We start from the raw sequence: 457431 nt of genomic DNA on the forward strand, positions 1-457431 counted from the left end.
TTCGAACGGCAGGTAGTACTGGGCGTTCACCGTGCGCGCGGCACCGGTGATGTCGATCAGGGTAACAATGGAGGCCAGGCTCGTGGTCTGGAGCATCATGATCACTTCGTTGCTGTATTGCGGCAGCGCCCGGCGCAGGGCCGATGGCAGCAGGATCCGGCGATACAGCTTGTAGCGCGACATGCCCATGGCCTTGGCCGCTTCGATCTCGCCATGGGGCGTGGCCTTGAGGCTACCGGCGATGATTTCGGCGGTGTAGGCGCTGGTGTTCACGGCAAACGCCAGGCACGCACAGAAGGTCGCACTGGACAGCAGCGGCCACAGGAAGCTTTCACGCACCGCTTCGAACTGGGCCAGGCCGTAGTAGATCAAAAACAGCTGCACCAGCATCGGCGTGCCGCGAATCACGTAGGTGTAGAGCCAGGCAACGCCGTTGACAATCGGCTGCTTGGACACGCGCATCAGGCCCAGGGGCAAGGCCGCGAGCAAACCGAAGAACAGCGAAATGGCCAGCAGTTTCAGGGTGGTCAGCAAGCCGCCGAGGTACAGCGGCATGGCCTCCCAGATGACGTTGTAGTCGAAGATCATAGATCAGCCGCCTTTACGCCTACCGAGTAGCGCTTCTCAAGATGACGCAGGGCCAGCAACGACACGCTGGTGATCACCAGGTACATCGCCGCCACTGCGAGGAAGAAGGTAAAAGGTTCGCGGGTGGCGTCTGCCGCCTGCTTGGCCTTGAACATCATGTCTTGCAGGCCCACCACCGAAATCAGTGCGGTGGCCTTGGTCAGTACCAACCAGTTGTTGGTAAACCCGGGGATCGCCAGCCGAATCATCTGCGGCACCATCACCCGGAAAAACACCTGGAACGGGCTCATGCCATAAGCCAGGCCGGCTTCGGCCTGCCCCTTGGGAATGGCCATGAAGGCGCCACGGAAGGTTTCCGAAAGGTAGGCGCCAAAGATGAAACCCAGGGTGCCGATACCGGCGGCCAAGGGGTTCAAGTCAATATAGTCGTCGTAGCCCAGCACGGGCGCGACGCGGTTAAGCAGGTCCTGACCGCCGTAGAAAATCAGCAGGATCAGCACCAGGTCGGGGATCCCGCGGATCACCGTGGAGTACAGATCGCCCAGCCAGGCCAACCAGCGCACCGGCGAGAGGCGCAACGCGACCCCGATCAGCCCCAGAACAATGGCCAAGGCCATGGACGACAAGGCGAGCTGAAGCGTCAACCATGCGCCATCGAGGATGACAGCCCCGTAGCCTTTCAACATGATTCAGGTCCTCGAAAAGGGGGATGAAAAAATGGCGCAAACTTCAGAGACCCTGTTGCTTGCGCCATTCTGGACAGACAGCTACGACGGTTTACTTGGCTTCTGGGCCGTAAATGTCGAAGTTGAAGTACTTGTCCTGGATTGCCTTGTACTTGCCGTTGGCACGGATCGCGGCGATTGCAGCGTTGATGCGGTCCAGGTTTTCCTTGTCGCCTTTACGTACCGCGATGCCGATACCGTCGCCGAAGTACTTGGCGTCGGTGAAGGCCGGGCCGGTGAACGCATAGCCTTTACCGGCTGGCGTGTCGAGGAAGCCTTCCTGCAACAGGGTGGCGTCGGCCACGGTGCCATCAAGGCGACCGGCTTCTACGTCCAGGTAGATTTCGTTCTGCGAGCTGTAAGGAACAATGGTGGCGCCTTTGGGAGCCAGCACTTCCTTGGCGAAACGGTCGTGGATCGAACCGCGCTGCACGCCGATTTTCTTGCCTTTCAATTCATCCAGGCTGTCGCTGACGGCAGTGCCTTCCTTCAACACCAGGCGAGCTGGGGTCAGGTAGTAGCGGTTGGTGAAGTCCACGGACTTCTTGCGGTCTTCAGTGATGGACATCGAGGACAGGATGGCGTCGATCTTGCGCACTTTCAGCGCCGGGATCAGGCCGTCGAATTCCTGCTCGACCCACGTGCACTTGACCTGCATCTGCTCGCACAGGGCGTTGCCGATGTCGTAGTCAAAACCGACGATGCTGCCGTCCGGTGCCTTGGAGGCAAACGGAGGGTAAGCCGCTTCAATACCAATCTTCAGTGGCTTGCCTTCGGCGAAAGCCTGCATGGACAGCACGGACAGCGCCAGGGCGCCCAACAGCACGAGTTTCTTCATCTTGGGACTCCATCGGTATAGGGCAAAACAGCAGTATGAGCCAGGGCCCACGATGCGACTGAGTGAAACCGAATAGCGGTGCTGCGTCCTGCGCCAGTTCCACATCGGCGACGACGAGCGAGTGATCGGCATTCTAACGACAGGCCGGAAGCCGATATTTCCTCAATGCGACAACAATTTACAGAAGCACCGAGAAAGCGGTTCCAGCACATTGACAGCCTCTGGATTTTATGCAGAGGCAAAAGATATTAAACCTGTTAACGCTGCAAATTGCGGGCCTATTATTCGCAAACCCTTCTAGCACGGCAAGTGTAGCGTTTGATCTAATTTTTCAGGGCGTCTAAAACGCGGGTTTTCGGGGCACGGACGTAGCACTTTGCCTCATGTTTGGGCGTGGGGTTACACATTTACGGCGCACGGTAACATTCAGAAACCTCCTACGACAGAATCCGATATTTATTGGCCTTGTGTAATTCGCTCCACCGGATGACCAGCCTTGGAATGCAATCAAAATGTGGGAGCAGGCTTGCTCGCGAAGGCGGTGTGTCAGCCGGAACATCACCAACTGATACACCGCCTTCGCGAGCAAGCCCGCTCCCACAGGGGTTATAGGTCGCCTGTCCGATCGCACAAAAAAGCCCCATCCGACCTACGCCGAATGGGGCTTCGTCCCACAAACCCGCCTTACGCGACGTTCATGGTCTTGTGCGTCTCGATCAGATGCGCCACCACACTTGGGTCCGCTAGGGTGGAGATATCCCCCAACCCGTCGTACTCAGCCGTAGCAATCTTGCGCAGGATCCGGCGCATGATTTTCCCCGAGCGGGTCTTCGGCAAGCCCGGCGCCCACTGGATCACATCCGGCGAAGCAATCGGCCCGATCTCTTTACGCACCCAGTTTTTCAGCTCCAGGCGCAGCGCTTCATTCGGCTCTTCGCCGTTTTTCAGCGTGACATACACATAGATGCCCTGGCCCTTGATGTCGTGGGGCACACCCACCACTGCCGCTTCCGCGACTTTAGGGTGGGCAACCATGGCGCTTTCAATCTCGGCGGTGCCCATGCGGTGGCCGGACACGTTAAGCACGTCATCCACCCGCCCGGTGATCCAGTAATAGCCATCCTCGTCACGACGCGCACCGTCACCGGTGAAGTACATGCCACGGAAGGTCTTGAAGTAGGTGTCCACGAACCGGTCATGGTCGCCATACAGCGTACGTGCCTGGCCCGGCCACGAATCCAGAATCACCAGGTTACCCTCGGCCACGCCTTCAATCAGGTTGCCGAGGTTATCCACCAGCGCCGGCACCACGCCAAAGAACGGGCGTGCCGCCGAACCCGGCTTCAGCGCATGGGCGCCCGGCAGCGGGCTCATCATGTTGCCGCCGGTCTCGGTCTGCCACCAGGTATCCACGATCGGGCAACGGGATTGGCCGACGTTCTTGTAGTACCAATCCCACGCTTCCGGGTTAATCGGCTCACCCACAGAACCCAACAGACGCAAGCTGCTGCCATCGGCGCCTTCGCAGGCCGCGGTGCCGGAAGCCATCATGGCGCGGATTGCGGTCGGTGCGGTGTAGAGGATATTGACTTTGTGCTTATCGACGATCTTCGCCACCCGGGTGATGTCCGGATAGTTCGGCACGCCTTCGAACATCAGCGTGGTTGCGCCGTTGGCCAGTGGGCCATAGACAATATAGGTGTGGCCGGTGACCCAGCCGACGTCGGCGGTGCACCAGTAGATTTCGCCCGGGCGGTAGTCGAACACGCGCTCGTGGGTCAGGGCGGCATACAACAGGTAGCCGCCGGTGGTGTGCTGCACGCCCTTCGGCTTGCCGGTGGAACCGGAGGTGTAAAGGATGAACAGCGCTTCTTCGGCGCCCATCTCTTTCGGCGCACACACGGTGCCCGCCACTTTCATCAGGTCTTCGTACCAGATGTCGCGATGCTGGTTCCACTTGATGTTGCCGCCGGTGCGCTTGCACACGATGACTTTCTGGATGCTGCTGGTTTCCGGGTTGGTCAGAGCGTCGTCGACGTTGGCCTTCAGGGGAATTTTCTTGCCGGCACGAATGCCTTCGTCGGCGGTGATCACCACCTTTGATTTGCAGTCGATGATCCGACCGGCCAGGGCCTCTGGCGAGAACCCGCCAAACACCACCGAGTGAATCGCACCGATCCGGGCACAGGCCAGCATGGCGACCGCGGCTTCGGGAATCATCGGCATATAGATAGTCACCACGTCACCGCGGTGCACATCCTGGCCGCGCAGGGCGTTGGCGAACTTGCAGACTTCTTCGTGCAGCTCGCGGTAGGTGATGGTGCGGCTTTCGGCAGGGTCGTCGCCTTCCCAGATGATTGCCGCCTGGTCGCCACGCTCGGCGAGGTGACGGTCCAGGCAGTTGTAGGAAACGTTGAGGGTGCCGTCGGCAAACCACTTGATGTCGACATGGTGATCGTCGAAGGAGGTCTGCTTCACCGTGGTGAAAGGCTTGATCCAGTCAAGGCGCTTGGCTTGCTCGCGCCAGAAACCGTCGGGGTTGACCACCGACTGCTGGTACATGGCCTTGTAGGTCGCCTCATCGGTCAGCGTATTGGCTGCTACTTCGGGGCGAACGGGGTACAGAGAAGCCGCACTCATCTTTCTTACCTCGGTGACATAGTTGTTGTTGTATGGCCCTGTTGTAGCCGGGCCGGCCCTATAGAACCATTCGACGATGGTAGTAACAAGCCCCTACAAATTGCCCACCTATACCCCGGCAGCGCTCTGGCCCGCGGCCTGTGGCGCTTTGCAGGTTTTTTGAAAAAACCTTCATCTCAGGATTGTTACAAAAACCACCAATAGTGTTTATCAAAAGCACGGGTATATGAATTAAACCTACACGCCTAAAATCAACCTCGCCATCAAGGCACTGTGATTAACAACGTAACAGCCCCCACGAAGGCAACGTTAATCCGAACTTCCCAATCAAGTTACACACGTGGCCTCACAAGGGCCCCGTGACCCCTTTCGACCACCAAAAGGTAAATAGTCAAATGAAAGCGTTATTAGTTATGGCCCTTAGCAGCTTGTGCGCCACCGCCGCCCTGGCCGACGAAGCCCCGACTGACGTAGCCAGCCAGAGCACTCCGATCGTTGAAGATTACAGCTACAGCACTCACTTGGACGTCGCCAAAGTACTGTCCATGAGTAATGTCCCGGATGTATGCAAAGTGGTACCGGTAAAAATGGAATATGAAGATTCTCAAGGTCAGCGTCATATCCTGAACTATCAAGTCATGGGTAATGGTTGTTCTAACGGGTAATAACTTCGTTAGTTGCCATTAACCCAGATCTTATTCGCCGCAAGAAATCGTTCTTGCGGCAAAGCGCTGGCCTAGCCGACGCCCCGCTTCACCCCCTCGAAAAAAATCCTACCGCTCGTCCCTACAGCCAACCCCAACAAACCCGCGCTCTGGCTCGAAAAGCAGGCTTTTTGTCTGCGATCCGTGGCCATCCGCCGCAACACAAAGTCGAATTTTTCCCTATAATGCGCGGGTAAATCGGGCCTGCAATATCCCTTTACACTGGGACGAAGAGCCAGACCTGAGGCCCCCGCTGGAGCCAGCAAGCATCGCTCCGCCCCTCAAGCCTCAAGCAGAACACCCGTAACCCTGATTCCGTTTAATGCGTGCGTTAGCTGCAACAAACGATTCCTTAAGATCCACCGCGGCCTTTGGGCCGTGTGAACACCCAACCATCTGGTTTCACACGGGCACCTTAGAGCCCTCACGCAGGAGACGACACGTCATGCTGAGCTGGGACGAATTCGACAAAGAAGAAGACGGCGAAGTAGTTGCCAAAGGCGCCAACGCCGGCCACGCCACCGAAGCCAACATGGACCGCCTCGACGGTGCCGGCGCTGCTGCCGCCATCGAAGCCCGCGCCGTTACCGCCAATGACTCCGCCGCCATCGTGCGCGCCAAGGCTGCCCTCGACAAACTCGACGTCGCCGAAGGCCTCGCCGAACTGGAAGGCTCCGCCGCCCGCGTCGCCGTTGACGAAAAGCGCATGATCAACTGCCGCGCCGACCTCAACCAACTCGTGCCTTTCAAGTACGACTGGGCCTGGCAGAAATACCTCGACGGCTGCGCCAACCACTGGATGCCGCAAGAGGTCAACATGACCGCCGACATCGCCCTGTGGAAAACTCCAGAAGGCCTGACCGACGACGAGCGCCGCATCGTGATGCGCAACCTCGGCTTCTTCTCCACCGCCGACTCCCTGGTTGCCAACAACCTGGTACTGGCCGTATACCGCCTGATCACCAACCCGGAGTGCCGCCAGTACATCCTGCGCCAGGCCTTCGAAGAAGCGATCCACACCCACGCCTACCAGTACTGCATCGAATCGCTGGCCATGGATGAAGGCGAGATCTTCAACATGTACCACGAGATTCCATCGGTCGCGAAGAAAGCGGCTTGGGGCTTGAAGTACACCCGTTCGATCTCCGATCCGAAGTTCGAAACCGGCACCGTCGAAACCGACAAAGAACTGCTGCGTAACCTGGTGGCGTACTACTGCGTACTGGAAGGCATCTTCTTCTACTGCGGCTTCACCCAGATCCTGTCCATGGGCCGTCGCAACAAAATGACCGGCGTGGCGGAACAGTTCCAGTACATCCTGCGGGATGAGTCGATGCACCTGAACTTCGGTATCGATGTGATCAACCAGATCAAAATCGAAAACCCGCATCTGTGGGATGCCGAGATGAAGGAAGAAGCGACCCAGATGATCCTGCAAGGGACTCAGCTGGAGATTGAATACGCTCGCGACACCATGCCACGCGGCGTATTGGGCATGAATGCGGCGATGATGGAGGACTACCTCAAGTTCATCGCGAACCGTCGTCTGTCGCAGATTGGTTTGAAAGAAGAATACCCAGGCACCACCAACCCGTTCCCGTGGATGAGCGAGATCATGGACTTGAAAAAAGAAAAGAATTTCTTTGAGACCCGTGTGATCGAGTACCAGACCGGCGGCGCGCTGAGCTGGGATTAATTCCTGAGCCAACTAAAAAGCCCTGACTTGTTCAGGGCTTTTTTGTATTTGCAGAGTGCCAATTCCTACAGGCTCGTAGGAAATTTCGTGGACGTGCTAGTGGCCACTCAGTATCGTCCGAGGACTTTCTACGCTCGGCGACTGTATGGATATCACAAAAGACAAAACGGACTGGAGCGACGAGGAGTTAGCTGCGGCAGTCGATGCCTACTTGAAGATGTTGGCGTGGGAGAAGAACAACCAGCCTTTCAATAAAGCTCACGAGAACCGCTCGCTGCGCGAAGATGCGCTCGCGGGCCGCACGAAAGGCTCCATTGAGTTTCGGATGCAAAATATCTCTGCAGTTCTAATCCAAATGGGTCTGGACCGCATTAACGGATATAAACCGGCAAACAACGTTGGCTCAGGTGTAGAACTACAAATTCGTAGAGCTCTTGCCGCTTTTCGAATATTCGAATCGGATGAAACAGCCCAGACAGCAGACGAACAAACCCTTATTCGCCGGGCTTCCAAGCTGCAACAACAAACGTTCTATAAAGTGCCAGACGGAATTGCACAGCCGCAAAAGGTGCCGACCACCAGCACGGCCTTCGTTCGCGACCCGAAGGTGCGCGCCTGGGTACTGAAAGAAGCCAATGGCATCTGCGAAGGCTGCGACTCGAACGCGCCTTTCGAGGTGGATGGCTTGCCATTTCTTGAAGTACATCACGTCAAGCACCTCGCCCAGAAGGGTTCGGATCGCATCACCAATGCTGTAGCCTTGTGCCCCAATTGCCATCAGCGTTGTCACCGGTCGAGTGACCGGGATGTTTTCACCAAAGGGCTTTACTCCAAAATCAATAGATTGATACCGGAGTAAACTCCTGCTGTCAGAGCAGATGCACCTTCCAAAAAATAGTAGATAGGACCGAGACCCGCCCGTGAACCCAGACATGCTCGAATCCGGCCCCTTGGATGCCAAAGTACTCTCCGTCTTTGACTTCGACGGCACCCTGACCCACCACGACAGCTTCGTGCCGTTCCTGAAGTTCGCCTTTGGTAAAGGCGAGTTCATGCGCAGGATGGTGAAGCTGGCGGTGCCTGGCGCGCAGTTTGTGTTGCGCGTGATTAGCCGTGATGAGCTCAAGGCCCAGTTGATCCGCACCTTTATGACCGGCGTGGATAAGGCATGGGTTCAGCAGAAAGCTGAAGCGTATTGCCAGGCGTATTGGAACAAGTTGATGCGGCCTACCGGTCTGCAATCGGTGGCCGATGAATTGAAGTCCGGGGCGGTGGTGACGTTGTGTTCGGCGTCGCCGGCGTTGGTGTTGCAGCCGTTTGCGGATCGGCTTGGGATCAGGTTGATCGGCACTGAGCTTGAGGTGGTTGACGGGGTGTTGACTGGCAAGCTCACGGGGAATAATTGCCGGTGTGAGAATAAGGTGCTTCGGCTTGAGGCGGTTTATGGGGATCTGGGGGAGTATCGGCTCAGGGCCTGGGGCGATACGCGCGGGGATCGGGAGTTGTTGGCGGCGGCGCAGGATGCGCATTTTCGGCATTTTCATGCGAAGAAGAAGCGGGCCAGGTTGCAGCGGTGATGTGGGTGGATGGGGTCTGCGGGTAGACCGAGGTGATCCCATCGCAGCCTCGCTGGGGCTCGACAGCTCCCACAGGTGATCTCTGTACATCCTTAGGGTTAGATTGGCGCTTTGAGATCCACGCCTAGTGCCGTTGCGAAGGCTTTGACCAGCGGGCTGCGTGGGGCGTTGTGGCGCAGGATGAGGTTGAACGGTGTGCTCAGGTGGATCTGCTCCGGGCATAACACGCGCAGGCGCCCTTCTCTCACCAGCGGCGCGGCGTAGTGTTCCGGGAGGAAGCCCAGGAAGCGACCTGTGAGGATGAGGATGGCGACAGCTTCTACCTGTGAGGCCGACGCGGACTGGCTGTCGTAGCTGACGAAGTTGACCTTGTCGCTGTGGATCGCGTACCGATGGTTGACCACTTCATGCTGGCGCAAGACATCTGCGTTGATGTCCCTCGCTTCAAAAAGCGGATGCCCGACGGCGCAGTACGCGTGGGACTTTTCTTCGTACAGCGGGAAATAATCGAATTCTTCCCGGCGCTGGTACACCGGGACGATGCCGACAATCAGCCGCCCTTCCACCACGCCCCGTTCAACTTCGTCCAGTTGTGAGGCATGTAGGCGTAATCTTATCTTTGGCGATTCTGTATGTAGTTTTCCCAGCGCTTTAATCAGCGGCGAATTAACGTCAGAGACGGTGTTATCAATAACGCCCACACTAAGGTCGCCGATCAGTTCGTTCTGTGCTGAACTAAGCTTGTCTCTGAAACTGTCTACCGAGGCAAATAATTCAATGGACGCTTGATAGACTAATTTGCCTTCTTCGGTCAGCCCAAACCCTTCCCGCCCCCGCGTACACAGGCGCATGCCGATGCGAATTTCCAGGTCGGAAATCTGCTTGCTGATTGCCGCCAGGCCCACGTTCAGCTCATTCTGCGCCGCGCTGAAGCCGCCCGCTTCGACCACAGCCTTGAACACCCGCAGCAATTTGAAGTCCAGGCCGCTGAGTTGCAGGGGCGGTCTTGTGCCGGGTTTTGGCGGTATGTTTCCAGAATTGGAAAGTGGGGTTTCCATAATACGTGTTGACCTCAAGTGCCATCTTCAACAGGCTTTGACCTACTCCATGAACATCGCCGGGCGGCAATAATGAACATACTTAACCGCCCTTGGCAACCTTGAATATAGCGGGTTGTACAGCTTTTACCGGCGGCTTTAACGCCCATAAAAACCTGACACTTCGATCAGGACTTTTCGTTTTGCTACTGCCCTCCGAATCCATAAGGCCAAGCCACGTCCATCGGGCTTGTCACTTCTAAAAACAAGCGTGAGGAACACCATGTCTCAGCCCACCGATCGCCTCTGGGGTGCTCGTTTCAAGTCCGGCCCGTCCGCTGCTTTGGCGGCGCTGTCCCGTTGCCCCGAGCGCTATTTTCGCCTGACGCCCTACGACCTGGCCGGCTCCCGGGCCCATGCCCGTGAGTTGCAGCGGGCCGGGTTGCTGGATGAGTCGGAAACCTTGCGCACCCTGGAAGCGCTGGACCGGATTGGTGAGGACTTTGCCGCTGGCCGCCTGCACCCGACGCTGGATGACGAGGATGTGCACACCTTCATCGAGCGGGTGTTGACCGAGCGTTTGGGGGCCCTGGGCGGCAAGTTGCGCGCCGGGCGTTCGCGCAATGACCAGACGGCCAACGATCTGCGCCTGTTTCTGCGGGACCACGCGCGCACCATCACCACCGAGGTGCTGGGGTTGCAGCAGGCGCTGGTTGACCAGGCCGAGCAGCATATCGAGAGCATCTGCCCGGGTTTCACCCACTTGCAGCAGGCGCAGCCGATTGTGTTCGCCCATCACTTGCTGGCGCATGCGCAATCGATGCTGCGGGATGTGCAGCGCCTGGTGGATTGGGATGCGCGTACGGCGTTGTCGCCGTTGGGTGCTGCGGCGATGGCGGGCTCGGCAATTGCTCGCCAGCCGGAGCATTCGGCCAAGGAGATGGGTTACACCGGGCCGTGCGAAAACTCTATCGATGCTGTAGCCAGTCGTGACCACGTGGCGGAATTTCTGTTTGTGGCGGGCATGCTCGGGGTGAATATTTCGCGGCTGTCGGAGGAGTTTTGCCTGTGGTCGTCGCGGCAGTTTCGTTGGGTGCAGTTGGATGATGCCTACGCGACGGGTAGCTCGATCATGCCGCAGAAGAAGAACCCGGACATTGCCGAATTGGCGCGGGGCAAAGCGGGGCGCTTGATTGGCAACCTGACCGGGTTGATGTCCACGCTGAAGTCGTTGCCGCTGTCGTACAACCGCGATTTGAGTGAAGACAAACACAGTGTGTTGGACAGCGTGGATACGTTGCTGCTGGTGCTGCCGGCGATGGCCGGGATGGTCGCGACGATGAAGGTGCAGGTGGAAGAGCTGCGGCGTCAGGCGCCGATGGGTTTCACCTTGGCGACTGAGGTGGCGGATTGGTTGGCCACCCGTGGTGTGCCGTTCAAGGAGGCCCATGAGATTACCGGCGCGTTGGTGCAGGCCTGTGAGAAGCATGAGATTGAGTTGTGGGAAGCCTCGCCGGCGTTGTTGGCGGAGGTGGATACGCGGCTGACGCCGGAAGTGCGTGAGTGCCTGACCCTGGAAGCGGCGATTGCGGCGCGCAGTGGTTGGGGTGGTACGGCGCCGGAGCGGGTAAGAGAGCAGATTGGGCGGTTGAAGACTGCGTTGGCTGTGCAGCAAGAGTGGACACAGAGTTACACCGGTTTTCGGATTTGAGACGGCTTCACTTGTAGGAGCGAGCGTGCTCGCGAAAAACTCAAGAGCGCCGCTGGGTGTCAGGTTTCCAGCGTTATCGTTCACGACCATCGCGAGCAAGCTCGCTCCTACAGGGTTTGGATTTATCAGCTTTTCGGAGAGTCACCATGAAACAAACCCCGGCAGAGCGCTTGCAAGCCGAGCGCCAGCAGACCGAGAACCAGTTCGACATCACGAAGTACGAGCATGTACCCCGTCGCTATTACGGCCGGATGGTGTTCGCCACCCTGATCGTGGTCGCCCTCGCCGCCTTGTTGCGTGCCTTTGCCAACGGTCAGATCGAATGGTCCTACATCGGTCAGTTCCTTACGTCCGAGGCGATCATCTGGGGCCTGATGAACACCATCATCATGTCGATCCTGGCCATGGCGCTGGGTGTGGTGATCGGGGTGATCACCGCGATCATGCGCATGTCGGCCAACCCGATTCTGCGCTACGTGGCCATCACCTACACCTGGCTGTTCCGGGGCACGCCGCTGATTCTGCAACTGCTGTTGTGGTTCAACCTGGCGTTGATTTTCCCGGTGATCGCGATTCCCGGCCTGTTCAGCATCGACACCGTGGACCTGATGACGCCGTTCGTGGCCGCCCTCCTCGGCCTGAGTATCAACCAGGGCGCCTACACCGCCGAAGTGGTGCGCGCCGGCCTGTTGTCGGTGGACACCGGCCAGTACGAAGCCGCCAAGTCGATCGGCATGCCGAGCCTTCAGGCGCTGCGTAGGGTGATTCTGCCCCAGGCGATGCGGGTGATCATTCCGCCTGTAGGCAACGAGTTCATCAGCATGGTGAAAATGACCAGCCTGGCGAGTGTGATCCAGTACTCGGAGCTGCTGCACAACGCGCAAAACATCTACTACGCCAACGCCCGGGTCATGGAGCTGCTGATTGTTGCCGGCATCTGGTACCTGGCGGTGGTGACTGTTCTTTCATTCGGTCAGAGCCGCCTCGAGCGTCGTTTTGCCCGCGGCGCCGGCAAGCGTTCGTAAGCCCTGACTGAGGAGATTTGCCCATGAGAAGCATCGTCAAGGCCGTGAACCTGAACAAGTATTACGACCAGTATCACGCGTTGCAGGACATCAACCTGGAAGTCGAACAAGGCGAAGTGCTGTGCATTATCGGCCCGTCCGGTTCCGGCAAAAGTACCCTGCTGCGCTGCGTCAATCAGCTGGAAAAAATCGACAAGGGCGGCCTGTGGGTCGACGGCGAACTGGTGGGCTACCGGGTCGTCGGCAACAAGCTGCACGAGTTGAATGAATCACAGATCGCCCGTCAGCGCTTGGCCACTGGCATGGTGTTTCAGCGCTTCAATTTGTTCCCGCACATGACCGTGTTGCAGAACATCATCGAAGGCCCGTGCCAGGTGCTCAAGCGCTCACCCAAGGAAGCCACCGAGGATGCGCTGGAGTTGCTGGCCCGGGTTGGCCTGGCGGACAAGCGCAATGCCTACCCGGTGGAATTGTCCGGCGGCCAGCAACAGCGTGTGGCAATTGCCCGTGCGTTGGCGATGCGGCCCAAGCTGATGTTGTTTGACGAACCGACGTCAGCCCTCGACCCGGAGCTGGTAGGAGAAGTGCTGTCGGTGATGCGCGATTTGGCCACCACCGGCATGACCATGATTGTGGTCACCCATGAATTGGGCTTCGCCCGCGAAGTGTCCAACCGCATGGTGTTTATGGATGCCGGCCAGATTGTGGAAGCCGGCAGCCCTGAAGAAATTCTAATAAGCCCACAAAACCCGCGTACCCAAAGCTTTATTTCTGCCGTTCGCACTTAACTAAAAAACTAACGAGAACGCCCCCATGAAAAATCTGTTTCTTCCAAGTTTGCTCGTAGGCCTGATGGCCTCCACTTCGGTTTTGGCGGCATTGCCGGCAGCGATCAAGGACAAGGGTGAGATCAGCGCGGCCATCGTGCCGAACTACCCGCCGATGGATTTCAAGGACACCGCCACCAACAAACTCACCGGCCTGGACTTTGACCTGGGCAACGCCCTGGCCGAGCGCCTGGGTGTGAAGATCAAGTGGCAGGAAACCGGCTTCGAACAGATGCTCAGCGGCCTGACCACCAAGCGTGTGGACATTGTGCTGTCGGGCATGAGCGACACCGCCGAGCGTCAGAAGTCGGTGACCTTCATCGATTACTTCACCAGCGGCCCGCAGCTGTACACCCTGGCCAAGCGTGAAGACCTCAAGGAATTGACTGACCTGTGCGGTAAAAAAGTCGGCACCAGCCGACGTACGACCTGGCCGTCGGAAATTGCCGCGTGGAGCAAGGAAAACTGCGAAAAGGCCGGTAAGCCAGCCATCGTGGTGATTGGCACCGAGGGTTCGGCGGATGCCCGGGCGCAGTTGCAGCAGAACCGTCTGGATGCCGCGATGCAGGGCAGTGAAACCATTCCTTACCTGATGTCGCTGGACAAGGGTAAGTACAAGCCGGTGGGCCTGGCGATTTCCAAGCAGTTCACGGGGTTGGGGATAGAGAAGAGCAATACCGAGTTGGTCACGGCCATCAGTGAGGCGTTGCAGGGCATGATTGACGATGGGACGTACGGCAAGATTTTGAAGAAGTGGGATCTGGAGCAAGGTGCGGTGGAAAAAATCAGCATCAATGCCGGCCAGTAACTCGATCTAAATGTGGGAGCGGGCTTGCTCGCGAATGCGGTGGATCAGCCAGTACATTTGGCACTGACACACCGCATTCGCGAGCAAGCCCGCTCCCACACTGGATCTTCATCGCCTTGAAAAAAGAATAAGGACATCCGCCCCACCGTGGCCACGTACTCCCTGGTAATCCGCCGCCTGATGATCTGCTCGGTGACCATCGTCGTCAGCCGCGCCATGACCAGCCCGTTGCTCGCCCTGTTGCTCAGCACCCGCCTGGGCCTCAACCAGCAAGACATCGGCTTGCTGATGGGCATCGCCGTGTTCATCGCCACGCTGCTGGGCCTCTACGGTGGCTACATCATCGACCGTCTGGAAAAACGCAAGCTGCTGATCCTGGCGATGCTCTCCAGCTCCATCGGTTTTCTGTTGCTGACCTTTGCCAGCAACCTCTACCTGACCACCCTGACCCTGGTGATCACCGAAGCCGCTTCGGCGCTGTTCCTGATCGGTTCCAAGGCGATCATCAGCGAGAACCTGCCGGTGGGCCAGCGGGCCAAGGTGTTTTCCCTGCGCTATACCCTGACCAATGTCGGCTACGCCACCGGCCCAATGCTCGGCGTGGTGATTGCCGGCCAGATGCCCCTGGCACCGTTCCTGATTGCCAGCGCGATTGCCTTTGGCAGCCTGTTCCTGATGATCGGCATCCCGCCGACCCAGCGTGACGAAAGTAACAAACCCTTAAGTTTTCTCAGCACCCTGCGGACGCTGCGCAGCGATCGCACCTTGATCCTGTTTACCAGCGGTAGCCTGTTGAGCACCATTGTCCACGGGCGCTACACCCTGTATCTGTCGCAGTTTCTGCTGGTGGCCTACAAGCCGGAGAACGCGCTGAAAATTCTCTCTGCGGTGCTGGCGTGCAACGCCATCACGGTGATCCTGATGCAGTACCAGATCGGCCGCTTCCTCAAGCGTGAGCAACTGCGCTACTGGATCGTGCTCGGCACCTCGCTGTTTATTGCCGGGTTGATCGGCTTCAGCATGGCGGACGGCCTGGTGTCGTGGTGTGTCGCGATGTTTGTGTTCACCCTGGGGGAGATGATCATCTACCCCTCAGAGTTCCTGTTTATCGACACCATCGCCCCGGACGCCCTGCGCGGCAGTTATTACGGCGCACAAAACCTGGCGGCATTTGGCGGGGCGCTGAGCCCGGTGATCTGCGGCTACCTGCTGATCAATGCATCGCCCGCCTCGATGTTCTATGTATTGAGCGGGCTGACGGCAGTGGGCGGTACCCTGTGTTTCTTGAGTGGCCGACGGGTGACGGTGCGTACGTGATTTCTGCTGAAGTTTGCGCAATATCCCGCTATTAATAGCGAAATCTCTCACGGACCCGAGCCCCATGAAATTCGACACGGCCTACAGCCTGAGTCTCGACGACAAGCTGTCGATCTATGACGTGCGCGACCTGAATTTCGACGAAACCGCCGCCTTCGATTCCGACAAGGACAGTTTCCTGTGCCCCAATGACGAGTGCCGGGCAGCGTTCCAAGCGGGTAATGTGTTGGGCACCTTCAACGCAAAAAACGTCAATTACCTGCGCACGCCCCACTTCAAGAACATCCCCAGCACCCGGCATATCGAAGGTTGCCGGTACGCCAGCCGCCATGCTGGAAAAGGCGAAGCTGAGGATGGGCCGGAGGAAAATTTTCCGTCGGAATTTGTCCTGACGCGACGCCAGTACGAACGCAAGATACCGGTCATCGGTACCGAAGGCAGCACCCTACAAGAACCACCGAAAACGCCGGCAACCCGCAATGCCTTGTCTCACAGCTCAAGCGACACCACCCCGGACAAGACCAGCGTCTTCGCCCACCCGGTGGAATGCTACGTGTCGAATATCGGCGACAAGGACAAGCTCAAAAGCATGCCCTTGAAGATCGGCGAGCAGACCGCGACCTACTGGACGTTTTTCAAGAAAATCGAATACCTGCAAGACAACAAAGGCCTGATCTACTGGGGCAAGATCAAGGAGATCAAGGACTACACCAGTAGCTTTCGCATCGACTTCGAAAAGAAGGCCTGGCTCGGTAAAAAGCCCTATTCCATCAACGTTTACCTGAGCAAAAAACTGATCGAGAACTACCGCAAGCGCAAGGCGTTCCTGGAGCAGATCAAGGCGGCGGTGGACAGTGATCGAGCGCTGTATTGCTTCTTCTACGGGGTGACGCCGGAGCTGAAACAGGTACCGAGCAAGAAAAACCCCGAGCAGACGTTCGGGGTGTTCAGTGCCAATATCGAGAACCTGGATCACCTGATTATTCGCGAGGCGCCGGGGCTGGAAACCTAGAGCAGCATGCTCACCATCACCACGCCCAACAACCCGATATACACCCGCGCATGCAGTGCATCCGGGATGCGGCCGATCCACGGTGTGGCCAGGCGAATGCCCAGCAGCGAACCCAGGGTGAGGATGGCAAACGCCAGCAAGTCGATATAGCCGACAAACCACGCACCCAATTCCACCTTGGCGAATCCTGCCATGAGCATGTAGGTAAACGTACCGGCCAGCGCCACCGGAACACTCAAGGGATTGGCCATGGACGTGGACTGGGACATGCTCAAGCCGCAACGGCGCAACAGTGGCACGGTCATCACGCTGCCGCCCACTCCCAGGAAGGTGGCGATCAGGCCAATGGCGATGCCGCCGCCCGTCACTTCCGCGCCGCTCAGGCGTCGTGGCTGGAGCCTGTCGTCCTGGCTGAGAAAGCCCCTGCGCAACAGGCAATCGACGATGGTGACGGCCAGGTAGGCGATGAAGGCGTACCGCATGAAATCGCCGCTGGCGAACATTGCAGCACCTGCGCCGAGCACGGCGCCGATCCCGATGTACCCGCCCAACGGCCACAGGTAATGGCGAATCAGATTACCTTTGCGCCGGTGTTTTCCGGTGGCGATCAGCGCGTTGACGATCATCACGCAGGTGGAGGTGGCGACCGCGATATGCATCGCCGATGCACTCACGCCCGCGTCGTGGCTGAGCTTGAGCATGCCGTACAGCAACGGCACCACCACGAACCCGCCGCCGAAGCCGAACAGCACAGCAGTCACGCCGGTCATGCAGCCGAACAGCGCCAGTAATAGATAGAACATCAAGTATCGCCTTCAGCATCAGGGAGAGCTGTCGACGATAGAGATTCAAGGCTTGGCCCGCTTGCGAAAGTCGGCCAATACTATGCGAGATATTGCCACTTCCGGAATCAGCTCCATGCGCAACGTTTCCATCGCTCAACTGGACCTGACACCGCGAACGGTCGTGGCGATCGGCACCGACTATCCCCACGGCTATCTGCTCAAGCGCCACAGCCATCGGCGCGGGCAGTTGTTGTATGGCGCCACCGGGGTGATGCAGGTCAGCACTCAGGAAGGCAATTGGGTTGTGCCGCCCCAGCGTGCGGTGTGGATTCCCGCCCAGGTGCCCCATGAAGTGCTGATGATCGGTGTATCGACGCGCAGCCTGTATATCGAACCACACGTCGTCACCGACTTGAGTGCCAACTGCCACGTCATCAGCGTTTCACCACTGATGCGCCAGTTGCTGATGGAGGCGGTGGAGATGCCGCTGGAATACGACGAGGCCGGCCGCGACGGTACGCTGGTCAGCCTGCTGTTGCATGAACTCGCCCGCGCCACGCACTTGCCCCTGCATATCCCGCTGCCGGAGGACCCACGCCTGCTTGCCCTGTGCCTGGTGTTTCTGCAGCGGCCGGACGTGCACCAGTCGCCGCTTCAATGGGCCGAACAATCGCACCTGAGCCTACGCACCTTCAGCCGGCACTTTCGCCAACAAACCGGCTTGAGTTTCGTGCAATGGCGCCAACGAGCCTGCGTGGTGCAGGCCCTGGCACGCCTGGCCAGCGGCGAAACCATCACCCGGATCGCCCTGGACCTGGGCTATGAAAACCCGGCGGCATTTTCCAGCATGTTCCGGCGAGTGCTTGGCCAGTCGCCGAGCACTTACCTGGAAGGAGCGAAATAGAGCAGGGGCAACCCTCTCGAAAAAATCCAGTTGATGAGCGGTAGAAACAACTGTACAAAAACACAGTATAGTTTGCCCTCCCCCGTCGAACCTGGAGAAAGCCCATGTCCTCTCTGGCAATGAGCAGCACCGTAGAAGAGCAGATCGTCCTTCATCAATTCACGCCACGGCACAGTGTCCAGGCCCGCCTGATGCTCGGCTGGAGCCGGGAAGACCTGGCCCGGGAAGCAGATGTGGAAGTGGACGCCCTTCAACGTTTTGAAAGCCATGGCGATGTAGACGATGGAGTCCGCCTGAGTGTGGCGTTTCGGCTGGAGGCTGAAGGGTTGGTGTTTTTCCCGGGGTTTGCGCCGGGGTGGGGGATGAGTGTGCGGGGCCGCGCCAGCACTCCGGCACAACCGGCTGCCAAAGGGATCATCTCCCGGTTTCTGGATTCAACAGCGGCATCCATTGACCCAACAACACCTCAGCCCAATGGTGCGTAGCGCGCAAGGCCATCAACTCACGCTTGCAACTGCAACGCCCGACGGATCATCTGTGGCGGCTGGCCAAACGCTCGCAGGAAGGCTCGACGCATGCGCTCCGGGTCACCGAAGCCTGTCTCCCGGGCGACGACGTCGATGGAATGGCTGCCGGATTCGAGCATCAAGCGCGCAGCTTCAATGCGCAGGTGTTCCACCGCCTTGGCCGGGGATTGGCCGGTTTCGGCGCGGAACAGTCGGCTGAATTGGCGCGGACTGAGGTGTGCCGCTTCGGCTAGTTGCTCTACCGAGAGGTCCTCGCGCAAGTGCCCTTTGGCCCAGGCCAGGGCGGTTTGTACGCGGTCGGACTTGGGGTCCAGTTCCAGCAACGCCGAGAACTGCGACTGGCCACCGGCACGGCGATGGTAGACCACCAGTTTTTTCGCCACGTCGCGGGCCACTTCCACGCCCAGGTCGTGCTCTACCAACGCCAGGGCCAAGTCGATGCAGGCGGTCATCCCGGCAGATGTCCAGAGCGGACCGTCGACGGTGAAGATCCGGTCTTCCTCCAGCCTCACGTTGGGGTAGCGCTGGCGAAACGTCATGGCGTGGTACCAGTGGGTGGTTGCCTTGCGCCCCTCCAACAGCCCGGCCGCTGCCAGGTGAAACGAACCGGTACAGGCCGACGTAACCCGGCGCGACGCCGTCAACGACGCTTGTAGATACGCCACCATGCCAGGGGTGGGCTCGAGTAATTCGTTATCCCCCAGCACCACGATCGTGTCGTAGTCCTGCTGCCCGAATGCCAGGCTATCAATGGCAAAGCCCATGGAGCTTTTGATCGGCCCGCCAAGCTCCGACAGCAAATCCACGCGGTAGAACGGTCGTCCGACTACGAAGTTGGCAAATTCGAACACACTGCTGGTGGACAGGCTCAGCACCTGGAAACCGGGAAACAGCACGATACCGACGGACACCATGGCCAAACCTCATGTCTCTAAAGGAGGGATATATGACATTGCAGCCAATACATTACACCCATAATCTTGGTTCCAACAAGGCCGATCCCCTTCCCGGCCATTTGGAGCAACTGCCATGTCGCAACACAAAGGTTATGCCCTGATTACCGGTGCTTCGTCAGGAATTGGCGCGGTGTATGCCGACCGCTTGGCCAACGCTGGCTACGATCTGATTCTGGTGGCCCGCAACCAGCAACGCTTGGAGCAGTTGGCAACACGCTTGAAAGCCAGCACCCAACGCGACGTTGAAGTGATAGCGGCCGATCTCAATCTGCCGGCCGATTTGGCGCGTATTGCCCAGCTCGCGCAGGACGACAGCCGCATCAGCCTGCTGTTGAATAATGCCGGAGTGGGCGCCACAGCTTCGCTGCTGGAGTCGGATGCCGACAAAATGGACGCGATGATTCTGCTTAACGTGCTGGCGCTGACCCGCCTGGCCAAAGCGGCGGCAACCAACTTTGTCGCCCAGGGCCGCGGCACGATTATCAACATTGGCTCGATTGTCGCCCTCGCGCCCAAAGTGCTGAACGGGGTATATGGCGGCACCAAGGCGTTTGTGCAGGCCTTCAGCGAATCGTTGCAGCATGAGCTAAGCGACAAGGGCGTGGTGGTCCAGGTGGTGCTGCCGGGCGCCACTGCCACGGAGTTCTGGGACATCGCCGGCCTGCCGGTAACCAACCTGCCGGAAACCATGGTAATGACCACGGAAAACCTGGTGGACGCAGCCCTCGCCGGCCTGGCCCAAGGCGAGGCCGTGACGATTCCGTCCCTGCCGGACAGCGCAGATTGGGACACCTACGAAAGCGCCCGGTTGGCCCTGGGCCCGAACCTGTCGCACCGTGAACCTGCCGCTCGCTATGGATTGAAGTAATCCGGGCTAGCGCAGGCCGGGTGTAAATGCAGGCTTCCTGATTGCCTGGGAAGCCTGCTCATACCCGTAGGCGACCGAAAGCAATGTGGCTTCGCTCAAATTTGCGCCAGAGAAGTGAACGGCTGTTGGCATCCCTTCGTCGTCCATGCCCGATGGCATGGAAATACCGGGAGAACCGGCCGCCGCCGAATAGTAGTAGCTGTACGAGCGAAAGTTGGACACGATCGCATCAAGCTTATGGTCGGTCAGCGGCTTATCGATGGCGCTTTTGAAAATCGGGCCGATGGCAGCCCATAACTTATTACGCTCCTCATCACTGATGTCCATCTCGTTGATCATGGTGAGCATCTGTTGGTCAGGCTCACCCGGACGGCTGTTGCGCTCGTTGAATTCAATCAATTCGGACAGCGACTTCACCGGCAAGCCTGCCCGTCCGGCCAGATAGGCCTCAAGCTGGTGTTTAACGTCCGAAAACAAAGCGGCGTTATATTTTTCATACGTTTCGTGCGACACGCTTTCACCCAGTTGATTCACGGGTACCAATGTCGCGCCGTTGGCCCGCAGCAGCGCGATGGCATCCTCAAAGTGCTGCCTGTCGGCTTTTTTGGCAGGGTTGCTGGCGTCTTCTGCCGTTAATTCAGGCAACGGCGTATAGCCAATGCGCTTGCCCACCAAGGCCTCAGGCCTGATCCCCTGGGTATAGAGGTTGGTATCAGTCATCGCATCCAGTGCCTGCGCCGCATCACGCACGTTGCGGGTGAAGGTGCCCACCGTATCCTGGCGAGAACTGGTCATCACCCCGTCGGTGCTCACCAATCCTTCGCTCGGTTTGAAACCGACAACACCGTTGAACGCTGCCGGCGTGATGATTGATCCATTGGTTTCCACCCCCAATGCCAAGGGCACGATCCCTTGAGCAACGGCTACGGCAGAGCCTGTACTCGAACCCGCTGCCTGGCCATCCAACCGATGCGGGTTGAGGGTCAAACCGCCCCTGGAGCTCCAACCATCAATCGGCGCCTCAGAGCGAAAATTGGACAACTCGCTCATGTTGGTTTTTCCAATAATCACCACGCCGGCCTTCAGCAGGTTGTCCACCACCTTGGCATTCTTTGAAGCGGGCCTGCCCACCAGCGCCATGGAGCCAGCGCTGGTCTGCATCTTGTCGCTGGTTTCGAACACATCTTTGAGCGCTATCGGAACGCCGTGCAACGGCCCGCGCACTCTGCCTTCGGCCCTTTCCTGATCCAGTGCACGGGCTTTAAAACGAGCGTCAGGGTTGATTTCAATGAACGCATTGCCGCCCTGCAAACCCTTGTCCATGTTGGCGATCAGCTTCAGTGAATCCCTCACCACCGAATCGGAACTGGCTCCATTGGGCCTGCTCATGTCCGCCGCCAAATCGTCGGCACTCCTGTAGGCCTGCGGCGGGTTCACCACCGCATCGAAAAGCCCTGCTGCCCATCCTGCGCCCAAACCTGGTCCGATCATAAATGACTCCCCACCTGTCTGAATGTTGGGAATACCGTTCGATATCCCTGCCTCAGTCTAAGAAGCGGGTCACTCAATGACTCGGGGCTAACTCTTGCCGCCGCGTACGATCACTCTCGCCGTGACGTAGGCACTTAAAGCCGTTCCAAAACCTGCTGGCAGCCTCGCGCTAACGCCGCCAGACGAGCTCCAGACCAGTGCGCGCCATAGAACCAGATAACCCTCGAAACCCCGTCGGCATCGGTGCCGACGGGTACGCGAAAGCTTGGGTTACCCGCAGTGGCTGCTTGATGAAAGGCAGCACTTTGCGCATCGGACACCAACCCATCCAGCCGATTTTCCGTGACCCGGTCGTTAATCTCGTTGCCGGGATGCAGGGTGAAATGGCCCGTGTCATCCGTCAGCCGCGCATACACGGGCACCAACTCCGCACCGGCTGTGCGCAGCACGTTCAGTACTTGAGCAAAGTGCGCGCTGTGTTTGATCGTTTCCCGAACATCGCCTGCAACATATTCACTCGCAAAACCAATGCGGCTGCCGGCCAAGGGCGGTGTGTTTATCAGATGACCCGAATCGGCGACCGGTGGGATCTCCACCATCACCGGCCCTTCAGGGTCGATGCCGCTGAGGGCGATCAGTGATAACGAGGGGTCGCGCACGGTGCGCATCATGGGCCCGGGGATGTCAAACCTGGGGCCGTAGCCATTCGGGGAGTCAAACTCCAGACCGCTCTGGTGAGCGCTGGAACTGACGATCGCACCGCCAGTATCAGTGCCAAACACGACGCCCTTGCTGACGGTCGGGGCGCAAGCAGGGGGAACAGAACCGTCCCCCAAGACTGACTGCTTGAACAGACACAGCGAGCCCGACGCTGTCACCTTCCTACTCTTGTCGTCCATATACGCCCACGCCTCGAAACTGGTTTTCGAGGGATGATTGCATCCTTTTATCCGGACGGCTGTAGGTCGGAAACAGCCTGCAACTCAGCGGCGAGATTGCATCCAAATAGCTATCACCCGCCGACGTGTTGCTCGTTACCCACATGCTCGACTTCCAGCCACCAGGCCTGCCCGCGCTCTGGCTGATTGAGCATGAACGCCTGCCCCATCGCCGGCGTGGTGATCGACACATTACGCTCCCACGCCAACGCCATGATGCGGTCGAACGGTTCATGCCATGCGTGAAACGCCAGGTCGAAAGTGCCGTTGTGGATCGGCAGCAGCCAGCGGCCCTTCAGGTCGATATGCGCCTGCAGGGTTTCTTCCGGTTGCATGTGAACGTGGGGCCAGTCGACGTTGTAAGCACCGGTTTCCATGAGGGTCAGATCAAAGGGTCCGTACTGCTCGCCGATGCGCTTGAAGCCCTCGAAATAGCCAGTATCGCCGCTGAAGAAGACCCGCCGTGGGCCGTCGATCATCACCCACGAGCACCACAGCGTCTGGTTACCGTCGAACAGGCCACGTCCGGAAAAGTGCTGGGCCGGTGTGGAAACAAAACGAATCCCGTCGACTTCAGTGCCCTGCCACCAATCCAGCTGCCGCACCTTGCTGGGGTCTACACCCCACTTGACCAGCGTATCGCCCACGCCCAGGGGCGCGAGGAAATAGCGGGTCTTGTCCGCCAGTTGCACCACCGCCTTGTGGTCCAGATGGTCGTAGTGATTGTGGGAAAGAATCACCGCCTCGATCGGCGGCAAGTCCTCAAGGCTGATTGGCGGCTGATGGAAGCGCTTGGGACCGGCCCAACTGAACGGCGATGCGCGCTCGGCGAACACCGGGTCGGTCAGCCAGAACTTGCCGCGCATTTTCAGCAGCACCGTGGAGTGCCCAAGGCGGAACACGCTGTGGTCGGGGGCGGCAAACAGTTGCTCACGGGTCAGCGGTTGCACCGGGATCTCACCCACCGGCCGGGTGCTGCGGGGCTTCTGGAAGAGCATCTTCCACATGATGCCCAAGGTCTTGCCCAAGCCGCCATGCTGGATGGGCTTCTGATTGGTGAAGTGACCTTGCTGCTGTTCGGAAGACTTGGGCGCTGAAGAAGAACTGTCGAGACGGGTTGAGATCGTGGCCATTACCGAGGAACTCCTGCAGACTGCTCTAAAAGTTACACTGCACAGTGTAGTTTCTAGATTGCAACAAAACCGTGAGCAAGTAAACTACCGAGTGTAATTTTCCTTTCAGAGCCGAAATCCCCCATGACTGCACCTCAGCGCCTCACCGACCGTAAACGCGAAGCCATCGTGGCAGCCGCCATCGCCGAGTTTCGCGACAACGGTTTCGAGGTCACCAGCATGGACAAGATCGCCGCCACTGCGGGGGTTTCCAAGCGCACGGTGTACAACCACTTTCCGAGCAAGGAAGAGCTGTTCGCCGAGATCCTGCACCAACTGTGGGCCAGCAGCGTTGCGCAACTGGACGTCAGCTACGCCAGCGACCGCCCGTTGCGCGAGCAATTGCGCGGGTTGCTGCAAGCCAAGATGACGATGATGTCGGACGCCAACTTCCTCGACCTGGCCCGTGTGGCGATTGCCGCCACCATCCACTCGCCGGAACGCGCCCAGGACATGGTCAACCGCCTGAGCAAGCGCGAAGAAGGGTTCACCCAATGGGTGCGCGCCGCTCAGGAAGATGGCCGGTTGAGCTGCACCGACCCATGCTTCGCCGCCCACCAAGTGCAAAGCCTCCTCAAGGCTTTCGCCTTCTGGCCACAGATCACCCTGGGCCAGCCGACCCTGGACGCCGCCGCTCAGGCGGACGTCATCGAGTCGGCCATCGACCTGTTCCTGGCGGGTTATGAGGTCGTGCCGCAGCACTGATCTGTTGCAGGAACGACATCCAGGGTCGTTTTTTGCTGATTCGGCGTGTGTCCTTTGCAAATGGCCTAGAAGGACACTGATTATTCCCACGGGAATAACTGACAATATTCACACGGATTATCCGACCAGTGGTTTTCCCGATCACGTGTGCCGTTGTACCTGCGAAAAAAAGAATCGACCCAGGAATTTATGGAAAACCAACGAGGCAAAGGGCTGTCATTTGCCAGACGTATCTACAAGCCAAGGATCATCGGCTTGGGCATCGGCTGCATCAGCGTCATCGCTGCGCTTTACCCACTGCAAATGCCAGGTTGGGTCTGGGCGTTGCTGCTGTTCAACGGATTTGGCTGGGCCCACCTGGCCTATCAACTCTCGACCCGTTCCGACTTCCCCTACAAGGCTGAGCGACGAAACCTGCTCTACGACTCGCTGCTCGGCGGGTTTTGGGCTGCCACCACGCAGTTCACGCCCCTTACCGCCGTGACCATCCTGTCGATGATGACCATGAACAACGTCGCCGCCGGCGGCAAACGCCTGTTTCTCCACGGCATCGTGGCGCAACTGGCGGGCATCGGCGTGGCATGGCTGTTATTCGGAGTCAGGTTCAATCCCAGCGTCAGCCTGGTCCAGGTCTACGCTTGCCTGCCGATGCTGACGTTGTATCCCATGGCCCTGGGCATGGTTTGCTACCGCCTGGCGATCAAGTTGTCGGAACACAAACGTGCCCTGAGCGCCCTGAGCCGCACCGACAGCCTTACCGGCCTGCTCAATCACGGCTCGTGGAAAGACCTGCTGCACCTGAAGTTTCACAAGTGCCAGCAACAAAATGCCCACGCCACCATCGCGCTGATCGATATCGACCACTTCAAGCAAATCAACGACAGCTACGGGCACATCATCGGTGACCAGGTCCTGCGCCAACTGAGCCTGGAACTGCGTCGCAACCTGCGGGAAAACGACCTGGCCGGGCGTTACGGCGGCGACGAATTCTGTGTGATTCTTCCGGACATGCCTCTGGAGCAAGCGGCGCAAGTCATGGAGCGCATGCGCGAAGTGTTCAGCAACTACCGTCATCCGGAAATCCCCGAGCTGCGGGTCAGCCTGAGCATCGGCCTGGCTTCGTTCCAACCGGCCTTCACCGACGCGGCCATGTGGCTCAACGCGGCGGACCGCGCGCTGTATGCGGCCAAGGACACCGGCCGTAACCGGGTGAATGTCAGCGACTATGTGGTCGCCCATAGCGCCTGAATCCCGGCGACTGCACCTCGTCTGAATTAAACGCGACCATCTCCAAGCGATAGCATAATGCCGCCATTGGTCGGCGACTATAGAACTTCTTGCCCCCATAACGACTCAGAACCCGCTGTTCCACCCCTCTGTCAGCACAAGGAAGCTGGCAATGAGCACGTTTGCCGTAGGCTTAAGCCATACGGTGGCAGGCGCCCCCATGGATACCCCTGACGCTTGCTTCCCCCGAGCACACGACCATGCTATTCAACGCCCATAAAAAAACCATCAGTACCTTGCAAGCCACCATTGCCCAGCAAGCCAGCCTTCTCGAAGCCATAGACCGTTCCATGGCGGTGATCGAATTCGATCTGCAAGGCACGGTCCTGCGGGCCAACGAGAACTTTCTCAAGGCCATGGGTTACAACGCCGATCAAGTCGTGGGCCAGTCCCACCGCCTGTTCTGTACCCCGGCCTTTGCCCGCAGCGCCGAATACGGCCAGCTGTGGACGCAACTGCGCAACGGCCAGTTCCAGTCCGGCACCTTTGAACGAATCACCAGCAGCGGCCAGCCGATCTGGCTGGAGGCCAGCTACAACCCCGTGCGTGACGAATCCGGCAGCGTGGTAAAAGTGGTGAAGTACGCCATGGACGTCACCCCGAAAATGCAGGCCGAGAGCGAAGCCAACGCCAAGTTGCAGGCCATCGACCGCGCCATGGCGGTGATCGAATTCAACCTCGACGGCACCATCATCAGCGCCAACCAGAATTTCCTGCATCGCATGGGCTATACCCTGGCTCAAGTCCAGGGCAAACATCACCGCATGTTCTGCAAACCCGAGCTGGCCAACAGCAGCGCCTACAGTGATTTCTGGCGACGGCTGAACCAGGGTGAGCTGTTCAACGGCCAGTTCGAACGCATTGATAAAAACGGCCAGGTCCTGTGGCTGGAAGCCAACTACAACCCGGTGTACGACGCCAGCGGACGCCTGTGCAAGGTGGTGAAGTACGCCTCCGACGTCACGGCCATGGTGGAGAAACACGCCGCCGATGCGCAAAGCGCGACCCAGGCTTATCACATCTCGCTGCAAACCCGAGACATCGCCGAAAAAGGCGCCGAGGTGATCCAGCAGACCGCCACGGGCATGCGTGAGATTGCCGCCAACATCGACGGTTCTTCCGCGCTGATCGCCAAGCTGGGCGAGCGTTCGCAGCAGATCACCGCCATCGTCAACACCATCCGCGGGATTGCCGACCAGACCAACCTGCTGGCCTTGAACGCTGCCATCGAAGCAGCGCGCGCCGGCGAACAAGGGCGCGGCTTTGCGGTGGTGGCCGATGAGGTCCGGCAGTTGGCGGCGCGCACCAGCGGTTCAACGGCGGAGATTTCCTCGATGATCGAGATGATCCAGACCGAAACCCGCCAGGCCATCGACAGCATGGACGGTACCCGCGATCGCGCCGCCCAGGGCGTGGAGCTGGCCAACCAGGCCGGCACGGTGATCCTGCAGATTCGCGAAGGCGCCAGCGAGGCGGTGCAGGCTGTGAGTGCATTTGCCAATGAACGGGGTAACCGGTAAGCGACAGGCTTCTTCATGTGCCCGGTCAAGGGCTCGGTCTATAGTGGTGGCTTGTCTTACGCCACGGATTCGAGCCCGCCATGACCCCGGATAAACCTGAAGCCCACGTTGACCATCTGCGTTTTCACCGTAAACACGCCCATCTCGCGCCGACGTTTGGCAACGACACTTTTGCGCTGAAAGCCGAAGCCTTCGCGCGCTTCTTTGGCACGCCGACGTTCCTGGGGGCGCAAACGGCAATCGTGATTTTGTGGGTGGTGCTCAACGTGACCGGCATCACGCACTTTGACGTGTATCCGTTCATTCTCTTGAACCTGGCGTTCAGCCTGCAATCGGCCTATGCCGCGCCTTTGATTCTGCTGGCCCAAACCCGCCAGGCCGCACGGGACAAGGCCCAGTCCGACGCCGACGCCCAGCACCGCGAAGCCCTGGCCGTGGCCAACACCGAACGCCAGGCCCAGGCGGCGCAGACCACCAAGCAGTTGCTGGAACTGCTGGAACAGAACACCAAACTCACCGAGATGACCAAGCAACTGACCGAACGCATCGAAGGGCTGACCAGCGAGATGCACGACCAATTCGTGCGCAAGGCCTAGCCCTCCCACGCATCCAATGTGGGAGCTGGCTTGCCTGCGATTGCATCACCGCGGTTTGCCTGACGCACCGCAGCGCCTGTATCGCAGGCAAGCCAGCTCCCACAGTCAGTGCTCCGGCAACCGCACATGCTGGCCCAACTGATCAAATAACGTGACCACCGAGCGCAACGCCCGGCAATCGGGGCGCGTGAGCAGCCACAGGGCGGTGTCGTGCCCCACCAGCGGAGGGCTCAATGGTTGCAGGCCGGCGCCCAGCAAGTAATCCGGCAACGCGGCGACACCGAGTCCCGCGCGCACCAGTTCGGTCACCGAGACCATGCTGTTGCAGCGATAGGCCGGCATCACTCCAGGCAAGTGCTGGCGCCGCCAGGTGACGGTGGGATGATCCGGCAGGAAGTCATCCGGCGCGATCCAGCTCAGGGCGGCCAGCTCCTTGCCTGCATGCTGGCGGGCATAGTCGGCGCTGGCACACACTCGATACGACACCGTGCCCAGGCAACGTCCTACCAGATGTTCGGGGGGAGCCTTGGTCAGGCGCAAGGCGATATCCGCGTCGCGGCGGCTGAGGTTGGCAAAGTCATTGGAGGTGCTCAGCTCCAGGGTCAGCGCGGGGTAGCCGGGCATGAACTGCGCCAGGGCCGGCAGCAACAGTGACTGCAGCACCGAATCCGTGCACGTCAGGCGCACCGTGCCGCTGATCACTTCACCGCCCTGCTCGACCCCCACACGTGCCGCTTCCAGTGCTTGTTCGGCACGTTCAGCCTGTTCGGCGAGGGTGGTGGCCAAGGTGGTGGGCAGGTAGCCGGCGCGGCTCTTTTCGAACAGTGTCTGGCCCAGCGCCGCCTCCAGCCGCCGCACCGCGCGAAACACCGTCGACACATCCACCCGCAGCAACCCCGCTGCACGGGCGAGCGTGCCGCCTCGCACCAACGCGAGGACCAGGGAAAGGTCGGAGTAATCAATCTGATAGTGCGTCGCTGCATTGAACATGTGGGCTAACGCCAATATTGATTGCGTGCACGCCAATCTATAGTGAGCGCCAGGACTCAACAAGCCACGGATACCCTCGATGAATAGAACCACCCTGCACCTGGCCCTGATCGGCGACTACGATGCACAAGTCACCGCCCACCTGGCCATTCCCTTGGCGTTGCAACAGGCCGGCGCGGCGTTGGGCCTGACGGTGCGGTTCGACTGGCTGGCCACCGACACGATCAAATCCACCGACCAATTGCAGCACTACGATGGCTTCTGGTGCGTCCCCGCCAGCCCTTACCGTGACCTCGACGGCGCCCTGCTGGCCATCCGTTATGCCCGCGAACAGCAGCGCCCTTTCCTCGGCACCTGCGGCGGTTTTCAACACGCGGTGCTGGAATATGCCCGCAATGTGCTGGGCTGGGCCGACGCAGAACACGGCGAATTGGCCCCCGACTCGCCGCGCGCAGTGCTTACGCCACTGACCTGTGCGCTGGTGGAAGCGACTGACACCATCCGCTTGATGGCCTATACCCGCATCGCCGAGGCCTACGCCACCCTGGATATCCATGAAGGCTACCGTTGCCGCTATGGCATCAATCCAGACTTCGAAAGTGCATTGCTGGAAGCCGACCTGATTGCCAGCGGCCATGACTCGGCGGGCGACTTGCGGGCGGTGGAGCTGCTGGACCATCCGTTTTTTGTCGCCACGCTGTTCCAGCCGGAACGTGCGGCCCTCAAAGGCATCACACCGCCGCTGGCAGTTGCACTGCTGAAGGCCTGCGTATGATCGCCAAAACACCCAAGCCGCCGTACTACGCAGTGATCTTCAGTTCCCTGCGTACTGAAGGCGACAACGGCTACGGACAAGCCGCCGACCGCATGCTGGAACTGGCCCGGCAACAGCCTGGCTTTCTCGGCGTGGAATCGGCGCGCGGGGAAGATGGCCTGGGCATCACCGTGTCCTACTGGAACAGCGAAGCCGCGATCCAGGCTTGGAAGCAGCACGCCGAACACACCGAAGTGCGCGAACAGGGGCGCTCCACCTGGTACTCGGCGTGCCATACGCGGGTGTGCAAGGTGGAGCGGTCTTACGCGTTCGAGCGGTGAAACATCAACCTGTTTGATGACGGGGTTTGCCCCGGGGATGAAAGGGTTTGTCCTGTTGGGAGGGGCTTGTCTTGTTGTAAGGGTGCTTTTCCTGTGGCGAGGGGGCTTGTCCCCCGTTGGACCGGGCTGGCGCTCCAGTGCGCAGCGCTCCCGCTTTTTTTGGGTCTGCTGCGCAGCCCAACGGGGGACAAGCCCCCTCGCCACAACAGCCCTCAACGCAGTGACGGCGTGCACTCAGCTGACCAGACTGCGCACCGCACTGATCTGTGGGATTTCCACCCGGCGCATGTACACCCGCAGCGGTTCCGTGATGTTGATGCGGTCGTCGATGTTCTGGTCCAGCAACAACTGGATCCGCTCGCGGGACAAAGTCATGGCCTGCTCGTCAACCGGCTGCCAGACAAACTCGGAGGTTGGGATGATGCCGTCGTCGGCCACGTCCATGCCGAAGGCGTCTTCGCTGAAACGGACGATGTACTGGTGGGTCTTGCGGTTCAGGCCGACAAAACCGTGGAGTTGGTCGGCGGCCTGGCAGATAAGCTCGGAGGTGATGCGCATGGTAAACCTCACTGAAAAGTCCTGTTTGGACTGGAAAGATGGTTTACACGCGTGGCAGATAATCTGCCCTCTGATGGGGCAGCTGATGGCAAGAGTACTGCATGGCACAGCACAAAAGTGCAGAAAAATGGCCCGTGAACACGTTAATGTCGGTTTGGTGATAGCGCCATTCGCAAGCAATTGTTAAAAAGGAGCCCTTCTCAAAGTTACCTCCACGAAAGGACTTCGCTTATGCCTGTCACGTTTACCAAGAGTGCCCTGCTGCTGGCCCTGATGCTGGGCCTTGGCCACGCACAGGCGGCAAGCCCGATCAGCCCTACCGAATTGGCCACCAACGAAGGCATTCCGCACCCCGCGGTGATTGCCCACCGTGGCGCCTCCTTCGATGCACCGGAATCCACTGCCGCCGCCTACAAAGTCGCGCGCGACCTGGGGGCCGACTACCTGGAAATGGACCTGCAGCGCAGCAAGGACGGCGTGCTGTTTGCCCTGCATGACAACAACCTGCAACGCACCACCGACGTGGCCACCAAATTCCCAGAGCGCAAGGACAGCCCGGCCAACGAGTTCACCTGGGCCGAGCTTAAAACCCTGGACGCCGGCAGCTGGTTCAACGCCGCCTACCCGGATCGCGCCCGCCCTGGCTTCGTCGGCTTGAAAATCCTGAGCCTGGACGAAATCATCAAGATCGCCGAAGGCAACCCGCAGCACAAGCCCGGCCTGTACATCGAAACCAAAGAGCCAAAGCAATTCCCGGGTATCGAAGCCGACCTGAAGAACAAGCTGCTGGATAAAGGCTGGTTGAGCTCCACCGGCTCCAACCAGGCCCAGAAAAACATCGGCGTCGGCCAGGGCAAGGGCCGCGTAGTGCTGCAAACCTTTGAAAAGGACAGCCTGAAAGAACTGCAAAAAGAGATGCCCAACACCCCGAAAATCCTGCTGTTGTGGGTCGGTGAAGGCAGCATTGAGCCAAAATCCAAGGTGACCTTCGCCGAGTCCGGCGAGCCAACCAAAGCCGCCTACTACGCCAAGCAAGAACCCAAGGACGCCGCCGAGTTCGAAAAATGGGTCGACGAGGCCAAGAGCCTGGGCGCCATCGGTACCGGCCCTTCGGCGCAGTTGACCAACCTGGGCGACCAGAGCTATTCCGACCTGGTCAAACCCGAGATGAACCAGTTGACCCACGACAAGGGCCTGCTGGTGCACGTGTATACCGTGGATGAGCCGGTGGACTTCGACAAGGTGATGAAAGCCGGCGTCGATGGCATCTTCACCAACCGCGCCGCCGAACTGCTGAAGTACTACAAGCGCTGGCCGTCCTCGAGTGTGGCCGACCTGCTGCAGGACAACGGTTACTGAGTGACTCCCGAATGGTCAGGTCGCCTGTGGCTGGGGCCTGATTACGGGCTGATCCTGGGTATTCCAGGGCGCACCGCGCCCCATGCGCACTATGCCCATCAGTTGATGTTCTCCCCGGGCGGGCCGATCACGGCCAGCCTCGATGGCCGTGTCACCACGGCCCATCGCCTGTTTATCCCTTCAAGAATGCCCCACGCCATCCTCCACGCCGACGGAGAGGTGTTGATGGTGTATGCCGAACCCGGCGCGTTTGACCTCGACCCTTTGCAGGCCGCCCTGGCCGAGAGTGAACTGTCCCTGGAAGCACTCGACCGCACGCTACGCCAACTGCCGAGACGCGCACTGGAAGATGCCCGGGTGGAACGCGCACTGCTGGCGCTGGATCAGCAACTGAGCGGCAAGGTCTCGGCCCAAGCGCTGGCCCAGGCGGCACACGTTTCGTTGAGCCAACTGGAGCGTTTGTTCGCCAACCAACTGGGTTTGCCGGTGCGCCGCCTGGTGCTGTGGCGGCGCTTGCGTGTGGCGCTGGGACTGGCGCTCGGCGGCAGCACCTTGACCGAGGCCGCCCATGGCGCCGGGTTCGCCGATTCGGCGCATTTTTCCCGGACCATGATGCAGCTATTTGGCGTCACGGCCGGGGCGTCGTTGCGCAACCTGCAACTGACACTGCTCCCACTGTAGGAGCGCTTGCTCGCGAAGGTCGTTAACGATGACGCGAGTATCCTGAATGAACGCGGTGCCCTCAGGTTTTTCGCGAGCAAGCTCGCTCCTACAGTAGGTCGGTGGGAACCGGCGGCTCCTTGCTCAATCGCACAGCCCTGAAGGGGTCGCGCAACTGCGCCACGTAATCACGCGGAAAATCCGGCCGGCTGCCAATCCCCAGATCGCCCTGCCCCATTCGATAGTCATGGCTGTAAAACGCCGTGCCCAACAGCCAATCCCACAAATTGAAAAACAAGCCGAAATTCACATCCCCCGCCCGGCCGTATTTCATGTGATGAAAACGATGCACCGGCGCCCAGGCAAACACCCGGCGCAGCGGCCCCAGGCGCATGTCGACATTGGAATGCTGCAACAGCAACTGCACGGCAATCGCCAGGGCCAACAGCAGCGCCACCTCAGTGGGAATGCCCAGCAGGATCAACGGCGCCAACCCGGCCGTGGCTTCGAGCATCTGGTGCAACGGATGCTTCATCAAGCCATTGAAACCGTACAACCGCTGCACGCTGTGATGCACCGCATGCAGGCGCCACAAGGCGGCGACTCGGTGGCTGGCGTAATGCATCAGGGTGATGCCCGCATCGGCAATGACAATCGCCAGCAGCAATTGCGCCCAGAGCGGCCATGCCCGCGGCCATACGCCGTCAACGGCCAGCAACGCGGTCAACACCGGCAAGATCAACAAGCCCGCTGCATTAAGACCTTCATTGACCAACGCATGAATCAAGTCGCGACAACGATCACCTTGGTTGCGATTCCACTGCGGCTCATAGGGCAACCACCACTCAGCAATAAACGACACCACCACCGCGCAGACAAATACCAGTGCCAGCCATTGCGGCGCATTCACCTGTATCAGCCACAGCGCCCAGCCGATAAAGCCCACCCAGAACAAGGGCGCGTAGGCCCAAGCCATTAACTGTTTCATCTGTGCCTCCCATGATTGAGACGCCAGCATGAAACCCCGCACTCGCCGCCGATTGAACAAACGGCGCAATTTTAAGGGAGAGTTAAGTTGCGCTGGTTAACCTGATCCCACTTAAACAGCTCACCCCAAGGAATACACCATGAAAAACCTGACCGCTCTGTTCGCTGCTACCGCCCTGACGCTTACTGCAGGTTTCGCCCAGGCCGATGTTCGCCCGGACCATATTCCGAGCCTGCTCAAGTCCGGCGCCATCATGGATTTCGAAAAGCTCAACGCCAAGGCAGTGGCCCAGCACAAAGGCGCCACCATCGTTGACACCGAACTGGAAGACAAAGCCGGCCGCCTGGTCTACGAGACCGAACTGCGTGACACCGCCAATGTGAAGTGGGACGTGAAGCTGGATGCCAAGACCGGTGAAGTCCTGGAAAACAAGCAAGACACCTGAGTTAAACCGCAAAAAACGCCGCGCCGCCTTCGGGCCGCGCGGCTTTTTTATGCGCGTTGGTCGCCCAGAAGAGCAAATAGTCTAATTAGCGTGAACGAATTTGTACCTTACGCCGCCAAGCTCGCTAGAATCCCAACCAACAGCCAAGGCACAACGCCAGCAGCATCAGGATCGAGACCGCGCGCCATGGGGCAAAAAGCCGCCGACATTGCCACCATTGGCCGAATCAGCGCTGTGCCGGCGATTCTGCAGGTGATCAGTGAAATGACCGGCTTGCGTTTCGCGGCCGTAGCGCGGGTCACCGACGATTCATGGACCGCCTGCGCCGTGCGCGACCAACTGGACTTCGGCCTGCCCGTGGGTGGCGAGTTGGACCTGACCACCACCCTGTGCCACGAAATCCGCGGCTCCCACGTCTCGATCGTGATCGACAAAGCCAGCGAAGACCCGCTGTACCGCGACCACCACACGCCACGCATTTACCACTTTGAAAGCTACATCTCGGTGCCGGTGTTCCGCACCGACGGGCGTTTCTTCGGCACCATCTGCGCCCTGGACCCGAATCCGGCGCAACTGCGCAGCAGCACCATCCAGTCCACCATGGAGTCGTTTGCCCGGGTGCTGTCGCTGCAAATCGAAGCCGAAGAAAGCCTCCAGCAAACCGAAGCCGACTTGCAGCAGGAGCGGGAAACCGCCGAACTGCGGGAACAGTTCATCGCCGTGCTCGGCCACGACCTGCGCAACCCGCTGTTCGCGATCAACGTCGGCGCCGAGCGCCTGCTGCGCAAACACCCGGACCCGGCCACCGACACTCTGGTGCGGCACATGCTGGCCAGCGGCCGCCGAGCTTCGCAGTTGGTGGAGGACGTACTGGACTTCGCCCGCGGCCGAATGGGCAGCGGCATCCCGGTGAACATCGGCGAGTGCCCGGGGCTGGAAGACACCTTGCAGCACGTGGTGGAAGAGGTGCAGCACGTGCATCCAAAGCGGCTGATCCACGCCAGCATCGGCAATCTTAACGGCGTGAAAGGCGACCGCGAGCGGCTGGGTCAGTTGCTCTCCAACCTGGTGGCCAACGCCATCAGCCACGGCAGCCCCGAAGGGCCGGTTGAGGTCAGTGCGCAGGTCAACGCCGGCACGTTTGAGTTATCGGTGAAAAACCTTGGGCTGATCAGTGACCAAGCCATGCCGCTGCTGTTCCAGCCCTACTCCCGACCGACGGGCGCCCTGCCCCAGGCCGGATTGGGCCTGGGTTTGTACATCGTCAAGCAGATCGCCGACGCCCACGGCGGGCGGCTGGAAGTCTCTTCCCACGAGCAGGACGGCACGGTGTTTACCTTCAGCTTGCCCGCCTCGTGACGACCAAGACCATTACTCCCTCTTATTTAGACTCAACCAGTACATAGAGCTTTTCAGAAGTCCTGCGATCATGGGTCGCCAGCGTCAACGTGTAATAAATCACCTGCCAGCAGCAGCCCAGTTCGCATGCCTTGAGCAGGATATTGCCGGGCATGTCTTCAGGTTGAAGAATGACTTTTTGATGGACAAGCCTGCCGCCCACATACAAGTCGAAGAACGTACCGAAATCTACGTAGGTCGGTTTGGGTATGGTGATTTTCACCGACTCAAAATTCCCCAATGTAAGGGTCACTCCGTCTTTATTCGGAGTGGAGCTTGCGACTTTCACTTTCTTTAGATCACGCGAGCTTGCCATGGGAAGCCTCTTTAGAAGTTGGAGTCCGGATTGACACCCAGCAATCCAACCACCCAGACATCGAAACTTCTACTGTCAAAACTAACAGGTAGCCGTCAATCCCTCACCCTAGAGCCCTCTCAACGGGCGCCAACCGACGAATGATCCATCAAGCAACCTCCTTCTTCTAAAAGCGCGCAGGCAAACCGTCACAAAACCGTCAAATCCTGTTGCCATGATGCGCTCAAGTGAACCTGTGAAACCTCCTACAGGCACTTTCCCTGCGAGCGTCCATGAACCACAGCATCGACCACAGCCACCAGGACTCAGACCTGTTTGGCTTGCTTTACGGTTTTCGTTTTCGCCCCGGTGAAAAGGGCGAACAGATTGACTCAGCCACCGCCCTGGCGGCCTTGCAGCAACCCGGTGCCCCCGAAGAGTTTCTGTGGCTGCACCTGAACCTGGCCCACGCCGCCTGCGAGCGCTGGATGCAGGCGCACCTGAATCTGCCGGAAGAATTCTTCGAAGCCTTGCACGAAGGCTCGCGCTCCACCCGTATAGAACACGTGGACTCGGCGTTGCTGGCGGTGGTCAACGACGTGGTGTTCAACTTCAGCAGCATGGTGTCTTCAGACATTTCCACCTTATGGGTGTGTGCCCGCAGCCGGCTGCTAATCAGCGCGCGCCTGCAACCGCTGCACTCGGTCGACAAGCTGCGCTCGTCGGTGAAGGCCGGCGAGCGCTTTCGCTCGCCGCTGGAACTGTTGGTGCATTTACTGCGGGACCAGGGCGAAGTGCTGACGCAGATCGTGCGCAAGACCAGCCTTAGCGTCGACCACATCGAAGACCAGTTGCTGTCGTCGCGCCTGTCCACCAACCGCGCCGAACTGGGCGCCGCGCGCCGGGTGCTGGTACGCCTGCAACGGCTGCTGGCGCTGGAGCCGGGCTCGTTGCTGCGGCTGCTCAACCGCCCGCCGCAATGGTTACAGAAGGAAGACGTGAAGGAGTTGCGCAAATCTACCGAGGAGTTCGCGCTGATCATCAACGACCTGATGGCGTTGGGTGAGCGAATCAAGCTGTTGCAGGAAGAGATCGCCGCCAACCTCAACGAGCAGAGCAACCGTACGCTGTTCACCCTGACCGTGGTCACGGTGCTGGCGTTGCCGATCAACATCATTGCCGGTTTTTTTGGCATGAACGTCGGTGGCGTGCCGCTTTCCACTGACCCGGAAGGTTTCTGGATTCTGGTGGCGCTGGTGGCAACGTTTACCTTGATTGCCGGGCGCTGGGCGTTTCGCAAGCGCAAGGATTATTGAATTTGAAATGCGATCAATGTGTGTGGCTTGCCTGCGATAGCGGTGGTGACTGATACAGCGCTATCGCAGGCAAGCCAGCTCCCTCATTTGATCGGCGGTGTTTTATAGACCAGCGGCAACTTCAATTCCCTAAACACTGATTTATCGCAGCATCTCTGTAACATTCTGCAACGATCATGACCGACATCCTCCCCACACTGGATGCTCCGGCATGGCCACCCCTTCCCTGACTGCCTCCGCACACGCTTCCACCGCCGATCCCAAACCGCGCCTGGACAAGAAACCTGGCATGGTGACGGTGATCATTTTCTTCGCCGTACTCGCCATGGGCCTGCTGTTCACCGCCTACAGCCTGATGCACGACATGCGCGAACTGGGCACGGTGGTCACCACCTGGACGCCGTTCCTGCTGCTGGGTGTGGCGTTGTTGATCGCCCTGGGCTTCGAGTTCGTCAACGGTTTCCACGACACCGCCAACGCGGTGGCCACGGTGATCTACACCAACTCGTTGCCGCCGCATTTCGCGGTGGTGTGGTCGGGCTTTTTCAACTTCCTAGGTGTGCTGCTGTCCAGCGGCGCGGTGGCGTTCGGCATCATCGCCCTGCTGCCGGTTGAGCTGATTTTGCAGGTCGGCTCCTCCGCCGGCTTTGCGATGATCTTCGCGTTGTTGATCGCCGCAATCCTGTGGAACCTCGGCACCTGGTGGCTGGGTTTGCCGGCTTCGTCGTCCCACACCTTGATCGGCTCGATTATCGGTGTAGGCGTGGCCAACGCACTGATGCATGGCCGCGACGGCACCAGCGGTGTGGACTGGGGCCAGGCGATCAAGATCGGTTATGCGCTGCTGCTGTCGCCGCTGATCGGCTTCGCCTTCGCCGCCCTGCTGTTGCTGGCGCTGCGGGCCTTCGTGAAAAACCGTTCGCTGTACAAGGCACCCAAAGGTGACACCCCGCCGCCATGGTGGATTCGCGGCATGCTGATCGTCACCTGCACCGGTGTGTCGTTCGCCCACGGCTCCAACGATGGCCAGAAGGGCATGGGCCTGATCATGTTGATCCTGGTGGGCACCCTGCCGATGGCCTACGCGTTGAACCGCACCATGCCGGCGGGCGAGTCGTTGCAGTTTGCCGCCGTGGCCGAAGTGACCCAGGCGGCCCTGGTAAAAGCGGCGCCGCAACTGGCCCCTGCCGACTCGCGCGCCACCTTGTCGACCTACGTCCGCACCAAGGAAGCCACGCCGGAACTGGTGCCCGCCCTCGCCTCAATCACCGGGCATATCGGCGAAGAAGTGAAGAGCTACGGCTCCCTCGCCGCTGTACCGGCCGAGGCCGTGGGCAACGTGCGTAACGACATGTACCTGACCAGCGAAACCATCCGCCTGATGGACAAGGGCAAGGTCGGCAACTTCGACGCCGACACCCAGAACAAGCTGCAGCTGTTCAAGCAACAGATCGACAACGCCACTCGGTTTATCCCACTGTGGGTCAAGATCGCGGTGGCTATTGCGCTAGGCCTGGGGACGATGGTCGGCTGGAAGCGCATCGTGGTGACGGTGGGCGAGAAGATCGGCAAGACCCACCTGACCTACGCCCAGGGTGCCTCCGCGGAGATGGTGACGATGCTGACCATCGGCGCGGCGGACATGTATGGCTTGCCGGTGTCCACCACTCATGTGCTGTCGTCGGGTGTGGCCGGGACCATGGTGGCGAACGGGGGTGGATTGCAGATGAAGACCATCCGCAATTTGCTGATGGCCTGGGTGCTGACATTGCCGGCGGCGATTTTGTTGTCGGGTAGCCTGTACTGGCTATTCACCAAATTGTTCTGACACAACCGGATCAAAATGTGGGAGCGGGCTTGCTCGCGAATGCGGTGGCTCAGTCAAAGACTTATTGACTGACACTCCGCTTTCGCGAGCAAGCCCGCTCCCACATTTGGTTCAGTGGTGACTTCAGGTGCTAAACAACCCACCCATCACCTTAAGTCGCTTCTTGTACACCCGCCGCGCCTCCAGTGCCTCCTCCAGCGTCACCGCCACAAACCCCGCCCGCTGGTTAGGTTGCATCTGCCCGATCAGATCCAGGTCGGCACTGATCACCGTGCCAATCATCGCGTAACCTCCGCCCGACACCGCGTCCCGATGCAGCACGATCGGCTCCAGCCCGGCCGGCACCTGGATCGAGCCGATGGGGTAGCAACTGTCTACGATGTTCGACGGATCAGACCCGGCGCCAAACGGCTGCTCCCGTGGCTGAAAGCTCAACGCGCTACCGCCCTTGAAGCGATAACCGATGCGATCAGCCTCCGAGCCGACCGTCCAGGGCTCAGCAAAAAAGCTGATTTTGGCGCCGGGCGTCAGTCGCTCGTAATACAGCCCCGGCACCACCCGCAGCGTCACGTCCCCGCCCACCGATTGGCGCAACGCCATGGGCAGACTGTTGCCCGCCCGGCCTTTGCCGCTGGGCTCGCCCACAGGCAATTCATCACCCTCCACCAGCCGCCGCCCGTGAAACCCGCCCAACGCACCCAGGGTGTAAGTGGACCGGCTGCCCAATACCAGCGGCACGTCGATACCACCGGCCACCGCGAGGTAAGTCCGTGCGCCGGCCTTGGGAAATTCAAAGCGCAGCACCTGCCCGGCGCGCACTTCAAACGCGGTGTCCTGATGCACCACCACGCCGTCCAGGCGCGGTGACATCAGCGCACCGCACAGCGCCACCAGGGCGTCCTGCTGAAACTCCAGTTCCGGGCCGATCAGCGTGCATTCCAGCCCGGCGGCACCGGCCGGGTTGCCCACCAAGTGGTTGGCTGCGCTCAACGCGTATTGGTCCAGCGCGCCGGACGGCGGGATGCCGAGGTGGTAATAACCTTCGCGGCCAAGGTCCTGCACGGAGGTGGCGAGGCCGGGTTTGAGTACCTTGATCATGCCAGCGCCTCCTGCAGGGTTTTCGGGTAGCCAATGGGGTCGGCGAGAAAGGCGTCGAGGGAAAATTCTACCGGTCGGATGCGCAGGTCGAACCGTCCGGCGTCCACTTCAGCCACCGCCAGGTCATAGGCATCACGGTCCATGGGTTTGAACTGCACGATGTCGCCGGGCCGGAAAAACACCATGTGCTCTTTCAGGTACGCCAACTGCTGCTGCGGGTCGTAGATCGGCGCCGGGGTGACGCCGAACATCTGGTAGCCGCCAGCACCGCGTACCGAATAAATGCAGCCAAAGCAGCCGCCGTGACCGAGGGTCAACTTCGGCGTGTCGGTGCGCGGGCGCAGGTACTTGGGTACCTGCAACTGCCGCTCGCGCTCGACCATATGGAACATGAACGGCAAGCCCGCCACAAACCCCACCATCGAGACAAACCACGGCGCGCCGCTATGGGCCGCGATAAACGCCTCCACGTCTGCCAGGCCGTTGATCCGCGCGGCGTATTCCAGGTCGGTGCCGGTCGGGTCTTGATGACGGTCACGAAAACGCATCAGGGTTTCATGGGTCCAGGGGTCGTTGTACAGCACCGGGATTTCGATGATGCGGGTGTGCAAGGTGCGTTCGGCCACGGCTTGGGCTTCGGCGCTTTGTACCGCATCCAGCAGCACGTGGGGCGCGATGCGGTCCGGGTCGAAGCGAATCTGGAACGAGGCATTCGCCAGGCAGACGTCCAGCACACCGTCCAGGGCCAGGCGTTCCACCGCGCGGGTGACGGCCATGCCCTTGAAGAAAGCCTCCAGGGACATGCTCTCGCTGACCTCGGCAAACAGGTGTTCATCACCGCCAAAGCTGTAGCGGATCGGGGAAGATTCGGCCATGTCTGTTCCTCTTGGAATCATTGTAGAAAGGCAGGCAAAAATTCGGATGGACCCGGTGTCTGGGCACCGGTGTCGGTCAGCGAGGTGTGCGCACTTCAATCCCCGCCTGGTCCAGCGCTTCACGCGTGGCTTCCACCAGCTCAAGGGCGCCGGGGGTGTCACTGTGCAGGCAGATGGAATCGAATTCGATAAACAGGTCTTCGCCTTCGACGGTACGTACCAACCCAGTCTGGCAGGCACGCAGGACACGCGCCGCAACCGTCGCCGGATCCAGCGCCCGCACATTGCGGGTAAACACGATGGAGCCGGTGAGATCGTACTCACGGTCGGCATAAAACTCCCGCACCACCGGCTGGCCCAGTTCCTTGGCAATCCGCCAGATCACCGAGTTGGGCATGCAGTACAGCAACAGTGTGGGTTCCAGGCGTTGCAGGTTTTCCACCAGCAATCGCGCCGCTTCTTCGTCCCGCGCCAGGTGCATGTAGAGCGCGCCATGGGGCTTGATGTGTTGCAGCGTCAGGCCTTGAACCCGGGCGATTTCCCGCAGGGCGCCGAGTTGATAGAGCATGTCGTCAACCAATTCCTGGGCCGGGGCGTTGATATGGCGCCGGCCGAACCCCACCAGGTCACGGAAGCCCGGGTGCGCGCCAATCGCCACACCCAGTTGCTTGGCGCGCTCGACGGTGCGGCGCATGGTGCCCGGGTCGCCGGCATGAAAGCCGGTGGCGATGTTGGCCGAGCTGATGTAGGCCATCAGTTCACTGTCGACGCCATCGCCGATGGTCCAGGGACCGAAGCCTTCGCCCATGTCCGAATTGAAATCCACTGCCTGCATCGGGGTCGCTCCGTTGAAGTTCATGCCATGGAAATTAGGCTGCAGCTTGACCCCTTGGGAAGATCTATTATCAGATGGGTCATCTTCTGAAAATCAGATACCCGCCATGTCCCTGACCCTGCGCCAAATCCGCTACTTCGTCGCCACCGCCGAAATCGGCCAGATCTCCCAGGCGGCGATTCATCTCAACATCTCGCAATCCGCAGTGACCACCGCGATCAAGGAGCTGGAAGCGATGCTCGGCGCGCAGTTATTCGTGCGCTCAGCCCAGGGCATGAGCCTCACCGACGCCGGGCGGCATTTTCTCAACCGCGCCTACGTGATTGTGCGCAGCGTCGACGACGCCCTGAACAGCCCGCTGCCGGACTACCGCGCCAGCGGCGTACTGCGGGTGGCGGCCAGCTACACCGTGCTCGGTTACTTCTTGCCGCACCACTTGCAGCGCATGGAACACTGGCACCCGGACGTGACCATCGAGGTCTTCGAACAGGAACGCCAGGCCATCGAACACGGCCTGCTCAACGGCCAGTTCGACATGGCCGTGGTGCTCACCGCCAACCTCACCCACCCGGATATCGTCTCGGAAATCCTCTTCAACTCCGAACGCCGCCTGTGGTTGCCCAGCCATCATCCGTTGTGCGAACGCCCGGCCGTGAGCCTCGCGGACGTGGCCCGGGAGCCGTACATTTTCCTCACCGTCGACGAAGCCGAACAAAGCGCCATGCGCTACTGGGAACAGGCCGGGCAAACGCCCAAGGTGCGGCTGCGCACCAGTTCAGTGGAGGCGGTACGCAGCATGGTCGCCAACGGCAGCGGCGTGGCGATTCTGTCGGACCTGGTGCATCGCCCGTGGTCACTGGAAGGCAAGCGCATCGAAACCGTGAGCGTCACCGACAAGGTCACGCCCATGAGTGTCGGCCTGGCCTGGCACCGCGAGCGCGACTTCACCCCGGCGATGCAGGCGTTTCGGGATTACTTCCACGATGCATTCCTGGCGCCGCAGCAGTTGTCGGCCCGGCGTTAAAGCCGGGATTGCAGGATCGCCGCCAGCCAATCCATGAACACCCGCACCCGCATCGGCAAATGCCGTTGGCCTGCGTACAGCAGGGACACGTCCAGCGCGGGTGCCGGATAGTCCGGCAGCACCGCCACCAATTCGCCGCTGGCCAATAGATCGACAATGCCCAGGACGGGCACCTGAGTCAGGCCGAACCCGCCGATGCACGCTGCCCGATACGCATCCGTGCTGTTAACGGTAACCCGCCCGGCCATGGGAACCCGGTGCACCTTGCTGCCCTGTACGTATTCAAACCCCGGCGAACGCGAGCCCAACGGGCGTACGTAATGCACCAGTTGATGGTGGGCCAAATCGTCGAGTGTCTTGGGTATGCCGTGACGTTGCAGGTAAGTCGCGCTGGCGCAATTGATCATCGTCATGCTGCCCAGCAACCGCGCCACTACCGACTGGTCCGGCTGCGCGCCAATCCGCAATACGCAGTCGAAACCTTCGGCCAGCAGGTCGACCTGACGGTCAGTGCTGCTGATTTCCAGCTCGATCAGCGGGTGCTGGTCCATGAATTCCGGCAGGCGCGGCAGGATCAGCTCGCGGGCCATGACGTTGGGCATGTCCACGCGAATCCGCCCCGCGAGCTGCGCCTCATCCTGACGAAACAAGCCTTCCAGCTCTTCCATATGCGACAGCAGATCCTTGCTGCGTTCGTACAGCACGCGGCCATCCTGGGTCGCCTGAACCTTGCGCGTGGTGCGCTGCAACAGGCGCGCACCGAGCAACTCTTCCAGGGCCTGCACATGCTCGGACACGGTCGAGCGCGGCAGGCCCAGGCTCTCGCCCGCCTGGGTGAAACTCGACAGTTCGGTGACGCGCACGAAGGTGCGCAACAACTCAAGTTTGTTCATGGGATTGTTCGCCTTATCCGGCCAGTGATTCCGGTATAGCTCTGTTTATCACGTTATGGCCGGACAAATACACTCAGTCCCACGAACAATCACCCGCTCCGAGGACTCCACCATGACCCGTAAAATCGCACTGATCACCGGCGCCAGCCGCGGCCTGGGCAAAAGCGCTGCGCTGCACCTGGCGGCGCAAGGCGTCGACATCATCTGCACGTACCACAGCGCGGCGGACGAAGCCCAGGCCGTGGTCGCCCAAGTCGAAGCGCTGGGCGGCAAAGCGGCGATGCTGCAACTGGACGTCAGCCAAAGCTCCACCTTCGATGCATTCACCGCCCAGGTAGGCACGGTGTTGAAGGACGTGTTCGGCCAGACGCACTTCAACTTCCTGATCAACAACGCCGGGATTGGCGCCCACGCCAGCTTCGCCGAAACCACCGAAGCGCAGTTTGACCAACTGGTGGCGATCCACTTCAAGGGCCCGTTTTTCCTGACCCAGAAACTGCTGCCGCTGATCAGCGACGGTGGCCGCATCATCAATATCTCCAGCGGCCTGGCGCGCTTCAGCCTGCCGGGTTACTCGGCCTACGCCTCGATGAAAGGCGCGGTGGAAGTGCTGACCCGCTACCAGGCCAAGGAGCTGGGTGCCCGCGGGATTACCGTCAACACCCTGGCCCCCGGCGCGATTGCCACCGACTTCAGCGGCGGCGCGGTGCGCGACAATCCGGACGTGAACGCGATGGTCGCCAACAACACCGCACTCGGTCGCGCCGGCCTACCGGATGACATTGGCGGGGCGATTTCCACCTTGCTGGCCGATGGCAGCAACTGGATCACCGGGCAGCGCGTCGAGGCGTCGGGCGGGATGTTTCTGTAACGCGCTTAGATTCTCCGCTAGCATCAATGCTTTCGGATAACTGACAGGCAATCACCCATGAGTTTTGACCCAGGACTGGCCGGCGGCATGGGCGTACTGGCTGCCGTGGTCGACAGCGGCAGTTTTGCCCGCGCCGCCGACAGCCTGGAAATGACGCCTTCGGGGGTCAGCCGGGCCATTTCACGGCTGGAAAAACGCCTGGGGATTCGCCTCTTCGACCGCACCACTCGCTCGGTGCAATTGACCGACGAAGGCCGGCGTTTCTACCAGGAAATCGCCCCGCTGCTGGCCGGCCTGGAAGAAGCCGCCAGCTCGGCGGCAGACAGCGCCCTGACCGTACGTGGGCGGTTGCGGGTGAACATCGACCCGTACTTCTCGCGGCTGGTGCTGGGGCCGGTGCTCGGTGAATTCATGAGCCAGTACCCGCAGTTGCAGTTAGACCTGCACACGCGGGATCAACTCGGGGACCTCGTGGCGGATGGCTTTGACTTGGCCATCCGTTTTGGGATTCCGCAATCGTCCTCGTTGATCGCCCGCAAGTTGATGGAAGTGCGGGTGCTCACGTTGGCGTCGCCGACTTATCTTGAGCGCCATGGCCGCCCCAGTCATCCATTGGACCTGGAAGACGGCCAGCACGTGTGCATCGACTTTCGCGACTCCCAGACCGGCCGGCCATTTGGCTGGGAATTCCACCGGCCCGGCGAACAGATCAGCGTCGCCACCAGCGGGCGGCTGGTGGTGAACGATGCCGGGACCTTGTACAGCGTTTGCGAACACGGCCATGCAGTGGCGCAAATGCTCGACCTCGGGCTAACACCAGCGCTCGAATCGGGCGCGTTGGTCGAGCTGTTTCCCGACTGGCCCGATGAACGCTTCCCGTTGTATGCCTTCTACCCGTCGCGACATTTGCCGGCGGCCAAGGTGCGGGCGTTCCTCGATTTTGTCAGCGCGTTAAAACTCACCTGACTTCCCCCGTAGCAGCTGTCGAGCCTTGGCGAGGCTGCGTAGGCCGCGCCGCCGATCCCGATGGCTGGCTCGGAACCGAGTCGCTCCCGACGCAGCTTGCCTAGGCTCGACAGCGGCTACTCAAGTTGTTGGCCGGGATTTCTAGGCGAGTTGTTTCGCCTCGCGTTTTTGCATGACCCGGTCCCGCACTGCGTCATACGCCCAGTGATACACATAGGTGTACGGCAGGAAAAACAGCAGCACGCCGATGTCGAGGATAAACGCCTGCATCAGGCTGATGTTCAGCCACCAGGCAATCAACGGTACGCAGATCGCCACCAGGCCGCCTTCAAACATCAACGCGTGCAAAACGCGGGTCCACACCCCGCCGGACAGTTGCAGGCGCGCCTTGAGACGGTCGAACAGGCCGTTGAAAATCACGTTCCAGGCCAGTGCCATAAGGCTGATGGCCAAGGTCACCATGCCCATCTCCAGCGCCGGTTTATACATGATCCACGCCAGCAGCGGCGTACAGATCAACAAAGCCAGGCCTTCAAAACCAATGGCCTGCCAAACGCGTTCAGTAATCGACTTGGTGGGTGTCATGACCCGGTCTCCGTGAGTGACGATGGTTGCCATCATTACCCTTTGAATCGATACTTCATAACCAATAACCATCGATCAAGGCGATAGTCATGGCTTCCCATGAAGTGCTTCAAGCGTTTGTGCAGGCGGCGACCCAAGGTTCGTTTTCAGCGGCGGCGCGCAAGCTGGGCAAGAGCCAGTCCACCGTCAGCGCGGCGGTGGCCAGCCTGGAGATTGACCTGGACGTGGTGCTGTTTGATCGCAGCAGCCGCAAGCCCACGCTGACCCCGGCCGGGCATGTGCTGTTGCAACGCGCCGAGCAGGTGCTGGAAGCCAGCAGCCGCCTGGAGTTGGCGGCCAGCCAGTTGTCCCAGGGGTTGGAGCCGAAGCTGAGTATCGCCATGTCCGATACGTACCAGTCGGACCGTTTCGAAACCGCCCTCAGCGCCTTCGAACAGCGCTACCCGGACCTGGAGCTGGAATGCCTGATCGCAGAATGCGAGGACTTGATCGCCCTGGTGCAAAGCGGCCGGGCGCAGATTGCGTTTATCGAGAAGCAGGACGTATACCCGCCGGACCTCACCAGTACCGCCGTGGAAGAGCGCACGGAAATCGCGCTGTTTGTCGCGCCCAAACATCCGCTGGCGAACCTCAAGGACATCGATCAGCAAACCCTGGAGCAACACCGCGAACTGCGCCTGGCGAGCATCATCAACCCGAATGAAACCCGGGGCCTGGGGCGTGTGTGGTCGGCGCCCAGTTACCTGATGCTGATGGAAATGGCGCAACTGGGCTTTGGCTGGGCGCCGCTGCCGCGCTGGCTGGTGGAGCGCTTTGGCGGCGACCACCTGTGTGAAATCAAGGCCCGGAGCTGGCCGCGCTCGGTGGCGGTGGATGCGTTGTGGTCACGCCAGCATCCGCCCGGCCCGGCAGGCAGTTGGTTGCTGGGCAAGATGCTGGAGTAACGCCGGAACACAATATTCGGAACAATGAAGATCAAATGTGGGAGCTGGCTTGCCTGCGATAGCGGTGTGTCAGTCACCACCGCTATCGCAGGCAAGCCAGCTCCCACATTGAGTTTGCGGTGCATTCAAAGGCGCAGTCAGGCTGCTTCTATCTGTGGCGGGCGGTTGTTCTGGAAATACTCATGCAGCGCCCGCAACGCCGGCAACTCCAGCGCCTGGGCAGCAAAGCACAAGCCCACCCGGCGCGTCGGTGCCGGCAGGTGCCAGGGGCGAATCACCACCCCGGCCCGTTCCGCCGCCAGCGACTGCGGCAACATCGCCACGCCCACACCGGCGGCCACCATGTGCAAGGCCTGGGTCAACGAACCGGCGTGCCCGGCCACCGCCTGGGGTGAGCGGCCGTACAAGGCCATCAGCCGCTGGTGCGAGTCATGCTGCGGGCAAGTGATCCAGTCTTCGATCGGCGCCCACGCCTGCTCTTTTCCACCTGCCGCCATCGGGTGTGCCACCGGCAGCGCCATCACGTAGGACTCTTCCCAAAGCGGCAGGAACAATTCGTCCTCGCAGCACATTTCCTCCACGGCCAGGCGCCCTTCTCCTTCACAGCCTTCCTGCAAGGTCAGCAGCAAGCCGGGTAAGCCTTGGTGCGCCATGCGCAGGAAAGTTTCGATCTGGCTGTCGGCAATATCGCCTTCCACCCCCAGTTCCAGGGCGATGCGGTTTTCGCGTCCGCGAAACAACCGGCTCAACGCATCGGCCTCGGCCACCATGCGCCGCGCTTGCGGGTACAGCACACGCGCCTCGTCACTGACCTCAACCCCGCGAGGCTGGCGCAGAAACAGCGCCACGCCCAACTCTTCTTCCAGTTGCTTGATGGTCACCGACAGCGTCGGCTGGCTGACGAACAGGCGCTGCGCGGCGGCAGTGATATTGCGCTCTTCGAACACCGCGAGAAACGCTTTGAGATGACGCACATCCATAGCTAATACCGATGACAGGAAGAGGAATAAGGCATTTTTCAGCCACTCAAGGGCTAAATATACTGCGACCCACGTTCAGTTATTTGTTTTTCTTATTTCAGGAGTTCAATCATGAGCAAGCCATTGATCATCATCACCGGCGCCAGTTCGGGCATTGGCGAAGCCACCGCGCGCTTGCTGTCGGCCGCCGGCCACCCGCTGCTGCTGTTGGCCCGCCGCATCGACCGGCTGAATGCGCTGGAGTTGCCGAACACCTTGAGTCGCGGTGTCGACATCACCGACCGCGCTGCGCTGGTGGCGGCGGTGAAAGAAGCCGAAGCGCAATTCGGCCCGGCCGATGCACTGATCAACAATGCCGGCGTAATGCTGCTGGGCAGCGTCAGCGACCAGGACCCGGCGCAGTGGGAGCAGATGCTCGACGTCAACGTGAAAGGCTTGCTGAACGGCATTCATGCAGTGGCTGGCAGCATGGTCGAGCGCAAGGGCGGCACGATCATCAACGTCAGCTCGGTGGCCGGACGCAAGACCTTCCCTAACCACGTTGCGTATGTGGGCACCAAGTTTGCCGTGCACGGGATTTCGGAGAACCTGCGGGAAGAAATGTCGCCGCACAATGTGCGCGTGATCACCATTGCGCCGGGCGCGGTGGAAACCGAACTGCTGAGCCACACCACCGATGAGGCCATCAAGACCGGCTACCAGGCATGGAAACAGGACATGGGCGGCACGGTATTGAGCGCGGATGACGTGGCTTCGGCGATTGACTATGCCTACCAGCAGCCGCAGCATGTGTGCATTCGCGAGATCGTGTTGGCGGCGACGCGTCAGCAGCCGTAATTCGCTCTACCAGACAACATTGAACAAATGTGGGAGCGGGCTTGCTCGCGAATGCGGTGGATCAGTCACTGAAATGTTGGCTGACACACCGCATTCGCGAGCAAGCCCGCTCCCACATTTAGATCTCCAGCGCCTGCACTATTTGAGTTCGGCCAAACGCCGCTCGATAAAGCGCTTTTCCGGTTCTTGCTGGGTCAACGCCAGCGCCCGCTTAAACGCCCGCCGCGCCTCCTCAACCCGTCCCAGCCGCCGACAAAGCTCGCCCCGTGCCGAGTGCGCCAGGTGATAGTCGACCAACTCCCCCCGCGCCAAAATCCCATCCACCAACTGCAACCCCGCCAATGCTCCATCGCGCATCGCAACGGCCACCGCGCGATTCAGCTCGATCACCGGCGACGGTACCGCCCCGAGCAACACGTCATACAGCCCGACAATCTGCGGCCAGTCGGTCTCGTCAGCGCTCGCCGCCTCGGCATGCACCGCCGCAATCGCTGCCTGCAGGCTGTAGGGCCCGTAGCGGCGTGTGGTCAGGGATTTCTCTACCAGGGCACATCCTTCAGCTATCAGCGAAGCGTCCCACAGCGAACGGTCCTGCTCATCCAGCAACACCAATTCACCGCCGGCCGAGGTGCGTGCCGGGCGCCGGGATTCGTGGAGCAACATCAGCGCCAGCAAGCCCATCACTTCTGGCTCCGGCAACAACTCCATCAGCAATCGCCCCAGGCGAATCGCTTCGCGGGTCAGGTCGTCACGGGTCAAGCCGGCGCCCGTGGACGCCGAATAGCCTTCGTTGAACACCAGGTAAATCACTCGCAGCACACTGTCCAGGCGCTCGGGCAACTCTGCCAGGGACGGCACTTGATAGGGGATTTTTGCTTCGCGAATCTTGCTCTTGGCCCGCACGATGCGCTGGGCGATGGTGGCCGGTGTGGCGAGGAACGCCCGGGCGATTTCCTCGGTGGTGAGGTCGCAGATCTCACGCAAGGTCAGCGCCGCCTGGGCATCCGCCGCCAGTGCCGGGTGGCAACAGGTAAAGATCAGGCGCAGGCGGTCGTCTTCCACGTCTTCAGCGCTCCAGTCGGCTTCTTCCAATTCATCAGCCTGAGCCAGCAACTGGTTCTGGTGCGCGGCAAACCGGGCCTGGCGGCGCAAACGGTCGATGGCCTTGAAGCGCCCGGTGGAGACGAGCCAGGCCCGGGGATTGTCGGGCACACCGTCTTGCTCCCAACGCTCGACCGCGACGAAGAACGCCTCGTGCAAGGCTTCTTCAGCGAGGTCGAAATCGCCGAGCAGGCGAATCAGGGTCGCCAGGATGCGCCGCGATTCGCTGCGATAAACCGCTTCGACCCGGGCCTGCACCGTCAATCGTGCAGACCTTCGGTCACCAGCGTCACCAGCCGATCGAGGCTCTGGCCCCAGCCCTCGTGAAAGCCCACGGCTTCGTGGGCCTGCTTGGTTTCGGCGCTCCAGTGCATGGCACGGGCGGTGTAGAGGGTTTTGCCGTCGACGTCTTCAAAGGTGACTTCGGCGGTCATGAATGGCTGGCCCGAAGGGATCCAGCCGGGGGTGAACGCATCGGTAAACACCAGCCGACTGGGCGCGGTGATTTCGAGAAAAACGCCCTGGGTCGGGTACTCGCTGCCGTCGGGCGCGCGCATCAGGGTGCGAAATTGCCCACCGACCCACAGGTCCATTTCGCACTCGGGGGTGGTCATGCCGTGTGGGCCCCACCATTGCTGCAACAAGGCAGGCTCGGTCCAGGCACGGAATACGCGACTGCGAGGTGCGTCGATCAAGCGACTGATGGACAGTTCAAATTCGGCGGGCTTGGGTTGATTGCTCATGGGTAAACCTCCTGGATTTTATTGTTGTGATCAGAGATTCAATTCACGCACAGGGCGCACTTCCACACTGCCGACCCGGGCGGCCGGAATGCCACCGGCCACCTGGATCGCTTCATTCAGGTCCTTGGCCTCGATCAGGTAAAACCCGGCGAGTTGCTCCTTGGTTTCGGCAAACGGCCCATCGGTGATCGACAGCTTGCCGTTGCGCATGCGCACGGTGGTGGCGGTGGTCACCGACTCCAGCGGCTCGGCGGCGAGCATCCGCCCGCTGGCCTGCACAGACTCGGCATAGGCAAAGCACTCCGGGTCCTTGGGACTGTCGGGCGAATCGTGCAACACCTGTTCGTTGCTATAGATCAGGCAGAGGTATTTCATGGGATTCTCCGTTTTCGGACAACTGACTATAGTTCGCCGCGATCAAGGTTTCAGGTCGAACAGACCGGCGCCGGTTTCCATGTCGAATGGTGTCGACCAATGCTCATGCACCACTTTCCACTCGCCGCCAATGCGCTGGTAGCCGGCGCTGACGCGCATCCAGCAGGTCTTGAGTACGCCGTCGGGCCCGGTGCCACCACAGTGCGCGAGCCAGTGGGCAAAGGCGCTGCTATCGGCGGCGACGATATGCATTTCATGGAAGTCAAAAACCCCGGGGCCCGGGCAGAACTCCATGCACGCCTTCCAGTGCGCCTGATAGGCGGCCTTGCCCTTGAACTGCAGGGCGCTAACGGCGTCGAACGCGACAATATCGTCGGCGTAAAAGCTGACAATCTTCTCGACATCCTTGGCGGTGACGGCCTGTTTCCATTGTGCGATCAAGCTGCTGATTGCGGTGCTCATGGCGATACTCCTTGCGGGAAAAATCACTGAAGACACCCTTAGTCGACTGGGATATCGGCCAATCGACAGTCCCGCAAAAAATAATTGCGATGACCGCAAACCCGCTAGAATCCGCGCTTCTTTGTAGGATTTCGGATGCTACGCCGATGGAAACCCGCCTCGTCGCCTATCAGACGTTGACTGCCCTGCAACAACAGCAACTCAACGCCCTTGAAGTGCACCCCGAACAACTGGGTTTTTCCGGCGATATCTACTGTGCACTGAACACCCTGTTGGTCAATCCGAATCCCGGCGTGGCGGGTTTTGCGTTACTCGCCGACGGGATTCCCGTCGCGTTCCTGCTGCTCAAACGCCCGCCGTGCCTGCCCCACTGGGCGGATGAGCACAGCGCGACGCTGCATGCGTTGCAAGTTGACCGCCATCAGCAGGGCCAAGGGTTTGGCAAAGCCTGCCTGCACGCCCTGCCCGCCGCTGCACGCCTGGTCTGGCCGCAGATCAAGGCCTTGGAGCTGTCGGTGGACACCGACAATGTGGCGGCGATGGGGCTGTATTTGCAGCAGGGCTGGGTGGACAGTGGGGAGGCGTATAAGGGGCGGATTGGGTATGAGCGCCGGTTGGCGTGGGTGTTTGGTGCCGAGGCACCTTGACAATGCCGAAATGTAACGTATACATAACTTTTCAATATAAATGTAATGGTTACGAGACATGGACTCTTCCGTCATCACCCAGAGAATCGGCAGCCAAGTGCGCACCATGCGGCTCAACCGAGGCTATAAACAAGCGGAATTGGCGCGTTTGGCGGGCGTAACTCGGCAAAAACTGATTGAAATCGAGCAAGGCAGCCCAACGGTCTCCATGAATGCCTACGCTCGAGTGATTGCCGCCTTGGGCAGTGAAATAAAATTGGTACCTGCCACCATGCCAACGCTGGAAGAAGTGGAGGACTTGTTCAATGAATAGCCCGAAGCTTCAAGTTCATACCCCTCAAGGCGCCAGCGGCAGCGTATTCACCAGTGCAGGCGACTATCTTTTCCGCTACGGCGATAACGCACTACCACCCAGCGCACTCAGCCTGGTAATGCCCGTTCGCGCAGATGAATACCGCCGACGAGAGCTACATCCGATATTCCAGATGAACCTGCCAGAAGGGTTTGTGCTGGAGCAGCTTCGCAATCGCCTTGCCAAGACAGTGAAGGTAGACCCGATGTTGCTGCTGGCATTGTCTGGCAGCAGTGCGCCTATCGGTCGCATCTTCGTTTCCTCGGACCAAGTCAATGAGCTGATTCAGCGCAACGGCGCTCCGTCGACGGGAGAAAACCTGGACGAAATTCTCGCCTGGGACGGGGCGGAAGATCTTTTTGCTGACCTGGTAGATCGCTACATCCTGCGAGCAGGAATTTCCGGTGTTCAGCCCAAGGTGCTGGTGCCGGAAAAGCCACAAACCCCAGAGCAGAAATTCACTTCAAAAACCAATGATCTGATCATCAAAAGTGGGCGCGACGAATTTCCGGGATTGGCCATCAACGAATACCTGTGCATGTCCATTGCCAGAGATGCAGGCATACCCGTACCGCCGTTTTACCTGTCGCAGAATCATAAGCTTTTCATCATGCGGCGCTTTGATCGGGATGAGCAGGCCAACCCCTTGGGCTTCGAAGACATGACCACGCTGATGGGCCTGTCTGCAGAACAGAAATACGGCAAGAGCTACAACATGATCGCCAAAGCCGTACGCGTTTACTGTTCGATTGAGCATCAACGCAGTTCTCTCGACCAACTGTTCGACAGCGTGGCCTTGAGTTGCATAGTGGGCAATGGCGATGCCCATCTGAAGAATTTCGGCCTGCTGTATAGCGACCCGATCAAGAGCGATGCCAGGCTTGCACCGGCTTACGACATTGCCAATACCACCGCCTACATTCCCGAGGACGCTCTGGCTCTCGACCTGGCCGGCAATAAATCTTTCTTTGCCTCACGTCTGGGTATCCTGGAGTTTGCTGGAATCTGTGAGGTGGAGAAACCCGAGGAGCGAATCCGGGCACTGCTCCAAACCCTTGACGTTGTTCTCAAGCGTGAAGACGATTACTGCCGACAAGCCCCTAATGTTGCACAAGCTATACGGCAATCGGCGCAAGGCTATCAGCGCAGCTTCGGTGGCTGACACATCACCTGACCGATCGATAAGGAGTCCCAATGCTCACCACGCTGGAACAACTCGAAACCCTCTACGGCCTCCCCCACGAACGGGCCGTGCGTAAGGAAATCCCGTTTCTCAACGAGGATTACCAAGCCATGGTCCGCGCGTCACCCTTGGTGGTGGTGAGTTCGTCCGGCCCGGACGGCATCGATGGTTCGCCCCGTGGGGACGTGCCGGGTTTTGTACGAATCATTGATGAACGCACGTTGGCTATTCCCGATCGGCCGGGGAATAACCGCCTCGATACCCTGCGCAATTTGGTGATGGACCCGCGTATAGCGTTGCTGTTCATCATCCCGGGCATTGGCGAGACATTGCGGGTCAACGGCCGCGCACAGATTTCCATCGAGCCCGAGTTGCTGGAGAGCTTTGCGGTGAATGGCAAAGCGGCCCGCTCGGTGATTCTGGTGCAGGTGGAGTCAGCGTATTTCCATTGCTCCAAAGCCTTTGTGCGTTCCGATTGCTGGAACCCGGAAAAGCATCTGGACCGCTCGGCACTGCCCAGCGCCGGGGCGTTTCACAAGCGCTTGAATGACGGGGCGTTCGACGCCCAAGCCTATGACCGCGAGATGCCGGAGCGGGTCAAGGCCACGTTGTATTGAGAGGCTGTTGCAGGAGCGAACGTGCTCGCTCCTGCCAGTGGCGCGGTCAGGCGGATTCGGCGTTGATAGGGATCCAGATTTCCACGGAGCCCGTGCCTTTACCTACATCGAAATCGGCGCTGTAGCGCTCAAAATCGGCCCCGACCACTTTGTACCCGGAGCCCGGCAGCCACTCGAACATGATCCGTTCATAGGTCTGCGCCAGTGCCTGCACCGGGCCGTAGTGTGGGAACACCGCATAGCGATGGGCCGGGATTTCAATCGACTGGAAGTTGCTCGGCACATCGCCCTTGGTCGGCACCTCGACGCCCGCCAGGTAGTCGAATTCATCGTGTTTGGCGTTGTAGCACACGCCATAGGTCACGCCGCCGACGCGTTTCTTGATCTCTTGGAAGCAGCTGTCGAACAGCTCCCATAACTTGGGAATATCGCCAATCGTGGCCTTTGAATAACGCCCTTGCACACCTGCGATCACCAGGGCCTTGCCCTCTTCCATGCGCGGCTGTAACGGCAGTTTTGTCTGTTGATCCATCTGAACAGTCTCCTTCTTATGAGGGAACAAACCCGCGTCGAGTATAGGGGCATATCCCCGTCGCACTCCAAACAGAAATTTTTCCCACAGCATCTGGACAATTGGCCATCATCGACCGTATTGTCTGCCCCGCAGGCCACCGCAGTGGCCGACGTCGCTCGGACGGTTCCGGGCGCTTACGTATTTCGAGGCAACAATGGCCGACCAAGGTTCGCCGCGCCGCTTTGCGCGCATAGATCGACTCCCCCCTTACGTGTTCAATATCACTGCCGAGCTGAAGATGGCTGCGCGTCGGCGCGGCGAAGACATCATCGACTTGAGCATGGGTAACCCTGACGGCGCCACTCCACCGCACATCGTGGAAAAAATGGTCACCGTCGCCCAGCGCGAAGACACCCACGGTTACTCCACTTCCAAAGGCATTCCACGGCTGCGCCGGGCGATTTCGCGCTGGTACAAAGACCGCTATGAAGTGGACATCGACCCGGAAACCGAAGCCATCGTGACCATCGGTTCCAAGGAAGGCCTGGCGCATTTGATGCTGGCCACCCTGGACCAGGGCGACACGGTGCTGGTGCCCAACCCCAGCTACCCGATTCACATCTACGGTGCCGTGATTGCCGGCGCCCAAGTGCGTTCGGTGCCGCTGATTCCGGGCGTGGATTTCTTCGCGGAACTGGAACGCGCGATTCGCGGCTCGATTCCCAAGCCGAAAATGATGATCCTCGGCTTCCCGTCCAACCCGACCGCGCAGTGCGTGGAGCTGGACTTCTTCGAACGGGTGATCGCCCTGGCCAAGCAGTACGACGTGCTGGTGGTGCATGACCTGGCCTACGCCGACATCGTCTACGACGGCTGGAAAGCCCCTTCGATCATGCAAGTGCCGGGCGCCAAGGATATTGCGGTGGAGTTTTTCACCCTGTCCAAGAGTTACAACATGGCCGGCTGGCGCATTGGTTTCATGGTGGGCAACCCGGAACTGGTCAACGCCCTGGCGCGGATCAAGAGTTACCACGACTACGGCACCTTCACCCCGCTGCAAGTGGCGGCGATTGCTGCGCTGGAAGGCGATCAGCAGTGCGTGAAAGACATTGCCGAGCAGTACCGCCAGCGCCGTAACGTGCTGGTGAAGGGCCTGCATGAGCTGGGCTGGATGGTCGAGAATCCGAAGGCGTCGATGTACGTCTGGGCGAAAATTCCCGAGGCGTATGCCGCGATGGGGTCGCTGGAGTTTGCCAAGAAGCTGCTGCTTGAGGCGAAGGTGTGTGTGTCGCCGGGGATTGGCTTTGGTGAGTATGGCGATGATCACGTGCGCTTTGCGCTGATCGAAAACCAGGACCGGATTCGCCAGGCGGTGCGGGGCATCCGGGCGATGTTCCGGGCGGATGGGCTGGTCAAGAAAGCTGACGCCTGACCCGATCTAACGGTAAAAACCCAATCAATGTGGGAGCTGGCTTGCCTGCGATAACGGTGTTGAATTCACCAGCGCCATCGCAGGCAAGCCAGCTCCCACATTTTGTTTTGCGGTGTTCCTGTTAGACCACCAACGACAGCAACATGATAAAGCCCAACGCCACCACCGACAGGATGGTCTCCATCGCCGTCCAGGTCTTGAACGTCTCGGCCACGGTCATATTGAAGTACTGCTTCACCAGCCAGAACCCCGCATCGTTGACGTGAGACAACACCAGCGAGCCCGCCCCCGTCGCCAATACCAGCAACTCGCGGTTCACCCCCGGAATCATCCCCACCACCGGCACCACAATGCCCGCGCCGGTAATGGTCGCCACCGTCGCAGAACCGGTAGCCACACGAATCACCGCCGCCACCAGCCAGGCCAGCAGGATCGGGTTGATCTGCGCAGTCACCGCCATATGGCCGATCACGTCACCTACGCCGCTGGTCACCAGCATCTGCTTGAAACCACCACCGGCGCCGATGATCAGGATGATCGCTGCGGTTGGCGCCAGGCTGGCGTCGAGCAGCTTGAGGATTTTCTGGGAACCGATGCCCTGGCGACGGCCAAAGGTGTACAGCGACAGCAGCAAGGCCAGCAGCAAGGCGGTGATCGGGTGACCGATCATGTCCATCCAGTTGCGGATTACGTGCCCGTCCGGCAGGGCGACGTCGGCGAAGGTCTTCAGCAGCATCAGGAACACCGGCAGCAGCACGGTGATCAGGGTGATGCTGAAGCTCGGCAGGGTCTTGGATTCCGGTTGCTCACTGGCCAGTTGGTCCACCAGTTCCTGGGACGGATTGCCCGGGATGTACTTGGCGATAAACGAACCGTAGAGCGGGCCGGCGATGATCGCCGTAGGCAGCGCGACAATCAGGCCGTAGAGAATGGTCTTGCCGATGTCAGCCCCAAACACGCCAATTGCCAGCAACGGGCCCGGGTGCGGAGGCACCAGGCCGTGCACCGCCGAGAGGCCGGCCAGCAGCGGGATGCCGATCTTGATCAGTGACACGCCAGTACGGCGCGCGACGATAAACACCAGCGGGATCAGCAATACAAAACCGATTTCGAAGAACAGCGGAATGCCCACCAGGAACGCGGCGAACATCATTGCCCACTGCACTTTCTCCTTGCCGAAGGCCCGCACCAGGGTTTGCGCGATCTGATCGGCACCGCCGGAGTCGGCCATCATCTTGCCGAGCATCGTACCCAGCGCAAGGATAATCCCGACAAAGCCGAGCACCCCGCCGAAGCCGTCCTGGAAGGCCTTGATGATCTTGTCCACGGGCATGCCCGAGGTCAGGCCGAGAAAGCCTGCCGCGATGATCAGCGCAATGAACGGGTGGACTTTGAACCGGGTGATCAACACGATCAGGCCGATGATGGTCACCACTGCGTCTAGCAGCAGGTAGGTATCGTGGGACAAGCCAAACATGGGGGTCTCTCCTGTTTGTTGTTGTTATTAAAGCCGGTAAAAAATTCAATGCAGGCGGACAGCGCTATCTTGTCCGGCAAAAAATTATTGGGTTGGTTCAAAGCCGTGTTTCAGCCACCAGGCGTTGGTTTGCTCGGCGAGGTCTTCAACGCTGTCTTCACTGGCGTTGAGGGCCAGGGTCAACGGCTCGCCCACCGGGGATTCAAGGGTGGCGAACTGGCTATCGATCAGGCTGGCCGGCATGAAATGGCCGGGGCGGTGAGACACACGGTCGGCGGCGACTTCGCGGGTCAGCTCCAGAAATACAAACCCCAGGCCCGGCGCGGCTTCGCGCAGGTGGTCGCGGTATTTCTTCTTCAGGGCCGAACAGGTGAGCACGGGATGCTCGCCGGCTTTGAGGGAGCGGCGCAGTTCATCGCACAGGATGTCGAGCCAGCCGGCGCGGTCGTCGTCGTTAAGGGGATGGCCGGCGCTCATCTTTTCGATGTTCGCGGCGGGGTGAAAGCTGTCGCCTTCGATGGCGGTGGCGCCGTTCAGCAGGCACAGGGCCTCGCTGACGCTGGACTTGCCACAGCCGGAAACACCCATGATCACGAGGGCAGTAACAGGTTGACTCATGAAACACCTCAGGACGCAGATAGCGCTACCTTTGCACGCTGTAAGGCTAGTGCAAAAACAGGCTTTTCCCGCGCCGTCTTGTCATTTTTATGGAGTGACGCGTGCATCCTCTCCAAAGGCTTGAGTCGGAACAGGCATCCCAACGTTCAAGGATTTGCAGGGTCTTGGAGACAGCGCTACCTTAGTGCCTCGATTTTTGTTTGGCAAGCCGCCTGATGACTCCCAAGAACGATAAAAATACCCGCACCACGGGCCGCCCTACCCTCAATGAAGTAGCCCGCCTGGCTGGCGTCAGCCCGATTACCGCCTCCCGGGCCTTGCGCGGCATCAGCACCGTGGCCACCGAACTGGTGGAAAAAGTGCAAAAAGCCGCTGCCGAACTGAGCTACGTGGTCAACCCGGCCGCCCGTGCCCTGGCGTCGGCCCAGAGCCAGTCGGTGGTGGTGTTGGTGCCGTCGCTGTCCAACCTGCTGTTTATCGAAACCCTCGAAGCCATCCACCAGGTGCTGCGGCCCAAGGGCTTTGAAGTACTGATCGGCAACACCCACTATTCCCGCGATGAAGAAGAAGACCTGCTGCGCAACTACATGGCCTACCAGCCACGGGGTTTGCTGCTGACCGGGTTTGACCGTACGGAAAGTGCCCGGCGCATGGTCGAATCGAGCAACGTGCCGTGTGTGTACATGATGGATTTGGACCCGAATGCTGGCCTGAACTGCGTAGGATTTTCGCAGTTGAACGCAGGGGAAACGGCGGCGGCGCATTTGATCTCACGGGGGCGCAAGCGGTTGGCCTACATTGGCGCTCAGTTGGACCAGCGTACGTTGTTGCGCGGTGAAGGCTTTCGCCGGGCGTTGCAGCAGGCGGGGTTGTATGACCCGGCACTGGAAGTGCTGACGCCACGGCCATCGTCGCTGGGCCTGGGTGGTGAGTTGTTCCTGCAGTTGCTGGCCAGCCATCCGGATGTGGACGCGATCTTCTTTGGTAATGACGACCTGGCTCAAGGCGCGTTACTGGAAGCGTTGCGCCATGGGATCAAGGTGCCGGAGCAGATTTCGGTGCTGGGCTTTAACGACCTGCCGTCTTCCTCGTTCATGGTGCCGCGCTTGAGCAGTATCAGTACGCCGCGTGAAGCCATTGGCCGGCGGGCGGCGGAGCATTTGTTGACGGTGATGGCCGGCAACAAGATCGCTCGGCCGGTGGTGGACATGGGGTTTGAGTTGAAGGTGCGCGAGAGTACCTAGGCGGTAGCTGTAGGAAGTGGCTGGTGTTGATGGCAGCGCCTTGCTCCGTTGCCTACAGGTACGTCAGAATCCGCCGGCTTGTGCGCCTGGGTAGGGCTCTCTAAGGTTGCCCGGTCGCTGAATTTCTCGGTGATCGGGTTTAGTAGCCTGAGCAGCCCCATACAAATGTGCATGAGCTTCATCTGTCGGACTTACCTGTCTGTGCTTGATGGTGGCTGTGCGCAGGGCGCCCTTGTGGCGCGCCGGGTTTCTGTGTGGGTCTACCGGTCTACTAACCTGCGTGCAGCCGCCACCCTTTCGTTTAGTAGCGATCAGGTGGTGGCCCCGTTAGAGATCCTACCTATGTTCAAAGCAACGCCAAATCCCCCTACCTTATTCACCGTCACCCCCGACGCCAGCAGCGAAAGCCTGATCGCCAACAGCTACGAGACGTTTTCCTCGGTCAGTACGTTATTGCTCGACCTGTCTGATGAACTCACCGGCAAAGACCGCGACACCGCATTGGCGATTCACCAGTTGAGTGAGTTGGGCGTATTGCTGATGGGCAAGCTGATGGATCAGGAATCACCCTGTTCTTGAATGTTCAGTACGCTGATCGTTCCCTAACGTGGGAACGATCAAAAAAAATACTCGATTAGCGCAAAAAAAACTTCACGTTACCCCTCGAAATGACAAATAACTACTGTGACTTCTAACAGTAGACAAACCCGCGAGGCAGTCATTTAATCGGCTCGCTACTCTTATTTAAAGTTAGCTCTCTTCCAAGTCAAAGGAGGCCGTTAAACATGACCACTCACAAACGCAATAAGTCAAAAGGGACTTTTACCGTAACTAAGTCCGTACATGGACCGCTCACCTTCACCAATGCTTTCTTGCGCGAAAGAACTGCAGATACGCTTCTCGTTGGGGCTCGTATCTTTTTAAACGATGAAGAAACCCTGCAGATTACTTTAGGCCTACCGACCGTGAACGGCGAGAGTTCTGGTGACCTCGGCCCCGTACCCGAAAGAGTGCCTTTCGCTTACTTCGACCATTATAAAAAGGACGAACACATCTATTATGACGCCGAGAAGGGCAAGTTCAAAATAACGCTTATAAAGCAAGTCGAGCATGTTACCGGAGAGTTCCACTTCGTTTCTCAAGAGGTTAAATTCGAGGGTGAATTCAACGTATATTATTTCGAGCTATGAAGTCGAGCCTATGTACGGGCTCCAGCAGTCGGCGCCCGTACGCTCCCATAGGGTTCAGTTTTCCAACGGTCTATACATTTACAAACCTGCCCGTCCAACGACTCGCCGCAGCCCTCTGCCCCTGCTAAATTGCCCACCTGCCTTCTCACCCTCGCAAGGAAAGCACCATGGGCCATTCGCTGAAAATCCTCGGTCGCACCTCTTCCATCAACGTGCGAAAAGTCCTGTGGACCTGCCAGGAACTGGGCATCCCCTACGACCGCGAAGACTGGGGCATCGGCTTCGCCTCAACCCAGTCCCCCGAATTCCTGGCCCTGAACCCCAACGCCCAAGTCCCGGTACTCATCGACGACAACGGCGTGCTCTGGGAATCCAACACCATCTGCCGCTACCTCGTGGGCCTGCACCAACGTCACGACCTGCTGCCCGTCGAGCCGGCAGCCCGTGCCAGAGTCGAGCAATGGATAGACTGGCAAGCCATCGAACTCAACCGTTCCTGGGGTGATGCTTTCACCGCGCTGGTACGCAACAACCCCGACAACCTGGACGCACAAGCCATCGCCGTCGCGGTAAAGGCATGGAACGACAAGATGGGCCTGCTGGAACAACAGCTGGCAAAAACCAACGCCTACGTAGCCGGTAACGAGTTCACACTCGCCGACATCCTGATCGGCCTGTCGGTGCACCGCTGGCGGATTACGCCCATGGAGCGTCCGTCCTACCCAGCTGTCAGCGCTTACTACGAAACACTCAGCCAACACCCCGGCTTCCAGACGTTCGCCCTCGCCGGCCACAACTAAAAACAAGGACTCCACAATGAACGGACTCAACGTACTACTCACCGGCGCCTGCGGCCGCATTGGCAAGACGTTTTTCGAAGCCTCGAAAGACCGCTACCGCTTCACCCTCACCGACCGCATCGAGCCGGACTTCGCCCTCGGCGAACACCGTTTCATACACGCCGACCTGAGCGATAAAACCGCCCTCGCCGCCCTGCTCGACGGGATTGACGTGATCGTGCACCTGTCGGGCATCCCCCACGCCAGCGCCACCTTCGACGAGTTACTGCCCAACAACATCCTGGCCACCACTTACCTGTTCGAAGCCGCCGTGGCCGCCGGTGTAAAACGTCTGGTGTTCGCCAGCAGCGCCCAGACCATCGAAGGCTACCCGGTAGACCGGCAGATCACGCCGGGCATGCCTGTATTGCCCGCCAACCTGTACGGCGTGAGCAAATGCTACGGCGAAGCCCTCTGCGGCTTTTACGCCGCAAAAACCCCGCTCTCCACCATCGCCCTGCGTATTGGTGCGTTCGAATTCCCCGAAACCCACGACTTGAACAACGCCCGCGACCTCAGCGCCTGGCTCAGCCCGCGAGACGCCGTGCAGTTGCTGCAACGCTCGGTGGAAACCATCGGGGTGAAACACCTGATCGCCCACGGTATTTCCAACAACCGCTTCAAACGCCTGGACCTCAGCGAAACAACCCGTGTGCTGGGTTACCAACCGGTGGATGATGCGTTCCAGGAATTCGAGATCCCGATCACTTATTGAGTCTTCTGCCCATGTCTTTCCCTTCTACCGCAGACGGCATCGACCCGATCCGCGCCGCGCACATCAGCGCGCGCATTGATCGCCTGCCCGCCGTCGCCACCGTCTGGCGCCTGGTGGCGCTGCTGTCGATTGGCGGTTTTTTCGAGCTATACGACCTGTTCCAGACCGCCTACATCAGCCCCGGGTTGATCAGCGACGGGATTTTCCACACCGGCAGCCAGGGCGTATTCGGCTTCTCCGATCAAGCGGCCTTTGCCTCGGCGACCTTCCTCGGTCTGTTCCTCGGCGCCAGCCTGCTCAGCCCGATTGCCGACCGCTACGGGCGCCGGGCGATCTTCACCTTTGCGTTGATCTGGTACACCGTCGCCACCGTGCTGATGGGCATCCAGACCTCTGCCCTCGGCATCATCTGCATGCGCTTCCTGGTGGGCATCGGCCTGGGGATCGAACTGGTAACCATCGACGCCTACCTCTCGGAACTGGTGCCCAAGCGCATGCGCAGTTCGGCGTTTGCCTTTGCGTTTTTCATCCAATTCCTGTCGGTGCCGGCGGTGGCCTTGATGTCGTGGTGGCTGGTGCCGCAAGCGCCGTTCGGGATCTCGGGCTGGCGCTGGGTGGTGCTGAGCAGTGCGGTGTTTGCGCTGTTTATCTGGCAACTGCGCAAGCGCCTGCCGGAGTCACCGCGCTGGCTCGCGCAAAAAGGCCGCTTCGACGAGGCAGGGCAGATCATGGACAGCCTCGAAGCACGTTGCCAGAAGGACCACGGCAAGCCACTGGATGAACCGGAACCTGAAGCCGTCAGCGTGCAGGGCCAAGGGCGCTTTGCCGACATCTGGCAACCGCCGTACCGGCGCCGGGCGTTGATGCTGATTGTGTTTCATGTGTTCCAGGCCATCGGCTTTTTCGGTTTCGGCAATTGGCTGCCGGCGCTGCTCTCGGGCCAGGGCGTGAGCGTCACTCACAGCCTGGGCTATGCCTTCATCATCACCCTCGCCTACCCGCTGGGGCCGCTGCTGTTTGTGAAGGTGGCGAACCGTTTTGAAAACAAATGGCAGATTGTCGGCTCGGCCCTGGGGGCGGTGATCTTCGGCAGTTTGTTCGCGCTGCAAACCACCGCCGTGGGGCTGGTGATCTGCGGGGTGATGATCACCTTCTGCAACGCCTGGCTGAGTTTCAGCTATCACTCCTACCAGAGCGAACTGTTCCCCACCAATATCCGCGCCCGGGCGGTGGGTTTCTGCTATTCGTTCAGCCGGTTGTCGACGGTGTTCAGCAGCTTGTTGATCGGCGTGATTCTCGAACACCTCGGCACGCCGGGCGTGTTGGCGTTTATCGCCAGCAGCATGTTGATCGTGATGATCACCATCAGTTGGTTCGGCCCGCGCACCCGCAACCTGGCGCTGGAGAACATTGCCCACTAGCGGCAAACCCTGGCCGTCGGCACGCCAACGCTTGCCGACGGTGGCGGCCCAAAGCCCGGTAAACACGGGGCCTTGCCACTGGGCACGCTAATTGCTCCTCCTGTGGCACCGCCCACATCCACAGGTGTCCTGATCATGCTGATCAACAACAATCCCCAGGCTCAGTCGACGATCCAACGCATCAAGCGCGCAGACATGGACCCGGCCAACGCCGCAGCCAGCGCGCTATACAGCGGTGCCGCGCAAAACGCGCAGGGCGTCGCCGGCGTGTCCACCACCCAGGCCGCCGCCGACGCCACGGCTGACAACATCGATGCGGCCTTCGCCAAGACCCGCGTGCAGTTGCAGGCCACCACCGCGACCACGTCGACCACCGATGTGCCCAAGACCGACTCCACCTCATCGGCCCGCAGTGACTTCACCGACTACATGAAGAAAAGCCCGGCCGAGCGCATCCGCGAGCAACTGCTCAAGGAACAGGGTTTGACCGAGGAAGATGTGAAGAACATGCCGCAGGAAAAGCAGGACGCCATTTCCAAGGAAGTCGCCGCACGCCTGAAGGACCAGCAGGCGCAGCAGGTAGCGGCGAAAACTGCTGACCCGCAGGCGCAGACCGTGAAAGAAACCCTGGCTGCGATTTAAGCGCTGACAATACAAACCCTGTGGCGAAGGGCTTTCCTGTGGTGAGGGGGCTTGTCCCCCGTTGGGCTGCGCAGCAGCCCTAATCCGGTCGCCGCGTTCCTTCTGATGGAATGAGGTGGCCGCTTTTGGGGCTGCTGCGCAGCCCAACGGGGGACAAGCCCCCTCACCACAAAAGCTCCCTCGCCACAGGTCATGTGTCAGTCATGAATACCGGTTACTGCAGTTGAAGTGTCGAGTTGAACTGACTGATCGCATCCACCACATGCCGCGACCCTTCCTGAATTTCCAGGATCACCTGCCCTGCTTCATTCGCCAACTCCACCCCAAGCCCCGTGCGGCTCAAGCTCGACTGCATGCTCGACACCGCGCTGATCGACAGGTCGTGGTTCTTGCGCACCACATCCACAATCTCGATCGTCGCCTGGCTGGTACGTGCGGCAAGGCTGCGCACCTCATCGGCCACCACCGCAAACCCGCGCCCGTGTTCACCCGCCCGGGCCGCTTCGATCGCGGCGTTGAGCGCCAGCAGGTTGGTCTGGTCTGCGATGCCGCGGATGGTCTGGACGATGCTGCCGATGATGTCCGACTGCTTGCTCACCGCGTCGATACTCACGGCGGCCTCGTTAAGGTCACGGGAAATTTCTTCGATGATCTGCACGGTCTGCTGCACCACTTCCGAACCCTTGCGGGCGCAGGCGTCGTTCTGCACCGAGGTGGCGTGGGCCGAGTCGGCAGCGGTGCGCAAGGTGGTGACCTGGTCGGTGATGTCACTGGCGAATTTCACCACTTTGTACAGGCGCCCGCTGGCATCGAAGATCGGGTTGTAGGAGGCTTCCAGGAACAGCGTTTGGCCGAATTTGTCTTTGCGCTCAAACCGGTGAGAGTGATATTCGCCGCGATTGAGCGAGGCCCAAAATGCCTTGTAGGCAGGCGAATCGGTCTCACCGCGGTGACAAAACATACTGTGGTGCTGGCCAACGATTTCACCGAGGGAATACTTCACTGTCTTCAGGAAGTTGTCGTTGGCATTCAGGATCTGGCCTTGCGGAGTGAATTCGATCACCGCCATGGAACGGCCGATGGCGTCGATCAGGCTCTGGTTTTCATGCTCGTGATGGATTCGCGCCGAGATATCCGAGGCGACCTTGATCACGCTCTGTACCTGGTTATCGGCACCGAGCACCGGCATGTAACTGGCCTCCAGCCACACTTCCTGGCCATGTTTATTCAACCGCATGAACGTGCCGCTGAGGGGCTCGCCCCGCGCCAGGTCGCGCCAGAGTTTGGCGTAGGCATCGGTGTGGGTGTAGGCCTCTTCGCAGAAAATCCGGTGATGCTTGCCGCGAATTTCGTCGGCACTGTAGCCCATGGTCTTGCAGAAGTTTTCATTGGCATCCAGCACGATGCCGTTGCGGTCAAACTCGATCATTGCCATGGAACGGCTGATGGCGGCCAATTTAGCCTTGGCTTCGGTGAGGGCACAGGAGAAACGTTCGATTTCCAGCAGGTCGGATTTGTGTTGGCGGTTGAACATGGCGGATCACCCTTTATTTTCCCGACGCCCACGCGGGCGCATTCCATTCACGGTTTGAATCTTGACCACAGACCTTTATGGGGAGAAACCATCCGAAACGCTTTATATGCCATGCGTCATCAACGGTTGTGGGTGAGCATAGACAGGCGTTGGCGCTATGCAAGGCCACTAGTCAGCCAGCATTTGCAACAAGGCATTAACGGCTGCAGAAGGCGGTTGGTGGCGTGAAGTGACCAAGGCGAACTCGCGGTGCACCGGTTCCGCCAGCGGTATGATGCGCAAGCCGTGGCGCTGGGCCGGCAGGGTCATCTCGGGCACCAGGGTGACGCCGACACCTTCGCGCACCAGGCTAAAGGCACTGTTCCATTCGCGCACTTCCACCCTTACCTCGCGCAATATCAAACCGGCTTCCTGCGCCAGGCTGCGGGCGTTGACGGTGCAGCCGCCGGTGGCAAGCACAAACGGCTGCTCCACCAATTCTTCCAGCGCCACCGTTGCCTGCGCCGGGCGCCGGGAAAACGCGTGTGCCATCGGCAACACGGCCACCCAGTTATCGCGCCCCAGCACCGCAGCATTGCGCTCGGACGGCGGGTTAAGCACCACACCGAGGTCGATCAAATTCGCGTCGAGCAAGGTGTTCACTTCATCGTCCGTGACTTCCAGCCCCGTCACCTCGATGCCCGGGTAAAGCTGGTTGAATCGCCGCAACAGCGGCGGTAGAAACACCGCGAGCACCATGGGGAAACTCGCGATGCGAATCGTCCCACGCAGCATGGGCCGCGCTTCGTCCACGGTGGTACGAATCGCCTGCAAGGCCCCCAGCATCACCCGCGCCTGCTCGATCACTTGCAGGCCCAAGGCGGTGGGCAAGGTCTGGCGCGCTTCACGTACAAACAACTGCGCACCGAGGTTGGCCTCCATGGCCGCCATGGCCTGGCTGGCGGCGGACTGGGTCATGCCCACCCGTTCGGAGGCTGCGGTGATACTGCCGTTGTCCGCCACGGCCACCAGCAGGCGCCAGTGCATCAGGTTCATCATGGCAGTAGCTGTCCTTATGGCAGGGTTCTGAAAGATTAATTTTACGCAAGGTGCCATGCCCACGAGACTGAAGGCAACTGTCCTGCGGAGTTGCCCCGATGAAGCTGTATTTTTCCCCGAATGCCTGTTCCCTCGCCTCCCATATCGTGCTGCGGGAATTGGCCCTGCCGTTTGAATTGATTCGCGTCGACAACCAGAAAAAGCTCACGGCTGACGGTGATGACTTCTTGCAGATCAACCCCAAGGGTTACGTGGCGGCGTTGCAACTGGACAACGGCGAGGTGCTGACCGAAGGTGCCGCCATCCTGCAATACCTGGCCGACTTGGTCCCCGAATCTGGCCTGGCGCCGGTCAATGGCAGTTGGGAGCGGGTGCGTTTGCAGGAGTGGCTGAACTTTGTCTCCAGCGAGATTCATGGCGGGCTGGGAGTGTTGTTCAAGGACGCGATTCCGGATGAGGTGAAGGCGCTGTTCAAGGCCACGCTGTTCAAGCGGTTTGCGATTCTGGTACAGACCCTGGAGCGTCAGGACTACCTGTTGGGCGCGCGGTTCTCCGTGGCAGATGCGTACCTGTTTGTGGTGCTGCGTTGGGCTGGGTTCTTTGATATCGATTTGCAGCAGTGGCCGGCGCTGGCGAAGTTTCAGCAGCGGGTTGGTGAACGGCCGGCGGTGATTGCTGCCTTGGCTGCCGAAAATTCATGACCTGAAATGCGATCAAAATGTGGGAGCGGGCTTGCTCGCGAAAGCGGTGTGACAGTCACCAGATGCATTGACTGATCCAGCGCTTTCGCGAGCAAGCCCGCTCCCACATTTGATCTTCATTGTTTTACAGGTAGGGCCAACACATCCACCGAGCCGGATGGCAACGCTGGATTCGATGGCGTTGAGGAAGTCGATGCCGATCGGTTGCATGGCGTGCTCTTTGTGGCGAGGGGGCTTGTCCCCCGTTGGGTCGCGAAGCGGCCCCAATAAGATCGCCGAGTTGTTTCAGTCAGAGCGGGTTGGCGGGTTTCAGGGCTGCTTCGCAGCCCAACGGGGGACAAGCCCCCTCGCCACAGGGGTATTCGCATACCGAAAAGCTATGGGGCCTTGAACACCACTTGCTGCACGTCGACCTTTTTCGGGATCAGGCCGTTGGCAAAAAACGCGTCGGCCGTGCCTTGTTGGGTGGCGATGTCCGTCGCGTTCAGTGGCCGGCTCGGCGTTGGCGAGCGGTGCTTGAAGTAGCTTTCTACTACCGCCGGCTGCAAGCCCAGGGTCTTGGCCATCAGCGCGACGCTTTCGTCGTGCTGGTCCAGGGACAACCGCTGCGCCTGGGCAAACACCTTGAGAATCGCAGCAATCGCCTGCGGGTGCTGCTTGGCAAACGGCCCGCTGGCGATGAAGAAACTGCCCGCCGGGTTCAGCCCCTGGCCATCCCCCAGCACCTTCGCCGAACCGTCCACCACCGCCGCCGAGTAGTACGGGTCCCACACGACCCAGGCGTCGACCTTGCCTTGTTCAAACGCGGCACGGCCGTCGGAGGGCGACAGGTACACCACGTTCACATCCTTCCACTGCAAGCCCGCACGCAGCAGGCTTTTGAGGAACAGGTTGTGGGCGCTGGAGCCCTTGAGCAGCGCCACGCGCTTGCCCTTGAGTTCGGCCACGCTTTGCACGGTGCTGTCTTTGGGCAGCAGGATGGCTTCGGTGCGGCCGTCGTTGGGTTCGACGCCGATATAGCGAATGTCGATCCCGGCGGCCTGGGCGAAGATCGGCGGGATGTCGCCGATATTGCCGATGTCGATGCTGCCGCCGTTCAAGGCCTCGATCAGCGGCGGGCCGCCAAGAAATTCGATCCACTCGACCTTGGTGCCCGGCAGCCCTTCTTCGAACAGGTGATGCTCACGGGCGAGCACCATGCTCACCGAGCTTTTCTGGTAGCCGACCCGCAGGGTGGCCGGTTCTGCCGCCAGCAGGGGCCCGGCGCACAGCGCCAACAGTGTGGCTGCGATGAGCTTGCGCATCAGAGAGTCTCCTTGACCTTGGCCGCGACGTCCGCCGGCACCCATTGCTGCCAGACCTGCGGTTGTTCTTTCAGGAACGCTTCAGCCACTTGGCGCGGCGCGGTACGTTTCTCGGCCATTTGCGCGAGGATGCCGTTGAGCAGGTCAATCGGCAGGTCGACCTTTTCAAAGAACGTCACCAGTTGCGGGTATTGCGCCTTGAACGGCGCCGACACGCCAATCGCCAACCGCGCCTGCATCGAGCGGGTACCGATGGGGTGCGGGTTGTTGGCGTCGGCCAGGGTCTTCCAGGCTTCGGCGTTGAACGGCGGCTCTTCCAGTTTGATCAGCTTGAAGCGCCCCAACAGTGGCGTCGGCGACCAGTAGTAGAACAGCACCGGCTTGCCGCGTCGGATCGACGAAGCCACCTCGGCATCCAGCGCAGCGCCGGAGCCGGTGCGGAAGTTGACGAAGGTGTCGGTCAGCCCGTAAGCCTTGAGTTTCTGGCTGTTGACGATCTCCGAGGTCCAGCCGGTGGGGCTGTTGAGGAAGCGCCCGCGGGTGGGATCTTCGGGGTCGCGGAACACGTCTTTGTAGCGGGCCAGGTCGGCGACGGATTTAAGCTCCGGGGCCAAGGGTTTGATGCCGCGCTCGGCGTCGCCCTTGATCACATATTCCGGCACCCACCAGCCTTCGGTGGCGCCTTTGACGGTGTCGCCCAGGCCGAATACTTTGCCTTCGCTTTCAGCCTTGACCCACGCCGGACTGCGCCCGGCCCATTCCTCGCCGATCACCTGGATATCGTTCTTGGCCAGGGCGGCTTCCAGGCTCACGGTGCTGCCGGGCAAGGTGTCGGTGGGCAGGCCGTAGCCTTTCTCGACGATCAGGCGCAGCACTTCGGTGATCAGGCTGCCGCTTTCCCAGGTGATGTCGCCGAAGTGAATCGGTTTGGCTGGCTCGGCGGCTGTGGCGGATTGTGCCAGGACGGTGAGTGCCAGGAGCGAGCCACCGAGCAGGTTTTTTAGTGTTCTCATGAATAGCCTCTTGGAGATTCAATTTTCAATCTACAAACAATCCAAAGTGAGCACAGTCAGTGTGGGAGCGGGCTTGCTCGCGAAGGCGTCGTGTCAGTCGATACATGTGCTAACTGATACACCGCTTTCGCGAGCAAGCCCGCTCCCACATTTGATCTCCACACCCTTCAAGATCAGGGTTTAAAAGTCATAACTGAGTCGCGTGTAGAAAAACGCCCCTTCCGGCGCCGTCGGCGACAGGTGGCTGTATTGCTGGCCCGGGGTCTGGCGCAAACGGCTCATGTAGTTGCTGACCGAACGCGGGGAAATGCCCAGTTCAGCTGCGATTTCCGGATAGGTCAGGCCGTTGAGCTGCGACAGCAAAAAGGTCGCCTTGACCTTGGCCGGCAAGCCGTCGAGGAACTGGTCGATGGCTTGCAGGGCTTCGAGCATTTGCGCCAGGTGTTCGGGAGAAGGTGCGGGCGAGGTTTCGTCCTGGTCGAGGGCGTCAAGGTAGGCGCGCTCCAGGTCTCGACGGCGCCACAGTTGATACATCAGGCGTTGAGCAATGGTGGTGAGCAAGGCGCGGGGTTGGCGAATCGGCACTACGCCCGGGGAACTCAGAAGCTGGACGAAGGTGTCGGCGGCGATGTCTTCGACGTGGGCACGGGAATCGAGGTGGCGGTGCAAACGGCTGCACAGCCAGTCGTAATGACTGCGGAATAATCCGCCCACGTAGTCGCTGTGAGAAGTGTCGGCGCCGGACATAGTGGCTCCATCTGAGTAGGTTGCGCGTTATGTCCGGTGTTCCGGTGGAGCGATCCTAGCAAGGCTGCTTATTCTTTAATAATATTTAAAAGGTATTTTTATATAACTTTATTGAAGCTTTGAGTAGACCAAGGCTTCGGCCTGCTGCCGGTAATCCAGCAGCACCTGGTAATCGGCTTCGGTGGCGGGCAGCACTTCGTGTACGCCGAGGGTTTGCACCACTTCGGGCAGGTCCTGCAAGGCCAGGTTCATGGCTTCACGCAGGTGTTCTCTTGAGCCCAACGCAGTGATGTACGGCAACGTCGGGCTGGGCGCACTGCGGGTGACGATCCGCAGCCCGGCCACTTCCTGCGGCGCAAAACGCGCGAGGTAGTCGAATGTCACGCTGTCGATGGCGGCAAGGTCAGCGCGGTCTTCCCGCAGCCAGCGCAGGCTTTCACGATGGGCGCCGCTGATGCCGACTTCGGCAAAGAACCGACCGCCCTGCTGCAGCGGCGCCAGGCGTTCACGCAGCAGGTTCATGCCGCTGTTGGAATCGTGGCCATTGATCACGCCGCGGCTGTTGTGGAAGTCGGCCAAGGTGCTGCGTGGATTGTCGTCGCGGGTCAGCAGCAGGCTGCAATGGGCGCCGCCGCTGCTGTGGGGCAACTCGTAGCGCGGGCGGCCGATCACCTGGACCTGCCCGCGCAGCTCGGTCATCAGCGGGTAGCCGCAGGTTTGCGTCAGCAGCAATTCGGGCGCGCGCCACAGGCTGCGCAGGTCGAGATGCTCGGCATTGCGGCGGGTCACGCCCAGGCGCTCCAGGATGCGCGAAAGCCAGCGCTCGTTGGCCTGTTGCACCTCTTGCGGCGCCACGTACATCAGCAGTTCGGCGTAGCGGTCACTCATGGTCGTCTCTCAAGCAAAGGGGTGCCGTGGGCTGTCGATAGCCTTGAGCCCGTGACGGCCGATCAACTGGCCGTAACCCCGCACCAGGAACCCGCCGCTGCGCGCCACCCATTGTTCGCGGCGTGCGCGGTACACGGTGGGCAGCAAGTACCACGGCAACTTCGGCAGGTCGTGGTGCACCAGGTGCAGGTTGTTGTTGAGGAACAACCAGGTCCACGGCCAGGCGGCTTCATTGAGCACCGTGCGCTGTTCCGGTTGCGGGTGCGGGCGGTGTTCATAGTAGGAACGGATCGCCGCCACCGACAAGGCCGGCACGCTGACCAGCGCCACGTAGTGCCACACCGGCAGCACGCTGTAGTGGGCGATGAAGGTCAGCATCAGCGCGGTCACGGTGCCATGGCTCAGCCACATCAACCAGGCCTGGCGCTGGCCTTGGCGCAGGCGCCTGAATTCGTTGCGTGCCAGTTTCCACAGCGCCAGCGGCGAGCCCAGCAGGAAGCGCCCGAGGACGGTCTTGGTCAGCCAATGCAGGGTGCGCTCAAAGGGTGAACTCGCTGACCACTGCAATTGATTCAGGTAGCGGCTTTCCGGATCGACACCGGGCACCGTCAGGTCTTCGTCGTTGTGATGCACCAGGTGGCAGTTGCGGTACAGGGTGTACGGATACCAGACGGCAAACGGCGCGTAGCCGAGGACTTTGTTCAGGGCATTGAAACGGGTGGGATGGCCGTGCAGGAGTTCGTGTTGCAGGGACATCCACAGCGTCACAAGCGGAATCAACAGCGCGGTACTCAGCCACCGGCCAAGCCAATGGCTGCCAAACATCACCGCAAACCAGCCGGCATACACACCGATCAACAGCAGCCAGGTCGGCCACTCGGTGCGGGCGGTAAAGGTATTTGCCAGGGCCTCGATTTCGAAGCTGTGGGTTTCATCAAGGTAGTTGGACATCGGCAGCTCAGGGCAGGCGTGACCGACGAAAAAGTCGGCTTCATCCTGCTCTGTGCAATGAGGCGGGAAAATCTTGCAGATCGTTTGGTGCTTAGCTTAGAACTTTAGTGACCGAACAGATTGCTGTCGGTTTTCTTGGCCTTTTTCTCGGCGCGTTTTTCATCGGCGGTCTTTGCCGGTTTCTTCTTGTCAGCTTTCTTGGAATTTAGACCTTTGGCCATGATGCGTGCTCCACTTACAGGGGATGTAACACTGGGTATAACACCGATTGCCCAACAGAAGGCGCTTTGCCCGACTTATAATCTTCGCCCCCTGAATTTGCGTGTTTGAAAACCATGCCCGAGTTGCACATCGACCGACTGGCAGAGCCTTTGTGGCCGCTGCTGAACAAGTTCTACCGCCGCCATAACTCACCGATGAAGGCCCTCAAGGGCGGCCAGTTGTGGGTGGCCAAAGGCAGCGAGATTGTCGCGGGCCTGTGCCTGACGCCAGTTGTGGGCGGGCAATGGCTGACCGGGCTGTTTGTCGACCCGGCCATGCGTGGCCAAGGGCTGGCGGCACAATTGATTCGAGCCTCGGTCGCCGGCGTTGAAGGAACGGTGTGGCTGCTGTGCCATCCGGAGCTGGAAGGCTTTTACCAGCGCCAGGGTTTTACCCAGGACACGCTGCTGCCGCAGTCCTTGTCCGAGCGGCTGGTGCGTTACAAACGTAACAAGCCAATGATTGCGATGGGCTTAGAACCGTTGGTGAGGTCGACCATCGATAATGTGTAAACAGCGTTTGTGGCCCCCATGCTAGCCTCGGCGACACATAGGCCCCACTCCCTGGAAGATCATGAAAGCGACCCTTGCAGCTTTGTCCCTTGCCGCCCTTCTCGCCCCGGCCTTGAGCCAGGCAGCCGAAGCCCCGGTTACCGCCGAGCAGTACGCAACCGTGCTTGCCGGCAGTTGGCGCCTGCCGGCCAACAGCGCGCGCGATGTCTATCGTCACCCGCAACAGACCCTGGAATTCTTTGGCTTGCGGGCCAACCAGACCCTGATCGAAATCACCCCGGGTGGCGGCTGGTACAGCGAAGTGCTGGCGCCGCTGCTCAAGGACAACGGCCATTACATCGCCGCCGTGCAGGCCCCGAGCAGCAGTGCTTACGCGCGTACGTCTGAAGAAAATCTGAAGAAGAAATTCGCCGCAGACCCGGTGCATTACGCCAAGGCGGCCTTTGCCGAGTTCGACCCCAAGGCGCCGGTGCTCGGCAAGCCAGGCTCGGCCGACACGGTGCTGACCTTTCGCAACGTGCACAACTGGGTGATGGCGGATACGGCGCCGGCGATGTTCGAAGCATTCTTCAAGGTGTTGAAACCGGGTGGCGTGCTGGGTGTGGTGGATCACCGGGCCAAGAACGGGGCGTCGCTGGAAGACATCAAGCACAGTGGTTACCTGACCACGGCATATGTGGTGAAACTGGCGACTGATGCGGGGTTCAAGCTTGAGGGGCAGAGCGAGGTCAATGCCAACCCGAAAGACACCAAGGATTACCCGGATGGGGTCTGGACCTTGCCGCCTGCGTTGACGTTGGGGGAGAAGGATAAGGCGAAGTATGTGGCGATTGGTGAGTCGGACCGGATGACGTTGCGGTTTGTGAAGCCCGCAAAATAATCTGAATGAACATGGCCTAATTGTGGGAGCTGGCTTGCCTGCGATGCAGGCACCTCGGTGTATCAGCTACACCGCGGTGATGCTATCGCAGGCAAGCCAGCTCCCACATTTTGATGTGTGTTTTGCCTGAGGGTTACTCGTCCGCTGTGGGATCCATATCCGGGAACATCACTTCGATAAACCCGAACTTGCTGAAGTCGGTAATCCGCGAAGGGTACAGCCGGCCGATCAGGTGATCGCACTCGTGCTGGACCACTCGTGCGTGGAAGCCTTCGGCAATCCGCACAATCGGCTCGCCCTTGGGGTCAAACCCTTCGTAGCGAATCTGCTGGTACCGGTCCACTGCCCCACGCAAGCCGGGCACCGACAGGCAGCCTTCATAGCCTTCTTCCAGCACCGGGCTGAGTGGCGTGATCAGCGGGTTGATCAGGATGGTCTGGGGCACGGCGGGCGCGTCCGGGTAGCGTTCGCTGCTCTCGAAACCGAAGATCACCAGTTGCAGGTCTACGCCGATCTGCGGCGCGGCCAGGCCAACGCCACCGACATGCTCCATGGTCTGGAACATGTCATCAATCAACTGCCACAGCTCGGGGCTGTCGAACATCTCCGGCGGAACCGGCGGAGCAACACGCAGTAGGCGCTCATCGCCCATTTTCAGGATTTCACGGATCATCGATCAGACTTCGTCGGTAGTGGGCTTGAGTGAGGGGTCTCGGCCGAGGCCGGAAACATGCTTTTTTTCGTCGTGCTCGCCAAAGTCCTTTTCACCAGGATCCTTGCCTTCAGCCGACATGTGCTCGATCACCGCGTTCATCTCCGCCCCCAGCAACAGCACAGCGGCCGAAATGTAGAAGTACAGCAGCAACACGATGATCGCGCCGATACTGCCATACATGGCGTTGTAGTCGGCAAAGGTTTTGACGTAGTAGCCAAACCCCAGGGAAGCGATGATCCAGACCACCACCGCCAGCACCGATCCCGGGGTGATAAAGCGAAATTTCTGCTTCACGTCAGGCATCACGTAGTACATCAAGGCCACGGAGAACATCAACAGGATCACGATCAGCGGCCAACGCAGGATGGTCCACAACGTGACCACGAATTCCTGCATCCCGATCTGCCCCGCCAGCCATTCCATCACCTGCGGCCCGAGCACCATCAGGGCTGCGGCGGCCAACAGCATGCCGGCGAAGCCTACGGTGTAGAAAATCGACAGCGGGAAACGCTTCCAGATCGGCCGGCCTTCCACTACGTCGTAGGCGGCATTCATCGCGCTCATCATCAGGCGTACACCCGCCGAGGCGGTGTACAGCGCGATCACGATACCCACCGACAACAGGCCACCCTTGGATTGCTGCAACTGGTCGATCACCGGGTTGACCTGTTCCAGGGCCTGGGGCGGCAACACCAGTTCCGATTGCATGCGCAGCCAGGTGAAGAAGTCCGGCAGGTGCAGGAAACCGATCAGGGCAATCAGGAACAGCAGGAAGGGAAACAGCGAGAACAGCATCTGGTAGGCCAGTGCCGAGGCGTACGTAGGCATCTCGTCATCGAGGAACTCTGTGACGGTGCGCACCAGCACCTTGTGCAGGGGCAAGCCTTGTAATACCGGAAAAATCATAGCGTCTCCTTTCGCCGCAAAAAATTTGAGTTCGTGGGCGACTCAGGGGCCGTTTTCTACATCAAGGTAGCCCATTTGGCGACCCTGAAACAATTTCCAATCTTTAATCACTGCAGGTGACACAAAAACGGCCATCCGTGGATGGCCGTCGGGCGGCTGGAATGCAGTCAGCCAGGTCGGGACTATTTGGTCGCTTTCTTGACCGCGTCCTTGGTGTCGCCAACTGCTTTTTGCACTTCGCCTTTCTTTTCCTGAACCACGCCTTCAGCCCGCAACTTGTCGTTGCCGGTGACTTTGCCAACACCTTGCTTGATGTTGCCAACGGCCTCGTTCGCTAAACCTTTTGCCTTATCCGATGTGCTACTCATGGTATTTCTCCTGGGAACAATCAAGGATTTTGGTCACTACGTAATCGTTGACCCTTGGCCTTTCCAGAGAGTTTCAATTATTTTTTGAACTGCATTTCATCGCGGCATACAGGTTTGGCTTTATGTTTTGCGGCCAACCCACGAGAATGCCGGGCACATCCAGGCGCAAGCGCTGGATAACAGATCCCGTAGGAAGGTTATGAAACTCAATAAAGCACAGGCCATCGCCCGCAGAAACCAGGAACTGGGCGGTGCCGTACTCGGCGTCAACAACTGCCATTTCACCGACCTGGACCGCAAACGCAACATCTGGTGGTTCGACCTGCCGGTGGGCCGGATTGCCGTGGGCCAGTACGAGTGGATTCACTTGCTGATGCACAACGCGGACAGCGACCAGTTGCTGCACTTGAAAGTGCCGACGGTGTTTTTGCGCGAGAAGCTTGAAGGGCTGGTGGTGCGTAATGCTGGCAAGCGCAAGCCGGAAATCACCCTGGAGCTGAGTGCGGACAAAGACTCGTTCCTCAAGGACGTACGCCCGGCCGGTGCCAATGTGAGCTTCGCGCAGTTCGCACTGTAGGAATACGGTAAAAACTGTGGGAGCGGGCTTGCCTGCGATAGCGGTGGGTCAGCTAACACGGCTGTGACTGGCCCACCGCTATCGCAGGCAAGCCAGCTCCCACATTTGGATTGCATTCCAAGTTGCGGAATCATCGCCCAATAAAAAGCCCTGCATCTGCAGGGCTTTTTGTTTTAAGGCCGGTTACTTCTTCAACCCGGCCTTCTTCAGCTCTTCATCCCGCAATTCACGGCGCAGGATCTTGCCGACGTTGGTGGTCGGCAGCGCATCGCGGAATTCCACGGCCTTGGGCACCTTGTAGCCGGTGACGTTGGCGCGCATGTGCTCCATCACCTGGTCTTTGGTCAGGGTGGCACCGGGCTTGACCACGATGAAGATCTTGATGTGTTCTCCAGACTTCTCGTCCGGCACACCAATGGCCGCACATTGCAGCACGCCCGGCAGGGTCGCCAGCACGTCTTCCAGCTCGTTGGGGTACACGTTGAAACCGGAGACCAGGATCATGTCCTTCTTGCGGTCGACAATGCGCATGTAGCCATCCGGCTGGATGATCGCGATATCACCGGTCTTCAGCCAGCCTTCGCTGTCGAGGATCTCGGCAGTGGCGTCTTCGCGCTGCCAGTAGCCCTTCATCACTTGCGGGCCCTTGACGCACAACTCGCCCACTTCACCCAGTGCCAACTCGACGCCGTCATCGGTGATGACTTTGCACAGGGTCGACGGCACCGGAATGCCGATGGTGCCGATCTGGATGTGCTGGATCGGGTTCACGGTGGCCACCGGGCTGGTTTCGGTCATGCCGTAACCTTCGCAGATGGAGCAGCCGGTGACCGCTTTCCAGCGCTCGGCCGCCGCCAGTTGCAGGGCCATGCCGCCCGACAGGGTGACTTTCAGCGCCGAGAAATCCAGCTTGCGGAAGGCGTCGTTGTTGCACAGCGCAACGAACAGGGTGTTCAGGCCGACAAAGCCGCTGAACTTCCACTTCGACAGTTCCTTGACCATCGCCGACAGGTCGCGCGGGTTGCTGATCAGGATGTTGTGGTTGCCGATCAGCATCATCGCCATGCAATGAAAGGTGAAGGCATAAATGTGGTACAGCGGCAGCGGGGTGATCAGGATCTCGCAGCCTTCATTGAGGTTGGAGCCCATCAGCGCCTTGCACTGCAGCATGTTGGCGACGAGGTTGCGGTGGGTCAGCATCGCGCCTTTGGCCACGCCCGTGGTGCCGCCGGTGTATTGCAGCACAGCCACGTCATTGGCGTCGGGGCTGACTTCGCTCACCGGCTGGCCGTGACCCTTGGCCAATACGTCGTTGAACTTGATCGCCTTGGGCAAGTGGTACGCCGGGACCATCTTCTTCACGTATTTGATGACGCTGTTGATCAGCAGGCGCTTGAGCGGCGGCAACAGGTCGGCGACTTCGGTAACGATCACGTGCTTGACGGAAGTCTTGGGCACGACTTTTTCAGCCAGGTGCGCCATGTTGGCCAGGCAGACCAGGGCCTTGGCACCGGAGTCGTTGAATTGGTGTTCCATTTCCCGCGCGGTGTACAGCGGGTTGGTGTTGACCACGATCAAGCCGGCACGGATGGCACCGAATACGGCGACGGGGTATTGCAGGACGTTGGGCAGTTGCACGGCGATTCGATCACCGGGCTGCAAGTCGGTATGCTGTTGCAGGTAGGCGGCAAAGGCGCCGGACAGTTCGTACAGTTCACCGTAGGTGATTGTCTTGCCCAGGTTGCTGAAAGCCGGTTTGTTGGCGAAGCGTTGGCAGGACTGTTTCAGTACCGCCTGAATATTCGGATACTCGTCTGGATTGATTTCTGCAGCAATCCCGGCGGGGTACTTATCCTTCCAAAAGTCTTCGATCATGGAAGCCCACTCCTCAGCGACGCGAATTCATTCATCGCATTTGATGCGATTATTATTTGTTTGTTTTTGGGTGAGTCTGGCGGTTAAAAGCAGGCCAAGAGGTCACAAAGCGCGCCGAGAGTAGCAGCTTTGCCAAAGGCCGCCTAGAGCCAAAAGAGGCCCCTACGGTCATAAACATGACTCAAGAATATCTAATGGTCATTTTTAGAGCAAAGATTCTATAAGCCTGGAAAAGGCTCTGGAATGGGCGTTCACACGATTCCACTGAATGAATGAAAACCAAATGTGGGAGCGGGCTTGCTCGCGAAAGCGGTGTATCAGTCGACATATCGTGTGACTGACACTGCGCTTTCGCGAGCAAGCCCGCTCCCACATTTTGAGACTATTTCAAATCAGGCTATGTCGCGCAATTCACGCCGCAAGATCTTGCCCACCGGCGTCATCGGCAACGACTCACGCAACACAATGTGCTTGGGCACCTTGTAGCCGGTGAAGTTGGCCTTGCAGTAAGTCTTCAGTTCTTCAAGGCTCACGCCCTGGGCACGGGCCACCACAAACAGCTTCACCGCCTCCCCGGTACGCTCGTCGGGCACGCCAATCACCGCGCAGCTGGCCACTGCCGGGTGCGCCATCACCACGTCTTCGATCTCGTTGGGGTACACGTTGAAGCCCGAGACGATGATCAAATCCTTCTTGCGATCAACAATGCGCACAAAGCCGTCCGGGTCAATCACCGCGATATCGCCGGTCTTGAGCCAGCCCTCAGCGTCGAGGGTCTCGGCGGTCGCCACCGGTTGCTGCCAATAGCCCTTCATCACTTGCGGGCCCTTGATGCACAACTCGCCCCGCTCGCCCAGCGGCAACTCCACGCCGTTATCGTCGATGACCTTCATCGCCGTGCCCGGTACCGGAATGCCTACGGTGCCCAGCTTCGATTTGCCGCCATAGGGGTTGGTGCTGGCCACCGGCGAGGTTTCAGTAAGGCCATACCCTTCGCCAATCGCGCAGCCGGTCAGTTGCTGCCAGCGCTCCGCCGTGGCCTTGACCAGGGCGGTGCCGCCGGAGTTGGTGAGCTTGAGGTGAGAGAAATCCAGGCTCTTGAACTCCGGGTGATCCATCAACGCCACAAACAGCGTGTTGAGCCCCAGCAGCCCGGTGAAGCGCCACTTCTTCAGCTCCTTGATAAAGCCGCCGATGTCCCGGGGATTGGTGATCAGCACGTTGTGGTTACCCGACACCATCATGCACATGCAATTCGCGGTGAAAGCATAGATATGGTACAGCGGCAAAGGCGCGACCATCACCTCCTGCCCTTCCTTGATCAGCGGATGCCCGTCGTCCCCCAGTTGCGACATGCACGCCCGCACTTGCTGCATGTTGGCTACCAGGTTGCCGTGGGTGAGCATGGCGCCCTTGGCCAGGCCGGTGGTGCCGCCGGTGTATTGCAGCACGGCGATGTCGTCGAGGGTCACCGGGTGGCGGATGAGCGCCTGGCCGGCGCCCATGTGCAGGGCACGCTTGAAGGAGATGGCCTGGGGCAGGTTGTAGGCCGGGACCATTTTCTTGACCTTGTCGACCACGGTGTTGATCAGCCAGCCCTTGGCGGCGGGCATGAAATCGCCCATCTTCGCTTCGATCAGGTACTCGATCTCGGTGTCTTTGCTGACTTCTTCAACCCGCGAGCCGAACAGGTTCAGGTACACCAATGCACGAATCCCGGCGTCCTTGAACTGATGGCGCATTTCCCGCGGGGTGTACAGGGGATTGGTGTTGACTACGATCAGCCCGGCGCGCAGGGCGCCGAACACAGCAATCGGATAATGCAGGACGTTGGGCATCTGCACCGCAATGCGGTCACCCGGCTTGAGGTCGGTGTGCACTTGCAGGTAGCCGGCGAATGCTGCGCTGCGCCGATCCAGCTCGGCGTAGGTCAGGGTGATTCCCATGTTGCTGAACGCCGGACGGTCGGCAAAGGTCTTGCAGGAACGCTCGAAGACTTCGATCACCGACTTGTAGGCGGTCAGGTCGATCTCGTTGGGAACCCCGGCGGCGCGTTTGTCATTCCAGAAATCAGGTTGCATTATTCTTGTCCTCTTACCTGAGTGGTCCGGCCGCTTTTGATTGCGATGAAAGCGGAGCTTTGGGGACGTTAGCAGCTATGGTCAATCAGGCAAATACAACAAGATGCGTCATTGATTGTGTGAATCTCCCCGCTGAGGCCAGCGCTGATCCAACGGCCCCAGGCGATTGAGCGATACACTGCAACGACCCTGAGCAAAGGAAGCGCCATGAACCACACCACTTTCTGGCTGACCGCGAATGACCGCAGTCGGGTGTACGTCAACCAATGGCTACCCGACGGGCCGCCCAAGGCGCTGATCATGCTGGCCCACGGCATGGCCGAGCACAGTGGCCGCTATGGGCGCCTGGCCCAGGCGTTGTGTGATGCCGGTTACGGCCTGTATGCCCCCGACCAGCGCGGCCACGGGCGTACCGCCGACGAGGGCACGCTGGGGCTGTTCGCCGAGAAAGACGGCTGGAACAAAGTGGTGGGCGACCTGGCGAGCCTCAACCAGCACATCGGCCAGCAGGCGCCGGGCGTGCCGATCATCCTGCTGGGCCACAGCATGGGCAGCTACATCGCCCAGGCGTATCTGCTGCACCACAGCGCCAGCCTCAACGGGGCGATTCTCAGCGGCTCGAATTTCCAGCCGGTGGCGTTGTACGGCGCGGCCAAGGTGATTGCTCATGGCGAACGCTTGCGCCAGGGTTTGCGGGGACGCAGCGCGCTGATCGATTTCCTGTCATTTGGATCGTTCAACAAAGCGTTTAAACCCAATCGGACCGCTTTCGACTGGCTCAGCCGTGACCCGGCCGAGGTCGACAAGTACGTCAGCGACCCGCTCTGTGGCTTTCGTTGCACCAACCAGCTATGGATCGACCTGCTGGGCGGCTTGCAGCAAATCAGCAAAGCGTCCAATCTCGCTCAGATCGATCCGGGCCTGCCGATCCTGATAATGGGCGGCGAATGTGATCCGGTCAGTGAAGGCAAGCGTCTCAAAAGTCTGGCCAACGCTTTGCGCGAAGCCGGCTGCCAGAACCTGGAGCTGAGCATTTACCCGCAGGCGCGCCACGAATTATTCAACGAAACCAACCGTGATGCGGTCACAGCCGACGTGCTGACGTGGCTGGCCCAGGCTGCAGTACTGCGCCGCCCTACTCGCTGCGAATGATTTTTCGTTTAAAATCAATACATTAAGATTATCGATTAGCCACAGGATGCACCATCTGATGACCCAGGTTACCAACACGCCTTACGAAGCCCTCGAAGTCGGCCAGACCGCCAGCTACAGCAAGACCGTCGAGGAGCGCGATATCCAGTTGTTCGCGGCGATGTCCGGCGACCACAACCCGGTGCACCTGGACGCCGAATTCGCCAAGGCGACCATGTTCAAGGAGCGCATTGCCCACGGCATGTTCAGCGGCGCCCTGATCAGCGCGGCGGTGGCGTGTGAGCTGCCTGGGCCCGGCACGATCTACATCGGCCAGCAAATGACCTTCCAGAAGCCGGTCAAAATCGGCGACACCCTGACCGTGCGTCTGGAAATCCTGGAGAAGCTGCCGAAGTTTCGTGTGCGCATCGCCACTCGCGTGTTCAACCAGCGCGACGAGTTGGTGGTGGACGGTGAAGCCGAGATCCTCGCGCCGCGCAAGCAGCAGACCGTGACCTTGACCGAACTGCCGGCCATCAGCATCGGCTGAACCATCGCCCATAAAAAATCCCCGCATCTGCGGGGATTTTTTTATTCAGGTGGGGCTCAAGACTGAGCGCGCGCCTGGTTACGCAGGGCTTTCACCTGGTCGTGGTTGCGTTGTGCGCCGTGGAACTGACGCTCCACCAGGTCACGAATGCCCAGCAGGTTGTGCTTGTTGATCTTCTCGATCGCTTCTTTATAAGCCTTCAGTGCGTGGTCTTCACCGCGCTCGGCTTCGTTCAGCACTGCTTCTTCATCTTTACCGGTAACCATCGACTTCACGTCGACCCAGCCACGGTGCAAGGCACCTGCGACACTGCCGGATTTTTCCGGATCGCCGCCCAAGGCTTTGACAGCCGTCTGCAGTTCGGCAGCGGCGGTGGCGCAATCAACGGAACGTTTGGCAAACAGGGCTTTGAGCTCTGGGTGCTTGATGTCTTCTGCGCAGGTCTTGAAGCCTTCCTGGCCGTCTTTGCTGGTCTCGATCAGGTCGTTGAGTACGGAGATCGATTCTTTATTGATATCAGTCATTTTTCAATTCCTTCGCGGGTTAAGAAACGTGCATTAGTAATTGCAGCGCCCGTGCCAGCTTTTGAAAAAAAATTAACTGTTATTTTTCAATAACTTAAATATTAACCAAAAATCTGTATCCGCTTTATTTGCATGATCTGTCATTTGGCCTCCATGCAGAATGCCTGTATTTTCCAAGGCATCGACTCAAACCTCTGAAGCCCCAATGAATCCTGAAAAACTTGAACTGCTGATCACCCGCGAAATGCCCTTCGGCAAGTACAAGGGCCGAATCATTGCCGACCTGCCCGGCCCCTACCTCAACTGGTTTGCCCGTGAAGGTTTCCCCCACGGTGAGTTGGGTGGGTTGCTGGCCCTGATGCAGGAAATCGACCACAACGGCTTATCCGAATTGCTGGAACCCCTGCGCGCCAAACACGGCAAGCCCGCCCCTCGTCATTAATAGAGCACGCACATGGACAGTACCCGCGACGAACAACACTGGCACGAAATCGCCCGGCGCTACGACCTGGAACCCGGCCCGATCAACCTCGAAAATGGTTACTTCGGGCGCATGAGCCGCGCGGTACTGCAGCAGTATCAGGACAACGTGGCGTTCATCAATCGCAGCAATTCGGTCCATGTGCGCCAGCGTTTCGAGCAGGGTGAAAACGTCGAGATTCGTAACCAGTTGGCGCAATTAATGGACGCAGATCCTGAAGCCATCGCCCTCACCCGCTGCGCCTCGGATGCGTTGCAGTCGCTGATTCGCAACTACAACCGCTTGCAGCCCGGCGACCAGGTGCTGATCAGCGACCTGGAGTACGACACCGTCAAGGGCGCCATGCGCTGGCTGGCGCAGCACCGTGGGGTGGAGGTGATCGAGATTGCCCACGAACACCCGTCCAGTTTCGACAGCCTGGTGCAGACGTATCGCGATGCCTTCGTGCGCTACCCGCGCCTGAAATTGCTCGCGCTGACCTACGTCACCCACCGCACCGGGCTAGTGATGCCGGTGGAGGCGATTGCCAGCGCGGCCAAGGAACACGGGATTGATGTGATCCTGGATGGCGCCCATGCGTTGGGGCAGATCGAATTCAACCTGGCGCAACTGGGCATCGCGTTTGCCGGCTTCAACCTGCACAAGTGGATTGGCGCGCCGTTGACCCTGGGCTTTATCTATATCGACCCGCAGCGCTTGGCGGACATCGATCCGGACATGGGGGAGTTTCATTACCCGGCCACCGACGTGCGGGCACGTACGCCGTACAGCACGCCGAATTTCCCGGCGCTGATGACCTTGCCGCTGGTGTTCGAAGAACATCGCTTGTTGGGCGGCTCAAAGGCCAAGGGCGCCCGCCTCAACTACCTGCGGGACTTGTGGGTGAATGAGGTGCGGCAGTTGCCGGGAATTGAAGTACTGACGCCGGATGATCCACGGCTGTATTGCGCGATTACCTCGTTCAAGTTTACTCATCAGGCAGATCAACAGGTGATGGCGGACCGACTGCTAAAGGAATATGACCTGTTTACCACGACCCGCAGCGGGGCGTCGTTTGGCAGTTGTATTCGGGTAACACCGGGCTTCTTGACGTCAGCGGCAGACATTCATGTGCTGATCAAAGCCATCACCGAACTGAGCGCGATCTCACTGTAGGAGCGAGCTTGCTCGCGAAGGTCGTTAACGATGACGCGGGAAACCTGACACCCAGCGGTGCTCTCGGGTTTTTCGCGAGCAAGCTCGCTCCTACAGTGGGAGTGGGCCATTTTCAGCAGGCAAAAAAAAGCGGCACACCGACCAAGTGCGCCGCAAAAATGCCGTAGAACACAGCAACAACGATTCGGTAAATCCAATCAGTCCAGCAGGGCCAGCGCCTCGGCGGTGGTTTCCTGGATACGTGCCCAGTCGCCATTCTTGACCCACTCTGGGTCCAGCATCCAGCTACCGCCCACGCACATCACATTCTTCAAGGCCATGTAGCTCTTGATGTTGGCCGGGCCAACACCGCCAGTCGGGCAGAATTTCACTTCGCCAAACGGGCCGCCCAAGGCCTTGATTGCAGCAACACCACCGCTGACCTCAGCCGGGAACAGCTTGAAGCGGCGATACCCCAGGCCATAACCTTCCATGATCCCGGAAGCATTGCTGATGCCCGGCAACAGCGGAATCGAGCTGTGTACCGAGGCTTCCAGCAGGTCACGGGTAATCCCGGGGGTGACGATAAACTGCGAACCGGCCACTTCGGCGGCTTCGAGCATCTGGCGATCCAGCACGGTACCGGCACCGGTGCACAGCTCCGGACGCTGCTCGCGCAACACCTGAATGGCCTTGAGGCCGAACTGCGAACGCAGGGTCACTTCCAGTGCAGTCAAACCACCGGCAGCCAGGGCATCGGCCAAAGGCAGAATGTCCTGTTCACGGGCAATGGTGATCACCGGCAGGATCCGCGCCTTGGCGCAGAGGCTGTCGATCAAGGCAACTTTGTCCGCCATGGAAACGGTAGGTTGAGGGCTGTTCATCGCGGCTGATCCTTGGCTCATGGGCACCAGTAAATCTCTAAAGTAGGTTGCAAAAACGCGCGTATCGGCATGGCAGCAACGTCGTCACTGGCCAGCGCGGCGCTCAAGGTGGTCAATTTCGAACTGCCGGAAATCGACAGCACGGTGTAGTGGGCGGTAGCCAGCAACGCGCGACTCATGGTCAGGCGCTGGTGCGGTACGGTCGGGGCCAGCATCGGCCAGCAACGACGGCTGCCATCGGGCTTCAGTGCTTCAGCCAGGTTCGGGCTGTTGGGGAACAGCGACGCGGTGTGGCCGTCGTCGCCCATGCCCAGTACCAGCACGTCAATCGCCGGCAACTCGGCCAGCAGACGATCGGCCTGCTCGGCAGCGTCATCAAGGCTGGAGGCAACGCTGTACAGGCTCAGGAACTTCGCCTTGGCCGCCGGGCCTTGCAGTAAATACTTCTTCAACAGGCCAGCATTACTGTCGGCATGCTCTACCGGCACCCAGCGCTCGTCGGCCAGGGTGATGGTCACCTTGGACCAGTCCAGGCCTTGCTTGGCAAGGTTCTGGAAGAACGCCACCGGGCTGCGGCCACCGGACACTACCAGGGTCGCTTCGCCACGGGCACTGATGGCCGTGCGCAGTTGCTCGGCCACATCATTGGCCAAACCGTCGGCCAGCAGCACCGGGTTGCGGTACTCATGGGCCGTCACGCCCTGAGGCAGTTTCAAATCAGATATCGCCATACCAAGACCTCCCGTCCCGCGTGATCAGTGCAATCGAGCTCATCGGCCCCCAGGACCCCGCCGCATACGGCTTGGGCGCATCACCGGATTTTTTCCACCCGGCGATCAACTGGTCACACCACTTCCACGCGGCTTCGATTTCATCTTTGCGCACAAACAGGTTCTGGTTGCCACGCATGACTTCAAGTAACAACCGCTCGTAGGCATCGGGAATCCGTGCGCTGCGATAGGTGTCGGAAAAATTCAGTTGCAGCGGCCCGCTGCGCAGTTGCATGCCCTTGTCCAGGCCCTGTTCCTTGGTCATCACACGCAAGGAAATACCTTCGTCCGGTTGCAGGCGGATGATCAGTTTGTTGCTGATCTGCAAGCGCTGCTCGGGGGCGAAGATGTAGTGGGACGGTTCCTTGAAGTGGATGACGATCTGCGACAGCTTTTGCGGCATGCGCTTGCCGGTACGCAGGTAGAACGGCACCCCGGCCCAACGCCAGTTACGAATATCGGCCCGCAGGGCGACGAAGGTTTCGGTGTCGCTCTGGGTGTTGGAATTCTCTTCTTCCAGGTAACCCGGTACCGGCTTGCCGGCGCTGTAGCCGGCGATGTATTGGCCGCGCACCACCTGGGTAGTCAGGCCATCCGGGCTGATGGGCGCCAGGGCCTTGAGCACCTTGACCTTCTCGTCACGAATACTGTCGGCAGACAGGTCGGCCGGCGGGTCCATGGCGATCAGGCAAAGCAGCTGCAGCAGGTGATTCTGGATCATGTCCCGCAGTTGCCCGGCCTTGTCGAAATAGCCCCAGCGACCTTCGATGCCTACCTGCTCGGCCACGGTGATTTCTACGTGGGAGATGTAGTTCTGGTTCCACTGGGTTTCAAACAGGCTGTTGGCAAAACGCAAGGCGATCAGGTTCTGGACGGTTTCTTTGCCCAGGTAGTGGTCGATGCGGTAGGTGCGGTTTTCCGGGAAAAACTGCGCCACGGCGTCGTTGACCTTGCGCGACGAATCCAGGTCCGAGCCGATGGGTTTTTCCAGGACCACGCGGGTGTTTTCCGCCAGGCCAACCTTGGACAGATTCTCGCAGATTGCGCCGTACACCGCCGCCGGGGTGGCGAAGTAGGCAATCAGGCGTTGTTCGGTGCCGGCTTTTTCGGCCAGGGCGACGTAGTCGTCAGCCTTGAGGAAATCGACGTGCAGGTACGTCAGGCGTACCAGGAAACGCTGGGCGACGGTTTCGTCCAGTTCCTTGCCGACGTAGCTGCGCAATTCTTTTTCGATGTGTGCCAGGTGCTGTTGCTCGGAACCGGCCTCGCGGGCCAGTGCCAGGATGCGCGTGTCTTCGTGCAGGAGACCCGCGCCATCAAGTTGATAGAGGGCAGGAAATAACTTGCGCAGCGCCAGATCACCCAAGGCGCCAAACAGGGCAAAGGTGCAGGGTTCTACGGTTATCGAAGGCATGATGTTTGTTCTTTTATCAAGTTAAGCTACAAATACCTTTTTTTAAGGCATCACTCAAGGAAAAATGTAGTAATAACCACAACATTTTCCCGAAAAACGTATTCCGAGTGGTGGTGTTCAACTACCCTCAGTAGGATAGGCCACCGCAAAGGGCCGCTCGTCGATTGGTTGACGACCCTTATTTGCATCGTCGCCCTAAGGAAACATGAATGGACCGCGTGCGAAATCTACTGGAACAGATCCAGAAACGCCTCGAAGAACTGAACAAGGCTGAACGTAAAGTTGCCGAGGTCATCCTGCTCAACCCGCAGCAGGCGACCCGCTTCTCTATCGCCGCCCTCGCCCAGGCCGCTTCGGTCAGCGAACCTACAGTGAACCGCTTCTGCCGCTCGTTCGGCGTGAGTGGTTACCCTGAACTTAAATTGCAGCTGGCGCAAAGTCTGGCCAGTGGCGCGGCGTATGTCAGCCGCGCGGTGGAGGCCGATGATAACCCCGAGGCCTACACCCAGAAGATCTTTGGCAGTGCCATCGCGTCCCTCGACAGCGCCTGCCAGGCCCTGGACCCGAACCTGATCAGCAAGGCCGTCGACCTGCTGATCCAGGCCCGGCAGATCCACTTCTTTGGCCTGGGTGCTTCGGCGCCGGTGGCCATGGACGCCCTGCACAAGTTTTTCCGTTTCAACCTGTCGGTCACAGCCCATGCTGATGTGTTGATGCAACGGATGATCGCCTCGGTGGCCCACACCGGGGAACTGTTCGTGATCATTTCCTACACCGGGCGTACTCGCGAGTTGGTGGAAGTGGCGCGCATTGCCCGGGAGAACGGCGCCTCGGTGCTGGGCGTGACCGCCGAGAATTCGCCGCTGGCCAAGGCCAGTACGGTGAGCCTGAACATTCCGTTGCCGGAAGACACCGACATCTACATGCCGATGACCTCGCGGATCATTCAGTTGACGGTGCTGGATGTGTTGGCGACAGGCATGACCTTGCGTCGCGGGGTGGATTTCCAGCCGCATTTGCGCAAGATCAAAGAGAGTTTGAACGACAGCCGGTATCCGGTTGGGGATGAATTCAACTAGGCCCAAATCTACTGTGACTGTGCCGGCCTCTTCGCGAGCAAGCCCGCTCCCACATTAGACCGGGTTCCACTTTTGGAATGCAGTCGAATGTGGGAGCGGGCTTGCTCGCGAAAGCGGCATCAGCAACACCGGAACATCCGGATCAGGCCCCCGCCCTGGCCTGCAAACTCAAATGCGCCCTCTCCCCCGGCGCCAGACTCGCAGCAGCCATCGCCGACTCCACACACACAAACCCCGAAGCCTCGTTGAAGCTCACCCCCAGCAACGGCCGGCTGCCTGGATGCCACACCACCGTGTCGGCACTCTCGCCGGTATCGATGCACAACTCGCGCTGCCAGGCGTGGTCCTTGAGGTGCAATTCGCCCTCGTGCTGGAACACCCGCTGACAGCCGCCATCCACCCGCAACTCACCTTCCTGCTGGCACGCCTGGCGATTGAGCTGGTCGTAGCCTTGCGCGCCATCCAGCCCAGACAGCGCTACCTCACCCACGTTGCCAATCCGCCAATAGGCGTGCAACGCATGGCTCAGTTGGCATGGCAATTCGTCCTGGTGCTCGGTGGCCAGGCGCAATTCCAGGGTTTCCCCCAGGTGTGCGTGCAGGTCCACCTGCCAATCGCATAACTGCAATTGCCAGTGCAAACGCACGCCGTCTTCGTCGGTGCTGCTGTCCAGCAGTTTCCAGTCGATCAGCCGTGCCCAACCATGGGACGGCCAGGCATTCTCGCTGGGATGACGGCCATACCACGGCCAACACACCGGCACGCCGCCACGAATGGCGCCGACCTGCGGCCACTTGGCCGCGCACCACAACCAGGGCTTCTGGCCCGTGGGCTGAAAGTGCAGCAATTGCGCGCCCTGGCGACTGAACACCGCCTGGCAGAGCGGGTGATCGATCACCAGCACATCGCGCATCTGGAAGCGCTCCCAGGCGAATACCGGCCGCTCGCGCAGGGATTTGAAAAAGCGTTGCAGCGGATGCTCATGCATGTGCCACGGTCCTGAATATCTTCACAATGCTGCCCAAAAAAAAGCGGATAGCCATGGCTATCCGCAAAATGCGCACAGAGAGAAGGAGCTTATCGCAACAGCGTTAGAACGTAGACTGAATTTTCAGGCCCGCTACTACCGCGTTGTCGACTTGCTTAACACCACCTGGGTTGGCGATGTATTGCAGGTTAGGACGCACGGTCAGCCAGTTGGTGACGTGGAAGCCGTAGTTGAGTTCGACGTTGTACTCAGTGTTACGCAGCGGTGCGTAACCCGATTGGTCGTAATCCGTGAAACCGCCCGCCGCGTTGAGCAACTCAGCGTTTTTCTTCACGTCACTGTTGGCATGGATACGGGAGAAACCGATACCCACGTCATCTTTTGTACGCGCGTCGAATGGGCCCTTATACACAAACATCAGAGACTGGTAGTTGTCGACCAGGTTGGTGTCTTTGTCGTGGAAGGTGACGTTGGCCGCGATGTTCAAGCCGCGGGAAGCATCGCCATTGTGGGTGGTGAGTTGCTGTTGCAGAACGCCCCAGTAACCGCTTTTGCTGCTGCGAACGCGGAAGGCTGCGCCCGTGGTACCAGCATCGTTACCGTTGACGTCTTCACGTACGTCGGTAGCGTCGGCGGTGCTCTTGTAGTAACCCACACGGTATTCGCCCGGCAGGCCATTGACCTTCGGCGACCAGACCAATTCAACCGGCAATACGGTGCCCTTGGTGCCACTGCCGCTGAGTTTGAAGCCGTTGCCGTGCTCCAGTTGCGATGGGTTCTGGTTGTACGCACCAATTTGCGCATACAGCTCAGGCGTGATGTTGTACTTCACGCGGATAGCCGCCTGGCTGACTGGCCAGTTGTACCAGGTGTTTACATAGTTACCGACCTGCGAGCCACAGAACGACAGGTTCTGGAAGTCGCACGGGAAGGTGTTGAAGTCTTCGCCTTCACCGAAGTAACCGAGTTTCACGTCCAGCTTGTTGTCGAACATCTGGTGCTGAATCCAGAACTGGGTCAGACGCACCATGTGGCCTCGGCCGTCGACTTCTTGAGACGAACTCAAGGTGCCGGCACGCGGGTCACCAATACGGTCGTTGGAGATGTTTGCGCCATTACGATTGGTCAGCTGGATCTTGGCCTGGGTGTTATCCCAGCCCCACAGCTTTTGCAGGTCCAGTGCCACGCCCAGACCGAACTGGTCGGCGTAACGGGCAGTTTTGTCGTTGTTGTAGCCACCGCTGAGGTTGCCACCGACTTCACCGACGTAATCCGCCTTGATGTCGATACCTTGCTCGATCAGCTTGGTACGCTCGCCGCCCCAATCGCCGGTCATCCACTTGGAATCGGCGCTGAACGCGTCGTCCGCCATCGCATTGGCGGACAGTACCAGGGCGGCTGCTGCTGACAGTTGGCAGATCAGCCGGGTGTTGTTGTGGTGCTTTTTCATCCCTACATCCTCGTCTTTATTGTTATTAACTGTTTTTATCTAACGCGGTTTACTTCTTTGTGAGAGCAGGACTCTCACAAAAGCCCCTACACATCATTTGAAACTTCAGCGTCCCTTGAATTGAGCAACGTTGTCCGCACGGTCCTGTGCCGGCAACGAAGTGGCAGTGCCCAGGCGCTCGCCGGTCTTGGCGTCGAACAGCAACACCTTGGCCGGGTCGAACTGCAAGGTCAGGGTCTCGCCCACTTGCGGTGCCACATCGGGCGCCAGGCGGCAGCAGACCTTGGTGTCATTGATTTGCACAAACACCAGGGTGTCCGGACCGGTTGGCTCGGTGACTTGCACCTCGGCGCGAATGGTCGGCGCGCCGGTGGCTTCGGCGGCGGCCAGCACGATCTGCTCCGGGCGCAGGCCCAAGATCACTTCGCGGTCTTCCAGGCCCGCATCGTTCATGTTCAACGGCAATTCACAGCGTGCCTGGCCGCTGTCCAGCAGCGCCACCAGGCGGCCGTCCTTGCGTTGCAGGCGCAGTGGAATGAAGTTCATCGGTGGTGAACCGATAAAGCTTGCCACAAACAGGTTGGCCGGGTCGTTGTAGATTTCTTTCGGCGTGCCGAACTGCTGGATGATGCCGTCCTTCATCACCGCCACTTTGTCGCCCAGGGTCATCGCTTCGATCTGATCGTGGGTAACGTAGACGGTGGTGGTTTTCAGACGCTGGTGCATCAGCTTCATTTCGGTACGCATCTCGACCCGCAGCTTGGCGTCGAGGTTGGACAGTGGTTCGTCGAACAGGTAGATCTTCGGGCGACGCGCCAGTGCACGGCCCATGGCCACACGCTGTTGCTGGCCACCGGAGAGCTGGCCCGGCTTGCGATTGAGCAGGTGCTCGATCTGCAGCAGCTTGGCCACTCGCGCCACTTCTTCGTCGATCGCCGCCTGGGGCATCTTGCGGATTTTCAGGCCGAACTCGATGTTCTCGCGCACGCTCATGGTCGGGTACAGCGCGTAGGACTGGAACACCATGGCGATGTCACGATCCTTGGGGCTCATGCCGCTGACGTCCTGGTCGCCGATCATGATCGCGCCACCGGTGATGTTTTCCAGGCCGGCAATGCAGTTCATCAAGGTCGATTTACCGCAACCCGAAGGCCCGACCAGGATCAGGAACTCACCTTCCTTGATCGACAGTTCGATGTTCTTCAGGGTGTCCGGCAAGCCGGTACCGTAGGTCTTGTTTACGTTACGAAGTTCAAGCGTTGCCATGATTACCCCTTGACCGCGCCGGCCGTCAGGCCGCGCACGAAATACTTGCCTGCGACCACATAGACCAGCAGGGTCGGCAGCCCGGCGATCATCGCCGCCGCCATATCAACGTTATATTCCTTGACCCCGGTGCTGGTGTTGACCAGGTTGTTCAGCGCCACCGTGATGGGCTGCGAATCACCGCTGGAGAACACCACGCCGAACAGGAAGTCGTTCCAGATCTGCGTGAACTGCCAGATCAGGCACACCATGATGATGGGTGTCGACATCGGCAGGATGATCAGCCGGAAGATCGTGAAGAACCCCGCGCCATCCAGGCGTGCCGCCTTCACCAGCGCATCGGGAATGCTGACGTAGTAGTTACGGAAGAACAGTGTCGTAAAGGCCAGTCCGTAGACGATGTGCACGAACACCAGGCCCGTGGTGGTACTGGCCAGGCCCATCTTGCCGAGGGTGAACGAGGCTGGCAGCAGCACGGTCTGGAACGGCAGGAAGCAGCCGAACAGCAACAGGCCGAAGAACAACTGCGAACCGCGGAAACGCCACATCGACAGCACGTAGCCGTTCAACGCGCCGATGCCGGTAGAGATCAGTACCGCCGGAACGGTAATCTTGATCGAGTTCCAGAAGTAACCGTCAACCGTGGCCCAGGCTTTCACCCAGCCGATGCCGGTGACCACGGTGGGCCAGCTCAGCAGGTTGCCGGTGCTGATGTCTTCCGGGGTCTTGAAGCTGGTCAGCAACATGACCACCAACGGCACCAGGTACAGCAGGACAGCGAGGATCAGCACCGCGTAGATCGCGACGCGGCTCAGGCTGATGGCAGGTTTGCCGGCGAGACTAGTCATTACGCTTGGTCCTTAGCTCGGAGTACAGGTAAGGCACGATGATTGCGAGAATCGCACCGAGCATCAGAATCGCACTGGCCGAACCCATGCCCATCTGGCCGCGGCTGAAGGTGAAGGAGTACATGAACATCGCCGGCAGGTCGGAGGAATAACCCGGACCACCCGCGGTCATTGCCGCCACCAGGTCGAAACTCTTGATCGCGATGTGCGCCAGGATCATCACCGCACTGAAGAACACCGGACGCAGGCTTGGCAGCACCACTTTCCAGTAGATGCGCGGCATGCTCGCGCCGTCGATCTGTGCGGCACGGATGATCGATTGATCAACACCGCGCAGGCCGGCGAGGAACATCGCCATGATGAAGCCCGAGGCTTGCCATACAGCGGCGATCACCAGGCAGTACACCACACGGTCCGGGTCGATCAGCCAGTCCAGGCGAAAGCCTTCCCAGCCCCAGTCTCGCAGCAATTTGTCCAGGCCCATGCCCGGGTTGAGCAGCCATTTCCAGGCAGTACCGGTAACGATCATAGAGAGCGCCATCGGGTACAGGTAAATGGTGCGAATGAAGCCTTCACGACGGATTTTCTGGTCGAGAAAAATCGCCAGGGTCACGCCGATTACCAAGGTGATGCCGATGAACATGCCACCGAACACCGCAAGGTTCTTGCTCGCCACCCACCAACGGTCGTTGTCGAACAAGCGCGCATATTGAGCCAGGCCTACGAACTTGTAGGTCGGCAGGAACGTCGAGTTAGTGAACGACAGCACGAACGTCCACAGGATGTAGCCATAGAAGCCCACCAGAACGATGAACATGCTCGGCGCCAACACCAGTTTGGGTAGCCAGCGCTGCAGTGCATCGAACGGCGAGGCTTTGCTGAACACAGCAACAGAACTCATGGGAAAATCCAGTACAGGGAAAAAGGACTACAGGAACATGCCTTGTGGGGGTTAGGGGTCCCCCCACAAGACCATTCAGTACTAACCGTTACTTGGCCGACTTGACCGCGCTGTACAGTTGCTTCGCGGTGGTTGCCGGATCAGCGGACGGGTTGTTGATGTAGTTGGTGACGACGTCAAAGAACGCGCCTTGTACGGCCAGCGTGGTTGCCATGTTGTGCGCCATGCTCGGTTGCAGGCCGCCAGTCTGTGCGTCTGCCAGGAAGTCCTTGGCAGCGGTCTGGGCGCAGGAGTCGAATCCGTATTTGCCCATGTCTTTCAACATGTCGATACGAACCGGGATCGAGCCCTTGTTGATGCTGAAGACTTTCTGGAAGTTTTCGCTCAACACGACTTTGGCGATGTCCTGCTGGCCAGCAGCAGTGCCTTTGTCTTTCTGCTTGAACACCGCCAGGGAGTCGATGTTGTAGGTAAACGCCTTGTCGGTACCCGGGAAGGCTACGCACTCGTAGTCTTTGCCGGCGACTTTCTTGGCGGCGGTCCATTCACTCTTGGCCCAGTCACCCATGATCTGCATGCCGGCCTTGCCGTTGATGACTTTGGCCGCTTCCAGGTTCCAGTCCTGGCCTTTGCCGTCGGCGTCCATGTAGGTCGCGACTTTCTTCAGCTCGGTCAGGGACTTGATCATTTCAGGGCCGGTCAGGGCTTTTTCGTCCAGGTCGACCAGGGCTTTCTTGTAACCGTCAGCCCCCATGACCGAGAGCACGACCGCTTCGAAAACGGTGCTGTCCTGCCAAGGCTGGCCACCGTGGGCGAGCGCAATGAAGCCGGCTTTTTTCAGCTTGTCGCCAGCGGCGTAGAATTCTTCGAGGGTGGTAGGCGGTTTTTCGATACCGGCTTTCTTGAAGACTTCCGGGTTGATCCACAGCCAGTTGACGCGGTGGATGTTCACCGGCACGGCGACGTAGTCACCTTCGTACTTCACGGTATCGGAGACTTTCTTGTCCAGCAGGCTGTCCCACTTCTCTTCTTTGGCAGGAGCCTTCAGGACGTCGGTGTCGAGCAGCCCGGTGGACGCCCATTCCTGGATGTCGGGGCCTTTGATCTGGGCCATGCCTGGCGGGTTGCCAGCAACGGCGCGGCTTTTCAGTACGGTCATGGCAGTCGAACCACCACCGCCGGCAACGGCACCGTCTTTCCAGGTGAAACCGTCTTTTTCAACTTGAGCCTTCAGGACATCTACTGCCGCTTTCTCGCCACCCGAGGTCCACCAATGCACAACTTCAACCGTCCCTTTCGAGTCGGCGGCAAAAGCACTGAGGGGAAACAACGAGGCAACGGAAATAGCAACGGCGAGGCGACTGATCGCTTTCATCTGAGTACCTTTTTTCTTGTTGTTATGCATGCAAGTCGGTGCTTGCGCTGCAAACGAGTTTAAACAGGGATTTTTCAGGTGCAGGTAACAAAGGGACGCCAAAATGTCACCATTTGGTGACATAACGCCCGGCAGCCACGGCACTGGCCATGCTCGGTGCCAAGGGTAAACCCGGCAGCAAGACAGCCTGCCAGGCGTGATACAGGTCCGGCTTACCGCCCCAGATCTTGCTGCCGGGCTGGTTTTTCGGGCTCAGTTCGTGGTGCCAGCTGCCATGGGTGCGGTCAATGAAATGGCTTTCACAGAACTCCCAGAAGCGCCGGTACCAGATTTCGTAATGCAGCTCACCCGTGCGCTTGAGCAGCGCCTGGGCAGCGGCGCTGGCTTCGCAATGGGTCCAGTGCAGGCGCTCGCGCACCACGGGGCGCTGGCTCCAGTCGAGGGTGTAGACAATGCCGGGGGCGCCGTCGACGGCCCAGGCATATTCGCAGGCACTGGCGAACAGGCCTTTGACGTCGGTCAACAACCACTCAGGCGTGACGAGCCCGGCATCCAGGCGTGCGGCTTCCAGGTGCAGCACCAGCCGCGCCCATTCAAAGCCGTGGCCGGGGGTGATGCCGTAGGGGCGAAAACCATCGGCCGGGTTGTCTTCGTTGTAACCGCGCAAGGGTTGCCAGTGGCTGTCGAAATGCTCGATCACCATGTCCCGGTTTTCCGCCGCATGGGTATGAATAATCCGCTCGACGATGCGCAGCGCGCGGTCCAGCCAACGGGTTTCACCGGTGACATCGGCCAGGGCCAGGAAGGCTTCGGTGGCGTGCATGTTGCTGTTGGCGCCGCGGTAGGCTTCTACACCGCTCCAGTCCTGGGCAAAGGACTCGAGCATCGCGCCCTCCTCTTCGCTCCAGAAATACTGGTCGATGATGTGGGTCGCGTCGTTGAGCAAGGTTTGTGCACCGGGCGCGCCGGCCACTACTGCGGAGCTGGCAGCCAGGGCCACAAAGGCGTGCAGGTAGGCGGCCTTGCCGGTGTTGCCATCGCTGGCACCAGGCGTGGCAAACCAGCCGCCGTGCCGGGCATCGCGCAGCGGGCCGCTGAGGGCCGCAACCCCGTGTTCCACCAGGTCGGCATAACCTGGCAGGCCCAGGCTATGGGCCATGGCGAAGCTGTGGGTCATGCGGGCGGTGTTCATGGTTTCAGCGACGGCATCGGGCGGCAAAACGCCGTGATCGTCGAGGTTGCCGAAGCCTTCGGGCAGCTTGGAAGCCTTGGCGAATGACAGCAGGCGCAGGCCTTCAGCGGCAAGCCAGGCGTGATGGGCAGGAGCGTTCAGCCAACTACTGGCAGGCAGTGGTTGCGTGGTCATGATTAGCCCTTTTTATTATGTGCGGGATGACGGGAGTCTAAACAAGGGCGAGACGAGGGCAAGTAACGAAGGAGGTAGGAAATGTCACCGGATGGTGACATTGATTGTGCTAGGCCCTGTAGGAGCCATGTGTATGACGCCTACAGGGCCCCAAAATCATTGCTGCCCGAGAGGGGTGATCCGTGCCGGCTGGTTGATCTGTTGCTGCAGGTTCTGCACCTGGCTTTGCAAGGTGGTGACGTTACGCGTGGTCTGGATGCGGAACACGTCGAACTCCTTGTTGGACGGGCCGTCGGAGGCGGCCGGGCGGCTGTCCTGTTCGCTCTTGAGGACCACAAGGTCCTGCTCCAGGCGGGCAATGGCGGCTGCGGGGTTGCCTTGCTTTTTCAGGGCCGCGACGTCGGCGGAGAGCTCCTTGAACTCGGCGTCCCGGGACTTGAGGGTTGCCACCGCATCCGTCAACGCCTGTACCTGGCCTTGCAGTTGCGCATTGGCACTGGACAGTTGCGTGGTGCTGGCAGTCATTTGCTCCAGGCGCTTGTCCAGGTCAGTGGCCTGGCCGGCCACGCCCAACTGCTGTTTGCCCTGCTCCAGCAACTGGGTTTCCAACTGCTTGATCTGCAGTTTCAGGGCTTCACTGCCGTTGTTCACGCTGGCCTCGCTGGCCACCACCTTGCCGGAAATATCCTGCAGGCGCCCCGCCGCTTCCTCACTGATGCGTGCGAAGCTTTCCTGGGTAGCCACCAGTTGCTGGCCCATCAGGGAAATCTGCTGGAAGCTCCACCAGGCAAGGCCGGCAAAGGCAAACAGCAGCGCGCCGACCAATGCCCACAACGGCCCGGTACTGGCGCTTTTGACCTTGACCACAGGCGTTGGCCGGGAACGCACGGACGTGGCCGGCGTAGGCTCGAAATCATCGTCGTCCGAGGTGTCAGCCCGCAGGCTGGGAACGTTGTCAAAGTCGTCGTTAGCATCGTTACGCATGAATCAACCTTCAAACCTTTGAGGTGGCATATGAATAGCCAAGCGCCGGAGTATAAACCCCCGACCTGCCGCACTGATCGACCCTGGGTCGCAAATTCGGTTCCCGGTGTGTTGCCGGTTATTTAAGTGCTGCGTCCTGGGCCTTCCACCAACTGCAAAACTCGTCGAGGGCCGCCCACAGGCTGACCTTGGGCTGGTAGTCGAGATAATGCCGTGCGCGGGTGATGTCGAGGGTGAAATCTTTGTTCATGACCTGCATGCCCAGCCGTGACAAAGACGGTTCCGGACGCCCTGGCCACATCGCACAGAAGGCCTCGTTCAGCGCCGCAACACTGTAGGACACGCCGTAGGAGCGGTAACGGGTGACCTGGGGCATGTCCATTTGGCGCATCACATAGTTCACCACATCCCACACCGGAACCGGCGTGCCGTTGCTGATGTTGTAGGCCTTGCCCAACGCCGAACCCGTCGCCAGCAAACTGCTGAGCAGGGCTTCATTGAGGTTGTGCACGCTGGTGAAATCCACCTTGTTCAGGCCATCCCCGACAATCGCCAGGCGGTTCTTGCGCTGCATCTTCAACAGGCGCGGGAAGATACTCATGTCACCGGCACCGGTGACAAAGCGCGGGCGCAGGGCCAGCACTTCGAGGCCGAACTCCTGGGCGCCAAATACCTTTTGTTCCGCCAGGTATTTGGTGGCCGCATAGGGATGCTTGAAGCGCTTGGGCACTTGTTCTTCGGTCAACCCCAAGTGATCGCGGCCGTCGAAGTAGATCGACGGCGACGACAGGTGCACCAGGCGCCCGACCCGCTGCTTGAGGCAGGCCTCCACCACGTTTTCGGTGACCAGCACATTGCCCTGATGGAAATCCTGATAGCGCCCCCACAGCCCCACGGCCCCGGCGCAATGCACCACGGCCTCGACGTCGCGGCACAGCTCGCGCACCAGGTCCGGATCATTCAAATCACCCTGGATAAACTCGGCGCCGCGCCGTACCAGGTGTTCCACACCTTCGGCCCGCCGCCCGTTGACCCGCACGTCCAGGCCCTGCTCCAGGGCGAAACGCGCAAAACGCCCGCCAATGAAGCCGCTTGCGCCGGTGACCAGAATTTTCATGACTTACTCCGCATTCTTTCGTTTTTCATCGCTGTTGCCTTGACGCTGGCCATCACGCCAACGGCACCAACCATTGCCCCGTTGTGTGTGCCAGATGATCCGTCAGCAGCCCCAGCAATTGTCCACCACTGCGCCAATGATGCCAGTACAGCGGCACATCGATCGGCTTATCTGGCAATAACTCCACCAGCACGCCCCTTTCCAGTTGGTCGCGCACCTGCAATTCGGGCACCAGGCCCCAGCCCAATCCGGCTTCCGTCAGACGGATAAAACCTTCGGACGACGGGCATAAATGGTGTTCGAAACCACCGTCGACACCCAGGGAAGCCAGGTAGCGATGCTGCAAAAAGTCATCCGGGCCGAACACCAGCGCCGGGGTGCGGGCCAGTTGATCGGCGCGTACGCCATCGGGAAAGTGCCGCGCGACAAACGCCGGGCTGGCCAGCGCCCGATAACGCATGGCACCGAGCAAGAGGCTGCGGGCACCGGCCACCGGGCGTTCGCTGGCGCAGATACAGGCCGCCACTTCGCCGGCACGCATGCGTTTGAGGCCGACGGTCTGGTCTTCTACGACTAAATCCAGCAGCAGGTGTTGCTCGGCGCAGAAGTCACTCACGGCCTCGGCCCACCAGGTGGCGAGGCTGTCGGCATTCAAGGCGATGCGCAGACGCTCCGGCATGCCCTCTTCATCCAGCGCGGGCACCTGGCTTTGCAGGTCGCGCTCCAACAGCCGCACCTGTTGCACGTGGTTGAGCAAACGGCGGCCAATCTCGGTGGGCGTCGGCGGCGTGGCACGCACCAGTACGGGCTGGCCGATACGCGCTTCCAGCAGTTTGATGCGCTGGGAAATCGCCGATTGCGAGATTCCCAACATCTGGGCGCCCCGCTCAAAACCGGCCTGTTCCACCACCGCTGCCAGGGCGGAAAGCAATTTATAGTCGAACATCAGTTTTCCTAATGAGCGATCAGCAATATTGGTTTTTCTTATACAGCCTTGGACGGGAGAATAGCCAGCATCGCTTCTTCTTATTCAAGGACCTTCCACATGGCTGGCGAAACCGCCCTGGCAACCCTGCTGCGCAGCATGAGCCCACAGCTCAACGACGGCGACTACGTGTTCTGCACCCTGGCCGACAGCCGCATCCCCGAAGGTTGCGAAGTGATCGGCAGCTTCCGCGAGCAAGAAGGCCTGACGCTGATCGTCGAGCGCCAGCAGGCCGAACGCGCCGGACTGGCCTTCGAATACGTAGCGGCGTGGATCACCCTGAATGTGCATTCGGCCCTGGAAGCCGTCGGCCTGACCGCGGCGTTCGCCACCGCCTTGGGCAAAGCCGGAATCAGTTGCAACGTGATTGCCGGCTACTACCACGATCACTTGTTTGTTGGCCGCGCCGATGCTGAGCGCGCGATGAAGGTGTTGCAGCAATTGGCGGCGGGCGCGGAGTAAATCCTATGTGGCAGAGCTATACGAACGGCCTGTTGGTGGCCTTTGGTTTGATCATGGCGATCGGCACCCAGAACGCCTTTGTCCTGGCGCAGAGCCTGCGGCGCGAACATCACCTGCCCGTGGCGGCGTTGTGCGTGGTGTGCGATGCGATCCTGGTGGCCGCCGGCGTGTTCGGCCTGGCGACCGTGCTGGCGCATAACCCGATATTGCTGGCGGTTGCCCGTTGGGGCGGCGCGGCGTTCCTGTTGTGGTACGGCACCCTTGCCCTTCGCCGGGCCTGCTCGAAGCAGAGCCTGGGCCAGGGCGAGAACCTCAAGGTGCGCTCGCTGAAGGCGGTGATGCTCAGCGCCCTGGCGGTGACCTTGCTCAATCCCCACGTGTATCTGGATACCGTTCTGTTGATCGGCTCCCTCGGCGCCCAGCAGACCGAACCGGGCGCGTATGTGGCCGGTGCCGCCAGCGCTTCATTCCTGTGGTTCATGACCCTGGCCCTGGGCGCCGCGTGGCTGGCACCGTGGTTGGCGCGCCCTGCCACCTGGCGAATTCTGGACCTGCTGGTGGCGGCCATGATGTTCAGTGTGGCCTATCAATTAATCAGCGCCGCATAAACTTTTTTCAACAGAAGCCAAAACCCTCTGGAACCTCTATCCCACACAGTTGTTGCGTGGTTTTGCCGCACCCCCGGTGCTATGATCCAGCCCCTGCGCCGCAAAGAGTACAAACTCCCCGGCGCTTGTTTGGCCGCCCGTGATCGGCCTTGCGCTCACCGCAACTGACCTGATTAGGAGAATCATCATGGCTTTCGAATTGCCGCCGCTGCCCTACGCACACGATGCCCTGCAGCCGCATATTTCCAAGGAAACCTTGGAGTATCACCACGACAAGCACCACAACACCTATGTCGTGAACCTGAACAACCTGGTGCCTGGCACCGAGTTCGAAGGCAAGACCCTGGAAGAAATCGTCAAGTCTTCTTCGGGTGGCATCTTCAACAACGCCGCTCAGGTCTGGAACCACACGTTCTACTGGAACTGCCTGGCGCCAAACGCCGGCGGTCAACCTACCGGCGCGCTGGCTGAAGCCATCAATGCAGCCTTCGGCTCGTTCGACAAGTTCAAGGAAGAGTTCACCAAGACTTCCGTCGGCACCTTCGGTTCCGGTTGGGGCTGGCTGGTGAAAAAGGCTGACGGTTCCCTGGCCCTGGCCAGCACCATCGGCGCCGGCAACCCGCTGACCAGCGGCGACACCCCGCTGCTGACCTGCGACGTCTGGGAACACGCTTACTACATCGACTACCGCAACGTACGTCCAAAGTATGTGGAAGCGTTCTGGAACCTGGTCAACTGGAAGTTCGTAGCTGAGCAGTTCGAAGGCAAAACCTTCACTGCTTAAGTACTACTTGCAGTAGAAAGAGCCCGGCGATTGCCGGGCTTTTTTGTGGGGGTTACAAAAGCGTAATGCAGGACGCGTGGAACTCAAGGCGATGAACTGGCCACCCAACAAGTGAGAGAAATAACTCTCTCATTTCAGTTAGGAGAGTCCGCAATGGATCCTTTATCGATGGGAATGTCAGCCGCTTCAGCAGCCATGCCGCTGGCAGAAAAAGGCATGGACCTGCTGAGCAAGCTCATGGATTCAAAAAGTCAGGGAGCTGGTGAGGAGGCGGGCAAAATCGGCGAAGATGCCCACCAGAAATCCTCCGAGCAGATTACTTTCGGCTAATAAAACCCTCGGCAATCTCTCGCGAGCTATAAAAAAGGCATTCGCCTTCGCTCCCCCGCGCAGTACAAGAGGGCGGCGGACAGGATCCGCCCTCCTCCTTCCCGACCTTCACTTGTTAATATTCAGGCTCTCCGGGCCCAATGTTCCTTTGACTGCCCTCACGGGATTGCCAATACTCATGGCATATTGAGGCTACCCGCATGGAACAAGGAATACCCCTTTGAAGCTGGAACTCAAAAACAGCTTGTCGGTGAAGTTGCTACGGGTGGTGCTGCTTTCGGCATTGGCGGTGGGCGTGGTACTAAGCGCGGCGCAGATCGTCTTTGACGCCTACAAGACGCGTCAGGCCGTGGCTGGCGATGCCCAGCGTATCCTCGACATGTTTCGCGACCCGTCCACCCAGGCCGTCTACAGCCTGGACCGGGAGATGGGCATGCAGGTCATCGAAGGTCTGTTCCAGGACGATGCCGTGCGCATGGCCTCCATCGGCCACCCCAACGAAACCATGCTCGCGGAAAAAACCCGCGACCTGCAACAATCCCCGACCCGCTGGCTGACCGACCTGATCCTGGGCCAGGAACGCACCTTCACCACACCGCTGGTGGGGCGCGGGCCTTATAGCGAGTACTACGGCGACCTGAGCATCACCCTCGACACCGCCACCTATGGCAAAGGGTTTCTCGTCAGCTCGGTGATCATTTTCATCTCCGGCGTACTGCGGGCCCTGGCCATGGGCCTGGTGTTGTACCTGGTCTATCACTGGCTGTTGACCAAGCCGCTGTCGCGCATCATCGAGCACCTGAGTTCGATCAACCCCGACCGCCCCAGCGAGCACAAGATCCCGCAGCTCAGGGGCCACGAGAAAAACGAACTGGGGCTCTGGATCAACACCGCCAACCAGTTGCTCGAATCCATCGAGCGCAACACACACCTGCGCCATGAGGCGGAAAACAGCCTGCTGCGCATGGCCCAGTACGACTTTCTCACTGGCCTGCCGAACCGCCAGAAGCTGCAGGAGCAGTTGGACAAGATCCTGATCGACGCCGGCCGCCGCCAACGCAGCGTCGCAGTGCTGTGCGTGGGGCTGGATGACTTCAAAAGCGTCAACGAGCAGTTCACCTACCAGGCCGGCGACCAATTGCTGCTGGCTCTGGCCGACCGTCTGCGGGCCCACAGCGGCCGCCTCGGCGCCCTCGCCCGCCTGGGTGGCGACCAATTCGCCCTGGTGCAGGCCGATATCGAGCAACCCTACGAAGCCGCCGAGCTGGCACAAAGCATTCTTGATGACTTGGAGGCGGAATTCGCCCTCGACGATGGGCACGAGCAGATCCGCCTGCGCGCCACCATCGGCATCACCCTGTTCCCGGAAGACGGCGACAGCACCGAGAAGCTGCTGCAAAAAGCCGAACAGACCATGACCCTGGCCAAGAGCCGTTCGCGCAACCGTTACCAGTTCTATATCGCCAGCGTCGACAGCGAAATGCGCCGCCGCCGCGAGCTGGAAAAGGATTTGCGCGACGCCCTGAGCCGCGAGCAGTTCCACCTGGTGTACCAGCCGCAGATCAGCTATCTCGACCATCGCGTAGTAGGTGTCGAGGCCTTGATTCGCTGGCAGCACCCGGAACACGGCCTGGTACCGCCCGACCTGTTTATCCCCCTGGCGGAACAGAACGGCACCATCATTGCCATCGGCGAATGGGTGCTGGACCAGGCCTGCCGGCAACTTAGGGAGTGGCACGACCTGGGTTTCACCGAGCTGCGCATGGCGGTCAACCTGTCGACCGTACAGTTGCACCACGCCGAGCTGCCACGGGTGGTCAACAACCTGCTGCAAATCTACCGCCTGCCGCCCCGCAGCCTGGAGCTGGAAGTCACCGAGACCGGCCTGATGGAAGACATCAGCACCGCCGCCCAGCACCTGCTGAGCCTGCGCCGCTCCGGGGCGCTGATTGCGATTGATGACTTCGGCACGGGCTATTCGTCCCTGAGCTATCTGAAAAGCCTGCCGCTGGACAAGATCAAGATCGACAAGAGCTTCGTCCAGGACCTGCTGGATGACGACGACGATGCAACCATCGTGCGGGCAATCATCCAGCTCGGCAAAAGCCTCGGCATGCAGGTGATCGCCGAAGGCGTGGAGACCGCCGAACAGGAGGCCTACATCATCTCCGAGGGTTGCCACGAAGGTCAGGGCTACCACTACAGCAAACCCCTGCCGGCACGGGAGTTGGCGGCCTACCTGAAACAGGCCCAACGCAATAACGCCGCCATTCTCTGAAGCAATGCTGGCCAGTGGTGCCCCGCGCACCGCTGGCCAGCAAATCGAAACTAAATATTTCCTAGTTATAACCCTTTACACAAAATGCAAATCTTTCGCATTATGTCGCAGCTTTGCGCGTCCCCCGCGTGACTCACCCTCAACCGAAGCAGGATGTTCGCCATGATTCGTATGCCCCTGGCCACCGCCAGCCTTCTCGCCATTGCCATTTCTCTTGCCGGTTGCGGTGAAGGCAAAGACAAGGCCGCCGCGCCTCAAGCCCCGGCCGCCGCCAGCACTCCCGCCCCCGCGGCTGCACCGGCAGGCCAGGTCGACGAGGCCGCTGCCAAGGCCGTGGTCGCGCATTACGCTGACATGGTCTTCGCCGTATACAGCGATGCCGAGTCCACCGCGAAAACCCTGCAAACCGCGATCGACACCTTCCTCGCCAACCCGAACGACGACACCCTGAAAGCGGCCCGTACCGCCTGGATCGCCGCTCGCGTGCCGTACCTGCAGAGTGAAGTGTTCCGCTTCGGCAACACCATCATTGACGACTGGGAAGGCCAAGTGAACGCCTGGCCCCTGGACGAAGGCCTGATCGATTACGTCGACAAGACCTACGAACACGCTCTGGGCAACCCTGGCGCAACCGCCAACATCATCGCCAACAACGAAATCCAGGTCGGCGAAGACAAGGTCGATGTGAAAGACATCACCCCGGAAAAACTCGCCAGCCTGAACGAGCTGGGCGGTTCCGAGGCCAACGTGGCCACCGGTTACCACGCGATTGAATTCCTGCTCTGGGGCCAGGACCTGAACGGCACCGGCCCGGGCGCCGGCAACCGTCCAGCATCGGACTACATGACCGGTGATGGTGCTACTGGCGGCCACAACGAGCGTCGCCGCACCTACCTGCGCGCCGTGACTCAACTGTTGGTCAGCGACCTGGAAGAAATGGTCGGCAACTGGAAACCCAACGTCGAAGACAACTACCGCGCCACCCTGGAAGCCGAGGCGCCGACCGATGGCCTGCGCAAAATGCTGTTCGGCATGGGTAGCCTGTCCCTGGGCGAACTGGCCGGTGAGCGCATGAAGGTTTCCCTGGAAGCCAACTCGCCGGAAGACGAACAGGATTGCTTCAGCGACAACACCCACAACTCGCACTTCTATGACGCCAAGGGTATTCGTAACGTTTACCTGGGTGAGTACACCCGCACCGACGGTACCAAAATGACCGGCGCCAGCCTGTCGTCCCTGGTGGCCAAGGCTGACCCAACGGCCGATGCAACGCTGAAAGCTGACCTGGCGTCGACCGAAGCGAAGATCCAGGTGATGGTCGACCACGCCAACAACGGCGAGCATTACGACCAGTTGATCGCTGCCGGTAACGATAAAGGCAACCAGATCGTGCGTGATGCGATCGCAGCCTTGGTCAAGCAGACCGGTTCGATCGAACAGGCCGCTGGCAAGCTGGGCATCAGTGACTTGAACCCGGATAACGCTGATCACGATTTCTGATCCGTGCCGCGTTGAATGAGGCGACCTTCGGGTCGCCTTTTTTGTGCCTGCCCTTCAAGGTCCATTAACCACCGAAAAACCCCTGTGGGAGCGGGCTTGCTCGCGAAAGCGGTGGGTCGGCCAATGCATCCGTTGACTGGAACACCGCCTTCGCGAGCAAGCCCGCTCCCACATTTGCCCGGCGTCGCCTTCCAGCCTCCGGTTTACTTGCCCTGCACCGCAGGTAGAATGGCGCCTTTCCTGTCACACCGAGCGGACCTCATGGCGTTGCCGACCTTACGGATAATCGGTTTCATTATCGGCATCTTCCTGATCACCTTGGCGATCGCCATGGTCATCCCCATGGCGACCCTGGTGTTTTTCGAACGCACCAGCGACCTGCCATCGTTCCTCTGGGCCAGCATGATCACCTTCATTGCCGGCCTGGCGCTGGTGATCCCCGGCCGCCCGGAACACGTGCACCTGCGCCCGCGGGACATGTACCTGCTGACCGTCTCCAGCTGGCTGGTGGTGTGCATCTTCGCCGCACTGCCGTTCCTGCTGACCCAGCACATCAGCTACACCGACTCGTTCTTCGAAAGCATGTCCGGCATCACCGCCACCGGCTCCACGGTGCTCAGCGGCCTGGACACCATGTCCCCGGGCATCCTCATCTGGCGCTCGCTGCTGCACTGGCTCGGCGGCATCGGCTTTATCGGCATGGCGGTGGCGATCCTGCCGCTGCTGCGCATCGGTGGCATGCGCCTGTTCCAGACCGAGTCCTCCGACCGCTCGGAAAAGGTCATGCCCCGCTCGCACATGGTGGCGCGCCTGATCGTGGCGGCGTATGTGGGCATCACCATCCTCGGCAGCCTGGCGTTCTGGTGGGCGGGCATGGGTCTGTTCGATGCGATCAACCATGCGATGTCGGCGATTTCCACCGGCGGTTTCTCCACCTCCGATGAATCCCTGGCCCACTGGAAACAGCCGGCGGTGCACTGGGTGGCGGTGGTGGTGATGATTCTCGGCAGCCTGCCGTTCACCCTGTATGTGGCCACGATGCGCGGCAACCGCCGGGCGTTGATCAAGGATCAGCAGGTGCAGGGCATGCTTGGTTTGCTGGTGGTGACCTGGCTGGTGCTCGGCACCTGGTATTGGTGGACCACCAATCTGCATTGGCTGGAGGCGCTGCGCCACGTGGCGGTGAACGTCACTTCGGTCGTGACCACCACCGGTTTTGCGCTGGGGGACTACAGCATCTGGGGCAATTTCTCGCTGATGCTGTTCTTTTACCTGGGCTTTGTGGGCGGTTGCTCCGGCTCCACGGCCGGCGGGATCAAGATCTTCCGTTTCCAAGTCGCCTACATCCTGCTCAAGGCCAACTTGAACCAGCTGATTCACCCACGGGCGGTGATCAAGCAAAAGTACAACGGCCATCGCCTCGATGAAGAAATCGTGCGTTCGATCCTGACCTTCTCGTTTTTCTTCGCCATCACCATCTGCGCCATCGCCCTGGCCCTGTCACTGCTGGGCCTGGACTGGATGACCGCGCTGACTGGCGCCGCCAGCACCGTGTCCGGCGTGGGCCCGGGCCTGGGGGAAACCATCGGCCCGGCCGGTAATTTCTCCACCCTGCCGGACGCCGCCAAGTGGATCCTGTCCCTCGGCATGCTGCTGGGCCGGCTGGAGATCATTACGGTGTTTGTTCTGTGCATTCCGGCGTTTTGGCGTCACTGACCGGAGCTTCCTGCAACCGCGCCCGGTATTCGCCGGGCGTGGCATCGAACCAGCGGCGGAACGCGCGAAAGAAGTTGCTCGGGTCGGCAAATCCCAACAGGTAGGCAATTTCCAGCAGGGTCATGCTCGGCTGTGCCAGGTATTGCTCGGCCAGTTCGCGGCGGGTGTCGTCGAGCAAGGTCTGGAAACTGGTGCCCTCCTCCTGCAAGCGGCGCTGCAAGGTGCGCTGGGACAGGTGCAAGGTCTGCGCAACCACCTCGCGCTTGGGCTCGCCTTGCGGCAGCAATCGGCACAATACCTGCCGCGCCTTGTGGGTCACCCGGCTCTCGGAAAACCGCGCCAGATACTCCCCGGCAAAACGATCATGCAACAACGCCATCGCCTCGTTCGCCGTGGGCAACGGCGCCTCCATATCCGCCCGCTCGAAGATCAGCGCGTCATACGGCGCGTTGAACACCAGCGGTGCATGGAAGGCCTGCTTGTAGGGCGCCAGATCCGCCGGTTGATCGCCCTGCACCAGCACTTTGCGCGGTTGCAGGGTACGTCCGGTGAGCCAGCCGCATAACGCCAGGGCACTCGCCAGGGACGCTTCGGCGCTTTGCCGGGTGGGCGGCAGGTGGTCGCCGTGCACGGTAAGAATCAGCGCATAACCTTCGGGTAACAGTCGGAAACTCAGGTCGGCACTTTCAGCGATGATTCGCTGATAACGCACCAGCCGCATGAAACCTTCGGCCAGGGTGTTACTGGACATCAAGGCGTAGCCAGCCACATGAAACGACGCCGGGCGCACCACCTTGCCCATGTTCAAGCCGATCGCCGGGTTGCCCGACAGCTCGACCGCGCGCTGCCAGAGGCGCGTCATGGAGTCCTGGGGGAAGCGAGCATCCGGGTCATTCAGCGCGGCGTAATCCAGGCCAAGCTGCTTGAACAAAGCACGGCAATCCAGGCCGTCCATCTCCAGCGCCTTGACTATCCCCATCGCCCAGCTTGCAGAAGTCGTTCGTTCGCTCATGGCGTTTTCTTAACAAGGAAGGCTGAAACGACAGCCAGGAATCCGAAGGATACTAAAGTGGCATCTATTGTCACTGGCTGTTACCACTGATGACTCTAGACTCAAATAAGCTCCCCGCCGAACATCTGTCGGGCAGAACAATAATCAGAGGGCCGGATACTGTGGAAAATGTCATACAATTCAATAGCTTCGCTGATTTCTACCCGTATTACCTGAGCGAACACGGCAACAGCACCTGCCGTCGCCTGCACTTTATCGGCACCAGTCTGGTGATCTTCATTCTGGCGTTCGCGATCGGCAAAGGCGCCTGGTGGCTGCTGCTGGCGGTGCCGGTGGCAGGCTACAGCTTTGCCTGGATCGGCCACTTCTTCTTTGAAAAGAATCGCCCGGCAACCTTCCAGCATCCGTTTTACAGCCTGTTGGGGGATTTTGTGATGTACCGCGACATGATTCTGGGCAAAGTGCCGTTCTAGACTGCCCTTCAAAAACAATAAGAGCGCCTTTGATGAACCAGCAGGCCCGCTTTACCCATATGCAGGACGGCACCCAGGAAGACTGGGCGATCATCGCCAAGGATTTCAGCGCCTATGCCCGGCAACTGCCAACCCGGATCTTGGCGCATCTGCGACTGCTGGAGGGCGACTTTGGCGGCTTCCCGGTAGACCGCCTGACCCACTCGCTGCAAACCGCCACCCGCGCCTGGCACGACGGGCGAGATGAAGAGTACGTGGTGTGCGCCCTGCTCCACGATATCGGCGACACCCTGGGTTCCTACAACCACCCGGACATCGCCGCCGCGATCCTCAAGCCGTTTGTGAGCCCCGAAAACCTGTGGATGGTGGAGAAGCACGGGATTTTCCAGGGCTACTACTTCTTCCATCACCTGGGGATGGACCGCCACCTGCGTGAGCAATTTGGCGACCATCCGCAGTACCGGCAAACCATCGAGTTCTGCGCGCAATACGACGCGGCGGCGTTCGATCCGGCCTACGACACCCTGCCGCTGAGCTTCTTCGAACCGATGATGGCGCGGGTGTTTGCCCAGCCGAAGCACTCGCTCTACAAGGCGGCGATGGAGCGCCAGGGTTAAACCGGCAACAAGGTGCCGCCGTGACCGGTTTGGGTGGCCGGCTCCGGGTCTTTAACAATCTCCCGGGCCATCGTCAGGATCACGATGGCGGCGATGATGTCGAAAATCGCCAGCACCACAAACAGCGGGCTGTAGCCGACCTTGGTCACCAGCACACCGAACACCGCGGTAAACGCCGCGGCACCGATAAAGCCGCACATCTGCCCGCCACCGGTCGCGGTGGCCACGTCGTTCTTGCCGAATGAGTCCGAGGCGATGGAAAACAGCGCGCCCGACAAGGTCTGGTGCGCAAAACCACCGACACACAGCAGGGCAATCGCGGTGTAGGCACTGTCCACCAGGCCGATACACGCCGGGCCGATCATGCACAGGCAGCCGAGCAACATCACCAGCTTGCGCGAGGTGAACAGCGAGACCTTGAAGTAGCGGTGAAACAGCGGGCTCAGGTAGCCACCCAGCACGCAGCCGATGTCGGCAGCCAGGAATGGCAGCCAGGCAAACAGCGCCATTTCCTTGATGTTCATGTGCCGCTCGGTCATCAGGTACAGCGGAATCCAGGCGTTGAAGGTCTGCCAGGCCGGCTCCGAGAGCATGCGCGCCGAGGCGATGGCGAAAAAGTTGCGGCTCTTGAGGATGCGCTTCCAACTGGCTTTTTTCTGCACGCCTTCCTTGAGGTGGGTTTCCTGGCCGGCTTCGATGTACTCACGTTCGGCCTGAGCCAGCAGGCGCTGGTCACGCGGGTGCTTGTACAGCAGCAGCCACAGCCCACTCCACACCAGGCCGATGCCACCGACAATCAAGAACGCCAATTGCCAGCCGCTGTGCAGAATCGCCCAGACCACCAGTGGCGGCGCCAGCAACGCACCAAACGACGAACCAAAGTTGAACCAGCCGATGGCGACGGAGCGCTCCTTGGCCGGGAACCACTCGGTAATCGCCTTGACGCCGCCGGGGAAGCCCGCCGATTCCGTCAGTCCCAACGCGCCACGAGCCACGGCCAAGCTCTGCCAGCCCGTGGCGAACGCCGCCAGCGCGCACACTACGGACCAGGAAATGGCGAAGATCGCGAAGCCCATCTTGGTGCCAATTGCATCAATCACATAACCGGCGATTGGCTGCATCAGGGCATAGCACACCTGCCAGGCAACAACGATATGGGAGTACTGCTCAGTGGAGATGCTCAGGTCGGTCATCAGCGTGGGGGCTGCGACGGACAGCGTGTTGCGGGCCAGGTAGTTAATAATCAGGCCGACCGTCATCAGCCCGACCATCCACCAACGGATGCCTTTGATTTTCATCGCTTCACCTTAATTATTTTTAGATTTGAGGCGTACGTTCTGCGACCAGCAGCACCCGTATTACGGGCGCTATAAAACTGTAACGACATATGTCGTCATACAACTGCTAGCGTTATATTCAGTCCGCAACACGATGTCAATCCGTTAGGGGTGATGTTGTACGATGACAATCGATCCACCTGTGGCGCCACGTCACTTGCGCGGCGGGATGAAGAGGTGTTCATTTTTCGAGATAAAATCTTTCTGTCATTTACGGTGCTGTATCCTGCACAAGCTTTTTGAACGCGCGGAATCACCTGCGATTGATAAAACAGATCTTGCGAGGAGCGACGACGATGCACGAAATCCCTAATCTCCCCTTCCCAAGCCTGCACGAAACTGAGCAGCCAACCCCGCAACAGGCCGGCGCCACCCAGCCCGAGCCCAAAGAGGCAAAACCGGTCGACCGCAAGCGCGAAGACTGAGAGCCGTACCCAGACCGTGTGGAAAGCGTGACATTGCGCGCTTTCCACACCGCCTGAACACCGTGAGCCCCGCCATGACCGACACCACTCCCGATACCGCCCTGCTCGACACTGCCCTGCAGATGGTCGACGTATGGAACCGCCTCACCCCGGAAAAACAGGCACTCCTGCTCAAGCGCTTTGGCACCCAGGAAAACGCCCTCGCCGCATTGGTGACCACGCAACTGCTCAACCCCGCCGATCGCTAAAAGTTTGGTTTCCCGCCCCCGCGCGCGCCCAGCATCGGTATCATAAGCAGCCTATCTTTTCCTGCTGCGACAGTGGACCTCTCCCATGCCAGATACCCAGCGCCCCATGGCGGTCACGCTGCAAGTCGTTTCCATCGTTCTGTTCACCTTCATCGGCTACCTGAATATCGGCATTCCCCTGGCCGTGTTGCCGGGCTATGTGCACAGCGACCTGGGCTTTGGCGCCGTGATCGCGGGCCTGGTGATCAGCGTGCAATACCTGGCCACCCTGCTGAGCCGGCCCTATGCCGGGCGCATCATCGATAACCGCGGCAGCAAGCGCGCCGTCATGTACGGCCTCGCAGGTTGCGGGTTGAGCGGCGTGTTCATGTTGCTCTCGGCGTGGCTGTCACAGCTGCCGGCGTTGAGCCTCACCAGCCTGCTGATCGGCCGCCTGGTACTGGGCAGCGCTGAAAGCCTGGTGGGCTCGGGCTCCATTGGCTGGGGCATCGGCCGGGTGGGCGCGGCGAATACCGCCAAGGTCATCTCCTGGAACGGCATCGCCAGCTACGGCGCCCTGGCCATCGGCGCGCCGCTGGGGGTGTTGCTGGTCAGTCATTTCGGGCTGTGGAGCATGGGCGTCAGCATCATCCTGCTGGCGGTGCTGGGCCTGCTGCTGGCCTGGCCGAAAGTCGCCGCGCCAATCGTGGTGGGCGAGCGTCTGCCGTTCATGCATGTGCTCGGGCGTGTGCTGCCACACGGCTGCGGCCTGGCGCTGGGCTCGATCGGCTTTGGCACCATTGCGACCTTCATCACCCTGTATTACGCGACCCAGCACTGGGACAACGCAGTGCTGTGCCTGAGCCTGTTCGGTGCCAGCTTTATCGGGGCGCGGTTGTTGTTCGGGAATTTGATCAACCGCATTGGTGGGTTTCGCGTAGCGATTGCCTGCCTGTCGGTGGAGACCCTGGGCCTGCTGCTGTTGTGGCTGGCGCCGGATCCCCATTTGGCGTTGGCGGGTGCGGCGTTGAGCGGGTTTGGGTTTTCCCTGGTGTTTCCGGCGTTGGGTGTGGAAGCGGTCAACCTGGTGCCCGCCTCGAGCCGAGGCGCGGCGGTGGGGGCGTACTCGCTGTTTATTGATTTGTCGCTGGGGATCACCGGGCCGTTGGCCGGGGCGATTGCGGCGGGGTTCGGGTTTGCCTCGATCTTCCTGTTTGCGGCGATCGCGGCGTTTGGCGGGTTGCTGTTGAGCCTGTATTTGTATCGGCAGGCGCCTAAGTACCGCGAGGAGCGGGAGGCGGCTTAGAAATCAACCTTGCCGCGGCCGGCCTTGATGCTGCCGCGTTTGGTTTTGGATTCGAGGCGGCGCTTCTTTGAGCCCAGGGTGGGTTTGGTGGGGCGGCGTTTCTTTTCGACCTTGGTGGCGCTGAGGATCAGCTCGACCAGGCGCTCGAGGGCGTCGGCGCGGTTTTGTTCCTGGGTGCGGTATTGCTGGGCCTTGAGGATCAGCACGCCGTCGCTGGTGATGCGGCTGTCGCGCAGGGCGAGCAGGCGTTCCTTGTAGAAGTCAGGCAGGGACGAGGCCGGGATGTCGAAACGCAGGTGCACGGCGCTGGAGACTTTGTTGACGTTTTGACCGCCGGCGCCTTGGGCGCGGATGGCTGTCAGCTCGATCTCGGCGTCGGGGAGGTGCAGGTTGTTGGAAATCACCAGCATTTTTTGATCGGGCCTTGGGGGTGGTGTGTAAGGATACGCCAATGTGGTGGGCTGCTGGGCCTGGGGGCATATCCGTTATTTTTGTAATGGCGACTATGGGTTCCGCTCTTACAGCGGCTCACTTTTGAAAAGCGCAAAAGTAAGCAAAACGCTCTTGCCCCACCACTCGGCACCTCGCTTGAGCTCGGTGTGCCCGCACTCCGGCAGCACGAAGCGGGCCGCCGCGACGGGGCGTCCCTGCCCCGTCGCGGCTAAACCGGCGTCCTGCCGGTTTACCCGCTCCGTACTGCCTGCGTTCGGCCAGCGTGGTTTAACGGGGCGCCTAAGATCAAGATCAAAAGCAGATCAAGAGCACAGCGGCCTACAGGCCGGCTTGAGTGTGGTGAAGCAACAGCAACAGCAACAGCGAAATCAGAAGCTAAAGCGGGCACGGTCCAAATGTGGGAGCGGGCTTGCTCGCGAAGGTCGTTAACGATGACGCGGGCATTCTGGATGAACGCGGCGGTCTCAGGTTTTTCGCGAGCAAGCCCGCTCCCACAGAAAAGCAGCTCTGCTTTCGCTCTGGATCTTGCCTCTGCTTCTAACACTCAAGCCGGCCGGTAGGCCGCTGTGCTCTGCTTTTGATCTGCTTTTGATTTTGATCTGCGGGCCCCGTCAACCACGATGGCCGCAAGTAGGCACGGTGGAGCGGGTAAATCGGCAGGGAAGCCGATTTAGCCGCGCCGGGCCATGGATGGCCCGTCGCGGCGGCCCGCGGAACCGGGCCGGAGTGCGGGCATGCCGAGCCTAGGCGAGGCACCGAGTGGTGGGGCAAAGACCTTTTGGTTACTTTTGGGGCGTTTGCCAAAAGTGACCCGCTGTAAGAGCGGAACCATAAGTAGCCGTTACCGCAGCAACGGATATGTACTCGATCACCCCCGACTCACCACCCCCACCCGAGCCTTGCGCTTATTCTTGACCCCATAACAAACCCACATAAACACCACCCAAACCGGAATCGCATACACCGACACCTGAATCCCCGGAATCAGCAGCATCACGCCAAGAATAAACACCACAAACGCCAGGCAAACATAATTGCCATACGGATACCAAAGCGCCTTGAACAACGGCACCTGCCCGGTACGGTCCATGTGCTGGCGGAACTTGAAGTGCGAAAAGCTGATCATCGCCCAGTTAATCACCAGGGTCGCCACCACCAGCGACATCAGCAACTCCAGCGCATGCTGCGGAATCAGATAATTCATCAACACCGCCACCAACGTAATCGCCGCCGAAGCGAGGATCGACCGCACCGGCACCCCACGCTTGTCGATCTTCGCCAATGCGCGTGGCGCGTCACCCTGCTCGGCCATCCCCAACAACATCCGGCTATTGCAGTAAGTGCCGCTGTTGTAGACCGACAACGCCGCCGTCAACACCACAAAGTTGAGAATGTGCGCCGCCGTATTACTGCCCAACATCGAAAACACCTGCACAAACGGACTGCCGCTATAAGCGTCACCCGAAGCGTTCAGGGTCTCCAGCAAACTGTCCCAAGGCGTCAACGACAACAGCACCACCAACGCACCGATGTAGAAAATCAGAATCCGGTAGATCACCTGATTGATCGCCTTCGGAATCACCGTACGCGGCTGGTCCGCCTCAGCCGCGGTAAACCCGAGCATCTCCAGACCACCAAACGAAAACATGATGATCGCCATGGCCATCACCAAACCACCCACACCATGGGGAAAGAACCCACCGTGCTCCCACAGGTTGGTCACCGAAGCCTGCGGCCCGCCGGTGCCGCTCACCAGCAGATAACTGCCCAGGGCGATCATGCCAACAATGGCAACCACCTTGATGATCGCAAACCAGAACTCGGCCTCGCCGAAAACTTTGACGTTGGACAGGTTGATCACATTGATCAGCACAAAAAACGCCGCCGCCGACACCCAGGTCGGGATCTCGGGCCACCAGTAATGCACGTACTTGCCGACCGCCGTCAGCTCCGACATGCCCACCAGGATGTACAGGATCCAGCAGTTCCAGCCCGACAGAAAGCCGGCGAAACCGCCCCAGTACTTGTGGGCAAAGTGGCTGAAGGAACCGGCTACCGGCTCTTCGACGATCATCTCGCCCAGCTGGCGCATGATCATGAACGCGATAAAACCGCAGATGGCATAACCGAGGATCATCGACGGCCCGGCGGATTTCAGCACGCCAGCCGAACCGAGGAACAACCCGGTGCCAATCGCGCCACCGAGGGCGATCAGTTGAATATGGCGATTTTTCAGGCCGCGCTTCAGCTCGCCTGAATGCGAGTTGGCTTCACTCATGGAAAGGGTCTCACGCAAGGTTTGATGGTGCTCGTGGAGGGGTGCTGCTTTGGTAACGGGCTACAGCAGCGCCGATCAAACCCCGGTCCAGCGTTTTTTCTTACGGTCATACGTCACCTGTTGTTTTTATCTGTGACGAAATCGAACCCGACGGGCTTGTGGCCAGGCGGAATGAACAAGGCGGATAGCCCTGAAATAGTTGGATCACAGTAAAACGCGGCGCATTGTACACCGCCAAACCTGTCTGGGCCGACAGGATGCGATGCGGCGGAGAGCAGGGACATTGGGGAAATTCTTTCAGATATCGAGAAATTGACGGTGAGACGTTTCCCACAGAAACACGCAACCAACTGACTGTTTCGTCGACATAAACCAAATCGCCATCAAAACAGAATAAAAAATCCAAATGAAACCGTGTCAATAAAAATTTTGCATTCCCAAACACACTCTTCTAGGTTCATCCACTTGCCCAGCGCAGCCCGCTGGCAAATTCGTCTCAAACACCGTCATCTAGGAGATTCACCATGCAAGCACTGGAAAATGACCTGGAAACCGAACTGCAACTCGACGATTGGTTTGAAGCGCCGACCCACGAGGCCGCCGTTGAAATGATGCAAGCCGATGCCGTTGTGCCGTTCGGCACCGCGATGTGGCCTTTCTAATCTGATCAGGCACCCCGGCAGGTGCGGGACGCCGCACCTGCCACTGCTCTTACCGAAGGCTTTGAAGGAAGGACGTCATGGACAAGGCCCGCGCCGTCGAACATTTTCTCTACTACCTCGCCCATCACCCGGCCCTCACCGGCCTGCACCGCCCCACCATTCTGCTCGGCCATACCGAACGCTACGACGCCATCGCCCACTCGATCACCCAAGGCAGCGCCGCCCGTTTTGACTTCCAGGTACAACGCCTGGACCAGGCCCCCAGCGAAGCGCTGGCCAAGGCCATCGAAGACTGCGACCTGTACATGTTTCTCTACGATTCCTCGACCTTGCCCAACCCACGTGCCGAGGGCCCGGACTTTATCCGCGCGCTGCAAGGCGTGATGGCCGAGCACTGGAAAAAATCCCTGCTGCTCAAGGACTACGGCGACTATTTCTACGACACCTTCAGCGTCGCCCCACAGCGGATTGCCGACCTTAACGCCACGTTGATCCGGCGCATGTCCCAGGCCAGCATGTTGAGTTTCACCGACCAGCATGGCTCGCGCCTTGAAGCGCCCATGAGCAGCATCAAGAAGTGGACCAATATCAACGGCGTCGGCAACCACGACCTGGCGCCCGGCGAGATCGCGACCCATAGCGAAGCCATCAATGGCCAGGTGCGGTTTGTAGGCACCTTCCTCAGCACCATTCCCTTTGCGCGCAAATACGGCGTGCTGCAATCACCGCTGGAACTGTGGATCGAGAACTCGACCATCTGCACCGTGGCCAGTGAAGTGCCGGGGCTGGCGGATGACTTCAACAAATACCTGAATGCCAACCCGTCCAACCGTCGGGTGGAGGAACTGGGCATTGGCACCAATGAAGGCGTGAAGGATTTGTATGCGCGCAATGCCGGCTTTGAAGAGCGCCATTGCGGGCTGCACCTGGGCTTGGGTGGCGGGCAGAAAGGCAGCCATCACCTGGACCTGATCTTCGCCAGTGGCGTGCTAGCCCTCGACGATAAACCCGTGTTCGATGGGGCTTTCATGTTCTGACACGTCCGCCAAAACAATGAAGATCAAATGTGGGAGCGGGCTTGCTCGCGAATGCGGTGGGTCAGTCACCAGATGTATCAACTGACACACCGTATTCGCGAGCAAGCCCGCTCCCACAATGGACCTGCTTTGCTTTATAGAGCAGGTTCCAAATCCAGACCAAAAAAAAACGCCAACCCGAGGGTTGGCGTTTTTATGCAGCGCTTAACGAATCACTGCGGCTTCTTGCGACCAAAACCTGGACGCTGGCCGGAACCGGCCGGTGCACCACGACGCTTGCCCGATGGCGCGTCATCGACCAGTTTCAAGCCCGGGCGCTTTTTCGGCGATGGCTTGGCTGGGCGTTTGGTGCTGGCGCTGTCGTCGGGACGGCCCGCAGCCGGAGCACCACGGCCAGACTCGCCACGGTTACCGCGACCGCCCGTTGGGGCATCACCACCACGACCCGCTGGACGCGGTGCGCGCGGAGCACGTTCGCCATCCTGACGAGCCGGGGCCGAAGGACGACGCTCGCCTTCGATGTGCGGTTCGCGGGAGATACGACCGCCAGTGGCCGGTGCATCCAGCGCAGGGCGCAGGGTGCGGGCAACACGGTCGGTACGTGCCACAGGACGCGACGATTTACGCTGCATACGCTCGAGCTTGTCTTTGCTTTTGGCGTTCATCTGCGGCATGGCTACCGGCGTCAGGCCAACTTCGGCACTCAGGATGTCGACTTCGAACTGACTCATTTCGCGCCAGCGGCCCATCGGCAGGTCGGAGTTGAGGAACACCGGGCCGAAACGCACGCGCTTCAGGCGGCTGACCACCAGGCCCTGGGATTCCCACAGGCGACGTACTTCACGGTTACGGCCTTCCATCACCACGCAGTGGTACCAATGGTTGAAGCCTTCGCCGCCTGGAGCCTGCTTGATGTCGGTGAACTTGGCCGGGCCGTCTTCCAGCACGACGCCGGCCTTCAGGCGCTCGATCATTTCGTCATCGACTTCGCCACGCACACGGACGGCGTATTCACGGTCCATCTCGTAGGAAGGGTGCATCAGGCGGTTGGCCAGTTCACCGTCAGTGGTGAACATCAACAAGCCGGTGGTGTTGATGTCGAGACGACCGATGTTGATCCAGCGGCCTTCTTTAGGGCGCGGCATCTTGTCGAACACGGTTGGACGGCCTTCCGGGTCGTCACGGGTGCAGATTTCGCCATCAGGCTTGTTATACATGATGACGCGGCGCACCGATTCGGCGGCCTCTTCACGCTTGATGACCTTGCCATCAATGGTGATGGCGTCGTGCAGGTCGACGCGCTGGCCAAGGGTTGCTTCAACGCCGTTGACCTTGATGCGCTTCTGGGTGATCCAGGCTTCTACGTCGCGGCGCGAACCTACGCCGATACGGGCGAGGACTTTCTGCAGTTTTTCACCTGCGGGGCCGATTTCCTGGCTGTCTTTCTGGTCTTGGTCACTCATCTTAAGCACCTCCCGGTGTGTCGATTCAGGCTTGGCCTGAAGATAGTAAAAGCTGGGCTTTTGGCGAACGCATCGCCAAAGGGTCGCGAATCATACGCGTAAGCCGCGCGTTGCGCATCAGAGACTAGTCGATAAGTGGTGGCTCATTTGCCTTTCCGCCGACCGGTGGCACCCAGCGCCAGCAGGCGCAGGTCGGCTTCGGCGAGTACCGTGCGCTTGTCGACCTTGTCGAGTTTCTTCCAGGCGCGAATCTCGCGCTTGCTGCGGCCACAGCCCACGCAGATGTCGTCGTTGAACTTGCAGATGCTGATGCAGGGGTCTTTGGTGGAGCTCATTTGAGTTCTCCTTGCTGGCGACAATCCAAATGTGGGAGCGGGCTTGCTCGCGAATGCAGTGTGTCAGTCGCCGGATGCTTGGCTGACCCACCGCATTCGCGAGCAAGCCCGCTCCCACATTTTGTTCTGCGTCAGTCTTCGAATTGGCGGCGCTCGTTTTCGATGGCTTCGGCCAGGGCGCGGGCTTCGTCTTCTTCGTCGCTCAGCGGCGGTTGTTCGAGCGCCGCGACGGCGGCCAGGAGTTTGGCACGGGCTTCGGCGACGCCGAGGATGTCCTCCTCGGGTTCAGGCTCGGGCTCATCTTCAACTTCGACTGGCGGCTCAACCTCAACGTTCAGTTGCAGCGCAGGCTCCTGCTCACCGTCACTGACCGCGCCATCACGCAGCAAATCGTCGAAGTCGGTCTTGATGCCTTGCTCCATATCGTCCAGTTCCAGCAACAGCGTATGGAAGCTGGTTTCGTCCTTCGGCTCTTCCGGCTCGGCGCTGGCGTCCGCCAGTTCCTGCAAACTTGCCGGCACCGGTGCGTCGTCGAAGTCCAGCACCGGGTCCGGTTCCATCTCCCGCAGTTCGGCCAACGGGGGCAAGTCGTCGAGGTTTTTCAGGTTGAAGTGGTCGAGGAACACCTTGGTGGTAGCAAACATCGCCGGCTTGCCGGGCACATCCCGATAGCCAACGATCCGAATCCACTCACGCTCCAGCAACGTCTTGACGATATGGCTGTTGACCGCCACGCCCCGTACGTCTTCGATCTCGCCCCGGGTGATCGGCTGGCGATAGGCGATCAGCGCCATGGTTTCCAGCATCGCCCGGGAATAACGTTGCGGGCGTTCCTCCCAGAGGCGGCCAACCCACGGCGAGAACTTCTCGCGGATTTGCAGGCGATACCCGGAAGCCACTTCCCGCAGCTCAAAAGCACGGCCGTCGCAGGACTTGCGCAGAATCTCCAACGCCTTCTTGAACACCGGCGGCTCAGGGCGCTCGGCTTCTTCAAACAGTTCGAACAGGCGTTCCAGGGATTGCGGCTTGCCCGAGGCCAGGAGAAAGGCCTCCAGCAGCGGGGCCAGTTCGCGGGGTTCAGTCAGATTCATCGATTCAGCTCTTTATTCGGCTCGCGCCCGCACGTGGATAGCCGCAAAAGGCTCATTCTGGACCAGCTCGACCAAGGATTCCTTGACCAGTTCGAGGACCGCCATAAAGGTCACCACCACCCCCAGGCGCCCTTCTTCCTTGGTAAACAGTTCGACGAAAGGCACAAACCCGCCGCCCTTGAGGCGGTCCAGCACATCGCTCATGCGCTCGCGGGTGGACAGCGCCTCACGGCTGACCTGGTGGCTTTCAAACATATCGCCACGGCGCAGTACTTCGGCCATGGACATCAGCAATTCTTCCAGGCTTACGTCTGGCAGCAGTTTGCGCGCCCGGGCTTCCGGGGCGTCGAGCTTGGGCACCACCACATCGCGACCGACCCGGCTCAAGCCGTCGATGCCTTCGGCAGCGGCCTTGAAGCGTTCGTATTCCTGCAGGCGGCGGATCAGTTCGGCGCGCGGGTCATCCTCTTCCGCCTCGATGCTTTCCGAGCGCGGCAGCAGCATGCGCGACTTGATCTCCGCGAGCATCGCGGCCATCACCAGGTACTCGGCGGCCAGTTCCAGGCGCACGGTCTGCATCAACTCGACATAGCCCATGTATTGGCGGGTGATTTCCGCCACCGGGATGTCGAGGATGTTGATGTTCTGTTTGCGGATCAGGTACAGCAGCAAGTCCAGCGGGCCTTCGAAGGCTTCGAGGAAGACTTCCAGGGCGTCCGGCGGGATGTAAAGGTCCAGCGGCATTTCCATGACAGCCTGGCCGTAGACCATGGCAAATGGCAGTTCCTGCTGGGCGCCCGCCTGGCTGTCGACGGCTTCCACGGCCGACATTCAGGCCTCGACCATGAACGGTGCCGGGTCGCCACAACCCACGCGCACCACTTCCGGCTCGCCGTCGGCCAGGTTGATCACGGTGGAGGCCTTGTTGCCGCCGTAGCCGCCGTCGATGATCAGGTCGACGTGTTTTTCCAGGAGGCGGCGCATTTCGTAAGGGTCGTACAACGGCTCGGTTTCACCCGGCAGGATCAGCGACACGCTCATCAGCGGCTCACCGAGTTCGGCCAGCAGCGCCAGGGCGATTGGGTGTTCCGGCACCCGCAGGCCGATGGTGCGCTTCTTCGGGTGCAGCAGCAGGCGCGGTACTTCGCGGGTGGCGTTGAGGATGAAGGTGTAGGGCCCCGGCGTGTGGGCCTTGAGCAGGCGGAAGGTGCCGGTATCGACCTTGGCGAACAGCCCCAACTGGGACAGGTCGCTGCAAATCAGTGCGAAGTTGTGGTTCTTGTCCAGGTCACGCAGGCGTCTTACGCGCTCGACCGCGTTCTTGTCGCCGATCTGGCAACCGATAGCGTAGGAGGAATCCGTGGGGTAGATCACCACGCCACCGGCACGGATGATCTCCACGGCCTGTTTGATCAGGCGCGCCTGCGGGTTTTCCGGATGAATCTGGAAGAATTGACTCACGTGCTCTACCTGTTCAGACGGTGGCAATAATGGGGTCATGTTTGAAGCGACACCAAAGGGGCGGCAAATCTTCCGGGACGGCGCGGTATTCGCCAATCTCGGACCAGCCGCCAGGGCCATGAAAATCACTGCCGGCGCTGACCAGCAGACCAAATTCGCGGGCAAGAATCGCCAAACTACCCACCTGTTCGGCGGGTTGATGCCCGTTGACCACTTCAATTGCGTGGCCGCCCGCTCCAATATAGTCGCCAATCAACTTGCGGCGCTTGCTGCGGGTGAAATCGTAATGCCACGGGTGCGCCAGGCTGACCCAGGCACCTGCTGCCCGCAATGTGCCGACGGTGTCTTCCAGGGTTGGCCAGTGTTGCTTGACGTCCCCCAGCTTGCCGGCACCCAGCCATTTGCGGAACGCTTCGGCGCGATCCTTTACAAAACCTTCACGCACCATCCAGTCGGCAAAGTGCGGGCGGGCCGGGGCGTTGCCGCTGTCGCCCAGTTCCTGCTGGATCGCGCGGGCGCCTTCCAGGCCGTTGGGCATGCCCTTGAGGGCCAGCTTGCGGCTTATTTCTTCGGACCGCAGCCAGCGGCCATCGTGCAATTTGGCGATGGCCTCCACCAGCGGCGGCGCGTTGACGTCGAAACCGTAGCCCAGTACGTGGATGGTTGCGCCGCCCCAGGTGCAGGACAATTCAACCCCGTTGACCAGTTGCATGCCCAGCGCATTCGCCGCTTCACGGGCCTCTGCCAGGCCTTCGAGGGTGTCGTGGTCGGTCAACGACAGGACTCGCACGCCTTTTTCAAACGCACGCGCAACCAGGACCGCGGGCGCCAGGGCGCCGTCGGAGGCTGTGCTATGGCAGTGCAAATCAACATTCACGGGAGTGTGTAACCTCAAGTCAGCTGGCGCTTTCGCTACCAAGGATGTTTGTTATTATGCCGCCACATCCAGCTTCTGGCTCTTACTGTGAAACAATTCATCGACTTCATCCCGCTGTTGCTGTTTTTCATCGTTTACAAAATCGACCCTCGCGTTATCGATATTGCCGGCCACGAGCTGACAGTCGGTGGCATCTACAGTGCCACGGCGGTGCTGATCATCAGCTCCGTGGTGGTCTACGGCGCGCTCTTTATCTCCCAGCGCAAGCTGGAAAAAAGCCAATGGCTGACCCTGATCGCCTGCCTCGTCTTCGGCAGCCTGACCCTGGCCTTCCACAGCGAAACCTTCCTTAAATGGAAAGCCCCGGTGGTCAACTGGCTGTTCGCCCTGGCCTTTATCGGCAGCCACTTCATCGGTGACCGCCTGCTGATCAAGCGGATCATGGGCCACGCGCTGAGCTTGCCGGAGCCGATCTGGGTGCGCCTGAACATCGCCTGGATCGTGTTTTTCCTGTTCTGCGGCGCCGCTAACCTGTTCGTCGCCTTCACCTTCCAGAGCTACTGGGTGGACTTCAAGGTGTTCGGCAGCCTGGGCATGACCGTGCTGTTCCTGGTCGGCCAGGGTATCTACCTGTCGCGCCACCTGCATGACACCGACCCTACCACGCCGAAAACCGAGGACTGACATGCTCTACGCCATCATTGCCACCGACGTCGCCAACTCCCTGGAAAAACGCCTGGGCGTGCGCCCGGCCCACGTTGAGCGCCTGAAGCAACTGCAAGCCGAAGGCCGTATCGTGCTCGCCGGCCCGCACCCGGCAGTCGACAGCAATGACCCGGGAGACGCCGGTTTCACCGGTAGCCTGATCGTCGCCGAGTTCGCCTCCCTGGCGGCGGCGCAGGCCTGGGCCGACGCTGATCCATATGTCGCGGCCGGCGTGTATGCCCATGTTCTGGTCAAGCCGTTCAAGCAAGTCCTGCCTTGATTTGTGGTGCGCTGAACCAATTGGCTTCAGCGCACTCCTAAACGCTCATTATTCCCGGTAACCTGCCGACAACGTTCTGAATATTCGTGTGGAATCAGGAGTTCCGATGCGCTTACGTCAGTTGTGTCTGTTGGCAGTGTTAATGATCGGGGCTACGGCCCACGCTGAAGAAACCTCGAACACCGGCAGTTCCACGCCCCTGTCCTTGAGTGCCGGCAGCCAGATCACCGATTTGCAGCAACGTTTGAAAGAAAGCGAACGGCAGCGGGATGAACTGAGCAAGCAATTGCAAAGTGCTGACGCCACCCGGGAAAGTACCCAACTGAGTAAACTGCGCCAGGAGAACCAACGCCTGGTCCAGCAACTCAAAGAAGCACAGGGCAGTGCCTTGCCACGCTGGCTTACCGAGCAACAGCAATGGTTCGTGACCGGTGGAGCAGTCGCGCTGATCGCCCTGCTGTGCGGGATCTTCGCCAGTGGCGGGCACCGGCGCCGTCGACAATGGCTAAATTGAGTGAGTCATGAGCGAGCTGTTACTGATAGATGATGACCAGGAGCTCTGTGAGCTGCTGACCAGTTGGTTGAGCCAGGAAGGTTTCCAGGTGCGCGCCTGCCATGACGGCTTGAGCGCCCGCAAGGCATTGGCCGAAGCCGCCCCGGCGGCCGTGGTGCTCGACGTGATGCTGCCCGACGGCAGCGGCCTGGAGCTGCTCAAGCAACTGCGCAGCGACCACCCGGAGCTGCCGGTGCTGATGCTCTCGGCTCGCGGCGAACCGCTGGACCGGATCCTCGGCCTGGAGCTGGGCGCCGACGATTACCTGGCCAAGCCCTGCGACCCTCGCGAACTGACCGCCCGCCTGCGTGCCGTGCTGCGCCGCAGTCACCCGGCCGCTGTGTCTACACAGCTGGAGCTGGGTGACCTGTGCTTCAGCCCGGTGCGTGGCGTGGTCACTATCGATGAACAGGAATTTGCCCTGACCGTTTCCGAAAGCCGTCTGCTGGAAGCTTTGTTGCGCCAGCCGGGCGAGCCGCTGGACAAGCAGGAACTGGCGCAAATCGCCCTGGGCCGCAAGCTGACCCTGTATGACCGCAGCCTGGACATGCACGTCAGCAACCTGCGCAAGAAGATCGGCCCGCACCCGGATGGCCGGCCACGGATCGTGGCGCTGCGTAGCCGCGGCTACTATTACAGCCTCTAGCCCGTAGCAGCCTCTAGCACGTAGCAGCTGTCGAGCCTTGGCGAGGCTGCGATGCAGGCGCTGCGGTCTGACAGATGTACCGAGGAGATGCCGTCGCAGCCTCGCCAAGGCTCGACAGCTGCTACGGTCGCCAATAGTTTTGTCAGCCCTGCCCAAAATCCTCTTTACCCAAGCTTTACCGTCCCCTGACTGCCGCTGACCTTGATCTCCGTAATCTACTCACATCCGGACTCACCGGAATAGAGACAGGAGAATCACCATGCGCAAGACCCTTATCGCTTTGATGTTCGCCGCTGCCCTGCCCACCGTTGCCATGGCAGCCATGCCAGAAGGCCCAGGCCCGATGGGCGGTCCTGAAGGCCACATGATGGGTGGCCCAGGCCACGGTGGTGAACACGGCATGCGGGGCAAAGGTGGCCCTTTCAGCCAGTTGGACCTGAGCCCTGAACAGCGCCAGCAGATCGGCAAATTGATGGGCCAGCAGTGGCACGCTCGCAAAGAGCTGGTCAAGAAGTACCTGGATAAACTCCCGGCCGCTGACCAGAAAGCCATGCAAGACGAAATGGCTGCCGGCAAACAGAAAACCCAGGCCGACATCCGTGCCGTGCTGAAACCCGATCAACAGAAGAAATTCGACGAGATCGCCAAGAAACAAGCCGAGCGCCGCGCCGAGTGGAAGGAATTCCAGGCCTGGAAAGCCCAGCAGCCGCAAAAAGCGCAATAATGATCTAGCTTCACTCCCAGCCCAGTGGTCAACGCCGCTGGGCTTTTCCTGTTTGAGGGTTTCTTGTGCGTTCATTGTTCTGGCGCGTCCTAGCCAGCTTCTGGCTGGCCATCGCCCTGGTTGCCGGGTTGTCGATCCTGCTTGGGCATATGCTCAACCAGGACGCCTGGATTCTCAGCCGCCACCCCGGGCTCAATAACCTCGCGCAGGAATGGACGCAGCTCTATGAGGCCCAAGGCGAGGACGCCGCCCAGGAGTTGCTGCAGCAGCGCAAGCGTCAGTACCACATCGACGTGCAAGTGCTTAATGAAAGTGGTGAGCCCGTGGTACGCGGCACCTTCCCGCGCCGCGCCGCCGCCCTCGAAGCCCGGCAAAACGACAGCCAGGACCGCCACCTGCCCTGGCGACGCCTGACCGCCGAGTACACCAGCGAAAAAACCGGCGACACTTACCTGCTGATCTACCGCATTCCCCACCCGGAGCTGGACGCCTGGCACCGCAGCAGCCTGCTGTGGCCGTTGAGTGCCCTGGCAATCGCGCTGGTGGTGCTGACCCTGTTCAGCCTGCTGGTGACGCTGTCTATCACCCGCCCCCTCAGCCGCCTGCGCAGCGCAGTGCATGACCTGGGCCAGACTACCTACCAGCAAAACAGCCTGGCGCGGCTGGCCAACCGCCGCGATGAATTCGGCGTGCTCGCTACCGACTTCAACCGCATGGGCGCCCGCCTGCAAAGCCTGATCGGCAGCCAGCGCCAATTGCTGCGGGACGTGTCCCACGAACTGCGCTCACCCCTGGCCCGCCTGCGGATCGCCCTGGCCCTGGCAGAACGCGCCACACCCGAGGCACGGGAGAAACTCTGGCCGCGCCTGACCCGCGAATGCGACCGCCTGGAAGCGCTGATCAGCGAGATCCTGGTACTCGCCCGGGTGGATGCCGACAACGCCAGCGCCGAAGACATCGACCTCAACCCACTGCTCAAAACCCTGCAAAAAGATGCCTTGCTCGGCGCGCCGGACCAACCCGTACAGCTCAATGCCGAGGCCGGGCTGCACCTCAAGGGCTGGCCGACCATGATCGAACGCGCGGTGGACAACTTGCTGCGCAACGCCCAACGCTTCAACCCGCCGGGCCAACCGATTGAACTGGACGCCAGACGCCAGGGCGAACGCATTGTGATCAGCGTACGCGACCACGGCCCGGGTGTGGACGCCGAACACCTGAGCCAACTGGGCGAGCCGTTTTACCGCGCCCCGGGGCAAACTGCCCAAGGTCACGGCCTGGGCCTGGCCATCGCGCGGCGCGCCGCAGAACGTCATGGCGGCAGCCTGATCCTGGCGAATCATCCCGACGGCGGTTTTATCGCCAGCGTGGATTTGCCGCTGGAGCCAGGGGTTGTCATTCAACCCTGATGATCTTCTATGATGGTCCTTCTCATAAGGAGGGCCTTTGATGACTGATCTGCTCACCCCCATCCAGGAAGCACTCGACTTACCCATCACCCCGCTGGCCTTCACCGAGGCCGGCGCCCTGCCCTCGACCTTTGCCGTCACCGAACTGGCCAGCGCCAGCATCGGCGCTGCGGGCCAGGCAGTTGCCCAGTTGCTGCTGCAGCAAACCGGGCGTCTGCCCTCGGTGACCGTAGACCGGCGCCTCGCCTCATTCTGGTTCTCCTCGTCCCTGCGTCCCGATGGCTGGACCACACCGCCGCTGTGGGACCCGATTGCCGGAGACTACGCCTGCGCCGATGGCTGGATTCGCCTGCACACCAATGCACCGCATCACCGTGCCGCCGCCGAGCGCGTACTCGGTCAGGTCGCTGACCGTGACGCGATAGCCGCGAAGGTTGCGCCATGGAACGCTGCCGAGCTGGAACAGGCGATCGTCGAAGCCAACGGCTGTGCGGCGCAGATGCGCTCGTGGCAAGACTGGCAGGTGCATCCACAAGGTTTGGCGGTCAATCAGGAACCGCTGGTCCATCGCCAGACCTTTGCAGCCCTCAGCGACAAACCCTGGCTGGGCTCGGTGGCAAGACCGCTGGCGGGCATCAAGTTGCTGGACCTGACGCGCGTATTGGCCGGCCCCACTGCCAGTCGTTTCCTGGCAGGCCTTGGCGCCGATGTACTGCGCATCGATTCCCCTGACTGGAACGAACCCGGCGTGGTACCAGAAATGACCCTGGGCAAGCGCTGCGCCCGCCTGGACCTGAAAAATGCCGACGACCGGCAAATCTTCGAAAACCTGCTCAAGGACACCGACATTCTGCTGCACGGCTACCGCGCCGATGCATTGGAGCAGTTGGGCTACGGTGAGGCCGCGTTGCAAGCCATCGCTCCCGGCCTGATCGACGCCAGCCTCAACGCTTACGGCTGGAGCGGCCCGTGGCGCAATCGGCGAGGGTTCGACAGCCTGGTGCAAATGAGTACCGGGATTGCCGAGGCCGGCCAGCAGTGGAAAAAGTCGAACAAGCCGGTGCCGCTGCCATTGCAGGCACTGGATCACGCCACCGGGTATTTGATGGCGGCGAGTGCAATCCAGGCATTGAGTGAACGATTGAAATCCGGGCGCGGCGGTTCGGCGCAGCTGTCCCTCGCACGCACGGCAAAACTGTTGGTGGACGCAGGGCAAGTCCCGGAACAACTACCGCTGCGGGCCGAAGAACCGGGCGATCAAGGCTTGGTGGTTGAGCAAACAGCCTGGGGCCCGGCCCACCGGTTGCTGCCCCCGGTGACCATCAGCGGGACACCGTTGCAGTGGGATTTGCCGGCAGGGGAATTGGGCTCACACCGCCCGCAGTGGTGACCAAGATCCTGTGGCGAGGGAGCTTGCTCCCGCTGGACTGCGCAGCAGGCCCCTGCTTTGGGGTCGATGGGGCCGCTTCGCGCCCCAGCGGGAGCAAGCTCCCTCGCCACAGGTATGCAGCATCAGTCCACCCGGCTCAGTGATGTCCACAAATGCTGCGCCGCGTAGGCTCTAAGCGGTCGCCAGGCCTCGGCCCGCGCCAGCAACTGGCGTGGGCTCACCGGCCCGCCTTCCAGCGCCACCAGCGCATTGATCAAGCCGATATCCCCCGAGGCAAACGCATCCTGCTCACGCATCTGGCGCATGGCGATGTACTGCGCCGTCCAGTCTCCAATCCCCGGTAATGCCACCAACCGCGCCACGCCTTCCTTCAGGCTCGCCTTCGGCTGGAAAATCTGCGGGTCATCCAGTAAGGCCTGCGCCACACCCGACAAAGTGCGCCCGCGAGTTTTCGGCATGCCGAGGGTCGCCAGGTCCGCCGCCGCCAGCACCTCGGCGGCGGGAAATACATGAGTCACACTGGCATGGGGCATCACCAACGGCGTGCCGTACTGCGCCACCAGCTTGCCCGCCAGCTTGATCGCGGCCACCACGGTAATCTGCTGGCCCAACACCGCGCGGATCGCCAACTCCAGCCCATCCCAGGTTCCAGGCACCCGCAGGCCGGGACGCACCGCAACCAACCTGGCCATCAAAGGATCAGTCGCCAGTTGCCGATTGATCAGCGTCGGGTCAGCCGACAGGTCAAACATGTCACGTAACCGTCGCTCAATTTCTGGCAATGCAGCCGGGTCGGGGAAGTCCACCGTTGCTTCAAGCCAATCACCGGCCCCGGGCGACACACTGAGCCAACCCTGCTGACCGTCGACACTGATACTGCGCGAGTACACGCCGCCGTCCACCGTCTCCAGTCCGGTAATCGCCCGCGCCGACAAGAAGCCCAACATCGCCGCCCAGTCATACGGCGCCTGATACGCCAGTTGCATCCTCACAACGACAACACCCCGCTGTACAACCCATACGCCGCCAGGCTCGCCCCGGCGATCACACAGGCGAAAATGCCTTTTTCCAGGTGGGTAAACAAGGTCTGGCCCTGCTCGCGCTTGGCCAACGCAAACAGGATCACCCCCGGCGCATACAATAGTGCCGACAGCAGCAAATACTTCAAGCCTGCGGCGTAAAGCAGCCACACCGCATAAGCCAAAGCTATCAGGCTCACCAGCAAGTCCTTCATGCGTTCGCCATGGGCGCCTTCGTAGGTTTCACCGCGCCCGCTCAACAGCACCGCATAAGCCGCCGACCACAGGTAGGGCACTAAAATCATCGACGACGCCAGGTAGATCAGGGTGGTGTAGGTGCTTTCCGAAAACAGCGTGATCACCAGGAACAGCTGGATCATTACATTGGTCAGCCACAACGCATTGACCGGCACCTGGTTGACGTTTTCCTTTTTCAGGAATGCGGGCATGGTTTTGTCATGGGCGGTGGCGTAGAGAATTTCGGCGCAGAGCAACGCCCACGACAGCAGCGCGCCCAGCAACGAAACCGCCAGCCCGATGCTGATCAACAGCGCACCCCACGGGCCGACGATATGTTCCAGCACCCCGGCCAGGGACGGGTTTTGCAGGTTGGCAAGTTCCGGCTGGCTCATGATCCCAAGGGACAGCAGGTTGACCAACACCAGCAGCGCCAACACTCCAAGAAAGCCAATCACCGTGGCCCGCCCCACATCCGAGCGCTTCTCGGCCCGCGCCGAGTAGACACTGGCGCCCTCGATGCCGATAAACACAAACACCGTGACCAGCATCATGTTGCGCACCTGGTCCACCACGCCGCCGAACGTCGGGTTGCTCAGGCCCCAGATATCCCGGGTAAAGATGTCGGCCTTGAATGCCACGGCGGCAATCACGATAAACATCACCAACGGCACGATCTTGGCCACGGTGGTGATCTGATTGATAAACGCCGCCTCCTTGATCCCGCGCATCACCAAAAAATGCACGGCCCACAGCAACACCGAGGCGCAGCCGATCGCCACCGGGGTATTGCCCTGGCCGAACACCGGGAAGAAGTAGCCAAGGGTGCTGAACAGCAACACGAAGTAACCGACGTTGCCCATCCAGGCGCTGATCCAGTAGCCCCAGGCCGAAGAAAAGCCCATGTAGTCGCCGAACCCGGCCTTCGCGTAGGCATACACCCCGGAATCCAGCTCAGGCTTGCGATTGGCCAAGGTCTGGAACACGAAGGCCAGGGTCAGCATGCCCACCGCGGTGATTCCCCAGCCAATCAACACCGCGCCCACTTCAGCCCGCGCCGCCATGTTCTGCGGCAACGAGAAGATCCCGCCTCCGATCATCGAGCCCACTACCAGGGCGATCAAGGCATTGAGGCGCAGCTTTTCTGACGCTTGGGACATGGGTATTCCTGAATAAATAAATAGCTGTTGAGGCAACAAGCGTGCACCCAACTAATTTATGTAACGCCAGCAGCGTTTATTAGATATAGCTAATAAACCCTAATGCCTCATAACTTAAAGGCATGACAGTAAATAACCTTCGGGTAAATTTATAATTTAAATAATTATTGAACTTTCCCGACAGTGAAACGTTGCGCGAGCCCGTTCCAAAAAGTTTGCATATCTGAAAAAAAGAACTAGCTTCAAACGTCCACGCTAATGAGAAAACCTGCTGTTTGAAACGTAGAAGCGCTCTACAACGAGCCTCTGCGTGGCGCAAGAGCGCCCGGACCTTTCATCATAAGTCATTAATTCACAATGGAATGTGCCAATAAAATGATCTGAGTCAGCTGTTTGATTAGCGCACCGATTTATTCTGTGGTCTCTCTTCTCCTGCATTGGAGTCATGCAATGTCTGAATCTCCCGGAAAACTTCGATTAGGCGCACTGGTTGCACTTGTCGTGGGTTCAATGATTGGTGGCGGGATCTTCTCACTGCCGCAAAACATGGCGGCCAGCGCCGATGTCGGCGCGGTACTGATTGGTTGGGTGATCACCGCCGTGGGCATGTTGACCCTGGCGTTCGTGTTCCAGACCCTGGCCAACCGCAAGCCTAACCTCGACGGCGGGGTCTACGCCTACGCCAAGGCCGGGTTTGGCGACTACATGGGTTTCTCGTCTGCCTGGGGCTACTGGATCAGTGCCTGGCTGGGCAACGTCGGTTACTTCGTGCTGCTGTTCAGCACCCTCGGTTACTTCTTCCCCATCTTCGGCGAAGGCAACACCCCGGCGGCGGTGATCGGCGCGTCGGTGCTGCTGTGGGCCGTGCATTTCCTGGTCCTGCGGGGCATCAAGGAAGCCGCGTTCATCAACCTGGTGACCACCGTCGCCAAGGTGGTGCCGCTGGTGCTGTTCGTGTTGATCGCTATCTTCGCGTTCAAGCTGGACATCTTCACCGCTGACATCTGGGGCGTGAAAAACCCGGACCTGGGCAGCGTGATGAACCAGGTGCGCAACATGATGCTGGTCACCGTCTGGGTGTTCATCGGCATCGAAGGCGCAAGCATCTTCTCGTCCCGTGCCGAAAAACGCTCCGACGTCGGCAAGGCCACCGTGATTGGTTTTATCACCGTGCTGCTGTTCCTGATGCTGGTGAACGTGCTGTCCCTGGGCATCATGACCCAACCGGAACTGGCCAAGCTGCAGAACCCTTCGATGGCCGCCGTGCTGGAACATGTGGTGGGTCACTGGGGCGCGGTGCTGATCAGCGTCGGCTTGATCATTTCCTTGCTCGGAGCGCTGCTGTCGTGGGTGCTGCTGTGTGCGGAGATCATGTTCGCCGCCGCCAAGGACCACACCATGCCGGAGTTCCTGCGTAAGGAAAACGCCAACCACGTGCCGGTCAACGCCCTGTGGCTGACCAACGCCATGGTGCAGATCTTCCTGGTGATCACGCTGTTTTCCGCCAGTACTTACCTGTCGCTGATCTATCTCGCCACCTCGATGATCCTGGTGCCTTACCTGTGGTCGGCGGCCTATGCGCTGCTGCTGGCGGTGCGCGGCGAGACCTACGAAAACGCCCTGGCCGAACGCAAGAAAGACCTGTTCATCGGCGCGATCGCACTGATCTACGCGGTGTGGCTGCTCTACGCCGGCGGCACCAAATACCTGCTGCTCTCCGCCCTGCTCTATGCACCTGGCGCGATCCTGTTCGCCAAGGCCAAGCACGAACTGGGCAAACCGATTTTCACCAATGTCGAGAAGCTGATTTTCGCCGCAGTAGTCATTGGCGCCCTGGTGGCGGCCTATGGGCTCTACGACGGTTTCCTGACCCTGTAATTATTGTTCACTGGAGGATCTGTAATGACCACGGAAAAAGTGAAGTACGGCGTACATTCCGAAGCCGGCAAACTGCGCAAAGTCATGGTGTGCTCCCCAGGTTTGGCCCATCAGCGGCTGACCCCCAACAACTGCGATGAACTGCTGTTCGATGACGTGTTGTGGGTGGCCCAGGCCAAGCGCGACCACTTCGACTTCGTGACCAAGATGCGCGAACGCGACATCGATGTGCTGGAAATGCACAACCTGCTGACCGACATCGTCGCCATCCCCGAAGCGCTGGACTGGATCCTGGCGCGCAAGATCACCGCCAACCAGGTCGGCCTGGGGCTGGTCAATGAAGTCAGCTCGTGGCTGCGCAGCCTGGAGCCGCGCAAGGTCGCCGAGTTCCTGATCGGTGGTGTGTCGGCCGATGACCTGCCGAGCAGCTTCGGCGGCAAGACCATCGAGATGTTCCGCGACTTCCTCGGCCACTCCAGTTTCATTCTGCCGCCGCTGCCCAACACCCAGTTCACCCGCGACACCACCTGCTGGATATACGGCGGCGTGACGCTGAACCCGATGTACTGGCCGGCACGACGCCAGGAAACCCTGCTGGCAAGCGCCATCTACAAATTCCACCCCGAGTTCACCAACGCCGACTTCCAGGTGTGGTACGGCGATCCGGACCAGGAACACGGCAACGCCACCCTGGAAGGCGGCGACGTGATGCCGATCGGTAACGGCGTGGTGTTGATCGGCATGGGCGAGCGTTCCTCGCGCCAGGCCATCGGCCAACTCGCCCTGAACCTGTTCAAGCACAAAGCCGTAGAACGCGTAATCGTCGCCGGCCTGCCGAAATCCCGCGCGGCGATGCACCTCGACACCGTGTTCAGCTTCTGCGACCGCGACCTGGTCACGATCTTCCCGGAAGTGGTTAACCAGATCGTCGCTTTCACCCTGCGCCCGGACGAGACCAAGCCCGGCGGCATCGATATCCAGCGCGAAAAAACCAACTTCCTCGACACCGTCGCCGCCGCCCTGAACCTCAAGGCCCTGCGTGTAGTGGAAACCGGCGGCAACAGCTTCGCCGCCGAGCGCGAGCAGTGGGATGACGGCAACAACGTGGTGGCCGTGGAGCCTGGCGTGGTGATCGGCTATGACCGCAACACCTACACCAACACCCTGCTGCGCAAGGCCGGTGTGGAAGTCATCACCATCAGCGCCGGTGAACTCGGCCGCGGCCGTGGCGGCGGCCACTGCATGACCTGCCCGATCATTCGCGACCCAATCGACTACTAAGGAGATCCATCATGGCTTTCAACATGCGCAACCGCAGCCTGCTGTCGCTGATGCATCACACCACCCGCGAACTGCACTACCTGCTCGACCTGTCCCGCGACCTCAAGCGCGCCAAATACACCGGCACCGAGCGTCCGCACCTGAAGGGCAAAAACATCGCGCTGATCTTCGAAAAAACCTCGACCCGCACCCGTTGCGCGTTCGAAGTCGCGGCCCACGACCAGGGTGCCCACGTCACCTACATCGACCCGGTGTCGTCGCAGATCGGCCACAAAGAAAGCATGAAAGACACGGCCCGCGTCCTGGGCCGGATGTTCGATGCCATTGAGTACCGTGGTTTTGAACAGGAGATCGTCGAAGAGCTGGCCAAGTTCGCCGGGGTGCCGGTGTTCAACGGCCTGACCGCCGAATTCCACCCGACCCAAATGATCGCCGACACCCTGACCATGCGCGAGCACAGCGACAAGCCGCTGCATGACATCAGCTACGCCTACCTGGGCGACGCCCGCTACAACATGGGCAACTCGCTGCTGATGATCGGCGCCAAGCTGGGCATGGACGTACGCATCGGCGCGCCGAAAGCCCTGTGGCCACATGCTGACTTCATCAAGCAGTGCCAGGCATTCGCCGAAGAAAGTGGCGCGCGCATCACCATCACCGAAGACCCGAAAGAGGCGGTGAAAGGCGTCGACTTCATCCACACCGATATCTGGGTGTCCATGGGCGAACCGGTGGAAGCGTGGGACGAGCGCATCGAGCAACTGCTGCCGTACCAGGTCAACGCCAAGATGATGAAGGCCTCGGGCAATCCACGGGTGAAATTCATGCACTGCCTGCCGGCGTTCCACAACAGCGAAACCAAGGTCGGCAAGGACATCGCCGCGCGTTATCCGAACCTGGCCAACGGTGTGGAAGTAACCGAAGAAGTGTTTGAGTCCCCGGCCAACATCGCCTTTGAGCAGGCGGAAAACCGCATGCATACCATCAAGGCGATCCTGGTGTCGGCGTTGGCGGATATCTAAACCCTGCTGCGATCACACTGTAGGAGCGAGCTTGCTCGCGAAAAACTCAAGGGCACCGCGTTCATTCAGGATGCACGCGTTATCGTTGACCTCCATCGCGAGCAAGCTCGCTCCTACAAAGGATTGCGAGCTCTAGAAGGATTGAATTATGCGTATCGTCGTTGCACTGGGCGGCAACGCCCTTCTGCGCCGTGGTGAACCCATGACCGCAGACAATCAACGGGCCAATATCCGCATCGCCACCGAACAGATCGCCAAGATCCACAGCGGCAACGAGCTGGTGATTGCCCACGGCAATGGCCCGCAAGTGGGCCTGCTGTCGCTGCAAGCGGCGGCTTACACCCAAGTGTCGCCGTACCCGCTGGATGTGCTGGGCGCCGAAACCGAAGGCATGATCGGCTACATCATCGAACAGGAACTGGGCAACCTGCTGGACTTCGAAGTGCCGTTCGCCACGCTGTTGACCCAGGTTGAAGTCGACGCCAAGGACCCGGCCTTCCAGAACCCGACCAAGCCGATCGGCCCGGTCTACTCCAAGGCCGAAGCGGAAAAACTCGCCGCCGAAAAAGGCTGGGCGATTGCCCCCGATGGCGACAAATATCGCCGCGTGGTCGCCAGCCCACGGCCCAAGCGGATCTTTGAAATCCGCCCGATCCAGTGGCTGCTGGAAAAAGGCAGCATCGTGATCTGCGCCGGTGGCGGCGGCATTCCGACGATGTATGGCGAAGACGGCAAGCTCAAGGGCATTGAAGCCGTGATCGACAAAGACCTGTGCTCCTCGTTGCTGGCCGGGCAACTGGACGCCGATTTGCTGGTGATCGCCACCGACGTCAATGCTGCGTTTATCGACTTCGGCAAACCGACGCAGAAAGCCATCGGCCAGGCGCACCCGGACGAAATCGAAAAGCTCGGCTTCGCCGCCGGCTCCATGGGGCCCAAGGTCCAGGCCGCCTGCGAGTTCGCCCGCCAGACTGGCAAAACCGCAGTGATCGGTTCACTCTCGGACATCGAAGCGATCGTCCAGGGCACTGCCGGCACGCGAATCAGCAGGGCGAAACCCGGAATCACCTACCTGTGAAGTAGAGGAGAAATGCCTATGGCTACCTTTGAACCTGGTCACCTGCACATCGAACGCCACGCGCTGAACAAGGATGACTACAGCTATAACCTGTGCATCGACTACGAAGTCAGCCAGGACCCAAAGGAAGGCAAAGGAATGCTCTTCAAAATGCACGGCTCGGTGCAGGACAAGGAGCTCAAGGAAGAGTTTTTCCTGCCCAAGGACCAGTCGTTCGACTTCGCCCGGCACGCGATGAATATCGCGCAGAAGTACGGCATGCCGAAGGTTGCCGTGCTCAATGGGCAAATGCACAAGCAGTACGATTTGATGTTTGAAGATGTGCGGCACCAGTTGGATGTGAAGCCGGGGGATCCGGTCAAACCCGAACACCTCGAATAACCGCGGCCACAACCCACTGTAGGAGCGAGCTTGCTCGCGAAGGTCGCCAACGATAACGCTGGCATCCTGAATGAACGCGGTGCTTGTGCGTTTTTCGCGAGCAAGCTCGCTCCTACAGATTTCACCTGACCCCTCCTCCAAGGCATACTTGCCGCCTATCGCTCGCCAGAACCGCTAACCGCCCCATGCGTATCCACGTCAGCTTCATCGACCGCGTCGGCATCACCCAGGAAGTCCTGGCCTTGCTCGGTGGGCGCAATCTCAACCTGGATGCGGTGGAAATGGTTCCGCCCAACGTCTACATCGACGCCCCGACCCTGAGCGCCGAGGTGCTGGAAGAACTGCGCGATGCACTGTTCAGCGTGCGCGGCGTGCAAGCCGTGACCGTGGTCGACATCCTCCCCGGCCAGCGCCAGCACCTGCAACTCGACGCCCTGCTCGCCGCCATGACCGACCCGGTACTGGCCCTGGACAGCGCCGGCAAGATCCTCCTGGCCAACCCGGCCTTGATCGCCTTGTACGGTCGCGAGCCCGCCGGCGAGAGCATCAACGAACTGTTCGACGACCCAAAGTTGCTGGCCACCTTGCTCGAACACGGCTTTCGCCTGGCCCTGCGGGAAATCAACGTGAACGGCCAGACCCTGCTGCTGGACGCCACGCCGATCACCGACGCCGGCGCCCTGCTGACCCTGTACCAACCCAACCGCATCGGCGAACAACTGTCGGCGCTGCACCACGACCATGCCGAAGGTTTCGACGCGCTGCTGGGCGAGTCCCCGGCGATCCGCACCCTCAAGGCACGGGCGCAACGGGTGGCGGCGCTGGATGCACCGTTGTTGATCCAGGGCGAGACCGGTACCGGCAAGGAACTGGTCGCCCGCGCCTGCCACGCCATCAGCGCGCGGCACAGTGCGCCGTTCCTGGCCCTGAACTGCGCGGCGCTGCCCGAAAACCTGGCCGAGAGCGAGCTGTTCGGCTACGCACCTGGCGCGTTCACCGGCGCCCAGCGTGGCGGCAAGCCGGGGCTGATGGAACTGGCGAACCAGGGCACGGTGTTCCTCGACGAAATCGGCGAGATGTCGCCGTACTTGCAGGCCAAGTTGCTGCGGTTTCTCAACGACGGCAGCTTCCGCCGGGTAGGCGGCGACCGTGAGGTGAAGGTCAATGTGCGGATCCTCAGCGCCACCCACCGCGACCTGGAAAAAATGGTCAGCGAAGGCACCTTCCGCGAAGACCTGTTCTACCGCCTCAATGTGCTCAACGTCGAAGTACCGCCCCTGCGCGAGCGTGGCCAGGACATCCTGCTGCTGGCCCGCTACTTCATGCAGCAGGCCTGCGCGCAGATCCAGCGCCCGGTCTGCCGCCTGGCGCCGGGCACCTATCCGGCGCTGCTGGGCAACCGCTGGCCGGGCAACGTGCGGCAGTTGCAGAACGTGATCTTCCGCGCCGCCGCCATTTGCGAAAGCAGCCTGGTGGACATTGGCGACCTGGACATTGCCGGCACCTCGGTCGCGCGCCAGAACGACGGTGAAGTCGACAGCCTGGAGCAGGCGGTGGAAGACTTCGAGCGCGGGTTGCTGGAGAAGCTGTATGTCAGCTATCCGTCCACTCGCCAGCTGGCCAGCCGCCTGCAAACTTCCCACACCGCCATTGCCCACCGCTTGCGCAAGTACGGCATTCCCAACAAGCCCTGACCGCTGTAGGAGCGAGCTTGCTCGCGAAAAACTCAAGCACACCGCGCTCATTCAGGCTTCCCGCGTCATCGTTAGCGACCTTCGCGAGCAAGCTCGCTCCTACAAGGGTGTTGCAGCTAAAAGCGACACCTACCTGTACTGAAAGCGCTACAGCGGAACGATATCGATACACACCGCCTCAGCCGTCGCCATGCAAGGCTTTGATCCTCATAGGCTTTTTTTCAACGGTCCAGCTGTAGCGATATCGCTACAGCCAACGTTCGAACATCACGCACCATAATCAGTAACCAATTGTTTTATAAAGATAAAAAAACATTGGCCGCGATTTTGCTAAGCAACTCCCCATTATTCCAATCCCGTCCACCAGACGAATCTGGCCCTGAGGAGTTTCCATGAGCGAGTTGCGCTTTACTGAAGATCACGAATGGCTGCGCGCCGAAGCCGACGGCAGCGTTACCGTGGGCATTACCGCTTTTGCGCAGAACGCGCTGGGTGATGTGGTTTTCGTGCAACTGCCTGAACTGCAGTCCTACGACAAGGGCGCAGAAGCCTCCACCGTTGAATCGGTCAAGGCAGCCAGCGGCGTGTACATGCCGCTGGACGGCGAAGTCCTCGAAGTGAACGACAAGCTGGACGGCAGCCCCGAACTGGTCAACGAAGACCCGATGGGCGAAGGCTGGTTCTTCCGCTTTAAACCGGCTGATGCCGATGCAGTAGCTAAGCTGTTGGATCAGGATGCGTACGACCGCCTGATCAAAGCCAACGCTGAAGCCTGAGGAGCGCGCCATGACTAATCTGACCACCGCCAACGAATTCATCGCCCGCCACATCGGCCCGCGCCAGGACGACGAGCAACACATGCTCGCCACACTGGGCTTTGATTCGCTGGAAGCCCTGAGCGCCAGCGTGATCCCGGAGAGCATCAAGGGCACCGCCGTACTGGGCCTGAGCGACGGCCTGAGCGAGGCCGACGCACTGGCTTCGATCAAGGCGATTGCCGCCAAGAACGAGCTGTTCAAGACCTACATCGGCCAGGGCTACTACAACTGCCACACGCCGTCGCCGATCCTGCGCAACCTGCTGGAAAACCCGGCCTGGTACACCGCCTACACGCCGTATCAGCCTGAAATTTCCCAAGGCCGCCTGGAATCGCTGCTGAACTTCCAGACGCTGATCAGCGACCTCACCGGCCTGCCGATCGCTAACGCCTCGCTGCTGGATGAAGCCACCGCCGCTGCCGAAGCCATGACCTTCTGCAAACGCCTGAGCAAGAACAAAGGCAGCAACGCGTTCTTCGCCTCCGTGCACAGCCACCCGCAAACCCTCGACGTACTGCGCACCCGTGCCGAGCCGCTGGGCATCGACGTAGTCGTGGGCGACGAGCGTGAACTGACCGACGTCAGCGCCTTCTTCGGCGCATTGCTGCAATACCCGGCGAGCAACGGTGACGTGTTCGACTACCGCGAACTGACCGAGCGCTTCCACGCCGCCAATGCGCTGGTGGCCGTGGCCGCCGACCTGCTGGCCCTGACGCTGCTGACCCCGCCGGGCGAATTCGGCGCCGACGTGGCCATCGGCAGTGCACAACGCTTCGGCGTGCCGCTGGGCTTCGGTGGCCCGCACGCGGCGTACTTCTCAACCAAGGATGCGTTCAAGCGCGACATGCCGGGCCGTCTGGTCGGTGTGTCCGTGGACCGTTTCGGCAAGCCGGCCCTGCGCCTGGCCATGCAGACCCGCGAGCAACATATCCGCCGCGAGAAGGCCACCAGCAACATCTGCACCGCCCAAGTGCTGTTGGCCAATATTGCCAGCATGTACGCCGTGTACCACGGCCCGAAAGGCCTGACCCAGATTGCCAACCGCATCCATCACCTGACCGCGATCTTCGCCAAAGGCTTGAGCGCATTGGGCCTGGCGGTTGAACAAGCCAACTTCTTCGACACCCTGACCATCAAGACCGGCGCGCAAACCGCCGCCCTGCACGACAAGGCCCGCGCCCAGCGCATTAACCTGCGTGTGGTCGATGCCGAGCGCCTTGGCCTGTCGGTGGACGAAACGACCTCCCAAGCCGATATCGAAACCCTGTGGAGCGTGTTCGCCGGCGGCAAAGCCCTGCCAGACTTCGCCGCATTGGCTGCCAGCGTTGAAAGCACCTTGCCGGCCGCGCTGCTGCGCCAGTCGCCGATCCTCAGCCACCCGGTGTTCAACCGTTATCACTCCGAAACCGAGCTGATGCGCTACCTGCGCAAGCTGGCCGACAAGGACCTGGCCCTGGATCGCACTATGATCCCGCTGGGCTCGTGCACCATGAAGCTCAACGCCGCCAGCGAAATGATCCCGGTGACCTGGGCCGAGTTCGGTGCCCTGCACCCGTTCGCCCCAGCCTCGCAAAGCGCCGGCTACCAGCAACTGACCACCGAACTGGAAGCCATGCTCTGCGCGGCCACCGGTTACGACGCGATCTCCCTGCAACCGAACGCCGGTTCCCAGGGCGAGTACGCCGGCCTGCTGGCCATCCGTGCTTATCACCAGAGCCGTGGCGAAGAGCGCCGCGACATCTGCCTGATCCCGTCGTCGGCCCACGGCACCAACCCGGCCACCGCCAACATGGCCGGCATGCGCGTAGTGGTCACCGCTTGCGATGCACGCGGTAACGTCGACATCGAAGACCTGCGCGCCAAGGCTATCGAGCACCGCGAACACCTCGCTGCGCTGATGATTACCTACCCGTCCACCCACGGCGTGTTCGAAGAAGGCATCCGCGAAATCTGCGGGATCATTCACGACAACGGCGGCCAGGTGTACATCGACGGCGCCAACATGAACGCGATGGTCGGCCTCTGCGCGCCGGGCAAGTTCGGCGGCGACGTGTCCCACCTGAACCTGCACAAGACCTTCTGCATTCCCCACGGTGGTGGCGGCCCGGGCGTTGGCCCGATTGGCGTCAAATCCCACCTGACGCCGTTCCTGCCCGGCCATGCCGCGATGGAACGCAAGGAAGGCGCGGTCTGCGCCGCACCTTTCGGCAGCGCGAGCATCCTGCCGATCACCTGGATGTACATCAGCATGATGGGCGGCGCAGGCCTCAAGCGCGCTTCGCAGTTGGCGATCCTGAATGCCAACTACATTTCCCGTCGCCTGGAAGAGCACTACCCCGTGCTGTACACCGGCAGCAATGGCCTGGTGGCCCACGAATGCATCCTCGACCTGCGCCCGTTGAAAGACAGCAGCGGCATCAGCGTGGATGACGTGGCCAAGCGCCTGATCGACTTTGGTTTCCACGCCCCGACCATGTCGTTCCCGGTGGCTGGCACCCTGATGATCGAGCCGACCGAAAGCGAATCCAGGGAAGAACTGGACCGCTTCTGCGACGCGATGATCGCCATCCGCGAAGAGATTCGCGCGGTGGAAAACGGCTCGCTGGACAAGGACGACAACCCGCTGAAGAACGCACCACACACTGCCGCGGAACTGGTTGGCGAATGGAGCCACCCATATAGCCGCGAGCAAGCGGTGTACCCGGTGGCATCGTTGATCGAAGCCAAGTACTGGCCGCCGGTTGGCCGGGTCGACAACGTGTTTGGCGATCGCAATTTGGTGTGTGCGTGCCCGTCGATCGAGAGCTACGCCTGACCGTGAATCTGTAGGAGCGAGCTTGCTCGCGAAAGACCTGAGAGCACCGCAATCATCCTGAATGAACGCGGTGTCTATCGGTTCTTCGCGAGCAAGCTCGCTCCTACAGAAAAGCGGTATCCAATAACAAGAAACCGGAGAACAACCATGTCTTTAAGCGTGTTCGACCTGTTCAAGATTGGCATCGGCCCCTCCAGCTCCCACACCGTCGGCCCGATGCGCGCTGCCGCTCGATTCGTCGAAGGCCTGAAGCGCGATAACCTGTTAGCCACCACCACCTGCGTCAAGGTGGAGCTCTACGGTTCCCTCGGCGCCACCGGTAAAGGCCACGGCAGTGACAAGGCCGTATTGCTGGGCCTGGAAGGCGAACACCCGGACACCGTGAACACTGAAACCGTCGCCGCACGCTTGTCGGAAATTCGCGGCAACGCACGCTTGAACCTGCTCGGCGAACACAGCATTGCGTTCAACGAGAAAGAACACCTGGCGATGATTCGCAAACCCCTGCCCTATCATCCCAACGGCATGATCTTCCGCGCTTTCGATGCCGCCGGCCTGCAGATTCGCAGCCGCGAGTACTACTCGGTGGGCGGCGGGTTTGTGGTGGATGAAGACGCCGCCGGCCACGACCGCATCGTCGAAGACGCCACGCCCCTGACCTTCCCGTTCAAAAGTGCCAAGGACTTGCTCGGCCATTGCGCCACCTATGGGCTGTCCATCAGCCAGGTGATGCTGACCAATGAAAGCGCCTGGCGCCCGGAAGCGGAAACCCGCGCCGGCCTGCTGAAAATCTGGCAGGTGATGCAGGATTGCGTAGACGCGGGCTGTCGCAACGAAGGGATTTTGCCGGGAGGCCTGAAGGTCAAGCGACGCGCCGCCGCGTTGCATCGCCAACTGTGCAAGCACCCGGAATCGGCGCTGCGTGATCCGTTGTCGGTGCTGGACTGGGTCAACCTGTACGCCTTGGCGGTCAACGAAGAAAACGCCAACGGCGGGCGCGTGGTAACTGCGCCCACCAATGGTGCAGCCGGGATTGTGCCGGCGGTGTTGCACTACTACATGCGCTTTATCCCGGGGGCCAGTGAAGACGGCGTGGTGCGTTTCCTGCTCACCGCCGCGGCCATCGGCATTCTGTACAAGGAAAACGCCTCGAACTCCGGCGCCGAAGTCGGCTGCCAGGGGGAAGTCGGCGTGGCCTGTTCCATGGCCGCCGGCGCCCTGTGCGAAGTGTTGGGCGGTACGGTTTCCCAGGTAGAAAACGCCGCCGAGATCGGCATGGAACACAACCTCGGCCTGACCTGCGACCCCATCGGCGGCTTGGTACAGGTGCCCTGCATCGAGCGCAACGCCATGGGTTCGGTCAAGGCCATCAATGCGGTGCGCATGGCCCTGCGCGGCGACGGGCAACACTTCGTCTCCCTCGACAAGGTCATCCGCACCATGCGCCAGACCGGCGCCGATATGAAAAGCAAATACAAGGAAACCGCCCGTGGCGGTTTGGCGGTCAACATTATCGAGTGCTGACGCCCACCAGCGCGTCCGCACGTTTTTCAGGAGCTGAATATGTCCACCGAAACCCTGTTGAAAACCCCGTTGCACGCCCTGCACCTCGAACTGGGCGCACGCATGGTGCCCTTCGCCGGCTACGACATGCCGGTGCAATACCCGCTGGGCGTAATGAAAGAACACCTGCACACCCGTGAACAGGCCGGGTTGTTCGATGTGTCGCACATGGGCCAGATCCGCCTGACCGGCGCCGGTGCCGCCAAGGCCCTGGAAACCCTGGTACCGGTGGACATCATCGACCTGCCGGTGGGCATGCAGCGCTACGCGATGTTCACCAACGAGCAAGGCGGCATCCTGGATGACCTGATGGTTGCCAACCTGGGTAACGACGAACTGTTCCTGGTGGTGAACGCTGCCTGCAAGGACCAGGACCTGGCCCACCTGCGCCAGCACATCGGTGACCAGTGCACCATCGAACCACTTTTCGAGGAACGCGCCCTGCTGGCCCTGCAAGGCCCGGCCGCTGTCAGCGTACTCGCGCGCCTGGCGCCAGAGGTCAAGCACATGACCTTCATGCAATTCGCACCGACCCGCCTGCTGGGCGTGGACTGCTACGTCAGCCGCTCGGGCTACACCGGCGAAGACGGCTTCGAAATCTCGGTGCCGGCAGCCAGCGCCGAAGCCCTGGCTCGCAGCCTGCTGGCCGAAACCGAAGTGCAGGCCATCGGCCTCGGCGCCCGCGACTCCCTGCGCCTGGAAGCCGGCCTGTGCCTCTACGGCCATGACATGAACACCGAGACCACACCGATTGAAGCCAGCCTGTTGTGGGCGATCTCCAAGGCCCGTCGCGCTGATGGCGCGCGTGCCGGCGGCTTCCCGGGTGCCGACGCAATCTTCACCCAGCAACAAACCGGTGTAAGCCGCAAACGCGTGGGCCTGTTGCCACAGGAGCGGACCCCGGTGCGTGAAGGTGCAGAGATCGTCGACGAACACGGCACCGTGATCGGCAGCGTCTGCAGCGGCGGTTTTGGCCCGAGCCTGGGTGGCCCGCTGGCCATGGGTTACCTGGACAGCGCATTCATCGCACTGGATACCGAAGTATCTGCATTGGTACGCGGGAAAAAGGTGCCACTACGTGTAAGTAAAATGCCATTCGTGCCACAACGTTACTACCGTGGTTGATTGACTGTTCCTATAAGTAACGCGGTTGCGTTAACGTGCACTAATCTGTAACGCAACCGCCACATTAAAGTGCACTGTCGATAGTCAATGTTATGTTCCGCCACCTATAACAAGTGACGAATTCTATCGAATAAAGACGTTCCACATTGTGGGCACAACTGTAATGAAGCCGAGCAAAACCTGGGCTTTTTCCGGGGCTTGTTTTTTCTGTCTTAGTTGGCGTAGAGTTTGCCCACTGTGTTTGCATGGGTCGCTTTGAACCTGGACCTGGGCAGTAGCCAAAGTTTGCTACAACCCGTTCGACGTCTCTTACTTTCCTGCAACCCAGCCCAGTACTCTTTCATCTGAAAGGGGCTGTCATTAATTTTTAGCGTCAAGGAAATAAGAAAATGGCTGAACGTCAGAGCGGTACCGTCAAGTGGTTTAACGACGAGAAAGGGTTTGGTTTTATCACTCCAGAAAGCGGTCCGGATCTGTTCGTCCACTTCCGCGCTATTCAGGGCAACGGCTTCAAAAGCCTGAAAGAAGGCCAGAAAGTGACCTTCATCGCGGTGCAAGGCCAAAAAGGCATGCAAGCCGACGAAGTACAAGCAGAAGGCTGATCCTTTCTGCGACAAAAAGCCTCTGATATGACATCAGGGGCTTTTTTATTGGCGTTCTTCCGTAAAATGGCTTTTTTCCTGCTGAGAGCCATGTCATGTCGAAACACCTGCTGAGCCCCCAAGGCGAGTTTCCCGCCGTAGGCCTGGGCCGTCGTCTGGCAGCGATGTTCTATGACTTTTTGTTGTGCACTGCCTTGCTGATCGTCACGGCCTTTATCTACAAGCTGGTGTGGATGGGGTTTGTCGGGGAGGCCAAGTTGCGGGCGCTTTCCGAGTCTGGCGCGCTGGATGGTGACCCGTTGTTGTCGACGATTTTGTTTTTTGTGTTGTTTGGTTTTTTTGCCAAGTTCTGGACGCATTCGGGGCAGACCCTGGGGATGCAGGTTTGGGGGGTGCGGGTGCAGAACGCTGATGGGTCGCGGATCAGTCTGTGGCAGGCGTTGTTGCGGTTTGTGGTGTCGATTGCTTCGTGGTTGTGCCTGGGGCTTGGGTTTATCTGGTCGTTGTTCGACAAGCAGAAACGCGGGTGGCACGACATTTATTCGGACACGCGGTTGGTGCGGGTGCCGAAGAAAAAGAAGTAGGTTTTTAGATTGGGGGCATATCCGTTGCTGCGGTTATGGCCGCTTAGGGTTCCGCTCTTACAGCGGCTCACTTTTGAAAAGCGCAAAAGTAAGCAAAACGCTCTTGCCCCACCACTCGGCACCTCGCTTAGGCTCGGTGTGCCCGCACTCCGGCAGCACGAAGCGGGCCGCCGCGACGGGGCGTCCCTGCCCCGTCGCGGCTAAACCGGCGTCCTGCCGGTTTACCCGCTCCGTACTGCCTACGTTCGGCCAGCGTGGTTTAACGGGGCGCCTAAGATCAAGATCAAAAGCAGATCAAGGGCACAGCGGCCTACCGGCCGGCTTGAGTGTGGTGAAGCAACAGCAACAGCAAAATCAGAAGCTAAAGCGGGCACGGTCCAAATGTGGGAGCGGGCTTGCTCGCGAAGGTCGTTAACGATGACGATGGCATCCTGATTCAACGCGGCGTTCTCAGGTTTTTCGCGAGCAAGCCCGCTCCCACAGAAAAGCAGCTCTGCTTTCGCTCTGGATCTTGCCTCTGCTTCACCACACTCAAGCCGGCCTGTAGGCCGCTGTGCTCTGCTTTTGATTTTGATCTGCGGGCCCCATTAACCACGATGGCCGCAAGCAGGCACGGTGGAGCGGGTAAATCGGCAGGGAAGCCGATTTAGCCGCGCCGGGCCATGGATGGCCCGTCGCGGCGGCCCGCAGAACCGGGCCGGAGTGCGGGCATGCCGAGCCTAGGCGAGGCACCGAGTGGTGGGGCAAAGACCTTTTGGTTACTTTTGGCTGGGCCGGCATTCCGGGCGTTTGCCAAAAGTGACCCGCTGTAAGAGCGGAACCCTAAGCCGCCGTTACCGCAGCAACGGACATGTACACAAACCAACCCACCGAAAATCAGGCATTCCCCGCCAACCTCAACCGAGCCGCCTGAGTAAAATCCAACATCCGCTTCAGCGGCCTAACCGCCTGCGGAATCACCGAAGGCTCAACAAAAATCTCATTACTCCCCTCACGCAAACACTGCAGCGTGCGCTCCAGGGTATTCATCGCCATCCAAGGACAATGCGCACAACTGCGACACGCCGCCCCATTCCCGGCCGTCGGCGCCTCGACAAACACCTTATCCGGGCACAACTGCTGCATCTTGTAGAAGATGCCCCGATCAGTAGCCACGATAAACGTCTTGTTCGGCAACCGCTGCGCCGCCGCGATCAACTGGCTCGTCGACCCCACCGCATCCGCCAACTCAATCACCGAAGTGGGCGACTCCGGGTGCACCAGAATCGCTGCGTCCGGGTACAACGCCTTCATGTCCTCCAGCTGCTTGGACTTGAACTCCTCGTGCACGATGCAAGCACCGTCCCACAGCAGCATGTCCGCCCCCGTCTGACGCTGGATATAGGTACCCAGATGCTTATCCGGCCCCCAGATAATCGTCTCACCGTTGTCCATCAAACTCTCGACGATCTCCAGCGCACAGCTGGAAGTCACTACCCAATCAGCCCGGGCTTTCACCGCTGCCGACGTGTTGGCATAAACCACCACAGTGCGCTCAGGGTGCTGATCACAGAACGCCGAAAACTCATCCACCGGGCAGCCAAGGTCCAGGGAGCACGTGGCTTCCAGGGTTGGCATCAGGATGCGTTTTTCAGGCGTGAGGATCTTGGCCGTCTCGCCCATGAATCGCACGCCCGCCACCAATACGGTCTTGGCCGGGTGCGCCGCGCCGAAGCGGGCCATTTCCAGGGAGTCGGAGACACAGCCACCGGTTTCTTCGGCCAGGGCCTGAATCACCGGATCGCAGTAGAAGTGCGCCACCAGCACCGCGTCCTGAGCCTTGAGCTCGGCGGCGATGGCGGCACGGTAGCCCGCCTCTTCTTCGGCGCTCAGCACCTTGGGCTGCTTGGCGTCGAGGTGGGCTTGGACCAGAAGGCGTTCGGAAATTTGCGTCATGTTCGCAAGACCTGCAGGCGCAGTTGCGCGAAAGTCGAGTGTACCACCGGCTCTGGAGCCCTTCGGGCGCCGCCGGACGAAGTGATTGTGTTCATCAAGCACGGTGAAGCTGCGCAAGGCTACAGAATATCGAATGGTTTCAAAAGCCTAATCTGGGATTCGGCGAGGCATAAAAAAAGGGAAACCCAAGCAGGGGTTTCCCTTTTTTACAACGATTGGTTTAACGGGGCAAAACGGTTGGATCGTCTTGGAGCAACACCCACTGATGCATGTTCGCCAGCGCATCCTTCAGGATGGTTTCATCAGCGCCCTGGGCCTTCTTGCCTTCCCGCGCCGCGTACTCCAGCAACACCAGGTAGTCGCGATGGCTGCTGGCCTGGTTCGGCGCCACGCTGTCTTTAACCAATATCCCCATCTCATAGCGCTGGGTGCGGGTGTTCTGGCTGGCGCTCTGGTCCACGGAGGCGTTGGTCAGGAAGCCGTCCTTGTAGGTGATATTCGCCGAGCTGCGGGCCTTGTCGTCGACCTGCACATAGAGGTAGTTCTGCGACTCGCGCTGGGTATAGAAAGACGGTGGCTTACCGCCATTGAGCGCCAAATGAAAACTGGCTTTGAGAGTTGATTGCTGGACCTGGTCGACCGTGCGATTCGAGAGGTCATTGCCGCCGACGCGGGTCTTCTGGGACACCTCATAGGCAAACGTGTCGGTTTCCATAAGACGGGACGGGTTCGGGAACGTGGCCGTCTGGCGGATGGAGGCCTTGAAATCTGCGAGACCGGTGAGCAGGCCTTGATCCGCCGCACTCCGGGTCAGTGGCTGCGGTGCCTTGATGCCCTGTGGGTAGTTGCTGTTCATGGCGGTAAACGCGTCCTTGAACATCGCCATCAGGTCAGCGTCGGCTTTGCCCCGCGCCTGGGCCTTGTCGAACTGGGCCAGGTAGCTTTTCAGCGCGATGGCCTGTTGCTTGGCGTTACCGATAATGCCGGCGTTTTTCAGGTCGACCGAAAGATTCACCTCCCCCGTCGGGCCACTCATCCGCGTCGTACGGCTCTGGCTGTCCGCATGGAATGCAAGGGTGAGGTCCTCAGCATTGCGTACTTTCAATTTGCCGCTGAGGTCCACCGAGGACAACACACTGGAATCAAACTGCGTCAGCTTGCTCAGCTCGAGTTTCGGCGGCTGGGCGGCCAGGCCGTCGATAGCCCCCTGGAAGGCTTCGCCCAACTTGGCGACTTCCTTGAGCTCGGCGGCGCTGAGGGTGCCGCCGTCCACCTTGGCCTGCGCGGCCAGGCCACCGGACTGGCTGGCCAGGCTGAAGGTGACGGTCTTGCCGCTGGCCGTCTTGACGGTGAGGCTGACCAGGTTGTCTGCCTTGCTGTGGAGCAGCGCCTGTTGAATCTTGAGCTCGTCGGGGCTTTGGGTCTTGGACGAAGTGGTGCTCAGCGCCGACTGGGAAATGTCGGTACCGCTCTTCGCAAATTGCTCGATCAGGGTAGCGCCCAGGCCGCTGAAGCCCGTGCCTCTGGGCAGCGCATAGAAATTCGTGTTGATCGCTTTAGTCACCGCATAGTAGCTGTCACTTTCCCAGGCGTTGATCGACCCATGGCCGGGCAATTGGCCGTTACGGGAATAGGTGTCGGCTTGAACCTCCACCGTGACATTGCCAAGGCTGACCACCGAGGAAGGACGCACGGCAGTGGCGTCCGTTTCTGGCGTCAGCGTCGCTGGCGGCGCAACGGCGGGTCGATTGATAAGGGGAATGGCGGAGCTGATCGGCGAAAGCGTAGTCATGACGATCCCTGTCTTGAGCTGAATTACGCCTAATTTAACCAAGACAGGCAGGGTTTGGTAGCACGATTGATACAATTGCTAGCAAAGAGCCATGTCAGAAAAATGACTCTTTGCCCTGTTTCGGCGCATCAGAAGCGGTAAGTCACCGAACCACCAAAACCGTTGGCGCTGTTTTCATACTTGGCGTCGTAGGTCAGGCCCAAGGCGGGCTGGCTCTGGCGCACCTTGATCGGTTCTTCCTTGAGGTAGGAATAGGCCACGTCAAACGTTACGTTTTCGATTGGCGTCCACCCGGCACCGAGGCTGAACACAGTACGGTCACCCGTCGGAATCCGCACGGAACGGTCGGTGTTGTTGGTTGGCGTCTGATCCACCGAGAACCCGGTACGCAGCACCAGTTGTTTGTTTACCCGGTACGCCGCGCCAATGGCGTGGGACCAGGTGTCATGCCAGTTCTGCTGTTCGGTGATCGCGTTCAAGCCGCCGAACTGGGCGGCCAAGGCTGACACACCGTCGTTGTTGATGGTGATCTTCTTCAACTGGCTCCAGCGCGTGTAAGTGCTGCCCAGGTACAAGGTCCAGTCATCGTTCAGTTGATGGGTAACCGAGAAGTCCACCGACGAGGGTGTGGTGACATTGAGGCTGGCGTCATAGCGTTGCGGGCCGCCATCAAAGGCATCGGAAATCAGGCCGGAAGCGTTGGTCTTGCCGTTGAGGTGGTAGACCACCTGCGAGTGATAAGTCAGGCCGATGCGCGTGCTTTCCAGCGGCTGTACCAGAATACCGGCATTGAAACCGGTGGCGGTGTCGTCGCCCTTGACCTTGACCTTCTCGCCGGCGCCACCCCCGAGCGGCACGTTGGAATCCAGTTCACCCGAAATCCGGTTGAAGGTGGGACCAAAACCCACCGAGACCTTGTCGTTGAAGGCATAACTGACCGTCGGTTGGACGGTAATGACCTTGATCTGGCTTTTATTGCCAAAGCCATTGCCCTGAAAGCTGCGCTCATAGTCGGTTTCCAGGCCGAACGGTGCATAGATCCCCAGGCCGAACGCCCAGTGTTCATCAATCGGCGTCACCAGGTAGCCCATCGGCACGGCAATGCCCGGCACCATGTCGCCCTTGTCGGTGCCCGGGTTATTGGCACCGAATTGCGAGGAGCTGGCGTTCTTGATATTCGAACTCGCATCCAGGTACGTCGCCCCGATGCTCACTTCATTCTGCTTGAGGCGGGACATGCCAGCCGGGTTGCCGAACACCGTGCTGGCGTCATCGGCGGAGGAGGAACGCCCGGCGTAGCCTGTACCCATTGAACTGATGCTTTGTTCATTGAGGGCGAAACCACCTGCAAACAGGGACGTGGAGGCGAGCGAAATCGACAGCGCCAAAGCGCTCTTGCAGAGTTTTTTATTCATTATTAGAACTCGAATTATTGGGCAGCACGAGGAAGCTACCAATCTTCGAGCGGGCAAATTATGAAGAGTTTTTCATGCGACAAATTGTCCGACAATCCTCTTGATTTCAACGACTTTGGCGGTTTTTAGCGCACTCATTCAGACCTGAAAACCCGAAAATGACTGATGAGTTTTAAGCTTGATCCCGCGTTCGCAGACAGACGGGCGACCGCCGTCGAATTAGCGTCAAGTTGCTGGAGATATAAGTGTCGCAATGACATGATGGCGGCTATTTAACACGCGCGGCAGCACTCAAATGAATAGCACTATCGGGAAGGGTTCAGAAACACATCGCCCACCCGAAACGGGTGCCAGCGATTTGTCCGTCGCGGGCCTGGATCAGAGCGAAGCCTTCACTGAGCGCGTGCTTGCCAGCATCAACGACTGCATCAAGGTGCTGGACCTCGACGCGCGCCTGACCTTCATGAGTGAAGGCGGCAAGCAGATCATGGAAGTCAGCGACTTCAACGCGATTCGCGGCTGCCCCTGGCCGGACTTCTGGCAGGACCAGGGTAATCTCGACGCCAAGGCCGCCGTGCAAGCCGCCCGGAATGGTCACAACGCCAGCTTCATCGGCGCCGCCAATACCCTGGCCGGCAACCTGAAGTGGTGGCATGTGAACGTCAGCCCGATCATGGGCAGTGACGGACTGCCGGAGAAGATCCTCTGTGTTTCCCGGGACATCACGCCCCTGCGCGAAGCCGAAGAATCCCTGCGCAAACTCAACGAGTCCCTGGAACAGCGGGTGATCGAACGCACCCGCGACCGCGACCGGATCTGGCGCCTGTCACCAGACCTGATGCTGGTGGCGCAACTCGACGGTGTGATCTCCGCCGTGAACCCGGCCTGGACCCGCATGCTCGGCCACGCCGAAAACGACCTGGTGGGCAGCCAATTGCTGGCCCTGGTCCACCCCGACGACCTGGCCGTCTCATCCTCGGCGGTCAGTCGCCTGGGGGACGGCAAGAACTTCCCCAACTTCAAGAACCGTTACCGCCACCAGGACGGCAGCTACCGCATGATCGCCTGGACGGCCGTGCCCGACAGCGACTACATCCATGCCGTGGGCCGCGACATCCAGGCCGAGGAAGAAGCCAAGGAAGCCCTGCGCCTGTCAGAAGATGCCCTGCGCCAGTCACAGAAACTGGAAGCCATCGGCCAACTCACCGGCGGTGTCGCACACGACTTCAATAACCTGCTGACGGTGATCAAGTCCTGCGCCGACTTGCTCAAACCGCCCGCCCTCAGCGAAGCGCGCCGCATCAAATACGTGGAAGCCATCGCCAGCACCGTAGACCGCGCAGCCCGCCTGACCGCCCAACTGCTCACGTTCGCCCGCCGCCAGGCCTTGCGGCCAGAGGTGTTCAATGTCGGCGAAAGTGTGAAGCGGGTGGGCGAGATGATGGACAGCCTGACCGGTTCGCGGGTCAAGGTGAGCATCCAGGTACCCGACGATGCCTGCTTTATCAACGCCGATGAAAGCCAGTTCGACACCGCCCTGGTCAACATGGTGGTCAACGCCCGGGACGCCATGGCCGGCAACGGGCAGTTGACGATTACTGTCTCGACGGCCAGTTGGCTACCTTCGGTACGCGCTCATCCGGTACGCATCGCCGATTACGTGACCATCGAACTGGCGGACACCGGGTCGGGTATCCCGCCGGAGAAACTCGACGCTATCTTCGAGCCCTTCTACACCACCAAGGGCATCGGCCAGGGCACCGGGCTGGGCTTGTCCCAGGTGTACGGTTTCGCCAAGCAATCGGGCGGTGAAATCCTGGTGCGGAGCGAGTGCGGCGCCGGCAGCCAATTCACCCTGTACCTGCCCAAGGTCGAGCCAAGCGCCATGCCGGCGCCTCAGGCCACCAGCACCTCGCCTATCGTCTCGGGCTTGTGCGTGCTGATGGTCGAGGACAACGCCGATGTCGGCCTGTACACCTCGCAGACCCTGGAACAGATGGGCTTTCACGTGCTGTGGGTGCCCGATGCCCAAAGCGCGCTGGAAGCGCTCGCCCCCAACCCGGAAAGCTTCCAGGTGGTGTTCTCGGATATCTCCATGCCCGGCATGAGCGGCCTGGAGTTACTGGACGCGATCGAGGCCCTGTATCCGTGGCTGCCGGTGGTGCTCACCACCGGTTACAACGACGAATACGCGCGTATCGCTCAGGAAGAGGCCAGCCGTTTTGTCTTGCTGCAGAAGCCATATTCCACCGAGGCGCTGGCCCTGCTGCTGCAAAAAGTCGTCAACAGCCGCCTGCCCCTGATCGCACAAAGCTAAACCGCAGGCTGGGCCGTGTCTGGAACATTGCCCATCTCCAGGGCCAAGTCCAGCCAGGCCCGCGCCGCCGGTGGCAGATGCGCCTGTCGCCGCCAGGCCAGGGCGATGTGCCAATCGGTCTGAGGCTCGTCCAGCTGAATCAGCGCGATGCCGGCGTGCAGGTGCTTGTAAGCCAGCATGCTCGGTAGAAACGCGATCCCCAGCCCCGCGGCCACCAGGTCGACGATAAAGTCGATCTGCGCGCTGCGGGCGGTGATGCGCGGGACTACGCCTCTGCGCTCGCAGGCCGTGAGAATAATCCGGTTAAGCGCAAACCCGGCTTCGAACAGAATGAATGGCGAGTCGGCCAGGTCGGAAAAGTCGACGCTTTTGCGCCCGGCCAATGGATGGTCGATCGGCATCACCACCATCAGCGGTTCGACGCGCACGTCCTGATATTCAAATTCCCCCGCCACCGGCACCAGCAACGCGGCCAGATCCACCTCCCCGGCCTCCAGGCATTCGCCGAGCTTCTTGCTGCCGTGCTCGATCAGCTCGATCTCGATTTCCGGATAACGCTGTCGATACAACGCAAACATCGCCGCAAACAGCACGCCGCTGCCCACCGGCGGCAAGCCGATGCGCAAGACACCGCGCTTGAGCCCCAGCAGGTCATTGATCTCGGCCACCAAGTCACTGCGCTCGGCGAGCAACACCAAGGCGCGACGGTAGGCAATTTCGCCGGCGGCTGTCAGTTCGCTCTTGTGGCCGATGCGATTGAACAGCGGTGTGCCCAATTCATCTTCCAGGGTCTTGACCGCCTTGCTCACGGTAGACTGCGTGAGTGAAACCACCTCGGCCGCCTGTGAGAAGCTGCCCTGGCGTACCACTTCGACAAAGGCCAACAGCGTACGAAGGTTCATGAGTATTCCGTTTTCGACTTGAATCAAGTTGGAAAAGTTGTTTTTACCATGAAAGGCGTTTGTCTATCCTCCCCCCACCGTTTCTTCATTCCGGGGCATCACTGTTCATGATCATTTCGTCCGCATCGGATTACCGCGAAGCCGCCCGCCGCAAACTGCCGCGTTTCCTGTTCGACTACATCGACGGCGGTGCCTACGCCGAACACACCCTCAGGGCCAACAGTTCGGACCTGTCCGATATCAGCCTGCGCCAGCGCATCCTGCGCAACGTCGAAAGCCTGAGCCTCGAAACCACGTTGTTCGACCAGCCATTGGCGATGCCGGTGGTGCTCAGCCCCGTGGGCCTGACCGGCATGTTTGCCCGGCGTGGTGAAGTGCAGGCGGCGAAGGCGGCGGCGAACAAGGGCATTCCGTTTTGCCTGTCGACCGTTTCTGTGTGCCCGATCGAAGAAGTGGCGTCCCAGAGCCCGCAATCCATCTGGTTTCAGCTGTATGTGCTGAAAGATCGCGGCTTCATGAAAAACGCCCTGGAGCGAGCCCAGGCCGCCGGGGTGAAAAACCTAGTGTTCACCGTCGACATGCCCACCCCCGGCGCGCGCTATCGCGACGCTCATTCGGGGATGTCCGGTGCCTACGGCCCGCAACGTCAAATACTGCAGGCCATGACCAAACCGGCCTGGGCCTTCGATGTTGGCCTGCTGGGGCGCCCCCACGACCTGGGCAACATCTCCAAATACCTGGGCAAACCCACGCAGTTGAAGGACTACATCGGCTGGCTGGCGAACAACTTCGATCCGTCCATCAGTTGGAAGGACCTGGAGTGGATTCGCGAATTCTGGAAAGGCCCGATGATCATCAAAGGCATCCTCGACCCCCAGGATGCCAAGGACGCGGTGAGCTTTGGCGCCGACGGCATCGTCGTCTCCAACCACGGCGGCCGCCAGTTGGATGGCGTGCTGTCCACGGCCAAGGCGCTGGCACCTATCGTACAAGCCGTAGGCAGCGATCTGACGGTGCTGGTGGACTCCGGCGTACGCTCGGGGCTGGACGTGGTGCGCATGCTCGCGCTGGGCGCCAAGGGCGTACTGCTGGGCCGTGCGCAAGCGTATGCACTGGCCGCCGACGGGCAGCGTGGCGTGGAAAACCTGCTGGATATCTTCGCCAAGGAAATGCGCGTGGCCATGACGCTGACCGGGGTCACGTCGATTGCCCAAATCGATGAATCGATTCTGGTGCGCAGCCAAAACTGAGTTGAAACACAGCAGCCCCGGTCTCTCACCAAGACCGGGGCTGCCTTTTCAGCCACGTATAAACAAAATGATTAAGCGCCCGTACTGCAACAATAGAAAAGCCCTCCTCGCCCCCTCCTGACGACCAAAGCCCGAAAAACCAACCTACATTAAGCACCTACCTGCCCTTCTTGCACCACCCTTGTGCATTTATTTTGTGAATAACACGGCATTCCCAACGTTTTACGTAATAAATCCTGCCTCCGATGTAACAATCCGTTTAATGATGGCTCAACTATGGCAAGCCCCTGGGTTAACCGCCTGGTTCAGGGGCATGGATCGTGCGTATTTCTACGTTAAGGATGTCGAGTGCCGAATCAGCCCTCAACCAAACGCCACAGCTGCACCCACAAACTGGTCACGGCCCTGCTCTGCCTGTGCACGCTGCCGGCAGCCGCCGCCGATGGGCCAGTGCCTGGCCAGGAAGCACTGCGCTTGCAGCAGCAACAGCAGCGCGACTTGCAGCAACTGCAACTGGAACAGCGTCAGCGGCAACTCCAGCGAGGCAGTTTCGCACCGTCGCCGGCGACGCCAGCATTGCCCGCGAACACCGCTCAGGATCAACGCTGCTGGCCCTTGCGCGGTACCCGCGTGGCCGGTGTCACGCTGTTCAACAAGGCTGTACTGAACACGCGCATCGAGCCCTATGTGGCGCCGTGCATGGGCGTCGCGCAGATCAACCGCCTGCTGGCCGAAATCACCCGCCTGTATGTCGAGGCCGGCTACATCGCCAGCCGCCCGTATCTGACCAGCACTCCGGCCGCCGGTCAGCCGCTGGCTATTCATGTCGAAGAAGGCTACGTCGAAGCCATCGAGCTGGCCGACCAGAGCCTGCCCGTGTCGTTACGCGGGGCATTCCCGGGCATGCTCGGCGAGCCGCTGAACCTGCGGGACCTGGAACAAGGCCTGGACCAGCTCAATCGCCTGCGCTCGGTAGACCTCACCGCCGACATCGCCCCCGGCAGCGCAGCGGGTGCCTCACGGATCATCCTGCGCTCGCGCAGCACTGCCTCGCGGTGGTCGTTGGGACTTGGCGTCGACAACCTCGGCAGTGCCGGCACCGGCCGTGATCGCAATGCCATCAGCCTGAGCCTGGACAGCCCGTTGCAACTCAACGACGCGCTCAACCTGAGCTTCAGCGACACCCTCAACCACGGCCCGCGTTACAGCCGCAGCAACAGCCTGTTTTATTCCATCCCCTACGGTTACTGGACCTACAGCCTGTTCGCCAGCCATGCCGAGTACCGCTCGCCCTTCAAGCTCAGCCGCACCACGCTCTATAACAGCGGCCGCACCGATCAAGTCAGCCTGCGCACCGACCGGGTGTTGTGGCGCGACCAGGGCCATCAACTGAGCGCCAACCTGCAACTGGCTTACAAGGACGTCGACAGCTACCTGCAAAAGGTTCGCCTGAGTATCCAGAGCCCGACGCTGACCGTGGCCGAGGCCGGTGTGAATCTGTTCTGGCTCAACAGCGCAGTGTGGAACCTGGACGTGAATTACGCCCAGGGCCTGACCTGGTTCGGCGCCGACCGCGATGCCGATCAAGTGGTGAAAAACCTGCCCCAGGCGCAATTTCACAAGTACCGCGCCAACCTCACCCAATGGCGCAACGGCCAACTCAGGGGGCAACCGTGGCAATGGCAGAGCCAAGTTTCGGTGCAATACAGCCCGGACGCATTGCCTGCCATCGAGCAACTGCTGGTCACTGACGATTCGGCGGTGCGCGGCTATCGCGACAACAGCGCGTCCGGCGCCATCGGTGCGGTGTGGCGCAACACCTTGCGCCTGCCGCTCAACAACGACCTGCCGTTCAAGATCACCCCGCGCCTGGGCCTGGACAACGGCTGGGTCAAGCGTGAATACGGCGCCCGCAGCCAACGCCTGAGCGGCGCCAGTGCCGGGCTCAACCTGAGCTGGAAGAACGTGCAACTCGACCTCGATTACCAACGCAACTTGAACACCCCCGCGGGTTTTGCCCAAGAGCCGGAGGTCTGGCTGACGCGCCTTAGTTTGCAGATATGAGCCAACACCTGATTTGCCTGAAATAACCGCAGCACCTGATCAGCACAGCAGCGTTGCACCGAACGACGCACTTCACCGATCAGCCAACAGAGCGAGACTATTTATGCCGACTAACACGCATGCCTTTCACCTCTCTCCACAGGGCAAACTGCGCTGGGCCATCGCCAGCCTGTTCCTGTTACCTCAACTCGTACTGGCCGGCGGCTTGACCGTCGTCGAAGGGCCCGGCGGCACCCCGCAACTGCAAAACCAGGCGGGCGTGCCCATCGTCAATATCGTCGCGCCGAATGCCGGCGGCCTGTCCCACAACCAGTTTCTCGACTACAACGTCGACCGCCAAGGCGTGGTGCTGAACAACGCCTTGCAGGCCGGGCAATCCCAACTCGCCGGGCACCTGGCGGCCAACCCGCAGTTCCAGGGCCAGGCAGCGAGCGTGATCCTCAATGAAGTGGTGAGTCGTAACGCCTCGGCCCTCAACGGTGCGCAGGAGATTTTTGGCCGGGCGGCCGATTATGTGCTGGCCAACCCGAACGGTATTTCTGTCAACGGCGGCAGCTTCATCAACACCCCCAACGCCAGCCTGGTCGTCGGCCGTCCCGAGCTCATCGATGGCAAGCTGCAAGGCTTGGACACCCGTGATGCAAACGGCCAACTGACGGTGCAAGCCCAGGGCCTGCAAAACCGTGACGGCTCGATCAACCTGATCGCACCGCGCATCGACAGCAAAGGCCGGCTCAGCGCCCGTGATCAATTGAACCTCACCGTCGGGCGCAATCAGGTCGACGTTGCCAGCGGCCAGGTGCGCCAGGTAGACCCGGCCAGCAAGACCGGGGAGCAGCGTATCGACGCCAGCCTGTTCGGTGCGATGCAGGCCGGGCGGATCAATATCGTCAGCACCGCCGAAGGTGCCGGCGTACGTGTGGGTGCCGTGCAAGTGGATGGGCGGGACGGCGTGAACATCCGTTCGGCCGGCGACCTCGGCATCAGCGGCCAGGTACACGCCAATAGCCTCGAAGCCACCCGCGCCGGGGTGCAGAGCCGCCAGGGCGATGTCGACCTGCACAGCGCCAAGGACTTGAACTTGGCCGCCACCGATGTTGGCGGGCGCAACGTCAAGCTCGACGCTGGCCGCAACCTGACCCTGAGCAGCCTCGAAAGCCGCAAGCTCCAGGAAAAGCGTGAGCAGTGGAACAACAGCAACTTCCTCTTCACCTACGAAACCTATGACCGCACCACCACCGACAAGGACTCGCGCCAGCACGGCAACAGCGTCGTCGCGCAGCAGAATGCCGCGCTGTCTTCAGGCGCCAACACCGAGATCAAGGCCAGCCACGTCGAGGCCGGCGACACCGTGCGCGTCAACAGCGGCGCAGACTTGCGCCTGACCGCTGCGACAGAGACCCATGAAACCCGCGACCATGGCAACCACCGCAAGCACCTGTGGAAAGCCGACTGGGACAAGTCCGCCAGCGAACAACGCAGCGTCACCAGCAGCCTCAAGGCTGGCAAGAACCTGGAACTGACCGGTCGGCAGACCCTGCAATTGCAAGGCGCCGAACTGAAAACCCCGGGGGATATTCAACTGGCCGCCCGGCAAGTGGAAATCACCAGCGCCAGCCGCACCCAGAGCAGCCGGGACAACGGGTACTCCGGAGACCTGGTGGGCGGCAGTTTATTCGGTTCCAAGGGCGATGGCGACAAGGGCAAAACCCTGAATACCGGCAGCAAGGTCAACGCCGACGGCAAGCTGATCGTGAAGGCCGATGAAGTGCGCATCAGCGGCAGCCAGGCCCGTGGCGGCACACAGGCCAGCGTCATCAGCGACAAGGGTTCGCTGGTGATTGATGGCGTGCGCGACACGTCCCACGACAACCGCTACAGCAAGGACAGCAAGTTCTTCGGGATCTCCAAGGACGAAAGCCGCAAGAACCTCAAAGACAGCACCGTGGTCGCCAGCGAACTGCGCTCGGACAGTAACCTCGCACTGCGCAGCGCCAAGGACATCGAAGTCAGTGGTTCCAAGGTCTCTGCCACAGGCGAACTGACGGCTGACGCCAAGGGTGATATCAAGATCGCGTCGGCGGAAAACACCTCCGGCGACACCACCCGCACTCACACCCGGGGTTTTGATGGCTACGCCAAGGAAACCGCCGACGGCACTCGCCAGTACCGCGCGGGCGTGAGCTACGAAGACCAGCAGAAAACCAGTCACACCGACACCACACGCCAACAAGCCTCCAGCCTCAGCGGCGGCACCCTGGCCGTCACCGCAGGTGGCGATTTGAGCGTCGAGGGTTCTGGCCTTACGGCCACCCAGGGTGATGCAACCTTGAGCGGGAAAAATGTCGAGTTGCTGGCGACTCATGACAGCACGGCCAACACCACCGAGCAGACCACCACCGGCGGCGGTGTCTATTACACCGGCGGCCTCGACAAGGCCGGCAGCGGCGCACAGTTCAGCCATCAGAGCAGCCACGACACCCGCAGCAACACCACCGCGCAAACCACCAGCGTAGCGGCGGCCGGCAAGCTGACCGTCAATGCTGGCAACACCCTCGCCAGCCAGGGCGCACAGGTCAAGGCCGGTTCCGGGTTGCAGGTCAACGCTGCCCAGGTCGACAACCAGGCGGCGCATAACAGCGAGTCGAGCACCCACAAGGAGAATGGCTGGACGGCCGATGTCGGCGCCAATGTCGAATACAAAGGCATCACCCGGCCCATCGAAAAAGCCATCGAAGGTGTGGCCCAAAGCAAGTTTCATCAGCCAGGGCTGTTGGACGCGTTCGAACAACCCAATGTCGGGCTCGATGTTGAAGTCGGCCATACCAACAAGACCCGCACACAGCAGGACAGCACAGCAGTGGTCAGCCAGTTCACTGGCGGCACGGTGCAGGTCAATGTCGCCGGCAAATTGCAGGATGAAGGCACTCAATACCGCGCCACCGATGGCGGCCTGAAGATCGATGCCGGCAGCCACCTTGCCACCGCCGCCGCCAATACCCACAGCAGCAGCGAGCAAGGCGTGGACGCCAAGGCCGGCGTGCGGGTCTACACCACCACGGGTGAAGACTTGAACGTGCGCGGCAGCGGCGCCGGCGGCAGCAGTGACGTACGCGAATCCAGCAGCACGGCAGTGGTCGGCAGCTACGCCGGAGCCCAGGGCGTGAGCATCGACGTCAAGGGCGATGCGCGTTATGAAGGCAGCCAGTTCAACGGCGGCCAGGCCGGGGTCGACCTCAAGACGGGCGGCGAGTTGGCGCTGAATCAAGCCAACGACACCCATAGCAAAACCAGCAGCACCTTGCGCGGCAACGGCTCGCTGACCGTGGGCACGGCGCCGGGCACCAACGGCAATAACGTCAACCTCGGTGCCGGCGTGCAGTTGGACAACAAGCGCCTGGACACCCAGGACAGCCAGGCCCGGGTCGCGACCCTCCAGGGCAAAGGTCCGGTCCAACTCAACAGCGGCGCCGACCTGACCCTGCAAGGCACCCGGATTGGCAGCAGCACCGCCAAGACCGGTGACATCAATCTCGCCGCCGGGGGCAAGCTGGACCTGCAAGCTGCCACCGATCACCACGTCAGCAGTGCCAGCAACCTGGGCGGTGGCCTGAACGTCGGCGCCGGCAAGACCAGCAGCGCTGAAAGCAGTGGCAAGACCGGGAGCCTCAGCGCCAACTTCAACATCGGCAAGGGCGCGGAAAACGACCAGACTGTGAGCGTCGGGCAGTTGCACAGCAACGGCAACGTGACACTCGCCAGCGGCGGCAACAGCGCTGATGCCATCCACCTGCAAGGCACGCAAATCGAAGCCGGCAACGTGCGCCTCGACGCGGTAAATGGCGGCATCCTGCAGGAGTCGGCGCAATCGACCCAGGCCCACGACAGCTGGGGCGTGACCTTGGGCGCGGGCGGCAGTGGCGGCAAGACAACCCTGGCCAACGCGGGTGAACACGACACACCCAAGACCCAGCACGGCATCAATGCCCGGGCCAAGGTCGACGTCGATTACCTGCAAGGCACCACTCAGCACGACAGCCAGATCAAGGCCGACACCGTGGTGATCAACAGTGCCGGTGATACCCGGTTGTCCGGGGCACGGATCGATGCGAATCAGGTGAGCGGCAAGATCGGGGGCGACCTCATGGTCGAGAGCCGCAAGGATCATGTCAGCAGTACCCAGGTCAACGTCGATGCCAAGCTGGACGTCGAGAAAAACCAGCCCGGCGTGGTCAACAAACTCGCCAAGACCACCGGCCCCCTCAAGGACAAAGTGCAGGCCAAGGCGGAAGGCGCGTTCGACAAGCACCGCGAAAAACTCGAGAACGCCGTCGACAAGGGCACCGAACACCTGGCCTCGGCCAAGGACACCGTGGTCAACAGCGTCGGCAACGCCAAGGAGCGACTGGGCGAAAAACTTACCCGCAGCGGTAGCTACGACGTGAACCCCGAGCCTCGTGGCGCCTTCGGTACCCGCGTGGATCAGGCCAAGACTTACCTCACCGACAAGAAGGACGCCTTGGGCACGCGCCTGTCCAGCGTCAAGGAAAAGCTCTGGCCGAAAACCAGTGACAGCTACGCCGTCAGCGGCAAGAACACCACCGGCAGCTCGGTGGCCAATACCGCAGAAAGCGTGTTGTTCGGCGACAAGAGCGGCACCACCGCTTACACCCCGACCTTGAACCTGGACGTCAGCCACGTCGCCAAGGACAGCGTCACTCAGGCCTCGGGCATCAGCGGTACCCAAGGCGTGAACTTGCAGGTGGGTGGTGAGACTCGGCTGACCGGTGCGCGCATCGGGGCTTCGGAAGGCAAAGTCGATTTGGGTGGTTCTGCGGTAAAAGCCACCACGTTGACGGGCAGCGATTATCGCGCGGATGTCGGGCTGAACGTCTCGAAGTCACCGGTCAACCTGGCGCTCGGCGCCAAGGATGAACTGACGCGCAAACAGGACGACGCAACGCGTAAGGATCAAGCCATCAACCTCGGACCGCTGCGGGTTGGCGGGCACAGTGACAGCCAGGAGTTGCAGGCGGGGATCGATCAAGGCACCCACTAAGCAACCCTGCTCCGGTGGAGACGAGCACGCCCGCCTTCACCGGAGCAAACATTTCTAAATGTTTCTTCATAAAGCCAAACCGTCATCAAACAGAAACATCCCAGGAATTAAATCGTCACGTCTTTGACAGGTGGAGCCCTCCACTTAACCCTTTCCTTTGAGGTGTCGTCGTGATGTTGCTGACCAAAAAGAGTCTGTCAGTGTTGTTCACTGCCCTGTGCCTGAGTGGTGTCGCTCACGCCACTGACGTCACGGGCGCAGGCTCCAGTTTCGTCTACCCGGTACTGTCCAAGTGGTCCCAGGAATACAGCAAGAATTCCAATGACCGGATCAACTACCAGTCCATCGGTTCTGGCGGCGGCATCGCCCAGATCAAGGCGGCGACCGTGGACTTCGGTGCTTCCGACGCACCGCTGTCGGTGGATGAATTGAAGGCCGGCGGCCTCGGCCAGTTCCCCAGCGTGATTGGCGGCATCGTGCCGGTGATGAACGTCGAAGGCGTTGCAGCAGGCCAACTGAAACTCGATGGCGAGGTGCTGGCGAAGATTTTCCTCGGTGACATCAAGGCCTGGAACGACCCGGCGATTGCCGCGCTCAACCCCGGCCTGAAGCTGCCTGGCGCGAATATCACCGTGGTCCACCGCTCGGACGGCTCGGGCACCTCGTACAACTTCACCAACTACCTCTCCAAAGTCAGTGATGGCTGGAAAAGCAAAATCGGTTTCGGCACCACCGTGCCGTGGCCAGTCGGTGTGGGCGGCAAGGGTAACGAAGGTGTTTCGGCCTACGTAAAGCAGATCAAGAATTCCATCGGCTTTGTTGAATACGCCTACGCCCTGCAGAACAAGATGACTTACGCCTCACTGAAGAACGCGTCCGGCAAATTCGTCGAGCCCAACGCCAAGGCCTTCCAGGCAGCGGCGGATACCGCCGACTGGGCCAACGCCCAAGACTTCAACCTGATCATGACCAACGCACCGGGCGAGAACGCGTGGCCGATCACGGCGACCACCTGGATCATCATGTACAAGCAGGCAAAGAACGCCGAGCAAAGCCAGGCCGCTTTCAACTTCTTCAAATGGTCGTTGGAGAAAGGTCAACAGCAGGCTGCGGCATTGGACTACGTCGCGTTGCCTGATTCCCTCGTGACCCGGATCGAAGGTTACTGGAAGTCCGACTTCGCCCACTGATCCGTCCTCCCATGACCCCCTTGCCAGGCACCCGCTTGAGCAAGGGGGTGAGCACATCTGATATGAACGAAACTGTCCATCCTCTGGCCATGACCACTCACGCGAGCGATGTGTCGGGTGACAGCCGCGCCGCTCGCGATCAGCGTAACGACCTGTGGTTCAAACGCTCGATGTTCGGGGCCGCCATGCTGGTCTTGCTGTTGTTGGCAAGCATCGCCGCCTCGACATTGTGGGGCGGCGGCCTGGCCTTCAAGACCTTCGGTTTCGGTTTCATTACCAGCACCGAGTGGGATGCGGTCAACAACCACTTCGGCGCCTTGGTACCGATTTACGGCACCTTGGTCACCTCCTTCCTGGCGTTGCTGATTGCGGTGCCCGTGAGTTTCGGCATCGCGATTTTCCTCACCGAAGTGGCGCCGCCCTGGCTGAGAATGCCGGTCGCCTCCGCCGTTGAATTGCTCGCGGGCATTCCCTCGATCATTTATGGCATGTGGGGTTTGTTTGTTTTCGGGCCGTTTATGGCAGAACACTTGTCACCCTGGATCAACGATTACCTGGGTGCGCTTCCGTTTATTGGCTCGCTGTTCCAGGGGCCGCCGCTGGGCATCGGGATGCTGACCGCCGGCATTGTGCTGGCGATCATGATTACGCCGTTCATCACGTCGGTGATGCATGAGGTTTTCCGCAGTGTGCCGACTCAATTGAAAGAGTCGGCCTACGCGCTGGGCAGCACTACCTGGGAAGTGGTGTGGGACATCGTGTTGCCCTACACCCGTTCGGCAGTGGTTGGTGGGGTGTTTCTCGGCCTCGGCCGCGCCCTGGGTGAAACCATGGCCGTCACGTTCGTGCTGGGTAATGCGCAACAGTTCTCCGCCTCATTGCTGATGCCCAGCAGCTCCATCGCATCGGTCATCGCCAACGAGTTCAGCGAGGCCTACACCGACCTGCATCGTTCGGCGCTGATCGCCCTGGGCTTCCTGCTGTTTATCGTGACGTTCGTGGTGCTGGCACTGGCGCGGCTGATGCTCATGCGCCTGTCACGCAAGGAGGGCCTATGAACAGCAACGAACGCCTGTACCGCAAGCGTGCCTTCAAGAACCGCGTGGCCATGCTGCTCAGTTGTGGCGCCACAGCCTTTGGCCTGTTGTGGCTGGCGTGGATTCTGTTGACCACCATCATCAACGGCTTTCAGGCACTCAACCTGCGCCTGTTTACCGAGATGACACCGCCACCCGGAACAGACGGCGGCCTGGCCAATGCGTTTTATGGCAGCGCCCTGATGTCCGGGATTGCGCTGCTGATTGGCACGCCCATTGGGCTGATGGCCGGTATCTGGTTGGCGGAATTCGCACGGCATTCGCGCCTGGGTACCACGGTGCGTTTCATCAACGACATTCTGCTGTCCGCACCCTCGATCGTCCTCGGTTTGTTCATTTACACCGGCGTGATCCTGCCGCTGAACCTGCTGACCAATCACCAGGTCGGTTTCTCTGCCATTGCCGGCGCCCTGGCGTTGGCACTGCTGGTGATTCCGGTGGTGGTGAGGACCACCGACGAGATGCTCCAACTGCAGCCCTCCACCATGCGTGAGGCCGCCCTGGCCTTGGGCGTGCCGCAATGGAAGCTGACGTTGCAGATCGTGTTGAGAGCCGCCAAGGCCGGCGTGGTGACCGGCATCCTGCTGGCGCTGGCGCGGATTACCGGCGAAACCGCCCCGCTGCTGTTCACTGCCTTCGGCAACCAGTTCTGGAGCAGCAACCTGCTCAAACCGATCGCCAGCGTGCCGGTGGTTATTTTCCAGTACGCCATGAGCCCCTTCGATGACTGGCACTCCCTCGCATGGGCAGGCGCCTTGGTACTGACGATGTTCGTGCTGGTGCTGAGCTTGCTGTCTCGCCTGATTCTTTTGCGCAATAGGTCCCACTGATGCAATCGACCCGCCTTGATCCTGAAAAAACCAAAATCCGTGTCCGTGGGTTGGAGTTTTTCTACAACAACCAGCGTTCGCTGAAATCCATCGACATCGATATTCCGGAAAAACGCATCACCGCAATCATCGGTCCATCGGGTTGCGGGAAGTCGACCTTGCTGCGGGTGTTCAACCGCATCTACTCGATGTACCCGAAGCAGGAAGCCCGCGGCGAAGTGCTGCTCAACGGCGAAAACATCCTCGCCCCCGGCTACTCGATGAATCGCCTGCGCAGTCATGTCGGGATGGTCTTCCAGAAGCCGGTGCCGTTCCCCATGTCGATCTACGACAACATCGCCTATGCCGTGCGCCACCATGAAAAGCTCTCACGCCGGGAAATGGATGACCGTGTGGAGCAGGCCCTGCGCGGCGGCGCCCTGTGGGATGAAGTGAAAGACAAACTCAAGCAGAGCGCCCAGAGTCTCTCAGGCGGGCAGCAGCAACGCCTGTGCATCGCTCGCACCATTGCGCTGCGGCCGCAGGTTTTGCTGCTGGATGAACCGACCTCGGCACTCGACCCGATTTCCACCGGGCGTATCGAACAGTTGATCACCGAGCTGAAAGAGCAATACACGGTGATCATCGTGACCCACAACATGCAACAGGCCGCGCGGGTATCCGACAGCACGGCGTTCATGTTCATGGGCGAACTGATTGAGCACGGCAATACGGATGAGATCTTCACCAAGCCGAAGATGAAGCAGACCGAGGACTACATCACCGGGCGGTTTGGCTAGGTTTAAAACAAAAAAGCCGATCACTCTCGGCGCTGAGCGTGATCGGCTTTTGTTGGGCAAAAAAAAACCCGGAAATCCTCACTTGCGTGGGCCTTCCGGATTTTCTAAACCGCCAAAAATGGTGGGTCGTGTGGGATTCGAACCTACGACCAATTGGTTAAAAGCCAACTGCTCTACCAACTGAGCTAACGACCCGCTGTGTGGTGGCGCGTATAATACTGATTTCTAAGGATTATTCAACACCTTATTTGAAATAAATCAGAAATAACGCGTTGGGTCAGTAATTCCGGCCGCCTGGAAGCCCTCTGCACGCAGTCGGCAGCTGTCGCATTTCCCACAAGCACGGCCGTGATTGTCCGCCTGATAGCAGGAAACAGTCAGCGAGTAATCGACGCCGAGTCCTACGCCAGCCTTCACGATATCGGCCTTGCTGCGGTTCTGCAGCGGCGCCAGGATGCGAAAGCCCTGCCCTTCTACACCGGCCTTGGTAGCGAGGTTGGCCATGCGCTCGAACGACTCGATGTACTCGGGACGGCAGTCCGGATAACCGGCGTAGTCCAGGGCGTTAACGCCGATGAAGATGTCGCGTGCGCTCAGCACTTCGGCCCAACCGAGGGCCAAGGACAGAAAGACCGTGTTGCGCGCCGGCACGTAGGTCACCGGGATGCCTTGGCTGGGAGCCTGGGGCACGTTGATGGTGCTGTCGGTCAAGGCTGAGCCACCCATGCCGCCTAGATTCAGCCCGATCACCTTGTGCTCCACCACGCCCAGGTCGCGGGCGACGCGGGCCGCGGCATCAAGCTCGGCGCGGTGGCGCTGGCCGTAGTCGAAGCTCATGGTGTAGCAGCTGTAGCCTTCGGCACGGGCCATGGCAACCACGGTGGCCGAGTCGAGGCCGCCGGACAGCAGAATGACCGCACGCTTTTGATCAGTCATCTCAGCGCCCCGGCTCGTCGTTCCACAGGTACTTGTGCAACTGCAGTTGCAAGCGCACCGGCAGATTGTCTGCGACGACCCAGTCAGCCAGGTCACGCGCATTCAGGTCATGGTGGCTTGGGGAAAACAGCACTTCGCCGGCGCGGCGGTCGAGGCCATATTGGATCAGCTTGGAGTTCGCCCAGTCGTAGTCTTCACGGGAACAGATGACGAACTTGACCTGGTCGTTGGCCGTCAGCAGCTCGATGTTCTCGTAGCGGTTGCGGTGCGCTTCCTTGGAACCCGGGGTCTTGAGGTCAACAACCCGGCTGACGCGAGGGTCTACCGCGGAAATATCCAGGGCGCCGCTGGTTTCCAGGGACACCTCGTAACCGGCGTCACACAACTGCTTGAGCAGCGGAATGGCATTAGGCTGTGCCAGTGGCTCGCCACCGGTAACACAGACATAGCGCGGTCGGTAACCGGCTACTTGCTCGAGAATGTCGTCAAGGGTACGCACGGTGCCGCCGCTGAAGGCGTAGGCGCTGTCGCAGTACTGGCAACGCAGCGGGCAACCGGTGAGGCGCACAAATACAGTGGGCAGCCCGGCAGTGCGCGTTTCACCCTGCAACGAGTAAAAAACTTCGGTGATACGTAATGTGTCTTGCATAGTCGCCACGGGCGTAACAGCTAAACAGGCTGTCCGCCTCCGTCAGGCACTTCAAGGAATTCCGCCAACGCGTAAACCCCAGGAAGCGTGTGTCATAAAAGGGCGTGGATTCTAACGAAAAAACCCGCGCAGGGCGCGGGTTTCTTCTGAACGGGTTGCAACGCTTACATGCGTTGCAGATCCCGCTGAGCCAACTGAGCGGCGGAGGTACCCGGATATTGGGCCACCACCTGCTGCAGAATGCCTTTGACCTTGTCGGTATGACCCAGGCGGCGCTCTACGTCAGCGAGTTTGTAAAGCGAGTCCGGCACCTTGGCGTGCTTGGGGTACAGCTGGCTGACCTTGGCAAACGCTTGACCTGCACCTTGCAGGTCACCCTTGGCCAGGTTCACCTCACCCAACCAGTACTGGGCGTTGCCCGCGTACTGGCTGTTCGGGTATTTGCGCAGGAATGCGGTAAAAGCCTGGCTGGCCTTATCGAAATCCTTGGCTTTGATCAGGTCGAAGGCTGCGTCGTAATACAGCTTTTCCTTCGCCGGATCACCCGGTTCGCTGCTGGCGGCAGGGGCTTGGCTCGCCGCCGCGGCCCCTGCTGCTGCACCACCGGCGGCGCTTGCGGCGCCACCGGCAGAAGAATTCTCAGGAGTGACGGCTGGTGTAACGCCGGCTCCAATACGTCGATCAAGATCCTGGTAACGCTCCAGGCCTTCTTGCTTCAGCTGGTTCACTTGATTCTGCAGAACTTCAATCGTGCCTTGTTGCTGCGACAATTGATCCTGCATGCGTTGCAGCTGGTTGAACAGTTCGCCCTGTGCCGAAGGCGCGGCCGTAGCCGCGCCCCCGGCATAGGCGCCGTTCGTGCCATAACCCGCTGGCGGATAACTGCTCCCGCTATTGTTATAGCCAGAGTTGCTATCTTCCACAGGAACCGCAGCCCACACCGCAAGCGGTGCCAGGCTGAGAGCCAATACAGTTAGAGCACGACGGCACGTTCGCATGACGAATTACTTACGCAGTTCGACGCGACGGTTTTGAGCCCAGGACTGCTCGTCGTGGCCAGTAGCAACTGGACGCTCTTTACCGTAGGAAACCAGTTCCAGTTGGCCTGGAGCTACACCTTGCAGTACCAGGTAGCGCTGAACGGCTTTCGCACGACGCTCGCCCAGTGCCATGTTGTACTCACGAGTACCACGTTCGTCGGTGTTACCTTCCAGAACAACGCGAGCGCCGTTAGCTTTCAGGTCCTTCGCGTGAACGTCCAGAGCGCGCATGGCTTCTGGCTTCAGGTCCGAACTGTCGTATTCGAAGTAGAAAGTGGTGATAGCGCGCAGAGCAGCTTCTTCGCTCAGGGAGCCGTCAACTGCACCAGTGTTAGCGCCGTAACCAGCGTTTGGATCAACAGCTGCGCCTTCACCGGCATTGTCGCCGCCTTTAGACGAGCAACCAACGGCTACGGACAGAGCCAGAGCCAGAGCAGCAAACTTACCAAACTTCAGCATTTCCATCGTGAAACTCCTAATGAACCCCAGTGTGTTAAGTACTTCTTTTTGTAGCGCCGCGTCAGTTCAGGTAAGGGGACCAGGACGGTTCTCTGACTTCGCCTTGTGCGGTAGGAAGCGGGAGCCTTACGCGTCCATTAATGGACACGAGCATCAAGACTCCCCGGCCCTGCTGGCGGGTGGCGTAGATTACCATGGTGCCGTTGGGCGCAACAGTAGCTGACTCATCAAGGTTGGTATCTGTAAGGATTTTTACCGTTCCACGCTGCAAATCCTGGGCCGCAACCCGGAAATTAGTGAAACCATCCTGACGGTGAATCATCACCAACGTCTTTTCATCAGCCGAAAGCTTCGGTGCAGCGTTGTAGTTACCAATAAAGGTCACTCGTTCGGCGCCGCCGCCGCTCACGCTGGTTTTGTAGACTTGCGGCTTGCCACCACGGTCCGAGGTGAAGTAGATGGTCGAACCATCCTTGCCCCAGAACGGTTCGGTGTTGATGCCCGGGCCGCTGGTAACACGGCTCAGTTGGCGCGAAGCCATGTTCATCACGTAGATGTCCGGGTTGCCATCTTTGGACAATACGAATGCCAGGCGCGAACCATCCGGCGACCATGCTGGCGCGCCATTCAGGCCTTCAAAGTTGGTGATTTGCTCACGGCGACCGGTATCAATGTGCTGAACGAAGATTCGTGGACGCTTCTGCTCAAAGGATACATAGGCGATACGCTTGCCATCGGGTGCAAAGCGTGGCGACAGGATCGGCTCACGGGATTGCAGCAGCGTCACTGCGCGAGCGCCGTCATAGTCGGAGCGCTGCAGCGTGTAGCGAGTGTTGTCTACCGAAAAACGCTCCGCCGTTACATAAAGCAGGCGAGTCGAGAAGGCACCCTTGATCCCGGTCAGCTTTTCAAACGACTGGTCGGAGATGTAGTGCGCCATGTCCCGCAGTTGATCCGTGGTGCCCGACACGCTGCCGGTCAGCACTTGCTGCTCGGTCGCAACGTTGAACAACGTGTACTGGATCTGCAGGCGACCGCCGGCAGGCGTGATGCTGCCCACCATCAGGTACTGGGCGTTCAGCGCTTTCCAGTCGCGGAAGATGACTTCGCTGGCCTGGGTCGGCTGGCTGATCATGTTGCCTTTGTCGATCGGTGCGTAGTAACCGGAGTTGCGCAGGTCATCGCTGATGATCTGCGACATGTCGTCCGGCAGCACGCTGCCGCCCTGCCAGCCAAACGGTACAACGGCGATCGGGGTGGCCCGATCGCTACCGCTGGTGACCAGGATGTTCTTTTCATCCGCCGCCGCTATCCCTGCCATGCAGCAAATAACGACAAGCATTCCTCGAAGAAGGTTTCTCACAAGGCTAGATCCTCAGGTGTGAATGTCATCTTGAATGAACGGTAGGGAGCGAAGTCGCTTGGTTTCATTCCCTGCATCTCGGTCAACCGGCCAATGTTCTTGACCGCTGCTACCGCCGAACTGTCGAACGAACCGTCGCCACTGGACTTGGCCACGCTGACCGAGGTCACCGTGCCGTCCGGCAACATGCCGATCTGCAGCACTACTGTCATGCCTTTGCGTGCCGAAGGAGGACGGGTCCACCCTTCCGCTGCCCGTGAACGAATCAGGTCATCGAAACTGCCCGCGACTTCGTCACCACGTTCATCGGCCAAGGCTTGCTGGCGCTGCGGCGTGTCGGAAAGCAAATCGGCCAAGGCCTGGGCCTTTTTGTCTTCGGTCGATTTACGTGCTGCTTCCTGGGCCTTTTTCTTGGAGGCGTCGGCGGCAGCTTTCTTCTTCGCATCGTCGGCGATTTTCTTTTTCGCCTCGTCAGCTTCAGCTTTCTTCTTGGCGTCGTCCGCGGCTTTCTTCTTCGCGTCTTCGACTATCTTTTTCTTCGCGTCTTCAGCGGCCTTTTTCTTGGCCTCTTCTTCAGCAGCTTTCTTGGCTTCTTCTTCAGATTTCTTCTTGGCTATATCAGCCAATTGTTTCTCTTCAGCCTTCTTGGCTTCGGCAGCTTTATCGGCTTTCTTGGCTTCATCAGCCTTTTTAGCCTCGTCAGCTTTCTTCGCCTCGTCAGCCTTTTTCGATTCCTCGGCCTTTTGAGCCGCCTCTTCTTTCTTTTGTTCCGCAGCAGCCTTCACCGCTTCCTGCTCGACCTTCTTCTGTTCCATCTGCTCGACTTCAGTCTGGCGCGCAGCCGACTTCTGGGCCTCACCCGCAATCTTCTGATTGGTCTGGGTGGTGGCCTGGCTTTTCGATTTCAGCTGATACAGGGTCGCCTGCACGATCGGCTTGGCTGGCGGCAGGTCCGGGGTCATGGCAAAGCTGACAAACAGCATGCCAAACACCAGGACGTGCAGGGCAATCGCCCAGACGCTAGGCCAGAAGAAGCTTTCCGAGGCGGACGGCTCTCGCTGTTGGTGCATCAGGGCGCCTCGGTAATCAAACCAACGTTACCGACGCCGGCCTTCTGCAGCCCGCCCATGGCGCCCATCACGGAGCCATAGTCGACGACCTTGTCGCCGCGGATGAACACCTGGGTGTGCTTGCCACCTTCGTTGCCGGCGCGAATGATCTTGGTCACAGCATCAGTCATCTGCGGCAAGGTCATGGCCTTGTCCTGCTGTTTCTGAGTGTCGACTTCGCTGCCAAGGTTCCAGTAATAGGTCTTGTCAGCCTTGATCGAAATGGTCAGGACCTGGGTGTTGTTGTCCTGCGGCAAGGCTTCGCTGGAAACCTTGGGCAGATCAACCTTCACGCCCTGATTGAGCATCGGCGCGGTCACCATGAAGATAACCAGCAGCACCAGCATCACGTCGATGTAAGGCACTACGTTCATCTCGGCGACCGGCTTGCGCTTTTTGCGAGCTCGAGCGATTAAAGCCATTGGGAATTACCTGCTTATTCTTCGCTGGTGTGCACTTTACGGTGCAGGATCGCCTGGAATTCATCGGCGAAGGTGTAGTAACGGCTGATCAAGGTTTCGCCACGAGCGGCAAAACGGTTGTAGGCGATTACTGCGGGAATAGCTGCGAACAGGCCGATGGCGGTGGCGATCAGCGCTTCGGCGATACCCGGGGCCACGGTGGCCAGGGTCGCTTGCTGGGCCTGGGCCAGGCCACGGAAGGAGTTCATGATCCCCCACACGGTACCGAACAGGCCGATGTACGGGCTGACGGAACCTACGGTGGCGAGGAACGGCAGGCTTTGCTCAAGCTTTTCTTCTTCGCGGGAAATCGCTACGCGCATGGCACGGGCCACGCCTTCCATGACCGCTTCCGGGTCAACGCCTGGCTGCTGGCGCAGACGGGAGAATTCCTTGAAGCCGGCACGGAAGATCTGCTCGACGCCCGAATCCGGGTCCGGGTTGCTGCCGGCCTGGCGATACAGTTTGGACAGGTCGATACCCGACCAGAAGCGCTCTTCGAAGCTCTCCAGGGCACGTCGACCGGCACGCAGCAGGTTGCTGCGCTGAAAAATCATGACCCAAGAAGTAACCGATGCGGCTACCAGGATCAGCATCACCAGTTGAACCACGACACTGGCATTGCTGACCAGGCTCCACATGGAGGAATGGTCGACGACGGTAGGTTCCACGCTAAATCTCCTGCTCTGAATGTTTACCCGCGCCGCTCACGCCGGCAAAGGCCGTGCGTAGAGCTTCGGGAATGGCCCGGGGTTTCAAACTATTGGTGCGAACACAGGCCACCAGGAACTGCCCCTCACAGAGCAGCGTTGCATCCGTAGCCCGCCTGACCTGCTGTTTAAAGCGCAGGCTGGCACGGTTCAATTCGGTTATTTCTGCGCTGACCAGCAATTCATCGTCCAGTCGCGCCGGCGCGTGGTAACGCGCCTCGCTGGAATGCACGACAAACAACAGGTCCTCCCCTGCCAGCTGGGATTGGGCAAAGCCCAGCTCCCGTAGCCGCTCGGTTCGAGCCCGCTCCATGAACTTTAGGTAATTGACGTAATAAACGATGCCGCCGGCATCGGTGTCCTCGTAATAAACGCGACAGCGATGTGCGAACGACTGATCCCCGTTTTGCGCGCGCATACTCTAGTGCTTACTCCTCAGGTTGCCAATCCGGCCAGGCAACTGTTTTTCATTCTGTGGCACATTTCTAACGAAAGAATGACGACGCCAGCCACTAGGACAGCACAAACGCCGAATAAATCGAATCGCCAAGCGTTTTTAATCGTCTACTGCATCGAGGAATTCGTCTACTACGGGCATCTCGCCCAATCGTGACGGAATGTTTAACCCAAAGTGCAGATACGCATGCCGGGTGACCACACGCCCCCTCGGCGTACGCATGATGTAGCCCTGCTGAATCAGGTACGGTTCCAGTACATCCTCAATCGTGTGCCGCTCTTCGCTGATGGCTGCCGCGAGGCTGTCCACACCCACCGGGCCACCGTCGAACTTCTCGATCATGGTCAGCAGCAGGCGCCGGTCCTGGTGATCAAAGCCGTGCTCATCCACATCCAGCAGGTTCAGCGCCAGGTCTGCCACGGGTTTGGTGATATGCCCCTTGGCCCGCACTTCGGCAAAGTCGCGCACCCGTCGCAGCAATCGGTTGGCAATCCGCGGCGTACCACGGGCGCGACGGGCGATTTCAAACGCGCCTTCCGGGTCCAGGGGCAAGCCGAGGATATTCGCCGAACGGCTGACAATAGTCGCCAGATCCGCCGTGCTATAGAACTCTAGACGTTGAACAATCCCGAAACGGTCTCGCAGCGGGTTCGTCAGCATGCCCGCACGGGTGGTGGCCCCCACCAGGGTGAACGGCGGCAAATCGAGCTTGATCGAGCGCGCGGCCGGGCCTTCGCCAATCATGATGTCCAGCTGGAAGTCTTCCATGGCCGGGTACAACACTTCTTCGACGATGGGCGAAAGCCGGTGGATCTCGTCGATAAACAGTACGTCGTGGGGTTCGAGATTGGTCAGCAGCGCCGCCAGGTCACCTGGGCGTTCCAGCACAGGGCCGGAGGTGGACTTGATCGACACGCCCATTTCCTGGGCAATGATGTTGGCCAGGGTGGTCTTGCCCAGGCCCGGCGGACCGAAAATCAACGTGTGGTCCAGGGATTCGCTACGCCCGCGCGCAGCCTGGATGAACAGCTCCATCTGCTCACGCACGGTGGGCTGGCCGATGTATTCGGCAAGGCTCAGGGGGCGAATCGCCCGGTCCTGGACTTCTTCACGGTCACGGGGGCCGGTGGCCGCGATCAGACGATCAGCTTCAATCACTTAAATCATTCCCTTCAGGGCGCGGCGGATCATGTCTTCGCTGCTCAGGTTCTTGTCCTTGATGGCCGACACGGCCTTGCTCGCCTCTTGGGGCTTGTAGCCCAGGGAGATCAGCGCGCTGACTGCATCGCTTTCGGCACTGGCCACCGGCACACCCGGCGCATCCGGCTGGTTAGGCACCAGGGCGAACATGCTCGGCACGACCTCCCAGGCCTTGAAGCGGTCCTTGAGTTCCACCAGCAAGCGCTCGGCGGTTTTCTTGCCAACACCTGGCACCTTGGTCAGCGCCGAGGTGTCCTGGGCCGACACGCAGCGCACCAGCTCATCGACTTCGAGGCTCGACATCAGCGCCAGCGCCAGCTTCGGGCCCACGCCGTTGAGGCGGATCAGCTCACGGAAGAAGTCCCGGTCACGCTTGCCAATGAAACCATAGAGCAATTGTGCGTCTTCGCGCACCACCAGATGGGTGTGCAGGGTCAGCGGTTCACCGACCGACGGTAGGCGGTAGAGGGTGGTCATGGGCACTTCCAGCTCATAGCCCAGCCCGTTTACATCCAAAATCAGGTGCGGCGGCTGTTTCTCAGCCAGGGTGCCGCGCAAGCGTCCAATCACGTTCGAATCCTTAAGAATCGGCTCAGATCAAGGCCTGACCGGTAATAACGCGGGCATGCCGGCCGACAGTACAGGCCGTTCATGCACCCCACGCAGAATGATTGCGCTGATGCTATCAGAGACGCAGCCGGCCGCCACGACTGCGTGCCGTACCCAGGCCATGGGGCATCAGGCTGGAGCGGGTATGGGCGTGGCAAATGGCAATGGCCAGGGCGTCAGAGGCATCGATTTGCGGTTTGGCGGTGAGCTTGAGCATGTGCATGACCATCATCATCACCTGCTCCTTATTCGCGGCACCGGTACCGACCACGGCTTGCTTGACCTGGGTCGCGGTGTATTCAGCGATCTCCATGCCCTCCTCGGCACCGGCAACGATGGCCGCACCGCGGGCCTGGCCGAGCTTTAAAGCCGAGTCGGCGTTTTTTGCCATGAACACTTTTTCGATGCCCATGGTGACCGGGCCGTAGGTCTGGATCACTTCACGCACGCCGCGGTAAACGATCTGCAAGCGTTCGGCCAGCTCGCCGGCGCCGGTACGGATACAGCCCGACGCCACGTAAACGCAGCCTCGCGGGGTCTGTTGGACCACGCCAAAGCCGGTGATTCGCGAACCGGGGTCGATACCTAGGATTAGAGTCATAACGCCTGCGGATTGGGTAAAAAATTCTTGATCTAGCGAAGATCAAAATGTGGGAGCGGGCTTGCTCGCGAAGGCGATGTGTCAGTCAGTCGATAAGTTGACTGTTACACCGCCTTCGCGAGCAAGCCCGCAGCCACATTAGATCTGCATCATTCCTCAGCCTAGCTGTTCGGCTACCGATTCCGGGATATCGGCATTGGAATAGACGTTCTGTACATCATCCAGGTCTTCAAGCATGTCGAGCATCTTGAGCACCTTCTGCGCCCCATCCAGGTCCAGCTCGGCGCTGGTGGTGGGCAGCATCACGATTTCCGCATCGGTACCTTTGAAACCGGCTGCTTCCAGAGCGTTACGCACAGAGTAGAAACCCGCGAACGAGGTAAACACGTCGATGGAACCGTCTTCGTTGGTCACCACGTCGTCGGCATCTGCCTCCATCGCGGCTTCGATCAGTGCATCTTCGTCAACGCCCGGCGCGAAGGAAATCTGCCCCTTGCGCTCAAACAGGTAGGCCACCGAACCGTCGGTGCCCAGGTTGCCGCCACACTTGCTGAATGCATGGCGCACGGCGGCCGCAGTACGGTTGCGATTGTCGGTCATGCACTCGACCATCACCGCCACGCCACCCGGGCCGTAGCCTTCGTAGCTCAGCTCGACCATGTCGTCGGTATCGGCCGCACCGGCACCACGGGCCACGGCGCGGTCGATGATGTCGCGGCTCATGTTGGCGCCGAGGGCCTTGTCCAGGGCCAGGCGCAAACGCGGGTTGGAACCCGGGTCACCGCCACCTTGGCGCGCAGCGACGGTCAGCTCGCGAATCCACTTGGTGAAAATCTTGCCTTTCTTGGCATCCTGACGCTCTTTGCGGTGCTTGATGTTCGCCCACTTGGAATGGCCAGCCATAACACAACTCCGAAATTCTGTAGAAACCTGTCGATCCCGCCCCAGGCGGGACTTCCCTCTTTAACGTACAGCCCTTGTAACGCAAAGGCGCATCCGAAGATGCGCCCTTAGCTGACAATGTAAAACCTTATGGCGCTTTCACGCTGCGGCCTTACTCAGCCTTTGGTGCTTCGCGCAGACGGATATGCAGCTCGCGCAGTGCCTTGGCATCCACCACACCCGGTGCTTGCGTCATCACGTCGGCAGCACTTTGGGTTTTCGGGAAGGCAATCACTTCACGGATCGACTGCGCACCGGTCATCAGCATCACCAGACGGTCCAGGCCGAAGGCCAGGCCACCGTGAGGCGGCGCGCCGTATTTCAGGGCATCGAGCAGGAAGCCGAACTTCTCTTGCTGCTCATCTTCGTTGATGCCCAGCAGGCGGAAGACCGACTGCTGCATTTCCTTGCGGTGGATACGGATCGAACCGCCACCCAGCTCGGTGCCGTTCAGCACCATGTCGTAGGCACGGGACAGAGCGCCAGCCGGGTTGGCCTCGAGCTCTTGCGGCGTGCACTTCGGCGCGGTGAACGGGTGGTGCAGGGCACTGAAGCTGCCGTCGTCGTTCTCTTCGAACATCGGGAAATCGACAACCCACATCGGCGCCCACTTGCAGGTCAGCAGGTTCAGGTCGTTACCGACCTTGATCCGCAGTGCACCCAGTGCTTCGCTGACGATCTTCGACTTGTCGGCGCCGAAGAACACGATGTCGCCATCGACCGCGCCAACGCGATCAAGGATCACGTTGAGGTTGGCTTCAGGGATGTTCTTGACGATTGGCGACTGCAGGCCTTCAACACCCTTGGCGCGCTCGTTGACCTTGATGTACGCCAGGCCCTTGGCACCGTAGATGCCGACGAACTTGGTGTAGTCGTCGATCTGCTTGCGCGGCATGCTCGCAGCGCCAGGAACGCGCAGCGCGGCAATACGGCATTTCGGGTCGTTGGCCGGACCGCTGAACACTTTGAAGTCGACGTCTTTGAGTTGGTCTTCAACGTCAACCAGTTCCAGCGGGTTACGCAGGTCAGGCTTGTCGGAACCGTAACGGCGCATGGCTTCTTCGAAGGTCATGTGCGGGAATTCGCCGAATTCCAGGTCCAGCACTTCCTTGAACAGGTTGCGGATCATTTGCTCGGTGATGCCCATGATCTCTTTTTCATCGAGGAAACTGGTCTCGATGTCGATCTGGGTGAATTCCGGCTGGCGGTCGGCCCGCAGGTCTTCGTCACGGAAGCATTTGGCGATCTGGTAGTAACGGTCGAAGCCGGCAACCATCAGCAGCTGCTTGAACAGCTGTGGCGATTGCGGCAACGCGAAGAAGGAACCGGCGTGGGTACGGCTCGGCACCAGGTAGTCGCGAGCGCCTTCCGGGGTAGCACGGGTCAGGATCGGCGTCTCGACGTCGAGGAAGCCGTTTTCGTCCAGGAAGCGACGGATGCTGGTGGTCATGCGCGAACGCAGACGCAGCTTCTCGGCCATTTCCGGGCGACGCAGGTCAAGGAAGCGATAACGCAGGCGGGTTTCTTCGCCAACGTCGGAGAACTCGTTGAGTGGGAACGGCGGGGTTTCCGACTCGTTCAGCACTTCCAGCTCGTAACCCAGCACTTCGATCATGCCCGACGCCATGTTGGCGTTGGTGGCACCGGCCGGACGCAGGCGAACCTTGCCGGTGATCTTCACAACGTACTCGCTGCGCACGCGGTCGGCGGCGGCGAAGCTCTCGGCGCGGTCCGGATCGAACACCACCTGGGCCAGACCATCACGATCACGGATATCGAGGAAGATCACCCCGCCGTGGTCGCGGCGACGGTGAACCCATCCGCAAAGGGTGATTTCCTGACCTTCCAGGGTCTCGTTCAGTTGGCCGCAATAGTGGCTGCGCATCATGATAGTGGTTTCGCTTCTCGTAATTCGAAATTCAGTGGAGGCCTGCCTCATCACCGTACAGCTAAGTCAGGTGACGGATAATGCAGGAGCCTGCGCGTAGAGTTCAACTCAGTCTGCTTTGTCGCCGCCGGCCAGATTCTTCTTTGTACCGGTCTTGAAATCAGTCTCGTACCAGCCATTGCCACTCAGGCGGAAGCCCGGCATGGACAACATCTTTTTAAGCTCCGGTGCCTGGCAGGCCGGGCAATCGACCAGCGGCGCGGCGCTGATCTTCTGAATGGCTTCCAACTGATGACCACAGGAAGCGCATTGATAGTCGTACATGGGCATGGAGATGTCTCGGCGATCAGATCATTACTGCGCCACGCCCTGCCCTGACTCTATCCCGTGGGAAAGTCCCGGCATGCGCAGCAAAGCCCGGGATTATATCTGGTAAATCGAGGCTGTGCAGCCGTAGCGGCGCGCTGCTCTTTATATAGGTGGTGGCAGCACGCTTCTGCCAGGCGCCCGACCCGGGGCAATCCCGAGCCTGGCGGCCGGCACAAGGATCATGCCAGGTCCGGATGGACACCCGGCGCGTCAAGGCGCCCTTTCAATACATGAACCACACAAACTACCCTGACCAGACCACTGAAGTTCTTTACACCGCCGTATCGCAAGTGCACTTCACGGTCCACGTAAGACAGCAGCGCACTGACCGAACAGGCATTGATCCTGGCTATCTCCGTGAGGATATTCCAATACACCTCTTCAAGTCGCAAACACGTCGAAAAACCATTAAGCCGAACGGATCGGGACAATGGCCTCGCCAAGTTCATATCGAACCCTTTGGCAAAGGGATCTACCTTTATCTTGTGCAACCCGCACGTTTCCATAACTCCATTACCTGCTCCGCGTGACATACACTTGACACTCCATTGCCTGACGGCCACTCATCAGTGTTGTCGTTGGCCGTTGAGCTATAAAACATCAAGAAGACAAGTGCAGCCAGAAGACAGGGAGCTGATCACCGTAGGACAAGCCAACGCGTGTATCAGGAAGCTCGCAGAATCAGGGAAATCGCCGAAAAACAGGCACGCGAGGGGCGTCAGCTCGACGCCCACCCGCCACCGGTGTTACTTGTTTTCAAGCAGGGAGCGCAACATCCAAGCGGTTTTTTCATGAACTTGCATACGCTGTGTCAGCAAGTCCGCGGTAGGTTCATCGCTGACTTTGTCCAACAACGGGAAGATACCCCGGGCAGTCCGGGTAACGGCTTCCTGGCCTTCGACCAATTGCTTGATCATGTCTTCAGCGCTCGGCACACCCTCTTCTTCCTTGATGGACGAAAGTCGCGCATACACCGAATAAGCACCCGGCGCAGGAAAACCCAGGGCGCGAATACGCTCTGCAATTGAATCCACCGCCAGCGCCAGTTCGTTGTACTGCTCTTCAAACATCAAGTGCAGCGTACGAAACATGGGGCCCGTTACGTTCCAATGGAAGTTGTGGGTCTTCAGGTAAAGTACATAGGTATCGGAAAGCAGGCGCGAAAGTCCGTCAACGATTGATTTACGGTCTTCTTCACTGATACCAATATCGATTGCCATGTGTTTCCCCTTCAATTGATAGAAAATTCATTGATCAGGTGCAGGACCACTCTAGCAAGAGTACCGGCCTTGTGCAGCCCGACTGGCCAGCTCTACCTGCGGCAAATCGCCCCTTGCAGCGTGCGTCTGCACGGCAGGCAAGGCTTTGAGCCCTGCAAGAAAAATTACCCGCCGCCGACGAAAAATCCCGCACCTGTCTAGGACAAGCGTTTGGCGCGCAAATGCCCCCGCGCCTTGCAACAGCCCGAAATGCTTGATTTGAGTAGCCACAGGCTTTGCTGTTAAATAGGCAGCGTGTCGCCGTCGTTATTTTTCGCGGCAGCGGCATAGGCTGATACCCGTGCACGTGCCCAACGCCTCCCATTGTTCAGAAGCGAACCGTGCCAGTCAGCTCTTCCTCGTGATCCGTCTTAACGTGAGTTAATCAAAATGTTGAAAATCGTCCACCTGCTAACGGGCGCTGCAGCTTTGCTGCTGTCCTTTATCCCCAGCCTGCGCTCAGAAACCCTGCCTTACCTGCAGCAACCTGACGCTCTCTACCTGACCTTCTTTGGTCTTCTTAACCTGACACTGGCTCCAGTCATTCCTTACTGGAACAAAGGCCCGCGTCATCAACTGCAAAACCTGGTCAGCGCCCTGCTGGTCCTGGCTGTTGTCGTGCAAACCCTCACCCTGCTGGCGCCTATGCCTGAAGTCGGTGGCCACCCGGCCGTCCTGCTCAGCCTGGCAATAGCACTGGTAGCCATCGTTCTTCATCTGGCCATCAGTTTTTACCGTTCCTCGCCGGCCGCTGCGTCGCAAAGCTACGACATGACCAACCGGGATACCGGTACCGTGAAGTGGTTCAACACCTCCAAGGGCTTCGGCTTTATTTCCCGGGATTCGGGCGACGATATCTTCGTCCACTTCCGGGCGATTCGCGGCGAAGGCCATCGCGTCCTGGTGGAAGGCCAGCGCGTGGAGTTCTCCGTGATGAATCGTGACAAGGGCCTGCAAGCCGAAGATGTGATCGCGGCGTTGCCGCGTCGCTGATTCCAGCACCCCGAAACAAAAAAACCGCGATGCAGCCTGGCTGCATCGCGGTTTTTTTATGCCTGGGGATTCACCCCTGCCTCATTACATTAGTAGTGAGGCGGCGGCGCCTCTTCCTCGGACGACTCGAACTGGCCGCCCATTTCTTCCTGGCGCTTGAGCAGCGCCGTCATCTGCATCTGCAGGCGTTCAACCGCCCGCTGCTGGGTGACCAGGATGTCATTGAGGGTTTCAATAGTATCGTCCTGAAAGGCCAGGCGGCTTTCCAGGTCGGTCACGCGGTCTTGAAGGTCCATGGCTCAAGCCTCCAGGAACGTGAAGCCGGCCGGCAGGATCTCGCGCAGGCGCGCACGAATCGCCGCCACTTGCTCGTCGCTGTAAGGCTTCGCCGGATGCTTGCCCCAGACCGGCGCCGGCCAGGCGGCGTCATCGCGCTTGCGCACGATCACATGCACATGCAGTTGGCTGACCACATTACCCAGCGCACCGATATTCATTTTGTCGGCGCCAAACCCTTCATTAAGCAACTGCGCCAGCGCCGTGCTTTCTTGCCACACGCGCTGCTGGTCAGCGACATCCAGTTGAAACACTTCGCTGATACCGTCGATGCGCGGCACCAGGATAAACCAGGGGTAATTCGAGTCATTGGACAGCAGCAGCCGGCACAGGGGGAAATCCCCGATGGGCAAGGTGTCTTGTTGAAGACGTGGATCTAAGGCGAACACAGCAGTCACTCCCGTTCGGCGGGTCAGGTTTCAGGCGCCCAGCATACCTGCGAATGCCGGGCGCTTCACGGCGAATGCATCAGGCCAGATACGCGCCCAAACAGGACGCCGCGAAAAAAACGCACCATTTCGAGACAGACCAATATTTCAGCTACGCTAAATGACCAATGCATCCAATCCCAGTCAAAGTCGGGACGTAGGACACGCTTAAAGACCTTGGGCCAGAGGGCTCTCAGGATAAGAACACTAGCCTGGGGCAAAAACGCAGACCGGGAACAATCGCACCAAAATGACCCATTTGTGCCTCAAAGGGATCCGCCGACTACCCACCGAACGGGGTGAACCGGTAACGTTTTGCGCTGGTGCAGGTTTTATGCACCACCGGACAGGAGTGCAGCAGGCGCGTCAAGGCCAAACCAAACGGTGTAAAAAGCCCGTGCTTATGCGGTTTTTACACGGCGTTGACAATTTTCACGAAAAAATCACATTCGGTTTCCGGTTTGTGCACGCTTGTTGCATTCACCGTTGTATCGTCGACAACGGCACCGGCAGGAAGCAGGTGTTTCGCGACGGAAAACAACAGCGGTTCAATGCTTTTCAAGGAAGAGTTAAAACTTTGAGAAGGGATATTCCTTACCCGCCTCAACGCTTTTAAACAGTATTGAAGTTGTCAGTCCGGTTCCAAACGGACTGTGAATTTGCGACATGGAGCTAGCAATTTACGACAGGCCCGTAAAGAAGCTGAAAGGATAGATGTGCAAGTATCGTCAATAATGTCTGCGTGATATAACTTTGCGCCGACACAAAAAAGAAAGAGCCGCCCAGACAAAAATATAGGTGGGACGGCAGTACTCTTCCTAAAACCAAAGGAGCAAATCACGATGCGCGTGATGAAGTGGAGCATGATCGCCCTGGCTGTTTCAGCAGGCACCTCGCAGTTCGCAATGGCGTCCTCTCAGGACGACTCCAAAGGCTTTGTTGAAGACAGTACTTTCAGCATCAACACTCGCCTCCTGAACTTTGGCCGCGACTTCCGTAACAACGACACCGGCAAAAGCCGCGTCAACGAAACCGGCCTGGGCTTCAACGGCCTGTACCAGTCGGGCTTCACCCAAGGCACCATCGGTGTGGGTGTCGACGTGATCGGTCTGTTGGGCGTCAAACTGGACAGCGGCAAGGGTCGTTCCGGTACTGGCCTGTTTCCAACGGGCTCCGACGGTCGCTCTCAGGATGATTACTCCAAAGGCGGCGGCGCCGTTAAGTTCCGTATCTCCGATACGGTCCTGAAAGTCGGCGACCAGTACACCACCGCACCTGTATTCGCTTCCGATGACAGCCGTCTGCTGCCTGAATTGCCACAGGGTATCTCGCTGACCAGCAACGAGATCAAGGGCCTGAAACTCGAAGGCGGTCACTTCACGTCGAGCGTGGCGCAAGCCCAGACCTACCGCGACAGCCTGGGCCTGACAAAAACTGACTTCATCGGTGGCGTCTACGCCCTCACTCCAGAAGTCAGCGCCAGCCTCTACTACGCGAAGACCGAAGACTACTGGAAGAAAACCTACGCCAACCTGAACTGGACCCATGCGCTTAGCAATGAACAGTCCCTGGCAGTCGACTTCAACATCTACAGCACCAAAAGTGATGGCGCTGGCCTGCAACGGGCTGAAAAGGACGGCACCACCAAACTGGATAACCGTGCCTACAGCTTGCAAGGCGCGTACACCATCCAGGCTCACACCTTTACCCTGGCCTACCAGAAGGTTAGCGGTGACGGTGACTACGGTTACGGCGTAGACGGCGGCGGCACGATCTTCCTGGCCAACTCCATCGCTCGTTCCGACTTCAACGCTGAAGACGAGAAGTCCTTCCAGGCTCGCTACGACCTGAACATGGCCACGTTTGGCGTGCCAGGCCTGAGCTTCATGACTCGCTACGTTAAAGGTACCGGCGCCAACACCGCCGACACCTCGAACGGCAAAGAGTGGGAACGTGACATCGAAGCCAAGTACGTCATCCAGAGCGGCCCGGCTAAAGACCTGAGCCTGCGTGTACGTCAAGCCACTTATCGCTCCAGCGATGGTGTGTACTACGGTTCGGCGTCTATCGACGAACTGCGTCTGATCGCGCAATACCCGCTGAACATCTTGTAATTGGCAGTTTGATTACAACGATGACTTAGGGCCTAGGCTCTAACTAAAAAGCCGCTCACTTGTTCGCAAGTGAGCGGCTTTTTATTGCAACTTGATCTCAACAACCGGATAACTAGCAAGCTAGCTATCTAGTTCAATCCCGCGAATAAACCTGACACACCAGACAAGTTTAATCCGCACGTCGCACGTTTACTTCACTGCACTTTCCTGCATGACGCGAATAACCCGCTGCGGAAATGGAATATCAATCCCCGCGGCTTTCAAACGGTCACGTGCCAGTTCATTGAACATGAACATTACATCCCAATAGTCCGACGTCTTGGTCCAGACTCGCAGGGATACAGTGATCGAACTGTCGCCCAAGGTAGAAATCACGGCTGCTGGCGCAGGATCAGCCAGTACACGTGGATCCTTGGCCAGTTCCAGCAACACTTCGCGGGCCTTCTGCAGGTCGGCTTCGTAGTCGACACCCACATCAAACACCACCTTGCGGGTCGGCTGACGGTTGGTGTTGGTAATCAGGCCGTTGGACAGGCTGCCGTTTGGGATGATCACCGTCTTGTTGTCGCCGGTGCGCAACACGGTGTGAAAGATCTGGATGCTGTCGACGGTACCGGAAGTGCCCTGGGCTTCGATCCAGTCACCAATGCGGAACGGGCGGAACAACAGAATCAGCACGCCGCCGGCGAAGTTCGCCAGGCTGCCTTGCAAAGCCAGACCGATAGCCAGGGTGGCGGCACCGATCGCGGCAACGAACGAAGTGGTTGCCACGCCGATCATCGAGGCCACGTTGACCACCAGCATGACTTTGAGCGCAATGTTCGCAAGGTTGGTAATGAAGTGTTGCAGCGCCAGGTCAGCATTACGCAGTGCCAGCAAACGCCCGACTCGGTGGGTCAAGACGTTGATCAGCCACCAACCGATGGCCAGGGTGACCAGAGCCAGCAAAAATCGGCTGCCGTATTCCATGATCATCGGTAACCACGACTCAGAGGTCTTGATCAGGTGATCCACTTCAGCGTTCAAATCCATCTACATTCTCCTGTTTACCGGATGCTCGGCATATTGATTGGCCCTAAATGCAATTGAGCCCCGTAGGGCTCAATGGTGGGCGCAGGTTCTGGGGCGTGGGACGTCAAAAACGCCTACAGGTTCCCCAAAGTGCTATCAGTCACGGAAGTTATTGAACTGCAGCGGCATGTCGAAAGTCTTAGCGCGCAAGGCAGCAATGGCCTCTTGCAAGTCGTCACGCTTCTTGCCGGTGATACGCACCTGCTCGCCTTGAATCGAGGCCTGGACCTTGAGCTTCGCGTCCTTGACGTGAGCGACGATTTTCTTCGCCAGCTCCTTGTCGATGCCTTCCTTGAGCACGGCTTCCTGCTTCATCAGCTTGCCGGAGGCATACGCATCCTTGATTTCAAGGCATTGCGCATCGATCTTGCGCTTGACCAGCGACAGCTTGAGGATCTCAATCATCGCTTCGAGCTGGAAATCGGCTTCCGCGGTCAGGTTGACGGTCAGGTCCTTTTCCTTGAACTCGAAGCTGCCCTTGCCCTTCAAGTCATAGCGACGATCCAGTTCCTTGACGGCGTTCTCGACGGCGTTGGTGACTTCGTGTTTGTCCAGTTCGGATACCACGTCGAACGACGGCATGTAATTTCTCCAATAAAAAGGGGCGCGGCTCAGTAGAGATGGAGCACGCCCAGGCTAAAATGCCCGGGCATTATAGCGGTTCTTTCGCCTCGTTCACTGCGGGCAGCCTTACGGAGTAAAAACTGATGTCGACCACCTGGCATGTCCTCGGCGCTGGCAGCCTCGGAACCTTGTGGGCCGCCCGCCTGGCCCGTGCCGGGTTGCCCGTGCGCCTGATCCTGCGGGACCACATGCGGCTGACGAGTTATCAGGCCGCCGAGGGCCTGACCCTGGTTGAGCATGGAGTGGCCCACACTTACCCGGTTGTCGGCGAAACCTCCGACAGCTCAGGACCGATTCATCGCCTGCTGGTGGCGTGCAAGGCCTACGACGCCCAAGAGGCCGTCGCACAGCTTGAACATCGACTGGCACCGGACGCCGAACTGATCCTGCTGCAAAACGGCCTGGGCAGCCAGGACGCGGTCGCCGCCCAACTGCCCCAGGCACGCTGCATCTTCGCCTCCAGCACCGAAGGCGCGTTTCGCGAGGGCGACTGGCGGGTCGTGTTTGCCGGCCATGGCTACACCTGGCTGGGAGATGCGAGCCACCCTACCCCGCCGCTGTGGCTGGATGACCTGCAAGCGGCCGGCATTCCCCATGAGTGGAGCACCGACATCCTCACCCGACTGTGGCGCAAACTGGCTTTGAACTGCGCCATCAACCCGCTGACCGCGCTCTACGAATGCCGCAATGGCGAACTGCAAGCCCATCAATGTGAAGTGGCCACCTTGTGCGCCGAACTCGCCGACCTGCTGGAGTGCTGCGGCCAACCCGCTGCCGCGCAGGACCTGCAGAGCGAAGTGGAACGGGTGATCCAGGCCACGGCAGCCAATTACTCGTCGATGTACCAGGACGTGGCCAGTGCCCGACGCACCGAAATCAGCTATTTGCTGGGCTACGCCTGCCAGGCGGCCGCACGCCACCAACTGACCTTGCCGCACCTGCAACAACTCCAGGCGCGCCTGGTACAGCGACTGTCTGCACGCGGATTGCCCAGCGACTGAAGCACGCGCTACCCTGCCTGCCTGTTCCTTTGCAGCGAAAACCTTGATGCCACTGCGCCAGCGTCTCGAAAATCTACCGGTTGGGCAAAAACTGCTGGCGGCCCTGCTGGTTTTGTTGACCACCGTCTTGCTAGTGGCCAACCTGACCTTTATCAGCGCCGCCTACTGGATCTCCCAGGAAAGCATGGCACCTCAGGCCTTGCAGGCCATCGGTCGGCTGGTGTCCAGCCCCTCGCTCGCCGCCGAGTCCCTGGACTCACCGCTCAAGGCGCAAACCCTGCTGGATGAACTGACCAGCTACTCACCCTTGCGGGCCGCAGCCTTATATGACGGCGAAGGCACGCGCCTGGCCCAGCTGCAACATGCCAATCGCCTGCACCTGCCAGACAATTACCGGGATATTGAAACCTGGCGCGCCACCGAGTTTCGCAGCAACCAGGTGATCACCCTACCCCGCGCCGGCCAACCGTCCGGGCATTTGTTGCTGGTGGCCAGTAGCGAACTGCCGGTGGCCTTTTACACCGGGACCTTCACCGCCAGCCTGGGCATCCTGATTTTCAGCGTGCTGCTGTGGCTGCTGATTGCCCGGCAGATCAAGCGCCTGATTACCCGGCCAATCCATGAACTGGAAGAATTGTCGCGCCAGGTAACCCGGGAAGAGAACTACGCCCTGCGCGCCGGCCGTGGCAACCACGATGAAATCGGCAGCCTCGCCGAAGCCTTCAACACCATGCTTTCGCGCATCGAAGCCCGCGAGCAGCAGCTCAAGCGCGCCCGCGATGATTCCCAGGCCGCCTACGATCAAGCCCAGGGCCTGGCGGAAGAAACCCGCCACACCAACCGCAAGCTGGAGCTGGAAGTCCAGGTGCGCAGCAAGATCGAGAAAAAGCTCACCGGTTTCCAGAATTACCTCAACAGCATCATCGACTCGATGCCCTCGGCGCTGATCGCCCTCGACGAGCAGCTCTACGTCACCCAATGGAACCAGGAAGCCAGTGCGCTTTCCGGCACCCGTCTGGACGAGGCGTTGAACCAGCCGATCTTCCTTGCCTTCCAGCCGCTCAAGCCGTTCCTGCCCCAGATCAAGGCCACGGTAGAGCAACACACCGTGGAGCGGATCGAGCGGGTCACCTGGATCAAGGATGACGAAGCCAAGCACTACGCCCTGACCTTCTACCCGCTGATGGGCGGTGCCGGGCGCGGCGTGGTGATCCGGATCGACGACATCACCCAGCGCCTGTCCCTGGAAGAAATGATGGTGCAGTCAGAGAAGATGCTCTCGGTGGGTGGCCTCGCCGCCGGCATGGCCCACGAAATCAACAACCCGCTGGGGGCAATCCTGCATAACGTGCAGAACATCCGCCGCCGCCTGTCCAACGAGCTACCGAAAAACCTCGAGCACGCCGAACAAGTGGGCATCGACCTGGACACGGTCAACCGTTACCTGCAAAGCCGCGAAGTGCCGCAATTGCTCGACGGCATCCAGCAGGCCGGTGCCCGGGCGGCGAAAATCGTCACCCACATGCTCAGCTTCAGCCGCCGCAGCAACCGCCAGATGGCGCCCTGCGACTTGCCGGCCTTGATCGACCAGGCCGTGGAGATTGCCGGCAACGATTTCGACCTCATCGTCGGCTTCGACTTCAAGGGCCAGGCGATCATCCGCCAGTTCGACCCGCAACTGGGTCCGGTCCCCGGCACCGCCAACGAACTCGAACAAGTGCTGCTCAACCTGCTGAAAAACGCCGCACAGGCAATTCACCAGCGTGAGGATGACAGCGAGCCAGGGCGTATCATCCTGCGCACCCGGCTCAACCCGCCATGGGCGGAGATCCAGGTGGAAGACAACGGCATTGGCATGAGCGAGAACGTGCGCAAACGCACCTTTGAACCGTTCTTCACCACCAAGGAAATCGGCCAGGGCACCGGCCTTGGGTTGTCGGTTTCGTATTTCATCATCACCAACAATCACAAAGGGCAGATGGAAGTGCATTCCACCCTCGGCCAGGGCACCTGCTTCACCTTGCGCCTGCCCTTGGCCGGCAGCCAACTGCCCCCCAACGAATTGACTCAACTGGAGCGCTAACCATGGGCTTTCGCCTGTCGAAAATTTACACCCGTACCGGCGACAAGGGCGAAACCGGCCTGGGCGATGGCCGCCGCGTACCAAAGGACCACCCACGGGTAGAGGCCATTGGCGAAGTCGATGCGTTGAACAGCCAGCTGGGTTTGTTGTTGGCGGGTCTTGAGGAACAGAGCGGGCAGCATCCGGCATTGAAGGATGTGATCAAGGTGCTGACGCCTTGCCAGCATCGGCTGTTTGATCTGGGTGGCGAGTTGGCGATGCCGGTGTATAAGGCGCTGAATGCGGCGGAAGTCGACCGGCTTGAGGCGGCGATCGATCGCTGGAATGAAGAGGTCGGGCCGCTGGAGAACTTCATTCTGCCGGGGGGTTCGGCGTTGATTGCCCAAGCTCATGTCTGCCGCAGCCTGGCCCGCAGTGCGGAGCGTCGGTGTCAGCACCTGAATGCAGTGGAACCGCTGGAAGGCGTGGGGTTGGCGTATATCAACCGGCTGTCGGACTTGCTGTTTGTGGCCGCCAGGGTGATTGCCAAGCGCCAGGGCGTTGCGGAGATTTTGTGGCAGGCGGCGGCGAAGCCGCACTAATCCTTACTGACTGATTGAGATTTGTGGCGAGGGAGCTTGCTCCCGCTGGGCTGCGTAGCGGCCGGGACTGTCAGTTTTTTTGTGTGCGGGCCGGTAACGGCCTGCCGTCAGGCAGGCCGTGCTTTTACCAGGTTGGCCTGATAAATCGATCTCCGTACAGAATCGCAAATTGATTCATCGCACTTTTCCAGTCATGGGCCGCCGAGCCCCAGTTTGCAGTGATATTTCGCAGCCCGAGCCAGATCAGTTTGGTTGCCGCATCGTCGGTCGGGAAGTGGCCGCGAGTCTTGATGATCTTTCGTAGCTGAGCGTTGATGCTCTCGATGGCGTTGGTGGTGTAGATCACTTTTCGGATTGCTGGCGGGAAGACGAAAAATGGAATGACTCGATCCCAGGCCCTTCGCCAAGCAGCCACTACCGTCGGGTATTGCTTGCCCCAGGGCCCGGTTTCAAACGCGTCCAGCGCCTGTTCAGCCGCTTCGGCGGTGACCGCCTGGTAGATCGGCTTGAGCGCCTTGGCCAGTTCGCGACGCTTATCCCACGCTGCGTAATCAAGGCTGTTACGGATCAGATGAACAATGCAGGTTTGCAGTGTCGTCGCTGGAAAGACAGCGCCAAGGGCTTCTGGCATGCCTTTGAGTCCATCTGTCACGGCGATCAGTACATCTTCAATACCGCGTGTTTTGAGGTCGTTGAACACCTTCATCCAGAACTTGGCGCCCTCGGTATTTTCGATCCAAATGCCGAGAATATCCCGTGTGCCGTCAGGCAGAACACCCAGTGCCAAGTAGATCGCCTTATTACGCACCAGTCCTTCTTCGCGGATTTTGACCCGCAGGGCATCGAAGAAAATAACCGGATACATCGGCTCCAAGGGCCGCTGTTGCCATGCGCCGATCTCAGCCATGACCTCGTCGGTCACCGAGCTGATGAAATCAGGCGAAACGTCCGTACCGTACTGCTCGGAGAGAAACGCGCGGATCTCTCTGACCGTCATGCCGCGGGCGTACATAGCGATGATCTTGTCATCGAAACCGGTGTAACGGCGTTCGTGCTTGGGGATCAGAATGGGCGAAAAACTGCCGTCCCGGTCACGCGGAATATCCAGCCGGAGCGGCCCATCGCCCGTGAGAACCGTCTTGCCGCTTTTGCCATTACGCTGGTTGGTCTCATCCTCTGGGCGCTGCGCGCCCGGCGGATAGCCCAGGTGATGGCCGAGCTCGGCATTCAAGGCTCGCTCGATCAGAGCCTTCTTGAAAGCCGCTGAGGCGTCTTCGATGGCCTCGGCGGTCATCATGCCGTCAGCGAACTGCTCGAGCAGCTCTTTCGGGATTTTTGGTAGTTCACGCAGCGGTGGTTTCTTTTTGGTTGGCATACATGCACCTCTTGCTCATGGTATGCCCGAACACAAAATTTCTGACACCCCCTAGCGGCCCCAAAAAAGCGGGAGCAAGCTCCCTCGCCACAACTGCTCCCCTGGCCACTCGCCAAGATTATGCCTCAAACCTCAGGCCAGAACGCCCGAATCCCCGCCACACCTTGAGCCCCGGCCTCCCAGGCCTTTTCCCGCTCAGCAGGGCCAACCCCACCCAGCAAGAACACCGGTTTGCTGAAACCACTGATCAACTGCTGCGCCTGCTCCCAACCCAATGGCTGGGCATCAGCGTGAGACTGGGTCGGCTGCACCGGTGACAGCGTGACGAAATCCACGTCCATCAACTCCGCCAACGCCAGTTCTTCAGCAGTGTGGCAGGACGCCGCCAACCAGCGATCCTTCGGCAAAGGTCGCCCCTTGCTCGCGTATTTGCGCAGTTGCACCGAGGTCATGTGCCAGCCGGCTGCGGGAAAATCCCCCAGCCATTCAAACGGCCCCTTGAGCATAAGCTGAGCCTTGCCCGCACACAGCCCCACGGCGTCCACCGCCAGGTCGCGGTACTTGGGGTCGTAACCGTTGGGAGCACGCAACTGAATCAGCTTGATGCCGCCCGCGATAGCTTGTTGAATGCCGCGTAACAGCGTCGGCGTTTCCAGCTCACCCGGAGTGATCAGGTATTCAGCCGGCAAACGCGCTGCTGCTACGATCGGTGCGTTGGCCGCCGGAAACTCATAGTTCGGCAAGTCCCGCTGGGCTACCCACTCAAGGGGTTGCCCTTCGGCACCGTGAGGTTCACCGGTAAAAGCCGAGACTTCCCAGACATCCAGCAACACCTGCTTGTCCGGGTAATCATGCTGCACCTTGATCAACGGACGAGCTGCCGTAACCTGGATGCCCAACTCTTCCTGCAATTCACGGGACAGCGCGGTAGCGACCGACTCATCGGCCTCCACCTTGCCACCGGGAAACTCCCAGAGGCCGCCCTGATGCTGGGTATCGGCGCGGCGCGCCAGCAGAATCCTGCCGTCGACACCCCGGATGACCGCTGCTGCTACATGAACTCGTTTCACCGCATTGTTCCTCTAAACGTAAATCCACCTGTAGGAGCGAGCTGGCTCGCGAAGGTCGTTAACGATAACGCGGGCTTCCTGACTCAGCGGGGCGCCCTCTGGTTTTTCGCGAGCAAGCTCGCTCCTACAGTGACACCTGCCATACCTGAGTATCAGGTTCGGTATTCCGCATTGATCTTCACGTACTCGTGGGACAGGTCGGTGGTCCAGATGGTTTCGCTGCACTCACCGCGACCCAATTCGATACGGATGGTGATTTCTTCCTGCTGCATCACCGCAGAACCCTGGGCCTCGGTGTACGTCTCGGCCCGGGCGCCACGGCTGGCGATGCACACCTCGCCAAGGAATACGTCGATCTTGCTCACGTCCAGGTTCGGCACACCGGCGCGGCCCACAGCGGCCAGGATACGGCCCCAGTTCGGGTCGGAGGCAAACAGTGCAGTCTTGATCAGCGGCGAATGGGCCACGGTGTAGCCAACGTCCAGGCATTCCTGGTGGTTGCCGCCGCCGTTGACTTCAACCGTCACAAACTTGGTGGCGCCTTCGCCGTCACGCACGATGGCCTGCGCCACGTCCATGCACACTTCGAACACGGCCTGCTTCAACGCTGCGAAATACGCGCCGTTGGACGAGGTGATTTCCGGCAGGTCGGCCTGGCCGGTGGCGATCAACATGCAGCAGTCGTTGGTCGAGGTATCGCCGTCGATAGTGATGCGGTTGAACGACTTGTTCGCGCCGTCGAGCATCAGGTTCTGCAGTACATCACGGGAGACTTTGGCGTCGGTGGCGATGTAGCCAAGCATGGTCGCCATGTTCGGGCGGATCATGCCGGCGCCTTTGCTGATGCCGGTGACGGTGACGGTGACGCCTTCGTGCACAAACTGACGGCTTGCGCCTTTGGGCAGGGTGTCGGTAGTCATGATGCCGGTGGCCGCAGCCGCCCAGTTATCCACCGACAAGTCATCCAGTGCGGCTTGCAGCGCGCCTTCGATTTTCTCGACCGGCAACGGCTCACCGATCACGCCGGTGGAGTACGGCAGCACCTGGCTGGCATCAACGCCGGTCAGTTCCGCCAGCTTGGCGCAGGTACGGGCAGCGGCGGCCAAGCCTGGCTCGCCGGTGCCGGCGTTGGCATTGCCTGTATTGGTCAGCAGGTAACGCACCGGGCCTTCAACCCGTTGCTTGGCCAAAATCACCGGAGCCGCGCAAAACGCGTTCAGGGTGAACACACCCGCGACGGTCGAGCCTTCGGCACAGCGCATCACTACCACATCCTTGCGCCCCGGGCGCTTGATGCCGGCCGATGCGATACCAAGTTCAAAACCGGCAACCGGGTGCAACGTGGGCAAAGGACCAAGACCAACAGCCATGAATGCGCTCCTAACAATAGTGGATGTGTATCCCGTCGTTATCGACGGTGACGAAATGGCAAAACGCCGCGACGGCTGATGCCGGTCGCGGCGCGGGGTGTTGCAGCGTCAGGCGAAAATCTTAGTTGATTTCGCCGTGGCAGTGTTTGAACTTCTTGCCCGAACCGCACCAGCACAGCTCGTTGCGACCCAGCTTCTGCTCATTGCGCACCGGCGCCTGGGCCAGGGCCACATCGACCTCTTCACCCAACACTTCCGGAGCTTCAAGACCCGGTGCTTCGTCATGCTGGAACTGCATGCGCGCAGCCAGTGCCTCGGCTTCCTGACGCAGGCGGGCTTCTTCCTCGATCGGATCTTCGCGACGCACCTGAACGTGGGACAGCACACGAATCGAATCGCGCTTGATCGAATCCAGCAGCTCGGAGAACAGCGTGAACGACTCGCGCTTGTACTCCTGCTTCGGGTTCTTCTGGGCGTAGCCACGCAAGTGGATGCCGTGACGCAGGTGGTCCATGGTCGACAGGTGGTCTTTCCACAGGTCGTCCAGCACACGCAGTACGATTTGCTTCTCGAAGGTGCGCAGTGCTTCGGCACTCGCCTGCTCTTCTTTTTCGTTGTACGCGGCCAGCAGCTCGGTCATGAGCTTCTCGCGCAGGGTTTCTTCGTACAGGTGATCGTCTTCGTCGAGCCATTGCTGGACCGGCAAGTCGACACCGAAGTCGCTCTTCAACGCGGCTTCCAGACCGGCAACATCCCACTGTTCAGGCAGGGATTGCGGCGGAATGTGTGCACTGACAGTGGCGTTGAGCACGTCCTGACGGAAATCGGCAATGGTCTCGCCGATGTTGTCGGCGGCCAGCAACGTGTTACGCATGTGATAAATCACTTTACGCTGTTCGTTGTTGACGTCATCGAACTCGAGCAGTTGCTTACGAATGTCGAAGTTGCGGCCTTCTACCTTGCGCTGGGCCTTCTCGATGGCGTTGGTCACCATGCGGTGTTCAATCGCTTCACCGGACTGCATGCCCAGGGCTTTCATGAAGTTCTTCACCCGGTCCGAGGCGAAGATACGCATCAGGCTGTCTTCCAGGGACAGGTAGAAACGGCTGGAACCGGCGTCACCCTGACGACCGGCACGACCACGCAACTGGTTGTCGATACGGCGCGATTCGTGACGCTCGGAAGCGATCACCTGCAAGCCACCGGACTCCAGCACTTGCTGGTGACGCTTCTGCCAGTCGGCCTTGATCTGCGCGATCTGCTCCGGGGTCGGGTCTTCCAGGGAGGCGACTTCCACTTCCCAGTTACCGCCCAACAGGATGTCGGTACCACGACCGGCCATGTTGGTGGCGATGGTCAGTGCGCCTGGGCGACCGGCCTGGGCAATGATCTCGGCTTCTTTTTCGTGGAACTTGGCGTTGAGGACCTTGTGCTCGATGCCTTCCTTGTTCAGCAAGCTGGACATGTGCTCGGAAGTTTCGATGGTGGCAGTACCCACCAGCACCGGACGGCCCTGGGCCATGCATTCCTTGATGTCGGCGACGATTGCAGCGTATTTCTCGTCGGCGGTCAGGAACACCAGGTCGTTGAAGTCTTTACGCGCCAGCGGCTTGTTCGGCGGGATAACCATCACCGACAGACCGTAGATCTGGTGGAATTCGAACGCTTCGGTGTCGGCTGTACCGGTCATGCCGGACAGTTTGTTGTACAGACGGAAGTAGTTCTGGAAGGTGGTCGAGGCCAGGGTCTGGCTCTCTGCCTGGATGTTCAGGACTTCCTTGGCTTCGATCGCCTGGTGCAGGCCTTCCGACAGACGGCGACCCGGCATGGTACGACCGGTGTGTTCGTCGACCAGTACGACCTGGCCGTCCTGCACGATGTATTCGACGTTGCGATGGAACAGCTTGTGAGCACGCAGGCCGGCATACACGTGGGTCAACAGGCCCAGGTTATGCGCCGAGTACAGGCTCTCGCCTTCGGCCAGCAGGCCGATCTGGGTCAGCATGTCTTCGACGAACTGGTGACCGGCTTCGTTGAGTTCGACCTGGCGGGTCTTCTCGTCGATGGTGAAGTGACCTTCTTTGGTCACCACGCCTTCCACTTCCTCGATGTGTTGCTCAAGGCGCGGGATCAGCTTGTTGATTTCGGTGTACAGGCGCGAGCTGTCCTCGGCCTGACCGGAAATGATCAGCGGGGTACGGGCTTCGTCGATCAGGATGGAGTCGACTTCGTCGATCACGGCAAAATTGAGTTCGCGCTGGAATTTTTCTTCCATGCTGAACGCCATGTTGTCGCGCAGGTAGTCGAAACCGAATTCGTTGTTGGTACCGTAGGTGATGTCGGCAGCGTAGGCGGCGCGCTTCTCTTCCGGCGGCTGGAACGGCGTGACAACGCCGACGGTCAGGCCGAGGAATTCATACAGCGGACGCATCCAGTTGGCATCCCGGCGGGCCAGGTAGTCGTTCACCGTCACAACGTGCACGCCCTTGCCGGACAGTGCGTTGAGGTAAACGCCCAGGGTTGCTACCAGGGTCTTGCCTTCACCGGTGCGCATTTCGGCAATCATGCCTTCATGCAAGGTCATGCCGCCGATCAACTGAACGTCGAAGTGGCGCATGCCCATGACACGCTTACCGGCTTCACGGGCGACCGCAAAGGCTTCGGGAAGCAGCTTGTCGAGGGTTTCACCTTTGGCTATGCGGGCCTTGAACTCTTCGGTCTTGGCGCGCAATTGCTCGTCCGAAAGGGCAACCATCTGCTCTTCGAAGGCATTGACCAGCTGCACCGTCTTGAGCATGCGTTTGACTTCGCGCTCATTCTTGCTTCCAAAAAGTTTCTTTAACAAAGGCGCAAACATATCGGCAGGTTCTTCCACACATAGGGATGGAGGGCGCCCCGTGAGTCGCCCGAGCAGCCCTCACGGCCGCATGCGAACGAGCATTCTACCCGGAAACGTGGGTGAGGAAAGTGGCGTTATTCCACGATGCAGGCACGGCGCTCTTAGAGGGCGTGTTTAAAATAAGGGCTTTTTGCTGAACTTCAACCCATTCGGGCAATAAGTTACTCATTGATTTAATGGATAATCTGCCCGTAATGCAATGGGCGCGGCGGTGCAGACGCTTTCTGCTACCATGGCCGCTCTGTTACTTAAGGTGTCTAGTCATGGCATTTCGCCCTCTTACGGCTCGAGCTCCCGCCGTGTTGCTTCGCGAAGCCAAGCCTTTAAAAGCCATCTTCGGCCATGCGCAACGCCTTGGTCATTTGCAACGCCTGGTAGAAAGCCAACTGCAACCCGCCGCCCGCGAACACTGTCACGTGGCGTCGTGGCGTGAAGGCAATCTGCTGCTGATCGTCACCGACGGCCATTGGGCGACGCGCCTGCGCTATCAGCAAAAACGGTTGCAGCGCCAATTGATGGCCTTCGATGAATTCGCCAGCCTGACGCGCATCCAGTTCAAAGTACAACCGCCGACCGTACCGCAAGGTGCAGTGGGGCATACGATGGATTTGTCGGAGATTGCGGCCGAAACCATTCAGGCCACAGCCGACGGGATTACCGACCCGAATTTACGCGCGGCACTGGAGCGGCTGGCCGCTCACGCCAAACCCAAAACCTGAGACCCGGCGCAGAACCAAGTGTGGGAGCGGGCTTGCTCGCGAAGGCGGCGTGTCAGTCACTGGATATATTGACTGTTCCACCGCTTTCGCGAACAAGCCCGTTCCCACATTTGATCGCATCGTTATTTACGCTTGCTGCCGCCCAACAACGACCCCAGTAACCCGCGCACCAACTGCCGGCCCATCTGATTGGCCGCCTGTTGCATCGCCGATTTCAGGGCCTTGCCTGCCGTAGTCCCCAGGAACGCGCCGGCCTTGTCGGTAAAGCTCGGTTCTTCAGCAGCGGGCGTCGCCTCTGCTTGCGGCCCCAGGTCCTTGCGCGCCATCAACACTTCGTACGCCGACTCCCGGTCAATCGGCTTGTCATAGCGCCCCAGCAACGGCGAACTGGCAATCAACGCCGCACGCTCGGCTTCGCTCAACGGCCCGATCCGCGATTGCGGCGGCGCCACCAGCACGCGCTGGACCACTTCAGGCGTCCCCTTTTCCTGCAAGGTTCCCACCAGCGCCTCACCCGTACCCAATTCGGTCAGCACCGCCAGCGCATCAAACGCCGGGTTGGGGCGGAAGCCATCGGCCACGGCCCGCAGGGATTTCTGTTCTTTAGTGGTGAACGCCCGCAGCCCATGCTGGATGCGCAGGCCCAACTGAGCCAGCACCGTGTCCGGCAGATCCCCCGGAGACTGGGTGACGAAATACACGCCGACGCCTTTCGAACGAATCAGTCGCACGACTTGTTCCAGGCGATCCTGCAGGGCCTTTGGCGTATCGGCGAACAACAGATGCGCTTCATCGAAAAACAGCGCGAGCAGCGGCTTGTCCGCATCACCGCGCTCCGGCAGTTGCTCGAACAGCTCGGCCAGCAGCCAGAGCAGGAAGGTCGCGTACACCTTCGGCGCCTCATGCACCAGGCGGCTGGCGTCCAACAGGTGAATGCGTCCGCGGCCGTCACTGGCCGGCTGCAGGATATCTTCCAGTTGCAACGCCGGTTCGCCGAACAACGCTTCGGCGCCCTGCTGCTCCAGTACCGCCAGGCGCCGCAATAATGCCTGGCTGGAACCGGTAGTCATCAACGCCGCATCTTCCCCCAGCAATTCCGGGTGGTAGCGCAAATGATTGAGCAGCGCCTTGAGGTCCTTGAGGTCCAGCAGCAACAGGCCTTCGCGGTCGGCCACCTTAAAGGCCGCATAAAGCGCTGATTGTTGGCTGTCGGTGAGTTCCAACAGGCTGCCGAGCAACAGCGGGCCCATTTCACTCATGGTGGTACGCAGCGGATGACCGGACTCGCCGTGGATATCCCACAACGTCACCGGGTACGCCTTGGGCGCGTAATTAAGGAACGGCATGCCGGCGATCCGCTCTGCGACCTTGCCTTGAGGATTGGCCGCAGCGCCCAGGCCGCAGAGGTCGCCCTTGATGTCGGCGGCAAATACCGCGACGCCGGCATCGCTGAAGGCTTCCGCCAGACGCTGCAACGTGACGGTTTTGCCGGTGCCGGTAGCACCCGCGATCAGGCCGTGGCGGTTGGCCAGGCGCATCGACTGTGCGATCGGCTGACCTTGAAGATCGGCACCAATAATGAGTTGCGAGGAGTCAGGCATTTTGTCACCCATGGTTAATCTTTAGCACTGCGTGGTCGATACAGTTAGAGCGAGAGACCCAAAAAGTCTTAGAAAAACGGGCCGGATAATTCCTGCAGGAGCAGATGGAAATATCACACTTTTTTTAACGCAGCCATTTTGCGCGCCTCAAAAGGACGTGCATCGGATATTAAGACCATAGCGGACCCCACAAGCCATGAATAAAAATCTGCGTTTCAGCCATAAAATCCTGCTTGCCGCCGCTCTTATCGTCATTGCCGCCTTTGCGTTGTTTACCCTCTACAACGATTACTTGCAGCGTAATGCGATTCGCGACGATCTGAACAACTACCTGCATGAAATGGGTGATGTCACCGCCAGCAACATCCAGACCTGGCTCACCGGGCGCATTGTGCTGATCGAAAGCGCCGCCCAGAACATCGCCATCAACCCGGATTCAAGTAACGTCGCAAGCCTCCTGGAGCAGAAAGCCCTGACGTCTTCGTTCATGGCCACGTACCTGGGCGACAGCAAAGGCGGTTTCGTGATCCGCCCCGACACCAAGATGCCCGACGGCTTCGACCCGCGTGTACGCCCCTGGTACAAGGGCGCACAGGGCAGCAACGGCTCAACCCTGACCGAACCGTACATTGATGCGGCCACCGGCCAGTTGATCATCTCCATTGCCACCCCCAGCAGCAAAGCCGGCCAGAGTGTCGGCGTGGTGGGCGGTGACCTGAGCCTGCAAACCCTGGTGGACAACATCGGCGCGCTGAACTTCGGCGGCATGGGTTATGCCTTCCTGGTCAGCGCCGACGGCAAAGTGCTGGTGCACCCGGACAAAAACCTGGTGATGAAAACCCTGGCTGACGTCTATCCAAAAAACACCCCGAAGATCAGCAGCGATTTCAGTGAAGTCGACGTAGACGGCAAAACCCGCATCGTCACCTTTACCCCGATCAAGGGCCTGCCCTCGGTGAACTGGTACCTCGGCCTGTCGGTGGATAAAGACAAATCCTTCGCCATGCTCAGCGAATTCCGCACCTCGGCGATCATTGCCACGATCATCGCCGTGGTCATCATCATCGCCCTGCTGGGCATGCTGATCCGCATTCTCCTGCAGCCACTGCACGTCATGACCCGCGCCATGGAAGACATCGCCGACGGCGAAGGCGACCTGACCCGCCGCCTGACCATCCAGAACCACGACGAATTCGGCGTGCTAGGCAGTGCGTTCAATCGCTTCGTGGAACGGATTCACACCTCGATTCGCGAAGTGTCCTCGGCCACCGAACACGTCAATGAAGTGGCCTTGCGGGTGGTCAGCGCCTCCAACTCCTCGATGGTCAACTCCGACGAGCAGGCCAACCGCACCAACAGCGTCGCCGCCGCCATCAACGAGCTGGGGGCCGCCGCCCAGGAAATCGCCCGCAACGCCGCCCAGGCCTCTAATCAGGCCAGCGATGCGCGGCACTTGGCCGAAGACGGTCAACACGTTGTCGAGCGCAATATCAAGGCGATGAACCAGTTGTCGCAAATGATCAGCGCCTCCAGCACCAATATCGAAGCGCTTAACAGCAAGACGGTGAACATCGGGCAGATCCTGGAAGTGATCACCAGCATTTCCCAGCAAACCAACTTGCTGGCCCTCAATGCGGCGATTGAAGCCGCACGGGCCGGGGAAGCCGGGCGCGGGTTCGCGGTCGTGGCCGATGAAGTGCGCAACCTGGCACACCGCACCCAGGAATCGGCGCAGCAGGTGCAGAAGATGATCGAGGAGCTGCAAGTCGGCGCGCGGGATTCGGTCAGCACCATGAGCGAAAGCCAGCGACACAGTCAGGACAGCGTTGAAATCGCCAACCTGGCGGGCGAGCGCCTGAACAGCGTGACCCAGCGCATTGGTGAGATTGACGGGATGAACCAGTCAGTCGCCACCGCTACCGAGGAACAGACCTCGGTGGTGGAGTCGATCAACATGGACATCACCGAGATCAACACCCTCAATCAGGAAGGTGTGGAAAACCTGCAATCGACGTTGCGTGCCTGTTCCGACCTGGAACAACAGGCAGCGCGCTTGAAACAACTGGTGGGCAGTTTCCGGATCTGATTCAACAGCGTCAGTGGCAGCCTTGCGCAGCGGCTGACGCCTGTTCTTCCGGCGAACCGGATGTGTCCTGCAGTTGCTCCCACAACTCGGCGGCACCTGAAAACTCGGTGCCGTCCTCACTGCTCAGGTCATCCGGGTCATATCGACTCAAACAACCTTCTCCCAGCGTCGCGGGAGCTTTGGACGTGGCTTTATCAAGTGGATCGCTCATTCTCCAATCCTCACCTGTGGCCAAAGAAAAAGGGCCTGTAGCGATTTAACGCCCAGGCCCTTCATTCTTCAATCAAAACACTTCAATCAGAACACGACGGTCTTGTTGCCGTGCACCAGCACCCGGTCTTCCAGGTGATAGCGCAGGCCGCGAGCCAGCACCATCTTCTCGACATCACGGCCAAAACGCACCATGTCTTCGATGCTGTCGCTATGGCTGACGCGTACCACGTCCTGCTCGATGATCGGACCTGCGTCCAGCTCTTCGGTAACATAGTGGCAGGTAGCGCCGATCAGCTTGACACCACGCAGGGATGCCTGGTGATACGGCTTGGCGCCCACAAACGACGGCAGGAAACTGTGGTGAATATTGATCACCTTGCCAGCGTATTCACTGCACAGTTCCGGCGGCAGGATTTGCATGTAGCGCGCCAGCACCACGACGTCTGCATCGTGCTGTTTGACCAGGCGCGAGACTTCGGCAAATGCCGGCTCTTTGTCCTGCGGGTTGACCGGGACGTGGTAGTACGGGATGCCATGCCACTCGACCATGCTGCGCAGGTCGTCGTGGTTGGAAATCACGCAGGAAATCTCGCAGTCCAGCTCGTCGCTGTGCCAGCGGTGCAGCAAGTCCGCCAGGCAGTGGGACTCGCGACTGGCCATCAGGACCACGCGTTTTTTCTGTTCCGTGTCGGTGATGCGCCAGGTCATCGAGAACTCTTCAGCGATCGGGGCAAATGCCTCGCGAAATGCCTCTAGACCAAAGGGCAGCGTATCGGCACGTATTTCGTGACGCATGAAAAACCAGCCGCTGAGATTGTCCGAGTGATGGCTCGCTTCGGTGATCCAGCCGTTATGGGAAGCCAGAAAGTTACTGACCTTGGCAACGATGCCAACCCGGTCCGGGCAAGCAATCACCAGCCGAAAAGTGCGCATTAGGGGGAAACTCCAGAACTTCGCAAAGGCCGCCATTCTAGCGATTGCGCAGAAAAACTGCAGTATTCCTTAACCGTTATTCTGATCGCGAGCGTCAGCCCTGCCCCTTAATAGCGTAAGGTTTTACCCATTGTATGTGTGCAAACCCGTGGACTCAGGCAGTAAGCCAAGACTTAGCGAGAGTATCTTTAGCCTGTCGCCGTTACTAATTAACTAAATTCCACGCTTTTGTCACAAACAACCAAAGTAAATTACATAAATGCAGTCTTAAATGTTTACTTGAGCAAACTGTCTGACTATTATTGGGCCACTATCCCCTTTCACCCCGCGCCCTACATAAGGTAGTCCTCATGTCCCTGATCAACGAATACCGCGCCACCGAAGAAGCTATCAAAGAGCTGCAAGCCCGTTTGAAGAACCTGTCCCAAGACGACAAACTGCAAACCGAGCTGGAATTCGAAGGCAAATTGCGCACCCTGATGGGCGAATACTCCAAATCCCTGCGTGACATCATCGCGCTGCTGGATCCAGAATCGAAAGTTAAAGCTCCACGTGGCGCCGTAAAAACTACCGGCACCAAGCGTGCACGCAAGGTTAAACAATACAAAAACCCGCATAACGGCGAAGTGATTGAAACCAAAGGTGGCAACCACAAGACTCTGAAAGAGTGGAAAGCCAAGTGGGGCGGCGACGTGGTTGAAGGCTGGGCTACCCTGCTGGGCTAAGCCTCACCAGGACGCCGCGTGATACGCAACGCAATAAAAAACGCCAGCTAGCTGGCGTTTTTTATTGTCCGTATTTTACCTGTGTGCCGATTACAGGCTCATTCGTGCGGCTAAAGAGTCAACATACTCCTGCCATTCATCAAGCACCCGCTGCTGAAACGGTGTAGCACTAACAGCCAACTCAAGACGCGCCTGCTTAAAAGCCTCAAGGGTGTTTGGTGCGCCCCATTGCGGGTCTGACAAACGTTGCTGACAGAAAACTCTCCAGCGTTGTTGCTCCTCACTATTCAAGGTGTCAGGGAAGTTACGCGCACGATAGCGAAATAATAATTCAGGCAAACGTTCATCATCGAAAGGCCATTGCTGACGCGCTAGTTGCGCAGGCTCGGCGACTCTCACTTGTTCACATAAACGTCGATCACGGTCACCGATAAAACCATCGTATAGCTGCTGCTCAGGATCAGCGGTTGGCGCAAAATCTTCCTCGGCGTAAATCAGCGCTAATTTATCGCGCCATAGTTCCTGTGCGTCGCTTAGCCGCAGGGCCCGCGCCTCACACTCATCCATATCCAGTTGCAGACGCTCGCGGTCTTGGGCCCGAAGCACACTCAACGGTGCGACCACCGGGCAGCGATTGATGTGCAACAATTTGAGCGGTACCGGCAACTCACCTTCGGCAAGGTCGTCACGACGGGTATATAGCCGCCGGCGCAACGTATCGGCGTCCTCGTCCAACAGCCCTTGGGGATCGAGCCCCAGGTCGCAGACGATCAACGCATTGCGATTGCGCGGGTGCCAGGCCAGAGGCAGCACCACGCCCAGATAATGACGCTCGGCAGAAAATCGACCGGAAATGTGCACCATCGGCTGCAACAAACGAATCTGGTCCATCACCCGTTGCTTACTGCGCAGTTGAAACAGCCAGTCATAGAGCTTGGGTTGTTTCTCGCGGATCAACCGCGCCAGGGCGATGGTGGCGCGCACATCGGACAAGGCATCGTGGGCCTGGCCGTGATCAATGCCGTTGGCAGCCGTCAATCGCTCAAGCTTGAGGGTGACGCGCCCGTCCTGTTCCGGCCAGACGATCCCGTCCGGGCGCAGGGCGTAAGCGGTGCGTACCACGTCGATCAGATCCCAACGGCTGTTGCCGCCCTGCCACTCCCGGGCATAGGGATCAAAAAAGTTGCGGTACAGACTGTAGCGCGTCATCTCGTCGTCAAAACGCAAAGTGTTGTAGCCGGCCCCGCAGGTACCCGGGGTGGCCAGCTCGGCGTGTACGCGGGTCATGAAGTCGGCTTCGGCCAGGCCTTTTTCCGCCAGCACCCCGGGCGTGATACCGGTAATCGCGCAGGCGGCCGGATGCGGCAGGATATCCTCGCTGGGCTGGCAGTAGAGATTGACCGGCGGCCCGACTTCGTTGAGTTCAAGGTCGGTGCGAATACCGGCTACCTGCAGCGGGCGATCGCTACGCGGGTTGATGCCGGTGGTTTCATAGTCGTACCAGAAAATGGTGGTCACGGGCTATTCCTGTGCTGAAGACCGGCAAAGTCTAGGCGCTTGACGGCACCGGGGGCCAGCGCTGTGTTCACTGTACAAACATTCAGTAAATCGTTGAGTGGTTGCTTCCACCGTCGACACTGCTAGCATCCGTCTTTCCAACCCCGCCGCTGCCGCCCAGGCGCCAGCGCCGCACTGCCAAGGACCGCGATGCCATCTGCGCCACTGGACACCCGCTACCAGATCGAGACCCCGGAGGGCATCGACCTGCCCCTGCGCCCGGCCGGCCTGCTGGTTCGCTCACTGGCCTTTGCCTTCGACCTGGGGTTGCGCGGCCTGATTCTCGGCATCCTGTTCATCGCGCTCGCGTTTCTTGGCAACCTGGGCATTGGCCTGGGCTCGCTGCTGCTGTTCCTCGTCAGTTGGTGGTACATGGTGCTGTTCGAAGTGCTTAATCAGGGTTGCTCGCCCGGTAAGCAGATCATGGGCCTGCGGGTGGTACAGGACGACGGCACGCCCATCGGCTGGTCCGCCTCGCTGATCCGCAACCTGCTGCGTTTTGTCGACATGCTGCCCTTCGGCTACTTCCTCGGCGCCATCAGTTGCCTGCAACACCCCAACTTCAAACGCCTGGGTGACCTGGCGGCCGGGACGCTGGTGATCTATCGCGAACAACCACTTTCCCGTCCGCAGGTGCCGCAAGCCCCGGCACTGCGCCTGCCGTTCGCCCTTGAGCTGAACGAACAACGGGCGATTCTCAGCTTCGCCGAACGCCAGGGCGAACTCTCCGCCGAGCGAATCAACGAACTGGCCGCGATCCTGGCCACGCCCCTGCAGGTCTCCCCTGCCCGCGCCGTGGCGGAACTGAACGGCGTGGCTCGCGGACTGTTGGGGCCAGCATGAAGCAGAGTCTTTTCGAAAGCCGCCACCAAGCACAATGGCAAGCCTTTGCCACGCAACTGACACAGCTTGAAAAAGGCAACGCCAAGCGCGCTGACTTCACCGACTTCCCTCATCAGTACCGGCAGTTGTGCCAGCACCTGGCCCTGGCCCAGGAGCGTGGCTACAGCAGCTACCTGGTTGACCCGTTGCAGCAGCTTGCCTTGCGCGGCCACCAGCAGTTGTATCGGCATCGCAGCCAGTTGGGCGCAAACGTACTGAGCTTCCTGCTGGCCGACTTCCCCAGGCTGGTTCGCGCGCAATGGCCATTCGTGTTGGCGGCCAGCCTGCTGTTCTTTGGCAGCCTGATCGGCATCGCGTTGCTGGTGTACCTGTATCCAGACCTGATCTACAGCATCGTCAGCCCCCAACAAGTGGCTGAGATGCAAAGCATGTACGACCCGGATGCCAGCCGCCTGGGCCGGGCAGCCGAACGTGCCTCCAGCGAAGACTGGATGATGTTTGGCTACTACGTGATGCACAACATCGGCATCGCGTTCCAGACCTTTGCCGCCGGGCTGTTGTTCGGCCTGGGCAGCGTGTTTTTCCTGTTCTTCAACGGCCTGATCATTGGTGCCGTTGCCGGGCACCTGACACAAATCGGCTACGGCCAGACCTTCTGGTCTTTCGTGATTGGCCATGGCGCCTTCGAACTCAGCGCCATCGCCCTGGCAGGCGCGGCCGGCCTGCAACTGGGCTGGGCGTTGATTGCGCCGGGGCAACTGACGAGAGGTGAATCCCTGCGACTGGCCGCACGTAAAAGCGTGCAAATGATTTGCGGTGTGATGGTGTTCCTGCTGATCGCCGCGTTTATCGAGGCGTACTGGTCTTCCACCAATGCCGTGGCGCCGTGGATCAAGTACCTGGTGGGCACCACCCTCTGGTTGCTGATGGCCGCCTACCTGCTGTTTGCCGGACGGAACCGCCATGCGCCTGAGTGATGCCAGCGTCGTGATCCGCCCGCGTACCTCTTGGGAAGCCATGGACCTCGGCATCCTGCTGGCCCGCGAACATCGGCTGCTGCTGATGAGCAGCTGGGCCATCGTGACCTTGCCGATCTTCGCGCTGTTCAGCGTGCTGCTGTGGAATCATCCCTCCACCGCGTTGTTACTGTTCTGGTGGTTGAAACCGGCATTCGACCGCCTGCCACTGTATATCCTGTCCAAGGCCCTGTTCGGCGAAACACCCAGCCTGAAACAAGCCCTGCGCCACTCGCCGCGCCTGCTCAAGGGCCAACTGCTGGCCAGCCTGACCTGGCGACGCTTCAACCTGAGCCGCAGCTCCGTGATGCCGGTGGTCCAGCTCGAAGGCCTGCAAGGCCAGGCGCGCCAACAACGTCTTGGTGTGCTGCAACAACGCAATGCCGGCGCCGCACGCTGGCTGACCCTGATCGGGGTGCATCTGGAAATTGCCCTGTGGTTCGGGTTGATGGCCGTGTTCTATTTTTTCCTGCCGCAAGAGGTCGAACGGGACTGGGACTGGCAACAGCTGGTGCTCACAGCGGGGCACGACTGGCTCTGGCTGGAACACCTGACCAACGCCTTCTACGCGCTGATCCTGGTGTTCTGGGAGCCTATCTATGTCGCCTGCGGTTTCAGCCTGTACCTGAACCGCCGCACCGTACTGGAAGCCTGGGACCTGGAGCTGGTGTTCCGCCGACTGCGCCAGCGCCTGAGCGGTGTGGCGCCGGTCCTGCTGCTGGTGATCGGGCTGATGCTGGTTCCGGCGCTCCCATCGGCATGGGCCGATGAACCGGCGCCCCAAAAACAACTGAGTACACAATCGGCCAGTCAGTCGATCAAGGCGCTGCTGGAGCAGCCACCGTTCAAAAACTCCGAGACCGTCACCCGCTACCGTTTCGGCGAAGAAAAAGCGGCGGACAAAAACAAACCGGCTGATGACGGTAAGTTGCCGGCCTGGCTGGAAGCATTGCTGAAAAACCTCAACAGCGATTCGTTCAAGCACATCGCGAAGGGCCTTGAAGTACTGCTCTGGGGGTTGCTGGTGGGTGGCCTGGCACTGGTGATCTGGCGCTATCGCGACTGGCTGCATGCCTTTGTCAGCCGCCGCAGCCTACGCAAGCCGAAGGCTGCCAAGCCCGCTCCCTCGCAGTTGTTCGGCCTCGAACTGGGGGCAGACACCTTGCCCGAAGACATCGCCGGCACCGCCGAACAGCTCTGGGCGACACAGCCTCGGGAAGCCCTCGGCTTACTTTACCGTGGCTTGCTCAGCCGACTGCTGCACGACTTCAACCTGCCGCTGAAAAACGCCGACACGGAAGGCCAGGTCCTGGAGCGTATCCGCCAACTGCAACAGCCGCAGTTGCTGGCGTTCAGCGATGAGCTGACCCGCTACTGGCAAAACCTTGCCTATGGCCACCGCCTGCCGCCTGCCCTCGCGCAACAACAGCTATGCAGCAGTTGGCGAGCCCTGTTCGGCTCGGGAGCTGTGCAATGAACCGGCCATTGCTGTGGGTCGGACTGCTCGTGGCTGGTCTGCTCGCAGCAGGCGGTTTTTATGCCTGGCACAAGGCGATCCCGTATCAGGAAGTGGTCGATCGCGGCCCTTCGCCCGAAGCTCTCGCCAACCCTTACCTGGCGGCGGAACACTTTCTACGCCAGCAAGGCCTAGTGGTGGAGCACGCCAACAGCCTGGAACGGCTGGCCAGTCTTTCGCCCAAAGGCAACAGCCTGTTGCTGCTGGGCGAGCGCAGTAACATGAGCCCACCGCAGGTCGAGCAATTGCTGCAATGGACACAGGCTGGCGGCCACCTGCTGCTCGTCGCAGAGGCACTGTGGGATGACGACACCGGTAAAAGTGGTGACCTGCTGCTGGACCGCGTGCAGATACACCAATCCTTCAGTGAAGAGTTCGACGCTCCAGCACCCGCGCGTAAAAAGAAAACGCCGGACCTGACCAAACTCTATGTGGACAACGAAACGGCCCCGGCCTATTTCAGCTTCGACACCGACTTCAATCTCACCGACCCCAGGCACCTGGCGCAATTCTCGGCCAACAGTGCCAAGTCGACGCACCTGATGCAGATTAACCTCGGGCAAGGCCGTGTGACCGTGGTCACCGACAGCGACCTGTGGAAAAGCCCGGCCATTGGTCAATACGATAACGCCTGGCTGCTTTGGTACCTGAGTCAGGGGACGCAGGTCACGCTGCTGTTCAACACCGATGTCGAGGATCTGTTCAGTCTGTTGCTGCGCTATTTCCCCCAGGCCCTGGTGGCACTCGCCGCATTGATCGCCCTGGGGTTATGGCACGCCAGCCTGCGCCAGGGCCCGATCCGGCAACCAGCCCCCAAGGCACGTCGGCAATTGCAGGAACATTTGAACGCCAGTGCCGACTTCCTGCTGCGCCGCAGCGGCCAAAACAGCTTGTTGCAAGCCTTGCAGCGCGACATCCAACGCACTGCAAGGCGCCGTCATCCCGGGTTCGAACACCTCGACACTGCCGAACAATCGCGGGTGCTTGAACGCCTGACCCGCCAACCCTCACTCGTCATCAGCCAGGCCCTCGGCCCACTCCCGGCAAAACGGCTCTCCAGTGCCGATTTCAGCCGTCAGGTGGCTAGCCTGCAAACCCTCAGGAATGCCCTATGAGCGAATTTCCAGCCGCAGACCCGATCCAGCGCGCCAGCCAACTGGCCCAGGCCTTGCGCGTCGAACTGCGCAAGGCGGTCATCGGCCAGGACCAGGTGATCGATGACGTGCTCACGGCATTGATCGCGGGCGGCCACGTACTGCTGGAAGGTGTTCCCGGCTTGGGCAAAACCTTGCTGGTTCGAGCCCTGGCACGCTGTTTTGGTGGCGAGTTCGCACGCATCCAGTTCACCCCGGACCTGATGCCCAGCGATGTGACCGGCCATGCCGTCTACGACCTGCATACCGAACAGTTCAAGCTGCGCAAGGGGCCGTTGTTTACCAACCTGCTGTTGGCTGACGAGATCAACCGTGCTCCGGCAAAAACCCAGGCGGCGTTGCTGGAAGCCATGCAGGAACGTCAGGTAACCCTCGAAGGCGAGGCGCTGCCCATCGGCCAACCGTTCATGGTACTGGCCACCCAGAACCCGATCGAGCAGGAAGGCACTTACCCATTGCCCGAGGCCGAACTGGATCGTTTCATGCTCAAGGTGCGCATGGACTACCCCGAGGCGCAGCAGGAACTGGACATGGTGCGCGAAGTCACCCGTTCATCCCGGGCCGACATGCTCGACGTGCAACCGTTGAGAACGGTGCTGCACGCCGAAGATGTGTTGCAGCTGCAACAGATCGCCAGTGAACTGGCGCTGGATGAGCAGGTACTCGACTACGCCGTACGGCTGGCCCGCACCACCCGCAGTTGGCCAGGCCTGACCATCGGCGCGGGCCCTCGGGCCTCCATCGCCCTGGTGCGTGGCGCACGGGCCCGGGCTTTGCTGCGCGGTGGCGAGTTTGTCACCCCGGACGATATCAAGGGCTGCGCCCTGGCAGTACTGCGCCATCGGGTGCGCATTGCCCCAGAGCTGGATATCGACGGGCTGGAAGTCGACCAGGTGCTCAAGCAACTGCTGGACCAAGTCCCGGCGCCACGGCAATGACCCGCCCATGAGACCGACCCGCCTGCTATTGATCTGGCTCGGTGTGCTGCTGGGCCTGAGCATCCTGCTCGGCGCACTGGTGGCGCTGCAGGTCAAGGTGCCAGACACCCTGCACGCCGTGACGTGGGGCCTGCTGCTGGCCCTGTTGTTACTGGCCCTGCTGGATGCCGGCCGTTTGCGTCGCCGCCCGTCCCCGCGCGCGCGACGGCAGATGCCCGGGAGCCTGGCGCTGGGTCGCTGGGGTGAGGTGCGGGTGACGCTGGACCACGACTATTCCCAGCCACTGGTGGTCCAGGTATTCGATCATGTACCGGACGGTTTGACGGTGGAGAACCTGCCGCAGTCCATCGACCTGCGACCCGGCGAGCAGAGTGAATTGGGCTACCGGTTAAAACCTCAAAGGCGCGGGCATTTCAGTTTTACCCGATGCGAAGTCCACCTTCCCAGCCCACTCGGATTGTGGTCGGCACGGCGGGTGATAGACGTCAGCGATGCCACCCGGGTCTACCCGGACTTCGCGCGCCTGTACGGCGCGCAGTTGCTGGCGGTGGACAACTGGCTCAACCAGCTCGGCGTACGCCAGCGCCAACGACGCGGGCTGGGCCTGGAGTTTCATCAACTGCGCGAATTTCGCGAGGGCGACAGCCTGCGCCAGATCGACTGGAAAGCCACCGCTCGGCAACGCACGCCCATTGCCCGGGAGTACCAGGATGAGCGCGACCAGCAGATCATGTTCATGCTCGATTGTGGCCGGCGCATGCGCAGCCAGGACGCCGAACTGTCGCACTTCGACCACGCCCTCAATGCTTGCCTGCTACTCAGCTATGTCGCCCTGCGCCAAGGCGATGCCGTCGGGCTCTGCACGTTTGCCTGCGACCAGCCGCGCTACCTGGCGCCGGTCAAGGGCAGCGGCCAGCTCAACCTGCTGCTGAATGCGGTGTATGACCTGGACACTTCCCGGCGTACGGCCGATTACCAGGCAGCCGCCAGCCAACTGCTGGCCCGGCAGAAACGTCGTTCGTTGGTGATCGTAGTGACCAATTTGCGCGATGAGGATGACGAAGAGCTGCTGGGCGCCGTTAAACGCATCAGTCGCCAGCACCGGGTGCTGGTTGCCAGCCTGCGGGAGGAAGTCCTTGACCAGTTGCGCCAGGCCCCCGTGCAAACCCTGCCCGAAGCCCTGGCCTATTGCGGGAATGTCGACTATCTCAATACCCGGGACGAACTCCATGACCGCTTGAACGCCCACGGGCTTTCAGTACTGGACACGCTGCCTTCGGAACTGGGAGCCGCCCTGGTGACCCGCTACCTGGGCTGGAAAAAAGCCGGCGTACTATGAATGCTCGCGCACAGGCTCTAGGCAGAGGCCTGCAAGGGATCAAAGCTGAAGTAACTCAAGAGTGCATTGATCACCTCCCCATATTCGGCAGGCGCCTGGGAAATACGAAACCCGGAGTCATAATGCTTGGGGTTTATATCCTCATGGCACCACAGGCAGGTAGCCGTGAGGTCCACCGCATGTACCTCGCCCTCAGGGCCCGGGATCTTCAAGCGCAGCTCGAACTCCACGTCGACCATCATGGGTAATTGGCTGATCAACATCAGCCCCTGCTCGGAGAGATTGCCCAAATAGCCAATAGGTTTGTCTGTGAGGCGATTGAACACTTGAAGGAAGCAAGGTAACTGATGCCGCTCGATCCGTCGGGGAGTAAACATGATGAGGTCGCCATCCAATGGCCATGATTGTGGCCGCTCCAGTGATTCGAAACGAGCCCAAAGGCCCGCTCTCCCCGGATATCGGTGCGACAGCGGCAAACGCGCTGCCACTTATACGGCTGCCAAATCCGGGTATTGCATCCGTTCGAATAGAAACCTATACAAACTGACATTCAAAGATTAGCCCAAGACTGGCAACGAGCCAGCTATGGCATGACAAATATCATCACAACGACGCTGGACGCGGCCGGGCGGCACTCGCGCCGGGGTAGTGCCCCAGTTGTTGCAGGGTATCCAGGCGCGCGCGCGCCCGGAAAGCATATTCGCTCGCCGGGTACTGGCTGATGATGAACTGATACGTCTGCGCCGCATCGACAAACAATTTCTCGCGCTCCAGGCACTGCCCGCGCAACATCGAGACTTCCGGTTGCACGTAGCGCCGGGAACGGCTTTCACGGTCGACCTGGGACAACTCAAGGGTGACCCGCTGGCAATCGCCCACACCGTAGGCGCGGTACGCATTGTTCAAATGATGGTCCATCGACCAACGGGTGCAGCCGACAACACTGACGGCCAGGGCAGCAATGATCACGATTCGCATGGGGGTTCTCCTGTCTTGTGCAGTGTATCGACCCTTCATCGAAAATCTTCAAGGTTGTTCATCTGTTCATGCAGAGTGAAAACAAGCGAATCATCGATAAGTAGTGCAAACGAACAATGACTACAACCAAAGAGCATAGTAGCCTTCCTCAGCGCTTGAACTCAGGAGTCCGTGCATGTCCGTCCGTCGTACCAAAATCGTCGCCACCCTTGGCCCGGCCAGTAACTCGCCGGAAGTCCTCGAACAGCTGATTCTGGCTGGCCTGGACGTTGCCCGTCTGAACTTCTCCCACGGCACCCCGGACGAGCACAAGGCTCGCGCCAAGCTGGTGCGTGACCTGGCCGCCAAGCATGGCCGCTTCGTTGCACTGTTGGGTGACCTGCAAGGCCCGAAAATCCGTATCGCCAAATTCACCAACAAGCGAATCGAGCTGAAGATCGGTGACCAGTTCACTTTCTCCACCAGCCATCCGCTGACCGATGGCAACCAGCAAGTCGTGGGTATCGACTACCCGGACCTGGTGAAAGACTGCGGCGTCGGCGACGAGCTGCTGCTGGACGACGGTCGCGTGGTGATGCGCGTCGACACCGCAACCCCGACCGAACTGAACTGCACCGTGATCATCGGCGGCCCGCTGTCGGATCACAAAGGCATCAACCGTCGCGGCGGTGGCCTCACCGCTCCAGCCCTGACTGAAAAAGACAAGGCCGACATCAAGCTCGCCGCCGAAATGGAAGTGGACTACCTCGCGGTCTCCTTCCCGCGCGACGCCGCCGACATGGAATACGCCCGTAAACTGCGCGACGAAGCCGGCGGTACTGCCTGGCTGGTGGCGAAGATCGAACGCGCCGAAGCCGTGGCCGATGACGAAACCCTCGACGGCCTGATCAAGGCTTCCGACGCAGTGATGGTTGCCCGTGGCGACCTCGGCGTGGAAATCGGTGACGCCGAGCTGATCGGTATCCAGAAGAAAATCATCCTGCACGCACGTCGCCACAATAAAGCGGTGATCGTTGCGACCCAGATGATGGAGTCGATGATCCAGAACCCGATGCCGACTCGTGCCGAAGTGTCCGACGTGGCCAACGCCGTGCTCGACTACACCGACGCCGTGATGCTCTCGGCTGAAAGTGCGGCGGGCCCGTACCCGCTGGAAGCCGTGCAGGCCATGGCGCGCATCTGCGTCGGCGCTGAAAAGCACCCGACCAGCAAGACCTCCAGCCACCGTATCGGCAAGGTCTTCGAAAGCTGCGACCAGAGCATCGCGCTCGCCGCCATGTACACCGCCAACCACTTCCCGGGCGTGAAAGCGATCATCGCCTTGACCGAAAGTGGCTACACGCCGTTGATCATGTCGCGCATCCGCTCCTCGATCCCGATCTACGCGTTCTCCCCGCACCGCGAAACCCAGGCCCGCGCGGCCATGTTCCGTGGTGTCTACACCGTACCGTTCGACCCGGCATCGCTGCCGCCTGAGCAAGTCAGCCAGGCCGCGATCGACGAGTTGCTCAAGCGAGGTGTTGTGGAGAAAGGCGACTGGGTCATCCTGACCAAGGGCGACAGCTACCACACCATCGGCGGCACCAACGGCATGAAAATCCTGCACGTTGGCGACCCAATGGTCTGAGTGACACGCTGAAAAACAAAAGCCCCGCCATGTGAATGGCGGGGCTTTTTGCATTCCAGGTTGGCTTTTGTATTGGCTTCACTGGCCTCTTCGCGAGCAAGCCCGCTCCCACTTTCGACCGTATTTCTTCAGGATGTACTCGGTTAAATGTGGGAGCGGGCTTGCTCGCGAAGACGTCCGACCAGTCAACACACATTCATCACCGAGTGATAAAAGCCGACAACGCCGCAATCGCTTCCGGCGACTTCAACCGCTGGGTAAACAACGCGCCCTCCTCCTCGATCACCTTGCGCAACTGTTCGCGATCGACGCTTTTCATCAGATGCTTGCTGACCTGCACCGCACCCGGCGCCAGGGTTTCAAACCGTGCGGCGACTTCCCGCGCCTTGGCCAACGCCGATTCGCCGCTGCCCAATGCCTCAGTGGCAATGCCCCAAGCGGCAGCCTGCTCACCGGTAAAGCCTTCACCCAACAGCAACAACTCCGCCGCCTTGGCATGCCCCAGCAAGCGCGGCAGGATCAAGCTGGAACCAAACTCCGGGCACAGCCCCAGGTTGACGAACGGCATGCGCAACCGCGCGTCCCGGCTGACATACACCAGGTCACAATGCAGCAGCAGCGTCGTACCAATCCCCACCGCCACGCCTGCCACCGCCGCAATCACCGGCTTGCGGCAATTGAGCAAACTGCGCATGAAGTGAAACACCGGGCTGTCGAGATCAGCCGGCGGTTGTTCAAGGAAGTCGCCAATATCGTTACCGGCGGTGAAGCACTCACTGCTGCCCTGGATCAACACGGCGTTGACGCTGGTATCGGCATCCGCCTGCTCCAGTGCCTCGGCCAGTTGGCTGTACATGGCGCGGGTCAGGGCGTTTTTCTTGTCCGGGCGGTTGAGCTGCAGGATCAGCAACCCGCGCTCGCGTTGCTGCAGGATGGCATCGGTCATGGCAAATCTCGCGGCTGGAAAATTCAGCGCTCAACCACGGGGCAGGAACACATCGGCCAGCAGTTGATTGCGCGGCAGTCCGGCCAGGAACAGGCGCTTGGAAAAGGCCTCGACGCTGGCAGGGTGCCCGCAGAGTAAGGCCAGAGTTTGCCGGGAAACAAGCCGCAGTTGCGCCAAAGCGTCAGTCGACCCGGCCGCCGTCCATAACTCGACCGTCACGTTCGGATGCGCCGCAGCCAAGTGCGCCAACGGCTCGGCCAGATAATGACCGCCAGCGTCATGAGCCAGGTGAATGACCCGGATGGCGCCTTGGTGATCCTGGCGCAAGGCCTCACGTAACACGCCCCACAGCGGGCCAAGTCCGGTGCCCGAGGCCAGCAGCCAGAGCGGCCGGGATTGCCAGTCGGGGTCGTACTGCAACGCCCCGCCCCGCAGTTCGCCCAGGCGCAGGCTGTCACCGGTCTTGAACTGGCGGGCGGCGTCGCTGAACTCGCCGGGCAGACGGCAATCGATGTGAAACTCGAGAAACGTATCTTCCTGGGGCAGGCTGGCCAGAGAGTAAGGCCGCGCAATGCTGCCCGCCCACAGCACCAGATGCTGCCCCGCCCGGTAGCGCAAGCCGCGCTCGGGTTGCAGCCGCAGGCGTAGCACCGTCGGGTTCATCCAATCGACGCTCAGCACCGTCGCGGGCAGCCCGTCACGCAGCGGGTCAAACGCCTCGACCTGCAAATCACCTGTGACCTGGCACTGACAGGCCAGGCGCCAGCCGTCCTGGCGTTGCGCCGGGCTCAGGGCTTCTGGTTGATTGTCCAGAAGGTCACCCTGGCAACGCACCAGGCAGGCATGGCAACTGCCGGCGCGGCAGCTGTAAGGCACAGCCACACCCGCCTGGTTCAGGGCATCCAGCAAGTTGCTGCCGGCGGCTACCGACCAGTGGCGTTCGCCGACGTGAAGTTCAGGCATAAAACTCTTCAACTGTAGGAGCGAGCTTGCTCGCGAAGGTCGCTAACGATAACGCGGGGAGGCTGGCGAAACCCATCAGATTCACGTTTTTCGCGAGCAAGCTCGCTCCTACAGTGAATCGGGCTTGGCACTCATGACCATAGTCGGGTGTATCAGCCACCGTGGCGGGTTATACTGCCGCGCCTTTTTAGCGTCGCGCCAGCACCATACGGCGTGCCTTGGAAAGGTGCCTTCAGCCGACCGATTCACCCTACTGAAGACACCTTTATTGAATGTTCCCTTATAGAGGAGCGCGACTCATGACCGTGATCAAGCAAGACGACCTGATTCAGAGCGTTGCCGACGCCCTGCAATTCATTTCCTACTACCATCCCGTTGACTTCATCCAGGCGATGCACGAAGCCTACCTGCGCGAAGAATCGCCAGCGGCCCGTGACTCCATGGCACAGATCCTGATCAACTCGCGCATGTGTGCCACCGGTCACCGCCCGATCTGCCAGGACACCGGTATCGTCACCGTATTCGTACGTGTAGGCATGGACGTGCGCTGGGATGGCGCCACCATGAGCCTGGACGACATGATCAACCAAGGCGTGCGCCAGGCCTACAACCTGCCGGAAAACGTCTTGCGGGCTTCGATCCTCGCCGACCCGGCCGGTGCGCGTAAAAACACCAAGGACAACACCCCTGCCGTGATCCACTACTCCATCGTCCCGGGTAACACCGTGGAAGTGGACGTGGCCGCCAAAGGCGGTGGTTCCGAGAACAAGTCGAAAATGGCCATGCTCAACCCGTCCGACTCGATTGTCGACTGGGTACTGAAGACCGTTCCGACCATGGGCGCCGGCTGGTGCCCACCGGGCATGCTCGGCATCGGCATCGGCGGCACCGCCGAGAAAGCCGCTGTAATGGCCAAGGAAGTGTTGATGGAATCCATCGACATCCACGAGCTGAAGAAGCGCGGCCCGTCCAACCGTATCGAAGAGATGCGCCTGGAGCTGTTCGAGAAGGTCAACCAACTGGGCATCGGCGCCCAGGGCCTGGGTGGCCTGACCACCGTGCTCGACGTGAAAATCATGGACTACCCGACCCACGCGGCCTCGCTGCCGGTGTGCATGATCCCCAACTGCGCCGCCACCCGTCATGCGCACTTCGTGCTCGACGGTTCGGGCCCTGCGTCGCTGGAAGCGCCACCGCTGGACGCCTACCCGGAAATCGTCTGGGAAGCCGGCCCGTCGGCCCGTCGCGTCAACCTCGACACCCTGACCCCGGAAGACGTGCAGAGCTGGAAGCCGGGCGAAACCGTACTGCTCAACGGCAAGATGCTCACCGGTCGCGACGCGGCGCACAAGCGCATGGTCGAGATGCTGAACAAGGGCGAAACCCTGCCGGTGGACCTCAAGGGTCGCTTTATCTACTACGTCGGCCCGGTTGATCCGGTGCGCGAAGAAGTCGTTGGACCTGCCGGTCCGACCACCGCCACGCGGATGGACAAGTTCACCCGCCAGATCCTCGAGCAAACCGGCCTGTTGGGCATGATCGGCAAATCCGAGCGCGGCCCGACCGCTATCGAAGCGATCAAGGACCACAAGGCGGTTTACCTGATGGCAGTGGGTGGCGCGGCTTACCTGGTGGCCCAGGCCATCAAGAAATCCCGCGTCGTGGCGTTCGCCGAGCTGGGCATGGAAGCGATCTACGAGTTCGACGTGAAAGACATGCCGGTCACCGTTGCAGTGGACAGCAAGGGCGAGTCGGTACACATCACCGGTCCTGCCATCTGGCAGAAAAAGATCAGTGAAAGCCTGGCGGTAGAAGTGCAGTAAGCATTTCCCCTGCGGGATAAATGACCTTGTGGCGAGGGGGCTTGTCCCCCGTTGGGCTGCGCAGCGGCCCCGAAAAAAGCGGGAGCGCTGCGCACTCCAACGGGGGACAAGCCCCCTCGCCACAAGACAATCCCTCCCCTCGCAACAAGCCATGCGCTGCGTGCTATGGTGCTCGCCCCTAATTGCACTGTTCATCTTCGTATGATTGCGATTCCCCGCCCGTTGCGTTTGACCTTCTACTCCCTGCTGATCATCGCCGGCGCGACGCTGGCTGCCGCCCTGGCCACCCGCCACGCCGAACGCCTGGCCCTGGTGGATGACGCTGCCCGCGCCAATCAGCAACTCGCGCTGTACGCCAACTCCCTGCACACCCTGATCGAACGCTACCGCGCCCTGCCCGCCGTGCTGGCCCTGGACTCGGAAATGATCAGCGCCTTGAAGGGCCCGCTGGACACTGCCACCCAGGATTTGCTCAACCGCAAACTGGAGCGTATCAACGGCGCCGCCCAGTCTTCCACACTGGAACTGATGGACCGCAACGGCCTGGCCGTGGCCGCCAGCAACTGGAATTTGCCCAGCAGTTATGTGGGACACAACTATGCGTTTCGCCCGTACTTCAGCCAAACCCTGAGCCAAGGCACCGGACGTTTTTATGCGGTGGGGGTGACTACCGGGATTCCGGGGTATTTCCTCTCCAATGCGGTGGTTGGCGAAAACGAACAGTTCCTCGGTGCCATGGTGGTCAAGCTGGAGTTCCCGGAACTGGAACGCGAGTGGGCTCAGGGCAACGACCTGCTGCTGGTCAGCGATGCCCGGGGCATTGTGTTTATCGCCAATCAACCGGGCTGGCGCTACCGCGCACTGCGCCCGTTGTCGGACAGCGACCATGCCGAACTCAAGGCCACCCGCCAATACGACAAGAAACAGCTGCTGCCGCTGGACGCCGAAGCGTTGCAGCGCTTTGACGAGAACAGCCACCTGATGCGCGTCAACGGCCCCGACGGCAAGGCCAACTACATCTGGGAATCCCTGCCGCTGAAAGCCGAAGGCTGGACCTTGCACCTGTTGCGCAAGCCACAGGTTGCCTTTGAGGACCAACGCAACGCCGGCCTGGCCGCCGCCGGTTCGTGGCTGGCGCTGGTGTTCCTGGTGCTGTTCCTGACCCAACGCTGGCGCCTGGCCCGCCTGCGCCAGCGCAGCCGCGAAGAACTCGAACGGTTGGTGGAAGAACGCACACTCGCCCTGCGCACCGCCCAGGATGGTTTGGTGCAGTCCGCCAAGCTGGCGGCGCTGGGGCAAATGTCAGCGGCCCTGGCCCACGAAATCAACCAGCCACTGACCGCCCAGCGCATGCAGCTGGCGACCCTGCGGCTGCTGCTGGATCACGGTCGGGTGGACGACGCCTACCAGGCCCTGACGCCGCTGGACGACATGCTCACGCGCATGGCCGCGCTCACCGGCCACCTCAAGACCTTCGCCCGCAAGAGCCCCAGCGGCCTGCGCGAACGCCTCGACCTGGCCACGGTGGTGGACCAGTCCCTGCATTTGCTCGACGCCCGCCTGCGTGACGAAGCCATCGGTACCGTCCTCGATTTGACCCGTCCGGCCTGGGTACGCGGAGACGCGATCCGCCTGGAACAGGTGCTGATCAACCTGCTGCGCAACGCCCTCGACGCCATGGCCGACAAACCGCGCAAACGCCTGGAAATCCGCCTGCACGCCGATCAACAGCTGTGGTGCCTGACCGTCAGCGACAGCGGTGGCGGGATTGCCGAAGAAAATCTCAACAGCGTGTTCGACCCGTTCTTCACCACCAAGCCGGTGGGCGACGGGCTCGGTTTAGGGCTCGCAGTGTCGTACGCTATCGTCCACGAACTCGGCGGCCGCCTGAGCGCCGGTAATCACGGTGACGGGGCGATCTTTACCCTGACCTTACCCATCGCCCTGGAGACACCTGACCTATGTTGAACGCGGTGATTGTGGTCGATGACGAAGCCAGCATTCGCACGGCCGTCGAGCAATGGCTGAGCCTGTCGGGCTTTGACGTGCAGTTGTTCAGCCGCGCCGAGGAATGCCTGGCGCAATTGCCCAAGGACTTTCCCGGGGTGATCCTGAGCGACGTGCGCATGCCCGGCCTCAGCGGCCTGGAGTTGCTGGCCGAAGTGCAGCGGCGCGATGCCGACCTGCCGGTGATTCTGCTCACCGGCCACGGCGATGTGCCGATGGCCGTCGAAGCCATGCGCGACGGCGCCTACGACTTCCTCGAAAAACCCTTCAGCCCCGAAGCCCTGCTCAGCAGCCTGCGCCGGGCGCTGGACAAGCGCGGGCTGGTCTTGGAAAACCGCCGCCTACACCAACAGGCCGATCACCGGGCCCAGTTGGAATCGAGCTTGCTGGGGGTATCCCGAGGTTTGCAGAACCTGCGCCGTCAAGTGCTGGACCTGGCGGGCCTGCCGGTCAACGTATTGATTCGCGGCGAAACCGGCAGCGGCAAGGAGCTGGTCGCCCGTTGCCTGCATGATTTCGGCCCCCGGGCGAAGAAACCATTTGTGGCGCTGAACTGCGCGGCGATTCCCGAGCAGCTGTTTGAAGCCGAGTTGTTCGGCCATGAAAGTGGCGCGTTTACCGGCGCCCAAGGCAAGCGCATCGGCAAGCTGGAGTATGCCGACGGTGGCACGCTGTTTCTCGATGAGATCGAAAGCATGCCCCTGGCCCAGCAGGTGAAATTGCTGCGGGTGTTGCAGGAGCAGAAACTGGAACGGCTCGGTTCCAATCAAAGCATCAAGGTGGACTTGCGAATCATCGCCGCGACTAAGCCCGACCTGCTGGACGAAGCCCGCGCCGGGCGTTTTCGTGAGGATTTGGCCTATCGCCTGACGGTCGCGCAACTGCGCCTGCCACCGCTGCGGGAACGCCGGGAAGACATTCCGCTGCTGTTCGAGCACTTTGCGCAAAGCGCCGCCGAACGCCTGGGCCGCAGCTTCGCTCCGCTGAGCGGGCCGGCGCTGGGCCGCCTGCTCAGCCATGACTGGCCGGGCAACGTGCGAGAGTTGGCCAACGTCGCTGAACGCCAGGTGCTGGGGCTGGGTGAACCGGAGCCGGAAGGCATCGAAGCCGGGCAATCGTTGGCGGCGCAGCAGGAAGCGTTTGAAGCCCATTGCCTGAAAGCCGCGCTGACCCGGCACAAGGGCGATATCAAGGCGGTGCTGGCCGAGCTGCAGCTGCCCCGGCGCACCTTCAATGAGAAAATGCAGCGCCATGGCTTGGCACGGGACACGTTCCTCTAACCCGATCGTTCCCACGCAGAGCGTGGTTGCGATCTTCGTCGGCGGATTTCCGCTCATCACCCTTCAATCATCAGCAACTTTCCGCTCAAAAAAATCCTGCAACCCTTCTAGACCGGGCCTTCATCTGATTGGCACAGCTCCTGCTATAGCCCAACCAGGCTGCGCTTGGGCGCGCTCCACAAAAACAATTAGATGAAGGATCCTTAAATGGATAACTCCAACTCCCTGCCTCTGGGGTCGGCGGCTGCGCCGGCAAAAGTTCGCACCACTTCCAGCCGCATCAAGTCGATCTTCAGCGGATCGGTCGGCAACATGGTCGAGTGGTACGACTGGTACGTCTACGCTGCATTCTCGCTGTACTTCGCCAAGGCCTTTTTCCCGAAAGGCGACACCACCGCCCAACTCTTGAACACCGCCGCGATCTTCGCCGTGGGTTTCCTGATGCGTCCGATCGGCGGCTGGCTGATGGGCCTGTACGCCGACAAAGTCGGGCGTAAAAAGGCCTTGATGGCCTCGGTGTACCTGATGTGCTTCGGCTCGTTGCTGATTGCCCTGAGCCCGGGCTATGAAGCCATTGGTATCGGTGCGCCGATCCTGCTGGTCTTTGCCCGTTTGCTGCAGGGTCTGTCGGTCGGGGGTGAATACGGTACCTCCGCCACTTACCTCAGCGAGATGGCGACCAAGGAACGTCGGGGCTTCTACTCCAGCTTCCAGTACGTGACCCTGATCTCCGGCCAGCTCATCGCCCTTGGCGTGCTGATCGTGCTGCAACAGACCCTGACTACCGAGCAGTTGTACGACTGGGGCTGGCGTATCCCGTTCGCCATCGGCGCCCTGTGTGCGGTAGTGGCGCTGTACCTGCGTCGTGGCATGGAAGAAACCGAGTCGTTCACCAAGAAAGAAAAAGCCAAGGAAAGCGCGATGCGCACCTTGATGCGTCACCCCAAGGAACTGATGACTGTGGTCGGCCTGACCATGGGCGGCACCCTGGCGTTCTACACCTACACCACCTACATGCAGAAATACCTGGTGAACACCGTCGGCATGAGCATCTCCGACTCCACCACCATTTCGGCGGCCACGCTGTTCCTGTTCATGTGCCTGCAACCTATCGTGGGCGGGTTGTCGGACAAGGTCGGCCGCCGGCCGATCCTGATCGCCTTCGGCATCCTCGGCACGCTGTTCACCGTGCCGATCCTCACCACCCTGCACACCATCCAAAGCTGGTGGGGCGCGTTCTTCCTGATCATGGCGGCGCTGATTATCGTCAGTGGCTACACCTCGATCAACGCGGTGGTGAAGGCCGAATTGTTCCCGACTGAAATCCGCGCCCTGGGCGTTGGCTTGCCGTATGCACTGACCGTGTCGATCTTCGGTGGTACCGCCGAATACATCGCGCTGTGGTTCAAGAGCATCGGCATGGAAACCGGTTACTACTGGTACGTGACGGCCTGTATTGCGGTGTCGCTGGTGGTGTACGTGACCATGAAGGACACCCGCAAACATTCGCGGATTACCACGGACTAAGGGTTCTGCCGAGATAAAAAAGGGGCTGTGTCAGTGTATGACACAGCCCCTTTTTCATTGGCGAACACTCCACCTGAGTGCACTATGATGCCCTTCCCCGAACCACCAGCAGGAACCCCGGCCATGTCCGACGATATCCATTTCTACGAACCCGCCAACGGCCACGGCCTGCCCCATGACCCGTTCAATGCGATCGTCGGCCCGCGCCCGATTGGCTGGATTTCGTCCCAGGACCGCGAGGGCCGCCTGAACCTGGCGCCCTACAGTTTCTTCAACGCCTTCAACTACATTCCGCCGATCATTGGATTCTCCAGCGTCGGGCGCAAAGACAGCCTGAACAACATCGAACAGACCGGCGAATTCGTGTGGAACCTGGCCACCCGCCCGCTGGCCGAGCAGATGAACCAGAGTTGCGCGCCGGTCTCGCCCGAGGTCAACGAGTTTGAATTGTCCGGCCTGACGCCGGTGGCTTCAAAGGTTATTGCCGTGCCTCGCGTGGGTGAGAGCCCGGTGTCGTTCGAGTGCAAGGTGACGCAGATCATTCAGCTGCAGCGCGCCGACAAGGAGCTGGTGCCCAGTTGGCTGGTGCTTGGCGAAGTGGTCGCGGTGCATATTGCCAAGTGGCTGTTGAAAGACGGGGTGTACGACACGGCTGCCGCCGAGCCGATCCTGCGTGGAGGCGGCCCGGCGGATTATTTTCAGTTGGGTCCGGAAGCGCTGTTTAAAATGTACCGCCCAGGCGCCGCGCAACGCTGATTGGAATGCGATAAAAATGTGGGAGCGGGCTTGCTCGCGAAGGGGGCGTGTCAGTCAATGCATATGCCAACTGATCCACCGCATTCGCGAGCAAGCCCGCTCCCACACAAGCCCGCTCCCACATTTGGATCAGCGGTGTTTTTAGTTGGCGGAAGTTGCCCAAGAGAGCTGACCGTCTTCATCTACATTGAGCAAGCGCTCCAGTTGCAGAGCTGCGGCATCATCAGCGTCATCAGCGGTCTTGAATTTCTGTCCATCGAGGATCTTGTGAAAGCGCGGTGCACCCATGCCATCCAGTGCCTTGACGGCGATGGCGGCGCTGTAGCCACCCTCATCTTCACGCACCAAGGCGGAAACGGCTTCGTGGTGGGCAAACTCTTTACGTGCCATGTTGCAGGTCCTGGCCAATGGGAAAGGCGGCCATTCTAAAGCACTAACCCGCCAGTTGCAGGTACTCGCCATAGGCGTTGGCCGCCGAGGCGTCGGTGAAGGTCTGGAAGTCCATGCTGCGAACCACCATGTCATTCAACAACTCGGTGAACACCATCAGCGCCGGCGAGCTGAAGTAGGCACTCATCGCCTGCTCGCTGCTCCAGAAGCCCGACACCAACCACACATCCGGGTCGGCCAGGGAGTGCTGCAACGAGAATTGCAGGCAACCCTGAGCCTGGCGGCCCGGTTCGATCAAACTACTCAAGCGTGCACCCAGTTCGGTGCTGTACCCGGTACGGGCACGGATAAAGGCCATATGGCTCGCGGGAATGGGGGTGGACATGTTCGACTCTCCCGTTGAGAAGTGATGCTCGGCAAGCACTGTGAGAGCGTGTTGCCACAGGATCAAAGATACTGGCGCAGGTGTGGATGCGGTTAGTCGATTCCTGCCGGCTTATTGCACAATCCTGCGAGATGCATAGATATAGCAATCGGCCTGCAGGTTTTATTCCCGGCATGACTGCTGTATTTCAGGAGGATGACAGCCCCCCGCTTGCCTGATTCACGATTTATCGCAGGATCAGGCAAGGATTGTGCAGAATCGAAGTACCGCTTTTTGCAAAGCCGCCTTTAAGCTGTGCCCATCGTCAAAACACCAGAGGATGTCCCATGCCGTCGCCCGATCTTCGCTCCACGCCCCTCGACGCCGACATGGAAAAGCAGCGCGCAGAACTCGCCGGCATCGTACGTCGGCACACTTGGGAGGACGGGTCCTACGGCACGGCGATCACATCGCTGTACCTCAACCGCCATAACACCCCACGCGAATTCACGCCGGTATTGGTGGAACCCGCGCTGTGCATCCTGGCTCAGGGCAGCAAGGAAGTGCGCCTGGCGGATGAAGTCTTCGCCTACGACCCGCTCAATTACCTGGTGTTTTCGGTAGCGATGCCGGTGGCCGGGCGCATCCTTGATGCCACGTCGGAAGACCCCAACCTGTCGATTCGAGTGAATATCGATCCGGCACAAATCACCGCACTGATTGCCGAAGCCGGGCCGATGGGCGTGCCTCCGCGCCCGACCTCCCGAGGGATGTATGTCGACCGCCTGGACAACCAGCTACTCGACGCCGTGCTGCGCCTGACCCGATTGCTGGACACGCCGAAAGACATCGCGATGCTGGCGCCGTTGATCAATCGCGAAATTCTTTATCGTTTGTTGCGTGGCCCGCAGGGATATCGGCTGTATGAAATCGCCGTCGCCAACAGTCAGAGCCATCGGGTGAGCCAGGCGATCACCTGGTTGAACGGCAACTACGAACAGCCCCTGCGTATTGATGACCTGGCCAAGGAAGTAAACCTCAGCGTCTCGACCTTGCACCACCGCTTCAAGGCGATGACCGCCATGAGCCCGTTGCAGTATCAGAAGCAGTTGCGCTTGCAGGAAGCCCGGCGGTTGATGATCGCCGAGGGCCTGGAAGCCTCGGCGGCGGGTTATCGGGTGGGCTATGAGAGCGCTTCGCAGTTCAGCCGCGAATACAGCCGGTTGTTTGGTGCGCCGCCGCTTAGAGATCTGGCCAGATTGCGTCAAAGCATTTGACGCACCACAGACCGACAATGTGGAATTGGAAGCACGCTTCGTTCCGAGAGTCGCTGTAACCCAACCCACATGGAGCGCGCTGCCCTAAGTCATATCCAGCCCGGTGAAATAGTAGTCGAGGCGATATCGCGGCGAATGACGCGCCCAGTCGTAGTGCCCCCTCATCTCAGATCGCATAGACGACAGAAAGCGTATCAACTCAGGGCTGGCCCCCTTTTGCGCAGCGGTCTCCAACTCAAGATACCGGTCTATCAACTGGTTATGCAGCGCTGCGGTAGCGTCCAGCGCATCCTGCTCATTCAGTCCTTCATGCGCAATGAGTACGGCTGGATAGTTGAGGGCTACTACCCGCGTCTCATCTCTTTCCTTAGGGAACGAAAAGATGTCGTTGCATAGCGCAGTGATACTGGTAACCACTGCATTCAGGTCACGAATGTCTTGACGCAGGTACTCCGTCGGCGGGACTTCATATCCGGCGGCGACGTCTTGCAACGCCAAACCGAATGGCGTTGCAGTGGTTAACCGGCGCCCCACGAGGTACTCCACCGGACTCGGTGTGCGGCGCATGGAATGCCAACCGGCTTCCCACAGCGTTCCAACAAAATAGTAGGTAGCCGCCTCAACGCAGCGCATGTACTGAGTCGATGAACTCAGCATTTGCAATCGCCGCCAACTGTCTATTGTCGCGGTACCGATGCTTTTACACAGACTGGCTTGCTGAGCCGAGCAGCCTGCAATAACCGCTGCCCCTAAAGCGTCGTGCTCCCGGGCGTTGGGGTTATCCATGATCTCGCGGAGCCATAGATGCAGACGGGTCAGATTGGCTACGTCGTGCCCGAAGATGCCCGTGTCTCCTACAGCATCATCCAATGCAAACAGCCAACCAAAAAAATCGGTGATCAACTGCAAGCCTTCATCGGTCGCAGTAGGGTACTCACGACCGGTGAACTCTCCAAAATTGCCATACTTCACCGAGCGAGCCATCACGGGATCAGTCAAAAGCCCAACGCTCGTCAACCAGCGAACCATGGACGCTTCCACCTGGGGACCTGCGGGGTGGATGGTTGCAGCGAAAGGGTAACTCAGGCGAGGAAACACTAACCTGGCTGCCGGACTCATTGGCCTGCCCCTCATACTGTGCAATCAGGCGCCAAAACGGCGCTGTCTTTGCAGATAGCTGTTGATGGCTGCGTCAAAATCATTCTTGCTGAATTCCGGCCAGCACACGGAAGAGAAATAGTATTCGGAAAATGCACTTTGCCACGGCATGAAGCCTGACAGCCTTTGCTCGCCAGAAGTGCGAATAATCAGGTCAGGGTCAGGGTTGCCAGCGCTGTAGAGGTGGGCGTTCACATCCTCAAGGCTCAATGTTTCGGCCAGATTGGAAAGCTCTCCGGTGGCTTCACGCTCAATCAGAATTTTTCTGAATGCCGAAACGATCTCATCACGGCCGCTGTAGGCAATGGCAATGTTGACCCACATCCCGCTCTCTCCCCGAGTGAAGGCCTGGACGCGCTCGATGGACTGAACAACCTCGCCGGGTAACTTACATAGCTCGCCAAAAAAGTTGAGGCGCCAGCGGCGTATGGCAGCCAGACCATCAATCACGTCAACGATAATGCCCAGTAATGCATCGATTTCCTGTGCATCGCGCTTGAGGTTCTCCAAGGACAAGGGCCAAAGAGTAACCTGGGGAATATGGTGCATGTCGCACCAGGAAAGAAACGTGGCAACTGCCGCCCCGCCCTGGCGATAACCTTCTGTAACCGGCAGGTTATTCTTCGCTGCCCATCGCCGATTGCCGTCCATTATGACCGCAAGATGCTGCATCGGAGGGTTAGTAACTGCCGACCATACACCGGGGATGTCCGCATCTTCATTGCGCATGAACAACACTCCTGACGCATCCTGCGTCCTGTACCCGGATAGTGCTGAACCCACTCGAAATCGGCCACTGTCAGAAATGACAGTTATTTATACAAAATTGGAATAACCCCAGAATATTTAGCGATAGCCGTCAGCGTGCTAGTCGAGGCCGCGAGGCAGCTGCAAGGTCACCCGCAAGCCACCCTCCCGCAAATTCTGCAAACTCACTTCACCGCCATGGCTGTGGGCAATGTTACGGGCGATGCCCAGGCCCAGGCCGTAACCCTGTTGCTGCCCGGCCAGGCGGAAGTGCGGCTCGAAGACCTGCTCCAGGCGCTGTTCCGGCACGCCCGGGCCTTCGTCGTCGACGTGGAGGATGAACTCCGCGCCATCGTCTTCAATATGCAAATGGGCGTTCTGCCCGTACTTCAGCGCGTTGTCGATCAAGTTGCCGATGCAGCGCTTGAGCGCCAGCGGCTTGCCCGGGTAAGTCGTGAGTGCCCGGCCAGTTTGGGTCACGCGGCCATTGCCGTTGGGTGCCAGGTACGGTTCCACCAGGCAGTCGAGCACATGGTTGAGGTCCACCGGTTCGATGTTTTCGTGGATGTCGGTGTCTTTCACACACTGCAGCGCGCCTTTGACCAGCAATTCCAGTTCATCCAGGTCGCGGCCGAATTTGACTTGCAGGTTTTCGTCTTCCAGCAATTCCACCCGCAACCGCAGGCGTGTGATGGGTGTGCGCAAGTCGTGGGAAATTGCGCTGAACAGTTGGCTGCGTTCGGTCAGGTAACGGCTGATGCGTTCGCGCATCGCATTAAACGCGCGGCCCACTTCCACCACTTCGCTGCCGCCGCCTTCGGCCACCGGTTCCACGTCGGCGCCCAGGGACATGTCCCGCGCGGCCCTAGCCAGGCGCTTGAGCGGACGGCTTTGCCAGTGCACCAACAGGCCGATAAACAGCAGCAGGAAGCCGCTGGTCAGCACGATAAACCATACCTGCTGGTACGGCAGGCCTTGTTCTTCGAGGCTGGTGTAGGGTTCGGGCAACAAGGAGGCGATGTACAGCCATTCGCCTTGCGCCAGCTGGATCTGGGTGACCAACACCGGCGGATTTACCGGCTCCAGGGTCAGCGCGTAATGCGCCCAGGAGCGCGGCAGTTCATCGAGTTTCAAACCGGCGTTGAAGATGCGCAGGTCTTCGGCACTGACGAATTCCACCGAAACGTGCACGTCGCTGCCCAAGGTCTGGCGCAATACTTCTTCGACGGCACCGAGTACCGCTTGCTTACGTGGGGTTTGCGGCAACACGGCCATGTCCAGCGGCTTGTCGTTGAGGGTCACCACAAACCGCGTGCCGCCCATGCTGCGCAATTGATCGAGCACCAGCGGCCGAAAGGCCACCGGCAAGGAACGGAAATAACTGACACTGGCGGTCATCGAATGCGCCAGGCTGCGGGCAGCGGTCACCAGGCCTTCGAGCTGGGTGGCGCGCAGTTGTGACACCCAGATCACGCTGGATAACGCCTGGGCAAACAGCACCGCCAACAGGGTCAGCAGTAACATCCGCCCCAGCAGCGAACGCGGTACCGGGATCCGCCGGCGCAGTTCACGCAGGCGTTCAGTGGGCATTGCCGGCAACCACGCTGGCTGCCAATTGATAGCCACTGCCGCGCACGGTGCGGATCAGCCGGGGTGGTTTTTCGGTATCGCGCAGGCGCTGGCGCAAGCGGCTGACGGCCATGTCCACAATTCGGTCCAAGGGCATCAGGTCGCGGCCGCGGGTGGCGTTGCCAATGGTGTCGCGGTCGAGGATTTGCTGGGGATGATCGAGGAACAGTTTCAGCAGGGCGAAGTCGGCGCCGGAGAGAATCACTTCCTCACCGTCGACGTGGAACAGCCGGTGGCTGACCATGTCCAGGCGCCACTCGCCAAACACCAGCACCTCGCCGCCGCTGCGCTCCTGGCCAAACTGGCAGCGCCGCAACAGCGCCTTGATACGCGCCTGCAACTCGCGGGGACTGAAGGGCTTGCCGATGTAATCGTCGGCGCCCAATTCCAGGCCGATCACACGGTCGGCTTCGTCGGAACTGGCGGTGAGCATGATGATCGGCACCTGCGCCTGGCGCGGGTGCTGGCGGATCCAGCGGCAGAGGCTGAAGCCATCTTCGTCCGGCAGCATCACATCAAGGATCACCAGGTCGCACGGCGCTTCGTTCATCGCCTGGCGGAACCCCGCGCCATCCGGCACGCCACGCACCTGGAAACCGGCGCGGCTGAGGTAAGTTTGCAGCAACTCGCGGATTTCCTGGTCGTCGTCGACCAGGAGAATGGATTTACTGATTACGCTCACGGGGCCCCTCCTTGTTGTTATGGCCAAGCTTAAGTCATTTGTTGCCCTTGAGGCCGCCTTCGCGAGCAAGCCCGCTCCCACATTCGACCTCATTCATCCAGTTGGAATGGGATTGAATGTGGGAGCGGGCTTGCTCGCGAAGAGGCCATCACTGCCTACGCAAATGCCTGCTCAAGCGCCACACCAGCACCTGTCAACCCTGAATACGGTGCCGTCACCAGCCACACCGGAATGCCTTTGAAGTAGTCGCTCATGCAGCCTTTGTCACAAAAACTCTTGGCAAAACCACTCTTGATAAAGAAATCGGCAAAGCGCGGGATCACGCCGCCAACGATATAAACCCCTCCACGGCCGCCAGTGGTCAGCACGTTGTTACCGGCAACACGGCCCAGCCAGATACTGAACTGGTCCAGCACTTCCAGGGCAATCGGGTCGCCCGCCAGGCCAGCGGCAGTGATGGCCTCGGGGGTTTCCAGCACGGCTTCATGGCCGTCCACCGCGCAGATCGCCCGGTACAGCCTCGGCAGACCGCCACCGCTCAAGGCGGTTTCAGCGCTGACATGGCCGATCTCGTTGTGGATGTGCTGCCACAGCTGGGCTTCCCGCGGGCTGCTCACCGGCAGGTCGACATGGCCGCCCTCCCCCGGCAATGCGGCCCAACGGCCATGGCCGAGGTCGAGCAAAGTACCGACACCCAGGCCGGTGCCCGGGCCAATCACCACCGCAGGCCGCAACGGTTCCGGCGCGCCTTCGCACACCACACGGAATTCGTCCGGTTTCAGGCGGGTCATGCCCAGGGCCATGGCCGAGAAATCATTCACCAGCAGCAGTTCGTCCACCTGCAAGGTCTTGCAGAACGCAGTCTTGCTCAGGCGCCAGTGATTGTTGGTGAATTTAAATTCATCTCCGCTCACCGGCCCGGCGACCGACAGGCACACCGCACCGATCGAGCCGACGGCCAGGCCTTCTTCCTTCAGATAGACCTGGATCGCCTCTTCGGGGCTGGCATGATCCGCCGTCGCGTGGACGCGGATCGAATGCAGTTCCTGATCACGCCACAATGCAAAACGGGCGTTGGTACCCCCAATATCACCGACCAGCGCAAGCTTCACTTAAGTGTCTCCAGGGCAGAGGTAAAGGCGCTGGCGCCCTGCTCTGCGGAGCTTGCGGCCAAACGCATAAACGCAAACAGCTCGCGACCGGCCCCCACGTTATTGCCCAGAAGGCCCGTGGCAGGCACGCGCGCTGCAAACTCTTCGGCGTCCACCTTAAGCTCCAAGGTGCCTTTGACGCCATCCACGCGAATAATATCGCCATCGCGCACACGTGCCAGTGGCCCGCCGCTCTGGGCTTCGGGGTTGACATGAATCGCGGCGGGAATCTTACCCGACGCGCCGGACATGCGCCCGTCTGTTACCAACGCCACTTTGAAACCACGGTCCTGCAGTACGCCGAGGAACGGCGTCATCTTGTGCAATTCCGGCATGCCGTTGGAGCGCGGGCCCTGGAAGCGCATTACCGCGACGAAGTCTTTTTCCAGCTGGCCAGCCTTGAAGGCATCGGCCAGGTCTTGTTGGTCCTGGAACACCACGGCCGGGGCTTCGACGATTTGATGCTCAAGGGCCACGGCGGAGACTTTCATCACGCCACGGCCGAGGTTGCCTTCCATTACCCGCAAGCCGCCTTCCGGGGAAAACGCACGGGCCACAGGGCGCAGGATGGTTTCGTCGAGGCTTTCGATCGGGCCTTCGCGCCACACCAGTTCGCCGTCCACCAGGAACGGTTCCTGGGTGTAGCGGCTCAGGCCATGACCGGCCACGGTATTGACATCGTTGTGGAGCAAGCCGGCTTCCAGCAGTTCGCGGATCAGGAACGACATACCGCCCGCCGCCTGGAAGTGGTTGATATCAGCCTTGCCGTTTGGATAGACGTGGGACAGGGTCGGCACCACTTCGGAGAGGTCGGCCATGTCCTGCCAGGTGAGGATGATGCCCGCCGACATGGCAATGGCCGGCATGTGCAGGGTGTGGTTGGTGGAACCGCCGGTGGCGTTGAGGGCGACGATGGAGTTGACGATGGATTTCTCGTCGACGATCTCGCCGATTGGCGTGAAGCTACCGTTGGCCTTGGTCAGGCGCGTGACCTGATGCGCAGCTTCGCGGGTCAGGGCATCACGCAGCGGCGTGTACGGGTTGACGAACGAGGCGCCCGGCAGGTGCAGGCCCATCACTTCCATCAGCAACTGGTTGGTGTTGGCGGTGCCATAGAAGGTGCAGGTGCCAGGGCTGTGGTAGGACTTCATCTCCGATTCCAGCAGCTCTTCGCGGGTGGCCTTGCCTTCGGCGTAGCGCTGGCGCACGTCGGCTTTCTGTTTGTTGGAGATCCCCGACGGCATCGGCCCGCCCGGCACGAAGATCATCGGCAGGTGGCCGTAGCGCAGGGCGCCCATCATCAGGCCGGGGACGATCTTGTCGCAGATGCCGAGCATCAGTGCGGCGTCGAACATGTTGTGGGACAGCGCTACCGCCGTGGACATCGCGATCACTTCGCGGCTCAGCAGGCTGAGCTCCATGCCCGGCTCGCCCTGGGTCACGCCGTCGCACATGGCGGGGGTGCCGCCGGCGAACTGGCCCACGGAGCCGACTTCACGCAGGGCTGTCTTGATTTGCTCGGGGAAATGTTCGTACGGCTGGTGGGCCGAAAGCATGTCGTTATATGACGAAACAATTGCCACGTTGGCGGCGTTCATCATGCGCAGGCTGTTTTTGTCTTCGGTGCCGCACCCGGCCACGCCGTGGGCAAAGTTGGCGCATTGCAGCTTGCCGCGCATCGGGCCGTCGCTGGCAGCGCCGCGAATGAGCGCAAGGTATGCCTCACGGGTTGCACGGCTGCGGGCGATAAGCCGTTCGGTGACCTCAAGTACGCGGGGATGCATGTATAGAACTCCAGGCTAACGGATGTGGCGACCTGAGTGTCTATGCTGGTCAAACGCCCGCCGCGAAGAGGTTGGCAGGGTGTTGCTTGACCAATCGGACCAGTTGATTCAGGTCACTCGTTGTAGATTGAACAAAATATTGCCACTAAAAAGGCTTGTTTTCTATTTTTATGCGAATAATCTTGTAATTCTTACAACAAATCGACGACAGGCACCTTCCAATGACTCTACGTATCGCTATCAATGGTTTTGGCCGTATTGGCCGAAATGTCCTGCGCGCACTTTATACCCAAGGCTACCGCCAGGATTTGCAGATCGTCGCCATCAACGATCTCGGCGACAGCTCGATCAATGCCCACCTGCTTAAATACGACACCGTACACGGTACTTTCGATGCAGAGGTCGCCCACGATCAGGAAAGCCTGACCGTCAATGGTGACCGGATTGCCGTGAGTGCCATTCGCAACCCGGCCGACCTGCCGTGGGCTGCCCACAAGGTGGACGTGGTGTTCGAATGCACCGGCCTGTTCACCGACCGTGACAAGGCTGCCGCCCATATTACCGCCGGCGCGCGCAAGGTAATCATCTCGGCCCCGGCCAAGGGCGCCGATGCCACCGTGGTGTATGGCGTGAACCATGACATTTTGCGTCAATCCCACCAGATCATCTCCAACGCTTCCTGCACCACCAACTGCCTGGCACCGGTGGCCCAGGTGCTGCACCGCGAGCTGGGCATCGAAAGCGGCTTGATGACCACGATCCACGCCTACACCAACGACCAGAACCTGACCGACGTCTACCACACCGACCCGTACCGCGCGCGTTCGGCCACCCAGAACATGATCCCGAGCAAGACCGGCGCCGCCGAAGCCGTGGGCCTGGTGCTGCCGGAACTGGCAGGCAAGCTGACCGGCATGGCCGTGCGTGTACCGGTGATCAACGTGTCGCTGGTAGACCTCACCGTGCAGCTGAAAAAAGAAGCCAGCGCCGAGCAGGTCAACGCACTGCTTAAAGAAGCCAGCCAGCACTCGAAAATCCTCGGCTACAACACCCTGCCGCTGGTTTCCAGTGACTTCAACCATAACCCGCTGTCGTCGATTTTCGACGCCAATCACACCAAGGTCAGCGGCAAACTGCTGAAAGTGCTGGCCTGGTATGACAACGAGTGGGGTTTCTCGAACCGCATGCTGGATAACTGCCTGGCGCTGTGCAACGCCGAGTAATGCTCGGCCTGTAGGAGCGAGCTTGCTCGCGAAAAACGCAAAGACACCGCGTTTATTCAGGACGCCAGCGCTATCGTTGACGCCCTTCGCGAGCAAGCTCGCTCCTACAGTATTGCCAAGTGCCACTTGCCATTTGCGTTGATGATAAGCATTATCATTTGATGCAAACCGGTCTGGTATCACTGTGAGCCAATCTCGCTTCAATCAAGTCTTCCTCACCCAGCGGGTGATTCTGCTGCGCACCTTGCAGCGGATGGTGAATAACCACAGCACCGCCGAGGACCTGCTGCAGGAAACCTACCTGCGCGTTACCCGGGCCTTGAGCGAACGGCCGATCGACCACCTCGAACCCTTCGTCTACCAGACGGCGCGCAACCTGGCGCTGGATCACCTGCGTGCCCGCAGGATTCAGGCGCGCACCCTGCAGGAAGATGTCCCACTGGACGTCCTGCAAAGCGTCGCCTCCCCCGTCAGCACTCCCGAAGACGCGACACAGGCCGAGCAATTGCTCGAGCACCTGAGTGTCAGCCTCGGCCAGTTGAGCGCCCGTCAGCAGCAGATATTTATCCTCAGCCGCCTGCACGGTTGCAGCTATCAAGAGATCGCCGACAAACTCGACGTGTCTCTGAGCACCGTGCAAAAGGAACTGAAATTGATCATGGCCATCTGCATAGGTGTGGCCGAAAGACTGGATCGCCCTTAAGCTTTGTCGGCACAGTCTGTAGGACTATTGATTAAAACGTGGCGAAGACCCGAGGAACACCGTGACGGATCCGAATAAACTGCACCCCCATGAGCTGGCTCATGAGGTGTTGCAAAACACGGCTATGGACCAAGCCCTCGACTGGCTGATCGCCTTGCAGTGCCCGCAACCCGGGCAGCAAGACGAATTTGAAGCCTGGCTCGCCCGCGACCCTTTGAACGCCGAAGCCTTCATCAAGGCCCAGGCCGCCTGGGCCGGCGCGCCGGTGCACAGCGCTGCCGTCGCCCTGAATGCGCCACGCAAACCCAGCGCCTGGCGCCGTATCAAACCTCACTGGAAACCCCTGACCACCGCCGCCGTGTTGTTGCTGGGCCTGTTCAGCTTCAGCAACCTGCCGATGCGCCTGCAGGCCGACCACCTCACCGTGGTGGGCGAACGCCAGCGCCTGCAACTGGACGATGGCTCGAAAGTGTTGCTTAACACCAATTCCGCCTTCTCCAGCACCATCAAGGACCACCAGCGCATCGCCCGCCTGTACCAGGGCGAGGCGTTTTTCGAAGTGCTGCCCAGCCGTGGCCTGCCCCTGGAGATCGACGCCGGCCCGGTGCGCGCCAGCGTGCGCGATACGTCCTTCGCGGTGCGCTACTTGAACGGTGAAGCCCAGGTTCAGGTACAGCGCGGCGACGTCGACCTGAGCAACACCTTTGACGATGCCCGGGTACGCCTGAGCGCCGGTGAAAGTATCCGCATCGGGCCCAAAGGCTTCAGCCAACCCGCCAAGCTGGACACCACCAAGGACCTGGCCTGGGTCGACGGTCGGTTGATCTTCGAAAACTGCCCGATGAGCGAAGTGCTGGCCGAATTGCGGCGCTACTACCCGGGCTGGATCGTCAACAACAACGACAAGCTCGCTAGCGTGGCGGTCACCGGCAATTACCGTCTCGACCAGCCTCTCGACGTCGTGCGCTCACTGGCGCACATCACTTCAGCCAAGCTCTCGGAATACCCGGCGCTGGTGATCCTGAACTAAATGAGAATTATTTTTACTCGATAGCCATCGGCGGTTCGTCTCGTTATAGCCAATGCAACTGATTCCTATTTGATTCAGTGTCGCAACTATAAGATTCGTACCTTCCGGAGCGCTCTCGATGTCCTCTCGTTTCAACCGCCGGCCCTCTTCGCCCGTTCGCCGTCACGGCTTGTCCCTGCTGACGGCTGCCATCCTGTTGGCCGGGGCGCCCGTCGTCGCCGCCACCGCTGCCGAGCCTGCCACCCGCAGCCAGGGCAATTACAGCTTCAGCATCGAGCAACAATCCCTGGTCTCGGCGCTGAACGCCTTCACCGCGGTGACCGGCTGGCAAGTCGGCCTGCCCGCCGAGCTGGGCCAGGGTGTGTCGTCCCCTGGCGTGCGCGGCGCGTTGCCAGCAGATAAAGCCTTGGACCGGCTGTTGGTGGGGACCAACCTCGGCTATCGCAAACTGAGTAACAACAACATCGTGCTGGAAAAACGCGCCGCTGGCAGCGCTATCACCCTGCAACAAATGACCATCAGCGCCACCCGCCAGGAACAGGCCGTGGACAGCGTGCCCAGCACCGTGACGGTGCATGACCGCGAAGAACTGGACCGCCAGAACGTCAACACCATCCGCGAACTGGTGCGCTATGAGCCAGGTGTGTCGGTAGGTGGTGCCGGTACCCGCTCCGGGAACGCCGGCTACAACATTCGCGGCATCGACGGTGACCGCATCCTGACCCAGGTGGACGGCGTCGAAGTCCCCGACAACTTCTTCAACGGCCCCTACGCCAAGACTCGCCGCAACTACGTCGACCCGGAAATCGTCAAGCGCGTGGAAATCCTGCGCGGCCCGGCCTCGGCGTTGTACGGCAGCAGCGCCATCGGCGGCGCCGTGAGCTATTTCACCCTCGACCCCGACGACATCATCAAGCCCGGCCAGGATTTCGGCGCGCGCCTGAAGACCGGCTACAGCTCCGCCGACGAAAGCTGGCTGACCTCCGGCACCGTCGCCGGTCGCGTACAGGACTTCGACGGTTTGCTGCACCTGAGCCAGCGCAACGGCCACGAAATGGAGTCCTACGACGGCAATAACGCCACCGGCCTGGCCCGCACCGGCGCCAACCCGGAAGATGCGCGCACCACTAACATCCTGGCCAAGCTCGGCTGGAATTATGGTGAAGAGAATCGCCTGGGCCTGACCTACGAGAAGTTCAAGGATGATCGCGACACCAACCTGAAAAACGCGGTAGGTGGCCCGTTCGTCGGTGGCCAGGGCTTTAACTTCTACCGCGGCCGTACGGGCAACGACACCATCACCCGCGAGCGTTTCGGCATAGAAAACACGTTCGCCCTCGACTCGCCGATTGCCGATCACATCAAGACCAGCCTCAACTACCAGATCGCCAAGACCGACCAGACCACCGCAGAGATCTACCAGCCATCGCGCAAGGTGTTGCGCACCCGTGACACCCTGTACGAAGAGAAACAGTGGGTATTCGACGCGCAGCTGGACAAGGCTTTCAGCATCGGCGAAACCGACCACGTTGTGACCTACGGCACCACCCTCAAACAGCAGAAAGTCACGGGTTCCCGTGAAGGCTCCGCGACCTGCCTGGCTGTCGGCAGCGGTTGCACGGCCATCGGCGCACCGAGCCCGTCGGCCGCCGACAGCGTGAAAAAGGCCAGCGACTTCCCGGATCCGACCATCAACTCCTACGCGCTGTTTGCCCAGGACCAGATTGCCTGGGACAAGTGGACATTCCTGCCCAGCGTGCGTTACGACTACATCCAGCTCAAACCCAAGCTGACTCAGGAATTCCTCAACACCGTTGACCCGACACGCATCTACGACCACAGCAACTCGGAAAAGAACTGGCACCGTGTAACGCCAAAATTCGGCGTGACTTACGCACTGACCGAGCAATACACCTGGTTCGGCCAATACGCCGAAGGCTATCGCACGCCGTCGGCCAAGGCCTTGTATGGCCGCTTTGAAAACCTGCAACAGGGCTACACCGTCGAACCCAACCCGGACCTCAAGCCGGAAAGCAGCCGGGGTGTCGAAACCGGAATTCGCGGCAACTTCGACTCGGGCTCGTTTGACGTGGCGGTGTACTACAACAAGTACCGTGATTTCATCAACGAAGATGCCTCGGTCGCCGGTGGCACGGTCCAGCAGTTCGAAGCCAACAACATCAAGCACGCCACCATCAAGGGTGTGGAAGCCAAGGGCCGCTTGAACCTCGATGCGTTTGGCGCGCCGCAGGGCCTGTACACCAAAGGCTCGATTGCCTACACCTACGGGCGCAACGACGACAACGGCGAACCGCTGAACAGCGTCAACCCGCTCAAGGGCGTATTTGGCCTGGGTTACGACCAGCAGAACTACGGTGCCCTGGTCAGCTGGACCCTGGTCAAGAAACAGAATCGCGTCGACAGCACCACCTTCTTCGCCCCCGACGGCAACAGCGCCAACGGCCCGTTCAAGACCCCGGGCTTCGGCATCGTGGACCTGACCGGCTTCTACAAGGTCACCAACGACGTAACCATCAACGGTGGCCTGTACAACCTGACCGACAAGAAATACTGGGACTGGGACGACGTTCGCAGCTACGACAGCGTCGGCGAAGCCGGTGTGACCGGGCCGGCCAACCTGGACCGCCTGACCCAGCCGGGCCGCAACTTTGCGATCAACCTGATCTGGGACATCTGATCAATGGAGCCTCGCCCCGCCGGAATTTCTTCTTCCACGGGGTGAGGATTTTTTACTGTGACGCGTCTTCTGGTTCGTCTAGTTCATAACAGCCTGGCAACCAGACGCATCCTCTTCTCAAGGACATCTTCATGACCGCTTCTCCTACTGCTGAACGCCCAAGCCTGCGCTCTCAACGCCTGAACCAGATCACCAACGAACCGCACACCAAGCTCGACGCGCTGGTAAAGGCCCATGCACCGTTTGAAACCCAGGCCAACTTCGCCCGCTTCGTGGTCGCGCAGTACCTGTTCCAGTCGGAGCTGGTGGCGCTGTACAACGATGCAGAACTGATCAAGATCGTCCCCGACCTGGCCGAACGCTGCCGTGCCGAAGCGGCCAAGCTGGACCTGGGCGACCTGGACACCGAAGTACCGGCACCGGTCGCCGGCGCGGTGAAAAACCCGAGCAAGGCCGAAGCCCTGGGCTGGCTGTTCGTGTCCGAAGGCTCCAAGCTGGGCGCCGCGTTCCTGATCAAGCGCGCCGTGGGCCTGGGCCTGAGCGAAACCTTCGGTGCCCGTCACCTGGGCGAGCCGGCAGGTGGTCGCGCTGAAGGCTGGAAACGCTTCACCCGCACCCTCGACGCACTGGAATTCACCGCTGAAGAAGAAGCCGAAGTGGAGAAAGGCGCGGTTGATGCGTTCGTGCGCTTCACCGTGTTGCTGGAACAGGCGTACGCTAGCGCCCCTGAACTGGCCTGATTCCCTGATTGGAATGCAATCAAATGTGGGAGCGGGCTTGCTCGCGAATGCGGTGGATCAGTCGGTACATGTATTGACTGACACACCGCATTCGCGAGCAAGTCGAATCGTCGCACCGCCGCTCCCACATTTTGACCCGGTTTCAATTTGAATCCTTCGTAAATCCATCCATGCAAACCTCAACCATGACCGGCAAAACCCAATCCTCATCCAAAATCGCCCGTGTCCTGTTCGGCCTGCTGGCCTACGTCAGCCTGGGCATCGGTTTGATTGCGATTGTGGTACCGGGCTTGCCCACCACCGAATTCATCCTGCTGGCCGCCTGGGCCGCCACCAAAAGCTCCCCGCGCCTGAGTGCCTGGCTGGAAAACCACCGCCTGTTCGGGCCGATCCTGCTCAATTGGCGCAACGGCAAGATCATCGCCCGCCGGGCCAAAGTCAGCGCTACCGTGAGCATGTTGCTGTGCGCCGGCTTGATGTTGGTGATGCTCGACCATGGCTGGCCGATCTACCTGGCCATCGCCGGAATGAGCATGGGCAACCTGTGGATCTGGTCGCGGCCGGAACGCCTCCCGCACCCTGCCTGACCCCCGCCTACCGCTCATCGGCTTACGCTCATGAACTGCCGGCTCAAGCCGATGTTCCGGGCATAGCGCCGAATGGACTCGCCTGAGCTTGCATACTAATAAGTCCATTCGCGGGTAAACCTATGTTCGACACCCTCTCCATACGTTTGAAAATCGTGCTGCTGTCCGGGCTCTGCCTGCTGGGGGTGATCGCGCTGGTGGTCAGCATGAACCTGTACCAGACCAATCAGAACGACGAACTGATCAGCAATTCAAGCTCACGAATGCTTACCGACAGTGTGCAGAACTTGCTGCAGGCCAAGGCCGCCGAACAAGCCTCGCAACTGCAAAAGACCTTCGGTGAAAGCCTGTTGGTGGTCACGGCCCTCGCCGACCAGATCAAGGACCTGCGCAGCCTGGCCAGCAAGCGCTCGCTGGACGCTGCAGCCTTGCGTGAAGAGCTCAACCACAGCCTGAAAACCACCTTCGACCGCAACAGCAAGGTGCTCGGTATCTGGCTGTCGTTCGAGCCCAACGCGCTGGACGGCAAAGACAGCGAATTCGTCAACGATGCCGCCCGCGTGTCCAACGAAAAAGGCCGCTTTTCCAGCTACTGGAGCCGCGCCGGCGGTGAAGGCCTGAACACGGTGATGGTCGAGGATGACCTGACCAAGACCACCCTCAACCTCAGCGGTACGCCTTACAACATCTGGTACACCTGCCCGCGGGACACCAAAAACACCTGCCTGCTGGACCCGTATGAAGACACCGTGGCCGGCAAACCGGTGTTGATGACCACCATTTCCCTGCCCCTGCTGGTAGAGGGCAAAGTGATTGGCGTGGTGGGTGTCGACCTCGCCCTCAACACCCTGCAAGCCGCGACCGACGCGGTGCAGAAAGAGCTGTTCGACGGCGCCGGGCACCTGGAGATTATCTCCAGCACCGGGTTGATCGCCGCCTACAGCGGTGAACCCGCCAAAGTCGGCAAAAACCTGATCGACACCCTGGGCGCCGAAGGCAAGGAAATCGTGCAACTGTTGGCCAACGATACCCGCAAGATCCGCGAGGAAGACAACACGATTCGCGCGGTGTACCCGATCAAGCCGATTGCCGACGCCAAATCTTGGGGCATCGTAATCAAGCTGCCCAAACAGGTGCTGTTGGCAGACGCCCACAAACTCCAGGCCGTGCTCGACAACGCCCAGGCCAGCGACACTTTCAAGGCGTTGCTGGTAGGCGCATCGGCTGGCCTGCTTGGCCTGTTGCTGATCTGGCTGGCTGCCACCGGCGTGACCCGGCCGATTAACAGCGTGGCGGCCATGCTCAAGGAAATCGCCAGCGGCGACGGTGACCTCACCCAACGCCTGGCCTACACGAAAAAGGATGAACTGGGGGAACTGGTGAACTGGTTCAACCGCTTCCTCGACAAGCTGCAGCCGACCATCGCGCAGATCAAGCAAAGCATCACCGAAGCCCGTGGCACCGCCGACCAATCCTCGGAAATCGCGCGCCAGACCAGCGAAGGCATGCAGGTGCAGTTCCGGGAAATCGACCAGGTGACCACCGCCTCGAATGAAATGAGCGCCACCGCCCACGACGTGGCCAACAGCGCCTCCAACGCCGCCAACGCTGCTCGCGGTGCCGACCAGTCAGCCCGTGAAGGCATGCAGATCATTGAGCGCAGCACCCGCGACATCACCACCCTGGCTGAAGAAGTCAGCAAGGCCGTGACCGAAGTCGAAGCCCTGGCGGTGAACAGCGAACAGATCGGTTCGGTACTGGAAGTGATCCGCAGCATCGCCGAACAGACCAACCTGCTGGCCCTGAACGCTGCGATTGAAGCAGCGCGGGCCGGGGAAAGCGGGCGAGGTTTTGCGGTGGTGGCCGACGAGGTGCGCAACCTGGCCAAGCGTACACAGGATTCGGTGGAGGAGATTCGCTTGGTGATCGAGCGCATCCAGACCGGCACCCGTGGGGTGGTGGCGACCATGCATTCGAGCCAGAGCCAGGCGCAGAACAATGCCGGGCAGATTCATCAGGCGGTGCAGGCCCTGGGCAAGATCAGCGATGCGGTGACGGTGATCAGCGACATGAACCTGCAAATCGCCAGCGCCGCCGAGCAGCAAAGTGCGGTGGCCGAAGAGGTCAACCGCAACGTCTCGGCGATCCGCACCGTGACCGAAACCCTGACCGGCCAGGCCACCGAGTCGGCAGCCATCAGCAGCCAACTCAATGCGTTGGCCAGCCAGCAGATGAAGCTGATGGATCAGTTTCGGGTTTGACCCGAGCTTGAAACCAGTGAGGTCTAAATGTGGGAGCGGGCTTGCTCGCGAATGCGGTGGATCAGTCGGTACAGGTATTGACTGACACACCGCATTCGCGAGCAAGCCCGCTCCCACACAAGCCCGTCCACATTAGAGTTGCGGCGTTTTATTGACCCGTCCAGGCTGCCACAAACGGCGCCAGGTCTTCTTTCGGCGCGGTACGCGGCGGGTTTTGTGGCGTGCCCAGGTAGAGGAAGCCAATCACTTCCTCGTCCCCGGTCAACCCCAGGCCCTTGGCAACGTGTGCCGAGTACGACAACTCACCGGTGCGCCACACCGCGCCGATCCCCTGGGCGTAGGCCGCCAGCAGAATCCCGTGGGCCGCACAGGCCGCCGCCAGCCGTTGCTCGGATTTTGGCACTTTGAAATGTTCCTGCAGGCGGGCAATCACTACCACCACCAACGGCGCACGCAGCGGACCGTTCTGCGCCTTGTCGATCGCGGCCTGGGGCGCGTCGGCGTCTTGCAGGCGAGCGGCTTCGGCCAGCAGCGTGCCCATGCGCTCACGTGCCGCACCTTCCACCGTCAGGAAGCGCCAAGGCCGCAGCTGGCCGTGGTCGGGGGCGCGCATGGCGGCGGCGAACAGCAGGTCGCGCTGCTCCTGGGTCGGTGCCGGGTCCAGCAGTCGCGGCACGGAAACACGGTTGAGCAAAGCGTCGAGAGCCTGCATTGGCCACCTCCAGAGAAAAATGTGCGGTCATTCTAGCGGGAATGAATCGGATATCACCAAACGATAATTGCTCTTATTCAATCCGCCCTGCCCTGTTAGACTTTGCGGCCTTGTTTTCAGCCTCCGTTCAGGAAACCTGATGCCCCGTTCGCCCCTTCGCCTGTCTGCACTGTTGATGGCCTTGAGCCTGAGTGCCTGCGATGACGCCCCGCGATTCACCAAAGCGGAGCCGGGCGAAGCGCGCGCGGGTGGCGCGACAACGGTGAGAAAAACCGACCAGAACGCCTTCTCGCTACCCTCGGCCAACCTGTCCCCGACCCGGCGCCTGGACTTCAGCGTGGGCAACAGTTTCTTCCGCAGCCCCTGGGTGATTGCCCCGTCGACCACCACTGCCCGCGATGGGCTGGGGCCGCTGTTCAACACCAACGCCTGCCAGAACTGCCATATCAAGGATGGCCGTGGTCATCCGCCACTGCCTGATGCAACCAACGCGGTGTCGATGCTGGTACGCCTGTCGATCCCCGATGCGCCGCCCTATGCGAAGGTCATCGAGCAACTGGGTGTCGTCCCCGAGCCGGTCTACGGCGGGCAATTGCAGGACATGGCCGTGCCCGGCGTCGCCCCGGAAGGCAAGGTGCGGGTCGACTACACACCGGTCAACGTCAGCTTCAAGGACGGTACCGTCGTCGAGTTGCGCAAGCCGGCGCTGCAAATCACCCAGCTGGGCTACGGCCCGATGCACCCCGACACGCGCTTCTCGGCCCGGGTCGCACCGCCGATGATCGGCCTCGGGCTGCTGGAAGCCATCCCCGACGCCGACATCCTGCGCAACACCGACCCGAAAACCGCCGATAAGGATGCCATTGTCGGACGCGCGAATTGGGTCTGGGACGACGCGCAACACAAGACCGTGCTCGGTCGATTTGGCTGGAAAGCCGGGCAACCGAACCTCAATCAACAAAATGTTCACGCGTTCTCTGGTGATATGGGCCTCACCACGTCCCTGAGACCGTTCGATGACTGCACTGATGCACAAGTCGCCTGCAAACAGGCGCCCAACGGCAATGGCCCGGACGGCGAGCCTGAGGTCAGCGACAACATCCTGCGCCTGGTGCTGTTCTACACCCGCAACCTGGCCGTCCCCGCCCGCCGCGACGTCAAAGCGCCGCAGGTGCTGGCCGGGAAAAACCTGTTCTACCAGGCTGGCTGCCAGGGCTGTCACACCCCGCAATTCACCACGGCGCCAACGGCTGCCGAACCTGAATTGGCCAACCAGGTGATTCGCCCCTACAGCGACTTGCTGCTGCACGACATGGGCGACGGCCTCGCCGACAACCGTACCGAATTCAAGGCCAGTGGCCGCGACTGGCGCACCCCGCCGTTGTGGGGCATCGGCCTGACGCAAGCCGTCAGTGGCCACACCCAGTTTTTGCATGACGGCCGCGCCCGCAACCTGATGGAGGCCGTGCTGTGGCACGGCGGTGAAGCCCAGGCGGCGCAGCAGCATGTGTTGTCTTTTAATGCCGAACAGCGCGCCGCGTTGCTGGCATTCCTGAATTCTTTATAAGCTTTGTCCTAATTACAGAAGGGAGCTCGACATGTTCCGTCCCAAGTTGTTGTTCACCAGCCTGGCCGCCCTCGCCCTGGGTGCATGCTCGCCCCAGGACCCGCAAGCGGTGACCTCGGCGGCCATCGCCAAGCAAGTGATCCTGCCGACCTACAGCCGCTGGGTTGAAGCCGACCGCCAACTGGCCGTCAGTGCCCTGGCCTACTGCCAGGGCAAGGAAAGCCTGGAGACCGCCCGTGCTGACTTCCTGCACGCACAAAAAGCCTGGGCCGAACTGCAACCGCTGCTGATCGGCCCGCTGGCCGAGGGCAACCGCTCGTGGCAGGTGCAGTTCTGGCCGGACAAGAAAAACCTGGTGGGCCGTCAGGTGGAGCAACTGGTGACTGCCCAGCCGCAGATCGATGCCGCCGCACTGGCCAAATCCAGCGTTGTGGTGCAGGGCCTGTCGGCCTACGAATACATCCTCTACGACGCCAAGACCGACCTGGCGGACGAGACACAAAAAGCCCGTTACTGCCCGTTGCTGGTAGCCATCGGCGAACGCCAGAAACTGCTCGCCGAAGAAATCCTGTCGAGCTGGAACAGCACCGACGGCATGCTGGCGCAGATGACCAAGTTTCCTAACCAGCGCTACGCCGATTCCCACGAAGCCATCGCCGACCTGCTGCGGGTACAAGTCACCGCGCTGGACACCCTGAAGAAAAAACTCGGCACCCCGATGGGCCGCCAGACCAAGGGCATCCCGCAGCCGTTCCAGGCAGATGCGTGGCGCAGCCAGTCGTCCCTGCAAAGCCTGGAGGCCAGCCTGGCTGCCGCACAGACCGTATGGGTCGGCGTCGACAACAAAGGCTTGCGCGGCCTGTTGCCTGCCGATCAAAAGCCGTTGGCTGACAAGATCGACGCCGCGTATGCCGCGTCCCTGAAACTGTTCGCCAGCAACCAGCGCTCGCTGAACGAACTGCTGGGCGACGATGCCGGGCGCCAGCAACTCAACGACCTCTACGACAGCCTCAACGTGGTCCACCGCCTGCACGAAGGCGAACTGGCCAAGGCGCTGGGTATCCAACTGGGCTTTAACGCCAACGACGGTGACTGATGATGTTCAGGCGACAGGCTTTGGCCCTCGGCAGCGTGCTGCTCAGCGCAATTACCCTGGGTGGCTGGACGCTGTTCAAGCAGAAGGGCAAAAGCCCGCTGCTGCTATCGGCGCGTGATGACAGTGACGGCAAGCACTACGCCGTCGGCTTCCACCTGGACGGTAAACAAGTGTTTGCGACCCAGGTTGGCCAACGTTGCCACGACATCATCAACCACCCGACGCTGCCGATTGCGCTGTTTGTCGCCCGCCGGCCGGGCACCGAGAGCTATCTGATCGACTTGCGTGACGGGGCGCTGCTGCAGACCATTACGTCCAACGCCAATCGCCACTTTTATGGGCATGCGGTGGTTCACAAGGATGGCGAGTGGTTGTATGCCACGGAAAACGACACCTCCGATCCGGGCCGTGGCTTGCTTGGGGTGTATCGGTTCGAGGGTGAGCGGTTGGTGCACACCGGGGAGATTTCTACCCATGGGATCGGGCCGCATCAGGTGTCGTGGATGCCTGATGGCGAGACGCTGGTGGTGGCTAACGGCGGGATTCGTACCGAAGCGGAGAGCCGGGTCGAGATGAACCTGAATGCCATGGAGCCGAGCCTGGTCCTGATGCAACGCGACGGTACGCTATTGAGCAAGGAAACCCTGAGCCAGCAGATGAACAGTGTGCGGCATATGGGGATTGCCAGCGACGGTACGATCCTCGCGGGGCAGCAGTTCATGGGGGCGTCTCATGAGCGGTCGGAATTGCTGGCGATCAAGCGGCCGGGGCAGCCGTTTGAGGCGTTTGCGGTGGCGGATGAGCAGTTGCAGGCCATGGGGCATTACACGGCCAGCGTTGCGGTGCACAGTGAGTTGCGACTGGTGGCGCTGACGGCGCCTCGGGGGAATCGGTTCTTTATCTGGAACATGGACAGCGCGCAGTTGCTGCTGGACGGGCCGTTGCCGGATTGTGCCGGGGTGGGGGCGGTGGCTGACGGGTTTGTGGTGACTTCCGGGCAGGGGCGTTGCCGGTTTTATGATTGTCGGCAGGTGCCGTTGGTGGCCAAGCCGCTGGAGTTGCCGGCGGGGCTTTGGGATAACCATTTGCATCTGGTCTGATTGGGGGCATATCCGTTGCTGCGGTTATGGCCGCTATGGGTTCCGCTCTTACAGCGGCTCACTTTTGAACAGCGCAAAAGTAAGCAAAACGCTCTTGCCCCACCACTCGGCTCCTCGCCTAGGCTCGGAGTGCCCTCAGCTCCGGCAGCACGAAGCGGGCCGCCGCGACGGGGCGTCCCTGCCCCGTCGCGGCTAAACCGGCGTCCTGCCGGTTTACCCGCTCCGTACTGCCTGCGTTCGGCCAGCGTGGTTTAACGGGGCGCCTAAGATCAAGATCAAAAGCAAGATCAACAGCACAGCGGCCTACAGGCCGGCTTGAGTGTGGTGAAGCAATAGCAAGATCAGAAGCAGGCACGGTCCAAATGTGGGAGCGGGCTTGCTCGCGAAGGTCGTTAACGATGACGCTGGCATCCTGATTCAACGCGGCGGTCTCAGGTTTTTCGCGAGCAAGCTCGCTCCTACAGAAAAGCAGCTTTGCTTTCGCTTTTACCACTCAAGCCGGCCGGTAGGCCGCTGTGCTCTGCTTTTGATCTTGATCTGCGGGCCCCGTTAACCACGATGGCCGCAAGCAGGCACGGTGGAGCGGGTAAATCGGCAGGGAAGCCGATTTAGCCGCGCCGGGCCATGGATGGCCCGTCGCGGCGGCCCGCGGAATCGGGCCGGAGTGCGGGCATGCCGAGCCTGGGCGAGGCACCGAGTGGTGGGGCAAAGACCTTTTGGTTACTTTTGGCTGGGCCGGCATTCCGGGCGTTTGCCAAAAGTGACCCGCTGTAAGAGCGGAACCATAAGCCGCCGTTACCGCAGCAACGGATATGCACTCGATCAACCAACCAACCCAAAAACCCAAGCCCAAATAAAAGGCCTCGAACTAGCGAGGCCTTTTATTTGGGCTTCAATCTCTTCAACTCTGTGGCCTCATCCCTTGGGACATCCCAAACATGAACAACAACAACTCATGATCAGGCTTGGCCGCGACACCGACCTTGGCGATCCGCGGCATCGGGCATTGCTGCCCGACACCCTGCACCGCACTGAGAACTTGTGTCCGGGGCTGCTCCCAGGCAGCCAGAGCCAGGGCAGCTATGCCCAAAGCCCCCAACAGAAACAAACCTCGTGCAATTTCTAGCTTCATTACGTTAAACCTTTGATAGCGCTGCCAAACGCCGTCTCGTAAAAGTAGCTGAGTTTCTGCCAGTCCGTAGAATTCCACGACGAATGGCGGCGTAACTGCAACATGTCATGCCGGGCCGCCCGCAAAGCCGTCAAACGCTGGCGGCACTTCTCAAAGTCCAGCAGCGCCACTTCAACCTTCGCCGCGTCACCCTCACCCGTCACCCGCACAAAGATATGCTTGATATACAGGCAACCATGCTGCCAACGACCCTTGTGCATCCGCGCCAACGTACCCGCGAGTTCCTTGAGCAAACGCTCATGCACCAACTCGCCATACTGCTCACGACCACCCGCAGCGTACCAGTTTTCGATCTCGTCAAAACCGTCCAGCGACGCCGTCACCAACAACGCCTTCCATTGGTGCTCAGGGTCGCGACGGGCCTCGCAGAACACCAGCTCCGGCACGCGTACATCCAGCAAACGCAGGCCCTTCAGGGCGTCACGCTCACGCAACACAGTGGGGCGCCCAAACGGATGGAGCCAACTGCGGTAGATATGGCCCGTCTGGCGCTTGCTATAGAGCAAACGACCATTGGTGCCCGTCACCCGTTGCACACCACTTTCGCCGCCGCGACGACGATTGGGCTCTTCGACCCACTCGCCCTGCTGGCGCCAGAAATAATCAAATCGCTCCTCGGGAGCTACTTCACTACCTGGTAAACACTCGACAGCCATCCTGTTACCTCTTGCGCAATACATACACTCGCCACATGGCGTAGAGCGGTATGAAGTCCAGGGATTCCTGAACACGGAAACCGGCTTGCTCAAACTCTGCCTCAACAGTAGCAGCCGGTAACACGAACCGATTTTGGTAACCTTCCTGCTCACCTTTTTTGCGACGGCGCACTTCGGCACGCTTGCGTTTCCAGGCCTTGAAATTGCCGTCTACCCACAACGAAATAATCACGCTATCGCGGGTAACACGCTGAAATTCGCGCAGTATTGCCAGCCTGTGCTCGGGGTCACCAATGTGGTGCATCAAGCGCATGCAGAAAATACTGTCGACCGCGTTATCTGGCAAATCGATATCAAAGGCAGACGTCTGCAAGGGGCGTACCCGTTTCACCACATCCGCCGGTTGGGCGACCGTGGCGATCTTCAACATCGACGCTGAGTTGTCGGCGCCGATGATCACACGGTTGGGCTTTTCGGCCAGCAGCGGCCAGAAACGCCCGGCACCACATGGCAGGTCCAGCACCAGGCCAGGCTCACCGGCCATGGCCAACGCACCACGCGCCAATTGCTCGTCGCGTTTGTGGGACAACCGGCGAGCCAGATTGTCCTGATGTTTGAGCAAATAATTCTGCGCGTGCTGATCGTCGTACTTTTCGGAAAATTCTAGCTTGATCGGGGTAGGCATCACCGGGTCTCCAGTTACTGATGCCTACAACCTTAAGGAGAATCCTGTGATCAACAGGTCAACACGTTGTGAAAAACTTGTCCTGTCGAATCGTATACATTACAAAACTTTGCAGACACAAGTCGTGGCATGGTGCCATCTTCGGCGAAAATGAGGGAGTCTGCCGCAGCTTAGCGGCAGGGCAGCCATCAGGCTTTGACCTGACTCAACTCGACGTGAAAGCGGCAGCCATTGGGCTCCATGGTGCTGAGGCTGACGCTCCAACCCTGGTTCTCACAGATGCGCTGAACCAGGGACAAACCCAGGCCCAGGCCTTCTCCGCGCTTTTCACTGCCGCGCACAAACGGTTCGAACATCGCTTCGCGCTTGTCCTCGGGAATGCCCACGCCAGTGTCTTCCACCACAAAACCGCTCGGTTCCAGGGTAAGGCGGATCAGGCCATGCTCGGTGTAGTGCAGGGCATTACGCAAAAGGTTGCCCATGACCGCGTGCAGGAAGGTCGCGTTGTAGCGGGTATCCAGTGGATTGCCCGGTTGATAGATCAGCTCAAGGCCTTTGCGCTCGATCGGCTCACGCCAGATCCCCAGCAAGTCCTCCGCCACCTGCGCCAGGTTGGCCTGAGGCGACATGCCGGCCTCCTCGCGCTGGGCACGGGCCAGCATCAGGAAGGTCTGTACCAGTTCGCGCATTTCTTCACAGGCCCGCGCAATGCGCTCGACCTGCTTGCGGCCGCGCTGGTCAATCGCCGGGTTCTCCAGCAACAGTTCGCAGGAACTGGCGAGCACCATCAGCGGGGTGCGCAATTCGTGACTCACGTCACTGGTAAACAGCTGCTCCCGGGACAATGCCTGGCGCAAACGACCCAGGGTGGCGTCGAAGGCCACGGCCAATTCGCCGACTTCATCCGCGGCGTAATCCGGCGCCAGCGGTGGCGCCAGGCCGAGTAACTGGTCGCGGTGCCGCACCTGGCGGGCCAGGCGCACCACCGGCGCCATTACCTTGCGCGCCAGCACCCAGCCGAGGAATACCGCCAACGCCAGGCTGAGTACAAACCCCACCAGCACCACGGCAAACAGCACGCGCTCACGCTCTTCGAAATCGCTCTGGTCTTGCAACAGGACATAACGGCGGCCGTCGACCACCTCGACCATGGCATGGTAGGACAGCGCCTCCCGAAACACCTCGTGAAAACCAGGCTCCAGATGGCGCAGATCCTTGGGCAGCTCGAAATCGCCGGGACCGCCGCTGAAGTAGAACAATTGGTCGGGCTCGGGACGGTGGCTCCAATCCTCGACGCTGTCCATCAGCAGCAGGCGTTGCAAGTCACCGCCCAGGCCTGCCGAAATGAGTTTTTCTTCCACCAGGTGCACCGTGGCGACGATGCCCATGGCGAAGGCCCCCGCCACCAACGCGCTCATCAAGGCGAAGGCGATGATGATCCGCTGGGCAAGGCTTTGCTTAAACTCCATCACGACCCTCGGCCAGGCGATAACCCACACCGTGCACCGTTTGCAGCAACGGCTTGGCGAAGGGTTTATCGATCACCTGACGCAGTTGATGGACGTGGCTGCGCAAGCTGTCGCTGTCCGGGCAGTCATCGCCCCACAGGGCTTCTTCGAGAATCTCGCGGCGCAGTACGTGGGGGCTTTTTTGCATCAGTACCGCCAACAGCTTCAGGCCCACCGGGTTGAGCTTGAGCAGGCGCCCTTCGCGGGTGACTTCCAGGGTGTCGAGGTCGTAATTCAGGTCACCGACTTGCAGCGCACGGCGACCGCCGCCCTGGGCACGACGCAGCACCGCTTCGATGCGCGCGGCCAATTCCGACAGGGCAAATGGCTTGAGCAGATAGTCATCGGCGCCGGACTTGAAGCCCTGCAGCCGGTCATCCAGTTGATCGCGCGCAGTGAGCATGATCACCGGCGTGTCGCGGCGCGCGTCTTCGCGCAGGCGTTTGCACAAGGTGTAGCCATCAATGCCAGGCAGCATGATGTCGAGCACGATCAGGTCGTAATGTTCGGTGGCAGCCAGGTGCAGGCCCGACAAACCGTCCTGCGCACAGTCTACGGTGTAGCCCTTCAGCCCCAGGTAATCCGCCAGGTTGGCCAGAATATCGCGGTTGTCTTCAACCAATAAAATTCGCATGGGCAGTGTCTCCGTACGCGGTAACGGCCGTGTTGGCTCGCGCAGCTTAAGGCCAAGTATGGCTCACGGCTAGGCCTGAAGGCCGCACCGATTAGTGTTTTCAACCGATTGGGGAACTTAACGAGTTTTTCACTATAGGTTCACAAGCTGACTACAGTGTCAGCGCGAAGATCGCGCCCATCGTAAATAAGGAACATTGACATGGGTTTTCCAAAAACGGCGCCAATGCGCTATTTGCTGTTGGTGACCGGTGCCTGGCTGGCGGTTTTTCTACTGACCCGCCTCTTGCTGCTGGTAACCCATCTGGATGAAGTCAGCGGTAACCTGCTGCCGGTATTCGGCGTGGGCCTGCTGTATGACCTCGGCTTCCTCGCCTATGCCGCCCTGCCCTTGGGCCTGTACTTGCTGCTGTGCCCACCAGGCTTGTGGCGGCGTCGGGGCCATCGCTGGTTCCTGCAAGCGGTACTGACCGTCAGCCTGTTCGCCATGCTCTTCACCAGCGTGGCCGAATGGTTGTTCTGGGACGAGTTCGGCGTGCGCTTCAATTTCATCGCCGTGGATTACCTGGTGTACTCCAAAGAGGTGCTGAACAACCTGTTGGAGTCTTATCCGATCGGCAAGTTGCTGAGCCTGCTGGCGGTACTGGCGATTGTCTTGAGCCTGGCCTTGCGTAAGCCGTTCAACGCGGCGATGAACTCGCCGTTGCCTGCCATGCGCAAACGCCTGCTCAACGCCCTTGGCTTGTTGGTGGTGGCCGGCCTGAGCCTGCAACTGATCAACCAGGACAGCCCGCGCAGCCAGGGCGGTAACGCCTACAACAATGAACTGGCGAGCAACGGCCCGTACCAGTTCTTCGCCGCCTTCCGTAACAACGAGCTGGACTACAACCAGTTCTACAAGAGCCTGCCGGCCAATGTGGTCGCCAAGCAATTGCGCGCCGAACTCAGCGAGCCCAACGCACGGTTTATCGGCACGGATCCACTGGATATCCGTCGCGCGATTACCAACCCGGGCACGCTGCGCAAACCCAATATCGTACTGGTGACCATCGAGAGCTTCAGTGCCAAGTACATGGGCAGCAACGGCGACCCGAATAACCTCACGCCCAACCTCGACGCGCTGCGCAAACAGAGCCTGTACTTCAATAACTTCTACGCCACCGGCACCCGCACCGACCGCGGTCTGGAAGCCATCACGCTGGCCATTCCACCGACGCCGGGACGTTCGATCGTCAAGCGCATCGGCCGCGAAAGCGGGTTCGGCAGCCTGGGCCAACAGCTCAATGCCATCGGCTATGACAGCGTGTTTGTCTACGGCGGCCGCGGCTACTTCGATAACATGAACGCGTTCTTCAGCGGTAACGGCTACCGCGTAGTCGACCAGAGCAGCGTGCCCGAAGCGGAAATCAGCTTCAAAAACGCCTGGGGCATGGCCGACGAAGACCTCTATAAACAGACGCTGAAACTGGCGGATGCCGACTACGCCAAGCAGCAACCGTTCCTGCTGCAACTGATGACCACCTCCAACCACCGCCCGTACACCTACCCGGCAGGCCGCATTGATATCAAATCCGGTGACGGACGCGACGGCGCGGTGAAGTACACCGACCACGCCATCGGCCAGTTCCTGGAGGCAGCGCGCCAGAAGCCATGGTTCGATAACACGATCTTTATCTTCGTCGCCGACCACACGGCGGGCAGCGCGGGCAAGGAAGACCTGCCGATGGTCAACTACCAGATTCCGTTGTTCATCTACGCCCCCAAGCTGGTGGACGCCGGCGAGAACGCGAAGCTGGCCAGCCAGATCGACCTGGCGCCCACCCTGCTGGGCTTGCTGAACCTGAGCTACGAGTCGACGTTTTTTGGCCGCAACCTGCTGCAAGACAACCCGCTGCCGCCACGGGTAGTGGTGGGCAATTACCAGTACCTGGGGTTGTTCGACGGCAATGACCTGGCGATTCTCAGCCCACGCCAAGGCCTGCGTCGCCATGACCAGGCACTGGGCGACAGCCATGAAACCCGCGTAGGTAGCGATGACCCATTGATCCAGCGGGCCATCACCTACTACCAGGGCTCCAGTTATGACTACAAACAACAGTTGCTGAGCTGGAGGGCGCCCAAGGACGAGGCTCCTCAGGTGAGTACACGCTAACCAAAATGCCCCGCCCAAGTCTGACCGGGGCTTTTTTTAGAGTCTGAGTGCGCCATGCAAGCAATCGCTGTTCGTCCGGTATCCCAACCCCTCAACTTCTGGCTGTGTCTCGGTGTGCCTGCCGTGCTGGCGGTGGCCATGCTGCTGCTGGAGCTGACGTCGCTGGACATGGACATCGCCAAGCTGTTTTACAACGCTTCCGAAGGCGGCTTTGTGGGCCGGCACAGCTTTTTTCTGGAAGACATTCTTCACGATCGCGCCAAGCAGATGGTGATCGTGTTTTCGGTGCTGGCGATCGCCGGGCTTGCCGGTGCTTTTATTTTTGAGCGGCTTAAACCCTATCGCCGGGAACTGGGCTGCCTGGTGCTTTCGCTGGCACTGGCCACCTCGTTTGTTTCGCCGTTGAAGACGGTGACCGCGGTGCAATGCCCGTGGAGCGTCAAGGAGTTTGGTGGGCAGGAGACTTACAGCGAGTTGCTGAGCCCGAGGCCAGCGACCGACAAGCCGGGGCGTTGCTGGCCGGGCGGGCATGCAGCGACAGGGTTTGCCCTGTTTGCGTTGTTTTTTGCCCTGAGGGATCGCCGACCACGGATGGCACGCCCGGCGTTTATGTTTGCACTGGGCCTCGGCACGGTGCTTTCGGTGAGCCGCACGATGCAGGGCGCGCACTTTTTTTCCCATAACGTGTGGACGGCGATTTTCAGCTGGTTGATTTGTTTGGGGGCCTATTACTTCTTGCTGTATCGACCGGTGAAAGCACCACAACCCGCCCTCCATAAGCAGCCCGTAACGCCTTAATGAACAGCCCTTGCCTCGCCGGGGCCAAGGGCGCAACACTCTGCGCACTTTTTTGGCAACGATCCCGCTGAGCCATGTCCGATACCCTGCTGCTGATCGAAGACGACCTGCCCCTGGCGGCACTCACCGCCGAGTTCCTGCGTGCCGAGGGGTTTACCGTGGCCGTGGAACACCGTGGCGACCGCGCCGCCCAACGTATCCGCGATGAGCAGCCCGCGCTGTTGATCCTCGATGTGATGCTGCCGGGCATCGACGGTTTCACCCTGTGCCGACAGATTCGCGACCACTACACGGGGTTGATCCTGATGATGACGGCGCTGGACGAGAACGCCGAACAATTAGTGGGGTTTGCCGCCGGGGCCGACGACTATGTGGTCAAGCCGATCGACCCGCAACTGTTGCTGGCAAGGATCCGCTCGCTGCTGCGCCGCCATCCTCAGGCACCTCGCAGCTACTATCAGTGGGGCGCTTTTCGACTGGACCTGAACAACCACTTCGCCTGGCTTGGCGAGGCGCCCTTGCAGTTTTCGGTGGCCGAGTTCGAGCTGCTTGCCATCTTCGCCCGTCACTGCGGCGTATTGCTCACCCGGGAAAAACTGCTCCAGCGCCTGCGCGGCCTGGAGTACGACGGCCTGAACCGTTCGATTGATATGCGGGTGTCGCGCTTGCGCAAGAAACTCATGAGCCTTGAGTGCCCCGTGACCATCCAGACCATCACGGCGCAGGGATACCTGTTCGTCGAAATCCCGAGCGGGAGTCAACATGCTGTCTAAAGTGCGCCCTTGGATAGCGATCGCGGCCGGCACCAGTTGGGCCGCCCTCACCCTTTACCTGTTGTGGCTGTGCACCAACGCTGCAGTGTTTATCGGCGACTACAGCTTTCTGCGCCTGATGGCCGGGCCGGGTTATCTGGTTGCCGAGCAACTCAAGGCCTTGCCCGCCGAACAACGGGAGGCGCGTGTCGAGTCGCTGCAAGCGCGCTTTCAGTACCCGGTGAGCGTGGTGAAAAAGGACGATATCGAGCTGCCGCCCGAAGCCATTGTGATGCTCGACCATCATCAACCGGCGCAGAACAGTGATGAGGACATCACCTACTTCCCCTTGGACGATGACACGGTGATTCAATTCGGCCCCATGTGGGGAACCGCCGAAGTGAAGGACCTGCTGCAATATCCGGTGTATTGGGTGACCGCCTGTGTTGCTGGCCTGCCGGTATTGCTGTTTCTCTGGATCGCCCTGCGTGCCCGGCGCAAATACACCCACGACATCGACACCCTCAACGCCTGTATGAGTGCCCTTGCCCGCACGCCCAGCACGCTGCTGCCGGCGATGACCCTGGAATGGACGCCGCTGCTGCAGACCTTGCGCAAGCATGCCCAGGACATCACCTCGATGGGTGAACGCCATCGCGAGGTTTCCCAGGCGGTGTCCCACGAACTGCGCACGCCGTTGGCCCGGATGCGGTTTGCTCTGGCACTGCTGAGTAAAAGTGCCGACCCCGACACCCGCACCCGCCTGCAAGAGCGCCTGCAAACCGACATCGAAGAGCTGGAATCGCTGGTTCGCGCCAGCCTCGCCTTTGCCCGGCTCGCCGATGCACCCAGCGACCTGCAGCATGAGCCGATCAATATTCATGACTGGCTACAGCAGGAGTTTGCCCTGCTCGACGGGCACCATCGCTTGCTGACCCTGGACACCCAGCCGGCCGAACTGGAGCTGATCGGCGACCGGGCCCTGCTGCACTTGATCGTGCGTAACCTGTTAAGCAACGCCATCACTTATGCCCGCGAACGGGTGAACGTCAGCGCTGCGTGCCAGGACCAGCACCTGGTGCTGCATGTGGACGATGACGGCCCCGGCGTGTTACCGGAAAACCGCGAAAAAATCTTCGAACCCTTCGTGCGGCTGGCCATGGGCGGAGACGAGCCCAGCGGGTTTGGCCTGGGCCTGGCGCTGGCCAAGCGCGCCACCCATTGGCACCGTGGGGAACTGTCGATCACCCGCAGCCCGTTGGGCGGCGCACGCCTGACCCTGACCCTGGCGTTGCGCCCGGGTTAGGCTGTTACAGCCTGTGACAGTGGAACATCAGCGCTATCGCTAACCTCGCGACCTTGCCCTTTGGATCAGGTTGGAGAGTCAGTTCATGCGTCACCCTAGACGGCATCTGCCCACGCTGCTGTTATCACTGTGCATGGCCGCCGGTTCATGGTCAGTCAGCAGCGCAGCCCAGAGTACTCACGCGCCCTACTACCCCGGCACCATCCTGCCCAATCGCCAGCCCCAGGCGATCATGGATCGGCAGTTGGTCACGTTCTACAAGGACTGGAAGGCGGTGTACCTGTCGGGGGAATGCGGCAGCGGCCGGTATTTCGTCAAGGTCAACGCCGACCACAAACCGGTGGGCGGTGGCGCCGCGCCCAACACCATCACGGTGTCAGAGGCTCATGGCTACGGCATGCTGCTCACAGTGATGATGGCCGACTACGATGAAGACGCCCAAAAAATCTTCGACGGCATGGTGCGCTACTTCCAGGATCACCCGGCAGCGTCCGATCCCGGCTTGATGGCCTGGAACCAGATCGAGGGTTGCGGCGACTCCACCGACCCTTTCCGCGGCGACGTCAGTGCCACCGACGGCGACCTGGACATCGCCTACGCCCTGCTGCTGGCCGACCAGAAATGGGGCAGCCAAGGCACCATTGACTACCGCAGCGAGGCGGACACGGTCATGGCGGCGATCATGAAGCACGAAGTGCACCCCAGGACTCAGCATCTGATGCTCGGCGACTGGGCCGGCACCGACGGCGACCCGGAGCTTGAGTACACCACCCGCACCTCGGATTTCATGCAGTCGCACCTCTACAGTTTTTTCGCCATGACCGGGGATAAACGCTGGCAGGCGGTTCGCGACAAAACCTATTCGATCATCAGCGACTTTACCCAACGCTACAGCGCCAACAGCGGCCTGGTATCAGACTTCATCAGCCACCTGGACACCTCGATCACCCCTGCGCGATCCGAGTTGGTGGAAGGTCAATACGACGGCGGCTACTCGTGGAATGCCGCCCGTTACCCGTGGCGCATCGGCCTGGATTACCTGATGTACGGTGACCCTCGCGCGCTGTACACCTTGACTACCTTCAACCGCTGGGCACGCGCCACCACCCGCGATGAGCCAGGCAACTTCAACAGTGGTTACCGGATCGACGGCAGTTCAATCGAGGAAGCGCAGAATGAGCCGGCCTTTGTGGCGGCGCTCGGGGTCAGCGCAATGATCAGCCCCGACAATCAGCTGTGGCTCAATAACATTTGGGACAACCTGCAACGCCAGTCCATCCGGGATCATGACTACTACGGCAACACCCTAAAACTGTTGGGCATGGTCGTCATGTCCGGCCATTGGGAGCGGCCCCGACCTGCGCCCGTCAACAAAACCACGCACGTGCCTGTCCATCCGTCATCCGGCGCTGCGGCACCGGGACCCGTGGCATCTTTGCCGCCTGCCTCGCAGTTGATGCTGGCTCGCGGCTTCATGTTCAAGAAACTCCTCGGGCGTCGTGGCGTCAGCTAACGCGAGACGCGGAGCGGCCCTGGCGGCATTCTGACGCGGAGCGTGGGAACGATCAAAAAAAACCCCGCCTGCATCGCTGCAGGCGGGGTTTTTCAGTATCGGGGTAAGGCTGGCTTACATCATGCCGCCCATGCCGCCCATACCGCCCATGTCTGGCATACCGCCGCCAGCTGGAGCGTCATCTTTGATCTCGGCGATCATTGCTTCAGTGGTGATCATCAGGCTGGCAATCGACGAAGCCGCTTGCAGAGCCGAACGAGTCACTTTAGCTGGGTCCAGGATGCCCATTTCGATCATGTCGCCATATTCGCCGGTAGCAGCGTTGTAACCGAAGTTACCCGAACCCTGCTTGACCTTGTCGACAACTACGCTTGGCTCGTCGCCGGAGTTGGCAACGATCTGGCGCAGAGGTGCTTCAACAGCACGACGCAGCAGAGCGATACCGACGTCTTGGTCAGCGTTGTCGCCTTTCAGCTCCGAGATAGCCTGCAGAGCGCGAACCAGTGCCACGCCACCGCCAGGTACCACGCCTTCTTCAACGGCTGCACGGGTAGCGTGCAGGGCGTCTTCAACGCGGGCTTTCTTCTCTTTCATTTCAACTTCGGAACCAGCGCCAACCTTGATCACTGCAACGCCGCCGGACAGCTTGGCCAGACGCTCTTGCAGTTTTTCACGGTCGTAGTCGGAAGTGGTATCAGCCACTTGAGCGCGGATCTGGGTAACACGTGCCTGGATGTCAGCTTCAACACCAGCACCGTCGATCACGGTGGTGTTTTCCTTGGTCACGGTGACGCGCTTGGCATTACCCAGGTGTTCCAGGGTAGCGCTTTCCAGGCTCAGGCCGATCTCTTCGGAGATAACGGTACCGCCAGTCAGAACAGCGATGTCCTGCAGCATGGCCTTGCGACGATCGCCGAAACCAGGTGCCTTGACAGCAACCACTTTCACGATACCGCGCATGTTGTTCACAACCAGAGTCGCCAGGGCTTCGCCTTCAACGTCTTCGGAAACGATCAGCAGTGGGCGACCGGCCTTGGCAACAGCTTCCAGAACTGGCAGCAGCTCACGGATGTTGGAGATCTTTTTGTCAACCAGCAGGATCAGCGGGCCGTCGAGCTCGGCGGTCATGGTGTCTGGCTTGTTGACGAAGTACGGGGACAGGTAGCCACGGTCGAACTGCATGCCTTCAACAACCGACAGTTCGTTTTCCAGGCCCGAGCCTTCTTCAACGGTGATCACGCCTTCTTTACCAACTTTTTCCATGGCTTCGGCAATGATGTCGCCGATGGAGCTGTCGGAGTTGGCCGAGATGGTGCCGACCTGAGCGATTGCCTTGGTGTCAGCGCATGGCTTGGACAGGGACTTCAGCTCTTTGACAATGGCGATGGTCGCCTTGTCGATGCCGCGTTTCAGGTCCATCGGGTTCATGCCGGCAGCGACGGCTTTCAGGCCTTCGTTGACGATCGACTGAGCCAGAACGGTAGCGGTAGTGGTGCCGTCGCCTGCGTCATCGTTGGCACGGGAGGCAACGTCTTTGACCAGCTGCGCGCCCATGTTTTCGAAGCGATCTTTCAGCTCGATTTCTTTGGCGACGGAAACGCCGTCCTTGGTGATGGTCGGAGCGCCGAAGCTCTTCTCGATGATCACGTTACGGCCTTTAGGGCCCAGGGTCGCTTTTACTGCGTCAGCCAGGACGTTCACACCGGCGAGCATTTTCTTACGGGCGGAATCGCCGAATTTAACTTCTTTAGCAGCCATGATCGATATTCCTTAAATACTTTGTAGTAACGGGAAGATGAACGGGGAAATCAGCCTTCCAGAACAGCGAGAATCTCGTTCTCAGCCATTACCAGCAGGTCTTCGCCGTCGATTTTCACAGTGTTGCTGCCGGAGTAAGGGCCGAAAACAACCTTGTCACCCACTTTCACAGCCAGCGCACGTACTTCACCGTTTTCCAGGGTCTTGCCTGGGCCAGCAGCGAGAATCACACCGTGGTTGGCTTTTTCAGCAGCCGAACCTGGCAGCACGATACCGCCAGCGGTTTTCTTTTCTTCTTCACTGCGACGGATGACGACGCGGTCATGCAGAGGACGAAGCTTGCTCATTGTCGATCTCTCCTAATTGTGTTTTTCATCGGCCGGTGTCAATTCCGGCTAGTTAAATTCCGGCGGTGCCGGTCGCGGTTCGCGGTGCGAAACGCGGAAGTCTGTCTGGTGTCGCCACCAGAAACCTTGCGGTGACCGTTACATAAGGGCGCATAAGCTTATTACAAGGGTGCAGAGATGAAAATTTTTGTGTCGGGGACGTGTTCAAAAGCCGCACGGCACCCGCGGGTGCCGTGCCAGTGAGGGGTTTACTTGGGGTCGCGGTGTTCGAACTCACCTTCGATCACGTCACCTTCACGCCCCAGGGGCTGGCGCGGGGCCGGGCCACCACGGGGTTGCAGGTCGTCGGCGAAGGCGCGCTGGCGGATCGCAGCCTCTTCGGCACGCTGGCGCATCTTGCCCGCCAGCAGCTTGCGCGTGAATGGCAGCAACATCACCAGGCCAACCACATCGCTGATGAAGCCCGGCAGGATCAACAGGCCACCGGCCAATGCCATCATCAAGCCTTCGAGCATGGTCTGGGCTGGCAGTTCGCCGCGATTCAGGCTTTCACGGGCACGCAGCGCCGTGGCCAGGCCGGCGACGCGCAGCACCAGAACGCCGAGCATCGAGCCGAGAATGATCAGCAGCAGCGCCGGGAAAAACCCGATTGCCCCACTGACTTGTACGAATACGAACAGCTCCAACACGGGGAACAACAAAAAGAGCAACAAAAAAGGGCGCATCAAATGGTTCCTCAACGCAAGAATGCCTTGCTACTTCACCTTAGATGACGTCGCCGTTTCGTGAATTCAAGCTTCAGCGGCTGCTTTTTTCGGCCAGACCTCGGCGTGAGCCAAGAAAACCAAGGCTTCGCGTACTTGTGTCGGCGTATTGCAAGGCTCGGCAAAGGGCAGCCAGTAGAGTGCCTGGCCAATGCGCAGGTGCATGCCTTCGCTGTCGATACCGGCCAATTGTGCAAGCTCGGTGGTCGGCAAGCCGGCCAGTTCGACGTAGTGGGCAATGGCCTTGGTGTGGTCGCTGTTCATGTGCTCGATCATGCTCAACTCGGCCTTGCCGGCGAACGGGTTGGGCAGGGTCAGTTGGTCGACCCAGTGAATCGCGCCGAACCCGCCGATATAACGGTGGCGCACCGGCTTAAGTACCCAGAAGTCAAAATCATGGGCCTTGTGGTAGTTGGCCGAATCCGGGAAGTAGCGGTAATAACGCTCGGCCGCGGCTTCAATCGCGGCGCTGTCTTCGAGCTTTTCGGCCTCGGCCAGGTAGGTCAGGCGCCCTACCGCTTGCACGTCGTCCGCCTCACGCTCACCCACCAGCAGGGAGCACTTGGGGTCTTTCTGCAGGTTATGGGTGTGCTGGGCGATACGGCTGATCAGGATCAGCGGCCGGCCCTCGGCATCCAGGCAGTAAGGCACCACTGAGCCGAACGGAAAGCCGGGCATGGCCTTGGACAAGGTGGCAAGTGCCCCACGGTATTCCTTGAGCAGTAGTTCTCGGGCATTCTTGGCAACGTGCGCGCTCAACTTATGACTCCTTTGATAAATTCCGTCAAAAAACAAACTTGGATAGCCGATTAATTCTGCCCACAGGACTTGCGAATGCATCTCAACGACAAAGTAATCATTATCACCGGCGGTTGCCAGGGTTTGGGCCGTTCCATGGCGGAGTATTTCGCAGCCAAGGGCGCGCACCTGGCGCTGGTGGACCTCAATCAGGAAAAACTCGACCAGGCGGTGGAAGCCTGCCAGGCACACGGCGTAACGGCCCGGGCTTATCTATGCAACGTGGCGAATGAGGAGCAGGTGTGCCAGACGGTGGCACAGATCGCCGAAGACTTCGGCGCGATCAACGGTTTGATCAACAACGCGGGGATTTTGCGCGACGGCTTGCTGCTCAAGGTCAAGGATGGCGAGATGACCAAGATGAGCCTGGCCCAGTGGCAGGCGGTGATCGACGTGAACCTCACCGGCGTGTTCCTGTGCACCCGCGAAGTGGCGGCAAAAATGGTGGAGCTGAAGAACCAGGGCACCATCATCAATATCTCGTCGATCTCCCGCGCCGGCAACGTCGGCCAGACCAACTACTCGGCCGCCAAGGCCGGTGTAGCGGCCGCCACCGTGACCTGGGCCAAGGAGCTGGCGCGCTATGGCATCCGCGTAGCGGGCATTGCGCCGGGGTTTATCGAGACGCAGATGTCCCTGGGCATGAAGCCCGAGGCACTGGAGAAGATGACGTCGGGCATTCCCCTCAAGCGCATGGGGCGGCCTGAGGAGATTGCCCATTCAGCGGCGTACATCTTCGAAAACGACTACTACACCGGGCGAATCCTGGAAATGGACGGCGGGTTACGCCTTTAATTACCAGGCGGCTCGTTACCAGGCGACGCCGAACCCTGCGGTATAGCGAGTCTTGCTCAACGCGCTTTCCGAGTCGCCACTGATCACGTCGCGCTCGGCCTTGAGGTTGAGGGAAGCCCACTCGGTGACTTTATAGCGCAAGCCCATTTCTGCATCCAGGGAGTAGTCGGACGGCCCGGCCAGTGGCTTGCCCAGCTCGCCATTGGTGAAGAATTCGACGGTTTTGCCCACCAGGTAGCGGTTGTAGTTCCACTTCATCGCCAGCGAGTAGAAGTTGTCTTTGCCGCCGTCCTGGTATTCATAGTCGGTGCGGTTGACCAGCGAACCGAGGGAGAACGCGCCCAGTTCGTCGTCCCAGAATTGGTAGCCCGGACCAGTACCCACGGTGCGCTGGCGTGACAGGTCTTCAACCTTGTCGCGCTTGTAGGTCAAACGGCCCTGCCAGAACCAGTGTTCGGTGATAAACCGGTCCAGGTCGTATTCCAGCGCCCAGTTGTCGGTGGTGGTCACGTCGTCCTGGAATTCGCGGTTGTATTCGCCCTGGCCGGTATGACGCCACTGGCCATGACGAGCGGTGGTCTTGAAGTCGATGTCGTAGTCGTTGGTGTCTTTTTCCGCGCGCTTGTAGTCCAGCGCCATGTCGACATTGCCCTTCCACACCAGGTCTTCGATCACGGGCTTGGGCTTGATGATCTGCTGGATGCTGGCCAGCTCGACGGTCTTGGGCGCCTCACCGTTGGCCAGGGTGACCTTGCCTTCATCGGCCGCCTGCAGTGATTTGGCCTTCTCGCCGGTGTAGGCATCCTGCTTGACCAGCAGTTCCTGATCACTTTCAAGGGTTTTGACCTGCTTCCAGTCCACCGGGATGGCACCGGCATAATCAGTCTGGATCAGCAGCTTGCCGCCGTCGAAAACCTTGATCTTGCCGGTCAGACGGTCACCGTTCTTTAACCAGACGGTATCGGCGAGCAGAGGCGTGGAGGCGCTGAATACAGCGAGGCACAGCAGGGTTCTGGACAACATAAGCGGATATGGGGCTCGAGTTTGACGAAAAAACGGGCATTATCGGGGTGGATAACTTCTTAGCAAGGACTGACTCGGGTATTTGTATCGAGTTCCGTTCTCAGCCCCCCATTTTGCAGACATTTCTTACAAATAGACGGATATTTTCATCGGATATGCCACCGTGAACGAAATGACCGACGCTCCGCAAAGCCCCGCTGAAATGCGCCGCACCGTGCTGTACCTGACCCTCGCCCAGGTACCTGAAGGCTGCGTAATCAGCTACGGGGAGCTGGCGCAGCTCGCCGGTTTGGGCCGCGCCGCACGTTGGGTAGGGCGCACCCTGAGCCAACTGCCCGAGGACACCAAACTGCCCTGGCACCGCGTGTTGGGTGCCGGTGGTCGGATAAGTCTGCCAGTGGGCAGTGCTTCAGGTGACGAGCAACGTGCGCGTTTGCGCGGCGAAGGCGTCAGCATCGTGAACAATCGTGTTGATATTCAGCGTCATGGCTGGCGCCCGGTAGAGCACAGCGGTTAGAGTGCGCGCTTTATTTGCGTAATTCTGAGGCAGACTCCAGCCCATGCCCCGTAAAACCTGGCGCGCCGCGCTCGCCGCCTATGCCAGCCCCTCGACGTTAGTGCTGCTGTTGCTCGGCTTTGCTGCCGGCATGCCTTACATGTTGGTGTTCTCGACGCTCTCGGTGTGGTTGCGTGAGGCCGGTGTGGCCCGCGAAACCATCGGTTACGCGAGCCTGATTGGCCTGGCTTACGCCTTCAAGTGGGTCTGGTCGCCCTTGCTTGACCAATGGCGCCTGCCATTGCTCGGCAAGCTCGGACGTCGTCGATCCTGGTTAGTCTTGTCCCAGACGCTGGTTATCCTTGGATTGATCGGCATGGGCTTTTGCGATCCGCAAAAGCACCTGTCCTGGCTGATCGCTATCGCGGTAATCGTCGCCTTCGCTTCCGCCACTCAAGACATCGCCGTAGACGCCTACCGCCTGGAAATCGCCGACGACAGCCGCCAGGCTGCGCTGGCCGCCAGCTATATGTCCGGCTATCGAATTGCGGCCCTGCTGGCGACGGCCGGCGCACTGTTTTTCGCTGAAGGCTTTGGCTCCACCGGCTTCAATTACAAGCACTCGGCATGGACCGGCACCTACGTGCTGTTTGGTGTGCTGATGGTGCCCGCGCTGCTGACCACGCTGCTGATGCGCGAGCCCAATGTGCCACTGCGCACCCAACTGCAGGCCGGACGCTACAGCTTTGCTCATCAGTTAGTGTCGGTGTTCGTGTTGATCGTGCTGCTGGTCTCGGTACCGGCGATGTTTACCCAGTTGTACAACACAGACTTCGCCAGCGTGCTGTTCCAGGGCGTGAGCCTGCTGGATCTGCTGCTGGAAGACCGCGCGTTCCTGCGGGCCATCCTCTATATCATCCTCACCACCCTGTGCCTGTCGACCATGGGCCGCCGGGGCCTGGCGCCGGTGCTCACACCGGTCAATGACTTTATCCTGCGCTACCGTTGGCAGGCCCTGCTGCTGTTGGGGCTGATTGCCACCTATCGCATGTCGGACACGGTAATGGGCGTCATGGCCAACGTGTTCTATATCGACCAGGGTTTCACCAAGGACCAGATCGCCGGCGTCAGTAAGGTCTTCGGCCTGATCATGACCCTGCTGGGTGCCGGCATGGGGGGCCTGCTGATCGTGCGCTTCGGGATCCTGCCGATCCTGTTTATCGGCGGCATTGCATCGGCCGGCACTAACCTGCTGTTCGTGATGCTCGCCGACATGGGCCCGGACTTGCAGATGCTGATTTTCACCATCTCCCTGGACAACTTCAGTTCCGGCATGGCGACCTCGGCGTTTGTTGCGTACCTGTCGAGCCTGACCAACCTGAAGTTCTCCGCCACCCAATACGCGTTGCTCAGCTCGATCATGTTGCTGCTGCCACGTTTGATCGGCGGGTATTCGGGGGTGATGGTCGAGAAGTTCGGTTACCACAACTTCTTCCTGATCACCTGCCTGCTGGGTGTGCCGACGCTGCTCCTGATTGCCTTGCACTGGTTCCAGGAAAGCCGGCGGATTCGGTTGAATCCTCCCGAGGACACCTCCCCCTTGTAGGAGCAAGCTTGCTCGCGAAGAACTCACAGGCACCGCGTTTATCCCGGTTTCCCGTGTAATCGTTGACGATCTTCGCGAGCAAGCTCGCTCCTACAGACAGCTCTGCATCCTGATGCCTGTACGTCGGCGGCAAGCGCCCGTACAATCCAACGTCATTTCAAGTCCAAGCAACCGACAACGGCCTACCATGCGCACCAGTCAATATTTGCTCGCCACACAGAAAGAAACGCCTTCCGACGCGGTCGTGATCAGCCACCAGCTGATGCTGCGCGCCGGCATGATCCGCAAACTGGCCTCGGGCCTGTACACCTGGCTGCCCATGGGCTTGAAGGTGATGCGCAAGGTCGAAGCCATCGTTCGTGAAGAAATGAACGCTGCCGGCTCTCTGGAAGTGTTGATGCCGAGCACCCAACCGGCTGAGCTGTGGCAGGAATCCGGGCGCTGGGAAGAGTACGGCCCTGAATTGCTGCGCTTCAAGGACCGTCATGGCCGCGACTTCTGCGCCGGCCCGACCCACGAAGAAGTGATCACCGACCTGATGCGCAACGAGTTGAGCAGCTATAAACAGCTGCCCCTCAACCTGTATCAGATCCAGACCAAATTCCGTGACGAAATCCGCCCACGCTTCGGTTTGATGCGCGGCCGCGAATTCATCATGAAGGACGCCTATTCGTTCCACCCGGACCAGGCGTCCCTACAGGTCACCTACGACCGCATGCACACCGCCTACTGCAACGTGTTCACCCGCCTGGGCCTGAAATTCCGCCCGGTTGAAGCGGACAACGGTTCCATCGGCGGTGCCGGATCCCACGAATTCCACGTGCTGGCCGAGTCCGGTGAAGACGACATCGTGTTCAGCAACGGTTCCGACTACGCGGCGAACATCGAGAAAGCCGAAGCCGTGCCACGGGAAACATCCCGCCCTGCGCCAAGCGAAGAGCTGCGCCTGGTGGACACGCCTGAGACCAAGACCATCGCGGCCCTGGTGGAGAAATTCAATCTGCCGATTGAAAAGACCATCAAGACCCTGATCGTGCGCGCCGAGGAAGAAGGCAAGCTGATCGCCCTGGTGATCCGCGGCGACCACGAGCTCAACGAAATCAAGGCCGCCCAGCAGCCAGGCGTTGCCAGCCCGCTGGTCATGGCCACCGACTCAGAACTGCGCGACGCGATTGGCGCCGGCGCTGGCTCCCTGGGCCCGCTGAACCTGCCACTGCCGATCATCATCGACCGTTCGGTTGAGCTGATGAGCGACTTCGGCATCGGTGCGAACATCGATGACAAGCACTACTTCGGCGTGAACTGGGAACGTGACCTGCCGGTTCCGACCGTGGCCGACCTGCGCAACGTGGTGGCAGGCGACCCGAGCCCGGACGGCAAGGGCACCCTGGAAGTCAAGCGCGGCATCGAAGTCGGGCACATCTTCCAGCTGGGCAACAAGTACAGCAAGGCGATGAAGTGCGAAGTGCTGGGCGAGAACGGCAAGCCGATCACCCTGGAAATGGGCTGCTACGGCATTGGTGTTTCCCGCGTGGTTGCGGCTGCCATCGAGCAGAACAACGACGAAAAAGGCATCATCTGGAGTGACGCCCTCGCGCCGTTCCAGGTAGCCCTGGTACCGCTGCGCTACGAAACCGAGCAAGTACGCGAAGCCACCGACAAGCTGTACGCCGAACTGACGGCGGCCGGTTTTGAAGTGCTGCTGGATGATCGGGACAAGAAAACCAGCCCGGGCATCAAGTTCGCCGACATGGAACTGATTGGCATCCCGCACCGGATCGTGGTCAGTGACCGCGGCCTGGCCGATGGCAATCTGGAATACAAGAGCCGGACCGAAGCCGAAGCCCAACCGTTGCCGGTGGCTGACGTGCTGTCTTTCCTTCAGGCGCGTATTCGTCGCTGAAAACCATATCAAGAGTCGTCATGTTCAAGCGAAACACCATAGCCCTGGGGGGCGCCACGTTATGTGGCGCCCTGCTGGTCAGCGGCTGCGCCAACCAGATGTCGCAACGCAGCGAGCACGAGGAACGTATCGAGCGCAAATTGCTCGATCACAGCCTGCAGATCGACGTGGGCGAACCCAAGGTGCTGGAGCTGCCGCAACGCCGGGTTCGCATTCACGAGCAAAAGACCTTTGAGGTCACCGAATTCGAAGTCACCCGTCGTTACGACCGCTACACGCCCTACCAGCCCTGGCGCAAACTCTATGAAATGCCCCTCGGCGCGGTCGCGCTCGTGGCGGGCGTCGGCGCCAACGTGGCAAATATCTTTGCCCTGGGCAACTTGCCTACCAGCGTGACCCGTGACTGGCTCAGCTACGGCGTGGACGGGATCAACCCGTTCATGAACGTGCAATCCCATGGTCGGGCGCAACAGAACCTGGCAGGCATCGATGAAGTCCAGCGCGACAAGCGTGTGGAGTATTCGAGCCTGCCCTGGAGCGAGCGCCCAGTACAGGTGACGGCTGGCAAGCAAACCCATGAACTGACCACCGACCGTAACGGCGTGCTGCGCCTGAACCTGCTGGACAGCCCGTTTGCCGAGCAGGACCTGAACCGCATCAGCATCCTGAAGATCAGCGTTGAAGATGCCCAGGATGACGTGCACTCGGACTCATCCCTGGCCGTCAGCAGCACCCTGCGCAGCAAATTGCTCGAAGCTCACGGGTTGATCTACGACGACCTCGAAGACGATGAAGTCAACGAGTGGGTGCACCGGGTCAAGCGCCTGTCGGAGCTGGGCCTGGAAGAAGAAGCCAGCGAGCTGGAACAAAGCCTGATCGAACTGACCCGCAATGATCCGGAGTTGCAGCAGGAATTCTTGCAGGCATTGACCAAGGATGCGGGTCGGCTGGTGGCGGATCCCGGGGCACGCTAATTTCCCGTAGCAGCTGTCGAGCCCCAGCGAGGCTGCGTCGGCGTTTTACCTGACGCACCGCTGACGCAGCCTCGCTGGGGCTCGACAGCTGCTACGCGGATAACCTACCAGGACAGCTCAAGCTGCTCGTTGCCGCTGCTCAAGTCCAGCAAACGCACACCTATTCCCAGCAATCGCACCGGCTTGCCGCCACGATTGAATGCCTGGGTCAGCAACTGCCGGTAACTCTCCAGATCCCGCCCTGCCCCGGCCTGTTCCAGCGTGGTTTGGGTAAAGTCGTGAAACTTCACTTTGACGAACGGCTTGCCCGCCCGATAGCTGCTGTCGATGCGCGCCATGCGTCCGGCCAGGGTGTCCATCAGCTCCGGCAGCTTTTCCAGGCAACTGGGCAAGTCCGGCAGGTCGACATCGTAGGTATTTTCCACGCTGATGGATTGCCGGCGGCTGTCGTTCTGCACCACACGGTCATCGATCCCTCGCGCCAGGCTCCAAAGCCGCTCGCCGAAGCTGCCAAACTCACGCACCAGCGCCAGCTTGTTCCACTCTCGCAGTTGCAGGCAGTCTTCGATCCCCAGCCGCGTCAGCTTGTCGGCCGTCACCTTGCCCACACCGTGGAGCTTTTTCACCGGCAGCGCCGAGACAAAGTCTTCCACCTGATCAGGGGTGATCACAAACAGTCCGTTGGGTTTTTTCCAGTCGCTGGCGATCTTGGCGAGAAACTTGTTCGGCGCCACGCCGGCAGAAACGGTGATATGCAATTGGTTGGAGACCCGCCGGCGAATGTCCTGGGCGATGCGCGTGGCGCTGCCGCCGAAATGCGGGCTGTCGGAGACGTCGAGGTAGGCTTCGTCCAGGGATAACGGTTCGATCAGGTCGGTGTAGTCGCGAAAGATCGTCTGGATTTCCTTGGACGCTTCTTTATAGGCGTCCATGCGCGGCTTGACGATGGTCAGGTCCGGACACAGCTTCAACGCGTGCCGGGACGACATGGCTGAACGCACACCATAAGCCCGCGCCTCATAGTTGCAGGTGGCGATCACACCGCGACGGTCTGCCGAGCCGCCAACCGCCAGGGGCTTTTGCGCCAGAGTCGGGTCGTCGCGCATCTCGATGGCGGCGTAGAAGCAATCACAGTCGACGTGGATGATTTTGCGCTGCGTCATATATAAGGCAGTGGTTCTGGGCAGAAAACGAACAGGCGGGCAGTATCTCATTCACACCTGTATATAGCACCAGTAGTTTGAATCTTCCGCCTAAGCGGTAGGAAAATTCGTAGATGAATTCATTTTCTCAATCGAAACACACCCCCCAATAGAGCTGAAAGCCTCGGCCAGACTGGCCCCGCGGCCTATCAAGGGGCCACCTTGGAGAGCTAACCGATTGAACCACAAGCGCTTTTCTTTGAATCAGCGGTTGACACACTCGCGTTCCTCTGTAGAATGCCGACACACAGACGCGGGATGGAGCAGTCTGGTAGCTCGTCGGGCTCATAACCCGAAGGTCGTCGGTTCAAATCCGGCTCCCGCAACCAAACATCAAAAAAGGCTACTCGAAAGAGTGGCCTTTTTTGTGCCTGTCTGTTTTAGCCCCTCCTTTCGATTGTCTGACAAAAATCCTTTCCCAATCGCGCACTTACCGCACGCGCGTGACAATCCGACGCTAATTTGCACTTATTTGACCCATCGTTCGATTAACGGTTGACACCCTGCCGTTGCTCTGTAGAATGCCGCCACACAGACGCGGGATGGAGCAGTCTGGTAGCTCGTCGGGCTCATAACCCGAAGGTCGTCGGTTCAAATCCGGCTCCCGCAACCAAACATCAAAAAAGGCTGCTCGAAAGAGTGGCCTTTTTTGTATCTGACGAAAAAGTCCTTTTGAAACAATGGCATGGCATCTTTCATGAAACCGTACACGGTTTGTAGAGTCCATCTCATTGCAAGCTATGCTAAGTCTTCAAGCACTGTCCTTCTACGACCAATGGGCGCTGTCGCTGCACTTCGCGATACGCGTTAATATTTGTAATTATTTTGTCCATAGGGATTGGTAACTTGGCTGGATACCTCCATCCTGTCGCGCACAATCCACGAGGTGATTGATGCGCGCCAACTCGTCTGAACCACAAGACTCTGTCACAGCGACACAACCGATCACTCCCACCCGTTTGCGCTGGCTGGATCTGTTGAGCAAGTACCGCCAACCCATCGGACTGGCCGTCACTTTGTTGCTGTTCGCAATCGCCCTTATCGCCTGTCGCCACCTGCTGCTTGAGCTGGACCTGTACGCGCTCCACGATTCGATCCTGGAAGTGCCCAAGCCTGCCCTGCTGGGCGCATTCGGTGCCGCTGTCGCCGGCTTTATCATTCTGTTGGGCTATGAATTTTCCGGCGCCCGTTATGCCGGCGTGAAGCTGCCTGCCAAGACCTTGGCCTACGGCGGCTTTACCGCTTTCGCCATTGGCAATGCGATTGGCCTGTCGATGCTCTCGGGCGGTTCGGTACGCTACCGTTTATATGCACGGTATGGCATCGGTGCCTCCGAAGTGGCCCGCATGACCGTGTTTGCCAGCCTGGCCCTGGGTTGCGCCCTGCCGCCACTGGCTGCGCTGGCCACCCTGAGCAACCTGCCCGCCGCGTCCAGCGCGCTGCATTTACCCGCGAGCCTGCTGGGTGGTGTCGCAGGCGCCGTGCTGTTGTTGACGGCGGCACTGTGCATCGGCATCTATCGTCGCCGGCTGCCGGAACAACCTTACCCGGACAACCTGCTGGTCAAGGCCGGGCGCCGCACCTTGCGCCTGCCGGGCCGTCGCCTGACCTTTCTGCAACTGATCATCACCGCCCTCGACGTCGCCGCTGCCGCCACCGTGTTGTATATGCTGCTGCCGGAAGCGCCACCCTTTGGCCCGTTCCTGCTGGTGTACCTGCTGGCCCTGGCCGCCGGCGTGCTCAGCCATGTACCGGGCGGCGTCGGGGTGTTCGAAGCGATCCTGCTGGCCGCCTTTGCCGACAAGCTCGGCGCCGCGCCACTTGCCGCCGCATTGCTGCTGTACCGGATGATCTATGTGGTGCTGCCACTGTTGATCGCCTGTGTATTCCTGCTGGTCAATGAAGCCCAGCGTCTGTTCCATACACAGCAAAGCCTGCGGGCGGCCTCGGGCCTTGCTGCACCGATCCTGGCCGTACTGGTTTTTTTGTCAGGCGTGGTCCTGCTGTTTTCCGGCGCAACCCCGGAAATCGACTCACGCCTGGAAAACATCGGCTTCCTGATTCCTCATCGCCTGATTGACGCTTCGCACTTTGGTGCCAGCCTGATCGGCGTGCTCTGCCTGCTACTGGCCCAGGGCCTGCGTCGCCGGTTATCCGCCGCCTGGATGCTGACCATGGTGCTGCTGCTGACGGGCGCCCTGCTCTCCTTGCTCAAGGGTTTCGACTGGGAAGAAGCCAGCCTGATGACCATGACGGCGGTGCTGCTGGCGATCTTTCGGCGATCGTTCTATCGCGCCAGCCGCCTGACCGAACTGCCCTTCTCGCCGCTGTATCTCGTTGCCAGCGTGTGCGTACTTGGTGCGTCGATCTGGCTGCTGTTGTTCGCTTACCAGGACGTGCCCTACAGCCATCAGCTGTGGTGGCAGTTCACCCTCGACGCCAACGCCCCGCGTGGCCTGCGCTCGCTGCTGGGCGCCGCCGTGGTGCTGGTGGTGGTCTCGCTGACCTGGCTGCTGCGTACCGCGCGCCCGATCATCCATCTGCCGACCCCCGAAGAGCTGGAGCGCGCCACCAAGATCCTGATGAACTCGGCGCAGCCCGACGGTGGCCTGGCGCTGACCGGCGACAAGGCCCTGCTGTTTCACCCCAACGACGAAGCGTTCCTGATGTACGCGCGTCGCGGCCGCAGCCTGGTGGCCCTGTATGACCCGATCGGCCCGACCCTGCAACGGGCCGAGATGATCTGGCAGTTCCGTGACCTGTGCGACATTCACCATGCGCGCCCGGTGTTCTACCAGGTGCGGGCAGAGAACCTGCCGTACTACATGGACATCGGCCTGACCGCGATCAAGCTGGGTGAAGAAGCCCGGGTCGACCTGAAACGCTTTGACCTGGAAGCCAAGGGCAAAGAGATGAAGGACCTGCGCTACACCTGGAACCGCGGGACCCGAGACGGCCTGTCCCTGGAGATCCACGAACCCGGCCAGGCGCCGATGGAGGAGCTGAAAGTCATCTCCGACGCGTGGCTGACAGGCAAGAACGTGCGGGAAAAAGGCTTTTCCCTTGGACGATTCAGCGACGACTACCTCAAGCACTTTCGTATTGCGATCATTCGCTTCGAAGGGCGCCCGGTAGCGTTTGCGAACCTGCTTGAGACCTACAGCCACGACCTGGCCAGTCTCGACCTGATGCGTGCGCACCCGGACGCGCCGAAACTGACCATGGAATTCATGATGGTCGGCCTGATTCAACATTATAAGAACCATGGCTACGCCCGCTTCAGCCTCGGCATGGTGCCGTTGTCGGGCCTGCAACCACGACGTGGCGCCCCGCTGACCCAACGCCTGGGCTCGATGGTGTTCCGCCGTGGCGAGCAACTGTATAACTTCCAAGGCTTGCGCCGCTTCAAAGACAAGTTCCAGCCTGACTGGGAACCCCGTTATATGGCCGTGCCCGCAGGACTTGATCCGCTGGTGGCACTGGCCGACACCGCCGCCCTGATTGCGGGCGGCTTGACTGGATTGGTGAAACGCTGATGATTCGACGCTCCTGGCGGTATGTATTGGCATTTTTGGTGGTACTGGCACTGATCGTTGGTGGCGGCTACTGGTACTGGAACCGCCCTGCACCGCAACCGACTCTGGAACAACTGCCACAGGCGGACGGCACGGTCCTGACCCGCGTAACCCCGGGCACCGCGCCCAAGGCACGTGTAGCCGTGGCCGTGCTGGCCGATGAAACCCTGACCGACAGCCAACTGATCGCCCTCAGCCAGGGCGGCGCAGCGCAGATCGTCCAGGTGATCCTGCCCAAGGACGACTGCAAGTTGCAGGAACAAGCCCTGCAAACCGCCCTGGGCCAGCTTGCCGGCCCGGCAACCCTGGTCAGCGGCATCGGCCCTGGCGCAGCCCTGGCCTGGCGCTGGCTCGCCGCGCAGAACGACGATAAGGCGAATGCCATTTCCGTCGGTTTCGCGCTGGCACAACCTGGCTGCAACGACCCGCTGCCGAAAACCTCGGCCCACGGCAACTGGCTGGTGGCCTGGAACGATAACCCTGACGATGATGCCGCCAGTTTCGTACGCGACACGCCGCGCGCCACCACCAGCATCAGCGACTATGACGTTCACTACCCGCAAGTGCTGAACAACGAGCTGCGCAAGCAACTGGTGGGCTCGGACAACGGCGGCCTGGCGATTCCGGTGGTCGAAGTGCCGGCTGGCCAGGCCAAGGACACCGTCACCCTGTTCCTCTCCGGTGACGGCGGCTGGCGTGACCTGGACCGTGACGTGGCCGGTGAAATGGCCAAGATCGGCTACCCGGTGGTCGGCATCGATACCCTACGCTACTACTGGCAGCACAAGTCTCCGGAACAAAGCGCCAAGGACCTCGCCGAGCTGATGCAGCACTACCGGCAGAAATGGGGCACCAAGCGCTTCGTGCTGACCGGCTACTCGTTCGGCGCCGACGTGTTGCCGGCCATCTACAACCGCCTGCCGGAAAGCGAGCAGCAGCGTGTAGACGCAATCATCCTGCTGGCCTTCGCCCGCACCGGCAGCTTCGAGATCGAAGTGGAAGGCTGGCTGGGCAACGCTGGCAAAGAAGCCGCTACCGGCCCGGAAATGGCCAAGCTGCCAGCCGACAAGGTGGTGTGCATCTACGGTGCCGAAGAAGTCGACGAGAGTGGCTGCACCGACAAGACGGCAGTCGGTGAGGCTATGAAGCTGCCTGGCGGCCATCACTTCGACGAGAACTACCCGGCGCTGGCCAAGCGTTTGGTAGATATCATCGAGAAGCGCCAGGGCAAGACCCCGGCCGAATAAGCGCCCACAAAAAAGCCCCCGCTGCCGCAAGGCACCGGGGGCTTTTTGTTGATTGCACGTAGCAGCTGTCGAGCCCCGGCGAGGCTGCGTCGGCAGCACCGCCGCTTCACGATCAGACCTCTGGACCAGGTCGCGCCCCTCGCAGCCTCGCCAAGGCTCGACAGCTGCTACGGGGGACGCTGCCAGGGCTTACATTTCTACCTGGGTACCGAGCTCGATCACCCGGTTAACCGGCAGCTTGAAGAAGCGCAGGTTGCCGTTGGCGTTCTTGAGCATGAAGGCGAACAACCCTTCGCGCCAGCGCGCCATGCCCTTGATGCGGGAGGCGATCACGGTTTCGCGGCTGAGGAAGTAGGTGGTGCGCATCGGGCTGAAGTCCAGGTCATCCAGATGGCACAGCTTCAGCGCCTCGGGCACGTCCGGCTCGTCGACGAAACCGAAGTGCAGGATCACCCGGAAGAAACCCTCGCCATAGGAATCGACCTCGAACCGACGCTGGGCGGGTACACGCGGGATGTCTTCGTAGACCACCGTCAACAGCACCACCTGCTCGTGCAATACCTGGTTATGCAGCAGGTTATGCAACAAAGCGTGAGGCACGGCATCCGGACGCGCGGTCAGGAACACTGCCGTGCCTTGCACGCGATGCGGCGGCTGCACACGGATGCTGCTGATAAAGATCGGCAGCGGCAGCCCACCTTCATCCAGCCGGTCCACCAGCAGCTCCTTGCCGCGCTTCCAGGTGGTCATGAGGATAAACAGCACAATCCCCGCCAATACCGGAAAGGCACCGCCCTGGACGATCTTCGGCACGTTGGCGGCGAAGAACAGCCCGTCCACCAGCAGGAACCCGACCAATACCGGGATTGCCAGTACCGGCGGCCATTTCCACAGCAACAGCATCACCGCCGACACCAGAATGCTGGTGATCAACATGGTGCCCGTCACCGCCACACCGTAGGCCGAAGCCAGGGCGTTGGAGGACTCGAAGCCCAGCACCAGCAGGATCACACCCACCATCAGTGACCAGTTCACCGCGCCGATGTAGATCTGGCCTTGCTCGGCGCTGGAAGTGTGCTGGATATGCATGCGCGGGATGTAACCGAGCTGGATCGCCTGACGGGTCAGGGAGAACGCCCCGGAGATCACCGCTTGGGAAGCAATCACGGTGGCCAAAGTGGACAACGCCACCAGCGGGACCAGAGCCCACTCCGGTGCCAGCAGGTAGAACGGGTTGCGGGCTGCCTCTGGATTTTCCAGCAGCAGCGCGCCCTGGCCAAAGTAGTTGAGCACCAACGCCGGCAGCACCAGGGCGAACCAGGCACGGGCAATCGGCTTGCGTCCGAAGTGGCCCATGTCGGCGTACAGCGCTTCGGCGCCGGTCAATGCCAGTACCACCGCACCGAGAATCGCCACGCCCATACCTGGGTGAACGATGAAGAAGCGCACGCCCCACACAGGGTTGAGGGCGTTGAGCACCTCAGGGTGCTGGATGATTCCATGGATGCCCAGGCCGGCCAACACCAGGAACCACAGCACCATCACCGGGCCGAACAGCTTGCCGATGCGGTCAGTGCCATGTTTCTGGATCAGGAACAGCCCGACCAGCACCACCAGCGAAAGCGGCACTACCCAGCGCTCAAGGCCATCAAACGCCAGTTCCAGGCCTTCGACCGCCGACAATACCGAGATCGCCGGGGTGATCATGCTGTCGCCGTAAAACAGCGCCGCGCCGATCAGGCCGAGAATCACCAGCACCGAACGCAACTTGGGGTAAGGTGCCGCCGCCCGCCGGGCCAAAGCCGTCAGGGCCATGATGCCGCCCTCGCCCTGGTTATCCGCGCGCAGGATAAACAGCACGTACTTGATCGAAACGACCCAGACCAGCGACCAGAAAATCAGCGCCAGGATCCCGAAGACCCCGTCGTGATTGACCTGAACCCCATAACCGCCAGCAAACACCTCTTTAAGGGTGTAGAGCGGGCTGGTACCGATATCGCCGTAAACCACCCCCACTGCCGCCACCAGCATGCCGATCGGCTTTGCGTTGGACTGCTCGGCACCTGCTGCCTGACTACTTGCCTGACCCATCAACCACTCCTGCCCTTTGACCTGCGGTCTTTTATAAACAGCGCGCCTGCTGCGGGCGCCTATGCTGTCCACAGCATGCGCTGTTTTACTTCTCGTTACAGACGATTTATTGACCGAGGAAATTCACTCAGGTGCAACGGCGCGAAGCATAGCGCAGCACTCGTCGTATTTCCCTGCATAAAGCTGGTCAAGAGCGATTCCCGTCGATAGAATTGCGCACTTTTTGATCAGAGGCGCGCTAAGCGCCCGTCCGCAGCCTTTCGTGCACGACTGGCGGCGTCATTCAATACCGAGGTTAGACATGTCCACCACCATCGCAAAAGCCAACCCCAAGGTCGGCTTTGTATCCCTGGGTTGCCCAAAGGCTCTGGTCGACTCCGAACGCATCCTTACCCAACTGCGCATGGAAGGTTATGACGTCGTGTCCACCTACCAGGACGCGGACGTGGTGGTGGTCAACACCTGCGGCTTCATCGACTCGGCCAAGGCAGAGTCCCTGGAAGTGATCGGCGAAGCCATCAAGGAAAACGGCAAGGTGATCGTCACCGGCTGCATGGGCGTGGAAGAAGGCACCATCCGCAACGTGCACCCGAGCGTGCTGGCCGTGACCGGCCCGCAGCAGTACGAGCAAGTGGTCAACGCCGTGCACCAGGTAGTGCCGCCGCGCCAGGACCACAACCCGCTGATCGACCTGGTGCCGCCGCAAGGCATCAAGCTGACTCCGCGCCATTACGCGTACCTGAAGATTTCCGAAGGCTGCAACCACAGCTGCAGCTTCTGCATCATCCCGTCGATGCGCGGCAAGCTGGTAAGCCGCCCGGTGGGTGACGTACTGGACGAGGCCCAGCGCCTGGTCAAATCCGGCGTGAAAGAGCTGCTGGTGATCTCCCAGGACACCAGCGCCTACGGCGTCGACGTCAAATACCGCACCGGTTTCTGGAACGGCGCGCCGGTGAAAACCCGCATGACCGAGCTCTGCGAAGCCCTGAGCAGCCTCGGTGTATGGGTGCGCCTGCACTACGTTTACCCGTACCCGCACGTTGACGAGCTGATCCCGCTGATGGCCGCCGGCAAGATTCTGCCGTACCTGGACATCCCGTTCCAGCACGCCAGCCCGAAGATCCTCAAGGCCATGAAACGCCCGGCCTTCGAAGACAAGACCCTGGCGCGCATCAAGAACTGGCGCGAGATCTGCCCGGAACTGATCATCCGTTCCACCTTCATCGTCGGCTTCCCCGGCGAAACCGAAGAAGACTTCCAGTACCTGCTGGACTGGCTGACCGAGGCCCAACTGGACCGCGTCGGCTGCTTCCAGTACTCCCCGGTGGAAGGTGCTCCGGCCAACCTGCTGGACGCTGCCATCGTGCCGGACGACGTCAAGCAGGACCGCTGGGAGCGCTTCATGGCGCACCAGCAGGCCATCAGCTCGGCGCGCCTGCAACTGCGCATCGGCCGTGAGATCGAAGTACTGATCGACGAAGTCGACGAGCAAGGCGCGGTTGGCCGTTGCTTCTTCGATGCGCCGGAAATCGACGGCAACGTGTTCATCGACGATGCCAGCGACTTGAAGCCGGGTGACAAGGTCTGGTGCACCGTGACCGACGCCGACGAGTACGACCTGTGGGCTGAAAAGCGCGCATAAGATGTAAAGAATTGAAAAAGCCCTGCTTCTGGACAAGATGCGGGGCTTTTTTAGGTCTATCGTTTGGCCCATCAGCGCCAAACATCAGCAAGGGGCAGCGGGCATGCGTCAGCATTCGGTTATCCATACACCCAAATCCAGCGACTATCAGGAACTGACCCGTATCTGGGAGGCTTCGGTGCGGGCCACCCATGATTTCCTGCCGGACAGTTACATCGAGTTGCTGAAAAACCTGGTGCTGACCCGCTACCTCGACGCGGTGATGCTGATCTGCACCAAGGACTCGCGCCAACGCATCACCGGGTTTGCCGGAGTGGCGGCGGGCAAGGTCGAGATGCTGTTTATCGATCCCGAGCACCGTGGCCAGGGCCTAGGCCGGCAATTGCTGCGCTATGCCATCGAGTCCATGAACGCCGACCAACTCGACGTCAACGAACAGAACCCGCAGGCCTTGGGTTTTTACTTCAAGCAAGGCTTTGAGGTGATCGGACGCACGGACCATGACGGCATGGGCCAGCCTTATCCGTTGCTGCACATGCGTTTGCGCCAGGCCCAGCAACAGGCACGTCGCGGCTAAATGAAATGGAGCCGGGATTAACCGGCGCCACACAGGTACAATAGCCGCCCCCTTTTGTTTCGGCCCTTGTCATGACTGAACCCCTACGCCTCTCCAAACGCCTCATCGAACTGGTCGGTTGCTCCCGTCGGGAGGCTGAGCTGTTCATCGAAGGCGGCTGGGTCACGGTGGACGGCGAAGTGATCGACGAGCCGCAGTTCAAGGTCACCACCCAGAAGGTCGAGCTTGACCCTGAGGCCAAGGCCACTGCACCGGAGCCGGTGACCATCCTGTTCCACGCGCCTGCCGGTGTGGATGCCGAGACGGCCATGGCGTCGATCAACGCCGAGACCCTGTCGGAAGAACACCGCTTCAGCAAGCGCCCGCTCAAAGGCCACTTCCTGCGCCTGACCGCCAGCAGCGACCTGCAAGCCAAGGCCAGCGGCCTGTTGGTGTTCACCCAGGACTGGAAGATCCTGCGCAAGCTGACCGCTGACGCGAACAAGATCGAACAGGAATACGTGGTGGAAGTGTCCGGCGACATGGTCGCCCACGGCCTGAACCGCCTCAACCACGGCCTGACCTACAAAGGTAAGGAATTGCCAGCGGTGAAAGCCAGCTGGCAGAACGAGAACCGCCTGCGCTTTGCGTTGAAAAACCCGCAACCGGGTGTGATTGCCTTGTTCTGCGAAGCCGTTGGCCTGAAAGTCGTCGCCATTCGACGCATCCGCATTGGCGGAGTCTCCATCGGCAAAGTGCCGGTAGGCCAATGGCGTTATCTGTCCGGCAAAGAAAAGTTCTAAGACTTTTTTCGCCGCCGAATCTCTCGATACCGCCTGCCTGGGCGGTGTCCACAGTTGAATGACCAGGATTGCCCACCATGATTCACAACGACGTACTGCGCAGTGTGCGCTACATGCTCGACATCAGCGACAACAAGATGGTCGAGATCATCAAGCTCGGCGGCATGGAAGTCACCAAGGACGACCTGCTGACCTACCTCAAGAAAGACGAGGAAGAAGGCTTCGTGTTCTGCCCTGATGAAGTCATGGCGCATTTCCTCGATGGCCTGGTGATCTTCAAGCGCGGCAAGGACGAAACCCGCCCACCGCAGCCAATTGAACTGCCGGTGACCAACAACATCATCCTGAAGAAACTGCGCGTTGCCTTCGAACTGAAGGAAGACGACATGCACGCGATCCTCAAGGCTTCGGAGTTTCCGGTGTCCAAGCCTGAGCTGAGCGCGCTGTTCCGCAAGTTCGGCCACACCAACTACCGCACCTGCGGTGACCAGTTGCTGCGCAACTTCCTCAAGGGCCTGACCCTGCGCGTTCGCGTAAGCCCGTGACCTACACCGTCTCGCCCATCGGTTTTGTCCGCTCCTGTTTCAAGGAGAAGTTCGCCATCCCGCGCCAGCCACAACTGGCGCCCGCCGCCCGAGGCGTGCTGGAACTGGTGGCGCCGTTCGACCAGGGTGAGGCGGTGCAGGGTTTGGAGCAGGTCAGCAATGTGTGGCTGCTGTTCCTGTTCCACCAGGCACTGGAAGACAAGCCCCGCCTGAAAGTGCGCCCGCCGCGCCTGGGGGGCAACAAGTCCATGGGTGTGTTCGCTACTCGCGCGACCCACCGGCCGAATGGCATTGGCCAATCGGTGGTCAAGCTGGACAAGGTGGAGGACGGCCGCCTGTGGATATCCGGCATCGACCTGCTGGATGGCACACCGATTCTCGATATCAAGCCGTACGTGCCGTACGCAGACATCGTTGATACCGCGACCAACAGCATCGCCAGCGCTGCGCCACAGCTGATTCCCGTGCAGTGGCTGAAGACTGCGCTGCAACAGGCACAAGGCCACGCTCAGCGCCTTGACGAGCCATTGGTGGCGTTGATCGAGCAGTGTCTGGCGCAGGACCCACGGCCGGCGTACCAAACGCCGGGGCCAGAGCGGGAATATGGGGCGCAGTTCTGGGATGTGGACGTGCGGTGGCACTATCCCGAGGCCGGGATGATTTGTGTGCTGGAAGTGATTGCGGCCAAGTAAATCCCGAAAACAAAAAAGCCCGCGCTGCCTTTACAGGCAACGCGGGCTTTTCTTTGGTGACTCAGTCACCTGTAGGAGCGAGCTTGCTCGCGAAGAACGCAAGTACACCGCGCTAATCCAGGATACCCGCGTTATCGTTAACGTTTTTCGCGAGCAAGCTCGCTCCTACAAGTGACCCACGGTCACTTCTCGACGAACGCACGCTCGATCAAGTAGTCACCCGGCTCACGCATACGCGGGGAAACCTTCAGACCGAAGCTGTTCAGCACTTCGCTGGTTTCATCCAGCATACTCGGGCTGCCGCACAGCATGGCGCGGTCGTCTTCAGGATTGATCGGCGGCAGGCCGATGTCACTGAACAGCTTGCCGCTGCGCATCAGGTCGGTCAGGCGGCCTTCGTTTTCGAACGGCTCGCGGGTCACGGTCGGGTAGTAGATCAACTTGTCACGCAGGGCCTCGCCGAAGAACTCGTTCTGCGGCAAGTGCTCGGTGATGAATTCGCGGTAGGCGACTTCGTTGACGTAACGCACGCCGTGGCACAGGATCACTTTTTCGAAACGCTCGTAGGTTTCCGGGTCCTGGATCACGCTCATGAATGGCGCGAGGCCGGTACCGGTGCTGAGCAGGTACAGGTGTTTGCCCGGCTTCAAATCGTCAAGCACCAGGGTGCCCGTCGGTTTTTTGCTGATGATGATCTCGTCGCCTTCCTTCAAGTGCTGCAATTGGGAAGTCAGCGGGCCATCGGGCACTTTGATGCTGAAAAACTCCAGATGCTCTTCCCAGTTCGGGCTGGCAATGGAGTAAGCGCGCATGAGCGGGCGGCCATTAGGCTGTTGCAGGCCGATCATCACGAACTGACCGTTCTCGAAGCGCAGGCCCGGATCGCGGGTGCACTTGAAGCTGAACAGAGTGTCGTTCCAGTGATGAACACTGAGGACACGCTCGTGGTTCATGTTGCTCATGTACGGGGGACTCCTGGAAATGGGTCTGCGCCAAATGATGGATGCGCAATTGCACAGCATTCTAATGGCGGCGACAATATCTGTTAACTGGATTATTAAGATAAGGGTTATCGGTTATATCGATATGCGATTTACTCTACGTCAACTGCAAGTCTTCGTCGCCGTCGCCCAGCAGGAAAGCGTCTCGCGCGCTGCTGGCCTTCTGGCCTTATCTCAATCCGCCGCCAGCACCTCGATTACCGAGCTGGAGCGTCAATCCAGCTGCCAATTATTCGACCGCGCCGGTAAACGCCTGAGCCTCAACGCCCTCGGGCATCAGCTATTGCCCCAGGCAGTGGCGCTGCTGGACCAGGCCAAGGAGATCGAGGACCTGCTCAACGGCAAGTCGGGCTTCGGCTCCCTGGCTGTCGGCGCGACCCTGACCATCGGCAATTACCTGGCCACGCTGCTGATCGGCAGCTTCATGCAGCAGCATCCCGAGAGCCAAGTGAAGCTGCATGTGCAGAACACTGCGCATATCGTGCATCAGGTGGCGCACTACGAAATTGATCTGGGTCTAATCGAAGGTGACTGCAGCCACCCGGACATCGAGGTGCAAACCTGGGTGGAAGACGAGTTGGTGGTGTTCTGTGCGCCCCAGCATCATCTGGCCAAGCGCGGCCAGGCAACCATGGAAGAGTTGACCCATGAGGCGTGGATCCTGCGGGAACAAGGCTCCGGTACGCGCCTGACCTTTGACCAGGCCATGCGGCATCACCGCAGCGCGCTGAATATCCGCCTGGAGCTGGAACACACCGAGGCGATCAAACGGGCGGTGGAATCAGGATTGGGGATTGGCTGCATTTCCCGACTGGCGCTGCGCGACGCCTTCCGGCGCGGCAGCCTGGTACCGGTGGAAACCCCGGACCTGGACCTGGCCCGGCAGTTCTACTTCATCTGGCACAAGCAGAAGTACCAGACCTCGGCCATGCGCGAATTTCTCGAGCTGTGCCGTTCCTTTACCGCCGGGGTGCAGCGCAGCGACGAGATTGTACTGCCGACCATTGCTTAGATCAGGATCACGGCCCACACCAGGGTAATCATGGTCAGCGCGACGAACTGCGCGGCGCTGCCCATGTCCTTGGCGTTTTTCGACAAGGGGTGCAGGTCCAGGGAAATCCGGTCGATCGCCGCTTCAACTGCGGAGTTGAGCAACTCGACGATCAACGCCAGCAAGCACACCGCAATCAGCAGCGCCCGCTCTACCCGGGTGACATTCAGGAAGAAACTCAGCGGGATCAGGATGACGTTGAGCAACACCAACTGACGAAAAGCCGCCTCGCCGGTGAATGCCGCACGCAGGCCATCCAGGGAATATCCCCCCGCGTTGAAGATACGTTTGATACCGGTTTGACCTTTGAAAGGCGACATAGAGTAGGCAACTGAGCAAAAAGGTGTGGGGAAACTAGAGCACGCAAAGTCAAAAAAACGTGAATGAACAGCGTCTTAATGCTGCGAAATTGACTCAAGTTGTTGCAAGAGCAGCGCCGCCTGGGTCCGCGTACGCACGCCCAGCTTGCGGAAAATCGCCGTAACGTGGGCTTTGATGGTCGCTTCCGACACGCTCAACTCGTAGGCAATCTGCTTGTTCAGCAAGCCTTCGCAGACCATGGTCAGCACGCGAAACTGCTGGGGCGTCAGGCTGGCCAGGCCATCACGGGCGGCCTTGGCTTCGTCGGAGACATTGATCTCTTCAAAGGCCTGCGGCGGCCAGGAGACATCGCCATCCAACACCGTGCGCACGGCTTTCTGGATGTCTTCCATGGAGCTGGACTTGGGAATGAAACCGCTGGCACCGAACTCCTTGGAGCGCACCACCACCGAAGCCTCTTCCTGGGCCGAGACCATCACCACCGGAATCTGCGGGTATTGCCCGCGCAACAGCACCAGCCCGGAAAAACCGTAGGCACCGGGCATGTTCAGGTCCAGCAGAACCAGGTCCCAGTCGGATTTTTCAGTGAGGCGGGTTTCCAGCTCGGCAATGCTGGCCACTTCGACGAGGCGTACATCTGGCCCCAGGCCCAGCGTGACCGCCTGGTGCAGCGCGCTGCGAAACAGCGGGTGGTCATCGGCAATCAGGATTTCGTATGTGGCCATTTATTAAATGATCCTGTTTTTTATGGGGGCACTGATGGGTTCAGTGCTCGCCAACACGCAAGGTGGCTGCCAGGCCAGCAGTCACCAAAGGGCGCGCTCAACGTCAAAAGACGACGTATCCAATCGGTGACAGCGCCCCAATCGGCGCCAAGCATGCCCAGCGTAGCCTGGGTGGTCAAGCGCTACGCCCGTGGCCATTCTAGCGGGCTGCGCATTTGCGCGGCCATCATGCAAAGGTCGGCTGGCCATGACACCTATAGATAAGGTGCAAGGCGAGTATGGACGACATCGGCCGGGTCCAGCGCCAGCTGAAATTTGGCGGCCAGGTAGTGGGTGCTGAATACATCCAGATAAGCATCCAGCACTTCGCTGGCCGCCTGGTCTTCAGCCAGTTCCAGGCACAGCGCGGCGACTTCAGCGGTACAGAAGTGGTCATCACGCTTGGAGCGGCGCAGCTTGTAGCGCGACAGTTGCTCGGGCGCCAGGCTCAGCACCGGCAAGTGCTCCAGGTACGGGCTCTTGCGGAACATCTTGCGCGCCTCACTCCAGGTGCCGTCCAGCAAAATGAACAGTGGGCGCTTGCCCTCCTCCAGCTTGACCTGATTGACCACCCGCTCCGGGGCCACGAATTCGCCGGGGAATACGATGTACGGTTGCCATTGCGGATCAGCCAGCAAGGTCAGCAATTCGGGTTCGACCTCAGTCCGCGACCAGGGGAACGCCGTCGTGTCGTTGATCACATCGGCAATCAGCCAGCCGGTGTTGCTGGGTTTCATCGGCTCTACGTCATGCATCAGCAGGCACATGCCGGATTTGGCCTGGACCTTGGGCCGCCACGCGCACAGGCAATACTCGGGAATTACCCGGCAGCCGGGGCAGCGCTCGGCACGCGAGCCTCGCGCCACAAACGGCTTTACGGCGCGCGCCAGGCGCTGGGTGCGCAAACGGGACACGGCATGGCTCATCGGATGCGCCGCAGGAAAGTAAAAATCGACACGGATAGAACTCAGGAAGGCAAAAGTTACCGCAGTTTACCAGAGGCACCCTCGCCTACCTGCACTTCCCGGCAATAGCTGGCCGTAATGGCAGGCGGTCACCTATAATCCCGCGCCACTGAACGCACAGCGCAGTGGCTGGTCTATGCACCAGTAACCGAATCAGGAGAGTTTTATGCTGCGTCTTATGCTGCGCATTGTTGTTCCGTCCGTCGCCTTGGCGTTGGTCTTGCCTTTGGGTGCCCAAGCGGCCTCGTTGCTGGAGGCCCAACTGAACAGAAAGCTGCAAAGCGTCGCAGAGGAAACCAACAAAGACCTGCCACGGGAAATCGACGACAAGACCCTGGAAGTGGCCTACACCGTTGAAGGCTTGCAGCTGATTGACCATCTCAGCGTACTGCCCGACCGCGCCGAGCAAATGCGCGCCAACCCCAAGGCTGTGTACTTCCAGCTGGGTCAAAGCGTGTGCCTGAACAAGGGTTATCGCGAGCTGATGGCCAAGGGTGCGATCATGCGCTACGACATTACCGAGAATAAAACCAACCGCCCGGTGGCGTCGGTCAAGTTCCAGGAAGCAGACTGCCCCGCACCGGCTGCTGCGAAGAAGAAAAAATAAGCAATGCCCCCTGTCGCGCGCCGCTGATCAGCGGCGCGCAATATGCCCCACCGAACTATCCGTAAGTGCCCGTTCGCGGCAACGTCTAAACTCCCTCAGAAGTGATCAATAAGCGGTTGCCAGCCAAGACTTTATAGGCTCATGATCAATTCATCCTGAAAGCCTGGAACATCGGGTTTTCACACTGTTCTGTAACATTTTCAGGGCAAAAGAGGGTTGCCCTCCTGTGCGTGCAGTGCAAAGTTTTTTAAACATAAGGAACATACAGAACCGGTTTCGCCCACCTCGTTAATCAGAGGCAACGACACATGCAGTGTCGTGGTCCCGACGAATTTCTCGCCGGCACCCAGGGTTCTGTGAAGAAGGAGAAGTTGAATGCCTTACGAACCGAATGAACTCCTGATCCGTCAATTTGAAGAAAACGGCACCGACCTCACGCAGCAGGTCGAAGCGCAACTTCACCTGATTGCCCCCAACAGCCCAAATATCCCGCTTTATCGCGACATGATCTTCACCGTGTTGCGCATGGCCCAGGACGACCGCAGCCGCTGGAACGCCAAGATCACCTTGCAGGCCATCCGCGAACTGGACCACGCTTTCCGTGTGCTTGAACAATTCAAGGGCCGACGCAAAGTCACGGTGTTCGGCTCGGCGCGCACACCGGTGGAAAGCCCGCTGTATGCATTGGCACGGGAAGTGGGCGCCGTTCTGGCGCGCTCTGACCTGATGGTGATTACCGGCGGCGGCGGCGGCATTATGGCGGCCGCCCACGAAGGAGCTGGCCTGCAACACAGCCTGGGATTCAACATCACCCTGCCCTTTGAACAGCACGCCAACCCGACCATCGATGGCACCGAGAACCTGCTGTCTTTCCACTTTTTCTTTACCCGCAAGCTGTTCTTCGTCAAGGAAGCCGATGCCTTGATCCTGTGCCCGGGCGGTTTCGGCACCCTGGATGAGGCGCTTGAAGTACTCACCCTGATCCAGACCGGCAAAAGCCCGCTGGTTCCAGTGGTACTGCTGGATGCACCGGGTGGCAGCTTCTGGCAAGGCGCCCTGGACTTTATCCGCAGCCAGCTTGAAGCCAATCGCTATATCCTGCCCACCGACCTCAAGCTGGTCCGCCTGGTATACAACGCTGAAGAGGCGGTGGAAGAGATCAATCAGTTCTATGCGAACTTCCACTCCACTCGCTGGCTGAAGCGCCAATTTGTGATTCGCATGCATCATCCGTTGAGTGACCACGCACTGGCCCACCTGCAGGAGGCATTTGCCAGTCTTCGCCTCAGTGGCGACTTCCAACAGATTGCGTACACCGGCGAAGAGCATGACGAGCCAAGCTTCAGCCATTTGACGCGGCTGGTATTCAACTTCAATGGGCGCGATCAAGGCCGGTTGCGGGAATTGGTGGATTACATCAACTTGCCGGAAAACTGGGCCGAGGCTCAGGGGAAAACGCAGCAGCGGGTGACGGAGACGGCGTGACCTGACACTGAAACGAAAAAAGGCCCGCTATTTTCATAGCGGGCCTTTTTGCTTTAACTGTGCCTGAACAGGCCACCACACAGATAATCTCTACATGGCCTGGACCAAGCGCTCAGTTGGCTTAGTCATCCAGATCCTTACCACTCAACAGGCGGCTGATCATCTCCATCGAGAATCCGCGATAGCTCAAAAAGCGACCTTGCTTCGCCCGCTCCCGCGCATCAATAGGCAGATGACCGGCAAACTTGCGACGCCAGGTATCTTCCAATTGCGCCTGCCAACTGATGCCGGACTCACGCAAAGCGAGTTCGATGTCAGCACGTTGCAGGCCACGCTGGCTTAGCTCTTCACGAATTCGCGCAGGGCCGTAGCCGGATCGAGCTCGGTAGGAGACAAAACTTTCGAGGTAACGGGATTCCGACAACAGCCCTTCTTCCGTCAAGCGGTCGAGGGCTGCGTCGATCATCTCAGGATCTGCGCCGCGCTGACGCAGTTTACGCGTCAGCTCGACTCGACCATGCTCGCGTCGTGCGAGCAGGTCCATTGCAGTGCGCCTTACGGCGACGGGTGTATCCAGTACAACGCTCATCGTTTGGCTCAGATGTCAGCGTCGGCCATGTCGTCAGCCGTTTCCCGGGTGGACGTCGACTTGACGTCGGCAGTCGGGGTCAGCAGCTTGTCGCGGATCTGCTTTTCAAGCGCCGTGGCAATCTCAGGGTTGTCCTGCAGGAACTTGGCCGAGTTGGCCTTGCCCTGACCGATCTTGCTGCCGTTGTAGGCATACCAGGCACCGGACTTCTCGACGAAGCCGTGCAGCACGCCCAGGTCGATCATCTCGCCGTTCAGGTAGATACCCTTGCCGTAGAGAATCTGGAACTCAGCCTGACGGAACGGCGGAGCCACCTTGTTCTTCACGACTTTAACGCGGGTTTCGCTACCGACAACCTCGTCACCTTCCTTCACCGCGCCGGTACGACGGATGTCCAGACGGACCGAAGCGTAGAACTTCAGCGCGTTACCACCGGTGGTGGTTTCCGGGCTGCCGAACATCACACCGATCTTCATACGGATCTGGTTGATGAAGATCACCAGGCAGTTGGCGTTCTTGATGTTACCGGTGATTTTACGCAGGGCCTGGGACATCAGACGGGCTTGCAGGCCTACGTGCATGTCGCCCATTTCGCCTTCGATTTCAGCTTTGGGTACCAAGGCTGCCACGGAGTCGATGACGATCACGTCGATGGCATTGGAGCGCACCAGCATGTCGGTGATTTCCAGCGCTTGCTCACCGGTGTCCGGTTGCGAAACCAGCAGGTCGTCAACGTTGACGCCCAGCTTGCCGGCGTATTCTGGATCCAGGGCGTGCTCGGCATCGACGAACGCACAGGTGGCGCCCATTTTTTGTGCCTGGGCAATCACCGACAGGGTCAGGGTAGTTTTACCGGAAGATTCAGGGCCGTAGATTTCAACGATACGGCCTTTTGGCAGGCCGCCAATGCCGAGCGCGATATCCAGACCCAGAGAGCCAGTGGAGATAGCCGGGATCGCCTGACGGTCGTGATCGCCCATACGCATTACGGCACCCTTGCCGAATTGACGTTCGATCTGACCCAGGGCCGCAGCCAAGGCTTTCTTCTTGTTGTCGTCCATTAAAGTCCTCACGTAATCAATAAGGCCTGGCGGCCAACACCTGTATAAGTAGACAGTATTGTTCCACAAAGATCCGTGATCGCCTACCCCTGATTTTCTATTTCTGCTGCAGCTCGTCGCAACAAGCCCTCTAGCGCGGCCTTTACCGTTTGTCGGCGGACCTCGTCGCGGTTGCCGGGGAAGTGTTCGAGCTCGGCGGTGATCTCATCGCCCACGCCCCAGGCCAGCCATACAGTGCCCACCGGCTTGTCCGGAGAACCGCCATCGGGCCCGGCGACGCCGCTGACCGCTACGGCAAATCGGGCCAGGCTTTTCTCCTGGGCGCCCCGCACCATCGCCTCCACCACTTCGCGACTGACGGCACCCACTTTGGTGAACAATTCTTCCGGCACATGCAGTTGCCGAGTCTTCTGGCGATTGGAATACGTGACATAGCCTGCCTCGAACCAGGCCGAACTCCCGGGAATCCGCGTGATGGCCTCGGCGATACCGCCGCCGGTGCACGACTCGGCGGTGGTGACGTGGGCATTGAGCACCTGCAAGCGTCGGCCAAGTTCAGCGGCGAGTTGAGTAATTTCCTTCACGGTCGTCTCCTGGGGTGGGCGGGCGTTTGCCTACCCTACAGGAGCCCATGGGCCATGCAAGTTACAAGAGACTAACGCGTGACGGCCTGGACATACGCCTGGCAAGCACGCAAGGCGATCAACGCGTTATCGCCGTCGTCGGTGATGCCGATAATTCGTTGAGCATGCGCCGGGTCAAGTCGGGCTCGCGGGGCTGCATGAACCACGCTGCCGGAGGTGGCGGTGGCTGGCATTGGGCAGCCGTTGGTTGGGTCGCTGGTGTCGAGAAGGACTGACAACCGCACATCAGCAGTGGCCAGGCGATCCCGCAAGTGAGCCTGATCACGCTGTGCATCGGAAAGCTCCCGGGTGTGTTGTTGGTCGCTGGCGCTGAGTTGTTGCTCCAGTGCCAGCCGTTTGTCCTGTTCAGCCTTTTGTTGACGCTGTGCAGACTGGCTTTGCTGGCTGAGCGCTTCTGCATGCAGAGCCTCCTGGCGCTCAAGTTGTGTGCCATACCGCCAGGCCTGTACCTGCCAGGCAACCCCAGCCGAAACGGCCAACAACAGCAAAAAGCCAAGCAGGCGATACGACGTCAGGAAACCCATGACACCGCCTTCGCCCGGGCCCACAACTGCAGACGGTTCTCCAGACCGTTAAGGCCGCCATTGATGCGTCGGGTGATGGTGGTGAACTGGTCTTTGTCGGCCAGTTCGTTCAAGCCATTGCTCTGCCAGAACCACGCGGCGGACTCGCACGCCCATTGCGGCTGCTCCAGCAACTCCGGTTGCTGCAACAGACGCTCATCGCCGAACAACGCCTGGCTGCATGCCAGATAGTTGCGCCGGCCAGTAATCTGGATCAGGCCACGCCCGCGATACTTCTGGCCATCGCCGTCGGTTTCGGGGGAGTTGCCCAGGCGGGCGGCCAGGGTACCGGTGTCGTATTTGCTCAGGTATTGATCGCTGCCCAGTTCACGCACGTAGCGTAGTTCGCCGGATTCGTGGCCGATTTGAGCGAGGAAGGCGGCGATGCGTTTGGGGGTGGTGATCTGGTAGTGGGCCATGGCAGCGTTTAAAGCAGATATAAAAACGCCGGCTCTAAGGCCGGCGCCAGGCAAGATTGCCTGAAGCTGCGAAATTTGCATAAAAACTCCGTCAGGTACTACTCCACCTGCTGTGAAATCCAGCTTGGAGCCTTTGGACGCTCGCCCATTTCCGGGAACTCCACAGCCTGAGGCCAATCTCGAAGTTGCTGCAAATAGGCAAGCAACTCAGAAAACTGCGCGCCACTCAGCGTTGTGCTTACGGCCATATCGGCTTCATCTCGATGGCGTTCACGTAGCCACTTGATGCTCTCGATCTGAGAGTTACGCCAATCACGCTCCAGACTCCGTGAGTCTGGCCCGTCCTGTGGGACGGGAATTCCGCCCTCCTCCAGCCATTGCTCATATTCGGTCCAGAAACGGTGAGAACGCGGAACCGTTGCTCTATCGACCAAGCGTAAAACGGTGTCTGGATCATGTGTCAACTGATAGCTCATAAACCCTCCTAAAGTTCGGCATCAGCCGCTGCGTGGATGTAATAGGACTGCGTGGCCAAACCGACATCCGAGTTATCCACCCAGACGGACCGGGTTGATGCGGTGTAGGTTCGCGCATTGCCCGATGAGACCAGGTCACTGCCAGATCGCCATTGGCCGGGAGCTCCAGTGCCAAGCGCGCGGTAGAGCGTTGTGCTGGGAATCGCACGTTTCTCGACCTTGAAAGACCACTGAGTCGCCGGCTGGCCCGAAGAAGCCACCTGCCCTTGCATGACGATTGAAATCAGCGAACCCGCCGTAGATGCGGCCGCGTCACCAGGTACAACATCTTGACTAAAGGTCTTCTCGTAGTAGCGCTGACAAAGTCTCAACTCCTCCCCGCTAGACCGTCGCTCAAAGGGAGTTGCTACGGGTCCTTCCTCCAACTGCACTTGAGCCAAGTCGATCGTTTGCAGTGAATTCAGCGCAAGATCCAACTCAATCCGCAGGCAGTCGCTGTCTCCAGCGCCCAACGTCTTGCCAGCAATGGACGGAACCTGAAACGTCGCCTGGCACCTCGTCCAACCATTCGTCACCTGAAACGAGTTAACCAGCATAGTGGCCGGGACAGATCCACCATTGCCAAAGTACTGCGTAATCGAAAAAGACACACGACGCGCCGCATCACCACGGACCCAAAACGAAACCGTCGCCACTTTTCCAGCGAGCGTTCTTACCGACTCAATTTTTTGCGAAATCTTATGAGTGGTTGCGCCCGAACCGGCTACCACCTGCTGCCAGCGCAAGAAAAACCGCGGTTCGTTGGATACATCAGTCTGACCAGGTGCAAAGCTCTGCCGAGAGATGTTCACCCCGGCAGCCCCGTCCCAATCACAGCGAAATCGATCGGCAAGAAACCCGCCTACACTGGGCCCAACATTGACCACACCTCTCTGCCAAATATCAAACCCGCCATTGATGACCAAATTCTTGCGATAAACCTGAATCGGAAAATTTTGCTGCGGATCCAGCTTTGCCAACTCTTTAATCGCCAACATTAGCTGATTATTTTGAGACTCGTTCGGCACTAAACCGGCCGCGGTAATTGCATTAACAATCTCCTGCGTAACCCCATTCCCCCAAGCCGCCGGAATCAAACTCCCTGGCGTCCCGGTCACCGGGTTTTCATCCACAAACTTGCCATTCACCAGCCCAACACTGGGCACACTCTTTGGATAATCCACGCTTCTACCCTCTAGTCATAATTGATGTGCACCTGCGTATGAGCAGGTGCGCTGCGATGAATCAGGCACTCCAGGGCATTGCCCGGATTGACGCCAAACCGCTCTCCCCAATAACTCGCCCCAAACCGCCGCCCCAGGTGCTGGCGGCCGCCGGTGTTAAGGGTCCACATGAAGTGCGCCTGCCAGGTGCCAAAATGCGCAGCGCCGAAACGCGAGCGGCCCATGCGCGGGGCGTGATGCTCAGTGACACTGGCGTCGGGATAACCCTGGCTGCGGGCGATTTCGATGTAGTACGCGGCGCGCTGGCTGCCCACCGCCAACAGCCGTCGACGCACTGCCAAGCGGCGGTCGTCGTACAGCGGGCTTGAGCCCAGGCAGGGATCGGGCAGTTGCATCACCCTTTCCCACTCTGGCACCAGTTCGCTGACGGTCGCCGGGTCCATTTCGTTTTGCAGGTCGCAGGCCCGGGCGTCGATGCGAGTGAGTTCTTCGGCGATGCCTTTGAGCACCGTCTCCAACTGCGGCAGGGTTTCCAGATCCCAGGCCGGCCCGCTGGGCAACAAGGCGATCAGTTGTTCTTGATACTGGCCAGCGGTTCTCACTCCAGCCATGTGATACCTCCGAACACCAGCAACTGATTGGTCGCCGCTGTAACGTCCGCCAACGGGTTTGTGAGGGTGTGATCGGTCTCGCCGGTCGCAGTGCTGATGGCTTCGGCGATATGGGTCAGCAACAAGGTGTCGCCCAGCCCCGCCTCGCGGTTGTGCAGGTCCCGCAGTTGGGCCTCGACGGCCGCGCGCACGGCGCTGGTATCGGGGGTCAGCCGCAGTTGATAAGCCACCGGTTTCATCACTGGCGCCAACACATACACATCAGCGGTGACTGGCCGCAGCGGCTCGATATGGGCTTGAACCTGCGCCAACTGCGCGGCATTGGGGATCGGCTGCGGGTCGTCGTCACGCATCACGAACACCCCCACCGTCCCCGGCCCCAGGTAATTGCCGCGACACCATGCGCGGGTAATGCCGGGCACTTCGAGGGACCAGGTCTCGTAATCCTGTGCTGAACCGCCCTGGGGGATAACGCGATAGGAACGAATCACCCGCGCCCGCAGCGACTCCAGGGTTTCTCGCGCCACGCCGCCGGTCAGCCCCGGCGCCAGCACGGTAAAAGTCGAACCAATACCTTGCAGCGGCTGGACCGCGATCAGGCTCAGCCCGGCATCAGCGTTGCCCAGCGTGCCGGCATCAATCGCCTGCACGGTGGCAGTGTTGAGGCCGGCATGGGTCGTGCCGGCAGCAGTGACTTTGAAGCTGCGCCCATCACTGCTTTGCAGCACCGTATCCACATCCAGTACCGCGCCCGCCGCCGCGGTGAAACTCACGCTGCCACTGGCGGCCACTGCAGCCTTGCGCGCCTGGTTCAACCGCAACGCGGCGATGCGCTCCAAGGTGGATTCATCCGCGGTATCCGGCAGGATCTGCTCGGCGATCCAATCGAGATAACCGTACAGGCCGAACGCCGCACCACTGAGTGTGCGCGCCAGGACCTGGGCATCGGACTGGCGCAGCGAATCGCTGGCCAGGTCGCTTTGGGTGCGTTTGATCAGCACCGGCAGCGAAGGGGTTTCAAAAGGCATAGATCACCTGCCAACTGTTATCAGGGTTGATGTCCAGGCGCTCGCCATCGGCCAGGGTCAGCTGCGTGCGCAGGTTGAGCCGCTGGGCGTCGAGGCGTTCACTGAGGACTTCGATGGCGCTGCAATGCCCGTCGTCGATGAGCCATTGCAAGGCTTCGCGGGCATAGAATTCGGCGTCCAGTTGCGTCTGGCGGGTCAACTTGACCCGGCGCAGCAGCCACAGCCTTGAGCCGATACGATCGTCGGCCACGCTGGGAAAACTGTCGCCCCACCAGCCGAAACGCTCGTCATCCTCCACGGCATCGTCCGGCGCGGCACGGCGCCAGGTGAACAGGCTGATCAGCACCGATCGGGTCAGGGCATTTTTCAGGTTGTCGGAGACAAACATCACTGGCCTCCCGCCGGCGCACCAGACTGGCCGTTGCCGGGCTGTACGCCCACATGCACGTGCCGGATCTGGCTGATGCCACCGGCAATCTGATCGCCCTGGGAGATGATCTTGCCGCTCTGGGTCAGGGTCGGTGTATCAATGTTCACCGCGTGGCTGGCGCGGATATTCAGGGTGCCGGTTTCAATGTCGATCACCCGCCCACGCTTGAAGTGAACCTTGTCGCCTTCGTCGGTGTAGATCGCCACTTCACCCGGCGCCAGGGACTGCAACCGATAGCGACGGTCAGCCACCACCAGCACGATGGCATGGGAGCGATCGCCGCCCAGGAACGTGGCGATGCCTTCAGCACCGGCCAGCGGGTTGCTGGTAAAACCGTAGGGTTCGAAGTGCTCCATGTCGTCGTTCACTTCGCCTGCGGTCAGGCGCATTTGCAGCGATTGCAGCTTGGTGGCCGAGTGGGCGAGCACGACAGTGCCGCGCGCCAGCAGGCGAGTCAGTAGGCTCATGGAAATTCCTTGATGGTTAAGCGGATGGCAACGGATTGGCATCAAAGGTGGACGGCGGCGCCACCTGTAGCGTGGTGATCGAACCTTGGTCGGAGAGCGAATAAGTAATCTTGGAGATCAGCATGTCCTGGTCAAATCCCAGCACCGGATCGATCACCCGCACCAACAGGTTGTGGCGCCACAAATCGCCGTTGGACTGCCGCCAGCCTTGCACGGTGTAAGTAGTTGTCAGGGCTTTCCCAGTACGGGTAGCGCGTTCCCAGTCGGCACGTTGCTGGGCCAGTTCGGGCGTCAACTGCGTCGGCTCGCTGATTATCGTGACGCGCTTTCGCGCGGCTTTTTCATCGCGGGAATTCCCTGAAACCTCACTGACCGCCGCTGCGTTTTTTTGATCATCGCCCTTGTGCTGGCCGATGACGCGGTACTCGGAAAACACCGTGCCAAAGTCCATCGGTGCGTTAGCCGAAAGGATGTTCTTGCCCAGTTCCAGGCGGTCATTCGCACGCCCTGCGCTACCGGGCAATGCCAACACCAGGCGTCCGTCCGCATCGTCGGTGGAGAACACCCGATACAGCGTCAGCAAGCGGTCGATGGATTGGAATACCGTCTCCCCGGGCACGATGCTGTGGGTCTGCAAACGTGTGGTCTCGGCAATCTCGCTGTGCACCTCGACCCCATAGGTGGCCGTCAATGCTCGGACGATGCTCAATACACTTTGCCCGCGCCATTGGCCGGGCTGGTTTATCGCAGCGCAGTCCACCAGGTCCTGCGTCACTGATCCGCCTTGAATACTCAGGCTGATCTGCTGGCCGTTGTAACTGATGGGCGCCTTGAACACAAAGCCGGTGAGCACCAGATCGCAACCAATGCGCACCTGGCAACGGACTCCAGGCTTGATCGGCACCGCCAGGGTTTGCCCAGGCCATTGCCAGGTAATGTTGAGGGTGAAGGTGCGAAATTGACGCTCCAGGTCGGCGCTGATTTCCACGCTTTTCCAGCCGCCATAATCCAGGCCGTCCACGGTCAGAGTGACGGCATTGTCCAACTCGTTCATGGGTTACTCCCTGACCACTTGCAGATCCGCCGGTGGCAGAAAGCCCGGATGGGCCACCCGATTGCGCTGCACCACCTCGCCCACTCGAGTCGCGTCACCGAAACGCTGATACGCCAACAGCAAGGCGGGCATGCTGCGCATTGGCGTCAGGTTGACCAGTCGCACACCGGACGAAGCCACCGCCGTCAGATGCGTGAACATCTGTTGGCGCAAGTCATTCAGCGCAATGTAGTGCCCGGCGTCGGCCTTCAATGCGGCTTGCCACATGGCTTCGTTCAGAAGGTCACGCAGCACCAGCACATCGTCGGCCACCGGCACTTCACGGCGCTGCACCGGCTGTGCCGCCTGTTGCGCCAGGGATGGCGTGGTACTGAGGGTCACAGCCTTGGTCGCCACCGGTACGTCCGCCAGCCAATGGGCGATGTTCACCCACAACGCATCCTGTACCAGATTGGCGGTGGCCTGCGCGGCGGCCATGCTGTCCTTGCCGGTGGTCAGCTTCGGCACGTCGATAGTCCGAGCCGCTTCCACCTGCTGCGAAAGGTTGGCCAGCATGCCGCGATAGCCGCTGCGGGCGAACGCCTTGAGGTCCTTCACATCGCCGAGCAAGCCCTTGAATTCGGCGCTCAATTGCTTGGGCACATCCTTGATGGCTTTGACCAAGGCGTTCAGGTCGCCATACAACTGAATCAGCGGGGCAAACTGCTGTTCAATCACTTGGTAAACCTCGGCCAGGCCATTGCGCAACGCCTGGATCCCCACCCGTGCCTGTTTCACCAGTGCGACGGCCTGCTCAAAACGCAGCACCGCCGACCCCAGCAAACTGTCGGCTGACACCAGCAACAGCTGGCGGGTATTGACCGCCGCAGTGGGAAACTTCAAGGGTTCGTCGGGATAGAACTTCAGGGCAAATGTCACCAGCCCGCCGTCCTGGCGAGTCTGGGTCATCTCGCATTCGCCGACCTTGACCTGCAACCGTCCAAGCCAAGGGTGCACCAGCTCGCCAGCGCCTTCCTCCAGGGCCTTGAGCAACTTGTCGCGTTGCTCCAGGCAGTCCTCGCCCACTACAAATGCCGTCAGCTCATGCACCCTGGACTGTTGGCCCAGCCCTTCAAAAAACGGCAGGTCGCGCTGAGGGTATTCGTGCAACTGGCCCTTCTTGCCAACCGGGACTTTCGCCTGGTCGACCCAAAACCCGACGCCACGAAACGACGCCGGCAACAAACGATCACGCCAGCTCATTGGAGCCTCCAAGGGACAGGGAACGGTAGCCGACACGTGGGGTGACGCTCAGGCCGGGCTGGTTGGTTCTGGGCTGGTCGACCCGCAGGCCGGACGGTGCGTTGTCAAAGCTCACCCGCAAGTCGCCATTGAGTTGCGTGCGGTTGTTGGCAGCGGTTTGTTGCAGCAACGAACTGGAGCTGGACGCCAGCGGTGATACCAAGCCAGGACCCTTGCGGAACCATGATGGGTTACGCGCGCTTTCGGCATTGCGTTCCTGTTGCTCGGTGGTCAACTCCAGCACACTGCCGGTCGCCTGGTTGATCACTTCACCCAGCCCACCGTTGAACAACTCGCGAATCGGCGCGGTGATCACTGCAAGCTTCTCCGACAGCGCGGTGAACCAGCTCAGCACCGGTGCCCACATGGCTTCAAGTTGCTCCATCGGATGCCAGTCGTCGAACAGGCCACTCAACACCACAAAGGCGTCCTGGGCCTGCAACTTGAGATCGCTCCAGATCGAGGCAAATGCTGCGCTGACGCTACCCCAGACGGCAGAGATCTTGTCCAGAGGCGACCAATCGAAGTAACTGCTGACGATGGTAAAAGCCGCCAGCGCGGTGAGCTTGAAGTCACTCCAGATCGCCGCAAACATCTCACTGATCACGCCCCAGTTGGCAATGATTTGCCCTTGGGGTGACCAACTGAACAGGCTTTTCATGAACTCGACCACCGGCACGCTCAGTGCCTTGAGCAAGTCCCAGAGAGCCGCAAAAAAACCGCTCAACGGCGTCCAGTTGTTGACGATCAAACCCATTGGCGACCAGGAAAACAGTGTGGTGAAAAAGCCGATCAGCGGCTGCGCCATCACCTTCAGCGACGTCCACAACCCTGCAAAAAAACCTGTGATCGGCCCCCACAAGCGCATCACCTGTTCCAGCGGACGAAACGCAAAGACCGTCTGAAAAAGCGCGCCCAGGGTTCCAATCGCCGCCATGACCCGCTCGCCGAGCCCGACAAAAAACGCCGAAATCGGCTTCCAGTTGGCGACGATCAATCCCGCCGCCACGGCAATGCCCACGGCCACCAACACTATCGGGTTGGCGCTGAGCACCAGTTGCATCAGCCCCAGCGCTTGGGACACGCCGGTGACAGCCGCTTGAATAGCGGTAAACGCCACCGCTCCCGCTGCGAGGCCCTGCACCAGTTGCGGATTCTCGCTAAGCACTCGGGCCACCGAGGTCAGCAACGGCTCCAGCCCGACCACCACCGCCGTGACGGCTGGCAACAGCGCCGTACCGAAAGCCACTGATACCTTGTCCAACGAGGCGTTGAAATTCTCCAGCCCTTGCGCTGCCGATTCAGCAACCCCTTGACCCACAGCAGCATTGACCTCGCCAACCTGCCCCTTGAATGCCAACGCCGATTTGATACCGCTGACAAACGGTGCCGCCAGCCCGCCGCCCTTCACCAAACCGGCGATATCCAGCTTGCCGAGGCCCGTCTGTTCCAGGTTCTGCCTGAAGCGCCCGACCGTGGCCTGCAGCGCAGCGAGCTTGGGCGACAGCTGGTCGATTCCGGTCAGGCGCACGGCGGTACTTTCTACTTTCTGAGCTTCTGCCATCACTGCACCTGCTGCATCGCATTGATCCGTTGCGCATGCTCCAGGGATTCCCGGAGCGTATCCAAAGGCCTGGCCAGCATCTGTTCGGGGTCAACCTTCCAGAACCAGGCCAGGTCGTAGGCCACCGCAATCAGCTCGGCGACGGAGCCTGCGCCGCACTCATGAAAAAACCGGCGACGGCCCAGCTCAGCGCGTTGAAGTCCACCAGGTCGAGCTGGTTGACCGACGACGGCGGAATGCCTGCGCACACCGCGATGTACTTGGCGGCCACGTCGAGGTCGAGACTCACGTCTTCGCCCTTGTCGATCTTGTACGGCAGTGCCTTGATCGCCCGCACCTCCTGCACCGTCGGGCGGCGCAGGGTGAGTTCGGTCAGTGGCTCGCCGTGGGCCTCGATGGCCACTTGCAGCTTCACCGTATCGGTCATTGCCAGGTCCCCTTGATGCCTTCGAATTTCAGCTCGATCACGGCGTCGTCGCCCTTGGCCACTGGCTCTTCCACCAAGTAGGCACCGGCCAGCACGTAGACCTTGCCGTTGTTGAATTCGCAGGTGACGGTCATGTCGGTGCCGGCGATCAGTTGCTTCAATGGAAAGTCCGGCGTGTGCAGTGCGGTGACTTTGAACGATGGAGTGATGTCGGTTTCCTTGTAGAAACCCGGCACCACGGTTTCCCGCTTGACGGCCATCAACGGTGCTTCGCAGCCGCCGTTGATGGTCAGTTGAGCGCCGTCCACTTTGACGTAGCAGGTGCCCGCAATCAGTTGACCCATGATGTTTCTCCCAAAAATAAGCCCGCACTCGGCGGGCTGGAATCAGTTGCGAAAAGCGCGGGGTTACACCGCCGCGTCGTACTGCAAACGGAACTGGTTGAGCAGCGCAAACACCCGCAGCCCGTTGACGTAATCCGGCGGGAACAGCACGTTGACCCGGCTCGGGTCCTGGCTATCGCGCTCGACGATCAGGTGCTCGGCGAACAGCTCGGCGTTCTCCACATGACCTTCCAGTTCCAGCTTGGCGTACTGGGCGATCAGCTCACCGCGGATAGTGCTCGGGGTGACGATCGGCTGGCCGGCGCCAAAACGCGTACCGTCTGCGGCGAGTTTGTGGCGCCCGTACTTGCTGGTGATCACACTCTTCTGCAGACGGCGCACGATAAAGGCCGACTGGTGCAGGGTTTCGCTGTCCAGGTAGGAGTTGTCCGCCTGGCCGAAAGCGTTCTTCTGGTAGGTGGTGATCGCCCGCTGAATGCGCACGTAACCGCCTTCGTAGTAAGCGGTGGCGATGCCGTAGTTGAGCAGCGATTGGCGCTCGGTCAGGGTGAAGCGCTCGCTGGCGTCGGCCGGGTCGAGGCCTGGCAGGCTGCCGCTTTGGGTCGGACGGCTGGCATCGGCGGAGATAAATACTGCCGTGCGTGCAGCCAAGGCTGCTGCCTGAACCCAGAACGGTTGCGGTACGCCCGGCTCCATGGCCTGGATGGTCACGTGCTGGTCGTTACGCCCTTGCCCGGCAGCCACCAGGGTGCCGATGGTGCCGCGCTTGGCGGTGTAGACGTGACCGAACAGTTGCTTGGCCCAGGACCAGCGACCGCTGTTGTCATCCATCACCGCTTGCCAGGCGTTGAGGCTGGTAGTGTCGGCCCAGGGCATGCAGATGAATTCAAACGGCTCGTCGCCCAGCGCAGCCAGCGCCGCGAGTTGGTCCGGTACACCGGCACCCGCCGCCATTTTGCCAAGCACGGCGGTCAGGCCGTCGGGGATTTGTTCACCGTTGCTCTGGCCCAGGCGGTTGAGCTGCAAACTGATGTCGTTGCCGCTGTCACCGGTCCATTTGGCGGTCAGGGTGACGGTGCCATCGGCGGCTACCGCACTGACCGGCAGGTCGGCACTGGCGTTGATTTTCAGCGCCAGAGCGGTGGCGGCAACGGCAGCGGTCGCGCCATTGATCACGGTCGCTTGAACGCGGGTGCCGCCGACGTACAGGTTGAGAATGCCACCTTGGGTCGCGGTGCCGGTCAGCTTGAGCTCGGCCTTGGCCGCGCTGCCTTCGGTACTGTGCAGCGGCAGGCACCAGATCTCGCCCACCGGGTCACTCTTGCGGAACGTCTCGTACATCGATGCCAGCATCGAACCCTGGCCACCGATACGTTTGGCCATGGCCGCGCTCGATACCAGCACCAGGCTGCCGACTTCCGGGCTGGTGACGTTGTCGTTGACCTGGGCCACGATCAGCCGACGCAGGGCCGACGACGCACTATTGGCTGCCGAATTGTCCATCTCGGCGTAGAACAGCGGCACACGAATGTCCGCCGGAATATGACTGAATCCAATCGCCATTATTTGGCTCCCTGTGGTTTTGCCGCCTTGACGGCTTTGGTTGTGATGTCGCCATCGGCCAGACGTCGACGCCACCAGGCGTTGTCCGGGACTTCGCGGCCTTCGGCCGGCAACAGATCGCCCGCCTCCGGGTCAGGTACGGCACGGCCGGAAACCGGCAGTACGGTGATGCGTTTGCTCATGGTTTTACCTCGGCAGAAAACGTCATTTCCAGGCGCCCGTCGGGGCCTGGGCGTTGCAGATTGGGGTCGGCCGGGTCGATGGCATCGACCCGCACCGTCACCCCGCTGAAGGACGGCAGAGCGTCCAGCTCAAGCTCGAGCCAGGTTTCCGCTGGCTGTGTGCTGAGGTTGCGTCCCAACTGGCTCTCAAGAAAAAACCGCAGCCGGTACAACCCGCGAACCTTGCTGAGCAACAGCCATTCGCCGGCGTCGTACTGGATAGGCTCGTAGAACCCCTCGGGCTTGTAGCCCACCAGCGCCCGCCAGACCTCGGCGCGCAGGGCATGCAGTTGGTCCATCGCCTGGGCGTGCTGGCCTTCCGGCAAATCCAGCACCAGCACCACGCCAAAATGCTCGCGCAGGGTTTGGCGGCTGCTGTTTTGCGTAGTGTTAGGGCTGGCCTTGTCGCAGATCGGCGTGACGACCGCCTGGGGCGCGTCGAGCACTGGCAGGTTTTGCAGCGCGTCGAGGTCGAGGCCGGCGCGGATGTGTTGGTTGAACGATGGGCAGTGATCCCGCAGGTGACTGACCAGAGGGGTGATCTTCATGGCGCCTCACCAGGCAATAAAAAACCCGCCGAAGCGGGTGGGTAGAGGGGACCGATCGAGCGCGTCATTCAGGTGATGACAGCCCGGTCGCCTTGATCCTGCATCGGTAGCTTTCCTTGCGTTTGCCGATGGCCGTCAGCGTGTCGATGGACCAGCGCCCCTGCATGAAGCCGGGCCAGGTTTCATCCAGCATCAGCAGCCCTTCGGCCTGGAGCGCCGGGTTGCCGGGTTGCCGGGGCATATCACATTGATCTGCAGGCCTTCACGGCCAACCCGGCGCATCTCGCCCTCGGCCGCCGTCCTGGCTTCGTCTTCGCTCTGGTAGCGCTGAGCAAGCACCTTGAACGGCGCGCCGCCCACCTCCACCTCACGCTTCTTGCAGCTAGCAGCATCCCACCAGGACGCTTGGGCCCCTTCGAACTTGGCCCGGCTGGTCTCGGTAAAACTGGCGCTGATAAACCCGTGGTCGCCCGGACGGTTATCACGGGTGACCGACAGCCGCACTTCTTGCAGCGGCTTGCCCGACAACGAGGTGAGCTGGCCTTTACGGCCCAACACGTACAGTTCTTCGACAGGCTTGGCCACCGCATCAAAACGCTTGGCAAGCCGGGTCAGAAAGCTCATGTCGCTTTCGTTGGTCTGGTCGATGTGAGCGATCTTTTCAGCGTCCAGATCCGGCGCGACCCTGGGTGAGAATCCATAACGTGTGGTCAGTTGGCGGAACAGTGCGCCCAGGGTGGTCGGCCCATGGCTGGCTGTGCGGCGCTGTTTGAATTCGTCGTGGTCGAACGGCGCTGCCGTGGCCACCAGCACCAGGCGCATGGGGAACAGGTACGGGGTGCGTTGGGTAATCTTGAACAACCCCTTGTCCTCCAGGCCGGTTTCGAGATAACCGACCCGCAGGCCGATCCTCCCTCCCAGGCGGGGCAAGCCCTCAAGCCCTTCGATATCAAGGGTCAGCTTGAGCTGGTCGGAGACGAAGCCTGCGGCATCGGTGTGTTCCCACTCCAATAATCGCTCGTTGAGCAGCGCGGCATTGGTCCCGTAAATTTCCACCATCGGTGTGAATCCAAGTGCCATGGTTCCTCCTTAATCCCAAACCGAAACCGGCTTTTTTGCGACAGGGCGCGCGTCCAGTTCCGGCACGATCACACCGATGCCGGCCGGCAATACCGCCCCGTGTTCCGCGAGGTCCGGGTTGAGGTGCCACAGTGCTTCCTCAGCGGCGTCGTCACTGCGACCCATTTCGCGGTAGAGCAGCAGGTTGACTGAGTCACCGGCAATACTTCGGACTCTACGCATTGACGAACTCCTCCAGTACCAACGTCCAATTGATCAGCATGGCCGTGCCGTCGTCGATCACGTTGGCTTGTTTCTCGTCCACCGAATTGATCGTCCACAGCCCCCAGTTACGGCCAATACCGTCCACTAACGGCAGCGGTGTACGCAAGACCTGCAAGTCGCGCAGCTCGTCGAGCCTGGCCATGCCAATGCCACGCGCCGCCTTGCCGGCAAAGGTCAATGTTTCGAGGGCCTGGCCGGTCTGGCTGGACTTGGGTTTGCCGGCAATGATGTCCAGCGCGACCCAGCCACCGCTACTCTTACGGTCGAGGGTCGCATAGGCGAACCCGCGCGACAGCCCGAAAATAAAGCTGCCCAACACCATTTGTTGTCGCATCAGACTGCTCCATCGGTGAGTGCCGCGTCGCGTCGCGTCGCCAGCAGGTTATCCATCGAGAGCGGCGTGAACTGCGCCTCGATCTGTTGCACGACGAGCGCCGCCAGCGCTTGGTAACTGGCCTGCTCGGGGGCGGTGATGTTGATCTGCGGGGCGAAGTTGATTTGGCGGTTGTCTGTTTGAGCGTTGGGAAGGCTTTGGCTGACCTGTTCGGGTGGAGGGAGACGGTCGTCGCTGCTCATGACTTTCTCGCCGAGGCTGGCACCGACGTCGCTGCCGACGAAAGTGCCGACAACACCGCCCACCACCTTGCCAATTGCACCACCGGCAAAGCCGCCGATCACACCGCCCAACACTGTGCCGGCGCCCGGAATAATCGAACCCAGCGCCGCCCCTGCGAGCGTGCCAACGGCACGCCCAATGGCCAGCCCTGCTACCTCGCCGGCCAAACCGCCCGCGACGCCACCGCCTATCGATCCCACACTGGCGCCAACGGACTCTTTCAGAGTGCCGTTGTTCGCGCCCTTGATGAGATTGATACCAGCGTCCGCCACCACCACCGCCAACGATCCGCGTCTCGCGATTCGGCTGGCTCTGTCGGTTTTCGTGGGCGCATCCGGGCCTGGATTTTTGCCTGGAGTGCGGTCAACCTGGCGTGTGTCGTTGCCTTGTGACCTCCCTTTGCTCCCGGACGGGTCGGACTTGTTGCCGCCTGCATCGCGGGGCGCGCCACCCTCACCCAGGACTTTCCCGGCGACCTTGTCGAAGACCTTGTCCACAACAGTACCGCCAAGCTTCTTCGCCAGCGGTACCATCACCACGGCGGCCAATGCGAGGGCGGCCGTGGCTTTGGGCAGCGATTCAGCCAGCCAGCCCAAGCCGTTGACCACTGAGGTCAGCACCGTCAGCGCGCCGTTTTTCAGGGGCGCAATCGCTGTATCGGAGGCTGTTTCCAGGCGGGTGGTACTGGCCTGGAAGGCCTGTTCATGCGCTTTGGTGGAGTCTGCCCGACCGGTAGCCGAACGCATGACCGAGCCCTGGTCGCCCAGGACCGAAGTCGCGTAAGTCGACTTGTCGGCCACCGCCGTGAAGGCCTGCTTCACCGTGTCGATCACCGGCACCAGGCTCAGAATCGAGCGGTTACCGTCGAACAACTGAGTGGCCAGTGCCGCCTGCCTTTCCTGGGGCTGCGCCTTGAGCGCTTCGAGGACCGTCAGCACTGTGTGCGGTGCGTCCTGCTTCATGCCTGCCGCAAGCAGCTTCGGGTCAAGCTTGAGCTCTGCCCAGGCAGCGCGCTGCCCCTCGGAGGCACCGTCACCCTTGGCCAGCGCGGTGCCGACTTTTTCCACCGCAAGCCCGGCAGACGCCCGGTTGTTACCGGCCGTGAGCAACGCCGCCGAGAACGCCGCGACCTGTTCGGGGCGCATGCCCGACATTCTCGCGGCCGTGCTCTGACGCACAATCGTACCGATATCCACCGCATCGGCCTTGAGCGAAGCGTGGGAGCCCAGCACGTTGGTGGCGTCAGCCAGATCCAGCGCCTGCGGGCGATCCAGCTTCATCGACCCACGCCAGCCGCCCATCATCTCGCCGGCCGTCTTGATATCGGTCTGAAAGGCAGCGGCGATGATCGCGGAATCGCGGGCGAACTGCAGCAAATCAGCCTGGCGAGTTTTTAGGTCCTTGCCGACGCCGGACCGGGCACCTACCTGCTCGACCCTGGCTAGATCGACAGCACTTGCGCCACTGGCGGCAACCATTGGGTCGGACGCCATGGCCAGGTTGGCCTCACGCAGTTGCGTGCGTTCACGCCCGGCAAACCCCACCACTTCATGCAGGTCGGTCATCGCCGTTTCCAGCGCCTGCGAGGGTTTGGCTGGATCGGATGAGGCGCCGCTCGTGCTATTGCCTTTGCCGGCCTGCAGGGCCCCCATCACATCGAGCAATGAGCCGTTGAACCTCTCCAACGTGTCAATGAGCCGGGCCTGCCCCGTGACCAGTTGCGCCAGTTGCACACCGACATTTGCCAGTTCCAGGCCCGGCATGTCCCTGGGTACGGCATCAAGCAAAGACGGGCCTGCAAGCATCGGCGCGATGGGCTGGATGCTGGCGCCTGCCCCGGCCGTTTCAAGCGAGCCGTAAGTCGCTTCGCCATCCCTGGCGATGAGCGACTTCAATCCAAATTTCCTGTCTGCCATCCGCTCTACTCCTGTTTGACGCCAAGGCGAGTGATCGCGATGTCGTAGCGGCGCAATGCTTTTCCGGCGTCCCAGTCCAGGATTTCCGCTTCATTTACCGAGTAAATGAGCGGCACGATGTCGAGAATTACTTCGATGTCGCGCTCCGAAAGAAGTCCGCCGGTTTGTTTAAAAAATCGTCGATACGCCCTTGTAGTTCGGTCCAGTCGGGCACGGTGAGGTCGGCGAGATCCGGGATCATCAGGCCGCTGCAGTGAGCAGTGATGAACTCGGCGCGCTCCTTGTTGGTGGCGAGTTTTTTCATCGCCTTGGTGGCACGCAGCGCGGGCATTTCCAGGGTCACATCGGTCAGGGTTCGGCCCGCTGCGTTCAGCGGCAGCAGCAGATTCACCTGTTCGGTGGTGCTTGAGTCGCCAGGCGTGCGGGACTCGTCCAGGAAGAACGAGGCCGGGCGGGTCGACATGTCATGCACGTATTGCGCGATGCTCACGTAGTCCGGGCGTTTGAGCTGGTCGAGCTCTTTTTCCGACAGGCCGGTGGCGAGTTTCGCCAGTTCGAAAAACTGGTCGTCCTCATCGTCACCGGCCCGGGCCAGCGCGTCTTTTTGCGCGGCATAGAACAGCGGTTTGAGTTGAATCTGCTCGATCCTCGCGCCACTGTCGGCGGTGATCGGGGACAGGAGGATATGCAGTGGAGGCATCCAGGCCATGAATCAATTCCTTGATGAAGTTTGGGAGCGGGAAAACCCGCTCCCGGGGGCTTACGGCATCAGCACCGCGCGACGGGCATCACCGAGGATGTCGACGCCGTTGAGCACGAACTTCTGGGTGCGTACGTCGATGTCGATTACCGGGATGCCGTTTTCCAGGCGGTTGTAGGTGCGGCAGGAGAACTCCAGGGTGATGGCGGGTTTTTCGCCCATCTTCAGCGTTGTCTCGGTCAGCGTTTTCAGCTTGCCGCCGATGGTGTGGTAGGTGAAGTAAGTCTTGCCATCCTGGTCCTGGCCGGCTTCGCGCACGTTCAGCAAAATGTCGTCGCCCAGGCGCACACCCAGGGCAAGCATGATTTCCGGACCCGCGCCTTGCAGCTCCAATGTGGCGCTGAGCACTTTGGCGCTCTTGGCCATTTCTTCGGCGATGAAACGTCCGCCGGTCATCTGTTCCATGTCGAAGTCGATCTTCGGCGGTGCGAACGAGGTGACCGTCGCCGACAGCGGCAGGCCTTGGAGGGTGGCCGCCATGGCCTGTCTGATTCGGTTGGTAAACATTAGAGAACGTCCTCCAGGAACTGCTCGATGATTTCATCGCGGGCGTTGAGTTGATAAATCATGTGTTCGTTCGGCGCGTAGCGGCCGTAGTCGATGACGATGAACCAGGTGCCGTTCTTGTACTTCTCGACACTGTTCAATTCCGGGTGCAGGTACACGCTGCCGCCAGGAATGGTTTCGTCGGCTACCAGGGTTTGCAGCCAGTCGTTGATGCGCTTGACCTCCTGGTCCATGAATGACTTGGTGAGGTTCTTGGCCATGGCTTTCTGGCCGGCCTTGACCAGCTTGCGGCTGATCGCATCTTCCAGGCCCACGTAGCTGATGAACTTGCCGGTGATGGAACGGTTACCCAGCAGCGAGAAACCGCCGAGGATGGTGCGGGCGTAGTAGCTCACGCCGTAGCGGTTAAGCAGGTCGCCTTCGGTGGAGGTGTCGAGGATGTTGTACTCAACCACGCGGGAAACGTCTTCGGCGAAGGTCACCTGATTGCCCGGGCTTTCCCACTGCTTGACCTTGGCCAGTGCAGCGATGGCGAGGGACGACGGCGCCAGGAACACGTTTTTCTTCGCGGCCTTGGAGTACACCGACGGCATGTTGTGCACCAGCAGGCAACGGTCGAAACCGAGGTCGGCACCGCCCAGTTCGCCGCTGTAGGTCACCTGGTCGGCGACGGTTGCGTCCTTGCCGTCAAGCACCACACGGGCCTTGATGCGTTTGCCGAAGGAGGCGAATTCGCCGGCCACGGCCTTGGTGCCGGTGAAGCCTGGAGCACCGATGATGGTCAGGTCTTCAGGGACGCTGGCCAGAGCAGCCAGGCCCAGTTTGCGGCCGGTAACCGGCTCTTCACCGCCGATTACGTTATTGATGGTGTCGGCCGGGGTGGTGCCCTCGTCGACGATCACTACGTAGACCGGCACCTTGACCACTTTGAGGATCTGGTACACGGCGTGGAACAGCGTGCCGGTTTCAGCGCCGGTAGGGTCCAGCAGCGCCTGGGTGGTGAAGCTGTTGATACGGAACGGGGCGTTTTTCGGGATCGACGCATGGGCGTTGGGGGCGGTGCCCACCAGGCCGATGACGTTATCGCCCAGGCCACCCATGGCCTCGGGGGATTCAGTGGCATTCACGGTGATGCCGTTGTGCTCGAAGTTCAAAACCTCAGCCATGGTTATTCAGCCTTCTTGGGGGTGGAGTTGAGGACGCTGGTGAGTTCCAGGCGGCCGGCGGTGCGCAGGGCGGATGCTTCGACGTCCAGCAGGTCGAGTTCCTCGCCGGCGGTAGACCAGTGGCCGTTGCCGGTGGGGAATGGGATGAGGACGGTGTAGGTTTGGCGGTTAAACATGAGTGGAATTCTCCGGGTGGAAAATGCCAAAGCCCCTGCGAGAGGGGCTTTGGGCGGGCGAAAAAAAACCGCTTTCGCGGTGGATATCGTTACTTGAGAAAGCCAGGTTTTTCTGGCCATACAACTGTGAAGGGATCGCCTACATCTTGCGGGACATCCCGCAACAGTTTGCGGTAAGCAGCGACTTCGGCACGCTGAGTGTCACTCAGAGGGCTGTCCTGCACTTGGGTATGGTCGGTTTCTCTCAACAGTTGATCGCGACGGACACGAATGGAAGACCACTCCAAACACTCAAGACCTTCTTTGCTGGGAATATGAGATGGCATCAGCGTAATAAGTGCTTCAGTCATTAGAAAACCACCGTAGGGGAAAGGGAAAGTTTCGACTTGATCTCACCAACTTTTATCGCGCGATAGCGACCAATCTGCATAGTGTCAATTCGCAACGATGTCACATACACATTGGGAATTTTAATCCGGCAGATTGCATTACCAGCCGTATCGGCATAAATAGCGGGTGCAAACTTTCCAAAGCAAGATTGATTTATGACCGCACGCTGAGGTGCATACACATACCCCGCAAATGTCTCGTCCAACACCAACGAACTGCCATAACTATAACCACGAATATTGAGCCAGAACATCTGGTCATCCGTATTGATGGAGAATGGCAACTTGAAGTGGGCATAAACCTCCATCGAGGATCCAAGATCCGTCGCTGTCATACCGCCGGAAGCACCGACGTCATAAGGCGCTCCCGTACCCCATATCAGCCCTTGGAAGACACTCATCAACAATGTCCCGGGGGCACCGGGCTCTCCGACTACATCTTTAAGTGCACGATACTGATCAAATTCCGCGCGGGCTTGATCCATTCGTTTATCAATATCGCCAATCTTGCCATTTACGGCGGTGGTCAGGTTATTGGAGGCCTGAACCAAGTTGGCTATCTGCGTTTCCGTACTCAAAATAGAAGCTCCTTTACTTTGTCATTCTCAGACCACTCAGCACCGGTAAATAACCATAACTAAAGAGGCCAGCCCAATATCTAATTCGCGACCCTAGCATCTTCCAACTTCATTACACGAAACAAAACCCCTAGATGGCGAGCCATATTATCAATATTGGCTGTAGCCACAGCGGCCAGTTCTTCTGCAATTAAAATATTAAGATTTTCCATACCCACTATTACCGTGACACTATCGACCGGCAATGGTGTTAGGTCCAGCGTGAACTTCTGCAATACACGGGCCGCGGCCGCTTTGTAGGTGAGCAGTTTCCCGGCAACGGAATAAATTGCCAGCAAGGTCCCGCTGGCCAGATAAAACCCAAACTCTCCAATCTCATACTCAGCCTCGCCGTCAAAAAGCGCGGCCATTCTGAGTTGTTGGTTACCCAGGTCTTCGTAATCGGCAATTGCTACCCGCTGGCGTTCATCCCGCAAGGCAATCTCACTGCCGTCGGGGTTATAACGGCCAGTCCCCGCGCCTATATGGGTAATTTCACCTTTCAAACCCTGGTTTTTTGCCTGCAACACTTCACCTAAACCTTTGGAGGTGAAGCGCACCAGGCGCGTAATATCTTCTGTCATGGCTGCGCCCTGAGGTCGTAATCGTTAATGGTGTAGTACCGGGCCACCCCAGTACTGTGAAGTCGGGCGCCAAGCACCAGTTCAGGCAGCGCCCCCGCAAGAGAAATCTCACTGTCGCAAAGCGCAGCATGAGCAACACCGCTCATCGCCAGCCCACCGGCCGTCTCGTGCACGATGGTGATGGTGGCCAAGTCCCGCTCGCTCTTGGCCGCGTTGATGCGGCGGATCAAACGGTTGTGATCACCACTGGACCAACTGCGACCGATGATTGCCTGCACATCAAAGGTGTAGGGCAGACCTGTTGGCCGCTGTTGATACCAGGCGCTGATGTTCGGGGTGAAACCCAGTGATTCAACCGCGTAGCTCAGCGCCTTGGGCGTGCCGGCCTGACGCTGGATCTGCCAGGACAAGGCCACGGTGAGCCGCTTCTCCGACTCGCTGGCAGCGGCATCCCATTCACTGACGCCGCGATCAGCGGCAAGGTAGGGAAGGAATTCAACCGGGGTTTGCAGCGGGTTCATCAAGGCGGGAAATGGCGGCGTGACCCGGTCGAGCAACTGCCCGAAACCCAGGTCCAGTGCCTTCTCCAACGGCGAACTGTTGGCGGGCAGCAAGCTGCCTTTTGTCTCGTTCATAGCGTGCGCACCTCCACCTCGACACCCGTGCAATACGGGGCCTGGAATGCCGTGGTGATGATCGGCTCCAGCGGCTCAAGAATTTGCAGTTGCGCAGCGCCAGCCGAGTGGATGGCGTAGTCGATCCAGCTCGGGTCCACCCGCCCTTCCAGGCAGTGGCAAGACTCTGCATAGTCTTGCAGCAGTTTCTGGGCGGCGACTTGAGTGAGCCCGGAGTCCGGGCCGGCGTTGATCTTTGCCACCACGCGGATTTTGTAACGCAGGATTTGTGCGCCCTGCACCGAGACGAGATCCGTTTCCGGTCGCACATCAGGCCGGGCGAAGTGCCGGCGTACACCGTCGAGTAGATCCGCAGAGGGTGTGCCATCCCCGTCTCGGGACAGGACGGTGACCATCACTTCGCCGGGCGCGGTGCGACGGCCGTTGCCATCCTTGATCCGCGCCGCGTAGCCGTCCGGATCGAAGGTATAAGTGACCGTCACCACACCCGGCGTAGCACTTTGCACTTTCACCGATGGACGCTCACCGAGGGTGAAAACCTCCCGGCGATACTGCATCCGCGAGCCTGCCGCGGGAGCGTGTGGCGCCAGGTAATAACGCAGGCGGGCGTCGTCGTCGCTCTCCAACGTCGGCGGCACTGGCGGGAAAGCCGCTGGGTCACCGGGATCAAGCACCTGGCGCTCCAGGCCCATGTCCGCCAGGCGTGCATCGAGGTTGCTACCGGTGGCCCACCACGCCAGCATCTGCTTGATGCGGGCGTTGTATTTGCGCTCGTGGGTTTGCAACCGAACGCAAAACGCTTCCAGCGCCAACGTCAGCAGCTCGCTTTCGTTCTCCAGGCTGACCTTGAGCTTGGCGGCGTTTTCCGGCGCACGAGTCGCGACGTAATCAACGACAAACGCCTTGAACTCCGCCAACAGCGGCTCGAATTCATCGACGGCAATGATCGCTGGCTCAGCCAACTGGTTCTGGCCGGGTATCAGCATGCTCATGTCACCACCTCGAAGGTTTGTTTGCGGTTTTTCCAGGTGCCGGCGAAGCGCAGCAACAGGCCGGCGCCCTGGCGGTTGGCGACGATGACTTGCGGTTCGAAGTCGGCGATGCCGTTCTGCGGGTTGTAGAACGCCTGGGCGGCATGGCTCTGGGCGAGAATCAGCAGGTCATCGCCGAGGTTTTGCCCGAGCAGTTGCGGGATCATCGAGCCGTACAGCGGACGCTTCTGGCGAGTGCCCAAGGGCGTCGTCAGCGCTCGGGTGGCGCGCTGGACGAATTGCAGCCAGTCATCGACCGCCGCCCCGGTGTTTCTATCGATTCCGATCATGGGATGTCCTTATCAGGGGCTGATGACTCGACCTTGGTGGTCCACCACCGGGCCGCTGAAGTGCGCACCGCCGGCGTCCAGCAACAGGCTTGTACCGCCAACTTGCAGCGTGATGGCCTCGGCGCTCATCGTCAGGCTGGCGGCGCCGACCTTGACGTCTACCTGCTCACGGGAACCGGTGAACGTAGTCGGGCCGTTGACCCAGTTGAAGGTGTGGCTGGCGTCGTCGTAGTCGCTTTGTGTGCCGTCTTGATGGCGGCGCCGGGTCAGTGTCGGAACGCTGGATACCGGCGGAAAACGGTCGCTGTTCAAGCCGAACAACGCCACCGATTGTGCCCCGCCCTCCCCGCCGCCGTAGTTGAGCAGCAAGCATTGCTCGCCCACTGACGGGATGCGGGTTTCCGTCTGCGCACCGGCGCTGGGGTTGAAAAAGCGGATCGCCGGCGTGAGCAGTTCACCGTGGCTGACCTTGCAGGTATTGCTGGCCGCGTCGACCTCCTGGCACACGCCGATGCGGCAAAAACTTTCGGCGCGTCGATACAGGTCTTCGAGCTGGCTCTCCATTTCTGCCAGTCGTTCGACGATCGGTCCCAGTTGCATGCGTAACAGCGCGTCGAACATGGGCTACTCCGCCAGCGGCTTGTATTGGTCGGGGTCGTCGATGTTCGAGACTTCCCAAGTGCAGGCGAACAGCGGTTGGCCTGTGGGATCGTTGAGCAGCGGCGGTCCGATATAGAGGGTTTGGGTGAAACTGACGGTCCAGGTGTCGTAGTCCGTTTCTGCGGTGGTACGTATTGAGGGCGCAGCGACGATATTGGTCGGCAGGTCGCACTGCTCCTGCGGCAGGTTCCAGCGGTTATCCAACACCAGGTCCATCAGTTGGCTGGCCAGGTCGCAGGCATCAAAGGGCAAGGCACCCGGGGCAACCATGGCCTTGAGTGAAATCCCCAGGGCGTGGGCTTTGCGCCCTTCGCGGGAGCGAATGCCCGGGCCATTGCCTTCGACGGTGATCAACACGCCGGTGTTATCCGCAGCACCCTGGAAGTCCTGATGATTGCCGACCTTCAGATCCGGAAAGGCAATGCGCAGCGCCTCGTTGATGGCCTGGGGCAGTTGGGAGGGTTTTTCGATGAGTGTCATTTAAGTCGCGTCCTTGCAACGGTTACTGCGGGTCCCGGCCTGGGCCTTCGTTGACGCCGATGCGCTTGGCCGCCCAGCGTTCATAAAGGCCGATGGCCACGTCGGCGCCGGCCATGGCGGTCAGGCAACCAATGGCGCCGGCCGTCCAGATCGACATGCCGGCGGCGTAGCACAGCATCAGGGCTGACACCCCGCACACCATGCACGCCCCGGAACGCAGGGCCAGGCGCCGCACCAGCGACCAACCACGGGCGCCCTCCTTGTCGGCACGCCACATTTCTCCGGATACACCGCCGATCAGGGCCAGTGCGATCACTAGCCAGATAGGCATTTCCGCTAACGCTTGCTGCTCGTTTGTCATGTCACGCCTCCTGGCTGAGCATTACCGGCGCAGTGCCGGGTTTTGGGTAATTCCATTTATAGGTAGGCATTCCAAAAAGCCCGGTTGCCCGGGCTTTTCAGTAATGATTTCCTCGAACTTTCGGCGCTACTGGCGCGGTACGGTTCTTTCCTCAATGTTTTTCCGACCACGATCCCTGTCTGCCGGATAACTGCTTATGGTGCTTTACGCTGCACACCCGGGCCAGTTGCCAACCCTCTGAACCGTTAAGGCCGGTTCATCGCTGCCTGTTCTTGAAGCGGTTTGAAACTAAAGAGCGTCGGCATCCTTGCCGGTGTTGCCTGGCATCCGTGCCATCGCTTCGATGGCGTCCTTGCCGGTGTTGCGTAACGTCCTTGTCTTCCTTGGCAGCATCCTTGCCGCCTCCACCAGGCCTTCTTGGCTGGCTTGAGATGAAGAATATGCATGTATGCATATACAGTCAATGCACAAATGCATTTATTTTTACCATTCATATGCATAGATGCATTCACGGCCTTATGGGCAAAGGGTTTGGTGGTTTTGCACCGGCGAAAAAAAACCCGCTCATTGGCGGGCTTAGTCTTACGCAGGAGGTTTAGCGGGCGTACATGCCCCACCAGAAGACGTGACCGAGGATGCTGATCTGCTCTTCCTGGATATCCTGGAAGCTGTAGTCCTCATCCGGGTGTTCATCGCGGTTGAAGCTGCGCAGGCGAATCCCCGAAGGCAGGCGGTAGAGCTGTTTCACCCGCAGTTGGCCGTTGTGATTGATGGCATACAGGTCGCCGTCGACGATGTCACCAATCCCGCACTTGCCGGCGTTGACGCCGACGGTCGCGCCGTCACGCAGCACCGGCAGCATACTGTTGCCACGCACCGTGACGCACTTGGCCTGGTCGAACTGCACACCGTTATGCCGCAGGCTGCGCTTGCCGAATCGCAGGCTGGCCTTCTCGCTTTCCTCGATGACGAATCTTCCTGATCCAGCAGCCAATTCAACCTCGCGCAGAAAGGGGATCGACACCTCGTCATCATTAACGGGCGTGTCGTCGTCCCACAGGCTTATGTCCTTGAGTTCCGAATGCATCGGGTCACGCTCGTCCGACCGCGCCGGCACCAGCCCTGCGCGCCCGCGCAACTGATCGGTGCTGACCTGAAAGTAATCGGCGATGCGTGAGATGTGCTTGTCCGACGGATCAACGATCTTGCCGCTGAGGATCCGGGACAATGTGGATTGAGGCACGCCGGTACGCCGGTGAAGCTCCGTGGGGGAGATCCGGTCGCGGTCCAGCAGCTCTCTTAAGACGATAGAAACGTTGCGTTTTTGCATAACGCGGATAGTGCAGGCACTTTTGATGCTTGGCAAATGCTAATTTGCATATTTAATGCATTGATTGATGAGTTTTACCTGACCGTTTGTGCACTGCGAAGCCCCGACCTCGCGTGTTAACCTTGCGCCCATTGCAAAAAATGCTGGGCCAAGCGCCCCCTTTGCCCCATCACTTTCAACGAATTTGCTAACTATCCAATGAGTAAAAACACTTCCGATCTGTCCTCCCACACCCCGATGATGCAGCAGTACTGGCGCCTGAAAAACCAGCACCCTGATCAGTTGATGTTCTACCGCATGGGCGACTTCTACGAGATCTTCTATGAAGACGCGAAGAAGGCCGCCAAGTTGCTGGACATCACCCTGACCGCGCGCGGGCAGTCGGCCGGGCAGGCGATTCCGATGTGCGGGATTCCTTATCATTCGTTGGAAGGTTACCTGGTCAAGCTGGTGAAGCTGGGCGAGTCGGTGGTGATCTGTGAGCAGATCGGCGACCCGGCCACCAGCAAGGGCCCGGTTGAACGTCAGGTAGTGCGCATTATTACGCCGGGTACGGTGAGTGATGAGGCGCTGCTGGATGAGCGTCGCGACAATCTGATCGCGGCGGTGCTTGGGGATGAGCGGCTGTTCGGCCTGGCGGTGCTGGATATCACCAGCGGCAACTTTACGGTGCTGGAGATCAAAGGCTGGGAAAACCTGCTGGCGGAACTGGAGCGCGTAAACCCGGTGGAGTTGATGATTCCGGATGACTGGCCAAAGGATCTGCCGGCGGAACGTCGTCGTGGGACCAAGCGTCGCGCGCCGTGGGATTTCGAGCGTGATTCGGCGCTGAAAAGCCTATGCCAGCAATTCTCCGTGCAAGACCTCAAGGGTTTTGGCTGCGAAACCCTGACCCTCGCTATCGGCGCCGCCGGTTGCCTGCTCAGCTATGCCAAGGAAACCCAGCGCACGGCCCTGCCGCATTTGCGCAGCCTGCGTCATGAACGCCTCGACGACACCGTGGTGCTGGATGGCGCCAGCCGTCGCAACCTGGAACTGGATACCAACCTGGCTGGCGGGCGCGACAACACCTTGCAATCGGTGGTCGACCGTTGCCAGACCGCCATGGGCAGCCGCTTGCTGACCCGCTGGTTGAACCGTCCGCTGCGGGATTTGACCGTGTTGCAAGCCCGTCAAACTTCTATTACGTGCCTGCTGGATCAATACCGGTTTGAAAAACTGCAACCGCAGCTCAAGGAAATCGGTGATATCGAGCGGATCCTGGCGCGAATCGGTCTGCGTAATGCACGGCCCCGCGACCTGGCACGCCTGCGGGATGCCCTCGGCGCCCTGCCGCAACTGCAGGCAGCGATGACCGAGCTGGAAGCACCGCACCTGCAGCAGCTTGCCGTCACCACCAGCACCTACCCGGAACTGGCGGCGCTGCTGGAAAAAGCCATCATCGACAACCCGCCCGCGATCATCCGTGACGGTGGCGTGTTGAAGACCGGTTACGACACCGAGCTGGACGAACTGCAGTCCCTGAGCGAGAACGCCGGGCAGTTCCTGATCGACCTGGAAGCCCGCGAAAAAGCCCGCACGGGCCTGGCCAACCTGAAAGTCGGCTACAACCGCGTGCACGGCTACTTTATCGAGTTGCCAAGCAAGCAGGCCGAGCAGGCGCCGATCGATTACCAGCGTCGCCAGACCCTCAAGGGTGCCGAGCGCTTTATCACCCCGGAGCTTAAAGAGTTCGAAGACAAGGCGCTGTCGGCCAAAAGCCGCGCCCTGGCTCGGGAGAAAATGCTCTACGAAGCCTTGCTCGAAAGCTTGATCGACAAGCTGGCGCCGTTGCAGGACACCGCCGCCGCCCTGGCCGAGCTGGATGTACTGAGCAACCTGGCCGAGCGAGCCCTGAACCTTGACCTGAACTGCCCGCGATTTGTCAGCGAGCCGTGCATGCGGATCGTGCAAGGTCGCCACCCGGTGGTGGAGCAGGTTCTGACCACGCCGTTCGTCGCCAACGATCTGTCCCTGGACGACGATACTCGCATGCTGGTGATCACCGGTCCGAACATGGGCGGTAAATCCACCTACATGCGTCAGACCGCATTGATTGTGCTGCTGGCGCATATCGGCAGCTTCGTGCCGGCGGCCAGTTGCGAGCTGTCCCTGGTGGACCGCATCTTCACCCGGATCGGCTCCAGCGATGACCTGGCCGGTGGCCGTTCGACCTTTATGGTGGAAATGAGCGAAACCGCCAACATCCTGCACAACGCCACCGAACGCAGCCTGGTGCTGATGGACGAAGTGGGCCGCGGCACCAGCACCTTTGACGGCCTGTCCCTGGCCTGGGCGGCGGCCGAGCGATTGGCACACCTGCGGGCATATACGCTGTTCGCGACGCACTACTTCGAGCTGACCGTGCTGCCGGAAAACGAGCCGCTGGTGGCCAACGTGCACCTCAATGCCACCGAGCACAACGAGCGCATCGTGTTCCTGCACCATGTGCTGCCAGGGCCGGCGAGCCAGAGTTACGGCCTGGCCGTGGCGCAACTGGCGGGCGTGCCAAGTGAGGTGATCACTCGCGCCCGCGAACACCTGAGCCGCCTGGAAGAAACCGCACTGCCCCACGAAGTTCCCGTGGCCAGCCCAGCCAAAGCCAGCAACAAACCCAGTGCGCCACACCAGAGCGACATGTTCGCCAGCCTGCCTCATCCGGTACTGGATGAGTTGGCTAAGCTTGACTTGGACGACTTGACCCCGCGAAAAGCGCTCGAAATGTTATATGCACTGAAGACTCGGATATAACGCAGACGCGTGCAAGCTGGTAGACTCTCGCGCGGTTTGGGATGCTGCGGGCTTTTAGCCTGGCCTGCAGACTATCGCTCCCGAACCTCGCGAGCCCTGCCACAAGGGGTTTCGCTGCCGCCGCCTGAGGAGAGAATTAGAAATGACCTTCGTCGTCACCGACAACTGCATCAAGTGCAAGTACACCGACTGCGTAGAAGTGTGTCCGGTGGACTGCTTCTACGAAGGCCCGAACTTCCTGGTCATCCACCCGGACGAGTGCATTGACTGCGCCCTGTGTGAGCCAGAATGCCCGGCCGTCGCGATTTTCTCCGAGGACGAAGTCCCGGCAGAAATGCAGGAATTTATTCAGTTGAACGTTGAGCTGGCGGAAATCTGGCCGAATATCACTGAGCGCAAAGACCCGATGCCGGATGCGGCGGAATGGGATGGCAAGAAAGGCAAGATTGCAGACCTCGAGCGCTGATAGCGTCGAAGCCCTCTAAAAGGCCCCTTGCGGGCCTTTTTGCATTTCTGCGGGGCGGGTTTCACTTTTCTATAGGCAAAAAAAAGGGGCGGTATGACCCGCCCACATTTTTTCCCTAGTCCCTGTGTTCCTTTTCATCATCCTGATGAATCGCATCCTGCGAGGTTCCCTGAGTCATCGTTCCGTGATGACTGTGTCAATCCGTGGACACAGGGCTGATCTTAGAGAGTTCCCGCGGAAGTTCAACGGGATCCAAATCGCGGAACTATATATTTGCGCGCTCGATCAATAAAAAATAATTGTTATATTTCAATAAGATATAAATACAGGCAATCAATTCAAGACGTCCGCACCGGCGAAAAAACCCAAACACTTACGAGAAAGTAAGTGAATGCTTACACCAGCAATTACGTAAAAGGGTAACGAGCGGGCCCTGAAAGTTCGCCAGGCAAGAAAAAGCCCCGACACCGTCGAGGCTTCTTTCCCATCAGGTGGATCAGTCGTCGCTGACAGTGATCGTCGGCATCGCCTGGGCCCCGGCTTCCTGAAGTACGATCCGCGCCCCTACGTGGCGAGCCAGTTCCTGGTAGACCATGGCAATCTGGCCATCCGGTTCAGCAGCCACGGTCGGCTTGCCACCATCAGCCTGCTCACGAATCCCCATGGACAGCGGCAACGACGCCAGCAGTTCAACGCCGTACTGGGTCGCCAGCTTCTCGCCGCCGCCTTCACCGAACAGGTGCTCGGCATGGCCGCAGTTGGAGCAGATGTGCACCGCCATGTTTTCCACAACGCCCAGTACCGGAATGTTGACCTTGCGGAACATCTCCACGCCCTTGCGAGCATCCAGCAGCGCCAGGTCCTGCGGCGTGGTGACGATCACCGCGCCGGCCACCGGGACTTTCTGCGCCAGGGTCAACTGGATATCGCCTGTGCCTGGTGGCATATCGATCACCAGGTAGTCCAGGTTGCCCCAGTCGGTCTGGGTGACCAGTTGCAGCAACGCGCCGGAAACCATCGGGCCGCGCCAGACCATCGGCGTGTTGTCGTCGGTCAGGAAGGCCATGGACATCACTTCCACGCCATGGGACTCGATCGGCACGAACCATTTCTGGTCCTTGATCTTCGGCCGGGTGCCTTCGGCAATACCGAACATCACGCCCTGGCTCGGGCCATAGATGTCTGCGTCGAGAATGCCGACGCGCGCGCCTTCACGGGCCAGAGCCAAGGCCAGGTTGGCGGCGGTGGTGGACTTGCCCACGCCGCCCTTGCCGGAGGCCACGGCCACCACGTTCTTGACGTTGGCCAGGCCTGGGATCTGCGCCTGGGCCTTGTGCGGGGCGATCACGCACTGGATGTCGACCTTGGCCGAGCAGACGCCGTCCAGGCCTTCAATGGCCATTTGCAGCATCTGCGCCCAGCCGCTCTTGAACAGCCCGGCGGCATAGCCCAGCTCAAGCTGGACCGAAACCTTGTCACCCTGCACGTCGATGGCGCGTACGCACCCGGCGCTGACCGGATCCTGGTTCAGGTAGGGGTCGGTGTATTGGCGAAGAACGGCTTCCACCGCTGCGCGATTGACGGCGCTCATGGGCTACTCCCGAAAAAGACTGACTAAAACAGGCGGCTATCCTAACCGTTCCAGCGTCTTAGCGGCACGCTTTCGGCCGTCGGGAAAATCCTGAAACAGCCGCACGGGGTGAAATAAATTTCCCGGCGCTTTATAGTGGCCGACCTCCGTTTCATCAAGTAGCCGAGCCCCATGTCCGAGCCACGCAAGATCCTCGTCACCAGCGCCCTGCCCTATGCCAATGGTTCTATCCACCTTGGCCATATGCTTGAGTACATCCAGACCGATATGTGGGTGCGCTTCCAGAAGCATCGCGGCAATCAATGCATTTATGTCTGCGCGGACGACGCCCACGGTTCGGCCATCATGTTGCGCGCCGAGAAGGAAGGCATCACCCCGGAACAACTGATCGCCAATGTCCAGGCTGAACACAGCGCCGACTTTGCCGAGTTCCTGGTGGATTTCGACAACTTCCACTCGACCCACTCCGAAGAAAACCGCGAGCTGTCGAGCCAGATCTACCTGCGTCTGAAGGACGCCGGGCACATTGCCACGCGTTCGATCACCCAGTATTTCGACCCGGAAAAGAAAATGTTCCTGGCCGACCGCTTCATCAAGGGCACTTGCCCGAAATGCGGCACTGAGGACCAGTACGGCGACAACTGCGAAAAATGCGGCGCCACTTACGCGCCCACCGACCTGAAGGATCCGAAGTCGGCCATCTCTGGCGCCACCCCGGTGCTCAAGGATTCCCAGCACTTCTTCTTCAAGCTCCCGGATTTCCAGCAAATGCTGCAAACCTGGACCCGCAGCGGCACTCTGCAGGACGCCGTGGCGAACAAGATCGCCGAATGGCTGGACGCCGGCCTGCAGCAGTGGGACATCTCCCGCGATGCGCCGTACTTCGGTTTTGAGATCCCGGGCGAGCCAGGCAAATACTTCTATGTGTGGCTGGACGCGCCGATTGGCTACATGGCCAGCTTCAAGAACCTGTGCGACCGTACGCCGGAGCTGGACTTCGACGCGTTCTGGGCCAAGGACTCCACTGCCGAGCTGTATCACTTCATCGGCAAGGACATCGTCAACTTCCACGCGCTGTTCTGGCCGGCGATGCTCGAAGGTTCGGGCTACCGCAAGCCGACCGGCATCGCGGTTCACGGCTACCTGACGGTCAATGGCCAGAAGATGTCCAAGTCCCGTGGCACCTTTATCAAGGCGCGCACCTACCTGGACCACCTGTCGCCGGAATACCTGCGCTACTACTACGCGTCCAAACTGGGCCGTGGCGTCGACGACCTGGACCTGAACCTGGAAGACTTCGTACAAAAGGTCAACTCGGACCTGGTGGGCAAAGTCGTCAACATCGCCAGCCGTTGCGCCGGGTTTATCCACAAGGGCAACGCCGGTGTGCTGGTGGCGGAAAACGCCGCGCCGGAGCTGACCGATGCGTTCCTGGCCGCTGCCCCAAGCATCGCCGATGCCTATGAAGCCCGCGACTTTGCCCGCGCCATGCGCGAGATCATGGGCCTGGCCGACCGTGCCAACGCCTGGATCGCCGACAAGGCGCCGTGGTCGCTGAACAAGCAGGAAGGCAAGCAGGCTGAAGTCCAGGCCATCTGCGCCACGGGCGTCAACCTGTTCCGCCAGTTGGTGATCTTCCTCAAGCCGGTACTGCCACTGCTGGCGGCCGACGCCGAGGCGTTCCTCAACGTGCCGCCACTGACCTGGAACGACCACGCGACCTTGCTCAGCAACCATCAGTTGAATGAGTTCAAGCCGCTGATGACCCGTATCGACCCGGTAAAAGTCCAGGCCATGAGCGACGCGTCCAAAGAAGACCTCGAGGCCAGCAAGACCGATACCGGAGAAACGGCGCCTGCCGGCAATGGCGAACTGGCGAAAGATCCGCTGTCGCCAGAAATCGACTTCGACGCATTTGCCGCAGTGGACCTGCGGGTCGCGCTGATCATCAAGGCCGAAGCTGTGGAAGGTGCCGACAAGCTGCTGCGCCTCACCCTGGACATCGGTGACGAGCAACGCAACGTGTTTTCCGGGATCAAGAGCGCCTATCCGGATCCGTCCAAGCTCGATGGTCGCCTGACCATGATGATCGCCAACCTCAAGCCACGGAAAATGAAATTCGGCATCTCCGAAGGCATGGTGATGGCGGCCGGCCCTGGCGGTGAAGAGATCTACCTGTTGAGCCCGGACAGCGGCGCCAAGCCGGGTCAGCGCATCAAGTAAAGACTGCGAACCGCCCCATGGTCTCGGCCATGGGGCGGTTTCAGCTAGTACCCCCTCCTCGCTTGCCGGATAATCGGATTCTGTTTGCTGTTGGCCCTTTGCTGGCCGTGGCTTTTCCGGGTTCCAACGCAATGATCAAACCATGAGCCTGATTCAACGTATCGACGTCCTGCTGCCGCAAACCCAATGTGGCAAATGTGGGCATCCTGGCTGCAAGCCCTATGCAGAAGGCATTGCCCAAGGCGAGGCGATCAACAAGTGCCCACCGGGCGGCCAGGAAACCATTGCCGGCCTGGCGCAGCTGTTGAAGCTCCCGGTGCTGGAGCTGGACACATCCCGAGGCGAAGCGCCCGCACAGATCGCGTTTATCCGTGAGGCGGAGTGCATCGGCTGTACCAAATGCATCCAGGCCTGCCCGGTGGACGCCATCGTCGGTGCTGCCAAATTGATGCACACGGTGATTATCGACGAGTGCACCGGCTGTGACCTGTGTGTGGCGCCCTGCCCGGTTGATTGCATCGAAATGCGTCCGTTGACCACGGTGTTGCCGATTGTCGGCGGGCTGGCCTCCAATGATCATGAACGCCAGGCACGCAGCCTCAAGCGCGATCGGGCAAGGCGGCGGTTTGAACAGCGCAACGCGCGGCTGCAACGCGAGGAGGAACAGAAACTCGCCGAACGCCTGGCACGCACCAAGCGCGCTGCCCCGGTGGCTGCGGCGACGGAGAACCCGGTCCAGGCCGCCATTGAGCGGGTTCGTGCACAAAAAGCCGCCGCGATGGACGCCGCCTTGAAGAAGGCCAAGATCAACCTGGCCATGAGCCGTGCCCAATTGCACAAATCGTTGAAAGCCTTTGGTCACCCGCCGACCTTTGAACAGCAGTCGCAGTTGATCATCCTGCAACAACACTTCGAAACAGCAGAGCAGGCGCTTGCGGCACTGGTGGCGGCCGATGCTCGCACTTGAAGCCCTTGATCATCAGCCGCACGTTATGAAGCGTGTACTGCGGATGACCGCCGCGTTTATCCTGCTCGGGTTATTGGGCCCGTTTTTCGTAACCACACTGACTGTCTGCAAGGAACCGCTCGCCCCATGAACGCCGCAAAACGCCTGGAAATTTTCCGTCGGCTTCACGAAGACAACCCGGAACCGAAAACCGAACTGGCCTATTCCTCGCCGTTCGAGCTGCTGATCGCCGTGATTCTTTCGGCCCAGTCCACAGACGTCGGCGTCAACAAGGCCACGGCCAAGTTGTATCCCGTAGCCAATACTCCGGAGGCGATCTACGCGCTTGGGGTTGAAGGGTTATCCGAGTACATCAAGACCATTGGCCTGTACAACAGCAAGGCGAAGAATGTCATCGAGACCTGTCGGCTGCTGGTGGAGTTGCACGGCAGCGAAGTGCCGCAGACACGTGAAGCCCTGGAAGCACTTCCAGGCGTAGGCCGCAAAACCGCCAACGTGGTGCTGAATACGGCATTTCGCCAACTGACCATGGCGGTGGACACACACATCTTTCGGGTCAGCAACCGCACCGGGATTGCCCGCGGAAAGAATGTGGTGGAGGTGGAAAAACAATTGATGAAATTTGTGCCCAAGCCCTATCTGCTGGATTCACATCACTGGCTGATCCTTCACGGACGCTATGTCTGCCAGGCCCGCAAGCCGCGCTGTGGCAGTTGCCGCATCGAAGACCTGTGTGAATACAAGGAAAAGACTTCCGACGATTGAGCCATCATTGCTTTTATTGATGAGTCGATTGAAAAAATCTTTTTTACCAGGCTCAAGATTATCGCTATAAGGAGCGCCAACGGCAGTCTTAGCCTGGAGTTAACCTTATGAGCACTGGCAAAGAACAACTGGATGTAGAAGACGACGTTGTTGGCGCTGAATCCGACGATGATGCAGCGGAAGCGCCGGTAGAGGTGGCCAAGACCAATTTGAGCAAACGCCGCACCATCGACAACCTTCTGGAAGAGCGGCGCTTGCAGAAACAGTTGGCCGATTACGACTTCGATCTCTAATCGACCCAACGACAAACAGAAGCCTCCCCTACGGAGGCTTTTTTCTGACGGCATGTAAGTGCGTGGCCGACCTATACCAACCCGTTGCGCTGGGCCAGTTCGATCAAGTCCACCAGAGAACGTGCATTGAGCTTGAGCAGCAAGCGGGTCTTGTAGGTACTCACGGTTTTGTTGCTCAGGAACATGCCATCGGCGATCTCCTTGTTGGTTTTGCCGCGGGCCAGTTGCTGCAACACCATCATCTCCCGGCCGGAGAGCCGCTCGACCATGTCCGCTTCGCTGGCGTTACCCATTGTGGAGCGCACCGAGTTCAGCGCCTGGTTGGGGAAATAGCTGTACCCGCACAGCACCGCCTTGACCGCGCTCAACAGCTCGGTGAGATCCTGCTGCTTGCACACATAGCCGGCGGCACCCGCCTGCATGCAGCGCATGGAAAAGTGTCCGGGCGCCTGGGAAGTCAGCACCAGCACCTTGAAGGGATGGGCCTGTTTGGTAGAGGACAGCCGGCATATAACTTCCAAGCCATCGAGTTTAGGTATTCCAATATCCAGTATGACAATGTCCGGCATATGCTCCCGTGCAAGTTGCAAGGCATCGACACCGTTATCGGTCTCGGCAACGACCTCATAACTATGACGTTCCATTAGCATACGCACAGCAAGACGAATGACGGGATGATCATCCACGATCAGCACTTTATTCATGGGCAAGTCCAATTTCGCTGTTCGAATTATTAAGAGCAAGCACAATAGCCTAGTCGTTTCCCGCTTGGCATAGTGCTCCCCCCCAAGCAACAGCAAGCAGAGACCCAACCCACAACGACATAGGATTTAACCTACAAAAAAACGCCCAGGTGGAGGTGTCCAGTTTTGTTGAGGCTTTCAGACCTTTCCTAGCGCAAACATATTTTGAGTGAAAATTCCCAAGGTTACGGGGTGCGGAGTAAACATAACGCACACAAGTTTCAGGAAATGCCCCTTGTACGTTGTCAGAAAGCCCGTGGTTCCGGGCTGAAAACCACGTTTTAAAAGTTCCATGCGACATTCTTGATTACGCTCCAGAAATCCTACAGGCATGTCAGTAGCTGACATATTCGTCGTACATTTCTGAGTGAAATTTCTGTAGTACATAGTTCCTACACACGAGAAAAAAACCACTTTCAACAATGCATCTCTTATCGGACGAAAATAATAAACATTGCACCCTTAAAATATAAACATTACGCCCTTGAGCACAGGGTGGTCTTGAGCTGAACTATAAACGCAGCATCCTCCGCAAAGACTTGAGGCGGATTTTCAGCCAAAAAAAAATGGCCCTCGAAGGGCCATTTTTCATTGCAACTTAAAACACTCAGAACAACTTGCGACCTTTGTTGGCCGCAATGCGCATGCGCAATGCGTTCAGCTTGATGAAGCCTGCCGCGTCTGCCTGGTTGTACGCGCCGCCATCTTCTTCGAAGGTGGCGATATTGGCATCGAACAGCGACTCGTCGGACTTGCGACCGGTCACGATCACGTTGCCCTTGTACAGCTTCAGGCGCACAACGCCGTTCACGTAGGCCTGGGAAGCGTCGATCATCTGTTGCAACATCAGACGCTCCGGGCTCCACCAGTAGCCGGTGTAGATCAGGCTGGCGTACTTGGGCATCAACTCGTCTTTGAGGTGAGCCACTTCACGGTCCAGGGTGATGGACTCGATGGCGCGGTGAGCGCGCAGCATGATGGTGCCGCCCGGGGTCTCGTAGCAGCCACGGGACTTCATGCCCACATAACGGTTCTCGACGATGTCGAGGCGGCCGATACCGTGTTCGCCGCCGATACGGTTCAGGGTCGCCAATACGGTGGCCGGGGTCATTTCGACGCCGTCCAGCGCGACGATGTCGCCGTTGCGGTAGGTCAGTTCCAGGTACTGGGCCTTGTCAGGAGCGTTCTCCGGGGAGACGGTCCACTTCCACATGTCTTCTTCGTGCTCGGTCCAGGTGTCTTCCAGCACGCCGCCTTCATAGGAGATGTGCAGCAAGTTGGCGTCCATCGAGTACGGGGACTTCTTCTTGCCGTGACGCTCGATCGGGATGGCGTGCTTTTCAGCGTAGTCCATCAGCTTTTCACGGGACAGAAGGTCCCATTCACGCCACGGAGCAATGACTTTTACGCCTGGCTTCAAGGCATAGGCGCCCAGCTCGAAACGCACTTGGTCGTTGCCCTTGCCGGTGGCGCCATGGGAAATGGCGTCAGCGCCGGTTTCGTTGGCGATTTCGATCAAGCGCTTGGCGATCAGCGGACGTGCGATGGAAGTACCCAGCAGGTACTCGCCTTCGTAGACAGTGTTGGCGCGAAACATCGGGAAAACGAAATCGCGGACGAACTCTTCGCGCAGGTCGTCAATGTAGATCTCTTTCACGCCCATGGCTTGCGCCTTGGCACGTGCAGGTTCGACCTCTTCGCCCTGACCCAGGTCAGCGGTGAAGGTCACCACTTCACAGTTATAAGTATCCTGCAGCCACTTGAGGATCACCGAAGTGTCCAGGCCGCCGGAATACGCGAGAACGACCTTGTTTACGTCGGCCATGCCATCACTCCACGGGGTTGTACGGAAAGGCGTCGATTCTACCGACCAAAACCGTGAAATTACAGGGGCGCGACAGCAAATGAAGATAAAGCGACAGATTATGTCGAGCGGGCGACGAAACGCCGCACCTTATGAGGTGGCGGCGGCGTTGCTTGGCGCTTTGGCTTGGGGCGCCGGTTTTTCGGGGGCTACCACCCGTTCGAGTTGAATATTCACCCGACGGTTTTTCGCCCGGTTGGCCGGATTGGTGTTCGGCGCCAACGGGTAGCTTTCACCATGGAAACGCAGGGCAATCTGCGATTCATCGATGCCATTGGCCTTGAAGTAGTCCATCACCGCCAATGCTCGACGCCGCGATACATCACGGTTGGTCAGGCGATTGCCGCTGTTGTCGGAGTGGCCGTTCAACTCGATGTGGTTAACCGTCGGGTCGGCTTTCATGAACTCGAGGATCACCGAGAGCTTTTTCTTGGCCGCCGCATCCAGTTCGATGCCACCGCCCGGGAAACCCACTTCAGTCTGTTTGACCTGCTCGAAATTCATCGGCAGCAGCTTGGTGGTGCACAGCTGATAGTCGTTGTACGCCTTGTTGAATTTCACCGGCAACAGGCGAATCTCAGAGTACCCGCCATCGCGTCCATAGTGCCGCACAGTCGGGCTACGACCTTCGAGCAAGCCGGTGAACAAACGCCCGGCCTGGGCCTGGGAGCTATTAAACAGCACATCACCACTGCCGACGCGCACCGCGCCAAGGTTGATATCACCACGCCCGGGCTGCCACGGCGCAGCCGCCGCCAACAGGGTTGCGGAACCGGCACCCAACGAGCCGCTGAAGGCTTTCAGACGAAACGTCGCCTGCTCGCCGGCCCGGCGCACGAACTCCCCCGAGCCGAAATCAGTAATCGGCTGGGTCAAGCGGCACTCGAACTTATCGCCCTCCACCTTCCACTCAATATTCTCCAGACGTGTCTGGAACGTGAGGGCCATCGCGGGCAGGCTGGCGAACACACTGAGCAGGGCTAGATAATGCTGGCGCACGGGAGGCTCCACAGGTTTCTACAACACATCAAGGCGTCATACATCGTTAAGGCATACCCAGGGATATCGGTCGCATCCTGCAAAACTTGATAGCGAGTGCCTGCAAGAGTCTTTTCCGGTAGCATTCCCACCAGATTGACCCGCCTGGAATCCCCAATGTCCGACCGCCTGACCCTGCTGCGTCCCGACGACTGGCATATTCATCTTCGCGATGGTGCTGCGTTGCCCCAAACCGTGGCCGATGTAGCGCGCACGTTTGGCCGCGCCATCATCATGCCTAACCTGGTACCTCCGGTGCGTAACGCCGCGGAAGCCGATGCCTATCGCCAGCGCATTCTCGCTGCACGACCGGCCGGCAGCCGCTTCGAACCGTTGATGGTGCTGTACCTGACCGACCGCACCCAGCCCGAAGAAATTCGCCAGGCCAAAGCCAGCGGTTTCGTGCACGCCGCCAAGCTGTACCCGGCCGGTGCGACCACCAACTCCGATTCCGGCGTCACCAGTATCGACAAGATCCTGCCGGCCATCGAAGCCATGGCGGAAGTTGGCATGCCGTTGTTGATCCACGGTGAAGTCACCCGTGGCGATGTCGATGTATTCGATCGTGAAAAGATCTTCATCGACGAGCACATGCGCCGCGTGGTCGAGCTGTTCCCGACCCTCAAGGTCGTGTTCGAACACATCACCACCGCTGAGGCCGTGCAGTTCGTCACCGAGGCTTCGGCCAACGTCGGCGCGACCATCACCGCCCATCACCTTTTGTACAACCGCAACCACATGCTGGTGGGCGGGATTCGGCCGCACTTCTATTGCCTGCCGATTCTCAAGCGCAACACGCATCAGGTGGCGCTGCTTGATGCCGCCACCAGTGGCAGCGAGAAATTTTTCCTCGGTACCGACTCTGCGCCCCACGCCCAACACGCCAAGGAAGCCGCGTGTGGTTGTGCCGGTTGCTACACCGCGTATGCGGCGATCGAGTTGTATGCCGAAGCGTTCGAACAGCGCAACGCCCTGGACAAGCTTGAAGGGTTCGCCAGCCTCAACGGCCCGCGTTTCTACGGCCTGCCGGCGAATACCGACCGCATTACCCTGGTCCGTGAAGACTGGACCGCCCCCACCAGCCTGCCGTTTGGCGAGCTGACCGTTATCCCGCTGCGCGCCGGTGAAACACTGCGCTGGCGCCTGCTGGAGGAACACCCGTGAGTGAAGACCATTACGACGACGATCAGGAACACGGCGGCGGTGGTGGCGGTTCCCGTCACCCGATGGCCGAGCGTTTTCGCGGCTACCTGCCGGTCGTTATCGACGTAGAAACCGGTGGTTTCAATTGCGCCACTGACGCATTGCTGGAAATCGCCGCTACGACTATCGGCATGGACGAACAGGGTTTTGTGTTCCCGGAACACACCCACTTCTTCCGCGTCGAGCCGTTCGAAGGCGCCAACATCGAAGCCGCAGCCCTGGAGTTCACCGGGATCAAGCTCGATCACCCGCTGCGCATGGCAGTCAGTGAAGAAGCGGCGCTGACCGACATCTTCCGTGGCGTGCGCAAGGCCTTGAAGGCCAATGGCTGCAAGCGCGCGATCCTGGTGGGTCACAACAGCAGCTTCGACCTGGGCTTCCTCAACGCCGCTGTGACACGCCTGGACATGAAGCGTAACCCGTTTCACCCGTTCTCCAGCTTCGACACCGCGACCCTCGCCGGCTTGGCCTATGGCCAGACCGTGCTGGCGAAAGCCTGCCAGGCGGCCGGTATCGACTTCGACGGTCGTGAGGCCCACTCGGCCCGCTACGACACCGAGAAGACGGCCGAGCTGTTCTGCGGCATCGTCAATCGCTGGAAACAGATGGGCGGCTGGGAAGACTTCGGCGACTGAAGCCAAATCCCGCGCATAAAAAAACCGGCCTTCTCAGGCCGGTTTTTTTGTCCCGCGAATCTGGCTTACAGCTTGCCAGCGTTCTCGGTCAGGTAAGCCGCAACGCCTTCTGGCGAAGCGTTCATGCCCTTGTCGCCTTTTTTCCAGTTGGCAGGGCAAACTTCGCCGTGCTCTTCGTGGAATTGCAGAGCGTCGACCAGGCGGATCAGCTCTTCCATGTTACGACCCAACGGCAGGTCGTTGATGATCTGCGAGCGCACAACGCCCTTGTCGTCGATCAGGAACGCGCCACGGAAAGCAACGCCGCCTTCGGACTCAACGTCGTAGGCCTTGGCGATGTCGTGCTTCATGTCGGCAGCCATGGTGTATTTGACTTTGCCGATGCCGCCATCATTGATGGCGGTGTTGCGCCAGGCGTTGTGGGTGAAATGGGAGTCGATGGAAACGGCTACCACTTCAACGTTACGGGCCTTGAAATCGTCCATGCGGTGATCCAGAGCGATCAGCTCCGATGGGCAGACGAAGGTGAAGTCCAGCGGGTAGAAGAACACCAGGCCGTATTTGCCTTTGATGGCTTCAGACAGTTTGAAGCTGTCTACGATTTCGCCATTGCCGAGGACGGCTGGTACGTCGAAATCCGGGGCTTGTTTGCCGACGAGTACGCTCATTGGGTATCTCCTGATGGTGGTGACTTGAAGTAAAAGGATCCCTTCCAGTGTGCCGCGGGTAAACGACAGCCCTGTGACGGGATCACGCTTCGTGAAGACCGACCATCATACACGGCTCGGGAAAAAACCGTTCGTCAGTGGGTAACCAATCTGTTTCAAACACTCACGAAACTACTTTGACAATCATTCTCGTTAACATTAAGATCCATCGCACTTAAGCCTTACCCGCGATGGTTCTCCCTTATGTATGTCTGCCTCTGCACTGGCGTCACCGACGGACAAATCCGCGAAGCGATCTACGAAGGTTGCTGCAGCTACAAGGAAGTACGTGAAACCACCGGCGTTGCCAGCCAATGCGGCAAATGCGCCTGCCTCGCCAAGCAAGTGGTACGGGAAACCCTGACGCAGCTGCAAACTGCCCAGGCTGCGATCCCCTACTCAGCAGAATTTACACACGCTTAATTGGCGTGTTTTAAAGAACCGGACTTAGTGTCCGGTTTTTTTATGCCTGAAATTCAAACAGTTAGCGCCAAGACGCGGAACACAAACATTCTTATTCCGATTAATTTTCATTTATTATTCAATAACTTAGGTTTGACAGTAGTAAATGCGCAGCTCAAACTCCGCCTTATATACAGCGAATACAGGGCAGGACCCCAATCATGAAAGGCGACATCACAGTCATCCAGCAACTCAACAAAATCCTTGCCAATGAACTGGTCGCGATCAATCAGTACTTTCTGCATGCACGCATGTATGACGATTGGGGCCTGGAAAAGCTCGGCAAGCGTGAATACAAAGAATCCATCAAGGCCATGAAGGACGCCGACGCGCTGATCAAGCGCATCCTGTTCCTGGAAGGCCTGCCGAACGTGCAGGACCTGGGCAAGCTGAGCATCGGCGAGCATTCCCAGGAAATGATCAACTGCGACCTGAACTTCGAGCGCAAGAGCCACACCGACCTCAAGGCCGCCATCGCTCATTGCGAAACCAAGGGCGACTTCGGCAGCCGTGAACTGCTGGAAGATATCCTGGAAGACCAGGAAGAGCACATCGACTGGCTGGAAACCCAGATCGGCCTGATCGACAAAGTGACTATCGAGAATTATCTGCAATCGCAGATGGGTGAATAACCCTTAATTCCCGGCCACTAAAAAGCCCCGCTCTCTTTCGAGAAGCGGGGCTTTTTATTGCCGCAGCCTAAAACAAATCAGGCTTCGGTCTTCGCAGCGGCTTTTTCTGCTGCGTCTTTGATCAGTGCCTGCAACGAACCATCAGCCGCCATTTCGGTGATGATGTCGCTACCGCCGACCAGCTCACCGGCAACCCACAGCTGCGGGAAAGTTGGCCAGTTGGCGTACTTCGGCAGGTTGGCGCGGATTTCCGGGTTCTGCAGGATATCCACGTAGGCGAACTTCTCGCCACATTGCATGATTGCCTGGGAAGCCTTTGCGGAGAAGCCACACTGAGGAGCGTTAGGTGCGCCCTTCATGTAAAGCAGAATAGTGTTGTTGGCAATCTGCTCTTTGATCGTTTCGATGATATCCATGGAACACCTCGGCTGGAACTTTCCGACTCATGGGTCGGCACGGTGGCGCATTGTAACGCAAAGCCTAGCGCGACGCTCGGACTCCCCGACAGACAATCCTTACGCCGCCGCCACCTGCACCGGCACGCCGTTCAACGCCGCGTTGCCCGACAGCTCATCCAATTGCCGCTCATCCGTCAGGTCGTTCGCGCTCGCCCCCGGCTGCCCGCTGGCGATGGTCATCTGCACGCCCGGGCGGCCATGGCCCCAACCGTGGGGCAGGCTGACCACGCCGGGCATCATGTCGAGGCTGGCCATCACTTCTACTTCGATCATGCCGATCCGCGAACTGACCCGCACCCGCTGGCCGTCACTCAACTGGCGATGGGCCAGGTCGTCCGGGTGCATCAACAACTGGTGACGGGGTTTGCCCTTCACCAGCCGGTGGTAGTTATGCATCCAGGAGTTGTTGCTGCGCACATGGCGGCGGCCGATCAGCAGTAACTCATTCACCTCAGGCACTGGCTGCGCGGCAAAGCGCACCAGGTCGGCGAGGATCACGGGCGGTGCGGCCTGCAAATGACCATTGGCGGTTTTCATACGGCCCGCCAGGTTGGGCTTCAGTGGCCCGAGGTCCAGGCCGTGGGGGTGATCAGCCAGCGCGGCAATGGACAAGGTATCGCCATAAGGCCCGGCCCGCAGCCCGAAGTCGATCATCTGCGCCGGCGGCATGGTCGGTTTGAGTGTATTCCCCGTGTTCGCGGCAAAAGCCTGCGCCAGGCCAACGAAGATTTCCCAGTCATGCAACGCGCCTTCGGGCTTTGGCAGGATGGCGCGATTGAAGCGGGTGACGTTGCGCACCGCGAACATGTTGAACGTGGTGTCGTAGTGATCGTTTTCCAGCGCCGAGGTGGACGGCAGGATCAAGTCGGCATAACGCGTGGTTTCGTTGATATACAGGTCAACGCTGACCATGAACTCAAGGCCATCCAGCGCCTGCTCCAGTTGCCGCCCGTTAGGCGTGGACAACACAGGATTGCCCGCCACCGTCACCAACGCACGGATTTGTCCTTCACCCTCGGTGAGCATTTCTTCAGCCAGTGCCGACACCGGCAGCTCGCCACCGTACTCCGGTCGCCCGGAAACCCGGCTCTGCCAGCGATTGAAGTGCCCACCGGAGGTGGAAGCCACCAGGTCGACTGCCGGCGTGGTGCACAAGGCACCGCCCACTCGATCCAGATTGCCAGTGACCAGGTTGATCAGCTGCACCAGCCAATGACACAGCGTGCCGAACGCTTGGGTCGACACGCCCATGCGGCCATAACACACGGCCGTATCAGCCGCTGCGAAGTCCCGCGCCAACTGGCGGATCTGCTCGGCGGGTACCGCGCATTGACGGCTCATGGCCTCGGCGGTGAATCCGGCCACGGCGTGGCGCACTTCATCCAGGCCGTCGACCGGAAGGTGACTGTCACGGGTCAGGTTCTCGGCGAACAGCGTATTAAGCAGTCCGAACAACAACGCCGCGTCGCCGCCCGGGCGGACAAACAAGTGCTGATCGGCTATGGCTGCCGTCTCGCTGCGCCGCGGATCAACCACCACGACTTTGCCGCCCCGGGCCTGGATGGCCTTCAGGCGCTTTTCCACATCCGGTACGGTCATGATGCTGCCGTTGGACGCCAGCGGGTTGCCGCCGAGGATCAGCATGAAGTCGGTATGGTCGATATCCGGAATCGGCAGCAACAGGCCGTGGCCGTACATCAGGTGGCTGGTGAGGTGGTGGGGCAACTGATCCACCGACGTGGCGGAAAAGCGGTTGCGGGTCTTGAGCTGGCCCAGGAAGTAATTGCTGTGGGTCATCAGGCCATAGTTGTGCACGCTCGGATTGCCCTGATACACCGCCACCGCATTCTGCCCGTGACGCGCCTGAATGCCCGCGAGGCGCTCGGCTACAAGCGCAAAGGCGTCGTCCCACGGGATTGGCTGCCATTCGCTGCCCACCCGCAACATGGGCTGGTGCAGGCGGTCCGGGTCGTTCTGGATGTCCTGCAGGGCCACGGCCTTGGGGCAGATATGGCCACGGCTGAACGTGTCCAGCGGGTCGCCCTTGATTGAGGTAATCGCCAGGCTCCCGTCTTCACCCTGGGTGGTTTCCAGTGTCAGGCCGCAGATGGCTTCGCACAGATGGCAGGCACGGTGGTGGAGAGTCTTGGTCATGGCCAGTCTCTTTATTGTGGGCTGAGCGCTTCGGACGAAAACTATGGCCCGCCGCCGGCAGCAGCGCCAGCAACGTTCGTCGCGTGAATCCAACGGCATCAGGCCGGGCCATGAGGAAACATCAGGAAATGTTTCAGAAGCCTCCGGCAGCCCGCTGAAACCGACGCAACCCGGCCCGCGCCCGCCTTCGCGCATTGCAATATGGCTCAGCGCCAGTGTACAAATGACCCGCTGCTGTCAGGAAACAGGCTTCAAAAGCGCCCTCCCCGCGTCCTTGAACTCCCCTAAAAACTGTAGCCCTATTGGTAAGACGCGACATTTAATTATAAGATCGCGCCTTCCCCTATTTCGTCGCCCCGTGCGGCTTTCGCCGCAGGTCTCGCCCGTTTTCAAAATAAACAAGGCTTTGAGTATCTGCGGTCTGTTGCAAAAAGGTAGTTAATGATGAGCGCAAGGCACTTTCTCTCCCTGATGGATTGCACGCCCGAAGAGCTGGTCAGCGTGCTCCGTCGAGGCATTGAGCTTAAAGACCTGCGTAACCGCGGCGTACTGTTCGAGCCTTTGAAAAACCGCGTGCTCGGGATGATTTTCGAGAAGTCGTCCACCCGCACCCGCGTGTCTTTCGAAGCCGGCATGATTCAGCTCGGCGGCCAGGCTATCTTCCTGTCACCCCGCGATACCCAACTGGGCCGCGGCGAGCCAATCAGCGATTGCGCGATCGTGATGTCGAGCATGCTGGACGCGGTGATGATCCGTACCTTCGCCCACAGCACCCTGACCGAATTTGCCGCCAACTCCCGCGTGCCCGTGATCAACGGCCTGTCCGATGACCTGCACCCGTGCCAACTGCTGGCCGACATGCAAACCTTCCTCGAACAGCGCGGTTCGATCCAGGGCAAGACCGTGGCCTGGATCGGCGACGGCAACAACATGTGCAATAGCTATATAGAAGCGGCGATCCAGTTCGACTTCCAATTGCGCGTTGCCTGCCCTGAAGGCTATGAGCCGGACGCCAAGTTCCTGGCCCAGGCCGGCGACCGCGTGACCATCGTTCGCGACCCGCGTGACGCGGTCATCGGCGCGCACCTGGTGAGCACTGACGTCTGGACCTCCATGGGCCAGGAAGAAGAAACCGCCAAGCGCCTCAAGCTGTTCGCACCGTTCCAGGTCAACCGCGCCCTGCTCGACCTGGCCGCGCCGGACGTGCTGTTCATGCACTGCCTGCCCGCCCACCGTGGCGAAGAAATCAGCCTCGACCTGCTGGATGATCAACGTTCAGTGGCCTGGGCCCAGGCAGAAAACCGCCTGCACGCACAAAAGGCCCTGCTCGAATTTCTGGTTGCGCCGGCGTATCGCCCTGCATGAGCCAGCCATTACTGCTGAACCTACGCAATCTGGCATGCGGTTATCAGGATCAACGGGTGGTGCAGAACCTCAACCTGCACCTCAACGCCGGTGACATCGGTTGCTTGCTGGGCTCCTCGGGCTGCGGCAAGACCACCACCCTGCGAGCGATTGCCGGGTTTGAGCCGGTGCACGAAGGCGAGATCAGCCTGGCGGGCGAAGTCATCTCCAGCGCCGGTTTCACACTGGCCCCGGAGAAACGTCGGATCGGCATGGTGTTCCAGGACTACGCGCTGTTTCCACACCTCAGCGTGGCCGACAACATCGCCTTCGGCATTCGCAAGCACCCGCAAAAAGAGCGTGTCGTCGCTGAATTGCTGGAACTGGTGAACCTGAAGAACCTCGGCAAGCGCTTCCCCCATGAGCTTTCCGGCGGCCAGCAACAGCGCGTCGCCCTGGCCCGCGCGTTGGCGCCGGAACCGCAACTGCTGCTGTTGGACGAACCCTTCTCCAACCTCGATGGCGAACTGCGGCGCAAGCTCAGCCATGAGGTGCGCGACATCCTCAAGGCCCGTGGCACCAGTGCGATTCTGGTGACCCACGACCAGGAAGAAGCCTTCGCAGTGAGTGACCATGTCGGCGTGTTCAAGGAAGGTCGCCTGGAGCAGTGGGATACGCCCTACAACCTCTACCACGAACCGCTGACACCCTTTGTCGCCAGCTTCATTGGCCAGGGTTACTTCATTCGCGGGCAGTTGAACACGCCGGAATCGGTCACCACCGAACTGGGCGAGTTGCGCGGTAATCGTGCCTACACCTGGCCCACCGGCGGTGCGGTGGATGTATTGCTGCGCCCGGACGATATCGTTTATGCACCGGACAGCGCCCTAACAGCGCGGATTGTCGGCAAGACATTCCTCGGGGCTTCGACCCTGTATCGCTTGCAGTTGCCTACGGGTGCGCAGCTGGAATCGATTTTCCCCAGCCACGCTGATCATCTGGTAGGTGCCGATGTGGGCATTCGCGTGGCGGCCGAGCACTTGGTGTTGTTCCAGGCCTCGGGCAGCACGGCGGCGCAGATTCCACACGCCGAGTCAGGTGTTCGCCGCCACAGCACCGCCACCTGACGCCAAACCATCACGCCCGGCCAATTTCCGCAAACTTGGCCTGGGTGTGTTCGGCCAGCACCGCCGCTGCCAATTCCACTTCAAGGCCCCTTCTACCGGCACTGATAAAAATTGTCGGGAACGACTGCGCCGTCACATCGACAAAGGTGCGCAGGCGCTTCTTCTGTCCCAACGGGCTGATGCCACCCAGCAAGTAACCGGTCGCCCGCTGCGCTGCAGCCGGGTCCGCCATCTCGACCTTTTTCACCCCCGCCGCCTGCGCCAAGGCTTTTAAATCCAAACTTCCGACGACCGGCACAACGGCCACCAGCAGCTCGGCTTTTTCACTGCTGGCCAGCAGGGTCTTGAACACCTGCGCCGGATCAAGCCCCAATTTCTCCGCGGCCTCCAGACCATAGGACGCTGCCTTGGGGTCATGTTCGTAACTGTGGATTCGATGTTCGGCGCGAACTTTTTTCAACAGGTCCAATGCGGGCGTCATGCGGGCTCCAGGCTTGGCAAAACGGTGAAAAAGCAGACGGCCAATTCTAGGCCAACACGTGGCAAAAGGCTCTAGTCCGAAGCCCTCTGCCACGACCTCGCGCACGCCTTTTCTGCAACTACCGGCGCTCACGGCACGATCATTCACCACACCAATAATTACAAAATGACCAATCGTTCACTTTCGACCTTTGACAGCCGTCATTCTTGTCTATATTTTTTCGTTTACGAATACTGTAGGAATAGACCTGCGGATTCACAGCAGTAAGCCGCGAAGAGGATGGGGATCCTCGCCACGGTGAAAATCGCCGATTGCCCGTTGCGGCAAAACGCCAGACAACAACAAAAACAGAGGTTTTCCATGACAACTGCTCTTCAACAGCCTTCACTCTCAAGTCAATGCATGGCCGAATTCCTGGGCACTGCGTTGCTGATCTTCTTCGGTACCGGGTGTGTTGCTGCGCTCAAGGTCGCGGGTGCCAGCTTTGGCTTGTGGGAAATCAGTATCATCTGGGGGATCGGCGTCAGCATGGCGATCTACCTGAGCGCCGGTATTTCCGGGGCTCACCTCAATCCGGCGGTCAGTATCGCCCTGTGCATTTTTGCCGATTTCGACAAGCGCAAACTGCCGTTCTACATCATCGCCCAAGTCGCCGGCGCCTTCTGCTCGGCTGCGTTGGTTTACACGCTCTACAGCAACCTGTTTTTCGATTACGAACAAACCCACCACATGATTCGCGGCACCCAGGCCAGCCTGGAACTGGCCTCAGTGTTCTCCACCTATCCGCATCCGCTGCTGGGCACGGCCCAGGCATTCCTGGTGGAAATGGTCATTACCGCGATCCTGATGGGCGTGATCATGGCCGTGACCGATGACAACAACGGCCTGCCCCGTGGCCCGTTGGCACCGCTGCTGATTGGTTTGCTGATCGCCGTGATCGGCAGTGCCATGGGCCCGCTGACCGGCTTTGCGATGAACCCGGCCCGTGACTTCGGTCCCAAGCTGATGACCTTTTTCGCCGGTTGGGGTGAAATGGCCTTCACCGGCGGGCGCGACATTCCTTACTTCCTGATTCCGATTTTTGCACCGATTGTCGGTGCCTGCCTCGGTGCTGCGGCGTATCGCGGGCTGATCGCCCGCCACCTGCCCAGCGCCGCACCTGCTACAACTGATGCAACCGAAGCGGCCGCCAGCGGCAAAACCCGTACTTCCTGATGCGATAGCCTGGGCCGCACTGCCCTTTTGCGGCCCAGGCTGTTTACTTGACTCCCCTATTCTCCGTCCAAGGCAATCGACATGACCGACATTCAGAATAAGAACTACATCATTGCCCTCGATCAGGGCACCACCAGTTCCCGGGCGATCATCTTTGACCGTGACGCCAACGTGGTCTGCACCGCCCAGCGTGAATTCACACAGCATTACCCGCAAGCCGGCTGGGTCGAACATGACCCGATGGAAATTTTCGCCACCCAGAGCGCGGTGATGGTCGAGGCCCTGGCGCAAGCCGGCCTGCACCACGACCAGGTCGCGGCCATCGGTATCACTAACCAGCGTGAAACCACCGTGGTCTGGGACAAAATCACCGGCCGCCCGATCTACAACGCCATCGTGTGGCAATGCCGCCGCAGCACCGAGATCTGCCAGCAGCTCAAGCGCGACGGCCACGAACAATACATCAACGACACCACCGGCCTGGTCACCGACCCGTACTTCTCCGGCACCAAGCTCAAGTGGATCCTCGACAACGTCGAAGGCAGCCGCGAACGTGCGCGTAACGGCGAGCTGCTGTTCGGCACCATCGACAGCTGGCTGATCTGGAAATTTACCGGCGGCAAGACCCACGTCACCGACTACACCAACGCCTCGCGCACCATGCTCTTCAACATCCACACGCTGGAGTGGGATTCGAAGATGCTGGAGATTCTCGACGTGCCGCGCGAAATGCTGCCGGAAGTGAAGTCCTCCTCGGAAATCTACGGTCGCACCAAAAGCGGTATCGCCATCGGCGGCATCGCCGGTGACCAGCAGGCGGCGCTGTTTGGCCAAATGTGCGTAGAACCGGGCCAGGCGAAAAACACCTACGGCACCGGCTGCTTCCTGCTGATGAACACCGGCGACAAAGCGGTGAAATCCAAGCACGGCATGCTCACCACCATCGCGTGCGGCCCCCGCGGCGAAGTCGCCTACGCCCTGGAAGGCGCCGTGTTCAACGGCGGTTCCACCGTGCAATGGCTGCGTGACGAGCTGAAGATCATCGCCGATGCCACCGACACCGAATACTTCGCCGGCAAGGTCAAGGACAGCAACGGCGTGTACCTGGTACCGGCCTTCACCGGCCTGGGTGCTCCCTACTGGGACCCGTATGCCCGTGGCGCGCTGTTCGGCCTGACCCGTGGCGTACGCGTGGACCACATCATTCGTGCGGCCCTGGAGTCGATTGCCTACCAGACCCGCGACGTACTCGACGCCATGCAGCAGGATTCCGGCGAACGCCTCAAATCCCTGCGGGTAGACGGTGGCGCAGTTGCCAACAACTTCCTGATGCAATTCCAGGCCGACATCCTCGGTACCCAGGTTGAGCGCCCGCAAATGCGCGAAACCACCGCGTTGGGCGCCGCTTACCTGGCCGGCCTGGCGTGCGGCTTCTGGGGCAGCCTGGACGAATTGCGCGGCAAGGCCGTGATCGAGCGCCAATTCGAACCGCAACTGGAAGAAGCCGCGAAGGAAAAACTCTACGCCGGCTGGCAAAAAGCGGTCAGCCGCACCCGCGACTGGGAACCCCACGAAGGCGCTGAATAAGCCAAGCGCCGGACCCACTTAGGGTTGTAACTGGCAGGGAGCAGATTCCTGCGTCATCATGGGCCACTTTTTACGGCAGCCCAAAGGACGCACCATGAATCTGCCTCCCCGCCAGCAACAAATCCTCGAACTGGTTCGCGAACGCGGCTATGTGAGTATCGAGGAAATGGCGCAGCTCTTCGTTGTCACCCCGCAAACCATCCGCCGTGATATCAATCAACTGGCGGAAGCCAATCTGTTGCGCCGCTACCACGGCGGCGCAGCCTATGACTCCAGCGTTGAAAACACCGCCTACGCCATGCGGGCCGACCAGATGCGCGACGAGAAACAGCGCATCGCCGAAGCCATCGCCGCGCAAATCCCCGATCACGCCTCGCTGTTTATCAACATCGGTACCACCACCGAATCGATTGCCCGCGCGCTGCTTAACCACAGCCACCTGAAAATCATCACCAATAACCTCAACGTCGCCATGATGCTGAGTGCCAAAGACGACTTCGACGTACTCCTGACCGGCGGCAACGTGCGTCGTGACGGCGGTGTGGTGGGCCAGGCCAGCGTCGACTTTATCAACCAGTTCAAGGTCGATTTTGCCTTGGTGGGCATCAGCGGTATCGATGAAGACGGCAGCCTGTTGGACTTCGATTACCAGGAAGTGCGGGTTTCCCAGGCGATCATTGCCAATGCGCGCAAGGTCATCCTGGCGGCGGACTCCAGCAAATTCGGGCGTAACGCCATGATTCGCCTGGGACCGATCAGTTTGATTGATTGCCTGGTCACCGATCAGCAGCCAGTCCCGGCGCTGGTGCAACTGTTGAATCAGCACAAGATTCGGCTGGAAGTCGTGTAACCCAAAACAGGGGGTGTCCTGCCCCCTGATGTTCACAAATTTTCCTTTCTTCGCCCTTCGATCAGTATTTTCAATCGAAGCGGACTGGCTGTGCCCGCGTTTATGAGCTACCATTTTCGCAAATGAACATTTATGTTCGAATTCCAATACGAAAAAGATTGCGAGGCCAGCCGATGACCCCTTCTACCTTGCCTGCCCCACCGCTTGCCGAAGTCTATGACGTCGCCGTTATCGGTGGCGGGATCAATGGCGTCGGGATTGCAGCAGACGCAGCCGGTCGCGGTTTGTCGGTATTCCTTTGCGAAAAGGACGACCTGGCCAGCCACACCTCCTCCGCCAGCAGCAAGCTGATCCACGGCGGCCTGCGTTACCTCGAACATTACGAATTCCGCCTGGTGCGCGAAGCCCTGGCTGAACGCGAAGTGCTGTTGGCCAAGGCCCCGCACATCGTCAAGCAGATGCGTTTTGTGCTGCCGCACCGCCCGCACCTGCGTCCGGCATGGATGATTCGCGCCGGCCTGTTCCTGTATGACCACCTGGGCAAGCGGGAAAAACTCGAAGGCTCCAAGAGCCTCAAGTTCGGCCCCGACAGCCCGCTGAAAAGCGAAATCACCAAAGGCTTCGAATACTCCGATTGCTGGGTCGATGACGCCCGCCTTGTAGTACTCAATGCCATGGCTGCGCGGGAAAAGGGTGCGCATATCCACACCCAGACCCGTTGCGTCAGCGCGCACCGCAGCAAAGGCCTGTGGGAAATGAACATGGAACGCGCCGACGGCAGCCTGTTCTCGATCCGCGCACGGGCATTGGTGAACGCAGCCGGCCCGTGGGTCGCCAAGTTCATCAAGGATGACTTGAAGCTGGATTCGCCGTACGGCATCCGCCTGATCCAGGGCAGCCACCTGATCGTGCCGAAGCTGTATGAAGGCGCCCACGCGCACATCCTGCAGAACGAAGACCAGCGCATCGTCTTCACCATTCCGTACTTGAACCACCTGACCATCATCGGCACCACCGACCGCGAATACACCGGCGACCCGGCGAAAGTCGCGATCACCGAAGGTGAAACCGACTACATGCTCAACGTGGTCAACGCGCACTTCAAGAAACAGCTGAGCCGCGATGACATCGTGCACACCTATTCCGGCGTGCGCCCGCTGTGCAATGACGAATCCGACAACCCGTCGGCCGTGACCCGCGACTACACCCTGGCGCTGTCCGGCACCTCGGGCGAGGCGCCGTTGCTGTCGGTGTTCGGCGGCAAGCTGACCACCTACCGCAAGCTGGCCGAATCGGCGATGGCGCAACTGGCGCCGTACTTCACGCAGATGCGCCAAAGCTGGACGGCCACGGCCACCCTGCCCGGCGGCGAAAACATGAGCACGCCAGAAGCCCTGGCCGATGCGATCCGCAGCAAGTACGACTGGGTGCCGAGCGAGATTGCCCGTCGCTGGTCCACTACTTATGGCAGCCGCACTTGGCGCCTGCTGGAAGGCGTGCAATCGCTGGCAGACATGGGCGACCACCTCGGTGGCGGCCTGTACACCCGCGAAGTCGACTACCTGTGCGCTGAAGAGTGGGCCACGCAGCCCCAGGACATTCTGTGGCGCCGCAGCAAGCTGGGCCTGTTCACCACGCCGGAAGAACAGGAAAACGTGCAGCGCTACCTGTCCAAGGTCGAGCACAATCGCGGCAAGATCGAAGCAGCCTGATCGACCCGACCTGAAAAAGCCCCTGCACCGAAAGGTCCAGGGGCTTTTTCATGTGTCGAGGGCCTGGCGCTGATAGAGCAGGCCCATTTCACGAATGCCGGAAGAAGTGGAGCCCATCAATACCGGATAAGCCGCCTGCAGAAAACCCGGTGTAGCCGTCGCCAGTGCCCGCTCCAGCCATAAACAGGCCTGCACCTCGTCGCCATCCTCCGCCAGCTCCGAGGCGTGGTTGTACTGCCCACGGAAATCCCCGGCCTCGGCTGAACGCTGATACCACTGCCGCGCCAGTTGAACGTCCTTGGGCACCACAACGCCTTCATGGTGGAACCGCCCCAACAGGTTCATCGATTTGGCGTGTCCCTTGGCCGCAGCCAGGCGGAACAGCTCATACGCGGCAGCAAGGTCATGCGCCACACCTCGGCCGCGGGTCAGTAATTGGCCGTAGTTGTACAAACCCCAATCCAATCCCAGATCGGCAGCCTTGCGGTAATGCTGCGCGGCATCAGCCAAGTCAATCTCGCAGCCCCAGCCATTCTCCAGGCAGCGCCCGATCATGTTGATCGCCATGGGGTGGCGCTGGCGTGCGGCGATGCGAAACCAGCTCAACGCCAGGGCCTGATCCTTCTGCACGCCCCGGCCGTCAAGCAGCAGCTGGGCCAGCGTCGCCTGTGCGTCGGCATCACCCAGTTGAGCGGCATGCATCACCCACCGCACATAGGCGCGCGGGTTATCACCGATGTCGGACGGCTCGCTGCCTGGCTGCGCAATCTGCATTACTGCCCCGAGTAGCGATCAAGGACCGCAAAAGTTTCATGAATTACTTGGTTACAAAGTATTACATTTGAGATCGCTTATCAATTACGATCGCATCTCACTAACACCAACAAGAGATTACTCAATGACTACCGGGATCAGTTCTGCCCCCCTTTCATCGCGGCATTTGCTCGCGTCGGCAGTGGGTTTGGCAGTGGCTGCGCAAGGAGGATTCAGTTATGCGGCGCAGACTGCACCAGATGACAACGCAGGCGTCATTCAGCTCGGCGCGACCAGCATTGAAGGTCAGGCCCCAAGCCAGAGCGTCTACAACCCTGTGGCTCCTTCTTCCCCCAAGTACACCGAGCCATTGCGCGACACGCCGCAGACCATCACGGTGGTGCCCAAAGAAGTCATCCATGACCAAAACCTGCTGACCTTGCGCGATGTGCTCAGCACCGTGCCGGGCATCACCTTCGGTGCCGGTGAGGGCGGCAGTGGGTATGGCGACAGCATCAACCTGCGCGGGTTTTCCGCCAGCGGCGACATCTACGTGGACGGTGTGCGCGACAGCGCGCAATACAGCCGCACCGACCCCTTCAACCTGGAACAGGTCGAAGTCGTCAGCGGCGCGAGTTCGGTGTATTCCGGTTCAGGTGCGGTCGGCGGCACCATCAATCTGGTGAGCAAACAGCCAGAGTTGCGCGACAAAACCACTATCAGTGCAGGCATCGGCACCGATAACTACAAGCGCACCACCCTCGACACCAACCAGATGCTCAACGACACCACGGCGTTCCGTCTGAACCTGATGGCCCATGGTAACGATGTGCCGGGGCGCGATTATGAAGATTACGAACGCTGGGGCATCGCACCCTCTATCGCGTTTGGCCTGGGTACTCCGACGCGCGTCACGGTCAGTTACGAGCACCAGAAAGACGACAACACACCGCAATACGGGATTCCGATCTACAACGGCAAGCCGATGCCAGGCGTGGGCTGGAGCGATTTCTATGGTTACCACAACATCAATGAGCAACAAACCACCTCGGACGCGTTCAGCTTGAAGCTCGAGCATGATTTCAACGACGCCGTGTCCGTGCGTAACTTCACCCGCGTCGAGCGCGTTCGCCAGGACCTGCGCGCCTCGGGCCCCGAAGGTGCGCAGGCCGGCTGCCTCGCCAGCGGCACCCAGATCACGGGCGCGCCTTGCGCCGCAGGCCTCAAGCCGGGCTATTTCCAGCCAAGCGGTGGCTCACTGGGTAACGAGCGCAACACCCAGAACAAAATGTTCACCAACCAGACCGACGTCACCAGCCACTTCAGCACCGGTTTCATCGACCACACGCTGGTGACCGGTATCGCCATCAGCCGCGAGGAATACGAGGCGGATACCGGAAAGTGGCTGACTAACAGCAACGGCAGCACGATAGTGCCGCCACCGGTCAGCTACAGCGATCCGAACTCGGAATGGACCGGCCCGGTCAATTTCACCCGGGCGGCCCACGTCGATGGCGCGCTGAACAACCGCGCGGCCTATGCCTTCGACACGCTCAAACTCAACCCGCAATGGGAAATCAATGGCGGCCTGCGTTACGAGCACAACGCGGGCAGTTCGGTGACCAATGCCTACTCCAGCGCCGGTGTGGAAACGCCCGGCGTGCGCTACGGCCAAGCGGATGACCTGACGTCCTACCGCTTGGCCCTGGTCTACAAACCGGCGGAAAACGGCAGCTTCTATATCGCCTACGGCAACAGCAAGACGCCGTCCCAAGCCAGCGTCAATGGGGGTTGCTACACCCCGGCCAAAAGCTCCGGCGTGGCCACTAACAACTGCAACGTAGACCCTGAAACCGCCGTCAGCTATGAGATCGGCACCAAGTGGGACCTGCTCGACAATGCCCTGTCGCTGACGGGCGCGATCTTCCGCAATGACCGCACCAACTACAAAGTCGCCGATAACGACCCGAGCAACCTCAGCGGCACGCAAACCCTCGACGGCAAGGCGCGTGCCGATGGTGTGGCCCTGGGCTTGAGCGGCCAGCTTACTGACCGCTGGAAGGTCTTCGCCAACTACACCTACCTGAACACCCGTGTGCTGCGCAGCGCCAGCGATTACACCCTGGCGACCACCGGCCTCGACGTGCAGAAAGGTGAGCCGCTGACCTTCACCCCCAAACATGCGGCCAGCCTCTGGACGGTGTACGACCTGCCCCACGACTTCCAGGTGGGCTATGGCATCACGGCGCAAACCAAGCAGTACCTGGCCAGCGCCGCAGGAGCACCGACATCGCCCGGCTACGCGGTGCAGCGCGCGATGCTCGGCTACAAGGTCAACAAACAGCTGAACCTGCAACTGAACGTCAATAACCTGTTCAACAAGGACTACCTCACCCGAATCCGTAACAACGGTTGGGCGGTACCCGGCGATGGTCGCGCAGCGGTTGTCTCGGCCGACTATACGTTCTGACGAAAAATCCACACCAAGACGCCCCGGGGAGCCACGCTCCCGGGGCTTTTTCATGGGCGATATAAACGTGTCCAGGCATTCGGATTTCCGAACGCTACACCCCAGCCTATTCGGTTTGCCGGATCAGCCTTGCGACAAACGTTCGTCACACAAAGTTAATCTCTATATAAATCATGCTCTTATCCTTTTATCACTGGTATGGCACGACTCATGCTCTACACTCGTAGGCGATTGCCTGAGGCGCCTCAGGAGCCGTCATGGGCATTCGCAGTACTGTTTATATAAAAACGTGGCCGTACCAACCGGTCTCATAAAAAAAACAAATGTCGAGGATGTATTGATGCGTATCGTTCCCCATATTTTGGGCGCAGCTATCGCTGCTGCTCTGATCAGCACTCCAGTTTTCGCCGCCGAACTCACCGGCACACTGAAGAAAATCAACGACTCCGGCACGATCACTCTCGCTCACCGCGACAGCTCCATCCCGTTTTCCTATATCGCGGATGGTTCGGGCAAGCCAGTGGGCTACTCCCACGACATTCAGTTGGCCGTCGTCGAGCAACTGAAAAAAGACCTGAACAAACCCGATCTCAAGGCCAAGTACAACCTGGTCACCTCGCAAACCCGTATCCCGTTGATCCAGAACGGCACCGCGGACCTCGAGTGCGGCTCCACCACCAACAACGCCGAACGCGCCCAGCAAGTCGACTTCACCGTCAACATCTTCGAAATCGGCACCCGTCTGCTGGTCAAGAAAGACAAGGATGGCAAGCCGTCCTATAGCGATTTCGCTGACCTGAAAGGCAAGAACGTCGTAACCACCGCTGGCACCACGTCCGAGCGCATCATCAAAGCGATGAACGCCGACAAGCAGATGGGCATGAACGTCATCTCCGCCAAAGACCACGGCGAATCCTTCCAGATGCTGGAAAGCGGCCGCGCCGTAGCCTTCATGATGGACGACGCCCTGCTGGCCGGTGAAGAAGCCAAGGCCAAGAAGCCGGATGACTGGGTCATCACCGGTACTCCGCAGTCCTTCGAAGCCTACGCCTGCATGGTTCGTAAAGACGACCCGGCCTTCAAGAAGGCTGTCGATGACGCCATCGTTGCCCTGTTCAAATCCGGCGAAATCAACAAGATCTACAGCAAGTGGTTCGAAAGCCCGATCCCACCAAAAGGCCTGAACCTGAACTTCCCGATGAGCGAAAAGGTGAAGGAGCTGATCGCAAACCCAAGCGACAAACCAGCGCCTGACGTAAAAATCTGATACCTGACTAAGCTTATCTCCTGAGGGAGCCAACCCTCCCTCAGGCGTCTGTTACTACCTGCTGGCTTTAATTTTGGAACACTCGACCTGGCGGTTTTCGAGCCGATCGTGTGTGCCTGGCGTTCACCGTCGGGCGGGAAAGGATCTTCCCCAAGCGGGTGCTTGTACATCGATCGATCTCGAGGGGAGACCCTAATGAACTACAACTGGGACTGGGGCGTATTCTTCAAGTCCACCGGCGTTGGCAGCGAGACTTATCTCGACTGGTACATCTCCGGACTGGGCTGGACCATCGCCATCGCCATCGTGGCCTGGATTATCGCCTTGCTGCTGGGCTCCGTACTCGGCGTCATGCGCACCGTGCCAAACCGCATCGTATCGGGCATTGCGACCTGCTACGTGGAACTGTTTCGTAACGTGCCGCTGCTGGTTCAGCTGTTTATCTGGTACTTCCTCATACCCGACATGCTGCCGCAGAACCTGCAGGACTGGTACAAACAAGACCTCAACCCGACCACCTCGGCTTACCTGAGTGTTGTCGTGTGCCTGGGCCTGTTCACTGCCGCACGTGTGTGCGAACAAGTGCGCACCGGCATCCAGGCGTTGCCACGCGGCCAGGAATCCGCCGCACGCGCCATGGGCTTCAAGCTGCCACAGATCTACTGGAACGTGCTGCTGCCCCAGGCCTACCGGATCATCATTCCGCCGCTTACCTCGGAATTCCTCAACGTCTTCAAGAACTCCTCCGTGGCGTCCCTGATCGGCTTGATGGAACTGCTGGCGCAAACCAAACAGACCGCCGAGTTCTCGGCCAACCTGTTTGAGGCCTTCACCTTGGCCACGCTGATTTACTTCACCCTGAACATGAGCCTGATGCTGCTGATGCGCGTGGTCGAGAAGAAAGTTGCCGTGCCCGGCCTGATCTCCGTGGGGGGTAAATAATGGAATTCGATTTCAGTGGCATCATCCCCGCCATCCCGGGCCTGTGGAACGGCATGGTCATGACCTTGCAGTTGATGGTCATGGGCGTGGTCGGCGGCATCATCATCGGCACCATCCTGGCGCTGATGCGCTTGTCTTCCAACAAGCTGATGTCGCGCCTGGCCGGCGCCTACGTGAACTACTTCCGCTCGATCCCGCTGCTGTTGGTGATCACCTGGTTCTACCTGGCGGTGCCGTTCGTGCTGCGCTGGATCACCGGCGAAGACACCCCGATCGGTGCGTTCACCTCCTGCGTCGTGGCCTTCATGATGTTCGAGGCGGCGTACTTCTGCGAAATCGTGCGGGCCGGCGTGCAGTCGATCCCCAAGGGCCAGATGGCCGCCGCGCAAGCCATGGGCATGACCTACGGCCAGACCATGCGCCTGATCATCCTGCCCCAGGCGTTCCGCAAGATGACCCCGTTGCTGCTGCAACAGTCGATCATCCTGTTCCAGGACACCTCGCTGGTCTACACCGTGGGCCTGGTGGACTTCCTCAACTCCGCCCGCTCCAACGGCGACATCATCGGCCGCTCCAATGAGTTCCTGATCTTCGCCGGTGTCGTCTACTTCATCATCAGCTTTTCCGCCTCGCTGCTGGTCAAGCGTCTGCAAAAAAGGTTTGCCGTATGATCTCTATCAAGAATATCAACAAGTGGTATGGCGACTTCCAGGTGCTGACCGATTGCAGCACCGAGGTTAAAAAAGGCGAAGTGATCGTGGTGTGCGGGCCGTCCGGCTCCGGCAAATCCACCCTGATCAAGTGCGTCAACGCCCTGGAACCGTTCCAGAAAGGCGACGTGGTCGTGGACGGCACCTCCATCGCCGACCCGAAGACCAACCTGCCAAAACTGCGCTCTCGCGTTGGCATGGTGTTCCAGCACTTCGAGCTGTTTCCACACCTGACCATCACCGAAAACCTGACCATCGCGCAGATCAAGGTATTGGGCCGCAGCAAGGAAGAAGCCACCAAGAAGGGCCTGCAACTGCTGGAGCGCGTCGGTCTGTCGGCTCACGCCCACAAGCACCCGGGCCAGCTTTCCGGCGGCCAGCAACAGCGTGTGGCGATTGCCCGTGCGCTGGCGATGGACCCGATCGTCATGCTGTTCGACGAACCAACCTCGGCCCTCGACCCGGAAATGGTCAACGAAGTACTCGACGTGATGGTGCAGTTGGCCCAGGAAGGCATGACCATGATGTGCGTGACCCACGAAATGGGTTTCGCCCGCAAGGTCGCCGACCGGGTGATCTTCATGGACGCCGGCAAGATCATCGAAGACTGCCCGAAAGAGGAATTCTTCGGCGACATCAGCGCCCGCTCCGAGCGCGCGCAACACTTCCTTGAGAAAATCCTGCAGCACTAAGCACTGCCCAGGTGTGGTGGGTCGGGCAACCCGCTCACCACAACTGGTTGACCCAAGGCATCTGTGATGAAATGCGACCCCAACCTCTTTCGCGCCGCGCCGCCATCACTTGCCGTGAAGCCTCGTCTGATTCGCCAATTGTTCCTGCCGCCGCTGATCATCGCGCTGATGATCGGACTGGGTTACGTCGGCTTCTGGATCAGTGAGTTCTATGGGATCCGCACCCTCAGCGATACCGGCGAACGCCAGCTGGAATTGCATGCCCGCACCGTCGAGAGCGAACTCAGCAAATACACCTACCTGCCCAGTCTCCTGGAGCTGGAATCCAGCGTCTCCAGGTTATTGGCCGACCCGAATCAGGAAACCCGCAAAACCGTCAACGACTACCTCGAAGGCCTGAACCGGCGCAGTCGCAGCCGGGCGATTTACGTGATGGATACCACCGGCCGTGTGCTGGCGACCAGTAACTGGCGCGACGCCGACAGTTACCAGGGTGAAGACCTGTCCTTCCGTGCCTATTTCCAGAATGCCGTACGTGGCCAACCCGGCCGGTTCTACGGCATCGGCAGCACCAACGGCGAACCCGGCTACTACCTGGCCCATGGCCTGGAAGAACACGGCAAGATCATCGGCGTCGCCGTGGTCAAAGTCCGCCTGGAAGCGCTGGAAGAGCGCTGGCAGCGGGCGCGCCTGGAGGCCTTTGTCAGTGACGAGAACGGCATCATCATCCTCTCCAGCGACCCGGCCCGTCGCCTCAAGTCCGTGCGCCCACTGAGCGATGACACCAAGGACCGCCTCGCCCACAGCCTGCAATATTACTGGGCGACGCTCAGCGAACTGGAACCACTGGCCCGCGAGCGCCTGAACGAAGGCACCGAGAAGTTGACCTTCCCGGCCAACAGCGAAGTGGTGGCAGACGAGCATGAGGTCAGCTACCTGGCCCAGACCCGCCCGTTGAACGACACCCCGTGGAACTTCACCCTGCTTACCCCGCTGAACGACCTGCGCCAGGCCGCCATCAACCAGGGCATCCTGGTGGCCGTGGCCTTCGCGTTGGTGGCGTTCCTGTTGATCGCCTGGAACGAGCGCCGCAAGGTGATCGCTACCCGCCTCGCCGCCCGGGAAGCCCTGCAGGAAGCCAACAATCAGCTGGAGCGACGGATTGCCGAACGCACCACCGACCTGCGGGCCAGCAACGAACGGCTCAAGAGCCAGATACGCGAGCGGCGCCAGGCCGAGGAAACCTTGCGCCGGGCCCAGGACGAATTGGTGCAGGCCGGCAAACTTGCCGCCATCGGCCAGATGTCCACCAGCATCGCCCACGAATTGAATCAGCCACTGGCCGCCTTGCGCACGCTGTCGGGCAACACCGTACGCTTCCTGGAACGTGGGGCGCTGGACACCGCCAGTGCCAACCTCAAGACCATCAACGAACTGATCGACCGCATGGGCCGCATCACCGCCAGCCTGCGCTCCTTTGCCCGACGCGGTGATGACCAGGGCGAGGCCAATCTTGGCAAGGCGGTGGACGCCACGTTCCAGATCCTCGGCAGTCGCCTGGAAACCTTGCCGCTGACGGTTCACCGCCACTTCACCAGCGCGCAATTGCAGATCGACCAGACGCGCCTGGAGCAGATCCTGGTCAACCTGATCGGCAACGCCCTGGACGCAATGCAAGCGCAACCGGCCCCCGAACTGTGGCTGGAAGGCGACATCGTCGACGGCAAATACCGCCTGCGAGTGCGTGACAACGGCCACGGGATTGACCCCGAGACCCGCAAGCATTTGTTCGAACCGTTCTTTACCACCAAACCCGGCGAACAAGGCCTGGGCCTGGGCCTGACGCTGTCGGCCAGCCTCGCGGCCGCCACCGGCGGCAACCTCGCCGTCGAGCACCCGGCCAGCGGTGGTACTGCCTTTGTCCTGAGTTTGCCGCTGGCGAGCCCTCAACAAGTCGAGTCGAAATGAACGCAGAAAAAAACACCGACCTGACCGTCCTGATCGTCGAAGACGACCCCCATGTATTGCTCGGCTGCCAGCAAGCCCTGGCCCTGGAAGACATTCCCAGCGTGGGCGTGGGCAGTGCCGAGGAAGCCCTGACGCGTGTTGGCGAAAACTTCGCCGGCATCGTCATCAGCGATATTCGCCTGCCGGGCATCGACGGCCTGGAGCTGCTGACCCGCCTCAAGGCCCTGGATAAAAGCCTGCCGGTGGTGCTGATCACCGGCCACGGCGACATCTCCATGGCCGTGGGCGCGATGCGCAACGGCGCCTATGACTTCATGGAAAAACCCTTCTCCCCCGAGCGCCTGGTGGACGTTGCCCGTCGCGCCCTGGAGCAACGCGGGCTGGCCAGGGAAGTCTGGTCGCTGCGTCGGCAACTGGCCGAGCGCGACTCCCTGGAAGGCCGGATCATCGGCCGCTCTCCCGCCATGCAAAACCTGCGGGAGCTGATCGCCAACGTCGCCGACACCTCGGCCAACGTGTTGATCGAAGGCGAGACCGGCACCGGCAAGGAACTGGTCGCCCGTTGCCTGCATGATTTCAGCCGGCGTCATTCCCACCAGTTCGTTGCCTTGAACTGCGGTGGCCTGCCGGAGAACCTGTTCGAAAGCGAAATCTTCGGCCATGAAGCCAACGCATTTACCGGCGCCGGCAAGCGCCGCATCGGCAAGATCGAACATGCCCACGAAGGCACGCTGTTCCTCGACGAAGTGGAAAGCATGCCGATGAACCTGCAGATCAAACTGCTGCGGGTATTGCAGGAACGCACCCTGGAACGCCTGGGCTCGAACCAGAGCGTGGCGGTGGATTGCCGGGTGATCGCCGCCACCAAGTCCGACCTCGACGACCTGAGCCGCGCCAACCAGTTTCGCAGCGACCTGTATTACCGCCTCAACGTGGTGACCCTGGAACTGCCGCCACTGCGGGAACGCCGGGAAGATATCCTGCAATTGTTCGAACACTTCCTGCAGCAGTCGTCGTTGCGTTTCGACCGCACCGCGCCGGACCTCGACAACCAGACCCTGTCCAACCTGATGAGCCACGACTGGCCGGGCAACGTGCGTGAATTGCGCAACGTGGCCGAGCGGTTTGCCCTGGGTTTGCCGGCGTTTAAAAAAAGCGGCGCCAGCAGCGGCAACCACGGTTTGGCCTTTACCGAAGCGGTGGAGGCGTTCGAGCGCAACCTGCTCAATGACGCGTTGCAGCGCAGCGGCGGCAACCTGACCCAGGCCAGCCAGGAACTGGGGATGGCCAAGACCACATTGTTCGACAAGGTCAAGAAATACGGGCTGAGCCACTAGGAGCGCATTGTGGATTTATTGTTGAAGGCGGCATTGGGTGCGGGGGTGGTGCTGATTCTGGCGGCGCTGGCCAAGACCAGGAATTACTACATCGCCGGGTTGGTGCCGCTGTTTCCGACGTTTGCGTTGATTGCGCATTACATCGTCGGCAAGGGTCGGTCGGTGGAGGATTTGAAGACCACCATCGTGTTCGGGATGTGGTCGATTATTCCGTACTTTGTATACCTTGCGACGTTGTATGTGATGGTTGACCGAATGCGCCTGGAGGCCTCACTGGCGGTGGCGGCGGTGGCGTGGTTGATGGCGGCTACGGTGTTGGTCAGCGTGTGGGTTCGCCTGCACGCCTGACATACGCCGATCCAAAATTTGGAGCTGGGTGGGTGTGTATATCCGTTATTTAGGTGATGGCTTGTATTGGTTCCGCTCTTACAGCGGGTCACTTTTGAAAAGAGCCGGAATGCCGGCCCAGCCAAAAGTAACCAAAAGGCTCTTGCCCCACCACTCGGCACCTCGCTTGGGCTCGGTGTGCCCGCACTCCGGCTTTGGAGCGTGGGCCGCCGCGATGGGCCATCCTTGGCCCAGCGCGGCTAACCCGGCGTCCTGCCGGGTTACCCACGCTCCAAAGCCTGCGTTCGGCCAGCGTGGTTTAACGGGGCGCCTAAGATCAAAAGCAGATCAAGAGCACAGCGGCCTACAGGCCGGCTTGAGTGTGGTGAAGCAAAGGCAACAGCAAGGTCAGAAGCTAAAGCGGGCACGGTCCAAATGTGGGAGCGGGCTTGCTCGCGAAGGTCGTTAACGATGACGCGGGCATCCTGATTCAACGCGGCGTTCTCAGGTTTTTCGCGAGCAAGCCCGCTCCCACAGAAAAGCAGCCCTGCTTTCGCTCTGGATCTTGCCTCTGCTTCTAACACTCAAGCCGGCCTGTAGGCCGCTGTGTTCTTGCTTTTGATTTTGATCTGACTGCCCCATTCAGCCCGAGGCCGAACGCAGGCAGTGCGGAGCGGGTAAACCGGCAGGACGCCGGTTTAGCCGCGCCGGGCCATGGATGGCCCGTCGCAGCGGCCCGCTTCGCGGTGCCGGAGGGAGGGAACACCGAGCCTAGGCGAGGTGCCGACAGGCGGGGCAGAGCGTTTTGGTTACTTTTGACTGGGCCGGCATTCCGGCTTTTCAAAAGTGACCCGCTGTAAGAGCGGAACCCTAAGCGGCCGTTACCTAAATAACGGATATGTACTCCCCCCAAAAACGCTCAGCGCCCCCTAGCGAACAATCTTGTCCACCTGAATCCCCAGCTTCTTCAACCGATACCAAAAGCTACGCTCAGAAATCCCGATCTTCTGCGCCGCCGCAGCCTGCACCCCGTTGCTCTCCTGCAACGCAGCCATGATGTAAGCCTTCTCCACCTCAGCCAGCGCCGCATCCAGATCCTGCGGCACCCCCGGCCCGTTACTGAGTATCGCGCCCACCCCATCCTCAGCCGGCTTCGAAGCAAACAGATACGCCGGCAAATCAATGTCCTCGATCACCGGCGTCGCCGCGACGATGGTCGCCCGCTCCACACAGTTTTGCAGCTCACGAATATTGCCCGGCCAGGAATACGCCGCCATGGCCTGCAATGCCTCAGGGCTGAAACCGGTGATGCGTTTACCCGCCGTAGCACTCAAGGTCTGGGCAAAGTGCCGGGCCAGCGGCGCGATGTCTTCCACCCGCTCGCGCAAGGCCGGCAGCGGAATCGGGAACACATTGAGGCGGTAGTAAAGGTCTTCACGAAACTCTTTGTTCGCCACCGCATCCAGCAAATTCTTGTTGGTAGCGGCGATCACCCGCACGTCCACTTTGCGCTCGCGCGGATCGCCCACCGGCTCGATCACCCGCTCCTGCAAGGCCCGCAGGATTTTCGCCTGCAACGCCAACGGCATGTCGCCCACTTCATCGAGAAACAACGTGCCCTTGTCCGCCTGCATGAAGCGCCCGACGCGGTCCGCTACCGCGCCGGTAAAGGCGCCCTTGCGGTGGCCGAACATCTCGCTTTCCAGCAAGCCTTCGGGAATCGCCGCGCAGTTGACGGCTACAAATGGCTTGTCGGCGCGATTGCCGTGTTTGTGGATGGCACGGGCGACCATCTCTTTGCCGGTGCCGCTTTCGCCCGTCAGCAGCACTGTGGCGTTGCTGTCGCGCACCGAGTCGACGGCGTGCAGCACGCGGCGAAACGCCGGGCTGTCGCCCACCAGGCTGTCGAACTGCGAGTGTTCGTCCAGCTCGGCACGCATGCGCGCGTTGTCGCGCATGATGTCGCGAAACTGCAGGGCCTTGGCGACGGTGATGTCCAGCTCATCAATGTCGAACGGCTTGGCGATGTAGTCGTAGGCACCGTTGCGCATCGACTGCACCGCATTTTTCACGGTGCTGTAGGCGGTCATCACGATCACCGGCAGGTGGGGGTAACGCACCTTGATTTCCGCCAGCAGCGCCGGCCCGTCCATACCGGGCATGCGCCAGTCACTGATCACCAGGTCGATGTCTTCCTGCTCCAGCACCTTGAGCGCGTGCAGGCCGTTGCCGGCGGTAAACACCTGGATCCCGCTCTGGCTCAAGGCCGACGAGAGCAAGTCACAGAGCTTGGGTTCATCGTCGACTACCAATACGTTATGCGTCATCACCATCCTCATCATCGCCGTCATCGTCACCCTGGGCCGGAATGTACAGGCTGAAGGTGGCGCCGGCATCTTTCTCGCTGACACATTCGATGCTGCCGTCATGACTTTCCATGATCGAGAAGACTTTGGCCAGACCCAAGCCCGTGCCCGAGGCCTTGGTGGTGACGAATGGTGTGAAGATCCGCTCGATCATGTCCGACGGAATGCCTTCGCCGGTATCGCCGATGCTGATCACTGTGTTGCCGCCCACGCTGCGGATGCCCAGGGTCAGGCGACCGCCTCCGGGCATGGCATCGATGGCGTTGAGAATCAGGTTGAGGCACGCCTGCTTGAGCTGCTTGGCATCGGCGTAAATCGTCGCGCCGGGGGCCTGGTCATCGATATGCGCGTCGATGTTATGGGTCGACAGCTCAGGCCCGCAGAAGCCGAGGATTTCCTCCACCACCGGCCGTGCCGCTTGCACCGTGCGCAACGGCGCGCTGGGTTTCGCGAAGTCGAGGAATTCGGTGATCAGGTCGTTGATCCGGCTGACTTCGCTGATCACGTATTCGAGATGGCGTTTGTCGGTTTCCGGCAAATCGGCGCGGCGGTGCAGCAACTGGGTGGCGGTCTTGATAATGCCCAGCGGGTTGCGGATTTCGTGGGCCAGGCCCATCGCGACTTCGCCCAATGCATGCAGGCGGTCGCGGCGGCGCAGTTGCGCTTCCAGGTGATGCAACTCACCGAGACGCTCGGTCATGTGGTTGAAGGTGCTGCTCAGTTGCGCCAGCTCGTCGCCGCCGCTGACCGCCACACGATGCTGATAGTTACCCGAGATCACCGCGCTGACGCCTTCGGACAAGTCCCGCAACGGGCGCGTGAGACGCTGGGATACCAGCATGCCTGCACCGAGGGACAGCGCCGAGCTGAGCAGGAAGATCAACACGAACAGATTGCTCTGGTTCACCAGGCCCACCAGGCTGGTGTGCCGCAGCAAGCCGCTGAAGATCACCCCTTGCAGCTCGCCGGCATCATTGAAGATCGGCCAGTACAAACCGCTGTAGTTGTTGGTGAACTGTTCGCTGGGCTGCTTGGTGCTGCGCAGCGCGGCTTCGATGTTCGAAGGAATCCGGGTGGGGTGATCGACGAAGCGCTGGGTAGAGAAAATCTCCGAGAAGCCGTTGGGATTGGCCAGGTACAAGCGCAAGTCGAGGGAATGCACATCAGCCACGCTGGTCAGGAAGCTGCTGTCCAGGTAGGTGGCCACCAGCAGTTGATAGTCAACGCCGTCCTCGCTGGTCTCGAAGGTCGACACCACCACGCCGGTGGTCACGCCCGCCACCTGGACCGTCTGCAACACCGCATTACTGGCCAGGTTGATTTGCTTGACGATGTCATCGGCGGCAGTGCTGAAGACGATCTTGTGGTCACTGCTGCGGATCAGCGCGACCACGTCGATGTCGGTGGCGGCGGCAATGTCGGCGGTCAGCTTGTCGTGCTTCTCGGCCTGGCGCGACGACGGCGGCTTGGTGTAGCGCAGGAACAGTTGGGCGACCCGGGCGTTGTCGTGGAGGATGTCGCCAATCTCGTCCTTGACGATCTTGGTCGACTCCTGCAGCCAGATCCGCACGTTGCTGTCGAAGATCTGCGACAGCGTCGTCGCGGCCAGCTCCGCCGCGATCATCGTCGGAATCACCGTGACCAGCCAGAACGCCAACACCAGCTTGCGCTGGACGCTCCAACGCGAAATGGCAAAGGGGCGAGCTTTTTGGCGGGTCTTGTTGATCATCAGGTTTCGCTTATCGCAGCAGCCATGGCAGGGTCGGATCGATCCGGTCGGAGAAACACTTTTGCAACAAACAGCGCACGGTTGACCAGCCAGTTACGGTGGCGAAAAAACATGCTGTTGCCCTGGAACTCACAGCCCAGCAGCAGCTTGCTGGCATAGCCGGCCTGACCGCATTCATATAAAGCAATTTCGTTGCGAATACAGTAGTCGATATTGGTTAACCAACTGCGCACTGCCAGGCTGTACTCATGGCTGTAATCACTATCTTCGCCGAAAAACTTGTCAATCAGGCGGTCCTGGTTCAACAGGATCAGGTTGAACGCCACCAATTGCGCGTCCACCCAATAAAGCACACAGACCGCACGTTCTTGCAGCTGTTCAAGGATACCGGTGAAATAGCCCGCCGGCAGCCGCTCGAACTGCAGGTCGGAACGTTCCAGGGTGGCCTCATACAGTGCCATGATGCGCGGCAGGACGTCGTCGATGTTGCGTCGCCACTCAACACGCGGGCCAGGTGCGCGCAGTTTGCGGCGCACGTCCTTGCGGGTGGCTTTGTCCAGGGAACCCAGGTAGGCGTCCACTGAACCAAAAGGGATCGGCAATAAGGCCGTTGGCAGGCTGGGCATGCTCTGGAAACCTGCGTCAAGGCAGCTGTTTGACCAGGCTTCATCCTTGGTCGGTGCGTCCTTGACCGCCACCAGTCCAACGCCGAACGTATCGGCATCCTGGCGCGCGGCGGCGAGCAATTGCGCAAGCAGCGCCTGGCGCCCTGATTCAGGAACGTGGCTGGCGATACCTGCATTGCACTGTTCCGCCACCGGCGAACCGATGGCATACAGGCCCAACTTCAAAACACCCGGCCACAGTCGCTCCAGGCGCTCGGTAAAGCGCTTACCTACGCCCGACACCGTGGTGTCGAGGCGATAACGCGTAATGAACGCCGGCGCAACCGCTACCAGCGTTGTATCGTCAAACACCGCAAGATAGCGCCACTGAAAATCATCAATAGCAGCGTTTTCCACGGCCACGTAATAGTCCCAATCCTCCAGGGCATCGGGAAAACAGTCGTTCCAGGCACTGCGCTCGATGGCCCGAATGGTCGAAAAGGCTTGGGCGGTAATCACAACGTTTCCTTGTAGGAGCGAGCGCGCTCGCGAAAAACTCAAGCGCACCGCGTTAAACCAGACAGAACGCGTTTTCGTTCACGTCCTTCGCGAGCACGCTCGCTCCTACAGGGGCAGCGTGTTGCTCGACAAACTCGACACTCAACTCGATCACTCGGCGGTATTGCAGGTCGACGGTGATCATGTGGTAGCAGTTGTCCAGCAGGATCTTGGTCACGGGGCCGCCGAGGTGGCGTTCCACGTAATCGGCGTTCCAGCGGCTGGTGATGTCATCCTCGATGGAATGCAGCACCAGGGCCGGGGTCTTGATCGACGGCATGAGCTTCTTGACCACGGCGTTCATCCAGTGCAGCTCGCGCACCGTGACGCCCTCCATGGTCAACAGCCCCGCCTCGCTGCTCTCCCCTTCCTTCATCTGCCGCTCGACGATAGCCCGAAGGCGCTCGTTCTTGATGCCATAGGGCGGTTTCTCAGTGAAACGGAATAGGCGCACACCGAAGGGAATGCGGATCAGCAAGGGCGTGATGAATGCCATCTTGTTGATGCTCCAGCCGTCGTACTTCAACGTGGTGGAGTACATCAACAAGCCCGCGACCTGGCCCGGGAACTGCGACGCCACGTACATCGACATCACCGCGCCCATCGACAGACCGCCGACAAACACCTGCTCGTGGCGCTGTTTCACACCAACGAACGTCTTGCGTACGCCCTCGTACCAGTCCTGCCAGCCAGTGGCTTGCAGGTCGCTGTTGTCCCCGCAGTGCCCGGCCAGGGTCGGCACGTACACCGTGCAGTTACCGGCCTTGGCCAAACCCTGGGCCACCCGACGGAGTTCCGTCGGGGTGCCCGTCAGGCCGTGGATCAACAGGATCCCGACCGGACCGCTACCGAGAACGAAGCCGGCAGGACCTTCACCGAGGTCGATCTCGACTTTTTTTGAAACAGGCGGGATCACCGTTTGGTCGCTCGCACAAGCAGTTGCTCGAGCAGCTTCAGGCCCAGGTCGATTTCCGGGTAGCTGATTTCCAGCGACGGTGCCAGGGTGATCACGTTTTTGTAGTAGCCGCCCACGTCGAGGATCAGGCCTAGTTTCTGACCGTCAACCACCATGTCGCCTTTCATGCCTTCGTCGACCATGAAATCCAGGGTCGCCTTGTCCGGAGTGAAGCCGTCCGGGCCGCAGATTTCGCAGCGCAGGGCCAGGCCCAGGCCGTCGACGTCGCCGATGATCGGGAAGCGCTTTTGCAGCTCTTGCAGGCCGGCCAGGAAGTATTTGCCCTTGGCCATGACCATAGCGCCGTAGTCGACTTCGCTGGTCATCTTGAACATTTCCAGGCCTACCGCGGTGCCCAACGGGTTGGACGCGAAGGTGGAGTGAGTGGAGCCTGGCGGGAAGATCTTAGGGTTGATCAACTCTTCCTTGGCCCAGATGCCGCCCAGCGGGTTCAGGCCGTTGGTCAGCGCCTTGCCGAAGACGATCACGTCTGGTTTGACGTCGAAGTGTTCGATCGACCACAGCTTGCCGGTACGCCAGAAACCCATCTGGATTTCGTCGACGACCATCAGGATGCCGTGCTGGTCGAGGACGTGCTTGAGTTCGCTGTAGAAGTTCATCGGCGGGATCACGTAGCCGCCGGTGCCCTGGATCGGCTCGACGTAGAAGGCTGCGTATTCGCACTGGTTGGTTTTCGGGTCCCACACACCGTTGTATTCGGTTTCGAACAGACGGGCGAACTGCTGCACGCAGTGGCTGCCGTATTCTTCCTTGGTCATGCCTTTAGGGCCGCGGAAGTGGTACGGGAACGGGATGAAGTTGGCGCGCTCGCCAAAGTGGCCGTAGCGGCGACGGTAACGGAAGCTTGAAGTGATCGACGAAGCACCGAGGGTACGGCCGTGGTAGCCGCCTTCGAAGGCGAACATCAGGCTCTTGCCGTTGGAGGCGTTACGCACCACTTTCAGGGAGTCTTCGATGGACTGCGAACCGCCCACGTTGAAGTGCACACGACCGTCGAGGCCGAACTTTTTCTTGGCGTCGACTGCGATCATTTCCGACAGCTCGATCTTGCCTTTGTGCAGGTACTGGCTGGCGATTTGCGGCAGGGTGTCGATCTGCTGTTTCAGCGCGTTGTTCAGGCGCGGGTTGGCGTAACCGAAGTTAACGGCCGAGTACCACATTTGCAGGTCGAGGTAAGCCTGGTCTTCGGTGTCCCACACATAGGAGCCTTCGCAACGGCTGAAAATACGTGGCGGGTCGATGTAGTGAACGGTGTCGCCGTAGGAGCAGTACTTGGCTTCTTTATCCAGAAGAACCTGGTCTTCTGCGGTAGCGATGCGGATATCAGACATGGTGGAAGAGTTCCTGATTGTCAGAAGAGGTGCTGAAAGAGTTAGCGTTGGCGGCGATGCCCTGAGGCAGCTTGGCCAGCAATGCCGGCAGTTCGGCGAAGGTGTCGAACCGCGCGTAAGGGATGTTGTTGGTTTCGCAGTAGTCAGCCAGGCTGGCCTTGGCAAAGACGAAGTCGGCGGTGGAGGCCACGCACATGTCGGACTTGCCGTCACCAATCACCAGCACGCGCTTGTTGCGCGGCGTGGACTTGCACTTGCAGTTGCCGGAAGCAGCACGGCAAGCGTCGCTGGCATACGGGAAATCGATGCGCCAGCTGTTCTGGTCGACCTGGCGCAGGCGGTTGGCGAGGATCGGCAGCAAGGTCACGTAATTGCGCGAGAGAATCCGCGCGATGCCTTGTTCGATGCCATCGCTGACCACTTCAATGGAAGCGCCCAGGCCCATGACGTGATCGACGAAGTCCGGGAAGTCCGGGTCGATCTCGACGCTGTCGAAGTACGCCAGCAACTCGGCCGGGGTCGCTTTGATCAGCGCCAGTTGACGGCTCAGGCATTCGCGCGAACCGATGTGCCCGTCCAGCCATTCCTGTTCGATGGTTTCCCACTCGGGGCCGGCGAAGCGTTGGAGGACGTTGTCGATGACGTCGGTGGGGGTGATGGTCCCGTCGAAGTCACACACGATATGCCAGTGGATCATCTGCATTTACCTATGAAGTAGGAGCGCGCTGTTGCGCTTGCAGAGTGCTAGAGCATGGACTGTGCCAAGTGCTCGCACCCCCTGTTTTCAAAGGGTTTGGCGGGTATTTGCGTTTGGTTGTGTCGGAACTGGCTACAATTTTTGTAGCTTGCTACAACCTAGATGAGTGCTTGCCTAAGGCCGGGTGTTTGCGCGTTCATGCGCGCATGTTCACAAAAGGAAATGGCTCCATGTTCAGGGTTACTTTTGCTGTATTCGCCGGTTTGCTGGGGCTGTGGGGCGTTTCGGGCGCTGCGCTGGCAGACGGGATTACCGGTGAGGCCGGCGTGGGTGTCAGTTACCAGCCTCATGATCCGACGGGCAGCCGCTACGAAACGCGGCCGATTCCTTATTTCGATCTGGATTGGGGGAGCGTCAGTCTGGGTACCGACGACGGGCTGACCTGGAGTGCCCTGAATACCCATGGCTTTACTGCCGGGCCTTACATCAACTACTTGCCGGGGCGGACGGCCAATGGGTCGCTGCGGGGCTTGCGTGATGTTTCGGATATGGCCGAGGTTGGAGGCTTTATTCAGTACGCTCCGGCTGATTTCTGGCGGGTGTATGCACAGGTGGGTCAGGCCGTGGGCGGGGCGCGTGATCAAAGCGGGGTTGTGGGGAAGCTCGGCGGGGAATTGGGGTATCCGTTGGGTGGCGGGATTATTGGCAGCACCGGTTTGATGGCAAATTTTGCCGATGCTCGGCAGGCGCAGACGTTTTTCGGGGTTGATGCCAACGAGGCTGCGGCTTCGGGGTTTCGGCCGTATAACGCCAGTGCGGGGTTTCAGAACCTGACGTTGACGCAGAGTTTTGAGATTCCCCTGGACGCGAAGTGGTCGCTGTTGACCAGTGCCAGTTGGGTTCACTTGGTGGGGTCGGCGGCCAACAGCAGCATCGTCAAGGAGACCGGGGATGTGAATCAGGGGCAGGTGCAGACTGCGATCAGCTATAAGTTTGATTGAGCTGGGGGGGCATATCCGTTGCTGCGGTAACGGCTGCTGACGGTTCCGCTCTTACAGCGGCTCACTTTTGAACAGCGCAAAAGTAAGCAAAACGCTCTTGCCCCACCACTCGGCTCCTCGCTTAGGCTCGGAGTGCCCTCACTCCGGCTTTGGACCGTGGGCCGCCGCGATGGGCCATCCTTGGCCCAGCGCGGCTAACCCGGCGTCCTGCCGGGTTACCCACGCTCCAAAGCCTGCGTTCGGCCAGCGTGGTTTAACGGGGCGCCTAAGATCAAGATCAAAAGCAGATCAACAGCACAGCGGCCTACAGGCCGGCTTGAGTGTGGTGAAGCAACAGCAACAGCAAAATCAGAAGCTAAAGCGGGCACGGTCCAAATGTGGGAGCGGGCTTGCTCGCGAAGGTCGTTAACGATGACGCTGGCATCCTGGTTCAACGCGGCGTTCTCAGGTTCTTCGCGAGCAAGCCCGCTCCCACAGAAAAGCAGCTCTGTTTTCGCTCTGGATCTTGCCTCTGCTTCTAACACTCAAGCCGGCCGGTAGGCCGCTGTGCTCTTGCTTTTGATCTTGATCTGACTGCCCCATTCAGCCCGAGGCCGAACGCAGGTATTACGGAGCGGGTAAACCGGCAGGACGCCGGTTTACCCGCTCCGGGCCATGGATGGCCCGTCGCGGCGGCCCGCTTCGCGGTGCCGGAGTGAGGGAACGCCGAGCCTAAGCGAGGCGCCGACAGGCGGGGCAGAGCGTTTTGGTTACTTTTGACTGGGCCGGCATTCCGGCTTTTCAAAAGTGACCCGCTGTAAGAGCGGAACCATAAGTAGCCGTTACCGAAGAAACGGATATGCCCCCATCACCCCCTGCCAGCCTCACTGATAATCTGCCGAATCGCCCCGACAAACGCCTCAGCCGGCTGCCCACCACTCACCGCATACTGATCGTTAAACACGATCGTAGGCACAGAAGTCACCCCGCGAGACACCCACAGCTGCTCCTGCTCACGAACCTCAGCGGCGTATTCACCTGAGGCCAGGATCGCCTCAGCCCGTACGCGATCCAGCCCAACACCCTCGGCAATCCCCGCCAACGTCCCGTGATCCGACGGGTCCTGCTGATCCGTAAAGTACGCCTTGAACAGCGCCTCCTTGAGGTTGTACTGCAACCCCTCAAGCCCCGCCCAATGCAACAAACGATGCGCATCAAACGTGTTGTAGATACGACTCTGCCCATCAGTACGAAACGCAAACCCCAACGCCGCGCCCATATCACGAATCCGCGCCCGGTTAGCCTGGGACTGCTCAGCCGTGGAGCCGTATTTCTCAGTGATGTGCTCAGTAATGTTCTGCCCTTCAGCAGCCATGTTCGGGTTCAGCTCAAAAGGCTGGAAATGAATCTCGGCCTGCACCTCCGGGCCCAGTTGGTCCAGGGCTTCGGTCAAGCCACGCAGGCCGATAATGCACCAGGGGCAGGACACGTCGCTGACGAAATCGATCTTCAGGGGAGTACTCATGACTAGGCAACCTCGCTGGCATTAAACGCCGGAAAGGTCCCACGATACACCCCGTCAAGCCCTTACAAAACCTTCGCAGGTACCACCGGGTCGATCTGCGCCCAATGCGCCGCATCCTCACGATGCGCTTGCAAATAGGGCAAAACCGCCGCCAGCAACGGCGCCTTGAACGCCTCCTGAAAGCGATGAGCCAGCCCCGGAATCAGCCGCAACTGGCTGCCCTGGATATGCGCCGCCAGGTGCACGCCATGCATCACCGGCAACAGCGGGTCGGCGGTGCCGTGCACCACCAGGGTCGGCACCCGCAGCTGGTTGAGCAGCGCCACCCGGCTGGGCTCAGCGAGGATCGCCATGATCTGGCGCTTCACACCCTCGGGGTTGAACGCCCGGTCGTAAGACTGCGCCGCCTGCTGCAGCAACACCTTGCGATCATCCTTCACATAAGGACTGCCCAGCGCCGCCAGCAGGTCGGCCTGTTGTTCCAGGGCCACTTCACGATTGGGCGCGCTGCGCCGTGACAACAGTTGCACCAACGCCGCACTCGGTGCCGGCAGGCCTTCGGCGCCGGAGCTGGTCATGATCAGGGTCAGGCTTTCCACCCGTTGCGGTGCCATGGCCGCCAGGTGCTGGGCGATCATCCCGCCCATGCTCGCGCCCAGCACGTGGAATTGCTGAATGTGCAAGCCGTCCATCAAGCCCAACGCGTCGTCGGCCATGTCCGTCAGGGTGTAGGGCGCCGCCACCGGCAGGCCGAGTTTGTAGCGCAGCACTTCGAACGTCAGGTTGGCGCTGGCCGGTGCCTGGCGCCAGGTAGACAAGCCGACATCACGGTTGTCATAGCGAATCACCCGAAAGCCCTGCTCACACAGGGCCACCACCACTTCGTCCGGCCAGTGAATCAACTGCCCGCCCAAGCCCATCACCAGCAACAAGGCCGGGTCGGAGGCACGACCAATGCTTTGGTAGGCCAGGCTCACCTGTTCCAGATCGACCCGTTGGGTCGGCACATTTACATCACATCGAGAAGCCGCAAAGGACGGCAGGCCGAACAAGAGAGCGGCCATGAAAAACAACACGCGCATGAAAAACACCGAAACGCAGAACCCCAGTAGAGCGCGAGTCTGATGAACTTTGTACAAGCGCGCTGCCACAGTTCAGTGACAGTTTGATGAAGGGCGCCCAACGGTCATCCGCGTATCTATCTATCACCTCACGCCCTGGCCCCGCCTCTTTAATGGCGCATTCACCGGCAAGCCCGGTCTCACCAGAGCATGAACACACCATCATGAGTGACCTGACCCTACTTCCCCTGTTCACCCTGAGCGACTTCGCCTCGCCGTCGCTTACAAGCCAGGCTCCCCGCCAGGACCTGAGCCTGTCCCTGCAGGCCACCGCGCGCTGGCGCGAAAGCCAACAGGAACTGCATGAACTGATCGCCCAGGCACCGGGCGTACGCGACTCCATCGAACACCTGCTCAAAGAGCATCTGCGACTGGGCACCGCACCGGTCGGCCTGGGCTTTCTCAAGACCGAAGAACACGACGAGCACTTCGTCAGCCTGGTGGATGCCTGGGGATTTATCTGCCAGTTTCCAGACATCTCTCCAACACTGGATGCCCGTAGCACCCCAGCCGGCCTGGCGTCCCACGCCCTTTCAGCCCTCACACCGGTACAACTGCTGGAGCGCCTCAAGGCACTGAACCTGAGGCAATTGCTCAACGCTCGCTGGGACAACTACTGGAATACCCGGGCGCCCCGTACACCGGTGTCCCGTCGCGAGCGGGCGGCGCAACTGTACTGCCAGCATTTCGAGGCATGCGGGCAACTGGCCTACGCCCAAGGGCAACTGAGCTCCGAACAGCTCCTGTCGTTGCAGGCAGTTCTCAACCCCGTCACAACCGCCAACGGCGCACGCCCCGTCGAGACATGCCAACTGGCGTTGTTGCTGCCTGACCAAAGCAAAGTCAAATTGCCCGGCGCCTGGGTTATTTCCGTGGGCCAGGAGCCGTTGTTGACGCAAACCCTGTACCTGCCCTGCCGCCAACCCGGCGTGATGGTGTTCAGCCAACGCAGCGACATGGAGCAGTGGTTGACCGCAGCAGCCCAACAGTTGATCCCGCCCGATGTCGCGCCTGGCACCGTCACGGTCGAATACAGCCCGCGCACCGAAGCGCTGGAGCACGGCATTCTGGACCTGCTGTCGCACCTGCACACGGCTCAGTTGGAAAGCTTGCGCAATCGTCATCGCAATGGCAGCGACCTGGCCCGTTATGCCGGCCTTGCCCTGGACGATGCCGACCGGCTGGATCGCCAGCGTCGGGAAATCCCGGCACTCATCACGCCGCCCCAACAAGCCCATACCCCCGACCCGGACGCTGACGACCTTCCGCCTCCTGCGCTCTTCGGCCACCTTAGCGCCGACATTGCCCTGAGCGAGCGCTGGGCTGCAATCAAGCATCAACGCACTGCTCTGGAACGCTACCTCGCCGATGGCCCGGAGCAGGCGCCCCGGCTGGCGCAGTTGGAGGTCTTGATGCAGGCCCTGAAGGACGCAGAACAGACCGGCAATGCTGCTGCCAGCGCCTTGGTGGCTAAAAAGGGCGCCCTGGATCAACTGGAGCTGCGGCATAAACCCAACCCGGACTATGACGCGCTCTATCAGGCGCGGCTCGCCACCTTGCGCGCCGAGGGCGCCATCCAGCACGCGCTCAAGCAGATCAGCGACGATGAACATCGCCTGCTCCTGGCGGTAACGGAACACGCCGATGCCCCTGAGCGCCGCTCGGCCGTCGCGGTCACACGCCTGATGCTCTCCAGCCGCGACCCGAAGGAAGGTATCGCGGAGCTGACAGGCCTGTTGCTGATCACCCAGGCCAGTGCCCTGACCTCTTCGGCCGCCCACAGCCTGCTGCTGTACTGGCCCGGCCGTGCGGGGGGCCTGCAACGTTTCGAATCCCGCCAAGCCTTGGAACAATCCCTGTTCAAGCTGTCGGCCGAAGAGCACGACGTCACCCTGCAACTGTCGTTACTGACCGGCGACCCAATTGAATTCTCATTGCAACAACAGCTGTACGCCATCGAACAACAGGCTTATGCACTGATCTCGCTGTTCCCGGTGCCACCGTTCGCCCAAGAACGGGCCGAGGGCCTGGACAAGCTTCGAGAGCAGACACTATTCGCCCTGCAAAGCCCGGTGCACCGGGCGCGGGAGCTGGCATACGGACAACTGCTCGAGCAACAACGCAGCAGCACCCTGGCCGGATCCCTGCCTGCGGAGTTGAGTCATTTACCGGCAGATGAGCGCTTGGCGCTAAAACGCCTGATTCAGGCGCAGATCATCGCTCTGCATCGCTCGCAGCAGTTGCTCGAACGCGAGCTTGAACCCTTCGACGATTTCAGCCGGCGCCGCCTCGACCAGCGTCTGCGCGAAGACTTTCAGCTTGAGCACACCTGGTCAGTGCAACTGGACCTGCCCGACACCGTGAGCCAGCAGCGCGAACTCCTGCCCGAGTACGCCGGTCCAGGTACGCCGTTCAAGTATGTGACAGTCCCCAGTCCCAGCCGCAGCGCCATGCCGCTGTTTCAACTGGCCCAGCAAAACATCGACCCCTCATTGGCCCAGCGCCTGACCTATATGAAGGTCGATGTCACCGGTCCCGATACCACGGAAACCACCCGGCTGGCGGCCGGCCTGTCCCTGGCGTACGTGAAAACCCTGGTCAAGGAGCTCGACCTCGCCGGTGCCTACGAAAACCTGATCACCCGTACCTTTCTCGGTGATCCCGCTGCCCCGCTTTTCCGCACTCAGCACCGTCGCGAATGCCTGACAGAGCCCCTGCGCCTGATGCTCATGCTGCAAGGCAAACGCGCCCGGGCCCTGGGGCCATTCGACGACAACGATCTGCGAGTGCTGAACATTGCCATCGACGCCGACAGCGCTGACGCCTGGCAGGTGGAGGGCAAGAAAATAGTGTTGCTGCCGGCAACGTTGAGTGCGGGCGGTGCAGATACCGACTACGGCCCGACGACCCTGTCGGGCGTCACCTTCATCCAGGAACAAGTATCGGGCCGGACCCTGCTGTACCTGCCCAACAGCCCGGACAACGGGGACCTGCGAGGTTACCCGAGCCTGGAGCTGGCCCGCATGGCGCTCTACCACCGCAGCCTGGGCAGCGGCATGAGCGCCTATCTGGCCGGCCTGGCCATCAAGGGAAACACCACAGCCCATCTCGCCCGGATCGCCCAGGCCCAGCAGAAGAATTTCGACGGAATGTTTGCCGTCGGTACCCGCTGGCCGGTCACCACTTCGTTGGCCAGCCATCTGCTTAACACCCATATGGGCCGTGTGATAGAGGCGCATCGCGCAACCTCGCGCTCCAACGCGGCCTTGCTGCTGGAGCAGAATGCGCTACGCGCGGGGCTGATTTTCAACTACCTGAAAATCGCCCTGGGCCTGGTGCCGTTCGTCGGCTCTGTGATCGCCTTGTATGACGCCTGGTCCAGTGCCAACCTGGCGGTTGCCGCCTTCTTGCGCGGGGATGTCGGCCATGGCCTGGCAGACGTCGAGGCGGTGCTGTTATCGCTGATCGACTGCGCCATGGATATCCTGCCCGGTAGTCTTGCCCTGCCGACCAACGCGCGGGCCGTCACCCGCCTGCGCCAATTACGCCACCTGGGCAACAGTGCCGCAGGCCTGCACCTGTCTTCGGTCACAGCGGCGCAACGGGCGGTACAGCGCTTCGCCGGTTACGAATATCAAGGGGTGATCTCGCTGGCCGGGCTGCAACCTCAATCCCACGGTTTTTATCGCAATGTGTACCGACATGCCGACGGTGACTTCATCGTGCGGCGCGGGCGTATCTATCGGGTCGAACTGGCCGGTGACCCACTGGACTGGCGCCTGAGCCCGACCCGCAACAAAACCTACAAGCAGCCGGTTGCACTGGATGAAAACGGTGAATGGGATACCCACTACGGGGTCTACGGCACCGCATTCAAGGGCGGCCTCGCGGGTGGCGGCACCGTGCTTGGGCATATGGCCGACGTCCTTGACCCAATGTGGCCGCAGGCTGTTCGGGACTACTTGCCGCGCTGGTGGACCGATCGGGCCCTGCGCCGCCAGCGGGCACTGGCCAGCAGCATCAACAGTCGCGAAGACCTGATTACACAGTCCATCCACCGAACCGACGAACTGATCGCCCGCACCGACAGTGCGGGCCCCGCGATCCAGAAATCCTTCGAACAGGACATCGAACTGTACAGCCGCCAGTATCAGGAACTGACCGAGTTCGCGCCCTTCACCAGCGGCAACCGCCAGCGCGCGATCAGAGAGGACATGAGCCGCAATGCAGCGCGCCTGACCCTTACCACCTTGAACAGGGCGCGCTATCACTTCAAGCAGATCGAGGCGCGGGTACTGGAGCTTGAAACCCATAACATGACCGCTATTGCACCCGAGGTGTTCGACACCCCGGCGGTTGTTCCGGCCGTGTTGAACATCCTGCGGCAACGTAAAAGGGTCAGTACCGAGATTCTGCGCGACCTGGACATGATCGATGCCAACTTTTCCCAATTCAACCGCTGGTTCGAACAGGTGACTGACAACACCCACCGTGCCCGGCTGAGCCCGATGCTGGAACAATTCAGACGAGTGCTTAATGACAACTACCGCATGCACCTGAGGCTGGCACACCGCTTCGATACCCTTGAAGCGTACCCCGAGGCTGCCGAGCTGTCGTGGTTTTACCTGCGGGCCCAGTCCCGAGACAGCTACGCCAAGGTCAACCGGGCCCAGGCCTCGCATTTTGAACTGCCCAACGCCAGTGCCAACATTGGGCAGCGGCGCAAGGTGCTGGAAGACTGCATACAGGCCTATGAACAATTCCGGCTCACCATCCGCACCTGGAACCTCGGTTACCCGCAGCATTTCGACCAGACGCAACTCAGCGCGTTTTTCGTCGACATTGACCAGATGATCGGACTGGCCCGCCGCGCCCTCAAGGAGTCGCCGGCAAGCCGCCCACCGGCCGGGCAACCTGTCCGGCGGGTATTCGAAACCGAGGACAATATTTCCCTGGTAGGTACCGAGAGCATCGACCCGCAAACCCAAGCCACCACCTACCAGGTGGAGAGCGCCAGAGGACGGACCGAGACCTGGGTCAAGGGTCCCGGCGGCAAGTCCCGGCTCAAGGACAGTGCCGCCTCGGAGCCCGCGCCGCCGGAGTCCAACGTCAAGTCGTTCGTGGTAAGCGAAGCCAAGGCTCGCCTGGATAATGTTGCGCAGTACGAAAGCCGCGCCACCGCCTACATCGAGCAAAAAATGCTGCCGGTGGACCTGGAGCACCTGCTGGTCAGTGAAGCGGCCGAGTTGAACTTGCGGGCCAATCGCCTGGAACGCCTGGATCCCACCCAGGACCTCGTGCGTCAACTGCGTGCCAAGGCCACCGAGCTGACCATCAAGGGCCGCAACCTGCGGATCCGCCAGACCCTCGCCAGCAAAACCCCCACCGAAGGTTATTTGGACTACCTTCGCGAACAGCAGGTGGTGGATATTCGCAAAAGCGAGGCGGCCCGCAACCTCAATGAGGGCAAGAAAGGACGAGCAGATTATCTTCAGGAATACGTGGTTCAGGACCTGACACAAACGCCGCCTGCCACCCTGTGGTATGCACACTTCCACTACGACAAGGCCGGGGCGCAGTTCCACGACTTCATCAAGGCCCACTTGAAGATTCCCGAGCAGCGTAACCTGGGCCTGCAATGGCAAGTCGCCCAGGCGCAAGCCGGGGCCACGGTCGACCCTATCTGGCGCGGCAATATCGGACGACCGCTGGCCACCCGGCACTTTGCCGGGGTGTGAAGGCGGCGAGACTTGAGCACGGCGGTCGACAGGCATAACAACATGAGACAAACTCAACCGATCCGAATTTGTCACAAGTTATATTCATGGAGACCCCGTGCTCGAAATCCGCCATCTCAAGACCCTGCACGCCTTGCGCGAAGCCGACAGCCTGGTGGAAGCCGCTGAGCGCTTGCACCTGACGCAATCGGCCCTGTCCCACCAGTTCAAGGAGCTTGAAGAACGCCTGGGCATGCAGCTATTCGTGCGCAAAACCAAGCCACTGCGCTTCACCAGCGCCGGCCTGCGCCTGCTGCAATTGGCGGACGCCACCCTGCCCTTGCTGCGCGGCGCCGAACGCGACATCGCACGCCTGGCCGGCGGCACGGCCGGGCGTTTGCACATGGCCATCGAGTGCCATAGCTGTTTCCAGTGGCTGATGCCCACCATCGACCAATTCCGCGACGCCTGGCCGGAAGTCGAGCTGGACCTGGCCTCCGGCTTCGCCTTCGCGCCGTTACCAGCCCTGGCTCGTGGCGACCTGGACTTGGTGGTGACGTCCGACCCGCTGGAACTGCCGGGCATCACCTATGTGCCGTTGTTCACCTACGAAGCCATGCTCGCCGTGGCCAACCAGCACCCGCTGGCGAACAAGCCGTACATCGTGCCCGAAGACCTGATCAGCGAAACCCTGATCACCTACCCGGTGGAGCGGGATCGCCTGGACATCTTCACCCGTTTCCTGGAACCGGCCGACGTGGAACCGGCCCAGGTGCGCACCTCGGAACTGACGGTGATGATGATGCAGTTGGTGGCCAGCGGTCGTGGCGTGTGCGGCATGCCCCATTGGGCGCTGCATGAATACAGCTCCCGGGGTTATGTGAAGGCCAAGCGGCTGGGAGAGAAAGGCTTGTTCGCCACGCTGTACGCCGGGATTCGCGCCGACATGCTGGATGCGCCGTACATGCGCGACTTTTTGCTGACGGCCAAGGACACCTCGTTTTCGACCCTGGATGGGGTTAGCGCCGTACGCTGACGTGTAGCGGTTTCCTGTGGCTAGGGGCCTTTGTGGTGAGGGGGGCCTGTCCTGTGGTGAGGGGCTTGTCCTGTGGTGAAGGGCTTGTCCTGTGGCGAGGGGCTTGTCCTGTGGCGAGGGGGCTTGTCCCCCGTTGGGCTGCGTAGCGGCCCCAAAAAAAGCGGGAGCGCTACGCACTCCAACGGGGGACAAGCCCCCTCGCCACAAAGGCTCCCTCACCACAGCGCAACCCCACTCACCACAGACAAGCCGCCTAATCCCTGGTCAGCCGGTGATTAGCGAGGCGCGGTAGAACGGCAGAATCAAATCCCGGGTCAGCGGCGCGAGATGCAAATCGCCGTCGCCGGCCGGGTCGATCCAGCGCACCTCTTCAATCTCGGCAGCCGGTGTCACCGCCACGTCGATGTGCACCTGGAACAATTCGGCCTGCACCACAAACCCCGGCTCATTCGCGGCCGGGGCCGAAAACTGCCCAAGGTAAACAGCGGCCGCCGGGTCAATCCGCAGGCCCAGTTCTTCGTGCAGCTCACGGGCCAGAGCCTCGGCAGGTTGCTCACCGGCATCGATTTTGCCGCCTGGCTGCATGAAGGCCTGGGTGCCGCGCTTGCGTACCAGCAGGGTCTGGCCGTCGCTGCCGATCAGCAGGGCGGCGGCGATGCGAATGGTGGAGGTCATGGGAGGGTCGCCTTGAATACAAAGGCGCAAGGATCCCATGAACTTGCCTCAACCCGAAAGCAGCGCCTCATCCGGCTCCTTGATAAACACGCTGTACTTCGCGCCTTCCATGGCCTCGAACGCAATCAGTTTGTCCACCAGCGGCAGGTTCAGCACCTTGCCGGCGTTGAGCAGCAACATGCCGTTGTCGGCGTTGAGGTTGCGTGCCAACACCATGCCTTCGGCCAATTCGCGGGTGGTCAGGACCTTGACCGACGGGTCGCCCAGGGTCACGTCGCTGAGGAACGCAGCGCAGGCCTGGATGAAGTCCTCCACCATCTCCGGGTCGTACAGGCGCCCGGCGTATTTGCGGATGTAGAGCAGCGCTTCATCGCTGTTCATCTGCCGCTCAAGGATCAAGCCGCGTTGCAATTCGATGAAATCCACCGCCAGTTTCAACAGGCGCGAGCCCTCAGGAATTGCGTCGCCCTTGAGGTGGTCGGGAAAGCCAGTGCCGTCCCAGCGTTCCTGGTGATGGCGGATCAAGCGTGCCGCGTCTTTCATCGGTTCGAGGGTCATCAGCAACGATTCGCTCTGGGTCGGATACGCCCGATAACGCTCACGGTCGGTGCTGTGCAGCAGGTCGCTGGGAGAGACCATCATGCTGTCGCTCCAGCTTAACTTGCCGATGTTGTAGAGCGCGGCAGCCATGGTCAGGTCGCGTGCGCTGGCCTCGTCCATGGGCTGGAACTTGCAGTACACGCGGATCAGTTCGATCAGTTGGCGGTTGGTCTGTTTTTCCTTAGGCAGCCGCAGGTTGGCCAGCAGCGAAAACACCTCCGTGCCGGTCACGTAGCTGCGCTTGAGTTCATCGTAGGCCAGATCGAGCATGTCAGCGGTCTGCTGCAACTCGGAGGTGCGCGCCACCACGCGTTTTTCCAGGGTGGCGTTGAGGGCTTTCAACTGGTCGTTCTGCTCCCGGATCAACTGCTCAAGGCGCAGCCGCTCGCGCTCGGAATGCTGGTGCTCCAGGGACTGACGCAGGGTCAGGAGCATTTCCTCGTCATTCCAGGGTTTGCTGATATAGCGGTGAATCTGCCCTTCATTGATCGCCTTGATCATCATGCTCATGTCGGCGTAGCCGGTCAGGAGGATGCGCGTGGTGGCCGGGTACAGCCGGTGGGTCTCGGCCAGCAGCATCGCGCCGTCCATGGCCGGCATGCGGGCGTCGGTCATGACCAGGTCGATGGGCCGCGCGGCCATGATCTCCAGGGCCTGGGCGCCACTGCCGGCCAGTAGCACGTCGTAGGGTTGGCCGCGCAGCAAACGGCGCAGGCTGTTGAGGATCGACTCTTCGTCGTCGACCAGCAAAATCGTGGGGGTGTAGGGGGCAGTCGTAGCAAGTTGCTCGTCCATGGCGACACCTCCTTTCAATGACACAAAATTGCACCATTGCGCGCCCGTCGTCATCAATCGCTGTACTTGCTGGAGCATTGAGCGCTAGATGAATGCGGGGGTAACTGGCGTTGATTTGACGCCAACTGGCCGACTTATTCAAGGGAGCCAACTATGCTTGTGGCAAGAAGCCCATGACCGCCCCTGTTTATCGATGCACTTAAGGTAAGGAAGCCATATGCGCCAGAATATGCAGTTGAGCGCGTCCCGGAACCGCTCGTGAACCCGCGCTCCGAGAGGGCCAACCGGCGGATCCTGATCGTCGACGACACCGCGTCGATCCACGAAGACTTCCGCAAGATCCTCGAAGCCGACCCCAACGGCGGCCAATCCCTGGACAGCATCGAAGAGACCCTGTTCGGTACCGCCCCGGCCGCACGCCAGACGTTCCTGCTGGACTCGGCCTACCAAGGCCAGGAAGCACTGGACCTGGTGACCAAAGCCTTGGCCGCCAACACTCCCTACGCCCTGGTCTTCATCGACATGCGCATGCCGCCGGGCTGGGATGGGCTGGAGACCATCGAGCAACTGTGGGCTGTCGACCCCCACCTGCAAATCGCCTTGTGCACGGCCTACTCCGACTATTCCTTCGAAGCCATCGAAGCGCGCCTCAAATACGACGACCAACTGCTGATCCTGAAAAAACCCTTCGACAACCTCGAAATCCGCCAGATGGCCAGCGCCCTGACCTGGAAATGGCAGCTCGCACAGGATGCCGCGCTCAAGCTGATGGGCCTGGAGCGTACGGTGGAAGAACGGGTGCAGGAACTGCTCAAGGTCTCGCACCTGCTGCAATACGACGCCCTCACAGACCTGCCCAACAGCACGCTGCTGGGGGACCGGCTGACCCAGGCCATCGCCGCCTGCCGGCGCCATGACACCCAGTTGGCGGTGATGTTTATCGGCCTGGACCGCTTCAAACGCATCAATAACGCTCTGGGCCACCCGGTGGGCGATGAAGTGCTCAAGCAAGTCAGCCAAAGCCTGGTGGCGACGGTGCGCGAGTCAGACTCGGTATTTCGCTACGGCTCGGACGAGTTCGTGCTGATCCTCACCGACGTTCATCATCCTCAGCAAACCCAGCACATCGCTGAAAAAATCCTCAAGGCCGTCAGTCACATCCGCTACGTCGCCGGCCATGACCTGAGCGTCACCGCCAGCCTGGGCATCAGCATTTACCCCAACGACAGCTTCAGCGCCGTGGAATTGATCAAGAAAGCCGAAACCGCCATGCACGCCGCCAAGGATCACGGCCCGAATGACTTCAGCTTTTTCATCGATGACATGAACCGCCGCGCCCAGGAACAGCAAAGCCTGGAGACCGCGATTCGGCTGGCCCTGGAGCGTAAAGAGTTTGTGTTGCACTACCAGCCGAAACTGGACTTGAACAGCGGGCGAATCGTCGGCGCGGAAGCCTTGATTCGCTGGTACCAGCCCGGTCACGGCTGGATCTACCCGTCGGTCTTTATCCCGGTCGCCGAGGACAGCGGCCTGATCGTGCTCCTGAGCCAATGGGTGCTGGGCCAGGCCTGCGAGCAAGCGCAAGCCTGGCAGGCAGCCGGCCTGGCTCCGATCTGTATTTCAGTGAACATCTCGGCCATCGATTTTCGCCAGCGGGATTTTGTCGCCAACCTGGCCGCCATCCTCGAGCGCACCAGCCTCGCGCCAGGCTTGCTGGAACTGGAGATTACCGAAAGTGTGCTGATGCAAAACGTCGAAGACACCTTGGTGACCCTACGGGCGATCAAGTCCATGGGGGTGCGCCTGGCGGTGGATGACTTCGGCACCGGCTATTCCAGCCTCAGCTACCTGCGGCGGTTTCCGATTGATGTGCTGAAAATCGATCAGTCGTTCATTCGTGGCTTGAGTAAAAACACCCAGGACGCGCAACTGATCAGCGCGATTATCAGCCTGGGTAAAAGCCTGGACCTGAACATCATTGCCGAAGGCGTGGAGACCGTTGAGCAACTGAACTTCCTCAAGGCCCACCAGTGTGAAGAAGGCCAGGGTTTCCTGTTCAGCAAGGCCGTGGCCGCCGATGAATTCGCCCAGTTCATGCAAGCCGGGCGACGCACCCTGATGCCCAGCCAATAACCTTCTGCCCCAAGGAATCATCGCTTGAGCGACGCCACGCCACGCTACGTTCACCGGTCTTCACGGGCGCCCGGGCTCGCCGCCCTGTTTTGGCTGGCGACCTGCCTGCCGGTGACGGCCGCGCCGCTGGATGAACCGCTCAAGTCACTGCCGCCAATACCGCAACTGGATCCGGCAACGGTGGAGTTGGGGCGCCAGTTGTTCAATGAAACACAACTGTCGGTCAACAACACCAAGTCCTGCGCCAGCTGCCATGACCTGCAAACCGGCGGCGTCGACAATCAGCCGTTTTCCCTGGGGTTCGACGGCAAGCCGGTGGAGCTCAACACTCCGACCGTGTTCAACGCCAGCCTGAACTTCAAGCAATTCTGGAACGCACGGGTCGACACCCTGGAGGCACAGGTCGAACACGTGGTCACCAGCCCGATGGAAATGGGCAACGACTGGAAAACCGTGATTCAGACCTTGTCGGCACAGCCTCACTACCAGGCGACGTTCCGGCAGATCTACCCCGACGGCATCACGCCCGCCAATGTGCAAAACGCCCTGGCGACCTATGAACGTACCCTGCTCACCCCCAATTCGCGCTTCGACCAATACCTTCAGGGCAACACCGACATCCTCACCCTCAAGGAAAAATACGGCTACCAGCGCTTCAAGGAATACGGCTGCATTGCCTGCCACCAGGGCGCCAATATCGGCGGCAACATGTACCAGAAGTTCGGCGTGATGGGCGACTACTTCAAGGCCCGTGGCAACCCCACCGAAGCTGACCTGGGGCGCTACCTGCTGACCAAGGACGAGGAAGACCGCAACGTGTTCAAGGTGCCCAGCCTGCGCAATGTGGCGGTCACCGCCCCGTACTTTCACGACGCCTCGGCCAAGACCCTCGAAGAAGCCGTCGACGTGATGTTCAAGTACCAGCTGGGGCGCATTCCCTCGGCCGAAGACAAGACCCTGATCGTGCTGTTCCTGAAAACCCTGACTGGCGAATGGGCAGGCAAGCCACTATGAAACTCTCCCGCCGCGCCACCCAGGTCATGCTCAGCACCATGACCCTGATACTCGCCTCGACCCTGGTATTCCTGTACCTCAAGTCATCGAGCGACCAGACCAGCACCTACACCGAATCCCGCGACCTGATCCGCGAAATCAAGCAACTGAACTCACAATGGGACAGTGAAGTACTCAAGGCCCGGATTGCCCTGACCCACAACTACGACCCACTGGTCGCGCCCCTCACCGAGATGAACCGCCTGTGGGCCAGCCTTCAGCAGCGCGGATCGCAACACCGTCACGAAGACCCCGCCCGCTGGCAGGCCGGCCAGGACGCCTATCGCCAGGCGATCGACGAAAAAGCCCGGCTGGTGGACCAGTTCAAGTCCCATAACGCCGTGCTGCGCAACTCCCTGGCCTTCCTGCCCACCGCCGAAGACGATATCCAGGCGCAGTTCCTGGCACTCACCAACGCCGACAAACTGCTCCAGCAAAGCATCGCCACCGACACCTACGACGTGCTCCTGAGCAGCCTCGAATTCGCCCAGGTGACCAGCGACGACAAGGCCGCCGACATTCTGGTGGGCCTGAACACGCTGGCGATCAATAAACTGAGCCTGCCTGAGTCGTTCCAGGTGCCGGTGGAAATTCTCAGCAATCACATTGCGCTGATCCTGCGGGAACAACCCTTGGTCAACGGCCTGCTCGAACGTATCGCCGCCGTGCCGCTGGCCGAACGCCTGGACGACCTCACCAACCAGCTCAATCAGGACCAGACCGCGTCTGACCTGCTCAACCAGAAATACCATCGCTATCTGCTGGTGTTTTCCACCTTGCTGGTGGCACTGCTGCTGTACCTGGCGATTCGCCTGTTGCGCAGTTTCGCCGAGATCAACCGGGTCAACCGGGCCTTGCATGTGGTCAACGAAAGCCTTGAGCAACGTGTCGAGGAACGTACCCGGGAACTCAAGGATGCCCAAAGTGAACTCATGGACAGCGCCCGCCAGGCCGGCATGGCGGAAATTGCGACCAACGTGCTGCACAACGTCGGCAACGTGCTCAACAGCGTGAATATCTCGGCCGAGCTGGTGACGCGCAAGCTGCGCACCAGCAAGGCGTTGGGGCTGGGCAAGGCCATGCAATTGATCAATGAACACCGCCGCGACCTGGGCACCTTCCTCACCGAGGATGAAAAAGGCAAGCTGCTGCCTGATTACCTGAACCAGTTGGTCGAAGCCATCGCCACTGAACAGCAGGGCCTCACCGAGGAACTGGCGCAACTGAGCAAAAGCGTCGACCACATCAAGGATATTGTTTCCACCCAGCAGTCCTACGCCGGCGCATCCACGCTGCTGGAGCCGGTGCATATCAGCGCGTTGATGGAAGATGCCCTGCGCATGAATTCCGGGGCCCTGAGCCGCCACCATGTGACGGTGGTCAAGGACTACCACGACGTCCCCGAGATCATGGCCGACAAGCATCGGTTGCTGCTGATCCTGGTGAACCTGATCAGCAACGCCAAGTACGCCATGTCCAACCTCACCGATCGCACCCGGCAAATGACCCTGACGGTAATGCCGTTGGACGACGGGACCTTGCAGATCAGCGTCAAGGACGAAGGCGAAGGCATACCCGCGGAAAACATGACGCGAATCTTCACCCACGGTTTTACCACCCGCAAGGAAGGACACGGCTTTGGCCTGCACAGCTGCGCCCTGGCCGCCCTGGAAATGAAGGGCCGCCTCACCGCCCACAGCGACGGTCCGGGCAAAGGCGCGCTGTTCACCCTTCATATTCCACTGGAACCCGCACGGACATGAGCATGAATCAAGCACCCAACCGGCGCATTTTATTGATCGATGACACCCCGTCGATTCATGAAGACTTTCGCAAGATTCTGATGCCGCCCGTGGACGCGAACCTGGAACTGGACGAGATGGAAACGGCCCTGTTTGGCGCCAGCGTCAAACCCCAGGCCCAGGCTTTTGAACTGGATTCGGCCTACGGCGGCCAGGAAGGATTGCAGCTGCTGTGCCAGGCCACGCAACAAGAGCGCCCCTACGCCCTGGCCTTTGTCGACATGCGCATGCCCCAGGGCTGGGACGGCGCGCAAACCATCGAAGAATTATGGAAAGTCGACCCGCAACTGCAAGTGGTGGTGTGCACCGCCTACTCCGACTACTCCTGGGAAGAACTGCTGTTTCGCCTGCAAGCCCATGACCGCCTGCTGATCCTGAAAAAGCCTTTCGACAACATCGAAGTCCAACAGATGGCCAACACCCTCGCCGCCAAATGGGACATGGCCCGGCGTGCGTCCCTGCAAACCAGTCACCTGGAACATCTGGTGGAGCAACGCACCCAGGCTTTGACCTTGGCCAGCCAGGCGCTGCAGCTGGAAATCGATGAACGCAAGCAACTGGAAAGCCAATTGGTGCAGTCGGAAAAGCTCGCGTCCCTGGGCCAGCTCGCGGCGGGGGTGGCCCATGAAATCAACAACCCGGTGGGGTTCATCTCCTCCAACCTGAGCACCCTGGACGGCTACTTCAAACAGTTGCAGCAGATGCTCGACGCCTACCGGCAGGCTGAAGAAGCCCTGGCACCCGGCGAATGCCTGACGCAATTGCAAAGCCTGCGCAAGGCCATGGACCTGGAGTTTCTCAAGGAGGACATCCCGATTCTGATTCTCGAATCCAAGGATGGTATTGGTCGCGTGGCGCAGATCGTCAAGGACCTGAAGGATTTCTCGCGGGTCGACAACGACGAGAAATGGCAGTGGGCAAACCTGCAACACGGCATCGACTCAACCCTGAACATCGTCGCCAGCGAACTCAAGTACAAGGCCGATGTGGTCAAGCATTTCCAGGTGCTGCCGGACATTGAATGCCTGGCCTCGCAGCTCAATCAGGTGGTGATGAACCTGGTGATCAACGCCGCCCAGGCGATGGGCCCGGAACGCGGCACCATCACCCTCAGCAATGGCGTGGAGGGCGACAAGGTCTGGCTGGAAGTGGCGGACACCGGCTGCGGAATCGCGCCGGAAAGTGTGCAGAAAATTTTCGATCCGTTCTTCACCACCAAGCCGGTGGGCGAAGGGACAGGGCTGGGGCTGTCACTGTCGTATGGGATTGTGAAGAAGCATCACGGGACTATTTCAGTGAACAGCGAAGTCGGCAAAGGCACGACGTTTCGGGTGGAGTTGCCGATTCGCCAGACGACAGATCCCCTGTAAAGGCAAACCTCTACAGGGGACAGGCTCAGGCTTCGGCGTTCTTCGGGCTCGAACCAAACGACGCAAACCGCTTGTTGAAGCCGGCGATGCGGCCTTCGGACTGGGTCTTGCGCTGCTGGCCGGTGTACACCGGGTGCGAGGCGCTGGACACGTCGAGGAGCACGTAAGGGTAGGTGTTGCCGTCGCTGTGTTTTTGCGTGCGGTCGGTGTCCACGGTGGAACCGATCAGGAAGAAAACGTCGGCGGCGGTGTCATGGAACAACACGGTGCGGTAGTCGGGGTGGATACCAGGTTTCATAAGGCCTCCGGGGCGTCTGGGTGAACATCAGATGTTATACAGTAACGCAAATGATGCATCCAAACGAGAACCGATTGCAATAAGAATAGACCCCGAACTTCTATGTGGCTTCCTGGAAGTCCATTTCCGGTGGCTGCCGGGAGAAACCCCGCGTCAGGAAACCCAGGTACACCAGCCCAATCGCCAACCAGCTCAGGCCCAGGTAGATCGCCAGGTGATCGAGGCTGACCATCAACCACAAATCCGCCACCAGGCCGATGATCGGGAACACCAGGAACAACACCAGCGCCCGCAACCCGCGCTGCTGGGCGCCGATCCAGTAGTGGAAGATCACCGACAGGTTCACCAGGCTGAAAGCCAGGAAGGCGCCGAAGTTGATGAACGAGGTGGAGGTGGTGACGTCCAGTTTCAACGCCAGTAACGCCACCACCGCGCACAGCAGGATGCTGTTCACCGGCGTACCAAAGCGCGCATGCAAGGTGCCGAAGAACGACTTGGGCAACACCCCGTCGCGGCCCATCGCAAACAGCAACCGCGAACCACTGGCCTGGGCCGACAAACCCGAGGCGAACTGGCCGACGATCAGGCCGATCAGGAAGATCGACACGAACAGGTCGCCGCCAATGTTGCGGGCAATCTCGTAGGCTGCGGAATCCACGTCGGTAAATTCGAACGATGGATGGGCGATCTGCACGAAGTACGACACACCGACAAAGATCAGCCCGCCGATCAGGGTGATCAGCATGATCGCCCGGGGAATGGTGCGGCGAGGGTCGCGGGTTTCTTCGGTCAGGGTGCTGACCGCATCAAAGCCCAGGAACGAATAGCAGGCGATCGCCGCGCCGCTCATGATCAACGGCATTTGCATCTGGCCGTTGAAGATCGGGGTGATGGTCCACAGCGGCTTGCTCGCATCACCGCCGATGTAGTGGATGCACAGCGCGACGAAGGCGATCAGCACCAGGAACTGCACCAGCATCAGCAAGGCGTTGATGCCGTTGGCGAGTTTCAGGCCAATGATGTTGATCACGCTGGTGACCCCGATAAACGCCAGTATCCAGACCCATTGCGGCACTGCCGGGAAGGCAGAATGCAGGTAGGCCGCGCCGATCAGCCAGATGGCCATGGGCAGGAACAGGTAGTCGAGCAACACCGCCCACCCGGCGATAAACCCGAGCTTGGGGCTGATGGCCTTGCGCACATAGCTGTAGGCGGAACCGGCCACCGGGAACGCCGAGGCCAAGCGGCCGTAGCTCATGGCGGTGAAGAACATCGCCACCAGCGCGGCCAGGTAAGCGGCCGGGACCATGCCGGCGGTGGATTGCGCCAGGATGCCGAAGGTGCCCAGGACAATGATCGGTGTCATATAGGCGATGCCAAACAGCACCACCGACCCTAACGACAGGGTGCGTTGCAAACGAGCCATGAGCGATTCTCCGCGCGATTATTAGATTTATGGCAGAACTGAAGTCGGTGCAGCAGGAGCAATAATTTTTATGGTTAGAACAGTTTTGAAATGAAGTGCAGCTTTCTGTGGTGAGTGCAGCTTCTGTGGCGAGGGGGCTTGTCCCCCGTTGGGCTGCGCAGCGGCCCCAGAAAAAGCGGGAGCGCTTCGCACTCCAACGGGGGACAAGCCCCCTCGCCACAGGACAAACCCCCTTGCCACAACAAGCACCTTCACAACAGGAATCGGGGTCAGGGTTTCGGGATCAATAACTCCCGCGTTCCGTCCATGCGCTCAATCACCTCTCCCGGCAACTTCAAGCGCTGGTCATCCAGGTAGCGATAGTCCTGTCGCGCCGCCGCCAGTTGCCCCAGGTCCAGTTCAACGCTGAACTGCCCTGCCTCGCGCCCGGCTTCAAACAGCAACGTGCCAAACGGGTCCACCAGCGCACTGCCACCGGCAAACATCAGGCCGTCATCACCCTCTTCCACCCGGTTGACCATCAGCGCAAACGCCTGATTTTCCTGGGCGCGGGCCATGATCGCGGTGCGGTGGGTGGGGCCGTACGGGTCCATGTTGCCGTTGGTGACGATCAACACTTCAGCGCCCAACTGCGCCAGGGCGCGGGCGGTTTCCGGGAATTCGATGTCGTAGCAGATCAACAGGCCCACGCGCACGCCGTTCCACTCGCAGGTGGCGTAGCGGTCGCCCGGAGTGAACACGCCGCGGTCCGAGGCCCACAAGTGGGTCTTGCGATAACGCAGGGCGATGCCGTCCGCGGTGATCATCAAGGTGGTGTTATAGAACTGGCCGGCGTCGTTCTCGGCCATGCCGATGACAACCGCGATATTGCGCGCTCGGGCTGCCTGGATAATCGCCTGGACGGCGGGGCCTTCCACCGGCTCGGCCACATCGGCCACGGTGTCGGCGGTCGGGAAGCCCATCAGGTGGGTTTCCGGGAATACGACCAATTGGGTATCCGCCGCACACGCAGCAATTGCCGCCAACGCGCGCTCAAGGTTGTAAGCTGTGCCGTTATCGCGGCCTGCCAGCTGGGCAAATTCGACCTTCATGGTGATTCCTTGTTCTTTATCTGTGGCGCAGTATGCGCAGCCGCGAACACTCGGGAAATTACGCAGCCGGGTTAACCCTATGGGGGTAGATGCATGACATTGTCGCTGGAAGACATCGCCTGGCACCGTTCGGTGGGGCAGATGATAGACGCCCTGGACCAGCCGAATTTCTGGACGCAGCTGGTCCGGTTGCTAGACCAATATGTGCCGTTCGACAGTTGGGTGGTACTGCTGTTCAGCAGCGAGCACAAGCCCCTGGTGTTCGCCGAATGCCCGGGCCAGGACGGTGAGCCGGACCATCTGTTCCAGGATTACCTCAACGGTTTATACCTGCTCGACCCCTTCTACATCGCCAGCCGCGAGCACTCGCGCACCGGGCTGTTTCGCCTGGCCGAAGTGGCCCCGGAGCATTTCGAGCTGACCGAGTACTACCAGCGCTACTTCCGGTTGAACGTGGTGGCCGATGAAATCCAGTTCAATTGCCAGCAGCCGGACGGGCGAACCTTATGCCTGTCCCTGGGCTCCAAACAGCGCTTTGACCCGCAGCAGATTGCCCTGCTGTCGCTGATCCAGCCGTGGGTATTGAGCTTGCTGTGCCAACGCCTGCCCCATGAACTCAACCAGGTGAGCGCTCCGGAGACGCCGATCCACAACGATGGCTGGGGCGCACAACTCACCGCGCGGGAGCTGGATGTGGGCCGTTTGATGCTCAGTGGTTGCTCCAGCAAGGAAATCGCTCGTAAGCTGGAAATCTCTGTTGAAACCGTGAAAGTCCATAAAAAGCATATGTACAGCAAGCTAGGGATCAAATCCCAGTCGGAGCTGTTCTCGATTTTTCTGCAGGCGCAACACGCCTGATCGAGCCCTGCAGGAGCGAGCTTGCTCGCGAAAAACGTCAATGCACCGCGGTCATCCAGACAACCGCGCTATCGTTAACGACCTTCGCGAGCAAGCTCGCTCCTACAGGATAAAAACTAAGGAACCCTGTATGAGCCTGTCCTTGTTAAGCCGTTACGCGTTCTTTGCCGTCTGCGTCATTTTCACCCTCGCCAGCATGCCGTTTATCGAACACGAATGGCTGTGGCCGATCGCGATGGTCACCGGCATCCTCAGCCTGATCGGCATTTTCGACCTGCTGCAAAGCCCCCACGCGGTGCGCCGCAACTACCCGATCCTGGGCAATATCCGTTACCTGGTGGAAGGCATCCGTCCGGAAATCCGCCAGTACCTGCTGGAATCCGACAGCGACGCCCTGCCCTTTTCCCGGGCCCAGCGCTCGCTGGTCTATTCCCGCGCCAAGAACGAAAGCGCCGACAAACCCTTCGGCACGCTGATCGACGTGTACCAATCCGGCTTTGAGTTTATCGGCCACTCCATGCGCCCTGCGCCGTTGAGCGACCCCAGCGCGTTTCGCGTGATCGTCGGCGGCCCGCAGTGCACACAGCCGTACTCGGCCTCGGTGTTCAACATCTCGGCCATGAGCTTCGGCTCATTGAGCGCCAACGCGATTCGCGCCCTCAACCAGGGTGCCAAGCTCGGCAATTTCGCCCACGACACTGGCGAAGGCAGCATCAGCCCGTATCACCGGGAAAACGGCGGCGACCTGACCTGGGAACTGGGCAGCGGCTACTTCGGTTGCCGCACCAGCGCCGGCCTTTTCGACCCGGAACGTTTCGCCGTGCAGGCGCAGAACCCGCAAGTGCGGATGATCGAAATCAAGATGAGCCAAGGCGCCAAACCGGGCCACGGCGGGATCCTGCCCAAGCACAAGGTCACCAAGGAAATCGCCGAGACCCGCGGCATCATGATGGGCGAAGACTGCATCTCGCCGTCGCGCCACAGTGCGTTTTCCACCCCGATCGAAATGATGCAGTTCATCGCCCAACTGCGAGAGCTGTCGGGCGGCAAACCGGTGGGCTTCAAGTTCTGCCTGGGCCACCCGTGGGAATTCATGGGCATTGCCAAGGCCATGCTCGAAACGGGCATCCTCCCGGACTTCATCGTGGTGGACGGCAAGGAAGGCGGCACCGGTGCCGCACCCGTGGAGTTCACCGACCATATCGGTGTGCCGCTGCGCGAAGGCCTGCTGTTTGTGCACAACACCCTGGTGGGCTTGAACCTGCGGGACAAGATCAAGCTCGGCGCCAGCGGCAAGATCGTCAGCGCGTTCGACATTGCCAGCGTTTTGGCCATCGGTGCCGACTGGGCCAACTCGGCGCGGGGTTTCATGTTCGCCATTGGCTGCATCCAGTCGCAAAGCTGCCACACCAACAAATGCCCCACCGGCGTGGCCACCCAGGACCCACTGCGCCAACGCGCACTGGTGGTGCCGGACAAGGCCCAGCGCGTGTTCAACTTCCACCGCAACACCCTGAAGGCCCTGGCAGAAATGCTTGCCGCCGCCGGTCTCGATCACCCGTCGCAACTGTCGGCCAAGCACTTGGTGCGGCGCATGTCGGCCACCGAGATCAAGTTGTTCTCGCAGCTGCATGTGTTCCTCAAGCCAGGTGAGTTGCTCACCGGCGAAGTGAACGGCGAGTTTTATTCGCGCATGTGGCAGATGGCGCGGGCGGACAGTTTTGAGCCGAATGAAATAGCGGCGGCTTAATCCTTTAACGGAACGATACGATGCTGAAAGTAATTGCCGAAGACTTCATCAAACCCGAACACCTCGACACCGTGCGCCCGTGGTACGCCGAACTGGTGGAAAAAACCCGCCAGGAACCGCTGTGCATTGCCTACGACCTGTTCGTCGACCAGAAAGACCCCGGGCACTTTATCTTTATCGAGCAATGGCCCGACCAGGCCGCTCTCGATGCGCACTGCCAGACGGAACACTTCACCCGCCTGGTGCCGCAGATCAACCAATACGAAGCCAAACCCTGCCGGGTTTTGCTGATGGACGCGTTCTAAACCATCCCCTTTCCCGCTGAACCGGACCACCGAACGGCATCGTTGAAACAAGGAGCTTCACCATGCCGTTACTGGATTTCACCGCCATCGCCGCACAACTGCCGGACACCTGGAAATCCACCCGCCTGGGCCAGGTCGGCCCGGCGCGGATCAAGGTGCTGCGTCTGGACGCGCAGGCCTATGAAGAAGAAACCCACGACTACAACGAAGGCCTGTTGGTAATCGACGGCCTTTTGCGCCTGTCCATCGGCGAGGACGCCATCGACGTCGGCGCCGGGCAGATGTACCTGGTGGAAGCCGGTACTGCCCACGCGGTGCTGCCTGGCAGCCACGGCACGCTGGTGATCATCGACGTTTAAACGAAGCGATGAGACATTCAGCAAAAAACTCAGCTTTGCAATTGCTTACAAATACCGCCAACCTGCGCCCGCCCGACGTACGGCTCGACTGAAGCCGTCGTCCACTTGTCATTACTAAACCCCTTGTTCAAGAGCCCGCTGCCATGTTGAACGGACGCGACCCGCGCATCGATTTTTTTCGGGGCCTGGCGTTGATCTTTATTTTCTGGGATCACGTGCCCCACAACCCTCTGGGCCAGATCACCCTGCGCAACTTCGGTTTCAGCGACGCGGCGGAAGTCTTCGTGTTCCTGGCCGGTTATGCGGCAGTGCTGGCCTACGGCAAGATCCTGCAGCGCGACGGTTATCTGATCGCCTGCGTGAAGATCTGGCGGCGCACCTGGGTGCTGTACGTGGTGCACATCTTCCTGCTGGCGATGCTGATGGGCATCGTGTTCTTCGCCAACAGCCATGTGGAAACCCGCGACCTCGTTGAAGAGATGGGCCTGACGCACTTCGTCACCCATCCCCAGCAAGCCCTGATGGATGAACTGCTGCTGCGCTTCAAGCCCAACCTGATGGACCCGCTGCCGCTGTACATCGTGCTGCTGGGCTGCCTGCCGCTGGTGTTGCCGTTACTGTTGCGCAAGACCTGGGCGGTGGTGGCTGTTTCGCTGGCGGTGTACTTGCTGGCCCCGCATCTGGGCTGGAACCTGGCGGCGATTGCCGACGGCGTCTGGTACTTCAATCCGGTGACCTGGCAGTTGTTGTTTGTGCTGGGCGGCGCGGCGGCGATTCATGCGCAGCAGCCACGTCCCGCAGAAACCCGTGGGCTGTTGCGTCAGCCACTGTTCGTGGCTGCGGCGGTGTACGCGCTGGTCGCGGGGGTTCTCACGCTCTCGTGGCGCTGGCCGGAAATCCACGATGCGCTGATGCCGTCGGCACTCAGCGACCTGTTGTATCCCATCAGCAAGACCGACCTGTCGCCGGTGCGTCTGCTGCATTTTCTGGCCCTGGCCTATGTCACCGCCAAGCTGCTACCCGGCCACGCCTGGACGCAAAACTGGCTGGCGCAGCAAACCTGCCGCATGGGCCGCTACTCCCTGGAGGTGTTCTGCCTGGGGGTGCTGCTGGCACCGCTGGCGGACATGATCAATGCGATCACCGGCGATGCCTTCGCCATGCAAATCTTCACCGCATTGGTAGGCGCCGGGCTGATGGCGCTGCTGGGGGCCTGGCTGGATTTGAACAAACGGCTCACCCAACCGGCGCCTCCCGCCACCACCTGAAAAACAAAAAGCCCCGAAAGGGGCTTTTTGTTGAGCGCAGGAAACTCAGCTCGCGGTGCGTGCCGCCGCCTGGGTCGGCTGCAACTTGAACACATAGAACAACACCGTCAGCATCACCAGGAACGCCGGGCCGACATACAGCGCCACGCGGGTATCCGGGAAGTACGCCATCAAGCCCACCACCAGCACCAGGAACGCCAGCGCCAGATAGGAACTGACCGGGTACAGCCACATGCGGTATTTGAGGCCGTCACGTTCGGCCTGGGTCAGGCTCTTGCGGAACTTGAGCTGGGCCAGGAGGATCATCAGCCAGGTCCAGATCGCGCCGAAGGTGGCGATCGACGTCACCCAGACGAAGACTTTTTCCGGGACCATGTAGTTGAGCAGCACGCCCAGCAACAGCACGAAGATCGACAGCAGCAGCGCCTTACGCGGCACGCCGTTGCTCGACGTGGTGCCGAATGTGGCCGGAGCCTGGCCGTTCTGCGCCAGGCTGTAGAGCATGCGCCCGGTACTGAAGATACCGCCGTTGCACGACGACAACGCCGCGGTGATCACCACGAAGTTAATAATGCCGGCGGCGGTCTTGATGCCAAGACGCTCGAAGGTCATCACGAACGGGCTGCCCTGGGTGCCGATTTCGTTCCACGGGTAGATCGACAGGATCACGAACAACGCACCGACGTAGAACAGCAGGATGCGCCAGAACACCGAGCCGATGGCACTGGGGATAGTCTTCTGCGGGTTCTTCGCTTCACCGGCGGTGAGGCCGATCATCTCCACGCCCAGGTAGGCGAACATCACCATTTGCAGGGACATCAACACGCCCTGCACACCGTTGGGCATAAAGCCGCCGTGGGTCCACAGGTTGGAAATCCCCAGCGCCACGCCATCGTTGCCGAAACCGAAGGCAATGATGCCGACGCCGCCGATCACCATCGCAATGATGGTGACGATCTTGATCAGCGCGAACCAGAACTCGAACTCACCGAACGCCTTGACCGCGATCAGGTTGATGGTGCCCATGCTGACCAGCGCCGCGAGGGCCCAGATCCAGCGCGGCACATCGGGGAACCACACGCCCATGTAGACGGCGACGGCGGTGATTTCCGCGACACAGGTCACCAGCCACAGGAACCAGTAGTTCCAGCCAGTGAGAAAGCCCGCCAACGGGCCGAGGTAATCCTGGGCGTAGCGGCTGAAGGAGCCGGCCACCGGGTTATGCACAGCCATCTCGCCGAGGGCGCGCATGATCACCAGGATCGCCAGGCCGCCGATGATGTAGGACAGCATGATTGCCGGGCCGGCCATTTCAATGGCCTTGGCCGAACCGAGGAACAGGCCGACACCGATACAGGCGCCGAGGGCCATCAGGCGAATATGCCGTTCGCCAAGTTCGCGTTTCAGCGGACCGCCCTGAGCGGTCTCGCCTTGGGGCAGGTGATTGCCAGCGGGCATAGGGATACAACCTCGTCTTGTTATTGGATATGAGCCACCGAGTCCGGAGCGTCATGGCGGGTCTGCCATGGCGTACCGTTTCCGGTTCACCTTTTGGGTAAACCGGTCTGGCCGGGCCAGATCAGCGGGGGTGCAGTATAAAAAGCTAAACCCAGGGGTTTTCACTCTATAAACAGCAAGATTCAGCGAGAACTCTCGGCAAAAGCGCCTTTGGCGGAGGAGCATTACCTGGTTACCGTAGGAATCATCGCCACCAAACGGCGGCGAGTATTGCACGGTAATGGTGCAGCGTCATGCCCCTACCTTTGGCGGATTTACGGGTGGGGGAGGCTCTAGCTCGACGGTTGGGGGTTATGTGGCGGGGTTATCTGTGGTGAGGGGGACTTGTCCGTGGCGAGGGGGCTTGTCCCCCGTTGGGCTGCGCAGCAGCCCCGAAACCTGCCATGAGGATCTTCCTGAAGAAATGCGGTGTGTTTACTGGGGCTGCTGCGCAGCCCAACGGGGGACAAGCCCCCTCGCCACAGACAAGCCACCTCATCCCAGATAAGCCACCTCAGCCCAGACAAGCCTCCTCTCCACAACTAGCCCCAAATGCCGTCGTGGGAAACACACTGACACTGAACTGCAAGAGAGCACTCCAGAGCAGCTGCTAGCTTCAATTGACTACATCCCATCAAGGAGCAACGGAATGCTTCACCAGCCCAACTCTCATCTGTTACGCCGTGGTCGGCATTCAGAATCTGGTCGTCCTTATCTGATTACCGCTGTGGTCCACAATCGGCAACCCCTGTTCAACGACTTCCATTTGGGACGACTACTGGTAGCAGAGTTCAGGAAGACCCATGAATTGGGCATGGTCGACTCTCTGGCATGGGTCGTCATGCCTGATCACTTTCATTGGCTATTTGAGCTGCAAGACAAAAAATTATCACAGGTTGTGGGGCGTACCAAATCCCGAAGCACCCTCACCATTAATCGCGCACGCGGCAGCAAAGAACGGTTCTGGCAACTTGGCTACCATGACCGAGCAGTGCGGACCGATGAAGACCTTCGCAAAATTGCTCGCTACATCATCGCCAACCCATTGCGAGCGGGCCTGGTCGAAAATATTGGTGACTACCCACTTTGGGACGCTGCCTGGCTTTGATTTTTCCTGTCCCTAGGGGGCTTGTCCCCCCCTCACCACAAAAACAACCTCATACTCACAAATTCCTCGCACTCGCCCACCACCGTCTAAGCTTCAACCAAGTCCGATCAATCTGCGTAAATGGATCAATCGACTATGGGCGCTTTGTGGCAAAACGCTTCGACCAAGGCTGCGGTCTCCACCGATAGCCCGGATGAACAGCCATTGCCACAAAGCCCTCCCCGCCGCAGACGACTGTGGTGGCGGCTGTTCTGGCTGGTGCTATTGATCACCTTGATCGCCCTGGGCTTCGCGGCCATGCGGGAGATGCACACCTCAAGGTTGCAGGCCAAAACTTTCACCGACATTGCCTCAACCCTCACTTACCAAATGCATGCAGGCCCCAGCGATGCGCGGGTTTACCCAGGCGCCGGGCCCTTCGACAAGCGCCTTGGCTACAGCGCCCTCGGTGAGTTCCTGCCCCGCCTGATCAAGCGTGACTACCTGATCCAGGCTCAAGCGCGCTTTTCCCCCGACCTGATGGCCTACGCCCAGCGCGGCCTGTTCGTGCCCTACCCGGAAAAAATCCAGGCCGGCCTGACCATCACCGATTGCCGCGCCGCACCGCTGTATCAGTTCACGTATCCACAACAGTTCTACCCAAGCTTCGCGGCGATTCCTCCCGTGGTGATCAACAGCCTGCTGTTCATCGAAGACCGCGACCTGCTCGACCCGAAAAACCCCCAACTCAACCCGGCCGTAGATTGGCCGCGTTTTGCCAAGGCCGCCTGGTCCCAGGTGGCGAAGCTCTTGCACCTGCCCGGCCAGACCGCTGGCGGCAGTACCCTGGCAACTCAGCTGGAAAAATACCGCCACTCGCCCGACGGCCTGACCCTGTCCGGCGGCGAGAAAATCCGCCAGATGATTTCTGCCAGCGTGCGCGCGTATCAGGATGGCCCGCAAACCCTTGCCGCTCGCCAGGACATCGTGCGCGACTACCTCAACAGCGTGCCCCTGTCGGCGGTACCCGGCCATGGCGAAGTGCACGGCATGGCCGAAGGCTTGCGCGTGTGGTACGGCGCCGACTTCAACCAGACAAACGCGCTGCTCATCAGCACCGACCCCAAACAACTGCCGCAAAAGGGCCTGGCGTTGCGCGAGGTGCTGTCGCTGATGATCGCCCAGCGCCGCCCGTCTCACTATTTGTCCAAGGGCCACAAGGAACTGGCAGACCTCACCGACAGCCACATCCGCCTGCTCGCACAAAACAACGTGATCGACCCGGCGCTGGCCAGCGCTGCCCTCGCCAGCAAAGTCACCTACCGTGACTGGCAGCAACAACCGACAATCCAGCCGATCGAAACCAACAAGGGCATCAGCGTCGCCCGCACGCGCTTGGCCGCCCTGCTCAACCAGCCGCTGTACGACCTCGACCGACTCGATCTCTCTGCCACGAGCACCTTGCAAGCCGACCTGCAAAGCCAGGCCAGCACTTACCTCAAGCAGCTCGCCGACCCCGCCTTTGCCGCGCAGATCGGTCTGCTCGGGCCCACGCTGCTGACGCCCGCCAGCACCGCTCAGGTTCGCTACAGTTTCAACCTCTACGAGATGACACCCGACGGCGCCCGCGTGCGCGTGCAAACCGACAGCACCGACCAGCCATTCGACATCAATGAAGGCAGCAAGCTGGAACTGGGTTCAACCGCCAAGCTGCGGGTGATGACCACCTACCTGCAAATTGTCAGCGAACTGCATGATAAATACGGTGCGACGCCTGCCGCCGAGCTGCGCAAAGTCCCGGTCGACGACACAGATCGCATCACCCGCTGGGCCCTCGACTACCTGGCCCAGAACAGCGACCGCAACCTGCCGGCCATGCTCGACGCCGCCCTCAATCGCCAATACTCCGCCAACACCGGCGAAGGCTTTTTTACCGGCGGCGGCATGCACCACTTTCACAACTTCCGCAGCCAGGACAACGGTCGTAATCCCACGTTGATCGAAGCCCTGCGCGAGTCCATCAACCTGCCGTTCATTCGCCTGATGCGCGACCTGGTGCGTTACACGACCTACCAAGGCCCGAACAACAGCGCCGAGTTGCTAAAGGACGACAACGACCCGCGCCGCCAGGAATACCTGGCCCAGTTTGCTGACCGCGAGGGCACCACCTTCCTGCTCAAGTTCTGGAAAAAGTACCGCAACAAAGATACCCAGGCGCGCCTCGATACCTTCCTCGACAGCATGCACCCCACCGCCATTCGCCTGGCCGCCGTACACCGCTACCTGCTGCCCAACGCCAGCCAGGCGAGTTTCAACAGCTTCGTCCGTTCGCACTTGAGCAGCGTCAAAAGCACGGAAAAACTCACCGACGAGCGTCTCGAAAAGCTCTACCAGAATTACGGCCCCGGCGCCTACGACCTGCCTGACCAAGGCTATATCGCCAAGGTTCACCCGCTGGACCTGTGGCTGATGGGCTACCTGCTGAACAACCCCGACGCCACCTTCACCCAGGCCACCGCCGCCAGTGAACACGAGCGCCAGGAGGTTTACAGCTGGCTGTTCAAGAGCCGCCACAAGAGCGCCCGCGACAGCCGTATCCGCACCATGCTGGAGATCGAAGCGTTCCTCGATATCCACCAGCGCTGGCAAAAAGTCGGCTATCCCTTCGACCACATGGTGCCGTCGCTCGCCACCGCCATCGGCAGCTCCGGCGATCGCCCGGCAGCGCTGGCAGAGCTGGTGGGGATCATCCTCAATGATGGCGTGCGCCAACCCACCCTGCGCATCGACAGCCTGCGTTTTGCCGCCGACACACCGTACGAAACCCGCTTGGTCAATGACCCCAATCGCGGCAAACGCGTGATGCCTTCCGAGGTCGCGACAGCTCTCAAGGGCGCACTGTCCCAAGTGGTGGATGCGGGCACCGCACGACGCGTTTCCGGCAGTTTCAAACTGGCTGACGGCACGCCACTGGCCATGGGCGGCAAGACCGGTACCGGGGACAACCGCATCGAAGCCATCGGCGCCGGTGGGCGGATTCTCAGCTCCAAGGCGATCAACCGCACGGCGACCTTCGTGTTCTACATCGGCGAGCATCATTTCGGCACATTGACCGCCTTCGTGCCGGGCGCTTCGGCCCAGGGTTTCAAGTTCACTTCGGCGTTGCCGGTACAGGTACTCAAGGGCATGGCGCCGATTCTTACGCCCTATCTGCAACCGGGCAACAACAGCTTATGCAGCGTGCGCTGAAGGGGCTATCCATGCGCTTTTCACGTGCGGATTACTGAAGGATCCGCCGCCGTTTCCACCCACTTTTCAAACTTATCCGCAGCCGTGCCGGTGCATAGACTCAAGCCTTCTTTTTGAGCTCTACAGGTTGCCCCCATGGCCGATCTACCCGACCAGTCCCTGCACCACGCATTCATCCGGAACGCCTTGCCGAAGTGGTTGAAAACCACCTCGCCACACCGACTTGCCGCCCTGAGGGCCGTCGCCGGCCAAGGTATTCGCCCTTACCCTCATGCCAGCGCCAGCCAGCATCTGGCACTCAAGCCCGCCATTGCCGAACACTGGCAACAGCACAACGAACTGGAGAAAAGATTCCAGCCGTTGACCGACGTGTACAGCTTCGCCGAGCCACTGCTGAAAAATGCCCTGATGCCTTACGGCGACATCAACGTCAAAGCCACTTTCGTGCGCTTGTATGTGAACGCCAACGTCGGTTGGTGGGTGCATGATTTCAAGCAAGGCGTGCAAAGCAAGACCTTGTCGCTGTTGGACGCGGCACTGGCCAACTTCGCCGCCTCGGACACGTTCGTCGACCACGCCTTCCTGTCCGCCGAAGACCCGCTCGGCCAACGCGACGTGCTGACACTGCGCCATGGAACGACCGGCGCGGTACTGACCGCCGAGCAGTTCAAGCAGATCTGCCGCACGCTGGACCTGGGTGCTCGCTACCAGGCCAGCATCCGGCAGGCGTTGGGGTTCGATAACCCTGCGCTGACCCAGGCTCTGCGGCTGCAGGTGGCTGCCAGTCAGAAAGCGGCTCTTTTGACGGCAGCCCACCTGGCCCTGATCAACCGTGATATCGACACCGATGCCCACAGCGCCGTGCTCGACCTGATCGCCGATCGCACCGCGCTGCTGGAGGGCCTACCCCTTGAATGCCATTCCCTGAGCCTGATGAATACGGCATTGACCGGTATCCTGCTGCTGTTCGTCCCTCAGCGGGACCGGCCTGTCGGACAGGTCGTGGTGTACATCCCCGAAGACCCCGAACACCCCTTGAAGCAATACCCTTCGCCCGACGCCTTCCTCAGCCACCTCACCCAAAAGCTACGAGACAAACAGCGCTACCAGACCTTCTTCAGCCGGTTCATCGCTCACGCCGAGCGCGGTGCGTTTTTTACCGGCCTCGATACCCGCTTGAGCCATGTGCGCTGGCACCAAACTGCACACACCGACCCACGCCCCAGCTGGCGCGAAACCCCGATAAGCCAGTCCAACCTGCAATTCAGTGTGCAGGCCATCGGCGACGATCAGGTCAATCGCTCTGCGCTGGCGAGCGACAACGACCTGTGGAGTTACCAATACCGCACCCGGCTGAACAAGATCGGCAACGACGCACGCGACATCGCCGTACCCACCGCCACCGCCGACCGCCACGCGCGATGGGCCTGGTGGGACAACCTGGAGAACATGCTCTCGGACATCTTCAATGCCGCCTTGCTGGTGTTCACCCCGTTCGTGCCCCTGCTGGGTGAAGCGATGCTCGCCTATAGCCTTTACCAGATCACCGACGAGGTATTCGAAGGCATCGTCGACTGGGCGCAGGGCCGTGGGATCGAGGCTGCCGAGCAGGTGGTCGGAGTGGCTGACAGTGTGATTCAGCTCGCCCTGTTTGGGGCCGCCAGCCAATTGGGCAAACGCCTCAGCCCCTTCATCGAAGGGCTGCGCCGGGTGCAACGCGCCGATGGCAGCACGCGCCTGTGGCACCCGGACCTTGCGCCCTACGCCCTGAAAAACCTCGACTCGCCACCCGCCGCCACCGGCTTGCACAACCATCAAGGTAAGCAGTTGCTCGCACTGGACGGCGCGCATTTCGAGGTACAACACGACCCCGACACCGGCGACCATCGCATCACTCACCCGCAACGCCCCGACGCCTATCAACCCCAGGTGCGCTTCAACGGCGACGGCGCCTTTGTGCATGAGGCCGAACAGCCCCGCACCTGGGACAGCATCACCCTGATGCGCCGCCTGGGGCCCCGCTCGGAAGCGTTCAGTGACCTCGAACTGGAGCGCATCCGTCGGATCAGCGGCACCGACGAAGACGTGTTGCGCGGTGTCTACGTGCAGAACCGACCGACCCCACCGTTGCTCGACGCCACCTTCAATCGCCATGAGGCGCATCGAGCCGCCGTCGAAACCGTACAGACCCTGCGCAACGGCGCGCCTTTACCTCTAGACGCGACGTCTGCCTGGTTCGAGCAAACCATCACCGAACTGCCGGGCTGGCCCCAGGACAAGGCACTGCAAGTGTTCGTGCGCTCAGACCTGACAGGCGATGCGCGCAAATACGCCAACCCCGACGCCGCACCGGCCGATACCTTGTCCATCAGCTTGGCCGACGTGATGTCCGGCCGTTTGCCGGAACGTGTATTGGCCTTTCTCGATGAGGCCTCGATCACCCGCCTGCTGGGCCGCGAAATGCCCCATGCAGAACAAGCCCAGGCACTGCGTCATCAACTGGCGGACTATGTGGCCACGCAGACCGGCGACATCAGCGCCTACATTCATCAAATACGCGAGCAAACCACAGACCCGCGCGTGCGCCGGCTACGGGAGCACGTCGCGCCGCTGGACCTGCCCCTGGCACAAGCATTGGCAGAGCGAAACGCGTCGGACCTGATGCAGCTCCAGCAAGGCCGTGAATTGAGTCTTGCCCAGGACACCACCCACGCCTACGCCGGTTTTTTCTCTCCCTGGCCGGTGACCGAAGACACCGAGCGCCTGGTACTCAATACCCTCAAGCGACACAGTGATGGCTTTGGCCAGTTGCACCTGCAAATCCGCGATCAGACGCCCGGCGGTCCGTTGCGTTGTGAAGTCGGCCCTGCCGACGCTGACCGCCGTTGGTTATTGGTAAGGAACGGCCCTGCGCGCTACACCCTGCTCGATCAGGCGCACCAGCGCCTGCACGGCCCGGACAATCTCTACGAATGCCTGCTGCGGGCGCTGTCACACGATCAGCAAAGCCTGCTTGGCTTCCGGCCCGGCCAGGGTGCCGGGTTCAAACACTGGCTGATGGAAACCCTCGAGCCCCTCGCCGAGCGCCGCCTGGCCCTGGCCCAACCGCCCCAGCGCAGCATCGCCGACCGCGAGACCGTTACCTTGCTCGGCGGGCCGGCCTACAGCCGCATGCGCCGCTCGCACCAGGCCATGGCCAATGTCCACACTCGAGAGGTGCTGGAGCACCTGTTTCCAACGCTGGACGAGGTGCGTCGTGACCGCTTCATCGATGAAATCGGCCACGGCCAGATCAATGACATTCTTAACCGCTTGGTGATCGAGCGGCATGCCCTCCAATCAGAATTGGAACGCTGGAAACGAGCACCCAGCGCCTACCCCAAAAACAGCCTCATGGCCCGTGAAGAAAGAAGCCACAAACACATCATCAGCCAGAGGCTCTACCGCTGCTGGGAAGATCGGCTTGCCGAACACACTGATGACTGGGGCCGGGTACAAAACGGCGCCAGCCTGGACCTCGGCGGGCTGGAGCTACCCGGCGAATTGCCGCGCCTTCAGAGCGGGTTCGAACACGTGACGCGCCTGGACCTGGCGCACAGCGAACTGCGCGATCACCACGGGCAGTTCTTGCAAGCATTCCCGTCATTGCGCTCCCTGGACATCAGCAACAATCACCTCACCCAACTCCCGGAAGCCGTCAGCACCATGCGTTTCATGCGTCATCTGAACCTGGGGCAAAACCAGATCGGCTTGCTGTCCGGCGATCAAGTACGCCTGAAAAACCTGCGGCACCTGCGCAGCCTTAACCTGCACCACAACCCTTTGCAGGCCGTACCGGACTTGTCAAAAATGCCGCACTTGCAGCGGGTGTTCCTGGACCGTACACCGATCACAATCTGGCCACGTGGGCTGTTTGCCCACCCGCGCAGCGCCGAGTTTGTGCTGGACCTGAGCCGCACGCAGATCGACCACCTGCCGGAGTTTCCGCCCGGCAGCGACGAGGCCCTGACCATCGCCCGAACACGTCTGGACCGTAATACCCTGCGCAACGATCAGCGCCAGTTGTATGAGCAATACCGAATGGCTGCCGGGCTGGACCCCAACCGCGCGTATGAACCCAAAGGTGAGGCCGCCCCCTGGCTGGAGCTGATCGAGGAATCCCAACACCAGGCCCATCAGCAGCTTTGGGATGAGGTCGAGCACGAACATGGCTCCCAGGGCTTGTTCGAGATTATCAAGGCGCTGGAGCCCCCGGAGTTCATTCAAACCGCCGAGGACGATCAAGCTTATGCGGCCAACCAGTTGCAACTGAGCCAGCACGTGTGGCGCCTGCTGCGAGCCGTGCACGCCGACAGCGAGTTACGTGACAAGCTGTTTAAGATGTCGAGCTTCCCTGGGTTGTGTGCCGATGGCAGTGCGCAGATTTTCAATGACATGGGCATTCAAGTGCTGGCCAACGAAGCCCAACGCTACGCGCTGTCGGCCGCCGAGCGTGAAGGCAAGCTGGTCACCCTGGCCAAGGGCAGCGCGCGCCTGCGGCACTTGAACAAGGTGGCCGCGCAAGATATCGCGCACCGCCTGCTGCCGGTAGCCGAAGGCGGCCTCGGGCTACGCCCGCTCACGCAGCTACAAGATGGCCTGCCGGGTGAAGTCGACGACGTGGAAATCTACCTGGGCTACCAGACCCGCCTGGCATCACGCCTCGACTTGCCGTGGCTGGCCGACCACATGCTGTACCGCACCACCGGTGACGTGCGCCCGGCACAGATCGAGCAGGCGTACACCACAGTGCTCGAACTGGGTGAAGGCGATGGCCTGGTCAACCAGATGCTGCTGGAACCGTACTGGGAGCAGTATCTGCACGACCACCACTCGCAGGCGATGGAGGCTAATGCCAGGCACTTCGACGAGCAGTGCGCACGCCTTGATGAATTGCAGGAAGCCCAGGCGCGGTGGGCCCAGGCCCATGACTTGCCGCCTGACCAGAAAGAGCCATTGAGGGTCACTTTGCAGGGCCTCGCCGACGCCATGGATGTACCGGCCGAGCAGGTGTTTACCGGGCAAAACATGACTGACGAAGCCTACAACCTGTTGCTCAATGAACTGGGCTACCGCGAAAAAGAATGGATGCGCAGGTTAACGCGTGAGGCACTGGAGCGGCACGGCGAGCAACGCAACCGTGTCCCGTTCGAAGCCTGATACCGCCCCTGATGTGTGTGTGTCATGGCACACCCATCACCAGTACGCCGCTGCCGTTCAACGGCCCCTCGACAGGCAGGGACCCTGCTTGCTTGACCAGGGCGAACGTCACAAGGTCGCTTCCGGAGCTGTTGGTGATACGAGTCAGGAACGAGTTATTGACTCTAACCGCAGCCCCTCCACGAACAAGGGCTGTGCCCACGTTCGGATTGCTCATCACCAGTGCGTTGGGGTTGAACGAGGAAGGCGTGCCCTTGTAGGTAATGGTGATCGGCGTGGTAATCCCCGGGTCCGGGCACCGGTAGGTCAGCGTGTGATCTTTACGAACAGTGGTGGACAGGGGGTCCGTGCCTATCGCCCTCTGATGCACGTTGCCGAAGTCGATATTGATCGGCTGGTTATTGTTGATCGTGCACGACGATGGGGAAATGATGAAGTCGTTGTTGGCGATGTACGTGAGCTGCAGGCTCGTGGAGCCGCTATCGTAATTGTTGGTCTGGTCGAGACGTAACACGCCGAGGGTGTCACCTATTCGAATGTCGATAGGGTTGGTCGGGTTGTTGCGGATCAAGATATAAGGAATGACATCGATCGGGATCGGAGTCGTATTGTTAGGCATGGTCGCAATCCGGATACCCGCCGGGATAGGCGTGTCGCGGTACGTGCCGTTTGTGCGCAAACCGGTCGTCTGGTTGACAAACTTCGGACCAGGCGACCAGGCCGGGCCGATCCTCGTCCCGGTGGCCCAGTAATCCTGCCGTCCATCCGGGGTATAACTGTCGGGTTCGAAGCGGCATTCGATCCTCACCCCGGACAGGAGAATACGCGGCTCATTCACCTCCAGTCGCACATTCACCGGAACCTGCAGGTTCAGCGTCCCGCCAATGCTCACCCGTTGCCAATTGCCGCCATTGACCCGGCAATCGGCAGCTTTCACGGTCGTCGTGACGCCAGCCAGCGCAAGCAGCACAACGGCTCCAAATAGTCGTTTCATGTTGTTCTCTTTCATCCCATGCATAACGGTTTACCGTTACGGATAATCCAGCGTAAACGTCGAAGTCACACGGTAGCTGCCGTGCCCGATGGTCTTGTCCCGCAGGGCATCCGGCTCACCCTGCACATAGGCCTTGAGCAGGATGACGTTGTTGCCGGGGCTCAATTTCTGTTCGTCGCCGACCTTGTTCACCGGCACTGGCTTGTCGCTCAGCGTCTCCAAACCCAGCCCGATACCAGAGGCACCGCTGCCGCCGTCCAGCGCGAACAAACCGGGCAGCGCGCGGTTTTCCGCACCGTTGAACAGGATGGTCACCGAGTCGCTGATGGTGGTATTGCAATCATCCAGGTGCAGGGTGAAACGTTTGCCCACTGAGCGTGTGTTGATGTAGAGGTGCGTGCTGGTCAGGTCCCACAGCTCCAGGGTGATGGCTTCATCGCCCGGGCGGATGGTGCAGGCCTGTTCCACCAGGTTGCCCTTGAACCTCAGGTTGTCCACCGCATGCGCCGTGGCCGCCAGGCCGAAGGTCAGTAGCAGGGCCAGCCCCTTATGAATCATTGCGTGTCGCATACACTCGACTCCTACTGGTATTCAGCCAACAGCGTGGCCACCGCCGTGAACCCTTGGGCCTTCAGGACCGAACCCGGCCGCTTGACCGGTACCACTTCCAATGTCGGCGGTGCCGCCAGGCTGATGTCCAGCGGCATGTTGAGGCTAAACGGCGCGTTGTTCTGATACAGCCGAATGCCCAGGTCAGGCGCAGTGGTCTGCAGGGCCGCGTTATCAAAGGTTGTCTCTGCGCCCTTGACGCTCAGCTTCAACAACCACGGCAGCGTGGAGGCGCCGCAGCGGATGGTGTAGCCGACGGCCCTGCGGTACTTCACGCCATCGATACGCTTGGTGCCGACATCCCCGAAATCGACTTCAATCGTGCTGCCCGAATCAATCGTGCAGGGCGGCGGCTCGTTCAGCGTTCCGTTGAACGTCAGGTTGGCCGACGCACCACTGCAAAAGCCGATGGAACACAAGGCGAGCAACGCTCGCTGCGGCCAACTTGTCATTGATCATTCCTCATTATTAGGGCTCGTCATTGGTACTCGATCACCAGCGTGGCGGCAGTCGCAAAGGCCCCTCCGGTCAACGTGCTGCCCGCGCGTTTCACCGGCACCGCCTGCACGGCTGGAAAGGTGGGATGGGTAAACCTCAACGGCGTATTCAGCGGCCAGTCCGCCCCATTGGCGAAGAGTTTTATCCCCAGGTCGGTCTTGGGGGTCGAGAGCACTTTGTTATCAAACCCGGCCGCCGCGCCCTTGAGTTCCAGGGTCATCGCGTTGCTGTAAACGGGGGGACTGCAGGTGACGGTATACGGCACGTCCCGTCGATAATTCACGCCATCGATCCGCGACGTCAGCAGGTCATTGCCGAACGGCACATTCAGCGTTCCCCCGCTGTTGATCACGCATGGCGGCGGCGCGATGATCACCGCGCGGATCGTCAGGTTGGTATCGGCCTGCACGCCCTGGCTGACCACCCACAGCAGTCCCGCACCGATAAAAATGGCCCTCGGGCCTGTTAACCTGGTCATTGTTCTGCCCTTACTCATAATTGAGCCTGAAATCCACCACGGCCCGGAATGCACCGCTGGTCAAGGGTGCCGGGGTGCGCGTGGGCTGGACGTTCCAGGTCTGCGTGTTGCGGCCCAAGGGCAAGAACAACGGCTCCCCCCTTGAACCCAGCTGTACATCGCGCCCCTGGGAATCGGTCAGGCGCAAGCCCATCCCGGTGATGCCTTGCACCTTGACCAGCCGTGGATCATCGGCATCGGCCGGCGCAATGAACGCTACCGACAGCACCGGTTGATAGGCGCTCCATGTCAGGTTTCCCGTGCGCTCACTGACGATGCGGCCGGCGGAGCGCCGACAATCCTCGAACAGCAGTTGAAAGGCCACGGAGGTCGCCTGGTCACCCGGCCGTTGCAACTGGCTGGCCGATACCGGGCCCAAGTCAATCGTCTGGTGCAGGGATGCCATCTCCAGGCTGCAGGGGGTTTCGTGCATGGACCCGAGAATGTTGAGCATCCCGACCATGCCCTCCACATCCTCGTCATCCGCGGCGTGCGCCGGCCCCATCAGGGCCAGCAACAGACCGCCCAAGACCTTCACTGTGTGCAACTTCATGACGTTCTCCGGCAGCAGGCACTACTGATTGGCCACAGACAGTTGCGTGTTCACCTTGCACGTCTCGCCACTGCAGGTGAACGCCAGCAGCGGACGGCCACCGTAATCATTCACGTAGGACAAATAAGGGGTGGTACCGAGCTCTTTGGCAGTCGGCCCCAGGGCCTGCGTGCCTTTGGGCGCGACCATCACCGGCTCGAAGCCCGGCAGGGTCTTGCCGTCCTTGCTGCTGCGCGCATCCACCAGGGTCACGTAGTAAGGCGTGGGGTTATTCACCAGGTAGTGATCGCCTTGCCGGGTAAGGGTCAGCTTTTCCTGCCACGGGTTGGACAGGTCCTGCTGGGTGGGGGTAATTGCCTGCGGCCGGTAAAACAATTTGATCCGGGTTTGCAGCGCAATTTGCAGGGTGTTGGCCTTGTCGCTGCGCGGCGGAATTTCCCGCAGGTTGAAGTAGTAGACCGTCTCTCGGTCCTGCGGCAGCGACTTGACCGCAGGTAATGCCTGCACTTTCACCTGGCTTTGCTTGCCTGGTTCCAGGCGTTGAACCGGCGGTAGCACGATCAAGGGTGTGGTGATCTTTTTGCCCTCTTCGTCCTCGATCCAGCCCTGGGCCAGATACGGCAACTGGGTGTTGTTGTTAGTGATGTTCACGGCAGTGGCTTCTTTGCCACCATCAAAAATCACTCGGGTACGGTCCAGGCCGACAGCGGCGTTGGCGCTCTGGCTCAAGACCACCAGCAGCAGTGCGTAGGTAAAACGTATGTTGTGTTTCATGAGGATGGGTTCTCCATAGTGTTTCGCTGGCCGGTCAGGGTGGCTGGCTCGGGTGAGGCTTGATCGACGGCTACCATCTGGCAGCGCAGTTGCAGGGCATCGGTGAACGCATCCGTTGGCAACTCGACAGGCAGCGTCAGGACGCAACGCTCGGTGCCGCCCCAACTGACGACCATCTGCTCGCCGGCCTGGATGCCGCTCAGGTAGACATCCCCGCCGTCATTCACCACCCCGGTGTCCTGCTGCTTGCGGTTTTTCACTGTGGCGCCGAAGGGCGGCGCACTGCCATCCGGCAGACGAAGAACTGCCATGGCCTTCTGGCCGGAAATCACTTCCAGCGATCGGTAGCCAATGGCCCCTTCGGTGAGGGTCAGTTGCGTCACGGATTGAGTGGCCTCGACATCGCTGGGCAATTTCTCCAGGTCAACACTGGCCGCCGTACGCTGGTAGCTGGTGATGTCGGAGATGACCGCCTTGCCGAACGCGTTGCTGCGGGTCGGCGTGCCGTAACCCCGCACGGGCACATCGGGCACACCGGCGGTATCGACCATCAGGCGGGTTCCGCCGGTACTGGTGGTTCGATGCAGTGCCCCACCGTAAGGCGTGAGCGTGCCGCCGCCACGCACGGATGCACTGAGGGTGCGGTTATTGCCTTGTTGCGTCGTGGCGCTGAGGTCGATGTCGGCCTGGTCACCAATATGGCTCAGGTAGCCGCTGGCCGAGGTGTCGCTGGCACTGACCTGGTAGCTGTTACGTTCATCCAGGCGATCGGCGTAGCGTGTGGTAAAGCTGTTCTTGCCGCCGGCCCTGTTGGCATCCATCGACAGGGTGCCGGTGGGGCCCAACGGCAAGCTGACCGTCAGCGCTGCTCCGTTATCCTTATATTGGTATTCATGGGTGCGATATAAATTCAGCGACAGGCTCATGTTCCTGACAGAGCCCACGTTGAAGTAACGAGACGCCGAGAGGTTCCAGCGCTGGGTGTCCGGCCGGTTCCAGTACGTTTGTTTGTTGTAGCTGGCGTAAACGGTGGTGCTCAGGTCGCGGAACTGTTTGTTCACCGTCACCGTATAAAGCGCCTTGTTACCGCCAAGGGGTTTCCAGTGTTCAATGAAGTTACCGTCTTCATCGAATACGCCGCGCCCGCCCAGCTCACCGTTCAACCCGTAGTGCCGACCATCCAGGTATTGGCTCATGCTCAAGTAGTTCTTCTCGGAGAACCGGTAACCGGCAAAGGTGACCTGGCTGTCGTACTCTTCAAAGTTCTTGGAATATTGAAGGCGGTAGGATTTTCCCGAGAGTGTCTGGTTCCACAGGCTGGCGCGAGACTGGGTGACGTCCAGGGAAACGGCCCCGAACGCCAGCAAATCCCGACCCGCACCCACCGACAGCGCACGGTAGTTGTTATCCATTATCGCACCACCCAAAAGCGACCAGCCATTGCTGATCCCCCAGGAAAACTCGCCGGTGCCGAAAAAGTCACCGTGGGAGTGGTACTGCAGGTTGGACGGTCGCCCGGCGGACAGCTTGTAACGAACCTGCCCGGGACGCGTCAGGTAGGGAACACCTGCCGTATCGAGCTGGAATTTCTGCACCGAACCGTCCTGCTCTTCGACCCGCACATCCAGCGTGCCGGACACGGCGTCGTTAAGGTCCTGGATACGAAAAGGGCCTGCCGCGACCAGCGTTTCATAGAGCACACGCCCCTGCTGGCTGATGACAACCTTGGCATTGGTCTTGGCCACCCCGACCACTTCCGGTGCATAGCCCCGCAGGTTGGGCGGCAGCTGGCTTTCGTCTGACTTGAGCCCGGCACCGGTAAAGCGGAAGCTGTCGAACAGGTCCGAATACAGGTAGTCCTCGCCCAACACCAGGCGTGCCTTCAGCGCAGGAATGGCGCGATACGCGTAATAGCAGCTCCATTCCAGTTTTTGCCGACTGGCCTGGGCCTCACGGTCTTTCTCGACACGCCCTTGCCAATCCGCCCGCAGGCGCCAGGCCCCGGCATTGGCCCCGAGTGTGCCGTTACCGCTGAGGTCATTGCGCGTACCGTCACCTTTGCGGTAGCTGGATTGCGCCGTCATGTTGTAGTCGACCAGCAGCCCGGGCACCCCCTCATCCCAACGTGACGGCGGGTCCCAGTTGATGGCGCTGTATTCCAGGTAGGCCTGGGGAAGGTTGATGTCCAGGGTGGAAGTGCCCAGGTCGGCACTGACCTCCATGCCGGGCAAGCCCGTGATATCCAGGCACTGCCCGCCTTTCCACCACTTGAGCTGATCAGCGCCGGACGCCTTGAGGCCCAGTTGCTCCACGAGCTCGCGCGATAAGCAAGGCACACTACCTTTGGGATCATCATCGGGGTGAAAGAACGCCACCGATTGTTCAGATATAGGCTGGGTATTGAGTTGGACCACCATCGAGTAGGTGCCAGGCAAGATAAACCCACTGCGTGCAAACTGAGACAGGTCAATATTGGAGCGATCAATCAGATCAAGAACGTCAGTATTAAACTCAATATCCCCGGCGCCCATTGCAGTTCCAGCCAGTGATATCAACCCGCCAAAAAGGCTGGGGCGCAGCGTATTCATGACTTTCGACGTATTCAACATACACGCAACTCAATCTTCAGAAGTATTCCAACTTGAACCGCACTGCCGCGCGGTGAGCCCCTGCCAACAGCGGCACTCCGTTGCCCACCAGGCGGAGCCTGTAATGAAGTGTCATGTCGCCATCAACCAACGGCAGCAGCGCCATCGGCACTCCCGGCACACTCGCCTGGCCAGTTGCGTCCTCAATATGGAAAGCAACCCCCTGTGAGGCACCAAAGGCCGCAAAGGAGCGCCCGCCCATATCGCTGGGCCCGTCGAACGTCACGCGAAGATGCTCCCAGTCCGGCAGTGTTTCGCCGGGGCGCAACGGGTCGGGACGGGTCACCGTGCAGTTGACCAGCCGCAGCTGGAACGGCTGCATTTGCCCCGCGCCCTCTCGCAACAGGCGGCCGATGGGTTCGGGAGGCATGTCGATGGTCTGATCGGCAGTGACCGCTTCCAGCCCGCAGGCCGAGTCGATGATCTCGCCTGCCAGTGTGACGAGCCCATCGCCTTGCACACGCGTCTGCGCGGCATCACAAGGGCTGATGAACAGCGTCAATGAAGAGGCAATAGCGAGACTTATGAATGTTTTCACCTTGATCTCCCGCCAGTTTTCCCCCGCCACCGGAAGTGGCGGGGGAAACACTTACTGATAAGCCAAGGTGAAGTTGGTGACCGCGCTGAAATCACCAGGAACGATGTCGCCTGTCGCCTGGCCTTGTACGTAGGCGCCAAACTGCAGGGTGTTATTACCGGCAACAATGACCTGCGGAGTGGTTGGCACGCCCAGCTCAATCGCTTTGCCACCGTGGGTCATCATGATGCCGATGCCGCCCGCGCTACCGACCGTGCCGATGCCGCCAGGCACAACGCTGGACGGCGCACCGGTGAAGGTGGTGGTCACGGTGTTATCGGTGAGGCCAGACAGGTCGCAACCTTCAAGTTCGATAGCCACGGGGCGGGCGGTAGACTTGCCGCCGGATTGCAACTGATGCTTTGCGATAGCGCCCAGTGCAATTGACTGATCCACAGACTCAGGCTTGATAGAGCAAGCACCCGAATGGACCGAACCCGTAAATGTAATCGTCCCGTCCGCCGCATTAGCAACAGAGATCGAACCCGCCAACAGGCCGACAGTCAACAGCGCAGCTTTTACTTTAGTCTTCATTTGCAGATGCTCACATATATTAAAAATCAAAACGAAATCCTGGCTTAGTTGCGCACAGGACTTATTAACCAAGCGCCAGAACAGTTTCCTGAAGCAGTGGAAATCGGATGCTTTCCAATTACTTGTATTGCAATTCAGGAGTTCGTTCGAGGCCGGGCAATTATCCATTTCGATTTTGAATATGAAAGCCGGTCGATTCGCTTATTCACGTAGCCTTGTCACACCACGACAGATAGGAAAATTATGGCCATTTGCCAAAACTTTTGAAATAACCGTAAGAAGCAGACTACATCGATTTAATGAGAATGATTTAGTGCAGGACAAGTCCGTAAGAATAGGATTACTTATTATAAAAAACAACAGCAATTACTGGGGCACGCCAACTAACAAGTTGGCGAATATGTCGTGAGGGTCAGTGCGCTGATCAGCCTGTTTTCGAGTCCCGTTTCACACGACGCGAGATGACCGTTCGTCTGCCGGGGTTGCGGTGACAATAAGATATATCTTACGTTGTATCTAAACCAGACGAGAGTACCTGAAATGAGAGACCATCATTCTCACCGCGAACCCGGTGACAGCCGCGACGGCTTCGAAAAACGCCCTGGCCGCGAACGCGGTGGCCGAGGCCCACGGGTCTTCGCCCCCGGCGACCTAAAACTGCTGCTGCCGGCGCTGATCGCCGAACAGCCGTGCCACGGCTATGACCTGATCCGGCGGATCGAAGCCCTGTTCGACGGCGCCTACACCCCAAGCCCCGGCGTGATCTACCCCACGCTGACCTTTCTCGAAGAAAGCGAATTGATTGCCGGCGATGCCGAAGATGGAAAAAAACGCTACACAATCACCGACGCCGGTCGTCTCTTCTTAAGCGAACAAGCAGTTGCCCTCGAAGGCATTCGCCTGCGCATGGATGTGAGCAAACGTTCGCTGCGCGGCCAGGACCGTCCGCCAGAAATCCACGAGGCGGTGCATAACCTGCGCCATGCCTTGCATTCGCACCACGGGCGCTGGAGCCCGGAAGAAATCGTTCGTGTCGCGGCGCTGCTCAACAGCACCGCCCAAGCCATTGCCGACGGGAAAGCTCAATGAATACCCAAGCCATTCACCGCGTGACCCACGAAATCAAACGCCGCCGCCTCGAAGTTCTGCGCGTGGTCGACATCACCCCGCGCATGCGCCGCATCACCTTGGGCGGGCCGGAACTGGCGGGCTTTATCAGCCTGGGCAGTGACGACCACATCAAGCTGCTGTTCCCGCAGAACGCCGCCGAACAAGCCGCGCTGGACAGCCCCGACTTCAACCTGCGCGGCGATGGCCCACAACCCGCCATGCGCGACTACACCCCACGTCGGTACGACCTGGCCATTGGCGAGCTGGACATCGACTTCGTGCTGCACGGCGATGGCCCTGCCTCCACCTGGGCCGAGCAGGCCAAGGTCGGCCAGCACCTGCACATCGGCGGGCCGCGTGGCTCGATGATCGTGCCGGATATCTTCGACAGCTACCTGTTGATCGGCGATGAAACCGCGATCCCGGCCATCGCCCGGCGCCTGGACGAATTGCCGGCGGGGCGCAAGGTGTTGGCGGTGATCGTGATCGACAATGCGGCAGAGCGGCAACCGCTGCACAGCGCTGCCGAGGTAGAAGTGATCTGGGTGGTGCGCGGCCAGGGTGACTTGCTCGAGACGGTGCAGAACCTCACGCTACCGGGCGGTTCGTTGTACAGCTTCGTCGCTACCGAGAGCAAACTGTCGCGCCAGGTGCGGCGGGTGCTGCTGGACACGCACAACGTCAATGAGGCGTTCCTCAAGGCAGTCGGTTACTGGCAACAGTGATCCCTGTAGGAGCGAGCTTGCTCGCGAAGAACCTGAGAACGCCGCGTTAAACCAGACACGCTGCGTTATCGTTAACGTCCTTCGCGAGCAACCTCGGCCCTACCGATTTTATCCAGCCCCACCACCACCAAAGCAACCAGCACAAACCCCGCCAGGATTCCGCCGGCATTGATGAACACCTGTGGATAACCGAGGGTGTCCACGTCGATGAACGGGTACTGATACAACCCCCACACATACCCGCGCAACAACACATAAGCGAAGTACACCAATGGGTAAATCACCCACAGCCCGATGTGTTTGAGCCGCAGGCTGCCCTTGGGTACGCACCACCACCAATACGCGACAAACACCAACGGCATCACGTCGTGCAGCAGCTCGTCCGCCACAAACTGCAACCCCGCAGGCTGCCACATGTGCCGCAGCAACAGGCTGTAGGCGAGGCTGACCACGACAATGCTCACGGCGATCCCGCTGCTGACCACGGGCCTGAGGAAAAATCGGCTCGCGGAAGATGGCCGTTGCACCCACGCATGGGTCAACACCACCGCCACCAGGGTGTTGGTGAGCACGGTGAAGAAGCTGAAGAAATTCACCAGGCCCGGCAACAGGCTCGCGCCATCGACCCAGCGGTAGTAGAAAATGATGTACTGCTGCAGCGCCAGGCCAACCCAGCCGCCGAGGGCTGCCAGGCCGATAAGGTGACGTTTCACCTCAGTCCTCGACCGGCCGCTTGGTGCGCATCAACTTCACGTACAAGCCCTCGACCTTCTCCCGCGCCCACGGCGTCTTGCGCAGGAACGACAGGCTCGACTTGATGCTCGGGTCACTGGAAAAACAGCGGATATTGATGCGCTCGGCCAGGCCTTCCCATTGGTAATGCGCCACCAGCGCGGTGAGGACCTGTTCCAGGGTGACGCCGTGCAGTGGGTCTTTGTTTGTCGCGGTCATGCCGGGCCTATTGTGCAAAAAGAAGAAAACGAAGCCGCGCACCTTAGCGGACGGGCCGTGCGGGTGGAAGCGTTGCCTTCACTATAGGCCACTGTTCGATCGTTCCCACCCTCTGCGTGGGAGTGATCGAGCGGGGTTTGGGAAAGTTCCCCTTGGCAGAGAAAAAAGTGATGTTATATTGTAACTATAACTATCAAAGGGTATCGAATCCCTTACCGTTTTCAGCCTTCTCTTTTTTTGCCGTTTGCCAAGGAACGACCGATGTCCCTCTCTTCTCTCTGGCGCCTCTCCCCGCTGGCCGCCGCCCTGTTGATCAGCTCCCAGGCCAACGCCCTGGAGCTGCAACCCCAAGTCATCACCGGCAACCCGTTGGGCAGCGAAACCCTCGCCTCGCCCACCACCGTGCTCGAAGGCGATGACCTGACCCTGCAACAAAAAGGCAGCCTGGGTGAAACCCTGAACAAGCAGCCCGGCGTGTCGTCGTCGTACTTCGGCCCGGGGGCCAGCCGGCCGATCATTCGTGGCCAGGATGGTGACCGTATTCGCGTCCTGCGCAATGGTGTGGGCGCACTGGATGCCTCGTCGCTGTCCTATGACCACGCGGTGCCGCTGGACCCGGTCAACATCGACCGCGTCGAAATCGTGCGCGGCCCGGCCGCCCTGCTTTACGGCGGCAGCGCCATCGGCGGCGTGGTGAACACCTTCGACAACCGCATCCCCACCGAAGCCATCGAAGGCATTCACGGGGCCGGTGAATTGCGCTACGGCGGCGCCGACACCACCCGCAGCAGCGCCGGCAAACTGGAAGCCGGCAACGGCACTTTCGCCTTGCACCTGGACGCCAGCGCGCGGGAATTCAACGACCTGAAAATCCCCGGTTTTGCCCGCAGCCGTCATGCACCGCCAAGCGAAGACGGTGAAGGCAAGAACGGTCGCCTCGGCAACAGCGACGGACGCCAGGACGGTGGTGCAGTCGGCGGTTCCTACACGTGGGACGACGGCTACGCCGGGCTGTCCTACAGCAACTACGACAGCAACTACGGCTCCCCGGCCGAGCAGGACGTGCGCATCCGCATGAAGCAGGATCACTACGCCTTTGCGTCCGAGATCCGCAACCTGCAAGGCCCGTTCACCTCGGTGAAACTCGACGCCGGTTATACCGACTACAAGCACATGGAGATCGAAGGCGGCGAGACCGGCACCACCTTCAAGAACAAGGGCTACGAAGCGCGAGTTGAAGCGCGACACCTGCCGATCGGGCCATTCAACGGCGTGGTGGGCGCACAGGTCAGCCGCAACGAATTCTCGGCGCTGGGTGAAGAAGCCTTCGTCCCGCAAACCGACACCAATGCCGGCGCGCTGTTTATCCTCGAAGAAATGCAGGCCACCGAACGCCTCAAGCTGAGCCTCGGCGGGCGTCTGGAACACACTAACGTCGACCCGGACGGCAAAGGCAACGCGCGCTTTGCCAATGCCAACAAGTCCGCCGACTTCACCGCCGGCAGCCTGTCGTCCGGCGCGGTATACACCCTGACCCCGATCTGGTCGCTGGCCGCCACCTTGGGCTACACCGAACGCGCCCCGACGTTCTACGAGCTGTATGCCAATGGCGCCCACGTTGCCACCGGCACCTACGAACTGGGCGACGCCAACCTGTCGAAAGAAAAAGCGGTGTCCAGCGACCTGGCGCTGCGCTTTGACAACGGCACCCACAAGGGCAGCTTTGGCGTGTTCTACAGCCACTTCTCCAACTACATCGGCCTGCTGGGCAGCGGTCGAACCTTGAATGACGAAGGCGAGGAAGATGCCGGCGGCATTCCGGAGTACAAATACTCCGGCGTACGCGCGCGTTTCGCGGGCTTTGAAGCCCAGGATCACATCAAGCTGGGGGAAGGTGCCTACGGCAAGTTCGCGTTGGAACTGTCCGGCGACTACACCCGCGCGACCAACCTGGACACGGGTGAAGCCTTGCCAAGGATTGCGCCGTTGCGTTTGAACAGCGGTTTGTTGTGGGAACTGGACCGCTGGCAGGCGCGGATCGATGTCGAGCACGCGGCGGGCCAGGGGCGTGTGCCGGATAACGAAAGCGGCACCGACGGCTACACCACCTTGGGCGCCAGTGCCGGCTACCGCTTCAATGTCGGCGGCAGCCAGTGGCTGGCGTTTGTTAACGGTGAGAACCTGACAAACCAGACCGTGCGTTACGCCAGCTCGATCCTGCGGGACATCGCACCGGCGCCGGGGCGAAGTGTGCAGGTGGGCTTGCGCACCACTTTCTAACTGACTGCACTCGGTTAAAACTGTGGGAGCGGGCTTGCTGGCGAAAGCGGAGTGTCAGTCAATACATGTGTGACTGACCCACCGTCTTTGCGAGCAAGCCCGCTCCCGCATTTACTGTGCCCACTTCGAACAGGTTGTGGGGTTAGTACCGCGCATCCACGGGTTTACCCCCCTTCGGCCAATCCTTCACCTTGTCCGGGAAATCCGGACGAGGTTGTTGGGAGAAGTACGCCGCCACATCCACCGCCTCCTGATCCGACAACCCGCCCTGCCCCAACGGGAATTTCTCGTGGAAGCCAATCGGCATGTTGCGTTTCACGAACGCCGCCGCCGTGTACAGCCGCGCCATCCCCGCCCCGATATTGAACGATTGCTCGCCCCACAATGGCGGGTACACCAACTCGCCATCCGCCCGCGTCAACCCTTGGCCATTGTCGCCATGGCACACCGCGCATTGCTTGGCGTAGACCTGCTTGCCATTCTCCATGTCCGGCTTGATCGCAGGATCGACCTTGCCCACGCCACGCCCGGCGACTTTATCTTCGGGCTGGGTGTTGTTTTTCATCCAGTCGAAGTACGCCACCATCGCCTGCATATCCGCCGATTCCGGCGGCAGTGGCTTGCCATTCATCGAGCGACGGAAGCAGCCGTTGATCCGCACCTCCAGGCTCACTACCTTGCCGGCCCGCGGTGCATAGCTCGGGAAGAACGCCGAGACACCCACAAACGGCGAACCGTCCGCCACGGTGCCGGCGTTGAGATGGCAACTGGTGCAGTTCAAGGCATTGCCCACGTTGTTCGGCAGCAGCGCCTTGGTCTGCAGGTGCAGGCGCATGCCACGCACCACTTGATCGGCATTCGGCGCCGCCAGCAACTCCGCCAGGCGCGGGGTTTCGAACGCTGACGAATCGGTGGTGACCGGGTTGAGCTGGCCGCGCATTTTCTTCACTTGGGCAGCGCTGATGGACGTGCCTTCGTTGCCCCAGCTGCTGCGCACAAAGCTGAGGATTTCAGCGATTTCCTGATCCGCCAACCGGGCAAACCCGGGCATGGTGTAGACCCGTGGATGAGTCGCCGTTTCAGCGGTCTCCCACCCCGTGAGGGTGATGTGCAGCAGTGAAGTCGGGTTGCTGGATGCCACACCCGGATTGCCGGCCAACTGCGGAAACAGCCCTTTCACCCCGCCGCCGTCGCTGCGGTGGCAGTCACTGCAAAACTGCATGTAGCCCAGGCCACCCCGGCTGGTGAACAGGTCCTTGGGCGGGGCAACAGGTTCGTGGGCTACGGCCGGCATCGGCAGGTCATCCTTGCCCGGCGGCAGGGATTTCAAATAGGTAGCGATGGCGGTCAAGTCTGCGTCAGTGAAATGCTGGGTACTGTGATGAATCACATCGGCCATATTGCCCGAGACCGTGGCAAAGCGGTTCTGCCCGGTTTTGAGCAATTGCACGGTGTCTTCCACCGTCCACAGGTTGCGCAGGCTCAAGGCGCGCCAGTGCTCGACAGTCTCCCCGGCCAGGTAGTGCCGACCGCTGCGGCCCGCATCGCTCATGGCCTTTTCCTGGAAGGCAATGCCGCGCGGGGTGTGGCAGGAACCGCAGTGGCCCAGGCCCTGGACCAGGTAAGCGCCCCGGTTAAGCACTTGATCCTTTGCCGGGTCAGGCGCAAACGGCTGCTTGTCGAGGAACGCAAAATTCCACAACGCCAGGCCCCAACGCTGGTTGAACGGGAAGCCCATCTCCGCATCCAGATTGGGTTTGTTCACCGCTTCCACGCCCTGCATCAGGTAAGCGAACAAGGCGCGCATTTCGACCTCGCTCATCTTCGCGTACGACGGGTACGGCATCGCCGGGTACAGGTTCTGCCCCGCGGGCGTCACACCTTCTCGCATCACCCGGTCGAACTGCTCAAAGGTGTACTGGCCGATGCCGGTGTCGCGGTCCGGGGTGATGTTGCTCGAATAGATCGTGCCCATTGGCGTGCTCAACTCAAGCCCGCCGGCCATTTGCGCGCCTTGCTTGGCGGTGTGGCAGGCGATGCAGTCACCCAGTTGGGCAACGTATTTGCCCTGTTCGATCAGCGTGGGGTCGGCTTCGTTGGCGTGCAGGGGAAGGGACAGACACAGCACCACCCCCACAAGGCCCAGACGTGACAGGGGAAAAATCATCGCACTATTCCTTTAATAACCCGGCCTGGGGCGGTCCCCTCGGCGCAGGTCTGCAATCGTTTTTATTGGGTCATCAGGCAGATAACCGGGGCATGGTCAGCCCCAGCTTCGTTGTAGCGGATTTTTTGCGCGCGGCCCTTGATGTAGATCAGGCGCCATGTTCTACAGTGGAACTGAAATTGACTAATTGACGCGGGCATCGATGTCGGCGAGGAGAGCAAGGATGCGTTATTCACCCTTTGTGGGGCGCATTGGCGGCGAATCCGTCAGTGCCTGGGATATTCACTACGCCGCCGCCGAAGCTCAACTGCGTGGCGAAGACGTGATTGTGCTCAGTGTCGGCGACCCGGACTTCGCCACAGACAGCGCGATCTGTGAAACCGCCGTGGACGCCCTGCGCGCCGGGGACACCCACTACACCCATGTGCTCGGCCGCCCGAAACTGCGGGAGGCCATCGCGGCCCGGCAGAGCCTGCTGCAAGGGATTACGGTGCACGCCGACAATATTGCCCTGGTCGCCGGCGCGCAGAATGGCCTGTTCGCGGCCTGCTTGTGCCTGTTCAGCCACGGCGATGAAGTGCTGGTGCCGGAGCCGATGTACCTGACCTACGAAGCCTGTGTCCATGCATCGGGGGCACGCATTACCACCGTCGAACAACCGGCCGCCAACGGCTTTCGCCTGACCCGCACCGCGCTGCAGGCCGCGATTACCGACAAGACCCGGGGCATCGCCCTCGCTACACCGTGCAACCCCACCGGCAACGTCTACTGTCGCGAAGAGCTGGAAGCTGTCGCCGAAGTGGCACGCGCGCACGACCTGTGGGTGATCTGCGATGAGGTGTATGGGCAGCTCATCTATGACGATCAACACCTGAGCATCAGCGCGTTACCCGGCATGTCCGAACGGACAGTGGTGCTCAACAGCCTGTCAAAAAGCCACGCCATGACCGGCTGGCGGGTTGGCTGGGTGGCCGGCCCGCCCACCTTGATCAGCCATCTGGAAAACTTGCTGCTGTGCATGATTTATGGCCTGCCAGGGTTTATCCAGGCGGCGGCGATCAAGGCACTGGAACTGGATGAGGCCGTGGTCAGCGATGCTCGCGCGGTGTATCGGCGCCGGCGTGACCTGGTGGTAAACGAGTTGAGTGCAATCAGCGAGCTGGACTGCCGAATCCCCCAGGCGGGCATGTTCATGCTGGTGGACGTACGCCGCACCGGGCTCACCGGCCGGGAATTCGCCTGGCAACTGTATCGCCAGACCGGCGTATCGGTGCTTGATGCACAGGCCTTTGGCGCCAGCGCCGAGGGGTTTGTAAGGGTTTCGTTTACCGTCGCCGATGACACCCTCAAGGAAGCTTGCCGGCGCATTGCCGGCTTCGTCGAAGAGCTTGGGGCTAGCGCCGCGCCTTTACGTGATCGCCGATAACGGGCATAAAACGCCTTTTGCCCCGTTCGAAGGACTGCCATGTCTCAAGGATTGACCTATCGCCAGGCCCACCTGGACGACCTGCACACCCTGTGCGTGCTGGGCCAGCCGCTGAACCGCCTGCACCACCAGGAGCGGCCCGATATCTACCGTGACGCCACCGATCAGGTGGAGCGCGACCAGTCCCATTGGCGGCCCTGCCTGACCAGCCGGGTTCAGGCGGTGTTTCTTGCCGAGCAGCATGGCGTTGGTGTTGGATTTATCACCGGGCAAATCATCGAGACCGCCAGCCCCTTGCTGCAACCGCTGCGCGTCGCGCGGATCGGTTCGATCTGCGTGCTGGAGGCTCAGCGTGGCCAGGGCATTGGCCGTGAACTGATGGCGCTCGCCGAGCGCTGGGCGATCCGCCAGGGCGCCGGTGATCTGCGCCTGACCGTCTGGGCCTTCAACGAACCGGCGCAGCGGCTGTACGAGGAATTGGGCTACGAAAAACGCGCCTTCGAAATGGGCAAGCGCCTCGGTTAAATCGATGGACAAGCCACGCGCGGCCCGGCGAATATCGACGCCCAACTTCATCAGGCACGGACGCTGACCATGCTCGACATTCTTCAGGGCACGCCCCTTTGGGTGTACGCCGTTTATCTGTGGATCTGCTGGTACGGGATCAAAGCCACCCGCGGCAGCCGCGAAAACCACCGGTCGCTGGTTATCCTGCCGGTGGTGCTGGTGATCTGGTCGCTGCTGTCCATTGAACATTCAACGCTGTCGATCGGCTGCTGGCTGGGCGGTGCCGCCGTGGGCTGCCTGTTGGCGATGGTGATGTTCACCGCCAAGGGTGCAAGCCTCGATGGCCACACGCTGGTGCTGCCCGGCACCTGGAAAATCCTGCTGATCTCCCAACTGTTCTTCGCAGTGAAGTATTACCTCGGTTACCAGCACGCCGTGCATCCGTTGCTGTCGAGCACCGCGCCAATGCTGGCCCTGGCGGGCGGGGCTTCGGGTTTTACCGTTGGGCTGTTTTGCGGGCGGGCGATCAAGCTGCAGCGGGCGTTGGCGTCATTCAACCGCGATGAGGGCATTGTGCTGCCTTGACCTGATCCCCCTCCCCGCTGAAAATGCGCGACGCTTTTCCCGTCTCCCCGTTTACTGAAGTAGTGAAATTTCAATGTCTGATTCCCGTACCGAAGAATCCGTAGTCGCCTTGCAGTCCAAAGCTGAATACGAAAACGCCATCAATCTTTCACAGCACGTGCCGGCGGCCAAGACCATCAGTGAAATGGTGCTGGACGCGTTCCACACCTCCAAGGAAAGCGACCAGATCCGCGAGCTGCGCGTGGCCATCCGCCAGGCCCACGATGCCTTCGACGACGACAAGGCCTACGACCTGATGGGCGAGCTCAAGCAGCTCAAGGACGCCGAAGCCGCCGACAACGCCGCCCTGGAAGACCTCAACACCAAGTTCTCCATCAGCCGCATCCTGTCCAGCTTCAAGGACGACCCGGAGTTCCAGGAGCTGGTCTACGGCCTGGCCCTCAAGGTGCTGAACCAGACACACCAGGCCATCAGCAACCCGAGCGCCGGCAAAGGCAAGGCTTCACGGCCGAAGAAGGAAGCGGAAGTGTTCGCCATCAGCAAGGACGGCATCAGCGTCACCCTGCCGATGCGTTCGCCGCGTTCCAAGCCAAGTGTCGACCGTGAAGCGTTTGAGTTCCTCGGTTTCAGCTTTGTCGGTGAAGGTGATGAGGCTGAACTGGAAGTTGAAACCTTTGTGGATAACTCGGGCGCCGAACAGCCGCTGACGCGTAAAAGCATCATCACTGCGCTGCAGCAGCAGACTGCATTTGATGGCTACAGCATCGCCCAGCAGTAACTCGATCTAAATGTGGGAGCGGGCTTGCTCGCGAAGACGGTGGGTCAGTCACGTATGCATTGACTGACACTCCGCTTTCGCGAGCAAGCCCGCTCCCACATTTGACCTGCGCCGCAGCGAATTCAGCGTACGACCTGAACCGCAAACACCTCGCGAAACCGCTTCATCTCATCAGCATTCCCCACGGTGACCCGCACCCACTGCGGCCAGTTTTGCCACACCCGCCCGATCTTCACGCCCTGCCCGCCCAACCGTTCGATGACCTGCTCCGCCGGCCGCCCCACATCAATCATGAAGCAGTTGCTGTGAGACGCCGTGCACGTGAATCCCCGTGCGCTCAACCAGGCCACCGTTTCATCCCGCAACCTGGTATTAAGCGCCTTGCGTGCAGGCACCAGTTGCGCATCCGTAAGGCTGGCACGACCAGCGAGCAAGCTGGCGGCCGCCGGCACGTTATCCCCACCAAACACCGCCAGTTGCTCCAGCAGCGCCGGATGACCGATCGCCAGCCCCAGGCGCGCACCGGCCAAGCCGTAGATTTTCGAGAACGTACGCAGCACCAGCAAGTCGTCATGCTCCTTGACCCACGCCACGCAACTGGGGGCATCGCTGAACTCGATGTAAGCCTCGTCCACCAGCAAAATGCTGCCTTTGGGTTTATTCGCCAGTGCGTGCTCGATGGCCTTGGTGGGTGTGAGGGTACCGGTGGGATTGTTCGGGTTGCAGAGGTAGATCAGGCCAGGCTGACGGTCAACGGCGAGCATCGCGGGGAGGTCATGGGCGTGGTCGGCGGTGAGGTCTACTTCGTGCACCGGGGCCTTACGCGACTCGGCGGCTTGGCGCGGTACTTCGTAGGATGGCGTGGCCATCACCAGGCTGCGGGTTTCGCTGGTAAACGCCAGCACCGCGTAACGCAACGCGGCCATGGAGCCAGCGAACACCGCCACATGCTCGTCCGAAATCCCTTGCTGTTGGGCAAACGCTTCGGCCAGGGCGTACATGTCCGGATAAGGGTAGCGCCCCGAGGCCGCAATACCGCGCTGCATCGCCTGCCGCGCGGCCGGCGAAGGACCGTAGGGGCTTTCGTTGTAGTTGAGCAGCACCTCGGGCGGCGCCACGGTGGCGCTTGCCTCTGCCCAGTCCAGACGCCCCAGCAGCGGCAAGGCTGCGCCCAGTGCGATCAGGGAACGACGACTCACGTTGACCATGATGACTTCTCCTTGCCGGCTCGCAGCTTCAGGTGCGGAATTCGCGCCCGTTCCTACAGTTGGGTATGACGAGGAAAACATCCGGTGATTTACCCGCCCAACAAAAAGCCCCGCACTTCATACCGAAGGCGGGGCTTTTGTGTTTCTGGCTAGTTGGAATGAAAACGCCGGTTCAACGCGATCCGCTTGGCCTCCACTGCCCGCAGGTGTTTGTGGTGACGCCGCCACAACACCAGCACGATGATCAGCACCAGCAACACCACGCCACCGCCCCACAGCAAATACGGCATCGCCGTGATCAACAACGGCGCGTCCCCACCGCGACGCAAGCTCGTCACTTCTTCGGAACTGACGCTCAGCGCCGGGTTGCCGAAGGTTTGCAGGCTGTAGTTGGCGATGGCGGCGATTTGCGCATCGTTCAGGTCGCCGCCCAGGGCCGGCATGTTCACTGCGCCATCGGCACCTTTACGGTCGATGCCCGCAATGATTGCCATCACCAGGTTGTTGGCCTGGTTGCCGTTGAGCGCGGTGTTGAGGCTCAGGGACGGGTAGAACTTGTCAGCACTGCCCTGCCCATCGCGACCATGGCAACTGGAGCAGGCCGAGTTGTAGAGGCGTGCGCCATCCAGGCCGGTGGCGTCTGCCAATGAGGCTTGATCGCCCTGGCCGGTTTCCAGGGCGCTCATGTCCACCGGCTTGACGTCGCGCACCACCCGCTCGGTCTGCCCGGGATCGCGGATCGGCGGCACGCTGTGCAGGTAGGCGGCCATGGCGTGCAGGTCGCTGTCGCTGAGGAAGCGGAAGCTGTTTTCCACCGCTTCGGCCATACCGCCTGCCGCTTGGGCCTTGTCGGCGAGGTGACCGTTTTTCAGGAAGTTGACCAGGTCGTCCTCGCTCCAGTCGCCGAGGCCACTGACCTTGTCGGAGGTGATGTTGGGCGCAACCCAGCCCCCCAGTTTGGCGCCGGCCAGGTACTGGCTGTTGTCCTCGGCCATCAGGGCATTACGCGGGGTGTGGCAGGCGCCGCAGTGGGCCAGGTTGTCCACCAGGTACTGGCCGCGGCTGGTCTGTTCGGTGGCGCCGGGCTTGGGCACAAAACCCTGGCTGTCGAGGAACACCAGGTTCCAGCCAAACATCAGTTGGCGAATGTTGAATGGGAACGCCAGGTGCGTTTCCGGCACCGGCTGGTCCACGGCTTTGACGCCCTGTTGCAGGTACACGTACAAGGCATGGATGTCGTCATCGCTCATGCCCTGGTACGAGGTGTAAGGCATCGCCGGGTACAGGTGCTGGCCCTTGGCGTTGATGCCTTTGCGCAAGGCGTCCGCCAGTTGCTGCTCGGTGTAGTCGCCGATGCCGTAGGCCTTGGACGGGGTGATGTTGCTGGAGATGATCTTGCCCATGGGCGAGTCGATCACATACCCGCCGGCCAGCGGCGCGCCGCCATGCTCGGCGGTGCGGTGACAGGCTTCGCAATCGCCGGCACGGGCGACATAGGCGCCCTTCTCGATCAGCGCATCCGTATCTTCAGCAGCAAACACCGGCAACGCGGTGAGCAGCAAGGCCAGCAGCGGAAATTTAAGCAATCCCATGACCTAGACCTCCCGCGCAATGATGTCGGCCATTCGGATACTCAGCGCCACGCCGGCCAGGGTCGGGTTGATGGTGCCGGAGGCCGGGATCACCCCGGTGGTGGCGAGGAACAGGTTGGCGTGGTCGTGGGTGCGGCACTCGTGGTTGACCACCGAGTCCTTGGGGTTGGCGCCCATGATCACGGTGCCCATCAGGTGGTCGCGGTTCTGGTAGCCGGTGTTGTCTTCCACCACCGTGCCACCCATCAGCTGCACAAAGTGCGCATAGTCTTCGGTGACACCGGCCTTGGCCGCCTTCACGTAATCGCCCACCTCGTAGTTGACCACCAGCATCGGAATGCCCAGGGCGTCCTTGCGGGTGCGACTCGGGCGCACGGTGTTGGTCGAAAGCGGCAGGGTTTCGTAGACGGTGGAGACATCAACCCAGCGCGCCGCGTCGTGGCGGATGCGCTCGTCCAGTTCCTTGCCGTACACGCCTTGGGCGATCAGGCGCTTGGCCACGGCAATGTTCGGTACGTTGTTGGAAATCGAGTGTTTGACCGACGCCCGTTCCTTGCGGAATTCGCCGTCGCGGCGATTGAAAATCCCGCCTTGCTGCACCGCCCCACGCCCCGGCCACAACGGCTCGTCGGCGATAAATTGCAGGCCTTGCCCAGTGTGGTCCATCAGGTTGCGACCGACCTGGTCGGAGGAGTTGGCCACCTCGGAAATCAGCAGCAGCTTGGGGGTTTCCAGACCGTGGGCGGCAACGATGAAGTACTTGGCGGTGAGCCGCACATCGGCGCCGGTGGAGCTGCGGTAATGGATGGCGACGATCTTGTCGTCCGCGCCTTTTTCCAGCTTGTAGGCGGTGGCGTCGGTGATCAGCTTGGCGCCGGCCTGTTCCGCATGGCGGGCGTGCACGTCGCCGCTGTACATCGCACCGATGGGGCAGACCGGCATGCAGTTGTTGTTGCCGCTGCACGCCGGGCGCCCGTCGTAGGGTTCGGTGGCACGGCCGTTGGGCTCATGGATAAAGTGATAACCGGCCGGGGCCATGCGTTCACGCAGGCGCTGGAACAGGTAGGTATCGCCTTCAGGCGCCATCGGATAGGGGCTTGAGCGCGGCGGGAAAGCGCCGCCGCCCTGCCCGCTCTGGTCCTGGGTGTCACTGCCGCATACGCCCAGGGCAATTTCCGCACGTACGTAATAGGGTTCCAGCTCGCTGTATTCCAGCGGCCAGTCGCGACCTACGCCGTAGAGTGTCTTGAGCTTCATATCGTTGGGCAAGTAACGCCAGCACGCCGCCGCCCAGTGCCAGGTAGTGCCGCCCACCAGTTTCAACATGCCGGGGCGAAACTCGAAAGAACCGGTGTTCTCGATGTATTGCTCATCATAAGAATGATGGGCCCACGGCTCATTCGGATACGGTGAGTTGTAATTGCCCTTGTTCGACGAATTACGGAAGTTCTCGACTATCTTCCAGCGGGGAATATGTTCACCCGCTTCCAGAATAATCACCGACTTGCCGAGTTTGGCCAATTCAAATGCTGCGTTACTGCCTAATGCGCCGGAGCCAACCACGATGACATCGGCGTCAAAATCCTGATTCATATAAGTGCCTTGTCTTAGTCGTTGGCCAGCGTGGCCGGGGGATTAACCCAGTAATTGGTTTTTCCCCGGGAGTACGTCGGGATCACCGTGGCGTCCGCGGTCGGCTGGTAGGCCAGCGCGCCGGTGAAGGTCACCAGCCGCGTGCCGTCGGTGGCGCGCAGGGACACCGGTGTGCCGGTGTAGCCCAGGTACCAGGCCGAAACGATTTTCTGCGTCGTATCCTTGATCACCGGGTCGCGGTAGAACGGGCTGCCGGACAACTGGCCGACGCTGCGCAAGTGATGCTGGCCAACCTTGCCCCACAAGGCTTTCATCTTCTGCGGGAACTCGGGGTCGTTCTGGGTGCACTGGGCCAGGATACGCAAGGACAAGGCGGCATCCAGGCTCGGGCGTTCGAGAAGGAACATCGACAACTGACGGAAGGATTCGATGTCGTCACTGGCGGCACTGCTGACTTCCTGCGCCAACGCAACACCGGCCCACAGCGGGGCAAACAGGCCGGCACCGGTCAAGGCTGCGCCTGAGTACAGGAGTTTTCTTCGGGTTATCACGGGGTATCTCCTCATGAGTCGAACAACTATCGGCGCAGAGGCCAAGTTCGACTTCACTGCAAAAGGCTGAGTACTTCGTTCACGGAGGTTGAACGGACTTTAAGAGCCCTTTTTATAACTGCCAGGAGAACGCCAAGCTGTCATGCAGCTTGTTAATTATGGATATGAGCAATAACGCGACCGTCTATAACAGCCGCTTAAACACCCTACAGCAATTTATCCCGCAATAATATGAAACATCCCCTCGGATATTCGCTCAGTTGTGCAGGTAATCCGCGAGAGGATACTTCGCGCACAAGGTTTGGGCCTGCAAACGCAGGGATTCCTGAGCATTGGGATCAAGGGTGAACTTGTGCTCGTTGAGGGGCGTGACGGCATCGAGTACCCGGCACACCAACTCGATGACCTGACGGCATCCGTGGGCGTCTATGTTGCGTTGCGCCAGTGAGCCGGTGCCGATACACAACCCGCCAGCGACGAATGACGGTCGCGTCTCCCCCGGTGCGCGATGTTTATCCACGATGATGCCGCACTGCTCCAGGGCCGCCTGGGCGATGGAGCCGGTGATGCCACCACGCAAGCGGATCAGCACCGAGTGGTTTTCACTGCGTCCGCCCACCACCTCGTAGTCGCAGGCCTGAAACGCATTGGCCAGATCGTCGGCCGTGGTGCGAATCCGCGCCATCCAGGCGTCGAAATCCGCTGACATGGCGTAGCCGAACGCGGCCGCCTTTGCCGCGATCATGTTGAAGGCCGGTGCGCCCTGCATTCGTGGGAACACGGCTTGGTCGAGGAGACGACTGAAGGTGGTTTTAAGGCCGGGCACCTTGGTTTCAGCGTCGCGACCGGAAAGGATCAGACCGCCGCGAGGGCCGCCAAGCTGCTGGTGGGTGCACAGCGTGGTGACATGAGCCGCGTTGATCGGGCTTGGATGACGCCCGGTGGCGACCAGGCCGGCGATGCTCGAAATGTCCGCCAGCAGGATCGCCCCGGCTTCGTCGGCAATCCCGCGGAACCGCTCGAAATCGATGACGTGCGAGTAAGCCGTCGCCCCGCAGATGATCACGCGCGGGCGATGGGCCAGCGCCAGTGTGCGCACCTGTTCGTAGTCGATAACGCCTTTGGAGGTGGTGCCGTATCTGAGCGCCTTGTAGTACGCCCCGGTGAACGCGACAGGGCTGCTATGGCTCAGGTGCCCGCCGTGATCGGTGGCCATGCCGAGCACCGTGTCTCCCGGCTCCAGCAAGGCCGCCAGCACCTGGTAGATCGCAGTCGACCCCGAGTGTGATTGCACGCCGGCGTAGTGCGCACCGAACAGCTCACACGCTCGGCGGACAGCCAGGGCTTCGACCCGGTCGGCGTTCTCGCACCCGGCGTGATGGCGCCAGCCAAGGGCGCCCTCGGCGGTCACATTGACCAGCAGCGAGGCGGACGCCGCCAGGATGTGCGGTTTCACTGCACAGGACGAAGCAGCCAATGACAAGGTCTGGTGTTGGCGCATGACTTCCGCATCCAGCAGCCCCGCCAGCTCCGCGTCCTCTGCACGTAAATCCGCCAGCCCTCGTTGCAGCAGACCGGACTGGTGGGTAAGGGTTTGCGTGTGGACTGTCATAGTCTTGGGTTCCTTCCCTGAAAATCGACTTCGCCTTTCCATTCGGCGCAGGGCAATTAAGCAGAAAAATGAACATTTTCCAAATTAAATGATTCTTTTCGGCTGCACACACGGGGACAAGACGCGGTTTTTTCTGGCTGGGTGATGGCCAATCGCCAAAAAACTGATCACGGTCTTTATTCTTGTAGCGGGCGCATGCAACACTTCGCGCCGCGGCGAAGCACGCGACCCAGCGCAACATGGACGCTCTGTGTAAAACATAAGGAAGTGGTGGGCATTTGATTCACAGAAAAGAACGCACCGAGTATTTGAAGAGCAATATCAAATACCTGATCAAAAGCCGCGGAGAAACGCAGCTGTCGTTGTGCAACTCGGCCGGCCTGACCAGAACCACGATCTACAACATTCTGGAAGGCAAGGTCGTCAACGTTCAGCAGTCCACCATCCGCAAGATCTCGGATTTCTTTGGCGTGTCCTATGAAGAAATCGAGACCCTCGACTTTGAAGAAAAAGAGATCATCGACAGCAGTATTTCCCCCCAGGGAAATATGAACCCCGCCGCCGTGCCGATCATCAAGCAAAGCCAGGTCATGGCAAGCATGGACAAGCGCATCGGCGAACTGGCCACGCTGTACCCGCTGACTTACTACTTCGGCACTTCCTATAACTTGATCGCTGTGCTGCTGGAGCATGCAATTACCGGCGTCAACGAGCCGGGCGATTTGTTGATCGTGCAGAAAGGCACGTCGAGCGACGACAAGGAAAAGTTGGTCTACGACAGAGTCAGCAAAAAACTATTTATCACGGATGAAGCGTGTATCAGCTCGGATCGTATCTGTGTGGTGGGAGATATCATCGAGGAGCGCTTCAATGACAACGTATGAGAACGAAGTCGAGAACAGTAAATATAAATTACTGGGTTTTGAGAATGACAAGAGCCTGGCGGTGATCATGGTGATCGCCACGGGCAAGATCATTCGGATAAAGCTGAGCGAAGTGCTGAACAGCGAAATCATGGACAATTTAAATAAAATGGAAGTCAAGAACATGTACAAGAAGTTCTATTCACAAGGCGGAGCGCTCACCGCGTACGACATCAACGACCGCAACGAGAACTCATGGATGATTTATATCATCCTGAACCTGCTGCTCTTTACGTTCTATATCTTCACCAGCATTGCAGCGACCAAACCTATTTACCTGGAGTCGCTGGGCATCATCGTCACACCCGGCACGTTTCTCTACCCGCTGACGTTTCTGATCGTGGACTTGCTCAACGAACAATTCGGCCTCCGGCTGGCGAGACGGGCCATCCTGTTTGCGTTTGCCAGTAACGCGATGATCATCATCCTGCTCTACGGCTCGACCTTCCTCCCCGGCTTGCCAGGCTGGAAACTCGACGGGCCGTATAACGATGTGATCATCCAGGTGTCGTCGGTGCTGATCGCCTCCTCGGTTTCGTTCCTGGTGTCGGAGAACATCAACTCGTACCTGCTGTGCAAGATCAAAGAGCTGACCAACTCCAAGTACCTGTTCCTGCGCATTTTCCTGAGTACGTTCTTCGCGGTGATTATCGACAGTTTCCTGTTCTGCTTCATCGCGTTCTACGGCGCCATGCAGACCAGCGACATCCTGAACATGATCTACGTGCAGATCGCGATCAAGGTCTGCTTTGCCTTCATCAACATCCTGCCGGCCTACGGTGCCCGCTCGCTGTTCAAGCGCTATATCACGGGCGATAACCAGGCGCCACAACAAGCCAGCTGATGATAACCGTTCCCACGCAGAGCGTGGGAACGGTCAGGTTCAAGCCAGCTTGCTTTTCAGGCTCTGCATGACGGCTGCCTTGTTTTCCAGGTAGTCGTTCAGGCCACGTGCGCGAAGGTTGCACGCATCGCAGTTGCCACAGCCCGTGCCGATAATGCCGTTGTAACAGGTCAAGGTCTGGTTGCGGATCAAGTCCAGCTGGTTGTGATAGTCCGCCAGGGCCCAGGTCTCGGCCTTGTTCAGCCACATCAGCGGGGTTTCCAGGCGCACGTCGTATTCCATGCCCAGTTGCAGCGCTTTATTCAGCGCCTTGACGAACTCGTCCCGGCAATCCGGGTAACCCGAGAAGTCGGTTTCACACACACCGGTGATCACGGTTTCTGCCTTGACCTGATAGGCGTAGATCGCCGCCAAGGTTAAGAACAGAATGTTCCGCCCCGGCACGAAGGTGCTCGGCAAACTCTCGCCTGAGCTGTTCACCGTAGGTACCGGGATGTTGTCGCGGGTCAGGCTGCTGATGGCCAGCTCGTTCAACAGCGAGACATCCATCACCTTGTGAACGGTGGCACCCAGCTGTTTTGCGAGCTTCTGTGCGACTTCGATTTCTGCCACATGCCGCTGGCCATAATCGAAGGTAATGCAGTGCACCTCGTCATACAGCGGCAGTGCCTGGATCAGGCAGGTTGTCGAGTCCTGCCCACCACTGAATACGATAACGGCTTTTTTACTCATCATTCTGCTTCCTGCATTTATCACATGTGTAGGAGCAAGGGGGACGCCTAGTTCTTGCTCGCGAAAAACGTCAATGATAACGCAGCGTATCTGGTTTAACGCGGCGCCTTCTGGTTTTTCGCGAGCAAGCTCGCTCCTACAAAAAAGCCCCGCGCTTCTCACGAAGGCGGGGCTTTTTCTACTTCATCCACTCAGTGGGCGTACGTCAGCAGCAACTCTTTCGGCACCTGGAAATCCAGGGACATCATCACGCTCAAGGCGGTGATGGTGAAGATCGAGAAGACGAACAGCTTGCGTGCCCAGACGGTGTCATCCACCGCCTTGTAGCCGGTCCAGGCCATGTACAACCAGTACATGCCCATGGCGGCGGCAACGGCGAGGTAGCTCATGCCGGCGTAGCCACTGAAGGTCAACATCAAGGTCGCCACGAGGAAGGCCAGGATGTAGAGCAGGATGTGTTTCTTGGCGACCTTGATGCCACGCTTGACCGGCAGAACCGGAATCGAGGCAGCCAGGTAGTCATTGAAGCGGAAGATCGCGATGGCATAGGAGTGCGGCATCTGCCACAGGCTGAACATCACCAGTAGCACCAGCGCGGCCATGTCGAAGCTATTGGTCACAGCCACATAACCAATCACCGGCGGCATCGCCCCCGACAGACTGCCCACCAGCGTGCCGTGAACCGACTTGCGCTTGAGGTACAGGCTGTAGAAGCCGACGTAGATGACAAAACCGATCACGGCAAACAGCGCCGCCAGCGGGTTGGCCACCTTGTACAACAACACCACGCCGGCGATACCCAAAACGGTCGCGAAGATCAGTGCCAGCTTCAGGGAGATAAGGCCCTGGACCAGCACACGATTCTTGGTGCGTTCCATCTTGATGTCGATATCGCGGTCGATGCAGTTGTTGAATACACAACCGGAAGCAACCACCAGGGACGTGCCGATCATCGCTGCCAGGAAAATGGCCAGATCGACATGCCCCTTGGAGGCCAGGAAGAAACCGCCTGCCACAGAAAGCACGTTACCGAAAATGATCCCCGGTTTGGTGATTTGGATAAAGTGCTTAAGCGACATCGGGTCTTACCTCACTTCGCCATCATGAACGTATGGATGCTGAACATGATCCATACCGACAGGCCAACCAGCAGGAGGATCACCAAACCTGCGAACACGAACGCAATCACGTTATCGCGCTGAGCCTTCGAGCGGTCCAGGTGCAGGAAGTACACCAGGTGAACCAGAACCTGAATCACCGCGAACGCCAGGACGATCATCAAGGTGATCGACTTCGGCAAGGTCGGGTACATCACCAGGCCGAACGGGATCAGCGTCAGGATGACCGACAGGATGAAGCCGATGGCGTACGACTTGACGCTGCCGTGGCTGTCATCGTGGCTGTCATGGGAATGTGCATTAGCCATTACAGAGTCCCCATCAGGTAGACAACGGTGAAGACGCAGATCCAGACCACGTCCAGGAAGTGCCAGAACAGGCTCAGGCAGCTCAGGCGAGTCTTGTTGGTGTTGGTCAGGCCATGCTTGTTGACCTGATACATCATGGTCGCCATCCAGATCAGACCGGCAGTCACGTGCAGACCGTGGGTCCCTACCAGCGTGAAGAACGCCGACAGGAAGCCGCTACGGTGCGGGCCGTAACCTTCGGAGATCAGCAGGTGGAACTCGTTGACCTCCATGCCGATGAAGCCCAGGCCGAACAGGAAGGTCAGTGCCAACCAGCTCAGGACGCCTTTCTTGCTGCCCTTGTAGAAGGCCAGCATGGCGAAGCCGTAGGTGATCGAGCTGAACAACAGCAAGGCGGTTTCGCCGAGCACGTAGGGCAGTTCGAAGATGTCGTGGCCCGACGGGCCACCCGCTACGTTGTTTACCAGTACCGCGTACACCGCGAAGATCGACGCAAACAAGATGCAGTCGGTCATCAGGTAGAGCCAGAAACCGAATACGGTCATTGGCCCCGAGTCGTGGTGATGGTCATCGTGCCCATGGTCATCGACATGGGCGTGTCCAGCATTGGTCACTAAGTTCGACATGGTTTAAGCCTGTTCCAACGAGGTTTCAACACGGTTGGCCGGGATCTTCTTCTCGGCAACCAGGCGAGCGTGTTGCTCGGCTTCGATGCGTTCGATCACGTCGACCGGCACCATGTAGCCTTGGTCATCACGGGCAGCGTGAACGATGAAGTAGCCGATGGTGCCCACCAGGCTGACGATGGCCAGCCACCAGATGTGCCAGATCATCGCGAAACCGAACACGGTCAACAGCGCGCCCATCACAACGCCGGTAGCGGTGTTGTTAGGCATGTGGATCGGCTCGTAACGCGCAGGCTTCTGGTACGCAGTACCGTCTTCCTTGGCTTCGGTGAACGGATCGATGCTGTCGGCCTTCGGCAGTACGGCAAAGTTGTAGAACGGCGGTGGCGACGAGGTCGACCATTCCAGGGTGTGTGCATTCCATGGGTCGCCGGATTCGCACATGTTCTGCTTGCGATCACGCACGCTGACATACAGCTGAATCAACTGGCAGGCGATACCGACAGCGATCATCACCGCACCGAACATGGCAACGTACAGGTACGGTACCCACTCAGGGTTGGTGGTGGCGTTCAGACGACGGGTCATGCCCATGAAGCCCAGTGCATAGAGCGGCATGAATGCGACGAAGAAGCCCGAGATCCAGAACCAGAATGCAGCCTTGCCCCAGCCTTCGTGCAGCTTGAAGCCGAACGCTTTCGGGAAGTAGAAGCTGAAACCTGCGATGTAGCCGAATACTGCGCCGCCGATGATCACGTTATGGAAGTGAGCAATTACGAACAGGCTGTTGTGCAGTACGAAGTCAGCACCCGGGATGGCCAGCAGTACGCCGGTCATGCCGCCGATCGCGAAGGTCACCATGAAGCCCAGGGTCCACAGAACCTGGCTGGTGATACGCAGACGACCGTGATAGATGGTGAATAGCCAGTTAAATAGCTTCACCCCCGTCGGGATGGAAATCAGCATCGTCGCCAGTCCGAAGAACGCGTTGACGCTGGCCCCCGAACCCATGGTGAAGAAGTGGTGCAGCCAAACCATGAAGCCCAGTACCGAGATCGCGCCCGAGGCGTAGATCATCGAGTGGTGACCGAACAGGCGCTTGCCCGAGAAGGTCGAGATCACTTCAGAGAAGATACCGAACGCTGGCAGGATCAGGATGTACACCTCAGGGTGACCCCATGCCCAGAACAGGTTCACGTACATCATTGGATTGCCACCAAGTTCATTGGTGAAAATGTGGAAATCCAGGTAACGGTCAAGCGACAGCAACGCCATGGTTGCAGCCAGAATCGGGAACGATGCAACGATCAGTACGTTGGCCCAGGTGCAGGTCCAGGTGAAGATCGGCATGTCCATCAGCTTCATGCCAGGGGCGCGCATTTTCAAGACGGTGGCCAGGAAGTTGACCCCCGTCAGTGTCGTCCCGAGTCCTGATAACTGTAGCGCCCAGATGTAGTAATCCACACCCACGCCCGGACTGTAGGCCAGGCCCGACAACGGCGGATACGCAACCCAACCGGTCTTGGCGAATTCGCCGACGCCCAGGGACAGGTTGATCAGTACCACGCCGGACACCAGCAGCCAGAAGCTCAAGGAGTTCAGGAACGGGAACGCAACGTCACGCGCACCGATCTGCAGCGGCAAGGCAAGGTTCATCAGGCCGGTGAAGAAAGGCATCGCCATGAAGATGATCATGATCACACCGTGAGCGGTGAAGATCTGGTCATAGTGTTCAGGGGGCAGGTAGCCAGGCGAACCCTCGGTGGCCATGGCCAACTGGGTACGCATCATGATGGCGTCGGCAAAACCACGCAGCAGCATGACCATGGCAACGATGACGTACATGACACCGATTTTCTTGTGGTCGACGGAAGTCAGCCACTCGGTCCACAGGTAGGTCCACTTCTTGAAGTAGGTGATTGCCGCAAACAGTGCCAGACCACCCAGCGCGATCATGGCGATGGTCACCATCACGATCGGCTCGTGGAACGGGACCGCATCCCAACTTAATTTACCAAACATCGTTTACTCCTCTGCCCCAGCAGTTGAATGCGAGCCCGTGTCAGAACCTTCAACCGCGGCCACTTCTTTCTTCTCGTGCTTGACCGGCTTGCCTGGCTTCATACCTTCGTACTTGTCGACGATTTTCTGAAACAGGTCCGGCTCGTACGTGGAGTACAGGGCGACTGGGTTGTTCTGGCTTGGTTTGGCAAGGGCATCGTATTCAGCTTGATCAAGCTGTTTAGGTGCGGCCTTGACTTCGGCTACCCAGGCGTTGAAATCTTCCTGGCTCGTCGAGATCGCTTTGAATTTCATGCCGGTGAAGCCAGCACCGCTGTAGTTAGCGGAGATGCCTTCCATTTCAGCTTTCTCGTTCGCGATCAGGTGCAGGCGAGTCTGCATGCCTGCCATCGCGTAGATCTGGCCACCCAGTGCAGGGATGAAGAACGAGTTCATCACGGCGTCGGAGGTGATCCGGAAGTTAAGCGGGGTGTTCTCCGGGAACCGGATCTGGTTCACAGTGGCGATACCCAGGTCCGGGTAGATGAACAGCCACTTCCAGTCCAGCGCGACCACTTCGATGTTGATCGGCTTGACGTCGGAGTCCAGCGGACGGTAAGGGTCCAGCTCATGGGTCGACTTATAGGTGATGTAACCCAGGGCGATGATGATGAGGATCGGAACCAGCCACACCGCGATTTCGATCTTGGTGGAGTGCGACCACTTCGGCGCGTAGGTCGCGCTGGTGTTCGACGCGCGGTATTTCCAGGCGAAAGCGAACGTCATGATGATCACGGGCACCACGACCAACAGCATCAGCAGGGTGGCGGTGATGATCAGGTTGCGTTGATCCAGACCGACCTGACCTTTAGGGTCGAGCAAGGTCCACTTGCAGCCTCCCAGCATTAACATCATGCCGAGCAGCGGCAAAAAGCCTAGTAATCGGGGGTACCTGTTTTTACTCATCTCACGACCTCTAAAGCAGCTTGCGCAATGCAGTTGGGTTTTGATCGCCAACACTTCACCCTGCCAAGGGTTGGCATTTCTCTTCGATTGAATAAGGGCCTGCCCGTCGCACCTTGCGCGAATCGACACGTCCCGGGCTAGCGGTGAGTTCTTATTCGAATTCGTTGGTCAAAGGCCTTGTTACAGACCAATTCCATTTGGTGCGGATAGTTGAAAGGCTGCCGGCACCTGGGGTCGCATGAAACGTTACATCCGCTTCTCGACCGCCCTAGTTTGCTCAGGGGTGAGCAGCACCGGACATTCAGTGCGGGCGATTGTAGTTAGCTAGCGATGTATAAACCATGTCTTATCCAGAAATAATTTTTATCGTTTCCAGCAATAATCCTTCACCATTATTGCAAAGGTCCGCGATCGTATCGCGTTTGATTCTCGACAAAAACCACAAAAATTGCCGTGTTATTGGGCGTTTTGCCACATCCCCTACAGGCTGTAAGGGCATCGAAAACTGATCCAAGTCCCCTAAAAACAAGGCATTCGGACATCAGGCAATGTCGCGTACCTCACGCTGCTCGCGGCGCCGGCCAAACGACGAACTGACAGCCACAAAACGCCGCCTTGTGCAAATTTATGCCGCGTTTACGGGCGTGAGAAACGTCCTGCGACAGCCTCCGTGTGACAACATGTCGCACGCTGCGCGCACCCAAACTTGCCCCGCGTCACGGTCCCTTCACAAAATGCCTACAAACAAAAACGCCCCGGCCTTCTTTATAAGGAAGGCCGGGGCGTTTGGTTGTTTACGGCTCAGGCTTTGTTCTGGCGATTCCGGTAAATGCCCAGTGGCACCAGGATCACCGTCAGCACAAAGGCCACCAGCGCCCACTGCGCCAGGGACAGGCCGAGGATTGGCGGGTAAGGCGTCTCACAGAAACCGTCGACCTGGAAACCCAGGGGGAACACTGACGCCAGCGGCAAGCCATCGACAATCGGTTGCAGCACATCGATGCCGCAGCTGACCTTCGGAAAGAACTGGATGTACACGTGATAGCCGGCGGCGGCGACACCCCCGAGGGCACTGAGTGTCACCAGTGCTTCAAACAGCGTGACGCTGCGGGTGGTGCGCATGGCGGCACCAATGAAGGCGAAGATCGCGATCAGCAGCAAGGCATAACGTTGCAGGATGCACAGCGGGCACGGCGCCTCGCCCAACACCACTTGCATGTACAGCGCCCCGCCGATCAGCGCCAGGCAGATAATGCCCAGCAGTACCAGAAAGCGTCGCTCCCTGCCCAAACGCAATTCGTCGATCATCCCCGTTTCCCTTTAGCCAATGTTGGTTGTGCCAATGGCCGCAAGTTTACACGCGGACGGTGAAAGTTGAGCAGTTGGCGTGAGGAGGTTTAAACAGGAAGGGTTAACAGCGGATTAATGCCCCCTGTAGGAGCGAGCTTGCTCGCGAAAAACATCAACGATAACGCGTACATTCTGGATATACGCGATGCCCTTGCGTTCTTCGCGAGCAAGCTCGCTCCTACAGGGAGGGTGGGTTATTCCAGAGCCGACGCCGGCCCAAAGAACTCATACCGGCTCTGCTGCTCCGGCACACCCAAGGCCTTCAAGTGACGCTTGATCGCCGCCATGAAGCCTTTAGGCCCCAGGAAATACGCATCCACGTCCCGCTCCTTGGGCAACCACGCCGCCAGTTGCTCCTGGCTCAGCATGCCAACCTTGTCCGCCGCTGGGCTCACGCCATCATCTTCGGCGTAGCAATAAAAACGCTTGAGCTGCGGATGCTGCGCGGCCAGGCCATCCACCCACTCACGGAACGCATGCACCCCGCCGTTACGTGCGCAGTGGATAAAGTGAATCGGACGCTCGGTGGCCAGGGCCGCTTCGAGCATCGGCAGGGTTGGCGTGATGCCCACACCACCACTGATCAGCACCAGGGGCTTGTCACTGGCCGCCAATGTGAACTCCCCCGAGGGCGGAAACAGCTCGATGGTCGCGCCGACCTGGAACTGGTCATGCAGGTAGTTCGACACCCGGCCACCGGCTTCGCGCTTGACGCTGATGCGGTACTGGCCCGAGTCGCCACGCGCCGACAGGGAATAGTTGCGGCGTACTTCTTCGCCATCCAGCAGCAGCTTCATGCCAATGTACTGCCCGGGCTCAGCCGCCAGGATCGGGCCGTTATCCACAGGCGCAAAGTAGAACGAGATGATTTCCGCGCTCTCCTCCACCCGCTTGACCAAGGTGAAAGGCCGCGCACCACGCCAGCCGCCCGGCGCTTCTTCCTTCTCTTTATAGATAGCCGCTTCGGCACCGATCAGGATGTCGGCCAGTTGGCCATAGGCGGCGCCCCAGGCGCTGATCACTTCAGGCGTGGCGATTTCGCTGCCCAGCACTTCGGAAATCGCCCGCAGCAAGCAGGCGCCCACAATCGGGTAATGCTCCGGCAAGATCTGCAGGGCCACGTGTTTGTTGATGATCTTTGCCACCAGGTCGCCTAACTGGTCCAGTTGGTCGATGTGACGGGCGTACATCAGCACACCATTGGCCAAGGCCCGGGGCTGGTCGCCGCTGGCCTGGTGGGCCTGGTTGAACAGCGGGCGAACTTCCGGGTACTCGGACAGCATCATGCGGTAGAAATGGGTGATCAGGGCTTCGCCGCCACTTTCCAGCAGGGGCACGGTGGATTTGACGATGGCACGGTCTTGGGCACTAAGCATGGCAGACTCCTGAGTCTTCTTACTGATTACTCTTTGTTACTCAGTATTCATGCCAACTAATAAAATCTTATAAATCAGTAACTTGAATTTAGTGTAGTCAGTATGACTTCCTACACTTTATAGTCACTATGACTACAAGGAGTCATTATGACTGCGAAGCCGCTGCTCACCACCCTGCTGCCCCTGGTCGCCGACCTGTCCCGCGAACTGCCCGAAGGCGAGCGCTATCGGCGCCTGCTCCAGGCCATGCGCGCCCTGTTGCCCTGCGACGCGGCCGCCCTGCTGCGCCTCGACGGCGAATGGCTGGTGCCGCTGGCGGTGGATGGCTTGAGCACCGACACCCTCGGCCGGCGCTTCAAGGTCAGCGAACATCCACGCTTTGGTGTGCTGCTCAGCAGCCCCGGCCCCACCCGCTTTGACAACGACAGCGAACTGCCCGACCCCTATGACGGTCTGGTCGACGGCCTGCACGGGCACCTGGAAGTCCACGACTGCATGGGCTGCCCGCTGTTCGTCGACGACCAGCCCTGGGGCCTGCTGACCCTCGACGCCCTCGACACCGAGCGTTTCGAACGGGTGGAACTGGACGCCCTGCAAGCCTTCGCCAGCCTCGCCGCCGCAACGGTGAATGTTGCCGAACGCATCGAACGCCTGGCGCTGCGGGCCGAAGACGAACACCAGCGGGCCGAAATCTACCGCCAGGCCAGCGGCCAGCAGCATAAGGAGATGATCGGCCAGAGCAAGACCCACAAACGCCTGGTGGAAGAAATCAACCTGGTGGGCGGCAGCGATTTGACCGTACTGATCACCGGCGAGACCGGCGTCGGCAAAGAGCTGGTGGCCCAGGCGATCCACGCCGCCTCATCCCGCGCCGAGAAACCGCTGATCAGCCTCAACTGCGCCGCCCTGCCGGAAACCCTGGTGGAAAGCGAGCTGTTCGGGCATGTACGCGGGGCGTTTACCGGCGCGCTGAACGAACGCCGGGGCAAGTTCGAGCTGGCGAATGGCGGCACGCTGTTTCTCGATGAGGTGGGTGAGTTGTCCCTCACCGTGCAGGCCAAGCTGCTGCGGGTGCTGCAAAGCGGCCAGTTGCAGCGCCTCGGGTCTGACAAGGAGCATCAGGTGGATGTGCGCCTGATCGCCGCAACAAACCGGGATTTGGCCGAAGAAGTGCGCAGCGGTCGTTATCGTGCCGACTTCTATCACCGCTTGAGTGTGTACCCGCTGCAAGTCCCTGCGCTGCGCGAGCGTGGTCGCGATGTGCTGTTGCTGGCGGGGTTTTTCCTTGAACAGAACCGCTCACGCATGGGCCTGGGCAGCTTGCGCCTGACCAGCGATGCCCAGGCGGCACTGCTGGCTTATACGTGGCCGGGGAATGTGCGCGAACTGGAACACTTGATCGGGCGCAGCGCCCTCAAAGCGTTGGGCAACTGCCGGGAACGGCCGAAGATTCTCAGCCTCAGCGCGGCGGACCTGGACTTGCCGAACGCCACCGCGCCACCACTCGAAGAGCAGTCCGACCCCGTGCCGGACGTCACCGGCGACCTGCGCCTGGCCACCGAGAACTACCAGCGCCAGGTCATCAGCGCCTGTCTGGAACGCCACCAGCACAACTGGGCCAGCGCCGCCCGCGAGCTGGGCCTGGACCGGGCCAACCTGGGACGGATGGCCAAGCGCCTGGGCCTGAAGTAACAAACGCAGACTCTCAGACATAAAAGATCAACTGTGGGAGCTGTCGAGCTTTAGCGAGGCTGCGATGGCATCACCGCGGTGCACCTGCAAGACCGCAGCGCCCGCATCGCAGCCTCGCTTGGGCTCGACAGCTCCCACACTAGACCTGCTTCGCCTTGTAGATTGGATTGATTGGCGCGCCAGCCTTGGGTTTGCGAAACACCAACACATTCCCCAGCATCACCAGCACCAACCCCGCCAACGCCGGCGCCGTCCACTGGTAGCCCTCGGCAAACGCCGAGACGTTCAACGCCACCACCGGGAACAGCACGGTGCAATATGCCGCCCGCTCCGGCCCCATGCGGCCGACCAGGGTCAGGTAGGCGGTAAACCCAATCACCGAACCCGGGATCACCAGGTACAGCAACGAACCGATGTAGCGGCTGTTCCATTCCATGTCGAACGAAATGCCCTGCACCGCGCAGTACATCGCCAGCATCGACGCACCATAGGCCATGCCCCAGGCATTGGTGGTCAGCGGCTTGAGCCCAGCCTTCTGTTGCAAGCTCGAGAGCATGTTGCCTGCCGAAAAACACAGGGTGCCGAGCAGCGCCAAACCCAGGCCGAGCAAGGTTTGCGGGCTGGCGGTGTGCCCCACCAGCTCCGGCCAGAACAACAGCCCCAGGCCCAGCAAACCGAGGCCGCCGCCCATCAACACATTGCGTGCGACCTTCTGGCCGAAAAACACCCGGGCGTTCAGCGCGTTCCACAACGTCGCGGTGGAGAACACCACCGCCACCAGCCCACTGGGAATCCACTGGCTGGCCGTCAGGAAGCACATGAAGTTGACGCAAAACAGGCACAAACCCTGGGCCAGGCAGATCAAATGCCCACGGCGGTTCATCACCTGCAGCTTGCGGCTGAGCAGCAGCATCACGAACAGCACCAGCGCCGCCAGGCCAAAGCGATAAACGATGGACACCGGAATCGCTACCACGCCCAGCTGCCATTTGAGGGCAATCCAGGTGGTGCCCCAGATCAGTACGGTGAGTAAATACAGGAAAAGGTTCATGGCGGGCTCCGAGGGTTGAGCCACAGTTTCGCCCCGGGCGGCACCAGGTCTCTTGCACATTCTTGCGCTTTTGTCGGCTGCCGGGATCACAGGAATCGCTGCTGGGCGTAGGATGCAAGCTGTCAGAGAGTACGAATATGCCGCCACTGGAAACCCTGCAAGTCTTTCAATCCCTCAACCGCTCGCCCAACGCTCGCCTCGAGCTGTGCGCCGAGCTCGGTGACGGCTTGTCTGCAGCCTTGTGGAGCAACCATCACGACGCCCAGGATTACGAAGCTCCCGACCATCACACCCTGTCCTGCTACATCGGCGGCGGCACCGGCACCTTTCGCCGCGACCAGCCCGGCACCAAGGGCGGCCCGGACAAGCTGTGCATCCTGCCGGCCGATCATCAGTCGGCGTGGGTGATCAACGGCGAGATCCGCCTGGCCCATGTGTATTTCAGCCCGGAGCAATTCGCCCTGGGCTGCGTGACATTGCTGGACCGTGAACCCCGCGAGTTGCAGTTGCGTGAGAGTACGTTCCTCGACGACGCGCAGCAGGCCCGGCGCTTTCACCAGTTGATCAGCCTGAACTGGAAAGAGCCCGGCGAGCGCCTGCTGACCAGCAGCCTGGCCCATGAAATGCTCAGCCATACCTTGCTCAGCCAGGTGGGAATGCGTGAAGGTTTGCGTTTGAAAGGCGGGCTGGCCGCCCATCAGCGTCGGCTACTGGTGGAGTACATCGATCAGCAGTTGGCCGAGCCGATCAGCCTGGGGCAACTGGCGGGCTTGTGCGCGTTGTCGGAGTACCACTTTGCGCGGATGTTTCGCGAGAGCTTTGGCCTGCCGCCCCACCAGTACCTGCTGGCGCGGCGCCTGGCCCGCGCCCGGGAGTTGTTGCGTGGTGGGTCTTTGCCGCTGGGAGAGATCGCGCTGGCGTGCGGATTTTCCAGCGCCAGCCACTTTACCAACCGGTTCCGCCAGGCGATGGGCGCGACACCCGGGGAATACCGGCAGGCGTTCCTGCCTTGAAATGCAATCTGCCTAACAGCACAGGTCCAGTGTGGGAGCGGGCTTGCTCGCGAAAGCGGTGGATCAATCAGTACATGTGTTGACTGTTACACCGCTTTCGCGAGCAAGCCCGCTCCCACATTTGATCTTCAGTGCTCAATAGTCCGTGCTGTTGGCCAGCGCCGTGGCCAGACGGTTTTCCAGCGCCTTGACCCGCGCGCCTGCGACCACGTAATTGTTGGTCACCATCGAAAACACCAACTTGCGTCCCTTGGCATCGGTGACATAACCGGTCAACGACGACACGCCGTTCATGGAGCCGGTCTTGCCGTGCAGGTTGTTTTCCGCCGCCGTGCCCCGCAGGCGATAGCGCAGGCTCCCGCCCACCATCCGGTGCGGATTACCGGCAACCGGCAATGCGTTGTACCAGGCGTTGAACCAGGGCTGTTTGCTTGCGGCCAACAGCACGTCCGTCAGGTTCTGCGACGACACCAGGTTACGTCGGGACAACCCCGATCCGTCCACTTGGTTCAACGTCGCCGTATCAATTCCTTGACGCTTCAGGAACCCAGCCACCGCCGCTACTCCGGCAGGCGCCGTACCGGCATTCACTGTCTTGCGGCCCATGCTCTTCAGCAATGCTTCGGACATGTTGTTGTTGGAAAGCTTGAGCAGCGGCGTGATCAGCTCCTGCAACGGCGCCGACTCATGCATCGCGAGCACCGTCGCCGTGGTCGGCGTCACACCCCCGATCATCCGACGCCCCTGCACGCTAATTCCCTGCTGCGCCAATGCCTGCCCAAACAGATTGGCCACCAGTTGCGTCGGCTCCCAGACGCTGACCAATTGCCGACTCTGCTTGCCCGGCGCCAATGCGCCACTGAGGCGCAACAGGTTGGTGCCATGCTGGCGATTGATCCCGTAGCTGTTGCCCGTGCCGCTGATGGCACGGTTGCCGATCTGCACATAATCGGTCGCCGGGCTGATATCCACCGTCACCGGGCGCCCTATCGCAACTGGCGCCTTGGCCGTGACCAGCAGGGAGCCCGCATCAAAGTCGTCATTGGGCGACACCGTCAGTGCCGAAATCTGCGCGCCGTAGTAGGTGCTCTCATCGTCCTGGGACCAGTCGGTGCCCAGACGCTCGGCGTCGAAGAATGTGTCATCGAACACCAGGTCGCCCTGCACTTGCTGGATGCCCTGCTGCGCCAGGCTGGCCGCCAACGCCTGGTAATCCGCCCACTGGATCGTCGGGTCGCCCAGGCCGCGCAAGTAAAGATTGCCGTTAAGCACCGCGCCCTGACGGTTGCCGTCGCTCAACAGTTGTGTGGCAAAACGGTACTGCGGCCCCAGCACATCCATCGCCGCTGCGGTGGTCAACAGCTTGAGGCTGGAAGCCGGCGTCAGCCGTGTGCGTGGGTTGTGTTGATAGAGCGTGTTGCCGCTGCGGGCATCGCGCACCATCAGCGACACGCTGGCACCGTGCAGCGCCGGGTCGGCCAGCAACTGGTCGAGGGTGTCGCTGGTGGAATTTTTCGGCGCCGTGGCGCAACCGCCCAGCAACACGCTCAAACCCAGCAGCAGCCCGCCGGTGTGTATCCATCGTCCCAACTGCATCGGTGCGTTGTTCCAAAAAATTCAAAGAGGGGGCAACGCTAGCAGCTCAGGGCACCAGCGTCACCGCCCACGTTTCAGAACCGCAGCGTACTGGACACCGACACTTGCCGCGCATCGCCCACGGAAACAACCAGGGGGCTGACCGCCGCAGGGTAGTAAACGCGGTTGAACATGTTCTTCACGTTGACCTGGAATTCGACCTTTTGCCCATCGATTTTGGTGTCATAGGTGGCGAAGGCATCCGCCACGGTATAGCCCGGCAGGTCAAAGCTGTTAGGTGCATCCCCCGCACGCTCGCCGACGTAACGGGCACCGGCGCCTAACCGCAACTGGTCACCGCCCACGATAGTGCCGAAATCATAAACCGCCGACAGCGAACCGGTGTTTTTGGCCACATTCTGCAAGCGGTTGCCTTTGTAGTTCGGGTCTTCAGTGACCTCGGCATCGGTATAGGCGTAGCTGCCGATCAGGCTCCACTGGTCGGTCAACTGGCCGCTGATGTCCATTTCCAGGCCACGGGAACGCACCTTGCCGGCAACGCTGTACACGGCCGTCAAACCATCACCGACGGACTGCAGCACGTTGCGTTTCTCGATGTTGAACAACGCCGCGCTGGCGGTAATACGCCCCGGCAAGTCGAGCTTGCCGCCCAGTTCCCAAGACTTGGATTCTTCCGGCGCGATGCTGCCATCGAGCACCATCTTGTTGCTCAGCGGTGCAATGGTGGAGTTGGGTTTGAACGACTCGGTGTAGCTGCCATAGAACGACAGCTCATCGGTGTAGCGATAGACCAGGCCGGCACGAGGTACGAACTTCTGCCCATTATTATTGGTGTTGGCGGTGAACGGGCGACCACGGCCTGCGTACTCATCGAACGTCTGGAAGCGCGCACCACCCACCAGAATCCACTGATCGGTGAGGTGGATGGAGTCCTGCGCAAACAACGAGTCACTGCGCAGGATGTCCGTCTGTGCGCTGTCCGATGCCGAGACTTTGCTGCCCGCGACTTCCTGGCCGTACACCGGATTGTTGTAGTTGAACGTTTTCACAATGGATGCCTGGCGAATCAAGTCGGCCCGGTACATCTTGTTGTAATCATCGTCCGCGCCGAACACCAGATCATGGCGCATGCCCGCAACATCCACCTGGCCTTCAAGGCTGACGGTCATAAAACGATCGGTGCTCAACGCTCCCTGTGTGCCATCCATACTGCGGGTGATGGTGCCTTTTACCGGATCGATGCTAACGGTTCGTACCTGACTGGCGTCGTAAGTTTCGCGGTTCCAGCTATAGCCAAAATGGGCTTTCCAATCGTCGTTCAACTGGTGGTCGGCTTCAAAGTGATAGAGGTCCGAGCGGCCCTCCATGTTATTGAAGGGCTCGTCCAGCCGCCGGGTGGCGGGGATGTCCAGCGGATGTTTGGTCAGAGGGTTGATTGCCGTACCACGGTCAACCGGAGTAAGAAACTCACGATGTTCGTACGCAAACAGCAACGTGGTGTTCTCGCCATACCAGGCCAGAGATGGCGCGATCAAACTCTCGCGGTGGGTACCGAAATTGCGCCAGTAATCTTCGTCTTCGTGGTCCACGATCAAGCGATACGCCAGGCCATTGTCCCCAATCGGACCGGTGGTATCGAGGTTGCCGCCGCTGCCGTTCTTGCCGTCGCCGAACGTCGAGCCACGCGCGGTCAGCGCGGTGGACTGGGTCAGCTCAGGCTTTTTGCTGACGATGTTGATCACCCCGCCCGGGTCCTGAATGCCGTACAGCAACGACGCCGGCCCCTTGAGCACCTCCACGCGCTCGGCTGTCGAGTTCAGCGCCCGGCCCTGGATCACTGGCATGCCGTCCTGCATGATCGAGCCGTTACGATTGCCACCAAAACCACGCAACATCACCGCATCCATGGTGCTGCCCAAGGTGTTGGACTGGGTAATACCGCTGATATTGGCTAGGGCATCATCCAGATTGCGCGGCTTCTGGTCACGCAGCACCTGGGCCGGTACCACATTGACGGTTTGCGGCGTCTCCAGCAGCAAGGCCTTGGAACGCATCACCGAACTGGTAGGCGGCGGCTGATAACTAGTGGTGTCCGAAACCTGGGCTGCACCGTTGATGGTGGTGGCGCCGAGGTTCAGCGCGCCGTCGGTGGGCAACGGTTCCAGGGCCAGGGTGCGGGCGTCGATCTGGCGGAAGGTGAAGCCGGAATTACCCAGCAAGCGCTGCATGGCCTGAGTCGCGCTCATCTGCCCGGTGATCGCCGGGGCCTTGATCGCATAGGGCGCTTCGTCGGTGTAGACCACGCTGATGCCGGTGACCCGGGTGAAGTCGCTCAAGGCCTGGGGCAGCGGCTTGGCGGCCAGGGCAAAGTTGAACAACGTGCTCTGCTGCTGCGCCTCAGCCGCCTGCGCCACGCCCAGGGGCAGCAGCGCCAGCCCCGAAACCGCCAATACCGAGGCTCCCAGCCAATGTTTAACCGAACCCGCCGACGTTGCCCTGGACTTCATGCTTGAGAACCCGTGTGTAAAAAGCGCTGTTAATGCGAATTAATCGCAGTTTCAAGCACTACACGGATCGCCGACAGGTTTACCTCACCTATAACTGAAAATATTTCTGGAAAACACACCGCCCCCTGTAGGAGCGAGCTTGCTCGCGAAGGTCATTAACGATAACGCTGGGAACCTGACACCCAACTGCGCTTTCTGGTTTTTCGCGAGCAAGCTCGCTCCTACAGGATTTGGGGTTGGATGCGGAACCCGAAGCGTGGGAAGTGCACATGCACGCTGCCGCCGCGTTCGTCGGTGCGCCGCAGAATCAGCTCTTCACTCCCGGTAAACAGCAGTTCCCCGGCCACTGGGTCAACGCCGTAATCGGTCGCAGAGATAGTCACCTGCTGGCCCGCCTTGAAGCCGTTCGGGTCGACGAACAACTCTTCAGGCAAGGCGGCCGGTGCCGCGTTGCGGGCCACCTCCAGCGCCTGTTCCGAACTCATGTCGCTGGAGGTGCCATGGCCAAAACCGAACACCCGGCCCAGCCAGGCCGAAACGGCCGGATAAGCGTCCACCAACGGCGCCGTCACCGGCGTGGCCTTGAGGAACCAGAGTGGATGGGCCAGGGAGAAGTCGGCAATCGACGGCTCGCCAAACAGGAAATCCCCCGATTCGCGCTGCAACTGTTGCTCCAGCCGCGCCATGATCGCCGGCCATTGGTGGCGTGCCAGTTCCGCCGGGATGCGGGTCGCCGAACCACCGCTGAACAAGGCAGTGCGGTCAGCGATGAACGCCTTGATCGCTTCCGGCGGCAGCTTGGCAAAACGCACGGCCACCGACTCCGGCTGGAACACCAGGCTGACGGCATGGGCGAACACCACCGAGTCGGCCCAGGCGGCGAAGGCGCGGGTGATCGCTTCCTGGCCGAGCGGGAACAGTGCCGGCGTGGATTTCTCCTGTTCAAGGCGCCGGGCAATCAACGCGGTATCGCAATAGATGTCCGCGCCCACCTGCAAAACCGGCGTCTTGCGATAGCCGCCGGTGAGCGCGGTCAGGTCAGGCTTGGGCATCACTGGCGAGATGTGCACCGAGCGCCAGGACAAGCTTTTGAAGCCCAGCAGCAGGCGCGCTTTTTCGGCGAACGGGGATGTCGGGTAATGGTGAAGAATCAACTCGGACATGCTGGACTCCGCTAAACAAGTGGATGCTCAGCTTAGCGCGCCCAACCGCTGATTGGCGTGATGGGAACCCATCAGTCAGCGTGATGGGCCTGTAGCCGCCAGGCATTCCTTGGCGCTTTTCTTGAGTTTCTTGATCAGCCGTTCCTGGCGCAACGCCTCGCTTTTGCTCGCACACGCTTCGGTATACACCAGCTCCACGGCGGGGCTTGAGAGAAAAAACCGTGCGCCTTTGCCGCTCTGGTGCATCGCGAAGCGGCGCACCGGGTCGTTGCTGATCCCGCAATAGAGCGAGCCATTGGCGGCACGTACCAGGTAGACAAACCACGGTTTGGCTTCGACAGGCACACATTCAGAAGCGCTATTCACAATCCGTTCCGACACCACAAGAGAAGAACACGCATCTTATCAATGCCTCCACGTCCTGTGGCGAGGGGGCTTGCCCCCCGTTGGGCCGCGAAGCGGCCCTAATCAGCAATCGCGGTCCTTCTGAAAGGCCGCAATTACCTTTCTCAAGCCCCCTCGCCACGGGCCTGGAACGCTTTGAGCCCTTTCAATGCCTGGGCGCGTACGGCGTTTTTCACCAGCGGCGTCCAGCCCAGCAACAGCCCTTTGGTGCCCAACGCCTGGCGCGACCAGCGCCACAGGTCAAAGTGGTCGTGATGCTCGCAGATCTTGCCGTCACGAAACACAAAGCGCGCCCGGATATCGTTGACCACGGTGTTGCCGGTGGCGGTGAACAGGTAGGTCGCCACCCAATGGGCGCTGCCGGTGATTTCATCGCTGCGTACACTGTCGAAGGTCAGGGAAAAATCCTTGGCCCGGGTGGTCAGCATCCGCCACATATCACCGGCATCACGGCCACGCAGCTCGCCGAACGCCGGGTCGCTGAACACCACGTCGTCGGTGTAGCAGGCGCTCATGGCCTCGGCATCCAGGCGCTGGAAGGCGCTGTAGAACTCGGTGATCAGGGCATTATGGGCGTCGCTCATGGGCAGGTTCCGCAAAAGGGGTTGGGATGGCCGGTACGATAATCCCCAAGGCCCGGGAACACTACTGGCATCAACGCCAGGAATATCTCATCCCACAGGTTTCAGGGAACCATTCCGCTGTTGCGAGCATAGGCGAACAAGTCGACATCGGTGGAGATGCACAGCCGATTCATCGCGGTGCTCTTCTGCTTGCTGATGGTCGATATGCTGCGATTGACCCGGGCGGCAATCTGGCTGACCGTCAGCCCGCTGGCCAGCATCCGCACCACTTCCCGCTCCTTGCCGGACAGTTGCGGGGTTTGTGACTGGTCACCCGTGCCGGCCTGCACCAGCTGCGCCCGCAAGCACTCACTGACAAAGGTCTTGCCCTCACTGACCACCTTGATCGCCGTGGGCAGCTCCCGGGCGGAGGCGCTCTTGGCGACAATGGCTTTGGCGCCCTCGGCGAACGAGGCGCGCAGCGTTGCGATATTGGCAAACATCGTCACCAGGATGACCGGCAACCCGGGATACTGGCGCCGCAGCAAGCCCAGCAATACGTAACCGTCTGCCTGCTGCCCGCCCGGCATGGCGAAATCGGTCACCAGCACGTCGCAGGGAGTGCTGCCCAGTACCCTAAGCAGCTCATCGGGCCCATTGGCCTCCCCAACTACTTTGCACTTGCCGTTGGCCTCGATAACCACCTTTTGTCCTATACGCACAATAGGATGATCGTCAGCAATTATTACGCGAAGCATATAAACCCATGAGTGATGGCAAAATGATCTTCGCAAAATAACCCCGTAAGCCCCGTGCAACAACTGCCCGCCGGAGAGCGGTTTTTACTTGAGACCCGTGTTATTAAGTAGATGATTTTTTGCCCACAATAAAAAAGGAAACAACTTACAAACTAATACTACTCAACTAAGTAACACCTCCTACAAGATCGCTGGAAGTGTCATAAATCTGTCAAATAGCGCAGATACACCATCAGGTCCTGGTCGAACTGTTTCAGCGCCCGCCAGTTGCGCCGAATGCCTTGATCACGCACCTGCTCGATCAGTCGCGCAGCCCGGCGATCAAGGTCTGTGCTGCCAAAAAATGCCAGGCTTCCCGTCAGGCGGTGCAGGCAATCGATCATCGCGTGGCGGTCGAGGATACGGCAGGCATTCACCAGGCCTGCGTAATCTGCCTCGGCCTCCAGCACCAGGGTGCATAACATCTGGTTCAGCACCTCTTCATCACCAAATGTCTTGACCAACTCGGCGCGGGTGGGCCACGCCGCCCCAGGGAGTGAGCCGGAGCGCGGGCTCGCACATGCGCCCAGCGGCTGAGGCAGCCACTGCTCGAGCACCTCGCGCAATTGCTCCAGGGTCAGCGGCTTGAGCAGCCAGGCATCCATGCCGGCCTCCAGGCAGCGCCGGGCATCATCTGTTGAGAGCTTGGCGGTCAAGGCAATGATCGGCACACGCGGGCGGTTGTGCGCGGCCTCACGCCGCCTGATCTCACGGGCCATGCTGTAGCCATCCAGCACCGGCATGCGGCAATCGCTGATCACCAGGTCGAAATGCCGAATGGCGATGGCCGTCAACGCGGCCTGCCCATTGCACACCAACTCGTGATCGACTTCGAATTTTTGCAGGAACCAGCCCATCAGGGCGCGGTAGGCCTGATGGTCCTCGACGATCAATACGCTCAAATGCTTCCAATGAGCAGGGGGACTGCGCCATGGCACCGTTTGCTGCTTTGGGCCGTCGTCAGCAAATACGCTTGGCGTCATGGCCACCTCGATATCGGTGCCGACTTACCAGGTTCATCGGCTGACCCTGGCAGGTCGTCAGTTGAGGGCGCGCTCAGCGGTGATTCTCAACCCACCCACGTGACGCCCGTTACCGAATCAAACTACCCATATGAGTGCCATCTCGACGATACAAGAACTACGAAAAAGGCAGTTTTTCCTACACTACGCTACGCCAATTCCCACTTGACGTATGTCAGCTTGAGCACAAAAGGATTGTCGTAATTCTTGTATTTCCCCGCCTTCCCCCCAGCGCTAAATTGCGTCCCACCCCAAGAGGGCAACCCCGCCACTTCACCTGGCGGTCATACACCGACACTGACCGAACCCGAACCGCGCCAGCCTTTATTCGCTGGGTCGCTGCGGCAAGGCGCATCCGTCAGTTACCACACCGAGACAACACAACATGAACAAGCACCTGATTGCACTGACCGGCGCCCTATTGATCACTGGCACCTCATCGGTTTTTGCCGCCAGCACCGTCGACCTCACCGTCAAGGGCATCATTACGCCGAACGCCTGCAACCCGACCCTGTCCAGCGGCGGCGTGATTGATCACGGCAAGATATCGGCCAAGGACCTCAACACTGACAAGATCACCTTACTCCCGCCACAAACGCTGCAAATGATCGTGACCTGCGATGCAGCGACTCCTTTCGCCCTGAAGGCCACCGACAACCGACGTGAGTCGGGAACAGGTATTTACTTCGGCCTCGGCACCAACAATGGCAAATCCCTGGGCGGCTACAGCCTGAACATGGTTGCCCCGGTGGCCGACGACGAGGCCGTGCAAGCCATTGCGTCGTTCGATGGCGGTACCACCTGGGAGCGTTACAACAGCTTTGAAGACCAACTGATGCTCTCTGTGTCCACCGTAGGGGACACCACCCCGCGCCCGACCGAAGAGCTGATCACCGACATCAAGTACCAAGGCTTCATCAGCCGCACCGACGGCCTGGACCTGAGCGAAGAAGTCAACATCGACGGCTCGGCCACCATTGAAGTGATTTACCTGTAAGTACCCCAACCCGTTCTTGAAAATGCATAGGCCAAACAGTTGATGAATTCCTCGCCCGTTGTCTTTCTCGCCACCCTGCTGCTTGCCCCGGCCGTATTTGCCGCCAGCAGTACCGACCTCGCCGTCAAGGGCACCATCACGCCCAATGCCTGCGACCCCACGATCTCCGGTGGGGGTGTAGTGGATTACGGAAAGATGACGGCCAAGGATTTATCCGCCGACAAACCCACCTCGCTGCCGCGCCAGACACTGCAACTGCGCATCGAGTGCAACCAGAAGACGCTGCTGGCGTTCAGCACCATCGATAACCGCGCCGGTACTTCAGCGATCAACGAGAACTGGCACGGCTTGGGCATGACGCCAGACGACGAAAAACTGGGCAGCACCGGGTTCGGCCTCTACAACGCCGTGGCCGACGACGCGCCCGCCAAGACACTGGTCTCAAGCGATGGTGGCATCACCTGGCGCCCTTCGGTGTTCCTCGGCCACACGTCGCTCACTGCGATCGGCGCCGCCGGCAACAGCCTGGTACCGATTGCCGTGACCCGGTTCACCGCTGACCTGAGTCTGTACACCATGATCGACGGTGCCGACCGCCTGACTGTACTGGATGAAATCCCTCTGGACGGCCACGCCACCTTGCAAATGAAGTACCTGTAATCCACGTCATCTGGATTCAATCCAAAGGAACCTTGCAGCCATGAACAGCACGCTTAACGCCGTGATCGCCACGCTACTGCTGGGCACTTGCGCGCAAGCTCTCGCAGCATCCACGGTGGACCTCTCCGTCACCGGGAAAATTACTCCCAATGCCTGTACGCCGAGCCTGTCTGGCAGCGGTGTTGTGGACTACGGCAAGCTGTCGGCCAAGGATCTGAACCTGACCACACAGACGCCCTTGCCGATGACCACCTTGCAGATGGTTATCGAGTGCGACGGTGCAACGCTGTTTGCAATCAAAGGCACCGACAATCGTGCAGGCTCCGCCTCCGGCCCCTCCACTCGTACGTACGGCCTGGGGTTGATCAACAACGACCAGAAGCTGGGCAATTACATGGTTGCACTGGCAAACCCCGTCACCGAGACCGGCGCGACTCAAGTTCTGGAATCGATCGACAACGGCGCCACATGGCAAGACGGGTCCAGCGAAATCCCCCCGTCTTCGCTCGCAGCCTTTGGTGATCGCTCATCGGGCGTCTGGCTACCGATCCCGATCGTCAACGTGACCACTGACGTGAATATCTGGGGTTTTATCGCCCGCGTCGACAGCCTGGACTTGAGCGACGAACATAAAATCGACGGCTCCGCCACGTTCGAAGTCAAGTACCTGTAACCCAAGCCATGGACGTGCATCACGGCGACGTCGCATCCAGGCGACGTTCGCTCTTCATACCGACCGCACTGAAGACCGAATGATGAACAAACACCTACGCGCTTTCGCGACGCTGTTACTGCTCAACACCGGCTCCACGGTATTCGCCGACACCGCCACCGACATGACCGTCTCGGGCCTGGTCACTCCCAGTTCCTGCACTGCCACCCTGTCCGGCAACGGTGTGATCGACCACGGCAAGATCGCCGCCCATGGCCTGAACCCAGGCACGCCCACCGCCCTGCCTACTCAATGGCTGGACCTGGAAATCCACTGCACTGCCCCCATGCTGTTTGCCTTGGTGGGCATCGACGATCGAGCAGACTCATCACCTGCACCCGGTACTGCGTTTGGCTTGGGCAAGAACACCCACGCTCCCGACGAGCACTTGGGCTGGGTCTCGCTGGCGTTCGAAAATGCCCTGGCCGACACCCAGCCGATGCAATCAATGGCCTCGACCAACCAGGGCGCCACCTGGACCGCGCAAGAGGCGATTCACCCCAGGGCCTTGATGGCTTTTTCCCGGCCAGGTCGCCCGCTGCCCGAACACATCGTGGAACTGACCACCCGCATCCGCGCCAACACCGTTATCAACCCGGCACACCGTTTGACCCTCAAACACGAGGTGCCGCTCGATGGCTCATTGGTCCTGGATTTGCGTTACCTGTAACCGCCCTGCACTCAATCAGGATGCACCTCATGAAAACGTACTCAACGTTATGCCGGATCCTCGGCAGCCTCGGCGCTCTTGCCTGGCTGTTGAGCACCCAGGCCCGGGCCGATGGCATGGTGCCCGACACCTCGGTGGTGATTGTCTATGAAGAAGAAGGTGAAGCGTCTGTGTCGGTGACCAACACCGACAACAAGCTCGCGCTGCTGCACGTCACCCTCGAAGACCTGCCCGAAGACCTCGAACCGTTGCTGTTTGTGACCCCTCCCCTGGCGCGGGTCGAAGCGGATAAAAGCCAGCTGGTGCGGTTTATCCTGCAGAACCAGAAACCCCTGCAAACCCAGCGCCTGAAACGGGTGATCTTCGAAGGCATGCCCAAGGACCGCACGCCTGCCGAGGCCGGGCATGCACGAGTAGGCGTGACGGTACGCCAGAACCTGCCGGTGATTCTTCATCCCAAGGGCTTGGCGCCAAATCGCACCCCGTGGAAGGGCCTGACCTGGTCCCTGGACAATGGCCAGTTACGGGTATTGAACGACAGCAAATATGTGGTGCGCATGGCGCAGGAACTGCAATTGTTGCCGGGCAATGACAAGGCCGTGCTGCCGCGAACCTACATCCTGCCTGGTGAAACCCTGAGCGTGCCGGCTCCGGACAAGGTCGCCACCTCGGTACGCATTCAACCGGCGACGGTTTATGGCTTTGCGGTGGCGGCATTCGAAGCGCCGATCAATATCGCTACGCAACGCTGAAACCACCACGCACCTATAACGAAGTGACTGCCCAGACCGTCACCGGGAAGACCGCCTGCACAGGCCATCTTCCATAACCCGAGTGCCTTCTCGTGAACACAGTAACTCCCGACCGTGACGGCAAAGCCGTGGGCGGTTTTTCTCCACACCTGCGTTCCAGACAATTGGCCTGGATCGCCCTGAAACCAGCGTTGGTCCTATTGTTTACGTCCTCGTGGGCCGAGGCTGCGCCCGCCGGACAATCCTTTGACCCGCAAACTCTGCAGCAGCGAGGCATCGACCCTGAACTGGCGTACTTGCTGCTGGATGCGCCGCGTTATACCAGCGGCGTTCATGCCGTGAGCCTGAACGTCAATGGTCAACGGCGCGGCCGGGTGGATGTGCGCTTCGACAACCAGGGCACGCTGTGCTTCGATCGGCCATTGCTGGACACTGCGAACCTGGTGGTGCCTGCACCGCTGGCAAGCACGGGCTGCCATGACTTTCTTGGCGAATACCCGCAAACCGTCATCGAACAGGACCCGGCGAGCCTCAGCGTTTCACTATTAGTACCCACCGAGGCATTGCGCCCGCGACAACGCGAGCTGTCTGGCTACCAAACGGGTGGTTTTGCCGGCCTGCTCAACTACGACGTGACCGGGCTCTACAACCGCTACGGTGACGACAGCAGCCGTTTCGGTTCGGCCAATACGGAAGTCGGCTTTAACGCCGGCGACTGGATCGTGCGCAGCCGCCAAGTGCAAACCTGGCAAGAACAGCGCTCGCGTACCACCCACCTGGAAGCCTACGCCCAGCGCACCTTTGCTGCGCAGCAGGCGGTGTTGCAGGCCGGGCAAGTAACGCTCTACAACCCGGTGCTGTCCACTGCTCAGATCACCGGGGTTCAAGTGTTCACCGAACAGGCCCTGCAGGATCAGGCACAAGGCGCGACCATCGCCGGCATCGCCAACAGCCCGGCCCAGGTTGAGGTGCGGCAGAACGGCGCGTTGATTCATTCAACCGTCGTGCCTGCGGGGCCGTTCTCACTGACGGATGTGCGGCGCCTGAATACGCGCTCGGATGTCGAGGTCACCGTCAAGGAAAGCACCGGCGAACAGCGCCGGTTCACGGTGCCCGCCGCGATGCTCGGCAGCGGGCTGGCGGCTCCGGGTTACTCGGTAGGCGCCGGGCGTGTGCGCAATATCGGCCAAACTGAAGGTGACGATCCATGGGTGGTCAGTGCCGGGTGGAGCGGCGCGTTGAACCCGCTGGTCAGCGTGGGTGCCGGCGCCTTGATGGCGGAGGATTATCGCTCCACCGGCGCCAGCCTGGGCTGGTTGCCGTGGGCGGATGGCCAACTGCAACTGGCCACTCAACTGGCCGACGCCAGCGGCCGGGAAAACGTGCGTGGGCTACAGACCGACCTGTCGTTGTCCCAACGCCTGGGCCAGCAATGGTCGATCACCGCGGGTACCTCCCACCGCACGCCGGGTTACCGCGAGTTGGAAGACACTGCCTATGACTACCGTGAGGACGACAACGGTCGGCGCTCGCGCTACCGCGACCAACAAAGCCTGTCCCTGGGATGGGCGCACCCGTGGCTCGGCGCATTCAACGCGGGAGTTTCACGCACCAGCACCTTCAACGGCGATAACAGTAGCCGGGCCCTGGCCTCCTGGGGCACCAGTGTACGGGGCGTGTCGGTGTCGGCCAGTGCGGAATGGCAAGTCAGCGGCCGCCAAAATGACGACAACGCGGTGTACCTGACCCTCAGCGTGCCCCTGGGAGAAACCCGCAGGGGCCGGACCTGGATGCGTAATTCCGGGGGTGAACACCGCGTCGGCGTGGGCTTGAGTGAACAGGTCAACGACCAACTGAGTTACCGGGTCAGCGCCGAACATGACAGCCGCGACCAGCAAGTGGAGTCCACGCTGGGAGTGTCCTATCTGCCGCGCTACAGCCAGCTCGACCTTAACTACAGCCGCTCCGACGCCGAGCGCTCGAGTTACCAGGGCGGTGCCCGTGGCGCCATCGTCGCCCACGGCGACGGCCTGACCTTTTCACCTTATCCGGTGCGCGACACCTTCGCACTGGTATCGGTGGGGGACATGGCCGGGATCAAGCTCAGCACACCCAGTGGCCCGGTGTGGACCGACGGGCTGGGCCAGGCGGTGGTCTCGCAAGTAGCGGCCTACGGGCGTAGCGCAGTGGAGGTGCAAACCCGTTCGCTGCCGCGCAATGCCGACATCAGCAATGGTCTGGCGGTCATTTCCGCTGGGCGAGGCGCCGTGGACAGGGTTGAGTTCGGCGTGGCCGTTACCCGCCGGGCATTGTTGACAGTTACTACGCCACAGGGGCAACCACTGCCGCGTGGAGCCACGGTGAGCACGGCCGATGGCGAGTTTGTAACGCTGGTGCAGGAAGGCAGCCAAGTGTTCCTGCCCAACGTATCGGATCCGCGCCGCCTGTGGGTCAAGGGCCCCGGCATCAAGCGTTGTGAACTGCACTTCAGCCTGGAACAAAAAACCGATCCCCAGGTGTATTTCGAGACCGTTGCGGCTCAGTGCCTGACGCCATGAGGAACCTGCGATGAAGCACTTACCCCGTATCTGCGTGCTGGCCTTGCTTGGCTCCCACCAGGCCCAGGCACTGGCGGACGATTGCCAGTTGACCCTGAGCGAGTCACACCTGGACTTCGGCCTGATGAACCGGGTCATCCACAGTCCTGCCAGCCGTGAAATCCAGTTGGGGGAGCGGTACCTGAGCCTGAATCTCAACTGCGCGCAGCCCACGGACATGAGCATTTTTTACCGAGCACTGGCCGCCGTCGGCAGCGAACGTTTTCGTTTCAGTGACCGTGGCAGCTATGCCGTGCAAGCAAGCGATGGCGTGCTCGACGGGCAGGCGGTGGAGTTGGGTTTGATCTCCGGCCCGGGGCAACCACCTGGCACCCGCGCCAACCTGCTGGACTGGCTCGCGGACCAGGCGATTGCGCCGTTACGCGACGGCTTGCCGGCTCGTGGCAGCAGCTTTTCGGTACAACTGCGGGTCAGTGCCTGGGCGTTGGGAGATGCCACCCAAGTGCGCGACGCCGTGACCTGGGAAGCTTCCGGATTGTTTGACGCGGTGGCCACCGGCCGCGCACGGGAGATGACCCTGAACGCCCATTTCGCCCCGGCGGCCTGCGAAATCAACCTGTCCAACGGCGGCGTAATCGACTATGGCCGCATGTGGGCCAAAAGCCTGAATGCCGACCGCGACACGGCGCTGGCTTCCCGCAACCTGACCCTGGGCATTGGCTGTGACGGCCCCACGCAATTCGCCCTGCTTATGCACGACAACCGCAGAGGCTCTGCCACGGGCGGCACCGACGAGACAGCCTACGGCCTGGGTGTGGACAACAGCCGCAACAAGATCGGCCGCTACTTTCTGTATTTCGACCCTTTCGATATGCAGGCCGATACCCTGCCCACCCTCTATCGCACCGACTCCACCACTGGCGGTGTGGCCTGGAGCAGTTCCAACGCGTACCCGATCCCCATTGGCCAAAACAGCTGGCTGGGCTTCACCGACATCCCGGGCAGCCACAAGGGGCCTTCGGCCATCACCCATTTGAGTGGCCAAGTGAGTGTCAGGGCGATTCTGGCGCCCACCAATAACCTGGACCTGAGCACCGACGTACTGCTCGACGGCTCAGGCACGATCGAAATCAAATACCTCTAGAGGACTTTTCCATGAAGCGCTTCCTGATCCCGCTCGCGACAGTATCGACACTGGGTTTGAGCACCGTGGCACTGGGTGCCTCCACCATCAACCTGACCGTCGAGGGCTTGCTCTCCCCGACCGCCTGCACACCGCTGCTATCGAGTAATGGCCTGATCGACTACGGCAAGATTTCCCAGAAAGACTTGAACCTTGATCGCGGCACCCGCCTGCCGATCCAGTACCTGGACGTGACCGTCGACTGCAACGGCAACAGTCGCTTTGCCCTGCGCATGCGCGATAACCGAGACGGCACGGCGAACGTCAACAGCGAGATTTTCTACGGCCTGGGCCTGGATAAAAGTGGCAACAAGATCGGGCTCTATTCCCTGAGCTTCGACCCGACGCAAACCGAGGCCAGCCCTTTGCTGGAAGTCTATGGCACCGAATCCACCACTGGCGGATCGGCCTGGCGCAGCGCCAACAGCAACCCGATTGATATCGGCGCGCGCAGCTACCTGGGGTTTACTGATCAGGCCGGGAGCACCACAGGGCCGGCGGCCATCAAGTTTCTCAGCAGTCGGGTGAAGATTGAGACGGTCATCGCCGCCAAGCAGAACCTGGACCTGAGCAGCGAGATCACCATGGATGGCTCCAGTACCCTGGAGGTCATCTACCTCTAGATTTTTCACTGGTGACGCCGACATACAGGGCGCGCCCTGCGCCCAGGCCGGCAATGATCGCGCCCAGGCCGATCACCGCGAAAATCCAGCCGGTGGCGTTCCAGCCGCCGGTCCAGTCATGCACCAGCCCTACCGCGAACGGCCCCATGGACGCCAGGGTATAGCCGATACCCTGGGCCATGCTCGACAGGTTGGCGGCCACATGGGAGTCCCGTGAACGCAGCACGATCAAGGTCAGTGCCAGGCTGAAGGTGCCGCCCTGGCCCAGGCCCAGCAGAATCGCCCAGCCCCACAAACCGTCCAGCGGTGCATAGAGGCAACCGAACAGCCCACCCAGCGTCAGCACCATCACCACCACAATGGCCAGGCGCTGGTCCTTGCCGCGGGTAGCCAGCCAGGGAGCAGCCAGGGAACTGGCCAACTGCACAATCACCGAACCAGAAAGTACCAGGCCCGCCTGGGTCGCGGTCAGGCCACGGCCGATCAGGATCGACGGCAACCAGCCAAACACGATGTAGGCCAGTGACGATTGCAGGCCCATGTACAAGGTCACCTGCCAGGCCAGCGGGTCACGCAGCAGACCTTTCACCCGATAGGCAACTTGGTGGGCGCCGTGCTTCTGGCCGACTTGTGGCAGCCAGAACAGCGCCGCGACCAGCGCAGGGAGAATCCAGAAACCCAGGCCGATATTCCAGCTGTCGCCGAAGTAATGGCTGAGCGGCACCGTGGCGCCGGCCGCCAGCGCGGCGCCCAGGCACAACGCCATGGTGTACACGCCGGTCATGGTACCGGCCTGTTTGGCGAAGTCGCGTTTGACGATACCGGGCAACAGCACACCGATGATGCCGATGCTCGCGCCCGCCAGCAGGCTGCCGGCGAACAGCCCGGCTTCACCGAATGAACTGCGCAGGATGATCCCGCAGGCCAGGGTCAGCAGAATCCCCAACACCACGCGCTCGGCGCCAAAGCGCCGGGCCAGGATCGGAGCCAGCGGCGCGAACAGGCCCAGGCACAACACCGGCAGCGTCGTCAGCAACCCGGCCTTGGCGGCCGAGAGACCCAGGCTATGGGAGACCTCAGCGAGCAGCGGCGCCATGCTCGACAGCGCCGGGCGCAGGTTCAACGCCACCAGGATCAGGCCCAGCAGCAACAGCCACGGGCGACTCACCACCGGCGGGCTGTGCTGGACTTCATCGTCATCGGCTTCGGCGTCGATCAGCAGTTCTTCAAGGGCGTTTTCTGAACGGGACATGGGGATCTCGGATTCAAGGTTCATTGATCAACTGCCGGGAAAGCGCCTTGGCACGTTCCGGGTCCTGTTGTTCCACGGCATCGAGCAAGGCGCCGTGCAGGTCGAACACCGCTTGCCGGCGCGGCTGGATATTCAGGGTCTGGCGCAGTTGCGCGCCGACGATGCTGGAAAAGTACTGGTACAGCTCGCTCAAGGCCGGGTTGTGAGCCGCATCCACCAGGCGTTTGTGGAACACCAGGTCGCAGCTGATGTAGTGCTCAAGATCACCGTGGTAATGGTCGCCGCTGGTTCTCAGCGCCGCGCGCAAGGCGACCAAGTCTTCATCGGTACGGCGCAAGGCAGCCAGGCCGATGGCCTCGACTTCAAGAATCTGCCGCGTCTCCTGGGCCTGTGCCAGGGTGCAGTGAGACAAGGCTTTCATGGCGCCCAGCGGGTCAGTCATGGAGCGCAAATAGCTGCCGTCGCCCTGGCGGATCTCGATCAATCCGGAGAACGCCAATACGCGCATGGCTTCGCGCACGGTGTTGCGGCTGATGCCCAACTCGGCAGACAACTCGGGCTCGGTGGGCAGGCGCTCGCCGATGGCCCATACGCCTTGGGTGATGCGTCGGCGCAACTGTTCGAGGGCTTGATCCACGAGGGAGCGTTTGATCAGAGGGGCGATGTCGGTCATGGATTTCGTCCTTTCATCCAATCATAGGATGAATTTTCCTACAGCCTATTCGGAGTTGCCTACAAAGGCAACGCACTAGGGTTCTTGGGCAGGCAAAGGAGCAGTATTTTCGATTAGTAAAATTACCCTTATAGGGTAATTATTGGACTTAGGTGTCTTATGGAAAAGTACACACCTCATTACGATTTGGCGGTGATAAAGGCGGATGTCAGGCGGCTAGGTGCCAAGGCTTTCACACGTGCGGCAAAGACAACCGCAGAGGCGCTCGACCTTGATCTCTCTGAGATGCAGGCGGTTGTTTTCGAACTGCAAAACAGGATGTTGTACAAGTCGATGACCACTTATGCGGATCATCGGATCTGGCATGACGTCTATCACACCCATTCACACGGTCTGGAGATTTACATCAAGGTGACTTACTGCTCCGGCAGCAATCCTCCGGTGATCTCCTTCAAAGGGATGAACCTATGAACACCCAACATTGCTTCATCTGCGGTGCCCCCGACGCCATGACGCGTTTTGAAGGGCGCAGCGAAACCATGCGCGTAAAAGGCATGGAGCGGCGCATTGATGATCTTTCGGGCTGGGAGTGTCAGGTGTGCGAGGACGGCATGTACGACCCCGATAGCTGCGAACGCCACGCCAAGGCTGGTGATGATCTGCTTCACGCCGCCCGAGGGATGATGGGCGCCGAACTGAAGCGTATCCGCCGCAAGCTGCACCTTACGCAAAAAGAAACCGTGGGATCGCTCTCCGGTGGCGGCCACAACGCATTCTCACGTTACGAACGCGGTGAAATAGCGCCGCCCAAACCATTAATGGTGCTGATGCGCCTGCTGGACCGTTACCCCCACCTGCTAACCGACGCCAAAGAACTGGCCGAAGGCGCAGACCTGCGCAACGCCTTCACCTACACCATCAACAACAAAACGCAAGAAGCCCTCAACGCCTCCTAGACAGGCAAAAATAAACCCGGCACCAGGCCGGGTTTATTGTTTCAAGTATTACCGATGGATCAATGCAGAATCTGGCTCAAGAACAACTTGGTCCGATCATTCTGCGGGTTGTCGAAGAAGTCATTCGGCGCCGCCTGTTCAACGATCTCGCCCTTGTCCATGAAGATCACGCGGTTGGCCACGGTGCGCGCAAACCCCATTTCGTGGGTTACGCAAAGCATGGTCATGCCGTCTTCCGCCAGGCCGATCATGGTGTCCAGCACCTCTTTCACCATCTCCGGATCGAGTGCCGAGGTCGGCTCATCGAACAGCATGATTTTCGGCTTCATGCACAGCGCACGGGCAATCGCCACGCGCTGTTGCTGACCGCCGGAGAGTTGGCCCGGAAACTTGTGGGCCTGCTCCGGAATACGCACGCGCTCCAGGTAGTGCATGGCAATTTCTTCGGCCTTGCGCTTGGGCATCTTGCGGACCCACATCGGTGCCAGCGTGCAGTTCTGCAGGATGGTCAGGTGCGGGAACAGATTGAAGTGCTGGAACACCATGCCGACTTCACGGCGGATCGCTTCGATCTGCTTGAGGTCATTGGTCAGTTCCACACCATCGACCACGATGCGGCCCTGCTGGTGCTCTTCCAGACGGTTGAGGCAGCGGATGGTGGTGGACTTGCCGGAACCCGACGGGCCGCACAGCACGATACGCTCGCCCTGCTTGACGTTCAGGTTGATGTCTTTCAACACGTGGAACTGGCCGTACCACTTGTTGACGCCCTGCATCTGAATAATGCCTTCAGGGCTCACAGGCTGTTTGATCGCTTCACTCATCACAAAACTCCTAACGCTTGTGGCCTGTGTCCAGCTTGTGTTCCAAATGAATGGAATAGCGGGACATACCAAAACAGAAAATCCAGAACACCAGGGCGGCGAACACGTAGCCTTCAGTGGCCATGCCCAACCATTTCGGGTCGGCGGCGGCTTGCTTGACGCTGTTGAGCAGGTCGAACAGGCCGATGATGATCACAAGGCTGGTGTCCTTGAACAACGCGATAAACGTGTTGACGATGCCCGGGATCACCATCTTCAGCGCCTGGGGCAAAATCACCAGGCCCATGCTGCGCCAGTAACCCAGGCCCATCGCGGCGGCGGCTTCGTACTGCCCCTTGGGAATCGCCTGCAAACCACCGCGCACCACTTCGGCCACGTAGGCCGACTGGAACAGGATCACGCCGATCAAGGCCCGCAGCAGTTTGTCGATGCCCATGCCTTCCGGCAGGAACAACGGCAACATCACCGACGACATGAACAACACCGTGATCAACGGCACACCGCGCCAGAACTCGATGAAGGTCACGCACACCACACGAATCGCCGGCATGTTCGAACGCCGACCCAGCGCCAGCACAATTCCCAGCGGCAAGGCCCCGGCAATGCCGACGGTAGCGATCACCAGGGTCAGCATCAAGCCGCCCCATTGGCTGGTGGCCACGTTGGTCATGCCGAAGATCCCGCCGTGGAGCAGGAAGTAGGCAACGATCGGGTACACCACCAAAAAGCTCAGGCCGTAGACCGCCTTGCGGGTGAAGCGCGAGATGAACAACGGCGCCACGCCAACGATGGCCAGCCACACGGTCAGGTCCACGCGCCAGCGCAGGTCGCCGGGGTAGTAGCCGTACATGAATTGCCCGAAACGCTGTTGGATAAACACCCAGCAGGCGCCTTCCTTGGTGCAGTCGGCGCGGGTAGTGCCCACCCAGTTTGCATCGAAGATCGCCCAGCTGAGGATCGGCGGCACTATCAGGTAGATCAGGTAGAACGCCAGCAACGTCAGCAGGGTGTTGAGCCAGCTGGAAAACAGGTTGGCACGCATCCACGCCATCGGCCCGAAGACCTTGTTGGGGGGTGGCATGTCAGGTTTGAAAATATGAGAACTCATGGGCGTTTCCTCACCGCTCGATCAGCGCAATGCGCTTGTTGTACCAGTTCATCAGCAGGGAAATGCTGATGCTGATCGCCAGGTACACGCTCATGGTGATGGCAATGACTTCGATGGCCTGGCCGGTCTGGTTGAGCACCGTGCCGGCAAACAGCGAAACCATTTCCGGGTAACCGATACCGGCGGCCAGTGACGAGTTTTTCGCCAGGTTGAGGTATTGGCTGGTCAGCGGCGGGATGATCACGCGCAGGGCTTGCGGGATGATCACTTTGCGCAGGGTCGGACCGTTGCGCAGCCCGAGGGAGCGCGCCGCTTCAGTCTGGCCGTGGCTGACGGACTTGATGCCAGAACGCACGATCTCGGCGATGAACGCCGCGGTGTACACGGTCAAGGCCAGGGTCAGCGCCAGCAATTCGGGAATCAACACCCAGCCGCCCACGAAGTTGAAGCCTTGCAGCTTCGGCAGTTCCCAGTGCAGCGGCGCGCCGAAAACCAGTGCGCACAGTGCCGGGATCACCACCAACAGCGCCAGGCCGGCCCTGAACTTATGGAACGGAACACCGGTGGCTTCAAAGCGTTTGTTGGCCCAACGGGTCATCAGAACGATGGCGATAATCGCCACTGCAACGCTCATCACAAACGGCCAGAAGCCGTCCGCCGCCAACGCGGCAGGCATGTTCAGGCCACGGCTGCTGACGAAGAAGGTGTCGCCGAAGTTGTGGCTGTTACGCGGCCCCGGCATCGTCAGGAATACCGCGAAGTACCAGAACAGGATTTG

General features: G+C 60.3%; 427 protein-coding genes, 3 tRNA genes and 7 pseudogenes (2 of these 437 only partly in view). 209 read left to right on the forward strand and 228 right to left on the reverse strand.

Annotated elements, in window-relative coordinates:
- From ACA046_RS24875 to acs, 4 genes are all read right to left on the reverse strand, one after another.
- On the reverse strand, nt 1–588 hold the 5' portion of the coding sequence (locus ACA046_RS24875) for an ABC transporter permease (protein ID WP_010165618.1). Its footprint begins 111 nt before the window's first position; 588 of the gene's 699 nt are visible here — the first part of the coding sequence; it begins with the start codon at nt 586–588; the stop codon falls past the left edge of the window.
- Nucleotides 585–1274, reverse strand: coding sequence for an ABC transporter permease (locus ACA046_RS24880; protein WP_459023118.1), 690 nt, complete (start codon nt 1272–1274; stop codon nt 585–587). The genes ACA046_RS24875 and ACA046_RS24880 overlap by 4 nt, the downstream gene beginning before the upstream one ends.
- Before the next feature lie 91 nt (nt 1275–1365).
- Nucleotides 1366–2151 carry an ABC transporter substrate-binding protein gene (locus ACA046_RS24885; protein ID WP_017475899.1) on the reverse strand — a complete coding sequence of 262 codons (786 nt, stop codon included), beginning with the start codon at nt 2149–2151 and terminating at the stop codon, nt 1366–1368.
- 684 nt (nt 2152–2835) lie between these two features.
- Complete coding sequence (gene acs / locus ACA046_RS24890) at nt 2836–4791, reverse strand: acetate--CoA ligase (RefSeq protein ID WP_497675168.1); 1956 nt, start codon at nt 4789–4791, stop codon at nt 2836–2838.
- Nucleotides 4792–5186: 395 nt separating this feature from the next.
- On the opposite strand from acs, the gene ACA046_RS24895 reads away from it, so the two are divergent.
- The 4 genes from ACA046_RS24895 (at nt 5187) to ACA046_RS24910 (ending at nt 8768) form a co-directional block, all read left to right on the forward strand.
- Nucleotides 5187–5456: a DUF2790 domain-containing protein gene (locus ACA046_RS24895; protein ID WP_497675169.1), complete on the forward strand. Its 270-nt coding sequence runs from the start codon at nt 5187–5189 to the stop codon at nt 5454–5456.
- 484 nt (nt 5457–5940) lie between these two features.
- Entirely contained in the window at nt 5941–7191 is a 1251-nt protein-coding gene (locus ACA046_RS24900) for a ribonucleotide-diphosphate reductase subunit beta (protein ID WP_167663725.1), read from the forward strand.
- Between the two features lie 145 nt (nt 7192–7336).
- A complete protein-coding gene (locus tag ACA046_RS24905) occupies nt 7337–8050 on the forward strand; it encodes an HNH endonuclease (RefSeq protein ID WP_497675170.1) in 714 nt (237 codons plus the stop codon).
- 73 nt (nt 8051–8123) lie between these two features.
- A complete protein-coding gene (locus ACA046_RS24910; RefSeq protein ID WP_076016611.1) occupies nt 8124–8768 on the forward strand; it encodes an HAD-IB family hydrolase in 645 nt (214 codons plus the stop codon).
- 98 nt (nt 8769–8866) lie between these two features.
- On the opposite strand, the gene ACA046_RS24915 is transcribed toward ACA046_RS24910, so the two are convergent.
- On the reverse strand, nt 8867–9826 hold the full coding sequence (locus ACA046_RS24915; protein ID WP_497675171.1) for a LysR family transcriptional regulator: 960 nt from the start codon (nt 9824–9826) through the stop codon (nt 8867–8869).
- Nucleotides 9827–10088: 262 nt separating this feature from the next.
- On the opposite strand from ACA046_RS24915, the gene argH reads away from it, so the two are divergent.
- The 6 genes from argH to ACA046_RS24945 all read left to right on the forward strand — a co-directional run bounded on the left by argH (nt 10089) and on the right by ACA046_RS24945 (nt 16505).
- Nucleotides 10089–11516 carry an argininosuccinate lyase gene (gene argH, locus ACA046_RS24920; RefSeq protein WP_177083667.1) on the forward strand — a complete coding sequence of 476 codons (1428 nt, stop codon included), beginning with the start codon at nt 10089–10091 and terminating at the stop codon, nt 11514–11516.
- Between the two features lie 146 nt (nt 11517–11662).
- Nucleotides 11663–12541 carry an amino acid ABC transporter permease gene (locus tag ACA046_RS24925; RefSeq protein WP_497675172.1) on the forward strand — a complete coding sequence of 293 codons (879 nt, stop codon included), beginning with the start codon at nt 11663–11665 and terminating at the stop codon, nt 12539–12541.
- 23 nt (nt 12542–12564) lie between these two features.
- Complete coding sequence (locus ACA046_RS24930) at nt 12565–13329, forward strand: amino acid ABC transporter ATP-binding protein (protein ID WP_003211502.1); 765 nt, start codon at nt 12565–12567, stop codon at nt 13327–13329.
- A gap of 25 nt (nt 13330–13354) precedes the next feature.
- On the forward strand, nt 13355–14176 hold the full coding sequence (locus ACA046_RS24935; RefSeq protein WP_087693114.1) for an ABC transporter substrate-binding protein: 822 nt from the start codon (nt 13355–13357) through the stop codon (nt 14174–14176).
- 147 nt (nt 14177–14323) lie between these two features.
- Complete coding sequence (locus tag ACA046_RS24940; protein ID WP_497675173.1) at nt 14324–15493, forward strand: MFS transporter; 1170 nt, start codon at nt 14324–14326, stop codon at nt 15491–15493.
- A 64-nt stretch (nt 15494–15557) separates the two neighbouring features.
- A complete protein-coding gene (locus ACA046_RS24945) occupies nt 15558–16505 on the forward strand; it encodes a hypothetical protein (RefSeq protein WP_497675174.1) in 948 nt (315 codons plus the stop codon).
- Here ACA046_RS24945 and ACA046_RS24950 read toward each other — a convergent pair.
- Complete coding sequence (locus tag ACA046_RS24950) at nt 16502–17308, reverse strand: sulfite exporter TauE/SafE family protein (protein WP_497675175.1); 807 nt, start codon at nt 17306–17308, stop codon at nt 16502–16504. The genes ACA046_RS24945 and ACA046_RS24950 overlap by 4 nt on opposite strands.
- Nucleotides 17309–17423: 115 nt before the next feature.
- Here ACA046_RS24950 and ACA046_RS24955 point away from each other — a divergent pair, with 115 nt between their 5' ends.
- Both ACA046_RS24955 and ACA046_RS24960 read left to right on the forward strand, forming a co-directional pair.
- Entirely contained in the window at nt 17424–18194 is a 771-nt protein-coding gene (locus tag ACA046_RS24955) for an AraC family transcriptional regulator (protein WP_497675176.1), read from the forward strand.
- A 104-nt stretch (nt 18195–18298) separates the two neighbouring features.
- Entirely contained in the window at nt 18299–18679 is a 381-nt protein-coding gene (locus ACA046_RS24960; RefSeq protein ID WP_497675177.1) for a helix-turn-helix domain-containing protein, read from the forward strand.
- Nucleotides 18680–18696: 17 nt separating this feature from the next.
- Here the strand turns inward: ACA046_RS24960 and ACA046_RS24965 are convergent, their stop codons facing one another.
- On the reverse strand, nt 18697–19635 hold the full coding sequence (locus ACA046_RS24965) for a GlxA family transcriptional regulator (RefSeq protein ID WP_497675178.1): 939 nt from the start codon (nt 19633–19635) through the stop codon (nt 18697–18699).
- Between the two features lie 115 nt (nt 19636–19750).
- On the opposite strand from ACA046_RS24965, the gene ACA046_RS24970 reads away from it, so the two are divergent.
- Nucleotides 19751–20545 (forward strand): SDR family NAD(P)-dependent oxidoreductase, encoded by a 795-nt coding sequence (locus ACA046_RS24970; protein WP_497675179.1) that lies wholly within the window; start codon nt 19751–19753, stop codon nt 20543–20545.
- 6 nt (nt 20546–20551) lie between these two features.
- Here the strand turns inward: ACA046_RS24970 and ACA046_RS24975 are convergent, their stop codons facing one another.
- From ACA046_RS24975 to ACA046_RS24985, 3 genes are all read right to left on the reverse strand, one after another.
- Nucleotides 20552–21934, reverse strand: a complete 1383-nt coding sequence (locus tag ACA046_RS24975; RefSeq protein ID WP_497677136.1) for an amidase family protein — start codon at nt 21932–21934, stop codon at nt 20552–20554.
- A 236-nt stretch (nt 21935–22170) separates the two neighbouring features.
- A complete protein-coding gene (locus ACA046_RS24980; RefSeq protein ID WP_497675180.1) occupies nt 22171–22935 on the reverse strand; it encodes a hypothetical protein in 765 nt (254 codons plus the stop codon).
- 113 nt (nt 22936–23048) lie between these two features.
- Nucleotides 23049–24107 carry an MBL fold metallo-hydrolase gene (locus ACA046_RS24985; protein WP_497675181.1) on the reverse strand — a complete coding sequence of 353 codons (1059 nt, stop codon included), beginning with the start codon at nt 24105–24107 and terminating at the stop codon, nt 23049–23051.
- A 123-nt stretch (nt 24108–24230) separates the two neighbouring features.
- Here ACA046_RS24985 and ACA046_RS24990 point away from each other — a divergent pair, with 123 nt between their 5' ends.
- The 4 genes from ACA046_RS24990 (at nt 24231) to ACA046_RS25005 (ending at nt 28254) form a co-directional block, all read left to right on the forward strand.
- On the forward strand, nt 24231–24851 hold the full coding sequence (locus ACA046_RS24990; protein WP_318302316.1) for a TetR/AcrR family transcriptional regulator: 621 nt from the start codon (nt 24231–24233) through the stop codon (nt 24849–24851).
- A gap of 189 nt (nt 24852–25040) precedes the next feature.
- The gene (locus tag ACA046_RS24995; RefSeq protein ID WP_497675182.1) at nt 25041–26099 is read left to right on the forward strand and encodes a diguanylate cyclase; all 1059 of its coding nucleotides are present in this window, start codon (nt 25041–25043) and stop codon (nt 26097–26099) included.
- A 239-nt stretch (nt 26100–26338) separates the two neighbouring features.
- Nucleotides 26339–27658 carry a methyl-accepting chemotaxis protein gene (locus ACA046_RS25000; protein WP_497675183.1) on the forward strand — a complete coding sequence of 440 codons (1320 nt, stop codon included), beginning with the start codon at nt 26339–26341 and terminating at the stop codon, nt 27656–27658.
- Between the two features lie 80 nt (nt 27659–27738).
- Nucleotides 27739–28254, forward strand: a complete 516-nt coding sequence (locus tag ACA046_RS25005) for a DUF1003 domain-containing protein (RefSeq protein WP_459023156.1) — start codon at nt 27739–27741, stop codon at nt 28252–28254.
- A 105-nt stretch (nt 28255–28359) separates the two neighbouring features.
- Here ACA046_RS25005 and ACA046_RS25010 read toward each other — a convergent pair whose 3' ends face one another.
- Nucleotides 28360–29244 (reverse strand): LysR family transcriptional regulator, encoded by an 885-nt coding sequence (locus ACA046_RS25010; protein WP_497675184.1) that lies wholly within the window; start codon nt 29242–29244, stop codon nt 28360–28362.
- A 79-nt stretch (nt 29245–29323) separates the two neighbouring features.
- Here ACA046_RS25010 and ACA046_RS25015 point away from each other — a divergent pair, with 79 nt between their 5' ends.
- Together ACA046_RS25015 and ACA046_RS25020 are read left to right on the forward strand one after the other, a co-directional pair.
- Nucleotides 29324–30019: a CTP synthase C-terminal region-related (seleno)protein gene (locus ACA046_RS25015; protein WP_497675185.1), complete on the forward strand. Its 696-nt coding sequence runs from the start codon at nt 29324–29326 to the stop codon at nt 30017–30019.
- A complete protein-coding gene (locus tag ACA046_RS25020) occupies nt 30016–30339 on the forward strand; it encodes an antibiotic biosynthesis monooxygenase family protein (protein WP_459023162.1) in 324 nt (107 codons plus the stop codon). Before ACA046_RS25015 ends, ACA046_RS25020 begins: the two co-directional genes overlap by 4 nt.
- A 234-nt stretch (nt 30340–30573) precedes the next feature.
- On the opposite strand, the gene ACA046_RS25025 is transcribed toward ACA046_RS25020, so the two are convergent.
- Nucleotides 30574–30897 carry a DUF2025 family protein gene (locus tag ACA046_RS25025; RefSeq protein ID WP_318301743.1) on the reverse strand — a complete coding sequence of 108 codons (324 nt, stop codon included), beginning with the start codon at nt 30895–30897 and terminating at the stop codon, nt 30574–30576.
- Between the two features lie 231 nt (nt 30898–31128).
- Between ACA046_RS25025 and ACA046_RS25030 the strand changes: the two genes are divergently transcribed.
- From ACA046_RS25030 to ACA046_RS25040, 3 genes and pseudogenes are all read left to right on the forward strand, one after another.
- Complete coding sequence (locus ACA046_RS25030; protein ID WP_459023165.1) at nt 31129–32256, forward strand: glycerophosphodiester phosphodiesterase; 1128 nt, start codon at nt 31129–31131, stop codon at nt 32254–32256.
- Nucleotides 32257–32937, forward strand: coding sequence for a helix-turn-helix domain-containing protein (locus ACA046_RS25035; protein WP_459023167.1), 681 nt, complete (start codon nt 32257–32259; stop codon nt 32935–32937).
- 6 nt (nt 32938–32943) lie between these two features.
- Nucleotides 32944–33033 (forward strand): annotated as a pseudogene (locus tag ACA046_RS25040) (outer membrane lipoprotein carrier protein LolA); the annotation flags it as partial.
- Here the strand turns inward: ACA046_RS25040 and ACA046_RS25045 are convergent.
- Nucleotides 33026–33904: a sterol desaturase family protein gene (locus ACA046_RS25045; protein ID WP_497675186.1), complete on the reverse strand. Its 879-nt coding sequence runs from the start codon at nt 33902–33904 to the stop codon at nt 33026–33028. The pseudogene ACA046_RS25040 and the gene ACA046_RS25045 sit on opposite strands and share 8 nt — an antisense overlap.
- A gap of 139 nt (nt 33905–34043) precedes the next feature.
- Between ACA046_RS25045 and ACA046_RS25050 the strand changes: the two genes are divergently transcribed.
- Together ACA046_RS25050 and ACA046_RS25055 are read left to right on the forward strand one after the other, a co-directional pair.
- Entirely contained in the window at nt 34044–34349 is a 306-nt protein-coding gene (locus ACA046_RS25050; protein WP_459023171.1) for a PepSY domain-containing protein, read from the forward strand.
- A gap of 186 nt (nt 34350–34535) precedes the next feature.
- On the forward strand, nt 34536–35708 hold the full coding sequence (locus ACA046_RS25055; protein ID WP_497675187.1) for a GAF domain-containing sensor histidine kinase: 1173 nt from the start codon (nt 34536–34538) through the stop codon (nt 35706–35708).
- 22 nt (nt 35709–35730) lie between these two features.
- On the opposite strand, the gene ACA046_RS25060 is transcribed toward ACA046_RS25055, so the two are convergent.
- Nucleotides 35731–36063: a hypothetical protein gene (locus ACA046_RS25060; RefSeq protein ID WP_497675188.1), complete on the reverse strand. Its 333-nt coding sequence runs from the start codon at nt 36061–36063 to the stop codon at nt 35731–35733.
- Between the two features lie 272 nt (nt 36064–36335).
- Between ACA046_RS25060 and ACA046_RS25065 the strand changes: the two genes are divergently transcribed.
- Both ACA046_RS25065 and ACA046_RS25070 read left to right on the forward strand, forming a co-directional pair.
- Complete coding sequence (locus ACA046_RS25065; protein ID WP_459023177.1) at nt 36336–37358, forward strand: transporter; 1023 nt, start codon at nt 36336–36338, stop codon at nt 37356–37358.
- Nucleotides 37359–37569: 211 nt separating this feature from the next.
- Nucleotides 37570–39186, forward strand: a complete 1617-nt coding sequence (locus ACA046_RS25070; protein ID WP_497675189.1) for an inorganic phosphate transporter — start codon at nt 37570–37572, stop codon at nt 39184–39186.
- Between the two features lie 123 nt (nt 39187–39309).
- Here the strand turns inward: ACA046_RS25070 and ACA046_RS25075 are convergent, their stop codons facing one another.
- From ACA046_RS25075 to ACA046_RS25085, 3 genes are all read right to left on the reverse strand, one after another.
- A complete protein-coding gene (locus tag ACA046_RS25075; RefSeq protein WP_459023179.1) occupies nt 39310–40284 on the reverse strand; it encodes a 5-oxoprolinase subunit C family protein in 975 nt (324 codons plus the stop codon).
- The gene (locus tag ACA046_RS25080) at nt 40281–41159 is read right to left on the reverse strand and encodes a 5-oxoprolinase subunit B family protein (protein WP_497675190.1); all 879 of its coding nucleotides are present in this window, start codon (nt 41157–41159) and stop codon (nt 40281–40283) included. Before ACA046_RS25080 ends, ACA046_RS25075 begins: the two co-directional genes overlap by 4 nt.
- Nucleotides 41160–41235: 76 nt before the next feature.
- The gene (locus ACA046_RS25085; RefSeq protein WP_003211441.1) at nt 41236–41994 is read right to left on the reverse strand and encodes a 5-oxoprolinase subunit PxpA; all 759 of its coding nucleotides are present in this window, start codon (nt 41992–41994) and stop codon (nt 41236–41238) included.
- A 106-nt stretch (nt 41995–42100) separates the two neighbouring features.
- Here ACA046_RS25085 and ACA046_RS25090 point away from each other — a divergent pair, with 106 nt between their 5' ends.
- On the forward strand, nt 42101–43018 hold the full coding sequence (locus ACA046_RS25090; protein WP_017475938.1) for a LysR family transcriptional regulator: 918 nt from the start codon (nt 42101–42103) through the stop codon (nt 43016–43018).
- Here ACA046_RS25090 and ACA046_RS25095 read toward each other — a convergent pair.
- A complete protein-coding gene (locus ACA046_RS25095; RefSeq protein WP_459023184.1) occupies nt 43015–43911 on the reverse strand; it encodes a LysR family transcriptional regulator in 897 nt (298 codons plus the stop codon). The genes ACA046_RS25090 and ACA046_RS25095 overlap by 4 nt on opposite strands.
- A 112-nt stretch (nt 43912–44023) precedes the next feature.
- Here ACA046_RS25095 and ACA046_RS25100 point away from each other — a divergent pair, with 112 nt between their 5' ends.
- Both ACA046_RS25100 and ACA046_RS25105 read left to right on the forward strand, forming a co-directional pair.
- The gene (locus ACA046_RS25100) at nt 44024–44782 is read left to right on the forward strand and encodes an SDR family NAD(P)-dependent oxidoreductase (protein WP_497675191.1); all 759 of its coding nucleotides are present in this window, start codon (nt 44024–44026) and stop codon (nt 44780–44782) included.
- A 57-nt stretch (nt 44783–44839) separates the two neighbouring features.
- Entirely contained in the window at nt 44840–45748 is a 909-nt protein-coding gene (locus tag ACA046_RS25105) for a LysR family transcriptional regulator (RefSeq protein ID WP_497675192.1), read from the forward strand.
- A 141-nt stretch (nt 45749–45889) separates the two neighbouring features.
- On the opposite strand, the gene ACA046_RS25110 is transcribed toward ACA046_RS25105, so the two are convergent.
- Complete coding sequence (locus ACA046_RS25110; RefSeq protein ID WP_497675193.1) at nt 45890–46333, reverse strand: multidrug/biocide efflux PACE transporter; 444 nt, start codon at nt 46331–46333, stop codon at nt 45890–45892.
- An 89-nt stretch (nt 46334–46422) separates the two neighbouring features.
- Between ACA046_RS25110 and ACA046_RS25115 the strand changes: the two genes are divergently transcribed.
- The gene (locus ACA046_RS25115) at nt 46423–47277 is read left to right on the forward strand and encodes a LysR family transcriptional regulator (protein ID WP_497675194.1); all 855 of its coding nucleotides are present in this window, start codon (nt 46423–46425) and stop codon (nt 47275–47277) included.
- Nucleotides 47278–47414: 137 nt separating this feature from the next.
- On the opposite strand, the gene ACA046_RS25120 is transcribed toward ACA046_RS25115, so the two are convergent.
- Nucleotides 47415–48257: a LysR family transcriptional regulator gene (locus tag ACA046_RS25120; RefSeq protein WP_076015777.1), complete on the reverse strand. Its 843-nt coding sequence runs from the start codon at nt 48255–48257 to the stop codon at nt 47415–47417.
- Between the two features lie 111 nt (nt 48258–48368).
- Between ACA046_RS25120 and ACA046_RS25125 the strand changes: the two genes are divergently transcribed.
- Complete coding sequence (locus ACA046_RS25125) at nt 48369–49094, forward strand: SDR family oxidoreductase (RefSeq protein ID WP_497675195.1); 726 nt, start codon at nt 48369–48371, stop codon at nt 49092–49094.
- A 138-nt stretch (nt 49095–49232) separates the two neighbouring features.
- Here the strand turns inward: ACA046_RS25125 and ACA046_RS25130 are convergent, their stop codons facing one another.
- The 4 genes from ACA046_RS25130 to ACA046_RS25145 are packed head-to-tail and all read right to left on the reverse strand — an operon-like array spanning nt 49233 to nt 51775.
- A complete protein-coding gene (locus ACA046_RS25130; protein WP_497675196.1) occupies nt 49233–50459 on the reverse strand; it encodes an RNA polymerase sigma factor in 1227 nt (408 codons plus the stop codon).
- Nucleotides 50456–50938: an SRPBCC family protein gene (locus ACA046_RS25135; protein WP_497675197.1), complete on the reverse strand. Its 483-nt coding sequence runs from the start codon at nt 50936–50938 to the stop codon at nt 50456–50458. Before ACA046_RS25135 ends, ACA046_RS25130 begins: the two co-directional genes overlap by 4 nt.
- A gap of 30 nt (nt 50939–50968) precedes the next feature.
- A complete protein-coding gene (locus tag ACA046_RS25140; RefSeq protein WP_076015823.1) occupies nt 50969–51313 on the reverse strand; it encodes a YciI family protein in 345 nt (114 codons plus the stop codon).
- A 42-nt stretch (nt 51314–51355) separates the two neighbouring features.
- Nucleotides 51356–51775, reverse strand: a complete 420-nt coding sequence (locus ACA046_RS25145) for a YybH family protein (RefSeq protein ID WP_497675198.1) — start codon at nt 51773–51775, stop codon at nt 51356–51358.
- A gap of 146 nt (nt 51776–51921) precedes the next feature.
- Here ACA046_RS25145 and ACA046_RS25150 point away from each other — a divergent pair, with 146 nt between their 5' ends.
- Genes ACA046_RS25150 through ACA046_RS25165 form a run of 4 tightly spaced genes read left to right on the forward strand, consistent with a single transcriptional unit; the run spans nt 51922 to nt 54574 of the window.
- Entirely contained in the window at nt 51922–52422 is a 501-nt protein-coding gene (locus tag ACA046_RS25150) for a GNAT family N-acetyltransferase (RefSeq protein ID WP_497675199.1), read from the forward strand.
- Between the two features lie 58 nt (nt 52423–52480).
- The gene (locus ACA046_RS25155; protein WP_076015826.1) at nt 52481–52735 is read left to right on the forward strand and encodes a helix-turn-helix domain-containing protein; all 255 of its coding nucleotides are present in this window, start codon (nt 52481–52483) and stop codon (nt 52733–52735) included.
- A complete protein-coding gene (locus ACA046_RS25160; protein WP_497675200.1) occupies nt 52728–53936 on the forward strand; it encodes a type II toxin-antitoxin system HipA family toxin in 1209 nt (402 codons plus the stop codon). The genes ACA046_RS25155 and ACA046_RS25160 overlap by 8 nt, the downstream gene beginning before the upstream one ends.
- 32 nt (nt 53937–53968) lie before the next feature.
- A complete protein-coding gene (locus tag ACA046_RS25165; protein ID WP_497675201.1) occupies nt 53969–54574 on the forward strand; it encodes a pyridoxamine 5'-phosphate oxidase family protein in 606 nt (201 codons plus the stop codon).
- A gap of 46 nt (nt 54575–54620) precedes the next feature.
- On the opposite strand, the gene ACA046_RS25170 is transcribed toward ACA046_RS25165, so the two are convergent.
- Nucleotides 54621–55106, reverse strand: a complete 486-nt coding sequence (locus ACA046_RS25170) for a GyrI-like domain-containing protein (RefSeq protein ID WP_459023205.1) — start codon at nt 55104–55106, stop codon at nt 54621–54623.
- A 196-nt stretch (nt 55107–55302) separates the two neighbouring features.
- Between ACA046_RS25170 and alaC the strand changes: the two genes are divergently transcribed.
- Nucleotides 55303–56520 (forward strand): alanine transaminase, encoded by a 1218-nt coding sequence (alaC, locus tag ACA046_RS25175; RefSeq protein ID WP_076015830.1) that lies wholly within the window; start codon nt 55303–55305, stop codon nt 56518–56520.
- 121 nt (nt 56521–56641) lie between these two features.
- On the opposite strand, the gene ACA046_RS25180 is transcribed toward alaC, so the two are convergent.
- Together ACA046_RS25180 and ACA046_RS25185 are read right to left on the reverse strand one after the other, a co-directional pair.
- Complete coding sequence (locus ACA046_RS25180; RefSeq protein WP_076015831.1) at nt 56642–57997, reverse strand: GntP family permease; 1356 nt, start codon at nt 57995–57997, stop codon at nt 56642–56644.
- 84 nt (nt 57998–58081) lie between these two features.
- Entirely contained in the window at nt 58082–58615 is a 534-nt protein-coding gene (locus tag ACA046_RS25185) for a gluconokinase (protein WP_459023208.1), read from the reverse strand.
- A 212-nt stretch (nt 58616–58827) separates the two neighbouring features.
- Between ACA046_RS25185 and gntR the strand changes: the two genes are divergently transcribed.
- From gntR to ACA046_RS25220, 7 genes are all read left to right on the forward strand, one after another.
- Nucleotides 58828–59859 carry an HTH-type transcriptional regulator GntR gene (gntR, locus tag ACA046_RS25190; RefSeq protein ID WP_459029395.1) on the forward strand — a complete coding sequence of 344 codons (1032 nt, stop codon included), beginning with the start codon at nt 58828–58830 and terminating at the stop codon, nt 59857–59859.
- A 342-nt stretch (nt 59860–60201) separates the two neighbouring features.
- Nucleotides 60202–60438, forward strand: a complete 237-nt coding sequence (locus ACA046_RS25195; protein WP_459023210.1) for a DUF6124 family protein — start codon at nt 60202–60204, stop codon at nt 60436–60438.
- 206 nt (nt 60439–60644) lie between these two features.
- The gene (locus ACA046_RS25200; protein WP_497675202.1) at nt 60645–61049 is read left to right on the forward strand and encodes a hypothetical protein; all 405 of its coding nucleotides are present in this window, start codon (nt 60645–60647) and stop codon (nt 61047–61049) included.
- Nucleotides 61050–61216: 167 nt separating this feature from the next.
- Nucleotides 61217–61849: a glutathione S-transferase family protein gene (locus ACA046_RS25205; RefSeq protein ID WP_459023213.1), complete on the forward strand. Its 633-nt coding sequence runs from the start codon at nt 61217–61219 to the stop codon at nt 61847–61849.
- Nucleotides 61850–61865: 16 nt separating this feature from the next.
- Nucleotides 61866–62603, forward strand: coding sequence for an NAD-dependent epimerase/dehydratase family protein (locus ACA046_RS25210; protein ID WP_177054573.1), 738 nt, complete (start codon nt 61866–61868; stop codon nt 62601–62603).
- An 11-nt stretch (nt 62604–62614) separates the two neighbouring features.
- Entirely contained in the window at nt 62615–64024 is a 1410-nt protein-coding gene (locus ACA046_RS25215; protein WP_177025691.1) for an MFS transporter, read from the forward strand.
- Between the two features lie 135 nt (nt 64025–64159).
- Nucleotides 64160–64666, forward strand: a complete 507-nt coding sequence (locus ACA046_RS25220; protein WP_076015837.1) for a hypothetical protein — start codon at nt 64160–64162, stop codon at nt 64664–64666.
- A gap of 214 nt (nt 64667–64880) precedes the next feature.
- On the opposite strand, the gene ACA046_RS25225 is transcribed toward ACA046_RS25220, so the two are convergent.
- From ACA046_RS25225 to ACA046_RS25235, 3 genes and pseudogenes are all read right to left on the reverse strand, one after another.
- A complete protein-coding gene (locus ACA046_RS25225) occupies nt 64881–65453 on the reverse strand; it encodes a methyl-accepting chemotaxis protein (RefSeq protein WP_371131994.1) in 573 nt (190 codons plus the stop codon).
- 18 nt (nt 65454–65471) lie between these two features.
- Nucleotides 65472–66200: pseudogene (locus tag ACA046_RS25230) on the reverse strand (PAS domain-containing protein); the annotation flags it as partial.
- Nucleotides 66201–66368: 168 nt separating this feature from the next.
- Complete coding sequence (locus tag ACA046_RS25235; RefSeq protein ID WP_497675203.1) at nt 66369–67238, reverse strand: LysR family transcriptional regulator; 870 nt, start codon at nt 67236–67238, stop codon at nt 66369–66371.
- 98 nt (nt 67239–67336) lie between these two features.
- Between ACA046_RS25235 and gstA the strand changes: the two genes are divergently transcribed.
- On the forward strand, nt 67337–67939 hold the full coding sequence (gene gstA / locus ACA046_RS25240; protein ID WP_497675204.1) for a glutathione transferase GstA: 603 nt from the start codon (nt 67337–67339) through the stop codon (nt 67937–67939).
- A gap of 377 nt (nt 67940–68316) precedes the next feature.
- On the opposite strand, the gene ACA046_RS25245 is transcribed toward gstA, so the two are convergent.
- The 5 genes from ACA046_RS25245 to ACA046_RS25265 form a co-directional block, all read right to left on the reverse strand.
- Nucleotides 68317–69243, reverse strand: coding sequence for an aliphatic sulfonate ABC transporter substrate-binding protein (locus ACA046_RS25245; protein WP_497675205.1), 927 nt, complete (start codon nt 69241–69243; stop codon nt 68317–68319).
- Nucleotides 69243–70256, reverse strand: coding sequence for an ABC transporter substrate-binding protein (locus ACA046_RS25250; RefSeq protein ID WP_497675206.1), 1014 nt, complete (start codon nt 70254–70256; stop codon nt 69243–69245). Before ACA046_RS25250 ends, ACA046_RS25245 begins: the two co-directional genes overlap by 1 nt.
- A gap of 180 nt (nt 70257–70436) precedes the next feature.
- A complete protein-coding gene (locus ACA046_RS25255; protein WP_497675207.1) occupies nt 70437–71003 on the reverse strand; it encodes a sigma-70 family RNA polymerase sigma factor in 567 nt (188 codons plus the stop codon).
- A gap of 108 nt (nt 71004–71111) precedes the next feature.
- Nucleotides 71112–71891: a phosphate/phosphite/phosphonate ABC transporter substrate-binding protein gene (locus tag ACA046_RS25260; protein ID WP_459023228.1), complete on the reverse strand. Its 780-nt coding sequence runs from the start codon at nt 71889–71891 to the stop codon at nt 71112–71114.
- 9 nt (nt 71892–71900) lie between these two features.
- Nucleotides 71901–72842, reverse strand: coding sequence for a fatty acid desaturase (locus ACA046_RS25265; RefSeq protein ID WP_497675208.1), 942 nt, complete (start codon nt 72840–72842; stop codon nt 71901–71903).
- 335 nt (nt 72843–73177) lie between these two features.
- On the opposite strand from ACA046_RS25265, the gene ACA046_RS25270 reads away from it, so the two are divergent.
- Nucleotides 73178–73615, forward strand: coding sequence for a GNAT family N-acetyltransferase (locus tag ACA046_RS25270; protein WP_459023232.1), 438 nt, complete (start codon nt 73178–73180; stop codon nt 73613–73615).
- 61 nt (nt 73616–73676) lie between these two features.
- Entirely contained in the window at nt 73677–74495 is an 819-nt protein-coding gene (locus ACA046_RS25275; protein ID WP_497675209.1) for a class I SAM-dependent methyltransferase, read from the forward strand.
- A gap of 133 nt (nt 74496–74628) precedes the next feature.
- Here ACA046_RS25275 and def read toward each other — a convergent pair whose 3' ends face one another.
- From def to ACA046_RS25290, 3 genes are all read right to left on the reverse strand, one after another.
- A complete protein-coding gene (gene def, locus ACA046_RS25280; RefSeq protein ID WP_017475751.1) occupies nt 74629–75168 on the reverse strand; it encodes a peptide deformylase in 540 nt (179 codons plus the stop codon).
- 3 nt (nt 75169–75171) lie between these two features.
- On the reverse strand, nt 75172–76116 hold the full coding sequence (locus ACA046_RS25285) for a YihY/virulence factor BrkB family protein (protein ID WP_017475750.1): 945 nt from the start codon (nt 76114–76116) through the stop codon (nt 75172–75174).
- A gap of 182 nt (nt 76117–76298) precedes the next feature.
- Nucleotides 76299–76484, reverse strand: coding sequence for a CsbD family protein (locus tag ACA046_RS25290; RefSeq protein ID WP_058414423.1), 186 nt, complete (start codon nt 76482–76484; stop codon nt 76299–76301).
- 199 nt (nt 76485–76683) lie between these two features.
- Between ACA046_RS25290 and ACA046_RS25295 the strand changes: the two genes are divergently transcribed.
- On the forward strand, nt 76684–77061 hold the full coding sequence (locus ACA046_RS25295; RefSeq protein WP_497675210.1) for a hypothetical protein: 378 nt from the start codon (nt 76684–76686) through the stop codon (nt 77059–77061).
- A gap of 183 nt (nt 77062–77244) precedes the next feature.
- Here the strand turns inward: ACA046_RS25295 and fadD1 are convergent, their stop codons facing one another.
- Nucleotides 77245–78936 carry a long-chain-fatty-acid--CoA ligase FadD1 gene (fadD1, locus tag ACA046_RS25300; protein ID WP_497675211.1) on the reverse strand — a complete coding sequence of 564 codons (1692 nt, stop codon included), beginning with the start codon at nt 78934–78936 and terminating at the stop codon, nt 77245–77247.
- A gap of 392 nt (nt 78937–79328) precedes the next feature.
- Nucleotides 79329–81017 (reverse strand): long-chain-fatty-acid--CoA ligase FadD2, encoded by a 1689-nt coding sequence (gene fadD2 / locus ACA046_RS25305; RefSeq protein WP_459023241.1) that lies wholly within the window; start codon nt 81015–81017, stop codon nt 79329–79331.
- Nucleotides 81018–81224: 207 nt separating this feature from the next.
- On the opposite strand from fadD2, the gene ACA046_RS25310 reads away from it, so the two are divergent.
- Complete coding sequence (locus ACA046_RS25310; protein ID WP_167665484.1) at nt 81225–82169, forward strand: alpha/beta hydrolase; 945 nt, start codon at nt 81225–81227, stop codon at nt 82167–82169.
- Between the two features lie 58 nt (nt 82170–82227).
- Entirely contained in the window at nt 82228–82698 is a 471-nt protein-coding gene (locus tag ACA046_RS25315) for a MaoC family dehydratase (RefSeq protein WP_003213034.1), read from the forward strand.
- Between the two features lie 56 nt (nt 82699–82754).
- On the opposite strand, the gene ACA046_RS25320 is transcribed toward ACA046_RS25315, so the two are convergent.
- Nucleotides 82755–83222, reverse strand: a complete 468-nt coding sequence (locus tag ACA046_RS25320) for a ferritin-like domain-containing protein (protein WP_076015853.1) — start codon at nt 83220–83222, stop codon at nt 82755–82757.
- Nucleotides 83223–83427: 205 nt separating this feature from the next.
- On the opposite strand from ACA046_RS25320, the gene ACA046_RS25325 reads away from it, so the two are divergent.
- The 3 genes and pseudogenes from ACA046_RS25325 to ACA046_RS25335 form a co-directional block, all read left to right on the forward strand.
- A complete protein-coding gene (locus ACA046_RS25325; RefSeq protein WP_003213031.1) occupies nt 83428–83664 on the forward strand; it encodes a DUF3820 family protein in 237 nt (78 codons plus the stop codon).
- Nucleotides 83665–83676: 12 nt separating this feature from the next.
- Nucleotides 83677–84858 (forward strand): aminotransferase class V-fold PLP-dependent enzyme, encoded by a 1182-nt coding sequence (locus ACA046_RS25330; protein ID WP_497675212.1) that lies wholly within the window; start codon nt 83677–83679, stop codon nt 84856–84858.
- An 8-nt stretch (nt 84859–84866) separates the two neighbouring features.
- Nucleotides 84867–84956, forward strand: a pseudogene (locus tag ACA046_RS25335) (outer membrane lipoprotein carrier protein LolA); the annotation flags it as partial.
- A 99-nt stretch (nt 84957–85055) separates the two neighbouring features.
- Here the strand turns inward: ACA046_RS25335 and ACA046_RS25340 are convergent.
- Genes ACA046_RS25340 through zwf form a run of 3 tightly spaced genes read right to left on the reverse strand, consistent with a single transcriptional unit; the run spans nt 85056 to nt 87905 of the window.
- Nucleotides 85056–85721 (reverse strand): bifunctional 4-hydroxy-2-oxoglutarate aldolase/2-dehydro-3-deoxy-phosphogluconate aldolase, encoded by a 666-nt coding sequence (locus tag ACA046_RS25340; RefSeq protein WP_076015855.1) that lies wholly within the window; start codon nt 85719–85721, stop codon nt 85056–85058.
- A 17-nt stretch (nt 85722–85738) separates the two neighbouring features.
- Nucleotides 85739–86452 carry a 6-phosphogluconolactonase gene (pgl, locus tag ACA046_RS25345; protein WP_459023247.1) on the reverse strand — a complete coding sequence of 238 codons (714 nt, stop codon included), beginning with the start codon at nt 86450–86452 and terminating at the stop codon, nt 85739–85741.
- On the reverse strand, nt 86439–87905 hold the full coding sequence (gene zwf, locus ACA046_RS25350; protein WP_497675213.1) for a glucose-6-phosphate dehydrogenase: 1467 nt from the start codon (nt 87903–87905) through the stop codon (nt 86439–86441). The genes pgl and zwf overlap by 14 nt, the downstream gene beginning before the upstream one ends.
- A 218-nt stretch (nt 87906–88123) precedes the next feature.
- Here zwf and ACA046_RS25355 point away from each other — a divergent pair, with 218 nt between their 5' ends.
- Complete coding sequence (locus ACA046_RS25355; RefSeq protein ID WP_173406104.1) at nt 88124–88984, forward strand: MurR/RpiR family transcriptional regulator; 861 nt, start codon at nt 88124–88126, stop codon at nt 88982–88984.
- A gap of 142 nt (nt 88985–89126) precedes the next feature.
- Here ACA046_RS25355 and ACA046_RS25360 read toward each other — a convergent pair whose 3' ends face one another.
- The 10 genes from ACA046_RS25360 to ACA046_RS25405 form a co-directional block, all read right to left on the reverse strand.
- The gene (locus ACA046_RS25360) at nt 89127–89972 is read right to left on the reverse strand and encodes a D-hexose-6-phosphate mutarotase (RefSeq protein WP_459023250.1); all 846 of its coding nucleotides are present in this window, start codon (nt 89970–89972) and stop codon (nt 89127–89129) included.
- Between the two features lie 103 nt (nt 89973–90075).
- The gene (locus ACA046_RS25365) at nt 90076–91422 is read right to left on the reverse strand and encodes a carbohydrate porin (protein WP_459023252.1); all 1347 of its coding nucleotides are present in this window, start codon (nt 91420–91422) and stop codon (nt 90076–90078) included.
- Between the two features lie 105 nt (nt 91423–91527).
- Complete coding sequence (locus ACA046_RS25370) at nt 91528–92688, reverse strand: ABC transporter ATP-binding protein (RefSeq protein ID WP_003213014.1); 1161 nt, start codon at nt 92686–92688, stop codon at nt 91528–91530.
- A gap of 2 nt (nt 92689–92690) precedes the next feature.
- Complete coding sequence (locus ACA046_RS25375; RefSeq protein ID WP_076015860.1) at nt 92691–93536, reverse strand: carbohydrate ABC transporter permease; 846 nt, start codon at nt 93534–93536, stop codon at nt 92691–92693.
- Nucleotides 93529–94437 (reverse strand): carbohydrate ABC transporter permease, encoded by a 909-nt coding sequence (locus tag ACA046_RS25380; protein WP_010169866.1) that lies wholly within the window; start codon nt 94435–94437, stop codon nt 93529–93531. Before ACA046_RS25380 ends, ACA046_RS25375 begins: the two co-directional genes overlap by 8 nt.
- Nucleotides 94438–94525: 88 nt before the next feature.
- Entirely contained in the window at nt 94526–95812 is a 1287-nt protein-coding gene (locus ACA046_RS25385; RefSeq protein WP_459023256.1) for an ABC transporter substrate-binding protein, read from the reverse strand.
- A gap of 106 nt (nt 95813–95918) precedes the next feature.
- The gene (locus tag ACA046_RS25390) at nt 95919–97178 is read right to left on the reverse strand and encodes a D-mannose isomerase (protein WP_459023258.1); all 1260 of its coding nucleotides are present in this window, start codon (nt 97176–97178) and stop codon (nt 95919–95921) included.
- A 156-nt stretch (nt 97179–97334) separates the two neighbouring features.
- Nucleotides 97335–98162: an ATPase gene (locus tag ACA046_RS25395; RefSeq protein WP_459023260.1), complete on the reverse strand. Its 828-nt coding sequence runs from the start codon at nt 98160–98162 to the stop codon at nt 97335–97337.
- 118 nt (nt 98163–98280) lie between these two features.
- Nucleotides 98281–99279 carry an NAD-dependent epimerase/dehydratase family protein gene (locus ACA046_RS25400; protein ID WP_459023262.1) on the reverse strand — a complete coding sequence of 333 codons (999 nt, stop codon included), beginning with the start codon at nt 99277–99279 and terminating at the stop codon, nt 98281–98283.
- A gap of 52 nt (nt 99280–99331) precedes the next feature.
- Nucleotides 99332–100225, reverse strand: a complete 894-nt coding sequence (locus ACA046_RS25405) for a LysR family transcriptional regulator ArgP (RefSeq protein WP_497675214.1) — start codon at nt 100223–100225, stop codon at nt 99332–99334.
- Nucleotides 100226–100324: 99 nt separating this feature from the next.
- Between ACA046_RS25405 and ACA046_RS25410 the strand changes: the two genes are divergently transcribed.
- The 7 genes from ACA046_RS25410 (at nt 100325) to ACA046_RS25440 (ending at nt 107942) form a co-directional block, all read left to right on the forward strand.
- Nucleotides 100325–100726, forward strand: coding sequence for an ACT domain-containing protein (locus ACA046_RS25410; protein WP_459023264.1), 402 nt, complete (start codon nt 100325–100327; stop codon nt 100724–100726).
- 5 nt (nt 100727–100731) lie between these two features.
- Nucleotides 100732–101334, forward strand: coding sequence for a LysE/ArgO family amino acid transporter (locus ACA046_RS25415; RefSeq protein ID WP_076015866.1), 603 nt, complete (start codon nt 100732–100734; stop codon nt 101332–101334).
- Nucleotides 101335–101521: 187 nt separating this feature from the next.
- A complete protein-coding gene (locus ACA046_RS25420) occupies nt 101522–102118 on the forward strand; it encodes a superoxide dismutase (RefSeq protein WP_003212997.1) in 597 nt (198 codons plus the stop codon).
- A gap of 153 nt (nt 102119–102271) precedes the next feature.
- Complete coding sequence (locus tag ACA046_RS25425) at nt 102272–102448, forward strand: hypothetical protein (RefSeq protein ID WP_497675215.1); 177 nt, start codon at nt 102272–102274, stop codon at nt 102446–102448.
- A gap of 220 nt (nt 102449–102668) precedes the next feature.
- A complete protein-coding gene (locus ACA046_RS25430) occupies nt 102669–104726 on the forward strand; it encodes a putative bifunctional diguanylate cyclase/phosphodiesterase (RefSeq protein ID WP_459023269.1) in 2058 nt (685 codons plus the stop codon).
- Nucleotides 104727–104888: 162 nt separating this feature from the next.
- Entirely contained in the window at nt 104889–106226 is a 1338-nt protein-coding gene (locus ACA046_RS25435; RefSeq protein WP_459023271.1) for an imelysin family protein, read from the forward strand.
- Nucleotides 106227–106487: 261 nt separating this feature from the next.
- On the forward strand, nt 106488–107942 hold the full coding sequence (locus tag ACA046_RS25440) for a TrkH family potassium uptake protein (protein WP_076015869.1): 1455 nt from the start codon (nt 106488–106490) through the stop codon (nt 107940–107942).
- On the opposite strand, the gene ACA046_RS25445 is transcribed toward ACA046_RS25440, so the two are convergent.
- Complete coding sequence (locus ACA046_RS25445) at nt 107899–108954, reverse strand: AraC family transcriptional regulator (protein ID WP_459023273.1); 1056 nt, start codon at nt 108952–108954, stop codon at nt 107899–107901. The two genes, ACA046_RS25440 and ACA046_RS25445, sit on opposite strands and share 44 nt — an antisense overlap.
- A 161-nt stretch (nt 108955–109115) precedes the next feature.
- Between ACA046_RS25445 and ACA046_RS25450 the strand changes: the two genes are divergently transcribed.
- Complete coding sequence (locus ACA046_RS25450) at nt 109116–109427, forward strand: Mpo1-like protein (protein ID WP_497675216.1); 312 nt, start codon at nt 109116–109118, stop codon at nt 109425–109427.
- Nucleotides 109428–109459: 32 nt separating this feature from the next.
- Nucleotides 109460–110044, forward strand: coding sequence for an HD domain-containing protein (locus ACA046_RS25455; RefSeq protein WP_497675217.1), 585 nt, complete (start codon nt 109460–109462; stop codon nt 110042–110044).
- Here ACA046_RS25455 and ACA046_RS25460 read toward each other — a convergent pair.
- Nucleotides 110041–111342, reverse strand: coding sequence for an MFS transporter (locus ACA046_RS25460; RefSeq protein ID WP_497675218.1), 1302 nt, complete (start codon nt 111340–111342; stop codon nt 110041–110043). The genes ACA046_RS25455 and ACA046_RS25460 overlap by 4 nt on opposite strands.
- A 335-nt stretch (nt 111343–111677) precedes the next feature.
- Between ACA046_RS25460 and ACA046_RS25465 the strand changes: the two genes are divergently transcribed.
- The 3 genes from ACA046_RS25465 to ACA046_RS25475 all read left to right on the forward strand — a co-directional run bounded on the left by ACA046_RS25465 (nt 111678) and on the right by ACA046_RS25475 (nt 113339).
- Nucleotides 111678–111806: a hypothetical protein gene (locus ACA046_RS25465; RefSeq protein ID WP_497675219.1), complete on the forward strand. Its 129-nt coding sequence runs from the start codon at nt 111678–111680 to the stop codon at nt 111804–111806.
- Nucleotides 111807–111880: 74 nt separating this feature from the next.
- Entirely contained in the window at nt 111881–112054 is a 174-nt protein-coding gene (locus ACA046_RS25470) for a hypothetical protein (protein ID WP_010169883.1), read from the forward strand.
- A gap of 85 nt (nt 112055–112139) precedes the next feature.
- Complete coding sequence (locus tag ACA046_RS25475; protein WP_497675220.1) at nt 112140–113339, forward strand: MFS transporter; 1200 nt, start codon at nt 112140–112142, stop codon at nt 113337–113339.
- Here the strand turns inward: ACA046_RS25475 and arfB are convergent.
- Nucleotides 113336–113749, reverse strand: coding sequence for an alternative ribosome rescue aminoacyl-tRNA hydrolase ArfB (arfB, locus tag ACA046_RS25480; protein WP_497675221.1), 414 nt, complete (start codon nt 113747–113749; stop codon nt 113336–113338). The genes ACA046_RS25475 and arfB overlap by 4 nt on opposite strands.
- Nucleotides 113750–114660: 911 nt before the next feature.
- Entirely contained in the window at nt 114661–116070 is a 1410-nt protein-coding gene (locus ACA046_RS25485; protein ID WP_459023280.1) for an amino acid permease, read from the reverse strand.
- A gap of 524 nt (nt 116071–116594) precedes the next feature.
- Here ACA046_RS25485 and ACA046_RS25490 point away from each other — a divergent pair.
- Both ACA046_RS25490 and ACA046_RS25495 read left to right on the forward strand, forming a co-directional pair.
- Nucleotides 116595–116732 carry a hypothetical protein gene (locus tag ACA046_RS25490; RefSeq protein WP_003175756.1) on the forward strand — a complete coding sequence of 46 codons (138 nt, stop codon included), beginning with the start codon at nt 116595–116597 and terminating at the stop codon, nt 116730–116732.
- Between the two features lie 77 nt (nt 116733–116809).
- Nucleotides 116810–117769 (forward strand): M29 family metallopeptidase, encoded by a 960-nt coding sequence (locus ACA046_RS25495; protein ID WP_459023282.1) that lies wholly within the window; start codon nt 116810–116812, stop codon nt 117767–117769.
- A 212-nt stretch (nt 117770–117981) separates the two neighbouring features.
- Here the strand turns inward: ACA046_RS25495 and rluB are convergent, their stop codons facing one another.
- The 6 genes from rluB to ACA046_RS25525 all read right to left on the reverse strand — a co-directional run bounded on the left by rluB (nt 117982) and on the right by ACA046_RS25525 (nt 122996).
- On the reverse strand, nt 117982–119232 hold the full coding sequence (gene rluB, locus ACA046_RS25500) for a 23S rRNA pseudouridine(2605) synthase RluB (RefSeq protein ID WP_076015876.1): 1251 nt from the start codon (nt 119230–119232) through the stop codon (nt 117982–117984).
- Between the two features lie 143 nt (nt 119233–119375).
- A complete protein-coding gene (locus ACA046_RS25505; RefSeq protein ID WP_497675222.1) occupies nt 119376–119567 on the reverse strand; it encodes a DUF1289 domain-containing protein in 192 nt (63 codons plus the stop codon).
- Nucleotides 119568–119698: 131 nt separating this feature from the next.
- The gene (gene scpB / locus ACA046_RS25510) at nt 119699–120658 is read right to left on the reverse strand and encodes an SMC-Scp complex subunit ScpB (protein WP_459023284.1); all 960 of its coding nucleotides are present in this window, start codon (nt 120656–120658) and stop codon (nt 119699–119701) included.
- A gap of 12 nt (nt 120659–120670) precedes the next feature.
- Nucleotides 120671–121489, reverse strand: coding sequence for a segregation and condensation protein A (locus tag ACA046_RS25515; protein WP_076015878.1), 819 nt, complete (start codon nt 121487–121489; stop codon nt 120671–120673).
- Complete coding sequence (locus tag ACA046_RS25520; RefSeq protein WP_143503604.1) at nt 121490–122119, reverse strand: L-threonylcarbamoyladenylate synthase; 630 nt, start codon at nt 122117–122119, stop codon at nt 121490–121492. It abuts the gene before it with no gap.
- A gap of 13 nt (nt 122120–122132) precedes the next feature.
- On the reverse strand, nt 122133–122996 hold the full coding sequence (locus ACA046_RS25525; RefSeq protein ID WP_134327226.1) for a PHP domain-containing protein: 864 nt from the start codon (nt 122994–122996) through the stop codon (nt 122133–122135).
- Between the two features lie 87 nt (nt 122997–123083).
- Here ACA046_RS25525 and ACA046_RS25530 point away from each other — a divergent pair, with 87 nt between their 5' ends.
- From ACA046_RS25530 to ACA046_RS25560, 7 genes are all read left to right on the forward strand, one after another.
- The gene (locus tag ACA046_RS25530; protein WP_318303731.1) at nt 123084–123680 is read left to right on the forward strand and encodes a septation protein A; all 597 of its coding nucleotides are present in this window, start codon (nt 123084–123086) and stop codon (nt 123678–123680) included.
- Nucleotide 123681: 1 nt separating this feature from the next.
- Nucleotides 123682–123981 carry a YciI family protein gene (locus ACA046_RS25535; protein ID WP_076015882.1) on the forward strand — a complete coding sequence of 100 codons (300 nt, stop codon included), beginning with the start codon at nt 123682–123684 and terminating at the stop codon, nt 123979–123981.
- A 106-nt stretch (nt 123982–124087) separates the two neighbouring features.
- Nucleotides 124088–124495, forward strand: coding sequence for an SH3 domain-containing protein (locus ACA046_RS25540; RefSeq protein WP_003220067.1), 408 nt, complete (start codon nt 124088–124090; stop codon nt 124493–124495).
- 7 nt (nt 124496–124502) lie between these two features.
- A complete protein-coding gene (locus ACA046_RS25545) occupies nt 124503–125180 on the forward strand; it encodes a response regulator transcription factor (RefSeq protein WP_003220065.1) in 678 nt (225 codons plus the stop codon).
- Between the two features lie 259 nt (nt 125181–125439).
- The gene (locus ACA046_RS25550; RefSeq protein WP_076015884.1) at nt 125440–125904 is read left to right on the forward strand and encodes an LTXXQ domain protein; all 465 of its coding nucleotides are present in this window, start codon (nt 125440–125442) and stop codon (nt 125902–125904) included.
- A 65-nt stretch (nt 125905–125969) separates the two neighbouring features.
- A complete protein-coding gene (locus ACA046_RS25555; protein ID WP_459023290.1) occupies nt 125970–127313 on the forward strand; it encodes a sensor histidine kinase in 1344 nt (447 codons plus the stop codon).
- A gap of 40 nt (nt 127314–127353) precedes the next feature.
- Nucleotides 127354–128703 (forward strand): CoA transferase, encoded by a 1350-nt coding sequence (locus ACA046_RS25560; RefSeq protein ID WP_497675223.1) that lies wholly within the window; start codon nt 127354–127356, stop codon nt 128701–128703.
- A 122-nt stretch (nt 128704–128825) separates the two neighbouring features.
- Here ACA046_RS25560 and ACA046_RS25565 read toward each other — a convergent pair whose 3' ends face one another.
- Both ACA046_RS25565 and arcD (ACA046_RS25570) read right to left on the reverse strand, forming a co-directional pair.
- Nucleotides 128826–129689 (reverse strand): DNA-3-methyladenine glycosylase family protein, encoded by an 864-nt coding sequence (locus ACA046_RS25565; RefSeq protein ID WP_497677137.1) that lies wholly within the window; start codon nt 129687–129689, stop codon nt 128826–128828.
- 2 nt (nt 129690–129691) lie between these two features.
- A complete protein-coding gene (gene arcD / locus ACA046_RS25570; RefSeq protein WP_497675224.1) occupies nt 129692–131119 on the reverse strand; it encodes an arginine-ornithine antiporter in 1428 nt (475 codons plus the stop codon).
- Between the two features lie 450 nt (nt 131120–131569).
- Between arcD (ACA046_RS25570) and arcD (ACA046_RS25575) the strand changes: the two genes are divergently transcribed.
- The 12 genes from arcD (ACA046_RS25575) (at nt 131570) to ACA046_RS25630 (ending at nt 145960) form a co-directional block, all read left to right on the forward strand.
- Nucleotides 131570–132997 carry an arginine-ornithine antiporter gene (arcD, locus tag ACA046_RS25575; protein ID WP_459023296.1) on the forward strand — a complete coding sequence of 476 codons (1428 nt, stop codon included), beginning with the start codon at nt 131570–131572 and terminating at the stop codon, nt 132995–132997.
- A gap of 24 nt (nt 132998–133021) precedes the next feature.
- Nucleotides 133022–134278, forward strand: a complete 1257-nt coding sequence (arcA, locus tag ACA046_RS25580) for an arginine deiminase (RefSeq protein ID WP_017475703.1) — start codon at nt 133022–133024, stop codon at nt 134276–134278.
- A gap of 11 nt (nt 134279–134289) precedes the next feature.
- Complete coding sequence (locus ACA046_RS25585; protein ID WP_003220053.1) at nt 134290–135300, forward strand: ornithine carbamoyltransferase; 1011 nt, start codon at nt 134290–134292, stop codon at nt 135298–135300.
- A 148-nt stretch (nt 135301–135448) separates the two neighbouring features.
- Nucleotides 135449–136378: a carbamate kinase gene (gene arcC, locus ACA046_RS25590; protein ID WP_497675225.1), complete on the forward strand. Its 930-nt coding sequence runs from the start codon at nt 135449–135451 to the stop codon at nt 136376–136378.
- Between the two features lie 18 nt (nt 136379–136396).
- Complete coding sequence (locus ACA046_RS25595; RefSeq protein ID WP_459023301.1) at nt 136397–136759, forward strand: DUF5064 family protein; 363 nt, start codon at nt 136397–136399, stop codon at nt 136757–136759.
- Nucleotides 136760–136944: 185 nt separating this feature from the next.
- Nucleotides 136945–138453: a transcriptional regulator GcsR gene (gcsR, locus tag ACA046_RS25600; protein ID WP_076015351.1), complete on the forward strand. Its 1509-nt coding sequence runs from the start codon at nt 136945–136947 to the stop codon at nt 138451–138453.
- Between the two features lie 392 nt (nt 138454–138845).
- Entirely contained in the window at nt 138846–139229 is a 384-nt protein-coding gene (gene gcvH / locus ACA046_RS25605; RefSeq protein WP_003220049.1) for a glycine cleavage system protein GcvH, read from the forward strand.
- A 10-nt stretch (nt 139230–139239) separates the two neighbouring features.
- Complete coding sequence (gcvP, locus tag ACA046_RS25610; protein ID WP_497675226.1) at nt 139240–142086, forward strand: aminomethyl-transferring glycine dehydrogenase; 2847 nt, start codon at nt 139240–139242, stop codon at nt 142084–142086.
- A gap of 147 nt (nt 142087–142233) precedes the next feature.
- Nucleotides 142234–143610, forward strand: a complete 1377-nt coding sequence (locus ACA046_RS25615) for an L-serine ammonia-lyase (RefSeq protein ID WP_497675227.1) — start codon at nt 142234–142236, stop codon at nt 143608–143610.
- 39 nt (nt 143611–143649) lie between these two features.
- A complete protein-coding gene (gcvT, locus tag ACA046_RS25620; RefSeq protein WP_497675228.1) occupies nt 143650–144774 on the forward strand; it encodes a glycine cleavage system aminomethyltransferase GcvT in 1125 nt (374 codons plus the stop codon).
- A 389-nt stretch (nt 144775–145163) separates the two neighbouring features.
- Nucleotides 145164–145376, forward strand: coding sequence for a cold-shock protein (locus tag ACA046_RS25625; protein ID WP_003316897.1), 213 nt, complete (start codon nt 145164–145166; stop codon nt 145374–145376).
- Between the two features lie 95 nt (nt 145377–145471).
- Entirely contained in the window at nt 145472–145960 is a 489-nt protein-coding gene (locus tag ACA046_RS25630; protein ID WP_003220044.1) for an RDD family protein, read from the forward strand.
- 876 nt (nt 145961–146836) lie between these two features.
- Here the strand turns inward: ACA046_RS25630 and nadA are convergent.
- From nadA to ACA046_RS25645, 3 genes are all read right to left on the reverse strand, one after another.
- On the reverse strand, nt 146837–147895 hold the full coding sequence (gene nadA / locus ACA046_RS25635) for a quinolinate synthase NadA (protein WP_003209852.1): 1059 nt from the start codon (nt 147893–147895) through the stop codon (nt 146837–146839).
- Between the two features lie 220 nt (nt 147896–148115).
- Nucleotides 148116–149687: a lactate dehydrogenase gene (locus ACA046_RS25640; RefSeq protein WP_497675229.1), complete on the reverse strand. Its 1572-nt coding sequence runs from the start codon at nt 149685–149687 to the stop codon at nt 148116–148118.
- 128 nt (nt 149688–149815) lie between these two features.
- The gene (locus ACA046_RS25645) at nt 149816–151102 is read right to left on the reverse strand and encodes an OmpP1/FadL family transporter (RefSeq protein ID WP_258347389.1); all 1287 of its coding nucleotides are present in this window, start codon (nt 151100–151102) and stop codon (nt 149816–149818) included.
- Between the two features lie 295 nt (nt 151103–151397).
- Here ACA046_RS25645 and ACA046_RS25650 point away from each other — a divergent pair, with 295 nt between their 5' ends.
- A complete protein-coding gene (locus ACA046_RS25650; RefSeq protein ID WP_497675230.1) occupies nt 151398–153419 on the forward strand; it encodes a hybrid sensor histidine kinase/response regulator in 2022 nt (673 codons plus the stop codon).
- Here the strand turns inward: ACA046_RS25650 and ACA046_RS25655 are convergent.
- Nucleotides 153416–154321: a LysR family transcriptional regulator gene (locus tag ACA046_RS25655; RefSeq protein WP_497675231.1), complete on the reverse strand. Its 906-nt coding sequence runs from the start codon at nt 154319–154321 to the stop codon at nt 153416–153418. The two genes, ACA046_RS25650 and ACA046_RS25655, sit on opposite strands and share 4 nt — an antisense overlap.
- A 107-nt stretch (nt 154322–154428) precedes the next feature.
- Between ACA046_RS25655 and lldD the strand changes: the two genes are divergently transcribed.
- The 7 genes from lldD to pstB all read left to right on the forward strand — a co-directional run bounded on the left by lldD (nt 154429) and on the right by pstB (nt 166590).
- Nucleotides 154429–155571 carry an FMN-dependent L-lactate dehydrogenase LldD gene (gene lldD, locus ACA046_RS25660; protein WP_497675232.1) on the forward strand — a complete coding sequence of 381 codons (1143 nt, stop codon included), beginning with the start codon at nt 154429–154431 and terminating at the stop codon, nt 155569–155571.
- Between the two features lie 348 nt (nt 155572–155919).
- On the forward strand, nt 155920–157635 hold the full coding sequence (locus ACA046_RS25665) for a ShlB/FhaC/HecB family hemolysin secretion/activation protein (protein ID WP_497675233.1): 1716 nt from the start codon (nt 155920–155922) through the stop codon (nt 157633–157635).
- A 103-nt stretch (nt 157636–157738) separates the two neighbouring features.
- Entirely contained in the window at nt 157739–162694 is a 4956-nt protein-coding gene (locus ACA046_RS25670) for a hemagglutinin repeat-containing protein (RefSeq protein WP_497675234.1), read from the forward strand.
- A 173-nt stretch (nt 162695–162867) separates the two neighbouring features.
- Nucleotides 162868–163884 (forward strand): phosphate ABC transporter substrate-binding protein PstS, encoded by a 1017-nt coding sequence (gene pstS / locus ACA046_RS25675; RefSeq protein ID WP_459023321.1) that lies wholly within the window; start codon nt 162868–162870, stop codon nt 163882–163884.
- Nucleotides 163885–163946: 62 nt separating this feature from the next.
- Nucleotides 163947–164942: a phosphate ABC transporter permease subunit PstC gene (gene pstC, locus ACA046_RS25680; protein WP_083676737.1), complete on the forward strand. Its 996-nt coding sequence runs from the start codon at nt 163947–163949 to the stop codon at nt 164940–164942.
- Complete coding sequence (pstA, locus tag ACA046_RS25685) at nt 164939–165811, forward strand: phosphate ABC transporter permease PstA (RefSeq protein WP_010169939.1); 873 nt, start codon at nt 164939–164941, stop codon at nt 165809–165811. The genes pstC and pstA overlap by 4 nt, the downstream gene beginning before the upstream one ends.
- Nucleotides 165811–166590 (forward strand): phosphate ABC transporter ATP-binding protein PstB, encoded by a 780-nt coding sequence (gene pstB, locus ACA046_RS25690; protein ID WP_003209835.1) that lies wholly within the window; start codon nt 165811–165813, stop codon nt 166588–166590. The genes pstA and pstB overlap by 1 nt, the downstream gene beginning before the upstream one ends.
- Nucleotides 166591–166709: 119 nt before the next feature.
- On the opposite strand, the gene ACA046_RS25695 is transcribed toward pstB, so the two are convergent.
- From ACA046_RS25695 to ACA046_RS25780, 18 genes are all read right to left on the reverse strand, one after another.
- Nucleotides 166710–166785, reverse strand: a tRNA-Lys gene (locus tag ACA046_RS25695).
- 63 nt (nt 166786–166848) lie between these two features.
- Complete coding sequence (gene queC / locus ACA046_RS25700) at nt 166849–167526, reverse strand: 7-cyano-7-deazaguanine synthase QueC (RefSeq protein ID WP_497675235.1); 678 nt, start codon at nt 167524–167526, stop codon at nt 166849–166851.
- 1 nt (nt 167527) lies between these two features.
- Nucleotides 167528–168175 (reverse strand): 7-carboxy-7-deazaguanine synthase QueE, encoded by a 648-nt coding sequence (gene queE, locus ACA046_RS25705; RefSeq protein ID WP_076017424.1) that lies wholly within the window; start codon nt 168173–168175, stop codon nt 167528–167530.
- Nucleotides 168176–168339: 164 nt separating this feature from the next.
- Entirely contained in the window at nt 168340–169173 is an 834-nt protein-coding gene (gene ybgF / locus ACA046_RS25710; RefSeq protein ID WP_497675236.1) for a tol-pal system protein YbgF, read from the reverse strand.
- A 6-nt stretch (nt 169174–169179) separates the two neighbouring features.
- Nucleotides 169180–169680 carry a peptidoglycan-associated lipoprotein Pal gene (gene pal, locus ACA046_RS25715; RefSeq protein ID WP_003209827.1) on the reverse strand — a complete coding sequence of 167 codons (501 nt, stop codon included), beginning with the start codon at nt 169678–169680 and terminating at the stop codon, nt 169180–169182.
- Between the two features lie 55 nt (nt 169681–169735).
- Entirely contained in the window at nt 169736–171016 is a 1281-nt protein-coding gene (gene tolB / locus ACA046_RS25720; protein WP_173860414.1) for a Tol-Pal system beta propeller repeat protein TolB, read from the reverse strand.
- 17 nt (nt 171017–171033) lie between these two features.
- Nucleotides 171034–172107, reverse strand: a complete 1074-nt coding sequence (gene tolA / locus ACA046_RS25725) for a cell envelope integrity protein TolA (RefSeq protein ID WP_017475681.1) — start codon at nt 172105–172107, stop codon at nt 171034–171036.
- Complete coding sequence (gene tolR, locus ACA046_RS25730; RefSeq protein WP_161635741.1) at nt 172107–172559, reverse strand: protein TolR; 453 nt, start codon at nt 172557–172559, stop codon at nt 172107–172109. Before tolR ends, tolA begins: the two co-directional genes overlap by 1 nt.
- Nucleotides 172560–172582: 23 nt before the next feature.
- Complete coding sequence (tolQ, locus tag ACA046_RS25735) at nt 172583–173278, reverse strand: protein TolQ (RefSeq protein WP_048727035.1); 696 nt, start codon at nt 173276–173278, stop codon at nt 172583–172585.
- A gap of 1 nt (nt 173279) precedes the next feature.
- Nucleotides 173280–173735 (reverse strand): tol-pal system-associated acyl-CoA thioesterase, encoded by a 456-nt coding sequence (gene ybgC / locus ACA046_RS25740; protein WP_258347410.1) that lies wholly within the window; start codon nt 173733–173735, stop codon nt 173280–173282.
- A gap of 138 nt (nt 173736–173873) precedes the next feature.
- Nucleotides 173874–174932: a Holliday junction branch migration DNA helicase RuvB gene (ruvB, locus tag ACA046_RS25745; RefSeq protein ID WP_071484352.1), complete on the reverse strand. Its 1059-nt coding sequence runs from the start codon at nt 174930–174932 to the stop codon at nt 173874–173876.
- Nucleotides 174933–175544, reverse strand: coding sequence for a Holliday junction branch migration protein RuvA (ruvA, locus tag ACA046_RS25750; protein WP_010169952.1), 612 nt, complete (start codon nt 175542–175544; stop codon nt 174933–174935). It lies immediately after the preceding gene.
- A 115-nt stretch (nt 175545–175659) separates the two neighbouring features.
- Nucleotides 175660–176184, reverse strand: coding sequence for a crossover junction endodeoxyribonuclease RuvC (gene ruvC / locus ACA046_RS25755; protein WP_003209812.1), 525 nt, complete (start codon nt 176182–176184; stop codon nt 175660–175662).
- A 156-nt stretch (nt 176185–176340) separates the two neighbouring features.
- Nucleotides 176341–177087, reverse strand: coding sequence for a YebC/PmpR family DNA-binding transcriptional regulator (locus ACA046_RS25760; RefSeq protein ID WP_003209810.1), 747 nt, complete (start codon nt 177085–177087; stop codon nt 176341–176343).
- A 151-nt stretch (nt 177088–177238) separates the two neighbouring features.
- Entirely contained in the window at nt 177239–179014 is a 1776-nt protein-coding gene (gene aspS / locus ACA046_RS25765) for an aspartate--tRNA ligase (protein WP_076017427.1), read from the reverse strand.
- 108 nt (nt 179015–179122) lie between these two features.
- Nucleotides 179123–179344, reverse strand: coding sequence for an FmdB family zinc ribbon protein (locus ACA046_RS25770; protein ID WP_076017428.1), 222 nt, complete (start codon nt 179342–179344; stop codon nt 179123–179125).
- A gap of 218 nt (nt 179345–179562) precedes the next feature.
- Entirely contained in the window at nt 179563–179916 is a 354-nt protein-coding gene (locus ACA046_RS25775; protein ID WP_497675237.1) for a ribbon-helix-helix domain-containing protein, read from the reverse strand.
- Nucleotides 179917–180129: 213 nt separating this feature from the next.
- Nucleotides 180130–180603 (reverse strand): Dps family protein, encoded by a 474-nt coding sequence (locus ACA046_RS25780; protein ID WP_003209800.1) that lies wholly within the window; start codon nt 180601–180603, stop codon nt 180130–180132.
- 429 nt (nt 180604–181032) lie between these two features.
- Between ACA046_RS25780 and ACA046_RS25785 the strand changes: the two genes are divergently transcribed.
- Complete coding sequence (locus ACA046_RS25785; protein ID WP_003209798.1) at nt 181033–181635, forward strand: cold-shock protein; 603 nt, start codon at nt 181033–181035, stop codon at nt 181633–181635.
- An 89-nt stretch (nt 181636–181724) separates the two neighbouring features.
- Here the strand turns inward: ACA046_RS25785 and ACA046_RS25790 are convergent, their stop codons facing one another.
- Together ACA046_RS25790 and ACA046_RS25795 are read right to left on the reverse strand one after the other, a co-directional pair.
- The gene (locus ACA046_RS25790; RefSeq protein WP_017475674.1) at nt 181725–181931 is read right to left on the reverse strand and encodes a SlyX family protein; all 207 of its coding nucleotides are present in this window, start codon (nt 181929–181931) and stop codon (nt 181725–181727) included.
- A 3-nt stretch (nt 181932–181934) separates the two neighbouring features.
- Nucleotides 181935–182360 carry an HIT domain-containing protein gene (locus ACA046_RS25795; RefSeq protein WP_459023340.1) on the reverse strand — a complete coding sequence of 142 codons (426 nt, stop codon included), beginning with the start codon at nt 182358–182360 and terminating at the stop codon, nt 181935–181937.
- An 881-nt stretch (nt 182361–183241) separates the two neighbouring features.
- On the opposite strand from ACA046_RS25795, the gene ACA046_RS25800 reads away from it, so the two are divergent.
- Complete coding sequence (locus ACA046_RS25800; protein ID WP_258347421.1) at nt 183242–184513, forward strand: OprD family porin; 1272 nt, start codon at nt 183242–183244, stop codon at nt 184511–184513.
- Between the two features lie 189 nt (nt 184514–184702).
- Here the strand turns inward: ACA046_RS25800 and ACA046_RS25805 are convergent, their stop codons facing one another.
- Both ACA046_RS25805 and ACA046_RS25810 read right to left on the reverse strand, forming a co-directional pair.
- Nucleotides 184703–185545, reverse strand: coding sequence for a mechanosensitive ion channel family protein (locus ACA046_RS25805; protein ID WP_076017432.1), 843 nt, complete (start codon nt 185543–185545; stop codon nt 184703–184705).
- A gap of 135 nt (nt 185546–185680) precedes the next feature.
- A complete protein-coding gene (locus ACA046_RS25810) occupies nt 185681–186166 on the reverse strand; it encodes a YajQ family cyclic di-GMP-binding protein (RefSeq protein ID WP_076017433.1) in 486 nt (161 codons plus the stop codon).
- Nucleotides 186167–186291: 125 nt separating this feature from the next.
- Here ACA046_RS25810 and ACA046_RS25815 point away from each other — a divergent pair, with 125 nt between their 5' ends.
- From ACA046_RS25815 to ACA046_RS25825, 3 genes are read left to right on the forward strand one after another with little or no spacing between them, the layout of a single operon-like run.
- Nucleotides 186292–187209 (forward strand): putative 2-dehydropantoate 2-reductase, encoded by a 918-nt coding sequence (locus ACA046_RS25815; protein WP_497675238.1) that lies wholly within the window; start codon nt 186292–186294, stop codon nt 187207–187209.
- A gap of 46 nt (nt 187210–187255) precedes the next feature.
- Nucleotides 187256–189292, forward strand: coding sequence for a sensor histidine kinase (locus ACA046_RS25820; RefSeq protein ID WP_459023347.1), 2037 nt, complete (start codon nt 187256–187258; stop codon nt 189290–189292).
- A 2-nt stretch (nt 189293–189294) separates the two neighbouring features.
- Nucleotides 189295–189873 carry a cob(I)yrinic acid a,c-diamide adenosyltransferase gene (locus ACA046_RS25825; RefSeq protein WP_497675239.1) on the forward strand — a complete coding sequence of 193 codons (579 nt, stop codon included), beginning with the start codon at nt 189295–189297 and terminating at the stop codon, nt 189871–189873.
- Nucleotides 189874–189997: 124 nt separating this feature from the next.
- Here ACA046_RS25825 and ACA046_RS25830 read toward each other — a convergent pair whose 3' ends face one another.
- The 4 genes from ACA046_RS25830 to secA form a co-directional block, all read right to left on the reverse strand.
- The gene (locus tag ACA046_RS25830) at nt 189998–191248 is read right to left on the reverse strand and encodes an IS256 family transposase (protein ID WP_497674398.1); all 1251 of its coding nucleotides are present in this window, start codon (nt 191246–191248) and stop codon (nt 189998–190000) included.
- Between the two features lie 125 nt (nt 191249–191373).
- Entirely contained in the window at nt 191374–192318 is a 945-nt protein-coding gene (locus ACA046_RS25835; protein WP_497675240.1) for a Nudix family hydrolase, read from the reverse strand.
- A 152-nt stretch (nt 192319–192470) separates the two neighbouring features.
- Nucleotides 192471–193688, reverse strand: coding sequence for a bifunctional glutamate N-acetyltransferase/amino-acid acetyltransferase ArgJ (gene argJ, locus ACA046_RS25840; protein ID WP_003209777.1), 1218 nt, complete (start codon nt 193686–193688; stop codon nt 192471–192473).
- Between the two features lie 121 nt (nt 193689–193809).
- A complete protein-coding gene (secA, locus tag ACA046_RS25845) occupies nt 193810–196545 on the reverse strand; it encodes a preprotein translocase subunit SecA (protein WP_459023352.1) in 2736 nt (911 codons plus the stop codon).
- A 305-nt stretch (nt 196546–196850) separates the two neighbouring features.
- Here secA and ACA046_RS25850 point away from each other — a divergent pair, with 305 nt between their 5' ends.
- A complete protein-coding gene (locus ACA046_RS25850; protein WP_008432358.1) occupies nt 196851–197306 on the forward strand; it encodes a DUF721 domain-containing protein in 456 nt (151 codons plus the stop codon).
- Between the two features lie 122 nt (nt 197307–197428).
- On the opposite strand, the gene ACA046_RS25855 is transcribed toward ACA046_RS25850, so the two are convergent.
- Complete coding sequence (locus ACA046_RS25855) at nt 197429–198907, reverse strand: helicase HerA-like domain-containing protein (protein WP_459023354.1); 1479 nt, start codon at nt 198905–198907, stop codon at nt 197429–197431.
- A gap of 196 nt (nt 198908–199103) precedes the next feature.
- Between ACA046_RS25855 and ACA046_RS25860 the strand changes: the two are divergent.
- Both ACA046_RS25860 and ACA046_RS25865 read left to right on the forward strand, forming a co-directional pair.
- Nucleotides 199104–200135 (forward strand): annotated as a pseudogene (locus ACA046_RS25860) (HAMP domain-containing protein); the annotation flags it as partial.
- 93 nt (nt 200136–200228) lie between these two features.
- On the forward strand, nt 200229–200993 hold the full coding sequence (locus ACA046_RS25865) for a methyl-accepting chemotaxis protein (protein ID WP_497677138.1): 765 nt from the start codon (nt 200229–200231) through the stop codon (nt 200991–200993).
- 10 nt (nt 200994–201003) lie between these two features.
- On the opposite strand, the gene ACA046_RS25870 is transcribed toward ACA046_RS25865, so the two are convergent.
- Both ACA046_RS25870 and purU read right to left on the reverse strand, forming a co-directional pair.
- A complete protein-coding gene (locus ACA046_RS25870) occupies nt 201004–201204 on the reverse strand; it encodes a hypothetical protein (protein ID WP_497675241.1) in 201 nt (66 codons plus the stop codon).
- A gap of 86 nt (nt 201205–201290) precedes the next feature.
- Nucleotides 201291–202139 (reverse strand): formyltetrahydrofolate deformylase, encoded by an 849-nt coding sequence (gene purU, locus ACA046_RS25875; RefSeq protein ID WP_003209762.1) that lies wholly within the window; start codon nt 202137–202139, stop codon nt 201291–201293.
- Nucleotides 202140–202489: 350 nt separating this feature from the next.
- On the opposite strand from purU, the gene mvaT reads away from it, so the two are divergent.
- On the forward strand, nt 202490–202864 hold the full coding sequence (mvaT, locus tag ACA046_RS25880) for a histone-like nucleoid-structuring protein MvaT (RefSeq protein WP_005790963.1): 375 nt from the start codon (nt 202490–202492) through the stop codon (nt 202862–202864).
- A gap of 90 nt (nt 202865–202954) precedes the next feature.
- Here the strand turns inward: mvaT and sbcB are convergent, their stop codons facing one another.
- Nucleotides 202955–204382, reverse strand: coding sequence for an exodeoxyribonuclease I (gene sbcB, locus ACA046_RS25885; RefSeq protein WP_459023360.1), 1428 nt, complete (start codon nt 204380–204382; stop codon nt 202955–202957).
- Between the two features lie 189 nt (nt 204383–204571).
- Between sbcB and ACA046_RS25890 the strand changes: the two genes are divergently transcribed.
- From ACA046_RS25890 to ACA046_RS25915, 6 genes are read left to right on the forward strand one after another with little or no spacing between them, the layout of a single operon-like run.
- Nucleotides 204572–205264, forward strand: a complete 693-nt coding sequence (locus tag ACA046_RS25890) for an RDD family protein (RefSeq protein ID WP_459023362.1) — start codon at nt 204572–204574, stop codon at nt 205262–205264.
- Nucleotides 205261–206241 (forward strand): stage II sporulation protein M, encoded by a 981-nt coding sequence (locus ACA046_RS25895; protein WP_459023364.1) that lies wholly within the window; start codon nt 205261–205263, stop codon nt 206239–206241. The genes ACA046_RS25890 and ACA046_RS25895 overlap by 4 nt, the downstream gene beginning before the upstream one ends.
- Complete coding sequence (locus ACA046_RS25900; RefSeq protein WP_459023366.1) at nt 206228–207757, forward strand: DUF4129 domain-containing protein; 1530 nt, start codon at nt 206228–206230, stop codon at nt 207755–207757. Before ACA046_RS25895 ends, ACA046_RS25900 begins: the two co-directional genes overlap by 14 nt.
- Nucleotides 207754–208911, forward strand: a complete 1158-nt coding sequence (locus ACA046_RS25905) for a DUF4350 domain-containing protein (protein ID WP_497675242.1) — start codon at nt 207754–207756, stop codon at nt 208909–208911. The genes ACA046_RS25900 and ACA046_RS25905 overlap by 4 nt, the downstream gene beginning before the upstream one ends.
- Nucleotides 208908–209888, forward strand: a complete 981-nt coding sequence (locus ACA046_RS25910; protein ID WP_167664430.1) for an AAA family ATPase — start codon at nt 208908–208910, stop codon at nt 209886–209888. The genes ACA046_RS25905 and ACA046_RS25910 overlap by 4 nt, the downstream gene beginning before the upstream one ends.
- 7 nt (nt 209889–209895) lie before the next feature.
- Entirely contained in the window at nt 209896–211227 is a 1332-nt protein-coding gene (locus ACA046_RS25915; RefSeq protein ID WP_497675243.1) for a DUF58 domain-containing protein, read from the forward strand.
- Nucleotides 211228–211244: 17 nt separating this feature from the next.
- Here ACA046_RS25915 and ACA046_RS25920 read toward each other — a convergent pair whose 3' ends face one another.
- Together ACA046_RS25920 and ACA046_RS25925 are read right to left on the reverse strand one after the other, a co-directional pair.
- On the reverse strand, nt 211245–211604 hold the full coding sequence (locus tag ACA046_RS25920) for a PilZ domain-containing protein (RefSeq protein ID WP_459023372.1): 360 nt from the start codon (nt 211602–211604) through the stop codon (nt 211245–211247).
- A gap of 226 nt (nt 211605–211830) precedes the next feature.
- Nucleotides 211831–212205, reverse strand: a complete 375-nt coding sequence (locus ACA046_RS25925) for a tetratricopeptide repeat protein (RefSeq protein ID WP_076017447.1) — start codon at nt 212203–212205, stop codon at nt 211831–211833.
- 175 nt (nt 212206–212380) lie between these two features.
- Between ACA046_RS25925 and pyk the strand changes: the two genes are divergently transcribed.
- A complete protein-coding gene (gene pyk / locus ACA046_RS25930) occupies nt 212381–213832 on the forward strand; it encodes a pyruvate kinase (RefSeq protein WP_459023375.1) in 1452 nt (483 codons plus the stop codon).
- Between the two features lie 199 nt (nt 213833–214031).
- Here the strand turns inward: pyk and ACA046_RS25935 are convergent, their stop codons facing one another.
- Both ACA046_RS25935 and ACA046_RS25940 read right to left on the reverse strand, forming a co-directional pair.
- Nucleotides 214032–214778: an enoyl-CoA hydratase-related protein gene (locus ACA046_RS25935; protein ID WP_459023377.1), complete on the reverse strand. Its 747-nt coding sequence runs from the start codon at nt 214776–214778 to the stop codon at nt 214032–214034.
- Nucleotides 214779–214808: 30 nt separating this feature from the next.
- Nucleotides 214809–215741 (reverse strand): iron-sulfur-binding ferredoxin reductase, encoded by a 933-nt coding sequence (locus ACA046_RS25940; RefSeq protein ID WP_497675244.1) that lies wholly within the window; start codon nt 215739–215741, stop codon nt 214809–214811.
- A 299-nt stretch (nt 215742–216040) separates the two neighbouring features.
- On the opposite strand from ACA046_RS25940, the gene ACA046_RS25945 reads away from it, so the two are divergent.
- From ACA046_RS25945 to ACA046_RS25965, 5 genes are all read left to right on the forward strand, one after another.
- Nucleotides 216041–217564 carry a fumarate hydratase gene (locus ACA046_RS25945; RefSeq protein WP_003214142.1) on the forward strand — a complete coding sequence of 508 codons (1524 nt, stop codon included), beginning with the start codon at nt 216041–216043 and terminating at the stop codon, nt 217562–217564.
- 201 nt (nt 217565–217765) lie between these two features.
- Nucleotides 217766–219532, forward strand: a complete 1767-nt coding sequence (locus ACA046_RS25950) for a sensor histidine kinase (RefSeq protein ID WP_459023384.1) — start codon at nt 217766–217768, stop codon at nt 219530–219532.
- Complete coding sequence (locus tag ACA046_RS25955; protein WP_459023386.1) at nt 219526–220851, forward strand: sigma-54-dependent transcriptional regulator; 1326 nt, start codon at nt 219526–219528, stop codon at nt 220849–220851. Before ACA046_RS25950 ends, ACA046_RS25955 begins: the two co-directional genes overlap by 7 nt.
- A gap of 207 nt (nt 220852–221058) precedes the next feature.
- The gene (locus tag ACA046_RS25960; RefSeq protein WP_076017454.1) at nt 221059–222378 is read left to right on the forward strand and encodes an MFS transporter; all 1320 of its coding nucleotides are present in this window, start codon (nt 221059–221061) and stop codon (nt 222376–222378) included.
- Between the two features lie 123 nt (nt 222379–222501).
- Nucleotides 222502–223134 carry a flavin reductase family protein gene (locus tag ACA046_RS25965; RefSeq protein WP_459023389.1) on the forward strand — a complete coding sequence of 211 codons (633 nt, stop codon included), beginning with the start codon at nt 222502–222504 and terminating at the stop codon, nt 223132–223134.
- 141 nt (nt 223135–223275) lie between these two features.
- Here ACA046_RS25965 and ACA046_RS25970 read toward each other — a convergent pair whose 3' ends face one another.
- The gene (locus tag ACA046_RS25970; protein WP_318302212.1) at nt 223276–223524 is read right to left on the reverse strand and encodes a hypothetical protein; all 249 of its coding nucleotides are present in this window, start codon (nt 223522–223524) and stop codon (nt 223276–223278) included.
- Between the two features lie 43 nt (nt 223525–223567).
- Nucleotides 223568–223909 (reverse strand): antibiotic biosynthesis monooxygenase family protein, encoded by a 342-nt coding sequence (locus ACA046_RS25975; RefSeq protein WP_003214130.1) that lies wholly within the window; start codon nt 223907–223909, stop codon nt 223568–223570.
- Between the two features lie 326 nt (nt 223910–224235).
- Between ACA046_RS25975 and ACA046_RS25980 the strand changes: the two genes are divergently transcribed.
- Nucleotides 224236–225165, forward strand: a complete 930-nt coding sequence (locus ACA046_RS25980) for an AraC family transcriptional regulator (protein ID WP_459023391.1) — start codon at nt 224236–224238, stop codon at nt 225163–225165.
- An 84-nt stretch (nt 225166–225249) separates the two neighbouring features.
- On the opposite strand, the gene ACA046_RS25985 is transcribed toward ACA046_RS25980, so the two are convergent.
- From ACA046_RS25985 to edd, 6 genes are all read right to left on the reverse strand, one after another.
- Nucleotides 225250–226194 (reverse strand): terpene synthase family protein, encoded by a 945-nt coding sequence (locus ACA046_RS25985; RefSeq protein ID WP_459023393.1) that lies wholly within the window; start codon nt 226192–226194, stop codon nt 225250–225252.
- A 114-nt stretch (nt 226195–226308) separates the two neighbouring features.
- Entirely contained in the window at nt 226309–227052 is a 744-nt protein-coding gene (gene uppS, locus ACA046_RS25990; RefSeq protein ID WP_497675245.1) for a polyprenyl diphosphate synthase, read from the reverse strand.
- A gap of 138 nt (nt 227053–227190) precedes the next feature.
- Complete coding sequence (locus ACA046_RS25995; RefSeq protein ID WP_318302213.1) at nt 227191–228660, reverse strand: ATP-binding protein; 1470 nt, start codon at nt 228658–228660, stop codon at nt 227191–227193.
- Nucleotides 228650–229381, reverse strand: a complete 732-nt coding sequence (locus tag ACA046_RS26000; RefSeq protein ID WP_003214124.1) for a response regulator — start codon at nt 229379–229381, stop codon at nt 228650–228652. The genes ACA046_RS25995 and ACA046_RS26000 overlap by 11 nt, the downstream gene beginning before the upstream one ends.
- 155 nt (nt 229382–229536) lie before the next feature.
- Entirely contained in the window at nt 229537–230493 is a 957-nt protein-coding gene (locus ACA046_RS26005) for a glucokinase (protein WP_459023398.1), read from the reverse strand.
- A complete protein-coding gene (edd, locus tag ACA046_RS26010) occupies nt 230490–232316 on the reverse strand; it encodes a phosphogluconate dehydratase (RefSeq protein WP_459023400.1) in 1827 nt (608 codons plus the stop codon). Before edd ends, ACA046_RS26005 begins: the two co-directional genes overlap by 4 nt.
- Nucleotides 232317–232537: 221 nt before the next feature.
- On the opposite strand from edd, the gene gap reads away from it, so the two are divergent.
- The 8 genes and pseudogenes from gap to ACA046_RS26050 all read left to right on the forward strand — a co-directional run bounded on the left by gap (nt 232538) and on the right by ACA046_RS26050 (nt 241558).
- The gene (gene gap / locus ACA046_RS26015) at nt 232538–233539 is read left to right on the forward strand and encodes a type I glyceraldehyde-3-phosphate dehydrogenase (RefSeq protein WP_003214117.1); all 1002 of its coding nucleotides are present in this window, start codon (nt 232538–232540) and stop codon (nt 233537–233539) included.
- Nucleotides 233540–233723: 184 nt separating this feature from the next.
- Complete coding sequence (locus ACA046_RS26020) at nt 233724–234242, forward strand: RNA polymerase sigma factor (protein ID WP_003214115.1); 519 nt, start codon at nt 233724–233726, stop codon at nt 234240–234242.
- Nucleotides 234243–234303: 61 nt separating this feature from the next.
- A complete protein-coding gene (locus ACA046_RS26025; protein WP_497675246.1) occupies nt 234304–235272 on the forward strand; it encodes a FecR family protein in 969 nt (322 codons plus the stop codon).
- Between the two features lie 118 nt (nt 235273–235390).
- A complete protein-coding gene (locus ACA046_RS26030; protein ID WP_076017462.1) occupies nt 235391–237970 on the forward strand; it encodes a TonB-dependent receptor in 2580 nt (859 codons plus the stop codon).
- Between the two features lie 131 nt (nt 237971–238101).
- Entirely contained in the window at nt 238102–238710 is a 609-nt protein-coding gene (locus tag ACA046_RS26035; protein ID WP_318302217.1) for a biliverdin-producing heme oxygenase, read from the forward strand.
- Between the two features lie 185 nt (nt 238711–238895).
- Entirely contained in the window at nt 238896–239297 is a 402-nt protein-coding gene (locus ACA046_RS26040) for a YbaN family protein (protein WP_459029402.1), read from the forward strand.
- 263 nt (nt 239298–239560) lie between these two features.
- Nucleotides 239561–240700, forward strand: a pseudogene (locus ACA046_RS26045) (methyl-accepting chemotaxis protein); the annotation flags it as partial.
- Nucleotides 240701–240802: 102 nt separating this feature from the next.
- On the forward strand, nt 240803–241558 hold the full coding sequence (locus tag ACA046_RS26050; RefSeq protein WP_497677139.1) for a methyl-accepting chemotaxis protein: 756 nt from the start codon (nt 240803–240805) through the stop codon (nt 241556–241558).
- A 148-nt stretch (nt 241559–241706) separates the two neighbouring features.
- Here the strand turns inward: ACA046_RS26050 and ACA046_RS26055 are convergent, their stop codons facing one another.
- On the reverse strand, nt 241707–242270 hold the full coding sequence (locus ACA046_RS26055) for an NAD(P)H nitroreductase (RefSeq protein WP_076017466.1): 564 nt from the start codon (nt 242268–242270) through the stop codon (nt 241707–241709).
- A 139-nt stretch (nt 242271–242409) separates the two neighbouring features.
- On the opposite strand from ACA046_RS26055, the gene ACA046_RS26060 reads away from it, so the two are divergent.
- The 3 genes from ACA046_RS26060 to ACA046_RS26070 are packed head-to-tail and all read left to right on the forward strand — an operon-like array spanning nt 242410 to nt 246033.
- Nucleotides 242410–243837, forward strand: a complete 1428-nt coding sequence (locus ACA046_RS26060) for a di-heme oxidoreductase family protein (protein ID WP_497675247.1) — start codon at nt 242410–242412, stop codon at nt 243835–243837.
- Nucleotides 243838–243868: 31 nt separating this feature from the next.
- Nucleotides 243869–244933: an imelysin family protein gene (locus ACA046_RS26065; RefSeq protein ID WP_497675248.1), complete on the forward strand. Its 1065-nt coding sequence runs from the start codon at nt 243869–243871 to the stop codon at nt 244931–244933.
- Between the two features lie 2 nt (nt 244934–244935).
- Complete coding sequence (locus tag ACA046_RS26070) at nt 244936–246033, forward strand: DUF1513 domain-containing protein (protein ID WP_459029404.1); 1098 nt, start codon at nt 244936–244938, stop codon at nt 246031–246033.
- A gap of 901 nt (nt 246034–246934) precedes the next feature.
- On the opposite strand, the gene ACA046_RS26075 is transcribed toward ACA046_RS26070, so the two are convergent.
- The 5 genes from ACA046_RS26075 to colR all read right to left on the reverse strand — a co-directional run bounded on the left by ACA046_RS26075 (nt 246935) and on the right by colR (nt 250708).
- Nucleotides 246935–247165: a hypothetical protein gene (locus ACA046_RS26075; RefSeq protein ID WP_008433604.1), complete on the reverse strand. Its 231-nt coding sequence runs from the start codon at nt 247163–247165 to the stop codon at nt 246935–246937.
- A complete protein-coding gene (locus ACA046_RS26080; protein ID WP_076015358.1) occupies nt 247165–247881 on the reverse strand; it encodes a lipopolysaccharide kinase InaA family protein in 717 nt (238 codons plus the stop codon). Before ACA046_RS26080 ends, ACA046_RS26075 begins: the two co-directional genes overlap by 1 nt.
- Nucleotides 247882–247885: 4 nt before the next feature.
- Nucleotides 247886–248566 (reverse strand): class I SAM-dependent methyltransferase, encoded by a 681-nt coding sequence (locus ACA046_RS26085; RefSeq protein ID WP_003208584.1) that lies wholly within the window; start codon nt 248564–248566, stop codon nt 247886–247888.
- Nucleotides 248567–248754: 188 nt separating this feature from the next.
- On the reverse strand, nt 248755–250035 hold the full coding sequence (locus ACA046_RS26090) for a sensor histidine kinase (protein ID WP_102369809.1): 1281 nt from the start codon (nt 250033–250035) through the stop codon (nt 248755–248757).
- The gene (gene colR, locus ACA046_RS26095; RefSeq protein WP_003208587.1) at nt 250025–250708 is read right to left on the reverse strand and encodes a two-component system response regulator ColR; all 684 of its coding nucleotides are present in this window, start codon (nt 250706–250708) and stop codon (nt 250025–250027) included. The genes ACA046_RS26090 and colR overlap by 11 nt, the downstream gene beginning before the upstream one ends.
- Before the next feature lie 201 nt (nt 250709–250909).
- Here colR and ACA046_RS26100 point away from each other — a divergent pair, with 201 nt between their 5' ends.
- The 5 genes from ACA046_RS26100 to ACA046_RS26120 all read left to right on the forward strand — a co-directional run bounded on the left by ACA046_RS26100 (nt 250910) and on the right by ACA046_RS26120 (nt 257228).
- The gene (locus ACA046_RS26100; protein WP_497675249.1) at nt 250910–252859 is read left to right on the forward strand and encodes an LTA synthase family protein; all 1950 of its coding nucleotides are present in this window, start codon (nt 250910–250912) and stop codon (nt 252857–252859) included.
- 54 nt (nt 252860–252913) lie between these two features.
- A complete protein-coding gene (locus ACA046_RS26105; RefSeq protein ID WP_497675250.1) occupies nt 252914–253657 on the forward strand; it encodes a phosphatase PAP2 family protein in 744 nt (247 codons plus the stop codon).
- A gap of 74 nt (nt 253658–253731) precedes the next feature.
- Entirely contained in the window at nt 253732–254430 is a 699-nt protein-coding gene (locus tag ACA046_RS26110; RefSeq protein WP_497675251.1) for a response regulator, read from the forward strand.
- Nucleotides 254420–255715 (forward strand): sensor histidine kinase, encoded by a 1296-nt coding sequence (locus tag ACA046_RS26115; protein WP_459023417.1) that lies wholly within the window; start codon nt 254420–254422, stop codon nt 255713–255715. The genes ACA046_RS26110 and ACA046_RS26115 overlap by 11 nt, the downstream gene beginning before the upstream one ends.
- Before the next feature lie 85 nt (nt 255716–255800).
- Nucleotides 255801–257228 (forward strand): family 8 glycosyl hydrolase, encoded by a 1428-nt coding sequence (locus tag ACA046_RS26120; RefSeq protein ID WP_497675252.1) that lies wholly within the window; start codon nt 255801–255803, stop codon nt 257226–257228.
- 114 nt (nt 257229–257342) lie between these two features.
- Here the strand turns inward: ACA046_RS26120 and groL are convergent, their stop codons facing one another.
- The 4 genes from groL to ACA046_RS26140 all read right to left on the reverse strand — a co-directional run bounded on the left by groL (nt 257343) and on the right by ACA046_RS26140 (nt 260856).
- The gene (groL, locus tag ACA046_RS26125; protein ID WP_076015366.1) at nt 257343–258986 is read right to left on the reverse strand and encodes a chaperonin GroEL; all 1644 of its coding nucleotides are present in this window, start codon (nt 258984–258986) and stop codon (nt 257343–257345) included.
- A gap of 50 nt (nt 258987–259036) precedes the next feature.
- On the reverse strand, nt 259037–259333 hold the full coding sequence (locus ACA046_RS26130) for a co-chaperone GroES (RefSeq protein WP_003208599.1): 297 nt from the start codon (nt 259331–259333) through the stop codon (nt 259037–259039).
- A 248-nt stretch (nt 259334–259581) separates the two neighbouring features.
- On the reverse strand, nt 259582–260058 hold the full coding sequence (locus tag ACA046_RS26135; RefSeq protein WP_008433587.1) for an FxsA family protein: 477 nt from the start codon (nt 260056–260058) through the stop codon (nt 259582–259584).
- A 66-nt stretch (nt 260059–260124) separates the two neighbouring features.
- The gene (locus ACA046_RS26140; RefSeq protein ID WP_497675253.1) at nt 260125–260856 is read right to left on the reverse strand and encodes a HugZ family pyridoxamine 5'-phosphate oxidase; all 732 of its coding nucleotides are present in this window, start codon (nt 260854–260856) and stop codon (nt 260125–260127) included.
- 75 nt (nt 260857–260931) lie between these two features.
- Here ACA046_RS26140 and ACA046_RS26145 point away from each other — a divergent pair, with 75 nt between their 5' ends.
- Nucleotides 260932–261690, forward strand: a complete 759-nt coding sequence (locus ACA046_RS26145) for an SDR family oxidoreductase (protein ID WP_497675254.1) — start codon at nt 260932–260934, stop codon at nt 261688–261690.
- A gap of 15 nt (nt 261691–261705) precedes the next feature.
- Here ACA046_RS26145 and ACA046_RS26150 read toward each other — a convergent pair whose 3' ends face one another.
- On the reverse strand, nt 261706–262713 hold the full coding sequence (locus ACA046_RS26150; protein WP_459023427.1) for a DUF481 domain-containing protein: 1008 nt from the start codon (nt 262711–262713) through the stop codon (nt 261706–261708).
- A 172-nt stretch (nt 262714–262885) separates the two neighbouring features.
- On the opposite strand from ACA046_RS26150, the gene ACA046_RS26155 reads away from it, so the two are divergent.
- From ACA046_RS26155 to ACA046_RS26170, 4 genes are all read left to right on the forward strand, one after another.
- Nucleotides 262886–263230, forward strand: a complete 345-nt coding sequence (locus ACA046_RS26155) for an MGMT family protein (RefSeq protein ID WP_497677140.1) — start codon at nt 262886–262888, stop codon at nt 263228–263230.
- 43 nt (nt 263231–263273) lie between these two features.
- Entirely contained in the window at nt 263274–264815 is a 1542-nt protein-coding gene (locus ACA046_RS26160; protein WP_076015371.1) for an AmpG family muropeptide MFS transporter, read from the forward strand.
- 187 nt (nt 264816–265002) lie between these two features.
- Entirely contained in the window at nt 265003–266718 is a 1716-nt protein-coding gene (locus ACA046_RS26165) for a proline--tRNA ligase (protein WP_459023429.1), read from the forward strand.
- A 20-nt stretch (nt 266719–266738) separates the two neighbouring features.
- Nucleotides 266739–267692 carry a hypothetical protein gene (locus ACA046_RS26170; RefSeq protein WP_421552201.1) on the forward strand — a complete coding sequence of 318 codons (954 nt, stop codon included), beginning with the start codon at nt 266739–266741 and terminating at the stop codon, nt 267690–267692.
- A 104-nt stretch (nt 267693–267796) separates the two neighbouring features.
- Here ACA046_RS26170 and dinB read toward each other — a convergent pair whose 3' ends face one another.
- The gene (gene dinB / locus ACA046_RS26175) at nt 267797–268855 is read right to left on the reverse strand and encodes a DNA polymerase IV (protein ID WP_459023431.1); all 1059 of its coding nucleotides are present in this window, start codon (nt 268853–268855) and stop codon (nt 267797–267799) included.
- 291 nt (nt 268856–269146) lie between these two features.
- Between dinB and ACA046_RS26180 the strand changes: the two genes are divergently transcribed.
- From ACA046_RS26180 to ACA046_RS26195, 4 genes are all read left to right on the forward strand, one after another.
- A tRNA-Met gene (locus tag ACA046_RS26180) sits at nt 269147–269223 on the forward strand.
- 207 nt (nt 269224–269430) lie between these two features.
- Nucleotides 269431–269507 (forward strand) — tRNA-Met (locus tag ACA046_RS26185).
- Between the two features lie 280 nt (nt 269508–269787).
- Complete coding sequence (gene mprF / locus ACA046_RS26190; protein WP_459023433.1) at nt 269788–272430, forward strand: bifunctional lysylphosphatidylglycerol flippase/synthetase MprF; 2643 nt, start codon at nt 269788–269790, stop codon at nt 272428–272430.
- A complete protein-coding gene (locus ACA046_RS26195) occupies nt 272430–273716 on the forward strand; it encodes a virulence factor family protein (RefSeq protein WP_318304367.1) in 1287 nt (428 codons plus the stop codon). Before mprF ends, ACA046_RS26195 begins: the two co-directional genes overlap by 1 nt.
- Nucleotides 273717–273905: 189 nt before the next feature.
- On the opposite strand, the gene ACA046_RS26200 is transcribed toward ACA046_RS26195, so the two are convergent.
- Nucleotides 273906–275807: a potassium transporter Kup gene (locus tag ACA046_RS26200; RefSeq protein ID WP_459023436.1), complete on the reverse strand. Its 1902-nt coding sequence runs from the start codon at nt 275805–275807 to the stop codon at nt 273906–273908.
- Nucleotides 275808–276108: 301 nt separating this feature from the next.
- On the opposite strand from ACA046_RS26200, the gene rimO reads away from it, so the two are divergent.
- The 5 genes from rimO to tsaA all read left to right on the forward strand — a co-directional run bounded on the left by rimO (nt 276109) and on the right by tsaA (nt 280045).
- Nucleotides 276109–277449 (forward strand): 30S ribosomal protein S12 methylthiotransferase RimO, encoded by a 1341-nt coding sequence (rimO, locus tag ACA046_RS26205; RefSeq protein ID WP_459023438.1) that lies wholly within the window; start codon nt 276109–276111, stop codon nt 277447–277449.
- A gap of 103 nt (nt 277450–277552) precedes the next feature.
- On the forward strand, nt 277553–278026 hold the full coding sequence (locus tag ACA046_RS26210; RefSeq protein WP_076015379.1) for a GNAT family N-acetyltransferase: 474 nt from the start codon (nt 277553–277555) through the stop codon (nt 278024–278026).
- A 71-nt stretch (nt 278027–278097) separates the two neighbouring features.
- Nucleotides 278098–278808: an rRNA pseudouridine synthase gene (locus ACA046_RS26215; protein ID WP_003208627.1), complete on the forward strand. Its 711-nt coding sequence runs from the start codon at nt 278098–278100 to the stop codon at nt 278806–278808.
- A gap of 77 nt (nt 278809–278885) precedes the next feature.
- Nucleotides 278886–279353 carry a YehS family protein gene (locus ACA046_RS26220; protein ID WP_076015381.1) on the forward strand — a complete coding sequence of 156 codons (468 nt, stop codon included), beginning with the start codon at nt 278886–278888 and terminating at the stop codon, nt 279351–279353.
- A complete protein-coding gene (gene tsaA / locus ACA046_RS26225) occupies nt 279350–280045 on the forward strand; it encodes a tRNA (N6-threonylcarbamoyladenosine(37)-N6)-methyltransferase TrmO (RefSeq protein ID WP_497675255.1) in 696 nt (231 codons plus the stop codon). Before ACA046_RS26220 ends, tsaA begins: the two co-directional genes overlap by 4 nt.
- 182 nt (nt 280046–280227) lie before the next feature.
- Here tsaA and fpr read toward each other — a convergent pair whose 3' ends face one another.
- A complete protein-coding gene (fpr, locus tag ACA046_RS26230) occupies nt 280228–281007 on the reverse strand; it encodes a ferredoxin-NADP reductase (RefSeq protein ID WP_003189055.1) in 780 nt (259 codons plus the stop codon).
- Nucleotides 281008–281131: 124 nt separating this feature from the next.
- Between fpr and ACA046_RS26235 the strand changes: the two genes are divergently transcribed.
- On the forward strand, nt 281132–282058 hold the full coding sequence (locus ACA046_RS26235) for a LysR family transcriptional regulator (protein WP_003208633.1): 927 nt from the start codon (nt 281132–281134) through the stop codon (nt 282056–282058).
- Here the strand turns inward: ACA046_RS26235 and ACA046_RS26240 are convergent.
- From ACA046_RS26240 to ACA046_RS26250, 3 genes are all read right to left on the reverse strand, one after another.
- Entirely contained in the window at nt 282055–282417 is a 363-nt protein-coding gene (locus ACA046_RS26240; protein WP_459023443.1) for a diacylglycerol kinase, read from the reverse strand. The genes ACA046_RS26235 and ACA046_RS26240 overlap by 4 nt on opposite strands.
- Nucleotides 282418–282492: 75 nt before the next feature.
- Entirely contained in the window at nt 282493–283143 is a 651-nt protein-coding gene (gene erdR / locus ACA046_RS26245) for a response regulator transcription factor ErdR (RefSeq protein ID WP_003208636.1), read from the reverse strand.
- A 254-nt stretch (nt 283144–283397) separates the two neighbouring features.
- Nucleotides 283398–284108, reverse strand: coding sequence for a tRNA-uridine aminocarboxypropyltransferase (locus ACA046_RS26250; protein ID WP_459023446.1), 711 nt, complete (start codon nt 284106–284108; stop codon nt 283398–283400).
- Between the two features lie 205 nt (nt 284109–284313).
- Here ACA046_RS26250 and ACA046_RS26255 point away from each other — a divergent pair, with 205 nt between their 5' ends.
- Nucleotides 284314–284754 carry a PA3611 family quorum-sensing-regulated virulence factor gene (locus ACA046_RS26255; protein ID WP_459023448.1) on the forward strand — a complete coding sequence of 147 codons (441 nt, stop codon included), beginning with the start codon at nt 284314–284316 and terminating at the stop codon, nt 284752–284754.
- A 375-nt stretch (nt 284755–285129) separates the two neighbouring features.
- Nucleotides 285130–286239 carry an LOG family protein gene (locus ACA046_RS26260; protein ID WP_497675256.1) on the forward strand — a complete coding sequence of 370 codons (1110 nt, stop codon included), beginning with the start codon at nt 285130–285132 and terminating at the stop codon, nt 286237–286239.
- A gap of 121 nt (nt 286240–286360) precedes the next feature.
- Here ACA046_RS26260 and recX read toward each other — a convergent pair whose 3' ends face one another.
- The 38 genes and pseudogenes from recX to ACA046_RS26450 all read right to left on the reverse strand — a co-directional run bounded on the left by recX (nt 286361) and on the right by ACA046_RS26450 (nt 313614).
- The gene (gene recX, locus ACA046_RS26265) at nt 286361–286828 is read right to left on the reverse strand and encodes a recombination regulator RecX (protein ID WP_459023452.1); all 468 of its coding nucleotides are present in this window, start codon (nt 286826–286828) and stop codon (nt 286361–286363) included.
- An 8-nt stretch (nt 286829–286836) separates the two neighbouring features.
- On the reverse strand, nt 286837–287889 hold the full coding sequence (gene recA / locus ACA046_RS26270) for a recombinase RecA (protein ID WP_076015387.1): 1053 nt from the start codon (nt 287887–287889) through the stop codon (nt 286837–286839).
- An 83-nt stretch (nt 287890–287972) separates the two neighbouring features.
- Entirely contained in the window at nt 287973–288473 is a 501-nt protein-coding gene (locus tag ACA046_RS26275; RefSeq protein WP_497675257.1) for a CinA family protein, read from the reverse strand.
- A 71-nt stretch (nt 288474–288544) separates the two neighbouring features.
- Nucleotides 288545–289057 carry a lysis system i-spanin subunit Rz gene (locus ACA046_RS26280; RefSeq protein ID WP_497675258.1) on the reverse strand — a complete coding sequence of 171 codons (513 nt, stop codon included), beginning with the start codon at nt 289055–289057 and terminating at the stop codon, nt 288545–288547.
- Nucleotides 289045–289596: a glycoside hydrolase family 19 protein gene (locus ACA046_RS26285; RefSeq protein ID WP_497675259.1), complete on the reverse strand. Its 552-nt coding sequence runs from the start codon at nt 289594–289596 to the stop codon at nt 289045–289047. The genes ACA046_RS26280 and ACA046_RS26285 overlap by 13 nt, the downstream gene beginning before the upstream one ends.
- 17 nt (nt 289597–289613) lie before the next feature.
- Complete coding sequence (locus ACA046_RS26290; protein ID WP_497675260.1) at nt 289614–289991, reverse strand: phage tail assembly chaperone; 378 nt, start codon at nt 289989–289991, stop codon at nt 289614–289616.
- Between the two features lie 8 nt (nt 289992–289999).
- A complete protein-coding gene (locus tag ACA046_RS26295; RefSeq protein ID WP_497675261.1) occupies nt 290000–291214 on the reverse strand; it encodes a phage head spike fiber domain-containing protein in 1215 nt (404 codons plus the stop codon).
- A gap of 11 nt (nt 291215–291225) precedes the next feature.
- Nucleotides 291226–291825: a YmfQ family protein gene (locus ACA046_RS26300; RefSeq protein WP_459023460.1), complete on the reverse strand. Its 600-nt coding sequence runs from the start codon at nt 291823–291825 to the stop codon at nt 291226–291228.
- A complete protein-coding gene (locus ACA046_RS26305) occupies nt 291813–292853 on the reverse strand; it encodes a baseplate J/gp47 family protein (RefSeq protein ID WP_497675262.1) in 1041 nt (346 codons plus the stop codon). The genes ACA046_RS26300 and ACA046_RS26305 overlap by 13 nt, the downstream gene beginning before the upstream one ends.
- Nucleotides 292843–293241, reverse strand: coding sequence for a phage GP46 family protein (locus tag ACA046_RS26310; RefSeq protein ID WP_459023464.1), 399 nt, complete (start codon nt 293239–293241; stop codon nt 292843–292845). The genes ACA046_RS26305 and ACA046_RS26310 overlap by 11 nt, the downstream gene beginning before the upstream one ends.
- Nucleotides 293241–293750, reverse strand: coding sequence for a phage baseplate assembly protein V (locus ACA046_RS26315; protein WP_497675263.1), 510 nt, complete (start codon nt 293748–293750; stop codon nt 293241–293243). The genes ACA046_RS26310 and ACA046_RS26315 overlap by 1 nt, the downstream gene beginning before the upstream one ends.
- A 16-nt stretch (nt 293751–293766) precedes the next feature.
- Complete coding sequence (locus ACA046_RS26320; RefSeq protein ID WP_497675264.1) at nt 293767–294804, reverse strand: phage baseplate assembly protein; 1038 nt, start codon at nt 294802–294804, stop codon at nt 293767–293769.
- A gap of 3 nt (nt 294805–294807) precedes the next feature.
- Nucleotides 294808–296046 (reverse strand): DNA circularization protein, encoded by a 1239-nt coding sequence (locus tag ACA046_RS26325; protein ID WP_497675265.1) that lies wholly within the window; start codon nt 296044–296046, stop codon nt 294808–294810.
- Nucleotides 296033–297649 (reverse strand): hypothetical protein, encoded by a 1617-nt coding sequence (locus ACA046_RS26330; RefSeq protein WP_497675266.1) that lies wholly within the window; start codon nt 297647–297649, stop codon nt 296033–296035. The genes ACA046_RS26325 and ACA046_RS26330 overlap by 14 nt, the downstream gene beginning before the upstream one ends.
- On the reverse strand, nt 297649–297774 hold the full coding sequence (locus tag ACA046_RS26335; protein ID WP_010170085.1) for a hypothetical protein: 126 nt from the start codon (nt 297772–297774) through the stop codon (nt 297649–297651). The genes ACA046_RS26330 and ACA046_RS26335 overlap by 1 nt, the downstream gene beginning before the upstream one ends.
- Nucleotides 297775–297779: 5 nt before the next feature.
- Nucleotides 297780–298076, reverse strand: a complete 297-nt coding sequence (locus tag ACA046_RS26340; RefSeq protein ID WP_017480155.1) for a phage tail assembly protein — start codon at nt 298074–298076, stop codon at nt 297780–297782.
- Complete coding sequence (locus ACA046_RS26345) at nt 298073–298420, reverse strand: phage tail tube protein (protein WP_010170089.1); 348 nt, start codon at nt 298418–298420, stop codon at nt 298073–298075. The genes ACA046_RS26340 and ACA046_RS26345 overlap by 4 nt, the downstream gene beginning before the upstream one ends.
- A gap of 63 nt (nt 298421–298483) precedes the next feature.
- Nucleotides 298484–299983, reverse strand: coding sequence for a phage tail sheath subtilisin-like domain-containing protein (locus ACA046_RS26350; RefSeq protein WP_497675267.1), 1500 nt, complete (start codon nt 299981–299983; stop codon nt 298484–298486).
- A complete protein-coding gene (locus ACA046_RS26355; protein ID WP_010170093.1) occupies nt 299983–300165 on the reverse strand; it encodes a DUF2635 domain-containing protein in 183 nt (60 codons plus the stop codon). The genes ACA046_RS26350 and ACA046_RS26355 overlap by 1 nt, the downstream gene beginning before the upstream one ends.
- A complete protein-coding gene (locus ACA046_RS26360; protein WP_497675268.1) occupies nt 300162–300752 on the reverse strand; it encodes a phage tail terminator protein in 591 nt (196 codons plus the stop codon). Before ACA046_RS26360 ends, ACA046_RS26355 begins: the two co-directional genes overlap by 4 nt.
- Before the next feature lie 64 nt (nt 300753–300816).
- Nucleotides 300817–301832 (reverse strand): annotated as a pseudogene (locus tag ACA046_RS26365) (phage late control D family protein).
- A gap of 9 nt (nt 301833–301841) precedes the next feature.
- Entirely contained in the window at nt 301842–302054 is a 213-nt protein-coding gene (locus ACA046_RS26370; RefSeq protein WP_497675269.1) for a tail protein X, read from the reverse strand.
- Entirely contained in the window at nt 302047–302430 is a 384-nt protein-coding gene (locus ACA046_RS26375; RefSeq protein ID WP_497675270.1) for a phage tail protein, read from the reverse strand. The genes ACA046_RS26370 and ACA046_RS26375 overlap by 8 nt, the downstream gene beginning before the upstream one ends.
- Nucleotides 302430–304628 carry a phage tail tape measure protein gene (locus ACA046_RS26380; RefSeq protein WP_497675271.1) on the reverse strand — a complete coding sequence of 733 codons (2199 nt, stop codon included), beginning with the start codon at nt 304626–304628 and terminating at the stop codon, nt 302430–302432. The genes ACA046_RS26375 and ACA046_RS26380 overlap by 1 nt, the downstream gene beginning before the upstream one ends.
- A 127-nt stretch (nt 304629–304755) precedes the next feature.
- The gene (locus tag ACA046_RS26385) at nt 304756–305337 is read right to left on the reverse strand and encodes a phage tail assembly protein (protein WP_497675272.1); all 582 of its coding nucleotides are present in this window, start codon (nt 305335–305337) and stop codon (nt 304756–304758) included.
- A 51-nt stretch (nt 305338–305388) separates the two neighbouring features.
- Nucleotides 305389–305895 carry a phage major tail tube protein gene (locus tag ACA046_RS26390; protein WP_459023486.1) on the reverse strand — a complete coding sequence of 169 codons (507 nt, stop codon included), beginning with the start codon at nt 305893–305895 and terminating at the stop codon, nt 305389–305391.
- Nucleotides 305895–307061, reverse strand: a complete 1167-nt coding sequence (locus tag ACA046_RS26395; RefSeq protein ID WP_003208663.1) for a phage tail sheath protein — start codon at nt 307059–307061, stop codon at nt 305895–305897. The genes ACA046_RS26390 and ACA046_RS26395 overlap by 1 nt, the downstream gene beginning before the upstream one ends.
- 2 nt (nt 307062–307063) lie before the next feature.
- Nucleotides 307064–307237, reverse strand: a complete 174-nt coding sequence (locus tag ACA046_RS26400; protein WP_459023489.1) for a hypothetical protein — start codon at nt 307235–307237, stop codon at nt 307064–307066.
- 89 nt (nt 307238–307326) lie between these two features.
- Nucleotides 307327–307587 (reverse strand): tail fiber assembly protein, encoded by a 261-nt coding sequence (locus ACA046_RS26405; protein WP_497675273.1) that lies wholly within the window; start codon nt 307585–307587, stop codon nt 307327–307329.
- On the reverse strand, nt 307587–308204 hold the full coding sequence (locus tag ACA046_RS26410) for a hypothetical protein (protein WP_497675274.1): 618 nt from the start codon (nt 308202–308204) through the stop codon (nt 307587–307589). Before ACA046_RS26410 ends, ACA046_RS26405 begins: the two co-directional genes overlap by 1 nt.
- An 80-nt stretch (nt 308205–308284) precedes the next feature.
- The gene (locus ACA046_RS26415; RefSeq protein ID WP_497675275.1) at nt 308285–308827 is read right to left on the reverse strand and encodes a hypothetical protein; all 543 of its coding nucleotides are present in this window, start codon (nt 308825–308827) and stop codon (nt 308285–308287) included.
- A complete protein-coding gene (locus ACA046_RS26420) occupies nt 308824–309462 on the reverse strand; it encodes a phage tail protein I (protein WP_258347622.1) in 639 nt (212 codons plus the stop codon). The genes ACA046_RS26415 and ACA046_RS26420 overlap by 4 nt, the downstream gene beginning before the upstream one ends.
- The gene (locus ACA046_RS26425) at nt 309459–310454 is read right to left on the reverse strand and encodes a baseplate J/gp47 family protein (RefSeq protein ID WP_497675276.1); all 996 of its coding nucleotides are present in this window, start codon (nt 310452–310454) and stop codon (nt 309459–309461) included. Before ACA046_RS26425 ends, ACA046_RS26420 begins: the two co-directional genes overlap by 4 nt.
- Nucleotides 310451–310783 carry a phage baseplate protein gene (locus ACA046_RS26430; protein ID WP_010170122.1) on the reverse strand — a complete coding sequence of 111 codons (333 nt, stop codon included), beginning with the start codon at nt 310781–310783 and terminating at the stop codon, nt 310451–310453. The genes ACA046_RS26425 and ACA046_RS26430 overlap by 4 nt, the downstream gene beginning before the upstream one ends.
- A 12-nt stretch (nt 310784–310795) precedes the next feature.
- On the reverse strand, nt 310796–311404 hold the full coding sequence (locus ACA046_RS26435; protein ID WP_093205524.1) for a phage baseplate assembly protein V: 609 nt from the start codon (nt 311402–311404) through the stop codon (nt 310796–310798).
- 3 nt (nt 311405–311407) lie between these two features.
- Nucleotides 311408–311923, reverse strand: coding sequence for a hypothetical protein (locus ACA046_RS26440; RefSeq protein ID WP_497675277.1), 516 nt, complete (start codon nt 311921–311923; stop codon nt 311408–311410).
- A 22-nt stretch (nt 311924–311945) separates the two neighbouring features.
- Nucleotides 311946–312284 carry a phage holin family protein gene (locus tag ACA046_RS26445; RefSeq protein WP_017480135.1) on the reverse strand — a complete coding sequence of 113 codons (339 nt, stop codon included), beginning with the start codon at nt 312282–312284 and terminating at the stop codon, nt 311946–311948.
- 595 nt (nt 312285–312879) lie between these two features.
- Nucleotides 312880–313614, reverse strand: a complete 735-nt coding sequence (locus ACA046_RS26450; protein ID WP_497675278.1) for a LexA family transcriptional regulator — start codon at nt 313612–313614, stop codon at nt 312880–312882.
- A gap of 198 nt (nt 313615–313812) precedes the next feature.
- Here ACA046_RS26450 and mutS point away from each other — a divergent pair, with 198 nt between their 5' ends.
- Nucleotides 313813–316404, forward strand: coding sequence for a DNA mismatch repair protein MutS (gene mutS / locus ACA046_RS26455; protein WP_167663496.1), 2592 nt, complete (start codon nt 313813–313815; stop codon nt 316402–316404).
- A 142-nt stretch (nt 316405–316546) separates the two neighbouring features.
- The gene (fdxA, locus tag ACA046_RS26460) at nt 316547–316870 is read left to right on the forward strand and encodes a ferredoxin FdxA (protein WP_003208688.1); all 324 of its coding nucleotides are present in this window, start codon (nt 316547–316549) and stop codon (nt 316868–316870) included.
- A 496-nt stretch (nt 316871–317366) separates the two neighbouring features.
- Here fdxA and apbC read toward each other — a convergent pair whose 3' ends face one another.
- On the reverse strand, nt 317367–318461 hold the full coding sequence (gene apbC, locus ACA046_RS26465) for an iron-sulfur cluster carrier protein ApbC (protein ID WP_497675279.1): 1095 nt from the start codon (nt 318459–318461) through the stop codon (nt 317367–317369).
- Between the two features lie 171 nt (nt 318462–318632).
- Here apbC and metG point away from each other — a divergent pair, with 171 nt between their 5' ends.
- The 4 genes and pseudogenes from metG (at nt 318633) to ACA046_RS26485 (ending at nt 322709) form a co-directional block, all read left to right on the forward strand.
- Nucleotides 318633–320684, forward strand: coding sequence for a methionine--tRNA ligase (metG, locus tag ACA046_RS26470; RefSeq protein WP_076015413.1), 2052 nt, complete (start codon nt 318633–318635; stop codon nt 320682–320684).
- A 124-nt stretch (nt 320685–320808) separates the two neighbouring features.
- Nucleotides 320809–321633, forward strand: a pseudogene (gene rsxB / locus ACA046_RS26475) (electron transport complex subunit RsxB); the annotation flags it as partial.
- A gap of 144 nt (nt 321634–321777) precedes the next feature.
- Nucleotides 321778–322416: an endonuclease III gene (nth, locus tag ACA046_RS26480; RefSeq protein WP_010170146.1), complete on the forward strand. Its 639-nt coding sequence runs from the start codon at nt 321778–321780 to the stop codon at nt 322414–322416.
- A 107-nt stretch (nt 322417–322523) separates the two neighbouring features.
- Nucleotides 322524–322709 (forward strand): PA3496 family putative envelope integrity protein, encoded by a 186-nt coding sequence (locus tag ACA046_RS26485; protein WP_003208696.1) that lies wholly within the window; start codon nt 322524–322526, stop codon nt 322707–322709.
- 71 nt (nt 322710–322780) lie between these two features.
- Here ACA046_RS26485 and ACA046_RS26490 read toward each other — a convergent pair whose 3' ends face one another.
- From ACA046_RS26490 to ACA046_RS26500, 3 genes are all read right to left on the reverse strand, one after another.
- The gene (locus ACA046_RS26490) at nt 322781–323413 is read right to left on the reverse strand and encodes a response regulator transcription factor (protein ID WP_003208698.1); all 633 of its coding nucleotides are present in this window, start codon (nt 323411–323413) and stop codon (nt 322781–322783) included.
- Nucleotides 323414–324059: 646 nt separating this feature from the next.
- Nucleotides 324060–325277 carry an argininosuccinate synthase gene (locus ACA046_RS26495; RefSeq protein WP_497675280.1) on the reverse strand — a complete coding sequence of 406 codons (1218 nt, stop codon included), beginning with the start codon at nt 325275–325277 and terminating at the stop codon, nt 324060–324062.
- A gap of 129 nt (nt 325278–325406) precedes the next feature.
- Nucleotides 325407–326315 carry a flagellar protein MotY gene (locus tag ACA046_RS26500; RefSeq protein WP_167663498.1) on the reverse strand — a complete coding sequence of 303 codons (909 nt, stop codon included), beginning with the start codon at nt 326313–326315 and terminating at the stop codon, nt 325407–325409.
- Between the two features lie 156 nt (nt 326316–326471).
- On the opposite strand from ACA046_RS26500, the gene pyrC reads away from it, so the two are divergent.
- Nucleotides 326472–327518 carry a dihydroorotase gene (gene pyrC / locus ACA046_RS26505; RefSeq protein WP_459023510.1) on the forward strand — a complete coding sequence of 349 codons (1047 nt, stop codon included), beginning with the start codon at nt 326472–326474 and terminating at the stop codon, nt 327516–327518.
- A complete protein-coding gene (gene rnt, locus ACA046_RS26510) occupies nt 327515–328192 on the forward strand; it encodes a ribonuclease T (protein WP_076015417.1) in 678 nt (225 codons plus the stop codon). Before pyrC ends, rnt begins: the two co-directional genes overlap by 4 nt.
- Nucleotides 328193–328257: 65 nt before the next feature.
- On the opposite strand, the gene ACA046_RS26515 is transcribed toward rnt, so the two are convergent.
- On the reverse strand, nt 328258–328860 hold the full coding sequence (locus tag ACA046_RS26515; protein ID WP_003172097.1) for a peroxiredoxin: 603 nt from the start codon (nt 328858–328860) through the stop codon (nt 328258–328260).
- A 243-nt stretch (nt 328861–329103) separates the two neighbouring features.
- Here ACA046_RS26515 and ACA046_RS26520 point away from each other — a divergent pair, with 243 nt between their 5' ends.
- Nucleotides 329104–329322, forward strand: a complete 219-nt coding sequence (locus ACA046_RS26520) for a bacterioferritin-associated ferredoxin (RefSeq protein WP_003208706.1) — start codon at nt 329104–329106, stop codon at nt 329320–329322.
- A 200-nt stretch (nt 329323–329522) separates the two neighbouring features.
- Nucleotides 329523–329993, forward strand: a complete 471-nt coding sequence (gene bfr / locus ACA046_RS26525) for a bacterioferritin (protein ID WP_076015418.1) — start codon at nt 329523–329525, stop codon at nt 329991–329993.
- Nucleotides 329994–330070: 77 nt separating this feature from the next.
- On the opposite strand, the gene grxD is transcribed toward bfr, so the two are convergent.
- Nucleotides 330071–330409 carry a Grx4 family monothiol glutaredoxin gene (gene grxD, locus ACA046_RS26530; RefSeq protein ID WP_034118308.1) on the reverse strand — a complete coding sequence of 113 codons (339 nt, stop codon included), beginning with the start codon at nt 330407–330409 and terminating at the stop codon, nt 330071–330073.
- 99 nt (nt 330410–330508) lie between these two features.
- Nucleotides 330509–332605 (reverse strand): molybdopterin oxidoreductase family protein, encoded by a 2097-nt coding sequence (locus tag ACA046_RS26535; protein WP_497675281.1) that lies wholly within the window; start codon nt 332603–332605, stop codon nt 330509–330511.
- 444 nt (nt 332606–333049) lie between these two features.
- On the opposite strand from ACA046_RS26535, the gene argF reads away from it, so the two are divergent.
- Both argF and ACA046_RS26545 read left to right on the forward strand, forming a co-directional pair.
- A complete protein-coding gene (gene argF, locus ACA046_RS26540; RefSeq protein ID WP_459023516.1) occupies nt 333050–333970 on the forward strand; it encodes an ornithine carbamoyltransferase in 921 nt (306 codons plus the stop codon).
- Nucleotides 333967–335076, forward strand: coding sequence for an ABC transporter ATP-binding protein (locus ACA046_RS26545; protein ID WP_459023518.1), 1110 nt, complete (start codon nt 333967–333969; stop codon nt 335074–335076). Before argF ends, ACA046_RS26545 begins: the two co-directional genes overlap by 4 nt.
- A gap of 10 nt (nt 335077–335086) precedes the next feature.
- Here the strand turns inward: ACA046_RS26545 and ybaK are convergent, their stop codons facing one another.
- Entirely contained in the window at nt 335087–335557 is a 471-nt protein-coding gene (gene ybaK, locus ACA046_RS26550; RefSeq protein ID WP_010170166.1) for a Cys-tRNA(Pro) deacylase, read from the reverse strand.
- Between the two features lie 360 nt (nt 335558–335917).
- Here ybaK and ACA046_RS26555 point away from each other — a divergent pair, with 360 nt between their 5' ends.
- From ACA046_RS26555 to glpD, 4 genes are all read left to right on the forward strand, one after another.
- Nucleotides 335918–336772, forward strand: a complete 855-nt coding sequence (locus tag ACA046_RS26555; protein ID WP_497675282.1) for an MIP/aquaporin family protein — start codon at nt 335918–335920, stop codon at nt 336770–336772.
- An 81-nt stretch (nt 336773–336853) separates the two neighbouring features.
- Nucleotides 336854–338359, forward strand: coding sequence for a glycerol kinase GlpK (gene glpK, locus ACA046_RS26560; RefSeq protein ID WP_063027424.1), 1506 nt, complete (start codon nt 336854–336856; stop codon nt 338357–338359).
- Between the two features lie 94 nt (nt 338360–338453).
- Nucleotides 338454–339209 carry a DeoR/GlpR family transcriptional regulator gene (locus ACA046_RS26565; protein WP_076015423.1) on the forward strand — a complete coding sequence of 252 codons (756 nt, stop codon included), beginning with the start codon at nt 338454–338456 and terminating at the stop codon, nt 339207–339209.
- A 173-nt stretch (nt 339210–339382) separates the two neighbouring features.
- Nucleotides 339383–340921 carry a glycerol-3-phosphate dehydrogenase gene (gene glpD, locus ACA046_RS26570; protein WP_497675283.1) on the forward strand — a complete coding sequence of 513 codons (1539 nt, stop codon included), beginning with the start codon at nt 339383–339385 and terminating at the stop codon, nt 340919–340921.
- A gap of 48 nt (nt 340922–340969) precedes the next feature.
- Here glpD and ACA046_RS26575 read toward each other — a convergent pair whose 3' ends face one another.
- The gene (locus ACA046_RS26575; protein WP_459023523.1) at nt 340970–341695 is read right to left on the reverse strand and encodes a tetratricopeptide repeat protein; all 726 of its coding nucleotides are present in this window, start codon (nt 341693–341695) and stop codon (nt 340970–340972) included.
- A gap of 124 nt (nt 341696–341819) precedes the next feature.
- Between ACA046_RS26575 and ACA046_RS26580 the strand changes: the two genes are divergently transcribed.
- The 8 genes from ACA046_RS26580 to ACA046_RS26615 all read left to right on the forward strand — a co-directional run bounded on the left by ACA046_RS26580 (nt 341820) and on the right by ACA046_RS26615 (nt 351408).
- Complete coding sequence (locus ACA046_RS26580; RefSeq protein WP_497675284.1) at nt 341820–344144, forward strand: TonB-dependent receptor; 2325 nt, start codon at nt 341820–341822, stop codon at nt 344142–344144.
- A 340-nt stretch (nt 344145–344484) separates the two neighbouring features.
- Nucleotides 344485–345411, forward strand: a complete 927-nt coding sequence (locus ACA046_RS26585) for a glutamate/aspartate ABC transporter substrate-binding protein (RefSeq protein ID WP_076015427.1) — start codon at nt 344485–344487, stop codon at nt 345409–345411.
- Nucleotides 345412–345606: 195 nt separating this feature from the next.
- Nucleotides 345607–346353: an amino acid ABC transporter permease gene (locus tag ACA046_RS26590; RefSeq protein WP_076015428.1), complete on the forward strand. Its 747-nt coding sequence runs from the start codon at nt 345607–345609 to the stop codon at nt 346351–346353.
- Nucleotides 346353–347024: an amino acid ABC transporter permease gene (locus ACA046_RS26595; RefSeq protein WP_076015429.1), complete on the forward strand. Its 672-nt coding sequence runs from the start codon at nt 346353–346355 to the stop codon at nt 347022–347024. Before ACA046_RS26590 ends, ACA046_RS26595 begins: the two co-directional genes overlap by 1 nt.
- On the forward strand, nt 347021–347755 hold the full coding sequence (locus ACA046_RS26600; RefSeq protein ID WP_003208734.1) for an amino acid ABC transporter ATP-binding protein: 735 nt from the start codon (nt 347021–347023) through the stop codon (nt 347753–347755). The genes ACA046_RS26595 and ACA046_RS26600 overlap by 4 nt, the downstream gene beginning before the upstream one ends.
- A gap of 66 nt (nt 347756–347821) precedes the next feature.
- Complete coding sequence (aauS, locus tag ACA046_RS26605; RefSeq protein ID WP_167663504.1) at nt 347822–349723, forward strand: two-component sensor histidine kinase AauS; 1902 nt, start codon at nt 347822–347824, stop codon at nt 349721–349723.
- Nucleotides 349720–351060: a two-component response regulator AauR gene (aauR, locus tag ACA046_RS26610; RefSeq protein ID WP_167663505.1), complete on the forward strand. Its 1341-nt coding sequence runs from the start codon at nt 349720–349722 to the stop codon at nt 351058–351060. Before aauS ends, aauR begins: the two co-directional genes overlap by 4 nt.
- A gap of 18 nt (nt 351061–351078) precedes the next feature.
- Nucleotides 351079–351408, forward strand: coding sequence for a GlpM family protein (locus ACA046_RS26615; RefSeq protein ID WP_167663942.1), 330 nt, complete (start codon nt 351079–351081; stop codon nt 351406–351408).
- 908 nt (nt 351409–352316) lie between these two features.
- Here the strand turns inward: ACA046_RS26615 and ACA046_RS26620 are convergent.
- The 6 genes from ACA046_RS26620 to ACA046_RS26645 are packed head-to-tail and all read right to left on the reverse strand — an operon-like array spanning nt 352317 to nt 359649.
- A complete protein-coding gene (locus ACA046_RS26620) occupies nt 352317–353714 on the reverse strand; it encodes a sigma-54-dependent transcriptional regulator (RefSeq protein ID WP_076015433.1) in 1398 nt (465 codons plus the stop codon).
- Entirely contained in the window at nt 353704–355482 is a 1779-nt protein-coding gene (locus tag ACA046_RS26625; RefSeq protein WP_076015434.1) for a sensor histidine kinase, read from the reverse strand. Before ACA046_RS26625 ends, ACA046_RS26620 begins: the two co-directional genes overlap by 11 nt.
- The gene (locus ACA046_RS26630; RefSeq protein ID WP_318302898.1) at nt 355482–356606 is read right to left on the reverse strand and encodes a GNAT family N-acetyltransferase; all 1125 of its coding nucleotides are present in this window, start codon (nt 356604–356606) and stop codon (nt 355482–355484) included. Before ACA046_RS26630 ends, ACA046_RS26625 begins: the two co-directional genes overlap by 1 nt.
- Nucleotides 356607–356658: 52 nt before the next feature.
- Nucleotides 356659–357558 (reverse strand): alpha/beta hydrolase, encoded by a 900-nt coding sequence (locus ACA046_RS26635; RefSeq protein WP_459029412.1) that lies wholly within the window; start codon nt 357556–357558, stop codon nt 356659–356661.
- Nucleotides 357558–358952, reverse strand: a complete 1395-nt coding sequence (locus tag ACA046_RS26640) for an aspartate aminotransferase family protein (protein ID WP_076015437.1) — start codon at nt 358950–358952, stop codon at nt 357558–357560. Before ACA046_RS26640 ends, ACA046_RS26635 begins: the two co-directional genes overlap by 1 nt.
- On the reverse strand, nt 358945–359649 hold the full coding sequence (locus ACA046_RS26645) for an MtnX-like HAD-IB family phosphatase (protein WP_076015438.1): 705 nt from the start codon (nt 359647–359649) through the stop codon (nt 358945–358947). Before ACA046_RS26645 ends, ACA046_RS26640 begins: the two co-directional genes overlap by 8 nt.
- Nucleotides 359650–359879: 230 nt before the next feature.
- On the opposite strand from ACA046_RS26645, the gene ACA046_RS26650 reads away from it, so the two are divergent.
- On the forward strand, nt 359880–360650 hold the full coding sequence (locus ACA046_RS26650) for a MipA/OmpV family protein (RefSeq protein ID WP_497675285.1): 771 nt from the start codon (nt 359880–359882) through the stop codon (nt 360648–360650).
- Between the two features lie 847 nt (nt 360651–361497).
- Here the strand turns inward: ACA046_RS26650 and ACA046_RS26655 are convergent.
- The gene (locus ACA046_RS26655) at nt 361498–362154 is read right to left on the reverse strand and encodes a DsbA family oxidoreductase (protein ID WP_459023534.1); all 657 of its coding nucleotides are present in this window, start codon (nt 362152–362154) and stop codon (nt 361498–361500) included.
- A gap of 62 nt (nt 362155–362216) precedes the next feature.
- Nucleotides 362217–363236 carry an alpha/beta fold hydrolase gene (locus tag ACA046_RS26660; protein WP_076015616.1) on the reverse strand — a complete coding sequence of 340 codons (1020 nt, stop codon included), beginning with the start codon at nt 363234–363236 and terminating at the stop codon, nt 362217–362219.
- 203 nt (nt 363237–363439) lie between these two features.
- On the opposite strand from ACA046_RS26660, the gene ACA046_RS26665 reads away from it, so the two are divergent.
- Nucleotides 363440–369013 carry a dermonecrotic toxin domain-containing protein gene (locus ACA046_RS26665; protein WP_497675286.1) on the forward strand — a complete coding sequence of 1858 codons (5574 nt, stop codon included), beginning with the start codon at nt 363440–363442 and terminating at the stop codon, nt 369011–369013.
- Nucleotides 369014–369110: 97 nt separating this feature from the next.
- Nucleotides 369111–370028, forward strand: coding sequence for a transcriptional regulator MetR (gene metR, locus ACA046_RS26670; protein ID WP_017480097.1), 918 nt, complete (start codon nt 369111–369113; stop codon nt 370026–370028).
- A gap of 264 nt (nt 370029–370292) precedes the next feature.
- On the opposite strand, the gene ACA046_RS26675 is transcribed toward metR, so the two are convergent.
- Together ACA046_RS26675 and nosR are read right to left on the reverse strand one after the other, a co-directional pair.
- A complete protein-coding gene (locus ACA046_RS26675; protein WP_459023539.1) occupies nt 370293–370703 on the reverse strand; it encodes an NUDIX hydrolase in 411 nt (136 codons plus the stop codon).
- A gap of 48 nt (nt 370704–370751) precedes the next feature.
- Nucleotides 370752–372098, reverse strand: coding sequence for a response regulator c-di-GMP phosphodiesterase, NosR family (gene nosR, locus ACA046_RS26680; RefSeq protein ID WP_459023541.1), 1347 nt, complete (start codon nt 372096–372098; stop codon nt 370752–370754).
- A gap of 258 nt (nt 372099–372356) precedes the next feature.
- On the opposite strand from nosR, the gene ACA046_RS26685 reads away from it, so the two are divergent.
- The 4 genes from ACA046_RS26685 (at nt 372357) to ACA046_RS26700 (ending at nt 378456) form a co-directional block, all read left to right on the forward strand.
- On the forward strand, nt 372357–374231 hold the full coding sequence (locus ACA046_RS26685; RefSeq protein WP_497675287.1) for a putative bifunctional diguanylate cyclase/phosphodiesterase: 1875 nt from the start codon (nt 372357–372359) through the stop codon (nt 374229–374231).
- 84 nt (nt 374232–374315) lie between these two features.
- Complete coding sequence (locus tag ACA046_RS26690; protein WP_497677141.1) at nt 374316–375245, forward strand: cytochrome-c peroxidase; 930 nt, start codon at nt 374316–374318, stop codon at nt 375243–375245.
- Entirely contained in the window at nt 375242–377047 is a 1806-nt protein-coding gene (locus tag ACA046_RS26695) for a DAHL domain-containing sensor histidine kinase (RefSeq protein WP_497675288.1), read from the forward strand. Before ACA046_RS26690 ends, ACA046_RS26695 begins: the two co-directional genes overlap by 4 nt.
- A gap of 2 nt (nt 377048–377049) precedes the next feature.
- On the forward strand, nt 377050–378456 hold the full coding sequence (locus ACA046_RS26700) for an ATP-binding protein (RefSeq protein WP_459023547.1): 1407 nt from the start codon (nt 377050–377052) through the stop codon (nt 378454–378456).
- A 25-nt stretch (nt 378457–378481) separates the two neighbouring features.
- On the opposite strand, the gene ACA046_RS26705 is transcribed toward ACA046_RS26700, so the two are convergent.
- The 3 genes from ACA046_RS26705 to ACA046_RS26715 all read right to left on the reverse strand — a co-directional run bounded on the left by ACA046_RS26705 (nt 378482) and on the right by ACA046_RS26715 (nt 381271).
- The gene (locus tag ACA046_RS26705; protein ID WP_076015621.1) at nt 378482–378754 is read right to left on the reverse strand and encodes a type B 50S ribosomal protein L31; all 273 of its coding nucleotides are present in this window, start codon (nt 378752–378754) and stop codon (nt 378482–378484) included.
- A 100-nt stretch (nt 378755–378854) separates the two neighbouring features.
- On the reverse strand, nt 378855–380180 hold the full coding sequence (locus ACA046_RS26710; protein WP_497675289.1) for an APC family permease: 1326 nt from the start codon (nt 380178–380180) through the stop codon (nt 378855–378857).
- A 269-nt stretch (nt 380181–380449) separates the two neighbouring features.
- The gene (locus tag ACA046_RS26715) at nt 380450–381271 is read right to left on the reverse strand and encodes a carbon-nitrogen hydrolase family protein (protein WP_459023551.1); all 822 of its coding nucleotides are present in this window, start codon (nt 381269–381271) and stop codon (nt 380450–380452) included.
- A 93-nt stretch (nt 381272–381364) separates the two neighbouring features.
- On the opposite strand from ACA046_RS26715, the gene ACA046_RS26720 reads away from it, so the two are divergent.
- From ACA046_RS26720 to ACA046_RS26740, 5 genes are all read left to right on the forward strand, one after another.
- On the forward strand, nt 381365–382129 hold the full coding sequence (locus ACA046_RS26720; RefSeq protein WP_497675290.1) for a helix-turn-helix transcriptional regulator: 765 nt from the start codon (nt 381365–381367) through the stop codon (nt 382127–382129).
- Nucleotides 382130–382259: 130 nt separating this feature from the next.
- On the forward strand, nt 382260–383879 hold the full coding sequence (locus ACA046_RS26725) for an FMN-binding glutamate synthase family protein (RefSeq protein WP_076015625.1): 1620 nt from the start codon (nt 382260–382262) through the stop codon (nt 383877–383879).
- A gap of 20 nt (nt 383880–383899) precedes the next feature.
- Nucleotides 383900–384184, forward strand: a complete 285-nt coding sequence (locus ACA046_RS26730; protein ID WP_003216442.1) for a putative quinol monooxygenase — start codon at nt 383900–383902, stop codon at nt 384182–384184.
- A gap of 62 nt (nt 384185–384246) precedes the next feature.
- Nucleotides 384247–384543 carry a cupin domain-containing protein gene (locus tag ACA046_RS26735; protein ID WP_497675291.1) on the forward strand — a complete coding sequence of 99 codons (297 nt, stop codon included), beginning with the start codon at nt 384247–384249 and terminating at the stop codon, nt 384541–384543.
- Nucleotides 384544–384686: 143 nt separating this feature from the next.
- Nucleotides 384687–385811 carry an OpgC family protein gene (locus ACA046_RS26740; RefSeq protein ID WP_497675292.1) on the forward strand — a complete coding sequence of 375 codons (1125 nt, stop codon included), beginning with the start codon at nt 384687–384689 and terminating at the stop codon, nt 385809–385811.
- Between the two features lie 45 nt (nt 385812–385856).
- Here the strand turns inward: ACA046_RS26740 and ACA046_RS26745 are convergent, their stop codons facing one another.
- Nucleotides 385857–387269 (reverse strand): amino acid permease, encoded by a 1413-nt coding sequence (locus ACA046_RS26745; protein ID WP_076015629.1) that lies wholly within the window; start codon nt 387267–387269, stop codon nt 385857–385859.
- 688 nt (nt 387270–387957) lie between these two features.
- Here ACA046_RS26745 and ACA046_RS26750 point away from each other — a divergent pair.
- The 3 genes from ACA046_RS26750 (at nt 387958) to ACA046_RS26760 (ending at nt 396843) form a co-directional block, all read left to right on the forward strand.
- Nucleotides 387958–388416, forward strand: coding sequence for an REP-associated tyrosine transposase (locus ACA046_RS26750; protein WP_318302287.1), 459 nt, complete (start codon nt 387958–387960; stop codon nt 388414–388416).
- A gap of 135 nt (nt 388417–388551) precedes the next feature.
- Nucleotides 388552–391644 carry a transglycosylase domain-containing protein gene (locus ACA046_RS26755; protein ID WP_497675293.1) on the forward strand — a complete coding sequence of 1031 codons (3093 nt, stop codon included), beginning with the start codon at nt 388552–388554 and terminating at the stop codon, nt 391642–391644.
- A gap of 135 nt (nt 391645–391779) precedes the next feature.
- Nucleotides 391780–396843, forward strand: coding sequence for an NEL-type E3 ubiquitin ligase domain-containing protein (locus tag ACA046_RS26760; protein WP_497675294.1), 5064 nt, complete (start codon nt 391780–391782; stop codon nt 396841–396843).
- A 22-nt stretch (nt 396844–396865) separates the two neighbouring features.
- Here ACA046_RS26760 and ACA046_RS26765 read toward each other — a convergent pair whose 3' ends face one another.
- Genes ACA046_RS26765 through ACA046_RS26805 form a run of 9 tightly spaced genes read right to left on the reverse strand, consistent with a single transcriptional unit; the run spans nt 396866 to nt 404547 of the window.
- On the reverse strand, nt 396866–397837 hold the full coding sequence (locus ACA046_RS26765; protein ID WP_459023569.1) for a fimbrial protein: 972 nt from the start codon (nt 397835–397837) through the stop codon (nt 396866–396868).
- A 36-nt stretch (nt 397838–397873) separates the two neighbouring features.
- Entirely contained in the window at nt 397874–398407 is a 534-nt protein-coding gene (locus ACA046_RS26770; protein ID WP_459023571.1) for a fimbrial protein, read from the reverse strand.
- Between the two features lie 11 nt (nt 398408–398418).
- The gene (locus tag ACA046_RS26775; RefSeq protein WP_497675295.1) at nt 398419–398898 is read right to left on the reverse strand and encodes a fimbrial protein; all 480 of its coding nucleotides are present in this window, start codon (nt 398896–398898) and stop codon (nt 398419–398421) included.
- Nucleotides 398899–398924: 26 nt separating this feature from the next.
- Nucleotides 398925–399422 carry a fimbrial protein gene (locus ACA046_RS26780; protein ID WP_497675296.1) on the reverse strand — a complete coding sequence of 166 codons (498 nt, stop codon included), beginning with the start codon at nt 399420–399422 and terminating at the stop codon, nt 398925–398927.
- A gap of 10 nt (nt 399423–399432) precedes the next feature.
- The gene (locus tag ACA046_RS26785) at nt 399433–400014 is read right to left on the reverse strand and encodes a fimbrial protein (protein ID WP_497675297.1); all 582 of its coding nucleotides are present in this window, start codon (nt 400012–400014) and stop codon (nt 399433–399435) included.
- A 21-nt stretch (nt 400015–400035) separates the two neighbouring features.
- A complete protein-coding gene (locus ACA046_RS26790; protein WP_497675298.1) occupies nt 400036–400788 on the reverse strand; it encodes a fimbria/pilus periplasmic chaperone in 753 nt (250 codons plus the stop codon).
- Nucleotides 400785–403397, reverse strand: coding sequence for an outer membrane usher protein (locus ACA046_RS26795; protein WP_497675299.1), 2613 nt, complete (start codon nt 403395–403397; stop codon nt 400785–400787). Before ACA046_RS26795 ends, ACA046_RS26790 begins: the two co-directional genes overlap by 4 nt.
- A gap of 16 nt (nt 403398–403413) precedes the next feature.
- Nucleotides 403414–403974, reverse strand: a complete 561-nt coding sequence (locus tag ACA046_RS26800) for a fimbrial protein (RefSeq protein WP_497675300.1) — start codon at nt 403972–403974, stop codon at nt 403414–403416.
- Between the two features lie 51 nt (nt 403975–404025).
- Nucleotides 404026–404547, reverse strand: a complete 522-nt coding sequence (locus ACA046_RS26805) for a fimbrial protein (protein ID WP_497677142.1) — start codon at nt 404545–404547, stop codon at nt 404026–404028.
- Between the two features lie 540 nt (nt 404548–405087).
- Between ACA046_RS26805 and ACA046_RS26810 the strand changes: the two genes are divergently transcribed.
- Entirely contained in the window at nt 405088–405636 is a 549-nt protein-coding gene (locus ACA046_RS26810) for a PadR family transcriptional regulator (RefSeq protein WP_459023583.1), read from the forward strand.
- Entirely contained in the window at nt 405633–406382 is a 750-nt protein-coding gene (locus ACA046_RS26815; RefSeq protein WP_459023585.1) for a siderophore-interacting protein, read from the forward strand. Before ACA046_RS26810 ends, ACA046_RS26815 begins: the two co-directional genes overlap by 4 nt.
- Nucleotides 406383–406453: 71 nt before the next feature.
- On the opposite strand, the gene ACA046_RS26820 is transcribed toward ACA046_RS26815, so the two are convergent.
- Both ACA046_RS26820 and ACA046_RS26825 read right to left on the reverse strand, forming a co-directional pair.
- A complete protein-coding gene (locus ACA046_RS26820; RefSeq protein ID WP_459023587.1) occupies nt 406454–407095 on the reverse strand; it encodes a Pr6Pr family membrane protein in 642 nt (213 codons plus the stop codon).
- Between the two features lies 1 nt (nt 407096).
- A complete protein-coding gene (locus ACA046_RS26825; protein WP_003216406.1) occupies nt 407097–407333 on the reverse strand; it encodes a VF530 family protein in 237 nt (78 codons plus the stop codon).
- 261 nt (nt 407334–407594) lie between these two features.
- Here ACA046_RS26825 and ACA046_RS26830 point away from each other — a divergent pair, with 261 nt between their 5' ends.
- A complete protein-coding gene (locus tag ACA046_RS26830; RefSeq protein ID WP_497675301.1) occupies nt 407595–409613 on the forward strand; it encodes a TonB-dependent receptor in 2019 nt (672 codons plus the stop codon).
- Nucleotides 409614–409755: 142 nt separating this feature from the next.
- On the opposite strand, the gene ACA046_RS26835 is transcribed toward ACA046_RS26830, so the two are convergent.
- On the reverse strand, nt 409756–411780 hold the full coding sequence (locus ACA046_RS26835) for a c-type cytochrome (RefSeq protein WP_497675302.1): 2025 nt from the start codon (nt 411778–411780) through the stop codon (nt 409756–409758).
- A 223-nt stretch (nt 411781–412003) separates the two neighbouring features.
- On the opposite strand from ACA046_RS26835, the gene ACA046_RS26840 reads away from it, so the two are divergent.
- The 4 genes from ACA046_RS26840 (at nt 412004) to ACA046_RS26855 (ending at nt 415076) form a co-directional block, all read left to right on the forward strand.
- Nucleotides 412004–413206 (forward strand): pyridoxal phosphate-dependent aminotransferase, encoded by a 1203-nt coding sequence (locus ACA046_RS26840; protein WP_497675303.1) that lies wholly within the window; start codon nt 412004–412006, stop codon nt 413204–413206.
- Between the two features lie 39 nt (nt 413207–413245).
- On the forward strand, nt 413246–413731 hold the full coding sequence (locus ACA046_RS26845) for a GNAT family N-acetyltransferase (protein WP_459023595.1): 486 nt from the start codon (nt 413246–413248) through the stop codon (nt 413729–413731).
- 69 nt (nt 413732–413800) lie between these two features.
- Entirely contained in the window at nt 413801–414298 is a 498-nt protein-coding gene (locus ACA046_RS26850) for a hypothetical protein (RefSeq protein WP_459023597.1), read from the forward strand.
- 73 nt (nt 414299–414371) lie between these two features.
- Nucleotides 414372–415076 carry a hypothetical protein gene (locus ACA046_RS26855; protein WP_076015651.1) on the forward strand — a complete coding sequence of 235 codons (705 nt, stop codon included), beginning with the start codon at nt 414372–414374 and terminating at the stop codon, nt 415074–415076.
- 122 nt (nt 415077–415198) lie between these two features.
- Here the strand turns inward: ACA046_RS26855 and ptaA are convergent, their stop codons facing one another.
- The 5 genes from ptaA to glyA all read right to left on the reverse strand — a co-directional run bounded on the left by ptaA (nt 415199) and on the right by glyA (nt 421632).
- A complete protein-coding gene (ptaA, locus tag ACA046_RS26860) occupies nt 415199–416284 on the reverse strand; it encodes a pyoverdine biosynthesis transaminase PtaA (protein WP_497675304.1) in 1086 nt (361 codons plus the stop codon).
- Nucleotides 416285–416433: 149 nt separating this feature from the next.
- Nucleotides 416434–417876 (reverse strand): c-type cytochrome, encoded by a 1443-nt coding sequence (locus tag ACA046_RS26865; protein WP_497675305.1) that lies wholly within the window; start codon nt 417874–417876, stop codon nt 416434–416436.
- A gap of 3 nt (nt 417877–417879) precedes the next feature.
- Nucleotides 417880–419469 (reverse strand): GMC family oxidoreductase, encoded by a 1590-nt coding sequence (locus ACA046_RS26870; RefSeq protein WP_167662841.1) that lies wholly within the window; start codon nt 419467–419469, stop codon nt 417880–417882.
- A gap of 14 nt (nt 419470–419483) precedes the next feature.
- On the reverse strand, nt 419484–420020 hold the full coding sequence (locus tag ACA046_RS26875) for a sugar dehydrogenase complex small subunit (protein WP_178124240.1): 537 nt from the start codon (nt 420018–420020) through the stop codon (nt 419484–419486).
- Nucleotides 420021–420276: 256 nt separating this feature from the next.
- A complete protein-coding gene (gene glyA, locus ACA046_RS26880; RefSeq protein ID WP_497675306.1) occupies nt 420277–421632 on the reverse strand; it encodes a serine hydroxymethyltransferase in 1356 nt (451 codons plus the stop codon).
- A 278-nt stretch (nt 421633–421910) separates the two neighbouring features.
- Here glyA and ACA046_RS26885 point away from each other — a divergent pair, with 278 nt between their 5' ends.
- A complete protein-coding gene (locus tag ACA046_RS26885) occupies nt 421911–422516 on the forward strand; it encodes a helix-turn-helix transcriptional regulator (RefSeq protein WP_497675307.1) in 606 nt (201 codons plus the stop codon).
- The gene (locus ACA046_RS26890; protein WP_497675308.1) at nt 422503–423399 is read left to right on the forward strand and encodes a queuosine precursor transporter; all 897 of its coding nucleotides are present in this window, start codon (nt 422503–422505) and stop codon (nt 423397–423399) included. Before ACA046_RS26885 ends, ACA046_RS26890 begins: the two co-directional genes overlap by 14 nt.
- A gap of 39 nt (nt 423400–423438) precedes the next feature.
- Here the strand turns inward: ACA046_RS26890 and queC (ACA046_RS26895) are convergent, their stop codons facing one another.
- From queC (ACA046_RS26895) to hmpA, 8 genes are all read right to left on the reverse strand, one after another.
- Nucleotides 423439–424131, reverse strand: a complete 693-nt coding sequence (gene queC, locus ACA046_RS26895) for a 7-cyano-7-deazaguanine synthase QueC (RefSeq protein ID WP_459029418.1) — start codon at nt 424129–424131, stop codon at nt 423439–423441.
- A gap of 191 nt (nt 424132–424322) precedes the next feature.
- Entirely contained in the window at nt 424323–425210 is an 888-nt protein-coding gene (gene cyoE / locus ACA046_RS26900) for a heme o synthase (protein ID WP_017480052.1), read from the reverse strand.
- Nucleotides 425211–425221: 11 nt separating this feature from the next.
- The gene (gene cyoD, locus ACA046_RS26905) at nt 425222–425557 is read right to left on the reverse strand and encodes a cytochrome o ubiquinol oxidase subunit IV (protein ID WP_003216374.1); all 336 of its coding nucleotides are present in this window, start codon (nt 425555–425557) and stop codon (nt 425222–425224) included.
- A complete protein-coding gene (locus tag ACA046_RS26910; protein WP_008435616.1) occupies nt 425557–426183 on the reverse strand; it encodes a cytochrome o ubiquinol oxidase subunit III in 627 nt (208 codons plus the stop codon). Before ACA046_RS26910 ends, cyoD begins: the two co-directional genes overlap by 1 nt.
- A gap of 3 nt (nt 426184–426186) precedes the next feature.
- Nucleotides 426187–428205 (reverse strand): cytochrome o ubiquinol oxidase subunit I, encoded by a 2019-nt coding sequence (cyoB, locus tag ACA046_RS26915; protein WP_459023611.1) that lies wholly within the window; start codon nt 428203–428205, stop codon nt 426187–426189.
- A 3-nt stretch (nt 428206–428208) separates the two neighbouring features.
- Nucleotides 428209–429150, reverse strand: a complete 942-nt coding sequence (gene cyoA, locus ACA046_RS26920) for a ubiquinol oxidase subunit II (protein WP_076015660.1) — start codon at nt 429148–429150, stop codon at nt 428209–428211.
- Between the two features lie 801 nt (nt 429151–429951).
- A complete protein-coding gene (locus ACA046_RS26925; protein WP_076015661.1) occupies nt 429952–430458 on the reverse strand; it encodes a disulfide bond formation protein B in 507 nt (168 codons plus the stop codon).
- A 236-nt stretch (nt 430459–430694) separates the two neighbouring features.
- A complete protein-coding gene (gene hmpA, locus ACA046_RS26930; RefSeq protein WP_497675309.1) occupies nt 430695–431876 on the reverse strand; it encodes an NO-inducible flavohemoprotein in 1182 nt (393 codons plus the stop codon).
- A 147-nt stretch (nt 431877–432023) separates the two neighbouring features.
- On the opposite strand from hmpA, the gene norR reads away from it, so the two are divergent.
- Nucleotides 432024–433568, forward strand: coding sequence for a nitric oxide reductase transcriptional regulator NorR (gene norR / locus ACA046_RS26935; RefSeq protein WP_497675310.1), 1545 nt, complete (start codon nt 432024–432026; stop codon nt 433566–433568).
- A gap of 139 nt (nt 433569–433707) precedes the next feature.
- Here norR and ACA046_RS26940 read toward each other — a convergent pair whose 3' ends face one another.
- Complete coding sequence (locus ACA046_RS26940; RefSeq protein WP_497675311.1) at nt 433708–434619, reverse strand: DMT family transporter; 912 nt, start codon at nt 434617–434619, stop codon at nt 433708–433710.
- Nucleotides 434620–434756: 137 nt separating this feature from the next.
- On the opposite strand from ACA046_RS26940, the gene ACA046_RS26945 reads away from it, so the two are divergent.
- Nucleotides 434757–435632, forward strand: coding sequence for a helix-turn-helix transcriptional regulator (locus ACA046_RS26945; RefSeq protein ID WP_459023618.1), 876 nt, complete (start codon nt 434757–434759; stop codon nt 435630–435632).
- 135 nt (nt 435633–435767) lie between these two features.
- Here ACA046_RS26945 and dacB read toward each other — a convergent pair whose 3' ends face one another.
- The 7 genes from dacB to ACA046_RS26980 all read right to left on the reverse strand — a co-directional run bounded on the left by dacB (nt 435768) and on the right by ACA046_RS26980 (nt 443646).
- Nucleotides 435768–437228, reverse strand: a complete 1461-nt coding sequence (dacB, locus tag ACA046_RS26950) for a D-alanyl-D-alanine carboxypeptidase/D-alanyl-D-alanine endopeptidase (RefSeq protein WP_497675312.1) — start codon at nt 437226–437228, stop codon at nt 435768–435770.
- Between the two features lie 74 nt (nt 437229–437302).
- Nucleotides 437303–439735, reverse strand: coding sequence for a TonB-dependent siderophore receptor (locus tag ACA046_RS26955; protein WP_497675313.1), 2433 nt, complete (start codon nt 439733–439735; stop codon nt 437303–437305).
- 221 nt (nt 439736–439956) lie between these two features.
- A complete protein-coding gene (locus ACA046_RS26960) occupies nt 439957–440898 on the reverse strand; it encodes a glutathione S-transferase family protein (protein WP_497675314.1) in 942 nt (313 codons plus the stop codon).
- 75 nt (nt 440899–440973) lie between these two features.
- The gene (locus ACA046_RS26965) at nt 440974–441264 is read right to left on the reverse strand and encodes a GIY-YIG nuclease family protein (RefSeq protein ID WP_497675315.1); all 291 of its coding nucleotides are present in this window, start codon (nt 441262–441264) and stop codon (nt 440974–440976) included.
- A 143-nt stretch (nt 441265–441407) separates the two neighbouring features.
- A complete protein-coding gene (locus tag ACA046_RS26970; protein ID WP_497675316.1) occupies nt 441408–441887 on the reverse strand; it encodes a nuclear transport factor 2 family protein in 480 nt (159 codons plus the stop codon).
- 101 nt (nt 441888–441988) lie between these two features.
- Complete coding sequence (locus ACA046_RS26975) at nt 441989–442624, reverse strand: response regulator (RefSeq protein ID WP_459023628.1); 636 nt, start codon at nt 442622–442624, stop codon at nt 441989–441991.
- A 200-nt stretch (nt 442625–442824) separates the two neighbouring features.
- Nucleotides 442825–443646, reverse strand: a complete 822-nt coding sequence (locus ACA046_RS26980; protein ID WP_497675317.1) for a response regulator — start codon at nt 443644–443646, stop codon at nt 442825–442827.
- A gap of 424 nt (nt 443647–444070) precedes the next feature.
- On the opposite strand from ACA046_RS26980, the gene ACA046_RS26985 reads away from it, so the two are divergent.
- The 8 genes from ACA046_RS26985 to ACA046_RS27020 all read left to right on the forward strand — a co-directional run bounded on the left by ACA046_RS26985 (nt 444071) and on the right by ACA046_RS27020 (nt 451840).
- Complete coding sequence (locus tag ACA046_RS26985) at nt 444071–444682, forward strand: DUF1120 domain-containing protein (protein WP_459023632.1); 612 nt, start codon at nt 444071–444073, stop codon at nt 444680–444682.
- 42 nt (nt 444683–444724) lie between these two features.
- A complete protein-coding gene (locus tag ACA046_RS26990) occupies nt 444725–445342 on the forward strand; it encodes a DUF1120 domain-containing protein (protein ID WP_459023634.1) in 618 nt (205 codons plus the stop codon).
- Between the two features lie 40 nt (nt 445343–445382).
- Complete coding sequence (locus tag ACA046_RS26995; protein WP_459023636.1) at nt 445383–446015, forward strand: DUF1120 domain-containing protein; 633 nt, start codon at nt 445383–445385, stop codon at nt 446013–446015.
- 79 nt (nt 446016–446094) lie between these two features.
- The gene (locus ACA046_RS27000) at nt 446095–446724 is read left to right on the forward strand and encodes a DUF1120 domain-containing protein (protein WP_497675318.1); all 630 of its coding nucleotides are present in this window, start codon (nt 446095–446097) and stop codon (nt 446722–446724) included.
- Between the two features lie 29 nt (nt 446725–446753).
- Entirely contained in the window at nt 446754–447476 is a 723-nt protein-coding gene (locus ACA046_RS27005; protein WP_459023640.1) for a fimbria/pilus chaperone family protein, read from the forward strand.
- 92 nt (nt 447477–447568) lie between these two features.
- Nucleotides 447569–450034 carry a fimbria/pilus outer membrane usher protein gene (locus ACA046_RS27010; RefSeq protein ID WP_497675319.1) on the forward strand — a complete coding sequence of 822 codons (2466 nt, stop codon included), beginning with the start codon at nt 447569–447571 and terminating at the stop codon, nt 450032–450034.
- Between the two features lie 10 nt (nt 450035–450044).
- Nucleotides 450045–451178, forward strand: coding sequence for a DUF1120 domain-containing protein (locus tag ACA046_RS27015; RefSeq protein WP_459023643.1), 1134 nt, complete (start codon nt 450045–450047; stop codon nt 451176–451178).
- Between the two features lie 11 nt (nt 451179–451189).
- On the forward strand, nt 451190–451840 hold the full coding sequence (locus ACA046_RS27020; RefSeq protein WP_459023645.1) for a DUF1120 domain-containing protein: 651 nt from the start codon (nt 451190–451192) through the stop codon (nt 451838–451840).
- On the opposite strand, the gene ACA046_RS27025 is transcribed toward ACA046_RS27020, so the two are convergent.
- Both ACA046_RS27025 and ACA046_RS27030 read right to left on the reverse strand, forming a co-directional pair.
- Nucleotides 451827–453116 carry a CynX/NimT family MFS transporter gene (locus ACA046_RS27025; RefSeq protein ID WP_076015681.1) on the reverse strand — a complete coding sequence of 430 codons (1290 nt, stop codon included), beginning with the start codon at nt 453114–453116 and terminating at the stop codon, nt 451827–451829. The genes ACA046_RS27020 and ACA046_RS27025 overlap by 14 nt on opposite strands.
- A complete protein-coding gene (locus ACA046_RS27030) occupies nt 453106–453765 on the reverse strand; it encodes a FadR/GntR family transcriptional regulator (protein ID WP_497675320.1) in 660 nt (219 codons plus the stop codon). Before ACA046_RS27030 ends, ACA046_RS27025 begins: the two co-directional genes overlap by 11 nt.
- Nucleotides 453766–453924: 159 nt before the next feature.
- Between ACA046_RS27030 and ACA046_RS27035 the strand changes: the two genes are divergently transcribed.
- Both ACA046_RS27035 and ACA046_RS27040 read left to right on the forward strand, forming a co-directional pair.
- Entirely contained in the window at nt 453925–454236 is a 312-nt protein-coding gene (locus tag ACA046_RS27035) for a type II toxin-antitoxin system MqsR family toxin (RefSeq protein ID WP_497675321.1), read from the forward strand.
- Entirely contained in the window at nt 454233–454721 is a 489-nt protein-coding gene (locus ACA046_RS27040) for a type II toxin-antitoxin system MqsA family antitoxin (RefSeq protein WP_459023653.1), read from the forward strand. The genes ACA046_RS27035 and ACA046_RS27040 overlap by 4 nt, the downstream gene beginning before the upstream one ends.
- A 59-nt stretch (nt 454722–454780) precedes the next feature.
- On the opposite strand, the gene ACA046_RS27045 is transcribed toward ACA046_RS27040, so the two are convergent.
- The 3 genes in view from ACA046_RS27045 to ACA046_RS27055 are tightly spaced (at most 10 nt apart) and all read right to left on the reverse strand, a layout consistent with a single transcriptional unit that may run on beyond the window.
- Nucleotides 454781–455545 (reverse strand): amino acid ABC transporter ATP-binding protein, encoded by a 765-nt coding sequence (locus ACA046_RS27045; RefSeq protein ID WP_003171943.1) that lies wholly within the window; start codon nt 455543–455545, stop codon nt 454781–454783.
- Between the two features lie 10 nt (nt 455546–455555).
- On the reverse strand, nt 455556–456653 hold the full coding sequence (locus ACA046_RS27050; protein WP_497675322.1) for an amino acid ABC transporter permease: 1098 nt from the start codon (nt 456651–456653) through the stop codon (nt 455556–455558).
- 10 nt (nt 456654–456663) lie between these two features.
- Nucleotides 456664–457431: the 3' portion of an amino acid ABC transporter permease gene (locus ACA046_RS27055; protein ID WP_497675323.1), read on the reverse strand. 414 nt of this gene lie beyond the right edge of the window; only the last 768 of its 1182 coding nucleotides appear in the window; the start codon falls outside the window, past its right edge; it ends in the stop codon at nt 456664–456666.

The sequence above is a fragment of the Pseudomonas sp. LBUM1641 genome (assembly GCF_059716235.1).

What these genes read in the sequence shown, in the direction of transcription:
- ACA046_RS24965 (WP_497675178.1), bottom strand. Translation starts at nt 19,635, where the DNA reads ATGGTGTCCGTCGGTATCGTGCTGTTTCCCGGTTTCCAGGTGCTGAGC.
- ACA046_RS24935 (WP_087693114.1), top strand. Translation starts at nt 13,355, where the DNA reads ATGAAAAATCTGTTTCTTCCAAGTTTGCTCGTAGGCCTGATGGCCTCC.
- ACA046_RS26870 (WP_167662841.1), bottom strand. Translation starts at nt 419,469, where the DNA reads ATGAATCAGGATTTTGACGCCGATGTCATCGTGGTTGGCTCCGGCGCA.
- ACA046_RS26655 (WP_459023534.1), bottom strand. Translation starts at nt 362,154, where the DNA reads ATGAGTACTCCCCTGAAGATCGATTTCGTCAGCGACGTGTCCTGCCCC.
- ACA046_RS25235 (WP_497675203.1), bottom strand. Translation starts at nt 67,238, where the DNA reads ATGATGAACCTGATGCACTGGCGCCTGCTGGTGGCCGTGGCGGACAAC.
- ACA046_RS25215 (WP_177025691.1), top strand. Translation starts at nt 62,615, where the DNA reads ATGTCTTTCCCTTCTACCGCAGACGGCATCGACCCGATCCGCGCCGCG.
- rimO (WP_459023438.1), top strand. Translation starts at nt 276,109, where the DNA reads ATGTCCACCACCATCGCAAAAGCCAACCCCAAGGTCGGCTTTGTATCC.
- pstB (WP_003209835.1), top strand. Translation starts at nt 165,811, where the DNA reads ATGCAATCGACCCGCCTTGATCCTGAAAAAACCAAAATCCGTGTCCGT.
- ACA046_RS24930 (WP_003211502.1), top strand. Translation starts at nt 12,565, where the DNA reads ATGAGAAGCATCGTCAAGGCCGTGAACCTGAACAAGTATTACGACCAG.
- recX (WP_459023452.1), bottom strand. Translation starts at nt 286,828, where the DNA reads ATGAGCGTTGTACTGGATACACCCGTCGCCGTAAGGCGCACTGCAATG.
- nosR (WP_459023541.1), bottom strand. Translation starts at nt 372,098, where the DNA reads ATGGACGAGCAACTTGCTACGACTGCCCCCTACACCCCCACGATTTTG.
- ACA046_RS27040 (WP_459023653.1), top strand. Translation starts at nt 454,233, where the DNA reads ATGAACACCCAACATTGCTTCATCTGCGGTGCCCCCGACGCCATGACG.
- ACA046_RS25800 (WP_258347421.1), top strand. Translation starts at nt 183,242, where the DNA reads ATGCGCGTGATGAAGTGGAGCATGATCGCCCTGGCTGTTTCAGCAGGC.
- ACA046_RS25110 (WP_497675193.1), bottom strand. Translation starts at nt 46,333, where the DNA reads ATGACACCCACCAAGTCGATTACTGAACGCGTTTGGCAGGCCATTGGT.
- ACA046_RS26370 (WP_497675269.1), bottom strand. Translation starts at nt 302,054, where the DNA reads ATGCGTAGAGTCCGAAGTATTGCCGGTGACTCAGTCAACCTGCTGCTC.
- cyoD (WP_003216374.1), bottom strand. Translation starts at nt 425,557, where the DNA reads ATGGCTAATGCACATTCCCATGACAGCCACGATGACAGCCACGGCAGC.
- ACA046_RS26940 (WP_497675311.1), bottom strand. Translation starts at nt 434,619, where the DNA reads ATGAACCTTTTCCTGTATTTACTCACCGTACTGATCTGGGGCACCACC.
- ACA046_RS25325 (WP_003213031.1), top strand. Translation starts at nt 83,428, where the DNA reads ATGAATCCTGAAAAACTTGAACTGCTGATCACCCGCGAAATGCCCTTC.
- ACA046_RS25060 (WP_497675188.1), bottom strand. Translation starts at nt 36,063, where the DNA reads ATGGCAAGCTCGCGTGATCTAAAGAAAGTGAAAGTCGCAAGCTCCACT.
- ACA046_RS25100 (WP_497675191.1), top strand. Translation starts at nt 44,024, where the DNA reads ATGACCCGTAAAATCGCACTGATCACCGGCGCCAGCCGCGGCCTGGGC.
- ACA046_RS26725 (WP_076015625.1), top strand. Translation starts at nt 382,260, where the DNA reads ATGAGCCTGTCCTTGTTAAGCCGTTACGCGTTCTTTGCCGTCTGCGTC.
- alaC (WP_076015830.1), top strand. Translation starts at nt 55,303, where the DNA reads ATGGCCGACCAAGGTTCGCCGCGCCGCTTTGCGCGCATAGATCGACTC.
- colR (WP_003208587.1), bottom strand. Translation starts at nt 250,708, where the DNA reads ATGCGAATTTTATTGGTTGAAGACAACCGCGATATTCTGGCCAACCTG.
- ACA046_RS25970 (WP_318302212.1), bottom strand. Translation starts at nt 223,524, where the DNA reads ATGGCACGTAAAGAGTTTGCCCACCACGAAGCCGTTTCCGCCTTGGTG.
- ACA046_RS25615 (WP_497675227.1), top strand. Translation starts at nt 142,234, where the DNA reads ATGTCTTTAAGCGTGTTCGACCTGTTCAAGATTGGCATCGGCCCCTCC.
- ACA046_RS26850 (WP_459023597.1), top strand. Translation starts at nt 413,801, where the DNA reads ATGCTCGACATTCTTCAGGGCACGCCCCTTTGGGTGTACGCCGTTTAT.
- ACA046_RS26925 (WP_076015661.1), bottom strand. Translation starts at nt 430,458, where the DNA reads ATGATCGACGAATTGCGTTTGGGCAGGGAGCGACGCTTTCTGGTACTG.
- arcC (WP_497675225.1), top strand. Translation starts at nt 135,449, where the DNA reads ATGCGTATCGTCGTTGCACTGGGCGGCAACGCCCTTCTGCGCCGTGGT.
- ACA046_RS26030 (WP_076017462.1), top strand. Translation starts at nt 235,391, where the DNA reads ATGTCCTCTCGTTTCAACCGCCGGCCCTCTTCGCCCGTTCGCCGTCAC.
- arfB (WP_497675221.1), bottom strand. Translation starts at nt 113,749, where the DNA reads ATGCTGGTGATTTCCAACAACCTGCACCTCCCCGACGCCGAGATCGAG.
- ACA046_RS25640 (WP_497675229.1), bottom strand. Translation starts at nt 149,687, where the DNA reads ATGACTACGCTTTCGCCGATCAGCTCCGCCATTCCCCTTATCAATCGA.
- ybaK (WP_010170166.1), bottom strand. Translation starts at nt 335,557, where the DNA reads ATGACGCCCGCATTGGACCTGTTGAAAAAAGTTCGCGCCGAACATCGA.
- queC (WP_497675235.1), bottom strand. Translation starts at nt 167,526, where the DNA reads ATGACTGATCAAAAGCGTGCGGTCATTCTGCTGTCCGGCGGCCTCGAC.
- pstA (WP_010169939.1), top strand. Translation starts at nt 164,939, where the DNA reads ATGAACAGCAACGAACGCCTGTACCGCAAGCGTGCCTTCAAGAACCGC.
- ACA046_RS25340 (WP_076015855.1), bottom strand. Translation starts at nt 85,721, where the DNA reads ATGAACAGCCCTCAACCTACCGTTTCCATGGCGGACAAAGTTGCCTTG.
- queC (WP_459029418.1), bottom strand. Translation starts at nt 424,131, where the DNA reads ATGAGTAAAAAAGCCGTTATCGTATTCAGTGGTGGGCAGGACTCGACA.
- purU (WP_003209762.1), bottom strand. Translation starts at nt 202,139, where the DNA reads ATGCGCACTTTTCGGCTGGTGATTGCTTGCCCGGACCGGGTTGGCATC.
- ACA046_RS25085 (WP_003211441.1), bottom strand. Translation starts at nt 41,994, where the DNA reads ATGCAGGCAGTGGATTTCAATTCGGACATGGGCGAAGGCTTCGGTCCC.
- ACA046_RS26985 (WP_459023632.1), top strand. Translation starts at nt 444,071, where the DNA reads ATGAACAAGCACCTGATTGCACTGACCGGCGCCCTATTGATCACTGGC.
- ACA046_RS25265 (WP_497675208.1), bottom strand. Translation starts at nt 72,842, where the DNA reads ATGTCCAACTACCTTGATGAAACCCACAGCTTCGAAATCGAGGCCCTG.
- ACA046_RS26090 (WP_102369809.1), bottom strand. Translation starts at nt 250,035, where the DNA reads ATGGAGTTTAAGCAAAGCCTTGCCCAGCGGATCATCATCGCCTTCGCC.
- ACA046_RS26280 (WP_497675258.1), bottom strand. Translation starts at nt 289,057, where the DNA reads ATGGGTTTCCTGACGTCGTATCGCCTGCTTGGCTTTTTGCTGTTGTTG.
- ACA046_RS25955 (WP_459023386.1), top strand. Translation starts at nt 219,526, where the DNA reads ATGTTGAACGCGGTGATTGTGGTCGATGACGAAGCCAGCATTCGCACG.
- ACA046_RS25065 (WP_459023177.1), top strand. Translation starts at nt 36,336, where the DNA reads ATGAACCACAGCATCGACCACAGCCACCAGGACTCAGACCTGTTTGGC.
- ACA046_RS25945 (WP_003214142.1), top strand. Translation starts at nt 216,041, where the DNA reads ATGACCGTGATCAAGCAAGACGACCTGATTCAGAGCGTTGCCGACGCC.
- ACA046_RS26865 (WP_497675305.1), bottom strand. Translation starts at nt 417,876, where the DNA reads ATGGGATTGCTTAAATTTCCGCTGCTGGCCTTGCTGCTCACCGCGTTG.
- ACA046_RS26910 (WP_008435616.1), bottom strand. Translation starts at nt 426,183, where the DNA reads ATGTCGAACTTAGTGACCAATGCTGGACACGCCCATGTCGATGACCAT.
- ACA046_RS25315 (WP_003213034.1), top strand. Translation starts at nt 82,228, where the DNA reads ATGACCCAGGTTACCAACACGCCTTACGAAGCCCTCGAAGTCGGCCAG.
- ACA046_RS25145 (WP_497675198.1), bottom strand. Translation starts at nt 51,775, where the DNA reads ATGAGCACCGCAATCAGCAGCTTGATCGCACAATGGAAACAGGCCGTC.
- ACA046_RS26385 (WP_497675272.1), bottom strand. Translation starts at nt 305,337, where the DNA reads ATGGCCTGGATGCCTCCACTGCATATCCTCCTGTCCCCGATCACCGCC.
- ACA046_RS26415 (WP_497675275.1), bottom strand. Translation starts at nt 308,827, where the DNA reads ATGACAGAAGATATTACGCGCCTGGTGCGCTTCACCTCCAAAGGTTTA.
- erdR (WP_003208636.1), bottom strand. Translation starts at nt 283,143, where the DNA reads ATGGCCACATACGAAATCCTGATTGCCGATGACCACCCGCTGTTTCGC.
- ACA046_RS26400 (WP_459023489.1), bottom strand. Translation starts at nt 307,237, where the DNA reads ATGTTTAACCGCCAAACCTACACCGTCCTCATCCCATTCCCCACCGGC.
- ACA046_RS25180 (WP_076015831.1), bottom strand. Translation starts at nt 57,997, where the DNA reads ATGTTTGGCTTGTCCCACGATACCTACCTGCTGCTAGACGCAGTGGTG.
- ACA046_RS26845 (WP_459023595.1), top strand. Translation starts at nt 413,246, where the DNA reads ATGTCTCAAGGATTGACCTATCGCCAGGCCCACCTGGACGACCTGCAC.
- ACA046_RS25440 (WP_076015869.1), top strand. Translation starts at nt 106,488, where the DNA reads ATGGCGTTGCCGACCTTACGGATAATCGGTTTCATTATCGGCATCTTC.
- ACA046_RS25655 (WP_497675231.1), bottom strand. Translation starts at nt 154,321, where the DNA reads ATGAACCTTCGTACGCTGTTGGCCTTTGTCGAAGTGGTACGCCAGGGC.
- ACA046_RS25375 (WP_076015860.1), bottom strand. Translation starts at nt 93,536, where the DNA reads ATGACTAGTCTCGCCGGCAAACCTGCCATCAGCCTGAGCCGCGTCGCG.
- ACA046_RS25900 (WP_459023366.1), top strand. Translation starts at nt 206,228, where the DNA reads ATGCGCCTGAGTGATGCCAGCGTCGTGATCCGCCCGCGTACCTCTTGG.
- acs (WP_497675168.1), bottom strand. Translation starts at nt 4,791, where the DNA reads ATGAGTGCGGCTTCTCTGTACCCCGTTCGCCCCGAAGTAGCAGCCAAT.
- ACA046_RS26780 (WP_497675296.1), bottom strand. Translation starts at nt 399,422, where the DNA reads ATGACCAGGTTAACAGGCCCGAGGGCCATTTTTATCGGTGCGGGACTG.
- ACA046_RS26220 (WP_076015381.1), top strand. Translation starts at nt 278,886, where the DNA reads ATGATTCACAACGACGTACTGCGCAGTGTGCGCTACATGCTCGACATC.
- ACA046_RS25535 (WP_076015882.1), top strand. Translation starts at nt 123,682, where the DNA reads ATGCTCTACGCCATCATTGCCACCGACGTCGCCAACTCCCTGGAAAAA.
- ACA046_RS25395 (WP_459023260.1), bottom strand. Translation starts at nt 98,162, where the DNA reads ATGCGTAACGATGCTAACGACGACTTTGACAACGTTCCCAGCCTGCGG.
- ACA046_RS25490 (WP_003175756.1), top strand. Translation starts at nt 116,595, where the DNA reads ATGCAAGCACTGGAAAATGACCTGGAAACCGAACTGCAACTCGACGAT.
- ACA046_RS25890 (WP_459023362.1), top strand. Translation starts at nt 204,572, where the DNA reads ATGCCATCTGCGCCACTGGACACCCGCTACCAGATCGAGACCCCGGAG.
- ACA046_RS26055 (WP_076017466.1), bottom strand. Translation starts at nt 242,270, where the DNA reads ATGCAGGCTCTCGACGCTTTGCTCAACCGTGTTTCCGTGCCGCGACTG.
- ACA046_RS25810 (WP_076017433.1), bottom strand. Translation starts at nt 186,166, where the DNA reads ATGCCGTCGTTCGACGTGGTATCCGAACTGGACAAACACGAAGTCACC.
- ACA046_RS26380 (WP_497675271.1), bottom strand. Translation starts at nt 304,628, where the DNA reads ATGGCAGACAGGAAATTTGGATTGAAGTCGCTCATCGCCAGGGATGGC.
- ACA046_RS24900 (WP_167663725.1), top strand. Translation starts at nt 5,941, where the DNA reads ATGCTGAGCTGGGACGAATTCGACAAAGAAGAAGACGGCGAAGTAGTT.
- ACA046_RS25360 (WP_459023250.1), bottom strand. Translation starts at nt 89,972, where the DNA reads ATGCATGAGCATCCGCTGCAACGCTTTTTCAAATCCCTGCGCGAGCGG.
- ACA046_RS26360 (WP_497675268.1), bottom strand. Translation starts at nt 300,752, where the DNA reads ATGAAGATCACCCCTCTGGTCAGTCACCTGCGGGATCACTGCCCATCG.
- mprF (WP_459023433.1), top strand. Translation starts at nt 269,788, where the DNA reads ATGCGCGCCAACTCGTCTGAACCACAAGACTCTGTCACAGCGACACAA.
- arcA (WP_017475703.1), top strand. Translation starts at nt 133,022, where the DNA reads ATGACCACGGAAAAAGTGAAGTACGGCGTACATTCCGAAGCCGGCAAA.
- ACA046_RS26840 (WP_497675303.1), top strand. Translation starts at nt 412,004, where the DNA reads ATGCGTTATTCACCCTTTGTGGGGCGCATTGGCGGCGAATCCGTCAGT.
- mvaT (WP_005790963.1), top strand. Translation starts at nt 202,490, where the DNA reads ATGTCCCTGATCAACGAATACCGCGCCACCGAAGAAGCTATCAAAGAG.
- ACA046_RS26490 (WP_003208698.1), bottom strand. Translation starts at nt 323,413, where the DNA reads ATGAATAAAGTGCTGATCGTGGATGATCATCCCGTCATTCGTCTTGCT.
- ACA046_RS26210 (WP_076015379.1), top strand. Translation starts at nt 277,553, where the DNA reads ATGCGTCAGCATTCGGTTATCCATACACCCAAATCCAGCGACTATCAG.
- ACA046_RS26660 (WP_076015616.1), bottom strand. Translation starts at nt 363,236, where the DNA reads ATGCGCGTGTTGTTTTTCATGGCCGCTCTCTTGTTCGGCCTGCCGTCC.
- ACA046_RS25805 (WP_076017432.1), bottom strand. Translation starts at nt 185,545, where the DNA reads ATGGATTTGAACGCTGAAGTGGATCACCTGATCAAGACCTCTGAGTCG.
- gcvP (WP_497675226.1), top strand. Translation starts at nt 139,240, where the DNA reads ATGACTAATCTGACCACCGCCAACGAATTCATCGCCCGCCACATCGGC.
- ACA046_RS25260 (WP_459023228.1), bottom strand. Translation starts at nt 71,891, where the DNA reads ATGAGTGACCGCTACGCCGAACTGCTGATGTACGTGGCGCCGCAAGAG.
- gcvT (WP_497675228.1), top strand. Translation starts at nt 143,650, where the DNA reads ATGTCCACCGAAACCCTGTTGAAAACCCCGTTGCACGCCCTGCACCTC.
- ACA046_RS26065 (WP_497675248.1), top strand. Translation starts at nt 243,869, where the DNA reads ATGTTCCGTCCCAAGTTGTTGTTCACCAGCCTGGCCGCCCTCGCCCTG.
- ACA046_RS26315 (WP_497675263.1), bottom strand. Translation starts at nt 293,750, where the DNA reads ATGAGCCTACTGACTCGCCTGCTGGCGCGCGGCACTGTCGTGCTCGCC.
- ACA046_RS26405 (WP_497675273.1), bottom strand. Translation starts at nt 307,587, where the DNA reads ATGACTGAAGCACTTATTACGCTGATGCCATCTCATATTCCCAGCAAA.
- ACA046_RS25585 (WP_003220053.1), top strand. Translation starts at nt 134,290, where the DNA reads ATGGCTTTCAACATGCGCAACCGCAGCCTGCTGTCGCTGATGCATCAC.
- ACA046_RS24885 (WP_017475899.1), bottom strand. Translation starts at nt 2,151, where the DNA reads ATGAAGAAACTCGTGCTGTTGGGCGCCCTGGCGCTGTCCGTGCTGTCC.
- ACA046_RS26665 (WP_497675286.1), top strand. Translation starts at nt 363,440, where the DNA reads ATGAGTGACCTGACCCTACTTCCCCTGTTCACCCTGAGCGACTTCGCC.
- ACA046_RS25095 (WP_459023184.1), bottom strand. Translation starts at nt 43,911, where the DNA reads ATGAACAAACTTGAGTTGTTGCGCACCTTCGTGCGCGTCACCGAACTG.
- grxD (WP_034118308.1), bottom strand. Translation starts at nt 330,409, where the DNA reads ATGGATATCATCGAAACGATCAAAGAGCAGATTGCCAACAACACTATT.
- ACA046_RS25870 (WP_497675241.1), bottom strand. Translation starts at nt 201,204, where the DNA reads ATGAGCGATCCACTTGATAAAGCCACGTCCAAAGCTCCCGCGACGCTG.
- ACA046_RS26100 (WP_497675249.1), top strand. Translation starts at nt 250,910, where the DNA reads ATGGGTTTTCCAAAAACGGCGCCAATGCGCTATTTGCTGTTGGTGACC.
- ACA046_RS24980 (WP_497675180.1), bottom strand. Translation starts at nt 22,935, where the DNA reads ATGGACGACAAGAGTAGGAAGGTGACAGCGTCGGGCTCGCTGTGTCTG.
- ACA046_RS25565 (WP_497677137.1), bottom strand. Translation starts at nt 129,689, where the DNA reads ATGCAACTGGCGTATCAGGCGCCGTATGACTGGGCGGCGATGTTGGGC.
- ACA046_RS25895 (WP_459023364.1), top strand. Translation starts at nt 205,261, where the DNA reads ATGAAGCAGAGTCTTTTCGAAAGCCGCCACCAAGCACAATGGCAAGCC.
- ACA046_RS26235 (WP_003208633.1), top strand. Translation starts at nt 281,132, where the DNA reads ATGCGATTTACTCTACGTCAACTGCAAGTCTTCGTCGCCGTCGCCCAG.
- edd (WP_459023400.1), bottom strand. Translation starts at nt 232,316, where the DNA reads ATGCATCCCCGCGTACTTGAGGTCACCGAACGGCTTATCGCCCGCAGC.
- ACA046_RS26970 (WP_497675316.1), bottom strand. Translation starts at nt 441,887, where the DNA reads ATGAGCGACGCCCATAATGCCCTGATCACCGAGTTCTACAGCGCCTTC.
- ACA046_RS25410 (WP_459023264.1), top strand. Translation starts at nt 100,325, where the DNA reads ATGGCTGGCGAAACCGCCCTGGCAACCCTGCTGCGCAGCATGAGCCCA.
- fadD2 (WP_459023241.1), bottom strand. Translation starts at nt 81,017, where the DNA reads ATGCAACCTGATTTCTGGAATGACAAACGCGCCGCCGGGGTTCCCAAC.
- ACA046_RS25630 (WP_003220044.1), top strand. Translation starts at nt 145,472, where the DNA reads ATGTCGAAACACCTGCTGAGCCCCCAAGGCGAGTTTCCCGCCGTAGGC.
- ybgC (WP_258347410.1), bottom strand. Translation starts at nt 173,735, where the DNA reads ATGCGCGCGCAAAACGGGGATCAGTCGTTCGCACATCGCTGTCGCGTT.
- ACA046_RS26555 (WP_497675282.1), top strand. Translation starts at nt 335,918, where the DNA reads ATGACAACTGCTCTTCAACAGCCTTCACTCTCAAGTCAATGCATGGCC.
- ACA046_RS25940 (WP_497675244.1), bottom strand. Translation starts at nt 215,741, where the DNA reads ATGCCTGAACTTCACGTCGGCGAACGCCACTGGTCGGTAGCCGCCGGC.
- ACA046_RS26565 (WP_076015423.1), top strand. Translation starts at nt 338,454, where the DNA reads ATGAATCTGCCTCCCCGCCAGCAACAAATCCTCGAACTGGTTCGCGAA.
- ACA046_RS26825 (WP_003216406.1), bottom strand. Translation starts at nt 407,333, where the DNA reads ATGACCGCGACAAACAAAGACCCACTGCACGGCGTCACCCTGGAACAG.
- ACA046_RS24895 (WP_497675169.1), top strand. Translation starts at nt 5,187, where the DNA reads ATGAAAGCGTTATTAGTTATGGCCCTTAGCAGCTTGTGCGCCACCGCC.
- ACA046_RS25545 (WP_003220065.1), top strand. Translation starts at nt 124,503, where the DNA reads ATGAGCGAGCTGTTACTGATAGATGATGACCAGGAGCTCTGTGAGCTG.
- ACA046_RS25550 (WP_076015884.1), top strand. Translation starts at nt 125,440, where the DNA reads ATGCGCAAGACCCTTATCGCTTTGATGTTCGCCGCTGCCCTGCCCACC.
- ACA046_RS26855 (WP_076015651.1), top strand. Translation starts at nt 414,372, where the DNA reads ATGTCTGATTCCCGTACCGAAGAATCCGTAGTCGCCTTGCAGTCCAAA.
- ACA046_RS26355 (WP_010170093.1), bottom strand. Translation starts at nt 300,165, where the DNA reads ATGAGCAAACGCATCACCGTACTGCCGGTTTCCGGCCGTGCCGTACCT.
- pyrC (WP_459023510.1), top strand. Translation starts at nt 326,472, where the DNA reads ATGTCCGACCGCCTGACCCTGCTGCGTCCCGACGACTGGCATATTCAT.
- ACA046_RS26195 (WP_318304367.1), top strand. Translation starts at nt 272,430, where the DNA reads ATGATTCGACGCTCCTGGCGGTATGTATTGGCATTTTTGGTGGTACTG.
- ACA046_RS26620 (WP_076015433.1), bottom strand. Translation starts at nt 353,714, where the DNA reads ATGACGCATAACGTATTGGTAGTCGACGATGAACCCAAGCTCTGTGAC.
- ACA046_RS25435 (WP_459023271.1), top strand. Translation starts at nt 104,889, where the DNA reads ATGATTCGTATGCCCCTGGCCACCGCCAGCCTTCTCGCCATTGCCATT.
- recA (WP_076015387.1), bottom strand. Translation starts at nt 287,889, where the DNA reads ATGGACGACAACAAGAAGAAAGCCTTGGCTGCGGCCCTGGGTCAGATC.
- ACA046_RS25070 (WP_497675189.1), top strand. Translation starts at nt 37,570, where the DNA reads ATGGCCACCCCTTCCCTGACTGCCTCCGCACACGCTTCCACCGCCGAT.
- ACA046_RS26215 (WP_003208627.1), top strand. Translation starts at nt 278,098, where the DNA reads ATGACTGAACCCCTACGCCTCTCCAAACGCCTCATCGAACTGGTCGGT.
- ACA046_RS26395 (WP_003208663.1), bottom strand. Translation starts at nt 307,061, where the DNA reads ATGGCTGAGGTTTTGAACTTCGAGCACAACGGCATCACCGTGAATGCC.
- ACA046_RS26590 (WP_076015428.1), top strand. Translation starts at nt 345,607, where the DNA reads ATGAACTACAACTGGGACTGGGGCGTATTCTTCAAGTCCACCGGCGTT.
- ACA046_RS25975 (WP_003214130.1), bottom strand. Translation starts at nt 223,909, where the DNA reads ATGTCCACCCCCATTCCCGCGAGCCATATGGCCTTTATCCGTGCCCGT.
- ACA046_RS25295 (WP_497675210.1), top strand. Translation starts at nt 76,684, where the DNA reads ATGAAACTCAATAAAGCACAGGCCATCGCCCGCAGAAACCAGGAACTG.
- ACA046_RS25365 (WP_459023252.1), bottom strand. Translation starts at nt 91,422, where the DNA reads ATGAAAAAGCACCACAACAACACCCGGCTGATCTGCCAACTGTCAGCA.
- ACA046_RS25995 (WP_318302213.1), bottom strand. Translation starts at nt 228,660, where the DNA reads ATGCCCACTGAACGCCTGCGTGAACTGCGCCGGCGGATCCCGGTACCG.
- ACA046_RS27045 (WP_003171943.1), bottom strand. Translation starts at nt 455,545, where the DNA reads ATGAGTGAAGCGATCAAACAGCCTGTGAGCCCTGAAGGCATTATTCAG.
- ACA046_RS25855 (WP_459023354.1), bottom strand. Translation starts at nt 198,907, where the DNA reads ATGCCTGACTCCTCGCAACTCATTATTGGTGCCGATCTTCAAGGTCAG.
- arcD (WP_459023296.1), top strand. Translation starts at nt 131,570, where the DNA reads ATGTCTGAATCTCCCGGAAAACTTCGATTAGGCGCACTGGTTGCACTT.
- metG (WP_076015413.1), top strand. Translation starts at nt 318,633, where the DNA reads ATGTCCGAGCCACGCAAGATCCTCGTCACCAGCGCCCTGCCCTATGCC.
- ACA046_RS26735 (WP_497675291.1), top strand. Translation starts at nt 384,247, where the DNA reads ATGCCGTTACTGGATTTCACCGCCATCGCCGCACAACTGCCGGACACC.
- ACA046_RS26390 (WP_459023486.1), bottom strand. Translation starts at nt 305,895, where the DNA reads ATGTTTACCAACCGAATCAGACAGGCCATGGCGGCCACCCTCCAAGGC.
- ACA046_RS25505 (WP_497675222.1), bottom strand. Translation starts at nt 119,567, where the DNA reads ATGAGCTCCACCAAAGACCCCTGCATCAGCATCTGCAAGTTCAACGAC.
- ACA046_RS25420 (WP_003212997.1), top strand. Translation starts at nt 101,522, where the DNA reads ATGGCTTTCGAATTGCCGCCGCTGCCCTACGCACACGATGCCCTGCAG.
- ACA046_RS26165 (WP_459023429.1), top strand. Translation starts at nt 265,003, where the DNA reads ATGCGCACCAGTCAATATTTGCTCGCCACACAGAAAGAAACGCCTTCC.
- cyoE (WP_017480052.1), bottom strand. Translation starts at nt 425,210, where the DNA reads ATGTCGCTTAAGCACTTTATCCAAATCACCAAACCGGGGATCATTTTC.
- ACA046_RS26795 (WP_497675299.1), bottom strand. Translation starts at nt 403,397, where the DNA reads ATGTTGAATACGTCGAAAGTCATGAATACGCTGCGCCCCAGCCTTTTT.
- ACA046_RS26485 (WP_003208696.1), top strand. Translation starts at nt 322,524, where the DNA reads ATGAGCACTGGCAAAGAACAACTGGATGTAGAAGACGACGTTGTTGGC.
- ACA046_RS26770 (WP_459023571.1), bottom strand. Translation starts at nt 398,407, where the DNA reads ATGCGACACGCAATGATTCATAAGGGGCTGGCCCTGCTACTGACCTTC.
- lldD (WP_497675232.1), top strand. Translation starts at nt 154,429, where the DNA reads ATGATCATTTCGTCCGCATCGGATTACCGCGAAGCCGCCCGCCGCAAA.
- ACA046_RS25925 (WP_076017447.1), bottom strand. Translation starts at nt 212,205, where the DNA reads ATGCGAATCGTGATCATTGCTGCCCTGGCCGTCAGTGTTGTCGGCTGC.
- ACA046_RS25105 (WP_497675192.1), top strand. Translation starts at nt 44,840, where the DNA reads ATGAGTTTTGACCCAGGACTGGCCGGCGGCATGGGCGTACTGGCTGCC.
- ACA046_RS25425 (WP_497675215.1), top strand. Translation starts at nt 102,272, where the DNA reads ATGGATCCTTTATCGATGGGAATGTCAGCCGCTTCAGCAGCCATGCCG.
- ACA046_RS25415 (WP_076015866.1), top strand. Translation starts at nt 100,732, where the DNA reads ATGTGGCAGAGCTATACGAACGGCCTGTTGGTGGCCTTTGGTTTGATC.
- hmpA (WP_497675309.1), bottom strand. Translation starts at nt 431,876, where the DNA reads ATGCTTAGTGCCCAAGACCGTGCCATCGTCAAATCCACCGTGCCCCTG.
- ACA046_RS25200 (WP_497675202.1), top strand. Translation starts at nt 60,645, where the DNA reads ATGACCACTCACAAACGCAATAAGTCAAAAGGGACTTTTACCGTAACT.
- ACA046_RS27005 (WP_459023640.1), top strand. Translation starts at nt 446,754, where the DNA reads ATGAAAACGTACTCAACGTTATGCCGGATCCTCGGCAGCCTCGGCGCT.
- ACA046_RS26145 (WP_497675254.1), top strand. Translation starts at nt 260,932, where the DNA reads ATGCATCTCAACGACAAAGTAATCATTATCACCGGCGGTTGCCAGGGT.
- norR (WP_497675310.1), top strand. Translation starts at nt 432,024, where the DNA reads ATGACTGCGAAGCCGCTGCTCACCACCCTGCTGCCCCTGGTCGCCGAC.
- ACA046_RS25790 (WP_017475674.1), bottom strand. Translation starts at nt 181,931, where the DNA reads ATGGACCTTCAAGACCGCGTGACCGACCTGGAAAGCCGCCTGGCCTTT.
- ACA046_RS25455 (WP_497675217.1), top strand. Translation starts at nt 109,460, where the DNA reads ATGAACCAGCAGGCCCGCTTTACCCATATGCAGGACGGCACCCAGGAA.
- ACA046_RS25950 (WP_459023384.1), top strand. Translation starts at nt 217,766, where the DNA reads ATGATTGCGATTCCCCGCCCGTTGCGTTTGACCTTCTACTCCCTGCTG.
- ACA046_RS26830 (WP_497675301.1), top strand. Translation starts at nt 407,595, where the DNA reads ATGTCCCTCTCTTCTCTCTGGCGCCTCTCCCCGCTGGCCGCCGCCCTG.
- ACA046_RS25090 (WP_017475938.1), top strand. Translation starts at nt 42,101, where the DNA reads ATGTCCCTGACCCTGCGCCAAATCCGCTACTTCGTCGCCACCGCCGAA.
- ACA046_RS26730 (WP_003216442.1), top strand. Translation starts at nt 383,900, where the DNA reads ATGCTGAAAGTAATTGCCGAAGACTTCATCAAACCCGAACACCTCGAC.
- ACA046_RS26765 (WP_459023569.1), bottom strand. Translation starts at nt 397,837, where the DNA reads ATGAAACGACTATTTGGAGCCGTTGTGCTGCTTGCGCTGGCTGGCGTC.
- tolB (WP_173860414.1), bottom strand. Translation starts at nt 171,016, where the DNA reads ATGCTTGTCGTTATTTGCTGCATGGCAGGGATAGCGGCGGCGGATGAA.
- ACA046_RS25385 (WP_459023256.1), bottom strand. Translation starts at nt 95,812, where the DNA reads ATGAAAGCGATCAGTCGCCTCGCCGTTGCTATTTCCGTTGCCTCGTTG.
- ACA046_RS24915 (WP_497675171.1), bottom strand. Translation starts at nt 9,826, where the DNA reads ATGGAAACCCCACTTTCCAATTCTGGAAACATACCGCCAAAACCCGGC.
- ACA046_RS25135 (WP_497675197.1), bottom strand. Translation starts at nt 50,938, where the DNA reads ATGAGCAATCAACCCAAGCCCGCCGAATTTGAACTGTCCATCAGTCGC.
- ACA046_RS26070 (WP_459029404.1), top strand. Translation starts at nt 244,936, where the DNA reads ATGTTCAGGCGACAGGCTTTGGCCCTCGGCAGCGTGCTGCTCAGCGCA.
- ACA046_RS26585 (WP_076015427.1), top strand. Translation starts at nt 344,485, where the DNA reads ATGCGTATCGTTCCCCATATTTTGGGCGCAGCTATCGCTGCTGCTCTG.
- ACA046_RS26110 (WP_497675251.1), top strand. Translation starts at nt 253,732, where the DNA reads ATGTCCGATACCCTGCTGCTGATCGAAGACGACCTGCCCCTGGCGGCA.
- ruvC (WP_003209812.1), bottom strand. Translation starts at nt 176,184, where the DNA reads ATGACTCTAATCCTAGGTATCGACCCCGGTTCGCGAATCACCGGCTTT.
- ACA046_RS25405 (WP_497675214.1), bottom strand. Translation starts at nt 100,225, where the DNA reads ATGTTCGACTATAAATTGCTTTCCGCCCTGGCAGCGGTGGTGGAACAG.
- argJ (WP_003209777.1), bottom strand. Translation starts at nt 193,688, where the DNA reads ATGGCTGTTGGTCTTGGTCCTTTGCCCACGTTGCACCCGGTTGCCGGT.
- ACA046_RS25050 (WP_459023171.1), top strand. Translation starts at nt 34,044, where the DNA reads ATGAAAAACCTGACCGCTCTGTTCGCTGCTACCGCCCTGACGCTTACT.
- ACA046_RS25460 (WP_497675218.1), bottom strand. Translation starts at nt 111,342, where the DNA reads ATGAAAATCAAAGGCATCCGTTGGTGGATGGTCGGGCTGATGACGGTC.
- ACA046_RS26815 (WP_459023585.1), top strand. Translation starts at nt 405,633, where the DNA reads ATGAATACCCAAGCCATTCACCGCGTGACCCACGAAATCAAACGCCGC.
- ACA046_RS26170 (WP_421552201.1), top strand. Translation starts at nt 266,739, where the DNA reads ATGTTCAAGCGAAACACCATAGCCCTGGGGGGCGCCACGTTATGTGGC.
- arcD (WP_497675224.1), bottom strand. Translation starts at nt 131,119, where the DNA reads ATGTCCCAAGCGTCAGAAAAGCTGCGCCTCAATGCCTTGATCGCCCTG.
- ACA046_RS26375 (WP_497675270.1), bottom strand. Translation starts at nt 302,430, where the DNA reads ATGCGACAACAAATGGTGTTGGGCAGCTTTATTTTCGGGCTGTCGCGC.
- apbC (WP_497675279.1), bottom strand. Translation starts at nt 318,461, where the DNA reads ATGAGCGCCGTCAATCGCGCAGCGGTGGAAGCCGTTCTTCGCCAATAC.
- ACA046_RS24955 (WP_497675176.1), top strand. Translation starts at nt 17,424, where the DNA reads ATGCGCAACGTTTCCATCGCTCAACTGGACCTGACACCGCGAACGGTC.
- pstC (WP_083676737.1), top strand. Translation starts at nt 163,947, where the DNA reads ATGAACGAAACTGTCCATCCTCTGGCCATGACCACTCACGCGAGCGAT.
- ACA046_RS25760 (WP_003209810.1), bottom strand. Translation starts at nt 177,087, where the DNA reads ATGGCTGGCCATTCCAAGTGGGCGAACATCAAGCACCGCAAAGAGCGT.
- ACA046_RS25320 (WP_076015853.1), bottom strand. Translation starts at nt 83,222, where the DNA reads ATGACTGATATCAATAAAGAATCGATCTCCGTACTCAACGACCTGATC.
- ACA046_RS25540 (WP_003220067.1), top strand. Translation starts at nt 124,088, where the DNA reads ATGCGCTTACGTCAGTTGTGTCTGTTGGCAGTGTTAATGATCGGGGCT.
- pal (WP_003209827.1), bottom strand. Translation starts at nt 169,680, where the DNA reads ATGGAAATGCTGAAGTTTGGTAAGTTTGCTGCTCTGGCTCTGGCTCTG.
- glpD (WP_497675283.1), top strand. Translation starts at nt 339,383, where the DNA reads ATGACCCCTTCTACCTTGCCTGCCCCACCGCTTGCCGAAGTCTATGAC.
- uppS (WP_497675245.1), bottom strand. Translation starts at nt 227,052, where the DNA reads ATGCGCAATGAAGATGCGGACATCCCCGGTGTATGGTCGGCAGTTACT.
- ACA046_RS25915 (WP_497675243.1), top strand. Translation starts at nt 209,896, where the DNA reads ATGAGACCGACCCGCCTGCTATTGATCTGGCTCGGTGTGCTGCTGGGC.
- ACA046_RS25780 (WP_003209800.1), bottom strand. Translation starts at nt 180,603, where the DNA reads ATGGCAATCGATATTGGTATCAGTGAAGAAGACCGTAAATCAATCGTT.
- ACA046_RS25390 (WP_459023258.1), bottom strand. Translation starts at nt 97,178, where the DNA reads ATGACCACGCAACCACTGCCTGCCAGTAGTTGGCTGAACGCTCCTGCC.
- ACA046_RS25905 (WP_497675242.1), top strand. Translation starts at nt 207,754, where the DNA reads ATGAACCGGCCATTGCTGTGGGTCGGACTGCTCGTGGCTGGTCTGCTC.
- ACA046_RS25775 (WP_497675237.1), bottom strand. Translation starts at nt 179,916, where the DNA reads ATGTCACGCGGAGCAGGTAATGGAGTTATGGAAACGTGCGGGTTGCAC.
- ACA046_RS26240 (WP_459023443.1), bottom strand. Translation starts at nt 282,417, where the DNA reads ATGTCGCCTTTCAAAGGTCAAACCGGTATCAAACGTATCTTCAACGCG.
- ACA046_RS24910 (WP_076016611.1), top strand. Translation starts at nt 8,124, where the DNA reads ATGCTCGAATCCGGCCCCTTGGATGCCAAAGTACTCTCCGTCTTTGAC.
- ACA046_RS25515 (WP_076015878.1), bottom strand. Translation starts at nt 121,489, where the DNA reads ATGTCGGCCGTGGAAGCCGTCGACAGCCAGGCGGGCGCCCAGCAGGAA.
- ACA046_RS25625 (WP_003316897.1), top strand. Translation starts at nt 145,164, where the DNA reads ATGGCTGAACGTCAGAGCGGTACCGTCAAGTGGTTTAACGACGAGAAA.
- ACA046_RS25330 (WP_497675212.1), top strand. Translation starts at nt 83,677, where the DNA reads ATGGACAGTACCCGCGACGAACAACACTGGCACGAAATCGCCCGGCGC.
- ACA046_RS24960 (WP_497675177.1), top strand. Translation starts at nt 18,299, where the DNA reads ATGTCCTCTCTGGCAATGAGCAGCACCGTAGAAGAGCAGATCGTCCTT.
- ACA046_RS25560 (WP_497675223.1), top strand. Translation starts at nt 127,354, where the DNA reads ATGACTGATCTGCTCACCCCCATCCAGGAAGCACTCGACTTACCCATC.
- ACA046_RS26445 (WP_017480135.1), bottom strand. Translation starts at nt 312,284, where the DNA reads ATGACAAACGAGCAGCAAGCGTTAGCGGAAATGCCTATCTGGCTAGTG.
- ACA046_RS25310 (WP_167665484.1), top strand. Translation starts at nt 81,225, where the DNA reads ATGAACCACACCACTTTCTGGCTGACCGCGAATGACCGCAGTCGGGTG.
- ACA046_RS26130 (WP_003208599.1), bottom strand. Translation starts at nt 259,333, where the DNA reads ATGAGCAAGCTTCGTCCTCTGCATGACCGCGTCGTCATCCGTCGCAGT.
- ACA046_RS26745 (WP_076015629.1), bottom strand. Translation starts at nt 387,269, where the DNA reads ATGCCCGCTGGCAATCACCTGCCCCAAGGCGAGACCGCTCAGGGCGGT.
- ACA046_RS25370 (WP_003213014.1), bottom strand. Translation starts at nt 92,688, where the DNA reads ATGGCAACGCTTGAACTTCGTAACGTAAACAAGACCTACGGTACCGGC.
- ACA046_RS26325 (WP_497675265.1), bottom strand. Translation starts at nt 296,046, where the DNA reads ATGAGCTGGCGTGATCGTTTGTTGCCGGCGTCGTTTCGTGGCGTCGGG.
- ACA046_RS25380 (WP_010169866.1), bottom strand. Translation starts at nt 94,437, where the DNA reads ATGAGTTCTGTTGCTGTGTTCAGCAAAGCCTCGCCGTTCGATGCACTG.
- ACA046_RS26135 (WP_008433587.1), bottom strand. Translation starts at nt 260,058, where the DNA reads ATGCGCCCTTTTTTGTTGCTCTTTTTGTTGTTCCCCGTGTTGGAGCTG.
- ACA046_RS26955 (WP_497675313.1), bottom strand. Translation starts at nt 439,735, where the DNA reads ATGAAGTCCAGGGCAACGTCGGCGGGTTCGGTTAAACATTGGCTGGGA.
- pgl (WP_459023247.1), bottom strand. Translation starts at nt 86,452, where the DNA reads ATGGCGATATCTGATTTGAAACTGCCTCAGGGCGTGACGGCCCATGAG.
- zwf (WP_497675213.1), bottom strand. Translation starts at nt 87,905, where the DNA reads ATGCCTTCGATAACCGTAGAACCCTGCACCTTTGCCCTGTTTGGCGCC.
- ACA046_RS25850 (WP_008432358.1), top strand. Translation starts at nt 196,851, where the DNA reads ATGGCATTTCGCCCTCTTACGGCTCGAGCTCCCGCCGTGTTGCTTCGC.
- ACA046_RS26700 (WP_459023547.1), top strand. Translation starts at nt 377,050, where the DNA reads ATGAATCAAGCACCCAACCGGCGCATTTTATTGATCGATGACACCCCG.
- ACA046_RS26255 (WP_459023448.1), top strand. Translation starts at nt 284,314, where the DNA reads ATGCTGCGTCTTATGCTGCGCATTGTTGTTCCGTCCGTCGCCTTGGCG.
- gcvH (WP_003220049.1), top strand. Translation starts at nt 138,846, where the DNA reads ATGAGCGAGTTGCGCTTTACTGAAGATCACGAATGGCTGCGCGCCGAA.
- ACA046_RS25650 (WP_497675230.1), top strand. Translation starts at nt 151,398, where the DNA reads ATGAATAGCACTATCGGGAAGGGTTCAGAAACACATCGCCCACCCGAA.
- ACA046_RS25400 (WP_459023262.1), bottom strand. Translation starts at nt 99,279, where the DNA reads ATGAAAATTCTGGTCACCGGCGCAAGCGGCTTCATTGGCGGGCGTTTT.
- scpB (WP_459023284.1), bottom strand. Translation starts at nt 120,658, where the DNA reads ATGAATCTGACTGAACCCCGCGAACTGGCCCCGCTGCTGGAGGCCTTT.
- ACA046_RS26785 (WP_497675297.1), bottom strand. Translation starts at nt 400,014, where the DNA reads ATGAAGTTGCACACAGTGAAGGTCTTGGGCGGTCTGTTGCTGGCCCTG.
- ACA046_RS26430 (WP_010170122.1), bottom strand. Translation starts at nt 310,783, where the DNA reads ATGATCGGAATCGATAGAAACACCGGGGCGGCGGTCGATGACTGGCTG.
- aauR (WP_167663505.1), top strand. Translation starts at nt 349,720, where the DNA reads ATGAACGCAGAAAAAAACACCGACCTGACCGTCCTGATCGTCGAAGAC.
- gstA (WP_497675204.1), top strand. Translation starts at nt 67,337, where the DNA reads ATGAAGCTGTATTTTTCCCCGAATGCCTGTTCCCTCGCCTCCCATATC.
- ACA046_RS26320 (WP_497675264.1), bottom strand. Translation starts at nt 294,804, where the DNA reads ATGAACGAGTTGGACAATGCCGTCACTCTGACCGTGGACGGCCTGGAT.
- ACA046_RS26720 (WP_497675290.1), top strand. Translation starts at nt 381,365, where the DNA reads ATGACATTGTCGCTGGAAGACATCGCCTGGCACCGTTCGGTGGGGCAG.
- ACA046_RS25465 (WP_497675219.1), top strand. Translation starts at nt 111,678, where the DNA reads ATGCACGAAATCCCTAATCTCCCCTTCCCAAGCCTGCACGAAACTGAG.
- ACA046_RS27035 (WP_497675321.1), top strand. Translation starts at nt 453,925, where the DNA reads ATGGAAAAGTACACACCTCATTACGATTTGGCGGTGATAAAGGCGGAT.
- ACA046_RS26155 (WP_497677140.1), top strand. Translation starts at nt 262,886, where the DNA reads ATGACCGACGCTCCGCAAAGCCCCGCTGAAATGCGCCGCACCGTGCTG.
- ACA046_RS25290 (WP_058414423.1), bottom strand. Translation starts at nt 76,484, where the DNA reads ATGAGTAGCACATCGGATAAGGCAAAAGGTTTAGCGAACGAGGCCGTT.
- ACA046_RS25910 (WP_167664430.1), top strand. Translation starts at nt 208,908, where the DNA reads ATGAGCGAATTTCCAGCCGCAGACCCGATCCAGCGCGCCAGCCAACTG.
- ACA046_RS26420 (WP_258347622.1), bottom strand. Translation starts at nt 309,462, where the DNA reads ATGAACGAGACAAAAGGCAGCTTGCTGCCCGCCAACAGTTCGCCGTTG.
- ACA046_RS26050 (WP_497677139.1), top strand. Translation starts at nt 240,803, where the DNA reads ATGCAGGTGCAGTTCCGGGAAATCGACCAGGTGACCACCGCCTCGAAT.
- ACA046_RS26250 (WP_459023446.1), bottom strand. Translation starts at nt 284,108, where the DNA reads ATGAGCCATGCCGTGTCCCGTTTGCGCACCCAGCGCCTGGCGCGCGCC.
- ACA046_RS26085 (WP_003208584.1), bottom strand. Translation starts at nt 248,566, where the DNA reads ATGCCTACCCCGATCAAGCTAGAATTTTCCGAAAAGTACGACGATCAG.
- ACA046_RS26450 (WP_497675278.1), bottom strand. Translation starts at nt 313,614, where the DNA reads ATGCAAAAACGCAACGTTTCTATCGTCTTAAGAGAGCTGCTGGACCGC.
- ACA046_RS27025 (WP_076015681.1), bottom strand. Translation starts at nt 453,116, where the DNA reads ATGAACCTTGAATCCGAGATCCCCATGTCCCGTTCAGAAAACGCCCTT.
- ACA046_RS26625 (WP_076015434.1), bottom strand. Translation starts at nt 355,482, where the DNA reads ATGATCAACAAGACCCGCCAAAAAGCTCGCCCCTTTGCCATTTCGCGT.
- argH (WP_177083667.1), top strand. Translation starts at nt 10,089, where the DNA reads ATGTCTCAGCCCACCGATCGCCTCTGGGGTGCTCGTTTCAAGTCCGGC.
- ACA046_RS25015 (WP_497675185.1), top strand. Translation starts at nt 29,324, where the DNA reads ATGAATAGAACCACCCTGCACCTGGCCCTGATCGGCGACTACGATGCA.
- ACA046_RS24990 (WP_318302316.1), top strand. Translation starts at nt 24,231, where the DNA reads ATGACTGCACCTCAGCGCCTCACCGACCGTAAACGCGAAGCCATCGTG.
- ACA046_RS26075 (WP_008433604.1), bottom strand. Translation starts at nt 247,165, where the DNA reads ATGAAGCTAGAAATTGCACGAGGTTTGTTTCTGTTGGGGGCTTTGGGC.
- ACA046_RS25495 (WP_459023282.1), top strand. Translation starts at nt 116,810, where the DNA reads ATGGACAAGGCCCGCGCCGTCGAACATTTTCTCTACTACCTCGCCCAT.
- ACA046_RS26580 (WP_497675284.1), top strand. Translation starts at nt 341,820, where the DNA reads ATGACTACCGGGATCAGTTCTGCCCCCCTTTCATCGCGGCATTTGCTC.
- ACA046_RS26330 (WP_497675266.1), bottom strand. Translation starts at nt 297,649, where the DNA reads ATGGCAGAAGCTCAGAAAGTAGAAAGTACCGCCGTGCGCCTGACCGGA.
- ACA046_RS25935 (WP_459023377.1), bottom strand. Translation starts at nt 214,778, where the DNA reads ATGACCGATGCCATCCTGCAGCAACGCGAGCGCGGGTTGCTGATCCTG.
- ACA046_RS26040 (WP_459029402.1), top strand. Translation starts at nt 238,896, where the DNA reads ATGACCGGCAAAACCCAATCCTCATCCAAAATCGCCCGTGTCCTGTTC.
- ACA046_RS26995 (WP_459023636.1), top strand. Translation starts at nt 445,383, where the DNA reads ATGAACAGCACGCTTAACGCCGTGATCGCCACGCTACTGCTGGGCACT.
- ACA046_RS25020 (WP_459023162.1), top strand. Translation starts at nt 30,016, where the DNA reads ATGATCGCCAAAACACCCAAGCCGCCGTACTACGCAGTGATCTTCAGT.
- ACA046_RS26805 (WP_497677142.1), bottom strand. Translation starts at nt 404,547, where the DNA reads ATGAAGACTAAAGTAAAAGCTGCGCTGTTGACTGTCGGCCTGTTGGCG.
- ACA046_RS25830 (WP_497674398.1), bottom strand. Translation starts at nt 191,248, where the DNA reads ATGCCAACCAAAAAGAAACCACCGCTGCGTGAACTACCAAAAATCCCG.
- ACA046_RS26440 (WP_497675277.1), bottom strand. Translation starts at nt 311,923, where the DNA reads ATGACACTCATCGAAAAACCCTCCCAACTGCCCCAGGCCATCAACGAG.
- ACA046_RS26990 (WP_459023634.1), top strand. Translation starts at nt 444,725, where the DNA reads ATGAATTCCTCGCCCGTTGTCTTTCTCGCCACCCTGCTGCTTGCCCCG.
- ACA046_RS27050 (WP_497675322.1), bottom strand. Translation starts at nt 456,653, where the DNA reads ATGAGTTCTCATATTTTCAAACCTGACATGCCACCCCCCAACAAGGTC.
- ACA046_RS27000 (WP_497675318.1), top strand. Translation starts at nt 446,095, where the DNA reads ATGATGAACAAACACCTACGCGCTTTCGCGACGCTGTTACTGCTCAAC.
- aauS (WP_167663504.1), top strand. Translation starts at nt 347,822, where the DNA reads ATGAAATGCGACCCCAACCTCTTTCGCGCCGCGCCGCCATCACTTGCC.
- ACA046_RS25170 (WP_459023205.1), bottom strand. Translation starts at nt 55,106, where the DNA reads ATGGATCAACAGACAAAACTGCCGTTACAGCCGCGCATGGAAGAGGGC.
- ACA046_RS25025 (WP_318301743.1), bottom strand. Translation starts at nt 30,897, where the DNA reads ATGCGCATCACCTCCGAGCTTATCTGCCAGGCCGCCGACCAACTCCAC.
- ACA046_RS25155 (WP_076015826.1), top strand. Translation starts at nt 52,481, where the DNA reads ATGGACTCTTCCGTCATCACCCAGAGAATCGGCAGCCAAGTGCGCACC.
- ACA046_RS24970 (WP_497675179.1), top strand. Translation starts at nt 19,751, where the DNA reads ATGTCGCAACACAAAGGTTATGCCCTGATTACCGGTGCTTCGTCAGGA.
- ACA046_RS26790 (WP_497675298.1), bottom strand. Translation starts at nt 400,788, where the DNA reads ATGAAACACAACATACGTTTTACCTACGCACTGCTGCTGGTGGTCTTG.
- ACA046_RS25485 (WP_459023280.1), bottom strand. Translation starts at nt 116,070, where the DNA reads ATGAGTGAAGCCAACTCGCATTCAGGCGAGCTGAAGCGCGGCCTGAAA.
- queE (WP_076017424.1), bottom strand. Translation starts at nt 168,175, where the DNA reads ATGCAAGACACATTACGTATCACCGAAGTTTTTTACTCGTTGCAGGGT.
- ACA046_RS27030 (WP_497675320.1), bottom strand. Translation starts at nt 453,765, where the DNA reads ATGACCGACATCGCCCCTCTGATCAAACGCTCCCTCGTGGATCAAGCC.
- ACA046_RS26710 (WP_497675289.1), bottom strand. Translation starts at nt 380,180, where the DNA reads ATGGCTCGTTTGCAACGCACCCTGTCGTTAGGGTCGGTGGTGCTGTTT.
- ACA046_RS26650 (WP_497675285.1), top strand. Translation starts at nt 359,880, where the DNA reads ATGTTCAGGGTTACTTTTGCTGTATTCGCCGGTTTGCTGGGGCTGTGG.
- nth (WP_010170146.1), top strand. Translation starts at nt 321,778, where the DNA reads ATGAACGCCGCAAAACGCCTGGAAATTTTCCGTCGGCTTCACGAAGAC.
- ACA046_RS26945 (WP_459023618.1), top strand. Translation starts at nt 434,757, where the DNA reads ATGCCGCCACTGGAAACCCTGCAAGTCTTTCAATCCCTCAACCGCTCG.
- ACA046_RS26310 (WP_459023464.1), bottom strand. Translation starts at nt 293,241, where the DNA reads ATGTTTGTCTCCGACAACCTGAAAAATGCCCTGACCCGATCGGTGCTG.
- secA (WP_459023352.1), bottom strand. Translation starts at nt 196,545, where the DNA reads ATGTTTGCGCCTTTGTTAAAGAAACTTTTTGGAAGCAAGAATGAGCGC.
- ACA046_RS25645 (WP_258347389.1), bottom strand. Translation starts at nt 151,102, where the DNA reads ATGAATAAAAAACTCTGCAAGAGCGCTTTGGCGCTGTCGATTTCGCTC.
- ACA046_RS25005 (WP_459023156.1), top strand. Translation starts at nt 27,739, where the DNA reads ATGACCCCGGATAAACCTGAAGCCCACGTTGACCATCTGCGTTTTCAC.
- cyoA (WP_076015660.1), bottom strand. Translation starts at nt 429,150, where the DNA reads ATGAGTAAAAACAGGTACCCCCGATTACTAGGCTTTTTGCCGCTGCTC.
- ACA046_RS25115 (WP_497675194.1), top strand. Translation starts at nt 46,423, where the DNA reads ATGGCTTCCCATGAAGTGCTTCAAGCGTTTGTGCAGGCGGCGACCCAA.
- ACA046_RS26435 (WP_093205524.1), bottom strand. Translation starts at nt 311,404, where the DNA reads ATGTTCGACGCGCTGTTACGCATGCAACTGGGACCGATCGTCGAACGA.
- ACA046_RS25000 (WP_497675183.1), top strand. Translation starts at nt 26,339, where the DNA reads ATGCTATTCAACGCCCATAAAAAAACCATCAGTACCTTGCAAGCCACC.
- ACA046_RS25185 (WP_459023208.1), bottom strand. Translation starts at nt 58,615, where the DNA reads ATGAGTCAACCTGTTACTGCCCTCGTGATCATGGGTGTTTCCGGCTGT.
- ACA046_RS26035 (WP_318302217.1), top strand. Translation starts at nt 238,102, where the DNA reads ATGACCGCTTCTCCTACTGCTGAACGCCCAAGCCTGCGCTCTCAACGC.
- ACA046_RS26715 (WP_459023551.1), bottom strand. Translation starts at nt 381,271, where the DNA reads ATGAAGGTCGAATTTGCCCAGCTGGCAGGCCGCGATAACGGCACAGCT.
- glpK (WP_063027424.1), top strand. Translation starts at nt 336,854, where the DNA reads ATGACCGACATTCAGAATAAGAACTACATCATTGCCCTCGATCAGGGC.
- ACA046_RS25205 (WP_459023213.1), top strand. Translation starts at nt 61,217, where the DNA reads ATGGGCCATTCGCTGAAAATCCTCGGTCGCACCTCTTCCATCAACGTG.
- ACA046_RS24950 (WP_497675175.1), bottom strand. Translation starts at nt 17,308, where the DNA reads ATGTTCTATCTATTACTGGCGCTGTTCGGCTGCATGACCGGCGTGACT.
- bfr (WP_076015418.1), top strand. Translation starts at nt 329,523, where the DNA reads ATGAAAGGCGACATCACAGTCATCCAGCAACTCAACAAAATCCTTGCC.
- pstS (WP_459023321.1), top strand. Translation starts at nt 162,868, where the DNA reads ATGTTGCTGACCAAAAAGAGTCTGTCAGTGTTGTTCACTGCCCTGTGC.
- ACA046_RS25445 (WP_459023273.1), bottom strand. Translation starts at nt 108,954, where the DNA reads ATGAGCGAACGAACGACTTCTGCAAGCTGGGCGATGGGGATAGTCAAG.
- ACA046_RS24945 (WP_497675174.1), top strand. Translation starts at nt 15,558, where the DNA reads ATGAAATTCGACACGGCCTACAGCCTGAGTCTCGACGACAAGCTGTCG.
- ACA046_RS25055 (WP_497675187.1), top strand. Translation starts at nt 34,536, where the DNA reads ATGGGGCAAAAAGCCGCCGACATTGCCACCATTGGCCGAATCAGCGCT.
- ACA046_RS25920 (WP_459023372.1), bottom strand. Translation starts at nt 211,604, where the DNA reads ATGTTTACTCCCCGACGGATCGAGCGGCATCAGTTACCTTGCTTCCTT.
- ACA046_RS25670 (WP_497675234.1), top strand. Translation starts at nt 157,739, where the DNA reads ATGCCGACTAACACGCATGCCTTTCACCTCTCTCCACAGGGCAAACTG.
- ACA046_RS24880 (WP_459023118.1), bottom strand. Translation starts at nt 1,274, where the DNA reads ATGTTGAAAGGCTACGGGGCTGTCATCCTCGATGGCGCATGGTTGACG.
- ACA046_RS25160 (WP_497675200.1), top strand. Translation starts at nt 52,728, where the DNA reads ATGAATAGCCCGAAGCTTCAAGTTCATACCCCTCAAGGCGCCAGCGGC.
- rluB (WP_076015876.1), bottom strand. Translation starts at nt 119,232, where the DNA reads ATGAGTGACCAAGACCAGAAAGACAGCCAGGAAATCGGCCCCGCAGGT.
- ACA046_RS26640 (WP_076015437.1), bottom strand. Translation starts at nt 358,952, where the DNA reads ATGTCTGATATCCGCATCGCTACCGCAGAAGACCAGGTTCTTCTGGAT.
- ACA046_RS25120 (WP_076015777.1), bottom strand. Translation starts at nt 48,257, where the DNA reads ATGGATGTGCGTCATCTCAAAGCGTTTCTCGCGGTGTTCGAAGAGCGC.
- tolA (WP_017475681.1), bottom strand. Translation starts at nt 172,107, where the DNA reads ATGCACCAACAGCGAGAGCCGTCCGCCTCGGAAAGCTTCTTCTGGCCT.
- ybgF (WP_497675236.1), bottom strand. Translation starts at nt 169,173, where the DNA reads ATGCGAACGTGCCGTCGTGCTCTAACTGTATTGGCTCTCAGCCTGGCA.
- ACA046_RS26290 (WP_497675260.1), bottom strand. Translation starts at nt 289,991, where the DNA reads ATGAGCTATCAGTTGACACATGATCCAGACACCGTTTTACGCTTGGTC.
- ACA046_RS25220 (WP_076015837.1), top strand. Translation starts at nt 64,160, where the DNA reads ATGCTGATCAACAACAATCCCCAGGCTCAGTCGACGATCCAACGCATC.
- ACA046_RS26675 (WP_459023539.1), bottom strand. Translation starts at nt 370,703, where the DNA reads ATGACCTCCACCATTCGCATCGCCGCCGCCCTGCTGATCGGCAGCGAC.
- ACA046_RS26080 (WP_076015358.1), bottom strand. Translation starts at nt 247,881, where the DNA reads ATGGCTGTCGAGTGTTTACCAGGTAGTGAAGTAGCTCCCGAGGAGCGA.
- ACA046_RS25815 (WP_497675238.1), top strand. Translation starts at nt 186,292, where the DNA reads ATGTCGACCACCTGGCATGTCCTCGGCGCTGGCAGCCTCGGAACCTTG.
- def (WP_017475751.1), bottom strand. Translation starts at nt 75,168, where the DNA reads ATGATCCGTGAAATCCTGAAAATGGGCGATGAGCGCCTACTGCGTGTT.
- ACA046_RS25985 (WP_459023393.1), bottom strand. Translation starts at nt 226,194, where the DNA reads ATGGTTCGCTGGTTGACGAGCGTTGGGCTTTTGACTGATCCCGTGATG.
- ACA046_RS25125 (WP_497675195.1), top strand. Translation starts at nt 48,369, where the DNA reads ATGAGCAAGCCATTGATCATCATCACCGGCGCCAGTTCGGGCATTGGC.
- aspS (WP_076017427.1), bottom strand. Translation starts at nt 179,014, where the DNA reads ATGATGCGCAGCCACTATTGCGGCCAACTGAACGAGACCCTGGAAGGT.
- ACA046_RS25475 (WP_497675220.1), top strand. Translation starts at nt 112,140, where the DNA reads ATGCCAGATACCCAGCGCCCCATGGCGGTCACGCTGCAAGTCGTTTCC.
- ACA046_RS25825 (WP_497675239.1), top strand. Translation starts at nt 189,295, where the DNA reads ATGGGCTTTCGCCTGTCGAAAATTTACACCCGTACCGGCGACAAGGGC.
- ACA046_RS26600 (WP_003208734.1), top strand. Translation starts at nt 347,021, where the DNA reads ATGATCTCTATCAAGAATATCAACAAGTGGTATGGCGACTTCCAGGTG.
- ACA046_RS25820 (WP_459023347.1), top strand. Translation starts at nt 187,256, where the DNA reads ATGCCACTGCGCCAGCGTCTCGAAAATCTACCGGTTGGGCAAAAACTG.
- ACA046_RS25470 (WP_010169883.1), top strand. Translation starts at nt 111,881, where the DNA reads ATGACCGACACCACTCCCGATACCGCCCTGCTCGACACTGCCCTGCAG.
- ACA046_RS25045 (WP_497675186.1), bottom strand. Translation starts at nt 33,904, where the DNA reads ATGAAACAGTTAATGGCTTGGGCCTACGCGCCCTTGTTCTGGGTGGGC.
- ACA046_RS26060 (WP_497675247.1), top strand. Translation starts at nt 242,410, where the DNA reads ATGCCCCGTTCGCCCCTTCGCCTGTCTGCACTGTTGATGGCCTTGAGC.
- ACA046_RS25195 (WP_459023210.1), top strand. Translation starts at nt 60,202, where the DNA reads ATGTTCAAAGCAACGCCAAATCCCCCTACCTTATTCACCGTCACCCCC.
- ptaA (WP_497675304.1), bottom strand. Translation starts at nt 416,284, where the DNA reads ATGGTCAACGTGAGTCGTCGTTCCCTGATCGCACTGGGCGCAGCCTTG.
- ACA046_RS25275 (WP_497675209.1), top strand. Translation starts at nt 73,677, where the DNA reads ATGAAAGCGACCCTTGCAGCTTTGTCCCTTGCCGCCCTTCTCGCCCCG.
- ACA046_RS26340 (WP_017480155.1), bottom strand. Translation starts at nt 298,076, where the DNA reads ATGACCGATACGGTGAAGCTGCAAGTGGCCATCGAGGCCCACGGCGAG.
- ACA046_RS26535 (WP_497675281.1), bottom strand. Translation starts at nt 332,605, where the DNA reads ATGACCAAGACTCTCCACCACCGTGCCTGCCATCTGTGCGAAGCCATC.
- ACA046_RS26520 (WP_003208706.1), top strand. Translation starts at nt 329,104, where the DNA reads ATGTATGTCTGCCTCTGCACTGGCGTCACCGACGGACAAATCCGCGAA.
- fpr (WP_003189055.1), bottom strand. Translation starts at nt 281,007, where the DNA reads ATGAGCAACATGAACCACGAGCGTGTCCTCAGTGTTCATCACTGGAAC.
- ACA046_RS25595 (WP_459023301.1), top strand. Translation starts at nt 136,397, where the DNA reads ATGGCTACCTTTGAACCTGGTCACCTGCACATCGAACGCCACGCGCTG.
- ACA046_RS25980 (WP_459023391.1), top strand. Translation starts at nt 224,236, where the DNA reads ATGCCGTCGCCCGATCTTCGCTCCACGCCCCTCGACGCCGACATGGAA.
- ACA046_RS25010 (WP_497675184.1), bottom strand. Translation starts at nt 29,244, where the DNA reads ATGTTCAATGCAGCGACGCACTATCAGATTGATTACTCCGACCTTTCC.
- ACA046_RS26150 (WP_459023427.1), bottom strand. Translation starts at nt 262,713, where the DNA reads ATGTTGTCCAGAACCCTGCTGTGCCTCGCTGTATTCAGCGCCTCCACG.
- ACA046_RS26575 (WP_459023523.1), bottom strand. Translation starts at nt 341,695, where the DNA reads ATGCAGATTGCGCAGCCAGGCAGCGAGCCGTCCGACATCGGTGATAAC.
- ACA046_RS26645 (WP_076015438.1), bottom strand. Translation starts at nt 359,649, where the DNA reads ATGATCCACTGGCATATCGTGTGTGACTTCGACGGGACCATCACCCCC.
- ACA046_RS26160 (WP_076015371.1), top strand. Translation starts at nt 263,274, where the DNA reads ATGCCCCGTAAAACCTGGCGCGCCGCGCTCGCCGCCTATGCCAGCCCC.
- ACA046_RS26695 (WP_497675288.1), top strand. Translation starts at nt 375,242, where the DNA reads ATGAAACTCTCCCGCCGCGCCACCCAGGTCATGCTCAGCACCATGACC.
- ACA046_RS26200 (WP_459023436.1), bottom strand. Translation starts at nt 275,807, where the DNA reads ATGGGTCAGGCAAGTAGTCAGGCAGCAGGTGCCGAGCAGTCCAACGCA.
- ACA046_RS24905 (WP_497675170.1), top strand. Translation starts at nt 7,337, where the DNA reads ATGGATATCACAAAAGACAAAACGGACTGGAGCGACGAGGAGTTAGCT.
- ACA046_RS26595 (WP_076015429.1), top strand. Translation starts at nt 346,353, where the DNA reads ATGGAATTCGATTTCAGTGGCATCATCCCCGCCATCCCGGGCCTGTGG.
- ACA046_RS25865 (WP_497677138.1), top strand. Translation starts at nt 200,229, where the DNA reads ATGGTCAACTCCGACGAGCAGGCCAACCGCACCAACAGCGTCGCCGCC.
- argF (WP_459023516.1), top strand. Translation starts at nt 333,050, where the DNA reads ATGAGCGCAAGGCACTTTCTCTCCCTGATGGATTGCACGCCCGAAGAG.
- gap (WP_003214117.1), top strand. Translation starts at nt 232,538, where the DNA reads ATGACTCTACGTATCGCTATCAATGGTTTTGGCCGTATTGGCCGAAAT.
- glyA (WP_497675306.1), bottom strand. Translation starts at nt 421,632, where the DNA reads ATGACAGTCCACACGCAAACCCTTACCCACCAGTCCGGTCTGCTGCAA.
- ACA046_RS25770 (WP_076017428.1), bottom strand. Translation starts at nt 179,344, where the DNA reads ATGCCCATGTACGACTATCAATGCGCTTCCTGTGGTCATCAGTTGGAA.
- ACA046_RS26260 (WP_497675256.1), top strand. Translation starts at nt 285,130, where the DNA reads ATGCCTTACGAACCGAATGAACTCCTGATCCGTCAATTTGAAGAAAAC.
- ACA046_RS24975 (WP_497677136.1), bottom strand. Translation starts at nt 21,934, where the DNA reads ATGAGCAGGCCCAATGGAGCCAGTTCCGATTCGGTGGTGAGGGATTCA.
- ACA046_RS25270 (WP_459023232.1), top strand. Translation starts at nt 73,178, where the DNA reads ATGCCCGAGTTGCACATCGACCGACTGGCAGAGCCTTTGTGGCCGCTG.
- ACA046_RS26835 (WP_497675302.1), bottom strand. Translation starts at nt 411,780, where the DNA reads ATGATTTTTCCCCTGTCACGTCTGGGCCTTGTGGGGGTGGTGCTGTGT.
- ACA046_RS25965 (WP_459023389.1), top strand. Translation starts at nt 222,502, where the DNA reads ATGTCCGACGATATCCATTTCTACGAACCCGCCAACGGCCACGGCCTG.
- ACA046_RS26495 (WP_497675280.1), bottom strand. Translation starts at nt 325,277, where the DNA reads ATGGCCGACGTAAACAAGGTCGTTCTCGCGTATTCCGGCGGCCTGGAC.
- cyoB (WP_459023611.1), bottom strand. Translation starts at nt 428,205, where the DNA reads ATGTTTGGTAAATTAAGTTGGGATGCGGTCCCGTTCCACGAGCCGATC.
- ACA046_RS27020 (WP_459023645.1), top strand. Translation starts at nt 451,190, where the DNA reads ATGAAGCGCTTCCTGATCCCGCTCGCGACAGTATCGACACTGGGTTTG.
- ACA046_RS26300 (WP_459023460.1), bottom strand. Translation starts at nt 291,825, where the DNA reads ATGGCTGGAGTGAGAACCGCTGGCCAGTATCAAGAACAACTGATCGCC.
- ACA046_RS26960 (WP_497675314.1), bottom strand. Translation starts at nt 440,898, where the DNA reads ATGTCCGAGTTGATTCTTCACCATTACCCGACATCCCCGTTCGCCGAA.
- ACA046_RS26810 (WP_459023583.1), top strand. Translation starts at nt 405,088, where the DNA reads ATGAGAGACCATCATTCTCACCGCGAACCCGGTGACAGCCGCGACGGC.
- ACA046_RS25245 (WP_497675205.1), bottom strand. Translation starts at nt 69,243, where the DNA reads ATGCGCAAGCTCATCGCAGCCACACTGTTGGCGCTGTGCGCCGGGCCC.
- ACA046_RS26775 (WP_497675295.1), bottom strand. Translation starts at nt 398,898, where the DNA reads ATGACAAGTTGGCCGCAGCGAGCGTTGCTCGCCTTGTGTTCCATCGGC.
- ACA046_RS26305 (WP_497675262.1), bottom strand. Translation starts at nt 292,853, where the DNA reads ATGCCTTTTGAAACCCCTTCGCTGCCGGTGCTGATCAAACGCACCCAA.
- ACA046_RS26750 (WP_318302287.1), top strand. Translation starts at nt 387,958, where the DNA reads ATGCTTCACCAGCCCAACTCTCATCTGTTACGCCGTGGTCGGCATTCA.
- ACA046_RS26345 (WP_010170089.1), bottom strand. Translation starts at nt 298,420, where the DNA reads ATGGGTCAACTGATTGCGGGCACCTGCTACGTCAAAGTGGACGGCGCT.
- ACA046_RS26975 (WP_459023628.1), bottom strand. Translation starts at nt 442,624, where the DNA reads ATGCTTCGCGTAATAATTGCTGACGATCATCCTATTGTGCGTATAGGA.
- ACA046_RS27015 (WP_459023643.1), top strand. Translation starts at nt 450,045, where the DNA reads ATGAAGCACTTACCCCGTATCTGCGTGCTGGCCTTGCTTGGCTCCCAC.
- ACA046_RS25785 (WP_003209798.1), top strand. Translation starts at nt 181,033, where the DNA reads ATGTTGAAAATCGTCCACCTGCTAACGGGCGCTGCAGCTTTGCTGCTG.
- ACA046_RS26890 (WP_497675308.1), top strand. Translation starts at nt 422,503, where the DNA reads ATGACAACGTATGAGAACGAAGTCGAGAACAGTAAATATAAATTACTG.
- ACA046_RS26350 (WP_497675267.1), bottom strand. Translation starts at nt 299,983, where the DNA reads ATGGCGATTGGATTCAGTCATATTCCGGCGGACATTCGTGTGCCGCTG.
- ACA046_RS26705 (WP_076015621.1), bottom strand. Translation starts at nt 378,754, where the DNA reads ATGAAACCTGGTATCCACCCCGACTACCGCACCGTGTTGTTCCATGAC.
- ACA046_RS25080 (WP_497675190.1), bottom strand. Translation starts at nt 41,159, where the DNA reads ATGGCCGAATCTTCCCCGATCCGCTACAGCTTTGGCGGTGATGAACAC.
- ACA046_RS26545 (WP_459023518.1), top strand. Translation starts at nt 333,967, where the DNA reads ATGAGCCAGCCATTACTGCTGAACCTACGCAATCTGGCATGCGGTTAT.
- ACA046_RS25960 (WP_076017454.1), top strand. Translation starts at nt 221,059, where the DNA reads ATGGATAACTCCAACTCCCTGCCTCTGGGGTCGGCGGCTGCGCCGGCA.
- ACA046_RS26115 (WP_459023417.1), top strand. Translation starts at nt 254,420, where the DNA reads ATGCTGTCTAAAGTGCGCCCTTGGATAGCGATCGCGGCCGGCACCAGT.
- ACA046_RS25075 (WP_459023179.1), bottom strand. Translation starts at nt 40,284, where the DNA reads ATGATCAAGGTACTCAAACCCGGCCTCGCCACCTCCGTGCAGGACCTT.
- ACA046_RS26105 (WP_497675250.1), top strand. Translation starts at nt 252,914, where the DNA reads ATGCAAGCAATCGCTGTTCGTCCGGTATCCCAACCCCTCAACTTCTGG.
- ACA046_RS25285 (WP_017475750.1), bottom strand. Translation starts at nt 76,116, where the DNA reads ATGATTTTTCCGGTATTACAAGGCTTGCCCCTGCACAAGGTGCTGGTG.
- groL (WP_076015366.1), bottom strand. Translation starts at nt 258,986, where the DNA reads ATGGCTGCTAAAGAAGTTAAATTCGGCGATTCCGCCCGTAAGAAAATG.
- fdxA (WP_003208688.1), top strand. Translation starts at nt 316,547, where the DNA reads ATGACCTTCGTCGTCACCGACAACTGCATCAAGTGCAAGTACACCGAC.
- ACA046_RS26760 (WP_497675294.1), top strand. Translation starts at nt 391,780, where the DNA reads ATGGCCGATCTACCCGACCAGTCCCTGCACCACGCATTCATCCGGAAC.
- ACA046_RS25165 (WP_497675201.1), top strand. Translation starts at nt 53,969, where the DNA reads ATGCTCACCACGCTGGAACAACTCGAAACCCTCTACGGCCTCCCCCAC.
- ACA046_RS25255 (WP_497675207.1), bottom strand. Translation starts at nt 71,003, where the DNA reads ATGTCCGGCGCCGACACTTCTCACAGCGACTACGTGGGCGGATTATTC.
- ACA046_RS26120 (WP_497675252.1), top strand. Translation starts at nt 255,801, where the DNA reads ATGCGTCACCCTAGACGGCATCTGCCCACGCTGCTGTTATCACTGTGC.
- ACA046_RS24925 (WP_497675172.1), top strand. Translation starts at nt 11,663, where the DNA reads ATGAAACAAACCCCGGCAGAGCGCTTGCAAGCCGAGCGCCAGCAGACC.
- ACA046_RS26755 (WP_497675293.1), top strand. Translation starts at nt 388,552, where the DNA reads ATGGGCGCTTTGTGGCAAAACGCTTCGACCAAGGCTGCGGTCTCCACC.
- ACA046_RS25210 (WP_177054573.1), top strand. Translation starts at nt 61,866, where the DNA reads ATGAACGGACTCAACGTACTACTCACCGGCGCCTGCGGCCGCATTGGC.
- ACA046_RS24995 (WP_497675182.1), top strand. Translation starts at nt 25,041, where the DNA reads ATGGAAAACCAACGAGGCAAAGGGCTGTCATTTGCCAGACGTATCTAC.
- fadD1 (WP_497675211.1), bottom strand. Translation starts at nt 78,936, where the DNA reads ATGATCGAAGACTTTTGGAAGGATAAGTACCCCGCCGGGATTGCTGCA.
- nadA (WP_003209852.1), bottom strand. Translation starts at nt 147,895, where the DNA reads ATGACGCAAATTTCCGAACGCCTTCTGGTCCAAGCCCACCTCGACGCC.
- ACA046_RS26285 (WP_497675259.1), bottom strand. Translation starts at nt 289,596, where the DNA reads ATGCAAATTTCGCAGCTTCAGGCAATCTTGCCTGGCGCCGGCCTTAGA.
- ACA046_RS26740 (WP_497675292.1), top strand. Translation starts at nt 384,687, where the DNA reads ATGTTGAACGGACGCGACCCGCGCATCGATTTTTTTCGGGGCCTGGCG.
- ACA046_RS25150 (WP_497675199.1), top strand. Translation starts at nt 51,922, where the DNA reads ATGGAAACCCGCCTCGTCGCCTATCAGACGTTGACTGCCCTGCAACAA.
- ACA046_RS25030 (WP_459023165.1), top strand. Translation starts at nt 31,129, where the DNA reads ATGCCTGTCACGTTTACCAAGAGTGCCCTGCTGCTGGCCCTGATGCTG.
- ACA046_RS26515 (WP_003172097.1), bottom strand. Translation starts at nt 328,860, where the DNA reads ATGAGCGTACTCGTCGGCAAACAAGCCCCGGATTTCGACGTACCAGCC.
- gcsR (WP_076015351.1), top strand. Translation starts at nt 136,945, where the DNA reads ATGCGTATCCACGTCAGCTTCATCGACCGCGTCGGCATCACCCAGGAA.
- ACA046_RS26425 (WP_497675276.1), bottom strand. Translation starts at nt 310,454, where the DNA reads ATGAGCATGCTGATACCCGGCCAGAACCAGTTGGCTGAGCCAGCGATC.
- ACA046_RS25250 (WP_497675206.1), bottom strand. Translation starts at nt 70,256, where the DNA reads ATGAGAACACTAAAAAACCTGCTCGGTGGCTCGCTCCTGGCACTCACC.
- ACA046_RS25140 (WP_076015823.1), bottom strand. Translation starts at nt 51,313, where the DNA reads ATGAAATACCTCTGCCTGATCTATAGCAACGAACAGGTGTTGCACGAT.
- mutS (WP_167663496.1), top strand. Translation starts at nt 313,813, where the DNA reads ATGAGTAAAAACACTTCCGATCTGTCCTCCCACACCCCGATGATGCAG.
- pyk (WP_459023375.1), top strand. Translation starts at nt 212,381, where the DNA reads ATGTCCGTCCGTCGTACCAAAATCGTCGCCACCCTTGGCCCGGCCAGT.
- ACA046_RS26980 (WP_497675317.1), bottom strand. Translation starts at nt 443,646, where the DNA reads ATGACGCCAAGCGTATTTGCTGACGACGGCCCAAAGCAGCAAACGGTG.
- dacB (WP_497675312.1), bottom strand. Translation starts at nt 437,228, where the DNA reads ATGCAGTTGGGACGATGGATACACACCGGCGGGCTGCTGCTGGGTTTG.
- dinB (WP_459023431.1), bottom strand. Translation starts at nt 268,855, where the DNA reads ATGACGCAGCGCAAAATCATCCACGTCGACTGTGATTGCTTCTACGCC.
- ACA046_RS24985 (WP_497675181.1), bottom strand. Translation starts at nt 24,107, where the DNA reads ATGGCCACGATCTCAACCCGTCTCGACAGTTCTTCTTCAGCGCCCAAG.